The sequence below is a fragment of the Rothia sp. QJM3NY_36 genome, assembly GCF_056173115.1.
Genome location: NZ_CM149658.1, coordinates 1,933,644 through 2,380,766 on the forward strand (window position 1 = coordinate 1,933,644; position 447,123 = coordinate 2,380,766).

A 447,123-nucleotide genomic window follows, 5' to 3' on the forward strand; every position below is an offset into this window, starting at 1 on the left:
CCAGGGTGATCGTGAAGATCTGTTCCTCGGAGGCGATCGAGCGGGAGTCCAAGCCCTTCTTCAGGTACGGCCCGTAGCGCCCGTTCTGCACCGTGATCTCGGTGCCCTCGGCGTCCTTGCCGACCACCCGGGGCAGGCTCAGCAGCTTCAGCGCCTCCTCCAGGGTCACGGTGGCCAGGTCCATGGACTTGAACAGCGACGCCGTGCGCGGCTTGGCGGCCTTGGGCTTCCTGATCGGCTTGGGCTTGCCGTTCTTGTAGTACTCGACGGGCTGCTCGGCCTTCCAGCGCTCGAACTCCTCGTCGGTCATCTCCGGGATGAGCTCGGTGACGTAGGGTCCGAACCGCCCGTCCTTGGCCACGATCATGTGCCCGGATTCCGGGTCCACGCCGAGCTCGCGCCCGTCGGACTTGCCCTGCTCGATCAGCTCCCGCGCCTTCTCCGGGGTCAGCTCATCCGGGGCGAGGTCCTGCGGGATGTTGGCCCGGATCGGGTCCGTGACCTCCCCGGTCTGCTCGTCCACGCCGCCGCCGGACTCCAGGTACGGCCCGTAGCGGCCCACCCGCAGGGTGATCCCCTCGGCGATCTCCACCGAGTTGATGGCCCGGGCGTCGATCTCCCCGAGGTCCTCCACGATCGGCAGCAGCCCGTGCTTGGTCTCGTTGCCGTAGTAGAAGCCGGTCAGCCACTCGTCCTTGCCCTGCTCCCCGCGGGCGATGCGGTCCAGGTCCTCCTCCATCTCCGCGGTGAACTCGTAGTCCACGTACTTGGAGAAGTGCTCCTCCAGCAGGCGCACCACGGAGAACGCGATCCACTGCGGCACCAGGGAGCCGGAGCGGTTGGCCACGTACCCGCGGTCCACGATCGTGGAGATCACCGCGGCGTAGGTGGAGGGCCGCCCGATTCCCAGCTCGTCCATGGCCTTGACCAGGGAGGCCTCGGTGTAGCGCGGCGGCGGGGCGGTCTCGTGCCCGTCGGCCGCCACGTCGCGCCCGGTCAGCGCGTCGCCTTCGGCCAGCTTCGGCAGGCGCTTGTCCTGCCCGCGCCCGTCGGCCTCCTCCTCGCGGGCGGCGTCGCGGCCCTCCTCGTAGGCGGCGAGGAACCCGCGGAAGGTGATCACGGTGCCCGACGCCGAGAACTCGGCGGTGCGCCCGTCCGCGGTGCGCGCGGCCAGGCGGATCGAGGCGGTCTGGCCCTTGGCGTCGGCCATCTGGGAGGCGACGGTGCGCTTCCAGATCAGCTCGTAGAGCCGGAACTCGTCCGCGGAGAGCTGGGACTTCACGGCCGAGGGTGTGCGGAAGGAGTCCCCCGCCGGGCGGATGGCCTCGTGGGCCTCCTGGGCGTTCTTGGACTTGGAGGCGTAGTGGCGCGGGGACTGCGGGACGGACTCCGCCCCGTACAGCTCGGTGGCCTGGCGGCGGGCGGCGTTGATCGCCTGCTCGGACAGGGCCACCGAGTCCGTGCGCATGTAGGTGATGTACCCGGACTCGTAGAGGCGCTGGGCCACCTGCATCGTGGAGCGGGAGGAGAAGCGCAGCTTGCGCGCGGCCTCCTGCTGCAGGGTCGAGGTGGTGAACGGGGCGGCCGGGCGGCGGGTGTACGGCTTGGTCTCCACCGAGGTCACCACGAAATCAGCGCCCTCCAGCGCGGCGACCAGTCCACGGGCGGTCTGCTCGTCCAGGTGCGCGACCTTCCCCCGGGAGGCCGGCTTCAGGGCGCCGTCGTCGGCGAAGTCCCGGCCGGTGGCCACCCGGGCGCCGTCCAGGGCGGACAGGCGGGCGGTGAAGGACTCCTCGGCCTTGGTGGCGAAGGTGCCGGTCAGGCTCCAGTACTCGGCGGCGCGGAAGGCCATCCGCTCCCGCTCCCGCTCGACCACCAGGCGGGTGGCCACGGACTGCACGCGCCCGGCGGACAGCCCCTGCTTGACCTTGCGCCACAGCACGGGGGAGAGCTCGTAGCCGTAGATGCGGTCCAGCACCCGGCGGGTCTCCTGGGCGTCCACCAGGTCCGCATCGATCTCCCGGAGGTTCTCGAAGCCGCGCTGGATGGCCTCCTTGGTGATCTCCGGGAAGGTCAGCCGGTGCACCGGGACCTTCGGCTGCAGCACCTGCAGCAGGTGCCAGGCGATGGCCTCGCCCTCCCGGTCGCCATCGGTGGCCAGGTACAAGGCGTCGCTGTCCTTAAGCAGCCGCTTGAGCTCGGCGACCTTCTTCTTCTTGTCCGGGCTGATGACGTAGTACGGCTCGAAGTCGTGCTGCACGTCCACCGCGAACTTCCCGTACGGGCCCTTCTTCATCTCGGCGGGCAGCTCCGAGGGCTGGGGCAGGTCGCGGATGTGCCCCATCGAGGATTCGACGACGTAGGCGTCGCCCAGATAGCCCCCGATGGTCTTGACCTTGGAGGGGGACTCCACGATAAGGAGGCTCCTCCCGCTGCCCTTGCCCTTCGCCTGTGCTGGCACGTGACTCCTTCGGAATCGAGATGACCGGTGGATGAGTGGATGCGGTTCCCACGATAGCCGAGGACGCCGCGGGCCCCGCCGAGCATCCCCAGGCCGGGTGCGGGCGGGGTCGGACTCAGCCCGCGGCGGGAGCGGCGCCCGACGTCGTCTCCGGCAGCACCAGGAACCCGCGCTCCACGAGGGTGCGCACCCGCGCCAGCAGGGCCACGGCCGGGTCCGGACCCTCCCAGCCGAGCAGGGCGCCCAGGGCGTCCAGGATCTGCCCGACGGACAGCTCGCCGTCGCAGGCGGAGACGAAGCCGGCGTCCTGCGTGCTCAGCAGCTCGGTGCGCCGGAATCCCGCCCCCTGGCGCAGCAGGATCACCCCCGGGTGCTCCGCTCCCGGGCGCTGGTGGCGCTCCTCCGTGACGTCCTCGCCCACCGTCAGGTGCTGTTCGCGCAGGGCCGCATCGTCCAGGCCCGCCGCGGCGTCGTGGGCCGCAACAGCCGCCGTCAGGAACGGGGCCAGCGGCTGCTGCAGCGGGTGGGTGATCTCCTCGAAGCGGCGCAGGGCCCGCCCCTCGGCGTCGGCGGGGGCCTCGGACTCGGCGGGGCGACGCAGCCAGACCATGCCGAAGCCGACGGCGGCGACCCCGCGGGCCGCGAAGTCCTCGAGGTAGGCCAGGAACGCCTCCTCGTAGGCCGCCGGATCCCGCTGCTGGCTGGCATCGCGCAGCCAGGTCTGGGCGTAGCCCTCCGGGGTGAGCTCCTCGCGCTGCACGAACCACGCCTCGGTCTCCGCGCCGACCCACTGGCGGGGCCGGGTGTCCCAGTCCGCCTGCTGACCCGGCGCAGTGGCGGGGATCTCCCAGTTGGCCAGCAGCTGGGCCCGACCGCCGGGGACCAGGTGCTCGGGCAGCTCGCGCACCAGCCGCTCCACGAGCTGATCCCCCGCCATCCCGCCGTCGCGGTAGGTGTAGCGCCGCCGCGGATCCTCCCCGGGGGTGCGCGGGGTGATGACGAAGGGAGGGTTGGACACGATCAGCTCGAAGCGCTGTCCCGCCACCGGCTCCAGCAGGCTGCCGCGCAGCAGCCGCACCCGCTGCTCCGGGTGGGCCGGGTCCAGGCCGAGGGCCGCGGCGTTGAGCACCAGGTTGAAGCGGGTGAAGGCCAGGGCGCGCTCGGAGAGGTCCGTGGCGGTCACGTGCCGGGCGTGGGCCAGCAGATGGAAGGTCTGGATGCCGCAGCCGGTACCCAGGTCCAGGGCCGTGTCCACGGGGCGGCGCTCGGTGATCTGCGCCAGGGTCAGGGAGGCCTGCCCGATGCCCAGCACGTGATCGGCGGGCAGCGCCCCGGGGTGCTGGTGGGCGCCCAGGTCCGAGGCCACCCACAGGTCCGTGCCGTCGTCGGCGGAGTGCGGGCGCAGGTCGAAGGCCGCCCGGTAGCGGGGCGCGGCCGCCGGGGCATCGGGGGCGTCGGTCTCGGGGTCCTCGCTCGCGGGGGTGAGGAAGCCGAGGTGATCCAGCAGCCGGGCGGCGCCCTCGCCGAGGGTCGCGTCCAGGGCCTCAGCACTCAGGGTCCCGGCCAGCAGGAAGAAGTCCACGGCCCCGGCCAGCCGACGCCGCCCCGCGGTGACCCGTGCGCCGTCGGGCATCGCGGCGGTGCCGGCCAGGATGGTGCGCACCCGGTGCCGGGCGGGGGCGATCTGATCCCGGGCCATCGCCTCGAAGGGCCCCTCGCCCAGCAGGGCCAGGACGCCGTCGTAGGAGTAGTCCACGGCGGCCAGGGCCTCGGCCAGGGATTCGAGGGCTGCGGGGTCGTCGCTGCGCGGGGCGTGCGGGATGCGGGAGAAGGCGGGGGCGTCGGAGGTCACGGCCTCCAGTCTCCCACGACGCCGAGCACCCGCCGCGCGGCGCACGAGATTGGTTCACAGATCAAGCGTTATCGCGCACAATGGCAGGATGAGCACCGATCAGCACAGCACCCGCGGCACCTACGTGACCCCGGGGCAGGAGTACACCCGGGACACCGACTACATCGAGGACCGCATCCTCGCGGACACGGGGCTGGCACCGGGCACGGATGAGCGCGAGCGCGGCGTCTGGCCCGTGGAGGCCGGGCGCTACCGGCTCGTCGCGGCGCGCGCCTGCCCGTGGGCCAACCGCACGCTGATCGTGCGGCGCCTGCTGGGCCTGGAGGAGGCGATCTCCGTGGGCATGCCCGGACCCACCCACGACGCCCGCTCCTGGACCTTCGACCTGGATCCGGACGGGGTGGACCCGGTCCTGGGCATCGAGCGGCTGCAGCAGGCCTTCCTCAAGCGCTTCCCAGACTACCCCAAGGGGATCACCGTGCCCGCCGTCGTCGACATCCCTTCCGGGGAGGTGGTGACCAACGACTTCGCGCAGATCACGGAGGACTTCTCCAAGCAGTGGCGGGCCTTCCACCGCGAGGGCGCCCCGGACCTGTGGCCGGAGGCCCTGGAGGAGGAGATGCGCGCGGTGATGAAGCGGGTGTTCACCGAGGTCAACAACGGGGTGTACAGGTGCGGGTTCGCCGGCTCCCAAGAGGCCTACGACGCCGCCTATGAGCGGCTGTGGACCGCGCTGGACTGGCTGGAGCAGCGCCTCTCCGAGCGCCGCTACCTGATGGGCGAGCACATCACCGAGGCGGACGTGCGCCTGTTCACCACGCTGGTGCGCTTCGACGCCGTCTACCACGGGCACTTCAAGTGCAACCGGTCCAAGCTCACGGAGCTGCCGAACCTGTGGGGCTACGCGCGGGACCTGTTCCAGACCCCGGGATTCGGGGACACCATCGACTTCCAGCAGATCAAGCGGCACTACTACGTGGTGCACGAGGACATCAATCCGACGCAGATCGTGCCCCTGGGCCCGGACACCTCCGGGTGGCTGACCGGGCACGGGCGCGAGGCGCTGGGCGGGTCCCCGTTCGACGCCGCCGCGGGGGCCACCGCCCCGGGCCCGGTGCGGGAGGCGGAGCGGGTGGCCGCCGGGCACAACCCGCTGTACCCGGCGGCCTAGTCCCGCTCCGGTCCTGCCCCGGCTCGGACCAGGCCCGGCCCAGCCGAGCCCCGGGTTCCGCCGGGGCTCGGCATTCAGGCGCGGGAGGACTCGGTCGCGGGCCGGGTCAGCGCTCAGTCGCGGGCCGGCGGCGTCCAGACCTCGGCTTCGGAGTCCTCGCCGTAGTAGTGGCCGTGGGGCAGGGTCTGCAGCTCGATCAGCATCCCCCACGGGGCCTTCACGTACACGCTGCCGTTGCCCTCGGTGTCCTCGTGCCGGGAGTTGCCGTGCACCTCGGACAGCGCCTGCCCGCCGGCGTCGATCAGCCGCTGCCGGCTGGTCTCGATGTCGTCGGTGTAGACGCTGAGGTGGTTCAGCCCGTAGTCGGCCAGGCCCGCGGCCGGCTGGTGCGGGCCCTCGATCTGGAACATCTCCAGGCTGGGGCCCGTGCCGATGACGATCATCCGCTGCCGCACGATCTTCGCCCCGGCCGGCAGGCCCAGCTGCCGCTCGACCTCCTCGCCCTGGCGCGGCTCGTCCTGCCCGGTCAGCCCGTCGTAGGCCACCTTGGCCCCGAGCCCCTCCCGCAGGAAGCGCGTGGCCTCCTCCAGGTCCGGCACCGTCACTCCCAGGTGGTTGATTCCCCTGATCTCCTGGGCCGTCATGGGCCCTCCTCACGTTCGCTCCGGTGGATTCACCGGCTGATCAGCGGCGACGCCGGGTGGCCTCGCTCGTCCTCCCCGAGCCTACGTCGCCTGCCGCGGCCTCGTCGGCCGTCAGTCGCCGAGGCGGAAGGCGCGCCCGGTGATGTAGTCCGGGGCGATCTCCACGTACTCGAGCTTCTCGGTGCGCAGCCAGGGCTTCAGCCCCAGCGCGTCCACCTTCGCCGTCTCCTCCGGGTCCGTGAGGATGCGGGCGGTGCCGCGGACCATGACGCTGTAGGCCGTGCCGCCCTGCACCGAGTCGATCTCGAAGGCCACGTGCGGGTTCAGCTGCAGCGTGGTGAGCTTGGAGCCCTTCGCGGAGCGGAAGTACAGGTGCCGGTGGGAGGCGACGATGTTCAGCGGGGTGATGTCCACCCGCCCGACGTCGGCGGTGCCCAGGCGTCCGAAGCGGGCCGCCTCCAGCAGCTGCCAGCTCTCGTCCAGGCTCAGCTCCCGCACCCGCGGCTCCTGCTCCTGCCGGTCCTGACCGGAGATGTTCATCGGAAAGCTCATGCGGCCATTGTCCCATGATCCACCCGCACATGTGAGCTGCGCGACCCGCTGCGGCGACCCCCGGACCGGGCCGCACCGGGGCCCGGGCGCCCGTCCCGCGCCCGCGGTGCACAATGGACGGGTGCCCGCCCCCGTCCCCGCCGAGAACCCGCAGCTGCGCGCCCTACACCTCGGCAGCCAGCCCCCGGAGATCACGCACGTGCGCGTGCTGCCCGAGCGCGAGGCCGTCGTCGCCGACTGGCCGGACTGGGCCCATCCGGCGGTCATCGATGCCTTCCGCGGGCTGGGCGTGCCCCACCCCTACCGCCACCAGGCGCTGGCCGCCGACGCCGCCCACGCCTTCCAGCGCACGGCCCGCGCCCGGGCCCGGCAGGCGCGCCGGGCAGGAAGGATGGTCTCCCCGCGCGGCGGCGAGCACCTGATCCTGGCCACCGGCACCGCCTCCGGCAAGTCCCTGGCCTACCAGCTGCCCGCCCTGGATGCGGTGCTGCGCGGGGAGGTCGGACCCGAGGAGGGCGGGGCGGCGGAGCCGGCGACGGTGCTGTACCTGTCCCCCACCAAGGCCCTGGCCGCGGATCAGCTGACCTCGCTGCGAGCGCTGGGCCTGTCCGCGGTGCGCGCGGCGACCTACGACGGGGACACCCCGACCGAGGACCGGCGGTGGATCCGGGACTACGCGAACGTCATCCTGTGCAACCCGGACATGCTGCACGCAGGGATCCTGCCGAACCACGAGCGGTGGGGGCGGTTCCTGCGCCGGCTGACCTACGTGGTGGTGGACGAGGCGCACGGGTACCGGGGCGTGTTCGGGGCGCACGTGGCGATGGTGCTGCGCCGGCTGCGCCGGGTGGCCGCCCTGCACGGGGCCGCGCCCACCGTGATCGGCGCTTCGGCCACCTCGGCCCGACCCCGGGAGTCCTTCGCCCGGCTGCTCGGGGCGGAGCCGGAACAGGTCACCGCCGTCACCGCGGACGCCTCCCCGCACGGGGCGGTCACGGTGCTGCTGTGGGAGCCGCTGCTGGAGGAGGAGGTCGCGGACGGTCTGGCCGCCGGGCACCGCCCGTCCGGCACCGGTGGGTCGATCCCGTCCTCTTCCGCCGACACCGCCCCGCCGGTGCCCGGGATCGGGCCGGGGCAGGGGCGCCCCGGGCCCGGGGAGAACGGGGTGCCGCGGCGTCGCTCGGCCCTGACCGAAGCGGCCCAGCTGCTCACCGAGCTGGTGGCCGAGCAGGTGCGGACCATCGCGTTCATCCGCTCCCGGCGCGGCGCGGAGACCCTCGCCCGGATCGCCCAGGAGAGCCTGGGCGAGCTGGATCCGGCGGTGGCCCACCGGGTGTGCGCCTACCGCTCCGGGTACCTGCCGGAGGAGCGGCGGGAGCTGGAGCGGCAGGTGCGCTCCGGGGAGATGCTCGGGGTGGCCTCCACCCCGGCCCTGGAGCTGGGCATCGACGTCGCCGGGCTGGACGCGGTGCTGGTGGCCGGCTGGCCCGGGACCCGCGCCTCCTTCCAGCAGCAGATCGGGCGGGCCGGCCGGGCCGGGCAGGAGTCCCTGGCGGTGCTGGTCGCCGGGGACGACCCGCTGGACACCTACCTGGTGCACCACCCGCGGGACGTCTTCGACGTCGCGGTGGAGACCACCGTGTTCGACCCGCACAACCCGTACGTGCTGGCCCCGCACCTGTGCGCGGCCGCCGCGGAGCGCCCGATCCGCCCCGAGGAGCTGGACCTGTTCGGCCCGCGGGCCGAGGCCCTGCTGGACGGGCTGGTGCGCGACGGCTACCTGCGGCGGCGCCCGACGGGCTGGTTCTGGACCCACCCGGAGTCCGCGGCCGCCGCGATCGACCTGCGCGGGGCCGGGCGGCGCCTGCAGATCATCGACGCGCAGACCGGCGGGATCATCGGCACGATGGACGACGCCCAGGCGCACCGGCAGGCCCACCCCGGGGCGATCTACGTGCACCAGGGCCGCACCTGGCACGTGGAGGAGCTGGATGAGGCGGGCGGGGCCGTGCTGGTGACCCGGGCGCACCCGGATTTCTGGACCCAGGCGCGGGACATCACGGAGGTCTCGGTGCTGGAGACCGAGCGGACCCGGGACTGGGGGCCGGTGCGGGTGCATTCGGGCACGGTGCGGGTGCGCACCCAGGTGGTCTCCTTCCAGCGTCGGGCCGTGGCCACCAACGAGGTCATCGACGAGCAGCCCCTGGAGCTGGCGCCGCAGGAGCTTCTGACCCGGGCCGTGTGGTGGACCGTGCCCGGACCGGTGATGGCGGGGCAGGGCGTGGCGGAGCCGGAGTTCCCCGGGGCCCTGCACGCCGCCGAGCACGCCGCGATCGGCCTGCTGCCGCTGGTGGCCTCCTGCGATCGGTGGGACATCGGCGGGCTGTCCACCGCGCTGCACGCGGACACGGAGCTGCCGACGATCTTCGTCTACGACGGATACCCCGGCGGGGCGGGCTTCGCCGAGCACGGCTTCGACGTCGCCCGCGCGTGGCTGAGCGCGACCCTGGAGGCGATCCTGGCCTGCGAGTGCGAGACCGGGTGCCCGTCCTGCGTGCAGTCCCCCAAGTGCGGCAACCGGAACCACCCGCTGAGCAAGGCAGGCGCTGTGGCCCTGCTGCGGGGGATGCTGCAGACCGCCGATGAGGACGCCGAGCCCGGATCCGCCGCCGACCCGGATCACGAGCCTGATCCCGCGGACCCCGAGGGCGGCGGACCGGCCCGGGCCACGCCGTAGGCCGGTCCCAGCAGCCGCGCCCCCACGGCCAGATCCACGGCGACCCGCACGTCCATGATCTCCGGGTCCTCCGGAGCGGGTGCGCAGGAGACCATGCGGGCCCGGTTCTCCCGGGCGGTGCGCGCGGCCTCGTCGCAGGCCACCCCGGGGCGCAGCCCCCGGGCGGTGTCCGCGGCCGCCAGGGCGGCCAGATCCGCGGCCGTGGCCGCCCGATGGGTGCACAGGGCCACGTGCCCCAGCAGGCACACCGCGGCCAGCAGCACCCCGATCACGGCGATGATCCCGACCATCGCGACGGTGGAGGCCCCGCGCTCCCCGGCCGGCTCCGGCGCCGTCGGCCCGCGCTCCCGTCCCGATCGGAGAAGCTCCGGCGCAGCCCACCGGCGCGGCCCGGGCGCTCGGCGCGGGCGAGGGATTCGGTGCGGCGGGGTCCGGCCGGTCATGGCTGGGCCTCCCGTGCGGCATCGGCCCGGGCGCTGTCCACCCGGGTCGTGGCCTCGGCGGTGATCTCCAGCCCGCCCCACGCCCCGATGATCCCCGGGGCCCGGGTGCGCACGGAGACCGTCGCGCTGTCCCCAGTGGTGGCCACGCCGATGCGGGCCTCGGCCCCGATGATCTCGCGGGCCGTGCGCTGCGCCTCGGCCGGGGGATCCCCGCGGGCCAGAGAGCGGGCCGCCAGCCGCGCGGCCTCCTCGGCCCGCACCGACGTCGCGGCGCAGGCCCCGGCCCCGAGCACCACGGCCAGCAGCAGCACGATGCACGGCAGGACGACGGCGAACTCCGCGGTCGCGCTGCCCCGCTCGATCTCGGTCGGGTGCGCGGGCCCGGGACCGGTGTGCACCGGCCCCGGGCCGTTGCGGTGTCCCATGGCTCAGCCCGTGGACAGCGCGGTGCGGAGGATGCCCATGAGCAGCTCCTTCACCTCGCCGGACTTGAGGATGACCACGAGCAGACCGGCGAAGCCGACGGCGGCGAGCATGACGATGCCGTACTCGGCGGTCGTCGCGCCCAGCTCCGGGTCATCGGCCCCGGCCCGGCCGGGGTGGCGGACCACGTCACCGGTGAGCGCCGGCGGGTCCTGGACGGCTCGGTCCCCGGCGGGCCGAGGGTCCGCCCCGGGATCCGCGACCTCCGGGGCGGGGGCCGCCTCGGTGGCCGCGGGGTGCGCGGTCTCGGGCTGCGCGGGGGCGGGGTCCGCGGCCCAGATGGGGTCCGCGGTGGGGGCGTTCGGTTCGCGTCGCATGATGCGTCCTCTCCTCGTTCTCTTCTGGATCACCCGGAGGCTTCGGCCGACCGGGGGTTCTTGGGGTCACCACAGGGCGGGGACCAGGCCGATGAGCACCGGGACCACGCCCAGGCAGACGAAGGCGGGCAGGGAGCACAGCCCCAGCGGCAGCATCAGCCGGACCCCCAGGGCCGCGGCCTGCTGCTGGGCGTCGCGGTGGCGTCGGTTCCGGATCCGCCCGGCCTGCGCCCGCAGCAGCGCGGCCGCCGGGGCCCCGGTGCGCACCGCGATGTCCAGGGCCTCGCGCAGGGTCCGCAGCTCCTGCGCCTGCTCCCCCGGGCGGCGCTTCCTCTGTCTCAGTGGGCTCTGGCCTCGCAAGCTCTGGCCCCGCAGGCTCTGCCCCCGCGCCCGCTGGCTCTGCGCCCCCTGGTCCGCGGCACCCGCCCAGGCCCGGTCCCAGTCGAGGCCGGCCTCCAGCAGGGCCGCGACCCGCCGCAGCGACGTCGCGCGCTCCACCTCGGCCAGGACCGAGACCGCCCGGGTCACGGACAGCCCGGCGTCGAGCATCGCCCCGATCAGCTCCAGCCGGATGGCCGCCGGAATGCCCGCCGCACGGGAGGGCTCCCGGGCGACGGCGGAACCCGCCCGCCGCAGCGGATGGCGCCCCCACAGCGCCAGGACCGCGCCGAGGATCATCGCGAAACCAGTCATGGCGCGGCCTCCTCGGCGCCTCGGACCAGCCGACGCGTCCAGAGCAGTCCCGCGGCGGAGAGTCCGAGCCCGAGGGCTAAGGCCAGATGTCCCCAGACCATCCCGAGCAGCACCCCGAGCGGGTCCGTGCCCATGACCATCCCCAGCCCGAGGCCCAGCAGCGGCAGGGTGGACAGGATGCGGGCGGTGGCCTTGGGGCCGGCCAGGGCGGTGTCCCGGGCGGCCAGGGCATCCAGCTCGTCCTCCACGGCCCGGGCCAGGCCCTCCAGCACCCCGGCCAGCGGGGCCCCGGTGCGCCCGGAGACCGCCCAGGCGGCCGCCAGCGCATCGCGCACCGCCCGGGATCGGGGGTGGTGCAGCCGGGCCGTGCGCAGGCTGCGGGCCGGGTCCGCGCCGAGCAGGGCCCCCTCGTGGGCGCAGCGGATCAGCTCGTCGATGTCCCGCCCGACCGCACCCGCCTCCTCCCGTGCCTCGCCGCGGCCCTGCTCGCGCAGCGCGGCCCAGACGGCGGCCGGTTCGATGCCCGCCCGCAGCAGGGCCGCCATCTGCTGGATCAGCGCCGGCCACCGTTCCAGATCGATCCGCTGCGCCACGGCCCGCCGGGAGCCGCCCACCGCGCGCATCCTGCCCAGCAGTTCGTCCCACGGGGCCGGGCCCGTCTGGCGGGATGAGTCCACGGGCAGCGGTCGGGACCTCCCGACGCGGGGCCCGAGCAGCAGCAGGAGGCTCCCGGTGATCAGCAGCAGGGTCGCGCTCATGTCCACTCCTCCCCCGGTGTCTCCCCGAGCCCCAGCAGCCGACACAGCGCGGGCAGGCCCGGGCCCGGGTGGGCGGCGTCGTTCTCCGGGCAGATCCACGCCGGGCACACGGACAGGCCCTCGCCGCCCGCCGCGCCGGACGCGCCGCCAGCCGCCGGGGCGCGCCCGACGTCGTCCGGGCCGGGAAGCGCGCCGGGCAGGCGATCGTCCCGGAAGACCCCGATCTCCCGGACCCGGCGCCCGCGGGGTCCCCGGTCCAGGTGGATCACGGCCCCGAGCCCGGTGAGCACCTGCCGGCGCACGGCCTCCGGCGCCAACCCGGCCAGGGCCCCCAGGGCCAGCAGCCGGGAGGGCACGGCCTGCGCCGAATTGGCGTGCAGGGTCCCTCCCCCGCCTTCGTGGCCGGTGTTCAGCGCCAGCAGCAGATCCTTCAGCTCCTCCCCGCGGCACTCCCCCAGGACCAGCCGATCCGGACCCATGCGCAGGGCCTCCCTGATCAGGGCGGTCAGCCCGATCCCGCCGGTGCCCTCCGCGTTGGGCTGGCGGGTCTGCAGGGAGACGACGTGCGGGTGCTCGGGGCGCAGCTCCGCGGAATCCTCGATCAGCACGAGCCGCTCCCGGGCCGGGCACAGCCCCAGCAGGGCGTTGAGCAGGGTGGTCTTGCCCGAGCCGGTGGACCCGGAGATCAGGAAGGAGATCCGCGCGGCCACGATCCGGCGCAGCAGCCGCGCCGTGGTCTCCTCGCACAGCCCGGAGGCGCACAGCTGCGCGAAGTCCGGGCGGTGCTCCGGCTGCAGCCGGATGGACAGCAGCGGGTGCTCCGGGGCCACCGGGGGCAGCACCGCGTGCACCCGGTACCCGGCCGCGGTCTGCACATCCGCGCAGGGGTGGCTGGTGTCCAGCCGGCGCCCCGCCAGGGTGATCAGCCGCACCGCGAGCTCCCGGACGGCGTCGTCATCGGGGAAGGCGAGGTCCCGACGCCGCGGTCCCTGGGCGCCGTCGGTCCAGATCTCCCCGGGGGCGTTGACGTAGATGTCGGTCAGGCCCGGTTCGTCCAGGAGAGGCTGCAGGATGCCCAGGCCCCGCAGCTCCGCCCGCTCGGCCTCCCAGCGGGCCAGGCGCCCGCTCGCGCTGCCCACCCCGCGCATCACACACCCACCTCGAGGGAGCGCCGGGCCAGTCCGGGCCCGGCCTCGGACCCGCCGGGGGCCTCGGCGGCGGCCAGGGCGGCGTCGGCCACCGCGGCCACGGGGCGGCGCAGGCCGCGTCGTCGGGAGACCTCCAGGAGGGCGCCGTCATCGTAGGCGGCGTACACGGCCGGCACGTGGGGCAGCGCCGCGGCCAGCGGGGCGCCGAGGATCTCGGCGACCTCCGCATCGGAGACGTCGCAGACCCGCGGGCCGGCCCCCACCGGCACGATGGGCAGCACCGGGGCCCACCGGCGCATCGCCGACTGGGCCTGGCAGATCCCCCGCAGCGTGAAGGGCACGAGCAGGACCAGGACGCTGCAGCGGGAGACCCACTGGGTCTCCAGGCCGCCCGGCGGGACCATGGCCGCGGCCGAGCCGAGGTCGATCACGGGCAGGGCCACCGTGCCCAGCGCGTCCACGACGCTCCACCGCCCGGCATCGGGCCGGGTGCCGAACCCGGGGTGCGCGGGGTCCGCGGTGAGCACCGGGATGCCCTGCGGAGCAGGAAGGGAGGCCAGCAGCCGGGCCGGCTCCGGGCGCCGCGGCAGGGCCTCGAGCTGCTGCCAGCGCAGACCGTCCAGGCTGCGGGCGCTCAGGCACGAGTCCAGGCCGATGCTCGCCGCGACGGCGTCCACCACCACGGGTTCGCGTCCGTCCTCCCGCAGCCGGTCGGCCAGCCACAGGGACAGGGCGGAGGCCCCGATGCCGCCGCTGGCCCCGAGCACCCCGATCCGCGGGTGCCCGGGCTCTGCGGCCCCCTCCTGAGCCAGGTGGTCGGCCAGCCAGGCCCGGCCCTGAGGCAGCAGCACGACGTCGGGCTGGCGCCACACCGCGCCGATCCGGTGGGCCGCCGCCCACGGGTCCGCGCCCCCGCTGATCCCGGCGATCACCGCGGGCCGGCGCGGCTCCGGCGGGGCCGCCGGGCCGATCAGCAGCTGGTGCAGGCCGGGGACGTCGTCGGCCTGCACCAGCAGCACGTCCTCAGGGCCGCACAGTGGCGGGTGTTCGGCATCGGCGGTGCGCAGGGACATCCGGGCGGCCCGGGCGACATCCTCGGCGATGCCGAGGAACCCGGGGGAGCTGCCCCAGACCAGCACGCCGCGTCCGCTCTCCGGGGCCCGGTGGGCCGGTTCGGCGCCGAGGCGGTCGGCGATCAGCCGCTCGGCCTCGCCGTCGGGGGCGGGCGCGGGGCGCAGGGGTCGGGCCCGGTCCGGGATGCTCAGGGGGCTGGCCGCGGTGGTTCTCATGGGCCCACCCTGCCCCGCGCGCCGCACCGGCCCGCCGGCCCGGCCCCGGTCCTGCGGGCCGACTGTGGAGGACGCCCGGGAATCCGCGGTGGCATGCGCCCCTGTGGATGCCCGCCCGCCTGGGATGATGGGTCCATGCACATCCTCCTGGGCCCGGCCCCCGCCGCGGACGACGCCGCCGCAGGCCACGCTCGCGACGCCTGGCGGCTCGTGCGGCCCGAGGCCCCGGATGACCCGGCCGACGGGGCATCGCCGGTGCCGCGGCGCTTCCGCGAGGTCCCGTGGGAGCAGCTGGGCGAGGCCGTGGGGGCGACGCTGCGGTCCCTGCCCGCCGAGGAAGCGGCCCGGATCCGGTGGGTGCTGCCCTCGTGCCGGGAGGTGATGCCGCAGCTGCTGGCCTCCGGGGTCTCACCGGATCGCTGCTGGGATCTGACCCTGTGCCAGCGCATCCTCACCGGAGTCGCCTCCTTCCCGGACGGGACGCTGGACTACACCCCGACGGTGCCGCTGGACCCGCAGCAGCAGGAGCGGCCGCCGGGCCGCCTTCCCACACCGCGGGCGGATCCCGCGCAGACCTCCCTGTTCGACGCCCCGGCCGCCGCGCGGGGCCCGGCCCGCCCGGATGCTGCGGTCCTGGCGGCGGAGTTCCGCGCTCAGGAGGCGGCGGTGCGCGCCTCCCCGGCCGCGTCCCGGCTGCGGCTGCTGCTGGCCGCGGAGTCCCAGGGCGGGCTGATCGCCCAGGAGATCGAACGCGAGGGCCTGCCATGGGACCGTGCGGTGCACGAGGCGCTGCTGGAAGACCTGCTGGGCCCGCGCCCGCCGGAGGGGCAGCGGCCGCAGAAGATGCAGGCCCTGGCCGAGCGGATCGCCGAGCAGTGGGGCCTACCCCGGGTCAATCCGGATTCCCCGCAGGAGCTGCTGCGCGCCATGCAGTCGGTGGGCATCACGGTGGATTCCACCCGCAAACACGCCCTGCTCGAGTGGGCCGAGCACGGCGGCACCCGGGCCCCGCGCCGTCGGGAGATGATCGCCCCGGTCCTGGAGTACAAGGGGCTGTACCGGCTGTGGACGGCCAACGGGTGGCACTGGCTGGACGAATGGGTGCGCGACGGCCGCTTCCACGCCCGCTACGTGGTGGGCGGGGTGATCACGGGCCGGTGGGCCGCGCACGGGGGCGGGGCCCTGCAGATCCCGCACGCGGTGCGCGAAGCCGTCCGGGCCGACCCCGGGTGGGTGCTCACGGTGGCCGATGCCTCCCAGGTGGAGCCGCGCATCCTGGCCGCGATGGCCCAGGACCGGGCCCTGGCCGTGGCCGGGCAGGGCCGGGACCTGTACGAGGGGATCGCACGGCTCGGGGAGCGCACCGGCTCGGCGCTGACCGAGCGCAAGGCCGCGAAGGTCGCGCTGCTGGGCGCGATGTACGGGGCGAGCACCGGGGAGGCCGGGGCCCTGGTGCCGCACCTGCGGCGGATGTTCCCCGAGGCGATCGGCCTGGTGGAGCAGGCGGCGTCGGTCGGGGAGCGCGGCGGGCAGGTGCGCACCTGGCTGGGGCGCACCTCGCCGCTGCCGGATGCGGACTGGTCCGCGGCCGTCGCGGACGTCTCCACGGCCGCCGCGGAGGCCCGTTCGGTGCGGCTGCGTCGGGCGCAGGGCCGGTTCACCCGCAACTTCATCGTGCAGGGCACGGCCGCGGAGTGGGCGATGTGCTGGATGGGCGAGATCCGGCGGCGCCTGCGCGGCGCGGGAACGGGGGACCCAGCCGGGCCCGACGGCGCCGGGGCCGACGATGCCCCGGGCCCGCTGCGCACGCGCCTGGTGTTCTTCGTCCACGATGAGGTGGTGCTGCACGGTCCCGCCGAGGAGGCCCCGGCGGTGCGGGCTATCGTCCGGGAGGCGGCGGCCGTCGCCGGGCGGCTGCTGTTCGGGCAGGCCCCGGTGGAGTTCCCGCTGACCGTGGCCCAGGTGAGCTCCTACGCCGAGGCGAAGTGAGCCGGGCGGCATCCCCGTCCCGACGGCGCCCCGCCGGCAGCGGCCGACGCCGCGCCCACGGGACTCACCGCGGGGCGAGACTCACCGCGCCGACGGGACTCACCGCGGGGCGGGGATCCTGCGGGTGGCGTCCCAGGGCAGCTCCCAGCCCAGCCGATGCAGCAGCCGGTCCAGGAGGATGCCGGTGAATCCCCAGATCGTCACGGATTCCGCGCCGACGGGCACCGTGAAGGCGGGCGTGTGATGGGTCGCGGTCCCGCGGGTCACTGTGGCCAGGTGCCGGTGGGAGGGGTCCAGCAGGTCCCGGACGGGCACCCGCACGACGAGCGAGGACTCGGCGTCGTCCACCACCTGCACCGGGGACGGCTCACGCCACCAGCCGAGCACCGGGGTCACGAGGTGGCCGCTGACGGGCAGGGGCACGGGGGCCAGGCGCCCCAGGACGTCGATGCCGGCCCGGTCCACCCCGGTCTCCTCCACGGCCTCGCGCAGCGCGGCCTCCACGGCCGGATCCTGCGCGGCCCGGTCCTCGGGGTCCACCCGGCCGCCGGGGAAGGCGGGCTGCCCGGCGTGCTGGCGCAGCGTCGCGGCGCGCACGAGGATCAGCACGTCCGTCTCCGCCACAGGTGCCGCGGCGCGGGCGCCGTCGCTGACGCCGATGCCGGCGCCGTCGCGGGGGCCGAAGAGCATCAGCACGGAGGCCTCCCGGGCCCTGCCGGCGGGCAGGTTCCCCAGCCGCCAGGGCTCGCGGTCCACCAGCTGCAGCCGCTGGCCCCGCGCGCCCAGGGCGGCCAGCTCCGTCCGGGCCTCCCGGGCCAGGACGGCCCGCGCCGCCGCGGTGCCCAGCCCGCCGGACGGCGCGGTCGAGGCCGCGGCGGCGTCGCGCTCAGGCACCGAGACCGTACCCCTCGGCGCGCAGCTGCCTGCGGGTCGCACCCTCCAGGAACCGCCGGTGCAGCTGCTCCCGGCCGGGGGCGAACTCGTACTTGAGCAGCCGGGCGGCGGCCTCCGGGTCGGTCTCCCCCGCGCCGTAGGACGGGCACAGGTCCGCGACCGGGCACACCCCGCAGGCCGGGCGCCGGGCGTGGCAGATGCGCCGCCCGTGGTAGATCAGCCGGTGGGAGAGCATGGTCCAGTCCTTCGGCGGGAACAGCGCGGCGACGTCGTGCTCCACCTTCACCGGATCCTCCTGCTCGGTGAAGCCAAAGCGGCGGGCCAGGCGCCCGAAGTGCGTGTCCACGGTGAGCCCGGGGCGGCCGAAGGCGTTGCCCAGCACCACGAACGCGGTCTTGCGCCCCACCCCCGGCAGGGCCGTGAGCCCCTCGAGGGTGTCGGGGACCTCGCCGTCGTGCTCATCCACGAGCCGGTCGGCCAGCGCGATGATCGAGCGGGTCTTGGCCCGGTAGAAGCCCAGGGGGCGCACGATCTCCTCGACCGCCTCGTGCGGGGCCTGCGCGAGATCCTGCGGAGTGGGGTAGGCGGCGAACAGCCCGGGGGTGACGGCGTTGACCTTCACATCCGTGGTCTGCGCGGAGAGCACGGTGGCCACCAGCAGCTGGAACGGGGAGTCGAAGTCCAGCTCCGCGACGGCGTAGGGGTAGGTCTCGGCGAGGATGCGGTTGATGCGCCGGGCCCGGCGCACCCGCCCCGTGTGCGTCTCCTCCTGCCCCCGACGACGCCGCCCGGCCGCCCCGGCGCGGGCCTTGTCCTCCGGGACGCGGCGGATGGCCGGTCCGGGCGCGTCGACCGAGGTGGGCGGGGTCTGCGGGGCGGATCCGGTGGGGCTCATGATCTCCGAGGGTACCCGTTCTCAGCCCCGCGGCGGCGGGGCACGCGCCCCGGCGCAGGCCCTCCTCGGCGAACCGCCGATGCACTTCCCAGACACCTCTTGTCATTGCGATGGGTTCTCAATACTGTGGTGCCGGTGCCGGTGCCGCACCGTGACGGGTAGCACTGCCTCGCGAGCGCCTCGCCTCGCGCAGGTTCGACGCCTTCTCCTCGAAAGGAACCCCATGGCCGCCTTCGACTGGTCCGTCCTGACCGATCTGCTCAAGTCCGCTCTGGACATCGCCTCCCAGATCATCAAGATCCTGCAGGCCGCCGGCATCTTCGGCTGACCCACCCCCTCCCCCACCCCATCCGAGAAGGAGATCCCATGACCGTGGACGTCGCCGCCATCATCCAGGCCGCCATCGCCATCGCCCAGGACGTGCTGCCCTGGCTGGAGAAGCTGGCCCGCGCCATCTTCGGCGGGTGAAGCACCCCCAGGACCGACCCTGAGCACCCCGGGCCCCGCCCTGCCGCACCGGCAGAGCGGGGTCCGCGGCGTCCGGGGCCGCTCCGCTTTCCCGGCGCACGGGCTCGCGGCCCGCACGCACCGCACGTTCTGGCCCCGCCACCATCCACAGGTGAGCAGGATCACGAGCGCTCCGCTACAGTGGGAGGCAGTTCACACGATCCGAAGGAGCATCCCGTTGAGCGAGAACGCACAGGTCTTCCCCCCGTCCGAGGAGTTCGCCGCCCAGGCCAACGCCACCGCCGAGCTGTACGAGGAGGCGCAGCGCCGAGGCGATGAGTTCTGGGCTGAGCAGGCCCGCACCCTGCTGCACTGGGACACCGAGTTCACCGAGACCCTGGACTGGTCCACCCCGCCCTTCGCCAAGTGGTTCCAGGACGGGCGCCTGAACGCCGCCTACAACGCCGTGGACCGCCACGTGGAGGCCGGGCACGGGGACCGGGTCGCCCTGTACTTCGAGGGCGAGCCCGGGGACACCGAGGAGTACACCTACGCCCGGCTGAAGGATGAGGTCTGCCGTGCCGCCAACGCCTTCGCCGAGCTCGGCGTCGGCCACGGGGACCGCGTGGCGGTGTACCTGCCGATGATCCCGCAGGCTGTGATCACGATGCTCGCCTGCGCGCGCCTGGGCGCGATCCACTCGGTGATCTTCGGCGGCTTCTCCGCGGATGCGATCCACTCCCGGGTCAACGACGGCGAGGCCAAGCTGGTGGTCACCGCGGACGGGTCCTACCGCCGCGGCAAGCACACCCGCCTCAAGCCCACCGTGGACGCGGCGCTGGCCAAGGGCGCCCCGTCGGTGGAGCACGTGCTGGTGGTCCGGCGCAACGGGGAGGAGATCGAGTGGACCGAGCAGCGCGACGTGTGGTGGCACGACGTCGTGGACCGGGCCTCCGCCGAACACACCCCGCAGCCGCACGGGGCCGAGGATCCGCTGTTCATCCTCTACACCTCGGGCACCACCGGGAAGCCCAAGGGCATCCTGCACACCACCGGCGGTTACCTCACCCAGGCGGCCTACACCCACCGGATGGTCTTCGACATCAAGCCGGAGACGGACGTGTACTGGTGCACCGCCGACGTCGGGTGGGTCACCGGGCACACGTACATCGTCTACGGCCCCCTGCTCAACGGCACCAGCCAGGTCATCTACGAGGGCACCCCGGACTCCCCGCACCGCGGGCGCTTCTGGGAGATCGTGGACAAGTACGGGGTGAGCATCCTCTACACCTCCCCCACCGCGATCCGCACCATGATGAAGTGGGGCGAGCAGATCCCCGGGGAGTACTCCCTGGAGTCCCTGCGCCTGCTGGGCACGGTGGGCGAGGCCATCAACCCGGAGGCCTGGACCTGGTTCCACCGGGTCATCGGCCACGGTCGCTGCCCGATCGTGGACACCTGGTGGCAGACCGAGACCGGCGCCATCATGATCTCCCAGCTGCCCGGGGTCACCGCGGCCAAGCCGGGCTCGGCCCAGCGCGCGCTGCCGGGCATCAGCGCCGAGGTGGTCGACGACTTCGGCCAGCCCCTCGGCGCCGGGGAGTCCGGCCTGCTGGCTCTGACCCACCCGTGGCCCTCGATGCTGCGCACCCTGTGGGGCGATGACCAGCGCTTCCAGGACACGTACTGGTCCCGGTTCGGGGAGCGGACCTACTTCGCCGGGGACGGCGCGCGCCGGGACGAGGACGGGGACATCTGGGTGCTGGGCCGGGTGGACGACGTCATGAACGTCTCCGGGCACCGGCTGTCCACCCCGGAGATCGAATCCGCGCTGGTCTCGCACCCGGCGGTCGCGGAGTCCGCGGTCGTGGGGGCCGCGGATGAGACGACCGGGCAGGCCGTGATCGCCTTCGTGATCCTCTCCGACGCCGCCGCCGAGCAGGACGGGGACCGGGAGGAGCTGGCCGCCCAGATCCGGGCCCACGTGGGCGAGGCGATCTCCCCGATCGCCAAGCCGAAGAAGGTGCTCATCGTCCCGGAGCTGCCCAAGACCCGCTCCGGCAAGATCATGCGCCGGCTGCTCAAGGACGTGGCCGAGGATCGCCCCGTGGGGGACACCTCGACCCTGGCGGATTCCACGGTCATGGACCAGATCACCCGGTCCCTGCGCTCCTGAGCGGCCCCCTGAGCCACCCTGCCCCCTCGGGAGCCGTCGGAAGAGGACAATGGAGCCCATGAGCAAGCCCCTGTACGTCCTGAACGGACCGAACCTGAACCTGCTGGGCACCCGCAACCCGGAGGTCTACGGCACCACCACGCTCGCGGACATCGAGGCGATGGTCCGCGAGCGGGCCGGGGCCTGCGGTCTGGAGGTGGTCTTCCGGCAGACCAACGGGGAGGGGACGCTGGTGGACTGGATCCAGGAGGCCCGCTCCGAGGCCTGCGGGATCCTGCTCAACGCCGCGGCGTACACGCACACCAGCGTGGCGATCCACGACGCCCTGGAGGCAGCGGAGCTGCCGGTGGCGGAGGTGCACCTGTCCAACGTGCACCGGCGCGAGTCCTTCCGCCACCGCAGCTTCGTCTCCCCGCAGGCCGACGTCGTGCTGGCCGGGGCCGGCGCGTACGGCTACGTGATGGCCGTGGACTGGTTCGCCCAGCACCTGGACCGCTAGCCGGCGTGGCAGGTGCCGGTGCCCACCGGTGCGGACATGGTGCCCAGGGCATCCAGGACGGGGCGCAGCTCCGCCAGGGACAGGGCGTAGCCGGTCTCGCCCTGCTCGGCCTTGGCGAAGATCACCCCGATCACCTGCCCGTCCGAGTTCAGCAGCGGCCCGCCCGAGTTGCCCTGCTGCACGTCCGCGGCCAGCTGGTAGATCTGCCGGGCGGGGGCCCGGTTCCCGTCGGCGTCGCGGGTGCGGGTCTCGCTCAGGCCCTGCACGGTGGCGGTGCGGGAGGCGAAGGGCCCGCCCAGGGGGTAGCCCATGAACTCCACGAGGTCCCCCGCTGCGGCGTCCGGGCCGGTGCTCAGGGCGGCGGCCGGCAGGTCCGGCGCGGAGATCACCGCGAGGTCCGTGGCGGCGTCGTAGTGCACTACCGTGCCGGCGTAGGCGCTGCCGGTGCGGGTCTCCACCGTGGTCTCCTCCACCCCGGCGACGACGTGCGCGTTGGTCACGACCATCCCGGGAGCGACGACGAAGCCCGAGCCGGTCTGGTTCTGCAGGCAGGCCTCGGCGGTGCCGCTGACGCGCACCACCGAGTCCGCCGCGGTGTCCAGCGCCGGGTTCTCGAGGGTCTGGGTCGGGGCGGATTCGGCCGGGAACAGCCGCTCGGACAGCTCGGGGATCCCGGATTGGACGAGGACCGCGGCGCGGGCCCGGGCGATGCCCTCGCGCACCGGATCCGGGGTGAACCCCTCCAGGGAGGTGACCACCCGGGAATCCCCGAGCGCCCGGGTGATGGAAGCCACCCCGAGCTGGCCCACGGAGAAGCTGAGCACCACGATCACCAGGGCGCACGTCGCCACGTTGAGCACGGCCCCGGCCAGCCGCTCGAGGAGCCCCAGGCCGGTGCGGTCGCTCAGCCGGCGCAGGGGCCGGCCGAGGGCCAGTCCCAGGGCCTGCCCGAGGCCGATGAGCCCCACGACGCTGAGCACAGCGACGAGGATGCGCCAGCCGCCGCCGACCATGCTCACCACGAGCGGCGTGAGGTAGAAGGCCGCGACTGCGCCGAGGGCGAACCCGACGACGGAGCCGAGCGTGAGGAAGAAGCCTCGGGAATATCCGCCGATCGCGTACAGGACCATCACCAGGATGAGGATCCAGTCCAGCAGGGTGAGATTCAGGAGCATGGTGCCCTTCCGTTCGGAGGAGGCCCGCGGCGGCGCCGGTGCGGGCCGCCCCCGGGAGAGCCCTGCCATGGTACGCGGACGAGCTGGCAGGGACCTGCCGGGGCTCTGGGAACTCGATGCGCATCCTCGCCGACGACGCGATGCTGTGGCAGTTTCCCGGGGCAGCTTATACAGTGGAAGAAGGCGTTGATTACATCACAGGGTGATCTTCGTCTGCGCGGGAGGCTGGATCTTCCCCTCTGGACGAGAAGCCCTGTGACGAACCCGAAGAGAAGTGAGGAGTGCAATGGACAACGAGATCCTGCGGCGCGCGCCGCTGTTCGCGTCCCTGGACGATGAGGCCTTCGCGGCCCTGACCGAGGAGCTCACGGAGGTGGACCTCTCCCGCGGGGCCACCCTGTTCTACGAGGGTGACCCGGGGGATCAGCTCTACTTCGTGATCTCCGGGAAGATCAAGCTCGGCCGCACCGCCTCGGACGGCCGGGAGAACCTCGTGGCCATCATGGGCCCGGGGGAGATCTTCGGCGAGATGGCCCTGTTCGATCCGGGCCCCCGCTCCACCTCCGCCACCGCGGTCTCCGAGACCCGGCTGGCCGGGGTCAAGCACGCGAGCCTGAAGAAGGCCATGGAGAAGTCCCCGTCCATCTCCGCCCAGGTGCTCCAGGCCCTGGCCCGGCGCCTGCGCCGCACCAACGAGAACCTGGCGGACCTGGTGTTCTCGGATGTTCCGGGGCGCGTGGCCAAGGCCCTGCTGGATCTGGCGGACCGCTTCGGGCGCCCGGCCACGGACGGCATCCTGGTGGCCCACGAGCTCACCCAGGAGGAGCTGGCCCAGCTGGTCGGCGCCTCCCGCGAGACCGTGAACAAGGCCCTGGCCGAGTTCGTGCAGCGCGGCTGGATCCGCCTGGAGGCCCGCGCCGTGGTGATCCTGGACCTGCAGCGCCTGCGCCAGCGCAGCCGCTGAGCCCAGCCCCTCGAGGGCAGTGGGAAGGGGCGGGGCGGCGTCGAGATGATCTCGACGCCGCCCCGCCCCTTCTCTGCTCTCTGCGCGCGGATGCGGCCCCGTGCCGGTCCGGAGAGCCTGCGGCTCAGACCCCCTTGGCGCGGGGCGCGCATCCGGTGGCCGGCGGCGTGAAGCACAGGGTCAGGGCGCCGTCGCGCCGCTCCAGCTCCGGCTTCTGGGTGTGCACGGTGCGCTTCTTGGTGAGGAAGCCGATCGCGGACTGGGAGCGGGCCAGGGACTCCAGGATGCACAGCACCCCCGGGGTGATCAGCTGCTGCACCGTCAGCCCGCGGGTCTTCTCCTGGCCGATCTCCTCGCCCAGGGCGGTGGAATCCAGATCAGCGACCAGCTGGGCGGCGGTGACCCACCGGCCCCACACCCCGCGGGATTCCAGCAGCCGCGGCTTCTGCCCCACGGGCACGACGGCGGCGAAGTAGTGCGTGTCGTAGCGACGATGGCTGAAGTTGGGGCTCTGCCAGCGGCCGATGGGCTTGAGCAGGTCGGTGCGCAGCTTCAGGCCGCCGCGTTTGAGCCAGTCCACGAAGTCCAGCTCGCGCCCGGTGATCCGCTCCCGGCAGGCCATGGTCTCGCTGGCCTCGGAGTTCTCCACGGTCGCGGTCTCATCCGGTCCGGCCAGCAGCACCCCGACCTCCTGGAAGGTCTCCCGGATCGCGGCCACGACGGCGCAGCGGGCGGGGAGGATCTCCTCGTGCCCGAACTTCTGCGCCCACTGCGTCGGGGTGGGGCCGAACCAGCCGACCGGCTGCTCGTCGGCGGCCGTGGCCGCCCCACCGGGGAAGCCGACCTTGCCCAGCGGCGAGTCCGGGGAGGTGCGGTAGGTGAGGAAGGCCTCCAGACCGTCCGCACCCTCCCGGATCAGCACCACGCATCCGGCGGTGCGCAGGGGGCAGCAGGCCGCGTCGGTCTGCTCCTCCAGCCATGTCTTAGCCGCCGCCGACTCCCGCTCGGACAGGCGCAGGTGGCGCGGGGTGCGCTCCTGCTCCTCGGGGGTGCCGGTCCGGGCGATCACCCGGGGGCTGCGGGTCAGCACATCAGTCGCGGACTTCAACGATCAGTTCCACTTCCACGGGGGCGTCCAGGGGCAGGACGGCCACGCCGACGGCGGAGCGCGCGTGCGCCCCGTCCTCACCGAAGGCCAGTCCGTACAGCTGCGAGGCGCCGTTGAGCACCCCGGCCTGACCCGTGAACTCCGGGGCGGAGCTCACGAATCCGGTGGCCTTCACAACGCGCACGACCCGATCCAGATTCCCGATCGCGGATTTCACCGCGGCCAGGGTGTTCAGCGCGGCTTGCTGGGCCAGCTCCTGGGCGGTCGCGGGATCCACGGTGCCGGGCTCGCCGGAGTCGGAGACCCGGCCGGCGGCCGGCAGCTTCCCGTCGCGCAGCGGCAGCTGCCCGGCGGTGAACACGAAGGATCCGCCGCGTCGGGCGGGAACGTAGGAGGCGACGGGCGCGGCGACCTCCGGCACGGTCAGTCCGTGCTCGGCCAGCCGGGCCTCGACGGCGGAGTCGGCGGCGGCCATCTCAGGCCTCCCTGCGGCGCTTGAAGTAGGCGATGGGGTTGCTCTGCTGCGGGGCGACCATGTTCCCCGCCGGGGCATCCCCCGCGGGGGCGGCGCCGGGCAGCACGGTGACCAGCTCCCAGCCGTCCTCACCCCAGGTGTCGAGGATCTGCTTGGTCGCGTGAATCATCAGGGGCACGGTGGCGTATTCCCATTTCTCCATGCGCCCCAGCGTAGCCGCGCGGGCCCGGGCGGGCCATTCCCCGCCGCAGGCCGGTCGACGACTCTCCGCGACGAGTCCCCGAGACCTGCCCCGGCTCTTCCAGGCGGCCGGGTGCGCTGCCCCACGTGCGACGGCGTCGGGACCCCGGGACGGCACAGGGTCTGCTTGTATGCTGTGCCCATGGCTTCATCCAAGAGATCCACCCGGCGTCGGGATCGCCGCGAGCGGCGCAGGCCCAGCGACCTCCTGCAGTTCATCGCGCTGAGCATCGTCGCGGGCTTCGTCACGGCCGGCCTGCTGATCCCGCCGGCCGCGGCCGCCGGGCTGACGGCCAACGCCTCGATCAACTGGTTCAAGGGCCTGCCGGATGACCTGCAGGAGGGGCCGCTGTCCCAGCCCTCCACGATCCTCGCCAGCGACGGCTCGGAGATCACCAAGTTCTTCTCCGAGAACCGCGACGAGGTGCCGCTGGATCAGATCTCCCAGCACATGATCGACGCGCAGCTGTCCATCGAGGACAACGACTTCTACGACCACGGCGGCGTGGACGGGATGGGCATCGCCCGCGCGATCCTGAACAACATCGTCAACCCGGGCAAGCGCCAGGGCGCCTCGACCATCACCCAGCAGTACGTGAACAACCTGCTGATCGACTCCGCGGTGCAGAACGGCGGGGACCCGACGGCCACGCTGGGCGCCAACAAGGGGATGATGGACAAGATCAAGGAGATGAAGCTGGCCATCTCCATGGAGCAGAACAAGTCCAAGGACCAGATCCTCAACGGGTACCTGAACATCGTCAACTACGGCGGCTCCAACTACGGGGTCCAGGCCGCGGCGAAGTACTACTGGGGGATCGACGCCAAGGATCTGAACATCCAGCAGTCCGCGACCCTGGCGGGCATGGTGCAGTCCCCGGTGCTCTACGACCCGGCGACCAACCCGGAATCCTCCAAGAAGCGACGCAACATCGTGCTGGGCACGATGCTGCGGGACAAGAAGATCACCGAGGACCAGTACGACAAAGCCATCGACTCGGGTCTGGACCTGGACATCCACCCCACCGATTCCGGGTGCACCGTGGCGAAGAAGGACTCGCAGTACTTCTGCTCCTACGTGCAGAACGCCATCGCCCTGGAGGAGTCCCTGGGCACGACCCCGGAGGAGCGGGCCGCGAAGCTCAACCGCGGCGGGCTGACCATCAAGACCACCCTGGATCCGAAGGCGCAGTCCAAGGCCCAGGATGCCGTGGAGGGCACCCAGCCCACGGACTCCAACCCGGACAACGTGAACACCTCGCTGGTCTCCGTGCAACCGGGCACGGGCAACATCCGCTCGATGGCCCAGAACTCGCACTACTCGAATGAGCAGGGCGCGGAGAACACCATCTACAACTACAACGCGGATGAGCTGATGGGCGGCACGCAGGGCTACGCCCCCGGGTCCACCTTCAAGCCGTTCACCCTGACCGAGTGGATCAAGGAGGGCAACGGCGTCAACGCCACGGTGGACGCCTCCCCGCTGAGCTACCCGGCCGGGACCCTGTGGCACACGCCGTGCTTGGACTCGAAGACGAGTCCGAACCCGGGCACCTCCGTCTGGTCTTTCCAGAACGCGACGCCGGGATACAACTGGGCCGGGCAGAGCGTGAACTTCGGCATCTACAACTCCATCAACTCCAACCTCTTCGCCACGGCCCGGTACCTGAACCTGTGCGCCATCGGCGATGTGGCCGGGGACCTGGGGGCTGTGAACGGGGTGACCGGGGATCACATGCACCCGGAGAAGGGCATCGCCCAGCTGATCGGCACCCAGCCGGTCCCGCCGCTGTTCATGGCCAACGCCTTCGCGACCTTCGCCTCGGAGGGCATGTACTGCAAGCCGCGCGCCATCGACTCCATCACGGACCGCAACGGCAAGGCCGTGGACGTTCCGGGCACCCAGTGCACCCGCAAACTGGACAAGGACGTGGCCCGCGGGGTGAGCTACGTGCTGAAGAACGTGCTGACCCAGGGCTCGGGCTACCAGCGCGGCATCGGCCTGGAGAACGCCTCCGCGGCCAAGACGGGGACCACGGATGACTCCACCCAGACCTGGATGGTGGGCTACACCTCCGGGCTGGCGACGGCCTCGTGGGTCGGCAACAACGACCTCGGCGGTCGCTCCCTGAACGGGCTGAGCATCGGCGGGCAGTCCAAGAGCTACGTGGACGGCGCGACCTTCGCCGGCGCCCAGTGGCAGTGGTACATGAACCAGGTCAAGAACGACTACGAGCACAAGACCTTCACGGACCCCTCCGCGAAGGTCATGGGCACGCAGATCGTCTCCAAGCTGCCCTGATGAGCTCGACGGCGCGCCCGGCGGCCTTCGGTCCCCTCGCTCCCCCGCACTCCTCCGTCCGCAAGCTGGTGCGCGGCGCGGGGATCGCGGCGGGGGCCGCGGCGGGACTGGGGGCCGCCGCGCTGCTGTACGGGCGGTTCGTGGAGCTGAACCGCTTCACGGTGCGCCGAGAGAGCCTGGCGGTGCTGCCGCCGGGTTCCCCGGACCTGCGGGTGCTGCACCTGTCGGATCTGCACATGATCCCGGGGCAGCGGCGGAAGATCGAGTTCGTGCGGTCCCTGACCGGGCTGGCCCCGGATCTGGTGGTGAGCACCGGGGACAACTTCTCCCACCCCGAAGCCCTGGACCCGCTGCTGGAGGCCCTGGACCCGCTGCTGGATCTGCCCGGGGTGTACGTGCCGGGGTCGAACTGCTACTTCGCCCCGCAGCTGAAGAACCCGGCCCGGTACCTGTGGAAGGACACCTCGGCGGAGTCCGCGGCCAAGGCGGCCGCGGCGGGCGGGCACCCGGCGAGCCTGGCCGAGGGCCAGGTCTCAGCCTCCGGCGGTGCCCGCCGGGTGCTGCCCTTCCGGCGGATGCACGAGCACTTCGACGCCCGCGGGTGGACAGGGCTGGTGAACCGCACGGATTCCCTGACCGTGCGCGGGGTGCGCCTGGACTTCTCCGGGGTGGATGACCCGCACCTGGGCTACGACGAGCATCCCGGCTTCGCCCCGCAGGCCTACGCGCGGGACCCGCAGCGGCCTTCCCTGCGGGTGGGGGTGCTGCACGCCCCGTACCAGCGGTGCCTGGAGCGCTTCGCCGAGGACGGGGCCGAGGTGGTCTTCGCCGGGCACACCCACGGTGGGCAGATCTGCCTGCCGGGCGGGCGCGCGGTGGTCTCCAACTGCGACCTGGAGCCGGCCCGGGCCAAGGGCATCTCCTACCAGCGGGGGATCATGCCGGTGCAGGTCTCCGCGGGGCTGGGCACCTCCCGCTTCGCCCCGGTGCGCCTGTTCTGCCCGCCGGAGGCCGTCCTGGTGACCCTCACGGCCGCACGCGCTGAGCCGCCGTCCTCCCCCTCCTCGCAGCTGCCATGGCTCATGTCACAGGTGGGGATCCGCGGGCGTAGGGTGGAACGGTGCCTCTTCGCCTCCCGCTGACCCGCCGCTCTCCCGCCGATGAGCTGTTCGCCGAGTACCTGGCGCCCATGCGGGGCAGGCTGCGGGCCGGCATCGTCGTCGCGGTGCTGGGCGGGGCCATGGCCCTGGCCATCCCGCAGGCCCTGCGCTGGCTCGTGGACACCGTCCTGGCCCCCGGGGCCACCCCCGCCCGCGTGTGGGAGTCCGCCGGTGTCATCGCGGTGCTCGGGCTGGCCCAGGTGCTCTTCCAGTGGCTGCGCCGTCGCCTCCTGCTGGAGCCCTCCACCCGCCTGGAGATGGACATGCGGGAGCGGCTGTTCGACCACCTCCTGCGCCTGCCCGTCGGCTTCCACGACCGCTGGCCCTCCGGTCAGCTGCTCTCCCGCTCCATGTCCGACCTCGGGCTGTGCCGACGCTGGGTGGCCTTCGGCATCAGCCAGACCGGGCAGACCTGCACCATGGTCGTCTTCGGCCTGCTGCTCATGGTCGCGAACTCCTGGCAGCTCGCCCTGATCTACCTGATCGCCGTCGGCCCGGTGCTCTGGGTCATCGTGCGCACCCTGCCCCGCACCCGCGAGCTGACCCGCGCCACCCAGCAGCAGGCCGGGGACCTGGCCACCGACGTCGAGGAGTCCGTGCACGGGATCCGGGTGCTCAAGGCCCTGGGTCGCGGGGAGCACGCCCTGGGGGAGTTCTCCGAGAAGGCCGCCTGGCTGCGCGACACCGAGGTGACCCGCAGCCGCGTCTTCTCCGGGCTGAGTGCCCGGATCTGGCTGATCCCGGAGATCGTGATGGCCGCATGCCTGCTGATCGCCGGGTTCCTGGTGGCCGCGGGCGCCCTCAGCACCGGGGCGGTGGTCGCGTTCTTCGCCACCGCGGTGCTCGTCTCCACGCGGCTGCGCGACGCCGGGATGCTGCTGAACATGTACCAGTCCGCCCTGGTCGCCCGGGAGCGTCACCAGCAGATCATCGCCCAGACCGGCACCGAGGCCGTGCCGATCACCGGGGCCACCCACCCGGTCCGACCCCGCGGCGCCGGGGCCGGCTCCGTCGGGGCGGGCTCCCCCGGAGACGAGCCCTCCGGGGCGGATTCCGCGGGGGCGGAGTCCTCCGGGGCCGCGGTGAGCCTGGAGGGGGTCGGCTTCTCCTACCCGGACGAGGCCGGGGCGGAGGCGCCCGTGCTGCGCGGGGTGGATCTGCGGCTGCGCCCCGGGGAGACCGTCGCCCTGGTCGGGGCCACCGGCTCCGGCAAATCCACACTGCTGATGCTGCTGCCGCGGCTGTACGAGGCCGACGCCGGGCGGATCCTGCTGGACGGGCGGGACGCGGCCGAGCTGTCCCTGGACGAGCTGCGCGGGCAGATCGCCGTCGCCTTCGAGGAGCCGACCCTGTTCTCCGCCTCGGTGCGCCAGAACGTGCTCATGGGGGTCCCGGACGTCGTCGGACCCGATGGCCAGCCCGTGCCCGATGAGCTGCTGGACGCGGACCAGGCGGCCCGGCGGGAGCAGATCCTGACCACCGCGCTGCGGGCGGCGGCCGCGGAGTTCGCGTGGGAGCTGCCCGACGGGGTGGACACCCAGATCGGGGAGGAGGGGCTGAGCCTGTCCGGCGGGCAGCGTCAGCGCCTGGCCCTGGCCCGCGCGATCGCCGCCGATCCCCGGCTGATGCTGCTGGATGATCCGCTCTCCGCGCTGGACACCCGCACCGAGGCCGCCGTCGTGGACAACCTGCGTCGGGTGCTCACCGGGACCACGACCCTGCTCACCGCGCACCGACCCTCCACCGTGGCGCTGGCGGATCGGGTGGCCCTGCTGCGCGACGGGCGGATCGCGGCGGTGGGCACGCACCGCGAGCTGCTGGCCCTGCCCGAGTACCGGTACGTGATGAGCGCGGAGGAGGCCACCCGTGGCTGAGCGGACGACGTCGCCGGTGGGTGTGGCCGGTGAGGACGCGGTGCGCCTGGATGCGCGCCAGCGCCGGGCGGTGCGCCGGCGCAGCTTCCGGCTGCTGGCCTCGATGCTGCGCCCGGTGGCCTGGCCCGCGCTGGGCACCCTGCTGCTGGTGGTCATCGCGGACGGGCTGGGGTCGCTGGGCCCGGCGATCACCGGCTGGGGGATCGACGTCGGCTTCCCGCAGCTGCAGGCCGGGAACCCGTGGCCGCTGGTGTGGCTGACGCTGGCCTTCGCCGGGTCGGTGGGGATCTCCGCGCTGACGATCTACCTGAACGTGCTGATCACCGCGAGGATCTCCCAGCGGGTGCTCTACGACCTGCGCCGACGCACCTTCCGGCACGTGCAGCGGCTGAGCCTGGAGTTCCACGAGAAGTACACCTCCGGGCGGGTGATCTCGCGGCTGACCTCGGACCTGGAGGCGATGCGGGAGTTCCTGGATTCGGGGCTGTCCGCGATGGCCTCCTCGCTGATGTCCATGGTCATGATGAGCGTGCTGGTGGTGCTGCTGGATTGGCGCACGGCCCTGGTGATCCTGGTGGCGATGGTGCCGATGGTCGCGCTGACCCTGTGGTTCCGCCGCGCCTCGGAGGTGCGCTACCGGGCGCAGCGGGTGGCCTCGGCCCGGCTGGTGAGCCGCTTCACCGAGACGATGACGGGCATCCGCGCGGTGATGGCCTTCCGGAATCAGCCGCGGGTGCGCCGGGAGTACCTGGAGCAGGCCGACGACTACCGCGTGCAGAATCTGCGCTCCGTGCAGATCTTCGGGCTGTACATGCCGGGGGTCATGCTGATCGCCAACATGACGGTGGCGGTGGTGCTGCTGTTCGGCGGGTTCAACGTGCTGCACGGGACCCTGGCGGTGGGGACCCTGCTGTCCCTGGTGCTGTACACGCAGCGGATCTTCATGCCGATCATGGAGCTGTCCAACTTCTACAACACCCTGCAGTCCGCGGCTTCGGCCCTGGAGAAGGTCTCGGGGCTGCTGGAGGAGCAGCCCAGCGTGGCCGAGCCGAGCGACCCGCTGCCGCCCGGAGGCGGAGCCGAAGGCCGGGGCGCGGCGTCGGCGGCCGGAGGCCGGGGCGCTGCGGTTTCGGGGGCTGACCGCCGGGACGCGGCGGTGTCCGAGGCTGCCTCATCCCGGGGTGCCCTGCGCTTCGACGGCGTGGAGTTCAGCTACTCCCCCGACGCCGAGCGGCCGACCCTGGAGCGGCTGGACCTGGTGATCCCGGCGGGGCAGAAGGTCGCCCTGGTGGGGCGCACCGGTGCCGGGAAGTCCACGGTGGCCAAGCTCGTGGCCCGGTTCTACGACCCCACCCGCGGGACGATCACCCTGGACGGGGTGGATCTGCGCCGGCTGCGCGATGAGGACCTGCGCGGGCAGATCGTCATGGTCACGCAGGAGGCATTCCTGTTCTCGGGCACGGTGGCGCAGAACATCGCCCTGGGCCGCCCCGGCGCGACGCGGGCGGAGATCGAGGAGGCGGCCCGCGCGGTGGGGGCCGACGAGTTCATCCGGGCCCTGCCGGAGGGGTACGACACGGACCTGCAGCAGCGGGGCGGGCGAGTCTCGGCGGGCCAGCGGCAGCTGCTCTCCTTCGCCCGGGCCTTCCTGGCGGATCCGGCGGTGCTGATCCTGGACGAGGCCACGGCCTCCCTGGATCTGCCCTCGGAGCGCCAGGTGCAGCGGGGCCTGGACCGGCTGCTGGGCGGACGCACGGCCCTGGTGATCGCGCACCGACTCTCCACGGTCCTGGACGCGGACCGCGTGCTGGTGGTCGACGCCGGCCGAGTGATCGAGGACGGCTCCCCGACCGAGCTGATCGCCGCCGGCGGCACCTTCGCCCGCATGAACGCGGCCTGGGAGGAATCCCAGAGCTGAATCCCCCTACCGCGCCGCGCGCAAGCACACCGCGCCGACCACGCAGCCTGCCCCGCCCGGCGCAAGCACACCGCCCCGCCCCGTCCGAACACACCGCCCCATCCGCCCGGTCCATCCCGACCCGCCACTGAATCTTCAGTCCGCACCATCTGACACTGGTGATCGGCAAAACCTGAATATTCAGTCAACGTCCCCACGACTGAAGATTCAACTCGAACCATCGGCAGTGATGCTCAGCGAAAGCTGAATATTCAGGAAGCGCAGCCTGGGTTGAATATTGAGCTTTTCCCAACACTCTTGACCCCATGGCACGGCCTGAATATTCAGGCTCCGCGGTGGGCAACGATCCCCATTCGCGCCGTCATCCACAGTTCGCCGGCCACCCCTCCGCACAGCACCACCCACTGTCTGCCGAGATCATCCACCCCCTCCCCAGATCATCTACCTCCCAGATCCACTGGCCGTGAAGCTGAACGATCACTGAATATTCAGGCCTCATCATCAGGGCTGATGGTCGACAAAAGCTGAATATTCAGGCCACATCGTGAGCACAGGTGATCCCTGAATAATGGATATTCAGATAACGCCCCCACAACTGAAGATTCAGCGCGGACCATCGGCAGTGGTGCTCGGGGAAAGCTGAATATTCAGGAAACGCGGCCGGAGCTGAATATTCAGCTTTTCCCAACACCCATGGGTCCAGGGCGCGGCCTGAATCTTCAGCCCATGCACGTCACGTGGGCCCGTGGACCTCTGCTCGATCCCCGACTCCCACCCCCGTGGGCCATCCTGCCCTCCAAGTTATCCACAGGGAGCCGCCGCGGTCTGGGCACGTGGCAGATGATGCGCCAGACTCCTCGCATGGACCACAGCCACGACCTCGACCCCATGACCGACCCCCGCACGCATACCAACACCGCGATGGACACCCACACACACGCCGGCGTCGAGAACGGCATCGGCGCGGATGACGGCATCGAGTATGACGACCTCGAGGCTCCCGAGATGGAGGATCTGCTCGATCAGGACGACCTCTTCGACTACGAGGATCCGCTGGATGCCCGGGAAGACTTCACCCGGAGGCCCCCACCGGATGAGCTCGCACCCGCGGAGCAGCAGGCCTGGACGCTGTGGCTGCGAGCGCACGCGCTGCTCGAGGCGCGCTTCACCCAGGCGTGTGCCGGCAGCGCGGGCATCTCCCTGCCGGAGGCCACCGTCCTGCTGCTGGTGGGCCAGTATCGAGGTCGTCGCCGCCGGGCCCAGATCGTGGAGATCACCGGATGGTCCGAATCCCGCACCAGCCACCTGCTGCGGCGGATGGAGCGGGCCGATCTGGTGGTCACGGTGCGCGACTGGTGCGGGACGATGGTCGAACTCACCCGTCACGGCTGGGAGGTCCACCACCAGGTGCGGCCAGAGCACAGCGAGGTCCTGCGCTCCTCGCTGCTGTGGCCCATCGAGCGCAGCGGCCACCGGCTGACCCCGGCACTGGCGGCGATCGTGGACCGCCTGGACCCCGTCTACCCCTCCGAGTGGTGAGCGGGACAGGACCGAGTTTGCCGGGGCGCGGAGGGTTCGCTATCCTGGAGAGGTTGCTTGACGGCCTCGAAGGCTTCGAGCGGCAGACCACGGGATGTGGCGCAGGTTGGTAGCGCGCGTCGTTCGGGACGACGAGGTCGCAGGTTCAAATCCTGTCATCCCGACCATTGAGAAGGCCCCGGCATCGCAACGCGATGCCGGGGCCTTCGCCACGTCCGACGGTCGACCGGCGGATCAGCCGCGCTCGGCCCGGGCCTGACGCTGGTCCCGCACCCCGACGAGCCCGGCCAGCACCACGATCACCGCGATCAGGCCGAAGCCCACCGCCACCGCCATGTTCCAGTCCGTGCGGGCCAGCACCGAGAACGCCACACCGGTGATCGCAGCGATCCCGATGGAGGTGCCCACCCGCTGCCCGGTCTGCAGCCCCCGCCGGCCGCCCCGGCGTAGCGCACCGGGACGTCCGCGAGCGTCAGCGTCTGGTTGGGGCTGACCACCAGGCCCTGCCCCACTCCCACGAACACCATGGTGCCCAGCAGGAACCACTCGCTGAGCCCCACGCTCTCCCGCAGCACCACGACGCCGAGGCTCAGCAGGATCCCGGTCAGCACCAGGCCGATCCCCCACAGCACCATCGGGCGCCCCACCTGCATGACCTTCCGCCCCGCCAGCGGCGCGGTGATCGCGCTGGCCAGGGCCGAGGGCAGGCCGATGAACCCGGCCGCGAGCGCGGTGTGGCCCATCCCCTCCTGCATGTACAGGGCGATCAGCACCCACACGCTGGTCATCCCCACGAAGTACAGGGCGATCAGCAGGGAGCCGTTGGCGAAGGAGCGGGTGCGGAACAGCCCCATGTCCACCATCGGCTCACCACCCCGGGCGGAGTAGCGCCGCTCCCAGCGCACCCACGCGACCAGCAGCGCCGCCGCCACCGGCAGCGCGATCCACACCCACGCCCCGGCCGAGGACTCCACGAAGGGCAGCATGACCAGGAAGATCGCCACGCCGAACAGTCCCAGCCCCACCGGGTCCAGATCCACCCGACGACGCCCGGAGGCACCGGCCCCGCCGGCCCCGTTGCGGCGCACCACGGGCAGGGATGAGGTCGACGTCGAGTGCTCCTCGGGCACCGGCTCCCACGCCGAGGCCGGCAGGAACGGCTTGGCCGCGATCAGCGCGACCAGGCAGATCGGCACGTTGACCAGCAGGGAGACCCGCCACCCGGCGCCCGCGCCGAGCACGCTGATCAGCAGCCCGCCCAGCACCGGCCCGATCGCGACGGAGACCCCCACGATCCCGCCGAAGATCCCGAAGGCCCGGCCGCGCTGGGTCCCGGAGAAGTACTGCTGCATCAGCCCGATCACCTGCGGGTTCAGCAGCCCCGACCCCAGGCCCATGACCACCCGCGCCAGGTTCAGCACCAGCGGGGTCGGGGCCAGCCCCGCCACCAGGGACCCCGCGCCGAACAGCACGACCCCGGCGATGAACAGCTTCGCCCGCCCGAACACGTCCCCGGCCCGGCCCGCGGCCACCAGCACGACGCCGAAGGCCAGGGCGTACCCGGAGAGCACCCACTGCAGCGCGGAGCTGCTCGCCCCGATGTCGGCCTGCACGGACGGCAGGATCACGTTGACAATCGAGACGCTGAGCAGGGACATGAACAGCGGCACCAGGGTCAGGGTGAGCAGGCGCCGCTGGGTCGGGTCGAAGGCGGTGTCGCCGGCGTGGGTTTCGCTGGGCATGGAACTCCTGTCGTGCGGGGCGGGGATTCGGGCAGACTGGTGGATGGAACCACGCCGGGCCCGCTTTTCTTCCGGGGCCGCCTCCCGCGGGCGAGCCCGCGCATCGACCCACGTCAGGAGCATCATGCCCATCACCACCAAGGCCCTGCAGAAGACCGGACCGGATCAGCCCTTCCGCGTCGTGCAGATCCGGCGGCGCGACCCCCGCCCGGACGACGTCGTCATCGACATCAAGGCGGCCGGCATCTGCCACAGCGACATCCACACGATCCGCAACGAGTGGGGCGAGGCGCACTTCCCGCTGACCGTCGGCCACGAGATCGCCGGGGTCGTGGAGGCCGTCGGGGAGAACGTCACGAAGTACCGGGTCGGGGACCGCGTGGGCGTGGGCTGCCTGGTGAACTCCTGCGGCGAGTGCGAGGAGTGTCGGGACGGGCAGGAGCAGAACTGCCTCAACGGCGCCGTCGGCACCTACAACTCCGAGGACGTGGACGGGACCATCACCCAGGGCGGGTACGCCCAGAAGGTCGTGGTCAACGAGCGCTTCGTCCTGCGCATCCCGGACGCCCTGGACTTCGACGTCGCAGCACCCCTGCTGTGCGCGGGCATCACCACCTACTCCCCGCTGGCCACCTGGGAGGCGGCCGAGGGCAAGAAGGTGGCCGTGCTGGGCCTGGGCGGTCTGGGCCACATGGGTGTGCAGATCGCCGCGGCCAAGGGCGCGGAGGTCACCGTGCTCTCCCGGAGCCTGAAGAAGGAGCAGGAGGCGAAGGACCTGGGGGCGGCGCGCACCCTGGCGACCACCGAGGACGGGTTCTTCCGGGATCACCGCGGGGAGTTCGACATCATCCTGAACACCATCTCCGCGGACATCCCCGTGGACGACTACCTCGGGCTGCTCAAGCCGCGCGGGGTCATGGCCGTGGTGGGACTGCCGCCGCAGGCCCAGCCCCTGCACTTCGGGGCGCTGATCGGCGGGCGCAAGGCCCTGGCCGGGTCCAACATCGGCGGCATCCCGGAGACCCAGCAGATGCTGGACTTCTGCGCCGAGCACGGCTTCGGCGCGGTGATCGAGAAGGTCTCCGTGGACGAGGTGGACGAGGCCTACGACCGGGTGGTGGCCGGGGACGTGAAGTTCCGCTGCGTCATCGACGTCTCGACCTTCGACGACGCCGAGGTCCAGGCCTGAGCCCATGGGATCCGAAGGCCGCGAATTCGACGTGATCGTCCTCGGCGGCGGCCCGGTCGGGGAGAACGCCGCCGAGTACGCGGTGCGCGGCACCGACGGCAGCGCCGCCCTGGTGGAGGCCGAGCGCTTCGGCGGGGAGTGCTCGTACTGGGCCTGCATGCCGTCCAAGGCGCTGCTGCGCCCCGTGGACGTCGTCGACGCCGCCGACCACCTGCAGGGGGTGGCCGGGCCGGTGGCCCTGGACCGGGAGCAGCTGCTGGCCCGGCGCGACGCCTGGACCTCCCACTACGACGACGCCGGGCAGGTGGACTGGGCCCGCTCGGCCGGGCTGACCCCCGTGCGCGGCCGCGGACGGATCACCGGGCAGCGCGAGGTCACCGTGACCGGTCCCGGCGGTGCCCGCACGGTGCTGCGGGCCCGACAGGCCGTGGTGATCGCCACCGGCAGCGTCCCCGTCGTGCCCGAGGAGCTCGCTCCGGTGCGCCCGTGGAGCACCCGGGATGCGACCGGGGTGCGCACGGTGCCGGCCCGCCTGGGGATCGTGGGCGGAGGGGCCGCCGCGGTGGAGGCCGCCCGCTGGATGCGGGCCCTGGGCAGCGAGATCACGCTGATCGTGCGCGGGCCGCGCCTGCTCGCCGACGCCGAGCCGTTCATCGGGGAGGCCGTGGCCCGGGGATTGGAGCAGGAGGGCGTGCGGGTCCTGCTGCGGACCCGCGTGCTCAGCGCCTCCCGCTCCGAGACCGCACCGGACGACGCGCCGGACGCGACACCGGAGACCGCCCCGCTGGGCGCGCCCCACGGCGGACCCGTGCGGCTGCGCCTGGCCCGAGTCGAGCAGGACCAGGAGGCCCCCGGGGAGACGTCCCCGCGGACCGGGGCGGAGCTGGTGGTGGACGAGGTGCTGGCCGCGACCGGGCGACGCCCGGCCCTGGAGGACCTCGGGCTGGAGAGCATCGGGGTCAGCGCGGAGCAGTTCACCGCCCATGCCCACGGCGGTCCGGGCTCCCCGCTGCCGGACTGGCTCTACGCCGTCGGCGACGCCTCCGGGGAGGCCCCGCTGACCCACTGGGGCAAGTACCGGGCGCGCCTGGTCGGCGCCTCGGTGCGGACCGCGGCCCGGGGCGAGGACCCGTGGGCCGTGTTCGATCCGCACCGGGACGGGGCCGCCGCGGCCCCCGTGCCCCAGGTGGTCTTCTCCCGCCCGCAGGCGGCCTGGACCGGACTGAGCACCGCCCAGGCCCGCGAGCGCGGGATCGCGGTGCACGTGCGGCGGGTCCCGTACACGGCGGCGGCCGGGGCCGCCCTGCTGCGCGACGACGCCGAGGGCACGGTGCAGCTGCTCAGCCGCGCCGAGGACGATGTCCTGCTCGGCGCCGCCTTCCTCGGCCCCGAGGTGCAGGAGCTGGTGCACGCCGCGACCGTCGCGATCACCGGGGGCCTGACCCTGCGGGCCCTTGCGCACGCGGTGCCCTGCTACCCCACGGCCTCGGAGGTGTGGCTGCGGGCGCTGGAGGCCGAGCCCGCGCGCGGATAGCACCGGGGTCGCCCGCTCGTCGAGCCCTCGGGACACGCGGCGCCATCTGCGCACACGCGGGGACACACGGCTTGGCCGGCGGGGGCGGACGGGACTGAGATGGCACCCGTGGACGGGATGGACCGCCCACCGCTGATCCGTCCCCACCCGGAAAGACCCCGTATGCCCGCCCGCACCCCCCTGTCCCGTCGCACGCTGCTGCGCTTCGCCGCCGGATCCCTGGCCCTCGCGCCGATCCTGGCCGCCTGCGGGACCTCCCAGGCCCGGGACCGGGGCACCGAGGAGCTGGCCGTGGGCTTCCCCGAGGACTCCGAGAACTGGGACCCGCACCAGCCGCCCTACACGGTCTCGCGCACCATCGCCCGGCAGATCACCGACACCCTCGTGGACCAGGACCCGGACACCGGGGACATCGTGCCCTACCTGGCCCGCCGGTGGGAGGTCTCCGAGGACGGCTCCCGCTTCACCTTCCACCTGCGCGATGACGTCACCTTCTCCGACGGCACGGCCTTCACCTCGACGAGCGTGAAGAACAACTTCGACCGGATCATCCGGCTGGGCTCCCTGTCCTACATCGGGGCCAGCCACCTGCGCGGCTACCAGCGCACCGAGACCCCGGATGCCCACACCGCCGTCGTCGTCTTCGACGGGCCCAACGCCCAGTTCCTGCAAGCCGCGACCACCCAGACCCTCGGGATGCTCGCGGACGCGACCCTGGGCAAGGACCCCAAGGACGTGGCCCGCGGGGACGTCATCGGCTCCGGGCCGTACGTGTTCAGCGAGTACCGGCAGGGCCAGTACGTGCTGCTGACCCGCCGGGAGGACTACGCCTGGGGCTCGGATGCCCGCAGCAACAAGGGCCCGGCCCGCTTCCGCACGGTGCGCGCCCAGTTCATCCCGGACCCCACGACCCTGGCCGGGGCGGTGACCTCCGGGCAGGTGGACATCGGCACCATGCTGGACGTGTCCACCCTCGCCGGGATCAAGACGGCGGACCTGCACCTGTCCCAGGTCCCCGGCAAGGGCATCTCCACCCCGCTGATCCCCTTCATCTACCGCCCGATCTTCCAGGACGCGCACGTGCGCCGGGCCATCAACGCGGCCACGGACCGCCAGGAGATCGCGGACCGGATCTACCAGGGCAACGCCAAGGCCGCCACGGGCCTGCTCACCGCCGCGACCCCCGGCTCCGCGGACCTGTCCGATCTGCTGCGCCACGACCCGGACCGGGCGGTGGCCGAGCTGGAGCAGGCCGGGTACACCCGGGTGGATGCAGACGGCTACCGGCACCACGAGGACACCGGGGAGCCGCTGACGATCGTGTTCATGTACACCGGCTCCGGGACCACCAAGGAGCAGATGCTGCAGCTGCTGCAGAACCAGTGGAAGAAGGTCGGCATCCGCTTCGACCTGCAGCCGCGCACCGAGGCGCAGCTGAGCGACTACACCCTCTACGACGCCCCCTACGACCTGTCCACCTGGTCCCAGGGCCGGGCGGACCCGGACGTGCTGCGGGTGGTGTACTCCTCCTTCTACGAGAACCAGTCCTTCTTCTTCGGCCACCCGATCAAGGAGGTGGACGAGGCGCTGCTGAATCTGCAGTCCACCACGGATCCCGCGAAGCGCCAGCAGGCCAGCGAGGATGCGCAGCGGCTGCTGCTGGACGGCGGGTACTCCTTCCCGCTGGTGGACGCCTACACCTCCACCGCCGCCTCGATGCGCCTGGCCGGGATCCCGCTGGATGCGGAGAACAAGCTGGTGGCCGCCGACGTCGCCCTGTCCGGGTGAGCCCGGCCCCGCTGAACCGACCGCATCCGCCCTTCCCGCCCGCCACCTGCCCAGGAGTCCCGCCGTGACCCGTTACGTCCTGCGCCGCCTCGCGCACGCGCTGATCGTGCTGTGGGGTGCGATCACCCTGTCCTTCCTCATCGTCCAAGCCACCCCCGGGGATCCGGCCCGCCTGCTGATGGCCGGCTCCGACGCGGGGGACGCCGGGGCGGCCGACGACGCCCAGCTGGCCCAGCTGCGCCACGAGATGGGCCTGGATCAGCCGCTGCTGGCCGAGTACCTCGGGTACCTGTGGCGGGTGGTGAGCCTGGACTGGGGCACCGCCTACTCCAAGCAGCGCCAGCCCGTGCTGGACGTGATCAGAGACGGGCTGGGCTCCACCGTGCAGCTGGGGCTGGCGAGCCTGCTGATCATGGTGGTGCTCGGCGTCGTGTTCGCCCTGGGCTCGGTGCTGCTGCCGAACCGCTTCCTGCGCTCGGTCTTCGAGGGCTTCACCGTCCTGGGCATCGCGGTGCCCAGCTTCGTCATGGCGATCCTGCTGCTGCAGATCTTCGCGTTCCGGCTGGGCTGGTTCCCGGCGTTCGGGGCCGGCGGCCTGGACTCGCTGATCCTGCCGGCGGTGACCATCGCCCTGCTGGGGGCCGGGACCCTGTCCCAGGTCTACGCCCGCAGCATCCGGGAGGTCCGGGCCCAGGAGCACGTGCAGGTGGCCCGCGTGCGGGGCCTGGCCCCGCGCAAGGTCGTCACCCGGCACGTGCTGCGCCAGGCCAGCCTGCCCGTGTACACGATCGTCGGGATGCTCGTGGGCGGGGTGGTCTCCGGGGCGGCGATCATCGAGACGATCTTCGGCCGCCCCGGCATCGGCAACCTCTACGTCGCGGCGGTGCAGGGCCGGGACTTCCCGCTGATCCAGGCGCTGATCGTGCTCACCGGCGGCCTGTACGTGCTGGTGACCCTGATCGTGGACCTCACCTACCCCCTGATCGACCCGCGGGTGGCCTCCCCCGTGGCCGGAAGGAGCCGAGCATGAGCTCGACGGACATCACCTCCTCCCCCGCCGCGGCGGGCGCCCCCGACGCCGAGCGGCCCGGGCCCCCGCTCTCCGACGCCCGGACGCGGGCCCGTCGCCCCGGGGCCCGGACGGGTGCGGCCCTGCTGCGCCGCCCCGGCACCGTGCTGGCCGGGCTGTTCGTGCTGCTGATGATCGGCTGGGTGCTCTTCCCGGGGCTGTTCGCCACCGCCGACCCGACGGAGATCGTCGGGGACTCCCTGGCCGCCCCGAGCTGGCAGCACTGGTTCGGCACGGATCTGAACGGGCGGGACGTGTACTCCCGGGTGGTCTACGGCGCCCGGGTCTCCCTGCGCGCCGGGGTCCTGGCGATCACGATCTCCCTGGTGGTCGGGGGCCTGCTGGGCATGCTCGCCGGGTCCGTGGGCGGCTGGGTGGATGCGGTGATCTCCCGGTCCGTGGAGGTCATCGTCTCCATCCCCGGGCTGCTGCTGTCCCTCGCGCTGATCTCCGTGCTGGGCTTCGGGGTCACCAAGGTCGCCATCGCGGTGGGCATCTCCGGGATCCCCGGATTCGTGCGCATCGCCCGGGCCGAGACCCTGCGCGTGAGCGCGATGCCGTACATGGACGCGGCCCGCACCAGCGGCACCCGCCGCTTCCTCGGCCTGTTCAGCCACGTGGTGCCCAACGCGGCCGGGCCGGTCGCGGTGGTCGCCGGGATCGACCTGGGCGGGGCGATCCTGTCGATCGCCGCCCTGAGCTTCCTCGGCTTCGGGGCGGTGCCGCCCACCGCGGAGTGGGGCTCGCAGATCAACGAGGGCCGGCTGTACGTGGCCAGCGCCTGGTGGTGGAGCATCTGCCCCGCGATCATCGTCGCGCTGACCGTGCTCAGCGCCAACCGCCTGACCCGCAGCATCGGCACCCGAGAGGTCTGACCATGAACACCGCTTCCTCCTCCCCCGCCCCCGTCCTGGAGCTGTCCGGGCTGCGCGTGGCCTACCCGGGCCGGCGCGGCGCGGTCTCGACCCCGGCGGTCGACGGCGTCGGCCTGAGCGTCGGGCGCGGCGAGTCCGTGGCCGTGGTCGGGGAATCCGGCTCCGGCAAGACCACCCTGGCCCGCAGCGTGCTGGGCCTGCTGCCTTCCGGCACCCGCCGGGAGGGGAGCCTCCGGCTGGCCGGGCAGGACCTGGACGCGCTGGATGCTACCGGGCGGCGCCGGCTGGTGGGCCGGCGCATCGGCTACGTTCCGCAGGATCCGGGAACCTCCCTGGATCCGCTGCTGCGGGTGCTGGAGCAGGTGGTCGAGCCGCTGCGCATCCACGGCATCGGGGACCCGGACACCCATCGGGAGCGGGCTCTGGCCGCGATGCGGGAGGCGGGCCTGCCGGACCCGGAGTCCCTGGCCCGGCGCTGGCCCCATGAGCTCTCCGGCGGGCAGCGGCAGCGGGTGCTGATCGCCGCGGCGATCGTGACGGACCCGGATCTGGTCCTGGCCGATGAGCCCACCAGCGCCCTGGACGTCACGGTGCAGAAGCAGATCCTGGATCGGCTGCAGGAGCTGGTGCGCGAGCGCGGCACGGCCCTGCTGATGATCACCCACGATCTCGCGGTGGCCGCCGAGCGCACCGACCGGGTGATGCTGATGAGCCGGGGCCGGGCCGTGGAGCAGGGCCCCAGCGAGCAGGTCCTGCTGCACCCGAGCACCCCGCAGGGCCGGGCCCTGGCGGAGGCGATGGCGCTGACCGCCGACGCCGTCGACACCGACGGCCTCGGGGTCGACGGCGAGGGGGCCGGCAGGACCGCGGTCGACGGCAAGGCTGCCCCCTGGGCCGACCAGAACCCGGCGGATTCCCCTGCGGCACGGACCGACGCCGGAGCAGAGGCACCGGTCGGCGTCGACGGCGCGCGCACCCCGGTGCTGACCGGTGAGGGGCTGTCCCGCGCCTTCGGCTCCCGACGCGAACCGGTGCACGCGCTGCGCGAGGCCGCGTTCAGCCTGGCCGAGGGCGGCAGCCTGGCCGTGGTCGGAGAGTCCGGGTCCGGCAAGACCACGCTGGCCCGGATCCTGCTGGGTCTGGAGCGGGCCGACGCCGGTCGGATCACCCTGCGCGGGGCGGAGGTGACCCGCCGGGACCGGTCATTCCGCCGTACGGTTCAGCCGGTGTTCCAGAACCCGCACTCCTCCTTCGATCCCTCGCACTCGGTGGGCTGGTCCGTGCTGGAGCCGGTGCGGGCCCTGGGCTCGGTGGGCCGGGCCGAGCGGCGGGAGCTGCTGGGGCGGCTGTTCGACGACGTCGGGCTGGACCGCCGGCTGGCCGCGCGCCGCCCGCGGGAGCTGTCCGGCGGTCAGCTGCAGCGCGCGGCGATCGCCCGGGCGCTGAGCGTGTCCCCGGATGTGCTGGTCTGCGATGAGGCGGTCAGCGCCCTGGACGCCTCGGTGCAGGCCCAGGTGCTGCGGCTGCTGCAGCGGCTGCGCGACGAGCGCGGGCTGTCCCTGCTGTTCATCACCCACGACCTGGCGGTGGTGCGGTGGCTGTGCGAGGACGTGCTGGTGATGCGCGAGGGCCGGATCGTGGAGGCCGGCCCGGTCTCCCGGATCTTCCGCGCCCCGCAGCAGGAGTACACGCGGGAGCTGATCGCGGCGATCCCGCGGCCGCTGCGCGCGGGTGCCGCGGCCTGAGGCCTGCGCAGGGAGGCGGGGCTGGCGGCAGCGGCCATAATGGGGGGAGCCGCATATCGCCGACGTCGTGAGGAGCGGGCCACCCATGCCCCTGGAGCAGCACAGCCGGACCAAGCCCCTGGTCATCGGGATCGCCGGGGGCACCGGCTCCGGGAAGACCACCCTGACCCGCGAGCTGATCGAGGCGGTGCGCGAGCGGGTCGCCGTCGTCTACCACGACAACTACTACAAGCGCCACGATGACCTGACCTTCGAGCAGCGCTGCCGGCTGAACTACGACGCGCCGGAGGCCTTCGACGACGAGCTCATGGTCCGGCAGCTGGACACCCTGATCGCCGGCGGGTCCATCGAGTGCCCGGTCTACGACTACGCGGATCACAACCGCTCCGAGGAGACCCTGTTCATCGAGGCCCAGCCGATCATCATCGTGGAGGGGATCCTGCTGTTCGCCTCCGAGGCGATCTGCCGCCGCTGCGACATCAAGATCTTCGTGGACACGGACGCGGACGTGCGCATCCTGCGCCGGATCAAGCGGGACGTGCTGGAGCGGGGTCGCTCGGTGGAGTCCGTGGAGGCCCAGTACCTGTCCACCGTCAAGCCCATGCACGAGCTGTACGTGGAGCCCTCCAAACGGAAGGCGGATCTGATCATCCCGGAGGGCGGGGGCAACCTGGTGGCCCTGGACATGCTGGTGCACCGCGTCCAGCGCCAGCTCGACGGCGCCTGAGCCCGCTGAGAGTCACGGGCCCCCCAGCTGGAACCCCGGGCAGTCCCCCAGCACCTCCAGCAGCGCGGCCCGCTCGGGGGCGCTCACGCTGAGCCCGTACTTCGCCTTCACGCGGATCTGCCGGGCCGCATACACGCAGCGGTAGTCCTCCTGCGGCGGCAGCCAGGAGGCGGCGTCCTGCGCGCCCTTGTCCTCGTTGGCCGGACCGTCCACGGCCAGCAGATTCTCCGGGTCGTTCGCGTACTCGGTGCGACGCCGGGGCTCCCAGGCGGAGGCGCCCGAGGCCCAGGCGTCGGCCAGCGCGACGACGTGGTCGATCTGCACCTGCCGAGACCGGGCCCCGGCCGTGAACGCGATCTGCCGCCCCGTGTACGGATCCGCGAGCAGGCCGCCGGCCACCGCGCACCGCTGGGCGTTCTTGTAGGACACCTCGGTGAGGTCCCGGGCCAGGATGTCGTTGCGGGTGTCGCACCCGTTGCGATCCGTGTCCGCCCACGCCTGGCCGAAGGCCTCCCGCCGGTAGGCGGGGCTCGTCGTCTTCTCCCGCACCGGGATCGCCGCCAGCTCCCGGGCGGTGGCCTCCGAGAGCACCACCTCACGGGGCGCACCCCACCCGCCCAGTCCCCCGGACCACGGCGGGCTCAGCAGGCCGCGCCACCACAAGCCGAAGACCAGCAGGACGACGGCGGCCAGCAGCACCGGGACCGAAGCGGCCCGGCGCGAGAGTGCCGGCCGTGGTGCGGGCATCGGCCGCGGCGTGCGATGGCGTCCCATGGGCCCATACCAGCAGCACCGGGTGGACGGCGTCGAAGGCTCTCCTGCGCGGACCCGCGTGCTGACGGGGCGGCTGTGGATGCTCCGGCGACAGCCGGGGCGAGATCCACCGGCTCGGGGACAGAAGGAGACGGTGCGGCGACCGGTCGGTCACCGCACCGTCATCGGCTCAGCCCTTCGCGTCAGCCCGTCGGCTCAGCTCTTCGCGCCGAGCAGGATCACGTCCAGGCGCCGCGGGCCGTGCACGCCCTCCACGCGCTGCAGCTCGATGTCCGAGGTCGCCGAGGGCCCGGAGAACATCGTCACCGGGTGTGCCCGATCCACCCGGGCCAGGGCCTCCGGGACGATCTCCACGATGGTCTCCTCCGGGACCACGCAGATGTGGTGGTCCGGGATCAGGGAGATCGCCCGACGCCCCTCGTCCGGGTTGGAGTTCAGGAACACGGTGCCGGTCTCCGCGCAGGAGACGGTGGAGGAGGTCACCACCGCATCCATCGCGTCCAGCTCCTTGTTGCTCAGCGCCCCGGACTTCTCGGTGTTCCCGGAGTCCACGAAGCGGGTGCGGGTGGCCGTGTCCTCCGGCAGCCACTCGGACTTCAGCCCGGTGGGCACCACGTACCGGGCCCGGTCCCCGAGCAGGTCCGCGATCGTCGTCGCGATGGTGTCCTCGGTGGCCTCGTGCACCTGCGCCTTGTAGTCGATCAGCCGGTCCGCCAGCAGCTCCCGGCGGTCCTTCAGGCTCGCCGAGGAGGTGTGCCGGTAGTCCCGGGTGGGCTCCGGCGGGGTCGGGTTGTCCGCCAGGGCCGTGCGGATCCGCGCCAGGATCTCGCTCTTCGCGTCGCTCACCATGTCCTCCTAGGCCTCGTAGTCTTCCTCGGTGCCGCGGGCGTAGTCGGCCACGGTATCCCCCTTCGCCTGCGAGCGCTGGATGGCCACCCGCTCGGAGGCCATCAGGCGGGTGTAGTCATCCTGGTCCTTGGCGTAGCGCTTCGCCTGCTGCTCGTGCAGGGCCTCGGCCTTGCCGCGGTTGGCGCGGATCAGCTCCTCCACGTCCACCCGCTCCGAGGCCGGACGCGGGGCCGCGGCCTTGCCGCGGTTCTTCTTCCACCAGGACCGGAAGGACTCCTTCGGCGGGGTGTCGATGTCGCGGTACTTGGTCCAGCCGCCGACCAGCCCGGGCAGCTTGTCGATCCGGTGGTCCTTCCCGGCGACGACGCGCCCGGCCGGCAGCGCCTTCTCCGCCAGACCCAGCACCTTCCCGGAGCCGAAGGCCACCCGGGCCCCGGCCATCATGCCGTCCATCTGGGTGGGCAGGCCGCGCTTGGTGCCCTCCTCGCCCTTGCCGTGCTGGGCGTCGATGTCCTTGCCGCGCAGGTGCACCAGGATGTCCGGGATGTTGATCTTCACCGGGCACACCTCGTAGCAGGCCCCGCACAGGGAGGAGGCGTAGGGCAGGGAGTTGTTGGCCTCCGCCTCGATGCCGCCCAGCTGCGGGGACAGGATCGCCCCGATGGGTCCGGGGTACACGGAGCCGTAGGAGTGTCCGCCGGCCCGCTGGTACACCGGGCACACGTTCAGGCACGCGGAGCAGCGGATGCAGTGCAGGGCCTGGCGGCCCAGCTCGTCCTTGAGCACCGCGGTGCGGCCGTTGTCGATGAGGATCACGTGCATGTTCTGCGGGCCGTCCCCGGGGGTCACCCCGGTCCACAGGGAGGTGTACGGGTTCATCCGCTCCCCGGTGGAGGAGCGCGGCAGCAGCTGCAGGAACACCTCGAGGTCCTCGAAGCGCGGGATGACCTTCTCGATGCCCATGAAGGTGATCAGGGTGTCCGGCAGGGTCAGGCACATGCGCCCGTTGCCCTCGGACTCCACGATGGTCAGGGTCCCGGACTCGGCCACCCCGAAGTTGGTCCCGGAGACCGCGACCTTGTTCTCGAAGAACTTCCGGCGCAGCCTCTTGCGGGAGGCTTCGGCCAGCTCGGCCGGATCGTCCGAGAGGTCCTTCCGGACCCCGGGGATCTCCTTCTTGAAGATGTCCCGGATCTCGCTGCGGTTGCGGTGGATCGCGGGGACGACGATGTGCGAGGGCTTGTCATGGCCCAGCTGCACGATCTCCTCGGCCAGGTCCGTCTCCACGGCCTCGATCCCGTGGGCCTCCAGGTACTCGTTCAGCCCGGTCTCCTGGGTGGCCATGGACTTGATCTTGGAGACCTCCGTGACCCCCTGCTCGCGGATCAGGTCCAGGGCGATGCGGTTGGCCTCCTCGGCGTCGCGCGCCCAGTGCACGTGCCCGCCGCGGGCGGTGAAGTTCTCCTCGAACTGCTCCAGCAGCTCCGGCAGGCGGGCCAGCACGTTCTGCTTGATCTCGGATCCGGCGGTGCGCAGGTGCTGCCAGTCCGGCATCTCAGAGACGACGGTGGCCCGCTTGGTGCGGATCTTGCTCATCGCGAAGTTGAGATTCCCGCGCATGGTCTCATCGTGCAGATCCCGGGCGGCGTGGTGGGTGAAGGACTCCTCGGCGAAGATGTTGCCCTGCCCGTGCGGGGGCACGGTGGGCATGCCGAGCTGGGTGACGGTCATGGTGTTTTCAGTTCCTCCCTGCGCCCTGCATCGCGACGCGTCCGGTGACCTCCAGCGGGTGCTCCCGGGTGCTGGCCAGGATCTCCGCGAAGTGCACGGTGGTGATGTCTTTGTTCTCCTTCAGGGCCGCCCCGCCGATGTTCATCAGGCAGGACACGTCCCCGCCGGCGCAGATCGAGGCGCCGGTCTTCTCGATGTTCTTGAGCTTGTCCGCGGCCATGGCCCCGGAGGTGTCCGCGTTCTTGAAGGAGAAGGTCCCGCCGAAGCCGCAGCACTCCTCCAGGTTGGGCAGCTCCTTGAACTGCACCCCCTCCACGGTCTTGATCAGGTCCGACTGCCGGGAGCCGAGCTTCATCAGCCGCATCCCGTGGCAGGAGGAGTGGAAGGTGACCTCGTGCGGGAAGTACGAACCCAGCTGCTCGGCGGCGTCGGTGATGCCCAGGACGTCGATGAGCAGCTTGGACAGCTCGAAGGTGCGTCCGGCGATCTCCTCCGCCCGCTGCGCGGTCTCCTCGTCCCCGGCGTGGCGGGCGACCATGCCCTGCTGGTGGTTCAGGGAGACCACGCAGGAGGCCGAGGGGGCGACGGCGACGTCGTAGTCCGCGGCGGAGAAGGCCTTCACGTGGTTCTTCACCACGGGGTAGGCGTCATCGAAGTAGCCGCTGTTGACGTGCATCTGGGAGCAGCAGGTCTGCCCCGGGGGGAAGACGACCTCGTGGCCGAGGCGTTCGAGGATGTCCACGGTGGCGCGGGCGACGCGGGGATACATCGCGTCGACGATGCACGTGGAGAAGAGGGCGATCCGCATGGTCTCTCCGTTTCCGGTGGGTCTCCCGGGGCCGGCGGGGCGTCGACGGCGGCGCGCGGCAGGCGGCGGGATGGGGCTTGTCCCTTAACACGATAGTGACGGTGTGTCGCCGTCGGAAACTCTATGTGCGATTTCTCGGGAAATTCACCGGCGACATTAGATCAGCTTTTCTTTGCCTAATTCCGGGATGCGCGTCTCCCGTGCGGTCGGAGCGGGCCCGAGGTCATCCGCGCGCACCGGAGTTGGCCCGGGCGGCGTGATCGAGTAAGCTGTGGTCCGACCACCGGCTGTTAGGTGAGACACAATCCACCGTGACGGCCCTTCCAGTCCACCGACCGCACCAGCGACGCTGCGGCCACGCCGCCCGTCCCGGTGCGCTCGCGACCTCCGATCCAGACCCAAGGAGTCCGCGTGAACACCTTCACCGCCGCCACCGACGCCGTCGGCGGCTCCCCCGGGCTGTCCGCCCTCGTGGCGCTGATCCCGCTGCTGACCTTCTTCATCATGCTGCTGGGCGTGAAGGCCCGGGCCCACACCTCCGCGCTCACCGCGCTGCTGGCGGCCCTTCTGGTCGCCTGGCTCGGCTTCGGCATGCCCCTGGACCTGGCCCTGATCACCGCGACCCAGGGCGGAGCCTTCGGCGCGTTCCCCATCGTGTGGATCATCGTCATGGCCCTGTGGTTCTACGAGCTCACGGTGAAGTCCGGGCGCTTCGAGGACCTGCGCCTGACCTTCGACCGCATCGGCGGCGGGGACCTGCGCATCCAGGCCATCCTCATCGCCTTCTGCTTCGGCGGCCTGCTGGAGGCCCTGGCCGGCTTCGGCGCACCCGTGGCCATCACCGCGACCATGATCATGGCGCTGGGGGTCAAGCCCCTGAAGGCCGCCGTCGTCGTGCTGCTGGCCAACACCGCCCCCGTCGCCTTCGGCGCCCTGGCCATCCCCATCACCACCGCGGGGACCCTCACCAACGAGGACCCGGCCGTGATCGGCGCGATCGTCGGACACCAGGCCCCCTTCGTCGCGTTCTTCGTGCCGCTGATCCTCCTGCTGCTGCTGGACGGCTTCAAGGGCGTGAAGGACGGCTGGCCGGCCGCCGTCGTCATCGGGCTGTCCTTCTCCGTGGCCCAGTGGTGGTCCGCGACCCACTTCTCCTACGAGCTGACCGACATCATCGCCTGCCTCGTCTCCCTCGGCGTGGCCGTGCTGTTCCTCAAGATCTGGAAGCCCCGCGGCGCGGAGGCCTTCCGCGAGCGCCTGGGCGTGGGCCCGGCCGCGCAGGACACCACCCTGCGCCCGGTGCGCGTGTGGATGGCGCTGCTGCCGTACCTGCTGGTCGTCGTCGTCTTCGCGATCGGCAAGATGTGGAAGCTCGGGGTGGACGTGCCCGCGGCCCTGACGGCCACGGACCTGAAGATCCACTGGCCCGTGATCCACGAGCGCATCCTCACCTCCGCCGGGGAGCCGATCTCCGGGACCACCTACACCTTCAGCTGGCTCTCCAGCCCCGGCACCATGCTGCTGATCTCCGGGATCCTCGTGGCGATCATCTACACGATCTGGACCGAGAACGGCCGCTACCGCCTCGGGATGGGCCCGGCCCTCGCCCAGATCGGGGTGTGCTTCCACCGGATGCGCTGGTCCGCGCTGACCATCATCGCGGTGCTGGCCCTGGCCTACGTCATGAACTTCTCCGGGCAGACCGTCTCCGTGGGCGTGTACCTGGCCTCCCTCGGCGGGGCCTTCGCCTTCCTGTCCCCGATCCTCGGGTGGCTGGGCACCGCCGTGACCGGCTCGGACACCTCCGCCAACGCGCTGTTCGCCAACCTGCAGCACACGGCGGCCACCAACGCCGGGATCGACCCGAACCTGCTGGTCGCGGCCAACACCACCGGCGGTGTGGTCGGCAAGATGATCTCCCCGCAGTCCCTGGCGATCGCGGCCACCTCCGTGAAGATGGAGGGCAAGGAGTCGGAGATCTTCAAGGCCGTGTTCCCGTGGTCCGTGGGCCTGCTGCTGATCATCTGCGTCCTGGTGTTCCTGCAGTCCCACGCCCTGGCCTGGATGATCCCGTAAGCCGACGCCGGGCCCCCGCCGCGCGCCCCGTTGCCAGCGCCCCGCACCGGCCCCGACCCTCCGGCTTCGGCCGGGGTGGTGGGTCGGGCGGGGCGCCCGCGTCCCAGCCGGGCTTCGCTGGTCCGGGCGGACTCGCCGGTCCGGCGGAGCTGCCGGTGCCTCCGATCCAGCCGGTCGGCCGCCGTGGCCGGCCCCGCCGACCAGCCGGTCCCACTGATCCCATCGACCAACCGATCCGGAGAGGAGGCGGCAGATGCCCGCCAGCCGCACCTACGACGTCGTGCTGACCTGGCTCGAGACCGGGCTGCGCACCGGGCAGCTGCGGGTGGGGCAGCGGCTGCCCTCCGAGCGCAGCCTGGCCGAGCGCTTCGGCATCTCCCGCGGCTCGGTGCGCGAGGCCATCCGGGTGCTGGACGCGATGGGTCTGGTGCGCTCCGGGGTGGGCTCCGGTCCGAACGCGGGGGCCGTGGTGATCTCCGAGCCTTCGGCCGCGCTGGGGTGGGGGCTGCGGATGCACCTGGCCTCCCGATCCCTGCCCGTGCCGGACGTGGTGGCCACCCGCATCACCCTGGAATCCCGCGCGGCCGCCGACGCCGCCCGCGCCGTCGGTGTCGCCCGCGATGGTGAGGCCACCGACGCCGTCGAGGACGGGGCCGCCGACCAGGAGCGGCTCGCCCGGACCACGGCCCTGCTGGCGGAGGCATCGGACCTGCTGGCGGAGCTGGACGATCCTGGACTTCCGGATGAGCGCTTCCACGCGCAGGACGCCGCCTTCCACCTGCTGATCAGCTCGCTGGGCGGGAACATCGTGGTCACCACGATCCTGGATTCCCTGCGCCAGGCCACCGTCGGCTACGTGCAGGAGGGGGTGCTGCGCCTGGACGACTGGCCGGGGGTGCGGCGTCGGCTGCAGGTACAGCACCGCCGGATCCTGGCCGCGGTGGAGCGGGCCCGCCCGGAGGAGGCCGCGGCCGCCGTCGCCGAGCACATCTCCTGGTTCCACGCCACCGCCTGGCCGACCCCCGCCTGACACAAGCCCCGCCGCCCTCTCCCCCGGGTTTGGGAGCGTTTCCGACGTCTGGGAGCCACGAGAACGCTCCCACACACCGAAACCCCTCCCCAACGCGCCGGAAGGGGGCGCGGGGAGGGGCAGAGCGCGGCGGAGCGCAGGACGGGCGCCCCGCCTCCCCTACGGGGTGAACTCGGTGCCGGTCAGGCGCTCGAAGGCCTCGACGTAGCGGCCGCGGGTCATCTCCACGACGTCGCCCGGCAGCTCCGGCGGCGGACCCTGCCGATCCCAGCCGGACTCCGGGGAGGTCAGCCAGTCCCGGACGAACTGCTTATCGAAGCTGGCCTGCGGGCGGCCCGGCTCCCACTGGGCCCCGTCCCAGAAGCGGGAGGAATCGGGGGTGAGCACCTCGTCGCCGAGGGTCACCTCCCCCCGGTAGGAATCCAGGCCGAACTCCACCTTGGTGTCCGCGAGGATGATCCCCTGCTCCCGGGCGATCCGCTCGGCCGTGGTGTAGATCTGCAGGGTCAGCTCGTGCAGCCGGTCCCCCATGGCCTGTCCCACGGCCTCGTTGACCTGCTCGATGCTGATCGGCTCGTCGTGCTCGCCGACCTCCGCCTTGCCGGTGGGGGTGAACACCGGGGTCTCCAGGCGCGAGCCGTCGGCCAGACCCTCGGGGAGGGGCCGGCCCCACAGGGTCCCGTGGGCCTGGTACTCCTTGAGCCCGGAGCCGGTGAGGTAGCCGCGGGCGATGCACTCCACCGGGAACATGGACAGGGACTTGCAGATCATGGCTCGCCCGGCCACCTGCTCCGGAACGTCCAGGGTCAGCACGTGGTTGGGGATGTCCGCGAGCTGCTCGAACCACCAGGCGGACATCTGAGTGAGGATCTTGCCCTTGTCCGGGATGAGGGTGGGCAGCACGTGGTCGAAGGCGCTGATGCGGTCCGAGGCCACGACCATCACCGCCCCGGCGCGGATCTCGGCGGTGTCGGAGAAGGAGGAGCCGGACAGGTCGGCGCCGTCTTCGGGGACGTAGAGGTCCCGGACCTTGCCGGAGTAGATGTGTCGCCAGCCGGGGACGGCGATGGGCTCAGCGGTCATGCGGTGGACTCCTGTGCGTGGGGGCGTGGGATGCGGGGTGCGGATGCGGAGACCGCCCCGCTCGGGGATCGAGCGGGGCGGCGGTTCGGGTCAGGGTGCGGGGATGGTGATCCGTCCCTCGGCGGCGCGGCGGGCGATGTCGGTGCGGTGCTGCTCGCCGGGCCAGGAGATCGCCTCCACCCCGGCGTAGGCGCGGGCGCGGGCGTCGGCCAGGTCCTCCCCGAGGGCGACGACGGCCAGCACCCGCCCACCGGCGGTCACGACGCGGGTGTTCCCGACGCCGTCGGGCTGCTCGGCGGTTCCGGCGTGCAGGACGGTGACGTCGGGCAGCTGCTCGGCGTCAGCCAGCCCGGTGATCTCATCCCCGGTGCGGGGGGTTCCGGGGTAGTTCTCGGCGGCCATCACGACGTCGACGGCCGGGCGCAGGTCCCAGCGCAGCTTCTGGTCCGGGTCCAGTTCCCCCTCGGCGGCGCTGAGCAGCAGCTGCCCCAGCGGGGTGCGCAGCCGGGCCAGGACAGCCTGGGTCTCGGGGTCCCCGAAGCGGGCGTTGAACTCGATGACCCGCACGCCGCGGGCGGTGACGGCCAGCCCGCAGTACAGGACGCCGACGAAGGGGGTGGCCCGCCGGGCCATCGCGTCCACGACGGGCTGGGCCACCGCGGCCACGACCTCGTCGGTGAAGCCCTCCGGCAGCCAGGGCAGCGGGGTGTAGGCGCCCATGCCGCCGGTGTTGGGTCCGGCGTCGTCGTCTCCGATGCGCTTGAAGTCCTGGGCGGGGCTCAGCGGAACGGTGTGGACGCCGTCGCACAGGACGAACAGGGAGACCTCCGGGCCGTCCAGGTACTCCTCGATGACCACGGCGGAGCCGGCCTCGAAGCAGGCGGCGGCGTGGGCCTCGGCCGCGGCGGGGTCCTCCGTGACCACCACGCCCTTGCCGCCGGCCAGCCCGTCGTCCTTGATGACGTAGGGGGCGCCGAAGCGGTCCATGGCCGCGCGGGTCTCCTCGAGGTCGCGGGCGACGGCAGCCTCGGCGGTGGGCACCCCGGCCTCGGCCATGACCTCCTTGGCGAAGGCCTTGGAGGATTCCAGCCGGGCCGCGGCGGCGTCGGGACCGAACACGGGGATCCCGGCCTCGCGCAGGGCGTCGGCCACCCCGGCGACCAGCGGGGCCTCGGGGCCGATGACGACGAGGTCCGCGTCGAGGTCCTCGGCCAGTCCGGTGGCCTGCTCGGGGGAGGACGGGTCGATGCGGTGCACGGGCACGACGCGGGCGATCCCGGCGTTGCCGGGGGCGGCGTGCACCTCGGTGACGGCAGGATCGCGCAGCAGCGCGGTGATGATCGCGTGTTCGCGCCCGCCGGCGCCGAGGACCAGAACCTTCATGGCCCAATGGTAACGAATCGATAACGGTGCACAGGACGCCCGCCGCCCACGGCCGCGCCTCGACCACGGAACGACCACCGCGCGACGCGAATCGCATCCGCCCCACGCAGGTGGGATACTCGTTGCGGCGTCACGGATCACACCCCGGCCGGGACGCCGCACCCCCTCACCGCGAACCCCAGGAGCGAAGCGCCCGTGTGTGGAATCGTCGGCCATTTCTCGGCCGGTCCCGTCAACCAGCAGGTCTACGACTCGCTGCTGCTGCTGCAGCACCGCGGGCAGGACTCCACCGGCATCGCCACCGCGGAGGACCGCACCCTGCACCTGCAGAAGAAGGTGGGTCAGGTCCGGGAGGCCTACCGCACCCGGGACATGCGGGAGCTGGTGGGCAACATCGGCCTGGGCCACGTCCGGTACGCGACCAAGGGCAGCGCGGTGAACCTGGATGAGGCGCAGCCGTTCTACGTCAACGCCCCGTACGGCATCGTGCTGGTGCACAACGGGAACCTGACCAACACCCGGGAGCTGACCGATGAGATGAAGCGCCGGGACTTCCGGCACCTGAACTCCTCTTCGGACACGGAGCTGCTGCTCAACGTGCTGGCGGCCTCCCTGCAGGAGAACGTGGGCCGGCGCCACCTGGACGCCTCCGGGATCTTCGACGCCGTGATGAAGACCCACGCCCGGATCCGCGGGGCCTACGTGGTGATCGCCCTGATCGCCGGTCACGGGCTGCTGGCCTTCCGGGACCCGCACGGCATCCGCCCGCTGGTGCTGGGCCGCCGGCCGGTCACGGAGCAGACCGCGCAGGCCGCGCGCACCTACCGCGAGACCTACGGGATGGATCAGCGGCTGCCGGAGCAGGAGTGGGTCGTGGCCTCGGAGTCCCTGGTGCTCGATGCCGGGGGGTACGAGATCGTGCGGGAGATCGAACCGGGCGAGGCGGTGTTCATCGACGAGTCCGGCACGCTGCACTCGCGCCAGTGCGCCCGGGAGACCACCCTGGTGCCGTGCGCCTTCGAGTACGTCTACCTGGCCCGCCCGGATTCGGTGATGAACGGGATCTCGGTGTACGAGGCGCGGCTGCGCATGGGCGAGAAGCTCGCCCAGACCATCCGCAGCCAGGTCCCGGACGAGGATTTCGACGTCGTGATGCCGATCCCGGATTCGGCGCGCCCGGCCGCCCTGGAGGTGGCCCACTCCCTGGGTAAGGAGTACCGGGAGGGCTTCTACAAGAACCGGTACGTGGGCCGGACGTTCATCATGCCCGGGCAGGAGGTGCGCCGGAAGTCCGTGCGCCAGAAGCTCAACGCCCTGCCCAGCGAGTTCGCCGGCAAGCGGATCCTCATCGTGGACGATTCGATCGTGCGCGGGACCACGTCCAAGGAGATCGTGGAGATGGCGTACGCGGCGGGCGCGGAGAAGGTCACCTTCGCCTCCGCGGCCCCGCCGGTGCGCTACCCGCACGTGTACGGGATCAACATGCCCACCGCGGGCGAGCTGGTGGCCCATGACCGCTCGATCGAGCAGATCCGGCAGATCCTGGGCTGCGATCACCTGGTGTACCTGGGGGTGGAGGACATGCGCACGGCGATCACCGAGTCCACGGACATCCCGGACCTGGAGATGTCCTGCTTCACCGGGGAGTACATCACCGGGGACATCACCCCGGAGTACCTCGACTACGTCGCCGCGGAGCAGGAGTCCTGAGATGAGCCAGCCCCTGGAGACCGTCGAGCCCGCTGCGGCGGCCGAGCTGGCGGTGGTCACCCGCAGCGGCTTCGTGGAGTCCCGGCACGTGGGCTCGGCCGTGGTGGTGGAGCCCGACGGCGCGGTCTCGCGCCGCCTGGGCGATCCCGACGCCCTGCTGTTCCCCCGCTCCACGCTCAAGCCCTTCCAGGCGATCGCGGCGATGAAGGCCGGTGCGCCGCTGGTCGGCGCGCAGGTGGCGATCGCGGCGGGGTCGCACACCGGCTCCCTGGAGCATATGCGCACCGCGGCGGGGATGCTCGCCGCGGCCGGGCTGTCCCCGGAGGATCTGCGCTGCCCGCCGGCCTGGCCGAAGGACGAGGACGCCCGGGACCGGCTGCGCGAGCGGGGCGAGGGGAAGCAGTCCCTGGCGATGAACTGCTCGGGCAAGCACGCGGCGTTCCTGTGGGCGTGCGCGGTGCAGGGCTGGGACACCGCCTCCTACCTGGACCCGGACCACCCGCTGCAGCGGCTGGTCCTGGAGACCGTGCAGGAGTTCACCGGGGACGCCCCGGCGCTGGTGGGGGTGGACGGGTGCGGGGCGCCGCTGCCGGCGATCACCCTGACCGGGCTGGCCCGCGGCTACGCCCGCCTGGGTGCCGCGATCCGCAACATCGGGGAGGACGCCCGCACCGCGACCCTGGCCACCGCGATGGTGGACTACCCGGAGATGGTCCAGGGCCACGGGGAGCCCAACACGGTGGTCATCGAGGGGCTGGACGTCATCGCGAAGCTCGGCGCCGAGGGGGTGCTGTGCGTGGCCACCCCGCAGGGGGCGGCGGCTGCCGTGAAGGTCCTGGACGGCTCCTCCCGCCCGGCCACCCTGACGGCCCTGACCCTGCTGGCCGGTGCCGGGCACCTGCCCGGGGCGGCGGTGGAGGCCGTGCTGGGGAAGATTCTGCATCCGATCACCGGCGGCGGTGAGCCCGTGGGCGCGATCCGCCTGGGTGCGGCCTTCGACGACGCCGAGCAGGGCTCAGGCGACGCCGACCAGGGCTTCGCGGATGCCGGCCAGGCCGCCGACGACGCGGGACAGGAGGCCTGATGGCGGCCCGGCGGATCTCGGACGAGACCGGGCTGGCGGCGGTGCGCGCCTGGGAGGCCGACCCGGAGGGGGCCGGGCGCTCCACGGTGGCCACGGCCGTGCGCTACGCCCTGGAGGAGCTGGCCCACCGCGCCCCGGGCAACTCGGTGGAGGTCCGGGTCCCGCCCTTCGGGGTCACCCAGGCCATCGAGGGTCCGCGGCACACCCGCGGGACCCCGCCCAACGTCGTGGAGATGCCGGCCCCGGTGTGGCTGGGTCTGGCCACCGGCTCCCTGACCTGGGGGCAGGCCCGCGCCGAGCACGCGGTGGACGCCTCCGGCAACCGCAGCGACCTCTCCGCCCTGCTGCCGCTGTTCGCGACCCGCACCGCCGCGCGGCGGGCCCGGAAAGGTACCCTGGGGTAGATGAGTCAGCACCCTTCCGCCCCCCGTTCCCCGCAGTCCTCCTCCCCCGCGGGCTCCCCGGACGCCGACGCCGCGAACGACGTCGAGACCGTCCGCCCCGCCGCGGATGATGAGGCGACCCCCGAGCGCGCGGGGGCCGAGCCGGTGGGGGCCTTCGAGGTGCGCCGGGCCCCGTCGGTGATCGCGTTCCTGCTGGTCGGGGTGGCCGTGGGGCTGGTCGTGGCCCTGTTCTCCACGCTGCTGGGCCCGGTGGACCAGGCCTACACCCTGGGCGCGATCTTCGGCATGATGGCCGTGATCTTCGGGACCGCCGGCGCCCTGGTGGGCGCGATCATCGGCCTGATCCTGGACCGGCGCTCCAAGAAGAGGGTGCGCCGCTACCGGGCGGTGCCCGTGGACGAGCACGGCCAGCCCCTGAACTGACATCCCCCCCTCCCGACGACCGGATCCGATCCACGCCCCTCCCCCGCGCGGGGAGGACCGACCCGAAGGACACCACATGGCAGACACCCAGCAGCCCGAGACCGGCCTGACCTACGCCGAGTCCGGCGTGGACGTCGAGGCCGGGGACCGCGCCGTCGACCTCATGAAGGAGGCCGTGAAGGCCACGCACGGGCCCGGGGTGGTCGGCGGGGTCGGCGGCTTCGCGGGGCTGTACGACCTCTCCGCGCTGCGCGGCTACCGCAAGCCCTACCTGGCGACCTCCACGGACGGGGTGGGCACCAAGGTCGCGATCGCCCAGACCCTGGAGATCCACGACACCATCGGCTGGGACCTGGTGGGCATGGTCGTGGACGACATCGTGGTGGTCGGCGCGAAGCCGCTGTACATGACCGACTACATCGCCTGCGGGAAGGTGGTCCCGGAGCGGATCGCCGGGATCGTGCGCGGGATCGCCGCGGCCTGCTCCGCGGCGGACACGGCCCTGGTGGGCGGGGAGACCGCCGAGCACCCGGGGCTGCTGGGCCCGCAGGAGTACGACGTCGCCGGGGCCGCCACCGGCATCGTGGAGGCCGACGAGCTGCTCGGCCCGGACCGGGTGCGGGCCGGCGACGTGCTGATCGGGATGGCCTCCTCCGGGCTGCACTCCAACGGGTACTCGCTGGTGCGCAAGGTCGTGAACGTGGCCGGGTGGTCCCTGGACCGGGAGGTCTCCGAGTTCGGCCGCACCCTCGGCGAGGAGCTGTTGGAGCCCACCCGGGTCTACGCCGCGGACGTGCTGGATCTCGCCCGCACCTTCCCCGTGCTGGGGGAGGACGGCGGGCTGGGCACCGGGGTGCGGGCCTTCAGCCACGTGACCGGCGGCGGGCTGGCCGCGAACCTGGCGCGCGTGCTGCCGCAGGGTCTGGAGGCCCGGGTGGACCGCGGCAGCTGGCGGGTCCCGCCGATCTTCCGGGTCATCGGGCAGCTGGGCAAGGTCCCGCAGGCGGACCTGGAGCGTACCCTGAACCTGGGCGTGGGCATGGTGGCCGTGGTGGACCCGTCCGTCGCGGATCAGGCGGTGGCGCACCTGGGCGAGCGCGGCGTGGACGCCTGGGTCATGGGCACCGTGGAGCAGGGCGAGGCTCCCACCGCGGCGGACCTGGAGGACCCGGACTATGTGCAGGGCGCGAAGGGCGTGGACGGCGGCGCGGTGCGCCTGCTCGGCGAATACGCGTAAGCCCATCGATCCGGCACCTGCCGACGCGCAGCGTGCCGAACCCGCGAACGACGCGCGAGGGCCCCGGAACCTGCTCGGTTCCAGGGCCCTCGCGCTGCCGATGCGGCTGCGGGGTGTGACGTCCGTGCTGCCGGGGACGTCGCCCGCTGGCCGGGGGTGACGGGCGCTCAGCCGCGCTCGTCGTACTCCTCGGCGTACGGATCCTCGTAGTCGGCGAACTCCTCGCGCGCGCCGCCGGAGCGGTCCGCGGATCGGTCGGACTTCTTGGCACCGGTCAGCTCCCGCTCCAGCGCCGTGTAGTCGGTCTGCGGGGAGTAGTACTTCATCTCCCGCGCCTGCCTGGTTGCCTTAGCCTTCTGACGGCCGCGCCCCATGGCGTGACCCCCTCTTATCGCTCACTCCGGGCGCAGCCGCGCTGAGCGCACACTGCGACCCCGGATCCCTGTCAGTTCTGTCGTGATCCCAGGGTACATGGTTTGTCCAGCCCGTGCCCACGCGCGACGAGGCGCCGCGGCTCACAGCTGCAGGGCGTCCAGGATCTCGCCGAAGGCCTCCCCCACCCGGGTGCGCCACAGGATGTCCGCCCGGGCATCGGCCCGCCCCGGTCCGCCGTTGATCACCGCCAGCGGCAGACCGCGGGCCAGCCCGTCCAGGACGGGACGGTACCCGCTCATCACCGCCAGGGAGGACCCGGCCACCAGCAGCGCCCGGGCCTCCCGGACCATCTGGCGCGCCCGCGCCTTGCGCTCGGGCGGCACGGACTCGCCGAAGTACACGACGTCGGGCTTCAGCCGCACGGAGCCGCACACCGGGCACCCGACCATCCGGAAGCCCGCGATCTGCTGCTCGGACAGCTCCACGTCCCCGTCAGGGTTCACCGCGCGCGGATCCAGCCGGATCCGCTCCAGGTACCCCGGGTTCGCCGCCGCCAGGCGCTCATCCAGCGCCCGACGGTCCTCGCGGTGCCCGCAGTCCAGGCAGGCCACCGCATCCAGCCCGCCGTGCAGCTGGAGCACGGTCCGGGAGCCTGCGGCTCGATGCAGCCCGTCCACATTCTGGGTGATGATCCCGCTGAGCATGCCCGCCCGCTCCAGCTCCACCAGGGCGTGGTGCACGGGATTCGGTCGGGCCCGATCCATGATCCGCCAGCCCACGAAGGAGCGGGCCCAGTACCGGTGGGAGGCGTCGGGATCGTGCAGGAACTCCTGGTACGTCATCGGCCGGTGCCGCCGCAGCGAGCCGCGCGGTCCCCGGTAGTCCGGGATCCCGGAGTCGGTGGAGACCCCCGCCCCGGTGAGCACCAGCACCCCGCCGGCCCGCAGCAGCCCGACGATCCCGGCCAGCGCGGCCGCGGGTTCGGTGGGGCAGGCCGTCTCCTCGACCACGCGGGCGATCGAGCGCAGGGCGGCCCGGTGGGCGGCCCCCGCGGCGGCGGGGAAGGAGGAGGTCACGGGCCCAGCCTACGCAGACCGGCCGCACCGCGACGTCGGGACCCGGCGTCATCTGGGCCACGCAACGCAACGAATGGGCGGATATCTCGCGGATCACTACAGTCGGGGACAACCCGATCACCGTCCCGGAAAGGCCCCACCGTGCCCCTGCACAGCCCGCGCCTGGCGCCCCTGCGCCGTCGCCTGCCCGATCTGCCGACCCTGCGGGACTACCTGCACCTGCAGAAGCCCACCCTGGACCGCCGGGCCGCGCGCCTGGCCAAGGCCGCGGACCTGTGGGACCTGCGGCGCATCGCCAAGCGTCGCACCCCCACCGGGCCCTTCGACTACGTCGACGGCGCCGCGGAGCGGGAGATCTCCCTGGGCCGTGCCCGGCAGGTCTACGACGAGCTGGCCTTCCGCCCGCAGGTGCTGCGCGACGTCGGCTCCGTGACCCCGCAGACCACCGTGGCCGGCGCGGCGAGCGCGATGCCGCTGGTCATCGCCCCGACCGGCTTCACCCGGATGATGCACAGCGAGGGCGAGACCGCCGGGGTGCGGGCCGCCCACGCCGCGGGCATCCCCTTCACCCTGTCCACCATGGGCACCGCGACCATCGAGGAGGTGGCCGAGGCCGGGCCCGACGGGCGCCGCTGGTTCCAGCTGTACCTGGCCGGACAGGACCGCGGGATCGCCGAGGACCTCGTGGCCCGGGCCCACGCCGCCGGGTACGACACGCTGATGGTCACCGTGGACACCCCCGTGACCGGGGCCCGGCACCGGGACACCCGCAACGGCATGACCTTCCCGCCGCAGCTGACCGCCAAGACGTTCCTGGATGCGGCCTGGCGCCCGGAGTGGTGGATCAACTTCCTGACCACCGAGCCCCTGGGCTTCACGAACTTCGGCTCCGGGTCCCAGTCCATCCAGGCGATCGGGTCCCTGTTCGACCCCACCCTGGCCTTCCGGGACCTGGCCTGGCTGCGCGAGCAGTGGCCCGGGACCCTGCTGATCAAGGGCGTGCAGACCCCCGAGGACGCCGAGCAGTCCGTGGCCGCCGGGGCCGACGGCGTCGTGCTGTCCAACCACGGCGGGCGCCAGCTGGACCGGGCGCCGGTGCCGCTGCTGACCCTGCCGGAGGTGCGCCGTCGGCTGGGGCCGGAGCCGACCGTGCTGGTGGACACCGGGATCATGTCCGGGGCCGACGTCGTCGCGGCGGTGGCCCTGGGCGCGGATGCGGCGATGATCGGGCGGGCCTACCTGTACGGGCTGATGGCCGGCGGCGGGGAGGGCGTGGCCCGGGCCCTGGAGATCTTCCGCTCCGAGATGGTGCGCACGATGCAGCTGATGGGCGTGGCCCGGATGGCGGAGCTGACCCCGGAGATGGTGGCCCTGGATTGGAGGAGCGCGTGAGCCGCGTCGTCGGAGGAGGGCCCGCGCCCGGGGCGGGGGCGGACGTGAGCGCTGGCGGTGGCACTGGAGCGGGCGTCGAGCAGGTGGGACGAACGGGGCTGCGCCCCGGGGCCGGGCGGGCGCTGATCGCGTCCATGATCGGCACGCTCGTGGAGTGGTACGACTACGCGCTGTACGGGGCGGCGGCGTCCCTGGTCATCGGCCCGCTGTTCTTCGGGGGCCTGGAGGGCGGGCAGGCGGTGGCGGCCTTCGCGACCTTCGCGGTGGGCTTCGTCGCCCGGCCGCTGGGCGGAGTGCTCATCGCGCACCTCGGGGACCGGCGCGGACGCAAGCCGGCGATGCTGCTGACCATCCTCATCATGGGGGTCTCCACGGTGGGGATCGGGCTGCTGCCCACCCACCAGAGCCTCGGAGTGTGGGCGGTGGTGCTGCTGATCCTGCTGCGCTTCACCCAGGGGCTGGGAGCCGGGGCCGAGCTGACCGGGGCGCTGACCCTCGTCGCGGAGTACACCCCGCCGGCCCGACGCGGCTTCTGGACCTCCCTGGTGCTCTCGATGCCGGCCGCGGGCTCGGCGATCGCGATCCTGAGCTTCCTGGCCGTGGCCGGGCTGGGGCAGGAGGCGTTCCTCGGGTGGGGCTGGCGGCTGCCGTTCCTGGTCTCGGTGGTGCTGTTCGCCCTGGCCATCTGGATCCGCACCCGCCTGGAGGAGTCCCCCGAGTACCGGGCGGCGATGGCCGCTCAGCGGCAGCGCCGCGAAGCCCGACGCACCCCGCTGGGCGAGGTGCTGCGCACGGACTGGAAGGGCGTGGTGCTGGGCTTCATGGCCGTGACCGGACACAACGCCAACAACTACATCATCTCCATCGTCTCCATCACCGTCATGACCACCTACGGCGGACTGGAACGCCAGCAGGCGCTGACGGCGGTGCTGCTGGCCTCGATCCTGGGGGTCCTGCTCTCCCCGGTGGCGGGTCTGGCCGCGGACCGGTTCAGCGCGGCGAAGGTCATGGGCTTCGGGGCGGTGGCCGGCGCGCTGTTCGCCGTGCCGCTGTTCCTGGGCCTGACCTCGGGCAGCTGGGCGGCGAGCCTGGGCGTGCTGTGCGTGTCCTACGGCGTGGTGCTCTCCTGCACCTCGGGCCCGCAGGGCGCGTTCGTGGCGAACCTGTTCCCCACCGAGACCCGCTTCACCGGCACCGCCCTGGCCCGGGAGACCAGCGGGGCGCTGGTCGCGGGCTTCACCCCGATGATCGTGGCCTGGCTGCTGCAGACCGCGGACGGCGCCGTCGGCCCGGCCGCCGGGTATATGGGCGTGTGCTTCGCGGTGACCGTGGCCGCCATGGTCCTGGCCCGCGGCCGCGGCAACAACCCGGCGACGCCGGGGGCGTAGGGCCGGCGGGCGTCCCGGGGCCGGCATGTCCGGGGATTCCCGGGCACGTCCGGCCCTCGGGTGCACCGAGACGGCGCTCCCGTTCCCATTCCCCCGCCCACCTGCGCCGAGGCGGCGCTTTCGTTCCCAAGAATCCGATTTCTGGGAACGAAAGCGCCGTCTCGGTGGGAGGTGGGTACGAGAACGCCGTCTCGCGGGGCCTCCGGGGGTCAGGCGCGCTCGGAGGTGACCGTCAGGCCGTCCTCGGCGACGTCCGGGTTCACGTCCACCCGCACGGTGTCCCCGTCCCAGATCTGCCCGGCGAGGATGCCCTTGGCCAGGCGGTCCCCGACCTCCTTCTGCACCAGGCGGCGCAGGGGGCGGGCACCGAAGGCCGGGTCGTAGCCGGTCAGGCCCAGCCACTCCTTGGCCGCGGGGGTGACGTCCAGGGTCAGGCGCCGCTGCTGCAGGCGCTGAGCCATCGCCTCGATCATCAGCTCCACGATCCGCCCCAGATCCTCGGTGGTCAGCGGGTCGAACATGATGATGTCGTCCAGCCGGTTGAGGAACTCGGGCTTGAAGGAGGCGTTGACCACGTTCATCACGGCCTCGCGCTTCTTCTGCTCCTCCTGGGTCTGATCCACCAGGAACTGCGAGCCCAGGTTGGAGGTCATGATCAGAATGACGTTGCGGAAGTCCACGGTCCGCCCCTGCCCGTCGGTCAGGCGGCCGTCGTCCAGGACCTGCAGGAGGATGTCGAAGACGTCCGGGTGAGCCTTCTCCACCTCATCCAGCAGCACCACGGAGTAGGGCCGACGCCGCACGGCCTCGGTCAGCTGTCCGCCCTCGTCGTAGCCGACGTACCCGGGAGGGGCGCCGACCAGCCGGGAGACGGTGTGCTTCTCGCCGTACTCGGACATGTCGATGCGGATCATCGCGTGCTCGTCGTCGAACTGGAACTCCGCGAGGGACTTGGCCAGCTCGGTCTTCCCGACGCCGGTGGGGCCCAGGAACAGGAAGGAGCCGATGGGCCGATCCGGGTCCGAGACCCCCGCGCGGGAGCGGCGCACGGCGTCGGCCACGGCCTGCACCGCGCGGTGCTGGCCGATCAGGCGCTTGCCGAGTTCGGCCTCCATGTGCAGCAGCTTCTCGTTCTCGCCCTGCAGCATCTTCCCGGCGGGGATCCCCGTCCAGGCGGAGATGACGTCCGCGATCTCATCGGCGGTGACCTCCTCGGAGACCATGGTGTCCTCGGCCTCGGTCTGCTCCTCAGCCCGCTGGGCCTCCTCCAGCTCCCGCTGCTTGGCGGGGATCTCCCCGTAGAGCAGTCGTGAAGCCTCCCCGAGGTTGCCCTCGCGCTGGGCGACCTCGGCCGCCGAGCGCAGCTCGTCCACCTGCTTCTTGATCTCCCCGACGCGGTTCAGCCCGGCCTTCTCCGCCTCCCAGCGGGCGTTCAGGGCGTCCAGCTCCTCGCGCCGGTCGGCCAGTTCCTGCTGCAGGGTGGCCAGCCGGTCCTGGGAGGCGGCGTCGGTCTCATTCTTCAGGGCCAGCTCCTCCATGGTCATCCGGTCCACCTGGCGGCGCAGCGCGTCGATCTCCTCCGGGGCGGAGTCGATCTCCATGCGCAGGCGCGAGGCGGCCTCGTCCACGAGGTCGATGGCCTTGTCCGGCAGCTGGCGACCCTGGATGTAGCGGTGGGAGAGGTTGGCTGCGGCCACCAGTGCGGAGTCGGCGATCTGCACCTTGTGGTGCGCCTCGTAGCGCTCCTTCAGTCCGCGCAGGATCGCGACGGTGTCCTCCACGGAGGGCTCGCCGACGTAGACCTGCTGGAAGCGGCGCTCCAGGGCGGCGTCCTTCTCGATGTTCTCGCGGTACTCGTTCAGGGTGGTCGCCCCGATCATCCGCAGCTCGCCGCGGGCCAGCATGGGCTTGAGCATGTTGCCCGCGTCCATGGACCCGTCGGAGCCGCCGCCGGCCCCGACGAGGGTGTGCAGCTCGTCGATGAAGGTGATGACCTGCCCCTCGGACTTCTTGATCTCGTCCAGCACGGCCTTGAGCCGCTCCTCGAACTCGCCGCGGTACTTGGCGCCGGCGACCATCGAGCCGAGGTCCAGGCTGATGAGGGTCTTGCCGCGCAGGGTCTCCGGGACGTCCCCGGAGACGATGCGCTGGGCCAGGCCCTCCACCACGGAGGTCTTGCCGACGCCGGGTTCGCCGATCAGCACCGGGTTGTTCTTGGTGCGCCGGGAGAGCACCTGGATGACGCGGCGGATCTCCGCGTCCCGGCCGATGACCGGGTCCAGCTTGCCCTCGCGGGCGACGGCGGTCAGGTCCGTGCCGTACTTCTCCAGGGACTGGAAGGTGCCCTCCGGATCGGGGGTGTCCACGGTGCGTCCTCCTCTGACGTCGGGGATGGTCTGTTCGATGGCCGCGGCCCCCGCCCCGGCCCGGGACAGGGCCGCGGCGGCCGGGTCCTCCGAGCCCAGCCGGGCGATGCCCAGCAGCAGCACCTCGGTGGAGACGAACTGGTCCCCGAGCTGCTGCGCGGCCTGCTGCGCGCCCTGCACGACGCGCAGGGACTGGCGGGAGAACTGGGCCTGGCCCACCGAGGACCCGGAGGCGGCGGGCAGGGCCTTGATCGCGGCCGAGGCCCGCTCGGACAGGGCGTCCACGTCCACCTCGAGGGACTTCAGGACGGCCACAGCCACGGACTGGCGCTGGTCCAGCAGGGCCTTGAGCAGGTGCGCGGGTTCGATCTGCGGGTTGCCCGCGGTCTGCGCGTTCATGTTCGCGGCGTTGAGAGCCTCTTGGCTCTGGGTGGTGAATCGGGTGTCCATGGCGGCTCCTCACGGTGGTTACAGGGCGAGGGGCGGGCCGCTACGCCCGCCGATCTGCCCACGTCTGTATCAACTACCTTGAGTCTACTCCGCTCAACTTGAGGGGGCAAGGGGTTCCGCAGGAGTTTTCCACAGGTTCTTCCGCACGATGGCGGGGATCGGGCGGCGCCCGGAAGCCGACGGGGCCGACGGAACGGCCCCGCAGATCGGCCCGGCCGTTCAGTCCAGCCGGCCGCCGTCGTACCCGGCGGCGTCGAGGATCTCGTCCTCCGTGGCCGGGCGCCCGTCGGCCGCGCGGCACCCGCGCCGATCCTGGGCGATCGCCAGCCCCAGGGTCGCGAAGGCCGCGACGAAGGTCAGGATGCCGAAGGTGTTGCCGAAGCCGGCGGAGAGCCCGACGACGTCCGGGCCCAGCACCGCCGAGGCCGCCGAGACCACCCGCCCCTCCACCCGGTCCGGGACGAGGAAGCCGAAGATCAGCGCCAGGACCCATGTGCACACCAGCGCGCCGGCGATCGCCGGGGTCGTGGCCCCGCCCGGGCGGCGTCGGGCATCGCGCAGCAGGCGCCAGCAGGCCAGGCCCAGCACCGCCAGGTACACCGGCAGGACGGTCACCGCGAAGACGCCGACGAGCAGCCCGCCCGCCCCGAACAGGGCGCGTCCGGCCGTGATCCACAGCCCCGTCAGCACGGCCATCGGCAGGGCCGCGCCGGTGCACAGGCGCACCGCGGCCGAGGGGGCGGCGGTGCGAACGGGAGGGGTCATCGGGGAGGTGCTGCTCACGGAAAGCCAGTCTAGGACGCGCCCCGCCCGACCGCGGGGAGCCGGGCCCGCGATCCGGGCGCCGGCCGATACGCTGGGACCATGACCGATCAGCGCCGCTCCGTCTCCGACTCCCCCGCTCCCAGCACCGCCCTGCCCGAGGCCGTCCTGTTCGACCACGATGGCACCCTCGTGGACACCGAGCCCGTCTGGGCCCGCACCAAGGAGGAGGTGGCCGCGGAGTTCGACGCCGTGTGGACCGAGCAGGACACCCTGGCCTGCTTGGGCCAGCCGATGTCCATGACGGTGGATCGGCTGCGAGAGCTGGGGGTGCGGCTCTCCCCCGAGGAGATCGTGCGCCGTCTGGCCGTCACCGGCCAGCAGGTGGTGGCGCAGGAGGGCATCGGCTTCCTGCCGGGGATCGAGCCGCTGCTGCGCGAGGTCGCCGACGCCGGGATCCCGGCGGCCATCGTCACCAACGCCACCACGGAGATCGCCCGGGTCACCGCCTCCCGCGCCCCGGAGGGTCTGTTCCGCACGGTGATCGGGGATGAGGATGTGCAGCGACCCAAGCCGGATCCGCAGCCGTACCTGCTGGCCGCCGAGCGGCTCGGCGTGGACATCACCCGCTGCGTCGTCGTGGAGGACTCCCCCTCCGGGGTGGCCGCGGCTCACGCGGCGGGCGCGCGCGTCGTCGTCGTGCCGGGGATGCAGCCGGTGCCCGACGGCGCGGGGGACGCCCGAGCGGAGCACGAGCAGCTGAGCCTGGCGATGCTGCGCTCGGTGTTCGCCTGAGGCGATCGACGGCACCTCCGCAGGTCCTTGACCCGCCCGCGCTATTTTGATTGACTCATAACAACGCAGTTATGAGTCACTCATAACAACGTCCGCGGGCCCATCGCATCACACACACCGCATCACACACCGGGGCCCGCGCACACAGGAAGGAACGCCATGTCTGAGAAGAACGCCCCGTACACCGTCCCCGGCCTGTCCGTGGACGGCGGCCACCAGATCGCCGAGATCCTGCAGCCGCGCCTGCACGCCCTGAACGACCTGCAGCTGACCCTCAAGCACGCCCACTGGAACGTGGTCGGGCGCAACTTCATCGGCGTGCACGAGATGCTGGACCCGCAGATCGAGCTGGTGCGCGGCTACGCCGACGAGCTCGCCGAGCGCATGTCCGCCCTCGGGGTGGCCCCCAACGGGCTGCCCGGGGACCTGGTCCAGACCCGCGACTGGGAGGACTACAAGCTGGGGCGCGCCTCGGCCATGGATCACCTGCGCGCGCTGGACGAGGTCTACACCGGCCTGATCGAGGACCACCGCGCCGCGATCGCCAAGGTCGGGGACGTGGATCCCATCACCGAGGACATCCTCATCCAGCAGACCGGCGAGCTGGAGAAGTTCCAGTGGTTCATGCGCGCCCACCTGGAGGACGCCGACGGCCAGCTGAGCTGACCCCGCCTCCCGGCTCCACGACGAGGGCCCCGGCTTCCCGCCGCACCGGCATTTCGCTGGTGGCGAGAATCCGGGGCCTTCGCGTCTCCCGGTAACACGACCGACACCTGCCCGACGCCCCCCGAGGGTTAGGGTGGAGCAGGACGATCGGTCCCCCGGAGCCCGCTCCGACCCGACCGAACACCACCGGATCTCCACGAAAGGATCACCTATGGCCTTCCACCTCGCCAACGCCGCCCTGCGCGCCGTGCCCGGCGCCTTCATCCTCAACTCCGGCCTCGGCAAGCTCAACCTCGACGAGGACACCGCCAAGACCCTCCAGGGCATGGCCGTCAACGGCGTCCCCGCCCTCGGCAGCCTGAGCCCCCAGACCTTCGGCAAGGTCCTGGCCGGCTCCGAGATCGCCGTCGGCGCCGCCCTGCTGACCCCCATCGTCCCGCGCCGCCTGGCCGGGCTGGCCCTCGGCGCCTTCTCCGCCGGACTGCTCGCGATGTACTTCAACACCGACGAGATGACCGAGGAGGACGGCATCCGCCCCTCCCAGGCCGGCACCGCCGTCGCCAAGGACTCCTGGCTCGCCGCCATCGCCGCGGCCCTGATCCTGCAGTCCAAGAGCGACAAGAAGAAGGCGAAGAAGGCCGCCAAGAAGGCTGCGAAGAGCAGCAAGAAGTAGCGCACCGCGCTTCGGCTTTCCCGCATGACGACGACGCCCGCCCACCAGCCCCGGTGAGCGGGCGTCCGCGTCTTCCGGTGACCGCCTGACGCGCGAGCGCGGGAACGAGGAGACATGGACACCCTGCAGACCATCCTGGACCGGGCCGACGCGATCGTGTGGGGGCCGTGGCTGATCCTGCCGCTGCTGCTGCTCACCGGCCTGTTCCTCACCGTGCGCCTGGGCGGGCTGCAGTTCCGCCTGTTCGGCAAGGCCATGTCCCTGGCCTTCGGGCGCCGCTCCCGACAGCCGGGCCAGAAGGGCGAGATCTCCTCCTACCAGGCGATGGCCACCGCCCTCGGAGCCACCGTGGGCACCGGCAACATCGTGGGCGTGGCCCTGTCCATCCACCTCGGCGGGCCCGGGGCCCTGTTCTGGATGTGGATCACCGCACTGATCGGCATGGCCTCCAAGTACGCCGAGTGCTTCCTCGGGGTGCGCTTCCGCACCCGGGACAAGAACGGGGAGCTGACCGGCGGGCCCCAGGTGTACCTGGTGCGCGGCATCCCCAACCGCTTCGGCTGGTTCCTCTCCGTGGCCTTCGCCGCCTGCGCCGTCGTCGCGACCTTCGGCGTCGGCAACACCACCCAGTCCAACGCCATCGCCTCCAACATGGAGTCCACCTTCCACGTGGCCCCGACGATCACCGCCGTCGTCATCGGGGTGCTGACCCTGGGGGCGCTGGTGGGCGGCATCAAGTCCATCTCCAAGGTCACCGTGTTCTGCGTGCCGCTGATGATCGCGCTGTACGTGGGCGGCGGACTGTACATCCTCGCCGTGAACTGGGCCGGCATCCCGCACGCGCTGGCGCTGATCTTCGGCAACGCCTTCACCCCCTCCGGGGCGGCCGGCGGGGCCGCGGGCTCCCTGCTGATGACCATGCAGATCGGCGTGGCCCGCTCCCTGTTCTCCAACGAATCCGGGATGGGCACCGCCTCCATCCCCTCCTCCATCGCCCAGACCGCCCACCCCGTGCGCCAGGGCCTGGTGTCCATGACCCAGACCTTCATCGACACCCTCGTGGTCATCTCCATCACCGGGCTGCTGGTCATCACCACCGGCGTGTGGGAGAACGGCGAACCGGCCACCATGACCTCCACCGCCTTCGCCACGGGGCTGCCCGGCAGCTGGGGCGGGATCATCGTCACCATCTGCCTGATCCTGCTCGGCTACTCCACGGTGCTGGGCTGGGCGTACTACGGCGAGCGCTGCATCGAGCGCCTGGGCGGCGGGCACCGGGGCATCCTGATCTACCGGATCGTGTTCGCGGTGGCCTGCGGCTTGGGCGCCGTCGCCCCGCTGACGATGGTGTGGACCTTCTCCGACGTGATCAACGGGATCATGGCCATCCCCAACCTCATCGGGCTGCTGATCCTCTCCGGGCTGGTGGTGCGCGAGACCCGGCGGTACCTGCGCCACGATCCTCACTTCACGGCCACCGCCGAGCAGATCGACGCGTTCATGGGCGAGCACCCGGGCAGCCTGGACGCCCAGATCGACCACCAGGTGGACCTCACCCGGCCGCACCCGGTGCTGGAGCACCCGGACACCACCCGGATGCGGGTGCTGCGCGAGGAGGAGGTGCGCCGAGCCGCCGCCGTGCGCGACGCCGCCGGGCGGCCCTCCGCCTGAGGCACCGGGTACGATGACGGGTTGGACCGCCACCACCCGAAGGGAAGAGCCCATGTCCGAGGACGTCCCCCAGCAGTTCCACCGTCAGCCGTACTCCTTCGTGCGCCGGGGGGACCGGCTGACCGCTCGGCGCCAGAAGGCCTGGGACGAGTTCTCCCCGACCCACGTGCTGGACGTCCCGCGGCTGGTCACCGACACCTCGGTGGCCCCCGAGGCTCGCTTCGACCAGGCCGAGGTCTTCGGCCGAGAAGGGGCGCCGTTGGTGGTGGAGGTGGGCTCCGGGCTCGGTGAGGCCATCGTGCACGCGGCCTCCGAGCACCCGGAGAACGACTATCTGGCGGTGGAGGTCTACACCCCCGGCATCGCCGACCTGCTGATGAAGATGGGCCAGGCCGGTGTGCAGAACGTGCGGGTGGTGCAGGCCAACGCCCCGGAGGTGCTGGAGAACCTGCTGGAGCCGGCCAGCGTGGACGAGCTGTGGGTGTTCTTCCCGGACCCGTGGCACAAGACCCGCCACCACAAGCGCCGCCTGGTCTCCCCGGACTTCGCGCGGCTGGCCGCCCGGGTGATCCGGCCCGGCGGGCTGTGGCGCCTGGCCACGGACTGGGAGGAGTACGCCCTGGTGATGCGCGAGGTGCTGGAGGCCTCCGAGGACTTCCGCAACGAGCACCCGGGCCGCGGCGCCACCGAGGAGGACCCGACCGGCGGCTGGGCCCCCCGCTGGGAGGGCCGGATCCTCACCAGCTTCGAGCGCAAGGCCGGGGAGGCCGGACGCCACCCCTGGGACCTCACCTACCGCCGGGCCTGACCCCGGGCGGGGCGGCCAGGGTTCGGAGCTGGGATTTCGGAGCACCCGCGACCCGGCGCATTCGTACCCACTTTCCGCGTTTCCGGGAACGGGTGCGCCGTCTCGGCGGAGGGGCGGGAACGGGAGCGCCGAGTCGATGATGACGCAGCCGGGCAGTTCTCGACTACTGCTCGAAGGCCCTCTGGACAGGCTCGGAGGTCATGAAGATTTCCGGGGTGAGCCGCTGCGGCCCCCAGTCAGGGTCGATGCACCGACGCCAGTAGTCCAGGTGGATCCGGTCCAGCTCGTGTTCGGAGTCCTGCACCGGCGCTCCCCCAGGCAGCTGCACAGAGAACCAGGTGAGATGGAGCCGGCCCTCCTGCTCATCGCTGAGAATGGTCTCCACCTGCATCCGCTCCGGGATCATCGTCTCCCGGAACTGTGTGGGATGGTCCCGCAGGTACGCCACCCATTCCCGCGCCGCCGCCTCCTGGCCCGCGATCACGCGGAACCTCACCATCTCGACGACGGGCGTCGTCTCCTTCTCGGCCCCGAACTGACCGTTCTGCTCAGATTCACGGTCGCTCGCATCGCTGCTCACGTCTGCTCTCCTTCTCTTCATCCGCACACCGGCGCCCCGTCCCCCCGAGGCATCCCCTCCCGCGAGACGGCGCATCCGTTCCCACTTTCCGCGTTTTCGGGAACGAGAGCGCCGGGTCGACGCCGGACACCCCCCACCTGGCTTCAGCGGCGGTCCACCTGGGGGATGGACTGGGTCTCGTAGGTGTCGATCGCCCCGGGGTGGCCCTTCATGAACTCGTCCACCTCATCCTTGTCCGCCGTGACGGAGGGGTCGTTGCGCAGGTAGTGACGGGTCTCCCGGGCGATCAGACCGGAGAGGATCAGCAGGCCGATCAGGTTGGGGATGGCCATCAGGCCGTTGGCGATGTCCGCGAAGGTCCACACCAGCGACAGCGGGACGGTGCAGCCGACGTAGACGATCACGGAGAAGAGCACCCGGTAGGCCGGCACCCCGCGCCGCCCGAACAGCCGCTCGATGCACCGCTCGCCGTAGTAGGCCCAGCCGAGGATCGTGGAGTAGGCGAACAGCACCAGGCCGATCGTCACGATCCACCCGCCCCAGCTGCCCGGCAGCCCGGTGGAGAAGGCGCGGGAGGTCATGGTGCCGGCGGCGTCGGCCCCGGCGGTCCACTGCCCGGTGGTGATGATGACCAGCCCGGTGCAGGTGACCACGATGATCGTGTCGATGAAGGTCTGGGTCATGGACACCAGGCCCTGACGCACCGGGTGGGTGGTCTGCGCGGCCGCCGCGGCGATGGCCGCCGAGCCCATCCCGGACTCGTTGGAGAAGATGCCGCGGGCCACACCCATCTGCACCGCCAGGATGATGGTGGAGCCCAGGAACCCGCCGACGGCGGCGTGCCCGGTGAACGCGGACTCGAAGATCGTCGCGAAGGCCTCCGGGATCCCCCCGACGTTCACGCACAGGATGTAGATCGCCCCGACGACGTAGAAGACGATCATGATCGGCACCAGGTTGGAGGTGACCCGCCCGATGGACTTGATGCCGCCGACCAGCACCAGCAGGGTCAGCACGGCCAGCACCAGCCCGGTGATCCACTCCGGCACGTGGAAGGAGTCCACCATGTTCACGGAGATGGAGTTGCCCTGGGTGGTGTTCCCGATGCCGAAGGAGGCGATGATCGCGGCCACGCAGAAGAACAGGGCCAGGAACTTCCCGAAGCCGCCGCGGATGCCGCGCTGCAGGTAGTACTGCGGGCCGCCGGAGATCTCGCCCTTGGCGTCCGTGGTGCGGAAGCGCACCGCCAGGAAGGCCTCCGAGTACTTGGAGGCCATGCCGAAGATCGCGGTGATCCACATCCAGAACAGGGACCCGGGACCGCCGGTGCCGATCGCGGTGGCCACCCCGACGATGTTGCCGGTTCCCACGGTCGCGGCCATCGCGATGGTCAGCGCCTGGAACTGGGAGATGTCCCCGCCCTGGGCTCCCTCGTCCTTGCGGGTGAAGAAGGCCAGGCGCAGGGCCTGGAAGAGCTTGGTCAGCTGGATCCCGCCGAGGCGGATGGTCAGGTACAGGCCCGTGCCCAGCAGCAGCGGGATGAGGATGAACGGGCCCCAGAGGACCTTGTCGATGGCGGAGAGGACGGAGTCCAGGGTCTCGAGCATGCGGTGGCCCCCACGGATCGGTGCGGTTGAGAAGTGATGCGGATCATCATGCCACACCCGTGTTTCCGCCCGGAAAACCCGCCGACCCCCGCCCGCGGACCCGGCTCGCTCACCCCAGCACAGAGTCTCCCAGCAACAGCCTCACCCCCGGTACAGGGTCAGCGCCCGGCTCGTCGAGAAGCGCTCGGGGCGCTGCCCGCGGCCCAGCCGCACGACGTCGCCGCGCAGCCCGGCCGCGAACACCCGCCGGGGCTCCTGGATCCGATCCTGGCTCTCCTGCAGCTGCTCGGTCAGCTCCCGGACCCGGTGCTGCAGGGCCTGGACCTGGTTCTCCAGCTGGATGATCCGCCGGATCCCCTCCAGCGAGACCCCCTCGGAGGACAGCTGCTGGATCTGGCGTAGCTTCTCCACATCCCGCTGCGAATACCGCCGGGCCTTCCCGGGCAGCCGGGAGGGGGTGACCAGACCCAGCCGGTCGTACTGGCGCAGGGTCTGGGGGTGCATCTCGGCCAGCTCGGCGGCCACCGAGATCACGAACAGGGGCTGGTCCGCGTTGCCGAAGGCCATGGTCTACACCCCCGCTTCCCGCAGCAGATCCGCCCGCACATCCGGCTGGTGCGCCAGTTCCGTGAACCGGCGCAGCGCCTCGACGGCCTCCTCGGACAGCTCCGAGGGCACCTGGACCTGCGGGATCACGTACAGGTTGCCGGTGTGCTTCTTCGTCGTCACCCCGCGGCCCTTGACCCGCATCCGGGTGCCGGGCTCCTGACCGGCCTTCAGCCGCAGCTTCACGATCTTCCCGCCGGGGGCGGGGGCCGTGATCACCGCGCCCAGGGCGGCCTCCTCCACGGTCACCGGCACATGCACCGTGAGGTCATCGCCTTCCCGGGTGAACACCGGATCCGGGCGCACGTGCACGGTCACGATCAGGTCCGAGGACCCGCCGGGGCCGGTCTGGCCCTTGCCGCGCAGACGCACCTTCTGCCCGTCGCGCACCCCCTGCGGAATCCGCATGGTGACGCTGCGCCCGTCCTGCTGGCTCACCCGCAGCTGGGTGCCCTCCAGCGCCTCGGCGAAGTCGATGGTCACGCTGGTCTCGACGTCGGCCGGGGCCGGCTGGCGCGGCTGCCCGAAGGGGCTGGCCCCGCCGGCCCCGCCGAACAGGTCCGCGAACGGATCGCCGCCGCCGGTGCTGGTGTACTGCATCCGGGGTCCCCCAGCGCCGCCGAAGCCGCCCCGGGAGCGGCGTGCCCCGCCGCCGAACAGGTCGCCCAGCAGGTCCTCGAAGCCGGCCGAGCCTCCCGCCCCGGGGCCGCCGGCCCCGCCGGCGCCGGCGCTGAACCGGGCCCCGGAGCCCATCGCGCGGATCGCGTCGTACTGCTTGCGCTGCTCCGGGTCCGCCAGCACGGTGTGCGCCTCGGAGATCTCCTTGAACCGCCGCTCGGCGGCCTCATCCCCGGGGTTCTGGTCCGGGTGGTACTTCCGGGCCAGCTTCCGATACGCCTTCTTGATGTCCTCGTCACTGGCGTCCTTGGAGACGCCCAGCACCTTGTAGAAGTCCTTCTCCAGCCAGTTCTCGCTCGCCATCGACGCCTCCTTCCCACAGTCTCGCTGTGCTCGTTTCCGTCTGCTGATGTTCTGTTGTGCGCCCGGGCGGGGCGCGCCCGGGGCGGTTGCGCAGATGAGAAGCGACGCCGGGTCCGCACCCGCCGCGCCCGCCCATTTTCGGACGGGAACGACGGCGCGGGGACCCGGCGTCGCAACTGACCTCCGCAAGCGCGGGGTCCGGGGATCCTGCCTACCCCTGGGTCACGGGGCCACGGCCACGGCCACCTGGGCCGGGCGCAGCACCCGCTCGCCGATGCGGTAGCCGTTGCGCATGACCATGGCCAGCCGGTCCGGCTCCACCTCCTCGGTGGGCTGCTGCATGACCGCCTCGTGCACGTGCGGGTCGAAGGCCTCCCCGACCTCGCCGAAGCGCTCCAGGCCCTGACGGGTCAGCGCCTCCTCGAGCTTCCGGGCGATCGAGGCGAAGGGTCCCTCCGCCAGGTCCCCGTGCCGGCGCGCGGCGTCGATGTCGTCGATCACCGGCAGCAGGGCCGTGACGACGTCGCCCACCACGTACTCGCGCAGACCGTCCTTCTCCTTGGCCGAGCGGTTCCGGAAGTTCTGGAACTCCGCCTGCAGGCGGCGCAGATCCTCCAGACGCTCCTCGGCCAGCCGGTGCCCGTCCTGGGCCGCGGACTCGGAGTCCGCGGGCTCCTCCGCGGCCTCCTGCTCGTCCGCAGCGCTCTGCGCGGTGGCCTCGGCGCCCTCGGCCTCCGAGGCGGATTCCGCGTCGGGGGCGTGGAAGGCCTCCTCCAGCGGGTCCCCGTCCTGCGGGTTCTCGGTGGTGTTCTCAGCCATATCCCTTACTTCTTCTCGTCTTCGTCGTCCACGACCTCGGCGTCGACGACGTCATCCTCGTTCGCGTCCGCGTTGGCCGCACCGGCGTCCGCGGCACCCTCACCGGCCTGGGCCTGGGCGTAGATGGCCTCGCCCAGCTTGGTCTGGGACGACTGCAGCTTCTCGAAGGCGGACTTCACGGCGTCGTCGTCCTCGCCCTCCAGGGCCTTCTTCAGCTCGTCGACGTCGGACTGGACCTCGGACTTGACGTCCTCGGGCAGCTTGTCCTCGTTGTCCTTGAGCAGCTTCTCGATCTGGTAGGCGCTGTTCTCCGCGGTGTTGCGCAGATCCTGGGCCTCGCGGCGCTTCTTGTCCGCCTCGGCGTTGGCCTCGGCGTCCTTGACCATGCGGTCGATGTCCTCCTTGGACAGCGAGGTCCCGCCGGTGATGGTCATGGACTGCTCCTTGCCGGTGCCCTTGTCCGTGGCGGACACGTGCACGATGCCGTTGGCGTCGATGTCGAAGGTGACCTCGATCTGCGGCACCCCGCGCGGGGCCGGGGCGATGCCGGTCAGCTCGAAGGTGCCCAGGTTCTTGTTGTCCCGGGTGAACTCGCGCTCGCCCTGGAAGACCTGGATGGACACGGACGGCTGGTTGTCCTCGGCAGTGGTGAAGGTCTCGGACCGCTTGGTCGGGATCGCGGTGTTGCGCTCGATCAGCTTGGTCATGACCCCGCCCTTGGTCTCGATGCCCAGGGACAGCGGGGTGACGTCGATCAGCAGGACGTCCTTGCGGTCGCCCTTGAGCACGCCGGCCTGCAGGGCCGCGCCGTCGGCGACGACCTCATCCGGGTTCACGCCCTTGTTCGGGTCCTTGCCGGAGAGCTCCTTGACCAGGTCCACGACGGCGGGCATGCGGGTCGAGCCGCCGACCAGCACGACGTGGGCGATGTCGGAGACCTTGACCCCGGCCTCGTCGATGACGTCGTGGAACGGCTTCTTGGTCCGATCCAGCAGGTCCTTGGTCAGGTCCTGGAACTTGGCGCGGGACAGGGACTCGTCCAGGTGCACCGGGCCGTCGGAGGTGACGGACAGGTACTGCAGGGAGATGTTGGTGGAGGAGGCGGAGGACAGCTCCTTCTTGGCCTGCTCCGCCGCCTCCTTCAGGCGCTGCAGGGCGATCTTGTCCTTGGACAGGTCAGCCCCGGTCTTGGACTTGACCTGCTGCAGCAGCCAGTCCACGATCCGCTGATCCCAGTCGTCGCCGCCCAGGCGGTTGTCGCCGGCGGTGGCGCGGACCTGGATGGTGGAGAAGCCGTCGTCGTCCTTGCCGACCTCCAGGAGGGAGACGTCGAAGGTGCCGCCGCCGAGGTCGTAGACCAGGATCAGCTCATCCTCGTTGCCCTTCTCCAGGCCGTAGGCCAGGGCCGCGGCGGTGGGCTCGTTGACGATGCGCAGGACGTTCAGGCCCGCGATCTCGCCGGCCTCCTTGGTGGCCTGGCGCTCGGCGTCGTTGAAGTAGGCCGGGACGGTGATGACCGCGTCGGTGACCTTGTCGTTGAGGTAGGCCTCCGCGTCCGCCTTCAGCTTCTGCAGGATGCGCGCGGAGATCTCCTGCGCGGTGTACTTCTTGCCGTCGATCTCCTCGGTCCAGTCGGTGCCCATGTGGCGCTTGACGGAGGAGATGGTGCGCTCGACGTTGGTGACGGCCTGGCGCTTGGCCACGCCGCCGACCAGGGTCTCGCCGTCCTTGCCGAAGGCGACGACGGACGGGGTGGTGCGGGTGCCCTCCGCGTTGGCGATGACGACGGGCTCCCCGCCCTCCAGGGCCGCGACGCAGGAGTTGGTGGTGCCGAGGTCGATGCCGACTGCACGTGACATGTGGTGATGCTCCTTCATGGTCTCGAGTGAACCGGGGCCCCGCCCGCTGCCCGCGGGAGGTGAGCACCCGGAGGTCTCACTTCTTGAGTTGTCCTGACTCAAGTCTACGCATCGGGCCCCACCTGTCAACAGGTTTGAGTCGGTTCGACTCAACTTTTCTGCGCCGCCTTGGATCGCGCCGGTTCCGGCACCCGCCGCCCTTCCCTCACCGCGCCTGGGTAGGCTGAACCCATGACCCGCATCATCACCGTGTGCACCGGCAACATCTGCCGCTCCCCCATGGCCGAGTACCTGATCCGCCGCGCCGTCGAACGGGCCGACCTGCCGGAGGTGACGGTGGAGTCCTTCGGCATCAGCGACGAGGAGCGGGGCAACCCCGTGGATCCGCGCGCCGCCCGGGTGCTTCAGGCCGAGGGCATCGACGCCTCCGGGCACCGGGCCCGCCAGGTCACCGCCGCGGACCTCGCCGCGGCCGACCTCGTGCTGGCCCTGGACCTGCCGCACGAGCGAGCCCTGCGCGGCCTGGCCGAGACCGAGCGGGACGCCGAGAAGATCCACCTGCTGCGCGAGTTCGATCCCGAGGCCGCGCACCTGAAGCACCGCAGCCTCGGCATCTACGACCCCTGGTACGGCGACGAGGAGGACTTCGAGACCACCTTCGAGATGATCGACGCCGCCGTGCCCGGCGTCGTGGACTGGGCCCGCGAGCACGGTCCGGCCGACGCCGAGACCGCGCGGGGCTGAGCCGCCGTGTCCGCCGGGCGCACCTGGGTCATCGAGAACCACGACCCCGAGGACGCCGACGTCGCCGGGATCCTCGAGCAGCTGCTGGGCCGCGACGGAACCCTCCCGCCCGAGCACTGGAGGAACCGGGCGCCGCTGGTGCTCGCGGTGGACGGGCGCTCCGGAGCCGGCAAGACCTCCCTGGCCGCCCGCCTGGCCGCGGCCGCCGCGGCCCGGTGCCCGGCCGGCGTCGTGCTGTTCCACCTGGAGGACCTCTACCCCGGCTGGGATGGGCTCACCGAGGGCGTGCGCCTGTGGACCGAGATGCTCACCCGCCTGCTGGACGGGCGCGACGCCGCCTGGCGCGCCTGGGACTGGGCGGCCGGCGCCCCCGATCCCGCCGAGCGCATCCTGTCGGCCGAGGCCGCCCTGATCATCGCCGAGGGGGTCGGGGCCAGCGCCCCCGGACACCCCGAGGTCGTGCCGGACCTGACCGTGTGGCTGCAGCTGCCCGCGGCGCAGCGGCGTCGGCGGGCGCTGGCCCGCGACGGGGAGCTCTACCGTCCGCATTGGGAGCGCTGGGCCGCGCAGGAGGACGCGCTGCTGGCCCGACTGCCCTGAGCCGGGCCGGCGGGCCTCGCCCGGGCCACCCGACGCCGTCCCCCGGGCCGGCGCGGCTTACGGGGGCGCCCGCTTTTCCTCTACCATCGTCCCGTCAGCCGGCGCGACGCCGGACTCCCCGCCGACCGCCTCGACCGGTCCGCGCTCCCCAGGAAGGGACCTCCTCGCCCATGGGCCACCAGAGCACCGCTCCCCGCGTGAGCGTCCCCCTGCTGATCGTGTTCGGCACCCTCTCCGGGATCGGACCGCTGGCCACGGACATGTACCTCGCGGCCTTCCCCCGGATGTCCGAGGACCTGGACACCCAGGCCTCCACCATCCAGCTCACCCTCTCCGCGTGCATGCTGGGGCTGGCCCTGGGGCAGCTGCTCATCGGCCCGCTCTCGGACCAGTGGGGCCGACGCCGCCCCCTGATGATCGGCTCGGCGGTGTGCTTCCTGGCCTCCCTGGGCTGTGCCCTGGCCCCCACCGTGGAGGTGCTCATCGGCTTCCGGCTGCTGATGGGGCTGTCCGGGGCTGCCGGCATCGTGCTGGCCCGCTCGATGATCGCGGATCTGACCGTGGGCACCCAGACCACCCGGTACATGAACTACATGATGATGATCAACGGCCTGGCCCCGGTGCTGGCACCCACCGTGGGCGGGCTGATCCTGGCGGTGTCCACCTGGCGCACCGTGTTCTGGGTGCTCACCACGGTGACCCTGCTGATGGCGGCGGCGGTGTTCGTCCTGGTCCCGGAGAGCCTGCCTGCCGAGCGCCGCCACTCCGGGGGCCTGCGGACGGTGGGCCGCGGGGTGGCCGCGATGGTGCGCCGCCCCCGATACGTGGGGTTCGTGATCGCCTTCGTCCTCTCCTTCGGCACCCTGTTCTCCTACATCTCCGGGTCCACCTACGTCCTGCAGAACGTCCTGGGGATGAGCTCCACCGCCTACGCCCTGGCCTTCGGGGCGAACTCCCTGGGGATCCTCCTCTTCTCCGTCCTGTCCAACGCGCTGCTGAGCCGCACCGTCCCGGAGCGGATCGCCCCGGTGGGGCTGAGCATCGTCGCGGTCTCGGCCCTGACCCTGCTGGGCCTGACCCTCGCCGGGGCCCTCTCGCTGCCCGTGGTGCTGGTGCTGCTGTTCCTGTGCGCCGGCTGCCAGGGCCTGATCTTCGGCAACATCACGTCGCTGGCCCTGAGCCAGGGCCGGGACTACGCCGGGGCGGCGTCGGCCCTGCTGGGGTGCCTGCAGTTCGGCATGGGCGGGCTCGTCTCCCCGCTGGTCGGGCTCGGCGGGGACCACGCCGTCGCCCCGATGGCGATCAGCATGAGCATCTGCGCCCTCGCGGCCCTGACGGTGTTCCTGACGACCCGCGCCCGCACCGCCACCCACCCCCAGACCACCTGATGCGACGCCCCCTCTCTGACGCCCGGCCCGACGCCCCGCCCCCGACGCCCGCCCTGGCGCCGAGTCATCGATTCCGACGACTTTTCGCCTGAAAATCCGTCGGAATCGATGACTGGGCGCCAGGGCGCAGGGGATGCTGCGGCGGGGTGGGCAGAATGGGGGCATGAGTGAGCTTCCCGCAGACCGCAGGCCGCCCGTCGTCGTCCGAGTGGATGACGCGCACCCGGACGGCGAGGTGCTCGACGCCGCCGCGCCCCTGATCGGCATCGAGGACGAGGGGTACACCCGCGGGGACGGGGTCTTCGAGACCATGCTCGCCGTCGACGGCGCGGTGCGGAAGCTGCCCCGGCACCTGGCCCGCCTGGCCCACTCCGCCCGGCTCCTGCAGCTGCCGGCCCCGGACGAGGACCGGTGGCGCGCCGCCGTCGCCACGGTCCTGCGGGTGGCCGCCCGGGAGGGCATCGGCACCGCCACCGACCTCGGCGAGGAGACCGTGGTGAAGCTGCTGGTCAGCCGGGGAGACCCGACGCGCGGGGCCTACGGCCTCGTCATCGTCTCCCCGGTCCCGGAATCCACCCTCGCCGCCCGTGAGCAGGGGGTGCGGGCGCTGCTGCTGCCCCGCGGGCACGATCCCGCCGAGGACGCCGCCTACCCGTGGCTGCTGACCGGCGCCAAGACCCTCTCCTATGCGGTGAATATGGCGGTGCTGCGCCACGTCCGCTCCCTCGGCGCGCAGGACGCGATCTGGACGGCGTCGGATCGCCGGATCCTGGAGGGGGCCACCAGCTCGGTGATCGCGGCCCGGCGCACCGGGGACCGGATCACCCTGCTCACTCCGGAGCCGAACCACGGCATCCTGCCCGGCACCACCCAGGGGGCGATCTTCGCGGCGGCGCGCGAGCGCGGCTGGGAGCTGGGCTACGGCCCCCTGTACCCGGTGGACCTGCTGGAGTCCGACGGCGTGTGGCTGGCTTCCTCGGTGCGTCTGCTCGCCCCCGTGACCCACCTGGACCACCAGGTCCTGCCCGTGGATCGGGAGCTGACCCGCCTCCTGACCTCCTTCCTCACGGCCTGAGCACCGGCCGCCCGGCGATCTCCCCGCCGGGCCGGCGCTTTCGTTCCCACACAGGAGGCCACCCCTCGCCGAGTCGGCGCTCCCGTTCCCACACGAGAGGCCATCCCTCGCCGAAACGGCACTCTCGTTCCCGAAAACCGCGATTATGGGAACGGCTGCGCCGTCTCGCGAGAGACCGGGAACGAGAGCGCCGGGTCGCGAGGGGTCGGGAACGAGAGCACCGGGCCGCCGGGGCACGGCGTCGGCTCAGCCCGCGGCCAGGGCGGCCACCGGGGAGACCCGGGTGACCCGGCGGGCCGGCAGCGCGGCGGCGATCCCGGTGATCACCGCGCACCCCAGCAGCACCAGCCCGATCATCGCCCACGGCGGCGTGGGGAGGAAGAACCCGATCCCATCCACGCTGGCCAGCATGGACAGCGCGCCGCACCAGCCGTAGAGGATGCCCAGCGGGATCGCGAACAGGGCCGCGGCCAGCGTCAGCTGCGCCGTCTCCGCGAGGATCATCCGCCACAGCCCCGCGGTGGACAGGCCGATGGTGCGCAGCATCCCCAGCTCGCGGGTGCGCTGCATGACTGAGGCCTGCATGTTGTTGACCACCCCGATCGCGGCGATGACCAGGGAGAACACCAGCATCGCGGTGAGGAACCACAGCACGTCGTCGATGCTGCGCATGACCGAACTGGTCTGATCCTCCGCGATCCCCAGCTCCCGACTCCACCGCGTCATGACCGTCTGGAACGTCTGCCCCAGGGTCGCGAACATCATGATGAGGGTGATCCCGATGACCAGGCCCATCGAGGTGCGCGAGGCGCGCAGCGGGTGCCGTCGGGCGCTGCCGGCGGCCAGTCGCCCCGCGGCCGAGGCCCGCAGCGGCAGGCCCGCCAGCCCCAGGAACGCGGGCATGATCCACGCCGAGCCCAGCGCGATCCCGGTGAAGGAGACGATGCCGCCGAGGAAGCCGAGGAGCACCCCCGCCGAGGAGGCGAAGCCCACCAGCACGCCCAGACCCAGCAGGCCCGCACCGAGGACGATGCCGAGCAGCGCCAGGACCAGCAGCGCCCGGCTGCCGCGGCGCAGGGTCTTCAGGGCGGGTTCCACGGTGCGCCGGGTCCCCTCGATCGGGGAGACGGCGAGCACCGGGCGGGCCCCGCGCCAGGCTGCCCACCAGGCCATCAGCACCACGACCGCACCGGGCACTGCGGTGCCGGGGGTGATCGCGAAGCCCAGGGGCGCGGCGTCGGGCCGGTGCTCGAGCCAGGCGGCCGCGCCGAGGGCGGCGACGTCGGCCAGGACCGTGCCCAGCACCGCGCCGACCCCGCCCACGATCAGCCCTTCCACGCCGATCCCGCGGCGCAGGGAGGGAGCCGAGGCGCCGAGCAGGCGCAGCAGGGCGATGGTGCGGGTGCGTCCGGCGACGACGATCGAGAAGGTGTTCACGACGACGATCGCGGCCACGAAGATCGCGATGCCGAAGAAGACGGTGCCGAGCAGGCCGAGCATCAGCGCGATCCCACCCTCCGCTCCGTCCGCGCCTTCCGGACCGGCGATGAGGTGGGCGAGCAGCTGGGTCCCCGCGATCATGGCGGCCCCGAAGAAGGCGGCGACGGCGCAGATCAGCAGGGTCGAGAGGTGCTGGCGGGGCTCGCGGGCGATCTCGCGGACGGCGTTCCTGACGGTCTTGGCCATGGTGCTACGCTTCCAGGTTCAGCATGGTCGCGGCGATCTGCTCGGGGGTTCCGGAGCCCTCGGTGCGGACGATGCGCCCGTCGGCCAGGTAGACCACGCGGTCCGCGTGGGCGGCGGCCTTGGGGTCGTGGGTGACCATCAGGATGGCCTGGCCCATCTCCCGGGCGGCGGCCTGCAGCAGGCTCAGCACCTCCCCGGCCGCGCGGGAGTCGAGGTTGCCGGTGGGCTCGTCGGCCAGGACCAGGGCGGGACGGGTCGCGAGCGCCCGAGCGATGGCCACCCGCTGCTGCTGCCCGCCGGAGAGCTCCCCGGGCCGGTGGTTGACGCGCCCGGTGAGACCCAGACGCTCCAACAGGAGGTCGATCCACTGCCGCTGCTCGGCGGTGGGCCTGCGGTCGTCCAGTTCGAAGGGCAGGAGGATGTTCTCCCGCACGTCCATGGTGGGCATGAGGTTGAAGGCCTGGAAGATGAAGCCGACGCGGCGGCGGCGCACCGAGGTCAGCGCGGCGTCGGACAGCCCGGTGATCTCCTGCCCGCCGATCCACACGCGGCCCTCGGTGGGGGTCTCCAGCCCGGCCATCAGGTGCATCAGGGTGGATTTGCCGGAGCCGGAGGGTCCCATGACGGCGGTGAATCCGCCCGGGGCCACCTCCAGGTCCACCCCGCGCACCGCGGTGACGGCCTGCGGGCCGGTGCCGTAGATCTTCCGAACCCCGCGGGCGACGGCGACGGGGGCCGCTTCCCGGGCGGGATCGGGCTGGGCGGTGGCGGAGGCGGGGATGGCGGGCTCGGAGTGAGCGGGCTCAGGCCCGGGCTGTACGACGGTGGGGGTGGCCCAGGGAGAGTCTGGCTGGGTGGTCACGGTGGGATCGCTCCTCGGGGGATCGGGGACGTTTTCTGTCACCCTCCACTCTCGTGAAGCGCGGGGCTGGAGTCAGTGGCCCCAGATCTGATCCGGGGTAGACCTGGCTCCACTGTTCCCCTCCCCGCCAGCCCTCACATGACGTCCGTCCCCCACGACCCGGCGCATCCGTACCCAGAATCCGCATTTTCGGGAACGAATGCGCCGCCTCGCGAGAAGGAAGGAGAGGGATGGGAACGAATGCGCCGGGTCGCGGAACCGAACGGAACGGGCCGGATCCCGGGCGGGTCAGAAGATCGTGCGGTAGGAGCCCAGGGCGAGGGAGGCGCCGACCGCGATCACCGGGATCAGCAGCCCGAGGATCAGCACCACGACGTCGACCCGGTGGTAGGTCGGCGGGTTCAGCCAGGTGCGCGGCCCGGCGCCGAAGCCGCGGGCCTCCATCGTCACCGCCAGCCGCGAGGCGCGGCGCAGGGCCTGGACCATGAGGGCGAAGGCCTGCTGGGCGAAGCCCGTGGTGAGCGCGACCAGCGCGGAGCGGGAGCCGATGCCGCGGGCCCGCCGGGCGGCGGCCAGGGTCTGCCACTCCGCGGCCAGCAGACCCATGAGACGGAAGGCCGCCACCGCGGAGAGCACGAAGCGGGCGGGCAGCCGGAAGGTCTGGGCCAGGGACTCCCCCAGCTCGTGGGCGTCGGTGCTGGCCAGGAACATCACCGAGATCAGGGCCAGCGCGCAGCCGCGCAGCATGATGGCGATCCCGGAGTCGAGGGAGCCGGTGCTGACCTGCCACGGCCCCAGATCCAGCAGCAGGCGCCCCGACTTCTCCGCCATCAGGGCCGTGGCCCACCCGGAGAGCACCGCGGCCGCGAAGATGAACCACAGCTTCCGGGCCACCGCCCACGGGCGCATCCCGGCCGCCGTCATCGCCGCGAGGAGCAGGACGAGCCCCAGGCTGGAGGTCACCCAATCCAGGCTCACCACGAAGACGAGGGTCTGCAGGGTGGCCACGACGATCTTGGTGGCGGCGTTGGTGCGGCCCAGGGCGCTGGCCCGGGCGAAGACCGGATCCATCAGCTCCACCTCAGCCCACCTCCCCGAGCCCGACGGCGCGGCGGGCGCCCCCGTCGTCGTCGGCCTCCCGCGGGCGATGCTCGGGCGCACCCAGGTCCAGGCGCCGCCCGCCGAGGGCGGCCGCGAAGTCCAGGTCGTGGGTCACGGACACGACGGCGGTGCCCTCGGCCATCAGCTCGCCCAGCAGCCGCACGAGCCGGGCCCAGGTGATCGCGTCCTGCCCGAAGGTCGGCTCGTCCAGGACGAGCACCCGCGGGCGGGCGGCCAGGGCCGTGCCCACGGACAGCCGACGCTTCTCCCCGCCGGAGAGGGTGAAGGGGTTGGCCTCGGCCACCCGGTCCAGGCGCAGCCGCTCCAGCAGGTCCTCGGCCCGGGCGCCCGGATCCTCGGCCCCGCTCAGCCGCGCCCCCAGCTCCAGCTCCTCGGCCACCGTGGCCTTGACGAACTGGTGCTCGGGCTCCTGGAACACGGTGCCGATGCGCCGGATCAGCTCCGGTGAGGACCAGCACATCGGGTCCCAGGACACCCCCGGGTCCCCGCGCAGCCCCTCGGCGGCGACGACGAGCCCGGCGGCCGGCCACTGCAGACCGGCCAGGGTCAGGGCCAGGGTGGACTTCCCCGCGCCGTTGGGGCCCACCACGGCCAGGTGCTGCCCGGCGCGCAGCGTCAGGTCGATGCCGCGGGAGGCCACCGGGGCCGTCCGGGCCCACGGCTCCCGTTCGGCCGCCGCGGCCGGAGGCGCCTCGGTGGACGACGCCGCGGCGCGGCGTCGGACCCGGGCCCAGCGCCGCTGCGGATGGGTCCGGGTCACCGCCAGATCCCGGGCCGCCAGCAGCCTCTCGCCTCCCGCGGGGGGTTCGGCACCGCCGGAGTCCCGCCCGGTGCTCCAGGCATCGGCGGTCCCCGCCTCCTCGGTCCCGGGCACGGCGGGCCTCGACCCGCCTCCCGCGACGCCGTCGGCCTCCCCCGGACCCACCGGGACGTGCCCGGGCACCCACACCCCGGCGTGGATCAGCTCCCGACGGCCGGCCCCGAGGACCTCCTCGGGGGCGCCGTCGTGGCTGATGCCGCCGGCCGGGCGCAGCACGATCACCCGGTCCACGTGCGGGGCCCACACCCCCACGCGATGCTCCACCACGACCAGCGTGGAGCCGTACTCCCGCACGGCGCGCAGCACCGCGTCGCGCACCTCCTCCACCCCAGCCGGGTCCAGGTTGGCGGTGGGCTCATCCAGCAGCAGCAGACCCGGGCGCATCGCGAGGATCCCGGCCAGTCCCAGGCGCTGCTTCTGCCCGCCGGACAGCGCCGACGTCGGACGCTCCCAGTCCAGGTCCAGGCCCACCGCCGCCAGGGCCTCCTCGCAGCGGGGGCGGATCTGCTCGCGGGGCACCCCGAGGTTCTCCGGGCCGAAGGCGAGGTCCTGACCCACCCGGGAGAGCACGATCGAGGCCTCCGGGTCCTGCTGCATCAGCCCCACCCGGCCCCGAGCCCGGGCGGCGGGGAACCCGTCGATCAGGGCGGTGCCCAGCGCCGGGTCCTCCTCCTGGTCCAGCACCCCGGCCAGGGCGTGCAGGAGCGTGGACTTCCCGGCGCCGGAGGGCCCCAGCAGCAGCACCTTCTGCCCCGGCGGGATCTCCAGGGTGACGTCGCGGAAGGCCGGCTCGGACCGGTTGGGGTAGTGCCAGCCGAAGCCCTCGGTGGTGACGGCGGCCGCGCGAGACGCCATCGGTCGGGTCTGCATCGGGGTCAGGCCGGGCGACGTCGGGAAGCGGCGCGCCGGGCGTCCCGACCGGCGGCCACGGAGTCCAGGACGCCGGTGGCCACCAGCCCGCGGGTCAGCGCCCAGGCGCCGAGACCCGCGAGGACCAGCCCGGAGACGGCGCCGCACAGCACGTAGACCAGCTTGTAGTCCATGGTCCACTCGGGGTTGTAGATGATGTTCTCCATGACGGCCATGACCACCCCGGAGGCGAGACCGGAGAGCAGGGCCACCGGCAGGTCGAAGCGGCGGTAGGCGAACAGCAGGAACACCAGCTCCGCCCCGACGCCCTGGTACAGCCCCGACCAGATGACGGTCAGCCCGAAGCTGGAGCCCAGCAGGGCGGAGATGATCGCGGCGACCAGCTCGCAGTACAGGGCGGCCCCGGGCTTGCGGATGATCAGCCCGCCCAGGGGGCCGGCGATCAGCCAGGCGCCGCCGATCAGCCCGCCCAGCGGCGGGAACCCGGCGGTCGCGGCGCTGCTGGCCGGGTACACGGCGTTGTTCCAGACGAAGAAGATCAGCGAGCAGGCCGCGGCGATGACCGAGGCGATGACGATGTCCACGACCCGCCAGCTGCGGCGTCGGGTGCTCGTGGTGGTGTTCATGAGGACTCCTCCTGGGGATGGCAGGAGGGGAGACGCCGCGACGTCGCCCGGCGAGGGGCCGGGATGGGCCGCGGGGTCCGAGAACTCGACTTCCTCCGGCGGTATGAACCGCGTCAGGTTCGAGGGTCTGCACCGGTGTGCACTCTCAGCCCCGGTCGGGGCTCCCCTGTCGTAGTGGACGTCCCCACCCTAGCGCAGCGGCGGTTCGGGAGCCTTCCGGTGTTTCGGGAGCCCTCCGAGTGCTCCCAAACCACCGGAAGGCTCCCGCATCGGGGCGCCCCCTCCCGCACCGGCGGGTGCGGCGGGGCCGAGCGGGCCGTAAGCTGAGGTGGATGCGCGGGAGATCACTCGACGACGCCGGGTGCCCGCGCCGGCGAACCACGAAAGCTAAGGAGCAGGAATGAGCAATCCCCTGATCAAGATCGGTTCCACGGTGGCCTCCCTCGGCGGGGTCGCCCTGGCCAACAAGGTGCTCAGCGCCGGGTGGCGGAAGGTCACCGGCAACGAGCCGCCCGAGGACAACGCGGATCCCGAGGAGTCGCTGCGCGACATCATCGTGTGGTCCCTGATCACCGGCCTGGTGGGCACCCTCATCAAGGTGGGCATCACCCGCGCGGCCAACAAGGCCGACCGGAAGGATCAGGTGCAGCGCGGCGGCCAGCGGGAGGTCTGAGCCGCACCGGCCCCGCCGACGCCGCGCGGGCGGGTCAGTCCGATCGACCGGTCCGCGCGGCGTCGGCGTCGGCGTCCGCGCCGGGTTCGCGCACCCCCGCATCATCCGCCCCGGTCTGCGGGGCGTTTCCGGCGTCCGCCCGCTGGGCGTCCTCCTCGGACATCCGCTGCACCAGGTCCGCCAGCTCGTTGTGGGACAGGGACTCGGGCCGGAAGTGCTTGTTGCGGAACCCGGAACGGCTCACCATGTGCGAGGACACGGGGATCACCACCAGCTGCAGCACCCACACGAACACCAGCAGGGGCACCAGCGCCCAGGAGCGCGCGGCCAGCCCCACCCCCAGCAGCAGCATGAACAGCCCGAAGACCTGGGGCTTGGCCCCGGCATGCAGACGGGTCAGCACGTCCGGGAAGCGCACGATGCCGATCCCCGCGCCCAGGGACATCAGGCACCCGATGATCAGGCAGATTCCGGCCGCGACGTCCATCCCGCTCATCGATCCACCCCCGGGTCCCCGGCCGTGGTCGGCACCTCGGAGGCCGGGGTCTCCTCCGCGGGCTTCTGGTTGTTGGCGAAGCGCGCCACCGTCACCGAGCCCAGGAAGCCCACCAGCGAGACGATGAGCACCAGGGTCATGTTCTCGTAGCTGCGCCGGTAGACCATGTCCACGGCCACCGCGGCCCCCACGATCGCCAGCAGCACATCCGAGGCCACCACCCGGTCCAGCAGGGTGGGACCCTTGGCCAGCCGGTAGATGGTGCACAGGGTCGCGGCCACCAGGATCACCCCGCACACGACGACGAAGCCCTCCATCACTGCCTCTCCTCCTCGCTGCCCGCGCCGGGCCCCGGCGACGACGCCGCGGCCTCCGGGCGCTGCACGGCCCGCTCCGGCCCGGTGTTCTCGAATCGGCGCACCCGGGTGCGTCCGCCGGTCCGCCCGCGGACCTCGGCCAGGTGCTCCCGGCTGCCCATCACCTCGACCACGAGCCGCTCCACCGCGAACACCCGGTCCCGGAAGCGGCGGACGTCCTCGTCGGTGGCGACGTCGATGGCGTGGAAGTAGATGGTCGCGCTGCGCCGGTCCACCTCCACCACCAGCGAACCGGGGATCAGGGAGACCACCTGGCCCACCGCGGTCATGATCAGGTCATCCGTGGAGCGCAAGCGCACCGAGACCACGGCGTTGCTCGGCTGCGGTCCCGGACGCACGGCCAGCCACAGCACCTGCACCGAGCCGAGGAAGACCCACCAGAGGAACTTCGCCAGGAACTCCAGGGCCCGCAGCGCGTTGAACCGGCCCGAGGAGCGCACCGGCGGCAGCTTGAACACGCGCACCACCAGCACCGCGAGCACCAGCCCGAAGACCAGGTTCCCGATGCCGTAGTCCTGCCACAGCGCGCCCCACAGCACCACCAGCCACAGGATCAGCACGACCTCGGTCAGGTGCGCCCCCGAGGGGCGGGTGGTGGGCAGGCGCCCGGTCGGCTCGTTCATCACCGGCCTCCTTCCGCCGCTTCGCCCAGCACGGCGCGGATGTAGGTCTGCTGGTCATCCAGGCTGTGGGCGGCCGCACCCGAGAAGTCGAAGATGGGCCCGGCGAACACCGTGAGAGCGACCCCCACGGCCACCAGGGCCGCCGTGGACCCGACCATGGTGCGCGGCAGGAGGGTCACGTCCTTCTCCGAGTAGGCCCCGGAGGCCGTCTGACCGGAGGTCAGCACCCCGTAGTCCCCGTCGCCGGTCCGGGCCAGCAGGATCGGGTCCGGGAACTCGGCGTCCTCCGGACGGCGCCAGAACACGCGGTTCCACACCCGGGCCAGGACCATCAGGGTCAGCAGGGAGACGAACACCCCGACGCCGGCCATCGTGTAGGCCTCCCAGCCGCCCTTCTGCACGCTCGCGTCGATCAGGGCGACCTTGCCGAGGAAGCCGGAGAACGGGGGGATGCCGCCCAGGTTCATCGCCGGGATGAAGTACAGCACCGCCAGGACCGGGGCGATCTTCGCCAGCCCGGCCAGGCGATCCATGTTGGCGGTGCCGCCGCGCCGCTCCAGCAGGCCCACGACCATGAACAGGCTGGTCTGGATGACGATGTGGTGGGCGACGTAGAACACCACCGCCATCAGCCCGGCCTCGGTGTCCAGGGCGATGCCCCAGATCATGTACCCGATGTGGCTGATGAGGATGAAGGACAGGGTGCGCTTGATGTCCGTCTGGGTCAGCGCACCCAGGATCCCGACCACGAGGGTGAGGATCGCGACCCAGGTCAGCAGGTCGCTGACCGGGTTGCCGGGGAACAGCAGCGTCTCCGTGCGGATGATCGCGTACACCCCGACCTTGGTCAGCAGACCCGCGAACACCGCGGTGACCGGGGCGGGGGCCGTCGGGTAGGAGTCCGGCAGCCACAGGGACAGCGGGAACACGGCGGCCTTGATCCCGAAGGCCACGAGCAGCAGGAGGTGCAGCTGGGTCTGGGTGCCCTCCGGCAGATCCGGGATCTTCGCGGCGACGTCGGCCATGTTCACGGTGCCCACCGCGGCGTAGACCATCCCGATGGCGATGAGGAACAGCATCGAGGAGACCACCGAGACCACCGTGTAGGTGACCCCGGCGCGGATGCGCGGGGCCGAGCCGGACATCGTCAGCAGCACGTAGCTGGCGGTCAGCAGGATCTCGAAGCCCACGTACAGGTTGAACAGGTCCCCGGCCAGGAACGCGTTGGAGACCCCGGCCAGCAGCACCAGGTAGGTGGGGTGGAAGACGGAGATCGGGGAGTCGTCGTCGCCGTCGGCCAGGCCCTGGCCGGTCGCGTAGACCAGCACCGCCAGGGACACGGTGGAGGAGACCACCAGCATCAGGGAGGCCAGCCGATCCACGACCAGCACGATCCCCAGCGGCGCGCCCCACCCGCCCAGGGAGACCGAGACCGGCCCGGAGGACCAGCTGGCCGCCAGCAGCCCGATCTCCAGGACCAGCACCGCGACGACGGCGGCCAGGGAGACCACCCGCTGCACGTTGGGGCGGCGGTAGAAGACGAAGTCCAAGCCGGCGGTCATCAGCGGCAGGATCACCGCCGCCGGGGCCAGATCGAAGATGGTCATCGGCGGCGCTCCTTCCGTGCTCGTCGTGCCTCATCGCGGGTTCCACCCGCGGCGGCCTGGCGCTCCTTGCGCCGTCGGTACTCGGCTTCGCGCTCCTCCTCGGAGCCCTCGAACTCGGAGGGCTCGATCGGGGCGGCGTCGTCGTCCTCCGGGTCGTAGTCGGACTGGGCGGCCACGCGCCGGTCCTCGGCGTCGTCCTGGATGTCGTCCTTGCGGGAGAGGACCCAGCTGCGGTAGATCATCCCGAGCATCAGCGCGGTGACGGCGAAGGAGATGACGATCGCGGTGAGGATCAGCGCCTGCGGCAGGGGGTCGGTGTAATCCGCCGGATCCGTGGTGCCGTCCCAGAAGGCGGCCCGGCCCGGCAGGCCTCCGGCGTGCAGGATGAAGATGTTGGTGGCGTTGGTGATCAGCATCAGCCCCAGCAGGACCTTGGTCAGGGCCTTCTCCAGGATCAGGTAGACCCCGACGGCGTAGAGCACGCCCATCACCAGCAGCAGCGCGGCGTCGATCATGCTCGGCCTCCTTCCCCGGCGACGGCGGCGGTGTCCGCGGTCGCCTCGCCGTCCTCGTCCACCGGGGTCGCGGTGACCGGGCCGGAGGGGGTGGCTGCGACGGTGGAGGAACGGCGCACCTGGATGCGCCGCGGCCCGCGGGCCCGACGCGCCGAGGCCTCCCGCTCCTGCTCGAGGTTCTCGTCGATCTTCCCGCCGAGGGAGCGCAGCACGTCCAGGATCAGCCCGACCACCACGAGGTACACCCCGATGTCGAAGATCAGGGCCGTGACCAGGTGGACCTCCCCGAACACGGGCAGGTGCAGGTCGAAGGCGTAGGAGGTGAACACGTCCCCGCCCCACAGCAGCGGGGACAGGGCGTAGGCTCCGGAGATCAGCAGGCCCGAACCCAGCAGCACCCCGGCGTTGACCGGGGAGGCCTCGGACAGCTCGTAGCGCCCGCCGGCCAGGTAGCGCAGGGCCAGGGCGAGCCCGGCCAGCAGCCCCCCGGCGAAGCCGCCGCCGGGCAGGTTGTGCCCGGCCAGCAGCAGATAGAGGGAGACGATGAGGATGCTGTGGAAAATCAGTCGGGTCACGACTTCCAGCATCAGCGAGCGGTTCTCCGGGGCCAGGGTCCGCCCGGCCACCAGGAACGGGTCCCGCTGCACGTCCATGAAGTCGTTGGCCACCTGTGCCCCGGGTGACAGGTCGGTGCGCCCGGCGTAGCGCCGGGTCACGGTGCGCAGCCCCTGGGTGTCCAGGCGCTTGCGGGCCCGGGAGAGGTCCTGGCGCCCGGCGATGAAGATCAGGGAGGCCACGCCCGTGGCCGCCAGGGCCAGCACGGAGGTCTCCCCGAAGGTGTCCCAGGCGCGCATGTCCACGAGGATCACGTTGACGACGTTCTTGCCGTGCCCGATCTCGTAGGCGGCCTGCGGCATCGCCAGGGAGATCGGGTCGGTGATCCGGGAGGACAGGGCGAAGGCGGCCAGCACCATCATGAACGCGCCGAAGCCGATGCTGATGGCCACCCGGGCGGCCCGATGGCGCACCCGAGCGCCCAAGCGGTTCCACAGCCCGGAGGGCAGCATGCGCAGCGCCAGGACGAAGGCGATCAGGGAGATCGTCTCCACGAGCATCTGGGTCAGGGCCAGGTCCGGGGCCCCGCGCAGGGCGAACAGCAGGGAGATGCCGTAGCCGGTGACGGAGACCATCAGGATCGCCAGGAAGCGCTTGCGGGCCCGCTGAGCGATCAGCGCCGCGGCGATCATGATGATCACGGTGGCCCACTGGGCCGGGGAATCGGTCCAGCGCAGCGGGTTCAGCGGCGGGGTGTCCACCAGGAACAGCCCCACCGTGGGCACCAGCACGGCGGTGACCATGATGACGGCCAGGTAGAAGCTCAGCGAACCCCGCTGGGTCGCACCCGTCACGCGCACCGCCGCCCAGTCGATCGCCCCGACGACGGCGCGGTACACGGCGTCGGCGGCGGGCCACTGCGGCAGGGCCAGCTGGAAGGACTGCACGGGCCGGCGCGCGGCGAACAGGCCGAGACCGGCCGCGATGATCAGGGCGGAGACCCCCAGTGCCGGGGTGAGTCCGTGCCACAGGGCCAGGTGCAGGTGGCCGTGGCCGAACTGCTCGGTGTAGGCGTGCACCGCGGCGGAGACCGGCTCCGGCCACAGCCCCAGGCCCAGGCACAGCACCGCGAGCACGGCCGGGGCGACGGCGAAGGCCGGGGAGATGCGGTGGAAGCCGGTGGGACGCACCGCGCCGTCCTCGTCCCGCACCTCGGCCAGCACGTCCGAGGGCCGCTTGTCCGCGAAGGCGCCCCACAGGAAGCGGGCGGTGTACGCGAGGGTCAGCACCGAGCCGACGGCGATGCCCAGCAGGACCAGCCAGCCGACCCCGGCGCCGAGCCCGGCCACCTCCCCGTGGGAGGCGTCCAGCCCGACCTCCACCACGGCCTCCTTGGCGACGAAGCCCAGCAGCGGCGGGATGCCCGCCATCGAGGCGGAGGCCACCACGGCCATCGCGAACAGCCACGGGGCCCGGTGCCGGATCCCGGACAGGCGCCGGATGTCCCGGGTGCCGGCCTGGTGGTCGATGACCCCGGTGAGCAGGAACAGGGTGGACTTGAACAGGGAGTGGGCCACCATCATCGCCAGCCCCGCGTACAGCGAGTCCGGGGTGCCCAGGCCCACGACGGCGGCGAGGAACCCCAGCTGGCTGATGGTCCCGTAGGCGAGGATCAGCTTGAGGTCGTGCTGCTTCAGCGCCGCGTAGCCGCCGAACAGCATGGTGAACAGCCCCAGCCCGAGCACCATGGGCAGCCACGGCTGCACGGGGGCGAGCACGGGGGCCAGGCGGGCGATGAGGTAGATGCCGGCCTTGACCATGGCCGCGGCATGCAGGAAGGCGCTGACCGGCGTCGGGGCGGCCATGGCGCCGGGCAGCCAGAAGTGCAGCGGGAACAGCGCGGACTTGGACCCGGCCCCCACCAGCACCAGCACGACGACCGCGGCCAGATAGCCCGGGTCCGCACCGACCAGCCAGGTGGGCGCGGTGTCCACGATCTGCGAGATCAGGTAGGTCCCGGCGAGGTTGCCGAGCATGACCAGGCCGATGAACATCGCCAGCCCGCCCGCCGTCGTCACGATCAGCGCCTGCAGGGCCGCCCGTCGCGCGGACTGGCGGGCGTTGGAGTACCCGATCAGCAGGTAGGACAGGACGCTGGTGACCTCCCAGAACACGAACATGACCATGAGGTCATCCGCGGTGACCAGGCCGAACATGACCCCGGCGAAGGCCACCAGTTCCGCCGCGAAGCGCCCGGAGTGCTGGTTGGTGTGGCGGAAGTACTGGGCGCAGTAGAACAGGACCAGGGCGCCGACGCCGAGGACCATCGCGGAGAGGATCCAGGACAGCGCGTCCATGCGGAAGGTCAGGGAGATCCCCAGGGACGGGATCCAGGGCAGGGAGGTGCTCAGCTGCTCGCCGCGGCCCAGCACGGCCGGGGCCAGGGTGCACAGCCAGACGAAGCAGACGGCGGGGACGAGGGACAGGACGTAGAAGCAGGTGCGACCCCAGCGCCGGAAGAAGAACGGGCAGACCAGGGCGGCGATCCCGTGGGCGAGGATCACGGCGGTCAAACGGGTGAACTCCTTAACATGGCCCGGGGAGCAGGTCCTCCCCAGGATACCAAAAGCCCGCAACCCGCCCGGGGGCCGCCGAACGCCGATCCCCGGAGCGGTGCACCGCCCGGGCTGTACCCTGTAGGCATGATCACACCCCGCCGCCGTCCGACGCTGGCCTGGGCCCTCTGGGACGCCGGTTCGGCGAGCTTCAACGCCGTGATGACCACCTTCGTCTTCTCCGTGTATCTGACCAGCGCCTCCTTCGGCGACGAGGCGCACACCTCCCGGGTGCTCTCCACCGGGCTGGCCATCGCGGGGCTGGTCGTCGCCCTCAGCGCCCCGGTCGTGGGGCAGCGGGCGGATCGGGCTGGGTCCCGACGTCGGGCGCTGGGGCTGAACACCGCCCTGGTGGCGGTGTGCGTGGCCGCGTGCTTCTTCGTGCGCCCGGAGCCGGCCTACCTGTACCTGGGGGTGGGGCTGCTGGGGCTGGCGAACATCTTCAGCGAGATCGCCACGGTGCACTACAACGCCCTGCTGCCGGTGATCTCCACCCCGAAGACGGTGGGGCGGGTCAGCGGGATCGGGTGGTCCTTCGGCTACTTCGGCGGGATCCTGGCGCTGCTGATCGTGCTGCTGGGGTTCATCTCCCCCGGCCTGTTGGGCCTGCCGGAGGAGGAGGCGCTGAACCTGCGCGGCGTCGCGGTGTTCTCCGCGGTGTGGCTGGCAGCACTCTCCCTGCCGATCCTGGTGCGCTTCCCCGAGACCGCGGTGGAGGACCTCGCCCCGCAGGCCGCGCGCGAGTCCATCCGGGACTCCTACCGACGCCTCGGCAGGACCCTCCTGCGGCTGCTGCGCGAGGAGCCGGCGACGCTGCGCTTCCTCATCGCCTCGGCGGTGTTCCGGGACGGGCTGGCCGGGATCTTCACCTTCGGCGGGGTGCTGGCCGCCGGGACCTTCGGCTTCTCGACCAACCAGGTCATCGTCTTCGCGATCGCCGGCAACCTGGTGGCCGGGGCCGGAGCGCTGCTGGGCGGGCGCCTGGACGATCTGCTGGGACCCAAGCGCGTCATCGTGATCTCGCTGGTCTGCCTGATCGCCGCGGCCAACCCCCTGCTGCTCCTGCGCGGGCAGGCGGCGTTCTGGGTGTGCGGGCTGATCCTGTGCGGCTTCGTCGGGCCGGCCCAGTCCGCGGCGCGCACCTACCTCTCCCGGATCACGACGCCGGGGAAGGAGGGCGAGTACTTCGGGCTGTACTCGACCACCGGACGGGCGATGAGCTTCCTCGCCCCGGCCCTGTTCTCCCTGTTCGTGGCGATCACGGGGCAGCAGATCTGGGGGGTGGCCGGGATCATCCTGGTGCTCGCCGCGGGGCTGATCCTCGCCCTGACCCTGCCGCGGGTCGGCGGTGCCCAGCAGCCGGCCGCGGAGGCCGACGCCGACGGCCTGCGGGTGCGCGAGGGCTGAGCCCCCGCGGGGGCCCGGGCTCAGCTCGCAGGGCGGGCCTCACCGCTCTGATCGGCATCGGCCTGCCCGGTGTCGTCCTGGGCGGGGTCGAGCTGCTCCGCCTCGGCCAGCTGGTCCCGGATCTGAGCCACGAACTCGCGGATCGCCTCGTAGCCGCCGACCGGTCCCCCGGCCAGGGCGCCGTCGGCCCCCACCAGCACGGCCGTGGGCGTGCCGGCCATGCCCAGCAGCTCGTAGGCGAAGCCGCCGACGTCGTACAGCGCCTCCTCGTGCAGGGATGCGTCCGTCTGGGCCTCCAGGGACTCCTGCGGGGCCTGGGTCATCAGGTGCAGCGTGACCGGGCCCAGGTTCCCCCGCCACTGCACGGCGTCGGCCATGGTGATGGTGCACGAGCCGCACCCCGGGGAGACCAGCAGCAGCAGCCGTGCCCCCTGCGAGGCGAGGCTGCGCAGAGAGATCAGCTCGCCGGAGGCATCGCGCAGCAGCATGCCCGGGGTCGGGCGGCGCACGTAGTCCTCGGCCTCCTGATCGGCGCTCGCCTCACCCGGGGCGCCCGCGGGGCGCGGCGCGCCGAGGGTCCCCGCGCCCGCCGCGGGGTCGACGGCGGCGGGGGCGGCCGCACCGCGCGGCATGCTCAGCCACAGGGTCAGCGCGCCCAGCGCCCCGCCGAGCAGCCACAGGGCATCCGCCCCGCGCAGGGCCGCGATCAGCCCGGGGCCCGAGGTGACGAAGGAGCAGGCGACCCAGCCCAGGGCCACCAGGGCCAGGACGGTGTTGCGGGCCAGGGTCCACCCGCTGACCGGCTCCGCGCTGGCCTCCCCGAAGCAGCCGCAGCTGACCGGCTCCTCGAAGGACAGGGCCCGGCGGATCAGCACCCAGTAGGCCAGGAACAGCAGGGCCGCAGCGATGGCGGCCACCGGGGCCAGCGCCCCGGGGGCGGCGAGCAGGGCCGCGGCCAGAACCAGCTCCCCCCACGGCAGGAGAGCGCGCAGCCAGGCCCGGTCCAGGGCGGCGGGCACACGCAGGTCCCGGAAGCCCGCGGCGACGGTCTGCGGGGCGCGCAGCTTGGCGATCCCACTGAGCACCAGGACGACGGCGAGGATCAGGGGCAGGGCCAGAGCGGCGGTGATCATGGGGCGGGTTCCTCTTCGACGGGACGGGGTGCTTCTGCGGATGGCCGGGGGCCTGCGGCCGGGGCGGTGCTGACTGGGGCGGCAGTGTTGGTCACCGCGGGGTCGGCGCTCTGCCCGGGGTCCCGGAGGAGTCCCTCCTCGGCCAGCGTGGCCAGGATGTCCTCCACCGCCCCGTCGGGGGCCGGGCCGTGGCGGCGCTCCAGTGTGCCGCGCAGGTCGGTCGCGGTGCGCCCGGAGCCCTCCAGCAGCAGCCAGGCGTCGGCCGCGGCTCGGGTGAGCACGTAGCTGTGCCCGGGGCGCAGCACGAGGGCCGCCTGCTCGGTGTCGATCCCGTGGGTCTCGGGGGCCCGGCGCCATCGGCCCTCCCGCCCGGATCGGGGCGCCCCCTCCTCCTCGGCGATGCGGGTCCAGGGCTCGCGGACCGCGGTGGCCTCAGGGTCCCGGGCGAGGCCCCGCAACACCGGGTCCAGGGTCGCGGCCTCCCGGTACAGGACCCGACGCACCCCGCCGGTGTCCTGCACGAGCCGGGCCAGCTGGACCACGCCGTCGGGCATCCGCTCCAGCCCGGAGGACTGCTCGGCCAGGGCCTGCAGCCCCTCGGCCAGCGGCAGGGGCTCGATGCGCGGCACCGGGCCGCCCGGGTCCTCCTCCTGGCCGAGCCGATGCAGCAGGACGAGTCCGCCCAGCGGCGCACCCCGGCGGCGCACGGCCAGCCCCATTCCGCCGACGGCGCGCTGGACCTTGGGGCGCCCGGCCTCCTCGATCACGGACAGCGGCTTGGGATAGGGGGCCACCGCCCGATCCGCGGGGTCGATCACCGCGGTCTCATCCGAGAGGTAGCCCCACCCGGCCCGGGCCAGCGCCAGGGAGGCGGTGGTCTTGCCGCGCCCGGAGGGGCCGACCAGCACCAGGGCCGACGACGGCCCCTCCCCGACGGCGTCCTCGGGGGGCGTGAGGGCCGCGGCGTGCAGCAGGTGGACCCGCCCCACCAGCAGCCCCAGCAGGGTGGTGGTGACCAGGGTCGTGAAGGACTGCTCCGCGCCGGGCCAGGTGGACTCCGGGCCGACCACGAGGCGGGCGGGTTCGGGGGCGTCGGCGCCCTCCGGGCGGGAGGGGGCGGGATCGGCATCGGCGGCTGCAGCGGATGCGGGATCGGCGGGCGGGAGGTCCGGGCCGACCAGCCGGAGCACGGCATCGGCGCCCGGGGACTCGGTCCCCGCCGGCTCGGCGTCGTCGGACACCGCGTCATCGGGCTCCAGGCAGTCCGCCCAGGACACACGCAGCCGCTCGAGGAACGCCTCCGGCACGCCCGGCTCGGCCCGCACCTGCACGCGCCGACCCATGGCGCGCAGGGTGAACACGCGCGGCGGGGTCATGCCCGCGGACTCGGCTCGGAGGATTCCGGGATGCGGGTGCGGTGGAAGTTCAGGTAGCCGCGGGAGGCGGTGGGCCCGCGCTGACCCTGGTAGCGGTTGCCGTACTCGCCGGTGCCGTAGGGGTGCTCGGTGGGAGAGCTCAGTCGGAAGAAGCACAGCTGCCCGACCTTGGAGCCCGGCCACAGCATGATCGGCAGGGTTGCCATGTTGGACAGCTCGAGGGTCACGTGACCGGAGAACCCGGGGTCGATGAAGCCCGCGGTGGAGTGGGTGAGCAGCCCGAGCCGGCCCAGGGAGGACTTGCCCTCCAGGCGGGCGGCGACGTCGCCGGGCAGGGTGACCTTCTCGTAGGTCGCCCCGAGCACGAACTCCCCCGGATGCAGGATGAACGGCTCGTCGGCCCGGGTCTGCACCAGCCGAGTCAGCTCGGACTGGTCCTGGGACGGGTCGATGTGGGGGTACTTGTGGTTGTCGAACAGCCGGAAGAAGCGGTCCAGGCGCACGTCGATGCTCGCGGGCTGGAGCATGGCGGGATCGTAGGGGTCCAGGCCGATGCGGCCCTCGTCGATCTCCCGGCGGATGTCACGGTCCGATATCAGCACGGTTCCACTGTAGAGCACGGGCGCCGGCGCGCCGCGGGTGCGGTTTGTGCCGCCTCCGGATCGTGGGGTAGAGTCATGGGGTGCCGGAACGGCGCATGCGGCTGTAGCTCAATGGTAGAGCGCACGCTTCCCAAGCCTGATACGCGGGTTCGATTCCCGTCAGCCGCTCCATCGTCTCGACGACGTCGAGACCTCACGAAGATGCCGAGACCGCACCCGCCGGGTGCGGTCTCGGCTTTTCTGTGCGGTCTCGCGGGGCGCCGGCCCTCAGAGGAGGCTCGTGCGCGATCCGGCGGCGCGGGCCGGATCCTGCGGGCGACGCAGCAGGGCCACCAGGAAGTCCGAGTCCGGGGTGAGCGGCTCCAGATCCCACGTGCCCAGCAGGGTCGCCGGCTCCAGACCGACGGCGCGGGCGTCGTCGAGGAACTCCCCGAAGCCGTAGCCGCGCCCCGCGCCGAAGCCGACCGCCGCCCGGGCCCCCGGCTTCAGGGCGGCGGCGAATCCGGCCAGCACGTCCCGCCGGGTCGAGGGCGCCAGGAAGGTCATCACGTTGCCCGCGCACACGATCCCGTCGAAGGACCCGAGGTAACCCGCGGGCAGGACCGCGCCGAGCTGCGCCAGGTCCCCGACCAGCCACTGAGCCCCGGGATGATCCGCCCGCGCCTGCTCGACCAGCACCGGGTCCACATCCACCCCGACCACGCGGTGCCCGAGCGCCAGCAGCTGCCCGCCAACCCGGCCGGGCCCGGCGCCGGCGTCGAGCACGAGAGCCGCGCGCGGCAGCAGGGCGTCCATGGTCCGGGCCTCCCCGGCCAGGTCCGCGCCCGCGGCGCGCATGGCCTCGAAGCGCTGGATGTACCACCGGGAGTGCTCGGGATTCCGCTGGACCTGCTGCTCCCACAGAGACGGTTCACGCATGGGGCCAGTCTAGGAGCCCGCCGCCGGGGCCCGCGTCGGGCGGCGCCCCTCGGGCAGGGCCTGCGGGGATCAGACGAGGCGCTGGGCGTGCAGCAGCTCCGGCCAGAAGGCCAGCAGCAGCACGAGCACCAGGATGAGCACCCCGAGCACGGTCAGCACCGTGGAGCGGAACCGAGGGTGGCGCTCGGCGAAGGTGATCAGGTGCGGGTGGGCGGCGTCGATCTGCTCGACGTCGGCCAGCTCGTACACCTCGGTGCTGGGGGTCAGCTTCCCCGACAGCCCCCGCAGGGTCTTCGCATCCCAGATCCGCCCGTCGAAGCGCATCAGCCGGCGTCCCTGCGCGTCCGTGAACCACAGGGCCGGGACCCCGCGGGACCGCAGCCGGGCGAAGGGCCCGCGGGCGGCATCCGCGCCCGCCGGACGCAGCCGGGCGACGAACACCGTGCCCGCGATCCGCTCCCGGGGCACCGCCGTCCATCCGATCAGCCGGGCTTTGAGCAGGTGCGTCTCGGTCAGGGCCGCGGTGGCCGGGCGCAGCACCGAGTAGCAGGCGGCCGCCGACCCCGCGATCAGCAGCACCGCGATCACGGTGATGGTCGCCGCCGGACGCTTGTACGCCAGGTAGGCCAGCAGGAGCGCCGCCAGCAGGAGGTTGGGGGCCACGGCCAGCAGCCTGCGCCCGTAGGAGCCGATGCGCGGGTGGAAGCCCTGCACGAGCTTCCCGTACCGCTCGGGGATGTCCCGGGTGTTCTCCGCCATCGGGAGGCCCTCAGTTCACGCCGCGCAGGTCCAGGACCATCTCCGCCTCGTCCGCCGGATCCCCGGTGACGACGACGGGGATGCCCCAGTCCTGCTGGTACAGGTGGCAGGCCGCGTGGTCCGGGATCTCGCCGCCGGGCTCGCCGTCGCAGGCGGCCGCCCGCGCCGTCACGTGCAGCACGGCCTCGGTGATCTCCGGGTTCAGCCGCAGCGTGCGCTCCAGGCCCTGGGCGGCCCCGGCGCCGTCGAGGAGGAACTCCGGCGGGGTCGCGGAGACCTTCAGCTGGGTGGGATCCCCCCACCGGTCATCCAGCTTCTGCCCCGTGGGGGCGGTGAAGCGCGAGCGCAGGGTCAGCGTGCCCCCGGCGATCTGGGAGACCGCGCGCTGGCTTCGCGCCGCGCCCTCGTCCACCCGCTGGGCCTCGGCGGGGATCGGCAGGCGGGTGATGCGGTGGGCGTTGGTCTCCACGACCAGCAGCAGCGGCTCCTGGTCCTGCCCGCGCTGCTCCAGCAGCACGTCGGAGGGCTCGGCCAGGCCCCGGGCCAGGGTGCTCAGCTGCCCCGAGGCCGGGTCCCAGCGGCGCACCGCCCCGTTGTAGGTGTCGGCCACGGCCACCGAGCCGTCCGGCAGCACCGCGACCCCCAGGCAGTGCTGCAGGCGCGCGGTCGCGGCGTCGCCGTCGCGGAAGCCGAAGTCGAACAGGCCCTCGCCCACCGCGGTCTCCGCGCGGACCTGCTCGCCGGCGTCGAAGCGCAGGCGGCGCAGGGCGGAGGTCTCCGAATCCGCCAGCCACACGGTGCCGTCGGCGGCCGCGGCCAGGCCGGAGGTCTGGGCGAACCAGGCCTCGTGGGCGGGCCCGTCCAGCAGGCCCTCGGCTCCCGTGCCGGCGAAGACCTGCACGGAGCCGGTGACGGGGTCGAAGGAGAAGATCTGGTGGGTTCCGGCCATCGCCACGAGCACCAGCCCGGCCGCCTCGGACCAGAGCACATCCCACGGGGAGGACAGGGACACGCCCAGCGGATCGGCGGCGGGGTCGATGCGGTTCGGGTCCCCGGTGCGCGCGCCCTCGGCGTCGAGCAGGCGCTGCACGCCGCTGCCGGCGACGGTGCTGACCGCGCCGTCGGCCAGCCGGATCCCGCGCAGCCGGTGGTTCACGGAATCCGCCACGAGCACGTCGTACCCGGCGGCCTCGCGGATGGCCGGCGGCAGCACGGCCAGGCCCTGCGGCTCGTCGAAGCGGGCGTCCCCCGGGCCGCCGTCGGCGTGGCCCTTCTCCGGCCCGCCCCAGGAGCGCAGCACGGTCTCCAGGGTATCGTCCAGCTCGACGACGCGGTGCCGGCCCGTGTCCGTGACCAGCCAGGTGGGGCCCTGCGCGTCCGGGACGGCCAGCTCGGGGGGCAGGGCCGTGATCTTGCCGGGGAAGGAGAGCACGCCCTCCTGCGGCGGGCGCGGGACGTAGGGCCCGTCCCCGCGGTGCAGGGTGCCCTTGGCCTCGTGCGCGGCGGCCAGCTCCTCGACGAGGGAGACCAGCCCCTGCACGTGGCCCTCCCCGGACAGGTGCGCGACGACGTATCCCTCCGGGTCCACGACCACCAGGGTCGGCCAGGCCCGAGCGGTGTAGGCCTGCCAGGTGCCCAGCTCGGGGTCGTCCAGGACGGGGTGGCGCACGTCGTAGCGGTCCACGGCCGCGGCCAGCGCGTCGGGGTCCGCCTCGTGCTCGAACTTGGGCGAGTGCACACCCACGGTCACCAGGACGTCCGCGTAGCGCTCCTCCAGCTCGCGCAGCTCGTCCAGCACGTGCAGGCAGTTGATGCAGCAGAAGGACCAGAAGTCCAGGATCACGATCTTCCCGCGCAGCTCCTGCAGGCTCAGGTCTCGGCCTCCGGTGTTCAGCCAGCCGCGGCCGGTCAGCTCGGAGGCGCGCACGCGCGGTTCGCGGTCTGCCATGGGGTGCTCCTGGGGTGATCGGGGATCTCTTCGTCGAGGGTAGCAACGTCGGATGGGCCGCGGCTCTTCCCACCGCGGTCCCGACGTCGGGGCGATGCGCTTGCCCCGCGGGCCCCGGTGGCCGAAGATCGAGGAAGCGATGCCCATCCACCGCCGCGGCCGCGGCGAGAGCCCAGGAGGCCTTCCGTGTTCGCCGATCATCAGGACTCCCTGGCCGGTTTCGACCTCTCCTCCGTGCCGGGGCAGCTGCTGGCGCCCCTGCTGGCCCGCGAGCGCGCCGCCCGGCGCTGGCCTGGGACCCTCGAGGATCCCACCGGCCAGCTGCTGCTGCGGCGCCTGCGCGGCCTGCGCCGGCGCGCCCCGCACCCGGGTCCGTCTCCGGCGGCCCCCCGGGGCGGCGAACCGGACGCGGGTCAGAGGGCGGATCCGGGTGCCGATCCGAAGACGCAGAAGAAGGGCGCCGAACCGGAGGCCCCGCTGCCCGGCCAGGGGCTGCTGTCCACCGGGCCCACCGCGGAGTTCGCGGACCTGTGCTGCCTGGCCCGCACCCGCAGCCTGGATGCGCAGGTCCAGCGGTTCGTGGCCGAGCACCCGCGGGGCGCGATCATCGAGCTGAAGGCCGGGCTGTCCACGGCCCTGTGGCGGGTCGCCCCGCAGCAGGCGCACTGGTGCGCGGTGGACCGGCGCGAGGTGATCGCCCTGCGCCAGCGGCTGCTGCCCACGCACCTGCGGGTGCACGGGGTGCCCTCCGCGGTGACGGATCCCGCCTGGCCGAAGGAGGTCGCCGAGACCCTGGGGCTGCGCCCCGGAGATCCGGTGCTGATCCTGGCCCCGGGGGCCTTCGCGGGCCTGAGCCGGGAGCAGCTGCGCCCGCTGATGCGGGACCTGGCCGCGCGCTTCCCCGGCGTCGAGGTGCTCACCGACGCCGCCACCCGCCGCGGGGCCCGCCAGGCCGGGACCCTGCTCGGCCCCGCCGACGGCGCCCCGCTGCCCGCGGCCCACCTGCCGGCGGAGGCGGCCTCCTGGGAGGCCGACGCCAGGGTCCTCGACTCCGAGCCCCTGTTGCGCGAGGGGCCGCTGCCGGCCGGGCTGTCCGGGGCCACCCGGGCCCGGGCGCGCCTGCTGCGTCTGACGGGGGTAGTGCGCCTGGTGCGCCTGCGGCTGGGCGACCCGGACTGAGCCGGGCCGGCGACGCTAGCCTCAGCGGCGGCCCGCTCGACGTCGGGGCCTGCTCAGCGACGGCGCCCGGCGGACTCGTCCTCGTTCAGCCGCTCGAACATCGCGTTGTAGGCGCGCAGCTCGGCGTCGTCGTCCCGCTCGGCCTGCCGGTCGATGCGCCGGGCCTCCCGGTCCCCGGCCCGGGACCACTGGATCGCCAGGATCACGGCGAGCACCATCGTCGGGATCTCCCCCAGCGCCCACATGAACGCCCCGCCGTACTGCTGGTCCTCGATGGCGCTGCGGCCCCAGGCCCGGCCGAGGTTGCCGTACCAGGAGGCCTGCAGCAGCACGGTCGTGGACATGATCGCGATGCCGACGAAGGCGTGGTAGCCCAGGGTCGCGACCAGCATGATGATGCGGATCGGGTAGTCCGGGCGACGCGGGATGGGATCCACCCCGATGAGCACCAGGCAGAAGATGTACCCGGTGACCAGGAAGTGCACCATCATGAACTCGTGGCCCACGTGGTAGCGCAGGGTGACCCCGAACAGCGGGGTGAAGTAGAACAGCACGATGGACCCCGCGAAGTTCACCGCCGCGAAGATCGGGTGGGTGATGACCTTGGACCACCCGGAGTGCACCAGGCGCAGGATCCACTCGCGCGGCCCGCGGGTGCCGTCCTGACGCGGTTCCAGGGCCTGCAGCAGCAGGGTCACGGGCGCCCCCAGGACCAGGAAGATCGGGATGATCATGGTCAGGGACATGTGCTCCATCATGTGCACCGAGAACAGCACCCGGGAGTACACGGCGAAGGCCCCCGACGTCGCGTAGGTGACCAGGGTCAGGCCCACCAGCCACGAGGCCAGGCGCAGCACCGGCCACCTCCGGCCCTGGCGGCGCACCCGCACGAAGGCCCACACGTAGGCCCAGGCCAGCATCGCGACGACGAAGACCCAGAACCAGTCGAAGCGCCACGTGCCCAGCCAGGTGCCGATCCCGTGCGGCTGCGGCGGCATCTCGTACCAGGTGATGATCCGGGCCGGGGAGGCGGTGGGCGGCAGCTCCTCGCTGACCGGCGGGGCGGTGCGCGAGAGGGTCACGGCCAGCCCCGCGGCCCCGGCCATGATGATCAGCTCCGCGGCGATCACCTGCCAGATCCCCCGGAAGGCGCTCAGCCGCCCGTCCTCCACCCGCGGGATCAGCCACAGCCGATGCGCGGCACCGGCCAGCCCCAGCAGCGCCGTCAGGCACGCCTTGGCCACGATCAGCAGCCCGTAGGAGGTGCCCAGATCGGAGAAGCCGTGCAGGCGCACCGCGGCGTTGAGCACCCCGGAGATCGCCACGAGCAGGAAGCCCAGCAGCGCGACGGCGGAGTAGCGGCGCAGCACGGCCACGGCCATGGGCACCCGGCGAGAGGCCGCCGTCGCCTTCCCGCGCACCCGCTCGGGGACCGTGCCGGTGCCGGCGTCGGGCCCGGTGAGGTCCCGGGAGAGATAGGCCAGCACCAGCAGACCGCCGAACCACAGGACGACGCCGAACAGGTGCAGCCCCAGCGAGTTGACGGCGCCCATGTGGTCGTCCCCGCCGGAGGAGTGCCCGCTCAGGGCCATCGCGACGATCGCGATGAAGGAGAAGGCGAGGGTCAGGAACAGGCCCAGCAGCTGGCGCACCGCGAAGACGAGGGTCGTGGTCACCGCGCCCACGATCACCACGGCGGCCTGCTCCTGGCCGGTGCCGATGCCCTGGATGTAGCCGAGCAGCTGGCTGGTGAAGGCGGCGTCGGCGGAGATCCGCGTCCCGGAGATGTCCGCGTAGGCCAGGACCAGCACGGTAAGCCCCGCGATCGTCCAGGTCAGAGCCGAGACCGCCGCGAGATTCAGGACCGCGGCGAAGGGCCCGTACTCCGTTGCGTCCTCCTCCTGGGCGGCGGGGCGGGTCCGGGTACGCCCGCCGGCCGGGCCCCGGGCATCGCGGGCGAACCGCGGGATGAACGCGACGGCGAACAGCAGCGCGCCCATCGTGGCGGCCATGGACAGGTTCAGCACGGCCTCCGCCACCGGCAGCGCCCAGCGCACGAAGGCCCCCGGGTCCTTCAGGGCGGTGCCGGCCGCGGAGCCGCTGAGCACCAGGGAGACGACGAGGAAGACCAGCATGGCCGCGGGCACTGCCAGCAGCCACGGCCGGTGCAGCCCGCGCGCGATCCCCGTGGGCAGGGGATCCGGCGTGGGGGCGGCGGGTGCGGTGGCTGGGGGCATGGGGTCCTCGGTTCGACGGTCAGGGGGCGGGGGGTGCGGCGGTGTCCGGGAGCGGATCAGGAGAACAGGGTCTCGCCGACGAATCCATTGTCCTCGCACCCGGGAGGGATCGCGAAGACCGCGGAGCCGATGGGCACGGTCCAGGTGTTCAGCCGGTCCAGCTCGGCCAGGCGCCGCTGGATGGGCACGAACTGCCGGACCGGGTCCGCCTGGTAGGCGGCGAAGATCAGCCCGGTGCGGCTCACCCCGCCGTCGGTGTGCCCCGCCCCGGAGAAGCCGGAGCCCTCCGCGACCGGCAGGTCGTAGTTGTACGGGCGGCGCAGGATCCGCTCCAGCGGGGTGGTCGCGGTGGCCCGGCGCAGGTGGGCGTCCCGGGCGATGACGGGGAAGCCGTGGGGCCCGGTCGCGGAGAGGTCCGCGGGGGTGTGCTCGGTGCCCCCGGTCAGGGGCGCGCCGTCGGCCAGGGTGCGCCCGACGGCGTCCTCCCGACCCGGGGTGTCCACCTCGTCCCAGGTGTCCAGGTTCATGTGGATCCGGCGAATCACCACGGAGGTGCCGTCCGGGGTCCACGGGGTGAGCCCCTCGGCCCGGCCCCACACCACGTCCTCCACGGAGCCGTCCTCGGTGCTGGGGTTCACGGTCCCGTCCACCTGCCCGAAGAGGTTGCGGGTGGTCTGGGAGGCCCGCACGGACCCGGCGGCGTTGCGGAAGCCCTGCTGGGTCCAGGCCAGGGTGCCGAAGCCGCGCACGTCCTTGAGCAGCACCCGCTGCGCGTGGGCCAGGGTGACCCGGTCCTCGCAGCCGATCTGCAGCAGCAGATCCGCGGCACCCCACTCCTCCTGCAGCCGGTCGATCTGCGGGAAGGCGGGCAGGGGCCGCAGCCACGAGGGCTTGGCGTGCGGTGCCACGAGGTCGAAGATCCGCTCGCCGAAGCCCACCGTCACGGTGAGGTTCGCCGGGATCTCGGCCAGCTCCCGCTCCTGGTCGGTGACCGGGGCCTGCCCCTGGGTGAGCTGGGCGGCGTCGGCGGTGAGCACCCGCAGCAGCCGCCGCACCCCCTCCCGGTCCACCTGCCGGTGCAGGCGGATCCCCAGGAACGCGGCGTGGGCCTGCGGCGGGGTGTCCACACCGGCCTGGCGCCTGCCGTGGAAGCCGATGCGCGCGGTGGCCAGCGGGGTGCCAGGCACGGGGGCGGCGGCATCGCGCGGGTCCGCCGAGGCGGCGGGGGACGGCTCCTGCGCACTGCGACGCAGCAGCTCGACCCCCACCGCCCCGGCGGCCCCGGCCGTGGCCGTGGCGCCGCCGATCAGGGCGGTGCGGCGGGTCAGGCGGATCCCCGGACGCGGGGGCTGCTGGGGTCCGCCGGTCGCACCGTCTGCTCTCCTGGTGGCGGACATCGCAGCTACCCCGAGCAGCGCGGCAGCGCGGAGGCGGCGCCGTCGGAAGGCTCCCCGGAGTTCATGCCGTGCCCGGCATGTCCGTCGTGCTCTCCGTGGCCCTCGTGCTCACCGTGATTCGCGTCGGCCGAGGCCTCGGCGGTCGGGTCGTAGTGCTCCTGCGCGCCGGCGTAGTCCCGGATCGGGGCGCTGACGCGCAGCTGGCCGTCGCCCTCGGTGCGCAGCACCAGCTGCGTCTCATCTCCGGCCAGCAGGGCGCAGCGCAGGTCCATGAGCATCACGTGGTTCCCACCCGGGGAGAGCTCGAGGGACTGGCCGGGCTCGATGGTGAAGCCGTCCTCCTTCTCCCGCATGGTGCTGGACCCGCCGGCCTCCTGCGCGGTCTCGTGCAGCTGCACGGACCCGGCCGCAGGGGACTCGGCCCCGACGATCCGCACGGTGTGATCCGTGTGGTTGACCACGTGCCCGAAGGCCGAGGTCATCCCGGAATCCCCGGCCTTGACCCACACGTCCTCGGCCGTGAGCGCCCCGGCCGCCGACGCCGAGGCGGAGGCCGTGGGATCCGCGCTCGAGGCGGTCTCCCCTCCCCCGCCGCAGGCGCTCAACCCCAGACCGAGCAGACCGGTCAGGGTGAGGACCGCGCCGGTGCGCAGCGGGCGGCGTCGCGGGTGGCCCACCCGCGACGCGGTCCGGGCCGCCGCGCGGCGCGGGCTCCTCCCGGAGCCGTTGCCCATGCCGGAGCCGGTGGCCGCGGTGCCGGTGATTCCGGTGGCGGCGGTGGGCGTCGTCGTCATGCCGATCACCACCCGTTCGCGGCGTCGTCGTCGTGCTCGGACCCCCGGACGGTCTCGCGTCCGGTGTCTGCGCCCCGGGTGCGGCGGGCGCGCAGCGAGGCGACCACCAGAATGATCACGCCCACCAGCACGACGGCGCCCACGGCGCCGATCAGCGCGACCGCCCACAGGGGCAGGCTCTGTCCCTCGGCGGAGGCCGGCGCGGAGCTGGTCGCCTGCTCAGGGCTCTCGGTGGCCGCGGGGCTCGTGGCGTGCTCGTGGTGCTCGGCGGCGTCGTGGTCGCCGTGGTCGTGGGCGGCGGCGGAGGAGGACGCGGCGGGCTGTCCGGCCCCGCCCTGACCGACGGTGAAGGAGTAGGTGCCCTCGATGGGGTGGCCGTCGGAGGAGACCACCCGCCAGGAGACGGTGTAGGTCTCGTCCCCGGCGTCCGGGCTGATCCGCTGGATCACGTGGGTGCCGTCCACGGTGACGTCCCCGGTGGAGACGGTCTTCCCCTGGGAGTCGGTCACGCGGACCTCGTTGCCCAGCGCGGTGATGTCCCCGGAATAGGTCAGCGTGATCCGGTCCGGGGCCTGCTCGAGCGTCGCGCCGTCGGCCGGATCGGCCTGCAGCAGCTCATCGTGGGCCTGGGCCGCGGGTGCCCCGGCGAACAGGGCCAGGCACAGGGCCAGCAGGGCGCCGAGGAGCGCGGGCAGGCGATGGGCGGCAGGACGGAGGCGGGTGCGGTGGTCGGGGCGCGCGCCGGCGCCCGGGGTGCGGGAGATTCCCATGGTGGTGGACCCTTTCGGTCGGTTCCCCGCGCAGCGCTCGAGACCCGGTGAAGCCGGGTGAGCGATGCTGATGCGGGGGTGCTTGCGGTGCTGCGGCGACGGACCCCGGCGACGACGCGGCGGCCGGTCCGCAAGGACTCGGCGCTCGACGCCGCGGTGCGGCGGGATCCGGTGATGGGCCCGAGCGCTCGGCTCAGGCGGGCAGCGCCAGCGGGGGACCGCGGGTGTCCACCGTGCCCGGGCGGATCCGGGAGACCAGGACGGCTCGGCAGGACAGGATGAGGGGCCGGGGGCGGCGCGAGGGGGTCGGCACCGGGCCCGGCAGGGTCAGCAGGCGCCGCAGACCCAGGCGCACGGCGCGCAGCAGACCGGCCAGCGCGGCGTCGCCCCGGCGGATCGCGAGGATCGTCAGGACGGCGGCCAGCGCGTGCACCGCGACCATGAGGGGGCTCAGCTGATGCACCGCATCCGCCGAGGCCGCCGGCTGCACGGAGCCCAGCGGAGCCGCACCGTGGTGGCCGGCGTGGGCCGCAACGGCACCCGTCCCGACCCCGCCGTGCCCGGCGAGCGTCAGGAGGGTGTGCAGCCCGGCCTGGGAGCCCAGCACCCCGAGGCCCGTGGAGAGTCGGGGCAGGCGCAACCCCGCCAGGAGCACGCACAGCATCCCGGACAGGGACCAGCACAGACCCAGGATCAGGGGGTGCGGGAGGTGTCCGGTCAGGACCGCGTGCGAACCCGCGCCGACGAACACCGCCACCGAGGCCACGCCCCACCCGCGCAGCAGGCGATGGATGCGCTCGGGCAGGCCCCACGGGTTGGGGGTCGGGACCACGGGCACCTCCTCGGGTCGGGCGGCGATTGATGAGCGGAACGCGGAAGCGGCCTCCATCCTACCGTCCGACCCCCGCTCACCTCCGGTGCCGCGCCCCGGCCGATCCCGCCGGATCCCCGCCCGGCGTCGGGGTGCGACGAGGGCCCCGCCCCCGCGATCACGGCGGATCGCGGGCGCGGGGCCCTCGGATGCTGATGCCTCAGCGGAAAGAGCTACTTCTTGGCGACGGCGGCCTTCAGCTTGGAGCCGGCGGAGAGCTTCACACCGTGGCCGGCCGGGATCTCGATGGACTCACCGGTCTGCGGGTTGCGCCCGGTGCGAGCGGCCCGATCGGTGCGCTCGACGGAGAGCCAGCCCGGGATGGTGACCTTCTCGCCCTGCGCGACGGAGGACTCGAAGACCTGGAAGAGGGCATCCAGCACGCCGTTGACGGCGGACTGTGACATCCCGGACTTCTCGGCCACCTCGGCCACGAGTTCGCTGCGGTTCTTCGCCATGTTGTGTCCCTCCTGAGACATCGGATGTAAGCGGCTCAGGTCAGCATAGCCGACCCGCGGCCCCAAATTACCAGCTGGACTTGGTGATGCCCGGCAGCTCGCCGCGGTGGGCCATCTGGCGGAAGCGCACGCGGGAGATCCCGAACTTCTGGAAGGTCCCGCGGGGGCGGCCGTCGATCTGGTCGCGGTTGCGCACGCGCACCGGGGAGGCGTTGCGGGGCAGCTTCTGCAGGCCCAGGCGGGCCTCCTCGCGGGCCTCGGGGGAGGCGTTCTCGTCGACGAGGGTCTTCTTCAGCTCCTCGCGCTTGGCGGCGTAGCGCTCGACGATGGCCTTGCGCTGCTCGTTGCGGGCGATCTTGGACTTCTTGGCCATGTGTGTCTCAGCGCTCCTCTCGGAAGTCGACGTGCTTGCGGACCACGGGATCGTACTTCTTCATGACCAGGCGATCCGGGTTGTTGCGGCGGTTCTTGCGGGTCACGTAGGTGTACCCGGTGCCGGCCGTGGACTTGAGCTTGATGATCGGACGAACGTCCTTGGTGTTGGAAGCCATGATCAGATCTTCTCCCCGCGGGCGATGATGTCAGCGACGACGGCGTCGATCCCGCGCGCGTCGATGACCTTGATGCCCTTGGCGGACACGTTCAGGGTCACGTTGCGGCGCAGGGACGGCACCCAGTAGCGCTTCTTCTGGATGTTGGGGTCGAACCGGCGCTTGTTGCGGCGGTGCGAGTGGGAAATGCTGTGTCCAAAGCCGGGAACAGCTCCGGTCACCTGGCAGACGGCTGCCATAGTTACTCCTCCAATGTTGACGAAATGACGGTGCGCTCTCGCGCCAGCCGGGCGGGCGGCTCGAACAGCGCCCCGTCACCTACCGTGAGAGCACCGGATGAGTCGCCGGGCCTGAGTGTGGGAGTCAGGCCCGGTGTGAGAGGTCCGGGACCTGCCCCTGCCGCGGGATCACGGTGAAGCTTGGTTCGGTGCCGAAGGGTAGACGCACCACTACGACAGCGTTAAATACTAGGGATCCCGGCCCGCGATGGCAACCTCTGCGCCGCGCCCATGGCCTTAATCACCGCGGAATCACGCGGGCGGGGCGCCGGCCTCCCCCTCCTCCCGGCCCCGGACGGCGTCGCCGCCCTCGGTGACCTGCAGGGACTGCAGGTCCGGGTAGCGCGGGCTCAGGGAGTCTCCGGAGGAGGTGCCGCGCAGGCGCCGCCCCACCCACGGCAGGGCAAAGGTGCGCACCCACTCCAGGTTGGCGCGGGTGGCCTGGACCCGGGAGACCTCCCGCATCTGCGGCAGCGGCTCCAGCCCCAGCTCCCCGGCCCCCACCTGCAGGGCCTCCAGGACCTTCCCGGCCATCTTGATGTGCCCCAGGGTGTTCATGTGCAGGCGGTCCTTGGCCCAGTACCGGGCGTCGGAGAACTCCTCGGAGAAGCGCCAGAAGTCCACCAGGATCAGGTCGTGCTTCTCCGCGATCTCCCGCAGCAGCTCGTTGTAGATCGCGGTGCGCCCGCGGGTGGCCTTGAAGACGCCGTAGAAGTGCTTGACGTCGAAGCCGGTCAGGGTCAGCACCTGGGCCCCGGAGGCCCGCAGGCGTCCGAAGGCCTCGTCGTAGTCGGCCATCAGCGCGTCCACGTCGATGCTCGGGCGCAGGATGTCGTTGCCCCCGCCGTAGAGGCTGACCAGCGTGGGGCGCAGCGCCAGGGCGGCGTCCACCTGCTCGGCCAGGATGGGCTCCAGGGTGCGGCCGCGGATCGCGAGGTTGGCGTAGAGGGTCTGCGGGAAGCGCAGGGTCAGCTGCTCGGCCACCCGATCCGCCCATCCGCGCACCCCGTTGGGTCGGGACGCGTCCTCATCGCCCACGCCCTCGGTGAAGGAGTCCCCCAGCGCCACGTAGCGGATCTGGTGCTCCTCCGGCTCCCGGGCCCCCGGGGCATCGGCGGTCGGCTCGTGTTCGCTGTACTCGGTGCTCATGGATCTCCTGCCTGCATGCTCGAACTCGCGCCCCGCCGCCTCCCCCGGACCGGCGCGCGCCGCAGGCGCAGCGTCGACGGGAGCCGCCGGCAGGGCACGGCCCCTCCAGCTTAGGACTCGGCCTGCCCGGCCTTCCAATAGCCCATGAAGGAGATCCGGCGCCGGTCGATCCCGGCCTCGTTGACGCAGACCCGGCGGGCGGCCCGGACGACGGCGGCCTCCGCGGCCAGCCACACCGACACCCCCGCCGGATCCTCGGACTCCTCCGCTCGACCCCACACCAGCTCCCCGGGTTCGGCCCGCTGCGCGGCGATCCCCGCGGCGTCCTCCTCCGCGGCCCGCGGCACCAGCCCAAGCTCCTCGCGCAGAGCGCTCAGCAGCGCTCGGCCGCGCATCCGCTCCGGCTCCCGCTCCAACAGCCGCACCCGCACCTCGGGGCGGGCGGCCGCCTCCGGCAGGCCGGCAGCCAGATCCTGCGCGTTGCCCGCGGGCACCTCCAGCAGCACGGCGGCCTGGGTTCCGGCGGGCAGGGCCTCCAGCACCGAGCAGGCCGCCGGCACCGCGGTCTCGTCCCCGCCCAGCAGATACCGCTCGGCCCGACCCGGATCCCAGGTCCCCCACAGGACGTCCTCGCGCGTGGGCCCCAGCAGGCTCAGCTCATCGCCCACGCGGGCCGAGGCCGCCCAGGCGGCCCCCGGCCCCTGCTGGTCCCCGTGTCCGTGCAGCACGAAGTCGACGTCGATCTCCACTCCGGGACTCCCCTCCGGGGAGGTCCACGGGCGAGCCGCGCGCAGCGTGTAGGTGCGCATCCACCCGCCGCGCTCCCGCGCCGAGGCGGCGAACCAGGCCCGATGCCAGTCCTCTGCCTCCAGGTCCGGCAGCACCGGGCCCTCGTGCTCCGGGTGGGGCAGCAGCAGCTTGAGGTAGGCGTCCAGCACCGGGCCCGACCCATCTCCGGCGGGCAGGGCCAGCTCGGTCAGCTCCGGGGCGGCCAGGCTCACCCGCAGGAAGTCCCGGCTCAGGGGCCGCACCCCGGTCACCCGGGTGCGGAACACGGTCATGGGTCGGCGCGGCATGGTGCCTCCTTCTGGATCAGGGGTGCGGACGGGCGGACGGCGTCGGCCGCGGGCTCACGGTGCGGCGGTCCCCGATGCTCCGCTGCCCGGCCTCTCGTGACCGGGCGCGGCCTCGTCGGCGGTCGGGGCCGGGCACGGGCACCGACGCCGCGGCACCACCACGGGGGCCCCGCCCTCCTCGGCGCGCAGCACCCGGGCGTCCAGGCCGAAGACCCGCGCCAGATGCTCCTCCGTGAGCACCTCCTCCGGGGCGCCGGCCACCTCGATGCGCCCGTCCTTCATGGCCACCAGGTGGTCCGCGGCCCGGGCGGCCAGGTTCAGCTCATGCAGCACCATGACCACGGTGGTCCCGTGCTCGCGGTTCAGCTCCACCACCAGGTCCAGGACCTCCACCTGGTGGGCCAGGTCCAGGTAGGTCGTGGGCTCGTCCAGCAGCAGCACATCGGTCTGCTGGGCCAGGGCCATCGCGATCCACACCCGCTGGCGCTGCCCGCCGGACAGCTCCGCCACGGGCCGCTCGGCCAGCTCCCCGGTCCGGGTGGCCGCCAGCGCCCAGGCGACCGCGGCGTCGTCCTGCGCGGAGGCCCGGGAGAACAGCCCCTGGTGGGGGTAGCGCCCGCGGGAGACCAGGTCCGCGACCGTGATCCCGTCCGGGGCCACCGGCTGCTGCGGCAGCAGGCCCACGGTGCGGGCGAACTCCCTGGCCCCGAAGGAGCCGAGGGGTCGCCCGCCCAGGGTCACGGTCCCGGCGCTCGGGCGCAGCAGCCGGGAGAACCCGCGCAGCAGCGTCGATTTGCCGCAGCCGTTGGGCCCGATGATCGCGGTGACCCGCCCGGTCGGCACCCGCAGGCTCAGCTCCCGGACCACCCGACGGTCCCCGTACCCCAGCTCCAGCCCCTCGGCCACCAGCTCCGGCGGACTCGAGCGCGGCGGGGCGCCGGGGGTCGTGCTCTCAGTGCTCATGCTCATGTCCTCTCCTTGTGCTCCCCCGCGACCAGCCACAGCAGGACCGGTGCGCCGATGAGTCCGGTGATCACGCCCACCGGCAAGCGGCCCCCGGGGATCAGGTTCGCCGCGGTGAAGTCCGCCAGCACCACCAGGATCGCGCCCACCAGCGCGGATCCGACGAGGGTGTGCCCGCCGCCGACCAGGCGCCGGGCGACGGGCCCGGAGACGAAGGCGACGAAGGCGATCGGCCCGGTCATCGACACCGCCACGGCCGCCAACGCGGTGGCCAGCCCGATGCCCAGCCACCGCACGGCGGTGACCGGGACCCCCAGGCCCGCGGCCAGCTCCTCCCCCACGGCCATCGCGTGCAGGGGGCGGGAGAGGAGCGCCAGCAGCGGCAGGAGCGCGATCAGCGCCGCGCCCGTCAGCCCGATCCGCTGCCAGGAGGAGGCCCCGAGAGAGCCGGTGAGCCAGATCGCGGCGTCGGCGGCCTGGTACACGCTCATCCGGGACAGCAGGTAGTTGGTCACGGCGATGGCCAGCACCGAGATCCCCAGCCCGGTGAGGATGAACCGCCCGCCCACGGCCTCCCCGGCCCCGGGGCCGCTCGCGGCCCGTCCGGAGACGCTGAGCAGGAACACCGCGACGGCGGCGAGCCCGGCCCCGATCAGCCCGCCCGCGGCCAGGCCGAGCCCCGCCGCGCCGAAGAACGCGGCCGAGGCGATCGCCCCCAGGCTCGCGGAGGCGCTGATGCCGATGACGTCCGGGCTGGCCAGGGGGTTGCGCAGCAGCAGCTGGAACACCGCCCCCGCGGTGCCGAAGGCCAGCCCGGCCAGGGCCCCGAGCACCGCGTGCGGCAGCTTGTCCTCCATGACGATGAAGGAGGCGGCGGGCGCGGCGTCCACGGTGCCCCCGCCGAGGATCGTGAGGAAGTCCGGGATGGTCACGGTGTAGGTACCCAGCAGCACCCGCACGGCCATCGCGCCCAGCAGGGTCAGGCCCAGGACGGCGAGCACCGCTCGCGGGCGGCGTCGGGAGCGGGCGCGCAGCCGGGAGAGGTCCGCACCGGTCAGGGCCCGGTGCGCAGATGAAGGGGAGGTGCGGGTCGCGGCGGCGGTCACAGGCTCATCGCCTTCCGCGAGCGGATCATCGCCAGGAACACGGGCACGCCGACGACGGCCATGCTGACCCCCACCTCCACCTCGGTCGGCGGCAGCACCACCCGCCCGACGGCGTCGGCCAGCAGCAGCACCACGGGACCGGCCAGGGCGCTCAGCGGCAGGATCCACCGGTAGTCCGGGCCGGTCAGCGAGCGCACCGCGTGCGGGACCATGAGCCCGACGAAGGCGATGGGCCCGGCCAGGGCCACGCCCGCCCCGCACAGGAGGGTGACCCCGGCGAAGACCAGGGCCCGGGCCGGCCCCACCCGGGTGCCCAGGGCGCGGGCCATGTCATCGCCCAGGGCGAAGCTGTTGACGGAGCGGGCCATCCCCACGGTCAGGAGCAGGCCCAGCAGGATCAGGGGCAGCAGGATCAGCACATCGGCGTAGGAGGCGCGGGTCAGGGCGCCCAGCTGCCACCGGCGGAAGGAGTCCAGGGTCTCCTGGTGCTGCAGGTTCATGGCCGAGGTCAGCGACGCCGCCCCGGCGGAGAACGCCGCCCCGACCAGGGCGAGCTTGATCGGCGTCGCCCCCTCGCGTCCGATGCTGGCGATCGCGTAGACCACCACCGCGGCCAGGCCCGCCCCGATCAGGGCCCACACGGCGATGGCCATGGTGCCGCTGATCCCGAGCAGGGTGATGCCCAGGACCACGGTGGCCGCCGCCCCGGCGTTGATCCCGAGGATCCCGGGATCGCCCAGCGGATTGCGGGTGACCCCCTGCATCGCCGCTCCCGCCGCGGCCAGGCTGACGCCGATGACGACGCCGACGACGGTGCGGCGCACCCGATCCGCGACGATCACCCCGTCCGGGCTCACCGGATCGTCCAGCTCGGCCAGGGCGTGCCAGACGCGCGCGGGGCTCAGCGGGTTCGCCCCGATCAGGATGGAGGCGAGCACCGCCGCGGCGAGCAGGGCGAGCACGATCAGCAGCGCGGGGCCGCGGCGTCGAGAGCGCGCGGACGCGCCGGCCCCGGCCGCTCCCGCGGTGGGCGGGGCCGGTCGGGTCGGCGTCGTCTGGGCGGCGGACAGGGCGGACTACTCCCGACCGGTCTTGGCGGCCTGGGCCACCTTGTCGATGAAGTCCGTGTGCTCCACCAGCCAGTCCATGCCCAGCGGGGAGATGCCCAGGGCGAGGGTCTCCTTCTTGTCGGAGTCCAGCACGGAGGCGCCCTTGGCGATCGCGGGGATCTGCTTCAGGGTCGCGTTGTCCTCGATGGTCTGGACGTCGGAGTCCTTGTCGATCCAGGAGTAGATCATGTCCGACTTCAGATCGGCGGCCTTCTCGTTGGACCACTGGATGTAGAAGGTGTCGGCCTTCGCGTTCTTCACGGCGTCGGCCTCCTCCATCCCGAGGGACTTCATGAAGGTCACCCGGCCGTCGCCCTTGGTGTAGACGCTGATGGAGGGCTGCCCGTCGGTCACGGCCAGGGCCGAGGAGATGAAGGTGGCGCCCTTGAGCTCCTCGTGCTGGGCGGCCTTGTCCTGGATCTTCTCCTCGGTCTCGGAGATGACGGTCCCGGCGTGCTCGGGGCGGCCCAGGGCGGTGCCGATGACCTTGGTGTAGTCCTGCCAGGGGGTGGTCCACCCGTCGGAGTCCTTGGCGTGGGTCACCGTCGTGGCGATCTTGGAGAGCTTGTCGTAGGCCTCCTGGTCCACGGTGCCGACGACGGCGAGGATCAGGTCCGGCTCGAGCTTGGCGATCTCCTCGTAGTTGATGCCGTCGGTCTCGGTGAACCGCGTGGGCTGCTGCGCGCCGAGCTCCTTGATGCGGTCATCGAACCAGTCCGTGGAGTGGTTGGAGTTCTCCCCCCAGCCGACCTGCCCGGAGCCCACGGGCACGACGCCGAGGGACAGGGCCACCTCCGCGTTGATCCAGCCGATGCCGACGACGCGCTTCGGCTCGGCGTCGACGGTGGTCTTGCCGTAGGCGTGCTCGATGGTCACCGGGAAGGCATCCTGCTCGGCGGAGGAGGAGGCCGAGGCGGAGGAGCTGGAATCCGAGCCGCCGTTGGAGCCGGTGGAGCAGGCGGCCAGCGCGAGGGCCGCGGCGGAGGCGGCGGCGGTCTTGAGGAACGCGCCGCGGGTCAGAGAGGGCATGGGGGTCTCCTGTCGAGAGCCGGTGTGATTCTGCCGGTTCGGCGCCGCGCGCCGGACCCGCCCCATCCTAACCGCCCCGGACGCCATTAGCGCACTCGGATGTGCTGTTATCCCCAGACCCCGCCATGAGCACCGCCACGGTGCAGGGCCCGGGGGATGGTGCCTGGAAGGATGGAGAGCATGTCCTTCCTTCCGAATCCCGCCGCCTCCTCCCAGCCCTCGCCCCTGGATCCCGGGTGGGTGCCCCGCTGCGCCGTCTTCGACTGCGACGGGGTGCTGATGGACACCGAGCGGCAGTGGGTGGATTCCGTGGCCACCGTGGCGCGGGAGTACGGCCTGGCCGACCCCCAGGGTCTGGCGGAGGGGCTGACCGGGATGACCGCGGAGCAGATCGCCCACCGGGTGGCCGAGGCGGTGGCGGCCGAGCGCCTCCCGGGTCGGGCGTCGGCCCCCGGTTCCGCTTCCGCACCGGGAGCATGCGCGGGGGACGCCCGCGATCCGGAGGGGACGGCCCCGGCGTCGTTGGAGGCGGAGATCCTCACCGCGCTGACGGACCTGGACATGGAGCGCCTGTCCCGCGGGGTGGATCTGCTGCCCGGGGCCCTGGAGCTGGTGCGCGCCCTGGCCGCCGTCATGCCGGTGGCGGTGGCCTCCAACTCCCGCCGGGACGTGCTGGATCTGAAGATGCGCTCCGGCGGCTACGCCCCGCTGCTGAGCACATGGGTCTCCACCGATGACGTGCCCGCCGGCAAGCCGGCCCCGGACATGTACGCGGAGGCGGTGCGGCGGATGGGCTGCGCACCGGGGCAGGCGGTGGCCTTCGAGGATTCCGCGCCCGGGGCCACCGCGGCGGTGCGGGCCGGGACTCGGGTGGTCGGCCTGGTCGCGGCCGACGGGAGCGGGGATCCCGTCTCGGCGCCGGGCTTCCCCGCGGCTGCACTGGTCTGCTCCTTCCTGGACCCCCAGTTCCTGGGGGTGGTGCGCGGGTGGACGGGTGCCCGCGCCGCGCGGCGGGATTAGCATCGGAAGGAGAACGTGACCTGCGGATCCGAGCGCGGCGGGAGGTGATGGGCGCATGGCACCTGAGATGGAGGGTGAGCCGCCGCTTTCGGGCGACGCCGCCCGCGCCGCGCGGCGGATGGTCGGCGGGATCTCCTTCGCCCTGTGCCTGCTCGGGGTGCTGACCGTGCTGGGCCTGCTCGCGCTGGGCCATCCCCGATGGACGCTGATCGGGGCGGCCCCGCTGCTGGCGGGAGTCGCCGGGATGATCGCGGTGCGACGCCGCCTGCACCCCGCCCTGCGGGATCCCAGCCAGCCGCGCCCGCGCACCCGCGGCAGGGGGTGGTTCCTGCTGCCGCTGGGGCTGGCGGTGCTCGGGTTGGCGGCGGTGATAGTGGGCAACCGGATGCCGGAGCTGCTGGCGGGCCGGGATCCCGGGTGGTTCCGCAACATCGTGATGCTGTGGGTGGAGATCGGCTTCGTGCTGATCCTCGCCGGCGGGCTGGGCACCGGTCTGGTGGCCCTGTCTCTGTGGACCGTGCCGGATGAGGACGACGCGATCCTGCGCCGCACCGACTACGCCCGCCGGGCCCGCGAGCGCGAACGCCGTCGCGATGGCGGCGACCCCGGACTCTACGACTCCGACTGGCTGCGCGGCCGACGCCGCTGACCCGGCGCTCTCGTTCGCTCCCCTGCGCCGAGCCGGCGCTCCCGTTCCCACCTCCCCACCGAGCCGGCGCTCTCGTTCCCACAAACGCGTTTTTCGGGAACGGATGCGCCGGCTCGCGCATGTGGGTCCCCCGGGGAGGCGCCGGCTCGCGCACGTGGGCCCCCGGGGAGACGGTGGATCACTCGTTCACCCCGCGAGGCGCCGCTCCAGCCCGTCCCGCACCTGCGGCCACTCCGCTCGCAGGACGCTGAAGTAGTCGACGTCGGCCACGGTCCCGTCAGCGGCGCGCCGGTACCCGCGCAGCGTGCCCTCGAAGCGGGCGCCGAGCCGGGCGATCGCCCGGTGGGAGCGGAGGTTCCGGTGATCGCAGCGCAGCGCGGCCCGGCCGACGTCGAGCTCCTCGAAGGCGTGCTTGAACAGCAGCAGCTTGCACACGGGGTTGACCCGGGTCCCCCACGCCGAGCGCAGGTAGACGGTGCTGCCGATCTCCGTGCGCAGGCCGGGGACCAGGTCGTAGAACGTGGTGCGGCCGAGCACGCGGCCCTCCTCCTCCACAGCGAAGGCCAGGCCGTCCGGGCGGTTGATGAGCGCGCAGAACTCCTCGGCCAGCGCCTCCGGGGAGGGCGGCAGGGGCGCCGACATCCCCGCCCACATCCGCTCATCCAGGTGCGGGTGCAGCACCTCGGCGTCCTCGGGCCTCAGGGGACGCAGCAGCACCCCATCCCGTTCCAGCCGCACCTCGTGATGCATCCGCGCTCCCTTCTCGACACCCAGCCCCGACGACGTCGGAACCCGACGACATCCACCCCCGCCCCAGCCGATCCCCGAGGCCCATCCGACCCTGCTCACGATGCCCCAGGCGCCGTCGCCGACGGCTCTCACCGCGGCGCGCCCTCCCCTCTGTGACGCCGTATGACACCCGGTGTCGGCGTCGGTTTCATCTGCCGACGTCTTTGGAGAGACCGGAAAACCCCGTGGTCTAATGGACGCATCGCGCCGCCGTCGGCGCTCCGCCGGCCCTGCCCTGGGCCCGGAATCCGGTCGACCTTCCGGATCGGCGGGAGTCCGACGCGCGGCGTTTGCGCACCACCCGCCACCGCATCGAGGAAACCACCATGAAGAAGAAGCTGGGAGCACTGCTCGCCATCGTCCCCCTGACCTTCGGTCTGACCGCCTGCGGCGGATCCGGTGACGGCGATGAGACCGTCAAGATCGCCATCACCGAGCACAACCAGGTCCAGGACACCCTGCAGGAGGAGGCGAAGAAGGAGGGCATCGACGTCGAGTACGTGGAGATGGGCGACTACTCCCGCCCCAACCCCGCCGTCGCCCAGGGGCAGGCGGACCTGAACTGGTTCCAGCACATCGCCTACCTGGCCAACTACAACGTGGACAACGACGACGACCTGCAGATCGTCGGCCCGACCTCGATCTACCCGCTGGGCCTGTACTCGAAGAAGTACGACAAGGTCGAGGACATCCCCCAGGGCGGGGAGATCGCGATCCCCAACGACGCCGTCAACGAGACCCGCGCGATCCTGGTGCTGAAGGCCGCCGGCCTGCTGACCCTCAAGGAGGACAAGGCCCAGCCCACCCAGGACGACGTGGACACCGCGAACTCCAAGGTCACCCTCACCGCGGTGGATGCCAAGCAGACCGTGGTGTCCATGGATTCGGTGGCCGCCTCCATCGTGAACAACACCTTCCTGGAGGATGCCGGCCTCTCGCCGGAGGACGCCCTGTACCAGGATGACCCGAAGAACGAGGACGCCCTGCCGTACGTGAACCTCTTCGTGTCCAAGAAGGGCGATGAGGACAACGAGACGTACCAGAAGATCGTGGACGTCTACCACTCGGACGCCGTGCAGGAGGCCGAGAAGAAGCAGTCCGGCGGCACCGCCGTGTCCGTGAGCAAGGACCGCACCGACGAGCTGCGCAAGGTGCAGACCAGGCTCGAGGACGAGAAGAAGAACAGCTGACCCGTCCCAGCCACACCCACCCGAGGGAGACCATGACAGCACAGACCCGCACCCGCCCCGAGCAGACCGGGACGGACATGGTGGTCCTGGACGGGGTGAGCAAGACCTTCCGGGTCGGCTCCCGCTCCGTGACCGCCGTCGACGACGTCAGCCTCACCATCCGCCGCGGCGAGATCTACGCGATCATCGGCTACTCCGGGGCCGGCAAATCCACCCTGGTGCGCCTGATCAACGGCCTGGAGACCGTGACCTCCGGGACCCTGACCGTGGACGGGCAGGAGATCTCCGGGGCCGGGGAATCCCGGCTGCGGCGGATCCGCACGGAGATCGGCATGATCTTCCAGCAGTTCAACCTGATGAACTCCAAGACGGTCGCGGCCAACGTGGAGTTCCCGCTGAAGATCGCCGGCTGGTCCAAGGAGAGGCGCCGGGCGCGGGTCGCGGAGCTGCTGGAGTTCGTGGGGCTGGCGGACAAGGCGAAGAGCCATCCGGATCAGCTGTCCGGCGGGCAGAAGCAGCGGGTGGGCATCGCCCGGGCCCTGGCCACGGAGCCGCACCTGCTGCTGGCCGACGAGTCCACCTCCGCGCTGGACCCGGAGACCACCGAGGAGGTCCTGGACCTGCTCAAGCGGGTCAACGAGGACCTGGGCATCACGATCGTGGTCATCACCCACGAGATGGACGTCGTCGCGAAGATCGCGGACCGGGTGGCCGTGATGGAGAAGGGCCGCGTGGTGGAGGAGGGCAACGTCTACGACGTGTTCTCCGACCCCCAGACGGCCCCGGCCCAGCGCTTCGTGTCCACCACCGTGAAGCAGGCGCCGACCGGGGATGAGGCCAAGGAGCTGAAGGCCCGGCACCGCGGGCACCTGGTCAACGTGGAGATCCACGATCAGGCCGAGGTCGGACAGGTGCTGTCCCGACTCGGGGAGCGCGGGGTCACCTTCACCGTGGTGCAGGGCGGGCTGGAGACCCTGCAGGGCCGCACCTACGGCCGCCTGACCCTGGAGCTGCTCGGCGAGATCACCGCGATCGACGCCGCCGTGGAGCAGCTGAAGCTCGTGACCACCGTGAAGGAGGTGCGCGCCTGATGCACGCACAGTTCGACGCCGCCCTCGCCCACGCCCCGGTGCTGGCGGCCAAGACCACCGACTGGGACACGGTGCTGCCGAAGATCGGTCCGGCCGTGACCGAGACCCTGCAGATGGTGCTGGTGACGATGGTCCTGGCCGGGATCTTCGGTCTGATCATCGGGACCCTGCTGTACACCACCCGCTCGGGCAGCATCCTCGCCAACCGGCCGGTCAACGCGCTGCTGAACTTCCTGGTCAACCTGATCCGCCCGATCCCCTTCGTGATCCTGCTGGCCGCGCTGAGCCCGGTCATGCTGCAGACCATCGGCACGAGCATCGGGATCAAGGCGGGCATCTTCGCGATGGTGGTGGCCGCGACCTTCGCGATCTCCCGGATCGTGGAGCAGAACCTCGTCTCCATCGACCCCGGGGTGATCGAGGCCGCCCGCGCGATGGGCGCCTCGAAGCTGCGGATCATGTTCTCGGTGATGCTGCCGGAGGCCCTGGGTCCGCTGATCCTGGGGTACACGTTCATCGTCATCGGCGTCGTGGACATGTCCGCGATGGCCGGCGCGGTGGGTGGCGGCGGCATCGGCGACTTCGCGATCCGCTACGGCTACCAGCGCTTCGACTGGAACGTGACCCTGGTGGCGATCATCATCATCGTGATCCTGGTGCAGCTGGTGCAGCTGGTCGGCAACCTGCTGGCCCGGAAGATCATGCGCCGCTAGTCGGAGGCGCGGTCGAGCTTGGCCTCCACCTGCTTCTTGACCTCCCGGCGCAGGGTCTTGCCGAGCATGGAGCGGGGGAACTCCTCGAGCTCCACGATCCTTCGGGGCACCTTGTACCGGGTGACCTTGGTGTAGCAGTGCTCGCGCAGCGCCTGCTCGTCCAGGGCGGTGCCGGGGCTCATGATGACGGCGGCCACGACCTCCTCCCCGCCCTTCGCGGAGGGGATCCCGACGACGGCGGCGTCGACCACCGGGTCGAAGGTCTTCAGGGCCGTCTCCACCTCGGACGGGGAGACGTTGAAGCCCCCGGTGATGATGATCTCCTTGACCCGGTCCACGACGAACAGGAACCCGTCCTCGTCCATGGTCACCACATCCCCGGTGCGCAGCCAGCCGTCCGCGGTGAGGGTCTCCCGGGTGGCGACCTCGTTCTTCCAGTACCCCTGGAACTCCTGGGGGCCCTTGACCCACAGCTCGCCGGGGCGCCCCTCGGCGGCGTCCTCCCCCGTGTCCGGATCCACCCGGCGGATGAGGGTGGAGGGGAAGGGGATGCCGATGGACCCGGCCCGACGGGTGTCGTTGAGCGGGTTGCAGGAGACCAGCGGGGCGCATTCGGTCAGCCCGTAGCCCTCCACCAGGTAGCCCCCGGTGCGGGTCTCCCACGCCTGGACCAGGTCCACGGGCAGGTTCATCGCCCCGGAGACCGAGTACTTGATCCCGGACAGGCTCACGCCCCGCTCGTCCGCGGCCTCCAGCAGCCGCTGGTAGACGGGCGGGACCGCCGGGAGGATGGTCGGCGGGGACTTGCGCATGGCCGTGAGGATCAGGTCGATGTCCACGGTCGGGAACAGCACGAGCTTGGCCCGGATGGCCATCGCGATGCCCAGGCCCAGGGTCATCCCGTAGGCGTGGAACAGGGGCAGCACCGCGTAGATGGTCTCGCGCTCGTCCGGCTGGATCCACTCCCGGCCCATCGCGGCGTTGGACTCCAGGTTCCGGTGGGTGAGGACCACGCCCTTGGGGGTCCCGGAGGTCCCGGAGGTGTACATCAGCAGGGCGAGGTCGTGGGCCGTGGGGCGGCGGTGGTCTTCGGCGATGGGCGCGCTCTTCAGCAGCTGGCGCCAGGGGATGCACCCGCGGGCCGGGCCCTCCAGCTTCTCCCGGGCGGCCTTGGCCTTCCCGACGGGCAGCTTCAGCGCCAGGCGCATCCCGGCGGGCATCGCCTCCACCATGTTCACCGCGATGATCCTGCGCGGGCGCAGGTCGTAGGGCAGGTCCGTGATGTTCGCGGCCGCCTTGTCCCACACGATCGCGATCTTCGCCCCGTGGTTCTCGAACTGGTGGCGCAGCTCCCCGGCCGTGTACAGCGGGTTGTGCTCCACGACGACGCCGCCGACCCGCAGGATCGCGTAGAAGGCGACCACGTGCTGCGGGCAGTTGGGCAGCACGAGCGCCACCCGGTCCCCGGGCTGCACCCCCATGACCCGCAGCCCTTCGGCCACGCGGGAGACCTGCTCGGCCAGCTGCGCGTACGTCGTCCTCGCGCCGAAGAACTCCAGGGCCGGTCGGGTTCCGGCCCGTCGCGCGGATTCCTCGAACACGTGGACCAGGGAGGTCTCCGGCAGGTCCAGGTCGTGGGCCACGCCGGGGTTGTAGTTCTTCAGCCAGGGCCGCGGCGATGCGGCGGGGGACGTATCAGCCATGGGGGAGATTCTACCGATCGGCTTCGCCCCGGTGACCTGGAATACTGGTGGCCCATGAGCACTCCCCGCCGCCCCCAGCGCACCCGTCCGTTCACCGAGGCCGAGGTCCGCCAGGTCATGAAGCAGATCAACCGGCGGCTGCTGGTCGCCACGGGCGTCGCCATCGGCGTCGGTCTGCTGGTGATCCTGCTCGTGGTGATCTTCGGGCGCTGAGCCGACGGCCCCGCACGCCATTCCCCTTCCCCACCTTCCGAGGAGCATGTCCATGTCCGAGCACAGCGATCCGGTCCGTTCCGCGGCCGCCTCCCCCGCCCCCGACGACGCCGAGCTGAACATGCGGGAGCGGATGCACGCGGGCCTGCCCTACCGCGGCGGCGGAGCCACCCCGGCCGAGGGCGCCGACGGCGTCGTGCACCGCAGCTCCGGGGAGGCCGCCGCGATGGCCGCCCGCTACGGGGAGCTGATGCTCACCGACCGCTCGGCGGCCCAGGACCTGCTGGCCGAGCTGCTGGGCTCGGTGGGCGAGCACGTGGCGATCCGCCCGCCCCTGCACGTGGACTACGGGTACAACATCCACGTGGGCAGCCGGGTCTTCGCGAACTTCGGGCTCACAGCCCTGGACGTCACCGAGATCCGCATCGGCGACGACGTGCAGATCGGCCCGCACGTGCAGCTACTGTGCCCCACCCACCCGCTGAACCCGGTGGATCGGAAGCGGCAGTGGGAGGGCGGGCTGCCCATCACGATCGAGGACAACGTGTGGCTCGGCGGCGGGGCGATCGTGCTGGCCGGGGTCTCCGTGGGGCGGGATGCGGTGGTGGCCGCCGGTGCCGTGGTGACCCGTGACGTGCCGCCGGGCACGGTGGTCGCCGGGACCCCGGCCCGGGTGATCCGCCGGATCGATCCGACCGAGCGGACGGGGCAGTACGCTCTGGAGAACTTCCCGGCCGAGTACCGGGATCAGGTGCGCGCGGAGGAGGACCGGTGAGCCGGGACGGGCGGACGCCGTGGTGCTCCTCCGAATCATCGGGAGCGGATGGGGCCGGGGATGGCTGGGTGGATGACGGCGCCACCCGCCCCCTGGAGCCCGGCTCCCCGCGGGACGGCGGGTGGTGGGATCCGGATGCCCAGGCCACGCAGGTGATCCGGGATCCCGAGGCCACCGAGGTGCTGGGCGCCGCCCCGCGGCACCTGTCCGCCGTCGAGGGGGACCCGGAGGCCACGCAGGTGCTGGAGGATCCCGACGCCACGCGGGTGCTGGGCGCGGGCTCCCACCCGGCGGATCCCAGCGCGACCCGGGTGCTGGATGCCCCCGGGGCCCCCGGATCGCGGCGCGACGCCTCGGCGGCCTGGCTCGAGTCCCCGCACGCTCCCGGCGGCGCGGGGACCTACGGGGAGGAGGAGCCGGCCCGGGTGCTCTCCGGGGAGCAGCTGCGCGCGGTCGTGGTGGCCCGGCAGAAGGAGGAGTACGCGCGGGTGCAGCTGCTGCCCGGGCTGCTCGGCTGGCTGGCGGCCCTGCCGCTGACCGGCTTCCTGGTGTGGCTGGCGCAGCAGGCGCTGCCGCGCTTCGGCGTCGGACCCGCCCCGGAGTCCTCCGGCGCGGCCCTGTCCGGTCTGGGGGCGGGGGAAGCGGATGCCGGGATGTGGGTGCTGGCCTACGCGGTGGCCGTGTTCCTGGGGTATCTGGGCGGCGGCTACGCCGCGGGCCGGGCGGCCCGTTTCGGCGGGGCCAAGCAGGGCGTCGGGGTGTTCCTGTGGTTCCTGATGATCACGGCGGTGTCCAGCATCGTCGTGCAGGCCCTGGGCCTGCCCGCCGCCGGCGGGACGATGCCGGTCGCGGCCCAGGACTACGGCGGGGCGAACCTCGGGTGGACGGGCCTGACGGTGGCCGGCACCGCGCTGATCGCGCTGGCCGCGGCCACCTTGGGCGGGTGGTGGGGCACCGCCTACCACCGCCGCGCGGACCGATGGGGCTTCCAGGCGTTCTGAGCGTCCCGGGCAGAGACGTGGGGCGGACCGTCCGCCCGGCGCGGCCGGTCGCGGATCTCGGACGTCGTCCTCACCGGCCAGGAGTCCCCCCGCCTCCTCGGGAGCCGCCGTCCCACCCGAGCCCCGCCTCGGGGCGGGGGGCTCGGATGGTCCGACGGCTCCGGATCCTCACATATCCAGCAGCAGGGCCGGCTCCTCGAGCACGGAGGCGACGTCGGCCATGAACCGGGCGGAGAGGTCCCCGTCCACGATCCGGTGATCGAAGGAACCGCCCAGGGTGGTCACCCAGCGGGGGATGACCTCCCCGTCCACCACCCACGGCTTCTGCTTGATGGTCCCGAAGGCGACGATCGCGGCCTCGCCGGGGTTGATGATGGGGGTCCCGGTGTCGATGCCCAGGGCGCCGATGTTGGTGATGGTCAGCGTCCCGCCGGTCATGTCCCCCGGCTGGGTCTTGCCCTCCCGGGCCGTCTTGGTCAGCGCCTGGATGGCCACCGCGAGCTCGCGCAGGGACAGTTCCTGGGCGTCCTTGATGTTCGGGACCATGAGCCCGCGCGGGGTGGCCGCGGCGATGCCGAGGTTGATATACCGCTTGATGAGGATCTCCGAGTCTGTCCAGGAGGAGTTCACCTGCGGGTTGCGCGCGGTGGCCCAGATGATCGCCTTCGCCAGGATCAGCAGCGGCGTGACCTTCACCCCCTCGAAGCTCGGGGAGGCCTTCAGTCGCTTGACGAACTCCATGGTCCGGGAGGCGTCCACGTCCACGAAGATCGACACGTGCGGAGCCTCGAAGGCGGACTTGACCATGGCCTTGGCCGTCACCTTCCGCACGCCCTTGACGGGCACCCGCTCCAGCCGGTCCCCGCCGCGGCCCTGCAGGATCCAGAAGTGCTCGGGCTTGGCCGCCTCCAGATCCTGGCTGTTCGCGGCGTAGTTGATCAGGTCCTTCTGCGTGACCTGGCCCTGCGCTCCCGTCCCCGGCACATCGGCGAGGTCGATGCCGAGGTCCTTGGCGGCCTTGCGCACCGGCGGCTTGGCGAGGGTGGGACGACGCGGCGGCTCCCCCGGGACCCGCTGGTGGGCGTCCGGGGTGGGCATCGGCTCGTCGTGGGAGCGACCCGGCAGCCGGTTCAGGGCATCGCGGGCCCGCTCGGCGAGGTTCGCCCCGAAGGTCCCCGCGCTGAAGGAGTTGAGCCCGGCCAGAGGCCCGCGCCGGTGCTCCTCGGCCGGAGGGGTCGGCGGGGTCTGGGGCGCTGGGGACGGCTCGACGACGCCGCTGGGGCGCTTCCGGGCCCGACGACGCACGGGATCCGCCTTCGGTCCGGAGCCCACCAGGGCCGCCCCGCCCTCGGAGCCGGCAGGGGAGCCGGCCGGGGAATCGGCGGGGGATCCGCCCGGGGCGCGGGAGGACGAGCCGCCCTCCCGGCCGGCGGTCCCGGTGGTCTCGGGGTGCCGCCCGGTCCCGGCCGCATCGGGGGCCTCCCCCGGCGCGCCGACCGGGGCGGACCGGTCACCGGGTCCCGCACCGTCGGCCTCCTCGGCCGCACCGGCGGGGGCCTCGGGGTCCCCGGAGTCCTCGGCAGCGTCCGCCCCGGCGATCTCGATCAGCGGGGCGCCGACCTCCACGGTCTGCCCCTCCTCGGCGAGGATCCGGCGCACCGTGCCCGCGAAGGGCGAGGGCAGCTCGACCACGGACTTCGCGGTCTCGATCTCCACGATCACCTGGTTGGATTCCACCGTGTGACCGGGGGCGACCTTCCAGGAGAGGATCTCCGCCTCGGTCAGTCCCTCCCCGACGTCCGGGAGGGTGAAGATGTCAGTCATGGCTCACTCCTGTGCCGGCAGCAAGCCGGCGTCGCGACCACCGCGCGCGGCGCGGGGGCCAGGGAACTTCAGTACGCGAAGGAACGGTCGAAGGCCTCCAGCAGGCGGTCGATGTCCGGGAGGTAGTCCCCCTCCACCGCGGCCACCGGGTAGGGCATGTGGTACCCGCCCACGCGCAGCACGGGCGCCTCCAGGGCGTAGAAGCAGCGCTGCGCGATCTGCGCGGCCAGCTCCCCGCCGATCCCGCCGAAGCTCGGCGCCTCGTGGGCGATGACCAGCCGACCCGTCTTGTGCACGGAGGCCGCCACGGCGTCGACGTCCAGGGGGGAGATGCTGCGCAGGTCCAGGACCTCGATGCTGCGCCCGTCCTCCTGTGCGGCCTGGGCGGCCGCCAGCGCCACCGGCACCAGCGGGCCGTAGGCGGCCAGGGTCAGGTCGCGGCCCTCGCGCACGATCTGCGCCCGCTGGGTGTCCGCGGTGATCCGCCGGTCCACCTCGCCCTTGAGCCAGTAGCGGCGCTTGGGCTCCAGGAAGATCACCGGGTCATCCGAGGAGATCGCCTCGCGCAGCATCGAGTAGGCGTCCTGCGGGGTGGAGGGGGTCATCACCCGCAGCCCCGCGGTGTGGGCGAACAGCGCCTCCGGGGACTCCGAGTGGTGCTCGATCGAGCCGATGTTCCCTCCGTCGGGGATCCGCACGACGACGGGCAGGCTCAGGTGCCCGCCCGAGCGAGCCCGGATCTTCGCCAGCTGCGAGGTGATCTGGTTGAAGGCCGGGAACACGAAGCCGTCGAACTGGATCTCGCACACCGGTCGGTACCCGCGCAGGGCCAGGCCGATCGCGGTGCCCACGATCCCGGCCTCCCCGAGCGGGGTGTCCATGACCCGGTGGGCCCCGTAGGTCTGCTTCAGCCCCTGGGTGACCCGGAAGACCCCGCCCAGGGTCCCGATGTCCTCGCCCATCAGCAGGACCTTCTCGTCCTCGGCCATGGCATCGTCCATGGCCAGGTTCAGGGCCTTCGCCATCGGCAGGGTCTGCACCTCGGGGCGCGGCTCGTCGTGGGCGGTCGCGGAGCGGCGGATCTCCGTCTCCGGGATGCCGGCGCCCGGGGCCTCGGGCTCCGGAACGCGGTCGGTCGGCGTCGTCTCGGGTCCGGTGCCGGACCCGGCTGATTCGCGGGGTGCCATCATCTCAGCGCTCCTCCTCGTGCTCGCCGTCGGCCGCCGCATCGGCGAAGCCCGCCTCATACTCCCGGAACCACGCCTTCTCCGCGGCCGTGAGGCTGTTCGGCTCGGCGTAGACCCGGTCGAAGAACTCCTCCAGCCCGGGGGCCGGCACCGCCAGGGCGGCCTCCGGCATGGATCGGGCGCCCTCCCTGGCCTGCGCCTCGGCCTGCTCGAAGAACTCCTCGGGCGTCCCTTCGGCGCGCAGGTGCCGCTCCAGGCGCACCAGCGGATCCTTGGCCCCCCACTCCTGCTCCTCCTCGCGGGTGCGGTACTTGGTGGGGTCATCGGCGGTGGTGTGCGCGCCGAGCCGGTAGGTCTCCGCCTCGATGAGCACCGGCCCCTGCCCGCGCCGGATCTTCTCCAGGGCGTAGGCGGTCACCGCATAGACGCCGAGGAGGTCGTTGCCGTCCACCCGGATCCCCTCGAAGCCGTAGCCGGCGGCCCGCTCGGCCAGGGGGACGCGGGACTGGGTGGCGAACGGCACGGAGATCGCCCAGCGGTTGTTCTGCACGAAGAAGAGCACCGGGGCGTCGTAGGAGGCGGCGAAGACCATGGACTCGTGCGCCTCCCCCTCGGTGGAGGAGCCGTCCCCGAAGTACACGACGGTCGCCTCGTCCCGGGCGCCGTCCAGCTTCTGCCCCATGGCGTACCCCACGGCATGCGGGATCTGGGAGGCCAGGACGAAGGAGTACAGGTGGAAGCGGTGCTCCTGCGGGATCCAGCCGTGGCCGGAGACCCCGCGGAAGACGGTGAGCAGCTGGGCCAGGTCGACGCCGCGCTGCATCGCCAGGGCGTGCTCGCGGTAGGAGGGGAAGACGTAGTCCGTGGGGCGCATCGCCATCCCGGAGCCGATCTGCGCGGCCTCCTGCCCCTTGGAGGGGACCCACAGCGCCAGCTTGCCCTGCCGCTGCAGGGCGGTGGCCTCGTCGTCGAAGCGGCGCACGGCGAGCATCTGCCGGTAGGCCTCCTCCAGGTGCTGCCGGGACAGCTCCCGCAGGTACGGGTCGAAGCGCGGGTCTGCGGTGCGGCGCCCGTCCTGGTCCAGGATGCGGACCAGCGGCAGGGCTCCTGCGACGGCGCCCGGGTGGGCGGCGGACGCCTCCGGCGAGGTGACCATGGATCCTCCGTGGCTGGGGTGGATGGGCGGCGTCGCGAAGAGGGGCCGTGGAGCGGGCCGGGATGAGCCCCGGGCGCACCGCGGCGGCCTCCGGCCGCCCTATCCCCAGCCTACCCGCCCCGGGCCTCGCGACGGCTTCCTCAGACGCGCTCCCGGAAGTGCCGGCAGATCTCCAGGAAGCGGTCATTGGCCTCGCGCGGGCCGACGCTCACGCGCACCCCCTCCGGGTGGAAGGCCCGCACGGACAGGGCGTGCTCCTCGGCCAGCTGCGCGAAGGCCGCGGAGCGCTCCCCCAGCGGCAGCCACACGAAGTTCGCCCGCGTCGTCGGGACCTCCCAGCCGTCCGAGCGCAGCGCCGCGACGATGCGCTCCCGCTCGGCCACGATCCACCGGACCTGCTCATCGACCTCCTCCTGGTGGGCGATCGCGGCGACCGCGGCGGACTCAGCCAGGGTGCTCACCGCGAAGGGCGTGGCGGACACGCGCAGGCTGCGGGTGATCTCCGGGTGGGCGATCGAGTACCCGACGCGCAGCCCGGCCAGCCCGGCCGCCTTGGAGAAGGTCCGCAGCACCACCAGGTTGGGGTGCTCCCGGTACAGGGACACCCCCTCGGCCAGGCCGCCCTCGGCCCGCTCCCGCTCGGTCAGCTCGGAGAGGCGGCAGAACTCGTAGTACGCCTCATCCAGCACGACGACGACGTGCTCCGGGACCTTCTTCAGGAACGCCTCCACGGCGTCGCGGGTCAGGGCCGGGCCGGTCGGGTTGTTGGGGGAGCACAGCAGCACCACGGTGGTGCGCTCGGTGATCGCCGCGGCCATGGCCTCGAGGTCGTTGCCCCCGTCCTCGGTCAGCGGCACCTGCACCGAGCGGGCCCCGGCCAGGCCCACCACGATCGGGTAGGCCTCGAAGGAGCGCCACGGGTAGACGACCTCGTCCTGGACCCCGTCCGGGTTCTGCCCGGCGAAGGCCGCGAGGATCTGGGTCAGCGCCCCGAGGCTGCCCGCCCCGGTGACGATGTCCTCCGCGGGAACCTCCAGGTGCCCCGCCAGGGCCTCGCGCAGCCGGGTGGACAGCGGATCCGGGTACAGGTGGGTGTCCCGGAAGGCGTCGATGACCTCCGCGACGGCCGGCACCGGTCCCAGCGGGTTCTCGTTGGAGGACAGCTTGAACTGTCGGAGCCCCTCCACGACCTTCGGCGGCTTCCCGGCGGCGTAGGCCGGCAGCTGGTCGAACACGGGGCGCGGGGTGATGCCGCGGTGCCCGGCGGCGTCGCGGGCGGGGGGCTCGGAGGAGTTCTCGGGACTCATGGACACCACTGTAGCCGCTGCCTCTCCCCGGTGTGCCGGGCCTCACTGCAGCACCGGGGAGGGCATCGGATGCCCGGGCAGGCGCGGCGGGCGGATGGTCCCCGGGAACTCCCCGCCCTGCGGGATCTGCGGGGCGGGGCACGGCTCGGGCAGCCGGATCTCCGGCATCCGGGTGAGCCCGCCCACCGCCGCCTTCCCCGCCTCGCCGGCCAGCTCCTTCCCCGCGGCGAGCGCCTCCTTCGCGGTGCCCACCGACGCCGGATTCACCGGAGCGATGGGGCGGCGGGGATCGTCGGGGTCGGCGTTGTAGTACTCCGCGCCGGCCTCGTAGGTCACGGTGCTCACCGTCGCGCCCTCCGGCATCATCCGATCCAGCATCGCCAGATACTCCCGCCCCTCCCCGGTGCGGCCCAGCTGCTGGGCCACCGCGGGAGCCATGTGCTCATAACCAGCGCCGTTGTGCGTGCCGAACAGGCCGATGCCGTACTCCTCCTCACCCATGTTCACGTGCACCTCCTGCGTCTGGGCGTTGGCCGGGCGGCTGCCCTCGGCCAGGACGGCGGGCACGACGTCGTTGACGTCCTCGACGCTGAGCACCGGGATGTCCTCGGGGATCCCGCCGTAGGCGGAGGTCGGCGCCCCCATCGACAGGACCCCGGCCACCTTCCACCGGCTGCGGAAGTCCCCGTTGGCGGCCAGCGCCTGCGCGGTCATGCCGCCCTGGCTGAATCCGGTGAGCAGCACCTCGTCGGAGGCGGAGGCCCCGGCCTCCCGCAGGGCCTGATCCACCATCTGCATCAGCACTGGGGACTGGGCGAGGCTCGCGGTCCCGTCCGCGGAGGCCAGGTCCAGGGCGGAGAAGGTGCCGTTGGGTTCGTTCTCCGCCCACAGGTTGTCGAAATCGGAGCCGGGGATCGAGACCGTGTAGGCCCGGGTGCCGTCGGGCCGGGTCACCACCTGCACGTCCACGTGCCCCAGGGCGGTCTCCTCCTGGGCCCCGTGCTCGGCGTCGAGCCGGACGTCCGTACTTCCCGCCGCGTTGATCCGCGCCATGATCCCGCCGACGCCGCCGCGCTGCACGGTGCCGCTGCTCCTTCCGGCCTCCCGGAACCCCGTGACCCGCCCCAGGCCGATCCCGGCGGCCCGCTCCGCCTGCTTCATCCCCCGGGCCCCGTGCAGGGTGGCCTCCAGCTTCCCCTGGGAGCCCCCGCGCAGCAGGGAGGAGGCCGCGGCCCGTCGGCCCCGCAGGTGCGCATCCGCACCGAATCCGCCCACCAGCGCGACCCCCACCAGCGCCATCGTCCCCAGCCCTCCGGCCGCACCCGCGGCCCCCTGCGGGGTCAGCACCAACGGCAGGCTGCGCACCGTGGTGAACGCGGAGGTGAAGATCTGACGCACGGCCCCGCTGTAGAAGGAGTCGAAGACGCCCACCAGGGCCCCCGCGATCTGCTCCGCGTGCTCGTAGGACAGGGCCGCAGCCTGCAGCTTGGCGGCGTAGTCCGCGGCGTCCGTCGTCAGCTCCAGCATCGTGGACTGCGCCTGCAGCAGCAGGTCCGCGGCGCGCGCGGCATGCACGGACAGGTGGGACCAGGCCAGGGCCGTCTCCGTCTGCACCGGCAGCGCCTCCAGCTGGGTGGCCCCGTACTCCACACCGGCCGCACCCAGCAGCAGGGAGGCCCGAGACACCTCCTCGGTGTCGATCCGCTGCTGCCGGACGGAGGTCTGCAGCAGCGCCCCTCCCTCCGGGACGGCGCCCAGATCGTGCTGCAGAGCTCCGGTCTCCTGCGCCGGGGCGCCCAGGAACGTCTCATACTCCCCCAGCCGGGAGAACACCCCGCCCATCACCGCACCCCCGCCTGGGCCAGGGCGCTGCGCACCCCGGCGGCCAGCGGATCCCCGCCCAGCGCCTCGGCGGCGGCCCGGGCCCCGCAGACCTCCACGGACTCCAGGGCCCGCCGCCCGGCCTCCACGGTGTCCCCGGCCAGATCCTGGACCCCGTCCAGCAGCCGCTGGGTCTCCCGGTGCAGGGCCTGCCCCAGGCGGTCCCGGGCCGCGGCCATCGCCGTGGCCAGGCCCTCCAGGTGCGCCCGGATCTGCTCCCCGGCCAGCTCCAGCTCCACGGCCGCCTGCTCCAGCTGGTCCCGGGCCAGCACCACCTGGCTCCCGTGCCGGGACATCCCGGTGCGGAACAGCTGCGCCGCCTCCGATTCCCACTCAATCCGGGTGGCCCCGGCCGCCTGCTCACCGGCGCCGTGGATCTGCCGGGAGCAGGTGCGGGCCTGCTCGGCCAGGGCGCGCAGCCGCTCCTGCGCGGCCGCCCCGGCCCCGGTCAGCGCTCCGGGGGCCACCAGCCCCAGCGTGTCCATCATGTCCATCTCCGCCGCCCTCCTCAGGTGCCCAGTGATCGGCCGTCCCGCAGCCGGCGGCGGCTCGAACCCCATCGGGGGCCAGCCGCCGTCCGTGCGGTGCGACCGGCGTCCCGCCCATCCTGCGCCGGAACGGCCGAGGCCGCGTGGCCCACCCCGCGGGATCCCGGGCGTCCTGTGGACGGCGGTCCCGGCGCACCCGTCGAGAGGAGCCGCTGTGGATTCCCACCGCGGATCCTCCGAGGCACCGGCGTCGCGGATCCCCGGGGCGCGGGGAGGCCGTGCGAGAATGACCGCATGGCCTCACCGACCCCTTCCGGCTCCCCGTCCGAGCACGCCGACCCCCGCCTGCCCGACGGCCGCCTCAGCCTCGCCGCCCAGTCCCCCGCCCCGGCCCTGGGGCCCCTGGACGGCCGATACCGGCGCCAGAGCGCGCCCCTGACCGAGCACCTCTCCGAGGCGGCCCTGAACCGCAACCGCGTGCACGTGGAGGTGGAGTGGTTCATCCACCTGTGCGAACACCGTGTGCTGCCCGGGCTCGAGCCGCTGAACGCCGAGCGGCAGGCCGGCCTGCGGTCCCTGGTGACGGACTTCGACGCCGACGCCGTCGCCGAGCTCGCCGAGATCGAGGCCGTCACGGTGCACGACGTCAAGGCCGTGGAGTACTACATCGGACGCCGCCTCGAGGCCCTGGGTCTGGAGCGACTGACCCCGCTGGTGCACTTCGGGTGCACCTCCGAGGACATCAACAACCTCGCGTGGGCGGTGGGCATCCGCGACGCCGTCGAGCAGGTGTGGCTGCCCGCCGCACGCGACCTCGTGGATCAGCTCCTCGCGATGGCGGAGCAGACCCGCGAGATCCCGATGCTCTCGCGCACCCACGGGCAGCCGGCCACCCCCACCACGCTGGGCAAGGAGCTGGCCGTGCTGGCCTTCCGGCTGCGGCGGCAGCTGAAGCGGGTCACCGAGCAGGAGATCCTCGGGAAGATCAACGGAGCCACCGGCACCTACGCCGCGCACATCGTCGCCGTGCCGGGGGCGGACTGGCAGGAGGTCTCCCGCACCTTCGTCGAGGGACTGGGGCTGACCTGGAACCCGCTGACCACGCAGATCGAATCCCACGACTGGCAGGCCGAGCTCTACGGCGGCATCGCCCAGTTCAACCGGGTGCTGCACAACCTGTGCACCGACGTGTGGTCCTACATCTCCATCGGCTACTTCCGCCAGATCCCGGTGGAGGGCGCCACGGGGTCCTCGACGATGCCGCACAAGATCAACCCGATCCGCTTCGAGAACGCCGAAGCCAACCTGGAGCTGTCCACCTCCCTGCTGGACACCCTGGCGACGACGCTGAGCACCTCCCGGTGGCAGCGGGACCTCACGGACTCCACCACGCAGCGCAACATCGGCACGGCCTTCGGCCACTCGCTGCTGGCGATCTCCAACGTCGCCCAGGGGCTGGCCAAGCTCGCGGTGGCCGAGGAGGTGCTGGCCGAGGACCTGGAGCACAACTGGGAGGTGCTGGCCGAGGCCATCCAGATGGTCATGCGCGCCGAGGCGATCGCCGGCGCGCCGGGCCTGGACAGCCCCTACGAGCGGCTCAAGGAGCTGACCCGCGGGCACCGGGTGGACCAGCAGCGGCTGCGGGAGTTCGTCGGGAGCCTGGGGCTGCCCGACGCCGCCGCCGGCCGCCTGGCCGAGCTCACCCCCGCCGCCTACCACGGCATCGCCGCCGCCCTGGTGGACTGGGCCCGGGACTGAACCCCGGTCCGGTCTCAGCCGGGGCGACGGCGGGCGGGCCCCGCCGGCCCGATTCACGCGACGGCCCCGGGCACCCCCTCGTCGAAGGGGGCCCGGGGGCCGTCGCGGTATCCGAGCGGCGCTATCCGAGCAACTCGGCCTGGTCGGCTCAGTCCTCGGCGGCGGGCCCGGCCTGGTCGAACTTCCTGGGCCGGATCTCGCCGGAGAGGATCTTGGCGCGGCGCTCATCGCGCCGGTCCTCGAACTTGGGGGCGACTCCGTCCAGCTGCAGCGAGTCCGGGAACAGGGCCGGGGCCTCGCCGAAGGCCTCGTGGGTCGAGGAGATGACCTTCCGGCCCAGCGCCAGGTTGGCCCCGCCGCCCACCACGGCCCCCAGACCGAAGGGCAGGGCGCGCCCGAGCATCGCGCCGGACTGGCGGGCCAGGAAGCGCTTGACGAACATGGTGCGGATCGTCTTGGACACGGAGAAGCCCTTGGACTCGTCCTTGCCCATCATCTGACCCCACTTGCTGGACAGGCCCCGGCCCTTGCCGGCCTGCCCGAGGATCTGGGACATCAGCACGTTGCCGTCCTCGCCCAGCATCAGCGCCATGACCATGGTGCGGGCCTTCTCCGGGTCCTGCACGTGGACCCCGTTCAGCTCCGCGACGGACTGGCAGTAGATCGCGGTGCGCTCCAGGTACCCGCCGATGGCGACGAAGGACAGCCCCAGCGACGTCGCGGTGCCGATCCCGGGCACGAACGCGGAGGCGCCGATGGCACCGCCGCCGACGGTGACGTCGCGCAGGTAGATCTTCTCGATGCGCTTCAGGATCTGCTCGGGGGTGTCCTTCGGGTGCTTCTTACGCATCCGCTTGATGGACCCGACCACCAGCGGCCGCTGGATCCGCAGCACGGAGTCCAGGGCCTTGTTCAGGGCGGGCTTGGGCTTGCCGTCGTCGTCGAAGGCGTTCTTCAGGGCGGACTCGGAGAGATTCGGTGCCATGGGTTCATTGAACCACGTCAGAAGGCCCTCGGCCCGAGCGATCATGGGACGCGCCCGCGCGGCTCAGGGCCGGAAGGCCCGGGTGCGCACCGGATCCAGCACGGCCGCCGGATGCGGCCCGGCCGCCTCCAGCCGAGCCCGGTGCTCCTCGCCCAGCCCCGGCCCGGCGGCCAGGATCAGGTTCCCGGGACAGCGCCCGGTGAGCATCCCGGCGTCGGTGAGGGTCCAGGGACCGGGCAGCCCGGCGTCGGCGGCGGCCGCATCCAGCGCGGCGGCCTGCGCGACGAAGAAGTCCAGAGGCGGGTCATCCCCCACGTTCACGGCGAGGATCCCCCGCGAGCCCAGCTGCGCCAGGGCCTCGGCGTAGAAGTCCCGGCAGGCCAGGTGCGCCGGGGAGTCCGCCCCGGCGAAGATGTCCACGACCACCAGGTCGAATCCCTGCGCCGACCCCATGCCGGCGGCCGAGCGCAGCCCGGGCAGAGCCGCGCGGGCGTCGTCGATGACCACCCGCAGATCCGTGCCGGGCGGCAGCGGCAGGTGCCGGGTGATGAAGCCGGGCAGCTCGCGTTCGATCTCCACCGCGACCTGCGCCGACCCGGGCCGGGTGGCCTGCACGTATCGCGGCAGGGTCAGGGCCCCCGCCCCCAGGTGCGCCGCCGCGATCGGCTCCCCCGGCTCCCCGATCAGATCCGCGAGGTGGGCGATGCGCCGCAGGTACTCGTAGCGGATCCGCTCCGGGTGGGCCGGGATCACGTGGGACTGCTCGGCGCCGTCGATCTCCAGGACGACGCCGCCCTCACCCCACCCGTCGGGGCGCACCCTGGCGGTGGCCCCGGAGAAGGACAGCTGCACGGTGGCCTCCGGGCCCTCCCCGGCGTCGCCGACGCTCATACGGTGAAGTCCTGGGCCTCATGAGCGGCGTGGCGGGCCGGCTCCAGCTGGATCGTGGAGTGGGCGATGGAGACGTCGAAGTGCTCCGCGATGCACTCCTGCAGGGTGCACAGCAGCTGCGCGGAGTGCCCGTCCTCGAAGCACTCGTCCTCCAGCACCACGTGCGCGGTGAGGAAGGGCAGGTCCGTGGAGATGCGCCCGGCGTGCAGGTCATGCACCCGCACCACGTGCGGCTGGGCCTCGATGTGCTGACGCACCCGATCCAGGTCCAGGCCCGGCGGGGTGCGCTCCAGGAGCACCCCCACGGCCTCGGCGAGGATCTTCAGGGCCCGCGGGATGATCAGCAGCCCGATCAGCAGGGCGACGACGCCGTCGGCCTGCACCCACCCGGTCCAGGTGATGATCAGGGCGGAGAGGATCACCGCGACGGAGCCCAGGGCGTCGTTGACCACCTCCAGGAAGGCCGCCCGCAGGTTGAGGTTCCGTTGGCCGCCGGTCAGCACGAGCAGGGCGGCGATGTTGCCCACGAGCCCGATGACCCCGAACAGGATCATCTCCGGGGCGGCCACCGGCTCGGGATGCACGAAGCGTTGCACCGCCTCGATGACCACGAACACTCCGACGCCCAGCAGCACCGCGGCCTGCACGGTGGCCGCGAGGATCTCCGCGCGCTTGAGCCCCCAGGTGTGGTGGGCGGTGGCCGGACGCTGGGCGAGCACCGCAGCCCCCAGGGCCATGGCCAGCCCGGCGGCGTCGGTGAGCACGTGGGCGGTGTCGAACAGCAGCGCCAGGGACCCGGTGATGATGGATCCGATGAGCTGGGCGACGAACAGCACCAGCCCGATGCCCAGGGCGATGCTCAGCCGACGCCGCCCGGCCCCGACGCCGTGGGTGTGTCCGTGTCCCCCGGCGTCGTGGCCGTGGGGGTGCTCCTCCGGGGTGTGCCCGCCGTCCCCGTGATCGTGGTTCCGGCTCACCGGGTGCCGAAGTCCTCGAACTCGCCGGTCGCGCTCGTGTAGCGGTGCCGGACGTCGCTGACGTGCCCGGCGGTGTCCCCGGAGGTCAGCTGGGCGTACAGCGCCTCCACCCCGTCGCGGGTGCCTTCGGCCACCACCTGAACGTCCCCGTCGGGCAGGTTCTCGGCGTAGCCGGTGAGGCCGTGGTCCACGGCGATCCCGCGGGTCCACCAGCGGAACCCCACGCCCTGCACGCGCCCGGAGACGGTGGCCTCCAGCCGCGCCTCGGGGGCGGGGCGCTCGGCGTCGTCGTTCTTGCGCTGCCGGAAGACCATGGTGTGCTCCTCGCGTCTCGGACGGTCAGGTCTGCGTGAGCCCGCGGCGCGGGCCCCGGGAGTCAGTATCTCCCAGCGCGGCCCGGGACGCGATGACGCCGCCCACACCCGCCGGAAGGGGCGGGTGCGGGCGGCGTCGAGGTGGGAGGGCGGCCTCGGTCGGGCGGCTCAGGCGAGCCGGGTGCTCTCCGGGGCGCCGGCCACGGCCTCGGCGATCGCGGTGTCCCCGTCGGTGAAGGGGATGGCCTTGCCGATGGTGGAGTCATCGGCCAGCACCGCGGCGATCACACGGGCCACGTTGGCGCGGGAGGTGTCGGCATCCTGCGGGTCCGTGGTGACGTCGATCTTCCCGGTGGGCTCCTCCAGGGTCAGCATCCCGGGACCGAGGATCGTGTAGTCCAGGGAGGTGCCGCGCAGGTGCTCATCGGCCTCGGCCTTGGACTGGGCGTAGGCGTAGAAGTCGTCCTCCTTCGGGACCTCGTGCTCCAGGGAGGCGCCGAGGTAGGAGACCATCACGTAGCGGCTGACCCCGGCCTGCACCGCGGCGTCCATGGTGCGGATCGCGGCGTCCCGGTCCACCTTCCAGGTGCGCTCCGGGTCCCCGCCGCCCACGCCTGCGGACCACACGACGGCGTCCAGCGCCTGGTCCCGGAACAGCGCGGCGATCTGATCGGTGGACAGGTCCATGACGTCGCGGACCACGGCCTCGGCCCCGGCCTGCTCGACGTCGGCGATCTGCTCCTGCTTGCGGATGACGGACCGGACCCGGTGACCCTGCTCGACCAGCAGGGGTGCCGCCAGCAGGGCGACCTTGCCGTGTCCGCCGATGATGCCGATGGTGCTCATGGTGTGCTCCTTGTCTGCGGGCCCCCGCGCGGCATCCGCCACCCGGGGGCGTCGCGGGGATTCCCGCTGTTCGCGGCGTGTCATCCGGTGCAACGGGGTCGGCCGGGGCCGTTATTCCGGGCATCCCGGGGAGCTGAGCAGGCACGTCGGCTCCCGCTCCTCCCGCCTTCCCCCTCCCGCGACCCGGCGCATCGGTTCCCAGAATCGCCGGATTCGGGAACGGATGCGCCGGCTCGGGGAGCGGTGGGAGCGGATGAGCGTCGTGCGGGGCCGGGCGGGGTCTGGTAACCTGATGGTCGCGTTGCGCCGCTCCCTCCCGCCGGGGCGTGGCCAGCGCTTGCCTCCTTAGCTCAGTCGGTAGAGCGAATCCCTCGTAAAGATTAGGTCGCCGGTTCGATTCCGGCAGGAGGCTCCACCACCGCGGGCCGCGGCCTCGTCACCACGACGACGCCGCGGCCCACGTCGCGTCCTGCGCACCTCTCCCTCCCGGTGCCGCCAGACGCCGTCGGACGCACCCGGGCGCAGCCGCAATCCGGATTCGGGAGCCGTGCGGTGTTTCGGGAGCACTGCCGGGGCTCCCGAAACACCGCGAGGCTCCAAAAAGCGCGGCCGGCCCGACCAGCAGCCCGACGGCGTCGCCGCGCGGCCCGCCCCACAGACAGCCCCGCGGGCCCGCGCGTAGGGTGGGGAGCCGAACCGACGACGTCCGAAAGGGTCCCCATGCCGCACACCTTCCACCGCAACGAGCGCGCCGCGCAGCTGCCCGCCCGTCTCTCGCGCTCCTGGCTGCTGACCTCCGCGGCCAACGAGGACTCCTTCGAGCCCAACTACGAGTCCGAGGCGGATTCGATCATCCTGGACCTGGAGGACGGCACCCCCGCGGATCAGAAGGACTCCGCCCGCGAGCGCGTGGTGCGGGCCCTGAACTCGGGGATGCGCGCGTGGGTGCGGGTCAACGCCATCACCACCGATCAGTGGAGCGAGGACCTCGCGGCCCTGTCCGAGGCGGAGGGGCTGCGCGGGATCGTGCTGGCGGAGACGGAGCAGCCGGATCACATCACCCGCACCGCCATGATGTCCCGCGCGGGCACCCCGGTGATCGGGCTGATCGAGTCCGCGGTGGGCCTGGTCAACGCGGTGGACATCGCCAAGGCCCCGGGGACCTTCCGCCTGGCCTTCGGCACCGGGGACTTCCGCAAGGACACCGGCATCTCCGATGACCCGATGGCGATGGCCCATGCTCGCTCCACCCTGGTGATCGCCTCCCGGGTGGGCAACCTGCCCGGGCCCATCGACGGCCCCGCCAACGGCGTGGACGAGGCGGGCCTGCGGGAGGCCTGCCGCATCACCGCGACCATGGGCATGACGGGCAAGCTCACCCTGGATCCGGGGCAGACGGATGCGATCAACCGCGGCCTGGCTCCCTCCGAGGAGGAGATCTCCTGGGCGCGGGAGATGCTGAAGAAGGAGAAGGACGGCGCCGTCCCGAAGGAGGGCTCCTACCTGCCGCGCCTGGCTCGAGCCCGGAAGGTCTCCACCCTGGCCCAGACCTACGGCCTCTGGCGGGACTGACCGCACCGCGTCCCCGCGCCGACGAGCCGGCGGGCGATCCTGGAGCCGACGACGTCGGCTCGCGGGTCGCCCCCGGCTCCGTCGCATCCGGGGGCGGAAAAGGGGTCAGGCCCCTCGGCCGGGCCCCTCGCTCAGACCCCTTCCGTCAGCCGGCCGTCGCTCATCGTCACCACCCGGTCCGCCGCGTCCAGCAGCTCGGTCTCGTGGGTGACCATGAGGGTCGCGACGTCGAATTCCCGGGTGATCTCCACCAGCAGCCGCACGACCTCCCGCGAGCGGGAGGCGTCCAGTGCGGAGGTCGGCTCGTCGGCCAGCAGCACGGACGGGGAGCCCATGAGCGCGCGGGCGATGTTGACCCGCTGACGCTGCCCGCCGGAGAGCTGGTGCAGGCGCCGATCCCCCAGACCGGCCAGGCCCACCCGGTTCAGCAGCTCCTGGGCCCGCTCCCGGCGGGCCCGCAGCCGCTTCCCGCGCAGCCCGCGGATGTGCTCGGCGATCAGCAGCTGCTCGAGCGCGGTCAGGGAGGCGATGAGGTTGGGCTGCTGGAAGACGACGCCGATCTCCTCCCGCCGCAGCCGGGCCCGCTCCTTCTCCGCGGCCCCGACGGTCTCGGTCCCGGCGATGCGCACGGACCCGTCGGTGGGGGCGATCAGCGTGGCGGCCACGGACAGCAGCGAGGACTTCCCCGAACCGGATTCCCCGACCACGGCGCACAGTCGGCCGCGCTCGGCGCTCAGATCCACGGAATCCAGGGCCTGCAGGGTCCGCGGCCGGCCGTCCTCGTCCGTGCCGTCCGGGTACTCCAGACTCACCCCGCGCAGGACCAGGGGCGAAGAGGCGGCCTCGCCGACCGGCTCACGCCGTGACCGCTCGACCGGGCGTTCGTCGGCCCGATGGCCAGCACCCCGGTGCTCGCCGGCCCGGTGCTCGGGGGTGTGTCCGGCGGTCGGGTGCAGGGTCTTCTCGATCTTCTCGATGGTGCTCATCAGTTGCCTCCCAGGGCGATCATGGGGTCCACGGTGGCGACTCGGCGCACCGCGACCAGCGAGCCGAGGATCCCGAGGATCCAGATTCCGGCGGCCGGGACGAGGGTCGTGGCCGCGTCCAGCGTGAAGGGCACCCCGCGGGCGGCGAGGGCGCCGAGTCCGGTGGCCGCCAGCGTCCCGGCCGCGACCCCGACGGCGAGGATCACGGCGGCCTGCCCGACGGCGTCGCGCACCAGGTAGGACCCGGCCGCGCCGAGGGCTCGCAGCACCGCGATGTCGCGGGTGCGCTGGATGGTCCACACGGTGAGGAAGGAGATCGTCACCAGCGCGGAGATCCCGTAGAGGAAGCCCTGCATGGTCAGCAGGGAGCCCCGCTCCGAGGAGTAGGAGGCCAGCCCCTGGAAGGATCCGCGGGTGGTGGCCGTGACCGTGTCGGTGCGATGCTCCGCGGCGGTCCAGGCGGCGTCGTCCAGGTTCCCCCGCACCGCCAGCACCGTGCCGACGGGGGTCTGCTCTCCGGCGCCGGAGGCGTGGGTCAGGCCCTGCCAGGCGCCGGTGTCCGCCCAGATCACGGGGCTGTGGCTGTACCACTCGTCGGGCAGCACCCCGGTGACCTCCAGCGTCCGGCCGCCGACGGCGACCCGGTCCCCCACCCCGACGCCGAGGTCAGAGGCCGCGGTGCGGGAGACGACGGCGGTCCCGGAGCGGATCTGCGCGGTCCCCTGCAGCGGCTCGCCGGCGGCCCGGTGAGGCAGGTCGGAGCCGTCGGGCACCCCGAAGATCGCGGCGGTGGCGGCGGAGTCCCCCTCCACCCGGGTCTGGGTGATGCCGATCGGCGTCGCCTGCTCCACCCCGTCGGTGCCCCGCCAGGCCTCGGCCTGCTCCCGGGTGATCCCGGAGGCGGTGAAGGAGACCTCGGCCTGCGGGGGCTTCCCGTCGTCGCTCTGCGAGGTGCCGGGGCCGAAGACGAAGCGGTCCGCCTTCAACGCGCTCAGCGCGGAGGTGTTCTGCGCCCCCAGCCCGCCGGTCAGGCCGGTGAGCATGACCAGCAGCAGGGTGATCAACCCGACCACCGAGCCGATCAGCGCGAACCGGCCCTTCGCGGCGCGGATGTCGCGGATGCCCAGGTACATCGTGGGCTCCTTTCTCGGGTCTCGTCCGTATCGATCTCCACTCTCCGGCGGCGGGGGTGTCCGGCACATCGGGGCCCCGGCGGATCCCGGATCATCCGTTCGGTTGATGTCCGGGTCCGACGCCGCCCGCACCCGGCCCGGCGGGGCCCACGGCAGCTACAGTGATCCCGTGCCCCGCCCCCTCGACCCACCCGCCGATCCGACCGCCGATCCCGTCGCCGCCTCGCGCGCCCGCGCCGTCGGGCGGTCCCGCACCGCGTCCGCCGGGCACTCCGCGACCGGGCACCCGGTCTCCCGGGCCACCCGGCCCCAGCTGCCCGTGCTGCGGACCCTGCGGGTCGCGCTGCACGTGATGTTCGCGTTCCTGCTGGGCTTCGGCCTGGTCCGCTACCTCTGGACGGGCACCCGGGTTCCCGACGCCGCCCCGGCGGCCTGCGCCATCGCGGCCACCGCGCTGCTGGCCGCGGTGTACCTGGCCGGGACCGTGTGGGAGAACCGCCACGCGCGCCGGGCGGGGCGGGGTGAGACCGTCCCGGGCTCCGAACCGGGAGCCGGGCCTGGCGCCGGGCCGGAGGGTGCGCCCTCCGGGGTTCCGCGGCGGTGGGCCGGGTCGTGGCTGGCGACGGTGACGCTGCTGTGGCTGTGCCTGGTGGCGATCTCCCCGGACTTCGTGTGGGTGGTCTTCCCGCTGATGTTCCTGTTCCTGCACCTGTACCCGCATCGGACGGGCCTGGCCGCGGTGGTCCTGCTGTGGGCGGTCTCGGCCCTGGTGCCCCTGGCCCACGGCGGCGGGGACTACTCCGCCGGCGCCGCGGTGGGTCCGCTGCTGGGGGCCGTGCTGGCGGTGGTCATCTCCTCCACGTACCGCTCCCTGGCCGCCGACGCCGAGCACCACGCACGCACCGCGGAGGCGCTGCGCCTGGCCCAGGCTGAGCTGGCGGAGCGGGAGCGGCGGGCCGGGCGCGCCGAGGAGCGCGAGCGGCTGGCGCGGGAGATCCACGACACCGTGGCCCAGGGCCTGTCCTCGATCCTGCTGGTCACCCGGGCGGCGCGCGCCGGGCTGGCGGCCGGGAACACCCGGCAGGTGCAGCGGCAGCTGGCCGTGATCGAGGAGGGCGCCGGGGAGAACCTCGCGCAGGCGCGCCGGTTCGTGCGGGATCTGGCCGCCGTCCCCGAGGGTCCGGGGCTGCCGGAGGCGCTGACCGCCCTGTGCCGGCGCACCGAGGCGCAGGAGGCGGCCCGCGGGCAGCGCCTGGAGTGCTCGCTGCGGCTGGAGGGCCGGGAGGCGACGCAGCTGCCGGAGCCGGTGCAGACCGCGCTGCTGCGCGGGGCGCAGGCGAGCCTGGCCAACGTCACCGCCCACGCCGGGGCGGCCCGGGCCGTGCTGACCCTGACCGTCTCCGCGGAGGAGGCCCTGCTGGATGTCTACGACGACGGCGTCGGCTTCGACCCCGCGACCCTGGAGGATCCCCGGGCCGCGGGCGGGTCGGATTCCGGGTACGGGCTGCCGGGGCTGCGGCGTCGGCTGCAGACCCTGGGCGGGAGCCTGACGGTGGATTCGGCACCCGAGGAGGGCACGGTGATCGGGATGCGCCTGCCGCTGACCTCCGCGACCGGCGACGCCGTCGGGTCCGCGAGCACCGCGGATGACGCCTCGGAGGAGACCGCGGAGTCCGCGGCAGCCCTCGATGCGGCGGCCGGGACGGCCGGGCGGGTCGCCGGGGCGGCGCCATCGGCGGGCCCGAGGGAGACGCAGGACGGGAGGCGAGGATGATGGACGGGAACGAGACGGCGCACCCCGTGCGGGTGCTGCTGGTGGATGACCACCCCGTGGTGCGCGCGGGGCTGCGGGCCCTGCTGGAGGGGTTCGCGGAGCTGAGCGTGGCCGCCGAGGCCGCGGACGGTGCGGCGGCGCTGGAGCGCGCGGCCCAGCTGGCGGCGGCCGGGGAGTCGGCCGACGTCGTCGTGATGGACATCCAGATGAAGGGCATGGACGGGATCACCGCGACCCGCCGCTTCCGGGAGGCCGGCGGCCCGCCCGTGCTGATCCTGACGACCTTCGACACGCAGGCGGACATCCTCGCGGCGGTGCGGGCCGGGGCCCTGGGGTACCTGCTGAAGGACGCCCCGCCGGAGGACCTGCGCCGGGCGGTGCTGGACACCGCGGCCGGGCGCAGCACCCTGGCCCCGGAGGTCTCGGCGGCGCTGCTGCAGCGGATGAGCCGCCCGGAGACGGCCCTGTCCGAACGGGAGACGGAGATCCTGCGGCTGCTGGCCACCGGGGCGAGCAACCGGCAGCTGGCCCGGACCCTGTTCATCTCCGAGGCCACGGTCAAGACGCACCTGGTGCACATCTACGAGAAGCTGGGGGTCGGCTCCCGCACCGCCGCGGTGGCCGCGGCCCGCGAGCGCCGGCTGCTCTGAACCGAGCCGACGGGGCCGGGCCACCGCCCCGGTGCGGACGGGCCTCAGGCGGCGGAGTCGGCCGGGGTGGGCACGCCGGGTGCTGCGGGCTGGGGCTGCTCACGGCCGGGCAGCAGCGCCTCGGCGGCGGCCACCTGCTCGACGACGGCGGCCACGCGCCGGCTCACGGCGTCCGCCTTGGCGCATCCGCTCGCGCAGGCGCCGCTGCAGCGCATCATCGCCAGGGCCTCCGCGCACTGCGCGACGGCATTGCCGGCTTTGGACAGCGCCCGGTGCAGCTCGGACCAGCGCCCATCCCGGGAGGCCGGGACGTCCGTGGAGGAGCTGGGTGCGGCGGCCTGGGCGGTCACGGCCACGGCGCGCACCCGCAGCAGCAGGTCCGCCAGCTCGTTGGCCAGGGGGATCGTCTGCTCCAGCACCTCGCCCTCGGGCAGGCGCTCCAGGATCTGGTGGAAGCGGTCCAGGCCCCGGCGGAAGCGATCGTGCGCGCGGCGCCACACGCCCTCACCCAGCTCCGCGGCATCGCGGCGCGCCTGCAGGAACGTCGTCAGCCCCATGTCCATCACCGCCTTCCCGTCGCGCCCGTGTCGGCGACGCCACCGCGGCGCGGCTCGCGCGCAGGTGAGGTCACCCTAAGTCCCCACCAGTCTACCGCCGGCGGGGACTTGGCGACAGAGCGTCATCGGGATCGGTCGCCACACCCAGGAAATCACCAGCTGACGGACACGCGACGTCATACTGGCCGCGGTGCGACCCACAAACCCACCGACCCGGGAATTTCCTCCCCCTCTGCCATGCTTGGCTCAGGTGACACCGGACGCACCCGATCGAGGAGGCCCCTTGGCAGGCATCACCACGCGCTGCACGACGTCGAGCAGGGCGGGGTGGTCCCGCCGATCTACACCGCCTCCACCTTCCTCCAGCCCACCGCGGGCGGGGAGGGCGAATACGAGTACCAGCGCGGCGCCAACCCCACCCGCACCGTCCTGGAGCAGACGCTGGCCGCCCTGGAGGGGGCCCGCCACGCCTTCGCCTTCGCCACCGGCATGGCCGCGACCTCCGCGGCGATGGGCCTGCTGCGCACCGGGGACTCGATCATCATGAGCCTGCCCGTCTACGGCGGGAACTACTGCTTCGCGACCATCGAGCTGCCCCAGCGCGGCATCGGGCACCGCTTCGTCACGGACCTGAACGAGCTGACCGACGAGGACTTCGACGACTCCGTGAAGATGGTGTTCATCGAGACCCCGGCCAACCCGACCCTGCGGGTCACCGACATCGCCCGGGTCGCCGAGCTGGCCCACCGCCACGGCGCGTACGTCGTCGTGGACAACACCTTCCTCACCCCGTACCTGCAGCGCCCGCTGGCCCTGGGTGCCGACGTCGTCGTGCAGTCCGCGACCAAGTACCTCGCCGGGCACGGGGACCTGCTCGGCGGCGTCGTGAGCACCGACGACGACGAGATCGCCGCCCGGATGACCCAGTCCCAGCTGGTCTCCGGGGCGGTGCTCTCCCCCATCGACTCCTACCGGCTGCTGCAGGACGTGAAGACCCTCGCGGTGCGGATGGACCGGCAGCAGGACAACGCCCGGAAGGTCATCGCCGCGATGGAAGCGCACCCGGCGGTGGCGAAGGTCCACGTGCCCGGTTCCCACAGCGAGGCCGAAGCCGAGATCCAGGCCCGCCAGGCCGACGGTCCCGGCGCGGTGTTCTCCATGGAGCTGGCCGAGGGCCGGGACGTGCGCGCCTTCCTCGGGGCCCTGCGGGTGTGGGGCTTCGCGGTGAGCCTGGGCGGCATCGAATCCCTGATCTGCCTGCCCGCGCACATGACCCACGGGGCCTACACCGACGAGCACCGCGAGGCCGCCCTGATCCCCGAGCAGCTGCTGCGCGTGGCCGTGGGCATCGAGGACGCCGAAGACCTCATCGCGGATCTCACCCAGGCCCTGGAGGCGGCATGAGCACCGCCCGTCCTCCACGAAGGGGCGGGCACCCGTCAGGGCCGGGAGCCCCCGGTGGGCCGGTGACTCGGCGTCGGGCCCTGGGCCTGGCGGGACTCGCCGGCCTCGGCGCGGTGCTGGCCGCCTGCGGCACCGCCGGCTCCGATACCGAGGGCTCCTCGAGCGCCTCTGCCGGCTCCGACGACGCCCTGGCCCGGATCCGGAAGGACGGGGTGATCCGCATCGGGATGGAGGGCACCTTCCGCCCCTACGGCTACCACGACTCCTCCGGGAAGCTCGTGGGCTTCGAGAAGGAGATCGCGGACCTGATCGCCGCAGACCTCGGGGTGAGGGCCGAGTACGTGGAGACCCAGTGGGACTCCCTGATCGCCGGGGTGGACGCCGGACGCTACGACATCGTCATCAACAACATCGCCCCGACCGACGAGCGGAAGAAGGCCTTCGACTTCTCCATCCCCTACGCGGTGAGCGAGGGCCGGGTCGGGGTGGCCAAGGACTCCGCCCTGCACTCGGTGGACGAGGTCTCCGGACACTCCGCGGCCCAGACCCTGACCTCCAACTACGGCCAGCAGATGGCCGAGCACGGGGCCCAGATCGTGCCGGTGACCGGCTTCGACGAGGCCGCGATGCTCGTGCACTACGGCCGGGTGGACTGCACCGCCAACGACTTCGTCACCTTCGACGCGTTCTTCCGGGAGCGTCCCGACATCAACGTGCGCCTGCTCGACGGCGTCCTGGGCGATGCCGTGGACTCCGCGATCCTGATGGGCAAGGGACAGACCGCATTGAAGGACGCGATCGACGCATCTCTGCGCCGGCACATCGACGACGGGGACCTCACCCGCATCTACGCGAAGTACGTCTCCCAGGACCTCACTCCCTCCGCCTCCCAGACCAAGGGCTGAACCCATGACCGACCTGCTGAACCTCTGGGGAGAATCCCTGCCCCAGCTGCTCCTGGCCACCCTCAAGGTGACCATTCCGCTGTCCGCCGTCGCCTTCGCGCTGGCCCTGCTGATCGCGGTGCTGGCCACCGCGATGCGGCTGTCCCGCGTGGCCCCGCTGCGCTGGATCTCCGCGGTGTACGTCTGGCTGTTCCGCGGCACCCCGATCCTCGTGCAGCTGTTCATCATCTTCTACGGGTTGCCGGCCATCGGGGTGACCTTCTCCGCGTGGACCTCCGCGATCATCGCCTTCAGCCTGAACACCGGGGCCTACGCCGCGGAGACCCTGCGCGCCGCGGTGCACTCGATCCCCCGCGGGCAGCTCGAGGCCGCCCGCACCCTGAACTACACGGGACCGCAGATGCTGCGCCACGTGATCGCCCCGCAGGCCCTGCGCATCGCCCTGCCCCCGCTGGGCAACGACCTGATCGACCTGGTCAAGGGCACCTCCCTGGTCATGGTCATCACCCTGTCCGACGTCTTCCAGGTGGGCCGTCAGATCGCGGCCACGACCTTCCAGCCGCTGGCCCTGTACACCGAGGTGGCCCTGGTCTACCTGGTGATCTTCACGGTCCTGTCCTGGATCCAGTCCCGCGTGGAGCGGGCCTCCAACCGCTACCTCAGGAGCAGCAATGCTTGAGCTGAAGAACATCGCCAAGTCCTTCTCCGGCCAGACCGTGCTCAGTGGAGTGGACCTGACCCTGCGCGACGGGCAGACCACCGTGGTGCTGGGGCCCTCCGGCTCCGGCAAGTCCACCCTGCTGCGGCTGATGAACCTGCTGGAGATCCCCGACGACGGGACCCTGCGCATCGGGGAGGACGCGGTGGACTTCGATGGGGCCCGCCCGGCCGAGGCCGCGATCCGCCGGATCCGCCGACACTCGGCCATGGTCTTCCAGGACTACCACCTGTTCCCCAACCAGACCGTGCTGACCAACGTCTCCCTGCCGCCGGTGCTCAACGGGAAGCTGAACCGGACGCAGGCCCGCGAGCGCGCCGTCGAGCTGCTGGAGAAGGTCGGCATGGGCGGGCGCCTGGAGGAGTACCCGCAGAACCTCTCCGGCGGTCAGCAGCAGCGCGTGGCGATCGCCCGGGCGCTGGCCGTGGAGCCGGACTACCTGCTCTTCGACGAGCCGACCTCCGCCCTGGACCCGGAGCTGGAGGCCGAGGTCATCAAGGTCATGGTGGAGCTGGCCCGGGAGCGCCGCTCCCTGGTGGTGGTCACCCACAACATCGGCTTCGCCCGGAAGGTCGCGGACCGGATCGTGTTCCTGGCCGACGGCGGCATCGGCTTCGACGGCACCCCGGAGGAGTTCTTCGCCTCCGAGTCCGAGCGGGTGCGCCGGTACCTGAACATCTTCGACGCGATCTGAGCGGCGCGGGCCCCGCGTGAGATGCGGGGTTTCTGCTGAGATGCGAGGTTCGTGTTCAGATGCGTCACGGCGTGCGGCATCTCAGCACGAACCCCGCATCTGAGAACGAAACCCGCACCTCAGCGCAGGTGCTTGACCCCCGGGGCGTCAGTACCAGGAGGGCTTGTCGCCGTCGGTGCCGGGCTTGCCCAGTCCCAGGTTCTCCCGGACGTGCTCCTGCGGGTGGGCCGCGAGCTCGGCGACGAAGGCGGCCACGGACTTCCGGGACACCTCGGTGCCCCGGAAGGTCTCTTCCCGGCCGGTCAGCTCGTAGTCGACCTCATCGGCGTCGGTCAGCCAGGCCGGACGCAGGATGGTCCACTCCAGATCCGAGGCCTCCACGGTGTCCGCCGCCCGGCGGAACACCTTCAGCGGCTCCCCGATCATGGACTGGTTCCAGTCGTTGAACGCGGGCGGCAGCTCGTCGTAGATGCCCAGGGCGTCCACGAAGATCAGCCGGGAGACCCCGGCCCGGCCCATCGCCTCCACCAGGATCCCCGCCTGCACGTCCAGGTCCGCGCCCAGGTTCGCGTAGACCACGTCCTGGCCGGCCAGGGCCTCGGCGAGCGCACCCTCGTCCTTCACATCGGCCTCCACCACGCGGGCTCCGGCCGGGGCCTGCACCCGGGAGGCGTCCCGGGCGTACAGGGTCAGCTGGGCGCCTGCGGCGTCGAGCATCGGGATGGCCTGCCGGGCGATCCGCCCCGCGGCTCCGAGCACCAGCACCTTCGTCCTCGTCGTCTCCTTCTCTCGTTGTGCTTCCACCGGACCTGAGGCCCGATCAGGCCATCTTCTCGTCGAAGAACCCGATGAGCTTCTCCGGGTGCTGCCCGAAGTGGTTGTAGGCGTAGAACCGCTGGTTGGAGTCCTCGATCCAGAACAGCTCCTTGTCCTCCGCGCCCAGGGCCTCGAAGATCTCGCGCCCGTCGCCGTCGGCGTCGATGAGGAAGTCCCGGTGCAGCTGCGCCATGAGGGTCGGCACCTTCACCGCCGGCGCGTGGGGAGCCGGGGTCTCCTCGGCCAGGCGCATGCCGTTGGTCTGCAGCAGCTTCTCGCTCAGCCGCGCCACCGCTTCCCGCGGATCCGCTCCGATGTTGCGCGCGCCCTGCTCCACGAAGGTGCGCCCGGAGACCACGTTGAGCACCGCCAGCGCCTGCACGTCCCGGAACTCCTTCGGCCAGCGGTCCATCGCGATGATCGTGGAGTTCCCGCCCATGCAGCGGCTGAACAGGCCCAGCTTCATCCCCGCGAGGTCCTCGCGGGAGCGGGCGTAGCGCACGGAGCCGACGACGTCGCGCGCCTCCAGCAGACCCAGCCCGGAGAAGCCGCCGTTGCCCTGACCGGACAGCCCGCAGTTGCGCAGATCGTAGGTGAGGATGGTGTACCCGGCCTCGTGCAGGTGCTTCAGCTCCGGCAGGAAGTCCACCTCGAAGCCGCCGAACATCTGGTCGTAGGGGGCGAGATGGCCGGGGAAGCCGTAGCGGTTGCAGGTCATCGGGTGGTTGATGATCAGCAGCCGATCCGAATCCGCCGGGATCAGCCAGCCCCCAGCGGCACCCCGTCCAGGGAGGGGAAGGTGACCTCCTCGAAGGCCATGCCGTAGTCGTCCGGGCGCTTGAGCACCGGGGTGCGCACCCCGGTGGCGAACATCTGCGCGTACTGGTCCACCAGCTGCTCCAGGGTGGCATCCCCCGGCTGCGGGGCGGCGGCGTCGTGCTGTCCGATGTTCTTCTCCGTCATGATCCCTCCAGGGGCTGTGGTTCCTCACGGGGTCGAGCCCGTGCGACCCGGGGTCCGGGTTCTCCGAGACCACTGTCTCGGACGGCTCCGCACCCGGGCAACCCCGTTCCGGGAGATGCCCTCTGGGCGGAAACGGACCCGATGACGACGACGCCGCGGCGAGAGGCGGGCGGTTTCAGCAGCAGCGAGCCCCCGGGTGGGCCTCCTGGTGCTCGGCCAGGCGGCGCCAGTACTCGCGTTCGGTCATCGGCGGATCGGCGAGGCCTGCTCGGCGGTGGTACTCCAGGTAGCCCCGGTACTTGTCCGCCCCGAGCACCCCGGCGGCGAAGCGCACCGGAGCGGACTCGCGCAGCCGCATCAGCAGACCCATCCCGCCGCGGCCCCCGCTCACCGGTCGGCCCCCGCACCGGCATCGGTACCGGCCCCGGAACTGCCCCCGGCACCGCCCCGCGGGCGGGCGGCGTCGAACGCGGCCCATTCCTTCTCCAGTTCCCTCTCCGCGCGGGTTGGGATCAGACCCGCCGGGGCGTACATCCGGGAGGCGACGAACGGGTCGTCGCGGTCCGGGCCCGGCCGGCCGCGCAGCGCCCGGAGGGTGACCGCCACCGAGCAGGCCACCACGATCAGGGTCAGCACCACGAACAGCACGGACAGCGTGCCCTGCACCGCGGTGTTGCGCACCACCGCCACGATCGCCTCCGGAGTCTTCGCGGTGCCGTACGTCCCGGCACCGGAGTCCAGCGCCTCCCTGGCCGCGGCGTGATTGGCCCAGTAGCCGATCTTCGGGTTGGCCGAGAAGATCTTCTGCCAGGAGCCCACCGTGGTGACCACGACGTCGAAGGCCAGCGGCACCGCGATGATCCACAGGTACCGGGCCCGCCCCTTGTTCGCCGCGATCGCCAGGCACACGGCCAGCCCGATCGCGGCCAGCAGCTGGTTGGCGATGCCGAACAGCGGGTAGAACGTGTTGATCCCGCCCAGCGGGTCCGTGACCCCCAGCAGCAGGATCGACCCCCAACCGGCGACCATCACCGCGGTGCACAGCCACGCCCCGGGCCGCCAGCGGGGATCCTTGAACCGCGGCACCACGTTGCCCAGGGAGTCCTGCAGCATGAAGCGGGCGACCCGGGTTCCGGCGTCCACCGCGGTGAGGATGAACAGGGCCTCGAACATGATCGCGAAGTGGTACCAGAAGCTCATCAGGTCCAGGCTCGGCATCAGCTGGTGCATGATCCCGGCCATGCCCACCGCGAGGGTCGGCGCGCCGCCGGTGCGGGAGACGATCGAGTGCTCCCCGACCGCGTGGGCGGTGCCGTCCAGCAGCTCGGGGGTCACGTGCACCCCCGTCAGGCCGAGGGAGTTCACGAAGGCCACCGCCCCCTCGACGGTGCCGCCGGTGGCCCCGGCCCCGGAGTTCATCGCGAAGTACACGCCGCGGTCCACGGTCAGGGCGGCCACCAGCGCCATGATCGCCACGAAGGACTCCATGAGCATCCCGCCGTAGCCGATGAAGCGGGTCTGGCGCTCCTTCTCCACGAGCTTGGGCGTGGTGCCGGAGGCGATCAGCGCGTGGAAGCCGGACAGCGCCCCGCAGGCGATGGTGACGAACAGGAACGGGAAGAGGGAGCCGGAGAACACGGGGCCGTCGTCGCGGGAGGCGAACTCGGAGAAGGCGGGGACAGAGATCTCCGGGCGCACGAGGATGATCCCCGCGGCCAGCAGCACGATGGTGCCGACCTTCATGAATGTGGAGAGGTAGTCCCGGGGGGCCAGCAGCAGCCAGACCGGCAGGATCGCGGCGATGAAGCCGTAGCCGATGACGCACCAGGCCAGGGTCACCTTATCCAGGGTGAACAGGGCCCGGCCCCACTCCGTGCCCGCGATCCAGCCGCCGGCGATGATCGCGGCCAGCAGCAGGGCGAAGCCGATCAGGGAGATCTCCATGACCTTCCCGGGCCGCAGCCAGCGCAGGTACACCCCCATGAACAGGGCGATGGGGATCGTCATGCCGACGCTGAACACGCCCCACGGGGATTCGGCCAGCGCGTTGACCACGACCAGCGCGAGGATCGCGGTGATGATGATCATGATCGCCAGGGTCGCCAGGATCGCGGCGAACCCCCCGATCGGCCCGAACTCGTCCCGGGCCATCTGCCCGAGGGAGCGCCCGCCGCGGCGCATCGAGAAGTGCAGCACCAGGTAGTCCTGCACGGCCCCGGCGAAGATCACCCCGACGATGATCCAGATGGTCCCCGGCAGGTAGCCCATCTGGGCGGCCAGGACCGGGCCCACCAGCGGACCGGCCCCGGCGATCGCGGCGAAGTGGTGCCCGTAGAGCACCCGCCGGTCCGTGGGCATGTAGTCCCGGCCGTCCTCCTGCGCCTCGGCGGGGGTCGCGCGCCGGTCATCCGGGCGGACCAGCTTGTCCTGGATGTAGGTGGACCAGAAGCGGTAGGCGATGAGGTAGCTGCACACCGCGGCGAAGACGAACCAGATGCCGTTGACGGTCTCCCCGCGCACCAGGGCCAGCATGGTCCACCCGAGCCCGCCGAGCAGCCCGACGCCGACCCACACGGCGATCCGGGCGGGGGTCCACCGGCGGGATTCCGCGGCCAGGACCTCGGGATCGACGTGGTTGGGCGGCTGGTCCTGCGGGGCCCGGTCCTCGGGCGGGGCGGCGGGCGCGGTGGTGCTCATGGGTCTCCGTCGACTCCTCGTGCGGGTGATGTGCCCCACCATTGTGGCACAGACGAGACCCCCGTCACGCCAGACGCAGCACGACCTTCCCGCGGTGCTCCCCGGAGTCGAAGTACTCGTGGGCCTCGCGCACCCGCTCCAGGGGGAACGCCCGGTCCACCATCGGGTCGATGACCCCGGATTCCAGCAGAGGCAGCTCGGTCTCCGAGAGGTCGCTGAGGATCTCCCCCTTGGCCTCCGGGGAGAGCACGCGCAGCGTCGTCGCGGTGATGCTGGCCCGCTTGGACATCAGGGCGGACAGATCCAGCTCGCCCCGCGCCCCGCCCTGCAGCCCGATGATCACCAGGTGTCCGCGCCAGGACAGCGAGTCCACGTTGGCCTGCAGGTACTTCCCGCCGACGACGTCGAGGATCGCCGCAGCCCCGACCCCGCGGGTGGCCTCCCGGACCACCGCGGCGAAGTCCTCGCGGGTGTAGTCGATGACGCGCACGTCCCCGGCCTGGTGGGCGCCGGTGAGCCGGATGGTCTCGTCCTGCTGCGCGACGAGCCGGCGGACCCGCTCGGCCTTGTCCCGGCTGCCCACGGTGGTCAGCACCCGGTAGCCGAGGGAGCGGACCAGCTGGATCGCGTGCATCCCGATGCCGCCGGTGCCGCCGTGGATGAGGACGAACTCCTCGTCGTCGTTGGGCCCGTCCGGGCTGAGCCCCTCGGTCACGAACAGGTTGGACCACACGGTCGCGGCAACCTCCGGCAGGGCCGCGGCCTGCACGAAGTCCAGGTCCTCCGGCATCGGCATGACCTGGGCGTGGTGCACGGCGACCTTCTCGGCGTAGCCGCCGCTGTCCAGCAGGGCCATCACCGGGTCCCCGACCTTCAGCCCGTGGTGTCCCTCCGCCTCCCGGCCGATCTCCAGGACCGTGCCGGCCGCCTCCAGGCCGTAGATGTAGGTGGCTCCCGGCGGGATGGGGTAGTTCCCCTGGCGCTGCAGGACGTCGGCGCGGTTGATGCCGGCCGCGTGCACGCGGATGAGGACCTGCTGCGGACCGCAGGCCGGATCCGGGATCTCGGTGACCTCCAGGACCTCGGGGCCGCCGTGGCGGGATTCCACTACTGCTCGCATGGGGATGGGGTCTCGCTTTCCGTGACAGCTTTCCAGCGGGGCCGGTAAGATGGGCTACCGCGTCGAGTCGAACCTCCATCCTACTGGCTGGAACCCGGCGCTGACTTGGAAGCTTGTCCGAGCGGCCGAAGGAGCCGGTCTTGAAAACCGGTGTGCGGCGACCCCGTACCGAGGGTTCGAATCCCTCAGCTTCCGCTCCCGATCCCGGCCCGGGGCGCCCCATCCGATCGTGGGCGCGCCCCGGGCCGCCTCCGTTCTCAGGCCCCGGCGGTCATGTTCACGATCACCGAGGCGATGGGCATGAACAGGAACGCCGCCGCGGTGTTCAGCAGCACCAGCGGGATGCTGCGCGTCTCCAGGGCCAGGCGCGCCCCGGCCAGTCCCAGCACCAGCGGCCCGACCATGAGCATGAACGCCGCCGCGCTGGTGGGCCCGGGGGTCAGCCCCACCAGCCACGGCACCGCGATCGTCAGGGCCGTGGCCAGCAGGAACAGGACCAGGGACCACCTCTCGGTGCCGGGCCGCCGAGGCCGCTCCGGACGACGCGGCTCTCCGTCGCGGTGCTTCAGCATGGCCGGCCCCCTTCCATGAACATCCGAAAATATGCCGACCCGCTCATGCGCCCACCGGGCCCAGTATCGCGGCGACCGCCGCCTCGGCGTCGGCCAGGGTCGAAGCGCTGAAAGCCAGCTCCGCGTCGGTCTGCGCGGCGATCGCCGTGCCCCACTGCGCGGAGGACAGCTGCAGACCCAGCACGTAGACCCCGGGCTCCGGGGCGCCGTCGGCCCGGATCAGCCGGTACGGGGAGGCCGTGACGTCGAAGCCGCGCCCAGGCGTCGGTGCCGCGCCGTCCCCGAGACGCAGGGGACACGGCCGGGCCAGCCCGTCCTCGAACAGTCCCCCGATCAGCGGAGAGGTGCTGGCGCGCACGTCGTTGGCCGGGGCGAGGGCCTCGACCATCCATGTGGCCTCCACCGGCTCGTCGCGCACCCACGGGGAGGAGGCCGCGAAGCACCCGGTCTCCGGATCGGTGGAGAACACCGGGTCCGGGCCGAGGAAGCGCAGGATTCCGGCGCGGGCCAGGGCCGCCGTCTGCTGGATCCGCAGCACCGGCGGGCCGGAGGCCAGACCGTCCGTCAGGGCGCCGAAGCTGCGCTCCAGCCCCCGCAGCCAGGATTCCCCCGAGATGCCGCGGTCGCGCACCGCGTGCTTGGCCAGCGCGCGGGCGAGGTTCAGGGAGCCGATGGCCATCTTCAGCGGGCTGTCCTGCGCGGCGAAGGAGGCGGCGACGTCGCGGTCCAGGAAGTGCACCAAGGCCGCGGCGTATTCCTCGTGGGAGTCGAAGCTGACCCCGGCGAAGGGGCGCATCAGCCGCTCCGGCCGCAGGATCAGCCGCTCCTGCACCCGCTGCGCGGCGAACCGATCCATCCTGGCCCACCAGGAGCCCTGGTCCGGATCGGTCAGGATCCGCTCCACCTCCCGCAGGAACTCCTGCGGGTCCCCCTGCACGGCGTCGGGGTCGGTGCGCACCAGCGTGCGGTAGTAGTTCCACTGGGCGTCCCGGCGGATCAGCGGCCAGTACTCGGCCTCGAAGTCCACCTCCCGGCCCTGCTCGGCCGCCGCCGCGCGCGTTCGGTCCACTACCTCGCGGGTGAAGAAGCGGTTGTCCACCGACGGCGGGTAGTAGCTGTCCAGCACGGCCTTGGCCCGGTAGGGGGTCCCGCGGCGGGAGGCCACCCAGATCTTCGGCTCCCGGCCGCTGGGCCGGTAGATCAGCCGCTGGGAGTCGGCCGGGTCCTCCTCGAAGACGCCGCCGCGGCCCTCGGTGACCCGGGTCAGCACGTCATGGAAGTTCAGTCCCATCCCGCGCACCAGCACGTTGCGCCCGGCCGGCAGCGCGCCCCAGCGCACATCCGCCGGAACGGCCGGGGGCTGGTAGCGGGCCCCGTGCTGGGCGGCGAACTCCATGAGGTCCTGCTGGTCATCGCGCAGGGTCGCGTCCGTGTGCCCCAGGGCCAGGATCACCGCATCGGCGGAGAGCACGACGCCGTCGCCCAGCTCCACCCGGTACGGCCGATCCGCGCGGGGCCCGGCGGCGGCGACCCGCACCGCCTCCTGGGCGTGGTGGGACACCCCGATCCCGGCGGGCAGCGCGCCCATCAGCCGGGCGTGCACATCCGAGAGGTAGGTCCCGTAGATCTTGCGGGACGGGAACCCGGAGGGTCCCATCGCGCGCAGCTCGGCGACGTCCTCCTCCGACAGCCCGACGACGGCGCGGGACGGGTCCTCGGCCAGCAGCTGTCGCCACCGGGCGAAGGTCAGCCCGGCCACGGCCGGCACGGGCGCGGGCGGGGTCGGCCCCTCGGCGGTGGCCAGGGTCCGGTCGCTGGGCACCACGGTGGGGAAGAACGCGGGGGTGTTCATGAGGTACAGGCGGGACTGGTCCGTGCGCCACACGTGCCCCGCCCCCGGCGGAAAGGGGTCCACCAGGTGCACCTCGGCGGCGAGCTCCGGATGCGCGGCCGCCCGGGCGACGATGCGCTCCAGCGCGGACAGTCCGCGCGGGCCGACTCCGACGATGACGATCCGCTGCTTTCTGGCCATATCCCCAGCCTATCGGGGGCGCGAGCTCAGCACCGGGGGTTTTGACCTGGCTCGCGGGCACTCGGTACGCTGGAAGAGCTGTTCTCCCGGATGCGGTTCCGCCCGACCCCCGGGAGAGCACACGGAGACGTGCCAGAGCGGCCGAATGGACTTCACTGCTAATGAAGGGTCCGGCTAACACCGGACCGGGGGTTCAAATCCCCCCGTCTCCGCCGAAGGGAAGGCCCTCGGATCCCTGCTATAACAGGGATCCGAGGGCCTTCTTCGCGTCCTGGAGGGGCGCGTGATAGCTGATCGATAACATCGGCTGGCTGAGATGCGGCGTTCGTGCTGAGATGCCTCCCGCCGTGCGGCATCCCCAGCACGAACCGCGCACCTCAGCACGAACCTCGCACCCGAACGCCGCCCAAGGCCGACGCCGTGCTCGTGCCTCAGAAGGCGGCGAAGGCGGTGAGGCGGGCGTCGGCGCCGTCCAGGGCGGCCCAGTCGGCGTCGAAGGAGAACACCGCCAGGGACGACGGTGGGAAACCGGCGGAGGCGTCCATCACGGCGTCGTAGTCCGAGTCCCGGGAGGCCAGGCGCTCGGTCACCTCCTGCACCGCCGGGTAGTGGGCGATGACCAGCAGGGAGTCCACGGTCTCCGGGACCCGGTTCACCGCCGTCAGCAGCGTGGCGGGGGAGCAGTTGTACAGGCGCTCGTCCAGGCTCGCCGTGGGCGCCTCATCGCCCAGGGCATCGGCGACCCACGTGCAGGTCTGCCGAGTGCGCAGGGCGGCGGAGCACAGGATCATCTCCGGGACCGCACCGTGCTCCAGCAGCCACCGTCCGGCCGCCGGGGCCTGCTCCCGACCGCGCCGGGTCAGGGGGCGGTCGAAGTCGCCGGTCCCCCAGGGCATGTCCGCCTCGGCGTGGCGCATGATCACGAGGGTCTTCGGCAGGGAGGTCGGAGAGCTCATGGCGTCAGTCTAGGGATGATCCCCGCCCGGCGCCCGCGCAGCGCACGCCAGGGAGACGGCGGTGCGAAACCGGGATCAGATGGAGTACTCGGGGGCGGCCCAGACGATGACCTCGGGGTGCTCGTAGAACCGGTAGCCCTGCCCCCGCACGGTGCGCACCGTGTTGGCCAGGCGCCCCAGCTTGGAGCGCAGGCGCCGGATGTGCACATCGATGGTGCGCTCATTGGGGGTCTCCTCGGCGTCGCGCCACAGGGAGCTCAGCAGCTCCTCGCGGTTCACGGTGCGCCGAGAGTTCTCCACCAGGTAGTTCAGCAGCTCGAACTCCTTGTAGGTGAGGTTCAGGACCTCCCCGTCCAGGAAGACCTCGCGGCGGGAGAGGTCGATGAGCACGCCGGCGGGCCGGCTCGGCGAGGATTCGGGGCCCCAGCCCTGCTGCGCGCCGACCTCGGCCTGGTGGCGCGGGGTGGTCGGATCGCCCAGCGCGTCGCGCACCACCTCGAGGTCCGAGCCGTCGGTGCCGGTGGGGGCGATCGCGACGGCGGCGTAGGACTCCGCCTGGGGCACCAGGGTCTGGGCGTAGGCGCGGATGTCCTGGACCATGCGCACCAGGGAGGTGCCGTTCTCCGCCGCGACGTCCTCGTTCAGGCCCACGTACAGCACGAAGCCGCGGGCCTCGTGATCCGTGGCCCCCGGGGCGGCGTTCGAGGCGACGGGGCGCGGCCCGGAGCGCAGGGAGTGGTAGGAGGAGGGTTCGCCGACGGCGCCGCGCCCGCTCACCGGAGCGGCCATCCCGCGCATCCCCCGCGCCGGGACCACGCGGTTGCGCTGGGAGATGTGGACATAACCGGGGGCGCCTGACATCGGAGTCTCGTCTCTTCGTGGGGTCTGCGGGGCGACGGGTCCGCCGTCGGGAGAACCCGTCGCGTCCATCGTCGTCCGAACCCGCACCAGCCGCAAGTAACATGCCCGCAATTATCTCGCATCGTGAGATGGATGTGGGGGATCCGACAGCCTATGCAGCCTCGACGGCACGTGCCGCACACCCGGGGGCACCGGAGCGCAGGGCGTCTCCACCGCGGCAGCTCGGGCTGCGGAGCGGAGCTCCCTCCGCCCTGAGCCCCCCGAGGGGATTCGAGATCACAGCATCGCGAAGCTGTCAAGGGCTCCCGCGATCGTATCCGATTCACCCGCGCCGGGTCAGTCCACGACGCCGTACAGCCGGTCCCCCGCATCCCCCAGCCCGGGGACGATGTAGGCCTTCTCGTTGAGCCGCTCATCCCGCGCCGCGAGCACCAGATCCACGTCCGGCAGATCCGCAACCCCTTCCTCCAGAGCGGCGATGCCCTCCGGGGCGGCGAGGATGCACACACAGGTGATGTGGTCCGCCCCGCGCTGGCGCAGGAAGCGGATGGCCTCGATCAGGGTTCCGCCGGTGGCCAGCATCGGGTCCAGCACGTAGGCCTGGCGTCCGGTGAGGTCATCCGGCAGGCGCTCGGCGTAGGTGACGATGTCCAGGGTCTGCTCGTTGCGGACCATGCCCAGGAACCCGACCTCCGCCGTCGGGATCAGCCGGGTCATCCCCTCGAGCATGCCCAGCCCGGCGCGCAGCACCGGGACGACGAGCGGACGGGGCCGGGAGATGCCCACCCCCCGGGCTTCGGCCACCGGGGTGCGCACGGTGACCGGCTCCACACGGATGCTGCGAGTGGCCTCGTAGGCCAGGAGGGTCACGAGCTCATCCACCAGGGCCCGGAACTGCGGGGAGGAGGTGCGCTCATCGCGCAGGACGGTGACCTTGTGGGAGACGAGCGGGTGGTCCAGGATCGTGACGCGCATGTCCCCACGCTATCGCAGGCGATGCCCGACAATGGTGGAATGGCCAGCCCCCCTCCCCCGGCGCGTCGCGCCCCCATCCCGTCCGAGTCCGAGCGCTGGATGGACGCGGCGCTGCGCGAGGCCCGAGCGGCCCTGGAGACTCACGACGTGCCGATCGGGGCCGTGGTGATCGGTCCGGACGGGAGGATCATCGGCCGGGGGCGCAACCGCCGGGAAGCCGACGCCGATCCGACGGCCCACGCGGAGATCCTCGCGATCCGCGAGGCGGCCCGGGAACTGGGCACCTGGCGTCTGGCGGGGTGCACGCTGGCGGTGACGCTGGAGCCGTGTTCGATGTGCGCGGGCGCGATCGTACTGGCCCGGGTCCCCCGCGTGGTCTTCGGCGCCTGGGATGAGAAGGCCGGCGCCGCAGGCTCCGTCTTCGACGTGCTGCGGGAGCGGCGGCTGAACCACTGGACCGAGGTGCTGCCCGAGGTCCGGGAGGCCGAGTGCGCGGGGCTGCTGCGGGAGTTCTTCGCGGCCCGCCGCCCGGGTGCATAACCTCACAAAGCATTCGGGGCTCCGATCTAGAACTGACCGGTCAGTTCAACTAGAGTGGTGCTCTGCTCGACGACGCGCGCTCGACGCCGGGCGTGCACCGCCACCCATCCCACCCCCACCCTGGAGGCTTCCTCCGCCGTGCTGCACGCCGAGAACATCACCGCCAAGGGGCGCCACGCCCCCCTGATCCAGCGCACCTCCCTGGACGTGGCCCCCGGAGAGCTGCTGCTGCTGCAGGCCTCCGGACAGCTGACCCGCACCGCCCTGGCCCTGGTGCTCACCGGGCGCATGAAACCGGAGTCCGGATCCATCACCTGGAACGAGGAGTCCTCCCGCAAGGCCCTGCGCCGGCACGCGAGCATCGTGGACGCCCCCGAGCTCAACGAGATGGAGAAGCACATGCGGGTGCGCGACTACGTCTCCGAGATGCTCTCCTACATGCCCCACCCCTTCCTGCAGCGTCCCCACTCCGGGCGCTGGCTCGAGGAGAACGGCCTGGCGGATCTGAACAACCTCTGGGACGAGCAGCTCACCGGCGAGCAGCGGATCCGGCTCATGACCGCCCTGGCCCGGCACAACTCCGGGGCGGACCTGCTGGTCTTCGACACCCCCTCCCGCCACGCCCACTACTCCGTCACCTGGATCCCCCGCCTGCTGGAGCTGGCCCAGGACGAGGAGCACCCGCGGGCCGTCATCGCCGTCGTCCCCCACGTCTCGGACAAGTGGTACGGCCCCGTGGCCATCGAGGGGGACCCGCAGGGCGGGCGCGGACCCGACATCGCCGACGAGGAGGAGGGCGGACGCCACCGGCAGCCCGCGGAGGACCCTCTCCCGCCCACCCGGATGCTCTCCCTCGAGGAGCTGTTCGACCTGGAGGCCGCGGCCGAGGAGATCGAACCCGAGGGCGACGACGCCGACCAGACCGCCGAGAACGAGAACTAGGAGAAGACCGTGACGTCCTTACGCCTCGCCCTGACCGAACTCAAGCGCTTCTCCCACGGCGTGCTGCCCAAGCTGGTCATGCTCGCCGTGACCCTCGTGCCCCTGCTGTACGGCGGGGTGTACCTGTACTCCAACTGGAATCCGTACGGTCGGGTGGACAACGTCTCGGCCGCCCTCGTGCAGTCCGATCGCGGCGCCACCGACGAGTCCGGCAAGCATGTGAACACCGGCGAGGACGTCGCGAAGGAGCTCAAGGACGCCGGCAACTTCGACTGGCAGGACGTGAGCACCCGACAGGAGGCCGTGGACAAGGTGGAGAAGGGCGAGCTCGGCTTCGCCCTCGTCATCCCCTCGGACTTCTCCCAGAAGCTGCTGTCCACCTCCCGGTTCCAGCCGGATGAGAACGGCAAGACGGGCGAGGTGGATCCCCAGAAGGCCGGCCTGGAGATCATCACCAACGACGCGAACAACTACCTGCTGACCAACATCGTGGAGAAGGCGGGCACCTCGGTGCGCGACACCGTCGCCAGCCAGGTCGGCGACGAGACCGCCAACCAGCTGCTGGCCAGCTTCACCGACATCCACGGCCAGCTGGTCGAGGCCCGGGACGGGTCCCAGAAGGTCACCGATGGGACCGTGCAGCTGGGCAGCGCCATCGATCGCCTCAAGGGCGGCACCTCGGACCTGGTCAGCGGCTCCCAGCGGCTCAACAGCGGCGCGCACCAGCTGCACGACGCCGAGAACCAGCTGGTGGACGGGCAGCGGCAGGGTCTGGACGGGGCCCAGCAGCTCGATGACGGGGCCCAGCAGCTGGATTCCGCGACGGGGCAGCTGGCCGACGGCACCGGGCAGCTGCGCAGCGGCGCCGGGCAGCTGAAGGACGGCACCCAGCAGCTGGCCGACGGCTCCGGCCAGCTCAAGGACGGCACGGCCACCCTCGCGCAGGGCGCCACCCAGCTCAAGGACGGCACCGCACAGCTGTCCTCCGGGGCCACCCAGCTCAAGGACGGCACCGCACAGCTGTCCTCCGGGGCCACCCAGCTGAAGGACGGCACCGGCAAGCTCGTGACCGGCGCGACCCAGCTGGACCAGGGCATCGGCCAGCTGGACACCCAGCTGAAGGAGTCCGGGATCAGCCAGGTCGGCGACAACCTGACCGGAGTCTGCCGGGACCTGTCCTCGTTCAACGACCAGAAGGCCACCGGTCGCCTGGGCACGGACGTGTCCAACGCCGTCGTGTCCGAGAACGCGAAGATCGTGCGCGAGACCCTGCAGCAGCAGGTCAAGGACGGCACGATCGACCTCACCCAGCAGCAGATCGACGCGATCGTGGGCACCCTGGGCGGGGGGCAGGCGCACCAGCGCATCAACGACGCCACCGCGAAGGGCCTGAACGACTTCGAGGCCACGGACATCGGCAAGGATCTCGCCTCCCTGCGCAGCTCCACCTGCGCGGCCAACGGCGTCTCCCAGATCGCCCAGCAGATCGACCAGCTCACCGGCGGCGTCGCCCAGCTGAAGGACGGCTCCAGCACGCTCGCCCAGGGAGTGAAGTCCGCGGATTCCGCCGCGGGAACGCTGGCCGACGGCGCCAAGACCCTGGACGAGAAGACCGGCGAGCTGGCCGACGGCGCCAAGACCCTGGACGAGAAGACCGGGGAGGCGAAGTCCGGCATCGCGACCCTGGATGAGAAGACCGGCGAGCTGGCCGACGGCGCCAAGACCCTGAACGACAAGACCGGTCAGCTGGTCTCCGGGGTGAACCAGGTGGATGACGGCGCGCAGCAGCTGAACTCCGCGACCGGTGAGCTCACCGACGGCACCGGCCAGCTGGTCAGCGGATCCCAGCAGCTGCTGGACGGGCAGACCCAGGCTCGCGACGGCGCCTACACCCTCGCCTCCGGCACGGACGACGCGGTCTCCGGCGCGACCCAGCTGGATGACGGCGCCGGGCAGCTGCAGAGCGGCTCCTCGGACCTGGAGGACGGGTCGAAGAACCTCACCGACGGGCTGCGCCAGGGCGCGAACAAGGTGCCCAACCTGGATGAGAGCCAGCGCAGCTCGCTGGCCAAGGTCATGTCCGATCCGGTGGCCAACGACCACGACTCGCTGGCCACGGCCGCCAACTACGGCGAGGGCATGGGGCCGTTCTTCATGTCCCTGGCGCTGTGGATCGGCGTGCTGATCACGGGTCAGTTCGTGCGGCCCTCCAATGAGCGGGCGCAGGCGTCGAACACCTCGAACTTCCGGATCATGCTGGGTTCCTGGATCCCGTTCGCCGTGGTCTCCGTGGCGCAGGCCGCGATCCTGTTCACCGTCGTGAAGTTCGCCCTCGGGTTCGAGATGGCCCACCCCTGGCTGGTGCTGTGGTTCATGCTCCTGGTCTCGGTGACGTTCAGCGCGATCGGGCAGGGCCTGATCTTCCTGCTGGGCAATCCGGGCAAGCTCCTGGTGCTGATCCTGCTGATCCTCCAGTTGGTCACCGGCGGCGGTCTGATGCCGTATCAGACCCTGCCCCAGCCGCTGCTGTGGATGCACGACGCCTTCCCGATGGGGCACTCGATCACCGCGATCCGGCGCCTGGCCTACGGGGTGGATGAGTCCTCGGTCTGGACGATCGTGTGGATGATGGTCGGGTACCTGCTGATCGGCATCGCCCTGGGCTTCCTGGGCGCGATCCGCTCCCGAACCTGGACCCTGTCCAAGCTGCACCCCGAGATCGAGGCGTAGGACGATGACCGCTCGCACCGACAACCGCCCCGACGCCGCCGGCACCGCGCCCGCGTCGGGGCGGCGCCCCGGGGCCCGGCGCCCCGGGCGCACCTCCCGCACCCAGCTGAAGCTCTTCGAGGCCGCGATGGTCATCATGAGTGAGAAGGGCCCCACCCAGACCACGGTGGATGAGGTCGCGGCCGCCGCCGGGGTCTCCAAGGGCACCGTCTACTACAACTTCGGCTCCAAGAAGTCGATGGTCGAGGGGCTGATGCGCCACGGCATCCAGCTGGTCCTGGAGGCCATCGAGGACGCACAGGTCGGCGTCGAGGATCCGCGGGAGCGGCTGCGCCGCGGCATCATCGCGGCGCTGCGGTTCCTGGAGGAGCACGGCGGCTTCGCCCGGCTGGCCATCGCCGAGATCTGGCGCCCCTCCGGGTCCCTCTCCGAGGTCATCGGGGATCAGCGGACCCTGCTGCTGGAGCGGGTCACCGAGCTGATCACGGACCTGTCCCGCACCTACCGGGTGAACGAGCACCCGGATCCGCACACCCTGGCCGTGGGGCTGTTCGGCACCACGTTCATGCTCGCGATGGACCGGGAGCTGAGCCGGACCCGACGCACCACCCAGGAGGCCGCCCGCGCCGCGATGACCCTGGTGGACGGGTACATCCAGAGCCCCCTGTCGGAGAGTTGAGCGGGCACCGGCCACCCGGTACAGTGCTTTGACGTTGGTGACGTGTCCGAGCGGCCGAAGGTGCGACACTCGAAATGTCGTGTACGGCAACCCCGTACCGAGGGTTCAAATCCCTCCGTCACCGCGCCGAGCGAAGGCCCCTGCTCCCCGGCATCTCCGGGGAGGCGGGGGTCTTTCGCATACCCTGGGGCGACGGCGCGCTCCCGGATCGTGGGGACGGGCCTGGGTACACTCGGGGCAGGCCAGCACCGTCGATCGGGGCGCTCAGGCACCGGCCGTTCCGCGCCCCGGAAAGGGATGTCCCGTGCCCGCGCAGCCCTCCGCCTTGATCCGCCACGTCGGCGCCGACCAGGTCAACGCCCACCTGCCGATGCGCGCCGCCGTCGACGCCCTGCGCCAGTCCCTCCTGGACGGGCTGGACCCGGCCGAGGATCTCCAGCGGTGTACTGCGCCCCTGAGCCGCGGCCGGTTCCTGATGATGCCCAGCGAGGTCGGCGGCTACGCCGGCATCAAGATCCTCACCCTGTGCCCGGACAACGCCGACCGCGAGCTGCCCACCATCCAGGGCGCCTACCTGCTGCACGACGCCGAGACCCTCTCACCCCTGGCCATGATCGACGGCACCGCCCTGACCGCGGTGCGCACCCCCGCCGTCTCCGCCCTGGGGGTGGACCTGCTGGCCGACGGCGAGGCGCGTGAGCTGATCGTCTTCGGCACCGGCCCCCAGGCGCTGCAGCACGTCCACGCCATCGCCGCGATCCGCCAGATCTCCCGCGTCGGCCTGGTGGGGCGGGACCTCGCCCGCACCCGCGCGGCCGTGGAGAGGCTGCGCCGAGACGGGTACCGGGTGCACGTGGCCCACGCCGACGACACCGCCGGAGCCCCGATCATCGCCTGCTGCACCGCCTCGGCGGATCCCCTGTTCGACGGCTCCGTCGTGGATGAGCGGGCGGTGGTCGTCGCGATGGGCTCCCACACCCCCGACGCCCGGGAGGTGGATGACGCCCTGCTGGCCCGGGCCCGCGTGTACGTGGAGGACCCGGAGACCGCGCTGCGCGAGGCCGGGGAGATCGTGCAGGGGACGGCCTCCGGGATCCTCAGCGCCGAGCGGCTGCGGCCGCTGCGCGAGCTGGTGTGCGCCCCGGGGCCGCAGGACGCCCCCGACGCTCCGGGGCCCGCCCTGTTCAAGACCGTGGGCATGGGGTGGCAGGACCTCGTGACCGCGCGCGCCCTGTACGAGAACCTGCCCGGACGGGGCTGAGCGTGGCCCATCCCTCCCCTCACCGGGCGGGCCCCGGACCCGACGACGCGGGAACTGCCGATGCGGGCCCCTTCGACCTCCGGCGGATCGGTGCGGACCTGCCCGCCCTGGCGCTGGCACCCCAGATCCGCGGGTGGCTCTCGAGGACGGGGCGGCTGCGCGGCGTCGTCGAGGCCCCGCCCGGCACGGGCAAGACCACGCTGGTGCCGCCCCTCGTCGCGAACCTGCTGGCCGGCCTGGCGGATCGGCCCGGCCGGGTGGTGGTCACCCAGCCGCGACGCATCGCCGCCCGATCGGCCGCGCGCCGCCTGGCGGCGTTGAGCGGCACCCGGCCGGGACAGCTGGTGGGGCACGCCGTGCGCGGCGAACGCGTCATGGGCCCGGATGTGCGAGTGGAGTTCGCGACCACCGGGGTGCTGCTGCGCCGGCTGCTCGCGGACCCGGAGCTGACCGGGGTGGACGCGGTGATCCTGGACGAGGTGCACGAGCGGCATCTGGACTCGGACCTCGCCTTCGCGATGCTGCAGCAGCTGGTGCAGCTGCGGGAGGATCTGGGGCTGCTGCTCATGTCCGCGACTCTCGACGCCCCTCGGTGGGCCCGGCTGCTGGGCGCTCCCGGTTCCGACAGCCGGGCCGATGCTCCGGCCCCGATCGCCTCGGTGGATGCCGCGATCCACCCGCTGGAGGAGCGCTGGGCTCCCGCCGCGGGGCCGGCGCAGGACACCCGCGGCGTCGCCGAGGCCTTCCTCGCCCACGTGGCCTCGGTGGTGCGCGAACATCACCAAACCGCTCCGGCCGGCTCCGCGAGCGGAGCCTCCCGCGGGGTCGGGTCCCGGGTATCAGACTCCGCCGGGGAGGCGGGTTCCGTGGGCGACACCCTGGTCTTCCTGCCCGGGGCGCGGGAGATCGAGCGGGTCGCGAGCCGGCTGCGGGATCTGCCGACCCCGGTGCTCACCCTCACCGGCTCCACCCCCGCCGCCGAGCAGGACCGCATCCTGGACCCGGCCTCGGGCGGGACGGGCCGCATCATCCTGGCGACGAACCTGGCCGAATCCGCCCTGACCGTGCCCGGGGTGCGGCAGGTGGTGGACGCGGGACTGGACCGGCAGGCCCGCGTGGATACCGTGCGCGGCATGAGCGGGCTGGTCACGGTGGGCGCGTCCAAGGCCGCGATGACCCAGCGAGCCGGGCGCGCGGCCCGCGAGGCCCCGGGCGTCGCCATCCGCTGCATGTCCGCAGCGGAATATGCGGCGCGGCCCGCGGACACCCCGCCGGAGATCGCCACGGCCGAGCTGACCGGGGCCGTCCTGGACCTGGCCTGCTGGGGGACTCCGGACGGGGTGGGTCTGGCGCTGCCGGATCCCCTTCCGCAGCGGACCCGCGCCCTGGCCCACCGCGAGCTCGCGGCTCTGGGAGCGCTGGATGAGGCCGGGGAGGCCACCGCCCTGGGTCGGCGCCTGGCCGAGGTGCCGGCTGATCCGCACCTGGCCCGGGGTCTGTTCGACGGCGCCGCCTTGGTCGGCTCCCGGGCCGCCGCGGAGGTCGTGGCCGCGCTGGCCGGCGACCAGCGCGCCCCCGGGACGGACCTGACCGCCCTGATCCGCAGGCTGCGTCGGGACCGGGACCGGACCTGGCTGCGGGAAGCCCGCAGGCTGGAGCTGCTGCTCTCCGAAGGGCACGACGACGACCACGGAGACGGGCCCGGTGAGGACTCCTCTGGGCCATCCGACGCGGCGGATGCCGCCGCGGCCGGGCTGGTCACCGCCCTGTCCTTCCCGCAGCGGATCGCCCGCCTTCGTCCCGGCACGGAGCGGGAGTATCTGATGGCCTCGGGCACCGCCGCCGAGCTGCCGCGCGAGACCGCCTGGGCCGGGCAGGAATGGCTGGCCGTGGCCGAGGTGCAGCTGATCGGCGAACGGGCCCTGATCCGCTCGGCCGCGGGCATCGACCGGGAGACCGCCGAGCTGGCCGCCGGCTCCCTGCTGGTCACGGAGCGGACGGGGAGCTTCGCTGCCGGGAGGGTCACGGCGCGGGAGGTGACCCGGCTCGGAGGCATCGAGCTGTCCGCCACCCCGGTGCGCCCGACCCGGCAGATGGGGCGCCGCGCCGTCGCCGAGTCCCTGGCCCGGGAGGGGCTGATGCGGGTGCTGCGTCCCGGTGAGGGCTTCGAGGCCCTCCGGTCCCGACTGGGGCTGCTGCACCGGGTGCTCGGGGAGCCCTGGCCCTCGATGCTGCCGGCCGACCTGGCGCAGACGGCAGAGGATTGGCTGGGTCCGGAGCTGGAGCAGATCGCCGAGGGAACGCCCGCCGCCCGGGTGGATGCGGTGTCGGCGCTGCGTCGGCTGCTCCCGTGGCCCCAGGCCTCCCGGCTGGAGGAGCTGGTGCCGGAGCGGATCCGGGTGCCCTCCGGGGCGGCGATCCGTCTGACCTACCCGGCCCCGGAGGAGCACGACGGACAGCCCGGGGCCCACCCCGCTCCGCCCGTGCTGGCCGTGAAATTACAGGAATGCTTCGGCTGGGCCGAGGGCCCGCGCGTGGTGGACGGCAGGGTGCCGGTGCTCCTGCACCTGCTCTCCCCGGCCCGTCGACCCCTGGCGGTCACGGCGGACCTGCGGTCCTTCTGGGAGAACGCCTACCCCCAGGTGCGGGCGGAGAACCGGGCGAAGTACCGCAAGCACCCGTGGCCGGAGGACCCGTGGAACGCGGTGCCGACCGCCAAGACCAACCGCCGCCTGGCCGAGGGCGGCTGACGGCCCGCCCCGGCTACCCGCGCATCGCCAGGGCGAAGGGTAGCACCGCCGGCGCCCCGGCCAACCGCAGCTGCCGGGCGGCCACGGTGAGGGTCCAGCGGGTGTCCACGAGGTCATCCACCAGCAGCACCGGGCCCTCCACCTCGGCCAGTCGCGCCGCCAGCTCCGGGCCGACGCCGAAGCGCCCCCACACCCCCGCCAGGCTGTAGGCGCTGTTCCCGCCGCGCGGTCCCGGCGGAACCGCCCCATCCAGCTCCAGGGCCCCCAGATACGGCAGACGCCCTGCCGCAGCCAGGCCCCGGGCCAGGGAGTCCACCAGCCGCGGCCGGGAGACCGAGGGCACCGCGACCACCCCCACGGGGCGGGCGGCCCAGTCCCACTCGGCCAGCACCCCCACACAGGCCCGGCCCACATCCGACGGGACCTCCCCGTCCACGGGGTGTCCTGCGTCGTCGGCGGCGAAGATCTCCCGCAGCCGGTTGCCCCATCCCAGATCCGTCAGGCGGGCCAGGGCCCGGCCCCGCTCGGCGCGCTCCTGCTCCGGGATCCTCCCCCTGACCTCCAGGCCCAGGGTCGCCATGCCGCTGGGCCACTGCGAGCGCGCCTCGATCGGGACCCCCACCCGCACCAGACCGTGCTCGGCCCGGCGCACGGCCTCCTCATCCGCCCCCGTCGGATACCAGGGTCCGGCGCACACGTCGCACCGGCCGCACGGGGCGGCGTCAGGATCATCCAGCTGGGCGGCGAGGAACTGCATGCGGCACATCCGCCCGGCCTCGTACTCCAGCATCGCGTCCTGCTCGGCCCGGCGCGCCTGGGCGATCCGCTCGTACCGGGCGGCGTCGTAGGTCCAGGACGCACCGGTGCCGGCCCAGCCGCCGGAGACCTTCTCCACCGCCCCGTCCACGGCCAGCACCTTCAGCAGCAGCTCCAGCGAGGAGCGCTTCACATCCACCGCGGCCTCCAGCGCCGCCACGGACATCGGCCCACCGGCCCGACCCAGGGCCCCCAGGATGCGGTGGGCGTTCTCCTCGGTGGGCATCGAGGCGGTGGCGAAGTATCGCCAGATCTCCCGGTCCTCCTTCCCGGGCAGCAGGAGCACGTCCGCGCTGTCCGTGGCGCGCCCCGCACGCCCCACCTGCTGGTAGTAGGCCACGGGAGAGCTCGGCGCGCCCAGATGCACGACGAAGCCCAGGTCCGGCTTGTCGAAGCCCATCCCCAGCGCGGAGGTAGCCACCAGCGCCTTGACCCGATTCTCCTTCAGGGCGGACTCCGCCTGCTCCCGATCCTGCGCGTCCGTGCGGCCGGTGTAGGCCAGCACCTCGTGCCCCGCCTCGGCGAGGATGCGGGCGGTGTCCTCCGCGGCGGAGACGGTCAGGGCGTAGACGATGCCGCTGCCCGGCAGATCCCCCAGGTGCGCCAGCAGCCACGCGATCCGGGCGGCGTTGTCCGGCAGGCTCAGCACCCCCAGGCGCAGGGAATCCCGGGCCAGGGGGCCGCGCAGGGTGAACACCTCCTGACCCACCCCCAGCTGCTCCTCGATGTCCGCGACCACCCGGCGGTTGGCCGTGGCCGTGGTGGCCAGCACCGGCACCCCGGCAGGCAGGGCGCGGATCAGATCCCGGATGCGCCGGTAGTCCGGGCGGAAGTCGTGGCCCCAGTCGGAGATGCAGTGGGCCTCATCCACCACCAGCAGGGAGCAGGTGCGCATCAGCTGCGGCTTCCACTCCTCGCGGAACCGGGGGTTGTTCAGCCGCTCCGGGCTGACCAGCAGCACGTCCAGCTCTCCCGCGCGCACCCGGTCCTGGATCTGCGCCCACTCGGTGGCGTTCGCGGAGTTCACGGCGGCAGCGCGCACCCCCGCCCGCTCGGCCGCGGCCACCTGGTCCCGCATCAGCGCCAGCAGCGGGGAGATGATCAGGGCCGGTCCCCCGCCCTCCTGGCGCAGCAACAGCGCGGAGAGGAAGTACACCGCGGACTTGCCCCACCCGGTGCGCTGGACCACCAGGGCCCGGGCGCGGTCCGCCACCAGCGCGCGGATCGCCTCGAACTGCCCCGGATGGAAGTCAGCAGACGGGTTGCCGGTCAGTGCCCGCAGGGCCATCAGGGCCCGTTCGCGCAGGGCGGCGTCGGGATCGGGCTGGGCGGGATCGAGGCTGGGCCGGGCGGCGTCGTGGGTGTCCATGACCCCATGGTGGCACCGGCGACTGACACGGCGAAGCCCCCGCCGGGCTCCTGTGGATACGGCCGGTGATTCTCAGCCGCGCCACAGCGCCGGGCGCGTACCATGGGGTGACCCCGACCGACCACCGGAAACGGACCCATGACACCTCTGCTGGATCTCGCCGCCCACGTCGCGGCCCTGCCCACGGCACCCCTCGGCCTGTTCGGGGTGGACCTGGAGCAGCTGCTGGCCGATGCCGGCCCGTGGGTGCTCGGCGTCGTCGCCCTGATGATCTTCATCGAATCCGGCGTGCTTTTCCCGTTCCTGCCGGGGGATTCGCTGCTGTTCACCACCGGATTGCTGCACCAGCAGCTCGGGCTGAACCTGGCCGTGCTGCTGCTGACCGTGGCCGCCGCCGCGGTGCTCGGGGACCAGGTGGGGTACATGCTGGGACGGTGGTTCGGGCGCAGGCTCTTCTCCCCCACCGGGCGCATCCTCAACTACGAGAACCTGGACAAGGCCAGCGCGTTCTTCGCCCGCTACGGCGGCAAGGCGCTGGTGCTGGCCCGCTTCGTGCCGATCGTGCGCACCTTCGTCCCGCTCACCGCGGGCATGGCCCACTACCGCTACCGGGACTTCGCCAAGTGGAACATCACCGGCGCCCTGCTGTGGGTGCTGCTGCTGACCTTCGCCGGCGTGTGGCTGGGCAACGTGACCTTCATCCGCGAGCACGTAGACCTCATCGTCATCGTCATCGTGCTGGTCTCCGTGATCCCCGTGGGCCTGGAGATCTGGCGGGAGAACCGCAAGGCCAAGGTGCGGCTGGCCGCCTATCAGGAGGAGCACGGACAGCCGCTGAACCCGGAGTCCTGAACCGGCGGCACCGCCGCAGGCCACCGTCGCGACACGGCCGGGAGACGGCCGGAATGCGGACCGGCCGCACTCGGTTACACTGCCCATGACCCAACAGCAGAGCATGAGCGCGCAGACCTACTCCTCCTTCGGCGACGACGCCGTCCTGCAGCTGCAGGAGCGTCCCCTCCCGGAGGTCGGGCCGGGCGAGGTCCTGGTCCGGGTCCGCACCGCGGGGATCAACCCGGTGGACTGGAAGATCATGTCCGGCGGCCTGTCCTCCCTGATGCACACGGAGTTCCCGGTGGTGCCGGGGTGGGACGTCGCCGGCTTCGTCGCCGCGACCGGCATCGACACCCCCGGTCTGTCCGAGGGCGATGAGGTCATCGCCTACAACCGGCGGGACTGGATCCACCACGGCACCTTCGCCGAATACACCACCGTCCCCGCCCGGGCCCTCGCCCGCAAGCCCGCCGCGCTGGACTGGGACCAGGCCGGGGGTCTGCCGCTGGCGGGCCTGACCGCGCTGCAGGTGCTGACCCGGCTGGGGCTCTCCCGCGATCCGCAGGAGAACCGCGGCACGACCGTCCTGATCCACGGGGCCTCCGGCGGCGTCGGCTCGATGGGCGTGCAGATCGCCGCGGCCTACGGCGCCCGGGTGATCGGCACGGCTTCGCAGCGCAACCACGCCTGGCTGCGTGAGCTCGGGGCCGAGCCGGTGGAGTACGGGGAGGGCCTCGCCCAGCGGGTGCGCGAGCTCGCCCCGGACGGGGTGCAGATCGTCGCGGACTTCGTCGGCGGTGTCGTGGAGACCACCACCGCGGTGCTGGCCGAGGGCGGCGCCCACGCCTCGATCGCCGACCCGGAGGTGCTGGAGCACGGCGGGCAGTGGCTGTGGGTCCACCCCGATGCCGAGGGGCTGGCCGAGCTGGCCCGCCTGGCCGAGGACGGCGCGCTGACCGTGCGCGTGGCGGACACCTTCCCGCTGGACCGGCTGCCCGAGGCCTTCGCCGCCAGCCGCGAGGGCCACACGGCGGGGAAGATCGTGCTGCGCGTCTCCTGAGCCCCGCGGTCCGGCCCCTGGGGCCGGACCGCGGACGGGCCCCCGGGCTGACGCGGCCTCAGTCCCGGGCCGGCTTCCAGCCCTTCCGGGTCGTGATCAGCAGACGCTGACCGGCAGCATCCGGGTCCACGGCCACCCGCAGCAGGGCGACCGCGGCGGCATCGAAGGGCAGGGTGGGCAGCCCCGGCACGGTGGCCACCGCATCGAGGGGCTCGACGGCGGCCTCCTCCCGGACCGGGGCGTCCTTGAGGTTCACGGGGTAGACGATGGTGTGCTCCAACCCCGAGTCGATCAGCAGCCGGTCCGCGGCCTCCTTGTCCGCCAGGAATCCGCGCAACGCGGTGCGGTAGATCCCGCGGGCGAACCACGAAGCCTTCTGCGCGGTGTCTCCGGCGCCGAACACCGACGTGAGCACCACCCGGCCGGCTCCGGCGGCCCGCACGGCCTCGAGGATGGACGGGAGGCTGCGCTGCATGAAGGTGCGGTCCTTCATCGGGCCGGTCACCGCGATGATCACCGCGTCGGCGCCGCGGGCCGCCCCGGTCATGGCCTCGACGTCGTCGAGCTGGCCGCCGACGACCGTCAGCCCCTGGTGCTGGGTGAGGGCCTCCGGACGGCGCACGTAGGCGGTGACGCGGTGCCCGGCGTCGAGAGCACGGGTGAGGATGCGGGAGCCGACGTTTCCGGTGGCGCCGAACAGCAGGATGTTCATGGGAGTTCACCTCAGGGGATGGGGGTTGTGGGGTTGGTGCGGTCTCAGACCCGCGGTCCGGGCTCTGACGTCGGGGGGAGGGACGATCTCTGGGGCAGGGGGCGGTCCAGCACGGCCTCCAGGGCGGCGAGACAGCGCTCGATCAGCTCGCCTCGATCGGCTCCGGGAGCGTGCCCGCGCGTCGTCGCCAGGTGCTCGACCAACGCCAGCCACCCTCCGATCAGCACACGGGTTTCCGCGGTGTCCGGGACGCCGGTGAGCTCGATGATGCGCCGCAGCTGGACGTCATGGTTGGCTGCGGTGATCACGTGCACTCCGGCGACGGTGTCCGCGGTGGGGGCGTACAGCTCCCGAATGCCTCCGGAGCTGGCGTCGAAGGCCTGGAAATAGGCGTCCAACGCGCGTCGGGCCGCCTCACGAGGGCTGAGTCCGACGGCGGGTTCGGTGGCCTGGAGCAGACGCCGGGACTCCTCGGCCAACACCGCCTCGACCAGCGCCTCCTTGCCGGGAAAGTAGTGGTAGAGCAGGGCCCGGCCGATCCCGGCCTCCTGGGCCACCGCACTCATGGAGAGGTTCCCGACGCCGCCCTCGGCCAGCAGCCGGGTGGCCACGCGCAGCAGCTGCGCGCGCCGGCCTTCGGAGCTCAGTCGCGTCCGCGACGGCTTATTGGACATGTGTCTAATATAAGGCCGTTCGGGGGTCAGCGGAAGTACCGGGACAGGACCGCATCCTTCAGTCGCGGCGGTGCGGCCGCCGCGATCAGGCGGGCCGCGCCGACGCCGCGCCCCAGGGAGTACCGGGCCCGCGGATGAGCGGCGGTGGCGGCCTGAACGATCCGCCGGGCCGCCCGCTCGGGATCCAGACCCCGCGGGGCGCGGCGCTCGGCCCGGTCCGCGACCCTCTCGGCCAGCGCCTCGTAGCGGCCGCCGCGCGCCGCCTCCCGCAGCTCCTGCGCCTCGCGGCGCTGCCACCCGGTGTCCACCGGGCCGGGCCGGATCTCCACCACGTCGATGCCGCTGCCGCGCAGCTCCAGGCGCAGCGTGTCCGCCAGCGAGGCCAGCGCCGCCTTGGAGGCGCAGTACCACCCGCTCATCGGCTGGTGCAGATCCGCGGCCACGGAGGTCACCAGCAGGATCCGCGGCTGGCGGTCGACGTCGGTGGGCCGGGTGTCGGCGGCCCGGCGCATCCCGGGGAGCAGCGCCCGCGTCAGGGACATCGGGCCGAGCACGTTGGTGCGCAGCTGGCGGGTCGCGGCGTCGTCGTCGACCTCTTCGAGGGCGCCCTGCTGCCCGTACCCGGCGTTGTGCACCATCAGGTGGGGGCCGGGGCCGAGCTCGCGGATGCTCTGTGCGGCGCGGCGGATCGACTCCTCATCCGCCAGGTCCAGGACCACCGGCACGGCCCCGCGGGTGAGCAGCGGCTCCAGGCTGTCCTCGGAGCGGGCGGTGACGACGACGCGGAACCCGGCGTCCAGCAGCCCCTCGGCCACAAGCCGACCGATGCCGCGGGAGGCCCCGGTGACGACGGCGAGCGGTCCCCGCCGATCACCCGGGTTCCCGTGATGCGGGCTGCCGGGATGCTGACTCCCGTGATGCGGGGTCCCGCCGTTCGGATCTCCGGAGGACTCGGGGCGCTCCTCCGCCGGGCCCGCCGATCCGGTCTGCGGGGAGAGGGGTCTGCGCTGGTTCGCCGTCATGGCGCCGAGTCTAGGCCCCCGTGAGTCCGCTCAGCGGGTGCGTCGGGGACGGATCAGCACCAGGGCCGCACCAGTACCGAGCACGAGCAGACCGGCCAGGACCATCCGCACCGGATCCTGGGCGCCGGTCCTCGCCAGCCCACCCGGCCCCGTCTCGGCGGAGTCGGCCGCGACCCCGTTCGGCTCCACGCTCAGGGCGCCGCCGGAGGGCAGGTCATCGCTCCCACCCCCTCCGATCCCGGCCCGGCCGTCAGAGGCGGAGGGTCCCGGTGCGGGGAGATCCGGCCCCGCCGTGGCCGTCGGAGCGGCGGTGGGGACCGGTTCGCCCGTCGGGACAGGGCCCGGCGCGCTGGTCGGCGCGCCCGTCGGGGCCGGCGTCGGCTCACTCGTCGGAGCAGGGCTCGACTCCGGCGTCGGCTCGGCCCCGGCTCCGGTGAAGTCGGCGTTCATCACCACGTGCGTGCCGGTGGTCGGCTCGGTCAGCTCGACCTCGTGCGTCCCGGCGTCCAGGCCCAGCCCGGACAGCGGCACGGAGACCTCCGCGGCGCCGTCTCGCACGGAAACCTCACCGGCGTCGCGCCCGCCGATGCGCACGCTCAGCCGCTCGGGAGTCGGGATCCCGGGGGAGGCGACGGCGAGGTCGGAGACCCACACCGTGTACATGCCGGAGAGGTCATATGCCTCCGGCTTCTCGGACACCCGGACGGCCTGCTTCTCCGGTCGCGGCGTCACGACCCCGAGCTCGCGCAGGTAGTCCTGGAAGGCGTCGGAGTCCACGACGGCGGTGTCCTTGGTGTTCCTCCCCTGGGCGAGGGTGGAGAAGTTATCCCCGCCGCCGAGCAGGAAGGAGGGCAGGGCCACGGTGTAGGTGCGCCCCTCCTCCAGGGGCTTCCCGTCGATGCGCACCTCGTCGATGTTGTCGCCGCGGGTCGCGTAGCCGGCGGCACCGGGCTCGCCGGTGTAGGTGTAGGTGACGTTGGAGGACAGCCCCAGCTGCAGGTACGGGCGGGTGGCCATGGATCCGGCGTTGTCCTGCTGCCACTGCTCCTCGAGCACCTGGCGCAGCTGGGCGCCGGTCAGCTGCGTGGTCCAGAGGTTGTTGGCGAAGGGCAGCACGGAGACGGCGTCGGCCACCGTGATCTGATCCGCGGTGGTGGAGGGGTCGCTGCGCAGGCCCGCCGGGAACTCGTCGCGCAGACCCCCGGGGTTGACGATGGCCAGGTCCGCGGGCGTGCGCCCCGTGCCCTTCGCCGCGTGCAGGTACATGTCCGCGACGAGGTGTCCCATGGTCGATTCCCGGTCGCGCTGGTCGAAGCCGCCCTTGGCCTCGGCCTGGTCCGGGTCCCAGCCGGTGGTCACGGGGGCGGCGAGGTCGGCGAGCTTCCGACTGCCGATGCGATCGGCGTGCTCCTTCGCGTCGGTGAGCACGCGCTGCGCCTGCTGCAGGACGGGGTCCGCCGCGATGGTCTGGGCGTTCGGGATCTTCTTGGGGTTGGCGATCAGCTCGGCCCGGGCGCCGCGCACCTCGTGCCGGGCGTCCAGGGTGAGGGTGACGGCGCCGAGGTTGTCCCCGTAGTTGCCGGTCTGCAGGACGGGGCGCTGCCCGGGTCCGGTCTGGCCGCCGGGCGGCAGCACGTACTCCTCGTGGGTGTGTCCGGTGAAGATGACGTCCACGGCGGGGCTGGTCTGGGTGACGATGCGGTCCTGGGGATCGTCCGTGCGCACCCTCTCGTGGTATTCGGCGACGATCACGTCGGCTTCGCCGTTGTCGAGGTCGCCGTCGCTGAGCTGCTCGGCGTAGCGGTTGGTGGCGGCCACGGGATCGGTGAACTCCATGCCGCCCAGCGCGGAGGGGTCCACCAGCTGGGGCGTCTCGGCGGTGACGGAGCCGATCACGGCGACTCTCACGCCGTCGTCGGTCTGGAGGATGGTGTAGGGCTTGAGCACGGGGTCCCCGGTGGCGGGGTCGACGACGTTGGCGCCGAGGATCGGGAAGTCCGCGTGCTCGGAGATGCGCCCGGTGAGGTCAGCCAGGCCCTTGTCGAATTCGTGGTTGCCGGCGGCGCTGGCCTGCAGACCGAGGGCGTTGAGGTAGTCCAGGGTCGGCTCGTCGTCCTGGACGGAGGAGACGAACAGGCTCGCGGAGACGTTGTCCCCCGCGGAGAGGAAGAGGCTGTTGGGGTGTGCGGCGCGCTGCTGCTGCAGCGTGGCAGCCAGGCTTATCCCGATCTCCGGGGTGATGCGGCCGTGGAAGTCGTTGATGTTGAACAGGGTGAGCTCGGTGGTCCCGGCGTCCTCGACGGCGTGGGCGGCGGGCGCGGCGGGCAACAGGACGAGCAGGGCGGCGACGGCGGCCCCGGCACCCGAGCGCAGATGGCGGATGGTCATGGGTTACCCCCGGGAAAGACGGTGCGAGTGATGTGCGCAACTGTACCGAGGGCGGGTGAACCGCGGGTGAACACCCTCGGGTGCTGTGGACAACGCGGCGATCCGGGTTTCTCCCCGGGTGGTTCCAGCCGGGGTCCAGCGCCGCCCCCTAGTCTGTGCCGTTGGAACGATCCCCTGCTGCCGCAGCCTGCCGCCGCGAGGGGGCCCGGTGAGGAGTGAGCGGATGATGCGCGGGAGCAGACGGTGCGACGTCGTCGTGGGGACGATGCTGCTGGCGCTGGGTGCGGTGGGCACCTGGCGGATCTGGGACTGGGAGGTCGAGGGCGAGCATCTGGCGCTGTTCGATCACCCTCTCCAGCGCCTGGCGGCCGCCGACCAGCATCGGATCCTGGACGAGGCGGCCACCGCGGTGACGTGGGCAGCGACGCCGGAGGTGATCCCGATCCTCGCGGTGCTCGCCGCGATCCCCTGGTTCTTCAGGACCCGCCGCCGGGACCCCCTCCTGTTCGCCGGGGCCGTGGTGCTGGCCAGCGTCTCGGTCACGGCGCTGAAGGTCCTGGTGGCCCGGACCCGGCCGCCGGCGGCCTTCATGGTGGACGGCGCGGACCGCAGCTTCTCCTTCCCCAGCGGGCACACCTGCCTGTTCGCCACGGCCGCCCTGGTGCTGGCGTGGCTGCTGACCCGTGGGCGGGCGCGGGGCCCGCGTCTCCTGGCCTTTGCGATGGCAGCGCTGGCCTCGGGCACGGTCGCGGCCTCCCGGATCTACCTGGGGTATCACTGGCTCACGGATGTGTGCGCCTCCCTGGGGATCGCGGTGGCGCTGCTCGGCGCGGTGATGCTGACCGACGCGGCTCTGCCGCGGGGTGCGGCGGCCCCGGGACCCTCGCGACGGCGAGGCCGGGCGCGCCCTGCGCGAGACGGCGCTCCCGTTCCCGAATAGCCCTCGACCGGGAACGGATGCGCCGGGTCGGTGGGGTGGGCGGTCCGGGGTGTGGAAAACCTTCCGGGCCGGGTGCGGGATGGGCTAGTCTCGGGGGACCTGAGTGATTCACCTCGCATGATCACCGTCTGACCCTCGAGCACCCGGAGGCTCCCGTGGCCCGTTCGCACCGTCCCGCATCATCCCTGGCGCCCCTGGTCCTGGCCGGCGCCCTCCTGTTGTCCGGTTGCGGGGGTGAGAGCAGCGGTGAGGTGGTCGGCACCGCGGACCCGCGGGCATCGGCCAGCGCCTCGGCCAGTGCTTCGTCCTCGGCGTCGGCGTCCTCCACCGGGTACGAGAAGGCGACCCCGGAGCACCCGGCCCGCAACGTGCCGGTGCCGACCCTGCCGGAAGCCGCCAAGGAGGAGACCTTCGACGGCGCCAAGGCCTTCATGCAGTACTGGCAGGACTCTGTTCAGTACCTGGTCCAGACCGGAGACAAGCAGTACATGCTTCCCGCCATAGATCCGGAGAATCCCGGATACGGCGACCTATTCAACCCCCTTCAAAAACCATACAAAAATAATCAATGGATCGTTGACGGTCTCCCGACATATAGGGTGGAGCGAAATGGGGAATGGGAAAGAGTGGAGGGGAAGTATATTCTACACGTCTATCAGTCCCGCACCGACGGTGAACTGTGGGGCACCTCCGGAAAAGTTGATGATATCGGAGGGCATGACTACAACGGGCAACCGCAGATGCTCTTTCTAGATTTCATTGATGGCCATTGGGTTATAAACCGTATATCTGACATAGAGGGGATTGATTACGGTGACTAATAGGGCAAAAGGTCTCACTCTGTTGATTCTGATGGCATCCCTGGCCTTCCCCTCCCCGGCCGTCGCAGATTCAAAAAAAGAGTTCTGGGGGAACTCCCGGGGTGGCGAATTCCATGTCGGTGGTCAAGGAACAACCCCCGGAGGGAAACCCACGGAACCCGCCAGCACCGAAGGCGGCGGAAACGGTGGAGGCGGGAGATCCTCAGGTGTTGTCGCACCTGAGGACCCCTACGAGTATTACGCACACTATGGATGCCCCCTACCCGGCACCGACGCAGCGGATGACTACTGCTCACTGAACAGCACCTGCGATCTCGAGGACGACAAGAAAGGCGTCGTCCATGTGGTCCACCGGCGCCTGAAGTCCGGCGGAGAATGGGAGCGCACCGAGACACAGTACTGCGCCGCTCCCGGATCCCAGTCCCCCGAGGATGCCGCCGAAAGAGTCACGGCACCGCCGACCCCGACCGTCACCGCCGAGGACCTGAAGAAGATGCCCATCCACCCGGGAACCGTGAGCATCCAGCCCGGCCCCAACACGCTGAAGAACTACCACACCAACATCTACGTCGACAGCCGGCCCCAGGAACTGGAGGTCACCCTGCTGGGGCAACCGGTGCGGGTGCGGGCCACCCCGGTCTCCTACACCTTCGACTACGGCGACGGCACCACCACCGGCCCCACCACCGACCCCGGGCGCGCCTTGCCGGAGAACAGCTGGGACACCCCCACCTCCACCTCCCACCAGTACCGGGAGACCGGGGACTACGCCATCGTCATCTCCACCGAGTTCCGCGGGGAGTACCGGGTGGGGGACGGCGAGTGGCAGCCGGTCGAGGGTACCGCGACCCTCCCGTCGCAACCGCAGACGGTGAGCGTGTGGCGCACCAAGTCCGGGTGGGTGAAGGACGGCTGCTCCGCGAACCCCCGCGCCTGGGGCTGCTGAGACCCGGACACCCCACGGGCGGACCTCACTCCGCTTTCCGCCACCCTCCGCTCGCCCGGCCTCACAGCCCGAACCATCGGTATGGCATGGCTCACTCCGGATGCGGTAACCTCGACTCCACCGTGCCGCTCCCCGCGGCGTCGGCACCCTGGTCCCAGGAGAAGAAGGAGCGACGATGCTCAAGGGCATGCAGGCCACCACCGGCGAGGACTACCCGCTGAACATCACCACCCTGATCCGGCATGCGGCCCGGAACTTCCCGGACCGGGAGGTGGTGCACCGCGGCAACGACGGCGCCTGGCACCGCTCCACCTACCGCGAGGAATGGCGGCGCCTGGCCCGCATGGCGCATGCCCTGAGCGGCCTGGGGATCGGCCCCGGCGACGTCGTCGGCGTCATGGACTGGAACTCCCGCCGCCACTTCGAGCTGTACTTCGCCGCGCCCGGGCTGGCCGCGGTGATGCTGCAGCTGAACCTGCGCCTGGCCGCCCAGGACCTGCGCTACGTCATCGACCACTCCGGGGCCTCCTGGATCTGCGTGGACGAGTCCCTGCTGCCCCTCGCGGAGCAGCACGCCGACGCCGAGAACGTCCGCGGGTGGATCATCCTCAGCGACCGTCCCGGCTCCGAGGTCAGCACCACCCTCCCCCGCGCGGTGTTCCTCGAGGACCTCATGGCGGAGATGGACGATTCCGCCGACCAATACCCGTGGGAGCTGATCGACGAGCACTCCGCGGCCTACGCCGGGTACACCACCGGCACCACGGGCCGCCCGAAGGGCATCTTCTACTCCCACCGCGCCATGTACCTGCACAGCCTGGCCCTGATCTCGGCGCTGCAGGTGGGCCCGGAGGACTGCGTCATGCCGGTGACGCCCATGTTCCACGTGATGTCCTGGGGCTTCCCGCAGGCCTCGGTCGCGGCGGGAGCGAAGGTCGTGCTCCCGGGACGCTACGGCCTGGACGAGCTGGGCTTCCTCGCGGACGCGATGGTGCAGGAGGAGGTCACGGTGGCCAACGGTGCCCCGGCGATCTTCGGACCCGTGCTGGAGCACATCCGCGGCCTGGATCAGGCGCCGGACCTGTCCCGGGTGCGGCTGGTCTGCGGCGCCACGGAGCCGCCGCTGGCGATGATGAAGAGGTACAAGGAGCTGACCGGCGCAGACGTCGTGCACGCCTACGGCGCCTCGGAGACCTCCCCCGTCGTCACCTACAACTACCGGCTCAAGCCGGGCATGGAGGATCTGGACGAGGAGCAGCGCTGGGACATCAAGCGCTGCCAGGGCCTGCCCGCGCTCGGCCTGGAGATCAAGATCGCGGACCTGGACGGCAACGAGCTGCCGGCCGACGGCGCCACCAGCGGCGAGCTGCTGGTCCGCGGCCCCTGGGTCACGGTGGACTACCACGACCGGCCCGATGCCGGGGAGAGCTTCCGCGACGGGTGGTGGCGCTCCGGCGACGTCGGGGTGATGCGACCGGACGGGTACCTGAAGCTCACGGATCGTCTCAAGGACGTCATCAAATCCGGCGGGGAGTGGATCTCCTCGATCGACCTGGAGAACGCGATCCTGGACAACGCCCGAGTCGCGGAGGCCGCGGTGATCGGGGTGCCGCACCCGCGCTGGCAGGAGCGCCCGGTGGCCTACGTCGTCGCCAAGCCGGGGGCCGAGCTCACCGAGGACGCCGTGCTGCAGACCCTGCGCGGGCGCTTCGCGGACTGGCAGCTGCCGGATCGGGTGATCCTGGTGGAGGAGCTGCCCAAGACGTCGGTGGGCAAGCTCAACAAGAAGCTCATGCGGGAGCAGTACGCCGCGTCCTGACGCCCCGCGCCGTCGTCGGCCGCCCCCCGGAGCGGACCGGGACCGGATCGTGCACCGCGAGCCGGATCATCCGGTCCACGCTGCACACAACGGCCCACGACGACGCCGGAACCCGGCAGCACCACCCGCACAGGTCACTCTGGGTGCAGGATGACGCGAACCGTGCGCGACTTCCTGCACCCAGCGTGACCACGGGGTCGGGGGCCAGCGATCAGACCCCCGGACTCAGCCGAACAGGCCGCCGAAGCCGCCGCGGCCCTTGCGGGAGCGGCTGGTGCCGAAGATGCCGCGCACCAGCTCCCGGCCGATCTGGGAGGCCACGTTGGTGCCCACGCGCATCATCGCGTCGTTGCGCTTCTGCCGCTCGCGCTCCTCCTCCTTGCGACGCCGCTCCTCCTCCTTGGCCTGCTCCCGCGCCGCGCGCTCGGCCTCCTTGCGCTCCTGGGCCGACGACGCCGCCCCGGAACCGTCCGCGCCCGTCGCGCCGGAGGCACCAGCCCCGGAAGCACCGGCACCCCCGGCCCCAGCACCCGCGGACCAGGCCCCAGCAGCACCGCCGGGCCCCGCCTGCCCGCTGAGCTTCTCGAAGGCGGAGTAGGAGTCCACGACGGTCGCGTACTTCGGCATCAGCGGGGACGCGGCCACGACGGCGTCGACGGCCTCCGGGGCCGGGCCCATCAGCGAGCGCGGCGCGAACATCCGGGTCCACGCCACCGGGGAGGGCGCCCCGGTCTCGGTCATCACGGTCACCACGGCCTCTCCGATCCCGGCGGAGGTGAGCACCTGCTCCAGGTCGTACCCGGACTTCGGGAAGGTCTTCACGGTCGCGGTCAGGGCCTTCTGATCCTCCGGGGTGAAGGCGCGCAGCGCGTGCTGCACCCGGTTGGCCAGCTGCCCCAGTACCTCGGACGGCAGGTCCTTGGGGGTCTGGGTGATGAAGAAGATGCCCACGCCCTTGGAGCGGATCAGCCGCACGGTCTGGGTGATGGACTCCTTGAAGGCCTTGGAGGCACCGGTGAACAGCAGGTGCGCCTCGTCGAGGAAGAACACCAGCTTGGGCTTGTCCGCGTCCCCGACCTCGGGCAGGTCCTGGAAGAGGTCCGCGAGCAGCCACATGAGGAAGGTGGAGAACAGCTGCGGCTTGGACTGCAGCGTGGACAGCTCCAGCACGGAGATGACCCCGCGCCCGTCCTCGGCGGTGCGCAGGAACTCGGCGGCGTCGAACTCCGGCTCCCCGAAGAACTGGTCCATGCCCTCGGCTTCCAGCCCCACGATCTCGCGCAGGATCACCCCGGCGGTGGCCTTGGACAGCCCGCCCAGCTGCGCCAGGGCCTCCTTGCCCTCGGCGCTGGTCAGGTGCTGGATGACGGCGCGCAGGTCCTCGAGGTTGTACAGCTCCAGGCCCTGCTGGTCCGCCCAGTGGAAGATCAGCTGCAGGCTGGACTCCTGGGTGGCGTTCAGGTCCATGACCCGGGAGAGCAGGAGGGGCCCGAAGGACTGGATGGTCGCGCGGATGGGCACGCCCTTCCCGTCCCCGCCGAGGGAGCAGAACTCGGTGGGGAAGGACGACGCAGTCCACTCCTGGCCCAGGGCGGCCGTGCGCGCGGAGAGCTTCTCGTTGGGCTGGCCGGGGGCGGCCAGACCGGAGAGGTCCCCCTTGACGTCCGCGAGGAACACCGGGACTCCGGCGTCGGAGAGCTGCTCGGCCATCAGCTGCAGGGTCTTGGTCTTGCCGGTGCCGGTGGCCCCGGCGATCAGACCGTGCCGGTTCATCATGGACAGAGGCAGGCCGACGACGGCCTCCGGGTGCGGCTGGCCCTCGCTCATCGCCGCGCCGAGGCGCAGGGTGGGGCCGTCGAATCGGTAGCCGCTGCTGATCTGGGCCAGCTGTTCCTCTTATGTCATGGGGCCCACAGTACCCGGCGTCGGCCCCGGAACGTCCGGTGGATGCGCAGCATCGCCACAGGTGCATCCCAGGATGCGCCCCTACAGTGGAGAGCACCTCAAAGGTGCGAGTGATTGATGGGGAACGGCCCCGGTCCGATGCGGACCGGGGCCGTTCTTTGCCCAGACGACCTTCCCTGACCGACGTTCCACCGCCCGGGAAGGGGTGACGCCGCGAGTCCCCGCCCTCCGCGCCCGCGCGCGGGCTTGGTATCTTGAGGGCATCGACCCATCCACCGCCGGAGGCATCCCTTGTCCCTGAACGCCGAAGAGCGCAGGACCACCAGCGAGGAGCTGCGCGCCAACCTGCTCCTGTCCGACCTGTCCGAGACCGAGGTCCTGGACACCCTCGACCTCACCCCCAGCCAGCTGGAGCGGATCCTGGACGTCTCCCCCGAGGCCGACCCGGCCGACGTCTGGCTGGTGCGCGACTTCATCCTGCAGACCCTCGAAGGCCAGTCCCGCGAGCCGCGGCCCTTCACCGTGCTCACCGAGCAGGCCCGCACCGACGCGCAGCGCTGGTTCGGCCTGCACGAGGTCCCGCCGACGCCGCAGGCCAGCCCCGAGTAGGCCGCGCCGCAGGCCCACACCCCCTGCGAAACACCTGGTCAACACGCAGAGGGAACTCAGGGAAACCTCAGCATCGATCCGTACGGTAGGAACTACCTCAAAGGTGCGAGTGATTGATGGGGAACGGCCCCGGTCCGATACGGACCGGGGCCGTTCTTCTTAACCACCCGCGCCCACTCCCGCAAGAACGGAGCCCCCATGACTCGCATCGCCGTCGCCGGCGCGTCCGGCGCCATCGGAACCCTCGTCCTGCACGACGCCGCCCAGGCCGGGCTGGACACGGTCTCCCTGGACCGCGCCCACGGCATCGACCTGCTCACCGGAGAGGGGCTGGCCGCGGCCCTGGAGGGAGTCACGGCCGTCATCGACGTCTCCCAGGTCGCCCCGCCCGACCATGAGAACCCCACCGGCCCGATCCTGCGCGCCGCAGGCCACCTGCTCGAGGCCGCCCAGGCCGCCGGCGTCCGGCGTCTGGTCATGCTCTCCATCAACGGCGTGCAGGACGAGGGGCTGCAGCAGTTCCCCTTCTACGCCGCCCGCGCCGCCCAGGAGGAGCTGGTGGGCCGATCCTCGGTGGAGCACCTGATCGTGCGCAGCGCCCAGTGGTTCGAGTTCGGCATGAATCCCGCGGCGGTCACCGAGGAGCAGGACCGGGTGCGAGCGCAGGACTGGGCGATCCAGCCGCTGGCCGCCGCCTCCGTCGCCAGCTTCCTGGTGGAGGCGGCCCAGGGCCAGCATGGCGCCGGCATGGTCACTCTGGCCGGCCCGGATCGGATGCGCCTGCCCGAGCTCACGGAGCGCACGCTGCGGGCCCGCGGAGACCGGCGGCCCGTGCACGCCGAGGATCCGGTCCTTCCGGGGCTGGGCGACGGCACCCTGCACGCGCCGTCCGACGCCCGCATCCTGGGGCCGGGGCTCGCGCAGTGGCTGGAAGGATGATCGCCGGAGACGCTTAGAGTCATATTGACAATAACCTCGCTTTCCGGCCGTCTCGCGGGTAGTGTCCTGGGCCATGACCACCACGCACACCCGCACCGAGCGGCTCGACGAGCTGCCCCTGACCCGCAAGCACGCCCGCCTGCTCACCGGCTCCGGCATCGGCTGGGCCCTGGACGCGATGGACGTCGGCCTGATCTCCTTCATCATGGCCGCGCTGACCGCCCAGTGGGGCCTGACCCCCACCGAGGCTTCCTGGCTGGGTTCCATCGGCTTCATCGGGATGGCCCTGGGCGCCACCCTGGGCGGGCTGCTCGCCGACCGCTTCGGGCGCCGCCAGATCTTCGCGACCACCCTGCTCGTCTACGGGCTGGCCACCGGCGCCTCCGCGCTGTCCACCGGTCTGGCGATGCTCATGGCGCTGCGCTTCCTGGTCGGGCTGGGTCTGGGTGCGGAGCTGCCGGTGGCCTCCACCCTGGTCTCCGAGTTCGCCCCGCGGCGGATCCGCGGCCGGATGGTCGTGCTGTTGGAGGCCTTCTGGGCGGTGGGCTGGCTGGCCGCGGCCTGCATCGGCGCGTTCGTGGTGGGCGCCTCCCCGGAGGGCTGGCGCTGGGCCCTGGCCCTGGGGTGCCTGCCCGCGGTCTACGCGCTGATCGTGCGCCTGGGGCTGCCGGAATCCGTGCGCTTCCTGGAATCCCGGGGGCGGCACGAGGAGGCCGAGCGGGTGGTCCGCTCCTTCGAGGAGGCCGCGGAGCACTCCGGGAAGACCGGTGCCGCGGGTGCGGCCGACGGCGCGGGTGCGGCCGAGACCACGGGTCGGGCCGCCGCGGGTGCGGCGAGTGCGGCCGACGCCGGGACCCGAGCCGGGACCGCCGGTGCCGCGGATGCGGCGGGGGCCAGCGCGGGTGCGGCCGACGGCGCGGCGTCGCCCTCGGGGTCGGCGGCCGCCCGCACGACGTCGGACTCCGCCCCCGAGCCGAGCGGCGGCCTCGGAATCTGGTCCGCGCAGCTGCGGGGACGCACCGCGGCCCTGTGGACCGTGTGGTTCTGCATCAATCTGTCGTACTACGGGGCGTTCATCTGGATCCCGTCCCTGCTGCACGCGCAGGGCTTCACCCTGGTCAAGTCCTTCACCTTCACCCTGATCATCACGCTGGCCCAGCTGCCCGGCTACGCCACGGCGGCGTGGCTGATCGAGCGGTGGGGACGCCGGATCACGCTAGCCGTGTTCCTGGCGGGCTCCGCGGCGGCGGCGATCGGCTACGGGCTGTCCACCTCGGAGACGGCGATCATCGTGTGCGGCTGCCTGCTGTCCTTCTTCAACCTGGGAGCCTGGGGCGCGCTGTACGCGATCGGCCCGGAGCTGTACCCGACGACGGTGCGCGGGGCCGGAACGGGGGCCGCGGCCGGATTCGGTCGGATCGCCTCGATCATCGCGCCGCTGATCGTGCCGCCGCTGGTGGCCCTCGGCGGGCACGTGCTGCTGTTCGGGGTCTTCGCCGCGGCCTTCGCGGTGGCCGCCGCCGCGGCCTTCACCCTCCCGGAGCAGCGCGGGCGCGCCCTGACGGAGGGGTGAGTCGCGGCGGACCCAGACCCGGAGCGACGCCGCCCCGAACGCGAAAAGACCGGCCCCCGGTCCAGTGTTCCCACTGGCTCGGGGGCCGGTCTGCTCGGCGGAGGATGGGGGATTTGAACCCCCGAGGGCGTGAACCCAACACGCGTTCCAGGCGTGCGCCATAGGCCGCTAGGCGAATCCTCCAGGCGTCGCTTGCATCCATGCGGTCGGGACCGCACGACATGCTCACGAAAGCGAACGGATACGAGCCTACACAACCGCTCCGGAGGCTGACAACCCAACTCAATCACGGGTGGCGCAGAACACCGACCCAGGGCGGGTCCGCGGTGTGACACCCGCGCGGGGCCTCCGCTAAGCTGGCACCAGCCCCTCGCGTGGCGTCATCGTGGAAAACTCCCCCAGGGCCGGAAGGCAGCAAGGGTATCTGCGCTCTGACGGGTGCGCGAGGGGTCTTCTCGTCTCCGCCGTCCCCCTCCACAGACCCGCGGACGCCGTTCGATCTGTCAGTCCCAGCCGTTAGTGTTGTTCGCGTGAGCACCGCACTGTACCGCCGTTACCGCCCGGAGACGTTCGCCGACGTCATCGGGCAAGAGCACGTCACCGAGCCCCTGATGACGGCGCTGCGGAACAACCGCGTCAACCACGCCTACCTCTTCTCCGGGCCGCGCGGCTGCGGCAAGACCACCTCCGCGCGCATCCTGGCCCGCTGCCTCAACTGCGCCGAGGGCCCCACCCCCACCCCGTGCGGGCACTGCGAGTCCTGCCGGGACCTCGCCCGGGACGGCGCGGGCTCGCTGGACGTCATCGAGATGGACGCCGCCTCCCACGGCGGCGTGGACCACGCCCGTGACCTGCGCGAACGCGCGACCTTCGCCCCCGTGCGGGACCGCTACAAGATCTTCATCATCGACGAGGCGCACATGGTCACCCGCGAGGGGTTCAACGCGCTGCTGAAGATCGTGGAGGAGCCGCCGGAGCACATCAAATTCGTCTTCGCGACCACCGAGCCGGCCAAGGTCCTCGGCACCATCCGCTCCCGCACCCACCACTACCCCTTCCGCCTGGTCCCCCCGGAGACCCTGCGCACCTATCTGGCGCACCTGTGCGAGCAGGAGGGCATCGCCGTCGAGCAGGGGGTGCTGCCGCTGGTGGTGCGCGCCGGAGGAGGGTCCGTGCGGGATTCGCTGTCCGTGCTGGATCAGCTGATGGGCGGCTCCGGGTCGGAGGGCATCACCTACGACCTCGCCGTCGCCCTGCTGGGCTTCACCCACGCCGAGCTGCTGGACGGGGTGGTGGACGCCTTCGCCGCGGGGGACGCTCCGGCCGTCTTCCAGGCCGTGGACCGGGTGATCAGCACCGGGCAGGATCCGCGCCGGTTCGTGGAGGATCTGCTGGAGCGGTTCCGGGACCTCATCATCGTCCGGGCCGCTCCCGACGCCGCGGCCTCGATCCTGCACGGGCTCTCCGAGGACCAGGTGGATCGGATGCGCGGGCAGGCCCAGCAGCTGGGGGCCGCGGAGCTGTCCCGGGCCGCGGACATCACCAACGCCGCCCTGACCGAGATGACCGGGGCCACCACCCCTCAGCTGCACCTGGAGCTGCTGTGCGCCCGGATCCTGCTGCCGACCGCGGATGATTCCACCCGCGGGGTCGGGGCCCGGGTGGATCGGCTGGAGCGGCGGATCAACCTGGGCACGGTCGGCGCGGTGGCGGCCCCGCTGCGCCAGGATCCGGCCGCCCTGACCACCCCGGAGACCCCCGCCGAGCACGCGGCCGCCCAGGCGGCGGGCACCGAGGAGGGGCCCGAGCGCTCCGACGGCTCAGCGGCTGAGGGTATGGCGGCGGCCCCGGACGGTCGCGAGGCCGCGCTGGCGATGGCCCGGCGGAACCGTCCCGTCCCGCCGGGGCAGCAGACCGGGGACGAGGACGCCGGAGCCGATGCCGTCGATTCCCGCCGGGTCGAGGCCGGCAGGACGGGGAACGACGCCGCCGGGAACGACGCCGCCGAACCCTCCGGCGCCCCATCGCCTGCGGCCGACCAGCACCCGGAGGCCCCCGAACGGGAGACCTCGGCATCGCACATGGCGGAGGACGCCGGACAATACCAGCCGCAGCCCACGGCCCCGGCCGACGCCGGCCAGGTCACCATGATCCAGCGCTCCTGGGCCGATGTGGTGGCCGCCGTCGGCAGCCGCTCCAAGGTGGGCCAGGCGACCTTCCGGGAATGCCAGCCCTCCCGCTTCGAGGACGGCGTCCTGTACGTCTCCTCCCGCGGGCCAGGGATCCAGTCCCGGGTGCAGCGCTACGCCGGTGCCCTGTCCGAGGCGCTGCAGGAGGTCCTGGGGATCTCCTGCCAGGTGGCCGTGGACGGCGGCCCCGGGCCCTCCGACGGCGGCGGGCGCGGCCCGCAGGGGCCGTCCGGGCCTGGCGGGCCCGGTGGATCTGGAGGGCCCGGTGCGCCCGGTGGATCCGGTAGGGGACCGGGCGGCCCCGCGTCGTCGTCGCCCGCTCGCGGACAGAGCGAACAGGACGGACAGCGCGGACACGGCGGGGCCTCCTTCGCGGGTGCCCCCGGCCGCGGACCGGAGCGCTCCGGCCACGCCGCGTCCACCGCGCGCGCGGAGGAGCCGGAGTGGCCGGATGAGGATCAGTGGGAGCGGGCTGCCCAGCAGGCCCTCCGGGAGCGCCCCGCCGCGTCCTCCGCGGGTCGGGCACCCGATGAGTCGGGGCGCCCGCGCGTCACCCCGGATCTGCCCCAGGGCCCGCGGGCCGAGGAGGAGGCCTGGCGTCGTCACGGGGAACCGGCCGAGGGCGGGGCCCCTGCCTGGTCCGAGGATGCCGAGGGCGAGGACTTCGGCAGCTGGGAGGTCGCCGCGATCCCCGGTGACGGTCCCGAGCAGGCCGAGGCTACTCAGGACACCGCTTCGCAGCGTTCGGCTCCGGAGGTCGCGGAGGGGCAGCGTCCCGCGCGTCCCGCCCCGGTGCCCTCCCAGGGCTCGCCCGATCCGCGCACCCCGCCCACCGGCAGCCTGAGCGTGGTCCCCTCTCCGCAGGAGCCCGGTGAGGCCCCCGCGGATTCCGGCGACCCCGGACAGCACCCCGCGCCGGATGCGACGGTCGATCCCACCCAGGAAGCCGCGCCCGACCACGCCCCGACGAACCACGCTGCTCCGACTTCCGACGCCCACCCGGCCGACCCCGGCGCGTCGTCCCCCGGGGCTTCGTCGAGCGGATCTGAGACGGAAGAGGCCGGGCCGGCACACGACTGGTCTGTGGCCGCCCGACGCGCCGGCGCCCCGGGCGAACCGGTGGACGGGCGCCGCAGCGGCTGGGGGTACGCCGGGCCCGATGACGGCTCCGCACGGCACCCGTCCCAGTGGGGCGAGCGCGCCCCGCACCTGGTCGAGATCCCCGGCGGCGCGGGCGCACCCGGCGGCGGGGCCTCCTCCCGCCATCTGCGCGCCGTCCCCGACGACGCCGCCTCCAGCGCCCCCTCCAGCAGCCCGGCCGACGGGCAGGCGCCCCCGGACACTGGTCCCGCCGGCCCGGAGGGGCACGCGCCGTCGACTCCGCCCACCGAACCCGCCGGGCCCGCCCGGGATCAGCCGCACCGGTCCTTCCGGGAGCGCCACGCCGCGGCCATCGCCGCCGGGGCTCGCTCCCACGGGGGCCCCGGCGTCGACTCGCAGGCCCCGGAGCCGCCCGAGGACTGGGAGGACTTCGCCCCGACCCCGGAGGATGAGGACCTGGAGGACTCGGCGATGTACGGTCAGGCGGCGGTCGAGACCCTGCTCGGCGGCCGGGTGATCGAGGAGCGGCCCCACCAGGCGCGCTGATCCCGACCGCCACCCACCAACCACCGCACCGGAGCGCTGAATCCGGTGCCCCCGCGAGAATGAGGAGCCGTGTACCAAGGCGCAGTCCAGGATCTGATCGATGAGCTCGGCCGTCTGCCGGGGGTGGGCCCGAAGTCCGCCCAGCGCATCGCCTTCCACATCCTCAACTCCCCGGCCGAGGAGATGGAGAAGCTCTCCGCGGCCATCACCACCGTGAAGCGGAAGGTCTCCTTCTGCGAGATCTGCGGCAACATCTCCGAGACCCCCAAGTGCTCGATCTGCCGCGACGCCCGCCGGGACACCTCCCTGATCTGCGTGGTCGAGGAGCCGAAGGACGTCTCCGCGATCGAGCGCACCGGCAGCTTCGACGGCCGGTACCACGTGCTCGGCGGCTCCATCAATCCGATGCAGGGCATCGGCCCGGAGCAGCTGCGCATCCGCCAGCTCGTCACCCGCCTGGCCGACGAGAACGTCCAGGAGATCATCCTGGCGATGGACCCCAACCTGGAGGGCGAGGCCACCGCGACCTACCTCTCCCGTCTGCTCAACCCCATCGGCGTCACGGTCTCCCGCTTGGCCTCCGGGCTGCCCGTGGGCGGGGACCTGGAGTACGCGGATGAGATCACATTGGGCCGGGCCCTGGAGGGCCGTCGCATCCTCACCGCCGGGATGCGCCGGGCCGCGGAGGAGGCGCGGCTGGCCGACGAGGAGGACGCCGAGGACTTCGCCGCGAACCCCGAAGCCTCGGACCACAACACCGACGACGACGGCTCAGAAAGCTCTGGGAGCTCCGAGGAGCCCGGTGAGGGCGAACCCGAACGGGGCGGTGCGGGCTCGGAGGCCTCCCCCGAGGTGCCCGCGCGCCGCTACCCGACGCCCCGGCGCGGCGAGCGCTTCGCCAATCCCTGGGCGGACTGAGGAGCCTCGAGCGGGCAGCGGGGCGCACGGAATGCCCGGCGCCCCGGCCCGGGGCGTCGGGCGCTCACCGCTTCCTGGTCCAGTAGCCCTTCGCGTGCATCGAGCGCTTGTCCAGCCCCCACTGCTCCAGTAGGAGCCGACGCACCGGGCGCAGGGCGGCGCTCTCCCCGGCAAGCCACGCGAACGCGGGGCCCTCGGGAACGGGCATCCGCTCCACGACCTCCAGGGCCGTGCGACCGGCCAGCACCTCCGCCCGGTCCGGCTCCCCTGTGTTCGCCCGCGCGTCGGCCTCCGGGCTCGCTCCTCGGCTCGCCGCCCCGTCCCCGTCCCCAGGTCGGCCGTCCGCAGACTCCCCGTCCGCAGACTGGCCGTCCGGACCGTCCTCGCCCGGCACCAGCCACGTCAGGCGCACCCCGGCGGGGGCTGAGAGGTCCTGGACGGAGTCCGGGCCGGGCACCTCGAGGATCACCCGCCCGACGGCGTCGGCGGGCAGCTGCTCCAGCCAGCGAGCGATGCCGGGCAGGCCCGTCTCATCCCCCACCATGAGCAAGAAGCGCCCCGGCTCCGGGGCCTCGCGGCCGCTCTTGGGTCCCAGCAGGTGCACCGGATCCCCCGGGGCGAGCGCCTGCGCCCACCGGCTGCCGGGGCCCTGACCGTGGGCCACCACGGCGATCTCCACCGTCCCGAGCCCGGGATCCACCCGGCGCACCGTGTACTTGCGGGTCAGCGGGGCGGGCTTGGCCCAGCGCGGCTTGCCGCCGGTGAGGTCGGGCTCGGGCACCCGGCCGGTCTCCGGATCCGGCAGCACCACGCGCACGGTCTCCCCCACCGCGTGCCGGGTGGGGAATCCGGGCAGGCCCTCCACCACCACCCGCGTCATCGTGGGGCTGAGCCGCTCGACGACGCGCGCCCGGCCCACGCGATAGCGCGGGGCCCGCTCCTGCCGCCCCGTCTCCTGCGTGCCCTGCTTCCGGTGGTCCCGTCCGCCCATGCGCGATGCCGTCCTCTTTCCGCTTCCTGCGCCGCAGTCATGCCATCCGCCGCGGTCCGCATCGTGGGACACCGGATGCGAAGCGGCGTCCTCCTGTGCGGGAGGATACCCTGGGACGGGCGGCCACGCGCCCCACCACCCGCCCTGCCCCGCCCCGGGGGCGCCGGGCCAGCAGGACGAGAACGAGGACGGGAGCACCCATGAGTCTGATCGTGCAGAAGTTCGGCGGGTCCTCCGTGGCCGATGCCGAGGGCGTCAAGCGCGTCGCCCGGCGCATCGGGGACACGAGGGCCGCCGGGGACGACGTCGTCGTGGTGGTCTCCGCGATGGGCGACACCACGGACGATCTGCTGGATCTTGCCTACGAGGTCTCCTCCTTCCGGGGGCCCAGCCGCGAGCTAGACATGCTGCTGACCGCCGGGGAGCGGATCTCCATGGCGGTGCTGGCCATGGCCGTGCGGGAGCTGGGCATCCCCGCGCAGTCCTTCACCGGCTCCCAGGCCGGGATGATCACCGACGGCATCCACGGCGCGGCCCGCCTGGTGGAGGTCAACCCGGATCGGATCCGGGAGTCCGTGCAGGCCGGTAACGTCGCGATCGTCGCCGGCTTCCAGGGCATGAACCGGCAGACCCGGGACATCACGACCCTGGGCCGGGGCGGTTCGGACACGACGGCGGTGGCCCTGGCCGCGGCCCTGGACGCGGACGTGTGCGAGATCTACTCGGACGTGGACGGGGTGTTCACCGCGGATCCGCGGATCGTGCCCACCGCGCACAAGCTGGACGAGGTCTCCAGCGAGGAGATGCTGGAGCTGGCCGCCAACGGGGCGAAGATCCTGCACCTGCGCAGCGTGGAGTACGCCCGGCGCTTCGGGCTGAAGCTCCACGTCCGCTCGTCCTTCAGTACCCTGGAGGGGACCTGGGTGATCCCGAGCCCCACCGACGCCGACTCCCGTGACCTGACGAAGGAGATCCCCTTGGAACAGCCCCTCATCTCCGGTGTGGCCCACGACCGCTCGCAGGCGAAGGTCACGATCGTCGGCGTCCCTGACGTGCCCGGCTACGCCGCGAAGATCTTCGGCAGCCTCAACGACGCCGAGGTCAACCTGGACATGATCGTGCAGAACGTGTCCACCAAGTCCGCCAAGCGCACGGACATCTCCGTGACCCTGCCGCAGGATCAGGGGGACACGGCCCTGCAGGTGCTGCGTCGCGTCCAGGAGGAGGTGGGCTTCGAGGACGTGCAGTACGACGACCGGATCGGCAAGCTCTCCCTGGTGGGTGCGGGCATGAAGTCCAACCCGGGGGTCTCCTTCCAGTTCTTCAAGGCCCTGTCCAACGCCGGGGTGAACATCGACATGATCTCCACCTCGGAGATCCGCATCTCCGTGATCACCCGCCTGGATCTGCTCGACGACGCCGTGCGCGCGGTGCACAGCGCCTTCGACCTGGACCGGGAGGGCGAGGCCACCGTCTACGGCGGCACCGGCCGCTGAGGATGCGCCTGCTCGACGCCGCCCGGTGGCGCGCGCTGGCCGCGGAGCACAGACAGCGTGCGGATCGGCACGGGCAGCCCTTCGTAGATCGTCGCAGCCGGGGCGAGAAGCACCCGGTGGAGGACTTCCTGTTCACCTACTACACCCTGTCCCCCGGGCAGCTGCGCCGCTGGCATCCCGGGGCCGGGGTGATCCTGCTGGACGCCGCCGAGCGTCGAGACTGGAAGCACTACCGGCCCGCCGTCGAGGACGAGCTGCGCGCCGCCGGGCTGGAGACCGATGCCGCCCGGGACATCGCCGCGGCCGGCACCGCGGTGACCGTGGACGTCGAGGGATTCCTGTCCCAGCGGCAGCGCACGGTGGAGTTCGTCCGGGATCTGCTCTCCCGCACGCTGGCGAAGCCGGGATCCTTCGGGTGCTTCGGGCTGCACGAGTGGGCGATGGCCTACCGCTCCGAGGTCAACGGGCATCGGCACGAGTACCTGGACCTGCGGCTGGGCGCGGCGGGCACGGATGAGGTGGTGGAGGGGCATCGGATCACGTGCACGCACTTCGACGCCTTCCGCTTCTTCCAGCCGCAGGCCGTCCCGCTGAACACGATCCAGCCCTCCCGTCGGACGCAGCGGGAGATGGAGCAGCCCGGGTGCCTGCACGCGAACATGGACGTGTACAAGTGGGCGTACAAGCTGCTGCCCCTGGTGGATTCGGATCTGCTGCTGGAGGCCTTCGAGCTGTCGCGGGAGATCCGGGAGATGGACATGCGCGCGGCCCCCTACGACCTGGCGGATTGGGGATACGCGCCGATCCGCATCGAGACCGCGGAGGGCAAGCGGGAGTACGCGCGGCTGCAGCGGGCCTTCGCGGAGCGCTCCCAGCACCTGCGGGAGCGCCTCACCTCTCTCCTCCGCACAACGGGAGATCCTTCCCATATCGGGACCGCACACGTCCCGGAATGAGAGGGATCTCCCGTTTTGCGGGGGTGGGTTCAGCGACGGTGTCGGGAGAGCAGCAGCCAGCCGATCAGCCCGGCGGGGGCGGCGAACAGCACGGTGGAGATCGCCACCGTCACGGAGGTGTCGGCTTCGCCGGCCTCCAGGACGTGGCGAGACCACTCGGGATCGAACATCGCGCCCACGGCAGCGCCGCAGTTGAACAGGAAGTGCAGCAGGATCACCGCGCCGGTGCTGCGTGCGGGTTCGCAGCCATACCGCGCCGAGCAGCAGGCCCAGCAGAGCCGCGCAGACCACCTGCCCGAGCACGGGCACCAGGGCGCCGGGGTTGTGGATGAGGTTGAGCAGGTGGGCCAACCCGAAGATCACCGCGGGCAGGGCGACGACGCCGCGCGGACCCATCCTGCCGGTGGCCAGCAGCGCCCCGGCCAGCACCGCGAGGACCCCGGCGCGAGAGAACAGCTCCTCGACGGCGGCGGTGCCCAGCTGCCCGAGAACTGTGCCGAGGGCCGCCAGCGGCGGGGCGGAGAATCCCCCACCCTGGGCGGTCCAGGACAGGGCGCTCAGGACCAGGACGAGCGCGCCGGCGGCCGGCATGTACCAGCCGAGCAGCAGCCCGCGCCCCATCCGCCCTGGGCGCAGGGCCTGCGGGAGGAGCCCGAGGGCCCGGAGCAGGACCACGGCGGTGGTCAGGGGGATCAGGGTGCCGATGGGGCCCGCCCAGGTGCCCAGCGGCAGGGCCGCGGCGGCCAGGCCCGCCAGCCATAGGCTCACTCCGAAGCCGGCGACCAGCAGCAGCACGGCGGGCAGGGGGCGGCATCGCGCGGTCGCGAAGGGGAGATCGGTCACGGGTCTTCCTCTCAGGGATCGGACAAAAGCGCGAATGATTATCATGTGCAATCCTGGGGAGAACCTGGGACTCCCGCCCCCTTCCGCAAAACTGGAGATCCTTCCCATCTCGGGACCGCACACGCCCCGGAAGGAGAGGGATCTCCCGTTGTGCGGTGAGGAGGAGGGGTGGGGTGAGGCATGGCTATCCTGAACGGGTGACCTCCTCACCGCCCATCGTCGACGACGCCGCCCCCGCGAGCGCCCCGGGGCGGCTGCGCAGCCTGCACCTGTGGTTCCCGCTGGCGCTGCTCGCGGTCATCCTCATCTGCGCGGTGGCCAGCCTCATGGTCGGCGGCCGAGCCAATACGATCGCCCAGGCTTGGGAGCGCATCCCGGACGCCCTGACCTACGCGGGGGACCCGCAGCGCCTGCCCGCCTCTCGCAGCGGCGACGAGCTCGTCGTCGTCATGGGGCTGCTGCGGCTGCCGCGCACCGTGCTGGCCCTGCTGGTCGGCGCGGCCCTGGGTGCGGCCGGCACGGTCATCCAGGGGCACACGCGCAACCCGCTGACGGACCCCGGGATCCTCGGGATCAACGCCGGGGCTGCCGCGGCCGTCGTGCTCTCCCTCGTGTTCGGCTGGACCGACTCGCCCACCGGGTACGTGTGGCCCGCGCTGATCGGCTGCGCGCTGGTCACCGCCGCGGTGTTCGCCCTGTCCTCCACGGGGTCCACGGCCGCCAACCCGCTGAGCATCGTGCTGGCCGGGGCCGCCCTGTCCGCGATCCTCATGGCCGTGGTCAACGCCCTGGTGCTCTCCGACGACGACGCCCTGGAGGGTCTGCGCCAATGGGCCACCGGCTCGGTGGCCGGGCGGGATCTGGACGTGGCGTGGGTGGTGCTGCCGATCATCCTGGTGGGTCTCGTCCTGGCCTGCGCGCAGGGCTCGGCCCTGAATCTGCTGGCCCTCGGGGAGACCGTGGCCCGCTCGCTGGGGTTGGCCACCACCCGCTGGCGGGTCCTCGGCCTGCTCAGCGTGGCGCTGCTGGGCGGGGCGGCCACCGCGGCCGCCGGGCCCGTGGCCTTCGTGGGGCTGGCCGCCCCGCACATCGTGCGCGCCGTCGTCGGGCCGGACTACCGCCTGGTGGTGCCCTACGCGGCGCTGCTCGGCGCGGCCCTGGCCCTGGCGGTGGACGTGCTGGGGCGGATCATCGCCCGCCCCGGGGAGCTGCAGATGGGCATCGTCATGGCCCTGGTCGGCGTGCCGTTCTTCGTCATCCTGATCCGCCGGGGGAAGGTGCAGGCCCTGTGAGCGCGTCCCGCATCCCCCAGACTCACACCACCCAGCCCCGAACCGCCGGCTCCCGCGAGACCAGCACCGCCGACGCCGGGACCGCCCGCGCCGACCTGGGCCTCCGGGCCGTACGCCTCGGGCCGCTCTCCGCGGTGCTGCGCCCGCGGCGCATCGTCGTCGCCGTGGTCCTGATCCTGGTGACCGTGCTCGTGTTCGCCGCGAACCTGGGGCGCGGGGACTTCCCCATGAGCGTGCCGGACGTGCTGCGCACCCTCGCCGGGGGCGGGACCCGGCTGGAGGAGACCATCGTGTTCCGGTGGCGCCTGGGCCGGGCCGTGGTGGGCCTGGCGGTGGGCGCGGCCCTGGCCTTCTCCGGGGCGCTGACCCAGTCCGTGGCCCGCAACCCCCTGGCCAGCCCGGACGTCCTGGGCATCACCAACGGCGCCTCGGTGGCCGCGGTCTTCGTCATCACCGTCTCCGGCACGCACGGGCTGTTCGGCGACGCCGCGGTCTTCGGCCGGGATGTGCTCGGGGTGCCCGTGGTCGCGATCATCGGCTCCGTGCTGACCGCCGCCCTGGTGTGGTGGGTGGCCGGGAAGGACCGCGGCTCGATGCTGCGGCTGGTGCTGATCGGGGTGGGCGCGTCCATGTTCCTCAACGCGATCTCCACCTGGCTGATGGCCGGGACCACCCTGGATCAGGCCGCCGAGGCCCGGCTGTGGCTGACCGGTTCGCTGAACGGACGCGGCTGGGACCAGGCGTGGGCCCCGCTGATCTGCTCCCTGGCCGCCCTGGCCCTGGCCGGGGGGCTGGCCTTCCAGCTGGCGGGGCTCTCCCTCGGCCCGGAGATCGCCCACGGGCTGGGCCACCGCCTCCGGGTCGCGCAGGCGAGCCAGCTGCTGGTCGCCGTCGTGCTGGCCGCGGTGGCGGTCTCCGCGGCCGGGCCGATCCCCTTCGTCGCCTTCGTGGCCCCGCAGATCGCCCAGCGGATCACCGGGGCGGCCACCCCGCCGCTGTGGTGCTCGGCCCTGACCGGGATGCTGCTGGTCAGCGCGGCGGACCTCGTGGCCCGCACGGTGCTGCCGTGGGAGCTGCCCCTGGGCATCGTGACCGCCGTGTGCGGCGCCCCCGTGCTGATCTGGCTGGTGCTGAAGATGAACCGAAAGGCCTCCGCATGACCCCGTTCCGCGACCGCACCTCCCGCCGCGCGATCCCGCCGCAGACGCCGAGCATCGCCCCGGACCCGACGGCGGAGACCCCGGCGGGAGCCCCCGCCTCCCCGTCCGAGGCGCCCGCCGCCCGGATCACCGCGCGCGGGCTGACCGTGGGCTACGGGCAGGACCCGGTGCTGCGGGACCTGGACCTGCAGATCCCGGCGGACCGGGTGACCACCCTGATCGGCCCCAACGGCTGCGGGAAGTCCACCCTGCTGAAGTCCCTGTGCGACCTGCTGCCCTTCAGCGGCGAGGTCCTGCTGGAGGGGCGCAGCATCCGGGAGCTGAAGGGGGTGCGCCGGGCCCGGCGCCTGACCCTGCTGCCCCAGTCCCCCACCGCCCCGGAGGGGCTCACCGTGGCGGGGCTGGTCGCCCGCGGTCGGCACCCGTACCAGTCCTGGCTGGCGCAGTGGTCCGCCCGGGACGACGACGTCGTGCGCGACGCGCTGGAGGCCACCGGCCTGCTGGGCCTGGCGCACCGGCCCATCGCGGCCCTGTCGGGCGGGCAGCGCCAGCGGGTGTGGATCGCGATGGCCCTGGCCCAGGACACCCCCACCCTGCTGCTGGATGAGCCGACCACCTACCTGGATCTGGCCTACAGCATCGAGGTGCTCTCCCTGGTGCGCCGGCTGAGGCAGGAGCGCGGCAAGACGGTGGTCATGGTGCTGCACGACCTCAACCTGGCGATCCGCCACTCGGATCACCTGGTGGCCCTGGCCGGCGGTGCGGTGGCCGCCCAAGGCTCCCCGGAGGAGATCATCACCCCGGAGCTGCTGGAGGAGGTCTTCGGGCTGAAGGCGCTGGTGGTGGCGGACCCGGTGACCGGCGGCCCGCTGGTGGTCCCGGCCTGAGCCGGTGCGAAGCTCCGGCACCGGGCCCCGACATCGGGCCCCGGCCCGGCGTCGGCGGGACGCGCTTCACATCCGGGTGAGGCTCTCCTAAGCTGATGGGGAGCCGGACGACGCCGACGGCCCCGCCGTCGCCCCTCCGGCCTGGAGCACACCCACCCGTCCCCGACCCGAGGAGACCGCACCGTGACCCCGACCAAGACCCCGCTGCGCCGCCTGCTGGCAGCCCTGATCTTCGCCCTGTGCGGCGTCTTCGCGCTCAGCGCCTGCGGCTCCGGCGACGGCAGCTCCGAGGACTCCTCGGATTCCGCCAGCGCCTCGGCCTCCTCCGGGGACTGGCCGCGCACCATCAAGGACGACAACGGCGATGAGGTGACCATCGACTCCCAGCCGAAGAGCATCGTCTCCACCTCCGTGACCCTGACCGGCTCCCTGCTGGCCGCAGACGCCCCGGTCAAGGCCACCGGCATCACCCAGGCCAACACCCCCGTCTCGGATGACAAGGGCTTCTTCACCCAGTGGGGCGACGTCGCCGGGCAGCGCGGCGTCAAGGCGCTGAGCGGCATCACCACCAAGCCGGAGGAGGTCGCGGCGGAGAACCCGGACCTGATCATCGTGTCCAAGACCGGCCAGGACTCCGCGATGGAGCAGCTGGACCAGCTCAAGGAGATCGGCGCCCCGGTGTTCGTGGTGGACTACGCGGACAAGGACTGGCAGGACGTGACCGAGAAGCTCGGTGAGGTGACCGGCCACGAGCAGCAGGCCGAGGACGTCGTGAAGAAGTACGAGGACAAGCTCGCCGAGGTCAAGGACGCCATCGAGCTGCCCGAGCAGCCCACCACGGCCCTGAACTACAACCCCAGCCGCGACGGCTCCGGCTCCAAGGCCAACATCTGGACCGACAAGTCCGCCCAGGGCCGGATGCTCAAGGAACTCGGCTTCGAGCTGACCACCGTGCCCGATGACGCCAAGTCCGGCAGCTCCCAGATGGGCGGCCAGCGCGAGGACATCGTGCCGGTGGACAGCGAGAACCTCTCCAAGGCCATCACCGGCAAGACCGCGGTGATCTTCAACGCCGACGAGAAGAAGGTCCAGGCCTTCGAGAAGGACCAGCTCGTCGCCGACACGGACGCCGTGAAGGACAGCCGCGTCTACGCGATGGGTCTGGACTCCTTCCGCCTGGACTACTACTCCGCGGGCAACGTCCTGGACGTCATCGAGAAGGAGTTCGGCAAGTAGCCGACGCCGCGGGATCCGCGAGCCCCCGCCGGGTGCGGACCTGCGCACCGCCTCGGGCCCCTCTCCCGGTGGGAGAGGGGCCCGAGCCCATATCCCCGAAGGCCGGCGCGGGCCAGGTGCCCGCGTTCGGCCGCCATCGCCTCGAACCACGGAGGAGAACCACCCCATGAGCCTCTCGCGCCGCTCACTCATCGCCTCCGGAGCCGCCGGCCTCGCGGGCCTGGCCTTGTCCGCCTGCGGGCGCACGGGCGGGCAGGCCGGGCCCAGCGCCGGATCCTCGGAGGGCCCCGAGTCCCCGTCCGCCTCCGCCTCCTCGGCCAGCCAGGCCCCCGGCGTCGCCCTGCAGGACATCAGCACGGTCCCGCACCTGTTCTTCCACTCCCTGGTGGCCGATCCCCAGCGGGCCTTCGACGGCGATGACCAGCAGGCCGGGTACCTGGACTACATGGTCACCATCCCGGAGTTCCGGAAGATCATCGCCGAGCTGCACCGACGCGACTTCCAGCTGGTGACCCCGCACCAGCTGCTGCGCGCCGAGGCCGACGGCCGGGTCACGACGCTGCACCCGGAGATCACCCGCGGGAAGAAGCCGCTGATCCTGTCCTTCGACGACCTCTCCTACTACGAGTACATGGACGGGGACGGGTTCGCGCAGAACGTCACGCTGCACGACGGGGAGCTGACCTGCACGTACACCGACGCCGCGGGGAAGACCACCACCGGGGAGTACGACTACGTGCCGATCCTGGAGCGCTTCGTGGCCGAGCACCCGGAGTTCTCCCACGCCGGGGCGAAGGGCACCGTGGCCCTGACCGGGTACAACGGGATCCTGGGCTACCGCACCTCCGAGATCTCCTACGGCCAGGAGAACCGGAACATCCGCCGGGACCAGGAGACGGCCCGGACGGTCGCCCAGGCCATGAAGGACCGCGGCTGGGAGTTCGCCAGCCACTCCTGGGGGCACCTGAACTTCACCCAGGAGGGCGTGGCCAACCTGGAGGCGGACACGCGGAAGTGGAAGGCGGAGGTGGAGCCGCTGGTGGGCCCCACGGACCTGCTGATCTACCCGTTCGGCGCGGACATCGCCGGGGTCGAGCCGTACACGGACGCCAACCCCAAGGTCCGGATGCTCACCCAGCAGGGCTTCCACGCCTTCTTCAACGTGGACGCCTCCCAGGTGGCCTGGTGGCAGATCCAGCCGACCACGATCCGCGCCAACCGCATCAACGTGGACGGGATCTCCCTGAAGGCCGCCATCGACGGGGACAACGACGTGCTGCAGCACTTCTTCGATCCGCGGGCGGTGCTGGACCCGGCCCGCCCGGCGTCCATCGCCGGCTCCTGAGCGCCGGCGCCGTCGCGGTGGTGTGCCGCACGCGACCCCCGGGTAGACTGATCCCGCAAGCTCGCGGAGCGTGCGGCGGCCGCGCCCGGCCGACGCGCGTGAGACGGCACCTTCCGCTCCCCTTCCGCGCGCCCACACCGTCCGCCTCGCGTACAGGAGCCCCGATGCCCCGCATCATCGTCGACGTCATGCCCAAGCCCGAGATCCTGGACCCCCAGGGCAAGGCGATCGCCCGGGAGCTGCCCCAGATCGGCCTGGACGGCTTCACTGCCGTGCGCCAGGGCAAGCGCTTCGAGCTGAGCGTGGAGGGCGAGGTCACCGAGGCCCGCCTGGCCGAGGCCCGCAAGGCCGGTGAGGAGCTGCTGTCCAACCCGGTGATCGAGGACGTTGTGGCCGTGACCGTGGTGGAGGACTGAGCGCGATGACCGTGGAGACCCCCCTCGTCGCGGACCTGCACCAGGACGCCCCGGACGCCGCGCTGGCCGCGGTGCGCGTCGGCGTCGTCACCTTCCCCGGGACCCTGGACGAGCGCGACGCCGCCCGCGCCGTGCGCCTGGCCGGCGGCACCCCCGTGCCCCTGTGGTTCAAGGACTCGGACCTGCAGGGGGTGGACGCCGTGATCATCCCCGGCGGCTTCTCCTACGGGGACTACCTGCGCGCCGGGGCCATCGCCGCGAAGGCCCCCATGATGGCCTCCGTGGCCGACGCCGCCCGCTCCGAGCACGCCCTGCCGGTGCTGGGCATCTGCAACGGCTTCCAGGTGCTCACCGAGACGCACCTGCTGCCCGGCTCCATGATCAAGAACGACCACCTGAAGTTCATCTGCCGGGATCAGCGCCTGCGCGTGGAGACCACCGCGACCCCCTGGCTGGCGGAGCTTCAGCGCGGCGAGGAGATCGTGGTGCCGCTGAAGAACCAAGACGGGCAGTACGTGTGCGACGCGAAGACCCTGGAGAAGCTGGAGGCCGAGGACCTGGTGGCCTTCCGCTACCTGGGCGGCAACCCCAACGGCTCCCGCAACGACATCGCGGGGGTGCGCAACGAGCGCGGCAACGTCGTCGGGCTCATGCCGCACCCGGAGCACGCGGTGGAGGGCGGCTTCGGCCCCTCCTCCTCCGGGCGCGAGGCCGTGGCCATGCGCTGGGGCACGGATGGGCTGCGGATCTTCTCCTCCCTCCTGCGCCAGCTCGTGAACGCCTGAGCCCCACCCACCACGACGACGTCGCCCACCCCCTCCCCGAAGGAAGCCCCGCACCCCATGACCGAGCAGCAGTTCAACCTGGACACCGTCGAGCACGCCGCGAAGACCCCCGATGAGGAGCTGCCCTGGGCGGAGCTGGGCCTGAAGGAGGAGGAGTTCCAGCAGATCGTGCGGCTGCTGGGCCGACGCCCCACCGCCGCGGAGCTGGCCATGTACTCCGTGATGTGGTCCGAGCACTGCTCCTACAAGTCCTCCAAGGTGCACCTGAAGCAGTTCGGGCAGAAGGTCACCGAGGAGATGAAGAAGGACCTGATGGTGGGCATCGGGGAGAACGCCGGGGTCACCGACATCGGCGGCGGCTGGGCCGTGACCTTCAAGATCGAATCCCACAACCACCCCTCCTACGTGGAGCCGTACCAGGGGGCCGCCACCGGGGTCGGCGGGATCGTGCGCGACATCATCTCGATGGGCGCCCGGCCCGTGGCGGTCATGGACCCGCTGCGCTTCGGGGACATCGACCACCCGGACACCGCGCGCGTGGTGCACGGGGTGGTGGCCGGGGTCGGCGGGTACGGCAACTCCCTGGGTCTGCCGAACATCGGCGGCGAGGTGGAGTTCGACCCCTGCTACCAGGACAACCCCCTGGTCAACGCCCTCGCCGTCGGCGTGATGCGCCACGAGGACATCCGCCTGGCCAACGCCTCCGGGGTGGGCAACCGGGTGATCCTGTTCGGCGCGCGCACCGGCGGGGACGGCATCGGCGGGGCCTCCGTGCTGGCCTCGGAGTCCTTCGACGACGCCAAGCCCTCCAAGCGCCCCGCCGTGCAGGTGGGGGACCCCTTCGCGGAGAAGGTGCTCATCGAGTGCTGCCTGGAGCTGTTCAAGGAGTCCGTGGTGGAGGGCATCCAGGACCTGGGTGCCGCCGGGATCTCCTGCGCCACGTCCGAGCTGGCCTCCAACGGGGAGGGCGGGATGCACGTGGACCTGACCAAGGTGCTGCTGCGCGACCCCACCCTGACCCCCGGGGAGATCCTCATGTCCGAGTCCCAGGAGCGGATGATGGCCGTGGTGACCCCGCAGAACCTGGGCCGCTTCGAGCAGATCATGGACAAGTGGGACGTGGAGTACTCCGTGCTCGGAGAGGTCAACGACTCCGGGCGCCTGACCATCGAGTGGGGCGGGGAGATCATCGTGGACGTGGATCCGCGCACCGTCGCCCACGACGGCCCCACCTACGAGCGTCCCCTGGCCCGCCCGGACTGGCAGGACGCGGTGGCCGCAGATCGCTTCGCCGGCTCCGCCGCGGACGCGGACCGGCCCTCCGGGGCGGACCTGGGCCCGGCGATCGTCGAGCTGATGTCCTCCCCGAACCTGTGCTCCAAGGCCTGGGTGACCGACCAGTACGACCGCTACGTGCAGGGCAACACGGCCATGTCCCAGCCGGACGACGCCGGGGTGATCCGGGTGGATGAGCAGACCGGGCTGGGCGTGGCCCTGTCCACGGACGCGACCCCCCGCTACGCATACCTGGACCCCTACGAGGGGGCGAAGGCGGCCCTGGCCGAGGCCTACCGCAACGTGTCCACCGGCGGCGCCCGGCCCGTGGCGGTCTCCGACTGCCTGAACTTCGGCTCCCCGGAGGACCCGGCGATCATGTGGCAGTTCGCCGAGGCCGTGCGGGGCCTGGCCGACGGCTGCCTGGAGCTGGGCGTGCCGGTGACCGGCGGCAACGTCTCCCTGTACAACCAGACCGGCGGGCGGGCGATCAACCCGACCCCGGTGGTCGCCATGATGGGCGTCATGGACGACGTCGCCCGCCGCACCCCCTCCGGGTGGGAGGCCGATCAGGACGGGCAGGCGATCTACCTGCTGGGCACCACCGCCGAGGAGCTGGACGGGTCCGAGTGGGCCCGGCTGCGCGGGCACCTGGGCGGGGTGCCGCCGCGGGTGGACCTGGCCCGGGAGAAGCTGCTCGGGGACATCCTGGTGAACATGAGCCGGGACGGGATGATCGACTCCGCCCACGACGTCGCCGCCGGCGGGCTGGCCGCGACCCTGGCGGAGGCGTGCCTGCGCTTCGGCGTCGGGGCGCGGATCGGCCTGGGCGAGGTGGCCGAGCGGGACGGGGTGGATGAGTTCACCCTGCTGTTCTCCGAATCCCAGGGGCGGGTGGTGTGCGCGGTGCCGCGCACCGAGGAGGTGCGCTTCAAGGACATGTGCACCGCCCGGGACTACCCCTTCGCGCGCATCGGCGTGGTGGATGCACAAGCCGGGGCCCTGGATCTGCAGGGCATCGCCTCGGTGGACCTGGACGAGCTGCGCGCGGGGTGGGCCGGCACCCTGCCCGCCCGCTTCGCCTGAGTCGCACGGGAGGGATGCGATGGCCGCACGGGCATCGTCCTGGACCGCGCTGGGGACGGTGCTGCTGCTGGGCGCCGGTCTGCTCACCGGGTGCGCTCAGCGCGCCCCGGAGGTGACCGGTGAGATCCTGACGCACTACCAACGGGACGGGGTGCGCCAGGCCCTCGGGGAGCCGGTGGAGGATCAGCGCTGCGGGCTGCCCGGGGACGGCTGCGAGCAGGCCTTCCAGCGCGGGCGGATCTTCTGGTCCCCGTCCAGCGGCGCCGCGCACCTGGTCGCCGGGCCGCTGCTGGACTGGTACACCGGCCACGGCGGCCCCGAGGGCGACTACGGGTGGCCCGCGGAATCCCTCGACGCCGGGGCCCGTCAGCTGCGCACCGGACACGCCGCCGACGGCGCCTCCTGGCTGCTGGTGCGCCGGGAGGACGGGGACGGCGCGGGGCGGCAGGGCACCGCGAGCCCGGGTTCCGCCGCGAGCGCCTCCGTGCAGGAGCGGGATGCGGAGGAGGCCGGCGACGGCGTCGTGCCGGTCAGGACCAGCGGGGCGATCGGCGCGTACTGGCTGGCCCACCGGGAGCGGCTGGGCGCCCCGAGCACGCGCACCCCGGAGGGCGAGCGCTGCGACGAGGCGCCGACCCCGGTGTGCCGGCAGAGCTTCGACCGGGCGGACCTGCTGTGGGATGCCGCCCACGGGGCTCAGCCGCTGTGCGGGGTGTTCCGCGGGCGCTACGAGGAGGCGATGGGCGCGGCCGAGGCCCCGGAGCGCACGCTGCCCGGCGGCGTCGTGCTGCAGAGCTTCCTGGCCGCGGACGGCACCCGGACCGTGCTGCGCTGGGGCGCCCGGGACGGCGTCGCCTCGGCCTCCCTGCGCGGACGGGTGCAGGCCGATGAGCAGGGGTATCTCAGCGTGCTGCCGGAGCAGGGCCGGGAGGATCCCGCGCGGACCCTGGATGCGGTGGCCGCCCTGCACGGGCTGGGGGAGGCGCGCGGCCCGGTGCAGACCGGACCCGGCGGTGTGATCTCCCGGGAGCACGCGGGCGGGGTCGCCGTGCTGAGTCCCGAGGGCACGGCCGTGGCGATGTCCGCGCCGGTGCTGCGGCAGTGGCTGCGCGGGCCCGCGCTGGTCGGGGCCCCGGTGGCCTCGGCCCGCGGGGAGGACGGGGTGATCCGCACCCGCTTCACGGCGATGACGCTGGCCCATCACCCGGAGCGGGCGGGGCTGGTCATGGCCGAGGATCAGGCTATGGGGGCCGGGGACGCCCTGGTGCTCGGGGATTCCCAGCTGCTGGACGGGGACCACGACGGCTCATGGGTGTCCCGCTCGATCCGCGCCCTGGGCTGGACCCCGCACTACCGGGCCCGCGGCGGGATCGGCGTGGTGGCGGACGGCTCGAAAGACCACTACGGCTCGTACCTGGACGGGGTGGCCGGCGGCCGGTGGGTGCTGCCCGCGGGGGACCCGGGGCTGGTGTACGTGCAGGGCTCCGGCAACGACGTCGGGGTGGCCCCGGAGAGGCTGCGGGAGGGGACCGCGCGGCTGCTGCGCACGCTGAAGGAGGCGTATCCGCAGTCGCGGATCGTGCTCAGCGGGGTGATCTCCAAGAAGGGCGCGACGGCGCGGGACCGGGTGGCCGATGCCCTGGAGCAGGTGGCCCGGGCGGAGGGTGTGGAGTTCGTGCCCCTGCGCGGGAAGATCACCGAGTGGCACGCGGAGGGGGACCTGGTGGACGGGAAGCACTTCTCCGCCCCCACCGGCCACGAGAAGATGGCCGCCGCCTACACCCCGTACCTGCGCGAGCGCCTGGCCCGCTGACCGGATCGCGTTCGGGACCGGTTTGTCGTTTCGGGACGGGATATTCCGGTCCCGAAGCGACGAACCCGTCCCGAAACCTCGTCGGGGCGGGCCCCGGCCCGGTCAGGCGGCGGGGGCGGTGGAGGCCGTCACAGCGATGAACAGGGCCAGGGAGAGCAGCATCCCCACGGGCCCGGCCACTCCGGCGGCCCACACCCAGGCGCGCCGGTAGCCGCGGGCCAGGCCGATGGCCAGCAGCAGGAAGCCGATGAGCACCAGCACCGCCCAGAGCACCTGGGAGGCCAGGGCGATCAGGGGCAGGGCGTACTCGCTGTACTGCCCGGCCTCGAAGGCCTCCTTCATGGTCGCGTAGGAGGATTCCAGCTGCACCCGCACCAGCACCACCGCCCCCAGCAGGGAGGCGAACACGGAGAAGATCACCCCGATCAGGCTCAGCGTGGCCCCGACGACGGCGGTGCGCCGCCCGCGCACGGGACGCTCCAGCGGCGCGCCCTCCGGGACGTATTCGGTGCCGGGGATCTCCGGCGGGGCGGGGCGACGGGCAGAGCGTCGGCTGGTGCGGCGAGCCATGCGATCTCCTCCTCGGGAAGCGAGTGGGCTCCTGGTGCGTGCGGGGGCGCCTCCCAGGATCTCACGAGCCCCCGCCCGAGGCCGCGCACCGCGCACCACCGGCGGGCCCGGGGACCACACCGGGGACGGCGTCGGCTCCGGTCCGGGCGGGGTGCTCGCGGATAGACTGGGCGGCGCAGCACCCCCACCCCAGCCGAGGAGAGCGATGAGCGTCCGGACCCACCAGGCACCCGCCCTCCCCCGGGCCGACGACGCCGAGCTGGTCCGCACCGGACTCACCGCCGAGCAGGTGGCCGCCCGCCGCGAGCGCGGCCTGACCAACACCCAGCCCACCACCACCTCCCGCAGCGTGTGGGCGATCATCCGCACCCACCTGCTCACCCTGTTCAACCTGATCCTCGGGCTGTGCGCGGCCGTCATCATCGCGCTGGGCCGGTGGCTGGACCTGCTGTTCTCCCTGGCGGCGCTGAGCAACATCGTCATCGGCTTCATCCAGGAGTTCTCCGCCAAGCGCAAGCTGGACCGGATCGCCCTGCTGCGTCGGGACCCGGCGCGGGTGGTGCGCGGCGGCGAGGTCGTCGAGGTGGCGCTGGAGGAGCTGGTGCTGGACGACGTCCTGGTGCTCACCCGGGGGGATCAGGTCCCGGCCGACGGCGAGGCGCTCACCGCCGACGGGCTGGACCTGGACGAGTCCCTGCTGACCGGGGAGAACGACCCGGTGACCAAGAGCCCCGGGGACACCGTGCTGTCCGGCTCCTCGGTGACCGGCGGGTCCGGGCGGGTGCGCCTGAGCGCCGTCGGCTCCCGCTCCCACGCCGCCTCCCTGGCGGCCGAGGCGCGCACCTTCCGACCGATCTTCTCCGAGCTGCGCGCCGGGATGCAGCAGGTGGTGCGGTGGCTGAGCTGGGCGCTGGTGCCGATCGTGGCGGTGGTGCTCAACGGGCAGATGCAGGCCGTGGGCGGGTGGCACGCGGCGTTCGCCACCGGGGCGTGGCGCGATGCCCTGGTGGTCGCGGTGTCCTCGGTGGCGTCGATGGTCCCGCAGGGGCTGGCGCTGATGACCACGATCGCCTTCGCGGTGGCCGCGGTGAAGCTGGCCCAGGACGAGGTGCTGATCCAGGAGCAGCCGGCCGTGGAGGTGCTGGCGCGGGTGGACACGGTGTGCTTCGACAAGACGGGCACCCTCACGGAGGGCGGGGTCTCCTTCGACGCCGTGCATCCCCTGGACCCCGCCGATGCGGGGAAGACCGAGACTCCCGCAGGCGCCGCGGCGGCCCTGGCGTGGTTCGGCGCGGACCCGCACGCCAACCCCACGGCGGCGGCCCTGGCCGAGGGCTTCCCGGAGGCGCCCACGGAGGATCCGGAAGGTGTGCTGCCGTTCTCCTCCGCGCACCGCTTCTCCGGGGTGCAGCTGCCCGGGGCGGGGGCGTGGCTGCTGGGCGCCCCGGAGGCCCTGCTGGCCCCGTCTGCCCTGGCCGATCCGGACCGCTATGACGCCGCCCGAGCCCGGGCGCGGGAGCTTGCGGCGTCGGGGCTGCGCACCCTGGTGCTCTCCCGGGCGCAGGCCCTGGCCCGGGGGCGGGACGGGAAGCCCGCCCAGGAGCTGCCCGGTGACCAGGAGCCGGTGCTGCTGGTGACCTTCCGGGAGCAGGTGCGCACCGACGCCCGGGAGACCCTGGAGTTCTTCGCCCAGCAGGGCATCGCCGCGAAGGTGATCTCCGGGGACAACCCGGCGACGGTCGCGGCGGCGGCCCGCCAGGCCGGGGTGGACCTGCAGGGGGAGGCCGTGGATGCCTCCGCCCTGCCGGAGGAGGGCCCGCAGCTGGCGGAGGCGGTGCGCGAGCACGCCGTGTTCGGGCGGGTCTCTCCCGCACAGAAGCGGAACATGGTGCGAGCCCTGCAGGAGGACGGGCACGTCGTCGCCATGACCGGGGACGGGATCAACGACGCCCTGGCCCTGAAGTACGCGGACCTGGGGATCGCGATGGGCAACGCCGCGCCGGCCACCAAGGCGGTGTCCCGGCTGGTGCTGCTGGACGGGCAGTTCTCCCGGCTGCCGGCGGTGCTGGCGGAGGGGCGGAAGATCATCGCGAACATCGAGCGGGTCACACACCTGTTCCTGTCCAAGACGGCGTTCGCGGTGCTGATGGGGGTCACGCTGGGGCTGCTGGCCTGGACCTTCCCGTTCCTGCCGCGCCAGTACTCCACGGCGGATCTGCTGATGCTGGGCGGGCCCACCTTCGTGCTGACCATGCTGCCCAACAACCAGCGGTACGTGCAGGGGTTCCTGCGCCGGGCCCTGCACTTCGCGCTGCCGAACGCGGTGATCGTGACGGCGGCGGTGGTGGCGGTCAACGGGTACGCCCTGTTCGCCGATCCCACCCCGGTGGGCACGCGCGCGGTGCAGACGGCGAGCTTCCTGGTGCTGGTGCTGGTGGGCCTGTGGATCCTGTGCGTGGGCTCCCGACCCCTGACCCTGGCGCGGGCGGGGCTGCTGGCGGCGATGTACGCGGGTCTGGTCCTGGTGCTCACGGTCCCGATCTCCCGGTGGTACCACGAGTTCCAGATCCCGGATGCGGACCTGCTGGCGGTGGCCCTGGGCGTGGGTGCGCTCGGGTGCGCGCTGGTGGAGGCGAACTTCCGGTGGCACCGGCGGTGGCTGCGCCGCACCCAGCCGCAGGCCGTCGACGCCGCCGCGGCCGCCGGCCAGCTGTAGCCCCTCCCCGCGGGCCCCGGCGGCAGATGGTTTCGCGAGCAGCCAGGGGCCGGGCGGTGAACGGGGTACGGAAACAGTCCGGCACGGGGCCTGCCGAGCGTCTATACTGGGGGCCGAGCGGCGGCCCCCTGAGGCCGTCGGATCCTCAGGATTGTTACTGACGATCAGGCAAGACCTGGGTCTCCCAACCGCATGAGCAGCGCCTGCGTGCGCCACAAGGACCGTGGCTCGCGCGCGCCGTCGTGCCCCCGGGAGGCTCAGGTCTTTCGTGTATCTGCCCCGGTAAGCACCCGGGCACTCGCACCAAGGAGCGACACATGGATCACCAGAAGACGGCGCAGTCCGTCCTTGACGGGCTGGGTGGGCCCGAGAACATCAACTACTTCACCCACTGCGCCACGCGCCTGCGCGTGACGCTCAACGACAAGTCCAAGGTGGACAAGCCCGCCATCGAGAAGACCGACGGCGTGCTCTCCGTGATCGAGCAGTCCGGGCAGACCCAGGTGGTCATCGGCAACGAGGTCGCGGACGTCTACGACGCCATGGCCAAGATGCCCGGGATGGAGAAGGAAGGCGGCTCCGCGCAGAAGCCGGCCGCCGGCGAGGGCGCCGGGGACGAGAAGAAGACCGGGATCATCACCCGGATGTTCGACGTCCTCTCGGACTCCTTCCGCCCCGTCCTGTGGGCCCTGCTGGGCTCCTCCATGATCCTCACGCTGATCGTGCTGCTGCAGACCCTCGGCGTGTTCGGGCACTACACCAACTTCCAGGGCGAGTCCGTGACCGTGGACCTGGTCAACGGGCCCAAGCTCGGCGACGACGCCCTCAACGCGGACATGCTCAACCAGTGGCGTGCCCAGTTCCCGTTCTGGTTCATCATCCTGGGTGCGGCCCTGTCCGTGCTGAACTTCATGCCCATCATGGTGGGTGCGACGGCGGCCAAGCGGCTCGGCGCCAACATGTGGGTGGGTGCCGCGATCCCCGCGGCCCTGATGACCGACGCCTTCAAGGGCCTGTCCGACATGGCCGGGGGCGCTGACCACATCACCCTGTTCCACATCGGCGGCTTGGACGTGCCGCTGTACCTGTTCAACTACACCGGGCAGATCTTCCCGCCCCTGTTCGCGGTGGCGCTGCTGGCCCCGCTGGAGCGGCTGCTGAAGAAGGTCATCCCGAACATGCTGCACATGGTCTTCGTGCCCATGATCTCCCTGCTGATCATGGTCCCGCTGACCGCGCTGATCATCGGGCCCATCGGCGTGAAGCTGGGTCTGGGCATCTCCGACGTGTTCCAGTGGCTCAACGACATCAACCCCGCCATCGTGGGTGTGGTGGTCGCCGGGTCCTACCTGTTCATGGTGCCCCTGGGCCTGCACTGGCCGCTGAACGCCGTGATGATCTCCAACCTGTCCACCCTGGGCTACGACTTCATCCAGTCCCCGATGGCCGCATACAACTTCGCGGTGTTCGGCGTGGTCACCGGTGTGGCCATCCGCGCCAAGCGGGACAAGGAGCTGCGTCAGACGGCCACGGGTGCGGCGGTCTCCGGTCTGCTGGGCGGCATCTCCGAGCCGTCCCTGTACGGCGTGGTGCTGCGGTACAAGCGCGTGTTCCCGCTGATCCTGGTGCCCGCGATGATCGCCGGCGGTCTGATCTCCTGGATGGGCGTGCGCTCCTACGCCTTCGCGTTCACCTCCCTGCTGTCCATCCCCGCGATGCAGCCGATCCCGCTGTTCTGCATCGGCCTGGCCATCGCCTTCTTCGGCGGTATGGCCGGGGTGCTGATCTTCGGCTTCCGCTCCAAGGATCAGCGCGAGGCGGATCTGGCCAAGCAGAACCTGGCCGCGGATGAGGTACCCACCGAATCCAACGCCCCGGATCTGGTGGCCGCCCCGGCCGGCGCCGTGGCCGCGGCCGCCGGCGGCACCGCGGTGGGTGCCGCGGGCACGGCCGGCGCCGGGACGGGCGAGGGCGTGTCCTCCACCCGCGACGACGCCGGCTCCGCCAGCGCCGAGCCCGCGAAGCCCGCCGCCCCGGCGAAGCCGAAGCCGACCTACGAGCCCGGCACCGAGCTGAGCGTCGGCTCCCCGCTGGAGGGCAAAGCCGTGGCCCTGTCCGAGGTCCCGGACCCGATCTTCTCCGCGGGGAAGCTGGGTCAGGGCGTGGCCATCGAGCCGACCGGCAACACCGTCTACGCCCCGGCCGACGCCAAGGTCATCGCGACCCCGGGCTCCGGGCACGCGATGGGTCTGCGGCTGGACAACGGCGTGGAGCTGCTGGTCCACGTCGGCATCGACACCGTGAACCTGGGCGGGGAGGGCTTCGAGGTCCTCGTGTCCAAGGGCGATGAGGTCACCGCCGGGCAGGAGCTGTACCGCTTCGACCGGCAGGTCATCAAGGACGCCGGGTACCCGCTGATCACCCCGGTGCTGGTGACCAACACCCCCAAGTACGCCAGCGTGGAGGGTCGCCCAGCCGACGCCGTGACCCCCGGGGACGCGGTCATCACGGTGACCACCAAGTAGTCCCACCCGGCGCACAGCACGACGGCGCCCGCCTCCTCTCGGATCCCCAGCGGGTCCGGGAGGGGGCGGGCGCCGTCTCGCCGCGTCTGGGGGCTGCCGGGGGCCGTTCAGGCCCGCAGGTGCCGCTGCAGGGTGCGACGCTGCTCCGGGCTCAGACGCACCAGCCCGCCGTCGGGCCGGACGAAGGCCAGCACGGTGCTCGCCGCACAGCACGCGGTCCCGGTCGCGGCATCGCACACCCGGTAGCCCACGGTGAGGCTGGCCGGGGTGACCCGCTGGACCCACACCTCCACCCGGGCCGGATCGCCTCGGTAGGGCAGGGGCGAGCGGTACTTCACGGTGTGCTCGGCCACCAGCGCCTGGGTGCCCGCGGGCAGGTCCGCGAACACGGGGATGGGCACCTCCTGGCGACGCTGCTCCGGGACCTCGCCCGCGCTGGGCGGGGCGCCGAAGGCCAGCGCGCGGGCCTCCTCCAGGATCCGCACGATCTGCACGTTGTTCACATGCCCGTACGCGTCCATGTCCCCCCAGCGCAGGGGGACCTCCAGGATCACGGGCTCGGGATCGACTGCTGCACTCATGCCAACCACTCTAGGAGCGCGCTCCGCCCGCGCGCTCCCGCGAACCGGCCCCTGAGTCAGCAGGCCGGGGGCCCGGCCCGCCCGCGCCGGACCGCGCCGCGCCTCAGCGGCGACGCTGCGGAGGGGCGACCGTCGGCACGGCGCCGGTGGCGTCGTGGGCCTCCTGGAAGGCGGACTCATCCAGCTGGGCGTGGTGGCGCACGGCGGCGAAGAACACCACCACGAGCACCGCGAAGAACGCCACGGCCACCAGGCCGGGCACGACCATCGTCGCGCTGGAGAACACGGCGACGAACACCGCGACCAGCCCGAGGATGCCCACCCCGGCCATCGCGGACCCTCCGAGCAGGCGGAACTGGTCCGCGGCCCCGTCCCGGCGCCGGTAGGAGATGTAGGAGACCAGGATCAGGCCCCACACCACGAGCACCAGGGTGGTGATCATGGACATCATGATCTGGAAGACGGACTCGGTGAACAGCGCCAGCACCACCACCAGCAGGATGCCCAGGCTGGACACGGCCAGGGCCCCGGCGGGGATGCCGCGCGCCGTCGTCGCCCGCAGCCGGCGCGGGGCCATGCCCTCGTAGGACAGGGAGTGCATCAGGCGGGTGCCGGCGTACACGTTCGCGTTCGCCGCGGACAGCGCCGCGACCAGCACGATGAAGTTGATGACGGCCGCGGCCGCCGGGATCCCGACGTCGGAGAACACCCGCACGAACGGGCTGGAGCTGAGCCCCTCCTCCTGAGTGAGGGTCTCCGAGGACATCAGGCACATCACCACGAACAGGGACAGCACGTAGAAGGTGGACAGCCGCCACACGGTGGCCTTGGCGGCCGAGCGCACCGAGCGCACCGGGTCCTTGGCCTCGGCCGCGGAGATGGACACCAGCTCGATCCCGCCGAAGGAGAACATGACCACGGCCATCGCCAGCCAGATCGACGCCGGCCCGTTGGGCAGGAATCCCCCGCCCTCGGTGAGCCGGTGCAGGCCCTCCGCGGGGTGGCTGGGCAGCCCGAAGAACACGATGATCAGGCCGATGATGATGAACGCGATGACCGCGAGCACCTTGATCCCGGAGAGGATGAACTCCACGGAGCCGAAGGACTTCACGCTGAAGGCGTTCAGCCCCAGCACGATCGCCCCGAACACGACGATGCCGACCCACAGCGGCAGCTCCGGCCACCAGAACTTCAGGTACGTGGCCACCGCGACCAGCTCCGCCCCGGCCACCAGCACGGTGGTGGCCCAGTAGGACCAGCGGGAGATGAACCCGCCGAAGGGCCCGAGGTAGCGGGCGGCCATGGAGCCGAAGCCGCCGCGCACGGGGAAGCGCACGGCCATCTCCCCGGCGGCGCTGGCGATGATCGCGGCGATCAGGGAGCCGATGGCGTAGGAGACGATCACGGCCGGGCCGGCGATGGCGATGGCCGCCCCGGAGCCGAGGAACAGGCCGGTGCCCAGGGCGGAGCCGAGGGCGATCATGGTCATCTGCTCGTGGGAGAGGGAGCGGGTCAGCCCGCCCTGACCGGGGGCAGGCTCCGCGGGGGTGGGCGCGGCGGCGCCGGGATTCTCGGGTGCGTGGGACACGGCGGAAGTGCCTTTCGGGTGCGAACCGGATGATCCGACCAGCATATCCGCCCGGCGCGGGCGAGGTCGGGCGGCGGCGGGCGGCATCGCGCGCCCCGGACCGGGCGCGGATGTGGTGGACTGGACCCCATGGACGTCACGCCCTCCCCCGACCCCGGGCACGACGCCGTCGGGCCCGGCGGCCCCCAGCCCGGCGGCACGGCCGCGCCCGGCTGGGTCCGCACCAGCGGGCACACGGCCTGCCTGCGCGCGCCCAATCCGGGGCCGATGACCCTGGAGGGCACCAACACGTACGTGGTCGGGGATCTTCCGCGGGACTGGCCGGGAGACGGCTCCCGGCCGGGCGTCATCGTGGTGGACCCGGGCCCGGAGGACCCGGAGCACCTGCGCCGCCTGACCGAGCGGACGCGGGTGGAGCTGATCCTGCTGACCCACCGGCACGCGGATCACGCCGCGGGCGCCCCCGCCCTGCACGCGATGACCGGTGCCCCGGTGCGCGCGGCGGAGCCCTCCCTGTGCCGCAAGGGCCCGCCCCTGGAGGACGGGGAGGTGGTCGGCGCGGCGGAGCAGGAGCTGCTGGTGCTGGGCACGCCGGGGCACACGGCGGATTCGGTGTGCCTGCGCCTGGATGCCGATTCGGTGATGTTCACCGGGGATACGGTGCTGGGCCGCGGCTCGACCATGCTGGACTACCCGGACGGCGCCCTGGAGCCGTACATCGACTCCCTGCGGGATCTGCTGGAGCAGCGCGAGCACACTGTGCTGCCCGGACACGGGGCGTCGGGCGGGGACCTGCACGCCCGGTGCGAGGCGCTGCTGGAGCACCGGCTGGACCGGTTCGAGGCGCTGCAGGAGCTGCTGCGGGAGACCGACGACGACATCGGGCCCTCCGCCTCCGCGCTGGCTCGGCGGATCTACCCGGGGGTTCCCGACGCTGCCCGGGCGGCGGCCGTCAAGACCCTCAAGGCCCAGCTGGCCCACCTGGTGGAGCTGGGCGCGATCGCCGGGTTCAGCGAGTAGCGGGCCCCGCCGCGGCGTCGTCCTCCACGCGCGGGTAGGTGGGCTCGTGGCGCTTGAACCAGGCGATGGTCGGGTAGGTGATGGGCAGGATGATGACCTCCACCGCGCACTTGTACACGTAGCCCACGAGCACGTAGTTGAGGAAGTCCGCGGGCTCGGTGATCCCCAGGATGGGGGCGGCCACGGTGCAGAAGATCAGGGTGTCCGCCAGCTCCCCCACCAGGGTGGAGCCGATCAGGCGCACCCACATCCACCGCTCGCCGGTGGCCCGCTTGATCAGGGCCATCACCCAGGCGTTGAGCAGCTGCCCCACCAGGAACCCGGCCAGGGAGCCGGCGAGGATCCTCGGGACCGGGCCCAGCACGGATTCGAAGGCCGCCTGGTTCTCGTAGAAGTCCGCGGCGGGCAGGATGATGACGATCCAGAAGCACAGGCTCGCGAACGCCCCGGCGAGGAAGCTGGTGATGATCGCCCGTCGAGCGGAGCGGAAGCCGTACACCTCGGTGACCACATCGCCCAGCACGTAGGCCAGGGGGAAGAGGAAGAAGCCGCCGTCGGTGATGATGGGGCCGAAGGCCACACCCTTGGTGGCCCCGATGTTGGACAGGATCAGCAGCACGCAGTACAGCGCGAGCAGCAGGTCGAAGTAGGTGCGCGGCCGTCGGGCGTAGCGCGGGGCGGGGGCGGAGTGCGGCACGGGAGGCTCCTGAGTGCGAGGAGGGGACGACGATGACGCGGCCCGCCTGCCACCCGGGCCGCACAGCATCCTACCCACCCCTGCCCCATCCTCACCCCTCCCCTGCCTCCGCAAAACGGGAGATGCGGTGGGGTGCGGCGGATGGGGTGACCCGTGCCATCATGGGGTGCATGACTACCTCGCAGACCCCCATCGCCATGACCATCGCGGGTTCGGAAGCCACCGGCGGCGCCGGTGCGCAGGCGGACCTGAAGACCTTCCAGGCCCTCGGGGTCTACGGGTGCCTGGCCCTGACCTGCATCGTCTCCTTCGACCCGAAGAACGGCTGGGCCCACCGGCTGACCCCCGTGGACCAGCAGACTCTTCAGGATCAGCTGGAGGTCAACACCACCGTCTACGACCTCGACGCCGTGAAGATCGGGATGCTCGGCTCCCCGGACACCATCGCCACCGTCGCCGAGGTGCTCACCGAGCAGAAGCCGCGCCGGATCGTGCTGGATCCGGTGCTGATCTGCAAGGGACAGGAGCCCGGCGCCGCCCTGGACACCGACGAGGCGCTGAAGGCGAAGATCCTGCCGCTGGCGGACTTCGTGACCCCCAACCACTTCGAGTCCCTGTCCCTGTCCGGGCTCGAGGCGATCGACACCGTCGAGGACCTGGAGAAGGCCGCGCGGATCATCCACGAGCGCTCCGGGGCGGCCGTGCTCGCCAAGGGCGGGGTGCGCCTGGACGGGGACGACGCCGTGGACGTGTTCTACGACGGGCAGACCACCGAGGTGCTCTCCGCTCCGAAGATCGGCGAGGTCCAGGTGGCCGGTGCCGGCTGCTCCCTGGCGGCCGCGGTGACCGCGGAGCTCGCGCAGGGCCGCACCCCGCTGGAGGCGGCGCGGGCCGCGAAGGACTTCGTGACCCGCGGCATCGAGGCCCGGATCTCCTCCCACGCCCCGTTCGACTCGCTGCGCCAGATCAACCGGCTCGCCTGAGCGGGCACGCGCAGGTCAGGAGGCCACGGAGCGCAGGCGGGGCGCCTCGTCCTCCGCGGTCTCCTGCGCTTGCGGGACCCGGTGGGTGGGGACGGGGCGGCCCTCGGCGTCGAAGGAGGCGCCCAGGCCCAGCTGGATGAAGCGGATGGTGTTCCCGATGCGGGTCTCCCGGGCGGCCTCGTCCTCGGCGCGCCCGCGATCCGCGGCGGAGGACAGCGAGCCGTGCACCAGCTGCGCCATCTCGCGGATGTCCGACTCCGGCAGGTACCCCTGGTCGATGCCGGCGCGCAGGATCTGGGCGAGCACCGCCTGCAGCTCCCCGACGTGGTGGCCCAGCTTCTCGAAGGACTCCGGTGAGAGCACCGAGCGCATCGCCGGGCCCGGAGGCAGGTGGCGGCGGGACATGTCCTCGATCTGCATCCGCACGTACACGGCCAGCTGATCCACCGGGTTGGTCACGGTGGCCAGCTCGGTGCGCAGATCCCCGATGAACCGCTCGGTCTCATCCAGGGCGTAGGCCACCAGCAGCTCACCCATGTCCGCGAAGTAGTTGTACACGGCCGTGCGCCCGATCCCGGCGTTCCTGGCCACGTGGGTCATGGTCAGGCCGGTCAGCCCGTTGGTGTAGAGGAGCTCGCCGAAGGAGGCCAGGATGGCGTTCTTGGTGTTCTCCCGCTGGGCGGCGTTGGTCGCGGCGCTGATTCGAGGCATGCTGACATCATACGGGCAGGTGTCACCAAAAGACAGTCATGACGACGCCGCGTCGCCATCCGCGGTCGCATCCAGGTCCAGGACGCGGGCGTACATGACCTGCCGATGCTGCAGCGCGGTGCGCAGGGCCCGGTGCACCCCGTCCTCCAGGTACAGCCGACCCCGCCACCGGACCACGTGCGGGAACAGGTCCCCGTAGAAGGTGGAGTCCTCATCCAGCAGGGTGCCCAGGTCCAGGGTGCGCTGCGTGGTGATCAGCCGGTCCAGGCGCACCTGCTGCGGCGGGATGGTCCCCCACTGCCGGGGCCCGTCGTACCCGTGGTCCGGGTACGGGCGGGAATCACCGACGGCGTGGAAGATCATGCCCCCATGATCCCACGGGCACCCCCGAGGACCCGGGATCTCACGAGCGGATCGGGATCATGCCGGTCTCCGGCAGCGGGATCTCCCCGGTGTGCGGGTGGCGCCGCTCGGCCTCCTCCTCGGAAGCCTCCTCCCGTCGCTCCTCCTGCGCTCCGGCAGCCGCGGTGGTCCCGGAGGCCGCGACCGTGGTGGCCAGGTCCTTCTCCACGACGAACAGCAGCACCAGCGCCGCGGCGATCCCCAGCGGCATGATCCACAGGAAGATCGGGATCAGGGCGTCGCTGTACGCCCCGATGATCACCTCGCGCACCGGATCCGGCAGGGACTGCACCACCGAGGGGGTCAGCGAGTTGGTGGAACCGAGGCTCGTGGCCTGCCCCTGCTGCCGGGCCGCGGCCAGCACCGGGGCCAGGCGATCCGCCAGCAGATCCTTCAGCCGGGCCGTGAACAGCCCGCCCACCAGGGCCGAGCCCACCGTGGCGCCCACCTGGCGGAAGAAGTTGGCCCCCGCCGTCGCCGTGCCGACCATGCTCACCGGGAAGCTGTTCTGCACCACCAGGGTCAGCAGCTGCATGGACATCCCCAGGCCCAGACCCACCACGGCCAGGGCCAGGCAGATCAGGTATGTGGCGGTGTCCGTGGCCAGGCGCGAGAGGCAGAACAGCCCGGCCGCGATCAGCAGGGAGCCGGCCACCATGAAGGCCTTGTATCGGCCCAGCTTGGACACCAGCGCCCCCACGGTCACCGAGGTCACCAGCATCGTGCCCATCATCGGGATCATCAGCAGGCCGGCCTGGGTCGCGTCCACCCCCAGCACCATCTGCAGGTAGGTGGGCATGTACCCGATCGCCCCGAACATCGCGATGCCCATGCACAGCCCCGCCACGGTGGTCAGCACGAAGTTGCGGTCCCGGAACAGCGCCATCGGCATCACCGGCTCGGCCGCGCGCAGCTCGACCGGCACGAACAGCGCCGCCGCCACGACGACGGCGCCCAGCAGCCCCAGGATGGTCGGGGAGTTCCAGGCGTACTGGTTCCCGCCCCACGTCATCGCCAGCACCAGGCAGGCGGTGGCCGCGGCCAGCAGGGCCATGCCCAGGACGTCGATGCGCGCCCGGCGCGTGCGCGCCCCCGCGTTGGTGTGCGGGATGAGGAACACGGCCGCGGCCAGGGCCAGCGCGCCCAGGGGCACGTTCATCCAGAAGCCCCAGCGCCAGCCCGGGCCCTCGGTCAGCCACCCGCCCAGCAGGGGCCCGGCCACGGAGGAGAACGCGAACACGCCCATCAGGGCTCCCATGTACTTGCCGCGCTCGCGCGCCGGGATGACATCGGCGATCACCGCCTGGGACAGGATCATCAGGCCGCCGCCGCCCAGACCCTGCAGCCCACGGGAGACGATCAGCCCCGTCATCGACTCCGCGAGCGCACCGGTCACGGACCCGGCCGTGAAGGCGAGGATCGCGAAGATCAGCAGGGGCTTGCGGCCCCAGAGGTCCCCGAGCTTGCCGTAGATCGGCATCATGATCGTGGAGACCAGGATGAACGCGGTGATCACCCAGGACATGTGCTCCACCCCGTCCAGCTCCCCGACGATGGTGGGCAGGGCCGGGGAGAGCACGGTCTGGTTCAGCGAGGACATCAGCATGATCAGCATCAGCCCGATGAACAGCAGCAGGATGCTGGGGGCCGGGGCGGGATCGATGGCCCCGCCGGGCTCGGACGACGTGGCCGACTCGGCTGCCGACGACGGCGCGGGGGCGGTCTGCGGGGTGGAGGCCCGGCCGGGGCGCGCGTGACGCGGGGTGTAGGTGGTGGTCAACGTTCCTCCTGGAGGATCTGAGAGAAGAGGGCGGCGGAGCGGGCGATCTGGGCGTCGGCCTCGTCGATCTCCCGTCCCGCACCGAAGTCGATGTGGCGCAGGATCGCCGCGGAGAGCAGGACCAGGGCCCGGACGCGGCGCACCTGCTCCGGGTCGGGCTCGGCGTCGGGCTCGGTGCGGGGCACGAGCTCTCCCCGCTCGGCGTAGGCGGCCCAGTCCATGCCCAGCAGGAACTGCTGCAGGGCCTGCTCGCAGCGCAGCATGTGGATCTTCATCCGCTGGCGCAGCTCCGGCAGCTCGCGGATGACCTCGCGCGACGCCGCGGCGGCTTCCGGGGACATGGACCCGCGCAGCACCCGCAGGAAGATCTGCGCGGCGTAGGCCGGCAGAGCGCTCTTCGCGGGGTGGGGCACGGTGCGCAGCAGCTGCTCGCTCATCTGCGGTTCGCGCAGCCCGAGGACGGCGTCCTCCTTGCTGGGGAAGTAGTTGAAGAAGGTCCGGGTGGAGACCCCCGCCTGCTCGGCGATGGACTCCGCGGTGGTGCCCTTCAGGCCCTTGGCGCGCGCCTGCTCGGCGGCGGCGGCGTGGATGGCCTCCCAGGTGCGGGTCCGGCGGCGCTCGCGCAGCGACGGCGATTCGTTTTCTTGCACTACTGCATCTTATGCACTGATGCAGTATCTGCACGAGTGCATCTTCTATGGGATCGGTCACCGGATCCGCCGGCGGGTCCGTCAGAGGGCAACGCCGACGGGCGGCGGTGGGCGACGCGGGGCGGCGGGCGGGTCCGTCGGCGGACGGCGGGCGGGTCGGGCCGAGGGCGGCGGTGGCAGAATGGTGCGCCGTCGTCCTCCCCGGCCTCACTTCCCCACCGTCCCAGGAGTCCCGTGTCCCCGCGCCGTTCCCGCCGATCCCGCAGCCGTCCCCGCCCGCGCGTGCGGATGAGCACCCGCACCCGGTTCATCGTCACCGTGGTCGCGGTGGTGGTGCTCGCCGTCGTCGGGCTGGGCACCCGCGGGCTGGATCTGTTCCGCGGCGAGGACGGATCCGCAGATCGGTCGGGCGCGACCGCATCCCGGGCGGCCGGCCCCCTGCCCGCGGGCCTCACCGCGCAGCAGGCCCTGGATTCCCTGGAGACCAAGGGCAAGGCCGCCCGGACCGGGTACTCCCGGGACGCCTTCGGCGCGCGGTGGGCGGATGTGGACCACAACGGCTGCGACACCCGCAACGACATCCTCGCCCGGGACCTGACCCAGACCACCCTGCGCCCCGGGACCTGCAAGGTGGCCACCGGGGTGCTACAGGATCCGTACACGGGTCGGCGCATCGACTTCACCGCGGGGGCTCAGACCAGCGCGGCAGTGCAGATCGACCACGTCGTCGCCCTGTCCGACGCGTGGCAGACCGGCGCCCAGCAGCTGTCCACCGCGGACCGCATGGCCCTGGCCAACGACCCTCTGAACCTGCTGGCCGTGGACGGGCCCGCCAACAACGGCAAGTCCGACGGCGACGCCGCGACCTGGCTGCCCGAGCAGAAGTCCTTCCGCTGCGAGTACGTGGCCCGGCAGGCCGGGGTCAAGCGCAAGTACGACCTGTGGGTGACCCGTGCCGAGCGGGCCGCGATGCAGCGGGTCCTGGACACCTGCCCCGGCCAGCGCATCCCCACCCGGTAACCCGCCCGGCCCGCTCCACTGGGTTTCGGGCCGGGTTCGTCGCTTCGGGACGGGTTATTCCGGTCCCGAAACGACGAACCCGTCCCGAATCGATCTGATCAGGGCCGGGCCGGGCCGGTCAGTAGCCCAGGCGGGCGTTCTCCAGCACGGGCATAGCCTGCCGGGCCCGGGGCACCACGTCCAGATCCAGATCCACGATCTCCAGGTGCTCCCCGCCGTCCAGCTGCGCCAGGGCTTCTCCGAACGGGTCCGCGACGACGGAGTGCCCCACACCCGTGGGCGCGCCCTCCGGCACCGCGGCGCCGGTGACGGCCGGGTCCGCCTGGCCCACCGCGAGCACGATCGTGTTGCTGTCCAGGGCACGGGCCCGAGTCAGGATCTCCCACTGCCGGACCTTGCCCTCGCCGGCACCCCAGGAGGCCGCACACACGATGACCTCGGCCCCGGCGCGAGAGAGCTCAGCGAACAGCTTGGGGAAGCGCACGTCGTAGCACAGGGCCAGCCCCACCCGGTGCCCGGCGACGCTGAGCACCACGGGCTCCCGACCCGCAGCCACGGTGTCCGACTCGCGGAACCCGAAGGCGTCGTAGAGGTGGATCTTCGCGTAGTCGAAGCGCTCGCCCTCGGGGGTGTACGCCGCCAGCACGTTGCGCACCCGGGGGCTACCGGACCCGGCCGGAGCCTCCTCGAACTCCCCCGCCACGATGGTGATCTCCCGCTCGGCGGCCAGCCACATCAGCTCGGTCTTCCAGTGCTCGGCATGCTCCCGGGCCGCACCCAGCAGGTCGTGGCCGAACCCGATCATCGTGGCTTCCGGGAAGACGACGAGCTGCGCACCGGCGGCCGCGGCGCGCTCGGTGTGCTCGCGGACCAGGGCGAGGTTCCCCGCGACGTCGGCGGTGGTGCTGATCTGGGCGATGGCGGCTCTCATGCCTCCACCCTGCCACGTCCGTCCGGGACCCGCGCACAGGGGCCGGGACCGGCCCCCGAGGCATGACGCCCGGGACTGGATCCCCGGGCCGGGCAGCGGGCACGGCACAGAATCCGCACAGCGACCCTCCGATAGACTCGCCCGAGGCGCACCGATGCCCGCACCCCGGTTACGCCCGGGCCGCAGACCCCCACGGGCGGCCCCGGAGCGCCTCCGGGGCGGACGCGGAAGCACCCGGACCATCGCACCCCATTCGCACCAGGACACACACTGTGGACATCCAGAACCACTTCTACGGCCACTCCGCCGCCTACGCCGCCCACGCGGGCCTGTCGGCACCACGCCACATCGCCGGTCTGGTGCAGCACGGGTGGACGCCCACCTCCCCGGTGCGCAGCCACTTCACGGAGCTGGCCTCCGCCGCACCAGCCGGAGGGCTGTTCGTGTGGTCCCACGGTTCCCGGGCCTGGGATCCCGCACGGGATGAGGAGGAGACCGGATACCGGAGCACAGCCATCGGGGCGCCGTTCCTGTACCTGGCGGACCAGGTGCGCGCCCGCGGGGCGATGCCGGAGCGCACGATCCCCACCGTCGTCGTCCCCTTCCACGGCTCCAAGATCTTCCAGCTGGAAGGCGACCAGTCCGTGTACGCCCGCCAGGTCTACGAGAAGGAGGGCCCGGCCGTGGTCTGCCTCCACGTGGATGACATGGAGCACGAGGAGATCGTGCGCGCCTGGACCGACGCCGGGCACCGGGTGACCACCTGCGGTCAGCGCCGGGACCCGGAGTTCCTCTCCCGCAACCTGTGGCTGCTGGCCTCCGCACGCAAGGTGGTCACCAACCGGGTGGCCACGGCCTCGTTCTACGCCGCAGCCCTGGGCACCCCCGTGCACACCTACGGGCCCTTCTACTCCGTGCGCAACGCCGCCGCGACGGATCCTGACGAGGCCGCGATGCGCGCCATGTTCCCGGAGTTCTTCGCCGAGCAGCCGGACCAGGAGGCGCTGCGGCGGATCGCCGAGGTGGAGCTCGGCCGCCCCTGGATGCGCCGCCCCGAGGAGCTGACGCGCCTGCTCGGCTGGGACGGGTCCACCCTGCGCCCGGCGCTGCAGTACTGGCTGACCGGGCCGGTGGACAAGGCCCTGAAGGTCCTGGGACTGCGGACCAGCGCGGTCACGACCCCGCAGAGCCCCACCCACGACGGGCAGGCATCGGACCCGACCCCCGCTCCGGCGGTCCCGAACCGGACGGAGCCGAACGCGGGCGGGGAGCCGGCGGAGCCGAGCGCCGGCCCGAAGCCGCACCCCCTGGCGTTCCTGCGCCACCCGCTGCAGCATCTGCCCGAGCGCCTGCCCCGGAGCACCTACCCGCACGCCGTGGCGCCTGGCATTGAGGACGCCCCGGCGGGGAGCCGCCGGGCATGAGCCGCACCCCGCCCTGGGCCGAGCCCGCCCCGGAGCCCGCCGAACCCCTCGGCGTCCCGGGCCCGGTGGGTCCCGTCCAGCCGTCGAGCCCGCAGCCCCGGACCGCGCAGACCACCCCCGTCGGGTCCCCGCGCCGGGGCCTCCCCCCGCGGGTGGTGCCGTACCTGTACCTCATCGCCTCGGCGGTGCAGGGCATGGCCGCGGTGCTCGTGCAGCCGTTCTCCATCCACCTGTTCGGCGGGGTCCGCTCCCCCGGGTGGAACTCCGCCTCCTTCGCGATCTCGGTGATGCAGGTGGGCCTCGTCGCCTTCTCCGCGGGCTTCCCGCTGGCCATCACCCGCGCCTGGCTGGAACCCGGCGACGGTCCCCGCAACGCCCGAGCGATCAACGGCTTCAACGTGCTGCTCGCGGTGCTCGGCGGCGCCCTCGGACTCGGCATCGCCGCCCTGGCCGGCGCCCCTGCCTACCTGCTGGCCTCGATCTGGTCTATGGCGGCCCTGGCCGTCGTGGTCGCCGCCCAGGCCCAGCTGCGCGCCCAGGCCCGCCCCCTGACCTTCGCGGCCCTGGCCGCCGGCTCCTCGCTGATCGCCCACCTGTTCGGTCTCACCGCCATCGCCCTGTTCGGCGCCCATGCCGCGGTGTTCATGGGCGGCTTCGCCGTCTCCACGACCCTCACGGCCCTCGCCGGGATCCTCCTGACCCGCCCCACCGCACCGCAGAGGGCATGGGGTGCGGTGAAGACAGCGGTGGTGGCCGGGGCGCCCCTGCTGCCGCACTCCTTCGCGATCATCCTGCTGATGCAGGGCGACTCCATCCTGCTCAAGCGCCTGGCCTCCCCCGGGGAGACCGGGGTCTACCTGGCCGCGCTCGTCTTCGCCCAGGGGCCCATCGCGGTGCTGGCCGGACTGAACAACGCCTGGTCCGCGACCGTCCTGAAGGCCTCCCACGGGGACCCGGCCGAGTTCGAGCGGATCTCCCGGTCCACCCTGCGCACCGCGACCCGGCTCGGAGCGCTGATGGCGGTGCTCGGGTCCATCGGCGCGCCCCTGGGGATCCTCGTGCTGGCCCAGGGCAACCCGGACACCACCCGCGTGGCCGTCGTCCTGCCGGTGCTGGGCATCGGCTACGCCCTGTACCTGGTCTCCACCAACATCCTGTTCGGGCGGCTGCGCACCACCGCGTTCTACTGGGTGACCCCGGCCGTCGTCGTGCTCGCCGCCGCGGCCGCCGCCTGGCCGGCCTCCCGCGACGCCCTGGTGGGGGTCGCGTGGGCGAAGGTCGCGGCCTTCACTCTGCTGGGTCTGGCCTATGCGTGGAACGCCCGCAAGGACGTCGCTCTGCCGATGCTGCGCACCGTGGGGCTGGTGGCCGCAGCGGGGCTCGTCGCCGCCGCAGTCCTCGCCGTCTACACGCTGCTGCTGGCCTGAACCGGGCACCGGGACCAGCCCCGGCCCACCCACTCAGTCCAGCAGGGATTCCAGGACGACGGCCGCGCCGTCCTCGTACACGCTGGGCGCCACCTCGTCGGCCACCGCCCGCACGCCCTGCGCGGCCTGGCCCATCGCGACCCCGCGCCCGGCCCACGTGAGCATCTCGACGTCGTTGAAGCCGTCCCCCACCGCGACGGTGCGCTCGCGCGGGATGCCCAGCCGCGAGCGGATCTGCTCCAGCGCGGAGGCCTTGGACACCCCGTGCGCGGCCACATCCAGCCACGGCGTCCACCCCACCGCGTAGGCGACCCCGTGCAGCCCGGCCCGCTCGATCGCCTCGGTGAAGTCCTCCAGGTCCAGCTCCTCGGAGAAGACCACCACGCGCACCGCGGACATGCTCGCCAGCTCCTCGAAACCCACCACCCGGGCGGGCGCGCCGAAGCTGGCGTCGTGCACCGGGACCGTGGACCAGAACGCCCCCTCGGCGGTCTCCAGGGCGAAGCGAGCCCCCGGCACGGCCTCGCGCAGGGTGCGCAGGGCCGGTTCGGGGCGGAACTCGGCGGCGTCGATCACCGCGTACCCGCCGGGGGCCTCGGCGTCGATGCGCAGGGTGATCCCGCCGTTGGAGGCCACCGCGTAGCCGCGGGTGATCCCCGCCAGCTCCACCACGGGCAGGGCCGCGGCCCGGGAGCGCCCGGTGGCGATGACCACGTGGTGTCCGGCCGCGACCACCGCCTGCACGGCCCGGCGCACCCGGGCGGACATCGCGCCGTCGTGATCCACCAGGGTGCCGTCCACGTCCAGGGCCACCAGGTGGGGTCCCGACGCCGGGCTTCGGGGCGCGGAGGTCACCGGCTCCCGGCCTCGCGCACCGCCGGGATGACCTCCAGGCCGCCCAGGTAGGGGCGCAGCGCCTCCGGGATGCGCACGGAGCCGTCCGCCTGCTGATGGGTCTCCAGGATCGCCACCAGCCAGCGGGTCGTGGCGAGGGTCCCGTTGAGGGTCGCGACCATGCGGGTCCCGCCCTTCTTCCCCTCCGCGCCCTCGGGGGTGCGCTCGCGGATGTTCAGGCGCCGGGCCTGGTAGGTGGTGCAGTTGGAGGTGGAGGTCAGCTCGCGGTACGTGCCCTGGGTGGGCACCCACGCCTCGCAGTCGAACTTGCGGGCCGCGGAGGAGCCGAGGTCCCCGGCGGCGGTGTCGATGACGCGGTAGGACAGCTCGCACAGGCCGAGCATCTCCTCCTCCCAGGCGAGCATCTGCGCGTGCATCGCCTCGGCGTCCTCCACCCGGGCGTAGACGAACATCTCCGCTTTGTTGAACTGGTGCACGCGGATGATGCCGCGGGTGTCCTTGCCCGCGGACCCGGCTTCGCGCCGGTAGCAGGTGGACCAGCCCAGGTACTTCAGGGGCCCGTCGGACAGGTCGATGATCTCGTCCGCGTGGTACCCGGCGATCGCGACCTCGGAGGTGCCCACCAGGTAGAGGTCATCGCGCTCGAGGCGGTAGATCTCGTCGTCGTGCTTGACGTTGAATCCGGTGCCGGCCATGGTCTCCGGGCGCACCAGGGTGGGGGTGGTCAGCATCGTGAAGCCGCGGCGGGTCGCGTAGTCCAGGGCCATGCTCAGCAGGGCCTGCTCCAGGCGGGCCACGTGGCCCTTGAGGAAGTAGAAGCGGGCCCCGGAGACCTTGGCGCCGCGACCCATGTCGATGCCGTCCACGATCTCGCCAATCTCCAGGTGGTCCCGGGGGGCGAAGCCCTCAGCCTCGAAGTCCCGCGGCTGCCCGACGGTCCTGACGACCTCGAAGTCCTCCTCGCCGCCGGTGGGCACCCCGTCGATGATGAGGTTCTCCATGCGGGAGGTCAGCTCGTCCTGGTCCCGCTGGGCCTGCTCGGCGCGGGCCTCTGCCTCCTTGACCTGACCGGCCAGCTGGGCCGCCTGGGCCTTGGCCTGCTCGAAGGCGCCCTGCTGGGAGGGGTCCTTCTTCGCGGCCCCGGCGAGCCGGCCGATGTCCTTGCTGGCGGCCTTCTGCTCGGCGCGCAGGGACTCGAACTCGCTGATGGCCTGCCGACGGGAGGCGTCGGCCTCCAGGATGCGGTCCACCAGCTCGACGTCCGCCTGGCGGGCGCGCTGGGAGGCTCGGAAGAGGTCGGGGTTCTCACGCAGAAGACTGAGGTCGATCACGCCCCCAACCTACCGCACGGCCGTCCGCGTCGAGCGGCCTCCCCCGGGGCCGGCTCTGCCGCTCTCGGCGACAGGTCCCGCCGGCGAGGGGCAGGCCACCCCTTCCGCTCGCTCCTCACGTAGCCTGGGAGACATGACTCGACCTTCCAGGCTCCTGGCCGCCGCGGGCCTCGCCGTGTTCGGCGGCGCCGCGGCCGCCAGCATCACCGCGGCCTGGCTGCGCAGCTCCCCCCTGCCCCCGGCGATCGCCGCACCGGACCGCCCCCCGCTCACGCCGGGGCCCCCGCGGCGGGTCGGCGTCGTCGTCAATCCGGCCAAGCACGGGGCGCGGGAGGCCCTCGACGTCGTGCGATCGTCGCTGCGCCGGGCCGGCTGGGAGAAGCCCCGGGTCTACGAGACCACCGTGGAGGACCCCGGTGCCGGTCAGGTGAGCGCAGCCCTGGCCGACGGGTGCGAGCTCGTGCTGGCCATGGGCGGGGACGGCACCGTGCGCCAGGTCGCCGCGGAGCTGGCGGGAACCGAGAAGACCCTCGGCATCGTCCCCCTGGGCACCGGGAACCTGCTGGCCCGCAACCTGGAGCTGCCCTTCACCGACCCGGCCGGCTGCGTGCAGATCGCCCTGCACGGGCACCCGCACCGCATCGACCTCATCGGCATCCGCGCCGAGCTGGCCGAGGGGGAGGCAGTGCGGCAGCGCTTCACCGTGATGGGCGGGGCCGGATTCGACGCCCAGATCATGACCGACACCCGGGATCGCCTGAAAGCCCGCATCGGCTGGATCGCGTACGTGGAGGCCGGGATGCGCAACCTCGTGGCCCGCCGCCACTCCGTGAGCATCACCGTGGACGACGCCGCCCCCGTGCACCGCAAGACCCGCTCGGTGATCGTCGCCAACACCGGGGACCTCACCGCCGGGATCCGCCTGGCCGAGGCCTCCCGGCTGGACGACGCCCGCCTGGAGGCCATCGTGCTCACCCCCCGCAGCCTGCTGGACTGGGCCGCCCTGACCTGGCAGGTGATCTCCCGACGCCGCGGGCTGCTGCCGGTGATCGAGCACCTGCACGGGCGGCGGGTGCACGTGGACTTCCTGCACCACCCGCAGCCCATGGAGGTGGACGGGGACTACGTGGGCGAGGTCCGCGCCTTCACCGCCGAGGTCCAGCCCGGGGTGCTGCGGGTGCAGACCACCTGAACCGGCCCCGCGCACGGCGTCAGGACGTCATCGGGCGCCACCCGGCCGGGCGGAGGACTACGCTGGACGCGCATTCGCCGCCACCGTCGAAAGGAATCCCCGTGGGCACCCCGTCCGCCGCCGCCGCGCTCGAGCAGTTCCGCAGCATCATGGGCACCCAGCACGTGCTCACCTCCGAACGCCGCACCGCCCCCTATGCCCGCGGCAACCGCTACGGGTCCGGGAAGGTGCTGGCCGTGCTCAGGCCCGGCACCCTCGTCCAGATGTGGCAGGCCCTGCAGGTCTGCCTGGACCACGACATCGCCATCATCAACCAGGCCGCCAACACCGGGGTCACGGGCGGGTCTTCCCCTGCCGCGCAGGACTACGACCGCGACCTCGTGATCATCTCCACCCTGCGGATCAACCAGATCCACCTGATCAACGACAACCGCGAGGCCGTATGCCTGGCCGGGTCCACCCTCTACGAGCTGACCGCCAAGCTCACCCCGCTGGGCCGGGAGCCGCACTCGGTGATCGGCTCCAGCTCCATCGGCGCCTCCGTGGTCGGCGGCATCGCCAACAACTCCGGCGGCTCCCAGGTCCGCAAGGGGCCCGCCTACACCGAGCACGCCCTGTTCGCCCGGGTGGACGAGCACGGGAAGGCGCACCTGGTCAACCACCTCGGCATCGAACTGGGCGAGGACCCCGAGCACGTCCTGGAGCGCGCCCAGCGCGGGGACTGGGACCCGGCGTCGGTCACCGCCCCGCCGGAGGACACCACCGGCACCGACTACGCCGAGCACGTCCGGCAGATCACGGACACCCCGGCCCGGTACAACGCCAACCCCAAGTTCCTCTTCGAGGCCTCCGGCAGCGCCGGCAAGCTGATGATCTTCGCCGTGCGGGTGCGCACCTTCCCCCTGGAGAAGGACACCGCGACCTTCTACATCGGCACGGACAGCCCCAAGACCCTGGAGGACCTGCGCCGGGAGATCCTCACCTCGGACCGGCGCCTGCCGATCTCCGGGGAGTACCTGGGCCGGGAGTCCTTCGACATGGCCCGGAAGTACGGCAAGGACACCTACGTGGCCCTGAAGTACGCCGGCAGCCGCACCCAAGTGCGGATGTTCGCCCTGAAGAACTGGGCCAACGGGGTGTTCGCCAAGCTGCCCGGCTTCGGCCCGACGACGGCGGACACCATCGCCCAGAAGCTGTTCGCCCTGCTGCCCGAGCAGGTCCCCGAGCGCCTGCGCGCCTTCCGCGACCGGTGGGAGCACCACCTGATCCTGGTGGTCAGCCACGACCAGCGGGAGGAGACCCAGCAGATGCTCACCGGGTTCTTCGCCCAGGACGGGCACGACGGCGGGTTCTTCCTGTGCGACCCCGCCGAGGCCGAGGCGGCCATGCTGCTGCGCTTCGGCGTGGCCAGCGCGACCAACCGGATGTTCAACCTGCGCCGGGAGGAGTTCTCCGACTTCGCGAGCCTGGACGTGGCCCTGCGCCGGGACGACGAGGACTGGCTGGCGCAGATGCCGGAGGAGATCACCAAGGACATCGCGGAGAGCTGCTACCTCAGCCACTTCCTGTGCCACGTGGTGCACGCGGACCACATCATCCGCAAGGGGGTGGACGCCCCCACGGTGAAGCAGAAGATGGTGGACTTCCTCGAGGCCCGCGGGGCGGTGCTGCCGGCCGAGCACAACTACGGCCGTGTCTACCACGCCCCGGACAGCCTCGTGGAGCACTACAGGTCCCTGGACCCGTGCAACGTGTTCAACCCCGGGGTGGCGATGACCTCCCCGAAGCGCAACTGGGCGTAGCCGTCGGCCGGGTCGCGGCTCAGGCTCGCTCCGGGGCCGCGCCCATCAGCCCGGCCACCCAGCGGTCCGCGGCGTCGAAGGCGGCATCCGCGTGGTGGGCATCCACCGCGGGTGCCGCCCCGTCGGCCCGCGGGTAGGAGCCCAGGAACACCACCCCCGGGGAGATCCGGTGCAGCCCGCGCAGCGCGTTGCGCATCCGCGCGTCGGCCAGGTGCCCCTCCGCGTCCACGGAGAAGAAGTACCGGCCCAGGGCCTCCCCCGTGGGCCGGGACTCGATGCGGGAGAGGTTGACCCCGCGGGCCGTGAACTGCTCCAGCAGCTCCATCAGCGCCCCGGGGCGATCCGCGGGCAGCGGGATCATCAGGGTGGTCTTGTCCGCGCCGGTGCGCTCCGGCAGCGGGAAGGCCGCCGGGGCCACCAGGACGAAGCGGGTGACGGCGGTGGAGATGTCCCCGATGTCCTCGGCCAGCACCGCCAGCTCCGGGTGCTGCTCCAGCACCACCGGGGAGCAGACCGCGGCCTGGTACCCGGGGGACTCCGCGCCCAGCAGGGCCAGGGCGGCGGCCGCGGTGGACCCGGCCGGGAGGTAGTCGGCCTCCGGCAGGTGGGCGTGCATCCACCCGCGCACCTGCGCCCAGGCGTGGGAGTGGGTGGACACGGTGCGCACCTGCTCCAGACGGGTGCCGGGGGCGCCGACCAGCACGAAGCGGATGGGCACCAGCACCTCGCGGATGATCCGCAGGTCCGCCCCGGCCGCGATCGCGTCCAGGGTGGCGGTGACCCCGCCCTCCACGGAGTTCTCGATCGGCACCATCGCCGCGTCGACCTCCCCGGCGCGCACCGCGGCCAGGGCCGCCGGCACCGACGGCGACGGCGCGCGCTCGGCGTCGGGCGCGTCCTCCACGGACAGCAGGGCGGCCTCGGTGAAAGTTCCCTCCGGACCCAGGAACGCGTACCTCACGGTCAGCGGACCTGCGGGTCCTGGCCGTTCTCGGAGACCATGGGATACTCGGCGTCCTGCCACGCCCCCATGCCGCCGCGCACGTTGATCGCGTCGAAGCCGTTCTGGTTCAGGTACTCGGTGGCCTTCAGCGAGCGCCCGCCGGAGCGGCAGATGACGTAGACGTCCTCGTCCAGGGGGATCTCGCCGTAGCGGGCGGGGATGTCCGCCAGGGGCAGGTGCTGGGCCCGCTCGATGTGCCCCTCCTCCCACTCGTAGTCCTCGCGGACGTCGAGGATCTTGGCGTCCTCGGGGATCTCCTCCACGCTCACGCTGGGAATGTCCACGGTGCGCTCCTTCGCTGCTCGGCCGGCTCGGATTCCGCCGCCCAATCTACCCGGGGCCCGTCCCGCGCGGGAGGGCACTTGCGCCGGACCGCCCCCGGGTGTTGTCTGTAACGCGAGATATGGTTCACACCTCAGCGGGTGCGGGCCGCGGCAGAGAGGAACCCCAGCATGAGCACCACCCCGTGGCAGGGCCGCGACGACGGCCCCGGCGCCATCCACACCCGCTGGCACCACATGGTCTACGCCGGGCAGAAGGAGACCGGGGAGGAGGCGCAGAGCCTCGCGGTGCTCGGCTTCGACTCCCACGAGGGCACGATCCGCTCCCAGGGTCGGCCCGGGGCCGCGGAGGGCCCGCACCGGCTGCGCCACGCCCTGGCCCAGCTGGCCTTCCACGGGGCCAACGTGGTGCACGACCGCGGGGACATCGAGGTGGACGGGCACCACCTGGAGGAGGCGCAGGCCGAGGCCGGGCGGCGCATCGCCGAGGCGGTGCGGGATCACCGGATGACCCTGGTGCTGGGCGGGGGACACGAGACCAGCTACGCGGGGTACCTGGGTCTGGCGGCCTCCGGGCGGCTGGACGGGGTGCGCACCTGGGGCGTGGTCTCCTTCGACACCCACCTGGGCACCGCCCAGGAGCCGCAGGCCACGGCCACCACGGTGTTCGACCAGATCGCCCGGGCGGAGCGGAAGGCCGGGCGGGAGTTCCGGTACGTGGCCCTGGGCATCTCCGAGACGGACAACACCCGCGCCCGCTTCGAGAACGCGGGGCGGATCGGGGCCCGGTACCTGAAGGATGCTCAGCTGCGCGAGGCGGAGCTGCCCGGGGCCGAGGCCTGGCTGGAGGAGCGGCTGGCGGACCTGGAGGTGATCTACCTCAGCGTGGATCTGGACGTGCTGCCGGGGGAGACCGCCCCGGGGGTCAGCGCGCCGGCCACCCTGGGGGTGCCCCTGTTCGTGGTGGAGCGCCTGGCCCGCCGGGTGGCGCGCACCGGGAAGGTCGCGGTGCTCGATGTCGTCGGGCTGGTGCCGCGCCTGGACCTGGATGAGCGCACCGCCCGCGCCGGGGCCCGGCTGATCCACTGGATCACTGCCGACGGCTTCGAGCGTCCGGCCGCGGACGCCTCCTCGGAGACCGTCCGGCCCCTGCTGGCCGAGCGCCAGCGGCACCTGGACTCCGGGACCGCGGACCCCGGCGGCACCACCGCCACCACCCAGCCCGTCACCGGCCAGCCCGTCACACAGGCCGCACAGGGCACCGGCACAGCGGCGGCGCGTTAGGTTGGTCATATGAACGATCGAGCCGGAACCCCCGCACAGCCGCAGGACCTCGTGGACATCGAGGAGCTGCTCACCGCCTACCGCGAGCGCGTGCCCGACGCCGAGGACCCCGCCCAGCGGGTGGCCTTCGGCACCTCCGGGCACCGGGGTTCGGCCCTGAGCGGCTCCTTCAACGAGGCGCACATCGCCGCGATCACCCAGGCGATCGTCGAGTACCGCACCGAGCAGGGCATCGACGGGCCGCTGTTCATGGGCCGGGACACCCACGCCCTGTCCGGTCCGGCGCAGGAGACGGCCCTGGAGGTGCTGGCCGCGCACGGCGTCGTCGTGCTGCTGGACGCCCGCGACGGGTACGTGCCCACCCCGGCGCTGTCCCGAGCGATCCTGGTGCACAACGCCCGACCCGGGGCCTCCCAGGCCGACGGCATCGTGATCACCCCGAGCCACAATCCGCCCACGGACGGCGGGTTCAAGTACAACCCGCCGCACGGCGGGCCCGCCGGGGCCGAGGCCACCGGGTGGATCCAGGACCGGGCCAACGAGCTGCTGGCCGACGGGAACCGCGGGGTGCGCCGGGTGCCCTACGCCCAGGCGAAGCTGGCCGAGACCACGCAGACCTACGACTACCTGGACGCGTACGTCTCCGAGCTGCCCGAGGTGGTGGACCTGGAGGCGATCCGCAAAGCCGGGGTGCGCATCGGGGCGGACCCGATGGGCTCGGCGTCGGTGGAGTACTGGAAGGAGATCGGGCGCCGGTACGGGCTGGAGCTGACCGTGGTCAACCCGGACGTGGACCCGCAGTGGGGGTTCATGACCCTGGACTGGGACGGGAAGATCCGCATGGACTGCTCCTCCCCGCACGCGATGGCCTCGCTGATCGCCAACCGGGACTCCTACGACATCGCGACCGGCAATGACGCCGACTCGGACCGGCACGGCATCGTCACCCCGGACGCCGGGCTGATGAACCCCAACCACTTCCTGACCGTGGCCATCGACTACCTGTACCGGCACCGTCCGGAGTGGCCGGGCGACGCCGGGGTGGGCAAGACCCTGGTCTCATCCTCGATGATCGACCGGGTCGCCGAGGACCTGGGGCGCACGCTCGTGGAGGTGCCGGTGGGGTTCAAGCACTTCGTGGACGGGCTGCTGGCCGGCACCCTGGGCTTCGGCGGGGAGGAGTCCGCGGGGGCCAGCTTCCTGCGCCGGGACGGGGCCGTGTGGACCACGGACAAGGACGGGATCATCCTGGCCCTGCTGGCCTCGGAGATCCTCGCGGTCACCGGCAAGACGCCGTCGCAGCGCTACGCGGAGCTGACCGAGCGCTTCGGGGACCCCGCCTACGAGCGGATCGACGCCCCCGCGACCCGGGATCAGAAGGCCCGGCTGAAGCAGCTGAGCGCCGAGGACGTCACGGTCGAGGAGCTGGCCGGAGAGCCGATCACCGCCACACTCACCGTGGCCCCGGGCAACGGGGAGCCGCTGGGCGGGCTGAAGGTGGTCACCGAGTCCGCCTGGTTCGCCGCCCGCCCCTCCGGCACGGAGGACGTGTACAAGATCTACGCGGAGTCCTTCCGCGGCCCGGAGCACCTGCGGCAGGTGCAGGCCGAGGCCAAGCGGCTGGTGGACGGCGTCATCGGCTGAGGCTCAGCCGAACAGCACCCGCAGCGGAGCGGTGAGGCCGGCGGCGGACGGGGTGCCGGTGGGACTGTTGTGCAACGCGGTCCCCAGGATGCTGAACACGAAGATCACCGAGCCGACGATCAGCAGGACGGACAGCGCGCCGATGATGGTGGCGATCCACCCGAGCACCCGCCCGGCGGTCGCGTCCGCCCCACCCTCGCGGGCCTTCTTCGCCTGCACCAGGGCGATCGGCCCGAGGATCACGCCCAGCATGCTAACCAGCCCGACGATGCCGAGCACCAGAGCCGTCGTCGCCTGGGACTGCGCCCGCGGATCGACCGGCGGGTACGGGTAGCCGTACCCACGCGGATAGCCCCCGTGCTGCGGCTGCTGAATATGCCCCTGCCCGCAGTCGCCAGCGGGCTGGCCGTACTCACCCGGGGTCTGACTCTGGCCCGGCTGTTCCCCGTGCCGGCCGCCCCGCAAGGGGTGGTCGGGCTCGTCGCCGGTGCGGGCGGAGGCACCCTGGATCTCCGCCTGGCTGTGGTGGTCCTCGGGATGCTGGGGATCGCGGTGGTGCTCGCTCATACCCGCCACAGTATCCGCCGGACATCCCACCGGACCAGGCCTGACGCTGCCTGCGACGGAGCACGCAGGCCCCGAGGCCGATGACGATGAGCACCGGATGCTCGGCGCCGGCATCTCGTGCCGTCCCCGGGGCGAGGACCCCGCCCTGCTGCAACAGTCTCCACCCGCCACTGGAGTATGACGCGGATCATCCTCATCGGAATGAATGGGATGGAGCCGGATGAAGCACGCTGACGAAGAATCTGTCGACATCTCCAAGATGTCCATCTGGCGTTTTCGGGAGTATCGCCGATGGCTCACCCTGGGCACCTCCCATGATTTCCCCTCCGCCATCAAGCGGTTCACCTTCCCGATGCTGACCCTCATGGCGACAGGGGATCCCCTCCTCGCAGGGCTCGTGGGAACGCTGGGAGTCGCCTCCGAAGCGATCGCAGGTTTGGTCGGGGGGGTATTTCGCGGACCACCATCCCAAACTCGGTCTGATGATGCTGGCATCATCTGTCGGTGCGGTATGGACTCGTCGGATCAGCCTCCACCGGCCAGCTGGTGGAGATCCTGGATGAGCGCGTGATAGGCCGAGCCCTGGCGGCGAACCAGGGGCGTGATGCGACGATCTCCCTGACCGGCGCTCCGCTCGGCGGGTTCGCCCTCGGGCTCTCCACCGCCCTGGTCGCACCGCTGCTCCAGATCCTCGACCTGCTGGGCCTCGTCGGCCTCAGTGCGGCGGTCCTGGTGGTCCTGCTCAACAGATCGCTCCGAGGCATCCCCAGACCCGAGGACCTGAAGGAGTACGCAGTGAGTCGGGTCAGCCGGGAGGCGCACCCCCGCCGAGAGCCCGCGGGGACGACGACGTCGTAGAGTGGGGACGATCGTCCCTGACCTCGACCGAACGGTGCATGACCCCATGTCCCACACCACCACAGAACCCCGCGGCGTCGACGCCCACAATCCCAGCGGCAAGACGTTCTTCGGCCACCCCCGCATGCTCGCCAACCTCTTCTCCGTGGAGATGTGGGAGCGCTTCTCCTTCTACGGCATGCAGGCCATCCTGGTGTACTACCTGTACTACTCCGCCGCGGAAGGCGGGCTGGCCCTGGACAAGGGCGCGGCCACCGGCATCATCGGCGCCTACGGCGGCATGGTCTACCTCATGGCCATCGTCGGCGGATACCTCGGGGACAAGATCCTCGGGCCGGAGCGCACCCTGTTCTACTCGGCGATCGCCATCATGTTCGGGCACATCGCCCTGGCCCTGCTACCCGGGCTGGTCGGGGTCATCGTGGGCCTGGTGCTCATCGCCGTGGGCTCCGGGTGCCTGAAGACCAACGCCTCCGTGCTGGTCGGCTCCCTGTACGACCTCAAGGACACCCGCCGCGACGCCGGCTTCACCATCTTCTACCTCGGCGTGAACATCGGCGCCCTGGTCGGTCCGCTGCTGACCAACTGGCTGTGGGGTCTGGCAGGCTTCCACTTCGGCTTCGGCCTGGCCGCGATCGGCATGTTCGCCGGCCTCGTGCAGTACGTGGCCACCCGCAAGCGCCTGCCCGCCGAAGCCCGGGTCGTGCCCACCCCCGCCTCCGCGAAGGAGAAGGGCCTGGCCGGCGGCGCCGTCGTCGTCTTCCTGCTCCTGGTGGCCCTGATCAGCGCGACCGGCCTGCTGACCCCGGACAACATCGACAACTGGGTGATCGGACTGACCCTGGTGGGCGCCATCGCCCTGTTCGCGGTGCTGCTGACCAGCAAGCGCACCACCGCCGATGAGCACTCCCGGGTGCTCTCCTTCGTGCCGCTGTGGCTGGCCAACGTGGTGTTCTGGGCGCTGTTCCAGCAGCAGTTCACCGTCATTGCCGTGTACTCGGACACCCGCCTGGACTGGCACCTGTTCGGCATGGAGCTCAAGCCCGGCCTGGTCAACTCCATCAACCCGATCTTCATCATCGCCTTCGGCACCCTGTTCTCCGTGATGTGGACCAAGCTCGGCGAACGCCAGCCCACCACCGTCACCAAGTGGTCCTTCGGCCTGGTCGGCGCCGGCATCGCGTTCCTGATCTTCCTCACCCAGGCCGGCAAGCCCGTGGTGAGCCTGTGGTGGATCGTGCTGATCCTGTTCGTGCTCACCCTCTCCGAGCTGTCCATCTCCCCCACCGGCTCCTCCCTGGCCACCAAGCTCGCCCCGGAGGCGCACAAATCCCAGATGATGGCGCTGTTCTGGACCTCCGTGGCCATGGGCACCACCCTGTCCGGCTGGCTGGCCGGCTTCTACTCGATGGACACCGAGATCCCGTACTTCACGACCATGGGCCTGATGTCCATCGCCGCGGGTCTGCTGGTGTTCTTCGGGCGCAAGCCGATCCTGAAGCTCATGCGCGGCGTGCGCTGAGAGGCGGGAGGCAGGCATGAGCACCGCACCGCGCCCGAGCTCCTCCGGCCGCCCCGCAGCGGCCCGCCGCCTCGGCTTGGGGTGGACCCTGCACGGCGACGGGCGCACCGTCGCCCCGGGGCAGGTGGTGGGCCCGCGGGAGCGGCTGCGGTGGGGCCGCACCGTGAGCATCGGCGCCCAGCACGTGGTCGCCATGTTCGGGGCGACCTTCCTCGTCCCGCTGATCACCGGCTTCCCGCCGGCCACCACCCTGTTCTTCTCCGGGCTGGGCACCATCCTGTTCCTGCTGCTCACCGCCGGGCGGGTGCCCTCCTACCTGGGCTCCTCGTTCGCGTTCATCGCCCCCATCGGGGCGGCGAGCAACCAGTACGGTCCCGGAGGAGCCCTGGGCGGGGTGGTGATGGCCGGGGCGGCGCTGTTCGTCGTCGGGCTGATCGTGCAGTGGGCGGGCACGGACTGGCTGCAGAAGCTCATGCCGCCGCTGGTCACCGGCGCGATCGTCGCGCTGATCGGCTTCAACCTGGCGCCCTCAGCCAAGGACAACTTCATGAAGGCGCCCGTGACCGCGCTGGTCACCCTCGGCTCGATCATCCTGATCTCGGTGCTGTTCCGCGGGATGATCGGGCGGCTGTCCATCCTGCTGGGGGTGGCCATCGGGTACGTCACCGCCGTGGTGCGCGGGGAGGTGGACTTCTCCGCGATCCGCGCGACGTGGGAGGCCGAGGGGCTGATCGGGCTGCCGCACTTCCAGACCCCCGAATTCCACCTGTCCCTGGCCGGGCTGTTCATCCCGGTGATCCTGGTGCTGGTGGCGGAGAACATCGGGCACGTGAAATCCGTGGCCCTGATGACCGGGGAGAACCTGGACCGCTACGCCGGGCGCGCCATCATGGCCGACGGCCTGGCCACCACCATCGCCGGATCCGGCGGCGGCTCCGGAACCACCACCTACGCGGAGAACATCGGCGTGATGGCCGCGACCAAGGTGTACTCGACCGCCGCGTACTGGGTGGCCGCCGTCGTCGCCCTGCTGCTGTCCGTGTTCCCGGTCTTCGGCGCGGCCGTCGCGACGGTGCCGGCCGGGGTGCTCGGGGGTGCGGCGACCGTCCTGTACGGCATGATCGGGATGCTCGGCGTGCGGATCTGGGTGCAGAACCGCGTGGACTTCTCCGACCAGGTCAACCTCACCACGGCCGCCGTCGCCCTGATCGTGGGGATCGCGGACTACACGTGGGAGATCGGCGGGCTGCAGTTCGCCGGCATCGCCCTGGGCACCGGCGTCACCCTGGTGGTCTACCACCTGATGTCCGCCATCGCCCGGGCCCGCGGCACGGCGCAGCCCCAGCCCCGGGAGGAGCGCCCGGAGTAGGCGCTGGTGGGGTGGTGAGGCCGTCCCGCTGCTGCAGCGCCCCATCTGGTCACCGAGACCGTACCTGCTGGCCGAAACCGTATCGGAGCGACGCCATCAGGACCGCACCGCCGCCCCCCTCACCGCGGCATCCGGTCACCGAGACCGTACGTGGTGGCCGAAACCGTACCCGACGGTACGGTCTCGGCACGTCCGTACGGTCTCGGCCACGGTGTACGGTTTCGCCGCGCCGGCTCAGCCCCATCCGCGCACGCCGAGCTCGGCCGCACGTCGGGCCGCCAGATCCATGAGCCGAGCCTTCAGCTCGGGACGGCGACGCCGCACATCGGCCCACCCGGCGCGCAGCAGCATCACCCCCGCCTCCTGGATGTCCAGCTCCCGCTGCCGCTCCTCGTACAGCTTGGTCCGGGTGTCCCCGTAGTCGAAGTACTTGGCCTTGCCATCAAGCTCCAGCCCCATGCGCAGCGGCTCCCAATCCAGGTCCACCCGCCGGAGACCGCGCCGTGTCTGCACCGACATCTGGGGCCGCGGGGCGGGCAGCCGCAGCTCGTGCACGGCCACCCGCGCCAGGCTCTCCAACGCCGACTCCGACCGGGCGTCCGCGAAGTCGAGCACCCGCCGGACTCTCCTCACGCCGCGAAACCCGGGAGCCCCCTGCAGCAGCCCGAGGACATCCTCCGATGCGACCCCCACCCGCAGCACGTGGTCGGCCAGGACGACGCCGTCCTCGAAGCCCATCGACGCCGCGCAGTCCAGGAGAGTGCGCGGCAGATCCGTCACGGGGATCTGCCCGCCGAGCAGGCTCCGATGCGCCCCGATGCCCGGCCGGTGGTGCACCGCGATCCGGGGATCACGGGTGGAGGGCTTGCCGACGGAGCTGACATGCACGCGGTCGGGCAGACGCAGCAGGGGCAGTCCGTGCAGGAGCGCCGCCGAAGCATCGGAGAAGATCCACGGGGCGGTGGTGCGAGACAGGAACGCGAGGTGCATGGCCAGGCACTGCTGCCGCGGGGACAGCTCCTGCCAACGACGGGCCCGAACGTAGCAGCTGCGGGCGATCCGCACCCAATCGGTCCCGAGGCCGCCCCGACTCGGACGCGGATCCCCATAGCCGAGCTCGCGCAGCTGCTCGGGCTGCAGGATCTCCTCGAGGCTCAGGTCAGCGATCGTCGTTCCCATGCCGGCCAGCATGCCGCACCCTGAGGTGGCCGATGGCGTCTCAGAGGCAGGATTGTGCGGTGTGGGCGCAGGTGGAGGCCACCGTCCACAGATCCGGGAAACGCCAACCCCGCCCCGAACCCGGTGGGACCCGATCACGGCGCCCCAGCAGATCGGTGAGACCGCACCTGGTGGCCGAAACCGTACAGAGGTGTCGAGACCGGACCCGACGGGTGCGGTCTCGGCCACGGTGTACGGTTTCGGCCGCACACCGCGCACCGCACACCGCAGCCAGCAGCCCTTAGCCAGCGGACCGCGAGCGCGGGTCAGGGGCGGGGGAAGAGCTTCCGGGCCAGGTCCGCGCGGTTGGTGACCAGCCCGTCCACGCCCAGCGCGGCCAGGCGGCGCATGTCCTCCGGATCGTCCACGGTCCACACGTCCACCCGCAGGCCGCAGGCGTGCGCAGCATGCAGGAACCGACGGGTCACCACCGGCACCCGCACCGGACCGAGCCGGTGGGACTCCGGAACCTGCAGGGCGTCGAAGGGCGGGACCCACCGGCCGAGCAGCCGCAGCGCGATCCGCCAGCCGGGCCGCACCCAGCGCATCGGCAGCCTGCTGACCAGCAGGAACAGCGCCGTCCCCGCGATCCCCGGGCTGGACGGCGGCAGCGGAGCGCGCCGCTGCTCGGGAACCGAGGCGCCCGAGGCCGCCCCGGAAACCTCCGCGTCGTCTCCGGAGTCGATCCCGCGGCGAGCGGTCGCCCCGGGAGTCTCCGCACCGTCCCCGGAGGCGATGCCGTGGCGAGCGCCCTGCCCGAAAGGCCCGGCCGTCGTCCCCGCCGCGGACCGCCGCGGCCCACCGGTGCCGGCCCCCGACGCGCGCAGGGCGGCCAGCGCGCGGCGTCGTCGGGCATCCGAGAAGGAGGCGATCCGCACCCGGTCCACCGCCCCCGCCTCCCGCAGCACCCGCGGCACGGCTTCCACCGCGCCCTCGTCCTTCAGGTCGATGTTGAACCGGGCCGTGGGGAAGGCCTCGAGGGCTTCGGCCAGGGTCGGGATCCTCTGCCCGTCCGGCAGCCGCACCTCGGCCACCTGCGCGGCACTCAGCTGCGAGACCCGCCCCGGCACCCCGGCCACCCGATCCAGGGAGGGGTCGTGCAGCACCAGCACGACGCCGTCGGCGGTGGTGTTCACGTCCGTCTCGATCCACTCCGCGCCCGCCTCCACCGCGGCGCGGAAGGCCTCCAGGGAGTTCTCCGCGGCTTCGAGGGCCAGGCCACGGTGGGCGTAGACGGTGGGTACGGTGCGGTCACGGGGGCGCTCTGACATGCCCCCGAGCCTAGCGGCCATCCCCGGGGAAGGCGCACCGCCACCGGCACAGCCGCAAGATCCTAGCCGTCCGGGCCCGCCCCGCCGCCGGGAGTCTCGGCGTCGCCTTCCGCGGCCCTCGGGGGTCCGGCGGGCACGTCCAGGATGGTGAACAGCTGCCCGATCACCCGCATCGCGTCCTGCTCCTGGGCGGTGATCGAGGTGGGCGGGTCCGAGACGATCACGACGTCGGCGCGCTCCAGATCCACCCCGTCGTCATCGATGGCCGGACGCACCGTGATCTCCAGGGGGTAGTCGGGGACCTCGAGGGCCGCCCGTCGGGTGGCGGTCATCCCCTGCTCGTCCAGGCGCTCCAGCCGGTACAGCTCATCACGGTCCAGCACGGAGGCCAACCGCGCCAGGCACATCCCCGGGGACAGATCCGCCCGATGCCGCCCGGTCACCTTCCCGTACACGGCCTCGATCTGCCCGGGTCCCGCCGACCGCGCCCCGAAGATCCCCGGGGAGAATCCTCCGGTGCCGAACAGCTGCGCGCCAGACAGCCCCCGGCGAAACGGCGCCAGGGCCTCGCCGAGCGTGGGGCGCGGGGCTGGGCCGGCGTCCTCACCCGCGAGATCCCCGGCGGCCTCCTGCTCCCCGGCATCCCGGCCCCGCTCCCCCGCGCCGCCGCCGCCGCCGCGGCGGAACCTGCCGAGGCCCTGCATCAGCATGGGGACGAGGAAGAGCAGCATCAGGACGACGCCGGGTGGCAGTCCCACCGCCCGCAGCAGCATCGGCCCCAGCAGCACGGCCGCGATCATCAGCCCCACCCGCAGCCCCTCGCCACCGGCCCAGCGGCTCTCCCGCGAGCTCATCGGTCCTCCCGGGTCCCGGCGTCGGCCGCGCCCTCGGCCAGCAGCCGCTCGATGGTCTGGGCGACGCCGTCCTCCTCGAAGCCCGGGCAGGTGCGGCCCACCTCCTCGATGACCTGGGGCCAGCCGGAGGCCATCGCGTATCCGTGTCCGGCCCAGCGCAGCATCGCGGTGTCGTTGGGCATGTCCCCGAAGGCCGCGACCTGCTCCGCCCGGATGCCGCGTTCGGCGCACCAGCGCGCCAGGGTGCGGCCCTTGGACAGCCCGGCCTGGCCGATCTCCGCCAGCGGGAGGGTCGCCACGGCGTGGGTCACGGACACCTGCTCACCGGCCAGCTCCCACACCCGCTCGTACAGCGCCCCCGGATCGGTCCCGTCCTGGCGCACCAGCAGCTTCACGACCCCGGCGTCGGCGGGCAGCACCTGCTCCAGGGGCCCGCGCACGACGTCGGGGGAGGTCTCCAGGACGTTGGTCTGCCCCCAGCCGGGATCCGTGTAGATGCCGTCCAGGGCCTCCGCGGACAGCGCGGCCTCCGGCAGCTCGGCCCGCAGGCGCGCCAGCAGCTGCGGGATGACGCCCGGGTCCACGGTCTCCGATGCCAGGATCCGGTCCGCCCCGAGGTCGTAGATCACGGCGCCGTTGGAGCAGATCGCCACGGACTCGTAGGCCAGCTGCTCGCGCAGGGGCTGCAGCCAGCGGTACGGGCGCCCCGTCACGAACACCACGTCCACCCCCGCGTCCTCGGCGGCCGCGAAGGCCTCGAGAGTGCGGGGACGGAAGCGGAAGTCCGGGCCCAGGACGGTGCCGTCCAGGTCCGTGGCGATCAGCCGGATCACTCAGGAGTCCTCGGCCGGCACCTCGAAGGTGGGGGTCAGGAAGGCGCGGGCGATGCCGTGGAAGAACAGCTGGAAGTTCACGACGGCGGGGCTCGCGCTCTCGTCGATCTCCAGCTGCTCGGTGTCCACCGCGGTCACGCAGAAGATGTACCGGTGGGCGCCGTGCCCGGCGGGCGGGGCGGCGCCGGTGAAGTCACGGTTCCCGCCGTCGTTCAGATGCTTGATCACCCCGTCGGCGATCTCCCCGGAGGCCCAGTCCCGCGGCAGGGAGGTGACCTCGGCCGGGATGTTGGACACGCAGGCGTGCCAGAAGCCGGAGGGGGTGGGGGCGTCCGGGTCGAAGCAGGTCAGCACGTAGGACTTGGTGCCCTCCGGTGCCCCGGACCAGGACAGCTGCGGGGCGACGTCCTGCCCGCCGTCCACGCCCATGGCCCCGGAGGCGAACTCGACGGGCATGGGCTGACCCTCGGCGACGTCCTCGGAGGTCAGGGTGAAGGTCGGCAGCTCGGGCAGGCCCTCGTAGGGGCGGCGGTCCAGCATGGGATTCTCCTTCGTCGGGTGTCGGTGGTTCGGTCCGGCCCTGACGGGGGCCGGGGGTCGGTGTCGGTTCGGCCGGTCGGCTCAGCTGTCCAGGGCGGCGTCCAGCTCCTCGCGGGTGGGCGGGTTGGCCCCGGCCCGGGAGACGGTGATGGCGGCGGCCGCGGCGGCGCGCTCGAGGATGCTCTGCAGGTCCTCGCGGTCCAGCTCCCCCAGACGCTCGGCGGCCTCCCGGCCGGTGACGCCGCGGTCCGCGAGCGCGCTGAGCAGCCCCGCCATCAGCGCATCACCTGCGCCGACGGTGTCCGCGACCTCGGTGGTGCGGGCGGGCACGCTCACGCCGTCGGGCGCGGTGGCCCGGGTCAGGGCCCAGGACCCCAGGGCGCCGCGGGTCACGACCACCAGCCCGGGGCCGGCCTCGAGCCAGGCCGCGGCGGTCTGCTCGACGGTGCGGTGCGGGTACAGCCACAGCAGGTCCTCGTCGGAGGCCTTGACGACGTCGGCGTGCTCCACCACGGCCTCCGCGCGGGCGCGGGCCGCGGAAGCGTCCGGGACGATGCTGGGGCGGCAGTTGGGGTCGTAGGAGATCAGCGCGTGGGGGGCGGCGGTGCGCACGGCGTCGAGCACCGTCTGGGCACCGGGGTCCAGCATCGCGCCGATCGAGCCGACGTGCAGCACCTCGGCCGCGGTGAGCAGCTGCGGCAGCTGGTCGGCGACGGCGTCGAGATTCCAGTCCAGGGTGAAGTCGTACTCCGCGGCGCCGTCCTCGGCGAGGGTGGCTTCGGCGACCGGAGTGGGGCGCTCGTCGGCGGGCACGGGGATCTCCACGCCGGCGCCCTCCAGGTGCTCGCGCACCAGCTGCCCGTGCTCGTCCTGGCCGTGGCGGCCGATGAAGCGCACGGGGTGGCCCAGCCGGGCCAGGCCGACGGCGACGTTCAGGGGGCTGCCGCCGGGCAGCGTGCGCGGGGCGTCGTCATGGGGGCGGACCACGTCCACGAGGGCTTCTCCGATGACCGTCAGCATGCTCCCACTCTACCGAGGGGCCCGGCGTGGGTGAACCAGGCCACCACGGGGTCGTCGCCGAAGCGGACAGCCCGAGGGATCACCGGTCATCAGGTCCTGCCCAGGGGTTTTTGAGGGTACGCTGAGCCTGGTCTGGATGACCCAGCCGCCTTCCCCGGCCGGCCGTCACCGACCCCATCGCATTCGCTGAACCCAAGGATCATCATGACCGCTCCCCGCCCGCTGCGCGCCCTCGTCGGCGTCGGTGCCTCTCTGACCCTGGCCGGCGGCCTCCTGCTGGGCGGCCTGCCCGCCCAGGCCGACGAGACCCCCGCCCCGACCGCACCGACGGCCACCGCCCCGGTGGTTCCGGCGGACACCACCGTCACCCGCACGTACCCGGATGGCGCTGCGGCCACCATGGATGTGGCCTGGGCTCAGGGTCGGACCCTGCACGTGTCCGGCACCGGCTTCTTCGCCGAGGACGGCAAGACCCCCTCGACCATCGCCATCAAGCTGACCTCCGGCACGGACAAGCTGAACAACGGCGCCGTGACCGCCCAGTTCCAGGCGCAGGCCGACGGCACCTTCTCCGTCGAGCTGCCGTACCCCACCATCGCCAACGGCGGGGCGATCCGCCAGGGCAAGGCCGATTCCTCCGAGGAGCTGAAGATCGGCGAGCCGGTGGGTGTGAACCTGCTGACCGGCTCGCTGCAGACCGGCGACCGGATGCGCGGCGGCCCCATCGGCTACGCCGCGATCACCGCCGCCCCCGCACCCACCGAGGACCCGACGCCGGAGCCAACCACGGACCCGACGACCGATCCGACCGGCGAGCCGACCCCGGTGCCGAGCACCGAGCCCACCTCCCCGGCGCCCACCACCGATCCTTCCGAGGAGCCCAGCGAGACCCCGACCGCTGATCCCTCCGCCTCGACCGAGCCGGGCGCACAGCCCTCCGCATCGGCCAGCACCCAGCCCGAAGCCTCCGCCAGCCCCACCGGCTACCAGAACTGCCGAGCCGTCTGGGATGACCTGGGTCGGTCCATCCACTCCGATGAGCCCGGCTACTCCCTGGATCTGGATGCCGACCGCGACGGCATCGGCTGCGAGCAGGAGCCCGACTACACGAGTGACAACGGCACCGGCGGGTACGGCTCCGGGGCCTCCGGTTCCGGCACCACCGGCGCCGGCTCCGCCAGCGGCCTGGCCAGCACGGGTCTGGGCCGTCAGGCCGGGCTGATCGTCTCCGGCGGGCTGTTCGTGCTCGCCGCAGGCACCGCCCTGGTCGTGTTCGGACGCCGCCGCTCCGCCGAGTAGCACCGCCCCGAGCGCATCCCGCCGCGGATCCCCGCGACGGCACACGCGACGCACGCCCCCGGACCCCGCGGTCCAGAGGCGTGCGTCGTCTCATCGGCCGGTCCCGGCGTCGGATAAGGTGGTGGGGTACCCCACAATGACGTGAGCTCCGCCCCGTACCGCCGACCCCGCAGCCCCGTCCGCCCCGCCGCGGATGCGGGCCGCCCCGGGGACGCGGCACCCCGGGGCGGGAAGGAGAATGGATCCCGCCGTGAGCACCCCCACCACCCCCGCCGCCTGGTCCCGCCGCGAAGAGCTGGCCGAGCAGATGATCCCCCTGATCGGCCGCCTGCACCGGGAGAACCAGGTGGTGGTCAACATCCACGGGCGCAGCCTCATCAACCGGTCCGTCACGGACATCATCAAGGCCCACCGGTGGGCCCGGCAGATCGACACCGTGGAGCTGGACCTGGAGGAGACCCTCCCCCTGGTGCAGGCCCTGACCGAGCTGGAGCTGGGCGCGGCCTCCGTGGACCTGGCCCGACTGAACTCCCTGTACCGCAGCGAGGGCGAGGGCCGGGAGCTGGACGCCTGGCTGCGCGAGCAGCTGGCCGAGGTGGTCGGGGGGAAGGGCCGGACCGAACCCGCCGGGCAGGATGTGGTGCTCTACGGCTTCGGGCGCATCGGCCGGCTGCTGGCCCGCATCCTCATCGAGCGCGGGGCCGGCTCGGGGCTGAACCTGCGCGCCGTCGTCGTGCGGAAGAACGCGGAGAACGACCTGTTCAAGCGCGCCTCCCTGCTGCGCCGGGACTCCGTGCACGGCGCGTTCAACGGCACCATCCAGGCGGACCCGGAGACGGACGTGATCACCGCCAACGGGGTGCCGATCCAGTTCATCTACTCCTCGGACCCGGCCGCCGTGGACTACGAGCGGTACGGGATCCGCGATGCGGTGGTCATCGACAACACCGGCCGCTGGCGCGATGAGGAGGGCCTGTCCCAGCACCTGAAGGCCAAGGGCGTGGCGAAGGTCCTGCTGACCGCGCCGGGCAAGGGGGACCTGAAGAACATCGTGTGCGGGGTCAACGACCACGTCATCGAGGACTCGGACCGGATCCTGTCCGCCGCCTCCTGCACCACCAACGCGATCACCCCGGTGCTGAAGGTGCTCGACGACGAGTACGGCGTCTCCCACGGCCATGTGGAGACCGTCCACTCCTTCACCAATGACCAGAACCTCATCGACAACTTCCACAAGGGGGACCGCCGCGGCCGCTCGGCGGCCCTGAACATGGTGCTGACCGAGACCGGCGCGGCCAAGGCCGTGGCCAAGGCCCTGCCGCAGATGGCGGGCAAGCTCACCGGCAACGCGATCCGTGTGCCCACCCCGGACGTGTCCATGGCGATCCTGAACCTGCGGCTGGGCAAGGCCCCGGAGTCCAAGGAGTCCCTGAACGCCTACCTGCGGGACATGTCCCTGAACTCCCCGCTGCGCAAGCAGATCGACTACACGGACTCCCACGAGGTGGTCTCCACGGACTTCGTGGGCTCCCGGCGCGCGGGCATCGTGGACGGGCTGGCGACCATCGTCTCCGGGGATTCTGTGGTGCTCTACGTCTGGTACGACAACGAGTTCGGCTACTCCTGCCAGGTGATCCGGGTGGTGGAGGAGATGGTCGGGGCCCACCCGGCGAGCTTCCCGCAGGACTGACCCGCGTCCGGCGCCGAGCCGTCAATCCGGGAGGGATGTCCCCGAAAATCGGGGATCGTCCCTCCCGGATTGACGGCTCGGCGCTGAGAATTCTTGGCGCTGGAACGTCTTGGCGCCGGGGAGGAGCGCTCAGGCGCGGTAGAAAGCCTCGATGACGGCGCCCAGCGCGGCGGCGTCCTCGATGTGGCACATCTCCCGGGCCGAGTGCATGGACAGCAGGCCCAGCCCGACGTCGATGGTGCGCATCCCCAGGCGAGTCGCGGTGATGGGTCCGATGGTGGAGCCGCACGGGACGTCGTTGTTGGACACGAACTCCTGATACCGGGCCCCCGCGTCACGGCAGGCCTGCGCCCAGATCGCCGCGCCCACCGCGTCCGTGGCGTAGCGCTGATTCGCGTTGATCTTCAGCAGCGGCCCGCGGCCGGGCTGCGGACGGTTGACCGGGTCGTGATGCCCCGAATAGTTCGGGTGGACCAGGTGCCCGGCGTCGGAGGACAGGCACACCGAGGCCGCCAGGGCCCGGCGGTACTCCTCCGGGGAGTCCCCGCGGGCCGCGCTGATCCGCACCAGCAGGTCCTCCAGGATGGGTCCGGCGGCCCCGGATCGGGTGGAGGAGCCGATCTCCTCGTGGTCGAAGGCCACCAGCACCAGGGTCTGCTCCGACGCCGAGCCGCCGGCGGCCGCCGCACCGATCAGGGCCTGCACTCCGGCGTGCACCGAGGAGAGGTTGTCCAGCCGCCCCGCGGCCAGGAACTCCTCCTCCGCGCCGAACAGCCGCGGCTCCTGGGCATCGGCCAGCACCACGTCCCAGCCCAGGACCCGCTCCGGGGCCACCGGCGCCGGGTGGGCCCCCGCGGCGTCCAGGGCCTGTTCGCCCAGGTGGGCCAGCACATCCTGCGGCTCCTCCCCCGCCGCCCAGATCGGCTGGGTGTGCCGCTGACGGTCCAGGGTCAGCCCCTCATTCTGCGTGCGGTCCAGGTGGATGGCCAGCTGCGGGATCCTGGCCACCGGACCCGTGGCCACCAGACGCTGCCCGAGGCTCCCATCCTCCTCGCGCACGGCCAGGCGCCCGGCCAGACGCAGCTCCCGGTCCAGCCACGAGTTCAGCAGGGCCCCGCCGTACACCTCGACGCCCAGCTGGCTCCAGCCCAGGGACCCGGTGCTCGGGTGCGGCTTCAGCTTGAAGGAGGGCGAGTCCGTGTGCGCGCCGAGGACGCGGAAGCCCCCAGCCCGCTGCCCGCTCTCCGGCTGCACCCAGGCCAGCAGGGCGCCGTCGCGCCGCAGGAAGTACCCGCCCGGAGCCGTGGGGAAGGAGTCGGACTCCCGCACCGGGGTGAAGCCCGCGGCCTCCAGGCGGCGGGCCCCCTCGGCGGCGGCGTGGAAAGAAGACGGCGAGGCGGCGAGGAAGCGGCCCAGATCCAGGGCGTGCTCGCGGGCGTCGGGAATGGGGGCGGTGGTCATGGATTCCTCCTGGATTCGGGGATGGGGTCGAATCGGGTCGGCGGGGGCGCCATCGGCGGGGCCATGAGGGGCATGCGCAGGCGCGGCAGGTTCCGGCGTCGGGCCAGGCGCACCACCAGCAGGGCGTACAGCCCGTCCACCACGACGGCGACCACCAGGTCCCCCGGGGCCCCGCCGGACGAGGCCGTGGGATCCGCCCAGCCGATCAGCCCGAGGCCCAGGCCGATGACGTTGTTGGCCGAGTGCAGGCCGATCGCCGCCTCCAGTCCGCCGGTGCGCCAGGTGAGGTAACCCGCCACGACGGCGAGCACCCCCACGCTGGCCTGCCCCCACGGATCGTAGCCGTGGCCCAGGACGAACACCGGCACCGGCAGCAGGATGGCCCACGCGGGGTGACGCAGCCAGCGGCCCAGGGTCTGCATGGGCAGGCCCCGGAAGACCACCTCCTCGGTGGCGCACTGCACCGGCACCAGCAGCAGGATCATCACGAGGATCGCCAGGCTGGTCCCGCCGTTCCAGACGGTCTGCGGCAGGCCCGCCTGCGCCGCGCCGGTCTCCGCCTGCTCCACGGGCAGCAGCATCATCACCGCCTGCACCGCGACGAACACGGCGACGGCGAGCCCCGTGCACCGGGTCAGCCAGCCCCAGCGCAGGCGCCCGGCCGCGGAGAGGATCAGACCGATCGGGCGGGGCCCCATCACCAGGCGACCCACCAGCACGGCCGGCAGCATCACGATGATGCCGAGGAAGGTCATCAGGAAGATCCCGGGGCGGGTGAACAGCTCCACCGGGTACCCGGAGGGCCCCAGCTCGATCCGCGCGGAGGCGGGGTCCCCGGCGTGGACGGCGAACCAGACCAGCCCGAGGGCGAAGGACAGCGCGAGGTACACGGCTCCGGCCAGCGGAATCTCGACCAGCGGGGACCACCAGCGGTGCCGCGGATCGGCGAGCGCGAGCCGGTGGTAGGCCAGCCCGGCGGCGGGTGCGGGTGCCTGGCCCGGCTGGGCGTGCCGGGTGTCCGGGCGGGGGCCGACGTCGTGAGGGGGCTCGGCGGGCGGCGTCGCGCCGGGGCGCTCGGGCGGGGGCTGGACCATGGTCTCCACTGTATCCATCCGCCTCCCGGCCCTTCCGGACGAGTCGTGACCCGAGCTATAGACTGGTGGGAATCGCCGTCCGCCGCCCCGCCGGAAGGAGTGCCGTGCCGCAGCCACCCGCCGACGCCGCCCCTGCCCTGCACGCGCTGGGCCCGCGCGCGGTGCTCGCAGATCTGCCGGACCTGGCCGCCGTCCTGGACCTGCGGGAACGGGTGCTCGCCGATCCGCCGGAGCACCTGCTGGCCGGGCGCGCCGGGACCGTGCCCGCCGCGCGGACCCTCCTGCTGCGCTTCGACCGACCCCTGGACGAGGCCGCCCGCACCCGCCTCGCCCGGCACCTGGGCCGACTCACGGCCCAGGATCCGGGAGCGCAGGCGCCGGCAGACCGGGAGCGCGTGGTGGAGATCCCCGTGCGCTACGACGGCGCGGATCTGACCGCCTGCGCGGAGCACCTGGGCTGCACCCCCGAGGAGGTGGTGCGCCGCCACACCGAGACCCGCTGGCGGGCCGGATTCGCTGGCTTCGCCCCGGGCTTCGCCTACCTCACCCCGGACGGCGGAGCGGACGGCACTCCGGACGCCACAGGCCCCGGCGGGCTCGAGGTGCCGCGTCGGGACTCCCCGCGCACCCGGGTGCCGGCCGGCTCGGTGGCCCTGGCCGGGACCTTCTCCGCGGTCTACCCGCAGGACTCCCCCGGAGGCTGGCAGCTCATCGGACGCACCGACGCCCCGCTGTGGGACGTGGACCGCGACCCTCCAGCGCTGATCGCCCCCGGCGACGTCGTGCGGTTCCGGGAGATCACCGACGACGCCGACGACGCCGAGCCCCGCGGGGCGGCGGAGGATTCCCCCGACGGCTCACCTCGTGCGACCGATCGGGACTTCGGCGCGGCCGCCGAGACTCCGGAGCCCCGCACCGTCCGGGACGACACCGGGGCGGAGCAGACCGCCGCCCGGCTGCGGATCCTCGCCCCGGGGCTGTCCACCACGCTGCAGGACGCCGGGCGGCCGGGGCTGGATGACCTCGGCGTCGGGCCCTCCGGGTGGGCCGATCCCCTCGCGGCGCACGCGGCCAACCGGCTGGTCGGCAACCCGCCGGGCTCGGCCGTGCTGGAGAACGCGCTGGGCCGGCTGCGGGTGATGGTCCCGGAGGACGCCCCGGATGCGGTGCTGGCGCTGACCGGAGCGCGAGTGCAGGCGAGCCTCTCCGGTTCCGATACTCAGGGACCGCGGCCCGCGCCCCTGGATCGGCCCTTCCTGCTGCGCGCCGGGCAGACCCTGGAGATCGGTCCGGTCCGGTGTGGCCTGCGCCTGGTGCTGGCCGTGCGCGGCGGCTTCACGGGTCGGGCCGTGCTGGGGTCCCTGGCCACGGACACCCTCTCCGGGGCGGGCCCGGCGCCCCTGACCCGCGGGGACGAGGTGCCCGTGGGGCCGACCCCGCGCGCCGCCGTCGAGCCGTGGTGCCCGCCGGTGCCCCTGCCCGAGGACGACGCCGTGCTGCGCCTGCCGCTGGCCCCGGGGCCGCGTGCGGACTGGTTCGCCGACGACTCCATGGCCGCCCTGCACCGGAGCGTGTGGCGGGTGGCCGAGCAGTCGGATCGGGTGGCGGCCCGCCTAGAGCCCGAACCCGCCGACGCCGTCGGGGCTGTCGGGGTCGAGGACCGCGGGCCGGCGTCCGGGCGGGGGTCCTCATCCGACGCCGATGCCGCCCGCACTGACGCCGCTCAGACCGCAGGCTCCGGCGCCGTCGCGGCCGGGCTGCGTCGCACTCCGGAGCGCGAGGGGGCGGAGCTGGCCTCCGAACCTCTGGTGCGCGGGTCCGTGCAGATCCCGCCGAACGCGCACCCGGTGGTGTTCCTGGCCGACCGTCCCGTGACCGGCGGCTACCCGGTCCTCGGTCTCGTGGCCCCCGAGCACCTGCGGCTGCTGGCCCAGGCCCCGCCGGGCACGCGCGTGGTGCTGGAGCCGCCCGCCATCACCCCGGCCGCACCCGCCGACCAGCCCGCCGGCGTCGTCGCAGGCCCCGATTCGCCTGACCCCGCCAGCGTCGCCCGCCCCGATTCCCCCGAGACCGCCGCACCCACCGAGGAGAGCCGATGCGCACCGTCCTGATCGCCAACCGCTCCGAGATCGCCGTGCGGATCATCCGCGCCTGCGCCGAGCGCGGCATCCGCACCGTCGCCGTGTACGCCGATGCCGACGCCGAGGCGCCGCACGTGCTCCTGGCCGACGAGGCCTACGCCCTGGAGGGGGATTCCCCCGCCGAGACGTACCTGGATCAGCGGAAGCTGCTGGAGATCGCCCGGCGCGCCGAGGCCACGGATGTGCACCCCGGCTACGGGTTCCTCGCCGAGTCGGCGGGCTTCGCCCGGGCCGTGATCGCGGCGGGTCTGCGGTGGATCGGCCCGTCCCCGGAGACCATCGAGGCGCTGGGGGACAAGATCCGGGCGCGGGAGATCGCCCGGGCGGCCGGCGCCCCGCTGGCCCCGGGCACGGACGGCCCGCTGGAGGATGCCGCCCAGGCGCGGGCCTTCGCCGAGGAGCACGGGCTGCCCATCATCATCAAGGCCGCCCACGGAGGCGGGGGCCGCGGGATGCGCGTGGTGCGCGAGGTCGACGAGGTGGGGGAGGCCTTCGAGGCCGCGGCTCGGGAGGCGCGCGGGGCCTTCGGGCGCGGGGAGTGCTTCGTGGAGCGCTTCCTGGAGCGGCCCCGGCACGTGGAGGCGCAGGTGGTGGCCGATGCCGCGGGCGGCGTCGTCGTGCTGGGCACCCGGGACTGCTCCCTGCAGCGGCGCAACCAGAAGCTCGTGGAGGAGGCACCCGCGCCCTTCCTCACCGAGGAGCAGCGGCGCACCCTCGAGGGCGCGGCCGCGGCGATCTTCCGGGAGGCCGGGTACGTCAACGCCGGAACGTGCGAGTTCCTGGTGGGCGCGGACGGGCTGATCAGCTTCCTGGAGGTCAACACCCGCATCCAGGTGGAGCACCCGATCACCGAGGAGGCCTACGGGGTGGACCTGGTGGGGCTGCAGCTGGACGTCGCCGCCGGGGAGCCCCTGCCCTTCGACGAGGCGCCCGCACCGCGCGGGCACGCCATCGAGTTCCGGATCAACGCCGAGGATCCGGGCCGCGGCTTCCTGCCTGCCGGGGGCGCGGTGCGCGCGCTGGCCCTGGGCGGCGGTCCCGGGGTGCGGGTGGATGCCGGGGTGGGTCCGGGCACGACGGTGGCCGGGGAGTTCGACTCCCTGCTGGCCAAGCTGGTGGTCACCGCCCCGACCCGCCGGCAGGCGCTGGCCCGGGCGCGCACGGTGCTGCGGGAGGCCGCGGTGGACGGGGTGGCCACGACCCTGCCCTTCCACCGGGCGGTGCTGGCACGCCCGGAGTTCGCGGCCGAGGAGGCGGAGGGCTTCGGGGTGCACACCACGTGGATCGAGGAGACGCTGACCCCGGATCTCGAGCCCGACGGCGGCTACGCCGCGCCCCGGTTCGCGGACCCGTGGGGCGAGGACGGCGGCTCCTCCGGCCCCGCTGGCGTGGCGGCCGCGGTGGAGGTGGAGGGCCGCAGGCTGCGGGTGCGCCTGCCCGAGACCGCTCTGGCGGCCCTGGGCGAGGGGCTGGGCCGGCACCTGGCCGCGGCGCCGGGCGGGCGCGGTGCCTCGGGCGGTTCGGCGGGGTCCGGCGCTTCCGCGGGTGCGGGCGGTTCCGGGGGCGCTGACTCTGGTGAGGGGGCGGCCGACGGCGCGGGCGGCGTCGTCGTGGAGGCCCCGCTGGCCGGCTCCCTGGTGCGCTGGGTCGCCGAGGACGGCGCCCAGGTAGCCGAGGGCGAGCGGCTCGCGGTGCTGGAGGCCATGAAGACCGAGATGCCGGTGGAGGCTCCGGGAGCGGGGGTGTTCCACCGGGCGGAGCTGGAGCCGGGGGCCAAGGTCGCCGCGGGCACGCAGCTGGGGCGCATCACCGGCTGACCCGCCGCCCGAGGCGCCGCGCTGATCGGGCCGCGCAATCATCCCCGCGCGACGGCGGTTCGGGGCCCTGGTCCGGCCGAGCGGCCGCTGGTTGGAATCGCTCGCCGCGCCGTCGCACCGCTGCGGACCCCGTCAACCCCACAGCTTCCCGAGGCTCTGCACGGCGTTGGCACCCAGCCACAGGGTCAGGGCCCACACCGCCACGCCCACCGCGATCAGCCACGCCGGGTAGCGGTACCCGTGCAGGAGATCCCGGCGTCGGAAGATCGCCACCACCAGGATCACCGTGAAGCCGACGGGCAGGATCAGCCCGTTGACCGTCCCCGCGATGATCAGCAGGTTGGCCGGGGCCGTGCCCAGGGAGGCGAACACGATGGTGGAGACCACGATCATCGCCACCGTCAGCCCGTTGCGCACCAGGGGACGAGCCGTGCGCGGGACCATGAAGGACACCGAGGTGTACGCCGCCCCGATCACCGAGGAGATGGCTGCGGCCCACAGGATCAGCCCGAACAGCCGCAGCCCCACCTCCCCGGCCGCGTGCTGGAAGGCGCTGGCGGCGAGATTTCCACCGGCCAGCTGCGCCCCGCCGGCCACCACCCCCAAGATCGCCAGGAACAGCAGGAAGCGCATGATCCCGGTGACCACGATGGAGACCACGGAGGCGTTGGAGATCGAGCGGACCTCCTCCACCCCGTGCACCCCGGCGTCGACCATCCGGTGCGCCCCGGCGTAGGTGATGTACCCGCCCACGGTCCCGCCGATCAGCGTGATGATCACAGCCATGTCGATGACGTCCGGGGCCACGGACTGGCGCAGCGCCTCCCCCACCGGCGGATTCGAGACCACCGCGACGTACCCGGTGATCAGGATCATCACCACCCCGAGGACGACGACGATCCGGTCCAGCGCCGCCCCGGCCTTCCGGGACAGGAACACCGTCACCGCCAGGGCCGCCGTGAGGATCCCGCCCCAGGTGGGGTCCAGCCCGAGCAGGGCGTTCAGCCCCAGGCCGCCGCCGGCGACGTTGCCGACGTTGAACACGAAGCCGCCGAAGACCACGAAGGCCGCCAGCACCGCGCCCAGCCCCGGCACCAGGGCACCGGCCAGCTGGTTGGCGCGCAGCCCGGACACGCCGATGACCCGCCACACGTTCAGCTGCACCGCGATGTCCACGAGGATCGAGAGCAGGATCGCGAAGGCGAAGGCCGCCCCGAGCTGCACCGTGAAGTTGGCGGTCTGGGTGATGAATCCGGGGCCGATCGCGGAGGTCGCCATGAGGAACAGCGACCCCAGCAGGATGGAGCGCTTGGACTCGGTGTGCGGCAGGCGCTGCTTGGCGACGACGTCGCCCGCGGCCGTGCGCGGCGTCGGCTCCGTGACGGGGTGCCCGGCGGCGTCGGGGGCCTGACGGTGATGACGGCGGGGGCGACGGTCGCGGCGTTCGCGGAGGGGGCGGCGGGAGGGCTCAGGGGTCATGGCGGGGCCTCTCGGAGCATCGGCGTGACACGGCACATGCGAGCCTACCAGCGCGAGCGCCCCCGAGACGGCGCTCCCGTACCCGGTTTCGGCGAAAGTGGGAACCGATGCGCCGGGTCGCGGCAGGGACGAGCCAGAAAGGGAACGATTGCGCCGGGTCACGGAAGAAGCTCAGGGCCCGCCTCGCCGAGACGGCACTCCCGCACCCACCCGTCACCGAGACGGTGCTTTCGTACCCGGTTTCGGCGGAAGTGGTAACGATTGCGCCGGGTCACGGGAGGGACCAGGCGGTATGGGAACGGATGCGCCGGGTCGCGAGAAGGTCGGGCGGGGCCGGGGTCAGACGAAGCGGCCCAGGGTCAGGCGCAGGGCGTCCTCCAGGTCCTCGAAGCGGAAGCGGTACCCGGCCTCCCGCAGCGCCGCCGGGTCCATCGCGACGTCGGCCAGGGCCAGTTCCCGGGCGCCCTGCCGGCCCAGCACGGCCGCCGGGGCCGCGGCGGGGGTCGGGACGACGGCGGGGCGGCGCAGCACCCGGCCCAGGGTGCGGGCGAACTCCCGCTGGGTCACCGGGTTCGGGGCGGCGGCATTGAGCGGACCGGAGATCTCCGGGTTCGCGAGCGCGACGGCGTAGATCTGGACGAGGTCGTGCAGGGAGATCCACGGCTGGCGCATCCGACCCCCGCCCATCGGGCCGCCGGCCCCGGCCAGGTACAGCGGCAGCTGGACACCCAGCAGACCGCCGGCCGCGCTGAGCACCAGGCCGGTGCGCACCAGGGCCACCCGGATCCCGAAGTCCTCGGCGCGGCGGGCCTCGGCCTCCCAGCGGCGGCACACCTCGGCGAGGAAATCCGTTCCGGACGGGGATGCCTCGGTGACGGGTCCGGCGTCGTGGCCGTAGTACCCGGAGGCCGAGGCGCTGACCAGGGTCATCGGCCCGTCCTCGCCCGCCGCCTGCGTCATCGCGGTGACCAGGGTCCGGGTGGCGTCCAGCCGGGAATGCAGCACGGCCCGGCGGTGGGCGTCGGTGAAGCGCCCGGCGATGCCCGCCCCGGAGAGGTTCACGACGGCGTCGGCCCCGGCCAGCAGCTGCGGGTCCAGGACCCCGTGGGCCGGATCCCAGGTGATGACGTCCGCGTCCAGGCGCACCGAGGGGCCCTCCCGGCGCTGCAGGGTGATGACCCGGTGCCCGCCGGCGCGCAGCAGGGCGCTCAGCTGCGTGCCGACCAGCCCCGAGGCCCCGGCGATCACCACGGTCATCGGCTCGGGGCGGATCCCGCGCAGGGCGGCGTGGAAGTCCAGGTCAGCGCGAGTCTGGCGGGTCCGGTACTCGAAGACGCGCTCCAGCTGCCGCCGCATCTCCCGGACGCTGAACCCGATCCTCGCATCCAGTCGGGCCGGCAGCTCGTAGTCCACCTCGTCGTGCACGCGGGTGGCCGCCGCCTCCGTGCCGCCCTCCACCTCACCGTCGCCGTCCCGGGCGCCCCCGGGAGCGTCGGAGAAGACGTGGTGGTGGGTCCAGGAGCGCAGGGGCCCGCGGTCCATGACGTCCGTGAAGGTCTCCCCCGGGGTGTGCTCGGTGTGCACCGCGGTCCAGCGGACCCCGGCGTGCAGGGAACCGGGCAGGAAGGTCTCCGCCCACGGCAGGCCCATCAGCAGCTTGGTCACCGACCCGCGGTCCAGCCCGTCGGTGGGCTCCTGCAGCACGGTGCCGCTGAACTCCGGGGTGAGCCGTCGGATGGCCCCGGGGGAGCCGTACCAGCCGGTCACGGTCGAGCGCGGGTGGTCTATGACGGCGTCGTGGGTGTAGGTGCTCATGGGGCTCACCTGGCTTTCTCCCAGTCCGCGATGGGACCGGGGACGATGGTGAACAGGGGGTGCGGGCTGATGCGCCCGGCCTCCCTGTCGGTGCGCAGCGCGGGAACCCGCTCCGGGTCCCGCACGGCGAGCTTCTCGGCGAGGAATCCCGCCTCGTAGTCGATCTGCCCGGCGCTCACCAGGATCGGGTCCAGGGCCTGCGCGCGCGCGAGGGCCTCGGCGTCGATCTTCGCGGCGTCGAAGCGGTACCCGCGGCGAGCGGAGTCGGCGTGCAGCTCCCGCAGGAACATCGCGATCCCCGCCAGCGGGTCCGGGCAGGCGCGGAAGCGGGCCAGCTGCGGGTGGTTCCGATACCCGGTGGTCCGCCCCTGCAGCACCTTCTGGGCCAGCAGGGCCTCACGCCACCCGGCCACCAGGCCCTTTGGGTCGAGGTAGCGCGGGTGCAGGCTCCACAGTCGCACGGTGGCCTCCTCTTCGGATGGGGGCGCTCGCCGACGGACCGCCCTCTCTCGGCCCACGCTACCGCGCGGAAGGCGCCCCGGCCGCCCGCAGGCCGCCGCGCCTCCCAAAGGGATCCGCTGGTCAGGGCGCGGTCCGGGCGTCATCGAGCACCGAAGCTCGCACCATCGAGTAGGGTGTTCGGGCATCCCCGATCACCCGCCGCCGGCCCCGCGCGCGACGACGACGCCGCGTCAGCCTCCGCCGTCGGCCCGCACCCGGAAGGTGACTCCCCTGGATTACACCCCGTACACCCTGCTCTCGGACATCGGCTGGATCTCCGGTCTGCTGCTGCTCGGCAAGCTGATCCGCCGGTTCATCCCCGTCGCCCAGCATCTGCTGCTGCCCGCGCCGATCACCGGCGGTCTGCTGGGCATCCTGTTCGGCCCGGCCGGGCTCGGCTGGATCCCGTTCTCGGACCAGCTCAACGCGTACTCCTCGATCCTCATCGCCGTGGTGTTCGCGGCCATGCCCTTCTCCATGGAGTTCTCCGGGAAGGTCGCCAAGGGCGCCCGGACCATGTGGTCCTACTCCACCGGCATGTACGTGGGCCAATGGGGCATCGCGGTGCTGTTCGGCCTGATCGTGCTGGTCCCGCTGTTCGGCACCCCGGACTGGTTCGGGATGATCATGCCGGTCGGCTGGGTCGGCGGCTTCGGCACCGCCGCCGCGGTGGGCGCGGCCCTGGACGGGGACGACGACGCCACCGTCGCCACGACCCTGGGGTTCACCTCCGCGACCGTCGGCACGCTGGTGGCGATCATCGGCGGCGTCATCATCGCCAAGTGGGGCTCCTCCACGGGCCGCACCTCCCAGATGGGCTCGTACAAGGAGCTGCCCGACGACGTGCGCACCGGCCTGATCTCGATCATCGGCGAGCGCCCCTCGATCGGGAAGGGCACCTCCTCCCCATCCTCCCTGGAGCCGCTGGCCCTGCACCTGTCCGTGATCGCCGGGACGACGTTCGTGGCGTACCTGGTGACCAACGGGATCAAGACCGCCACGGGCATCTCCATCCCGATGTTCGCGATGGCCTTCGTGATCGGCTTCATCTTCCGCCTGATCCTGGACGCCACCAAGGCCTCCGCGTACGTGGACGGCACCACCGTGAACTCGATCTCCGGCGGGGCCACGGACTACCTGGTGGCCTTCGGCATCGCCTCGATCGTGCCGTCCATCGTCGTGGACTACGCGGTGCCGCTGGTTCTGCTGTTCGTGCTGGGCCTGGTGTACTGCCTGCTGGTGTTCCGCTTCCTCTCCCCGGCGATGTTCCAGCAGGCCTGGCTGGAGCGCGGCCTGTTCGGGTGGGGCTGGGCGACGGCGTCGGTGGCCACCGGCATCGCCCTGCTGAAGATCGTGGACCCGCGGATGAAGTCCGGGACCATGGAGGAGTTCGGCGTGGCCTACGTGGGGTACGCGCCCTTCGAGATCGGCACCACGATCCTCGCCCCGATCATGGTGACCCTGGGCCTGACCTGGGCCTTCGGCGGGATCGCGACCGTGGTGGCCGTGGTCGTGATCGTCCTGGCCTTCGCCCTGGGCTGGGTGCGCGCCAACCGCGACGGCGAACACGAGGCGGTGCGGGTCCGCACCTGACGCCCCCGGGCGGGGCGCCTGCGGGCGGGGCGCCTGCCCGTTTGGGAGCCGTTTCGCCGTTTGGGAGCCACGAGGACGCTCCCAAACACCGAGACGGCTCCCAATTCGCGGTGGTGAGGCATCCCCGCCGGCGGGAGCCGCGGGTGGGCGCACCGCGGAGCGGGCGTTAGGGTGAGGTGAGCCTTACTCGTCCCGATCGGATCGGAGGTCCCCATGACCGCCCCGCAGCGCAAGCCCAAGCCGCAGACCCTCCTGCAGGTCGTCGAACGACGGCAGCTCACCCCGCACATGGTGCGCCTGATCCTCGGCGGGGAGGGATTCTCCGCATTCCAGGACAACGGCTTCACGGATCAGTACGTCAAGCTGGTCTTCGCCAAGCCGGAGCTGGGCCTGAGCGCCCCCTTCGACATGATGCACCTGCGGGAGACCCTCCCGCCGGAGGACGTTCCCGTGACCCGCACCTACACGGTGCGCGCCGTGGACCATGAAGCGCAGACCCTGACCATCGACTTCGTGACCCACGGGGACGAGGGACTGGCCGCCCCGTGGGCCGCACAGGCAACCCCCGGCGACCAGCTGGTGCTCATGGGGCCCGGCGGGAAGTACTCCCCGGATCCCGACGCCGACTGGCACCTGTTCGCCGGCGACGCCTCGGCGCTGCCCGCCATCGGCTCCGCGATCGAGGCCCTGCCCGACGACGCCCGCGGGTACGCCTTCATCACCCTGGACCACGACGAGGACCGCCAGGAGTTCGCCTCGGTGCCGGAGGGCTTCGAGGTCGTGTGGAAGGTGCAGGAGGGCACCGGCGCGGATCCGAACCGGCTGACCGCGCTGATGCAGTCCCGCGAGTGGCTGCCCGGCACCGTGGACGTCTTCGCCCACGGGGAGCGGGAGTCCATCAAGCAGGTGCGTCGGCTCCTCAAGGAGCGGGAGGTCCCCCGGGAGCGGATCTCCATCTCCGGGTACTGGGCCTACGGGCGCACCGAGGACCGCTTCCAGGCGGAGAAGCGCGAGCCGATCGGCAAGATCGAGGACTGAGCGAGCGGCCGTCATCGATCGCTATCCTCGGGGCATGCAGTCGATCAAACCGGCATCAGTGAGTCCCGAACGGCGCCACCGCTGGGAGCGGAGGCTCCTGCTGTCCGGGTTGATCGTGGCCTTCACCGTGATCGTGGTGAATGGGCTCGGCTCCCGCTTCCTGGGCTGGTGGCCCGGGGCTCTGCTCTGACTCAGATCTGGGTGCAGTTCACCCTCATCCTGTCCTTCCTCCTCCTGATGAGCGCCTCCACGCCGACCCCCGCCCAGCAGCCGCTGGCTCGCTCGCGTCGGCTCGGCTGGACGGCGTGGTTCTACGGCGCAGCGGGCCTTCTCCTCACCGGCCTGGCCCTGTTCTCCGCTGGTGACGGCTCGGCGGATTCTCGCGATCGGGCGTGGAGGTTCGCGGGTCTGGCGCTGCTGTTCCTCTCCCTGTGCTCCACCCACGCCATCGTCAGCATCCGGGCCCGCCGACGGCTCGCCGCGCGCGACGCCGAACCGTCACTCAGGTGAGGTCTGCGCACCCCAGAGCCCACGTGAGTGACGGCTCGGCAAGGTGACCGTCCGACGACACACACCACCGCACCCCGCCCTCAGGGCAGGGCGATGCTCTCGGCCAGGCGCCCGGCGGTCTCGCGCATGGAGGGCAGGATCCCTCGGATGCGCTCCGGGCTCAGACGCGAGTGCACGGCGGAGATGCTCACTGCGGCCAGCGCAGCCCCGGCGGCGTCGTACACGGGCACCGGCAGGGACAGCCCGGACAGCTCCGGGACCACGTGGTTGGGACCGGCGGCGTATCCGAGGTCGGCGACGTCGGCCAGAGCGCGGCGCATCATCGCCTCGTGCTTGGCGGAGGAGGCGGCCACCCACTCGGGGGATCGGCGGCTGCGCCACTGGCCGAGCTCCCGTTCCTGTTCGACGGCCGGCAGGGTGCCGAGGATCGCCAGGCCGCAGTACGTGTTGCTCAACGGCAGGATGTCCCCTGGGTCGATGGCGTACGCCCGCAGCGGGTAGGTGCCGCTGGTGCGGGTCACGTACCTGACGCCGTCCGCGTGGCGCACCCCCACGTACACGGTGTCTCCGCAGATCCCGGACAGCCGCTGCGCCTCGTGCCGGATGCGGTCGGCGTTGAGCACCGGTCCGGGAGCCGCCAGACCCAGCGCGTACAGCTTCGGTCCGCACGCGTACCGGCGCTGAGCGGTGGCCCGCACCAGCCCGACGGCCGCCAGCTCACCGAGGATGCGGTGCACCGTGGGGCGGGCGATTCCGGTTCGCTCGGCGAGGTCCTTCAGCCGCGCCCCGTCCTGCCCCGCCACAGCCAGGGCGTCCAGGATCGCAGCGATCTTGGGGACGGTGCCGGGGCCCCGCGTCGGTGCTGATGCCATCGCGCCTCCTTCCGTGCAGAGCAGAGAGTCCGCAGAGCTGACTTCCGATGATCCGCCATCTCTTGTGATGCAGACTACGCCGTCGTAGAAATATCACCACGACGGCCGCGACGGACCCCGCTCCGAACCCCCGGCGCCGCGGCAGCGAAGCCGCGGCCCCGAGTCGGAGGGGCCAACGCCCCCAAGGGCCGTCACTCCGACCACCTTCGACGCCGCAGGAGGCCCACCCGATGTACGACGATCTCCCATCCCTCGCCCACACCGTGCAGACTCAGGACAGCGCAGGCTCCGCCGTCGACGTCACCTGGTACGACTCCCGCGATGCCCACGACCGCGACGACGTCATCCTCCTGGTCCACGGCACCGGAGGCTCCACGGCCGCGAACTTCGGCTTCCTCTTCCCGGTCCTGGCGACGCGTCAGCGGACTCTGGCCGTGGACTGGACCGCCCCTGAGGGCACCACCGCCCCGGCAGGTGAGTCCGCTCTGCGGACCCTGGAGTTGGAAGACCTGGCCCTGCAGGTCATCGCGGTGCTCGAGGCGGCGCAGGTCGAAGGCCGCCACGTGACCCTGTTGGGATACTCCCTCGGCGCGTGCGTGGCGACCGCCGTCGCCGCCAGACGGCCCGAGCTGATCGGACGGCTCGTGCTGCTCAACGGCTGGGCGCGCACGGACCTGCAGCAGCTGATCCGCAACGACGTCTGGACCCGTCTGTACGCCGCGGACCACGAGGCCCTCGCCGAGTACACGGCCTTCTGCGCCTTCGGCGGCCCCTTCCTCGCAGGCAAGACGATGGCGGAGATCGCTCCCGCACTGAAGGCCCAGGCCTTCACCCCGTTCACTGCGGCGCAGATGGAGCTGAACCGGCGCGTGCAGATCACCGAGGAGGCGGAGGCGATCCCGCACCCCACGCTGATCATCGGCTCGGAAGACGACCAGATGGTGCCGCTGCGCCACCAGCGGCAGCTGTTCGGCGCCATCCGGGACGCACGTCTGGCCGTCATCGGAACCGGCCATGCCTCCGTTCTGGAACGGCCATCCGAGATCAGCTTCCATGTGCAGGGATTCCTCGACGACCCTCAGCGCCATGACGCGGGGACCCTTATCCCCGCGCCGAGGCCGTGACCCCGGCAGACGACCCCATCGACCCCGACCCCGCTCGAGTCCGGCGGCCGCCGGAGCCCAGCCTCGGCCGCGGACTTCCCAACCTCCAGGAGCACACCATGACCACCACCGCCGACACCCACATCACCACCCCGACCCCCGCGAACACCGAGCCAGGCACCGCCCCGGGCAATGGTCCCACCCGAGTGAAGACCGCGATCATCGGCTCCGGCTTCGCCGGTCTGGCCATGGGCATTCGCCTCAAGCGCCGCGGGGATGAGGACTTCCTCATCATCGAGCGCGCCTGCGACCTCGGCGGCACCTGGCGGGACAACACCTACCCGGGCGTAGCCTGCGACGTCCCCTCCCACCTGTACTCCTTCTCCTTCCGCCCCAACCCCGACTGGACCAGCCTCTTCTCCCCCGGAGCCGAGATCCAGGAGTATCTGCGCGAGTGCGCCCGCGAGGAGGGACTCACGCCGCACTTCCGATTCGACGCCGCCCTGCGGGACGCCACCTGGAACGAACGGACCCAGCGATGGGAGCTGAGCACCGACGGGGGTGAGGTGGAGGCCCGCTACCTGATCATGGCCACCGGACACCTGGCCGATGAGCACCTGCCGGAGGTGCCCGGCCTCGAGGGATTCACCGGACGCGCCTGCCATTCGGCCCGCTGGGATCCGAGCATTCGACTGGAGGGCCTGCGGGTCGGCATCGTCGGCACGGGCGCCAGCGCGATCCAGCTGGTGCCGGAGGCGCAGCAGGCGGCGAGGGAGCTGGTGGTCTTCCAGCGCACCCCGGCGTGGGTGATCCCCCGCCCAGTGAAGGAGTACACGGACGGGGAGAGGCGGATGTTCCGACGGGATCCCTCGACCATCCGTCGGGTGCGTGAGGAGCTGTTCTGGAATCAGGAGAACACGTACCCGGCGCGCCGCGGCATCGACCCGTATCTGAGCGGGATCAAGGCGATGGCCGCCGCGCACCTGGCCGCACAGGTGCAGGACGAGGCGCTGCGGGAGAAGCTGACGCCGCACTACGAACCCGGATGCAAGCGTCTGCTGCTGTCCAACACGTACTATCCCGCCATGGCCGCGGAGAACACCACGGTGGAGGCTTCCGCGCTGGCCTCGGTGCAGGGCTCGACGGCGGTGGCCGCCTCGGGTGCCCGCTACGACCTGGATGTGCTGATCTTCGCGACCGGGTTCGAGGCCGCCCAGCCTCCGTTCGCGCGGCTGGTGCACGGGCTCGGCGGGGTGAATCTGGCCGAGCACTGGTCCCGGGGGATGCGGGCGATGGACTCCACGGCGGTGGCCGGGTACCCCAACCTGTTCTCGATCAACGGACCCAACACCTCGCTGGGGCATAATTCGATCGTCTACATCATCGAGTCCCAGGTGGAGTACATCCTGGGGGCGATGGACTACGCCGGGCAGCACGACGATGCCGTGCTCACCCCGATCCCGGAGCAGGAGGAGGAGTACGTGGCGCAGATCGACCGGAAGGCGCGCGGCTCCGTGTGGACCGACGGCGGATGCGATTCCTGGTACCTGGATCCGCGCACCGGTCGGCTGACGCTGATCTGGCCGGATTTCGGGTACGCCTTCCGGGAGGCCAACGGCACCTTCCACCCGGAGCGCTTCGAGCTGCTGCCGGATCGAACGACCGCGGCCGCCTGAGCCCTGGACGCGCTGCCCCGGGCCGCGACATTCCCCGCTGCCCACCTGTCTGGACAGGTGGGCAGCGGGGAGCACAGTGGTGTCTAGACAGGTAGGCACGACCAGGGGGAACCACATGACCGGCAAGGCGGCTGCCATCGATCGGGATCTGCGCGCCCGCATCGAGGACGGCACCTACCCCGTCGGCGGGTTCCTCCCCAGCGAGCACCAGCTGGCCACCTCCTACGGGGCCTCCCGCGAGACCGTGCGCCGGGCCCTGCAGGAGCTCACCGAGGATGGCTGGATCCAGAAGATCACCGGGCGCGGCTCCAAGGTCCTCGAGCGCTCCCACTACGTCTTCCCGGTGACACGACTGCTCGGATACAAGGAGTTCTCCCTCGCCGAGGGCCTGGATCTGGATAACCGCGTGCTCGCCGTCGAGCAGACGATGCTGCCGGTGGCCGCGTTCGCCGGTCTGCGCGACGGAGGAGCGCGCCTGGAACCGGTGCCCGTGACCCACGTGGCTCGACTGCGCGTGATCGACGGGGAGCCGGTGATCATCGACCACGACTATCTGGTGACCGCGCTGGCCCCCGGCATCACCGAGCAGGTCGCCCAGGACTCCCTGTACGACCACCTGGAGGGCACCCTCGGGCTGTCCCTGGGGTACTCCGTCAAGGAGATCCGGGTGGTCCCCGCCGACGACGAGGACTGCCGCCTGCTGGGGTTGGATGCCTCCGACGTCGTGGTGACCACCACCAGCATCACCAGCTTGGAGGACACCGCGGACATCCAGTTCACGGTCTCCCGCCACCGCGCGGACCGCTTCCGGTTCCGCGACTTCGCCCGCCGTCGCCCCGAGGAGAGGAGAACCCGGTGAGCTTCCGTGAGAAGGTCATCTACCAGATCTATCCCAAGTCCTTCCGGGACTCGGACGGGGACGGGGTCGGGGATCTGCGCGGGGTCATCGAGAAGATCCCGTATATCGCCTCCCTCGGGGTCGACATGGTGTGGTTCAATCCGTTCTTTCCCTCCCCGCAGCGGGACAACGGCTACGACGTCGCCGACTACCGCGCCGTGGACCCCGCGATGGGCACCATGGACGACGTCGAGGAGCTGATCGCCCGGCTGGGCGAGCACGGCATCGGCGTCATGTTCGACATGGTCTTCAACCACACCTCCACCGCCCACGAATGGTTCCAGTGCGCCCTCGCCGGTGAGCGGAGGTACCGCGATTACTACATCATCCGCCCGCCCCAGGCGGATGGCTCCCTGCCCACCGACTGGGAGTCCAAGTTCGGCGGGCCGGCGTGGGCGCCTTTCGGGGACACGGGGGAGTATTACCTGCACCTGTTCGATGAGACCCAGGCGGATCTGAACTGGCGCAACCCGCAGGTCCGGGCGGAGATGGCGGAGATCGTGAACTTCTGGCGCGCCAAGGGCGTGCGCGGGTTCCGCTTCGACGTCGTGAATCTCATCGGCAAGGACGCGCAGCTGCGCTCGGCGGGTGACGGCTCGGACGGGCGGCGCATGTACACCGACGGCGCCGACGTCGACGCTTACCTGCGCGAGCTGAATCGCGCGAGCTTCGGTCGGGATCGGGATTCGGTGACCGTCGGGGAGATGTCTTCGACCACGGTGGAGCGCTGCGTGGGCTACTCGGACCCGGACAACGAGGAGCTGGACATGGTCTTCAGCTTCCACCACCTCAAGGTGGACTACCGGGATGGACGCAAGTGGACGCTGATGCCCTTCGACTTCTCCCGGCTGAAGGCCACCCTGCACGAGTGGGCCGCGGGGATGCAGGCCGGGAACGGGTGGAACGCCCTGTTCTGGACCAATCACGACCAGCCGCGGGCCCTGGACCGCTTCGGCAACGCGACCGTGTGGCGCGAGCGCTCCGCGACCATGCTCGCCACCGTGATCCATCTGCTGCGCGGAACCCCGTTCGTGTACATGGGCGAGGAGATCGGGATGACGGACCCGGTCTACACCTCGGTCGAGGAGTACACGGACGTGGAGGCGCGCAACGCCTACGCGACCCTGCGCGCCCAGGGGCTCAGCGAAGCCGACGCCTTCGACGTCGTGCATTCCAAAGCTCGGGACAACGCCCGCACCCCCATGCAGTGGGATGCGAGCGAGCACGCCGGGTTCTCCTCGACCGTGCCCTGGCTGCGTCCGACCAATCAGGAGGCGATCTCCGTGGCCGCGGAAGAGGAGTCCGGGAGGATTCTGCCGTACTACCGGGAGCTGATCCGGCTGCGCCACGAGAGCCCGCTGATCGCGCACGGGACCTACGAAGCGTGGGCCCTGGAGCACCCGAGCGTGTTCGCCTACATCCGGCGGTTGGAGAGCGGTTCGCCGGAAGGGCCCGCGTCGGAATCCGGGGAAGCCCTGCTCGTGCTCACGAACTTCTACGGCGAGAGCACCGCCGTCGCCGTGCCGGAGGAGTTCCGCACCGGTCGGGTGCTGATCGGCAACGTCCACGACGACGACGCGCGGCTGGCCGCCCTCGCTGAGGGGGCCTCCGAGCTGGAGCTGGCCCCGTACGAGGCGATCGCGATCCTCGCGGGGTAAGCGCCCTGAGGGGTCCCCCGGCAGCCTCACCCGCTCCAGGGCCGGGTGAGGCCACCGGGACCGGCGGACGGCCGTGCCGCCGCTCTCAGTCCTCCTCGCGCCCCGGGACGACGAAGATCGCTCCCGTGGCGACGTCCTCCTCCACCTGCTCGAGGGTGCGCCCGCGGGTCTCCGGGAGGAAGCGCCACATCACCAGCACCGCGAGGGCGTTGAGCACGGCGAAGCCGAAGAAGCACGCCGTCATGCCCAGGTGGGCGATGAGCACCGGGAAGAACAGGCTGAGCAGGCCGTTGGCCACCCACATGCACAGCACGGACACGCCCATGCCGACGGCGCGCATGTGCAGCGGGAACATCTCGGAGAGGATCACCCACGTGGCCACGTTGAGGAAGGTCTGCATGGACCCGACGAACCCGACGATCAGCACCAGCATGATGTAGGGGCGGGCCGGGCTGTCCTGGGGCACGGCGAGGGTCGCGGCGCCGATGAGCACGTGGAACACCGTGACCAGGGTGTAGCCGGTGATGAAGGTGGTGCGCCGGTCGACCCGCTCCATCATCCACAGGGCGATGATCGCGCCGATCACCCCGATCACGCTGGGGGCGATGTTGGCGACCAGCGCGGCGTTCTGCCCGAAGCCGGATTCGGTGAGCACCACCTGGCCGTAGTACATGATCACGTTGATGCCGGTCAGCTGCTGGAACACGGCCACGGCGATGCCGGTCAGCAGCAGGCGCAGCAGCCACCGGTTGGTCAGGACCCCGCGCAGGCCCTCCCCGCGCTCCTGCCGGTCCTCGTGCACGAGGCGCTGGATGTCGTCGACCTCGGCCTGGGCGCGCTCCTCGGAGCGGACGGTCTTGAGCACCTCGAGGGCTTCATCGGTGCGGCCGCGGGCCATCAGCCAGCGGGGGGATTCCGGCATCCGCAGCATCCCGAAGAACAGGGCGAGGGCGGGCAGGGCGGCCACGGCCAGCATGATCCGCCAGACCCCCTCGAGGTGCCCCAGCGTGTTCCCGAGGATCGCGTTGATGACGATCGCGGCCAGCTGCCCGAGGACCACCATCATCTCGTTGCGCCCGGACAGGGAGCCGCGGATCTCGTAGGGGGCGAGCTCGGCGAGGAACACCGGCACCACGGTGGAGGCTCCGCCGACGGCCAGGCCCAGGACGATCCGCCCGGCGATCAGCAGGCCCAGCCCTGGGGTGAACACGCACAGCATGGCGCCGAGGAAGAACATCACGGCGAGCAGGAGGATGGTCCGGCGTCGACCCCACGCATCGGAGACGTATCCGATGGTCAGGGCGCCGATGGCCGCGGCGAACAGCAGGGAGGAGGTCACCACGCCCTCGGTGACCTCGGTGAGCCCGAGCTCGGCGGACATGGGCAGCAGGGCTCCGTTGATGACGCCGGTGTCGTAGCCGAACAGCAGGCCGCCCAGTGTGGCGACCAGGGCGATCATGGTCAGCCGGTGCTGATGGGCTCCGCTGCCCAGCGGCGGGAGGTCCGGGGCGGCGGAGGCGCCTGGGCCGGAGGGAGTGCTGTCGGTGCTCATCGGGTGCTCGGCCTCCTGGGGTGCTCGGCGGCGGGTCCGCCCAGGTCAGCATAGCCGCCCGAATGACGACGGCGTGCGGTACCGAACCGTCACTCACGTGGGCTCTGATGCTCCCATACGCCACACCAGTGACGGTTCGCGGGAGGGCTGGGGCGCTGAGCGCGGCGGGAGGCTCCGGCAGCGGGGGATCCACACCTGAGATGCCGCTGGGAATCCACAGGGGCGCCGTCGTCGTGCGGATCCGGAGGCGTTCACCGGATGCCCCGCCCGGTAGAACCGGGGCATGAGAGTTCCCCAGCCCCTCCCGACGCCGCTGCTGAACACACCGATCACCGCGAGCGCACTGGAACGGCACGGGCTCTCCCGGTTCCGGGCGTACGCGGGGGACCTGCGGCAGCTGCGCCGCGGCATCCGCTGCGTCCCCGGGGCGGAGCCGACGCCGGCGCAGGTCGCCGCCGTCGTCGCCGCGCAGGCGGGGCACGCCGTGATCTGCGGGGTGACCGCCGCACAGCTCCATGGGATGCGCCTGCCTGGAACGTTGTCGCGCAGCACCCTCCTGCATCTGGCGCGCACGGATGGCAGGCCGCGGTTGCGTCGCCCAGGCGTCGTCGGCACCGAGGCGGCGTACCGTCCGGGGGACGTGATGATGGTCGGGGAGGTCATGGTGACGACGCCGGCGCGCACCTTCCTGGACCTCGCGCGGATGCTCAACCCGGTGGCGCTGGTCGCGGTGGGTGACGGTCTGGTGTGCACACACCGTCACGGCATCCGCGCCGGTGTGCCGCCGCTGTGCACCGTGGAGCAGCTGCGGAGGATGCTCGACGAGCACCCGGGGGTCCGCGGGGTGCGGCGGGCCCGGCTGGCGCTGGGCCGGGTGCGCGTGGGCGTGGATTCACCCCAGGAGACGCGGATGCGTCTGCTCCTGGAGGATCACCGGGTGGGCGAGTGGATCACGGATCACCGTCTCATCGGGGCAGACGGGCGCGAGGTGCTGCCAGATCTGTGGGATGAGTACAGTCGCACGAGCGTCCAGTACGAGGGGATGCACCATTCGGATCCGCGGCAGGTCCACCGCGACGTCGCCCGGGAGCGGGCGACCCGCAGCGTGGACGCCGTGGAGGTGCGCGTGGTCGCCGCAGACCTGGACGCACTCGCGCCCTACCGCGGTCAGCTGGTGCCGCGGGTGGTCGCGCTGGTGGCAGCTGCGGTGCACCGAGCCCGCTGGCCTCACCGACCCTCCCTCCCCAGCACCGAGCCGTCACCCACGTGGGCTATGAGCCATACATAACCCACGCCAGCGACGGTTCGCGCGAATCAGCCCGCGGCCTCTCCTGGCTGCCGCACCCACGGGTCCGGCTGGCCGGTGATCCGGCTGCGCAGGTCTCGGCGCACGATCTCGATGGACCACGCCCACACCACGTGGCCCAGGGCCTCGGAGAAGTGCTCGCCGAAGGGCTGCTCCCACGGGGCGGGCACGATGCCCATCAGCGGCATGACCACGAGGTGGAAGGCCACCCACACCGCCAGACCGAAGACCGCACCCTGCCACAGGGTGATTCCGGGCCGGTACTCGGCGATCACGCAGTACAGGACGGCGAAGGAGATCGCGAAGGCGAAGTGCACGATGAAGCTGACCCACGGCAGGTCGTTGCCCAGGTAGGTGTAGGTCTGGTGCGTGGACTCGGGGGACATGCCCAGCAGCTCCAGCAGGGCCTGGGGCGGGTTGGTCGCGTTCCGCTCGGGTGAGCGCGGCGGGAACGGCACCTCCCACCCGAACTTCACGATGCCGGAGAAGATCCCGGCGATCACCCCGACCAGCACGGCGACGGCGGGGCGGCGTCGCACGGGGTCGGTCACGGTCCTCAGCAGGGTTGCAGCGCTCATCGGGCGTCCTTTCCACGCGGCCGGCGGGGATCCCCGCCGTCACCCCACCCTAGTGTGGGTTCGTGTGGCTTTATGTGGGATGACGTGATGTTTCCCGGGTCGGCTGGAAAAGCGGGGTAGACTCGAGCTCGCGCGGTGATCCGCACCACCGGATCCCGCGCCCATGCACCCCCGACGGCGGGGCCGCCCTCCCCGGCGCACCCGCCCGGACCCGGCGGCGCGACCGATCCCGGCGCTCATGGTGACCCCGCACCCACGAGAGTATCTACGGATTTTCACGCCATGACTGAAGACACCGCGGCTCCGAGCCGCACCCCCGCCGCCGACACCCCGACGCCGCAGCCTCGCGGCGGCCTGGATCGGTTCTTCCACATCACCGCCCGCGGCTCCACGGTGGGCACCGAGATCCGCGGCGGCCTGGCCACGTTCTTCGCGATGAGCTACATCGTGGTCCTGAATCCCCTGGTCATCGGGCTGATCGCGGACGCGAACGGCTCCCAGCTCGGCCTGGCCCGGGTCGCCGCCGCCACGTCGCTGGTCTCCGGGATCATGACCATCCTGATGGCCGTGATCGCCAAGCAGCCCTTCGCGATGTCCGCGGGCCTGGGCATCAACGCCTTCCTCGCCGCGACCATGGCGACGACGCCGAACCTCACCTGGCCGGAGCTGATGGGCATGGTCGTGTGGGCCGGCGTCATCATGTTCGTCCTGGTGCTCACCGGCTTCCGCACCGCCGTGTTCAACGCGGTGCCGGAGTCGCTGAAGGTCGCGATCGTCGTCGGCATCGGCCTGTTCATCTCCTTCATCGGCTTCGTCAACGCCGGCTTCATCCGCCGCACCCCGGACGCCGCGGGCACCACCGTGCCGGTGACCTTCGGGGTGGACGGGCAGCTAATCGGCTGGCCGATCCTGGTGTTCCTGGTCGGGCTGTTCCTGACCATCGCCCTGATGATCCGCAAGGTGCGCGGGGCGATCCTCATCGGGGTCATCGCCTCCACCGTGCTCGCGGTGATCCTCGAGGCCGTGGCCCCGTCCGGGACCTCCGCGGACTCCGCCACCGGCTGGTCCCTGGTCGCCCCGTCCCTGCCCAGCCAGTGGCTGAGCCTGCCGGATCTGTCCCTGGTCGGGGCGGTGGATCTGTTCGGCGGCTTCACCTCCCTCGGGGCGATGGCCGCGAGCCTGCTGGTCTTCGCGATCCTGCTCTCGGTGTTCTTCGACGCGATGGGAACCTCGGTGGGCCTGGCCACGGAGGCCGGGACCGTGGACCGGCAGGGCAACATCTACGGGATGAACCGGGTGCTGGCCGTGGACGCCCTGGGTTCGGTGGCCGGCGGCGGCGCCTCCGCTTCGTCCTCGCAGATCTTCGTGGAGTCCGCGACCGGCATCGGCGAGGGCGCGCGCACCGGCCTGGCCACGGTGGTCACCGGCCTGCTGTTCCTGGCGGCCATGTTCTTCTCCCCGCTGGTGAACATCGTGCCCTTCGAGGCGGTGGCCCCGGCGCTGGTCGTGGTCGGCTTCCTCATGGTCCGCCAGGCCGTGCACGTGCAGTGGGACGACTGGGGCCTGGGCATCCCGGCCTTCCTGACCATCGCGATGATGCCGTTCACCTACTCGATCGCCGACGGCATCGGCGCGGGCTTCGTCTCCTTCACCTTCATCCGCCTGGTGCAGGGCCGCGGCCGGGAGGTCCACCCGCTGATGTACCTGGTGTCCCTGGCCTTCCTGGCCTACTTCGGGATGGGCCTGATCCAGGGCTGGACGCACTGACCCTCACCGCATCCGCGCCGATGGCGGACGCGCCGCCATCGCCGAGCCGCTGGAGGCCGCACGAGCCGAACGCACCGAAGCCCCGGTCCTGGAACACCAGGCCGGGGCTTCGGCTCATCAATCACTCGCACCTTTGAGGTGGTTCCCACCGTACGCACCGACCCTGGGGTTCTCCTGTGCCGCACCTCGGACTTCCCCCGACGCCGCCTATCCTGGTTTCCATGCCCACGCTGGATGACGACGCCCGCTGCCCCTGCGGCACCGGCGAGACCTACGGCGCCTGCTGCGCCCGGCATCACCGGGGCGCCCCCGCCCCCACGGCGGAGGCGCTGATGCGCTCCCGCTTCACGGCCTTCGCCCTGGGGCTGGCGGACTACCTGCTGGCCACCTGGCACCCGAGCACCCGGCCGGCCTCATTGGAGCTGGACCCGCAGATCCGGTGGCAGCGCCTGGAGATCCTGCAGACCTCCGGAGGTCCGTTCGACGACGCCGCCCGCGTGCGCTTCGCCGCGCACTGGCGCTCCGTCCCCGGCATCCCGGGCGAGCATCGGCGTCGCGGGGTGCAGGAGGAGGACAGCCGGTTTCTGCGTGAGGACGGACGCTGGTACTACCTGGACGAGGCGCCCGCCCGACGCTGACCGGTCCGGGCCGGGCCGGACAGAGCTGGGCCGGATCAGTCCCGGCCGGATCGCGCCCGATCATCGGGGCGGGTCAGCCCGCGCGCCATCCGCCCGGTGGTGGCCGGCTCCCACGCCCCGCCCCCGGGGTAGGCCTCCCCGAGGGAGCGGAAGCCGCGGCGGGCGTAGAAGCGCTCGGCGCCGTCGTTGCCGTTGATGATCCACAGGTACGCCGGCTCCTCGGCGCCCAGGACGGCGTCCAGCAGGTGCCCGCCGAGCCCGCGGCCCTGCGCCTCGGGCAGCACGTACAGGGTCACCAGGGTGCGCGGCGGCTTCCCAGCGACGCCGGGCAGGGGCTCAGCGCCCGCCTTCGCCTCCCACGACTGAGGCCCGTCCGTGCTCAGCGCCAACCCGACGGGGCGGAACCACAGGTCCGGGTCCGCCCCGATCGAGCAGCAGCCGAACTCGTTGCTCTGCCCGAAGCCGGGATTGGCCCAGGCGATCACCGCGCGGGTTGCGGGCGCGGCGAGATTCTCCCGATCCTCGGCGGCGACGCTCTCCGCCTCGGCGCGGATGCGCCGCCCGAAGTCCTCGTCGATGATCCGCGCGTAGGCGGTCTCAAGGCACTGTAGATGCAGGCGGGTGAAGGTCTGCGGATCCGCGGAGCCGGGGCCGGCATCCACCGGGGCGATGCGGAATTCGCCGTCGCCGACGAACCACCCGCTCACGCGGCGCCCGTCCCGGCGTCCTTCCCGCCCTGCCCGCTCTCCAGGGCGCGGCGCTGCACGGCCCGCTCGAGCCGCTCGATCTTGCCGGTGAGCTCCCCGGTGTACCCGGGGCGGATGTCCGCCTTGAGCACGAGGGAGACCCGCGTGCCGTACTCGCCGACGGCCTCGGCGGCGCGCTTGACGACGTCCATGCACTCATCCCATTCGCCTTCGATGGTGGTGAACATGGCGTCGGTGCGGTGCGGCAGACGGGAGTCGCGGACCACGGTGACGGCGGCCGCGACAGCGTCGTGCACGGAGGCGTCCGGGGACTCGCCGCCGGAGGGGACCAGGGAGAAGGCAACCAGCATGATCCCAGCCTGCCACTTTTCCCACCCCGTGGGGAGGGGGACTCACGGTCGGCGACCCGCCCGACGGGCGAAGTCATCCAGGGCCTGCGCCACGAGGGGAACGGTCCGACGCGCGGCTGAGCTTATTGAGACGCCGGTGCGTCGATCTTCTCATCAAGCGTCTTCCTGAGACTACCGGGCGCCCGACGGGGGACTCAGTCCCGGCGCGGTGACGCGCCGGCGGCGAAGCGGCGGGTCCACGCCTCGTCCCGGTACTGGGCGGGCACCGCCCCGCCGAGCAGCTGCCTGGCCAGGCGGGCGGCGTCATCGGAGCCCTCGACCGGCAGCGGAGCGTCCGAGGCGAGCAGGATGACGTTGCCGTAGCGGCGCCCCTTGAGCATCGGCGGATCCGCGATCACCGCGACGTGCCCGAACACCTCGGCCAGGCCGGCGATCTCCTCCCGCACCCCGAGCATCCGCCGGTCATCCCCGCAGTTGGCGACGTACAGCCCGCCCGGGGCGAGGGAACGGTGAGCGTGGGCGAAGAACTCCGCGGTGGTCAGCGGCCGCGGGGTCACGGCCCCGGCGAACACGTCCCGGATGATCACGTCCCGGCTGGCCTGTGCGAAGCCCTCGGTGACCTGCCGGGCCTCCCCCACCCGGATCCGCACGGTGGGAGCGCGGGGCACGTCGAACCACTCGCGCACCAGCGCGGCGAGCCGGGCATCCAGCTCGACGACGGTGCTGCGGCTGCGCGGCCAGGTCGCGGCCGTCCAGCGGGCCAGGGAGCAGCCCGCGCCGCCCAGGTGGGTCGCCCGCAGCCGCTCGGGGTCCAGGTGGGCGGGGACGAACAGCTCGAGGAAGGCCGCGATCCACCGCATGTACTCGAAGGCCAGCTCCCGGGGCTGCCCGAGGATCACGTGGCTGGACTGCACGCCGTTGACCAGCAGCAGCCAGGCGTCCGGGTGGAAGCGATCCGGCACGAGCTCGGCGGTGCCGGTGTCGATGGGGTGCTCCCCGGGCACGGGCCCGGCCGACGTCGTCTCCGGGGTGTGCTCCTGCCGTGCGCCGCGCTTCCTGCCCATGGCACCCCACCCTACGACGCCGCCGTCGGCCTGATGCGCCGGCCGGGTCAGTGCTCCTCGGTCTGGGTGGAGTCCGTGAGGGTCCGCACCCCGATGCACCCCATGACCAGCACGATCCCGGCGAGGATCGCGAAGGAGATCTGCTGGGAGTGCACGAAGCCGTCCACCATCGCCGCGTCCCAGGCGCCTTGCGGGAGGCTGCTGCCCACCACCGCGGCCATGACGGTGCCGACGATCGCCACGCCCACGGCGTTGCCCAGCTCCTGGGCCGTGTCGTTCAGGGCGGAGCCGATGGAGGTGTGGGATTCCGGCAGGGCCCCCACCAGGGCCACCGCGCCCGTGGTCATGATGATCCGCATCCCGGCGGTCATGATCAGCATGCCGACGGCGCACCACAGGTAGCCGCGGGTCAGCGCCTCGATCCAGATCACCAGGGCCACCAGCACGCACACCAGCCCGATGAGGCTGGTGCGGCGGTGTCCGATCCGGGCGACCAGCCCGTCCACCAGCGGGCTCACGGCCAGCATGCCGACCACGAAGGGCAGGTTGGCCAACCCGGCCCGGAACGCGGACCAGCCCCAGGCATACTGGTACAGCTGGGTCGAGACGAACATGACGCCGACCATCGCGATCATCACGGAGGTCTGCAGGATCGCGGAGCCGCGCACGGTGCGCAGACCCAGCAGCCTCAGATCCAGCATCGGGTCCGTGGCGGTGCGCTCCCGCCGGAGAAAGCCCAGCAGGCAGGCCAGACCGCCGACGAGGATCAGCAGCGTGCAGGCATCGGACCAGCCCCATTCGGTGCCGGCGGTGAAGGTGTAGAGGGTCAGTCCCAGCGCTCCGACGGAGAGCAGGCCGCCGGGGACGTCCACCCCGCCGCGGCGCAGGTCCTCGGCGCGGTCGGCGGAGACCCCGAAGCGCACGCCGATCCAGGCGAGCAGGGCGGCCGGGGCGTTGAGGACCAGCAGGGCCTGCCAGGGCAGGTGCTCCACGGCCAGACCGGCCAGGGTGGGGCCCACGGCGAAGCCGATCATGGAGACCATCATGATCAGGCCGATGGCCTTGCCGCGCAGGAGATCGTCGTCGAACAGGCGGAAGATCAGGGACATGGTGATCGGCGCCATGAGCGCGGCGAAGGCCCCGGACAGGGCGCGCACCGCGATCAGCTGCCCCGGGGTGTGCACCAGCAGCACCGCCAGCCCGGCCAGACCGAACAGGGCGAGGCCGGTGAGCAGGGTGCGACGGCGCCCGAGCTTGTCCCCGATGGTGCCGCCGACCATGAGCAGGCCCCCGAAGGTCAGGGAGAAGGCCCCGACGATCCACTGCAGGTCCGTGGGGCTGGCGTGCAGATCCCGGCCGATGGTGGGCAGAGCCACGTTGAGGATGGAGTTGTCCACCATCTCCACGAGCATCGCCAGGCACAGCCCCAGCAGCGCGGGCCAGGCCGCCCGCAGGGATCGGGGGGGGCGGATCGGCGGGGAAGGTGGCGCCCGCCGCGGTGGGCGGCGACGTCGCCGCGGGCGGCGTCGGCGGAGACCTCCGGGGTCTCGGTGGTCAGGGTGGTCATGGTGAAAGCCTCTCCGTGAGGATCGAACGACGCTCGAGGATAGAACGCCGTTCGATCAATCGAACTGCGTTCGAGCCTAGAACGATGTTTGATCCTGCGCAAGCCCGTGCGTAGCCTCGGGGCCATGACCCCCGAGTCCCGCGCCTCCCGCCGCCCCGCCCGACGCCGCGCCACCCTCTCCGTGGAGGCCATCGTGGACGCCGCGATCGGCTTCCTGGACCGCGAGGGCGCGGAGAAGCTGACCCTGCGGGCCCTGGCCGCGAGCCTGGACAGCGGGGTGGCCAGCCTCTACTGGTACGCCTCCGGCAAGGACGAGCTGATGGCGATGGTGGCCGACGAGGTGCTGGGTCGGGCCCTGGCCGAGGACGAGCGGCTGGCCGCAGCAGGCCGCAGTGCCCCGGCCTCCTTCGAGGGCTTCCCCGCTCCCGCCCCGGACCCCCGCACCAGCCCGGGCACGGCCGAGGCCCTGGGGGACCTGCGCCGACTCTCCCTGTGCCTGTTCACCCAGATGCTGGAGCACCGCTGGCTGGCCGAGCAGCTGATCCACGCCGGCCCCGACGAGGAGCACGCGCTGCGCACCTGGGAGCGCACGGGCCGGATCCTGCAGCGCATGGAGCTGAGCACCGCCCAGCAGTTCCACGCCTCCCTGGCGGTGACCAACTACGCCTCCGGCATGGGCGCGGAGATCTCCCAGCGCCAGAGCGAGGAGGAGGACGCCGACGTCGAGCAGATGTTCCGCGAGCAGCTGGAGCGCTGGGGGCACACCAGCACCGAGCAGTTCCCCTTCGTGCACTCCGTGCTCGGGGAGTTCCACCGCCATGATGACCGCACCGAGTACATCGCCGGCCTGGGCCTGCTGCTGGGCGGCATCGAGCGCCAGACCTGGGGGTGAGCGAGCCCGCGGCGCTCGCCCAGCCCGCGCCGACCCCCACCTAAACTGGGGGTGGACGCACCATCCGCCACAGACCGCGAGGAACGACGATGACCACCGGTATCTTCCTGGACGCCATGACCCCGCGAGCCGGCAAGACCCTGATCGCCCTGGGCCTGGCCGACTCCCTGATCCGCCGCGCGGACCGCGTCGGCTACTTCCGGCCCGTGCACCTCGGGGACACCCCCGCCCAGGACCCCCGGATCCGGCTGATGAAGGAGACCTTCGACCTGGACGACGCGGCCGCTCGCGGCGGGGTCTCCCTGGCCCAGTGCCGCGAGTACCTGGCCTCCGGAACCCAGGATGAGCTGGCCAGCGCGTGCCTGGCGATCTACTCGGAGATGGCCCCGGACTACGACGTCGTCATCGTGGACGGCACGGATCTGCTCGCGCACAACGCCGCGACCGCGGAGTTCGACCTCAACGCCCGCCTGGCCAAGACCATGGGCTGCTCCGTGCTCGCGGTGATCAGCGGGGCGCAGGCCGAATCCGTGGAGGACATCGTCAACTCCGTGGAGGTGACCCGCTCGGAGCTGCGCTCAGCCAAGACGGACCTGCTCGGCGTGGTCGTGAACCGGGTGGACCCGGAGCGGGTGGCCGAGGTCGCCGAGCGCACCCCGGCCGGACGCCGCGGCGGGCAGGTGTACGTGATCCCGGAGAACCCGGCGATCTCCCAGCCCACCGTCGCGGACGTGATCCGCCAGCTCGCCCTGGACGAGACGGATCTGCGCGCGGGCGCTGACCGGGACATCCAGGCGGTGAAGGTCGCGGCGATGACGGTCGGGAACTTCCTGGAGCAGATGGGCGACGGGGACTTCATCATCACCCCCGCGGACCGGGCCGACGTCGTCATGGCCACCCTGGCCTCCGCCCTGTCCCCGAGCTTCCCGGCCCCCGCCGGCGTGCTGCTGTCCGGGGACCACCTGACCGGCACGGCCACCCAGGCGCTGATCGACGCCGCCCCGTTCCCCGTGCTGCGCACCGGCCAGGACACCTACTCCGCCGCGCAGGCCGTGGGCCGGGTGCAGGGGGACCTGCGCGCCGGGGAGCGGCGCAAGATCGCCGCGGCCCTGGGCGAATGGGCCAACGCGGTGGACGAGCAGGAGCTGCTGCACCGGCTGGAGCTGCCCCGCCCCGCGACGATGACCCCGCTGCGGTTCCTGCACAACCTCATCGAGACCGCCCGGGCCCAGCGGCGTCGGATCGTCCTGCCGGAGGGCGAGGACGTGCGGGTGCTGCGCGCCGCGGAGATCATCGTGCGCCGGGACTTCTGCGATCTGATCATCCTGGGCGAGGCCGCGAAGATCCGGGAGCTGGCCCAGAACGAAGGCCTGGCCCTGGAGCTCAGCGACGACGAGGAGCCGGCCCGCGGCGCGGTGCGCCTGATCGACCCGTCCACCTCCGCCCTGCGGGAGGCCTACGCGCAGGAGTACGCGCGGCTGCGCGCCCACAAGGGCGTCACCCAGGAGCAGGCGATGGAGCGGATGCTGGACGGCAGCTACTTCGGCACCATGATGGTCCAGCTCGGCGACGCCGACGGCATGGTCTCCGGGGCCGCGCACACCACCGCCAACACCATCCGCCCCGCCCTGGAGTTCGTGAAGACCAAGGAGGGCGTGAAGATCGTCTCCTCCGTGTTCTTCATGCTCCTGGAGGACCGCGCCCTGGTCTACGGGGACTGCGCGGTGAACCCCAACCCGGATGCGGCGCAGCTGGCGGACATCGCCCGGGCCTCCGCGGCCACCGCCCGGCAGTTCGGCGTCGAGCCCCGGGTCGCGATGCTCTCCTACTCCACCGGCGGCTCCGGGTCCGGGCAGGACGTGGACACGGTGCGCGAGGCCACCGAGCTGGTGCGCTCCGCGGATCCGGACTTCCCGGTGGAGGGCCCGATCCAGTACGACGCCGCCACGAACGCCTCGATCGCCGCCTCCAAGCTCCCGGACTCCGCGGTGGCCGGGCAGGCGACGGTCTTCGTGTTCCCGGACCTGAACACCGGGAACAACACCTACAAGGCCGTCCAGCAGTCCTCCGGCGCGGTCGCGGTGGGTCCGGTGCTGCAGGGGCTGCGCAAGCCGGTCAACGACCTCTCCCGCGGCTGCACCGTGGACGACATCGTCAACACCGTGGCGATCACCGCGATCCAGGCGCAGCAGGACTGAGCCCCGGGGCGGCGGGCTCGCCCCGCCCCGCCTCCGAACGGCTCCGGCCGGGGATGGGGTCGGGGTGGGCGGGACGGCTGGGGCGGGGGCTCAGACCTGGGTGTCGTCGAAGTAGGTCTGGCGGCGCCGGATCAGCCCGGCGTCGTCGAACTCCAGGACGTCCGCGAAGGGCGCGCGCACCTCGGTGCCGTCCTTCAGCCGCCCGGTGAACACCCCCTCCACGAACACGGTGCGGGAGGCCTCGTCGGGGATGAGGTGGGTGATGCCGTGCTTCCCGGAGGCGATCATCCGCTCCCCGGTGTAGAAGGCCACCAGCGCGTCCGCGCCCTCGAAGGCCGGGTAGCCGGGGCGCTTGTACACGGCGTCGGAGGCGAACAGCGGGGGCACGTCGGCCGGGACGGTGTCCACGGTGTCGTAGTAGGTGCGGGCCAGCTCTGCCAGGGTGCTCACGGGTGTTCCTCTCCTCGATGCGGGGCGTCGCTGCTGCGGCGACGCGCCTTCCGACGGCGCGCTCCTCCAGGCTAAGCCCCGCCGCGGATGAGATGATCGGGGGGTCACATTTCCCGCACGTCCCCGGCGAAGGAGCCCCCTTGCTCGTCCTGGTCATCAACTCCGGATCCTCTTCGATCAAGTACCAGGTGCGGGAGGTGAGCACCTCCGAGGAGAACACGGACCCGTACACCTCCTCGATGCCCGCGATCAACGAGCGGATCACCCTGGAGCGGGCCACCCTCGGCGTGGACGGGGATCAGGTGCTGGCCAAGGGGCTGATCGAGAACATCGGGGAGCCCGGCGGGGCGAAGGACCACGCTGAGGCCCTGGACCAGATGAGCGAGGAGCTGGACGCCGCGCTGGACGGTCGGGAGATCGACGCCGTCGGGCACCGGGTGGTGCACGGCGGGGAGCGCTTCTCCGCCCCGGTGATCGTCAATAACGAGATCGTGCGCGCGATCGAGCGCCTGGCCCCGCTGGCCCCGCTGCACAACCCCGCCAACGCGATGGGCATCCGCGCGATCCAGCGCAAGTGGCCGCACCTGCCGCAGGTGGTCGTGTTCGACACCGCCTTCCACCGCTCCATGCCGGAGTACGCCTGGCGCTACGCCCTGCCGGATGAGTTCTACCGGATGCACGGGATCCGCAAGTACGGCTTCCACGGCACCAGCCACGACTACGTCACCCAGAAGGCCTGCGAGCACCTGGGGGTGGAGCGCAGTAGCTTCGACGGGATCATCGCCCACCTGGGCAACGGCGCCTCGGTGACCGCGATCCGCGGCGGGGAGTCCATCGACACCTCGATGGGGTACACCCCGCTGGCCGGGCTGGTCATGGGCACCCGCTCCGGCGACGTCGACCCCTCCGTGCTGACCTCCCTGATGCAGCGTCAGGGCATGGACCCGGAGGAGATGGCCCGGACGCTCAACAGCGAGTCCGGGCTGAAGGCCATCGGCGGGACCAACGACATGCGGGAGCTGTCCATCCGCGCGGTCAACGGCGACGAGTCCGCGCAGCTGGCCCTGGACATGGCCGCCTACCGCCTGGCCCTGTACATCGGCGGATACCACGTGGCCGTGGGCGGGGCGAAGACCCTCGTGTTCACCGCCGGGATCGGGGAGAACTCCGCGTACTTCCGCGAGCTGGTGCTGCAGCGCCTGGGCGCCCTGGGCATCACGCTGGACGAGCACGCCAACGCCCGCCGCTCCTCCGAGACCCGGGTGATCTCCGGGGAGGATTCGGCGATCACGGTGCTCGTGGTGCCCACGGACGAGGAGCGGGCGATCGCCGAGGCGACGGCCGGCCTGGTGGTCGCGCGCCGTCAGCGGGGCGCCCGTCGGTAGCACCCGGCTACAGTAGTCGGAGATCACCGCCGCCTGTGCGGCGCACCATCGCGGGGAAGGGGCAGCCATGACCGATCAGCCCGACGGCGCAGCGCGAGGACCGGAGGGATCCGGGGCGGGGGGTCCCGGGGGACCCGGTGGTCCGACGTCGGGCGGGGCCGGGGCAGGCGCCCCGGGCGGACCGACGTCGGGCGGGCCCGGCGGACAGGGAGGCCCCGGGGGCCCGGGCGGGACCGGGCCGGGCTTCCCGCCCCCGGGGATCGTGCGGCGGACCTACGGCGCGCCGGGCACCACACCCGCGGCCGCCGCCTTCCCTCCCCAGCCCCTGCCGGATGACCTCTCCGGCGGCTGGGTCCCGGAGGACGCCCGCCAGAACCCGGCCAGCCCGTTCCCGGCGCCGAAGCTGTTCGGCTTCCAGTCCCTGCTCGCCGGCCCGCTGCTGGGCAGGATCCGGCACGCCGCGGAGATCCCGTGGGTCGTCGTCGGCGTGGTGATCACCGTGGTGGGGTGGCTGTTCGCCTGGTACGTGATGCTGGTGAACCTGGTCTTCGGCCGGCAGATCGCCGGGATCATGCGCCGCGGGCAGCCCGGCGAGCCGCTGTACGAGCTGATCGGCTTCGCCCAGTCCCTGTCCGCGCAGATCATCGCGCTGGCGATCGTCGCCCCGATCGTGTTCTTCCTCGCCCGCGCCCTGATGTACGCGCAGATCCGGCTGAGCGGGGTGCGGATCACCCCCACCCAGTTCCCGGAGGCCTACCGGATGGTCGTGGAGGCCGCCGAGGCGGCGGGCCTGCGCCGGGTGCCGGACGCGTACGTGATGCTGGGCAACGGACAGATCAACGCCTTCGCCGCCGGTCACGGGCACCGCCGCTTCATCGCCGTGTACTCGGACCTGTTCGAGATCGGCGGGACGGCGCGGGACCCGGAGGCGCTGCGGTTCATCATCGGGCACGAGGTCGGGCACATCGCCGCCGGTCACGTCTCCTACTTCCGCCTGCTGGGACTGTCCCTGTTCAACCAGATCCCGGTGCTGGGCAACATCCTCTCCCGCGCCCAGGAGTACACCGCGGACAACTTCGGCTACCGCTTCTGCCCGCAGGGGGCACGCGGGCAGATCAAGGTCCTCGCGGCCGGCAAGTACCTCAACGCGGACGTGAACTTCGACGAGTTCGCGGACCGCGCCGTGTACGAGCGCGGCCTGTTCACGTGGCTGGCGAACCTGGGGATGACCCACCCGGCCAACACCTGGCGGGCCCACGCCCTGCGAGACCGCTCCCGCCCCGGGCGCCTGATCTGGCGGCCCAAGCAGAACCCGCCGCGCGAGCCGCTGAGCATGGTCCCGGCCGCCGAGCCGGCCGCCTCCTGGGCGGATCCGCTGCAGGCGGGGCGCTTCACGGACGCCTACCACCCCGCGCCGGAGAACCAGCACTGGGGCATCAACGCCACGCACCGCTGGGTGCCGGTGGAGCGGCGCGACGCCCCCGTCCCGGATCTGCTGGACACCCTGTGGGTGGCCCCCGGGGTGCGCCGCAGCCCCGTGCCCCCGGCGGGCCCGGCCGGGGCGGGTTCCTCCGACGGGGATCCCGAAGCGGACGGCCCCGAGGCAAGCGGCCCCCGCCGGTGAGATGCGGGTTCCGTTCTGAGATGCGCCGTTCGTGTTGAGATGCGCCCCGCCGTGCAGCATCTCAGCACGAACGGCGCATCTGAACACAAACCCCGCCCCGCAGCGACCGGCCGACGCCGCCGCGCGGGAATCCTGTCACCCGTTCCGTGCAGGGAGCGGACCCGGACCGCGCCCAGACCCTACGATGATCCGCGATGCGCCGCACCCGTCGCGGCGCCTCGGCATCACTCGCACTCCCAGGACAGAGATCACCCATGCCCCTGCACGATCGCCGCGCCGTCCTGCGCGCAGCCCTGACCAGCGGCACGCTCGCCGCCGGCGCCCTGGCCCTCACCTTCCCCGCCTCCGCCGCAGAGCGCACCGACGCCGCCCGGGCCGCCGAACAGCGCGCCGGCCGGCGGGTGGCCGTCATCGGCTCCGGATACGGCGGGGCCGTGGCCGCGGACCGGCTGACCCGCCGCGGCATCCCGGTGGACCTCATCGAGATGGGCGTGGACTGGGACTCCTTCCCCAAGGACGGCGGGCGCACCTTCACCTCGATGACCAAGCCCACCTCCCGCTCGGTGTGGTTCGAGACCCGCACGGACATGCCCTTCAGCACCCTCGGCGGCTTCGACCTGATCAACCGCGACGTCGCCGCCGGCGCCGGGGTGCTCGGCATCGAGCACTTCGAGCAGATGAAGGTGTACGTAGGGCGCGGCGTCGGCGGCGGCTCCCTCGTCAACGGCGGCATGGCCGTGACCCCGGATCGGGCGTTCTTCGAGCAGGTGCTGCCGCAGGTCGACGCCGCACAGATGTACTCCCGCTACTTCCCCGAGGCCAACCGGGCCCTGGGCGTGCAGGCCCCGGCGACCGCCCTGGTGGGCACCGCCGCGTACTACCAGTTCGCCCGCGTGGCCGCCTCCCACGCGGCCAAGGCCGGGTACCGCACCGTGCCGGTGCCCAACGTCTACGACTGGGACCACATGCGCCGCGAGGGCCACCGGCGCGCCGAGCGCTCGGCCCTGGCCCAGGAGGTGATCTACGGGAACAACCACGGCAAGAAGTCCCTGACCCGGACCCTGCTCAAGAAGGCCCTGGACACCGGGCTGGTCAACCTCACCTCGCTGACGGAGGTCACCGGCATCACCCGCCAGGAGGACGGCGCCTACCGGCTGGAGCTGAAGACCATCGACTTCAGCGGGAACGTCCTGTCCCGCAGCACCCGCGTGTACGACCGCGTCATCCTCGCCGCCGGCTCCGTGGGCACCGCGCGGCTGCTGATGAAGGCACAGCACGACGGCGGCGTCGCCGGTCTGCGCGGCAACGACGGCATCGGCGCCGGGTGGGGTCCCAACGGCAACACCATGCTGGCCCGCTGGCTGGGCTTCGGCACCCGCACCGACTCCCTGCAGTCCACCATCCCCGCCCTGGGCATCCGGGCCTGGGACGGCTCCCAGAACTCCGTGTTCGCGGAGATCGCGCCGTTCCCGGCTGGTCTGGAGACCCACTCGAACGTGTACCTGGCGATCACCAACAACCCGAATCTGGCGCGCTTCGGGTGGGACCCCGCCCGCGGGCTGAGCCTCGGCTGGACCCAGCAGATGTCCCAGCCCTCCGTGGCCGCGGTGCGCGCGGTCTTCGACCGCATCAACGCCGCGAATCCGGGCACCCGGTACCGCGGGGATCTGTTCGAGGGCGGCAAGCAGTTCACGGACTACTTCACCTACCACCCGCTCGGCGGGGCGGTGCTCGGCCAGGCCACCGACGAGCAGGGCGAGGTCCGCGGCGCCCCGGGGCTGTTCGTGATGGACGGCTCCCTGATCCCCGGAAAGATCGGCGTCAACCCGTTCGTCACGATCACCGCCCTGGCGATGCGCTCCATGGACCGGCTGCTCGAGGCCGGCCGCTTCTCCTGATCCGCCCCGCACGAGGACCTCTCCGCACCCGACTCGCACCGAATCGAGGAACCCATGTCATCCACCTCCCGGCCGCATCTTCCCGCTCCCACCCGCCGCGCGATGCTCAAGGGCGCCGCGTGGGGCGCTCCCGCCGTCGTCGTGGCGACGGCGGCGCCGGCGGCCGCCGCGAGCGTCCTGCCCGATCAGCCCACGGACCTGGCCATCGACGTCGTGGACCCGCCCGTGGATATGGACACCTGGCAGCCGGAGATGACGGTGCCCGTCTACCAGCAGGACCTGAGGACCGTCGCGCAGATGGCGAGCCTGCCGCCCATGGTGCGGGTGACCAACGTGGGCTCCGTGCCGGCCGTGAACCCGGTGGGGACCTTCGAGGCGGCGATGAAGGACTACGCCTCGGACTACATCCCGCTGGGCAGCAACCAGGTGAAACTCGCCTCCGGGACCCCGCAGGCCACGCTCACCGAGATCCCCACCCCGGTCTTCGCCAAAGGCGAGGGGTCCAAGTGGAACTGGTCCTGGTCCGGCACCCTGCAGCCCAGCGACGTCGCGGAGATCCCGCTGAAGTACTGGGTGCGCTCCCCCTTCGCCAACGTGACCTTCGAGCTGCTGGTGGTCGCCTTCGTCCAGGACGAGCAGGAAGGCGACTGGGACGACAACTCCGAACGCCTCGGCCAGGTCCCCGGCTTCACCGCCTGAGCTGCGCAGCCTCTCTCCCCTCCGCGACGTCGCCCCCCACCTCCCTCCTCCCCCCGGCGTCGCCGAGTCATCGATTCCTGCGGGTTTTCGGCCGAAAACTCGTCGGAATCGATGACTCGGCGCTGGGATCTCTGCGGAGAGTGGGGCGCTCCGAGTCGGCGATCCGCTCCCGGAGCGCTGCGGCATCGTGCCAGGCTCCATGGATCAGGAGGATGCGGGGGAAGGCAGCCATGGGCCATACCCTGTCCCCTCAACCGTGACGCATGTTACCCTGGGGTCGTCCGTGTCCCCTGCGTCAGGAATCCCGGTGGATCTGCTCCCTCTCAGCCGATAAGCGCCGCGGAGCCCCCGCGCCCCTCGGCACCCGCATCTGCCGACGAGGGAGCGCACCATGCCCACATCCGCCATCACCATCCACGACCTGACCTTCTCCTGGCCGGATTCCACCCCCTGCCTCGCCGCCGCCGACGCCGCCTGGGGTCCCGGCCTGCACGGGATCATCGGACCCAACGGCTCCGGGAAGACCACCCTGGTCCGCCTCATCACCGGAGACCTCACCCCTGCCGTCGGCGCCGTCTCGGCTCCAACCCCCATCCACGTGATGCCCCAGGATCTGGGGGTGCGCGCCGAGGCGCGGGTGGCCGAGGTGCTCGGTGCGGCCGGGACCCTCGACGCCCTCGAGGCCGTCATCGCCGGGAGCGCCGACCCCGCCCTGTACGAGCGCATCGGCGAGGACTGGGACATCGAGGAGCGCATCGCGAGCGCCCTGGCCCGCGCCGGACTGCCCGGGCTGGACCCGCACCGGCGCATCGGAGAGCTCTCCGGGGGCCAGGCCGTGCGCGTCGCCCTGGCGGGGATCCACCTGGCCCGCCCGAAGGCGCTGATCCTGGATGAGCCCACCAACAGCCTGGATGCCGCGGGACGCGAGCTGCTGGCCGCCCTGCTGGCGGAGCTGCGCGGGCGCATCCCAGTGCTCGTCGTCAGCCACGACCGCACCCTGCTGGAGGAATGCGACACGATCACCGGGCTGGTCCCCGCGCAGTTCACCCGAGGGCATCGGGCGGTGGCCGCGACCCTGCGGCAGGTCGAGGGCCCGTACTCCGTGTGGGAGCAGACCGCGAGCGCGGAGCAGAACACGGCCCGACGTCGGGTGCGGGAGGCCGCGGCGGAGCTGGACCGGCAGCGTCGGGAGCGGATCGCCCTGCAGACCCGGGAAGCCCGGGATGCCCGGCGCGGAGCTCGGGCTGAGCGCGAGGGCAGGTACGCCCCGCTGGCGGCCGGGAACAAAAAGCGCGCGGCGCAGCGCACGGCGGCCCGGCGTCGCGGGGTGCACTCCGAGCGGGAGGAGGCCGCCCGCGAGCGCCTCGAACAGGCGCAGTCCGGGCTCGCGGTCCGCCCCCGGGTGCACCTGGAGCTGCCGGAGACCTCGGTGGCGGCCGGGACGAAGATCGTGGAATTGCAGATCTCCGACGAGCTCGCGCAGCGGGAGGAGCCTCTGCCCACCGAGCTGGCGCACGTGATCCTCACCGGACCGGAGCGGGTGCGCCTGGCCGGGGCCAACGGCTCCGGGAAGTCCACGCTGATCCGCCGCATCCTCGCCCACCCTGGCGAGGTCCCCCCGGCCGAAGCCCCGCCGAGTCCGTACACGGTGCGCTTCCGGGTGCCGGAGACGGGGCACCTGCCGCAGCGGATCCTGCTGGACCCGGAGGCCACCGTGCTCTCCTGCGTGGCGGCGTCGAACCCCGGGGCCTCCGAGCAGCAGCTGCGGGATCGGTTGGCGGCCCTGCTGTTCCGGCGCGAGGAGGTCTTCTCCCGGGTCGGGGACCTCTCCGGCGGGGAGCGGCTGCGGGTCGCGCTGGCCCGGGAGCTGCTGGCCGCCCCGGCCCCGCGCCTGCTGATCCTGGATGAACCCACCAACGCCCTGGACCTGCCCACCGTGGACTGGCTGGTGGACGCGCTGAGCACCTACCGGGGCGCGCTGCTGCTGGTGACCCACGACGACGATCTCGCGACCCGCGTGGGCATCCAGCGCACGCTGGACCTGGACGCCGTCGGACCCTGACCCCTCCCGCCACCCCTTGCCTCCCTCGCGCCCACCGACGTCGCCGAGTCATCGATTCCTGCCGGCTTTCGGCCGAAAATCCGCAGGAATCGATGACTCGGCGCTGGGGGCGGGGCGCTGAGGTGGGCGGGCGGGGCGCTGCGCTGGGCGCGGGACGGGCGACGCGCCTGTGACGCAGGCTATGCAATCCGGGCCCGGGAGTTTATTCTGGTTCTAAATAAACTCGTTCGGGCCGTGCCGCAGCGTCGCGCGCACCCGGCCCGCCTCCCGGACGACGACGCCCGCGCTGCCGCGAGAAATGAGGACACCATGGCCGCCATCTCCTTCGACGACGTCACCTGCCGCTACCCCGGGGCGGATCGGGACTCCGTCTCCCACCTGGACCTGGACATCCGCGACGGCGAGTTCCTGGTGCTCGTGGGCCCCTCCGGCTGCGGCAAGTCCACGGTGCTGCGGATGCTCGCCGGGCTGGAGGACGTCACCGAGGGCAGCATCCGCATCGGCCAGAAGGACGCCACGGACCTGCCCTCCAAGGAGCGGGACATCGCGATGGTCTTCCAGAACTACGCCCTGTACCCCCACCTGTCCGTGCGGGAGAACATCGCCTTCCCGCTGAAGATCGCCAAGATGCCCAAGGACAAGCGGGGCAAGCGCGTGGAGGAGGCCGCCCAGCTGCTGGACCTCACCGAGTACCTGGACCGCAAGCCCAAGGCCCTCTCCGGCGGGCAGCGCCAGCGGGTGGCGATGGGCCGGGCGATCGTGCGTCAGCCGCAGGTGTTCCTGATGGATGAGCCGCTGTCCAACCTGGACGCCAAGCTGCGCGTGCAGACCCGCACCCAGATCTCCGAGCTGACCGATCAGCTGGGGGTGACCACCGTGTACGTGACCCACGACCAGACCGAGGCCATGACCATGGGGGATCGGGTCGCGGTGCTGCGCGCCGGGAAGCTGCAGCAGGTGGACACCCCCGCGAACCTCTACGACCACCCGGCCAACGAGTTCGTCGCCGGGTTCATCGGCTCCCCGTCCATGAACATCCTGCAGGGCCAGCTGCGGGCCGACGGCGTGCACCTGGGCGACGCCGTGCTGCGCCGTCCCACCAGCCTCGCCGGCCGGGCCGAGGGCGCGGTGGATGTGGGGGTGCGCCCGGAGGACTTCGGGATCGTCGCCGAGGGCGAGGGCTTCGAGGTGCACGTGGACCTGGTGGAGGAGCTCGGGGCGGACGCCTACATCCATGCCTCCCTGCCGCGCCGCTCCCCGGTGAGCATGAAGAGCCCCAACACCGAGCGTCCCGCGCAGATCATCGTGCGCACGGACGGGCGGACCCCGGTGCGCCGCTACGACCGCCTGTTCATCGCCCCCACCGGGCGCCCGCACTTCTTCGACCCGGAGACCGAGGAGAACCTGGAGCCCACCGGGCCGCTGACCGGCGCGATCGACGTCGCCGCGGTGGCCGGGCAGGACCAGCGGGCGCAGGTGGACACCTCCGCCGTCTCCGACGACGCCGCCCCCTGGGCGGAGTAGCAACCGCGCCCACCGGCACGGGCACGGGAGAGCAGGACCCCGGCGGCACCTCCCCGCAGCCCTCCGACGCGGGCGTGCTCCCACCCCCGGGGGGCAGGGTCAGTCTTCCAGGGCGGCCGCGCGCACGGCCTCGATGCCGGCCCAGCAGGCGCCGATGCGCACGGCGTCGGCGCCGGCCGCCGAGGTGGACAGCCGCAGCCACGGGGCGGGGAGGTAGCGCTGGACTCGCTCGTGCAGCCACTCCAGGCGGGGCCGGATGGCCGGGGCGATGCCGCCGCCGATCACCACCGCATCCAGGTCCAGCGGTCCCGCCAGCACCGCGCACACCCGGGCCAGCCGGTCCAGGGCGTCCTCCACGATCCCGACGGCGACGGCGTCGCCCTCTTCGGCCAGGCGGAAGACGTTCTCCGCGCGCACCTGCTCCGGGGCCCACCGGGTCAGCCCGGTCCGACGGCGCTCCCGCCCGTCGGAGCCCGCCGGACCGGCCTCCTCCGCCCCAGTGCCCCCCGAATCGCCCCGCACCGTGTCGGCGGTCTGCGCGGCGGCGATCGCGGCCACCGCGGCCTCCCGGACGGTCTGGCCCACCGCTCCGGTGCCCTCCACGCCGGAGACCAGCCCCAGCACGGCCAGCTCCCCGGCACCACCGCGGCGCTGGCGCAGCAGCTCGCCCCCGAGCACCAGGCCCGCCCCGTAGCGCTCCCCCGCCAGCAGCAGGGCGAAGCTCTGCTCGGCGCGCGCCGGGTCCAGTGTCAGCTCGGACAGCGCGGCGAGGTTGGCGTCGTTCTCCACCCGGCAGACCCAGCCGCGCTCGGCGAACAGATCCGCCAGTCCGGGGTTCATCAGCTCCCAGTACTGGTTGGCCCCCTCCGGGGAGTGCCCGGCGGCATCCACCGGGGCGGGGATCCCGAGGACCACGCAGCCCACCCGCTCCGGTTCGACCCCGGCGATGCCCAGGGCCGTGTCCACGACGGCGCGCACCTCCTCGCGGCGCCGGGCGGCCTCCGCCGCGATCCGCTCGGCCGGGCACGGGGGCTCTCCGGGCTGGGGGACGGTGAGGTCCTGGGCGCGCTCGGCGAGCCCGAGATCCCGCCCGGCCAGGTCCGTGACGCGCGCGGCGATCCGGTGCTGCCCGGCGTCCACCCCCACCACGAGCGCCTTCTCCGCGGCGAAGGCGTAGCGCAGGGCGGGCCGGCCCTTGGTGTAGGCGGCGCCGGCGGCGCGGGTGTCCCGGGCGGGGCGCAGCCAGCCCTGTTCGGTCAGCTCCCGGCACACCGCCAGCACGGTGGCGCGGGTCAGCCCCGTGCGGCGCATCAGATCGCTGGCCGTGGCCGGCCGTCCCGCCCACATCGCATCCAGGACGGTGCGGGTGTTGAGGCGGCGCAGCAGGGCGGCGGAGCTGCCGCCTGCCGGGTCAGGGGTCGTCATGAGGCGCCATCCTTCCACGAGGTCGTTGCCTCGATTATATTTACGGTCTATATTTAGTCGAAGCGGTGCTGTGCGCCGCACCACAGCCCATCCGCGACGGCGCCGTCGGGCCCGTCGTCCGCCCTTCCAGGAGGTCGCCGTGCCCCACCTGCCGCCGGCTCGTTCCGCCACGGCTCCCGGGCCCCGCCCGCTGTCCCGCCGCTCCTTCCTCGGCGCGGCCGCCCTCGGCTCGCTGGCCCTGGGACTGTCCGCCTGCGGCGGCCCGGACGTCCCCCAGGTGCGCTTCTACCAGTCCAAACCCGAGGCCATCCCCTACTTCAAGAACCTGCTGAAGACGTTCAACGAGCAGCAGGACGGGAAGATCGAGGCGATCCACGACAGCGCCTCCAACCTCTCCAGCGGCTTCGCCCGCGCCGACCCGCCGGACCTGGGCTGCCTGAACTACAACTACGAGATGGCCCGCTTCCAGGAGCGCGGGGAGCTCTCCGACCTCTCCGATCTGCAGGCCGAGGCGAACATCGCCGATTCCATCCAGCAGCTCGTGGACCAGTACCCCACCTACCCGGGGCGGGTGTGCACCATCCCCTACTCGATGATGGCCGCCGCCGTGTTCTACAACAAGGCGATCTTCGACCAGCATGGGGTGCAGGTCCCGCAGACCTGGTCCCAGCTGCTGGAGGTCTGCGAGAAGCTCAAGTCCGCCGGGGTCACCCCGTTCTACCTCACCAGCGCGGACGCCTGGACCGTCTCCCAGGGCATCGCGGACTACAGCATCGGCGGGGCCATCGACGTCGGGGACTTCTTCCAGAAGCTGCGCGCGCAGGGGAAGGACTCCGGGCCGGACCGGGAGATCTCCTTCACCCGAGTGTTCAAGGAGCCGCTGAGCAAGGCGCTGCGGCTGATGGACTACGCCAACGACGACGCCGCCAACCGCAAGTACGGCGACGGCAACGTCGCCTTCGCCAACGGCCAGGCCGCGATGTACCTGCAGGGCCCCTGGGCCCTGAACGAGATCCTCACGGTGAACCCGCAGGCCGACATCGGCATCTTCCCGTTGCCCATGACCGAGGACCCCGCGGACCGCAAGGTGCGCGTGAACCTGGACCTGGCCCTGTGGATCCCGGAGAAGTCCGACCAGCCGGAGGCCGCCCGGACCCTGCTGCGCTATCTCATCACCCCCGAGGTGGCTGACGCCTACAACCAGCAGAACCTGGGCTTCGGGGTGCGCAATGACTCCCCGCCCGTCCCGGACCCGCGCCTGCAGGACCTGCAGAAGTACGTGGACCGCTCCGCCTTCTACCAAGGCGCTTCGGTGTCCATGCCCAAGACCGTGCCCTTCGAGAACTACATGCAGGGCATCTTCACGGGGCAGGACCTCGAGGAGACCCTCCGCAAGCTCGACGGCGACTGGCACCGCCTCGCCGAACGCCAACCCGCCAAGGACTGACCATGACGACACCGAGTCACGCCCAGCCGAGCGCGGCGGGCGCCCCCGCCGCCGGATCCGCAGCATCCCCCCACCGGGATGCAGCCTCCCACCCGCCGGCCCCGGCCCGGCGACGCCGACGCCGCGTGGATCCGGTCTACTACTGGTTCCTCGTCCCCGCGCTGGTGCTGTTCAGCCTGTGCATCGCCCTGCCGGCCGTGATGGGCATCTTCTACAGCTTCACCGACTCCATCGGCTTCGGCGACTGGGAGTTCGTGGGCCTGACCAACTACGCCGTGCTGTTCAGCGATCCCGGGATGCTCGGGGCCTACGGCTTCACCATCGGCGTCGCCCTGGTCACCGTCATCCTGGTGAACATCATCGCGCTGCTGCTGGCCATCGGACTCACCAGCCGGATCCGCTTCCGCACCACCCTGCGCACCATCTTCGTGCTGCCCATGGTGGTCTCCGCGATCATCATCGCCTTCGTCTTCCAGTTCATCTTCTCCAACACCATCCCCGCCGCCGCCGAGGCCATCGGCATCGACGCGCTGCGCGAGTCCATCCTCGCCAACCCGCACCTGGCGTGGATCTCCATCGTGCTGGTGACCACCTGGCAGGCGGTCCCGCAGGCCATGCTCATCTACATCGCCGCCCTGGTGACCATCCCGGGTGACGTCTACGAGGCCTCCTCCCTGGACGGGGCCACCCCGTTCCAGCAGCTGACCCGCATCACCGTGCCCATGATCTCCGGATACGTGTTGGTCAACGTGATCCTCGGCTTCAAGAACTTCCTGAGCACCTACGACATCATCGTCGGCCTGACCGGGGGCGGCCCCGGCACCGCGACCCGCTCCGTGGCCATGCAGATCTTCTCCGGCTTCGAGAACGGGGATTACGCCTACCAGATGGCCAACTCGACCATCTTCTTCCTCATCACCCTGGTCATCGCGCTGTTCCAGCTGCGCGTCTCCCGCGGAAGGACCCAGTTCTAGATGTCCGTCGATCCCAACGTCTCCGCCACCCCGCTGCCCGGCGGCCCCGAGCGCACCGCGCACGACGCCGTCGCAGGCTCCGCCTCCCCCACCACCCGGCGTCGTCGCCGCTCGGCGCACGGGACCAACTGGCCGCTGACCATCATCCTCATGGTCTGCTCCCTGTCCGTGCTCCTGCCGTTCTTCGTGGCCGTGTCCATGGCCTTCAAGACCACGGACCAGGCCGTGCTCGGCCAGGCCTTCAAGCTGCCCGCCCCCTGGAGCCTGGAGGGCTTCCGCGAGGCGTGGGAGCTGACCGACTTCCCGAAGGTCTTCGCGATCTCCCTGACCATCACCGTCTTCTCCACGGTGGGGGCGGTGCTGCTCTCCGCGATGGCCTCCTACGCCATCTCCCGCAACTGGAACCGCCGCTTCTTCCGCATCTCCTGCTACTACCTGCTGGCCGCGATGTTCCTGCCCTTCCCCGTGTTGGCCCTGTCCCAGGTCAAGCTCTCCGGGTACGTGCACCTGGCCAACCCGGTGGGCGTGATCGTCCTGCACATCATGTTCAGCCTGTCCTTCAACGTGCTGCTGTTCACCGCGTTCATCCGGTCCCTGCCGGAGGAGCTGGAGGAGTCCGCCCGGATGGACGGGGCCTCCACCTGGCGGATCTTCTGGACCCTGATGTTCCCGCTGATGATGCCGATGGCCGCGACCGTCGGGATCTTCACCCTGCTGGCCTCCTGGAACGACTTCATGATGCCCTCGATGATCATCGCGGACCCGAGCATGCAGACCCTGCCCGTGGTGCAGAAGATCTTCCAGACCCAGTTCAGCAACAACTACAACATCGCCTTCGCCTCCTACCTGCTGGCGATCGGCCCGTCCGTGATCGCCTACGCGATCTCCCAGAAGTGGGTCATGGCCGGTCTCACCCAGGGCGCCGTCAAGTAGCCCCGCGCCCCTTCCGCTTCCCGTCTCGAAAGGACACCCGCACCGCATGAGCACCGAGCGCACCGAGAACGCACCCGCCGTCGGCCTCTCCCCGGACCCGCAGTGGTGGCGCCAGGCCGCCGTCTACCAGATCTACCCCCGCTCCTTCGCCGACGCGGACGGCAACGGCATCGGGGACCTGCGCGGCATCACCGAGCGCGTGCCGTACCTGCGCGAGCTCGGGGTCGATGCCGTGTGGCTGAGCCCCTTCTACCCCTCGGACCTGGCCGACGGCGGCTACGACGTCGCCGACTACCGGGACGTGGACCCGAAGATCGGCACCCTGGAGGACTTCGACGCGATGGTCGAGGCCCTGCACGCCGCGGGGATCCGCCTGATCGTGGACATCGTGCCCAACCACACCTCGGATCAGCACGCCTGGTTCCAGGAGGCCCTGGCCGCCGGGCCCGGCTCCCCCGCACGCGAGCGGTACATCTTCCGGGACGGGCAGGGCCCGGACGGGGCCGAGCCGCCGGCGGACTGGATCTCGATCTTCGGCGGGCCCGCCTGGACCCGGGTGGACGACGGGCAGTGGTACCTGCACAGCTTCGCCCCCGAGCAGCCGGACCTGAACTGGGACAACCCCGAGGTGCGGGCGGACTTCCTGACCACCCTGCGCTTCTGGTCCGATCGGGGCGTGGACGGCTTCCGCATCGACGTCGCCCACGGCCTGGCCAAGGATCTGCCGGATCGGCTGCCCACCCAGGCGCAGCTGGACGAGATGCCCATCGACGGCACCCACCCGCTGTGGGACCGGGACGAGGTGCACGAGATCTACGCCGAGTGGCGGAAGGTCTTCGACTCCTACGACCCGCCGCGCACCGCCGTGGCGGAGGCGTGGGTGGAGGCGGACCGACGCCCAGCCTACGCCAGCCCGAAGGGTCTGGGCCAGGCCTTCAACTTCGACCTGCTCTCCGCGCACTTCGACGCCCGCAGCTTCAAGGACATCGTCTCCTTCAACACCGATCTGGCCGCCCGCTCCGGATCCTCCAGCACCTGGGTGCTGTCCAACCACGACGTCGTGCGCCACGCGACCCGCTACGGCCTGCCGGAGGTGCCCGGCAGGACGGACAAGGAGACCGGGGTCGCCTGGATCCTCTCCGGCGGGACCGAGCCGCAACTGGACGCCGAGCGGGGCCTGCACCGGGCGCGGGCGGCGACCCTGTTCGAGCTGGCCCTGCCCGGCAGCGCCTACCTGTACCAGGGCGAGGAGCTGGGCCTGCACGAGGTCGCGGACATCCCCGACGAGGACCGCCAGGACCCCACCTTCTTCCGCAGCCCCGGGGTGGACAAGGGCCGGGACGGCTGCCGGGTGCCGCTGCCCTGGACCCCGGAGGGCTCCTCCTTCGGCTTCGGCCCGGACGGGACCCACCTGCCGCAGCCGGACTGGTTCGGCCGGTACGCGGTGTCCGTGGAGGAACAGGATGAGGACTCGACGCTCACCCTGTACCGCCGGGCCCTGGCCGCCCGGCGCGAGCTGCAGGGGGCCGAGGAGCTGGAGTGGCTCGAGACCGGGGACCCGCAGGTGCTGGCCTTCGCCCGACCCGGCGGCTGGGTGTGCGTCACCAACTTCTCCGACCAGCCGGTGCGGCTGCCCGAGGCGCTGGCCGGCCAGGTGGTGCTGGGCTCCGCCGCGTCGTCGTCGGGAACCGTCCCCGCCGAGGCCACCCTCTGGCTGCGCCGCTGAGACTCACCCTCCCTCGCCTCCCCCGACGTCGCCGAGTCATCGATTCCGACGAGATTTCGGCCGAAAATCCGCAGGAATCGATGACTCGGCGCTGAGGACGGGGCGCTGGGGTGGGTTGTCGGGTGGGCCGGGCTAGGCGCCGAGCAGGGCGTCGATGGCGTCCACCAGGGCGATGTGCGCCAGGGACTGCGGGAAGTTGCCGGTCATCCGGGACCTGCGCAGGCTGTACTCGGTGCTGAGCAGGCCGACGTCGTTGGCCCGGTCCAGCACCGCGTCCAGGATCAGCCGACCCCGCTCGGTGCGCCCGGAGCGGATGTGCTGCTGGGCCAGCCACAGCGAGGAGGCCAGGTGCGGGTTGTCCTGGCCCTCGATACCGTCCAGCCCGTCCGCGTTGCGGTACCGGTAGATCAGCCCGGCCTCGGTGCCCAGCTCCTGTTCGATCCGCTCGGCCGTGCCCAGCATCCGCGGGTCGTCGAAGGCCACGAAGCCCACCTGGGCGATGTTCAGCAGCGAGGAATCCACCTCGGTGCCGCCGTAGACCTGCACGAAGGAGTTCAGCTCGGCGTCGTAGCCGTGCTCCCAGATCTGCTGGGCCAGCCGGTCCCGGGCGCCCGCCCACGCGGCGTCGTCCCCGGCCAGCCCGTGCACCCGCACCGCCCGCACCCCGGCGTCGAGCGCGGCCCACAGCATCACCTGCGAGTGGGTGTACACGTGGGTGCCCCCGTGCATCTCCCAGATGCCCTGGTCCTCCTCCCCCACGTGAGCGACGGCGGCGCGCAGCAGCGCCTGCTGCAGCGGCCAGGAGAGGTGATCCTCGGCGAAGCCCAGCCCACGCAGGCGCTCGAAGGTCACCATGAGCTGACCCATCGCGTCCCCCTGCAGCTGCTCGGCCGCGCCGTTGCCGCGGCGCACCGGCCGGGAGGACTCGTAGCCGGGCAGGAAGTCCACGGTGCGCTCCAGCTCATCGGACTCCCCGGCCACCCCGTACACGTTGTGCAGCTCCGAGGGGTCGTTGGCGATGGCCCGCAGCAGCCAGTTGCGCAGCTGGGCGGCCTCCCGCTCGTGCCCGTGGGTCGCGGCCACGTCCACCGCCTGGGCGACGTCGCGCAGCCAGCAGAAGCGGTGGTCCCAGTTGCGCTGTCCGCCGAGGACCTCCGGCAGGGAGGTGGTGGGCGCGGCGATCAGCCCGCCGGTCTCCCGGTTCATCAGGGCGCGGATCACCAGCAGCGAGCGCAGCCGGGCGTCCCGGTAGTCCTGCAGCCGCGGGTCCCGCTCGGCCTCCTCCGTCCCGGGATAGGCGGCCCCGTCCGCGGGCAGCACGGGCATCGTGGTGGTGGCCAGGGGCGCGGTGGTGGTCGGCACGGGGGCCGGGGCGGAGGAGTCATCCCACAGCTGGGTCCACTCGGACCAGTGCGCGACGGTGCGGTGCAGGGTGTCGTTGACGTCCAGCGGGGCCGGGGGGTTGCGGTGGGAGGGGAAGTAGGTGAGGGTGAAGTCCCGGATCTGCCCGGCGGCGATCTGGAACTGCCCAGCGTGGCAGCGGTCCCCCTCCTCCGGGACCGGGTCCCCGCGGAAGACGAGAGCATCGGGCCCGGCCATGGCCACGAGCATCGCCTCGGCCGGGTCCGGCAGTCCCGTGGCGGGGTCCGGGGCGCCGTCGTAGCGGGTCATCCAGGGGTGGGTGCGCCCGTAGCTGAAGCGCAGCTGCAGCTCCTGGTGCATCGTGACTTCGCCGATCAGCCCCTCCACGCGGCGCACGATCTCGGTGCGCTCGTTCAGGGGCATGAAGTCCGTGACGCGCACGGAGCCGGTGTCCGTGGTCCACACGGTGTGCAGGACGAAGGAGTTCTCCCCGTAGAAGCGCTCCACGACCTCCGCGCGCGGGGCGTCCTGTCCGGCGGCGCCGCCGGGGGCGACCTGCGCGGCGGCCGGGGCGAAGGCGGAGGCCGCGGGGGCCAGCAGCCAGCGGCCGTGATCGGGGGTGCCCAGCAGCGCGGCGAAGGCGGCCTCGGCGTCGAACCGGGGGGTGCAGAACCAGTCCACGGAGCCGTCCCGGGAGACCAGGGCCGCGGTGCTCATGTCCGAGAGCAGGGCGTAGTCCTCGATGTGTGAAGCCATGATCCCCAATCTATCGGCTGATGATCAGCAGGCGTGCTTTTCCTGTGGCGGCGGGGCGAAGATCACCGGCCCGTGAGGCCGCGCCCTCCCGCCCCGACCCTTGCGCAGGATACCCCTCGGGGGTATACCGGGAGTATGAGCCAGCCGGAGAACGACGCCGCGGACACCACCGCCCAGACCCCGCACCCGCCGCACGGGTACACCCACGACAAGGACCGCTACCTCAAGCGGATGCGCCGCATCGAGGGGCAGGTGCGCGGGGTGGCCCGGATGATCGACGAGGACCAGTACTGCATCGACGTCCTCACCCAGATCTCCGCGGTCAGCAGCGCCCTGCACGCCGTGGCCGTGGGACTGCTTCAGGAGCACCTGGGCCACTGCGTGGCCGGGGCCGCTGCCTCCGGGGACGAGGAGCAGATGCGGGCCAAGGTCGCGGAGGCCTCCGCCGCCGTCGCCCGCCTGGTCCGCAGCTGATACCCACCCGCGCCCAGGCCCGGTTCCGCAGCGGCCCGGACGCACACACCACCATCGGAAGAGGAAGCACCATGAACACCACCGTGAACGTCGAGGGCATGACCTGCCAGCACTGCGTGGCCTCCGTGACCGAGGAGCTGCGGGAGATCCCCGCGGTCACCGACGTGAGCGTGCAGCTGAACAGCGGCGGCACCTCCCCCGTGACCATCACCCACACCGGGGACCTGGACGCGCAGGCCGTGGAGGCCGCCGTGTCCGAGGCCGGCTACCGGGTGGTCGAGCACCGGTGAGCCAGCGCGTCGTCGACCTCGATATCCAGGGGATGACCTGCGCCTCGTGCGTCGGCCGGGTGGAGCGCAAGCTCGGGAAGATCGACGGGGTGCACGCCAGCGTCAACCTCCCGCTGGAATCCGCGCAGGTCACCGTGCCGGAGGGCGTCACGGATGAGCAGATCCTGCAGACCGTGCGCGACGCCGGGTACACCCCGTCCCTGAAGCGCCCCCCGCAGGAGGACGACGACGCCGCGCAGCGCGCCGAACCGGGCACCGCCGCCCTGCGCCGCCGGGTGTGGGTCAGCCTGCCCCTGGCCGCAGTCGTCTTCGCGATCTCCATGATCCCCGGCCTGCAGTTCCCGCACTGGGGCTGGGTCGCGGCCGTGCTGTCCCTGCCCGTGGTCACCTGGGGGGCCTGGCCCTTCCACCGGGGTGCCGCCGTGAACGCCCGGCACGGCTCCTCGACCATGGACACCCTGGTCTCCCTCGGGGTCGCCGCCGCCTACCTGTTCTCCCTGGGCCACCTGCTGGCCGACCCGGGGATGACGGCGCACGCGCACCTGGGTCACGCCGTGTCCATGGCGGATCACCAGCTGTACTTCGAATCCGCGGGCGTCATCACGGTCTTCCTGCTGCTGGGCCGGTGGCTGGAGGCCCGCGCGCAGGACCGCTCCGGGCAGGCGCTGCGCAAGCTGCTGGACCTGGGCGCCAAGGACGTGGAGGTCCTGGACGAGGACGGCGTCGGGCACCGCGTGCCCGTCTCGCGGCTGGCCGCGGGCCAGCGCTTCATCGTGCGGCCCGGGGAGAAGGTGGCCGCGGACGGCGTCGTCGTCGAGGGCCACTCCGCGGTGGATGAGTCCATGCTCACCGGGGAATCCGTGCCCATGGAGGTCTCGGAGGGAGACCGCGTCACCGGCGCGACCCTGAACACCGGGGGCCGGCTGATCGTGCGCGCCGAGCGCGTGGGCGAGGACACCACCCTGGCGCAGATGGGGCGCCTGGTCTCCCAGGCGCAGTCCACCAAGGCCCCGGTGGCCCGGCTGGCGGACCGGATCTCCGCGGTGTTCGTGCCCGTGGTGCTGGGCATCGCGGTGCTGACCTTCCTGCTGTGGCTGCTGATCGGCGGGGCGGCCGACGGCGGGCTGAACGCGGCCTTCGTCGCGGCGGTCTCCGTGCTGGTCATCGCCTGCCCGTGCGCCCTGGGTCTGGCCACCCCGACCGCCCTGCTCACCGGCACCGGGCGCGGAGCCCAGCTGGGGATCCTCATCAAGTCCGCGCAGGTCCTGGAGGACACCCGCGGGGTGGACGCTGTGGTCCTGGACAAGACCGGCACCGTGACCCGCGGGCAGCTGTCCCTGGAGGAGGTGCGCCGGCCGGAGACGACGGCGCGCGCCGACGGGGGCGAGGCGCCCGCGGCATCGCAGACCGGCGAGGGCCGGGGTGCCCCGGTCACCGCCGAGGAGCTGCTGCTGCTGGCGGGAGCCGTGGAGGAGGCCTCCGAGCACCCCATCGCCCGGGCCGTCGCCGCCGGCGCCCGCGAGCGCACCGGGAAGCAGCTGCCCGCGGTGCGGGAGTTCGCCAGTGCGGCCGGCGGCGGGGTCTCCGGTCTGGTGCGCCTGGCCGAGGACGACGAGGAGCACCGGGTGGCCGTGGGCCAGCCGTCCTGGCTCGCCGCCGAGGGCATCGAGGTGCCCGCCGCCCACCGGGAGACGCTGACCGCCGCTCAGGGCGAGGGGCGCATCGGCGTCGTCGCCGCGGTGGACGGGATGAGCGTCGGACTGCTGCTGCTGCGCGACGAACCCAAGGAGGACGCCGCCTCCGCCCTGGCCCAGCTGCGCGAGATGGGCCTGCGCCCGGTGCTGCTCACGGGCGATGCCGAACCGGTGGCCCGGGCGATCGCCGAGCAGGTGGGCATCGCCGCCGAGGACGTCATCGCCGGGGTCTCCCCGGAGCAGAAGGTGCGTGCCGTCGAGCGGCTGCAGGGCGAGGGCCGGGTGGTCGCGATGGTCGGGGACGGGGTGAACGACGCCGCGGCCCTGGCCCGGGCGGACCTCGGGGTGGCGATGGGCGCGGGCACGGATGTGGCCCTGGAGGCCGCGGACCTGACCCTGATGCGCAACGAGCTGGCGGCGGTGCCGCAGGCCATCCGACTGTCACGGGCGACCCTGCGCATCATCCGCTCCAACCTGTTCTGGGCGTTCTGCTACAACGTCATCGCGATCCCGGTGGCGGCCCTGGGGCTGCTCAACCCGATGATCGCGGGTGCTGCGATGGCGTTCTCCTCGGTGTTCGTGGTGCTGAACTCCCTGCGCCTGACCCGCTTCGACCGGTAGGCGTTCCCCTTCTACCTCGCGAGACGGCGCATCCGTTCCCGGTTTTCGCTTTCCCGGGAACGGATGCGCCGTCTCGCGTCAGGGGTGGGAACGGATGCGCCGGGTCGCGATGGGAAGGTGTGCGTCCTCGCTGGTCCTCGTGTGGCGCGGGACCCATCTTCCGTCCCGTCCGGTCCTACACTGGCCCCATGCCGACACCACAGGGAACCCTCGACTGGACCGCACTGACCGACGATCCCGACGCCGTCGCCCCGGCCGTGGCCGACGCCGTGCGCGCCGGCGCCGTGCCGACGGCTCGCCTCGCGCGCATCGACCCCGAGCTGTCCGACACCGCCGCCTTCTGCGAGGCCTACGACGTCGATGTGCAGGCCACCGCCAACTGCGTGGTCGTGCAGGGCAGGCGCGGCGAGCGGGTCACCACCGCGGCGGTGCTCGTGCTGGCCGCGGATCGGGCCGACATCAACACCACCGTGCGCAAGCACCTGGACGCCCGGAAGGTCTCCTTCGCGGATCAGGAGGAGACGGAGCGGCGCACGGGCATGACCTCCGGCGGCATCACCCCGGTGGGGCTGCCTGCGGACTGGCCGGTGCTGATCGACCGGGCCGTGGCCGACGCCGAGGCCGTGGTGATCGGGGCGGGTCGACGCGAGGCGAAGCTGCTGGTCAGCGGCGCGGAGCTGGCCGCGCTGACGGGCGCCGAGGTGCTGGACCTCGTGCGCCGCTGATCCCGACGCCGCGGGCCCCCGGCCTCAGTTGTGGGTCTCGGGGTGGGCGCGCTGGCCCCAGGTCGGCCCGTCGTCTTCGGGGGACTCCTTCGTGGCGGCATCGTCACGCTCGCGGGCGCCCGCCGCGGCGTCGCCGGTGCCCGAGCCCGCCTGCTCCCGCTCGCGGCGCTCCCGCTCCTCCTTGCGCGCCTTGGCCGCGGCGTACAGGTCCGCGGAGCGGCGGTTGATGCCGGTGCCCTGGCCCAGCTCCTCGTCGTTGGGCCGCTCGACCATGATCAGGGTCGCGCACACCACCAGGGTCACCACGAACACGCCGCCGGCCGCGGACAGGGCCAGCTTGATCTCCGGCTGGTTGTTGGTCCCGCCCGTGGCGAACACGAAGACGCCCACGAACGCGATGATCGCGAGGATGGCCGCGAGGATCAGCGGGGCCTTGATGTCGGCCTTGAGTCCGCGCTTGGGGCGCTGTGCCACGAAGATGCTCCTCCTGGGGGTGTGGTGAGGTCCGTCTGCCAGTCTACGGCCCGCCCGGGTCGCCCGCCCGGTTCACAGAGTCGCCGCGCGTCCCGTGCCGCTGCAGCACCCGGGCGTCGTGGCGGAAGGTCAGGGCCGCGATGAGGTGGAAGACCCCCACGATCATCGCCGCCCCGCCCACGATGCCGAACAGCGCCTTGGAGCCCATCTCCCCGAACAGGAACAGCCCGGCCGCCGCGAGCACCGCGACCAGCCCGGCGATGGTCCAGTCCCGGCCCATCGCGGAGGTCTGGCTGGTGCGCAGTCCGAGGATCAGCTCCGTCAGCCCGGCGATGCCGTAGACCAGGCCAACGATCAGCACCAGCTGGCCCAGCTGCCCCGCGAAGAGGAGGGCCACCGCGCCGCCGAGGGCGTAGAGCACCGCGAAGGACTGGATGGCCGAGCGCTCCGGGCCCTCGGCCAGCGGTGCGGCGAGGCTGCGGTGCAGCCACAGCAGCACGGCCCCGTGGGCGATCATGAACAGCCCTACCGCCCAGGTGACCGCGGACAGCCCCGGGTCCCCCCAGGACCAGTAGTTGGAGGGCTGCCAGAACACGGTGAGCAGTCCGAAGGCCAGGCACAGCAGGGCGCGGGCGAGCACGGGCCGGTGCAGGGCGCGCAGCTCCTCGAGGGTCGCGCTGGCTTCGGTGACGGGCATGGGGGCGGACGGCCTTTCGCTGGGCGGGCTGGGGCGGGCGACGTCGCCCACCAGCTTATCGTGCGCGCCGCGGGCCCAGCCGGGCTCTTCTCAGCCGGCGGGCAGCTCCCGCACCAGTGCCGCGCGCAGCCGCCGCAGGGCCTCCTCCAGGCGCGGCTCGCTCAGCCCGCCGAAGCCGACGACGAGCCCGGCCCGCGCCCCGGGTCGGCTCCAGTACCCCGTCAGCCCGGCGACCCCCACCTGCCGCCGCACCAAGGCGTCGACGAGGCGGCGCTCCCCCGCGGTGCCCTGCCCGTCGGGCAGCTCCACGACGGTGTGCAGCCCGCCGTCCATGGGCAGCACCCGCACCCCCGGCGGCAGCCGATCCGGGGCGAGGACCCGGGCCAGCAGGTCGCGGCGTCGCCGGTACTCCCGGCGCATCCGGGCGGTGTGCCGACGCAGCCCGCCCTCGGCGAGGAAGCCCGTCATCGCGTCCTGCACGATCCCGGAGACCGGGGCGCCGGCGTCGCGCTTGTGGGCCAGCAGCTCCCGGTGCAGCTGGGGCGGCATGAGCAGGAATCCCAGGCCCAGGCCCGGGGTGAGGGTCTTGGCGAAGGAGCCGAGGGTCGCGACCCGGTCCCCGGCGCCGTAGCGGGCGGTATCCATCGCGGCCAGGGCCGGCAGCGGGTCCCCGACGTAGCGCAGCTCGGAGTCGTAGTCGTCCTCCACCAGCAGGGCCTCCCGCTCGACGGCCCACGCGAGCAGCTCCGCGCGCCGGGCGGCAGGCATCGACGCGCCCAGCGGGTACTGGTGGGAGGGGGTCACCAGCACGACGTCGGGCCGGGCGGGGCCCTTCTCCAGGTGGGCGGGGTCCAGGCCCTGGGCATCCAGGGGCACGGGGACCACCCGGTGCCCGAGCGCGGCGGGCACCCGGTGCAGGGAGGGGTAGCCCGGGTCTTCGACGGCGACGGTCAGGGCCCGCCCGAGCCGCTGGGCCAGGACGGTCAGCAGCAGCCGCAGCCCGTCCCGGGCACCCCCGGTGACCAGCAGATCCTCGGGGTCGGCGGGCACCGAGCGGCCGATGCGCAGGTGCTCGGCCAGCTCCCGACGCAGCGCCGCCGAGCCCTGGGGTGGGTGACCGAGGCTCGGCTGGGCGGCGGCCGCCCGCCACGCGGCCCGCCAGGCCGTGGTGGTCAGGGCCGAGACATCCGGGGTGCCGGGCCGCAGGTCATACCGGAGGGCGGAGGCGGCTTCGGTGCGCGCCTCGGGGGCGGTGGTGGCTTCGGCATGGACGCCCGGCCCACCGGCGGCATTCTCCCCGGGGCCGGTGGCGACCGCGGTACCTGGCCCAGCGGCGGCGGCCACCCCGGAAGCGGCAGGCACGCTGCGGCGCGGGGCCTCCGGCGTCGTGCGCCGGGGGCGCGGGAGATGCCGGGGGCGCGGCGGCAGGGCCGGCAGCTCGGGGGTGATGCGGGTGCCGCCCCGATCCGCGATGAGGAAGCCCTCGCCGGTGAGCTGGTCGTAGGCGGTGGTGACGCTGCCGCGGGAGATGCCCAGGCGGGCCGCGAGCGCCCGGGTGGAGGGCAGGGCGTCGCCGGGGCGCAGGGTCCCGACGGCCACGAGCTCGCGGATCTGCTCGACCAGCTGGGTCGGCAGCGGCCCGCCCCCGCGGCGGATCCGCACGGGCAGCTCGGCGTCGGTGCGGTGGCGGGACATGGCACCCCAGTGTAGGCGCGACCCCGCCCCCACCGGCCCCGCCGCGCCGCTCCTCCGCGCCGCTCCCAAACGCCACGGAGGGGACACCGACAGGCGCCCATGGACCAAAAACCTGGGCGGATTCTGGACCTGTCGTCGGTCCAGCGCCGCGCGCCAGGATGGTGGGCATGACTGAGCAGCACAGCGCCCCGGAGAACACCGCCCCCACCACCAGCACCGAGCATCAGGGGGGCCGCACCGGGTCACCCCTGGTCAAGCGCGGCCTGGCGGACATGCTCAAGGGCGGGGTGATCATGGACGTGGTCACCGCTGACCAGGCGCGCATCGCCGAGGACGCCGGCGCCGTCGCCGTCATGGCCCTGGAGCGGGTGCCCGCGGACATCCGCGCGCAGGGCGGGGTGGCGCGCATGTCCGACCCGGACCTCATCGAGCAGATCATCGACGCCGTGGACATCCCGGTCATGGCGAAGGCGAGGATCGGGCACTTCGTGGAGGCGCAGGTGCTCCAGGAGCTGAAGGTGGACTACATCGACGAGTCGGAGGTCCTCTCCCCCGCGGACTACGTCAACCACATCGACAAGCAGGGCTTCACGGTGCCCTTCGTGTGCGGGGCCACCAACCTGGGGGAGGCGCTGCGGCGCATCGCGGAGGGCGCGGCGATGATCCGCTCCAAGGGTGAAGCCGGCACCGGGGACGTCTCCGAGGCCACCAAGCACATCCGCACGATCCGCGGCCAGATCGCCGAGCTGCAGGCGCTGTACGCCGCCACCCCGGAGGCGCTGTACGTGAAGGCCAAGGAGCTGGCCGCCCCGTACGACATCGTCCTGGAGGTGGCTCGCACCGGGAAGCTGCCGGTGGTCCTGTTCACCGCGGGCGGGGTCGCAACCCCGGCGGATGCGGCGATGATGATGCAGCTGGGCGCGGACGGCGTGTTCGTGGGCTCGGGCATCTTCAAGTCCGGAGATCCGGCCCGACGGGCCGCCGCGATCGTGAAGGCCACCGCCTTCTACGACGACGCCGCGGCGATCGCCCAGGCCTCCCGCGGCCTGGGCGAGGCGATGGTCGGCATCAACGTCGCGGACCTGCCCGCCCCGCACCGCCTGGCCGAGCGCGGCTGGTGAGCCAGCCGAACACCGCACCCCGGGCCGTCGGGGTGCTGGCCCTGCAGGGCGGGGTCGCCGAGCACCTGCGGATGCTGGAGTCCCTCGGGGCCGACGCGCGGAAGGTACGCCACCCGGCGGATCTGGAGGGACTGGACGCGCTGGTGCTGCCCGGCGGGGAGTCCTCGACGATCGACCGGCTCACCCGCACCTTCGGGCTGCGCGAACCGCTGATCGACTTCGCCCGCGCCGGGCACCCCGTGCTGGGCACCTGCGCGGGGCTGATCCTGCTGGCCCGGACCATCCGCGACCCGGCACCCGGCCAGCGCAGCCTCGGCCTGCTGGATGCCGCCGTGGCCCGCAACGCCTTCGGTCCCCAGACCTCCTCCGCCGAGGCCCTGCTGACCTGGGGCGGGAGCGCGAGACCGGAGGGCACCGTGCGGGCGGCGTTCATCCGGGCCCCGGAGGTCGTGGAGCACGGGCCCGACGTCGAGGTGCTCGCCCGCTTCGAGGGGCGGGTCGTCGCGGTGCGGCAGGGCCGGGTCCTCGGGATCTCCTTCCACCCGGAGCTGACCGGGGACACCACGGTGCACCGGGAGCTGCTGGGCCTCATCCCCGACTGAGCCCATCCGCCGCAGGCTATGAGCGTCATCTCCCGGGAGCCTCCCGGATCCCCCGGCCGACTGAAACTAGCATGGATCATGCCAGTTTATTCGCACCGCACGGATCGAGGCACCGACGATGACGTCCCCGCAGACCGCCGAGAAGACCCGCTCCTCCTGGGTCGCCCCCGTAAGCTTCGGCCTCGCCGTGCTCGCGCTCGTCGTCATCCTGATCCTGCCCACCCCGGAGGGCCTGAGCGTCGCGGGCCACCGGGCCCTGGCCGTCCTGGCCTTCGCGGTGATCCTGTGGGTCACCGAGGCCGTGACCTACCCGGTCAGCGCCCTGCTGATCATCGGGCTGCTGGCCGTGCTGCTGGGCACCGCCCCGGACCCCGAGGACCCCGGTGAGCTGCTGGGCACCAAGGGCGGGCTCACCGCGGCCCTCGGCGGCTTCTCCTCCTCGGCGGTCGCGCTGGTCGCCGCCGCCCTGGCCCTGGCCGCGGCCATGCAGGCCACCGGGCTGCATCGGCGCCTGGCCCTGCACGTACTGCGGGTGGCCGGGGAGAAGACCAGCCACCTGGTGGCCGGGGCCATCGCCATCTCCGTGGTGCTGGCGTTCTTCGTCCCCTCGGCGACGGCGCGGGCCGGCGCCGTCGTGCCGATCCTGCTGGGCATGGTGGCCGCCTTCGGGCTGCCGAAGGACTCCAAGCTCGCCGCGCTGCTGGTGATCACCGCGGCGCAGGCGGTGTCCGTGTGGAACGTGGGGATCAAGACGGCGGCCGCGCAGAACATGGTGGCGATCGGGTTCATCGAGAAGCAGCTGGACACCACCGTCTCCTGGCCGCAGTGGTTCCTGTGGGCGGCACCCTGGTCCGCGGTGATGTCCGTGCTGCTGTTCTTCATCATGCGCCGGGCGATCCGTCCGGAGGTGGACCGGATCGACGGCGGCCGGGAGGTCGTGCACCGGGAGCTGGGCGAGCTGGGGCCGATGACGGGTGCGGAGAAGCGCCTGGTGGGGATCTCGGTGCTGCTGCTCCTGCTGTGGGCCACCGAGGGCACCGTGCACTCCCTGGACTCCTCCACGGTCACGGTCATCGCGGTGGCGCTGATGCTGCTGCCGAAGGTCGGGGTGTACGACTGGAAGACCGTGGAGCACCTGGTCAACTGGGGGACGCTGGTGGTCTTCGCCGTCGGGATCTCCCTGGGCAGCGTGCTGCTGAGCACCGGGGCGGCGTCCTGGCTGTCCGAGAAGACGTTCTCCGCGATGGGTCTGGCGCAGCTGCCGCTGCTGGCGACGATCGCGCTGGTCTCCGCGTTCACCATCCTCATCCACCTGGGCTTCGCCTCGGCGACGTCGCTGTCCAGCGCGCTGATCCCGGTGTTCATCGCCCTGGCGCAGAGCCTGCCGGGCCTGCCGGATCAGGGGATCGGCTTCGTGGTGATCCAGCAGTTCGTGATCTGCTTCGGCTTCCTGCTGCCGGTCTCCGCGCCGCAGAACATGCTGGCCTACGGCACGGGGGCGTTCACCACCCGCCAGTTCCTGAAGACCGGCATCCCGCTGACGGTGGCCGGGTACCTGCTGGTGCTGCTGTTCTCCGCGACGTACTGGAAGTGGCTCGGCCTGGTCTGAGCCCACGGGGGGCCGACGCCGGCCCCCGTCCTGATACCGGCCGGCCCCGACGCCGACTCCGCTCAGAAGCGGCCCGAGGCCCCGCCGCCGGTGAATCCGGCGCCGCCGCCGAAGGAGGTCGTGGATCCGGCGGCCCCGGTGGACCCGTCCCCACCGGCGGCCGGCGGAGTGGTCCCGGAGCCCGAGTACAGGCTCGGGGCCGCCATGTGCAGGGGCAGCCAGGATCCGAAGGTCGGGGTGTAGTGGGTGTACTCGGTGGGGTCGTCGATGCTCTCCGGCTCCCGGCCCACCCGCCGGGCCTGCTCGCGACGCCGGTCGATCTCCTCCTGCCAGGACGGCACCTTCCGGTGGTGGAAGCGGTACTTCCGGTAGTCCCGGCGGACCTCCGGGGTGACCTCCTGTCCGGGGTGCTCGGCCAGGTACCGGTCGATCTCCCGGTCCGCGATCCGCCGCCAGCGCCGCACCTCCCACCAGATCCACCCCAGGAGGCCGAGCAGGGCGAGGCCGACGAGGCTGAGGATGACGGTCGCGACGATCACACCCAGCCGGTGCCCCTCCCGGCCCTCGGCCACGGCCGCCGGGGTGCGCCCCTCGGCCTGGTCGTACACGGCCTCCACGGTCTCCCGCACGCCCCGCACGTACTCGTCGTCCTTCAGGGCGGGTTCGGTCACCTCGTCCAGGATCGCGGCCGCAGCGTTGTCGTCCAGGCGCTGGCGGACGCCGTCGGCGACCTCCAGCCGGGTGCGCCGCTCGCCCATGTCGATGGCCAGCAGCACCCCGTTGTCCGCCCCGGCGTCTCCCACGCCCCAGGTGCCGGCGACCTCGCGGGTCCAGCGCTCCCAGTCCTGCGGGGCGCGGTTCACGGTGATCACGGCGACACGGGCGGCATCGGATTCCCGGTTGCGATCGGCGATGACCCGATTCACCTGGGCCATCCCGTCCTCGTCGAGGATCCCGGCCTCATCCAGCACGGCCCCGCTCTCCGGGCGCGCGGGCACCCCGCGCTCCGCCTCCCCGCCGGACCCGGAGGAGGAGCCGCACGCGGTGAGCAGCAGCAGGAGGACGACGGCGGCGAGCGCGGCCCAGCGGACGGGCAGCCGGGCGGCACGGGCCGGGCGAGCGATGAGCGTGACCATGGGGGCGGACTCCTCCGTGGCGAGGTGGCGAGCGTCTGCGCCCATCCTATGCACCGCGGCCTCACCGGCGCCCCGCCCGGGGAGGGCCTACTCGAACAGGCGCTGCCCGACCATCATGTCCCCCTCGGCCACCCCCGGGGGCACCGCGAACAGGGCGGAGCCCACGTGCTGCAGGTACTCGGTCAGCGCGTCCTTCTCCGTCATCTTCCGCAGGATCGGGAAGAATCCGGCGCGGGGGTCCCGGGCGAAGGCGATGAAGAACAGGCCCGCATCCAGCCGCCCCAGGGAATCGTTGCCGTCCGTGTAGTTGTACCCCCGGCGCAGCATCCGGTGCCCGCCGTTGTTCTCCGGGGCGACGACGGCCACGTGCGCGTCCTTCGCGATGGCCAGCTCCCCGTCCTTCCGGGCGGACAGATCCAGGGCATCGAACTCGTGCTCCGCGCTGGGATCGGCCACGGACAGCGGGGCGCCGTAGCGCTTGTCCCGCCCGATGACCTGCTCCTGCTCGGACAGGCGCACCCGGTCCCAGACCTCCAGGTACATGTGGATCTTGCGGGCGGCCAGGTAGCTGCCGCCGACCATCCACCCCGCCGCGGCGTCGTCGCCGTCCTGGACCCACACCTCCTTCTCCAGCACGTCATCGCCGTCCTGGGATTTGATGTTGGCGGTGCCGTCCTTGAAGCCGAAGAGGTTGCGCGGGGTCTCCTGATCCGCGGAGGTGGAGGAGGTGCGGCCGTAGCCGATCTGCCCCCACCGCAGCACCGCGGTGCCGAAGGCCATCCGGGTCAGGTTCCGGATCGCGTGCACACAGACCTGGGGGTCGTTGGAGCAGGCCTGGACGACGAGGTCCCCGTCGCTGGAGGCCGCGCGCAGGTTCTCGTCGGCGAACCGGGGCACGCCGTCAGCCAGGACGCCGGGCATCTTGGCCTTCAGCCCGAAGCGGTCCTTCCCGTCGGCGTCCTGGAACAGGCTGCGACCGAAGCCGAAGGTGATGCTCAGCCCCGCCGGCGGATACCCCCATGCCTCACCCGTGTCCGCGGGCGGCTTGTTGGGGTTGGCGTCCGGCTCCCCGCCGACCAGCTCCCCGGCGCACATCTGCTCCGCGGCCACGGTCCAGCGGGCCAGCAGGTCCTTCAGCTCCGCGACGTCGGTGGTGCTGACATCGTAGGCGGCGATGTACATGTTGTCCTGCGCAGGAGTGGTGATGCCCTGCTGATGCTGGCCGCGGAACGGGTAGGTCAGCTGCGTGGGGGCTTCCCGGGCCGCCTGCTCCCGACCCAGGTGGTGCCCGAGGGCGCCCCCGCCGAAGCCGGCGATGCCCAGGGCCCCGGCGATCCCCGCCCCGGCCACCAGCCGACGCCGGGTGAACCCGCGGGTGCGCCCGCCGGTCGCCGCGGCGTCGTCCCCCGCAGCAGGGTCCCCGGCGGCGGGATCCCCGGCGGATCCGGACGAAGCGGCGGCCGTCCCGGCGTCGGGATCCGCCCAGGGGGCGGACGATGCGGGGGTACCGGTGCGGTGCTCCTGCGGTTCCTCGGTGCGGCGGTTCGTGGTCGATCCCTCCTCGGGGTGCGGTCGGTGGGGTGCGGGACGGTGGGCGTGCGCGGCGCCGGGCGCCCGAGGGGCAGCGCCGACGCTGGGCACCGGTGGGCGGGTCGGGGACTAGTGCAGGACGGTGCCGGCGACCTGGGACAGCGGCTCGCTCAGGGCGTTGACGGCGTCGGAGAACTCCCGCTGGACCTTCGTGTAGTCCTTGTCCGAGGGGGCCTCCCCGGCATCCTTCTGCACCGCGGCGATCTGGTCGTAGGGCTTGTACGTGGCCTGCCCGTCCACCTCGCCGTCCTTCTGCGCGTCGATCAGCCCGTCGACCTTCTCGAAGCTCTCGGCGATCTTGCGGTCCAGGTCCGCGTCCTGCTTCTTCACCAGGTCCTGCACGTTGCCGTAGGCGACCTTCGCGCCCTCCACGTTGGCCTTGAAGTCGTACATGTCCGTGTGGGAGAAGGTCTCCTCCTCCCCCACGATCTTGGACTTGGCGACCTCCTCCATCAGGGAGGAGGCGCCGTCGACGACGTCGGAGAGCCTCAGCTGGAACTTGCCGCTGGCCCCGTCCACCTTCCCGTAGACGAGGTCGTAGAGCTTCTGGGTGTCCTCATCCAGCTGGTCGGCGGCCTTCTTCCGGTCCGCCGCGGAGGCGAACGTGAAGGGCGAGCCGTCCTCGGTGAACAGGTCCGCCTCGATCCGGTGCCACCCGGTCCAGTCCTTGAGCACCTCGGGGTCGGTGACCTTCTTGTCCGCGTCTGCGGCGAGGTCCTGCACGCGGGCGTCCATCGCGGTGTCCAGGTCCCCGGCCTCCTTGATGCCGAAGGACTCCGCGGTGGGCTCGATCCGCTCGTAGTGCTGGCGGGCCAGCGGGTACAGCTGCTTGGCGCGCTCGGTGTCCCCGGAGGTGTAGGCCTGCGTGAACTCCTGGGTGGCGGTCAGCAGCTGACCGACCTGGTCCTTGGTGTAGCTGGTGTAGTTGGCGATGGCCTTGTCCTCGGCGGCCTTCGTGTCGTCGCCGATCTCCACCTTCTCGCCCTGGGTCACCGTGAACTGGCTCAGCCCCACGAAGTCCCCGACCATGTTGGGCTTGCACGCAGTGTAGTAGGTGCCCTGCTCCAGGGCGGTGGTGAGCTGGGCGGTGGTGCCGGGGCCGACGTTCTCCTGCTCGGACTCGATCTGCAGCTTGTTCTCCGCCAGGACCTCCAGCTCATTGGGCTTGGTGCCCTGGTTGGTGATCTCGAACTTCACCTTCCCGGACTTCACCTCGGCGGGCTCCACCTGGCAGGTGTCGTCCGTGATGGTGACCTTGACGGTCTGGGTGTCCCCGGAGCCCCCGCCGGCGCTGGAGTCCGAGGAGGCGGAGTTCTGGGGGTTGTCGGTGCAGCCGGCCATCGTGACGGCCAGCAGCACGGCGGCGGCGGCGCTCAGGGGGCGGGTGATTCTCATGGGTTCCTCCGGGATTCGACGGGACGGACGGATTCGATGGGGTGGGCCGCGGGCCGCGGGGCGCTGCCGCGGACCTGGCGCAGGAAGAAGAACAGCACGGGGACCAGGTACAGCCACCAGCCGATGACCTGCAGGACCGTGGGCTGCAGGTTCACCTGGAACATGGCCTGCAGCAGCACGTAGAGCCAGAACAGCGGTGAGGAGTTCTCCGGCAGCCAGGCGCTGAGGTCCCAGGCGTGGTGGAAGACCCCGGGCAGCACCCCGGCCTCCTGCAGGTCGCCGATCCCGTAGGAGACGATGCCGGCGACCACGAAGATCAGGAACAACCCGGTCCAGGAGAAGAAGCGGTGCATGTTGATCCGGCGGGTGCTGCGGAAGACCACCCAGCCCAGGATCACGGCCAGCACCAGCCCGGTGATCACCCCGGCGGTGGTCAGGAAGGCGTTCTGCTCGATCGAGGAGCGCACCGTGGCCCAGATGAACAGGGCGGTCTCCACGCCCTCGCGGCCCACCGCCAGCACGGCGATCCAGACGACGCCCCAGCCTTTGGCGTCCTTGGCGAGGGAACCCGCCATCGAGCTCTCCAGCTCGTGCTTCATGGCGCGGGCGTTGCGGCCCATCCAGAAGATCATGGTGGTGACCAGGGCCGCGGCCACCAGGGACAGCCCGCCGCCGATGATCTCCTGGGCCTGGAAGGTCAGGGTCTTGGGGCCCCAGGTGAGCAGGGCGCCCACCCCCAGCGGCAGCAGCACGGCCAGACCGATGCCGGCCCACAGCTTGGGCAGCACGTCCCGGCGCCCGGCCTTGACCAGGTAGGCCACCAGGATGCCGACGACGAGGCTGGCCTCGAAGCCCTCGCGCAGGGCGATGAGCAGATTGGCGATGAACATGGACGCGACGATCCTCGAGGGAAGAGCGGATGTGAACTCGCTCGCCGCGTCTCCGCGGGGCACGCCGATGGACGGCGGCACGACGTCGGGGGCGCAGGCGGGCGGACTCAGTATAGCCTTACCTCGCCCTTGGCGGCCCCTGCCCACCGCACCGTTACGCACAACGGGAGATGCGTGACATTCCGGGGTGCTGCACGCCCAGGAATGTCACGCATCTCCAGTTCTGCGGGAGGGAAGAGGGAGGCTGGTCAGGTGCGGATCCAGACGTCGCGGCGGGCGCGCAGACCCAGGGTCAGCCCGCGCAGACCCATGAACAGCCCGGCATATGCCGCCCAGAGCCACACGAATCCAGCGGGATCCGGCCCCGCACCGGTGCCGCTCGGACCGGAGGCCCACCCCACCGCCAGCAGCCCGGGCAGGTACCCGAGCAGCGCGATCAGCGAGGCCACGGCCAGATACCGGACATCCTCCGCGCCGATCAGCACGCCGTCGAGGATGAACACGTAGGCCGCCAGCGGCTGACCCACCGCGACCACCAGCATCGCCAGCAGGAACAGCCCCCGCACCTGCGGGTCCTGCGTGAACGCCGGGCCCAGCGCCCACCCGATCAGCGGGCACAGCAGCCCGGTCACCACCCCGAAGCCCAGGGACCAGCGGATCAGCCGGTCCATCAGGTGCCTCACCTGCGCTCGGTCCTCGGCCCGTCGCACGTCCCGGGCGCCCATCTCCTTGCCGAGCATGGCCTGCGCGGCGATCGCCAGGGCGTCCAGACCGAAGGCCAGGAAGCTGAACACGGACATCGTCAGCTGATACGCGGCGAGATTGGTCTCCCCCTGGCGGGTCGCGACCACCACCGTCGCGAGGATCGCGATCCGCATGCACAGGGTGCGCAGCATCAGCCAGGACCCCACGGACAGGATCGCCCCGAGGCGCCGCGGCGTCGTCGTCAGCGCCACGCCGTGCCGGCGGGCCCCGCCCACGATCATCACCAGGTACACCGCGGCCATGCCCCACTGCACCAGGGAGGTGCCCAGGGCGGAGCCGGCGATGCCCATCCCCAGCGGATAGACCAGCACCCAGTTGATCCCGACGTTCGCCGCCGCCCCCACGGCCGCGACGTACAGCGGGGTCCGGGTGTCCTGCAGGCCCCGCAGGATCCCCAGGGCCGCCAGGACCACGAGCATCGCGGGCAGGCCGGGCATGGACCAGCGCAGGTAGGCCACCGCGTGCTCCAGGGTGGGCCCGTGCGCGCCCACCGCGGCCAGCAGCGGCCGGGCGAAGCTCCAGCCCAGCACGGCCAGCACGACGCCGAGCCCGGCCGCCGTCCACAGCCCGTCCCCGCCCTTGCGGTAGGCCCCCGCCAGGTCCCCGCGCCCGTAGGCCCGGGCCACCGCGGGGGTCGTGGAATAGGAGAGAAAAACCATCAGCCCGACGACGGTGGTGACCACCTGGGAGGCCGCGGCCAGGCCCGCCAGCTGCGGGGTGCCCAGGTGCCCGACGATGGAGGTGTCCGCGAGCACGAACAGCGGCTCGGCGATCAGCGCGCCGAAGGCCGGCACCGCCAGGGCGAGGATCTGCCGGTTCAGGGAGCGGGGGTCCGCGGCCACAGACCCGGCCGGGGCGCTCGAGGCGGCGTCTGCGGCAGGGGCGGCGTCGGGCTGCTGCGGGGACTGGCGGGAGGTCACCGGATCAGTCTAGGAGCCGAGCGACACCCGGGCTGGCTCGGACTGCCCGGCGTCGGGAGAGATCAGAAGCTGCCGCTGGCCCCGCCGCCGGAGAACCCGCCGCCCCCGCCGAAGGAGGAGCCGCCGCCGGAGGAGGAACCCGCGTAGGACCCGTACGCGGGGGTCCAGGAGGATCCCCAGGCCGGACGGCCCGAACCGCTGTAGAGCCGGGGCACCTGCTGGTACAGGGCCAGCCAGGCGGGGAAGGTCGCGACCCAGATGGTCCGCACGGTGGGATCGACGGAATCCTGATCCCCCGGCCTCGGCATGTCGATGTAGTACGTGCGGTATCCCAGGTAGGCCTGGCGCGTGGTGCGCGAGACCCGCACCCCCGGGTGCTCCCGCTCGAAGCGGTCCATCTCCGCCATCGCGGTCTGGCCGCCGTCCGGGGTGCGGCGGGCCGGGTTGCGGTACCGGCGCGTGAGCACGACGATCGGCCAGATCAGGATCGCCGCGAGCATCCCGCCGGTGCCGAAGGCCATCACGCCGACCACGACGGAGGCGGCGGTGCTGCGGGGGTACGGGATCGGCGAGCCGTCGGCCCGGCGGTAGATCTGCTGGATCGTGGAGGACAGGGCCTGCCGGTAGCGCTCCTCCTTCAGGCCGGGGCCCAGGACGTCGTCCAGCAGCTCCTCGGCCGCCCGATCCGGGAGGATCTCGCGGGCACCGTCGGCCACCTCGATGCGCGTCTTGCGCCGGTCCATGTCCACGGCGATCAGCACGCCGTTGTCCCTGCCGGCATCACCCACGGCCCAGCGGGTGGCCAGCTCCCGAGTCCACTGCTCCCAGTCGCCGCTGGACTTCTCCACGATGGCGACGGCGACCCGCACCCGGTCCGTGGTGCGGTTGCCGTCTTCGATGAGCCGGTTCAACTCCCGCAGGTCCGCTGCGGAGAGCACGTTCAGCTGGTCCAGCACGTTGCCGCCGGGCGGCCGCTGGGGCAGATCACCGGGCTCCCCGCCGCAGCCGCCCAGGGCCAGGATCAGCGCGGCCAGCAGCAGGGCGATGAGGGCCCTGAGTCTCATACCCATCTCCACCGCCCCTTCCCGGTCATCCGACGGTGCCCCACGATCCACAGGATGGGCCCGAGGATCAGCAGGAGCAGGGCGGGCAGGAGCAGCACGGCCGCCGTCTCACCGAAGACCCCGGGGGCGATGCCGTGGTCCGCGGTCCACATCCGGTGCGGCCCGGCCGCCGTCGCCTTCTTGCCGTCCGGGCAGGAGACCCGGTACGTCCCGGCCTCACCGGTGCGCACCGTCGCGACGGGACGCAGCAGGGCCTCCCCGTCCCACCCGGTGCTGGCGGTGTCCAGGGGCAGCGGGCGCACCCGGCCGTCCCCGCCCGTCTCCACCGCCTCCACGGTGCACTTCTGCGGATACGGTCCGGACATCCATTCGGCCCGGTAGATGCTGATCTCGGCATCCGCGGGCAGGGTGATCTCGCGGGACCCTGAGAAGCTCTGCCCGCCGGGGATCCCCGCCGAGGGGGTGAGCATCGCCAGCCCGATCGCGGTGAGGATCATGGCCCCGCCCAGCACGGTGAGGTTCCGGCCCGTCTTCTGCCGGCCCTCCCCGGGGCGGCGTCGACGTCGCGCGGAGCCGACCCCGCACAGCACCGCCCGCAGCGGCAGGCCGAGGAAGGCCCCCAGGAGGACGGCGACGTCCGCGTCGTTCTCACCCATCACCGCGGTGTTCTGCCGGTGCTGATCCGGGATCTGCTGGGGATCGGCCAGCAGCATGGGGTGCCCGGCCTCGCAGGAGAGCCGATACGCCCCGGCCGCGCTCACCCGGAAGGTGAGCACCGGCACCCAGAGGGCTTCGTCCTGCACCACGGCGCTGTCCAGGTCCAGGTCCTGGCGCAGCACCGCTCCGGTTCCGCCCTGCGGGGTCACGGTGCAGGCGTCCTCCAGCAGCAGCACCTTGCTGTAGATGTCGTAGGTATGCCCGGACTCCAGCCGGTAGGTCTGCGCGGAGCGGAACTGGGCCGTGGCGCTGCTGGGCGTCTCCCACGGCATCCGGCCCGTCAGCGTGCCGGCGACGACGCCGAGCACGGACAGCGCCAGGACGAACAGCCCCACGGGCACGTGCCAGGAGGACCTCCACCGGGGCGAGGCGCGGACCGGGCGCGAGCGCGCCTGGCGGCCCGCGAGCCGGCGGTCTTCGGTCTGCGCGGACGGGTCCGGCGGGTTCCGCGGTCCTGGTCGTATCCGCCGGAAGCGGGATCGGGTCGGGCGGAGGGACCCGGGCGGTCCTAGGCTGGAGGATATGAGCGGACACCATGCTGAGATCAAGGTCCCCGGCGGCAAGCTCGTCGTCGCGGACGTGACCACCGACGCCGAGCGCATCACGGCCGCGACCATCTCCGGGGACTTCTTCCTGGAGCCGGAGGAGGCCTTCGAGAGTCTGGCCCCCGCCCTGGTCGGCGCCTCCGTGCACGAGGACGGCGCGGCCCTGACCGCGCGGCTGGATGCGGCGCTGGCGCCCTTCGGGCAGGAGCTGCACCTGCACGGCTTCTCCACCGCCGACGTCGCCCTCACGGTGCGCCGGGCGGTGACCGAGGCGCAGGACTTCTCCGACTTCTCCTGGGAGATCCTGCGCCCGGGGACCCTGCCGACGGCGCTGAACGTGGCCCTGGATCAGCACCTGCTGGAGCAGGTGCAGGCCGGGCGGCGCGGGCCGACGCTGAGGTTCTGGGACTGGGAGGACAAGGCGACCGTGATCGGCTCCTACCAGTCCTACGCCAACGAGCTGCACCCGGAAGGGGTGGCCGAGCACGGGATCGACGTCGTGCGCCGGATCTCCGGGGGCGGGGCGATGTTCATGGAGGGCGGCAACTGCGTCACCTACTCGCTGTACGCCCCGGATTCCCTGGTGGCGGGGCTGAGCTACGAGCAGTCCTACGCCTTCCTGGATCAGTGGGTGCTGCAGGCCCTCGGGGAGCTGGGGGTGCAGGCCTGGTACAAGCCGATCAACGACATCACCTCCACCGGCGGGAAGATCGGCGGAGCAGCCCAGAAGCGGGTGCCGGGCGCGATCCTGCACCACGTGACCATGTCCTACGACATCGACGCGGACAAGATGATGGAGGTGCTGCGGGTCGGGCAGGCGAAGATCTCCGACAAGGGCATCCGCAGCGCCAAGAAGCGGGTGGACCCGCTGCGCCGGCAGACCGGGGAGTCCCGGGAGGGCATCATCGCGGCGATGACGCGGGTGTTCCGCGCCCGCACGGGTGCCGCCGACGGTCAGCTGAGCCAGGAGGAGCTCGACGCCGGGCGCCGCCTGGTGGAGGAGAAGTTCGGCACCGAGGAGTGGACCCACCGGGTCCCCTGAGGCTCAGGCAGCAGTCCCCGCCCACCGAGGGCGGGGGCCGGGGTCGGGTTTCGTGCTGAGATGCGGAGATCGTGCTTCAGATGCGTCCCGCCGTGCGGTATCTCAGCACGAACCCGGTATCTCAGCGGGGCGTCAGTCCTGGCGGGTGCTGGACAGGGCCCAGTCCACCAGCACGGGCTGGAAGAGCAGGCGCGCGGCGCGCTTGCGGTCCGTGTCCAGCCCGAAGCCGTCCTTGCGCTCCACGAACTGCGCGACGTTGCCGGGGAACACCCCGATGAACAGGCCCGTGGCCAGGTGCCCGAACATCTTCGGCCTCTTCCCGGAGATCAGGCCGAGCCCCAGGGCGATCTCCACGACCCCGGAGCCCAGCACCACCAGATCCGGGTCCAGCGGCATCCAGGAGGGCACCTGCGCCTGGAACTCCTGCCGGGAGAACGTCAGGTGCCCGACCCCGGCGAAGGTCAGGAATCCGCCGAGGGCCACCCGGGCCAGACTGCGACCCGGGTGCCCGGGCACCACGCGGTCCTCCCCCTGCGGCACTCCGGCGGCCTCCTGGAACCGCTGCAGCCGGCGCTCCTGCTGACGACGCTGACGACGCTTGCCCATCATGTTCGTGCCTTCCCTTCTCTTCTCGTGAACGGACCGCCGCGCGCTCGTCGTGCGGCCGATCCTGTCTCGGCTGCGATTCTTCTCCACACCGGAGCGCGGCGTCGGCCCCGGACCCGCCGATTAAGCTCTCAGCCGTCCCGGCACGGCAGAGGGCCACACGCCGCCCTCGCGGTCGTGCGCAGGGTCCCGGTGGCCACGGGGATGACGGCTCGCGGAGGACGCGCTGCGGTGCCAGCTCCCTCCGCGGCTCAGCGAGCCCGCAGCCGATCCAGCTCGCGCCGCTCCTTCTTGGTGGGCCGCCCGGCCCCGCGCTCGCGCCGCGGGACGGGGGCGGTGAGCGCGCTGGGTCTGGGCGGGGAATGGTCCACGTAGCATTCCCGGGCCACGGGCGCCCCGACGCGCTTGGCGATCAGCCGGGTGACTTCGAAGACCCGCTCCCAGCCGGGCTGGCGGACCTTCACGACGTCGCCGACGCGCACCGGCTGGGAGGCCTTGACCGGCTGGTCGTCCAGCCGTACGTGCCCGGCCCGGCAGGCGGCGGTCGCGGCGGAGCGGGTCTTGAACAGGCGCACGGACCACAGCCACGCGTCCAGCCGGACGCTGCCGGGACCCTGCGGGGCGGGGTCGGTGGTGCTCATGGCGACCACTCTATCGACGCCGCACCCGGGCCCCCGGCCCCCGGCGGCTCAGTTGGCGACGGTGAAGCGGCGGCCGGCGTGGGCGTCGGACTCCGCCTCGTCCACCAGGGCCACCGCGAAGTCCTCGGCGGAGATGCTCTCCCCGGCCGGCACGTCCAGCTCGGTCCGGTAGCTGCCGGTGCGCTGCCCGGGAGCGATCATCGGCGCGGGGGCGAGCATGCTCCAGTGCAGACCCTCGGATGCGCGGTACAGGTCCAGCACGTCGGAGAAGGTCTGGGCCTCCGTCCTGAACTGCTCGGGGAAGTCCGGGGTGTCCTTGAGGCGGGTCTGGGCATCGGCCTGCAGGGCCCCGGCCCCGCCGACCACCACGAGCCGACCCACGGGGGCGGCCTCGATGAGGGCCCGGTGGTCGGCCACGTTCTGGTCCATCTCCCCGCCGCGACCGGAGACGGCGGCGATCAGGGTGACGTCGTGCCGGCCGATCACGTCGATGACGGCGGCGGTGTCCGCGAGGTCCAGCGCCGCGGAGGCGTCCGCGCCCTCGACGGTGCGGCCGCTGCGGCTGTAGGCGTCCACGACGTGGCCGCGGCGCACGGCCTCGGCGACCGTGCGGGATCCGATCATGCCGGTGGCTCCGATGACGGCGATCTTCATGGCTTCCTCCTCGTCCCGGCCCTCACGGCCGATTGCTTTACGGATCAATCAACTCGCGGGGCGGGGACTCTATTCCCGGACGCGGCGGGGGGTGCGCGCAGGAGCGGGTCCCGCAGACGCCGACGGCCCGGACGCCGCGTCGTGGGAGACGCTGCGGCCGGGCCGTCGGTGGGAGCGGATTCGCGGTCCGCCCCTCATCAATCACTCGCACCTTCATGAGGTACTGATGACGATAGGGGCCGATCCTGTGGCCGCACCCCCAGGGACCTGGGAACCACCTGACAATACTGAGCTTGCCGAAGCATCCGGGGTCGGCGCGCACCCGACACGCACCCCCGGCTCGCCCCGTAGGCTGTCCCCATGAGCACCGAGCAGCACAGCACCCTCTCCGCAGATCTCGACGCCATCCAGGACGCGACCCAGCGCTCCGACCTGCCCGTCGTCGTCGTGACCGGCGCCAGCGGCGGCATCGGCTCGCGCATCGCCCTGGACCTGTCCCGGGACCGGCTCGTGGTGGCCGTCGGGCGCCGCCGCGAGCGCCTCGAGGAGCTGGCCGCCCGCGCCCAGCAGGGCCCCCGGCGCCCGGAGGCCGCCCCCGGGGCGATCCTGCCGCTGGTCGCGGACCTGACGGACCTGGAGGGCATCGACGCGGTGTTCTCCCGGCTGCCGCGCGCGGACGCCCTGGTGCACGCCGCGGCGATCGCCCCGCGCGCCACCGTGGCCGACGCCGGCATCGCCCACTGGCGGGACATGCTCGAGACCAACGTGATGGCCCCGGCGGAGCTGACCCGGGTGCTGCTGCCCCTGCTGCGCGAGGCCGCGGCCCCGGTGGAGGCGGACGCCCTGCCGGGCACCGTGGTGTTCCTGGGCTCCGGGGCCTCCCGGGCGGTGAACCCGTACAACGTGGCCTACGCCGCCTCCAAGCACGCGGTCCAGGCCCTGGCCGACGGGCTGCGGCAGGAGACCGCGCAGACCGGGCTGCGGGTGGCGACCGTGGCCCCCGGGCCCGTGGACACCCCGATGGTGCAGTGGGATGACGACTACCCGAAGGCCGCCCCGGCCCGGCTGATCGAGCCGGAGACCGTGGCCCGGTCGGTGCGCCACGTCCTGGACGCCCCCGCGGACACCCAGCTGACCGAGGTGTGGGTCCGCCCGCGCGTCGAGGCGAAGTAGCGGACCCGGTCATGGCGGGAGGGCTCGCGGCGCTGCTGGATGACGTGGCGGCGCTGGCGAAGATGGCCGCGGCCAGCACGGACGACGTCGCGGCGGCGGCCGGACGGGCCAGCGCGAAAGCGGCCGGCGTCGTCGTGGACGACACCGCGGTGGCTCCGCGCTACGTGCAGGGGGTCAGTCCCGCGCGGGAGCTGCCGATCATCTGGAAGATCACCAAGGGCTCTCTGCGCAACAAGATCCTGCTCATCCTGCCGCTGGCGCTGCTGCTGAGCCAGTTCGCCCCGTGGGCGCTGACCCCGCTGCTCATGATCGGCGGCGCCTACCTGTGCTTCGAGGGCGCGGAGAAGATCTGGGAGAAGCTGACCGGGCATGCCCCGCAGGAGGAGCCGGCCGCGCACCAGGGTCCCGATGCGGAGCGGCAGGTGGTCTCCGGGGCGGTGCGCACGGACTTCATCCTCAGCGCGGAGATCATGGTGATCTCCCTGAACGAGGTGGCTTCGGAGGGGTTCTGGTCCCGCGCGGTGGTCCTGGTGATCGTGGCCGTGGTGATCACGGTGCTCGTGTACGGGGTCGTGGGGCTGCTGGTCAAGGCTGACGACGTCGGGCTGGCCCTGTCGCGCCGCGGCGGGCCGGCCTCCCGGCGCGTGGGGGCCGGGCTGGTGCGGGCGATGCCCGCGGTCATGACGGTGATCTCCGTGGTGGGGGTCTTCGCGATGCTGTGGGTCGGCGGGCACCTGCTGCTCACGGGCGCGGATGAGCTGGGCTGGCACACACCGATGGCGCTGGTGCACGCCGCGGAGCACCTGGTGCACGGCGCGGGGGCTGCGGCCGGGGCGCTGACGTGGCTCGTGGAGACGCTGTGCGCGATGGTCGCCGGGTTCCTCGCCGGCACGGTGGTGGTGGGCGCCGTCGCTCTGGTGCGCCGCACCCGCGGCTGAGGCAAGGCTGGGCACTGCTGACACGGAGCGGTTTCGCGGATATCGTCGGGACCATGAAGATGTCTGCAGATCTTGAGAAGAAGTTCCAGGCCCAGGTGACCATGGAGTTCGAGGCCTCCCTGACCTACCGTCAGCTGGCCATCGAGGCCGAGGAGCAGGACCTCCCCGGCATCGCCGCGTGGCTGCGCCACCAGGCGGACGAGGAGATCGTCCACGCCAACAAGTTCATCGACCACCTGGCGGACCGCGACAACCACGCCGCCATCGGGGACATCCCCGCCCCGGGCGTGAAGCGCGGGCTGTCCGTGCTGGAGATCTTCGAGGCCGCGCTGGCCCACGAGCAGAAGGTCTCCGAGTCCATCCGGGAGCTGTACCGCGAGGCCGACGCCGAGGGCGACTACGACTCCCGCCCGCTGCTGAACTGGTTCGTGGACGAGCAGATCGAGGAGGAGGCCACGGTCTCCGAGATCATCGGCCGCGTGAAGCTGGTCGGCGATGACGGCTCCGGCATCCTGCGCCTGGACGCCGAGCTGGCCCAGCGCCCCGAGGAGGGCACCGAGGCCGACGACTGATCCGGCCTCCCGAGGAGATCACCCCACCTCACCCCACCCGTTGAGATGCGGGGTTTCTGCTGAGATACCGCGTTCGTGCTGAGATACCGCACGCCGGGACGCACCTCAGCAGGAACCCCGCATCTCAGCACATAGGCCGCATCCGGACCGCGAGAAGGGTCTCCAGACGCGAAGAACCGACTGACCGCCGAAGCGATCAGCCGGTTCCGACTGGTGCGCGAGGGGGGAGTTGAACCCCCACTCCGATTAAGGAACACGGACCTGAACCGTGCGCGTCTGCCTATTCCGCCACTCGCGCGTGGACCTTCGCAGCGACCCTGGAGGGTCGTCGCGAAAAGCAACGCTGTTGATTGTACCCAGCCCCCGGCGGCGCTGTCCAATCCGCGCGAGCATGAGCTGCGCCACCCCCGTCCCGGCCCGCACCATCCCGCGCCCAGCGGATCCCCAGGTCCGTCCCGGCACGGGGCGGCGCGGTCTCCTCTATCCTGGGACGAGGCCCGCGAGAGCCCTGCGCCGCGCAGGGCGCCCCCGACGGCGGCCCGGAGCGAGGAGGACTCAATGGGAGTCATCGAGAACATCGAGCGCGGCCTGGAGAAGGCCGTGCGGGGAGTCTTCAGCGCGGGCTCCAAGCACCGCCTGGAGCCCGTGGACCTGGCCAGCCGCCTGCGCGCGGAGATGGACAACAAGGCCTACGCGATCGCCGAGGGCCGCACCATCGCCCCCAACGTCTTCGTCATCGAGTTCTCCGAGACCGACTTCCCCCGCGCCCAGGACTGGGGTCAGGACCTCGCCGAGGAACTGTGCGACGTCGCGATCCGCCACGCCCGCGCCCAGGGCTACACCCTGCGCGGGGCCGTGCGGGTGAGCTTCACCCGGGACCGCACCGGCGAGCTGCGTCCCGGCGAGTTCGTGGTGACCTCCGGGCAGGAGCGCTCCGGGCGCCACCCGCAGGAGGCCTCCCGGGACCGGCGTCGGCCCCGCCCGGCCGCCGCGCGCCCCCGCGAGGACGGGACGCGCACCGCGTCCTCGGATCAGGGCCAGTACCGGCGTCGCGCCCCGCAGGCCCCCGACGCCGGGGCGCCCATCCCCGCGGAGGCAGCCCCCGCCGCCGCGGCCGCGGCCGCGGCAGGCTCCCTGCCCACCGGCTCCTCGCGCATCGCCCCGCGGGTGCCCAGCTCTCGGCGGGGTGCCGCCCGGGCCCAGGCCGCCGCTGCCGAGGGGCGCTCCGGTGCCGGTGCGGTGCGGCACCCGGAGGCGGCGCCCCGACCGCAGCCCGTCCTGGACATCAACGGGCAGCGCTTCACCCTGCGGGCCCCGTCGGTCGTCCTGGGCCGCTCCTCCGCGGCGGACATCACCGTGGAGGACACCGGGGTCTCCCGGCGCCACCTGGAGATCCTCCACCAGGACGGGGTCTACCTCGCCGTGGACCTCGGCTCCACCAACGGCTCGACCGTGGACGGGGAGCGGCTGCGGGGGCGACGGGAGCTCACGGACGGGTCCGTCATTACAATGGGCAGGACCACGATCGTCTTCCGTCTGCTGACCCCGAGGAGTGGCACCGCATGGCCTCAGAGCTGACCGTCACTCTGCTGCGCTTCGGGTTCCTGGCCCTGCTGTGGGTCTTCGTCTTCGTGATCCTCGCGGCTCAGCGGCGGGATCTCGGCGTCGGGCAGGGTGTGCGCTTCACCGCTCTGCCGGGTCGCCGTCGCGCCCGCTCGGCCGAGGCCGCGCCCCCGGCGGAGAGCTCCGCGTCCGCCGGATTCCGCCAGCAGATGCCCCCGGCCCCCCAGCTGCCGGGCCAGCTGGTGATCGTGGACGGCCCGGAGGCCGGGCGGGTCGCGGCCCTCGGGCACGGCCCGGTGCTGCTGGGACGGGCCCCGGACTGCACCGTGACCCTGCAGGATGACTACTGCTCCGGGCACCACGCCCGCCTGTTCCCGCAGGGCTCCCGCTGGTTCCTCGAGGACCTCGGCTCCACCAACGGAACTTTCGTGGGCGATCAGCGCCTGAGCCGCACCGCCCGTCTGGAACCCGGGGAGCCGTTCACCGTGGGGCGCACCGTGCTGGAGCTGAGAGCCTGAGGCCCATGAGCATCGCCTTCCGCTACGCCGCCGCCTCGGACACGGGTCGGGTGCGGTCCAAGAACGACGACTCCGCCTACACGGGGCGCTACCTCGTCGTAGTCGCGGACGGGATGGGCGGGCACGTCGGCGGCAACGTCGCCTCCGCCGCCACCGTGCTGGACCTGACCCCCCTGGACCACCCGGGCTACCACGGCTCCGCCGGAACGTACCTGGCCGATGAGATCCAGACCGCCAACATCATCCTCAACCAGCTGGTGGAGCTGAACCCGCTGCTGGCGGGGATGGGCACCACCTGCACCGCGCTACTGGTGGACGGGGACCAGATCGAGGTCGCCCACATCGGGGACTCCCGGGCGTACCGGCTGCGCGGGGAGGACTTCGAGCAGGTCACCACGGACCACACCTTCGTGCAGCGCCTCGTGGAGGAGGGCCGCATCCGCCCGGAGGAGGCCGAGCACCACCCTCACAAGAACGTGGTCATGCGGGTCCTCGGGGACACCGACGCCTCCCCCGAGCTGGAGCTGCTGCGGGTGGACGCCGTCCCGGGGGACCGGTGGCTGCTGTGCTCGGACGGGCTCTCCGGCGTCGTGCCGGAGGAGGAGATCCGCGCGGCCCTAGCCGGCGGCGAGGACCTGGACCGGATCTGCCGCACCCTGATCGAGCGGACCCTGGACGGCGGCGCCCCGGACAACGTGACCGTGGCGATCGTGGAGGTCATCCCGGACCCGGATGCCACGCAGCCCACGACCAGCCGCCTGCCCGCCCAGGATGCCCCGGCGCTGCCCACCGCGACCACCCGCACCCTGCGTTCCAGCCCGCCCGTGGACGCGGACCGGCGGGCTCCGGACTCGCCCGCCGAGGACGCCGCGACCGACACCGCCCGTCCGCCGGCCGAGCAGCCGGTCGAGCACTCGGGCGAGCAGCCGAGCGGGGACCCCGCCGAGCGCGAGGACCCGGAGACCGCGGAAGAGACCCCCGACACCGACGCGCAGCAGGCCGATGCCCAGCCCGGCGGACCCGAGCAGGCCCGGCCCCTGCGCCGGGTGGCCCCGTGGCGTCGTCGCCTGCCCCGCGAGCACGGAGCGATGGTCCGGCACACCCTGCGCCACGGCGCGTGGCAGGGCGACTCCTTCTCCGACGGCGTGCTCAACGCCATGACCCAACGCTCCGGGATGGACCTGGAGGATGCCGGCACCCAGGAGCTCAGCTCCGCCTCGGCGCTGCGCACCGAGCTGGCCGAGCGCCCGCACGTGCTGGTGGGAGCGGCCTCGGAGGCCACCCGCACCGGTGCGATCCCCGCCGTCGCGGAGGTGACCGTGCAGCGTCGGGCCAGCCTGGCCCAGGCCACCGCGGCCGCCCCGGGTGAGGAGCTGCCGGAGGGACTCGTGGAGGAGACCCCCTCCCGACGCCGCTGGGTGCTGCCCCTGTTCATCGCCGCCTTCGCTCTGGTGCTGGTGGTGGGGGCGGCGTGGGCCGTGCTGCACTGGGTCAGCCAGCAGTACTACGTCGGCGAGTCCGAGGGCCACGTCGCGGTGTACCGCGGCGTGGATCAGTCCCTGGGCCCGATCCACCTGGACGACCTCGAGCAGCGCAGCGACGTGCTGGTCGCGGATCTGCCGGACTACGACCAGTCCCGGGTGCGCGCGGGCATCGCCGCCAGCTCCCGCGCGGAGGCGGATCAGATCGTGGGGGACCTGCGGCAGGAGGCCTCCGGTGCCGCGAAGCCCTCCGCCTCCCCCGCCCCGCAGGGCACGGTCTCCACCGCGCCCTCGTCCCCTTCCTCCTCCGCCAGCCCCTCCCGGACGGACGGTGAGCGCCCGTGAACGCGATGACCGCAGCCCCGAGCCCCCGCGCGGGCGAAGATCCGGACTCCGGCACCCCCTCGCGTCCGCCGCGCCCGCGGCGGCTGATCGAGCTGCTCCTGCTGGTGCTCTCCTGGGTCATCGGCATCGGCGGGATGTGCCTGGTGGACCTGGAGCTGGCCGAGTCCCTGGACCATCGCATCGTCTCGGCCGCCTTCGTGCTGATGGTCGGCTCCCTGGTGATCCACGTGATCCTGCACGCCAAGGCCAAGTACGCGGATCCGTTCATCCTCCCCATCGCGGTCGCGCTGAACGGCATCGGGCTGGCCCTGATCTACCGGGTGGGCCTGACCACCTCCGCCCAGGTGATCGGATCCCAGACGGTGTGGTCCGGGCTGGGGATGGTGGTCTGCGCGGGCACGGTGTGGTTCCTCACCGATCATCGGGTGCTGCGCCGGATCACCTACATCTGCCTGGCGGCCTCCGTGGTGCTGCTCCTGCTGCCCCTGGTGCCGGGGCTGGGGCAGGAGATCAACGGGGCGCGCATCTGGATCTCCCTGGGCGGGCGCACCTTCCAGCCGGGGGAGATCGCCAAGATCACCCTGGCCGTGTTCTTCGCCGGGTACCTCTCCGCCAACCGGGACCTGCTGCTGCTGGCCGGTCGGCGCATCGGCCCGGTGCGCCTGCCCCGGTTCCGGGACTTCGCGCCGATGCTCGTGGCCTGGCTGGTCAGCATCGGGGTGCTGGTCATGCAGCACGATCTGGGCTCCGCGATCCTGTTCTTCGGGCTGTTCCTGGTGATGCTGTACCTGGCCACGAACTCCCTGACGTGGGTCGGCATCGGGCTGGTGCTGGTGGCCGTGGGCGGGGTCTTCGCCTACCGGACCATGGGCCACGTGACCGTGCGCATCGACTCCTGGGTGCACGCCTTCGACCCGGAGGTGTACAACCGGGAGTTCGGCGGCTCCAGCCAGGTGGTCCAGGGCCTGTTCGGCCTGGCCTCGGGCGGGCTGTTCGGGCGCGGCCTGGGCAACGGTCGCCCGGACCTGGTGCCCTTCGCCAACTCGGACATGATCGTCTCCCTCATCGGGGAGGAGCTGGGCCTGCTCGGGCTGGGCGCGGTGCTCATGCTGTTCTTCCTGCTGGCCACCCGCGGGCTGCGCGCGGCTCTGGGCACCCCGGACACCTTCGGGAAGCTGCTGGCGGCGGGGCTGTCCGCGGTCATGGTGCTGCAGCTGTTCGTCGTCGTCGGCGGGGTCTCCAGACTGATCCCCCTGACCGGGCTGACCACCCCGTTCATGTCCGCCGGCGGCTCCTCGCTGCTGGCCAACTGGGTGATCGTGGGCCTGCTGTTGGCGATCTCCCACTCCGCCCGCGCCCCGCGGGTGGTCGACGACGCCGCCGAGCCGACGTCGGAGGAGCCGGGACGCCCCGCCGCCCCCGCCGAGGAGCTCGGGGCCACCGCGGCGATCTCCCACCTGGGCCGGTCCCGCGCAGACTCCCACGGCGCCGCCCCCACCACCTCCCCGCAACCGGATGGAGACCGTCGATGAACCAAGCGATCCGCCGCACCTGGCTGGCCGTGGCCGGGGTGTTCGTGCTGCTGCTGGGCTCCCTGACCTACGTCCAGTTCTTCGACGCCGACTCCCTGGAGGCCAGCGCCTGGAACTCCCGGCGCCTGTATGACGAGTACGGCTCCGCCCGCGGCCCGATCCTCGTCGGGGGGCAGGAGATCGCCTCCTCCCAGCCATCCAAGGACGGCTTCAACTACCAGCGGGTCTATGCCGACTCCGAGACCTACTCGGATGTCACCGGCTACTTCTCCCTGGTGTACGGCGCCACCGGGATCGAGCAGGCCATGGACCAGGAGCTGTCCGGAGACTCGGACTCCCAGTTCTACGACCGCATCTCCCGGATCTTCTCCGGACAGCAGGCCCGGGGCGCCTCCGTGGAGCTGACCCTGGACGCCAAGCTGCAGAAGCTGTCCACGCAGCTGCTGCAGGGCCACCGCGGGGCGATCGTGGCGATGGAGCCGAAGACCGGGAAGATCCTCGCGATGGCCTCCAGCCCCTCCTACGACGCCAACGCGCTGTCCTCCCACGATTCCAAGTCCACGATCGCCGCGTACAACGAGCTCAACGGGAACCCGGACAAGCCCCTGGCCAACCGGGCGATCGGCGGGGACCTGTACGCCCCCGGGTCCACGTTCAAGATCATCGACGCCGCCGCCGCCTTGGAGTCCGGGGAGTACGACAAGGACTCGGTGATCCCCAACCCGCAGAACCTGACCCTGCCGGATTCCACCACGACCCTGCCCAACTACGTCAACGGCCAGTGCCACACCCGCTCGGAGGCGACCATCGAGTGGGCGCTGGCGCAGTCCTGCAACGTGCCCTTCGCCCAGATCGGCATGAAGCTGGGCCAGCAGCGGATGCAGGAGGCCGCGGAGAAGTTCGGCTACGGCCAGCAGCTGGGCATCCCGCAGGAGGTCACCTCCTCGACGTTCCCGCAGAACATGAACGGCTCCCAGCTGGCGATGGCCTCGATCGGGCAGTACGACGTGCGCACCACCCCGCTGCAGGTCGCGATGATGTCCTCGGCGATCGCCAACGACGGCGTGCAGATGAAGCCGACCCTGGTCAGCAAGGTCCGCTCCTCCAGCCTGTCCACCCTGTACGACTTCAAGGCCCAGCAGCTGCGCCGCTCCACGACGGCTCCGGTGGCCCAGCAGATCAAGGAGTGGATGGTCAACGACGTGGACGACGGCATCGCCTCCGGGGCCAAGGTCCCCGGGGTGGAGGTGGCCGGGAAGACGGGCACCGCGGAGACCGGACAGGACGGGCTCAACGACGCCTGGTTCACCGGCTTCGCTCCGGCCGACGATCCCCAGGTTGCGGTTGCTATTGTCTATGAAGACGTAGATGCGACGACGGGCGCGCAGCTGACCTCGCCCGGCGCACAGAAGATCTTTGAGGCGGTGTTGGACAAGTGAGGCCCTCATCATCCACGACCCTGGGTGGTCGCTACGGGCTGACCGAGCGCATCGCCGTGGGCGGCATGGGCGAGGTCTGGAAGGCCAAGGACAAGGTCCTCGGCCGGACCGTCGCCGTGAAGATCCTCAAAGAGGAATACACCGGGGATCCGGGCTTCCTGGAGCGCTTCCGCGCCGAGGCCCGGCACACCGCCCTGCTGAACCACCCCGGCGTCGCCAACGTCTTCGACTACGGCGAGGAGGACGGCTCCGCGTACCTGGTCATGGAGCTGGTTCCGGGCGAGCCGCTGTCCAACATCATCGAGCGGGAGAAGACCCTCCCGGCGGATCGGGTGCTGAACATCATCGCCCAGACCGCCCGCGCCCTGGCCGCGGCCCACGCGCAGGGCCTGGTGCACCGGGACGTGAAGCCCGGCAACATCCTCATCACCCCGGACAACCGCATCAAGGTCACGGACTTCGGCATCGCCCGCCTGGCCGACCAGGTCCCGCTGACCGCCACCGGCCAGGTCATGGGCACCGCCCAGTACCTCGCCCCGGAGCAGGCCACCGGCCAGACCGCCACCGCCGCCTCGGACCTGTACTCCCTGGGCGTCATCGGCTACGAGTGCCTGGCCGGCAAGCGCCCCTTCACCGGGGAGTCCCAGATCGCCATCGCCCTGGCCCAAGTGAACGATCCGCCGCCGCCGCTGCCCAAGACGGTGCCGGTCCCGGCGCAGGCGCTGATCATGTGCCTGCTGTCCAAGGACCCCGCGCAGCGCCCGGAGAACGCGACCACCCTGGCCAGCGCCGTGGACTCGATCCGCCGCAACGACCTGCGGGCGGCCGTGAAGTCCGTGCCGGGGCTCGCCCCGTACCTGGACCTGGGCTCCGAGGATCCCACCCAGGCGATGACGGCCCCCACCGAGGCCCTCGGGGACGCCCCCACCCGCACCTTCGGGTCCGGGGCCGCGGCCGGTGCCGCGACCCATCCGAGCACCGCCTCCCTGCCGGCGGTGGATCAGCAGCCGCGCTCCCTGGAGTACCAGGGCGGCTACGACGGTCCCGGCTCGACGGCCTCCGGCAAGGACGGGAAGCGACGGGGGCCCTGGCGGTGGCTCGTGCCCCTGCTGGTGCTGATCGTCGCGATCGCCGTCGGCGTGGCCCTGCTGCTGACCAACGGGGCCAGCGGCGACGACGACCCGGGCACCCAGCCCACCCAGGGCACGGTCACCTCCGCCTCCGCCGAGCCCACCCAGGCCCAGGAGAGCAGCTCGGGGCAGCAGACCGTGCAGGTGCGCTCCTCGGACTACGAGGGCCGCAAGCTCGACGTCGTCGTCTCGGAGCTGTCCGGGAAGGGGCTGAGCGTGAAGTCCTCCGGCCAGCGCTCCGACCAGGACGCCAACACGGTGCTCAGCGTCTCCCCCGAGGGCCAGCTGGCGGTGGGCTCGGACGTGACCGTCACCTACTCCACCGGACCCGGCTCGGTGACCCTGCCCTCCAGCATGGAGGGCCGGGACGCGGACACCGTGATCGATGAGATCACCTCCGAGGGGGTCAACGTGACCCGCCACGACGAGGCTTCGGACAGCGTGGGCTCCGGCAAGGTCATCCGCACCAGCCCGTCGGCGGGCAGCACCGTGGAGGTGGGCTCGAGCGTGGACGTGTACGTCTCCACCGGCTCCTCCTCCCGGGACTCCGGCGGCTCGGATCAGGACTCCGGCTCCGACCAGCGTTCCACCTCCCCCTCGGCCTCCCCGAGCCCGACCCCCACCGAGCAGGCCTCCCAGGACACTGACGGATGATGCACCCATGAACCAGCGCGTTCCCCGCATTCTCGATTCCCGCTACGAGCTGCACGACGTCATCGGCTCCGGGGGGATGGCCACCGTCTACGCCGCCGAGGACACGCGCCTGGGCCGGCAGGTGGCCATCAAGGTGCTGCGCCCCGAGCACGCGAAGGACCCGACCTTCCGTGCCCGCTTCCAGCGGGAGGCGGAGGCCGTGGCCTCCCTGAACCACCCGTGCATCGTCGCCGTGTACGACACCGGGGCCTTCGCCCCGCTGGACGAGGAGTCCCGGGATGACGGGGATCCCCAGGCCACCGCTCCCATGCCGGCGCTGAAGCCCGAGCTGGAGGGCGACCCGACCGTCGCCCTGGATGCCGGGGACGGGGCCGAGCAGGTCCCGTACATCGTCATGGAGCGCCTGCGGGGAACGACGCTGAAGGACCTGCTGGCCGAGCAGGGCGAGCTGAGCCTGGATGACGCCGTGAGCTACGCCGAGGACATCCTGGATGCGCTGGCCTACAGCCACGAGCACGGGGTGATCCACCGGGACATCAAGCCGGCCAACGTCATGGTCCTGGACCGGGACGAGGAGGATGAGTCCCTCGGGCGGCCCTCCCGCATCAAGGTCATGGACTTCGGGATCGCCCGCGCCCTCACGGAGACGGCGACCCCGCTGACCGAGACGCACACGATCATGGGCACCGCCCGGTACATCGCCCCCGAGCAGGCCCGCGGCGCCGTCGTGGACGCGCGCACGGACCTGTACTCAGTGGGCGTGGTGCTGTACCAGATGCTCGCCGGGCGCCCGCCCTTCGACGGGACCACCAGCGTGGAGGTGGCCGGCCAGCACCTGACGGAGCGGCCCGAGCTGCCCAGCACCCACCGCCCCGAGGTCTCCGAGGCCCTGGACGAGGTGGTGCTCACGGCCCTGCAGAAGACCCGCGCGGATCGCTTCCAGTCCGCCGAGGACTTCCGCTGGGCCCTGGACAACGCGGCCCGCGGACTGGTGGTGCGCGCCCCGGGCGCCTCCGCCGACGCCGCCGGGGCCCACGGCGCCGGGGCCGGTGCGGCCGCCGCGGGGCTCGCCGCGGCCGCGGCCTACGGCGGTCGAGCCCACGATCAGACCGCCGGCGGGTACGGCCCGGACAGCACCAGCATGGAGACCGTGGACGACCCGTACACCACCGCCACCGGCGAGCAGCCGCAGCTGGAGGAGGCCGGGGTCTCCGGGTTCTTCCCGCAGGCCCAGGACGAGTACTCCGAGGACGAGCTGTACGAGAACGAGCGCAACGAGGCCGTGGCCGCGAAGCGCCGACGTCGTGCGGCATGGAAGAACACCATCCTCGGACTGGTGATCCTGCTGCTGGCGGCCACCGCGGCCGGGGCCTGGCTGTACTACAGCCACGAGCTGAACAAGCCCGTGTACGTGGACGTCCCGGCGGTGCGCAACGTCGCCCAGGACCAGGCCGAGGAGTCCCTGCGCAACGAGGGCCTGAAGGTCACGGTCAAGAAGGAGTACGACGACTCCATCCCCTCCGGCTCCGCGATCAAGACGGACCCGCGGGAGGGCACGCAGGTGGAGAAGGACTCCACCGTCACCCTGGTCGTCTCCGAGGGCCCGGCGAACCTGACGATCCCGACGGACTTCGCCGGGCAGTCCGAGGCGTACGTGCGCTCCCAGCTGGAGAAGATGGGGCTGGTGGCCGGGTCCACGAAGACCGTGCACCATCCGTCCATCCCGGCCGGCATGGTCGTGGACACGGATCCGGCGCAGGGGCAGCAGGTGGCCAACGGATCCACCGTGAACCTCGTGCTCTCCGACGGCAAGGTGGCGGTGCCGCAGCTGGTGGGGCTGACCCGCGATCAGGCGGTCGCGGCCCTGACGGACAAGGACGTGCTGCTGAGCACCCAGATCGAGACGGAGCACTCCAGCCAGCCGGCCGGCACGGTGATCAGGCAGTCCGCCGCCGCCGAGACCGCGGTGGCCCAGGGCTCCACGATCACGATCACCGTCTCCCAGGGCCCGGCGGGCACCACCCGCACGGCCTCCCCGACGCCGTCGGCCTCGGCCTCCGCTGCAGAGGAGAGCACCGAAGAGGATTCCTCCGAGGACCGCAGCCCGGCCGGGGACGCCGCCCCCACCGCGAGCGCGACCCCCAGCCCGAGCGCCAGCCGCCGCGGCTGAGCCCCGCGGGACCGGGAACCGCCGGTCCAGCATCGATACGACGATGGGCCCGCCCCTCCTTCCGGGAGGGGCGGGCCCATCGTCGTCGGGTCCCGGTCTCGTCTGGTCCGGGCGGCGTCGGTCCGGCGGGTCAGGAGGCCAGCAGCGGGGACATGCCGCGGGCGCGGCCCGCCGCCCCGTGCAGCCCCGTCATCTCCAGCCAGTTGCCGACCATGAGGTAGCCGTCCTCGGTGAGCACGGACTCGGGGTGGAACTGCACCCCGTGGATCGGGGCGGTGCGGTGGGCGACCCCCATGATGATCCCGGATTCGGTCTGCGCGGTCGCGCGCAGCTGCTCCGGCAGGGTGCCGTCCTGGATGGCCAGGGAGTGGTAGCGGGTCGCGGTGAAGGGCATCCGCACCCCGGAGAACACCCCGGTGCCGTCGTGGGTGAGCACGGAGGTCTTGCCGTGCATCAGCTCCGGGGAGTGCGAGACGGTGCCTCCGTAGGCCTCCGCGATGGCCTGGTGGCCCAGGCACACCCCGAACAGCGGGGTCCCGGTCTGCTCGGCCCAGGGGATCAGGTCCATGCTGACCCCGGCCTCCGCGGGGGCGCCGGGCCCGGGGGAGAGCAGGACGCCGTCGTGCTCGGCGGCCAGGGCGCGGGCCTCGTCGGGGCTCAGCGCGTCGTTGCGGATCACGGTGGTCTCGGCGCCGAACTGCTGGACGTAGCCGACGAGGGTGAAGACGAAGCTGTCGTAGTTGTCCACGACGAGGATCCGGATGCTCACGGGTTCCTCCTGGGTCGGGGTGCGATGGGCGGGCGCCCGGCGGGCGGGTCAGGCGCCGTCGGGCTGGTCCACGGTGACGTCCGGGCTGAGCGGGCTGTACTCGGCCAGCCACGGGAAGACCCACTGCATCAGCGCGAGGACGACCGCCAGGATCAACAGTATCGCGAGCAGGATGCGCACCCACAGGGGTCCGGGCAGGTGGCGGAAGATCCAGGCGTACATCTAGCGCTCCTCGGCGAGGTGGTGGGCGATCTCCTGCGGCGGGCCGGCGGAGGCGGGCTGCCAGCGCTCCAGCACCGCGTAGACGATGAACCGCTCGGTGCTGCCGAAGCGGGGGTTGCAGCTGGTCAGGGTCAGCAGGCGGTCCGCCGGCTCCTTCCCGGGCTCGCCCGGTACGGGGGCGATCACGGAGGCGTCCGAGGGCAGCACGATCTCCCGGTTGCGCACGGCGTAGGTGTAGTACCCGTCCGCGGTGCGCACGTAGATGCGGTCCGCGGGGCTCAGCTCGTCGATGCGGTCCAGCACCTTCCCGTTGGTCTGCCGGTGCCCGGCCACGGCCACGTTGCCCACCGCCCCGGGCATGGCCGAGGAGTCATAGTGGCCCAGGCCCAGGGTGTCCAGCACGTCCTGGGAGGTGCCCTGCACCAGGGGGCGCTCGTAGTCCTCGCCGAAGCGGGGGATGTAGACGATGCCGAAGGGCTGCCCGTGGGCCGGGGCCTTCCCGACGACGGGCTCGCCCCAGTCCTTCTGCGCGTCCGGCTGCGGGGTGGTGGGGCCGCTGAACTGCTCGTTCAGCCGCTGCACGGCCTGCGCCTGGGCGCGGTCGGCGTCGATGTTGGTCCACCACAGCTGCCAGCCGACGAACAGCAGCAGCACCAGGCCCAGGGTGATCAGCAGCTCCCCGAGGATCTGCACGGTCCAGCCGACGACGCCGCGCGGGGCCCGCGGGGCGGCGGGACGGCGTCGGGAGGTCATGCGGCTCCTTTCCTGGGGCGCGGTACGCATCGGCGCCCCCGGCGGCATCGGACGATGCGGTGGGTCCGCCCCGGTCGTGCGCCCGGGGCGGGGCCCGCGGGCGAGCCCGGTGCGGGTGCCCGCTCGGCTAGACTCGGGGCAGAGACGGGCGGGACGCTCCGCACGCACGGTCGCGCCCCTACGCCCCACCAGATTACCGTGCGCCGCGCCGTCGCCATCGGCCCGGCGCGTGATGCCCAGGAGGATCCGTGGCCCGACGCAAGAAGAAGCACGTCCCCGAGATGATCCCGGAGGAGGAGACCGCGGGATCGTCGTCCGCGGCCGAGGCCGAGCCCAGCGTCGACGAGCCCGCCGCCGGGGGGAAGAGCGGGAAGAAGACGATGACCGTGGCCGAGGAGCTCGAGGAGGAGCGCCTGCGGCGGATCGCGGAGGAGATGACCGCGAACGTCGGGGAGGTCTCGCGCACCCCCACCTGGTACCTGGCCCTGATGTTCGGGTTCATGGTCATCGGGCTGCTGTGGCTGATCACCTTCTACATCACCGAGACCGTGTACCCGGTGCCCGGCATCGGGTACTGGAACATCGGCATCGGGGTGGGGCTGATGATGATCGGGCTGATCATGACCACCAGGTGGCGCTGAGTGCCCGCCGAGCACCCTGAGCGGGCATCGGCCTCGGAACCCGAGGAGGAGCCCGCTGGGCCGGAGAGCGGGGAGCGCCCGAGCCCGGGCTGGAAGGGTCGCGACGGCTCCCGACGGGCCCGGAAGCGGGCCGACGGCCCGGTGGGCGAGCTGTCCGATCCCACCCCCGGCGGGGAGTCCGCGGCCCGCGCGAGCACCGGGGCGCATCAGCGGGTGCCCGAGGACCGTCCGGACATCCGCGCGGCGAAGCTGGAGACGCGTGTGCGCCGGTGGGCCCTGGCGCTGCTGATCGCGGTGCCGGCGGTGTGGTTCCTGGTGCAGAAGCTGACCTGAGGCGACGGCCGGCCGCCGGCTCCCGGCTCAGGCGCCGATGAAGCGGGTGATCCCGGCGTCGGCGGCCAGGTACAGCGGCACCAGCCAGGCCACGAGGATCTGCGCCACCGGGTATCGGCGGCGCCATCCCAGCAGGCTCGCCCCGACGGCGACGAGCACCGTGACACCGGCGCACACCACGGCGACCGGTCGCGGATCCAGCAGTACCAGCACGGGCAGGGGCAGCTTGGCCAGCAGCACCGCGCCGATGCCGCACACCACCCCGATGATGCCCAGACCCAGGGTGCGCCGCGCGAGGGTCTGCGCCCGCGGATCGGGCGGGGTCTGCGGGGCGGTCTCCCGCCGGTCCCGGACCGCCGGGTCCGCCTGGTCGGGGTGTGACTGCTCAAGATGGGACCGCTCGGGGCGCTGCGAGGCGGCCTCTCGACGTCGGGCCGCGGCCGCGCGCAGGGGCAGCGCGATCAGCCCCAGCAGGACGAGGCCGAGCAGGCCCCAGCAGATCAGGACGGCGAGGTTCAGCCGCAGCGGGGCGCCGAGGATCCACCCGCGCACGGCGTAGACCCCGACGAACAGGACCATGGCCTGCAGCACCACGGGCAGCAGACCGCGCAGCAGCTCGGCGCGTCGGCGCTGACCCGGGGAGATCCCCAGGTTCCAGGCGTAGCCGGCGGCCGGGCCCAGCACCCGGGCCGGGTCCCCTCCGGCGGCCCGATCCCGCGCCGTCGACAGCTCCGCGGCGATGCGCTGGGGCGCCACCCGGGAATCGCGCAGGGTCAGGACGAACTCATCCGTCCACTCCCGATGCCGTGCCGTCCAGTCCTTCAGCGTGCTCACGCCGGCACCCTACCGCACCCGCCCCTATGTCCCGCACCGTCCCGACCGCCGCACCCTTCGACGCGGGGAGGCGACTTGGGAGCCCTCCGGTGTTTCGGGAGCACTCCCAGCGCTCCCGAAACACCCCGCGGCTCCCGAAACAGGGGGTGCGGCGGGGCGGCATGCGGGGAGCGGTGTCGGGCGTGGGCGACGATGCGGGCGGATGGGTGCGCGGCGTGGTTCAGCGCGGTGGGAAGATCGGCTGCATCCGGGCCACCCGGCGTCGGACCCGGTCCAGGTCCAGGGGTGGCAGCCCCAGGCGCAGCTGCTGGGCCAGCAGGCAGTGCGCCAGCTCCACGAGGAAGTCCCGCGGCCCGCGGGACTGCTCGTGCCAGCCCGTGCGCCGGATCAGCCACCCGACGTTCTGGATGCGCTTCTCCCGCTCCCTCTCGGCGATCAGCACCTCCTGGGTGGGACCGTAGTCTGTGTACTTGATCCGCCCGTCCACCTCCACGGCCACCCTCAGCTGCGGCCATCCCAGATCCAGGAAGCTGCGCCCCTGGGAGGTGCGCACCTCGATCTGCAGCTCGGGCTCCGGCAAGCCCGCCTCCCGGAGGCGCCAGCGCGTCAGGGTCTCCGCCGGGGAACCGGCCCGCGCATCCGCCGCGCTCACCGCGAGCAGAGCCTGCTGGTTGCCGTGGGTGCCGGGACTCGTGCGCAGCAGATGCGCCAGCCGCGCCAGGTCGACGCGGCGCGCAGCCAGGTGATCCAGTACCACCAGGGCGTCGAGCATCGGCAGGGTGCGGGCGCAGGCCAGGGCCGTCTGCTCCAGGGAGGTGGCCGGCAGATCCAGGTCGGTGCGCACCCGGTGCCTCGCGACGTCGGGAAGCCGGTGGGTGCGCAGGCTCCGATGCCGGTATCCGGGCTTGGGGTCCCCGGCCAGGTGCAGCTCTTGGGGCACGCGCAGCAGGGAGATGCCGTACGCCAGCGCCGCCGAGGTGTGGGAGTAGATGATGCGGGCGCCGGTCTTGGCGTGGAAGGCGTAGTGGATCGCGAGGGCCCTCTGCTGCGGGATGAGCTCCTCCCACAGCTGCGTGGGGATGTAGCAGGCGGGCCACAGGCGCGTCAGCCGCCCGGCGGCCACGGCGGCGCGCAGCGCGGAGGCGGGGGTCCCGAGGGCTCGCGCCTGGGCGGCGGTGCGGATGTCCTCGGCGGTGACGATGCGAGAGGGGTCCATGAGGACACCCTCCCCGCTCATCGGGTCGAGCGCACCCGCCGGCGGGGCGGCTGTGGATAACCCGCGCCGCCGTCGGGCGTGCCGCGCCCGGCCGACGCGGATGCGGCTCGGGAGCCGCGCGGTGTTTCGGGAGCACTCCCAGTACTCCCGAAACACCGCGCGGCTCCCGAAACGGCCGGGGCGACGGCGTCGATCAGTTCTGCGGGGCGGTGAACTCCGCGTCGATCTCGATCTTCACCTTGTCCGAGACCATGACCCCGCCGGCCTCCAGGGCGGCGTTCCAGGTGATCCCGAAGTCCTTGCGGGAGATCGTGGTGGAGGCGGAGAAGCCCGCGCGGGTGGTCCCGAAGGGATCCACGGCCACGCCGCCGAACTCGCCGGTGAAGGTCACGGGGCGGGTCTCGCCCTTGATGGTGAGGTTGCCGACCAGGGTCAGGTCCTCGCCGTCGGCGGTGATCTCGGTGGACTCGAAGACCATCTGCGGGTGGTTCTCAGCGTCGAAGAACTCGGGACCCTTGACGTGCCCGTCGCGGCCCTCGTTCATGGTGTTGATGGAGGCGATCTGCACGGTGGCGCGCACGGAGGAGTCCTGCGCGGTCTCCCCGGCGTGCAGCTCGGCCTCGGTCTGCTCGAAGATGCCGCGGACCTTGGAGATCCCGGCGTGGCGGACGGTGAAGGCCACCTCGGAGTGTGCGGGGTCCAGGGTCCAGGTGCCGGCGGTGAGTCCTTCGAATGCGGTCATGATGTGCTCCTTCGATGTCGATCGTGCGTTCGTCGATTACTTTACGCATCAACTATTTACGGCGCAAGGGTATTCCCAACCGTGTCCGCCGCGCCGACCGGATGACCTCCGATGGCTCCGCATGACATCCGCACACCCCGGCCCCGCTGGCCCGGTCCGCCCCCGGTTAGGCTGGATCCACCGCCGTCCCCGAGCCCACGGAGGATCCGTGACCCCCGCGCACAGCACCCCCGCAGACCAGAACCCCTTCCCCTTCCGCGAGCGCGCCGAGAGGCACGAGGCCGACGTCGTCGTCCTCGGCGGGGGTGGTGCCGGCATCGCCGCCGCGCTGGCCGCCGCCGAGGCCGGGGCGCGGGTGGTGGTCCTGGAGAAGGGCAACAAGCCCGGGGGTGCTGCGATGTTCGGCGGCACCGGCTACGCCGCCTACGGCTCCTCCGCCCAGCGCGAGGCCGGGGAGACCTTCTCCGCCGAGGAGGCCGTGCAGGCGATCCTCGAGCACACGGAAGGCCGGGCCGACGAGGCCCTGGTGCGCGCCGTCGTCGCCCGTTCGGGGGAGACCGCGGACTGGCTGAGCGCCCACGGGCTGAAGGCCACCCTGGCCGAGGCCCCGCACGATCCCGCGGATCCGGGCGAGGACTCCGGGCTGCTGGCTCGGCACCGGCGGGCCCGCACCTACCACCGCTACGCCTCCAAGTTCGGCGGCTTCAAGAAGCTGCTCAAGGCCATCGAGGAGGCCGGCGGGCTGGTGATCCCCGAGGCCGCCGCGACCGAGGCCGTCACCGACGAGCAGGGGCGCATCCTGGGGGTGCGCGCCGAGCGGACCGAGGCGGGCAAGCCGCTGTCCCCGGAGCGCCGCGAGCAGCTGCGGGCTGACGGCGTCCCGGAGACCATCGACGTCGCCGCCCCGGCCGTGGTGGTGGCCACCGGCGGGTTCGTCGGGAACCAGGAGCTCGTGGGGCGGGCCGCCCCGGAGCTGGAGACCTCCCGGCTGCGCTTCACCGGGGAGCGCAAGTCCGTGGGCACGGGCCGCAGCGTGGTCCAGGCCCTGGGCGGTGCGGGCGCGGAGCCGGCGGCCCTGGACGCCCCGGCCTTCAGCGTGCCCGGGCGCTATTCCTCCAAGGCGCTGGCGCTGCTGGCGAACCTGCCGCTGCTGTGGGTGGACGACGACGGCCGGCGCTTCGCGGATGAGGCCTCGACCTACCGCTTCGGGGACCGGGGCCGGGCCGGCCTGGAGCGCGGAGGCCGATTCTGGATGATCCTGGACTCCGCGACCGTGCAGCGCCTGACCGACCAGGGGCTGGAACTGCCTCCGGCTGAGGACCACGGCGCGCCGCTGCCCCCGGGCACGGAGGGCACCCCGGCCCAGCCGCAGCTGGTGGAGGCCCTCGAGGAGGCGGTGGAGCAGGGTGCCGCCGTCCTCGGTGCGGCCCCGGATGATCTGGCGGGGGCGGCCGGGTTCCACCCGGAGCGGTTCGCCGAGACCCTGGAGCGCTACAACGCCGCGGTGCAGGCCGGCCGGGACGAGCAGGCCGGCACCCCGGCAGCGATCCTGCGCCACCCGGTCCAGGAGGGTCCGCTGTACGCGGTGCAGGTGGTGAGCACCGTGCGCGGGACCCTGGGTGGGGTGCGCATCGACGAGTCCGCCCGGGTGCTGGACGCCGCCGGGAAGCCGGTGCCGGGACTGTATGCGGTGGGCAACGAGGCCTCGGGGTTCTGGGGCGGACGCTACCCGCAGATCGACGGGCTGACGCTGCTGTTCGCCTTCAACTCGGGACGCATCGCCGGAGAATCCGCGGCGGCAGACCTCCCCCGCTGAACATCCTCTGGCCCTCCGCAGAACGGGAGATGCCGCCTGAAACGGGACGCCACACGTCCCGAGATGGGCGGCATCTCCCGTTCTGCGTGGGGGTGGTGTGGGTGGGGCGGTTTTTGATGCGAACGATTCTTGCAGAGTTCGACCCCTCGAACTTATGGTGGGAGGGTCGGGCGGCGGTGGTGCGGATCCGATCCAGCAGAAGCCGCTGAGCCCCACCCCGCCCGGCGCCCCCGACATCGTCGTCCCCGAAAGGCGTCCGCCATGCGCGCTGCCCGCCGCCCCCGCCGCCATGTCCTGCGGCTGCCCGCCCTGCTCGGCGTCGCCCTCCTGCTGCTCACCGGCTGCGCCGCCGGAGCCTCCGAGGGCAAGCCCAACCCGCACGCCTGGATGAGCCCGCGCGCCGCCCAGCGGTACACGGACAGCATCGCCGAGGCCCTGGCCGAGCTGACCCCCGAGCACGCCGAGGAGTTCCGCGAGAACGCCCGGAGATACCAGGAGCAGCTGGAGCAGGTGCAGACCGAGGTCCGGGACATCGTGGCAGCCCTGCCCGCGGATCACCGGGTCCTGCTCACCTGCGAAGGCGCCTTCAGCTACCTCGCCCGGGACACCGGCCTGACCGAGCACTACCTGTGGCCGGTGAACTCCGATGACCAGGGCACCGCCCAGCAGATCCGCTCCGCCATCGACACGGTGCGTCAGCGCGGCGTCCCGGCGGTGTTCTGCGAATCCACCGTCTCCGACCGCACCATGCGCCAGGTGGTGGACGCCACCGAGGCCCGCTACGGCGGCACCCTCTACGTGGACTCCCTCTCCGAGGAGGGCGGCCCCGCGCCCACCTTCCTGGACCTGCTGCGTCACGACGCCCGCACCATCACAGCCGGGCTGAGCGGCGATCAGGGCGGGGAGGGCTCCTGATGCCCTTCCCGCACGCCCACGCCTCCCGCCGCACCCGTCGCATCGAGGCGGCCCACGCGGCGACACCCCGGCCGCCCGCCGACCACGGCCCCGGCGCCGAGCTTCCCGACGCCGGGCTCACCGCCGAGCTCACCGCCGACCGGAACCCCGACGCCGCGCCGCGGGATCAGCCCCCGGCCCTGGAGATCCGGGACCTGACCGTCACCCGCGCAACCGTGCTCGCGGTGCAGGACGCCAGCCTCACCCTGCGGCCCGGCACCGTGACCGCCCTGCTCGGGGTCAACGGCTCCGGCAAATCCACCCTGATGGACGCCGTCGCCGGCTTCGCTCCGGCCCGACGCGGCGTCGTGCGCATCCGCGGGATGCCGGCCGAGACCGCCCGGCGCCACAGCCTGCTGGCCTACATGCCGCAGAGCGAGGGCGTGGACTGGGACTTTCCGCTGAGCGTGGCGGATCTGACCATGCAGGGGCGGGTCGGCTTCCAGGGGCTCACCCGCCGACCCCGCCCGCAGGATCGGCAGGCCGCGGCCGAGGCCCTGGCGCGGGTGGGGCTGACGGCGCTGGCGCACCGGCAGATCGGGCAGCTCTCCGGCGGGCAGCGGCGCCGCGCCTTCCTCGCCCGCGCCCTGGCCCAGGGGGCTCCCCTGCTGCTGCTGGACGAGCCGCTGGCGGGGGTGGATCGGGTCTCCGCCGTCGCGATCGGGCGGATCCTGCGCGAAGCAGCCGACGCCGGTGCCGCCGTGCTGTTCTCCGTGCACAGCATCGAGGGCCTGGAGGCCGTGGCCGATGACGCGGTGCTGCTGCGCCGGCGCATCCTGCTCACCGGGCCCACCGCCGAGGTGCTGCGCCCGGAGCACCTCGCCCTGGCCTTCGGCTCCCCCGACGACGAGGCCGCCCCGTGGACGCGCTGAACGCCGTCGGCCAGCTGCTCGCCGACCCGCTGACCTACCCCTTCCTGCGCCGGGCCTTCGCGGCCGCCCTGGCCGCCGCCGTGGTGTGCGCGGTGCTCTCCTGCTGGCTGGTGCTCACCGGGTGGTCCCTGCTGGGGGACGCCGTCTCCCACGCGGTGCTGCCCGGGGTGGTGCTGTCCTACATCCTCGGGCTGCCCTTCGCGCTCGGGGCCACCGTGTTCGGGCTGCTGGCGGTGTGGCTGATCGGCGGGCTGCGGCGGACCAGCCGGGTCAAGGAGGACGCGAGCATCGGCATCGTGTTCACCACGCTGTTCGCCCTGGGGCTGGTGCTGGTCTCCGTGACGCCCTCGCAGGTGGACCTGCACCACATCGTCTTCGGGAACCTGCTGGGGGTCTCCCGCACGGACCTGGTGCAGGTGCTGGTGCTGGCGGCGGCGTGTCTGACGGTGCTGCTGATCCGCCGCCGGGACCTCACCCTGTGGGCCTTCGACCCCCGGCACGCCCGGGTGGTGGGGCTGAATCCGCGGGTGCTGGCCGGGATCCTGCTGGGCTGCCTGGCGCTGACCTGCGTGGTGGCGATGCAGACCGTCGGGGTGGTGCTGGTGGTGGCGATGCTGGTGATCCCCGGGGCCACCGCGCAGCTGCGGACCCGCCGCTTCCCCCGGATGCTGGGGATCGCCGTGGCCTCCTCCCTGGTGTGCACGGTGACCGGCCTGTACCTCTCGGTGGCCCTGGACGCCTCCTCCGGCGGGTGCGTGGTGCTGTGCCAGGGCATCTGGTTCGCGGTGGTCTACGCGCTCACCCGGGTGCGCACCCTGCGGCACTCCCGCCCGGCGTCGGCGCAGTGACCGCTGCCGGGGTGGGCACCGGCGGCACGACCCGTTTCTGGAGCCTCGCGGGGGTTCGGGAGCGCTCCGCGTGCTCCCGGAACACCGGAAGACTCCCGAACCGCCCCCGGCGGGGGTGAGACACCGGCGCTGGGGCGTCGGGCGCGTGTCGGATCAGCTCAGCGAGACGTAGAGGGCGGCCGCGGCCTCCCGCGCGAGCGTGCGGTGCCGCCCGGCGTCGGCCGCCAACCGGACGGCGACGGCGCCCGGGCGGTCATCCGCGTGCCGGCCCGCGGCGTCGGCATCATCGACGCCGCCCGCCTCCGGTGCGCTCGGCACGCGCATCCGGGTGCCCACCCCGATGCCCGCTGCGGCCAGGTCCCGCAGCACGGCCGGGTCGGCGTCGGAGATGCGCGCGACGGTCACGCTCAGCCCGTCCGCGGCCTCCCGGCGACGCCGCGCCGAGGGATCGGCCAGCAGCTCGGGCAGGGGCCGGGCGTCGGGGCGGGTGACGGTGCCGTCGGCGGCGGGGATGGGGTCCCCGTGCGGGTCCCGCTCCGGGTGGCCCAGCACGGCCGCCATCCGCTCCACCATGAAGTCCGAGACGGCGTGCTCCAGCGCCTCGGCCTCGTCGTGGACCTGGTCCCAGCGGTAGCCCAGGGTGCGCACCAGGAAGGTCTCGATGAGCCGGTGCCGGCGCACCATCACCAGCGCGGTGGCCCGCCCGGTCTCGGTCAGGCGCACCGTCCCGTAGGGGGCGTGCTCCACCAGGCCCTGCCCGCGCAGCCTCTTGAGCCCGTCGGAGACGGTGGAGCGGCGCAACCCGAGGGCCTCGGCCAGGGCCGCGGCGGTCACCGGCTCCTCGCTCCACTCACCCAGGGACCAGATGGTCTTCAGGGAGTTCTGCGCGGCCTCGCTGAGACCGTCCACCTGCTCGTCACCCATGGGCTCCATCCTCCCAGACCGGCCCCATCGCAGAACGGGAGATGCGCTGCATTCCGGGACGTGTCATGCCCAGGAATGTCACGCATCTCCCGTTGTGCGCCGGGGAAGGGGCTACAGCAGCGCCCCGGCGTAGAAGATCACCGCGGCCACCGCGAAGCCGATGACGCCGATCAGCGTCTCCAGCACCGTCCACGTCTTGAAGGTGGTCTTCACGTCCATCTGGAAGAACCGGCCCACCAGCCAGAACCCGGAGTCGTTGAAGTGGGAGAGCACCACGGACCCGGCGGCCACCGCGACCACCAGGGTCGCCAGCTGCACGTCGTTGTACCCGGCGGAGGCCACGCCGTCGGAGATCAGCCCGGCCGTGGTGGTCAGGGCCACGGTGGCCGAACCCTGGGCCACCCGCAGGATCGCGGAGATGAGGAACCCGGCGAAGATCAGCGGGATGCCCCACCCGCCCAGCACCTCGGTCAGGGAGGCGCCGATCCCGGAGGTGCGCAGCACCCCGCCGAACATCCCGCCGGCCCCGGTGATGAGGATGACCGAGCACACCGGGGGCAGGGCGCCCTCCATGATGGACTGCACCCCGCCGTGCTCGGTGCCCAGGCGCCGCCCCAGCACGAAGGCCGCGACGATCAGCGTGATCAGCAGCGCCACCGGCGTCTCCCCCAGCAGCACCAGGCCCTGGAACCACTCGGTGCCGCTCGTGGCCTCATCGATCACCCCGGACTTGGCCAGGGTGGTCAGTCCGGTGTTGAGGAAGATCAGCAGCATCGGCAGCAGCAGCAGCGCCACCACGGTCTGCCACTTCGGCGGATTCTGGGGGTCGTGGACCTCCTGGTCCCCGAAGACGCTGGGCACCGGCAGGTCGATCCGCCGCCCGATGACCTTGGAGAACAGGTACACGGCCAGGTACCAGGTGGGGATCGCGACGACCAGACCCACCAGCAGCACCGTGCCCACGTTCGCGCTGAACAGGGTGGCCGCGGTGACCGGGCCCGGGTGCGGCGGCACGAACACGTGCATCACCGAGAACGCGCCGACGGCGGGCAGGCCGTAGAACAGCATCGATCCGCCCACCCAGCGGGCCACGGAGAAGACCACCGGCAGCATGACCACCAGGCCGGCGTCGAAGAAGATGGGGAAGCCGAACAGCAGGGAGGCCACGCCCAGGGCCAGGGGCGCCCGGTCCTCCCCGAATACGCTGATCATCTTGTGCGCCAGCACCTGGGCGCCGCCGGAGACCTCCAGCAGGGCCCCGAGCATCGCACCCAGGCCCACCAGCAGGGCCACGCTGCCCAGGGTGGTGCCGAAGCCGTTGGTCATGACCTTCACGACCTGCCCCAGCGGGATCCCCGTGGCGACGGCGGTCAGCAGGCTGACCAGGATCAGGGCCGGGAAGGCGTGCATCTTGAATCTGACGATCAGCACGAGGAGCACCACGATGGCGCCCGCGGCGATGGCCAGGAGGGGGCCGGCGGTGAGCGTCTGGCTCCAGCCTTCGATCTCCATGGGGTACCTGCTTCGGTGAGAGGGGATGGGGAGGGTGCGCTTGGCGCGCGGTCCCGGCGTCGGGCCCGAGGGATCGACGTCGGCAGCTTCAGGGGCGGGCGCGGCGCGGCGCCCCGGGGTGCGGGCTAGGCGCGGCGCTCGGCCAGGCGCAGCAGGAAATCGGGGAGGGTGTCCAGGATGTCCTGGACCTCCTGCTCCACGGTCTCCCGGATGTCCACGGTGAACCCGGGCTCATCCTCCTGCAGCGGCTGCAGGGTCTGGAACTGCGAGTCCAGCAGGGAGGTGGGGAAGAAGTGCCCGGAGCGCTCGGCCAGGCGCTGGGCCACGACGTCGTGCGGGCCCTGCAGGTGCGCGAAGACCGTCACTGCGCCGTTGTCCGCGAGAATGTCCCGGTAGGCGCGCTTCAGCGCGGAGCAGGTGATGACCAGGCCGCGGCCGGTGGCGGCGGATTCCTGCATCCGCTCCACGATCCGGGCCAGCCAGGGCCAGCGGTCCTCGTCGGTCAGCGGGTGGCCGGCGGCCATCTTGGCCCGGTTGGCCTCGGGGTGCAGGTCGTCGCCTTCGACGAAGCCGACCCCCAGGCGCTCGGCCAGCTGCTGGGCCACGGAGGTCTTCCCGGTGCCGGACACGCCCATCACGACGATGTGCAGGGGCTGTTCTATGGTGGTGTTCATCGCCTTCGATTGTCTCACCCTCGCGGACCGTGTGCGCACCTCGTCACGCCGGTGTGCCGGGCGGGGGTGGTCCGACGCGGCGGCGGTGCCGACCGGGGGATTCCGGGCATGGTCCCCCGACCCCCGCCCAACACCGCGACATCGGCACGTCACATCCGCGGTTGACCTGTGTATATGAGGTAGCGTCCATACACAGGGTTGCCGTGTCCTTCCCTCAGGGCGCGTGCGCTCCGCCGTCGTGTCCCCCCAATGTCGACGGCGTCGAGCATCGTGCCGCTCCCCGGGACCGTTCCACCCCCCCCAAGAGGAACGCGGAAGGACGCGGCAGCCCGTTCCCGTCGGATGACCCCGAAATCGCGCGCCGAAGCTGCACCGCCGATGACCGCGCATGACCCCGCGTCTCGCCCGAGCGGTCCGATCCTGGGCGCCCGGCGGTGCGGGACCTTAGAGTGGGCGCATGACCCAGGACACCTCCGCCACCACACCCACCCCCGAGAACCCCACTCCTGAGAACTCCGCCCCCGAGACCGCCGGCACCGAGAAGACCGGACTGCCGGCCGCCTGGCCCTGGATCGAGCGCCTGCTGCGCATCCCCACCGTCTCCTACGAGTCCGACGAGGCCCTGCTGGAACTCATCCGCGCCGAAGCCGAGCGCCTCGGGCTCACCGCGCACCTGACCTGGGCCGACGAGCACAACCGCGCCAACCTGCTCATCACCGTGTCCGCCGCGGACGGCGCCACCTCCGGGGGCGTGCTGCTGTCCGGGCACACCGACGTCGTGCCGGTGCAGGGTCAGCCGTGGGATACGGACCCCTTCGAGCCGGTGATCCGCGATGGTCGCGTGTACGCCCGGGGTGCGGCGGACATGAAGAGCTACGTCGGGGCGATGCTGTGGCTGCTGGGCCGGGCCGCCGAGGCCGAGCTGGCCGAACCCCTGCACTTCGCCTTCACCTACGACGAGGAGCCGGGCTGCCTCGGGGCACCGCGGCTGATCGCGGACCTGGCCGAGCGCGGTATCCGCCCGGACTTCGCCCTGGTGGGCGAGCCGACCCTGATGAACATCGTCGTCGCCCACAAGGCGCCGTTCCGCGGGAAGGTGACCTTCCACGGGGTGCCCAAGCACTCCTCCCTGGCCCCCTACGGGATCAACGCCGTCTCCGCCGCGGCCCGGTTCATCGCGTTCTTCGACGACCTCGTGGAGCGCGAGCGCACCGACGGACCCCAGGCGGAGGGCTTCAACATCCCCTGGACCACCGGCGGGGTCAACGTGATCCGCGGCGGCGCCGCGCACAACATCGTCGCCGAGGAGGTGGTGCTGGAGTACGACCTGCGCATCGTGCCCGCCACGGACCCGGAGGAGCTGCGCGCCCGGATCCAGACCTTCCTGGACGAGGAGATCGAACCGGCCCTGGCCGAGGAGGTCCGCCGGGTGCGGGAGCTGGGCGGGGCCGATGAGCAGGCCCTGGCCCGGGTGGGCACCGAGCACGAGGTGCTGGCCAGCGTGCCCGCGCTGAGCGAGTCCCCGGAGGCCCCCGTGGTGCGTCTGGCTCAGGAGCTGGGCGCGGTGCTCGACGGCGGCGGGGAGGTCCCGTACGTCTCCTACGGCACGGAGGCCGGTCAGTACTACGAGGCCGGGATCCCCGCGATCGTGTGCGGACCGGGATCCATCGCCCAGGCGCACACCGCGAACGAGTGGGTGGCCCTGGAGCAGATCGAGGCCTGCCAGCGCTACCTGCTGGCGGTCCTGGAGCGAGCCCGGGGCTGAACCCGGGGGGAGGCTTCCCCTGGGGTGCCGTCCGCGACGCCCTCCCCCGCGGCTCCGTCCCCGGTGCCGTCCTCGACGGCGGCGCGCACCAGCGCCGCCGCCAGCGGGTGCACCGCGCCCGGGCGGACCACCGCGCGGATCGGGCGGACCACGGCCACCCCGGGCACGCGGATCTCCCGCAGCGGCGCGGCCACGGCCCGGCGCGGCACGAAGGCCGGGATCCCCGTGGCCCTGGACGTGGAGATCAGCGCGGACAGCGAGCCCAGCTCTCCGGCAGGCTCGGCGAGCTCGGGCAGGGCCCGCTCCACGGCCACCCGGGTGCCGGAGCCCTCCTCCCGCACCAGCACTCCGGTGCGGGCCAGCTCCGCCCGGGAGACCTGTCCGGCGCGGGCCCAGGGGTGTCCCGCGGGGGCCGCCAGGACCACCGCGTCCCGGGCCACCGTGCGGAACAGCAGACCCCGGTCCGGATCCGGGCCCGCCGGATCGACGGCGTCCAGGGTCGCCGGGCTCTCCACGAAGCCCAGCTCCGCCAGTCCCTCGCGCACCTGGCGCAGCACCTCCCGGGAGTTGACCGCGTGCACGTCCACGCGCGCCCCGGGGTGTCCGCCCAGCACCGTCTGCAGCCACGAGGGCAGGTAGTGCTCCGCCACGGTGTTGCTCACGGCCACCCGCAGCCGAGCGGCCGCCCCCGCACCCACAGCCCCCACCGCCTCGGCGAGGGACCGGGCCGCGTCCAGGTAGGGAGCGGCGGCATCGAGCACGGCCCGACCCTGCTCCGTGGTGCGGGTCCCGCGCGGAGAGCGCGCGAAGAGCGCAACGCCGAGGACCCGCTCGGCCGCGCGGACCCTGGCGGAGGCCGCCTGCTGGCTGAAGCCGGCCCGACGCGCCGCCGCCCCCACGCTGCCCAGGCGGTCCACGGCGTCGAGCAGGAGCCAGGTGGGCAGATCCGGGAGCTTCTCGACGCGCATGGCCCCACCCTACCCCGGCCACAAACCCAGGTTGTGGGGGGACAGGCAGCTGCTCTCTACCGGACCCGCCGGGGCCTCCCTAGCGTGGGGAGCATGAAGACCTCAGCCGCCGCACCCACGACGGCGCGCCCCGCTCCGACGCCGCAGGAAGCCCCCTCCTCCGACGACGCATCCCGGCCCCTGCCCCCCGGCTCCGGCGGAGCCCGCTCCTGCCCCGAGGATCACCCGGAGGCCGCCCCGAGCGGGCGGCGCGAGCCCCGTCGGGCTCCCGCCCTGGTCCCGCCCGCCGGGCCCGGCTGGTACGGCGCCGTCATGGGCACCGGCATCCTCGCCAACCTCTCCTTCACCCATGCGGGGCTCATCCCGTCGGTGCCGATCCTGGTGATCGGGTGGGTGATCCTGCTGTGGCTGAGCATCGGATTCGCCGCCCGCTGCCTCAGGGATCCGGAGGTGCTGCGCCGGTCCGTCGCGGATCCGGGGCAGCTGCCCGCCTGGGGCATGGTCTCGATGGGCATCCTCTCCGTGGGCTCGGCGACCTCCGCCGTCGTGCCCGCGCTGGCCCCTGGCCTCACCCGCGCGGCGTGGACGGTCGACTGGGTGATGTGGATCCTCGGCACCGTGATCGGACTGTTCTCCTGGGTGGCCTTCACCCTGATGCTCACCGCGAAGGACTGCGGGCGCCCGCACTTCACCTGGGGTCTGCCCATCGTGCCGCCCATGGTCTCCGCGACCACCGGCGCCGCCCTGATGAGCCACACCCCGAACGAGCTGACCCGGATGCTCGTCAACGTGATCTGCGCCGGATGCTTCTTCGCGGCCCTCTCCCTGGGCATCTCGATCTTCGGCATCGCCTACCACCACCGCTGGCTGCGCGACCCCCTGGGGCACGACGCCGCGGCCACGACCTTCATCCCGCTGGGGGTGATCGGCCAGTCCACCGCGGCCGCGCAGGCGCTGGTCACCGCGACCCGGAACTTCCTGCACCCGGACGCCGTGCAGGCGCTGCACCAGATCGCACACGCCTACGGCATCGTCATGCTGGCGATCGGCGCGCCGCTGCTGGTGTGGGCCATGATCCGCACCTACTCGGCGTGGGCCCACGGGGCGGGGTTCGTGCCCGGCTGGTTCGCCACCACCTTCCCGGTGGGCACCTGCGCTCTGGGGTCGCACCTGATGGGCTGGGATGCGGTGTCCATCGCGCTGACCCTACTGCTGGCCGCGCACTGGCTGATCGTCTCCTGCGCCGCCGTCATCGCGCTGCTGCGGCGGGTTCGCACGGCGCCGGCCGCGGGCTGAGCCGGGGGCTCGGACGGGAGTCCCCGGAGGGGAGATCCCGGGTCACAATCGCGCGCCGTGTTGAGCGGCCTGGGCGGCGGTGATTGGATATAGGCAATCATTCCCACTCGAAGCCACATGACCCCACACGTGGGGGTTGCGGAGGTCCGCGATGTACGAGATCAATCCCTACGCCGCCGAGTTCCTCGGCACGATGATCATGTGCATCATCGGCTGCGGCGCCATCGCCACCGTGGAGCTGCGCCGCTCCAAGGGGCACGGAGACAACTTCTTCACCATCGCCTTCGGCTGGGGCTTCGCCGTCGCCTTCGGCGTGTACGCCTCCCACCACTACTCCGGCGGGCACCTGAACCCCGCCGTGACCCTGGGCCTGGCCGCCTACGGCGAGTTCCCGTGGGCCCGCGTCCCCGGGTACATGCTCGCCCAGCTCGGCGGGGCCATGGTCGGGGCCGGCTTCGTCTTCCTGAACTACCTGCCGCACTGGAAGGCGACCGCGGACCCCAAGATCAAGCTCGGCGTGTTCGCCACCGTCCCGGCGATCCACAACTACTTCACCAACTCCCTCTCGGAGATGATCGGCACCTTCATGCTGGTCTTCTCCGCGCTGTACACCGGCGTAAACTTCACCCCGGGCCTGGAGGGCTCCGCGCTGACCCTGAACCTCAACGACGTCCTCAAGCCCCTGGCCTACGGGTTCATGGTCGCGGTGCTGGTCGTCGGGCTGGGCGGGCAGACCGGGTACGCGCTGAACCCGGCGCGCGATCTCGGCCCGCGGATCATGCACGCGATCCTGCCCATCCACGGGAAGGGCTCCTCCCGCTGGTACTACGCCTGGGTGCCCGTGTTCGCCTGCCTGTCCGGCGGGTTCATGGGCGGGGCGTTCTTCTCCCTGTACTACCGCGGCCAGTTCACCCCGTGGCTGTGGATCTCGATGGCGTGTGCGGTGGCCGTGCTGCTGTTCGGGATGTGGGCCAACACCCACATGCCCCGCTCCGCCTCGGCCGAGGTGGTCCCGGAGGGCGAGACGACCGTGGCCACGGCGGCCGCTGGGGCGGCCACCTACATCCCCACCGGGGCGATCCCGCGGGTGGTGGTCCAGCAGGCCGGGGACGACGCCGGGGACGCCTCCCCCGAGGAGGGCTCGGATCCGGCCGATCGTCGTCGGGCGGTTACCGACCGGGAGGGTCTGCGCCCGGGTCCGGCCGGGGGCACGCGCGGGGTCCGCTCCGGGGATCCGCACCGGCCCGACGGGCGGGGCCCGCTGGACTGAGCGGCGGGGCCGAATCCGGTGTTCGACGTCGGGCGGGTGTGAAAGGATGGGCGCATGAATCCCACTCCTGTCCAGGACCTCCGCCATGCCCTGCGCGAGGCCGGGGCCCAGTCGGTGCGCGGCGAGCAGCTGCAGGTGGGTGACTGGATCCTGGCGGGCGGCTCGGTCGCGTGCATCCAGAAGATCACCCCGCGGGTCATCCAGACCGGCCCGGACACCTACCTCCCCTTCCACGACGACGAGGAGTACCTGCAGATCCCGGTCGGCTTCCTGCCGCCGCAGGCCACCGGCCGCACCCGGCGCCCCGCGGATCAGACCGGCTCCCCCTTCGACCTGCCCGCCCCCGCCGCACCGACGACGCCGGCCGGTGACGCCGATCGCGGGTCGGGCCCTTCTGCCGCAGAGCCGGGGCCGGACGCCGAGTCCCGCCGCTCGTCGGGATCCCCGCGCGAGGCCGCTCCGTCCTACCTGGACCCCTTCCGCGTCAGCTGACTGGCCCCTCCCCTTCCCCGCGGCCGCTCCCGCCGCGTTGGGGAGGGGTTTCGGCGTTTGGGAGCCTCGAGAACGCTCCCAAACACCGAAACCACTCCCACAGAATCGTCGATCACCCCGCCGAGGAACCGCACCTTGAGATCTTGCACCCCATCACGTCCCTGGCTCGCCCTGACCATCAGCGCCGCCCTGCTGCTCGGTGCGGGCGCGCCAGCAGCCGATGCGGCCCCGCCGAGCGGGCCGATCCCCTCGGCGCAGACCGCCCAGTCCGACACGTCGGGGCCCACACTGGCCCGCACCGCCGAAGGTACGGGCAAAGCCGAGCAGGCCAGCACTGAACCGGATACGGACCGGATCCTCGTGGACTTCGCCGATGGGGTGGATGATGCGACGAAGCAGCGCGTCATCGCCGAGACCGACGCCGAATCCCAGCCGCTGCGGGACGCCAAGGAGATCAAGGAGACCGCCACCGGACAGACCGTCGTCGCCTCGGCGGAGAAGCTGACCCCCACCGAGCAGAAGAGCGTGGTGCGAGACCTGCAGGCTGATCCCGCCGTCGTCTCCGCCGAACCGGACACCATCGTGCACCGCGCCACCGCCGCCTGGCAGGACAACCCGTCGGACTCCTACTTCTCCTCCCAGTGGAACCTCCGGGATATCGATGTCCCCGCGGCCTGGAAGCTGGCGACAGGGAAGAACGTGACCATCGGGATCACGGACACCGGCATCACCTCCCACCCGGAATTCAGCGGCAAGACGGGCACCGGCTACGACTTCGTCAGCGGAGACTACGACCGGGACGGCACCGGCGGGCGGGATGGGGACCCCACCGATCCCGGTGTTCTCAACAGCAGCGAGAACTGGCACGGCACCCACGTCGCCGGCATCGCTGCGGCCAAGACCAACAACGGCCTGGGGATCGCCGGGGTCGCCCCCGACGCCAGGATCTCCATGGCACGTTCTCTCGGGACCGGGGCCAGCGGCTACCAGTCGGACATCGCCGACTCCATCGTCTGGCTCTCCGGAGGCACCGTCCCCGGGGTGCCCCGGAACCCCAACCCGTCGGGCGTCATCAACGCCTCCATCTCCTGGCCCTCAGGCACCTGCCCGCAGATCATGAAGAACGCAATCGACTCCGCCCACGCGCGCAATGTGCCCGTGGTCGTCGCGGCCGGCAACACCGGGACCAACGCCGACTACGCCACCCCGTCCAACTGCCTCGGCGCGATCGTCGTCGGCGCGACGACCACGAACGACATCATCACCGGCTACTCGAACTGGGGTTCCATGCTGGACATCATGGCTCCCGGCGGGGCCGTGGGAGCAGGACAGGTCTTCTCCACCTGGAACAACGGGTGGTCTCAGCCCGGCGCCGCCTCCTACCGCTACATGAACGGGACCTCGATGGCCGCGCCCCACATCACCGGGGTGATCGCCCTGATGAAGGAGCGCAATCCGAGCCTGAGCGTCGAGCAGATCCGCAGCATCCTGTACTCCACGGGCACCTACAACGCCGGGTACCGCACGGTGGATGCCCGGGCGGCCGTCGCCGCCGTCACCCCGCAGTATCGCCTTGAGGGCAACATCAAGCGCTTCTACGACGCGAACGGAGGAGCCGCCCGCTTCGGGGCTCCGACCATGAACGAGCTCAGCGTCACCAACGGGGGCCGCACCCAGAACTACGCCAACGGGTATGGCATCTACTGGACGCAGCGCACCGGAGCGCACAGCCTCAGATGGGGCAGCGCCATCCCCAATGCCTTCGCCGCGGCGGGATGGGAGAACGGGTGGGGGTATCCCGACTCCGAGGAAGCAAGCGCCGGTGCCGGAGCGCGGTACCAGTCCTTCGACAAGTGGTTCGATGACGGGAAGAAGCCCATCGCCTTCTGGAAGTCCGGCACGGGGACCTTCACGGTGGAGCGCCGTTACAACATCGGGAAGTACTGGACCTCCCACGGCGCCCAGAGCGGCCTGGGAATGCCCGTCTCACAGGAGAAGCGGATCGGAGATACCGGGGCCTACCAGTTCTACCGATCCCTCGACGGCCAGTGGAAGTCCACCCTGGTCATGTGGACCCCGCAGCGCGGGGCGCACGCCATCAAGCAGTACGGCGCCATCGGGGCCTCCTGGGCCGCCGGCGGCCGTGAGACCGGGAAGTACGGCTGGCCCGTGAGCGACGAATACCGCAGCGGCAACACCATGCGGCAGGACTTCTCCAAGGGCTGGTCCCTGGAGTACGACCTGACCACTCACAACACCCGAGCCGTCAGAAGCTGATCCGGCCCCAGGCCGTTGCCCGGTGCCTCATATGGGAGCGGTTGCGGTGTCTGGGAGTGTTCTCAGCGCTCCCAGACACCGCAACCGCTCCCCAACCCGCGTCGCGGACGGGGTCAGGGGGTCACGACCCCGCCTGCGTGGCGTCGGTGAGGTCGTAGACCGTGGTGCCGTCCACCGTCGTCGAGGTGAAGTGGGCCTGCACCCACTCGTCGATCTGCTCGGCGGCATCCGATCCGCTGGAGGAGCCGCCCATCCCGGAGCTGATGGTCCCGGCGATGTAGTAGTGGATCTTCCCCTGGGCCACGAGCTTCTGGAACTCCTCCAGGGTGGGGGCGGGGTCCGTCCCGTTGTACCCGCCGACCGGCATCACGGACTCCCCCGAGGCCAGCTGGTACCCGGCGGCGTTGTTGGAGCCGACCACCGCCAGCATCCACTGGTAGCGGTCCGCGTCCTGGGAGAGGTAGCTGATCAGCTCGTCGCTGGGCTCGGAGGTGTTCAGCATCAGCCCGACGCCGCCCATCCCGCCGCCGGCACCGCCCGCGGCGCCCGGTTGGGTCGCGTCCTCCCCGGAGGAGGTTCCGGCCTGGCCCGCGCTCGACGATCCCGCTCCCGTCTGCCCGGAGCCTGACGCACCGGCGGTGCCGCCGCCCGTACCGCCGGCTCCGGCTCCCCCGGCGCCGCCGCCGGATCCCCCGGGGCCGCCGCCCGTCGCGGCACCGCCACCGCCGCCACCGCCGCCGGGGGCGCCCATCCCGCCGCCACCGGGTCCGGCGGTGATGATGGACCCGGTGTGTCCGGTGTTCAGCGTGGCGGCCGTGTATGCGGTGGGTCCGGCCAGGGAGGCCAGCACCGCCCCGGCCACCGCCAGACCCAGCAGCTGCCGGTGCAGCTGCGCCCCGAAGGCCAGGGCCGCCCCGCTGATCAGCGCGAGGAACAGGATCACCCAGCGCAGCAGCGGCAGGTACCCGTCCCGACCCAGCAGCACGAAGGCCCAGACCCCCGTGATCGCCGTGCAGAACCCGAGCACCGCGAACTGCCACGTGCCCCCGGCCAGGGCCTCCCGCCAGCTGCCCACCCGTTCGGGCGCCTCGCGCCGCTGGGCCTGCCCGACGTCGGCCCGGTGCAGCGGGGCCGTCTGCGGATCCACTGCGACCTCCACCTCCGGCGCACCCGCCGCGCCCTTCACGGTCGGTGCGTCGGCGACGTCGCGGGCGAACCACCGCTCAGCCCGCGCCGCATCCCACACGATCGCGGCACCCGTGCCGATCATCGCGGCGATCGCCGGGGCCAGGGCCACCGAGTAGTAGGCGTGCTGGATGCCCTGCATGATCGAGAACACCACCCAGGTGGTGAGGAACCACGAGCCCCACACCACCAGCGTCGCGCGGCGTCGGTCGGTGCGGGCGGCCCGCCGGGTGATCCACAGGGCCGCCGCGGTGAGGATGATCGCGGCCGGCATCAGCCAGGAGATCTGCCCGCCGAAGGAGGAGTCGAACATCCGGAACATCGTGGGGCTGGCGGTAGCGCCCCCGCCGACCGACCCGGTCTCCTCCCCGGAGATCCGTCCCAGGCCGTTGTACCCGAAGGTCAGATCCCAGAAGCTGTTGGTCTGCGATCCGCCGATGTACGGCCGATCCGACGCCGGGGTGAGCATCACCAGCGCGACCCACCAGCCGGCCGCGACCACCAGGGCCGCGAGCGCCGCCGCGAGCCCTGCCAGCCGGCGTCGGAGCGTGCCCCGGGCCAGCACCAGGTACGCCAGGCCGAAGCCCGGGACCACCAGCAGACCCTGCAGCTGCTTGGTGAGGAACGCGAAGCCCAGGGCGGCACCGCACAGCACCATCCAGCGGATCCGCCCCGAGTCGATGGCCCGCACCGTCGCATAGGCCGCCAGGGACATCAGCAGCAGGAGCAGGGCCTCCGGGTTGTCATAGCGGAACATCAGGGCCGCCACCGGGGTGGCCGCCAGCGCGTACCCGGCCAGCAGCCCCGGGCCGCGCCCGACGGCGCGCGCCACCGAGGCGTACACCAGCGCCACCGAGGCGACCCCCATGAGCACCTCGGGGACCATCAGGGACCAGGTGGACAGCCCGAACAGCTTCACCGATAGCGCCATCGGCCACAGGGAGGCCGGCGGCTTGTCCACGGTGATGGAGTTGCCGATGTCCGAGGAGCCGAACAGGAAGGCCTCCCAGTTATCCGCCCCCGCCTGGGCGGCCGCGGCGTAGAAGCCGTTGCCCCACCCGTTGGCGCCGAGGTTCCACAGGTAGGCGGCGGCCGTGAGCGCCAGCAGCAGCCACACCGGCCAGGACCAGCGGACCCGCGCGGTGGTGGCGGTGGGAGGCTCGACGGCGTCGTCGTGACGGCGGAAGCGGCGCGAGCGCGCGATCCGCGGGGATCGGGCGGGGCGATTCGGGAGGGACTGGGTGGCCACGAGGGTCTCCTTGCACGGGGTTGCGGAAGCGGAATCTGCCTCCACGGTGGCGCCCGCGCGTGTGCGCCGCACCGGCCGCGCCTGTGGCCCTCCTGTGCACGGGGACCTCCGCCGCCCCCCTCCCCCCCCCGCGGGGACTCCCGCCGCATTTGGGAGGGGTTTCGACGTGTGGGAGCGTCCTCGTGGCTCCCAAACACCGAAACCCCTCCCACACCGGGCGGGGCAGGCGGAGTAGGGGGCGAGGCGGGTCAGCCCTGGGCGCCGGTGGGGTCCCCCGCGGGGGTGGCGACCGCCAGGGCCTCACCGCCGGCCGGAGCGTTGTGGAATTCCACGAGGTCCCAGCCGCCCCGCGGGTCCCCCTCGGCGATCACGTACCCGGTGTTGGCCAAGGGGGTGTTCTCCATCTGCGCCACATCCAGACCGCGGATCCGGGCGGAGGCCCAGCAGCGGATCGCCGCGCCGTGGGAGAACACCGCTGCCGTGCCCTCGGGGCCGACGGCGTGCGCGGCGCGGGCCGCGGCGTCGTCGTACCGGGCGAAGAACTGCGCGCCCGTGGGCCCGCCCGGCATCGCCAGCTCTCGGTCCCCCCGGGCCCAGGCGAAGGCGGTGCCGATGTAGGTGCGCTGGTTCTGCGCGGTGTTGGTCCCCTCCAGGTCCCCGGCCTGCACCTCCCGGAAGCCGTCCAGCTCCACGGGGTCGATGCCGCGCACGCGCACCAGCGGAGCGGCCGTGAGGTGGGTGCGCACCAGGGTGGAGACGAAGATCCGGTCCACCGGCTGCTGTGCGAGCGCGTCGGGGACGGCCTCGGCCTGCGCGAGACCCAGCTCGGTGAGACCGGGACCGGGGGCGTCGGTGTCCAGAAGACCGTGGATGTTGGAGGGGGTCTGCCCGTGGCGGACGAGGATCAAGCGCATGGCTTCGATCCTTTCACGCCCCGCCCACCGGCCCCTCCGACGACCCCGGGTGATCTCCCCCGGCGACGTCGTGGCGATGCCCTGACGACGTCGTGGCGATTGGGGAGCCTTCCGGTGCTTCGGGAGCCCTGGCAGTGCTCCCGAAACACCGGAAGGCTCCCGAGACGGCGGCACCCCTGAAACGGGGCCCGGAAAACGGCACCCCCGAAGCGGGGCCCCGAGACGGGAAGGCCCGGGCCCCTACGCCAGCGGCTCCCCCTGCACCGGCCCCTCGGTGTTGGGCTTCCAGCCCAGCTCCGGGGCGATGTGCTCGGCGAAGTTCCGCAGGATGTGCACGTTCAGGTCCACCCCGATCTGCGAGGGGATCGTGAGCATCAGGGTGTCCGCGGCCTGCACGGCGGCGTCGTTCTTCAGCTGCGCGACCAGCTCATCCGGCGCGCCCGCGTAGGTGCGGCCGAAGGTGGCGCGGTACCCGTCGATGATGCCGATCTGGTCCCCGTCCGTGCCCCCGGCGCCGAACAGCATCCGGTCCCGCTGATCCACCACCGGGAACACCGACCGGGAGACGGACACCCGGGGGCTGCCCTCGTGTCCGGCCTCCTTCCAGGCGGCCCGGTAGCGCTGGATCTGCTCGGCCTGCAGGTCCCCGAAGGCGTCGCCGGTGGCCTCGGTGAGCAGGGTCGAGCTCATCAGGTTGACCCCCATGCGCCCGGCCTGCTCGGCGGTGTCCCGGGAGCCTGCGCCCCACCAGATGCGCCGATCCAGCCCCGGGGAATGCGGCTCCACCGCCAGTTTCCGACCGGGCCCGTACTGCTCCGGGTCCGCCGTGGCCAGGGCCTCCCCGCGCACCGCGCGCAGGAAGAGGTCGAACTTCGCCCGGGCCAGGTCCGCCCCGCGGGGATCCTTCGACCCCGTGTATCCGAAGGTCTCCCAGCCGCGCAGGGCCGGCTCGGGGGATCCCCGGGACACCCCCAGGGCCACCCGGCCGTCGGAGAGCAGGTCCAGGGCCGCGGCCTCCTCCGCCAGGTGCAGCGGGTTCTCGTACGACGAGCGGATGGAGCGGGTCGACATGCTGCGGGCGCTGGGCAAGCAGCTCGAGAACGAGGCGCTTCGTCATGAGGACGAGGCGCGCAGGATCACCGGCAGGGTCCGATGATGGAGATGACGGAATAGCCCCGGCCAGGGCCGGCCGGGGCTATCGGTGAAGAGGGAGAGGTCCATGCTCGGCAGGTGCGCTGGGCCGGTCGTGATCTTGGGTCAGGTGAGTTCGGTGATGAGGTCGCGGATGCGGGATCCGATCTCGTTATGGATGGGGTGCACCGCGTCGAGCTCAAGTCCTGCGGGGTTGTTCAACTGCCAGTCCTCGTAGCGTTTGCCGGGGAAGATCGGGCAGGTGTCGCCACATCTCGTCGTGCTCACTGCAGCCGAGGTCTGCGCGGTATCGGTGGCGAGCAGCGTGGCATGGTCGAAGGGTTGGATTGCGCACACGGCGAGGGCCTCGCCAGTGGCGAGGCCCTCGTGGCTGTTCCTATGACACAGCATCGAAGTTCCGTGGGAAGGATCAGCCTTCTGTCTTGGCGTCCTGGCAGCAGCTCATGTCTGCCTGCCGAGGTGCTTCAGTGTTGGTGTTCTGCTGCTTATCGTCTTCGTCGGCCGGGACGATCTCGACGTTGCAGCAGTCCGACTGCTCGTTCTTCGAGCGTCCGGTGAACAGGTCCTTCAGTCCCATGGTGGTTCCTTTCCTGTGGTGGGTTTACGGGGACAGTTGTCGGGATCAGGCTGTGATCGTGAGGATGTAGCCGCCGGCGATCGCGACGGCCAGGATGCTAACGACGAATGTCACGAGAAGCCGTGGCTTGAAGACCGCCGTGAGCATCGAGACCTCTGGCGGGGAGGCCCCGGCCCCGCCGATCATCAGGGCGAAGATCGGGCCGAGGGCCACACCGGCGGACTGGAGGGCCAGCCCGATCGGGAGCATGGTCTCCAAGCGGATGTAAAGTGGGATGCCGATGATCGCCGCGAGGGGTACCGCCCACCAGATGTTGGCTCCGGCGAAGGCGGTCAGCTGATCCTCGGGGACGAACTCGTAGATCGCGGCTCCGATCGCCACGCCGATGAGCAGGGGCACAAGCAGGGGGCGCAGATCGGTCCAGGCTTGGCGGAGCGCTCCGGGCATCTCGTCGCGCATTCCTTTCCACGGCTCGGGCGTCTTCTCGCCCTGTACGCGCACGCGCTTGAGCGCCTTCTCCAGGCCCAGGCCGCGCCATACCCACGGGGCGAGCAGTGAGACGGCCAGGGTGAAGAGCGTGTAGACGATGGCGGTCGTCCACCCGAAGATGATTCCGATGCCGCCGACGATGATCGGGTTGAGCAGCGGTGAGGCGATGAGGTAGGTCATCGCTGTCTGGAAGGCGACCCCGGCGTTGAGCATTCCGACCAGCATCGGCAGTGTCGAGCAGGAGCAGAATGGAGTCACCGCCCCCAAAAGTAGTCCCTTGATGGGTCCGGGGACTTTCCCGCTGCTCATCCAGTCGCGCATCTTCTCCGGGCCGAATCGCCGGTTGATCAGCGCGACGACGGTCGAGACGACGAGGAAGAGGGCCAGCAGCTCGCCCAGCAGCAGTGCGAAGGTGCCGAGCGTGTCAGTCAGCATCGGTCACCACACTGCGTGCCGGGATCTCGGCCTCGGTGCAGCAGGCTCGCTGTCCGGCGGGAGTCAGGGTTGCAAGGTGGGCCAGCCATTGGACTGGGGCGGCCAACTGTTCGCAGCAGATCGAGATGAGGTTCGACCGGCCCTGCGGGGCCACTTCGATCAGTTCCGCTTTGAGCAGGGCGGAGACGTGGTGGCTGACCAGTGCCTGGCTGAGGCCGGTGGCCTCCTGCAGCTGCTTGTTCGTCTTGGCGCCATCGGCGAGGCACAGCACGATTGTCAGACGGTTCTCGTCGGCCAGAGCCGAGAGGGTGGGGGCCAGGTAGGCGGCGCGTTCTTTGGCCGAGAGGTCCGAGGCCACGGCCGGAATTTGTATCGGTGAAGACATACCTCCACACTAACAAGCGACCGCTTATGACACAAGCGACGGCTTATCTATTGTGGGGGTGACGCCGCGGGGAGATGGCTGGTGATGTCATGGACTGCGTCCTTGGCCGTCCTGCCCGTCCCGATCAGGGTGGCTGAGGCGAAGCCGGTCCAGTCCCCGTACCCGAGCAGGTGCAGGCGGGGCTCGTCGGCGGAGCGTGTGCCGATGGTCTTGGGCACGCCGTTCTCGCGCCTCAGGCCCAGGGAGGCGAGATGGTTCAGGGCGGGACGGAAACCGGTGCACCAGATGATCGCGTCGTAGGGATCCATGGTGCCGTCGCTCCAGGCCGCTCCCTCGGCGGTGAGCCGGTCGAACAGGGGGCGGGGACGCAGCACGCCGCGGTCGCGGGCAGCACGGACACTGGGGACCATGACGATGTCGCCCAGACCGGAGACCCCATCGGCATGTGTTCCCGCCTTCCGGGCGGCTTCTTCTCGGGTGGCGGTGTCGAAGAGCACGCGGCCATCGACATCATCGGGCATGAACCGGGGCGGGTGTCGGGTCGCCCAGGTCGTCTCCGCGATGGTGGAGACCTCGGCGACGATCTGCGCGGCGGAATTGCCGGCACCGACGACCAGCACCCGCTGGCCGCAGAATCGCTCCGGGACGGAATAGTCGACCGTGTGTAGCTGCTCGCCCGCGAACTCGGCCATGCCCGGATAGGCGGGCATGAAGGGGGTTTCCCAGGTGCCGGTAGCACTGATGACAAACGCGGCGTGCCAGGTGCCCCGGTCGGTCTCAACGCTGAGCCCGCGGCTGTGGGCGCGGACGTCGCTGACCTGGACGGGCCGGTGCACGGGCAGCTCGTAGCGCTGTTCGTAGTCGTGCAGGTACTCGACGACGTGACCGGCGGTGGGGAACCTCTCGCCCCGCTGGCGCGGCATCGGCCAGCCCGGCAGCGGGCTGTACTCGGCCGGGGAGAACAGTCGCAGCGAGTCCCAGCCGTGACGCCAGGCGCCGCCTGCACGGTCCTGCCGGTCGAGGATCACGAAGTTCAGCGCCGCCCGGCGCAGATAGTAGCCGGCGGCCAGGCCCGCTTGGCCACCGCCGATCACAACGACGTCGGCATGCTCACTCATCGGTCTCCTGAGGACCGAGCAGTTCGGCGATGAGGATGCGGACGCGGGTCTCGATCTCGTTCCGGATAGTGCGCACTTCCTCGAGCCCAAGCCCTGCGGGGTCGTCGAGCTGCCAGTCCTCGTAGCGCTTGCCGGGGAGAAACGGGCAGGTATCGCCGCACCCCATCGTGATGACCACATCAGCGGTCTGCACCGCGTCGGGGGTCAGCAGCTTCGGACGCTCGGCCGTGATGTCGATGTCGACCTCGCGCATGGCCTCGACCACGGCCAGGTTGAGCTGGTGGGCGGGCTCCGACCCAGCGGAGCGGACCGCGATGCGGCCCGCGGCGTGGTGGGTTAGGAAGGCGGCGGCTATCTGGGAGCGCCCGGCGTTGTGGACGCAGACGAACAACACCGTCGGAGTGGTATCGGTGGTCATCGGGGGCTCGTTTCGTTCTGGTAGGGGTCGGTGCGGAACCAGCGGCGTGCAGCCCACAGGGAGACGTAGACGAGAGCGACGAGGACAGGCACCTCGATCAACGGGCCGACCACCCCGGCCAGCGCCTGCCCACTGGTTGCGCCGAAGGTGCCGATGGCGACGGCGATGGCGAGCTCGAAGTTGTTGCCCGCCGCGGTGAACGCCAGCGTGGTGGATCGGGCGTAGCCGAGGCCGATGCCCTTGCCGAGCAGGAGGCCTGTGAACCACATGAACGCGAAGTAGACAAGCAACGGCAACGCGATCCTCGCGACATCGAGGGGATTATGCGTGATGGCTTCGCCTTGGAGGGCGAAGAGCAGCACGATCGTGAACAGCAGCCCGTAGAGCGCCCACGGCCCGACGCGCGGGATGAACTTCTCCTCGTACCAGGCGCGGCCCTTGCGTTTCTCACCGATCCAGCGGGTCGCGAACCCCGCGACCAGCGGTACGCCGAGGAAGACGAGCACGTTGAGGGCGATCTGCCCGACCGAGACGTCCAGACCCTGGGTGTCGAGGCCGAGCCAGCCGGGGAGGGTCGTGAGGTAGAACCAGCCGAGGAACGAGAACGCGATGACCTGGAAGATCGAGTTGATCGCCACCAGCACGGCGGTGGCTTCGCGGTCACCGCAGGCGAGGTCGTTCCAGATCACGACCATCGCGATGCAGCGGGCCAGGCCGACGATGATGAGGCCGGTGCGGTACTCGGGCAGATCGGGCAAGAACAGCCAGGCGAGGGCGAACATGACCGCGGGGCCGAGCAGCCAGTTCAGCACCAGCGAGGACACCAGGAGTTTCTTGTCGCCGGTGACGGCGGCGATCTTGTCGTAGCGGACTTTCGCGAGCACCGGGTACATCATCACCAGCAGGCCCAGTCCGATCGGCACCGAGATGCCCGCGACCTCCATCCTCGTGAGCACGTCAGCCAGGGCGGGGATGAAGCGGCCCAGGAGGAGGCCGGCGATCATCGCCAGCCCGATCCAGACCGGCAGCCACTTATCCAACGTCGACAACTGCCGCCTCGCCGCAGGCGCAGGCGCTGGGGTATTCGTGCTCGTGGTGTTCGGGGGTGCGGGCATCGTGCTGCTCAGTCTCCTCGTTAGCTCGGGGTATGCGGTTAGTTCGTAGGCTTAGTGGCGCGGATGATCGCGGCGTGCATCCCGTCCGCGGCCTCGTGCGTGAACTCCACGCTCGCACCCGTGAACCCCGCCTTGGCGAGGCCGTCGAGGTACTCGGTCTTCGACAGGGCTCCGGCGATGCACCCAACGTAGGAACCGCGGTCAGCACGCTCTTCGGGGGTGAGGCGGTCTTCGGCGACGACATCGGAGACCCCGATACGGCCACCCGGCGCGAGGACGCGGAAAATCTCGGCAAGGACGGCGGGCTTGTCGGAGGAGAGGTTGATGACGCAGTTGGAGATCACCACATCCACCGACCCGTCCGAAAGCGGTATGTCCTCGATGGTGCCCTTGAGGAACTCGACGTTCTCCGCCCCGGCCTCGATCTTGTTCTTCTCGGCCAGGGCGAGCATTTCGTCGGTCATGTCCACGCCGTAGGCGAACCCGGTCGGTCCGACACGGCGTGCGGAGAGCAGCACATCGATGCCGCCACCGGAGCCGAGGTCGAGCACCCGCTCACCCTCGTGCAGCTCAGCGACCGCCGTGGGATTGCCACAGCCCAAGCTGGCCTCGACCGCCTCCAATGGGAGTCCGGCGGCGGTCGCCTCGTCGTAGAGACCCGCGCCGAAGCTCCGCTCGGTCGGAGCGCAGTACGAGTCGTCGGCCGCCTCATTCGATCCCTCTGTGGCGGAGGTGCTGGAACAGCACGAAGAGACAGACGCCTCTTCGACCAGGAGATCAGCGTTGCGGGTGCCGGTGGTGACCGCGGTCGCGGCCTGGGCGTAGCGGGCGCGGACTTGTTCGCGCAGCTCGGTGTTCTCGTTCTCGCTCATTGCCTGCTCCATTTCCCGCGGGGCGCCCCGACAACATATTGATGCTCGTCGATGCATCGACAGTTGTCAATGCATGGCGTAGGGTCGAGGGCATGCCGATCTCACTGCCGCTGGTCGCGACCGACACGGGAGGATGTTGCGCCCCCGTCACGGGTGGGGTGCTCGCGGTCGAGGATGCGCAGCAGTTGGCGCGGTTGTTCAAGGCGCTCGGTGATCCGACCCGTGTGCGGCTGTTGTCGATGATCACTGCGCAGTCCGGCGGGGAGGCGTGTGTGTGCGATCTGACCGAGCCTGTCGGCCTCTCCCAGCCCACGGTCTCGCATCACATGAAGCAGCTCGTCGACGCCGGCCTGGTCACGCGTGAGCAGCGCGGCAGGTGGGCCTACTACGCGGTCGTTCCCGAGATCCTGGGGATGCTCTCGGCCGCGCTCGACCCGCAGACACTGAGCACTGACACTCCCGCGGGCTCCTGCTGAGGAGATTCGGGGTTCAGCGGCGCAGGGCGGCGTAGCGGTGCCACGATGCTCCCGCGAGGGTTCCGGTTCGTCGGCCTCATGCTCAAGGCAGCGCTGCTGGTGCTGCCGGAGGACGACGGCCCCGACTCCCGCGAGACGAAGGGTGCGCTGCGCACGGCATGGCGGGAGTTCCAGGCGTTCCAGGCCCGCTCGCCCATCTGGCGGCTCGCGCTCATGGCCGTGCTGTACACGGTCGGCTTCATGGTCGTGCGGCTGCTGCTGACGCAGGCGATGGGGATCTTCCAGAACGTCTGGATCGCAGGCGGCATCTCGGCGCTCGTCGCCTCGGTGATCGTCGCCCCGACGCTCATCAGCAACCTCATCAAGGGGGTCGGCTCCAAGACGGGCGTGAAGGTCACGAAGGACAAGAGCGACCGCGATGTCGAGCATGTGCGCCGGGACGAGGGCGTGAAGCCGTCGCCGGCCGACGAGGCCGGGTTCATCCCTGAGGTCCCTGAGGACGACAGCGACTGGAGGCAGTCTGCGTGAGACCCGCACTCCGTTACCTCCCACACGGCAAGCGCCCCGGACGAGATGTCCGGGGCGCTTCTGTGTGTCGTGGGGGCTCAGGTGGTCGCGTAGGCACCGGAGCCGCTCAGGGCGGCGTAGAGGGTCGTGCGTGACACACCCAGCTCCCTGGCCACCCGAGCATGGGCGACGCCCGCCTCGACCCGCTCGCGGGCCTCAGTGATCTGCTCGGGGCTCAGGCGCACCGTCCTGGCATAGGTGCCCTTCTTCTTGGCGATGGCGATGCCCTCGGCCTGGCGCTCTCGGATGGTCGCCCTCTCGAGCTGTGCCATCGCAGCCAGCACGGTGAGCATGAACTCTCCCTGCGGCGTATCGGTGTTCAGCGCAGGATTGTCGATGAACTCGATCTGGACGTCCTTGGCGCGCAGTTGCTCGACGAGGGCGAGCAGGTCGGTGGTCGACCGGGCGAGGCGGTCGGGGCTCTTGACGAGCACGGTGTCGCCCTCGCGGACGTACTCGATCATCCGGGTCAGCTCGGGGCGCTCCCGACTGCTGCCGGAGATCTTCTCCGTGAAGATCTTGTCGGCCCGGCTGAGCACCTCGAGCTGCCGGTCGAGGTGCTGGTCGGCCGAGCTGACCCGCGCGTAGCCGACGAGCTTACCTGTGGTGTTCATATCGTGTAGACCCCCTGTGCAGATGTGTCCATCCTATCAAAATGCGACCCTGGTGAACAGCTCGTAGTCAGGGACTCGCCCCGTGTTCAACGGGTACACCTCGCTGGACAGGTGCTCAGCTGGTAGGTGACCACACTGTGGATGTGATGGCTTGGTGGCGGGTTTCTGTGATTGCTCAGTGGCGGTGCAGGCGCGGTCAGGTGTCGGCCGTGGTGCGGCGCAGCTCGCGGTAGATGGTGGTGCGGGAGACGCTGAACAGCTCGGCGAGCTCGGCTTGGGTGTGTTCGCCGGCCGTGTGCAACGTCAGCAGGTGCTTGCGCCGAGAGGGCGAGAGCTTGGGCTTCTTGCCTTTGAGTTTGCCCTTGACGCCTGTGACCGAGTGTTCAGTTCGCGCTGTATAGTTCACTGCATGCTGACTATTGCTTCGCGTCTCGACGTGATGAACCGCCTGGGTCGTGCACTGGCCGACCCCACTCGATCCCGGATCATCTTGACCCTGCTCGACCATCCCGCTTACCCGGCGGAACTGGCCCGAGATCTGGACCTGACACGCCCGAACGTGTCCAACCACCTGGCATGCCTGCGCGATTGCGGGATCGTCGTCTCCGAGCCCGAGGGTCGTCGGACACGATATGAGATCGCCGATTCGCACCTGGCGCAGGCGCTGACGGCACTGGTCGATGCCACCCTGGCAGTGGACGAAGACGCCCCGTGCATCGATCCCGCCTGCTCGCTTCCCGGATGCGACGCAGCTGGGGAGGGCGCATGATCCTCACCTCGGTCTTGCAGGCGATGGGCCTGTTCGCAGCGACCAACATCGACGACATCATCGTGCTCTCCCTCTTCTTCGCGCGAGGGGCAAGCCAGCGCGGCACTACCGCCCGCATTCTGGCCGGCCAGTACCTCGGATTCGCCGGCATCCTCGGTGCCGCGGTCCTGGTGACCACCGGCGCCGGAGCATTCCTGCCCTCGGCAGTCATCCCGTACTTCGGTCTCATCCCTCTGGGCCTCGGCCTCTGGGCCGCATGGCAGGCCTGGCGCGGAGACGATGACGACGATGACGACGAGGCCAAGGTTGCCGGCAAGAAGGTCGGCGTGTGGACAGTCGCAGGCGTCACCCTTGCCAACGGCGGCGACAACATCGGCGTCTACACCCCTGTCTTCCTCAGCGTGGAACCTCTCGCAGTAGTCGCCTACTGCATCGTCTTCCTCGCGCTCGTCGCGGTCCTGGTGGCCCTGGCAAAGTTCGTCGCCACCCGCCCCCCGATCGCCGAAGTTCTCGAACGCTGGGAGCACATCCTCTTCCCCATCGTTCTCATCGGCCTCGGCATCGTGATCCTTGTCAGCGGCGGAGCCTTCGGACTCTGACGTAGCGGCAGCGATCCAAACGGCCCCGACCGGGCGCACCCCTCTCGGTCCAGACCGCGACACCTACCTGCAGCCAGTCCTGCGTGATCACGGCAACAAGACCGCCACAGAGCGCTGCAAAAACCCCGCCACCAAGCGAACGAAGCCACAACCACACCTCCCGATGCCCGGTGATCCGACGAAGGAGGATCGACGGGCGCCCTGTTCTGCGTGCGGGACCTCAGCCGTCCTCGAGTCGACGCAAGATGTTCGCCAACAGAATCACGGCATCCGCGGTGATGCCGGTCGTGGTCCGGTCGGCCTTCGGTGAGTGCTTCATCTTGTGGGCGAGAGCCGATGCCTTCTTGGTCAGCCCCCGCAGCTCCTCATTGGACTTGCCGGGCAAACGGTGGTCGATGTACGCGCCGATGCGGATGTCGGTCTTGTCCACCGGAGGCTCTGAGAGTCCCGGTGGGCAGTGCACCTCAGGGTCGTAGACATGGGCGCTGAGCGCCTCGAGGACGCCGACGCAGCGGTTGCCCACGTCCTTGTAGTCGACAGGCGTGGAGGCTGACCTGAAGCGATGCCGCAGCTGTGAGATGTGATCGTAGACGTCAGTCCAGCCGAGATCGCCGTGCGGCGAGATGCCTTCGGTCAGTTCGCCCATGAACTGCTGTTCCTCTGCCTCCTCGAGCTGATCTTGGATCGGCCGGAACACCTTCTCGATGATGTCGCGCCGAGCTTGCCAATCCCCATAGGCACCTTCAGCGATCCAGTGACTGTGGAAGGACGAGAAGTCGCGCCACGGAGGGTCGAAGACGATGCCTCTTCGCTTGAGGAGCATGCGGAGCGCCCTGAGCGCGGCCCTCGCCTCGTCCTCGTCGGTCCGCAGGTGCGACTTCTCGGTGCCGTAGGACTCGTACTCTGCTCGGACGAGCCTGGTGAGCTCGAGCGCTGTCTCCAGTGGGTTCGGGTCGTGGGCGGTGCCCTGTGCGAGCTGGGTGATCAGGTCGGCGTTGAGAACCGGCTTCGATGAATCCCAGGGGTTGCCAGTCCCTGCTGGCTCCTGGAAGAAATCACTAATGCGCATGCTTCATTATCCCTTGACCCCTGCATTCACGGAGATCAAGAAAAAGACCCCCGAGGAGCGGATGCTCCCCGGGGGTCTCGTGATCGCGCTCAGCTCTCCTGCTTCTGCAGCAGCTTCGAGGTGACGTGGTTCTGGTGCGGGATGGTGATCGAGCCGTCGTCGTTGACCGTGCCGTAGACGTTGTAGCTCATCAGGCCGACGAAGGTCAGCTCGTCGCCGTTGCGGCTCCACGAGCAGTCCTCGTCGATCTCGGCCTGCGGGTTGGTCCGCTCCTGGTGGCCGCAGGTGCCGTCCTCGCCGAGGATCAGCATGTAGCGCCCCTCCTTGGCGTCGAGGTAGGTGCCCTCGAGGTTGTTGCCGCTGCAGCCGGCGAGCAGGGCGGTGGCGGCGATGGCGAGCGTGGTGGCGGTGATCAGGTGGCGTCGCATGGTGGGGCTCCTATGGGAGGCAGGGATCTGTCAGACATGCTATAGGCGCGTTTACGTGACAGTGCAGTAAACGCGCCTATAGATCAGAGGTTGCGGAAGACGATGACGCCGCCGTCCTCGGCGTCCTCGACCGTGTAGTCCATGAGCAGGTCACGTGCCCACTGGTCGTAGTCGATGTAGCGGCGGGCCTCATCGGAGACACCCTCAAGGAGGCCGCCCTCCTCAAGCATGTGGTCGGCGTACTCGCGTCATGAGCACCACTCGCCCTTGTACACGTCCTCGAACGCCTCGAGCGACGGGAAGTCGCCCTCACCCTCGGCGACATAGCTGCCGGACCGGACCCAGGCGAAGAGGGCTTCCTGCTGGTGCTCCGGCACCGAGGTGAGGACGCGACCCCACTGGGCCGCGGTCATGGGGTCCATCTCGCCGGTGACAGGGGATGCCCTCGTGGTCCATCACCCAGAGTTCTTCGTGGTCGGTCGCGTGACCGTGCAGCTGGGCAGGGGTGACCTCGTCGCAGTCCTCGGCGTCGTACCACCTGCCGACGAGATCGGCTTCTGAATAACACGTGAGACAGCCAAGCCACGCGCGGGGCTCGGTGTGGCGGATGATGCGGGCGCTGGTCGTCATGGGGTCCTCCTCGTCCGTGAGCAGGCTGATCACCTACTCCTCGGGAGGTCTCCCGGCCACGCCTGGCGTGGCGTGTCAGCGGCTGCTGTGCCACTTCGACGACACGAGCGTCATGAAGCTAAGTGCTCGTAGCGCATGTTCGTTTTATGGCTCTCGTTTTCTCGGTCCGCGTCCCTCTACAGGTACCGGCAGACCTGGTCTGGGCTGCATGTGTCGGGGTCCGGGTGCGCGGCGTCGTGCCGGAGGTCGGCGATGGTGCCGTGCAGGGCGGTGAGCTGGGCGATCTGCTGCTCGATCTCGGCCAGGCGCGCGTCGAGGAGGTCTCGCACGTGCTCGCAGGGCGCGTGGCCGCTGTCGCGGATGTCGAGGATTTGGTGGATCTGGGCGAGGGTGAGGCCTGCGGCCTGGCCACGGTGAACGAAGTCGATCCGGGCGACGGCGTCGGGCGCGTAGTCGCGGTACCCGGATGGCGTCCGGTCGGCCGGGGGCAGCAGTCCCTGCTCTTCGTAGAACCGGAGCGTCTTCGAGGTGGTGCCCGCGCGTTCGGCGAGTTCTCCGATGCGCATTGCGGCCTCCGATCATTCGGCAGGGGCCACGCTTGGCCTTCCCCTGCACTGGAAGGTCCAGTATGGCTGAAACGGAACAGAAGTCCAAGCCTTGACGGGAGCAGCGATGCCTACGAAGTACGATCTCGCCATCATCGGATCGGGCGGCGGAGCGTTCGCCGCCGCGATTCGCGCGACCATGCTCGGGAAGTCGGTGGTGATGATCGAGCGTGGCACGCTCGGCGGCACCTGCGTGAACACGGGCTGCGTGCCGTCGAAGGCCCTCATCGCCGCCGCCGATGCACGGCACGTCGCCGCCGACGCCGCCGACCGGTTCCCGGGGATCGCGACGACGGCAGGCCCAGAGGACATGCCCGCGCTGATCGCCGGGAAGCAGGCGTTGGTCGAGACGATGCGGGGCGAGAAGTACGCCGACGTCGCCGATTCATACGGGTGGCACGTCCGGCGGGGAGACGCCGGGTTCGCGGGCACCCCGGACGCGCCGGTGTTGGAGGTCACCGCCGCAGACGGAGCGGTCGAGACGATCGAGGCCGAGCACTACCTGGTCGCCACCGGTGCGCGGCCGTGGGCTCCGCCGATCGACGGCCTGGACGAGGCCGGGTACCTGACCTCGACCACGGCGATGGACCTGACCGAGGTCCCCGAGTCGATGCTGGTGCTCGGCGGCGGCTACGTTGCCCTGGAGCAGGCGCAGCTGTTCGCCCGCCTCGGCTCCCAGGTCACCGTGCTGGTGCGGTCCCGGCTCGCGTCGAAGGAGGAGCCGGAGGTGTCCCGGACACTGCAGGAGGTGTTCGCCGACGAGGGCATCCGGGTGGTCCGCCGCGCGGTGCCGACCCGGGTGTCCCGGGACGCGGCGACCGGGCAGGTCGTGGTTACCGCGGACGTGTCCGGCGGCTCGCAGGAGTTCCGCGCCGACCAGGTGCTCGTCGCCCTCGGACGCCGTCCCGTCACCGACGGCTTGAACCTCGATGCGGTCGGGGTGAAGACCGGGGACTCCGGCGAGGTGGTCGTCTCCGACCATCTGCAGTCGTCGAACCCGCGGATCTGGGCCGCGGGCGACGTGACCGGGCACCCGGAGTTCGTCTACGTCGCGGCCCACCACGGCACCCTCGTTGCCGAGAACGCGTTCGCCGACGCCGACCGGTCCGTCGACTACTCCCATCTGCCGCGGGTGACGTTCACCGGACCGGCGATCGGCGCGGTCGGGATGACCGAGAAGGAGGTCGTCGCCGCGGGGATCCGCTGCGACTGCCGCGTGCTGCCCCTGGAGTATGTGCCCCGGGCGGTGATCAACCGCGACACCCGCGGGTTCATCAAGATCGTCGTGAACGCCGATACGAGCGAGATCCTCGGCCTCACCGCCGTCGCCAAGGACGCCGGGGAACTCGCCGCCGCAGGCCTCCACGTGCTCGGCAAGACCATCGCCGAAGTCGCCGACGCCTGGGCCCCCTACCTGACCATGACCGAAGGCATCCGGATCGCCGCGAAGTCCTTCACCACCGACCCGTCACTGCTCTCGTGCTGCGCATGAACGGCAACGCATGCAATCGGGGAGATCTCATCCGGAAGAGGTGCAGACGATGAGCGCCGATCACGACCGCGACGAACGGCGCGCCGGTCCCATCGTCGCCGCAGGGACCGGGCTGCTCCTACTGGCATGCTGCGCGCTTCCGTTGCTGCTCTCCTGCGGCCTGCCGCTCATCGCGGCGGGCGGAGCACTCGCAGGCGTCGGAGGGCTCCTCGGCAATCCCTGGATCATCGGTGCCGGGATCGCCGTCGCGATGGCCGTCACGGCCGGGATGCTCGTCAGGCTACGGCGGCGGCACCGAGGCCGCAGGACTGGCTGCTGCGAAAATCCTTCGACTGCTGATCGGAACCGGTAGCTCGATCGGATCCAGCCATCACCGCCAACGGGGCCACCTCGGCATCCCGCGGCCCTTCCAGGTCTCCACGAGACCGGCGACCCAGCGGACGGACGCGAAGAGTCCGTAGCCAGCCCCGGCGAGGCCCATGGAGACCACGAGCCAGCGACCGATCCCGAGCCACACGCTCCCGTCCACGTCGAGGGCCCACTGAGCGCCCGTGATAAGCCCGGCGACGGCCATCCAAACACCCGCGACGATCACTGCGACCGGCAGCAGCGCGAGGCACATCGACGCGGCGACAGACCAAAGCTGACGGGCCTCCAGCTTCGCCGTTGTGGCGATGATCTTTTCGGCCCGCTCGTTCGCGGCGTCAATCTTGGCTGTTGCCACGGCCCCGGCGACGGCAGCGGCCCTCTCGATCGACTGCACAGCCTGATCCCGGGCCGTGCTGATCGCACTCGTCGCCTCGGCGCTGGCTTGGGTGATCGACTCCCGCCAGGCCTTCTGCGCACCGTTCGCGGCCCGCTCGAACTTAGCCCGGCTCTCATCGAGATGCTTGGCGGCAGCCTCGGACTTAGAGGCTGAGCCCTTCAGACTCTCCCCGTTGAGGTTCACGCTCATACCCGCGAGAGTGGACGCGATTCCGGCGAGCAGTTCGCTGTTCTCGTTCGACTCCGGCGGCGGCGACGTTGAGGTCAGCTGATGCGAGATCGCGGAGAGCTGCTTCTCCTGCTCCTCGCTGTCCACCTTCACGAACCCCGCGAGCTTCTTCTGCTGCTCGGTCAGCGTGGCGATCCTCGTATTCTGCGCCTCGACGGCGGCGAGGATCGAGGTCAACAGCTCCATCGTCTCCGGACTGCCGAGCGGTTGCGGCGACTGCACGGGCCCGTTCTGCTGCTTCAGCCTGTCGAGTGCTGCGCTCATGTTCCTGCTCCTTCTGCTGCTGGTGGTAGTCGAAGAACGCCTGCGCGCCCTCCGGGGTGAAGTCCGCCGAGAGTGCGCTCGTGCGCTTGCGGCGCTCGGCACGCCCGGACTCGCCGCGGCGGTCCTCGATGTAGAGCGTCCAGGTCTCCTGCCCGGCGCGTTTGCCCTTCTTGCTGACGGGGCTGTGCAGCCGCATCCGTGGCACCCGATCCCCGTCATCACCGAGCTGCTGGTTCTGCTCCTCGATCACCGAGACCAGACCGGCCTTGTCCACCGCGCGGGGATCGGCCAGCGCCGCACTCATCCGGTCGCCCATCTCGCGGTCGAGCGACCCCTCGGCGAAGTCTTCGCGGCGCAGCTCCCAGTCCTTCGGCGCGTGCTCCAGCCGCTTCACGACCGAGAGCCCGTGCTCGCGCATCAGCTCGTCGTTCGCCGACTGCACGCCCTTCTGATTCCCGGCCTTGCGGTCGTGGAACGTGCGATAGTCCGAGAGCGCCTTTCCCGTGCGGTTGTTGTGATTGAGAACCAAAATATGGTTGTGCGGCTTCTTTCCCCGCCCATCCACATGACTGACGACGAGGCAGTCGGAATCCGGGTGCATCTTCTTGGCGAGCTGGTAGCCCAGGTCGTTCACCCGCTGCACGTGTTCGGGGTTCTTCGGGTCGAACTCCTCGTCGCTGAACGACTGGCGGTAGTGCAGCGTCTCGACCTCGCGCGTCGTGTTCTGCGTGAGCGCCCGAGCGCGCGCCGAGAACGCGCCGGGGCCTCCCGGCACATCGCACGTGATCGCGACGCCCCGCTCGTCCTCCTTGCCCCGGATATAGCGCTCCGTGTCGGCGGCGCTGGCGCTCGGGCTGTAGTGCGTCGTGCTCATGACGCCGTCCGATCACCGAGCAGGGCGCGGACCTCGCGCAGCAGCTCGATCAGCTCGGGCACCTCCGACGACAGCGCCACCGCCTCACCGGCACGTGCTCGGTGGTCCAGGTAGTTGACGTTGATCGCCAGCGGGCGGATCTGCGCGGCCAGCTCGCGCGCGTCCGCCGACACCTGCGCGCGCGCCTCGACGCCGAGCAGGTGCGCGGCCACGGCGGCGTCCAGCTCCTCGCTCCGAGAGGCGTGGAGGGCATCGCGCACGACGGCCCGCACCCACGTGCTCGGAGCCAGCCCGAGCCGCTTCGCACGAGTGCGAAGCGCCGCGAGCGTGGCCTCTCCGAAGTCGGTATCGAGCTTCGCGCGGCCCCCACGACGACGCTTCGCGCCGCCGTGACTCTGCCGCACAGCCTCCGCATCAGCCCGACCCGTGTTCACCTGGGAGTCGGTCTGCTGCTCCACCTGTACGCCAGAGTGGCAAGCAGTAGGCATGTCGGACACATCGCTGACGCTCGTGTCCTCCATGTCTGCTTGCGAGGGGCCTCCGGCCCCCTCGACCCCCTGGAAGAGCGCGTCCAGTTCGGTGCTCATGCGGCACCTCCGATCAGTGCCAGCGGCACGTCCGGACTCCGCACGGCGAGCCCGCTCAGCAGCTCCGCGACCGCGCCGTCCGCGTCGTGGTCGGCCGAGGTCTCCGGACCGTAGGTCAGTTCCCGCGACCCGGCGTTCCGGTGGTACGCGTTCCCGTACATGCCGGGCGTGTGCGCGGCGGCCGGAACGCTGCACTGATGCCACTCGTAGGGCTCGATCCTTCCGATGTGCTGCACGAGGTAGCGGTTGATCTCGTCGGCACGGTAGACCTTCACGACCGAGGCCAGGCGGCGGATGAACTGGTCCAGCGCCTCGTCCACGTTGCCCTTCTGACGGGCGTAGTAGAAGAACTCGACGGGCTCGATCGTCGCCGTGATGACGATGAGACGCGGGGCCACCTCGCCCTTGTTCTTATAGCGCGCCTTCGCCGGGGAGGCGTTGTACGGATCGAGCAGCAGCAGCCAGTCGTTCGCGTCCATCGCCGAGGCGCGCAGATCGTCGAGCAGCAGCAATTCCTCCCCGCGCCAGTCATCGAGGGGGTTCCCCGTGGCGGCCCGGTAGACCTGCCACCGCTCGCCGTGGGCGTTCGCCGCGTTGATCGCCTCGGTGATGAAGTCCGTGGCGAACCGGGTCTTGCCGATACCGGCATCCCCGTGCACGAATACCACGTGCGTCGAGAACTCACCGGCGCGGAGCTTCGCCGCCGCCCGGTACGCGCGGCGTTGACCGTAGGCGGACAGGGCATCGTCGATCTCCCGCTGATGCCGCGAGTAGATGTCGAACAGTTCATCGGTAAGCATGATCTGATCGCGCGTGATCTCGCCCTGGAGCACGCGCTCGCGCATGTCCTCGAAGTTCTCGGCGACGACCTTCTTCTTCACGTGGGCGCGACCCTTGAGCCACGTCTCCCGGCGCTGGGCGTCGATGCCGAGGTAGTCCGGCCCGCGCACCGTGGCGACCTCCGAAGGCGCGTACTGGTGCTTGTCCGCGTACTTCACGTGCGTCAGGTACGAGAGCATGTTGTCGAAGGCGTACCGCCCGCGACCGGGCTTCTCGACGTACTGCGGTTCGACGCCGATGCCAAACGCGAGCCGATCCAGAGGCGCGCTCTTCGCGCGGCTGGCGAACTTGATCACCGCGTGCAGGTGATCCGGCTTCGGCTCGACCACGAGGGTCTTCTCGGTGTCGCTCCAGACCTCGCGCTCGTCCTTGTCGTGCACGATGCCGTAGGCCTCGACGACCTCACAGCCGATCGCCTCGAGCCGCTGCACCACGTAGGCGAGGATCGCCCCGGCTCCCTGCTGGAGCAGCGCGGCCCCGTTCGCGTCCTCGGCGGCCCAGGTCCAGTACGACGGATCGAGGTACTGCGTGAGCCCGATGCTCGTCGGGTTGTTCTCCTGCTTAGCCACGGCGACCACCGCCCAGGACGTCGGAAGGAGCGTACGGCGCCTTAAATGACCCCCTATTGACCTCCAAATGATCCTGCGGGGTCACGCGGTGGAGCGAAGGCGAAACCGGCAGCTGACCAGGCATGTTGTTGCATGGCGCGGCAATCGACAAGCCCTTGCCGCGCCCGTAGGAACGGATGAGGCTTCCAGAACTCTTGGAGTGCGGAGCACGGATGAGGACGGGCATCACGACGACGGGCAGCCCGCCTCCGGCGGATGCCAGGCCAGGCCCATCGGTCGGGCTGGTCAGGTCAGCGGGAGCGGTGGCGCTGGTGCGTTCGGCGGCGTTCATCGGGCACTACCCTTGTGGTAACGCTTGATGACGGCCTGATGCGTGACGCCGAGGGCGTCGCCGATCTTGGCCCAGGTCACCCCGTCGGCGCGGGCATCGGCGACGGCCATCTCGACGGCCTCCTCCAGCACGGAGCGGAGCACGCCGAGGTCGTAGAGGTGCGCTTCGCTGTCGGCGAGGGTGGGGTCGCCCACACGCCAGCGGAAGCCGTTCACGTGGGCGAAGGCGGCGGAGTTGGCGCTCATCAGCGATCACCACCCATCACGGCGGCGACCGCGGCCCGCTGGCGCGGAGTCAGCGGCATGCGGGCCAGGCGCTCACCAGCTCGGCGACCGGCGGCGAGGGCGGCAGCGATGACGGGATCGAGCCCATCAGCCTGCGGATCGGGGGTCGAATCCTGGTCGAGCCCAGGGCAGTCCAACGCAGATGCGCGGGGAGCGTCGATAACGACAGACATCGGAAGTCCTCAAACATGAGTGTGCTTCCGGTTCCCCGCCACGGTAATTGGGCTGTTTGACCGGCTACTCATCCGGGAGTAGTACCGCCAGCTTCAAAGTCTGGCCCCCGGTGGGATCTTCTTGTCTGCAACCATTCTCCCACGAGTCGACTCACCAGTCCACTGACGAGTCGACTCGCGTGTCAGTCGCGACGCGGCTCTATACGAATGAGGTCGGGGTCGAACTTCACGTGACCGGGCGCGATGGGCTCGATGGTCACCGTCACCAGCTCGTCCACGAGCATCCGGCGGCGGTCCACGTCCAACGTCTTCCACTTCGCCTCGACCACCTCGCGGCGCTCCGCGGTGCCGACCGGCTCGTCCACGTCCGCGAGCAACTTCGCCGCCACCGACACCGAACGGTCGAGCAGCTCCGCGTCGATCTCATCGATGCGGGCCTTCACGTCGTTGATCGCCGCCGTGATCTCCAGGACCGGCTGATGGATGTCACGCAGCAGCGGGCTCAGCTCCTTCACCCGCTCGACCAGGGCGTTCCGCTCCGTCAGCAACTCCTCGTGATCTGGCCCATCGTCCTCCTGCGGCATCACGAGGTTGTGCACATCCACCGAGGACAAGCGGGTGAGCACCGCCTCGGTCACCATCGCATCGACGGGCTCGCGCTGGCGGGTGAGATGGAACTGCTCGCCGCAGCGGTACGTCGGCTGCTTGCGACTGTTCGTCCCGGAGACGAGCGTCGCGCCGCACTTCCCGCACAGCCCGATCGTGGACAGAAGGTACTTCGGCTGGTTACCCTGCCTCGCCGACCTTCGCACGTTGTCCTCCAGCTTCGCCACCGCGGCCCGCCATGTTTGCTCGCCGACGATGGGCGGGAACGCGTCGCCCTGCACCGGGTACAGCTCGCCCGACGCGTAGTGCTTGATGTAGCCAGCGTAGAGCGGGTTCGCCAGGAGGTAGCGCACGGCATCGACGGAGAACTCCGACCCGCGGGCGGTGAGATGACCGGCACCGTTCAGATCCTCGCGGATTCGCCGGATCGACAGCGAGGGCTCGCCGAGGAACGCGGCGAAGGCCCGCCGGACGGCGTCGGCCTCCTCCGGGATCAGCTCGCCCTCTCGCGTCCACCCGAACGCCTTCCAGGCGCTCGTCGGGATGCCCTCGAAGCGTCGGCGCTCGTTCGACCTGATCTGACGCTCCGCCTTACGCCTGGCCTCGAACCGGGCCAGTGCCGCGAGCATCGTCGCTCGGAACTCACCGTCGGCCGTCGAGAGGTCGATCTCGCCGTCCACGGTGACGACCCGCAGCCCCAGGTCAATCAAGGTGTTGAGGTCCTTCGTGCTGCGCAGCAGCCGGTCCATGTCCACAGCGACCACCATCGAGAAGCGGCCCGCGCGGGCGTCGTCCAGCATCTCGGCCCAGCGGGTGCCAGCGCGGCGCTTCTTCGTCGCCGACACGGCGTTGTCCTCGTAGACCTCGACGACGTTCCAGTCCTTGGCCTCGGCCAGCGCCCTGATCTTCCTCAGCTGCGTATCGACCGTCCAGCGGTCGCCCTTGCGGTCCATGGAGGCGCGGACGTACGCGGCCACCTCGTTCGTCTTCCTCAGCGCTACCAGTTCGACCATGCAACCAAGCTTACGGAACGAGTGTCACAACCGCGACATGCTCTAGCGCATGTCGATGACGCCGGTGCCCACCTCGATGCGGGAGGTGCGCGCGGCGATCGCGGACAGCAGCGGCATGGGTGCGGCCGCCTGCGGGGCGAAGTGGTGAACCCGGAAGTACGCGCCGTTCACCCCCAGCTCCTCCGCGCCGACGGCGATCTCCACGGCGTCGTGCAGCATCTGCCGGGCATCCACCCCGTTGCCCGCGGGGCCGGTGCCGTAATGACCGAAGCTCAGGAATCCAAATGCTTTCATGTTCAAGCAAACTTCCCCGGGATGACGGTTATTCCCTCGTCCCACCCAGCGGGGCTTCCCGGCCGGGCGGGCGCCTCGCGGAACACCCGCGCCCGCGGCGTCGTTGCACGCAGATGAGACACCGCGCACCGACGATGGAGGGACAGGATATGAAGTCCGCAGACGCTCGGCACGAAACCGACCCGCAGGAGCAGACCAGCACCCTGCGCCTGATCTGGCCGCAGTGGCAGGGGGCCGGGCAGGAGATGGTGAGCCAGCTGCTGCCGGAAGCGCCCCTGGACCGGGCCCGCCGCGGCTACGCCCTGGGCGCCCGCTTCCTCGAGGCCATGCTGCCCGAGCACGACGGACGCACCGAGGTAGTCCCGGTCCCGCAGGAGGAGTCGGGATCCACCGGCGGCATCGAATCCCGGGAGCAGATCCTCGCCTCCCTCGACGCCGCCCAGGAGATCCTGTCCCGGCACGGGGACGCGCCGCGCATCCTCACCCTCGGCGGGGAGTGCTCGGTGAGCGTCGTCCCCTTCACCGAGCTGGCCCGCCGCCACGGGGAGGACCTCGCGGTGGTGTGGATCGACGCCCACCCGGACGTCGACACCCCGGAGACCGGCTACGACGGCTACCACGCGATGGCCGTCTCCGCGATCGTCGGGCAGGGAGACCCGGAGATCCTGGACAGGCTGCCGGCGGCGGTGGATCCCGCGCGGGTGGCCCTGGCCGGGCTGCACGACGGCGAGCAGGACGCCCTCGCCCACCTCGACGAGTGGGGTCTGAGCTCCTTCTCCCCGGCGGATCTGCGCGAGAGCACCCGCCCGCTGCTGGACTGGCTGGCCGGGACCGGGGCGGGCAAGGTCGCGGTGCACCTGGATGTGGACGTCGTGGACAGCGACGAGGCCGCGCTCGGTCTCGGCCTGGTGCCCGGCGGGCTGACCCGGGCGCAGGTGCGCCGCATCATCGCGGACCTGGACGAGGCCGCCGACGTCGTGGGGCTGAGCATCGCCGAGTTCATCCCCCGCTCCGTGCTGGCCATGGAGGCCCTGGTGGACGGGCTGCCGCTCACCGAGCGGTAGCGGCCTGCTCCTGCAGGTCCGGGGCGGGCAGTCGGTGCGCGACGCGCCCGCGCATGTCCCGGAACACCCGGACGCTGGCCCACACCACCGCGGTGAGCGGGACCGCCAGCAGCGCCCCGGCCACCCCGCCCTCGTGGGCCCCGATCGCCAGCACCGAGATGATGACCACCCCGTGCAGGCTCAGGGCCGAACCCATGACCTTGGGCTGCAGCACGTGGTGCTCCACCTGGTTCACGATGATCACCACGATCGTCAGAACCACCGCGGCCGCCGGGCCCGCCGCGACCAGGGCCACCAGGGCCGCGGCGAAGCCGGTGACCAGGGCGCCGACGATCGGGATGAACGCGCCGAGGAAGATCAGCGCGGCCAGCGGGAAGGCCAGCGGCACGTGCATCACGAGCATCGCCGTCAGGTCCACGATCGCCGCGAAGGCCGCGATGATCACGGTCCCGCGGATGTAGCGGCCCAGCACGTGCACGCTGGCCCGCCCGGCCTCATTGGCCCGCTCGGTCAGCCGCTGCGGCAGCCACCCCCCCCAGGAAGGCCCACATGCGGGGCCCGTCCAGGAGGAAGAAGAACAGCATCACCACCATCAGGAGGGACCCGGCCAGCAGCTCGGTGACCACTGAGACGCCCTCCACCGCGCTGGAGCCGGCGTCGCTGGTGCGCAGGTACTCCCCGGCCTGGAGCAGGTACTCGTTCAGGTGCGTCTCGTCCAGGGGCACTCCCCAGCCGGTGAGGATCTCGGCGAGCTGGTTGGCCCCCTGCTGCGCCTGGGCGGAGAGGTCCGGCCACTCCTCGATCACCGTCATCACGATCCCGGAGATGATGCCGGCCAGCACCAGCAGGATCGCCAGCAGCGCGGTGACCGCCGCGCCCACCCGGGAGAAGCGGGCGCGGGTGCGCAGGGCCCGGATGATGGGGTTCATCGCGGCGGCGATGATCAGGGCGATCAGCAGCGGCAGGGTCACCAGCTTCAGCGTCGCCGCCAGCCACACCCCCAGGCCGACGACGCCCGCGATCAGCAGGGTCTGCAGGCACCGGATCGCGGCCCGCCCGTAGGCGTCGCGCCACAGGCCCCGCACGGGGGCGGCCGGCGACGCGGCGGGGGTGGTCTCGGCCGGCTCGGCCGCGGGGGTCTCCATGACTCCACACCCTAGACCCGCACCCGTCCCGCCCGCCCGGGCGCGGGCAGCTGGGAGTCTCCTGGGGATCCGGTCACGCTCGGATCACGCGGCGGCACCCGAGCGCCCCGACGGCGAGGCTCGAAACCCGGTCCCGGCAGCGGTGCGCCCCGCCGTCGCCGGCCGCGACGGGGCGCCGCACCCGGGGTGACCGTCCCGTGACCTTCTCGGACCGCGGATCACGGCCCGGTGAAGCCCCGGCGCGGCGGGCCTACGGTGGGGGTGTCCCCCGGGAGGAGACCCCTTCCGCGGGCAGCGACACGCAAAGGAGCATTCGGATCATGACCCGCCATCCTCAGCACCGCATCGCCGCCGTCTCCGCCGCCGGAGCCGCCCTCGCCCTGGGCGCCGGCATCCTGGTGGCCGGTCCCGCGCAGGCCGAGGACGCCGCGTCGACGCCGACCGGCACCGCGACCTCCACGCAGCAGACCACGGCTCAGCAGGCCGCCGCCTCGCAGAGCCCCGAGTCCTTCGCGAACCTGGCCCTCGTGCGCTCGGCCACCGAGCCCACCGTGTACTGGCTGAAGGCCCCCGCCCCGAACGGGATCGGCGAGGTGCCCGCCCCCGACGGGACCTACAGCGTGGATCTGACCAGCGGGGATCAGCACGAGCACTTCGAGGTCACCTCCCACGAGGGTCGGCTGGATCTGAAGGACTCCCACATCCTGAAGACCGCCGCCTTCGACCCGCAGATCACCGTTCAGTGGGTGGGCTGAGGCTCGCCCCGCCCCCGACGCCGGGCCCGCGCACCAGCCCCTTCCCCGGGGCGGCGCGGGCTCTCGCGTGTCCGCGTGACGGGGTGAGGGGGCGGGGCCCTCAGGTGCCGCAGTAGGTGGTGAACCCGCGGGCCTGCGATCCCGACGGCGCGAGCAGCCGGGTGCCGCCGGGCCGGTGCTCGAACGGGTGGGAGACGGCGTCGAGGATCTCCCGCACCGGGCCGATCTCCCCCGCCTCCGCCGCGTCCAGGGCCTCCTGCAGCGCGTGGTTGCGCGGCACGACCCGCGGGGCGCTTCGGCGCATCAGCGCGGGATCCGGCCCCAGCTGATGCCAGCGGGCGAGCCACTCCCGGAAGCGCGGGTCCGCCGCGAGGCCGGGGTCCAGGGGCGGCTCCGCACCGCCTCCCGGCTCGTCCCGCGTCCCCTCCTCCGCGTGTTCGGCCCCCGGCCGGGTGCTGCCGGAACCGGAGCCGTCGGCGGCACACCACCCGGGTTCCCCCGCCTCGACCACGGGGATCAGGGCCCGGAAGGTGTCCGTGTGATCCGCGGCGTGCTCGGCCATCAGCCCCAGCAGGTCCTCCACCGCAGCGGCGGTCGAGGGCGCGGCGGCCTCCCCCTGCACCCGCAGCCCGATCCTGGCGGCGAAGAGCCGGAGCCGCTCGGCCTCGTAGACGGGCGGGAATCCCGCGAGCGCCTCCTGGGCGAGGTCCACGGCCCGGTCCGGCTCGGCGTCGAGCACCGGCAGCAGAGCTTCCGCGAAGCGGGCGAGATTCCACTGCGCGGCCGCGGCCTGGTTCCGGTATCGGTAGCGCCCGGTGCGGTCGATCGAGCTGAACACGGCGTCGGGGTCGTGGGCGTCCAGGAAAGCGCAGGGGCCGTAGTCGATGCCCTGCCCGGAGATCGCCATGTTGTCCGTATTCATCACCCCGTGGACGAAGCCCACCGCCTCCCACGCGGCCACCAGCCGCGCCTGGGCGAACACGACCCTCCGGTACAGCTCCAGCGGCGGGTTCGCGGCGTCGGCGGCCCCCGGGTGGTGGCGGGTGATGCACCAGTGCGCGAGCCGGCGCACCAGCTCCGGTCCCCCGGTGCTCAGCGCGTACTGGAAGGTGCCCACCCGCACGTGGCTGTCCGCGACGCGGGCGAGCACTGCTCCCGGCAGCTGGACGGTGCGCCGCGGGTCCATCCGGTCCGGGCGGGACACGAGGGCCCCGGTGGCGGCCACCCCCAGGGACCGGGTGGTGGGGATGCCGACGGAGTGGAGGAACTCCCCGACCACGTGCTCGCGCAGCATCGGGCCCAGGACCGCATTGCCGTCGGCGGCTCCCCGAGCGAAGGGGGTGCGTCCGGTGCCCTTCAGGTGCAGCTCCCGCAGGGACGCCGGATCCGGGGCTCGGCGGGCACCGGTCGCCGCGGCGGCGGGTGGCCGGGGCGGTTCGGCCCCGGCAGAGGCGCAGCCGCCGGCGGTCTTGGGCGGGGCGGCATCGACGTCGGGGAGGTCACCCAGCAGCAGGGCCCGACCGTCGCCCAGGCGCGGGGACCAGCCGCCGAACTGGTGCCCGGCGTAGGCCAGGGCGGCGGGCCGGGTGCCGGCGGGCAGGTCGGTGCCGGTGAGCAAGGCGGCACCGGTGCGGGTGCGCAGGCGCTGCGGGTCCAGGCCGAGCTGTGCCGCGAGCCCGTCGTTGACGAGGACGCTGCGCGGAGCCGGTGCAGACTGCGCGCGCCACGCGATGCCGAGCTCGGGGAGATCCCGAAGGAAGGAGGAGCGCATGCCCCCAGTCTCCCACCGGGATGCGGGGGCGGCAGGCCCCTCGGGGGATCAGGCGTCGTCGACGGCGGCGCGCAGCTGCCGGTACGCGTTCAGCGCCGCCGGCATCCCGGTGTACGGGGCGCAGTGCAGGATCGCGGCGGCCACGGTCTCCCGGGACAGGCCCGCCCGCAGGCACCCCTTCACGTGCGCGGCGACCTGCGGGGCCAGCCCCATCGCCACCAGGGCGCACAGGATCAGCAGCTCCCGCTCGGCCGTCTCCAGGCCCTCCCGGGACTCGAAGTCCCCGAAGGCGAACTCGGTGAGCAGCCGCGGCAGGGCCGCGCCCGCGGCGGTGCCGTCGTCGAACTCCTCGCGGATCTCATCCCCGTACAGCCGCTGCTGCAGGACCGTGCCGCGTTCGAAGCGCTCCTCCTCCGGCGTCGCGGTGCGCGGGGCGAGGGGCAGCTGGACGCCGGCGGCGCGCAGTCCCTCGTTCATCGCGGCGATCGCGTTGAGGGTGCGCGGGAAGCCGAGGAACGGGGCCAGCCCGTAGATCGCCTCGCGGATCTGCTCCGGGGTGGCGCCGACGTGCAGGGCGGCCCGCGTGTGGGCGGTGAGCTGGCCCGGGCACTGCATCGCGGCGAGGATCGTGACCGTGATGAGCTCGCGGGTGCGGTCCTCCAGCTCCCCCACGGAGAACACCTGCCCGAAGATCACCCGGCGCAGGATCGCCATGAACTCCGGGTCATCCCCGGCCTGCGGGTCCGGGGCCGCCCCGAAGAGCCGCTCGAAGACCTCATCGCCGCGTCGGGTCAGCTCCTCCGACATCGCCATCACCTCATCGGCCGGTTCGCTCCGCCCGGTCTCGGGCGGTCTGCGCACCTCCCGTTCTACCCCGACGACGCCCCGCGCGGCAGTCCCCGCCCAGGGGAGGCACCGCGAGGGCCCCTCTCGGAGGCCCCCCGGCGAACGCCGTCGAGGGGCGCCGTCGGGGAACGGCGGCTCAGACGACCTGCGTGAGGACCACCCCGTAGAAGGCGAGGATCATCGCGATGATGGGGGCGAACGCCAGGAGATGCGCCCACCGGTTGGTCACCAGCACCGCCGCGTACTCCCGCAGGAACGCCGAGGGGACGTAGTACCCGGCCGTGCGCGAGCCCACCGCGCGCCCCCGCAGTCCGGCCTTCCGCAGGAGCATCGCGGCCCGGTACACGTGGTAGTCGCTCGTGGCGACCACCACGGGCCGGTCGGGGTCTTCCAGCAGCTCCCGGGAGAACAGGAGGTTCTCCAGGGTGGTGGTGGAGCGGGTTTCCGGGCGCAGGTGCTCCGCGGGCACGCCGCGGTCCGCGAGGTAGCGGCGCATCGCCTCCCCCTCGGGGATCACCTCATCCGGGCCCTGGCCGCCGCTGGGGATCATCACCGGGGCCCGCCCGCGCGCCGTCTCCCGGTGATACACCTCCAGGCCGCGATCCAGCCGCCCGGCCAGCAGCGGCGTCGGCTCCTCCCCCTTCAGCCCGGCGCCGAGCACGATGATCGCGTCCGGGGCGAAGCGCCTGGCGAGCTTCCGGTACCCGACGGCGGAGGTCAGGAACCCGAGGAAGAAGAACGCGACGTACGCGGTGGCCGCGAAGAGCACCGAGTAGATCGCGGCGAAGACCACCAGCACCGCGTCCTGACGCAGGGCCCCGGTCGCCGCGAGCACGACGGGCAGCGCGGGCAGCAGCACCATCCACGCCCCGGCGGCGAAGGAGAGCAGGGTGGCCGGGCGCCGCCCCTCCTTGCGCATGATGGTGACCCCGTTGACCAGCAGGAACACCGTGAGCACCAGGTACCCCAGGCACAGACCCAGGAACACCAGCAGGGCGATGACGCCGCTGACGACGTCCACCCACGGCACCCGCGCCGACCCAGCCAGACGCAGGACGGCTCCGATCAGCAGCACGACGCCGATGGGCAGGATGATGCCGTAGCGCAGCCGGTGCCCGGCCCGGCGGAAGCCCACCAGGCAGTACACGACGACGCCGAGGGCGATGGCCAGGTGCAGGACGCCGTCGACGGCGGGGTCCTGCAGGATGTCGCGGATGCTCACGAGCCGGATGCTCCGTTTCTCATCGGGTCGCCGGGGATGGCCGGGCACGGGCCATTCTGCCCTGTCCGGACCCGAGGGCGCCGGCGCTTCTCCGGTGCCCCCGCATCCCGCAGGCATCCCCAGCGCCTGTCGCCTCTGGACGCACAACGGGAGATGCCGCGCAGTCCGGGAGATCTCCTCTCCCGTTCTGCGCGGCATCTCCCGCGGAGGAAGGGCCGAGCCAGCGGCGGCCCACACCGGCGCATCCGGTGCGGCCCAGCCCGGCGCGTCCGGGCGGTCAGTGCAGGATCGGCACCAACCCGGTGATCGGCGCGGTCGCCGTCGGCACCTCGAAGCGCACGGCGTGGCTGTCGATCGGGCTGCGCCGGTCCACCAGCACGTTGACGACCAGCAGGGCCAGACCGCCCATGGAGAAGGCGACCGCGACCCAGCCGGTGGAAGCCCAGCCGCCGCCCATGCCCATCACGGTGCCCGCGACCAGCGGACCCACGCCGTTGGCGAGGTTGAAGGCCACGTGGTTCATGGCCGCAGCCAGGGTCTGGGCGTCCCCGGCGGCCATCATCAGGCGGGTCTGCAGCGGCACCACCAGGCCGCCGCTGGCCCCGATCATCACCATGGCCACCCCGGTCAGCCACGCGTTGCCCACGCTCACCGCGTACAGCGCGGAGGACAGCCCGAGCACCGCCTGGAAGCCCAGGGCGGAGTACAGCAGCGTCTCGTGCTTGATGAATCCGGCGAGGAAGCTGCCCGCCGTGGACCCCACGCCGTAGAGCATGAGGATCAGGGACAGCGCCCAGCCCGGGCCGGCGCCGGTGGCCTGGAAGGCGGAGGTGAAGTAGGAGTAGATCGCGAAGATCCCGCCGAAGCCCACGGCGCCGGTGACCAGGGTCAGCAGCACCTTGGGGTTCTTCAGCGCGGTCATCTCCAGCTTGGCGCTGGTCATCCGGTTGCCCGCGGTGTTGGGGGCGGTGCGCCACAGGGCCACGAGGACCGCGGCGGCGATCGCGCTCATCAGCACGAAGCACAGCCGCCACCCGGCCACGTGCCCCAGCAGGGTGAAGGCCGGGACGCCCACGATCGTGGCGACGGTGATGCCCAGCTGCACGTTGGACACGGCCCGCGCCTGCTTGGTGGGCAGGGTCAGGCTGGAGGCGAAGAGCATGGCCACCCCGATGAACGCCTCGTGCGGGATGCCGGAGAGGAACCGGGCCAGCACGAGGGTGCCGATCGTCGGGGCCGAGGCCGCGAAGAGGTTGCCGAGGATCAGCGCGGCGAGGAGGGACAGCATGAGCGGCTTGCGCGGCCACTTGGCCCCGAAGACCGAGATGATCGGCGCGCCGATGACGACGCCGAGCGCGTACGCGGTGATGATGTGGCCGGCGGTGGACTCCTGGGTGCCCAGGTCCGCGGCGATGGACGGCAGCAGGCTCATCGAGGCGAACTCCCCCGCCCCGAACGCGAACGTCCCCATGGCCAGCCAGAATGTGACCAACCCGACTTTTGGTGATGCGTGACGCATGGTGAACAGTCGATTCTCCGACATGATCCCTCCCTTCAGCAGTGACTCGAGACAGCTCACCGTGCGGCGCTGCGCGGCGGGCAGGCGCCCGTCCGTCCCCGGCAGGCACGGAGGAACAACGGGAGACCTGCCGCCATTATTTCGCGATCGGGGAAAAAGATCTGTGAAATCCGTGTTACGTCCGGATATGTGGCTCATGCCATTTATCAGCATGGTCTGGTGTGAGCGCTAACGGCGCGTGGGGGCGGCATCGTCAGTCGCGGCGGACACGCTCCGTCGGTGTCGGTAGGCGCAGGTGCTGCCGATGCGCGCATGGAACACCCCGCCATCCCTCCCCCTCGAGCGCGGTGTTGGGAGCGGTTTCGACGTTCTGGAGCGTTCTCGTGGCTCCCGAACGCCGAAACCGCTCCCACACCGGGGGAAGGGGCCGAGGAGGGGGGCGGTCGGCCACCGCGGAGGCCCTTCCTACGCCTCCGGGATGTCCATGCCGAAGGACTCCAGGGTGATCTCCTCCGGCTCGGGACCGCCGCGCACCCCGCCGTCGAGGGCGTCGATGCGGGCCATCTCCTCCTCGGACAGCTCGACGTCGAAGACGTCCAGGTTCTCCCGGATGCGGTGCTCGTGCACGGACTTGGGGATCACCTGCACCCCGTGCTGCAGGTGCCAGCGCAGCATGACCTGCGCAGGGGACTTGCCGTGCTCCTCGGCGATGCCGGTGATCACCGGATCCGTGAGGGTGGAGGTCTGCCTGCCGTCGATGCCGCGGTAGCTGGTGATGCCGCCGATGGGCGACCACGCCTGGGTGAGGATCCCGTGCTCGCGGTGGAAGGCCTGCAGGTCCGCCTGGCGGAAGTACGGGTGGGATTCGATCTGGTTCACGGCCGGCACGACGTCGGTCTCGGCCAGCAGGCGCTCCAGGTGCGGAACCATGATGTTGGAGACGCCGATCGCCCGGACCTTCCCCTCGGACAGGAGGGACTCCAGGGCGCGGTAGGCGTCCAGGGTCCGCTCGAACTCGGAGGGCAGGGCCTGGTGCAGGATCAGCAGGTCCAGCTGGTCCACCTCGAGCTTGCCGACGGCCTTCTCGAAGGCGTGGCGGGTCTGGTCGTAGCCGTAGTCGGAGATCCAGACTTTCGTCTCCAGGAACACCTCCTCGCGGGAGATCCCGGAGGCGCGCAGGCCCTGCCCAACCTGCTTCTCGTTGCCGTAGGCGGCCGCGGTGTCCACCAGGCGGTAGCCGGTCTCCAGGGCGGTGCGCACGGCGTCGGCGGTGTCCTCCGGGGAGGACTGGTACACGCCCAGCCCGATCACGGGCATCTCGACGCCGTTGTTCAGGGTGAAGGTGCTGTCTGCGGTGAGCTTCTCGGTCATGCCCCCACCCTGACCCCTGATCCCGAGTCTCAGCCAGGGACTGTCAGTACCTGTCTCGCGATCGCGCTTCCCCGGCCCGCTACCCTGACCCCATGCGCATCCGAACCGCCGAGCACCGCGATGTCCCCGCCATCACCGGGATCTACAACGATGCCGTGGAGAACACCACCGCCATCTGGAACGACGCGACGGTGGACGACGCCGACCGGCTGAGATGGCTCGCCCGGCACCGGGAGGCCGGCCAGCCGGTGCTGGTCGCGGTGGATGAGGACGACGCCGTCCTCGGCTACGCGACCTACGGGCCGTGGCGGGATTTCGACGGGTACGCGCGCACGGTGGAGCACTCGGTGTACGTGCACCGGGACGCCCGGGGCGGCGGCATCGGCCGGGCGCTGATGGAAGAGCTGATCGACGCGGCCCGCGCGCGGGGCATGCACGTGATGGTCGCCGGGATCGACGCCGGGAACACCGGATCCATCCGCCTGCACGAGCGGCTCGGCTTCACCCGGGTGGGGCTGCTGCCACAAGTGGGGCGCAAATTCGACCGGTGGCTGGACCTGGCGTTCCTGCAGCTGACCCTGGACTGAGGGGCGGGTGCGGCTGCGGCTGCGGACGGTTTGGGAGCGGTTTCGACGTTTGGGAGCGCAGAGAACACTCCCGAACGTCGAAACCCCTCCCAAACCTGCTGAGTGGGGCCGGCACAGCCGGGCCGAGGGTGCGAGAAGATGAGGGGATGAGCACCGCCGCGCCGAAGCCCCTGCCCGTCCCTCCCTTGGAGCACACGGTGGAGGCGGTGGTGCGGGCGGTGGGCGCCGTCGTCGACGCCCCAACCCTGCGCGCGACCGAGGCGGCGGCCCGGGCCTTCCTCGCGGGCCCCGGTCCCGCCCTGCAGGAGCGGCTGCGGCAGCGAGCGACCCGGGAAGCGTCGGCCGGTCGCAGCTGGCTGTCCGCGTGGTGGCTGCGCGACTACCTCGCGGTGCGCGAGCCGCTGCCGCTGAGCACCAACGTGGCCTTCCAGATCAACCCGAGCTTCCTGGATTCGACGTGCGGGGAGCCGACGGACGCGGACGCGGAGGATATGGGGTCGGGGGATGCCGATCCGGGGCGGACGGACGGGGCTCCCGACGTCGGGCGGGCGGCGCGGTTCATCCACCGGGCCGCGGCGGTGCACCTGACCCAGGCTCGCGGGCAGACCCCCCAGGAGACGGATCCCCGCGGCAACCCCGTGGATATGCCCCAGTGGGAATGTTTTGCCGGCGGGCTGCGGCATCCGCGACCGGGGGTTGATGAGATCCTGGCGCCGCGCGCGGGGGCCGCGCACCGGGAGATCGGTGTGTTCCGGGTCGGCCGGCTCTACGCGGTGCCCGTCTCCGACGCCGATGGTGCGCCCCTGCCGGTGTCCGCTCTCGCAGAATCGCTGCGGGCGGTGCTGCGGGCAGCGGCGCGGAAGACCGAGCAGGACCAGGAGGCCCCGGGAAGCCGGGTCTCCGTCGTCGCTCCCGGGGCGCTGCCGTTCGCGGCGGCCTCGGCCCTGGGCAGCGGCGAGCTGGCCCCGCTGCTGGCAGAGGCCCTGCAGGATCCGCGCAACGCCGCGACGTATGCGCGTCTGCGGGATCTGCTCTTCACGGCGACCCTCACGGACGAGGTGCTGGAGGATGCGGAGCACCTGCGGCGCCTGGCCTTCGAGCCCTCCCGGGTGTGGGCGCTCCGCCCGATCAGCTACGAGATCGGCCTGCGCGATGACTGGCTGTGCCTGCACGCCGAGCACTCCACCGTGGACGGGGCCACCCTGGTCGCCGCGATCCGACGGATGCAGGAGGCAGCGGAGGACGCGGGCGGGTCGCCGCAGCCGATCCCCGGAACGGACCCGGCCGAGACCGGACGAGGTGTCGGGCAGTCCGCCGCCGGGGAGAAGCGGCCGGAGGAGACCGCGTGCCGGGAGTCCGCCCAGGATCCGGCGGAGCTGATGTGGGACTGGTCCGAGGCCGCCCGCGCGACGATCCGCGACGGCCTCGCCCGCGGACTCCAGGAAGCGGGGAAGCTGGAGACCGCCATCGTTCGCGTCCCGCGACCGCCGGCGGAGGGACTGCCGCTGAAGCTCAGCGTCGATGCGGTCTCCCAGTTGATCCTCACCGTTGCCCAGCAGCTGGCCTACAGCCGCACGCGCGCCGTATATGAAGCCGTGGACATGCGAGAGTATCGGGCCGGGCGCACCGAGTGCCTGCGGCCGGTGACGCCGGAGGCCGTGGCCTTCGCCCGCGCTCTGATCAGTGAAGATGCCACACTCGACATGTTCTCCGAGGCGCTGGAAGCTCATCGCTCCTGGGTCAAGGCCTGCAAGCGCGGGGAGGGCGTGGACCGGCACCTGCTGGGGCTGCGGCGCATCGCCGCGGAGGGCCGTGATGTCGACGCCCCGGCGCGGGCGTTCCTGGAGGACCCGGGGGTGGCCGCGGCGACGACCGACTTCCTGTCCACCACCTCGATCGGCGGGGCGCAGCAGATCGTGCGCTACGCCTTCGCGCCCACCGTCCCGGAGGGCTTCGGCATCAGCTACACCCCGCACCCGGAGGCCATCGAGTACTGCCTGACCTGGCACCGGGACACCGCCGACGCCCCGGAGGAGTTCCTGGCCGCCCTGCCGCGCGCGGCGACGCTGCTGGGGGAGTTCGTGCGCGGGCTCGGGCAGTGACCCGCCGGGCCTGAGCTTGCGACCCGCCCGGTTCACCCGATCCCGGACACCAGCACCCCGATGCCGAGCAGTGCGCCTCCGAGGATCCAGCGCGCGGTGGCGCCCCGGGAACTCCGCGCTGAGGCGTCACCCAGCTGCCCGGCGACCAGCTGCCACAGGAGCACCGCGATGCCGCAGGCGAAGCCCAGCCACGCCAGGGCCAGCGCCGTGGAGGACCCGAAGATCCCCAGTCCCAACCACGCCATGGGCACCGCGCCCAGCAGCCAGTGGCCACCGAAGATCACGGCGATCGGCAGGAGCACACCGATCAGCCAGGCGGGACGAGCCGGAACACCCGCGCGCCACCAGGAGCGAGCCGCGACCAGCTGCATCCCCACCCCGAGCAGGAAGGTCACCGAGTACAGGAGGTCGAAGGGCACCGCCATCTGCACGACCCACACCGCCAGCACGATCAGCGCCAGCAGCATCAGCGCCCCCGGCCCCCAGATCCCGGCCCCGACCCGTCCGGAACCCCCGCCGCCCGGCGTCGACGGCGACGAGGCGGCGGACAGCGCCAGACCCACCCACAGCACGCTCCCGGCCCAGGCCAGGCAGGCGATCCCCAGGCCCGCCGTGACCGCCCGACGACGCGCGACCCCGGCCTCCGAGCACGCCGCATCGTGGATGCCGCAGCTTTCCGGACCGACCATGGGCAGCATTCCCGCAAGCAACGCGACCGTGAGCACCATGAGGCCGCAGGTCAGGAACGGAAGGCGGCGGCGGGCGGTGTCGCTCATGGGCCCATTGCACCACAGGCCATCACCCCTGGGAACCAGATTCGGGACGGGTTCGCCGCTTCGGGACGGGATATTCCGGTCCCGAAGCGACGAATCCGTCCCGAATCGATCGGAGAGATGGGAGAACAGGGCTGAGAGCTCAGGCCCGGGCGGCCCCGCCCTTGCGCAGGGTGATCTGCCAGCTCGCCGAGCCCGTCTCGCGGAAGTCCTCCACGGCGTGCCCGTCCTTGGCGGCCCACTGGGGGATGGCGTCGGTGGCCTGGGTGCAGTCGAAGTCGATGACCAGCCTGTCACCGGCGGACAGTTCACCCATGACCCGCTGGGCCTGCAGCAGCGGGAAGGGGCAGACCGCGCCGAGGGAGTCCAGGGCGTAGCGGCCGTCACCGAGGTCGCGCACCTGCTCCTTCTCCTCGAGCCGCTGCAGCACCCCGACGCCGCCCGGGGCCATCGCGATCCCCGCGAACGCGGTCGACGCGGCGGCGGGAGCGCCGACGGAGGGCCCGGCGGGGGCAGCGGGGACGGACCCCGCCGACGTCGCCTCCCGGTCCTCCTCCGGCAGGGCCTGATCCAGGCTCTGCGCGGTGGTGTAGGTGCCCTCAGCCTCAGACCCGGCGCCGGCCCCGGTGGCGGCGGGCCGGTCGCGCACCGGGGCCAGCCACAGCTTGGCGCCCAGGCCGACGCCCAGGGCGATGAAGACCAGCGCGACCCAACCCTGCACGGTGAACAGGCCGGTCTGCACCATGCCATTACCGACGGTGCAGCCGCCGGCCAGGGAGGCGCCCACGCCCATCAGCACGCCGCCGGCCGCCGCGCGGACGGTGGTCTGGGCGTCGGGCACCCGCACCCGGAACTCCCCAGTGGCCTTGGCCGCGAGGAACGAACCCGCGAGCAGGCCGAGCACCAACAGCACGCCCCAGTCCAGCTTCTGCGGCGCCCCGGTGATGAGGAACCCCATGAGGTTGGACGACGGCGTGGTGATGCCGAGACCGTCGTTGCGTCCCGTCGCGGCGGACAGCGGCCAGGCGATGACGCCGAGCAGCCCCACCAGGATCCCGGCGCTCCACAGTCCCAGCGGGCGCTGCCACGTCGGGCGCCCGTCCAGGCGCGCGGGACGGGGCCGGGCGGCGTCGGCCCGGCGGTAGCGGGCCACCGCGAGCGCCGTGATCACGGCCAGACCGACGGCGAAGACCCAGGCGGGCAGGCCGAGGGCCTCCGGGATGGTGGTCAGCCCCGTGGTCCCGGACTTCATCCAGGTGGTGAAGCCGCTCAGCGGACCGGACTTCATCACGGCCGCGGAGGTGGCGTACAGGGCCAGCGCGACCCAGGAGCCCACCAGCCCCTCCCCGGAGCGGTACCAGGTGCCGGAGGCGCAGCCGCCGGCCAGGACGATGCCGAGGCCGAAGACGAGTCCGCCGATCACCACGGCCGCCGGGGCGAAGGCCGGGTACTCGGGGGTGATCGCCCCGGTGGCGGTGAGGAGTGCCAGGCCCAGCCCGTGCACGGAGATCACCACGAGCAGGGCGGTGAACCCGCGCCACGAGCGCTGCAGGAAGATGTCCCGGAGCATCCCGGTGACGCAGAAGCGGCCGCGCTGCATGATGATGCCGAGGAGGATGCCGATGCCGAGTCCGGTGAGGATCATGGGTGCCCCGTTTCCGTCGCGAGTGGGTGGCCCGCCGATCGCGGGCCTGGCCCGAAGCTACGCGGGCGGTCGCGGCGTCGTCGAGGGTCGCGTCATCCGGGGACACGACGACGCCGGCGGTCATCTCCCGCAACGCAGCGGTGGGCAGCCCCGCCCGACAGGAGATTCGGGACGGGTTCGTCGCTTCGGGACGGGATATTCCGGTCCCGAAGCGACGAACCCGTCCCGAGACGAGGTGATGGGCGACGGGCGGGGGCGCTCACGACCGGAAGTAGTCCTGCGCCGTCGCGAAGCCGCCGGCCCGCTCGAAGTCCTCGCGCACCGCGGCGGCCAGGGCGTCGTCGTGCAGGAAGTCCAGGGCGGCGCAGGCCAGGCCGAAGGCCCCGTCCATCCCGGCCCGCTCGGCGTCGGGGGTGCCCGCGGCGACGGCGAACTCCCGGGTGTGCAGCCCCACCCCGTCGGCCGAGACCCGGATCAGCGGGTGGATGCCCGGCACCCGGTGGCTGACGTTGCCGAAGTCCGTGGAGGCCGCCAGCACCTCGGAGACCGTCCCGCCCGGGTACGGGTCCCGCCCCCGACGCCGCTGGGCCAGCACCCACCGATCCGTGAGCGGCCCGTTGGAGCGCACCGGCAGGGTCGCCGGCGCCTCATCCCACCGCACCTGCGCCTCGACGCCGGCCATCATCGCGGCCCCGCGCAGCACCTGCTCCACCCGCGCGGACAGCTCCGCCAGGGTCTCCGGGTCCTGGGAGCGCACATACAGCAGCATCTGCGCGGACTCCGTGATGATGTTCGGCTGGCTGCCGCCCTCGGTGATCACCGCGTGGATGCGGTCGGTGGGCGGGGTCTGCTGACGCAGCAGCCCGATCCCCTGGTAGGCCAGGCTCGCCGCATCCAGCGCGTTGCGTCCCAGGAACGGGTGGGAGGAGGCGTGGGCGGCCCGCCCGGTGAAGCGCACCCGGCAGTCCCGGCGCCCCAGCCACGCCTGGTCCGCGGTGTCCGTGAAGTAGGAGTGGACCATCACGGCGGCGTCGAGATCGTCGAAGGCGCCGTCCCGGGCCATGAGCTCCTTGCCCGCCTGCCCCTCCTCCGCGGGGGTGCCGAGGAAGACGACCCGCCCGCGGAAGGCGCGGGGCTCGGCGCGCAGCAGGTCCGCGAGCGCGGTGAACGCCCCCAGCCCGGCCACGGCGATGACGTTGTGCCCGCACCCGTGCCCGATCTCCGGCAGCGCGTCGTACTCCGCGAGGATGCCGACGGTGCGGTCCCGCGTCGGGTCGAAGTCCTGCGAGCGCACCTCGGCGCGCACGGCGGTGTCCAGCCCGTGGGCGGGACGCTGCGCCGCGATCCCGTGGGATGCCAGGTGGCCCACGACGACGTCGGCGGCGTGGTGCTCCCGGAAGGCGGTCTCCGGGTGCTCGTGCAGGTCGTGCAGGATGGCGGTCAGCTCGCCCTCCTGGGCATCGACGGCGCGCTCCAGGGCGTCGACGACGGCCGCGGGGGCGCCGTCGTGCGGGGCGAGGTGGTGCTGGGCGGTCTCCCGACGCCGTGCGGTGCGTCGCTCGAGGATCTCCAGGTACGGATGTGATGCGTCTCCCATGGGAAAACGCTATCAGTCCGCTGTGCGCCCTCCTCTCCCCTCCCGGCGCAAAACGGGACATGCTTCCCACATCGGGACGTGTAGCGCCCGGATATGGGAAGCATGTCCCGTTTTGCGGAGGGTAGAGGGTGGGAGAGGGAGAGGGGGAGAAGGCTAGGGGCGGAGCATGACCTTCACGGCCTCCCGCTGATCCATCAGCCGATACGCCTCGGCGGCCTCCTCCAGCGGCAGGACGCGGTCGAAGACCTTCCCCGGGTCGATCTCCCGGTCCCAGATCCGCCGGATCAGGTCCGGCAGGAACCGACGCACGGGGGCGGGCCCGCCGTGCAGGTGGATCAGGCCGAAGAACAGCTCATCCCCCGGCAGCTGGACGTCGTGGGAGACCCCCACGTACCCCACGTGCCCACCGGGGCGGGTGCTGCGGATGGCCTGCATCATCGAGCCCTGGTTGCCCACGGCCTCGATCACGCTGTGCGCGCCGAGCCCGTCGGTCAGCTCCTTGATCCGCGCCACGCCGTCGTCCCCGCGTTCGGCGACGACGTCCGTGGCCCCGAACCGGCGGGCCAGGGCCTGCCGGTCTTCGTGCCGGGACATGGCGATGATCCGCTCGGCCCCGAGCTGACGGGCCGCGAGCACGCCCATCAGGCCGACGGCGCCGTCGCCGACCACGGCCACCGTCTTCCCCGGCCCGGCCTGGGCGGCGTCGGCGGCGAACCACCCGGTGCCCAGCACGTCGGAGGCCGCCAGCAGGGACGGGATGAGGTCCTCGTCGGGCTCCCCGGGCAGACGCACGAGGGTGCCGTCGGCCCACGGGATGCGGGCCCTCTCCGCCTGGGTGCCGATCTCCCCGTGCACGAACACGGCGTGCACGCACCGGGACTGGTACCCGGCCCGGCAGATCTCGCAGGTGTTGTCCGAGATGACGAAGGAGCCGACCACCCAGTCCCCCGGGGTCAGGGTGCTCACCTCATCGCCGACCTGCTCCACGACGCCCACGTACTCGTGGCCCATGGGCAGGTCCTCACCGGGGTCGTCCCCGCGGTAGGGCCACAGGTCCGAACCGCACACACAGGCGGCTTCGATCCGGATGACGGCGTCCTTGGGGTCCTCGATCCTCGGGTCCGGGCGCTGCTGCACCCGGACGTCTCCGGCGCCGTGCAGGACGACTCCTCGCATGATGGCTCTCCTTCAGCTGTGGATGATCGCGGCCGTAAGCCGCACTTCTGTGGTGCCCCGTCTGGGGTCAGGGGCGGCGGACGTAGTCCTCGTCGCTGACGTGCTCCAGCCAGGTGGTGGTGGTCGACGGGTCCTCGGCGTTCTCCAGCATCGCCAGGTGCTCCATGAAGTGCTCCGGGGCCGCCCCGTGCCAGTGCTCCTCCCCGGCGGGGCAGTACACGGTCTGCCCGGGCAGGGCGCGCAGCACCTCGCCGTCGCGGGTGCCGAACAGGGCGACGCCATCGGTGACGTGCAGGGTATGCCCGTGGGCGTGGGAGTGCCAGGCGGTGCGCGCGCCGGGGGCGAAGCGCACCTTCGCGACGACCATCCGCTGGCCCTCCTCCTGGGGGACGGCGATGGGGTCCACCCACACGTCCCCCGTGAAGTTCTCCGGCGGGTTCTTGGTCGTCGCCCCGTGCTCGATGACGCGGTGTGCCATGGTCATGCCTTCCTCTGGTTCTCGATGGTCTGGTTCCCGTTGGTCTGATTCCCGGCGACCTGCCCGGTGCCCTGATGCTTCGCCACACCCCGCCGCTCGGCGGCCTGCTGCGCGGCGTCGGCCGCCGCGTCGGTCGCGGCGAGCGAGGCCAGCAGCCGCAGCTTCTGATCCGCCTCCGAGCCGGCCGGGGCGGAGTAGACGTAGAGCACCTGCCCCGGGTCCGCGGTCACGGCCAGCTCCTCGTAGACCAGCTCCAGCCGCCCGACCTCGGGGTGGTCGAAGCGCTTGAGGCCGTTGCCGTGCACCCGCACGTCGTGGGCGGCCCACAGGGTGCGGAACAGGTCGCTGCGGGTGGACAGCTCCCCCACCAGCTCCTGGATGCCGCGGTGATGCGGGTTCCGGCCGGCGTCAGCCCGGAGGATGCCCACGCACATGCGGGCCATGGTCTCCCACTCCGGGTAGAGCGTCCGGCTGGCGGGGTCCAGGAACTGGAAGCGGGCCAGGTTGGGCAGGGCGCCGACGGAGCCGATGGCCGGGGCGTAGAAGGCCCGACCCAGGGCGTTGACGGCGAGCATGTTCTGGGCCTCGTCGCGCACGAACGCGACGGCGCCGGTGATCGCATCCACCATCTGCTGCAGGGCCGGGCGCACGGGCGCGGGCCCGACGCCGCCCCGGCCGGGATCCCGGGAGTGCGGGGAGCGGGTGCGCTCGGCGGGGCGGGCGAGGTCCAGCAGGTGGGCGCGCTCGGCGTCGTCGAGCTGAAGGGCCGCGGCCAGCCCGTCCAGCACCGCCGGGGAGGCGCTGGCCAGGGCGCCGCGCTCCAGGCGGGTGTAGTACTCGACGCTGATCCCGGCCAGCTGCGCCACCTCGGAGCGACGCAGCCCCGGCACCCGGCGGGGACCGGGCCCGGCGGGCAGGCCCACCCGCTCCGGGGTGATCTTGGCGCGCCGCGAGGAGAGGAATTCGCGGATCTCGGCGGATTGGTCCATGTCTTCGAGGCTAAGCCGCACCGGGCGCCCGGAGGGAGACCCTGACAGGGCACCCCACCTCCTCCTCTTCCGCAAAACTGGAGATGCTTCCCATATCGGGACGTGTAGCGCCCAGTTATAAGAAGCATCTCCCGTTTTGCGCAGAGAAGGGACGGGAAGGGAAGGGGCGCGTCAGTCGAGGTGCTCGGAGAACTGCTTGCGGATCTGCTCCGCGGTGACCGTCGGGATCTCGGCGGTCAGCGGCCGGTCCTGGGAGATGAGGCGGCGCTTGACCACCTGCCACATGACCGCCAGGAACCCGAACCAGACGGGGCTGACGTACAGCGCCACCCGGGTGTCCGGGGACAGCGCCAGGCAGCAGGCGATGAACGCGAAGAACGCCAGCGAGATCCACGGGGTGACCTTGGGGAAGGGCACCCGGAAGCGGGAGGCCTCGTGGTGGGTGGGGTGGCGCCGGTGGTACAGGATGTAGCTGACGACGATGGTGCCCCACGTAAACAGGATGTACGCCGAGCACAGGGAGCTGACCATCGTGAACGCCTGGGTGAGGGCGTCCCCGGCCAGCAGCACCGGCACGGAGGCGAACAGGAACACGGTGGTGAAGAAGACCGCGTTGCGCGGCACCCCGCGGGAGGAGGCGAAGCGCAGCCAGCGCGGGGCGTGCCCGTCCTTGGCCAGGCCGTAGGCCATGCGGGTCGCGGAGTACACCCCGGAGTTGGCGCTGGAGGCCGCGGAGGTCAGCACCACGAGGTTCACCACGAAGGCCGCCCCCGCGAAGCCGACGTTGCCGAACATCGTGATGAACGGGCTCTGGGCGGGGTCGATGGAATCCCACGGGGTGACCATCATGATCACCGCGAGGGAGCCGATGTAGAAGATCGCGATGCGCAGCACGATGGAGTTGACCGCGCGCGGCAGGTTCCGGTGCGGGTTCTCCGTCTCCGCGGCGGTGGTGCCCACCAGCTCCACCCCGATGAAGGAGAAGATCGCCAGCTGGAAGCCCATCAGGAAGCCGTGGAAGCCGGTGGGGAAGAAGCCGCCGTGGTTCCACAGGTGCGCGACCTGCGCCTCCTGCCCGGCCGGGTTGCGGAAGCCGGTGGCCACCAGGATGATGCCGACGACGATCAGCGCGAGGATCGTGACGATCTTGATGATCGCGAACCAGAACTCCGTCTCCCCGAAGGCGCGCACCGGCTGCAGGTTCAGGAGGATCAGGCCCAGCGCCGTCGCCACGGCCGGCAGCCACACGGACACCTCGGGCCAGAAGTACTGGACGTACGCGGTGATCGCCACGAGGTCCGCCACGCACCCGATGACCCAGGACAGCCAGTAGTTCCAGGCCACCATGAACCCGGCCCACGGCCCGATCTGGTCCTTGGCGATGTCCCCGAAGGTCTTGTAGTGCAGGTTGGACAGCAGCAGCTCCCCGAGCTGGCGCATCACCAGGAACAGGATGAAGCCGATCAGCCCGTAGACCAGGAGGATCGCGGGACCCACCAGGTGGATGGTCTGCCCGGAACCGAAGAACAGGCCGGTGCCGATGGCCCCGCCGATCGCGATCAGCTGCAGGTGGCGGTTGTGCAGCCCGCGGGCCAGCCCGCCTTCGTTCTCACCGCTGGCGACGTCGGCCGGGACGCGCCCGGAGGACGCCGCGGCGTCGGGGGTGCTCGCGGGGGATTCGGTCATGGCTGGGCCTTCCGTGGGGGCCGACGCCGCACGCCGACCGGTCGAATGCTTCCCTCAGCATATGGGGTGGTGGCCCACGGTGATCCAGGCTACCCCCGGAGAGGTTTCCGGCGGTTTTCCGGCTCATCGCAATCCAGGGTGTAGCGCCGGTCTGAATCCCCCGGACTCCAGCAGTGCCCGAGCGATGTAGTGGGTCAGGTTCCGGAAGCCCAGGGCGATGCCCCGCAGGTGCTCCAGACGCCCGTTGATGGCCTCGGTCGGACCGTTCGACGTTCCCGGACGATCGAAGTACGCCAGCACGTCGGCCGCGCGCCGCTTGAGGGTGCGCCCCAAGGTGCGCAGCTCGTCCAGACCCTCCGGGACGCCGGCGCCCAGCGAGTCGATCACGTGTCGCATCGCGGTCTTCGCCCCGGAGCGGTCCTCGCGGCGGTACGCGGCGACCATGTCCTGATACACGCCCCAGACGGCCGCCACCGCGCTGTGCCAGTCGTCGTCGAGCACCACGTCGATCCGGCTCGCCTGCTTGGCCGTGAGCAGGCCGGCGCCGGTATGCAGGGTCCGGCGCAGCCCGTAGAGCGGCTCCCCGGCCCGGCCACGATGCCCGCAGGTCTCCTGCTGGACGCGCTGCCGGCACCGGTCCATGGCATCCCCGGCCAGCTGGATCACGTGGAACGGGTCCATGACCTCCACCGCGTCGGGCAGTTCCTCGGCGGCCGCGGTCTTGAACCCCGTGAATCCGTCCATGGCCACCACCTGGACCCGGTCCCGCCACTGCTCGGGGCGCCCGGCCAGCCAGCTCTTGAACACGGCCTTCGACCGGCCGGCGACCATGTCGAGCAGTCGGGCCGGGCCGCGGTGCTCCCGGACGCCGGTGAGGTCGATGATCACCGTGACGTACTTGTCCCCGCGTCTCGTGTGCCGCCACACATGCTCGTCGACGCCGATGATGGTGACGCCGTCGAACCGGGTCGGGTCGTCGATCAGCAGGCGCCGGCCTTCGGCGAGGACGGCGTGGTTCGCGGTGTGCCAGGACACGCCCAACGATGCGGCGACCCTGGATACGGACAGGTGCTCGCAGACCAGGCCTTCCAGTCCCCAGCGCAGTCCGGCCCGGGAGAGCCTGGCCCTGGGCTCGGCGGCGGCGTCGGTGTTCTGCCGCCAGACGTGCCCGCACTCCGGGCAGCGATATCGGCGGACCCGGACGAGAAGTGTGGTGGGTCGCCAGCCGAACGGTTCGTGGGCCAGGCGACGGGTCACGGTGTCCCTGGGGGCGCCGTGGGCCCCGCACTGGTGGCACCAGTCGTCGGGTTCGGTGACACGGCAGACCAGGACCGCGTGGTCGTCGGTCAGGTGCTGTCCGACGGCTTCGAGGCCGAGTTCGTTCAGGCGTGTGAAGGTGGTCAGGTCGGGCGCGGTGAAGGTAGCGTCGGGCACGTCGAGGTCTTTCTGGATGGTTGTGTAGGAGCTTCCATCTTCGGAAGGCCTCGACGTGTGTCCGGGGTGCGACGCGCCGGGTTGGCTCAGATCTCCGCCGTGGCAGTCAGTGGCGTGGCGGACGAGTGGCCCCTACACCCTCAACTGCGAAGAGCCCGCATCGCCGGCACCAGCGGTCAGTGTCGCTGCCCACCACGCGGCACGCCAGGACTGCTCGCGCGGGGTCGAGGCGCTGTCCGGTCACGACGAGGCCGAGCTCGTTCAGGCGCGTGAAGGTCGTCAGGTCAGGGTCGTCGAAGGTAGCGTCGAGCACGTCGAGGTCTTCCGGATGGGCAGTGTGAGAACTTCCATCATCGGGAGGCCTCGACCTCTACCCAGCCACCGACGCTCTCGGCGTGTCACGGCCAACTACCACCAGCCACTACACCCCGGATTCGGATGAGCCCATAAACGACCGTCCATAAAAACGGGAACACTTCAACGCGGCATTGACACGGGGAATCGCGCGTCGAGGTCCAGGGATCGCAGGGTGAGGAGTTTCTGCCGGCCGACGGGCCGCACACGGATGACCCCCGACTCGCGCAGGATGCGGAAGTGGCGGGTCATGCTCGGTGCGGTGAGCGGCGTGTCGATGCTGCCGCAACTGTGGGGCTGGCCGTCGGCGAGCTGGCGGACCACGTCGAGGCGGACCGGGTCGCTGAGTCCGTGGAGCACCGCAGCGAGGTCCAGGTCGTCGGGTGCGGGGTGATGCGTGTCGCGCACACCGGGCAGGCTACAGTCACTTTGACAGTTAGCCAATCGTCTAATGAAAGACATGACGCCCTGACCACCACGCTCGACGACTACTTCCGGCTCTCGGACACGGCGGGCAAGGACACCGAGGACTTCGAGCGACTGGTGGCCCTGTTCCCGGCCGACGCCGTGATCGAGACGGCCCACGGCCCGATAGTGCACGGCATCGCGGGCGTCCGAGGGTTCTTCCGGGCGTTCTTCGACCGCAACGTCGAGCTGCACCACGCGTGGAGTTCCACCACGCACGGCTCGCGCGTCGAGGTGTTGTGGGCCGTATCGGGACGTCGCGTCACCGGGGAGGTCTTCGCGCTCCAGGGCACCGACGTCGCCGAGCTCGACGCCGCAGGGCTCATTCGCCACCTCGAGGTGCGCCCGGATCCACGACACCCGGGGCAGGTGCGCGGCGTCCTGGCACGAGTGGAGTCCGACTCGATCGACGCGGCACTGCCGATCTACGAACGCCTGACCGGCGAGTCGGCGCACCGCTTCACCTATGGACGCATCAATGTGGCCAAGGTCGGGTCGTTCCTGCTCATCTCGGGCCCCTCCGACGCCCTGAGCGCGGTGCGTGGACATTCCGCCACCCTCGCTGTCGACGACATCGATGTCGTTGCGGACATCGTCGTCTCGGGCGGCGGCCACATCATCGAGGGTCCCGCGGACGGGCCCAACGGCCCGAGGCTCGTTGCCAGACATCCCGATGGAACGGTCTTCGAGTACATCCAGCCGAGACGATCGCGCTAGTGTCGCGTGTCCCCCAGGCCCGTCTTGCAGGCCCCTCCTGAGGACAACCACAGAGCAGGGTTCCCTCCGTCGGAGCCCGACTCGCGAGGGCCGAGGGGACGAGCGGAGGTACTCATCGCAGGCGGAGTGATCTTCGCGCTCCGAAACCGTGGCAGCGACGGGAGCGCGACTCTCCCACCGGGTCCCCCATCGAAGAATGCGGAGGACATGAGCCGTCACGGTCGTCAGCCCGATGCATCAGGACGCGCCCTGTGCGACCTCCGCGCCGTCGATTCGGATCGATCTCGAGGTGAGCTTGTCGAACTCGGCGACACTGGCGCCGGTCGTCGTCCTGCCCGGTCCGGACTCGCCGACCAGTGCGTGGGGCGTGCCGGGGTACACGTCGGAGGAAACGTCGTCGAGGGCCACAGACGGGGCGAGGCCCCGGCCCCGGGAGAACTCCTGACGCAGGTGATGCGCGCTGACCGGCGGCGTGCCTGACCGGGAACAGACGGCGCTCGATGAGCCGTCGCAGGACACCCTGGTCTCCTGCCAGGTCGCCCGGTTCCTGGGAGACCTCCTCGCCGAGCGCTACGGCGTGGCACCGCTGGCCGCACACCGAGCCCTCGCCGGTGGCCGGCGTCACCACCACTCCGGCCGGATCGGAGCACATCACGCCCCGAACCGCTCAACGTCCGGTCCGGGCGGCCGGTCGTCACGATGTCGAGGTCCGCGACTCGATGTGGTGTCGCGGAGCGGGACATAATCCCCGTCGTCACGACGCGTCCGCGAAGTGATGGTTGCCTGACCTGGGAGAATGTCGGTGCCTCCGCACGCCGCCGACGATAAGTGCCCGGATAGCGACAGAGATCGATCCGGTAGGGGCCCGTATGCCCCATTCCGGCCAGGGCCGTCCGCCTCACGGCGCCGTGGCCCCCGCCACCGACGTGCCCGGCACCCTCAGCAACCGTCCGCCCGACGGCAACTTGTTGATGACCCCCGGGGGCGCTACACTGCGATCAGTTAAGTGACGCTGATCACTCTTTCGATGATGACACCCACGGTGGTCCGACATGGTGTCCCTGCACCGTGGACATCCCACCGACAATCCGATGCGGGATCGGCGAAGCAGGGCACTGGGGAATTTCACATTCGTAGTCGGGTAAACATTCAGTCATGACGGAGAAACGACCGATCGCGACGATCGCCGACGTCGCTAGATTAGCCGGGGTATCGACGGCGACCGTATCGCGAACCTTGCGCCGACCGTCGCTGGTGAGCGGCCCGACCCGCGCCAGGGTCCTCTCAGCGGCCGACGCCCTGTCGTACAGCCTCACGAAGAGCGCGTCGAGCCTCGCCTCCGGAAGAACGGAGCATATCGCCCTGCTCAATGGCGGCAGTCTCAACCAGTGGTTCACCTCGGAGATCATCAACGGCGCCTACACCGTGATACATGAGCACCATCTGGACCTCACGGTGTACCGAGCCCGGGACACGAGCGAGCGCCGCGAGTTCTTCGAGACCCTTCCGGCCCGCCGTAATGCCGACGCCATGCTCGTCACGTCGTTCAACCTCAGCCCGGACGAGTTCGCGATCCTGCAACGGCTCGGCATGCCGATCGTTCTACTCAACATGCTCACGCCGGGACACACGAACGTGTCGATCGACGACGCCGCGGCCGGTCGGGACGTGGCCCGCCTCCTCCTCGAACTCGGACACGACACACTCGCCTACGTCGGCCCGGAGCCCGGCCACCGCGGGCTCTCGTGGAGCTCGGACGCCCGCTGGACCGGCTTTCATGACGAGATCCGGACACGGGCCCCATTCGCGTCCGTGTCGATGGTCCGGTTGCCGGCGCCCTTGGTCACCGATGCCGCCCAGCATGCCGTCTCGGAACTCCTCGCCCGGCGCCCTCGGCCCACGGCGATCTTCGTGCAGCTGGACGAGCTCGCGATCCCCATCATGTTCAGGCTGCGCCAACGAGGGATCCGCATCCCCGAGGACATCTCGGTCATCGGCTTCGACGACCATCCCCTGGCCAAGGACCTCGGCCTCACCACGGTGCGACAGCCGGTGGGCGACATCGGCGCGCGTGGTGCGGACCTCGCGATCCGGCTGATCGCGGACGACGCCGGGACCCGGCACGAAGTGCTCGTGCCCACGACCATCATCGAGCGCTCGACCACGGCCGGCCCGGCCCGCTGAGCCGCGAACGGCCCCGCCGCCGGGCCGCGTGCGTCGGGTGTCAGGCGCGAATCTGGTCGACGAGTTCCCCGAGATCGTCGACCACCTGCGTGGCACCGGCCTTGAACAACTCGTCGCGGCCGACACCCCGGTCGACCCCGATCACTCCTCCGACGTGTCCGGCGGCCCCCGAGGCGACTCCGCTGATGGCGTCCTCGATGACCATGCACTCGGCAGGTACCCTGCCCAGCGCCTCGGCAGCCCTGAGATACATGTCAGGCGCCGGCTTGCCGGGGATGCCCTCGGCCTCCGCCACCGCCCCGTCGACGATCACCGGGAACCGCTCGAGCAGTCCGGCGGCCTCCAGCACGGGCCGCGCGTTCTTCGAACTCGACACGACGGCCTTGGCCACACCGGCGGCGTCGAGGGCCTGGAGGAACGCGAGCGAGCCCGGATAGGGAGCCACGCCGTCCCGCTTCAGGATCGCCGCGAAGACGGCGTTCTTCTTATTGCCGAGGCCACATACCGTCTCGGCCGTCGGGCCGTCGGACGGGTCGCCGAACGAGAGGACGATGCCCCGGCTGTGCAGGATCGCCGCAACGCCGTCGTAGCGTTTGCGTCCGTCCAGGTAGGTGAAGTAGTCCTCCGGCAGGTACGGCGCCACCCCTCGGCGCTCGAATTCAGCCGAGAACAGCTCCCGCCAGGCGTCCTGGTGCACGGCGGCCGTCGGCGTGAGAACGCCGTCGAGGTCGAACAGTGCCGCGGTCAGATTGCTCAGGTCGGCCACGAGAATCAAGTCCTTTCACGCAGTGCGCACTCAGGCGCTGCGGGTGTAGGCATAGCGGATCCGGAAGGCGCGAGGCTCTCCGGCCGGCAACACGATGTCACCGAAATCGGCGTGGTGGATGGCGTCGGGCAGGGTCTGCGCCTCCAGGGCGAGGGCGTTGTAGTCGTGGCGATCCGCTCGCGCGGGGTCGAGCGGATTGGCCGTGAACACCACCAATCCGTTGCGGTCCGAGTACACCGACACGGTGCGGTGCCCGGCATCGTCGCCGACGACGGCGACGGGCGACTCCTCTCCGGCGGTCACGGCATAGGCGTCGTCGAACTCGGGCCGGCCGGTGGCGGCCGACAACCCGTCGAGCGCAGCGCCGAGGTTGACCGGACTCGAGAAGTCGTACGGGGTGCCACCGGTGTCGAGGATTCGCCCGGTGGGGATCTTCTGGGCATCGACGTCGAGCCGCCCGGAACCCGGGATCTCCAGCCACTGGTTCCGCAGACTCGGCTGCCCGTCCGCAACGTTGAAGTACACGTGACACGTCGGGTCGAACAGCGTGGTGGCGTCCGACTCGCCGCGGAAGGTGATCGTGACCTGGTCGTTCCGATCGAGCCGGTACTCGACCTCGACGTCGAGCGTGCCGGGGAACCGGTCGTACGCGGGCGTCACCCGGCGGTGGAACCGGACGGCGACCGCGCCGTCCTCGTGGTACACGCGGCCCGGCCACACCAGGTCCTGGAGGCCATGGCTCCCCCCGTGCAGGGTGTTGGCGCCCTCGTTCGCGTCGAGCCGGACGGTATGGCCGTCGAGGTCGAACCGGGCCTCGGCGATGCGCCCCGCGACCCGCCCGACGACCTTGCCCACCGCGTAGGGCGTCGCGACGTAGTCCTCGAGGCGGTCGAAACCGACGACGAGCTCCCGGCGCACGCCGTCCTCGAGGACACCGAACGACTGCCAGAGGCAGGCGTAGCTCAGGATCGCGATGCTCGTCCCGTGGTCGTTCGAGAGCACGTAGCGCGTCACCGGCCGGCCGGCGACTTCACCGTAGTCCTGTTCCTGTACGTCCATGGCAACGCTCCTTGATGGCGTGGGTGGCGCCGCGTGCGGCCGCCACCCACACCGGCGATCGTCGATCGTCAGGCGGTCAGTTCCACCGGCTCGCCGTGGAGCTCGACGGTGATCGGCTCGCCGTGGAGCAACGCGAGCGAGGTGCCGGACTCGTTCACCGTGACCTCGATCAGACGGCCACGGAACAGCTGGCGGAAGCGGTACTGCTGCCACCGCTTCGGCAGGAACGGCGCGAAACGCAGCCGACCGTCACGGACCCGCATGCCGGCGAAGCCCTGGACGATCGCGAGCCAGCCACCGGTCATCGACGTGATGTGCAGGCCGTCGTTCGTGTCGTTGTTGTAGTTGTCGAGATCGAGCCGGGCCGTGCGCTCGTACATCTCGACGGCCTTGTCCTCGTAGTGCAGATCGGCCGCGAGAATCGAGTGGATCGACGCCGACAGGCTCGACTCGTGCACCGTGAGCGGCTCGTAGAAGTCGAAATTGCGCTTCTTCTCGTCCACCGTGAACTCGTCGATGAAGTACCAGACCGCCTGCAGGACGTCGGCCTGCTTGATGTACGGCGAACGCAGGATCTTGTCCCACGACCAGTGCTGGTTGATCGGCCGCTCACCGGCGGGGATCGCCGACACCGGCTCGAGGTCCTTGTCGAGGAAACCGTCGTGCTGCACGAAGATGCCGAGTTCCTCGTCGTGCGGCAGGTACATCCGCGCGACGATGTCGCGCCACGTGGCACGCTCCTCGGCGTCGACGGCGAGGAGCGCCGCCTGGGCCGGGTCGACCTGGTCGAGGATCTCCAGGGTGTAGCGCAGCGTCCACTGGGCCAGGTAGTTCGTGTACCAGTTGTTGTCGACGTTGTTCTCGTACTCGTCGGCACCCGTGACGCCGTGGATCACGTACTTCCCGCGGCGCTTGCTGAAGTGCACCCGATCCGCCCAGAACCGCGATATCTCGGTGAGCACCGTGCTGCCCTCGTGGAGCACGTACGACGTGTCGCCCGTGTACTTCGTGTAGTTGTAGATCGCGAACGCGATGTCACCGTTGCGGTGGATCTCCTCGAACGTGATCTCCCACTCGTTGTGGCACTCGATGCCGTTGAAGGTCACCATCGGGAACAGTGCCCCGGCGAGGCCTTGCTCCTCGGCGTTGACGTGGGCACCGTCGAGCTGGTCGTAGCGGTACTGCAGGAGGCTGCGGGTCACCGTGGGATCGGCGATGCCGAGGTAGACCGGCACGGCGAACGCCTCGGTGTCCCAGTAGGTCGCGCCGCCGTACTTCTCCCCCGTGAAGCCCTTCGGACCGATGTTGAGTCGGGGATCCTTGCCGTAGTAGGTCGAGAACAGCTGGAACAGGTTGAACCGGATGCCCTGCTGGGCAGGGGTGTCGCCCTCGATGGTCACATCGGCGGACTCCCAGCGATGCGCCCACTCGGCGGTGTGGGCCCCCAGCAGGTCCTCGTAGGACTGCGTGGCGACCTTCTCGGAGAGCTCGCGCAGACCGGTGAGCAGTTCTTCCCGGCCCGCGTAGTCCCGGGAGGTCACGACGACCGTGCGCTTCTCGAGCCGGGCCGTGGCGCCGGGGGCGATCGTGCCCTGGAACCGGACGGCGACCTCGAGCTCGTGGTCCTCCGTCGAGACCTGGTCGAGCGTCGTCACCACCCGGGTCTGGGCGCCGACGAGGAACCGGGGGGTGCCGAACCGGTTCTCCTTGGTGATGGCCAGCAGACTCACCGATGCGTCGCCGGCATCGCGGCCGACCACCTCCCAGAACCGCTCGTCGTAGTTCGCGTCCTCGTTGTGCACGTCGGCGTCGATCGCGGAGCGCAGCACCGCGTCGACCGGAGCCCGGCCGAGGTTGTCGATCGTCACGCGCTGTACGCACAGCTCGTCCTGCACCGCGCTGAAAAACCGCTCGAAGGTGAGGCGCAGCGTGGCGTCGTCCAGACCGATCACGAACGACCGCGTCAGCACCCCGTGTCTCATGTCGAGGTCGAGCGTGTAGTCGTTGACAGCATCCTTCGCCAGATCGACGGCGTGTCCGTTGACGACGACGCCGAGCCCGAGGAAGTTCACCGCGTTGATGGCCTTGCCGAAGTACTTCGGGTAGCCGTTCTTCCACCAGCCGACCCGGGTCTTGTCGGGGAACCACACCCCGGCGAGATAGACGCCGGGGAGCGTGTCGCCCGAGTATTCCTCGTCGAAGAACCCGCGGGCGCCCATGTATCCGTTGCCGAGGCTGGTCATCGATTCCTGCAGCCGCTTGTCGTCCGGGCGCGATTCGTGCGAGACGACGTTCCACGGGTGTACTTCGAAGATGCGTTTCATGATCCTGTTCTCCCTGAAGCGCTCACTTGCTCGGAACTGGGTGGAAGGATGTCTCCTTGATGGCGGCGACGCTCAGCGCGGCGACCAGAAGGAGAACTCCGGCGAGCAACAGCATGGCGGGCTGGGCGCTGCCGAGCAGTGGGAAGATGGCGAAGCTCGCGAGCGAGGCCACGATCTGGGGCAGGCAGATCGAGCCGTTGAACAGCCCGAGGTAGGTGCCCATGTGCGCGCCGTCGACGGCGTTGGACACGAACGTGAGCGGGTAGGTCATCATGGCCGCCCAGGCCATGCCGATCATCGCGAACGACACGAAGAGGACGTACTGGTCGTGGATGAAGAAGATCGAGGCGAAGCCGATCCCGCCCAGCACCAGACTGCCCGCGTAACCGAGCTTGTGGCTGTTGTTCGGCATCTTGGCCAGCACGAACGACCAGATCACGGCCGCGATGGACTGCACGGCGCTCATCACGCCGAACCAGTTGCCGGCCGCCTGGTAGCCGGCCGAGCTGACGTCGGTGGTGTTCCACACGTTCTGCGCGAAGCTGCCGGCCGAGTAGGTCCACAGGTACTGGAAGCCCATCCAGCAGAAGAACTGCACGAGCGTGACGGTCCAGAAGACCCGCGGAGCGCGCCTGAGCAGCGTGAACATGCCGACGCGCTCCTGTGGAGCCGTCGGGTCGATGCCGTGGTACCGGGCGTACGTCGCGGGGTCGTACTCCTTGACCCGGAAGATCGTGTACAGGCTGGTCCCGACGAGGATCACCGCGCCGACGTAGAACGACACCACGACCGACTGCGGCACGGTGCCCCTGGCAGCGACGTTGGCGATTCCCAGCGCGGTCAGAACGAAGGGGAAGATCGCCGCGAGCACCCCGCCCAGGTTCGACAGGAAGCTCTGGATGCCATAGGCGTAGCTCTTCTGGCCCTCGTTGACCATGTCGCCGACCATCATCTTGAACGGCTGCATGGCGACGTTGGAGGACAGGTCGAGCATGGCCACGGTCACGGCGCCGAAGAGCAGGGCCGACAGGGACGCGTAACCGAAGCCGAAACTGCCGGCGTTCGGCAGCAGGCACATGACGATGACGGCCACGATCGTGCCGAGCAGCAAGTAGGGCAGGCGCCGACCGCCGAGCTTGGGCGCCCAAGTCCGATCCGAGTAGACGCCGACGATCGGCTGCACGATCAACCCGGCGAGTGGGGGCAGGATGAAGAACCATCCCAGTGAATTGGGGTCGGCACCGATCGTCTGGAAAATCCTGCTCATCTGCGAGCTCTGCAGGGTGAATGCCATCTGCACACCCAGGAAACCGAGGCTCAACGTCCAGATCGTGGCGGCCGGCAGATTCGGCAACCCATGACGGGGCTCGGCCGGCGAAACGGCGCCGGCACTCTCGACGACTTTACCTGACATGCTCACACCCCCTTGTATGACTAAGCGGTGCCCACTCAGGTGACCAAGCGGAACCTAGAGCCCAGGGTACACCGTGATGTAAGCGCTTGCAATCGCGGAGCCCACCGAATCTTTACGGGCTCATCGCAGTTGAGGGTGTAGTGGCCGTGCGGTGAGGATCGGGCCGTTTGGGTACGGATGAGGGCCTTGGGAGAAGATCAGGGTGTCTAACGTCCAGATCTCAACCACAAGGCCCTCATGTCCCACGCTACCTTTTTGCCTCCCGACCTGACCACGTTCGCCCGCCTGAACGAGCTCGGCCTCGAGGCCGTCGGCCAGCTCGTGACCGACGAGCAGGCGACCCTGGCCTGCCGGGTCGTCGACCCCGACGACTGGTGCCACCGGTGCGGCGCCCACGGCACACCCCGGGACACCGTGACCCGCCGGCTGGCCCACGTGCCCTTCGGCACCCGGCCCACCACCCTGCACGTGCACATCCGCCGCTACCGCTGCACCGAGTGCGGGCACGTGTGGCGGCAGAACACCCACCAGGCCGCCGAGCCCAGGGCGAGGCTCTCCCGGGCCGGACTGGCCTGGGGACTCGAAGGAATCGTGTGTCAGCACCTCTCCGTGTCCCGCATCGCCGAGGCCCTCGGCGTGTCCTGGCACACCGCGAACCACGCCGTCCTGGCCGAGGGGCACCGCGTGCTGATCGACGACCCGACCCGGTTCGACGGCGTGACGGTGATCGGCGTCGACGAGCACTGCTGGCGCCACACGAGACACGGGGACACGTTCGTCACCGTGGTCATCGACCTCACCCCCGTCCGCGAGAACACGGGCCCCGCGAGGCTGCTGGACATGGTGGCCGGCCGCTCCAAGAAGGTCTTCCGGGACTGGTTGGCCGCCCGCCCAGCCGAGTGGCGCGACCGGGTTCAGGTCGTGGCCATGGACGGCTTCACGGGCTTCAAATCCGCGGCGGCCGAGCAGATCCCCGGCGCGGTGGAGGTCATGGACCCCTTCCACGTCGTCCAACTGGCCGGTGACGTCCTGGACCGGTGTCGGCAACGCGTCCAACAGGACACGACCGGGCACCGCGGTCGGGCCGGGGACCCGTTGTACGCGGCCCGCCGGACGTTGCACACCGGGGCGGGCCTGCTCACCGCCAAGCAGGCCGCACGTCTCGACCGGTTGTTCGCCGACGACCGGCACGCCGGCGTGCAGGTCACCTGGGGCGTCTACCAGGACGTCGTGGCCGCCTACCGGCACCCCGACCGCGCCGCCGGCAAGACCCTGCTCGGGGGACTGATCGGCGCGCTGGGACGGGGCCTGCCCGCCGAGTTGATCGAGTTGCGCACCTTGGGCCGCACGTTGAAGCGCCGGGCGGGCGACATCCTGGCGTACTTCGATCATCCGGGCACGTCCAATGGGCCGACGGAGGCGATCAACGGCAGACTCGAGCATCTCCGTGGCATCGCGCTGGGGTTCCGGAATCTGACGCACTACATCGCCCGCAGTCTGCTCGAGGCCGGCGGATTCAGACCGCTCCTACACTCTGCTTCGCGATGAGCCGGTTTTCCCCGCCACGGTCGTCTCACGGTGCGGAACAAGTCAGTGTGCGGAACGGGCGGAGCGCTCCCTCAGTCCCCCAGGCCGCGGGCCAGGCGGGTGAGGGTGCGCAGCACGGCCTCGGTGACCTCGGCCTCGTCGTCGGGGGTGCGGAAGGACTGCATCTCCCGGTGCAGCCGCTCCATCTCCCCGTCCATGGACGCGGCGGAGTCGGCGGTGCGGGTGAGGTCGGCGACCAGCCCGGAGGGGACGTCGCCGTCGTACTTGTAGAAGATCTTGTGCTCCAGGCGGGCCCAGAAGTCCATGGCGATGGTGCGCAGCTGCACCTCCACCGGCACGGTCACCGGCCCGGTGGACAGGAACACGGGGATCTCCAGGATCAGGTGCAGGCTGCGGTACCCGTTGGGCTTGGGGCGGGCGATGTAGTCCTTCTCCACCACCAGGCGCACGTCGTCCTGGCGGCAGAGCATATCCCGCACCCGGTACACATCCGCGGTGAAGGAGCAGATCACCCGCACCCCGGCGATGTCCGTGAGGGACTCTCGGATCTGCGCCAGGGAGCCCAGCCCGCGCTTCTGGGCCTTGCGGGCCAGGCTGTCCAGGGACTTCAGGCGGGAGGAGAAGCTCTCGATCGGGTTGTAGGAGTGGATGGCGGACAGCTCCCGACGCAGCACGCGCACCTTGGTCTCCACCTCGTCGATGGCGCACTCGTACTCCAGGAGGAACCGCTCCACCGTCCTGCGGTGCCGGCTCAGCTCCGCCGGATCCAGGGCCTCGGACCCCAGCACGTCCCCCATGGTCAGTTCCGTCCGGCGCCCTGCCAGGCGCGGTCGTAGAACTCCTTGGAGCGGGCCTCCAGCAGCAGCCGGTAGTCCTCGGGGCTCAGCGACTGGGCGGAGCCCTCCGGGATCTTCTCGGTGAACGCGGAGACGCCCAGCCCTGCCTCGTGGTCCTTCAGCTCCAGGCCCGCGGCCTCGAGCATGGTCGGGTACATGTTCAGCTGGTCCGCCCCGGAGCGCAGGGCGCCCTTCTTCCGGTCGGCTTCCGGCACCCAGATGCGGTTGAAGATGGTGCGGTTCGGGTGGTCGTCCAGCTCCTCGTGGAAGGCGTCCCCGGCGCTCATGTGCTTGAGGTGGTCGCCCATGATGACGACGGCCGTGTCCTCCAGGTACCCCTTCTGCTTCATGTACTGCACGTAGTCGGCGACCTGGTTCATCGAGCAGGCGCACACGGAGGTGACCTCGCTCTGGGTGTCCACGGAGCAGTAGTCGAACACGTGCACCGGCTCGTGGGTGTCCAGGGTCAGCATGGAGAGGTTGAAGGGCTGCCCGGTGTGCTGGGCTTCGGCGTGCAGCCGGTCGATCTCGTCCTTGGCGTGGGCCATCAGCCGCTGGTCACTCAGGCCCCAGTCGCTGCGGAAGTTCTCCTCGGGCTCCCCGGCGGCGCGCCAGTCGTGGAGGTCCTTCTGCTCGTCGTAGCCGTGCCCGCCGAGGAACTTGCTCTTGGCGGCGAAGTCGCCGTTGGCCCCGCCGAGGAACACGTTCTTGTACCCGTGCTCCTTGAGGACGTCGCCCATGCAGGTCAGCCCGCCCAGGTACGCCGCGTTCTCGTCCTTCTCCGCGGAGTCGGCGATGGAGCTGGAGCCGGAGCCGCCCTTCAGCGGCACACCGCACTGGGTGGAGACGATCCCGGCCATGGTCCACCCCCCGCCGTCGTACTGCCGGTAGTCCGGGATGGACTGCCAGCCCTCAGCTTCGGAGGTGGCCTCCTCCAGGCCCTGGAAGGCGTCCTTCTCGAACAGCTGGTCATCGGCCAGGGTCTGCTCCCCGGATTCCAGGTAGATGACCACGAGGTTGCGCTTGCCGGCGTCGGAGGTGACGGTCGGGGCCGCGTAGTAGTCGTCCAGGGTGTACGGGGAGTTGGCGGCGCGCAGGTAGTCGCGGATGCCGACGGTGCTGGCGAAGGCGCTCGTTCCGCCGATGCCCAGGGCCAGAACCGAGAGCGTGGCGAGGATGTTGCGGGGCCAGCGCCAGCTGCGCGGCGGGCGGGGGGCGCCGTCGGCCATGCGCCGGCGCACCACCCGGCGGCGCCAGGCGATGATCCCGGCGACGGCGAGGGTCACCACCACGGGCAGCACGCCGACGCCGAGGATGCCCTTCCAGACGATGGCCCCGCCGCCGCCGTCGGTCTGCACGGAGAAGAGGTTGGTGCGCAGCTGGTCGAAGGTGATGGGGCCCCAGTAGTGGCGGATGCCGAGGGCGGCGATGAGGCAGGTGAGGCCCAGCCACAGCAGCAGGTAGGCGAGGATCCGGCCGAGCACCCGCCCGACGGCGCGGGTGGCCGTGCCGATGCGTCCTGCCATCGTGTGCTCTCCTCCTCGCGTGCGCGCTCCACCGGGGGACACCTCGGGATGGGCCATGCGGATTCATGGCGGGGACGCGCCGAACCCATCGAAGTCTAATGAGGGGTCACCTGCTGTTCAACAGCATGTCGCCGTGAGATGGACCCGGTGACCCGCGCCCCTGCGCGCTCCCGTGCCCCTCCACCCGCCTCCACCCGCGTTTGGGAGCGGTTTCGTGGTTTGGGAGCCTCGAGGACACTCCCAAACACCGAAACCGCTCCCAAACCGGCAGGATCCCCGCCCCCGCGGGTCAGAAGCCGCCGGCGTCGGCGGCCATGTTGGCGAAGCGGGAGTAGTGGCCCTGGAAGGCGACCGTGATCGTCTTGGTGGGACCGTTGCGGTGCTTGGCGACGATGACGTCGGCCTCCCCGGCGCGCGGGGACTCCTTGTCGTAGATGTCCTCGCGGTGCAGCAGCATCACCATGTCCGCGTCCTGCTCGATCGAATTGTGCACCGTGATGCCGTTGGCCACGAAGTTGTGGGTTCCCAGGACGGTCGCGTCGAAGACCTCCTGCTCCCCCATCGGCTGGATCGCCGTGATCCGGTCCCAGAGGAGGTCGTTGACGGCCAGCATTTCCAGCTCCGCGGATTCCAGCAGCGCGGCGACGGCGCCGATCCTCTGCCGGGACGGGGCGTGCTTGTAGTACGTGCTGCCGCAGTAGGCGGAGCCCATGGCGGACTGGAACTGACGGTGGGTCATGCCCCGGTCCTCCAGCACCCTCTTCACGTCCTGCCACACGTCCACCGGCACCGTGTCCACGTTGGTGTTGGAGGTGGAGACCTCCAGTGCGCGCAGCAGCGCCGCGCAGTTGCCCGCCCTCTCACCGTGCACGCCGATCTCCCGGAGGAAGCGCAGCTGGTCGTCCCGCCCGGAGACATCCAGGGTGTATCCCTGCCGGTACTCGCCCTTCAGGGCCGTCAGGTGCAGGCGCGTGGAGATGCCGAACCTCAGCAGCAGGAGGCTGAGCTCATCCAGCATCCGGCGGGAGGTGGAGGCGTAGTAGATCCTACCGGAGCGTCGGCTCCTCGTCAGCGTGACGGAGCCGTCCGTGGCCCACAGATGCTTGATGAACAGGGCGATCTGGCGCTTCGGAAGGGAGAACACCGGCGCCGGGATGAACTTCTCCCAGGACCGCAGGCCGAACAGACCCAGGCCGTCCAGCCATGCCGCGATGGGGTTGCGGCGGCCGTGGGTCAGATGATGCGGAGCCGGCAGACGCAGCGAGGTCACGCGCGCGGCCGGACGGTCGTCTCGGACGGCGGTGACGCCGAAGTGCTCCGCCGCCGCACGGACCGCCTCGAGGTTCTCCTCGTCGACGGAGGCGTACCTGATGGGCTGGCGCTTGACGAAGGACCCGTCCCCCAGCAGGTGCGCCAGCAGGATCACCTCGTCGTCGCTCCACCGGGTGCGCTGGGTGGGGCCGTCGGTGTGCCGGGGCACGCCGAGGCGATCCCCGACGGCCAGCTCACCGAGGGGCTTCCAGCCGCGGTAGGTGAAGAAGGGGTGGTTCGCGGTGGCGGTGATGGTCTTGCCGGAGGCGAGGCTGAGCCGGAACACGGGCTTCCTGCCGGTGGGGAACACGTGAGTCAGGTGCCGTTCCACGTAGCGCATGTTCTCGTCCAGGGACCAGACGGGCACGTCCCGGGCGCCGGAGGCGTACAACTCGCCCATGCTCGTCTCGGCCCCGGTGTCCGAGCGCAGGATTCGGGTGTCGGCCGTGAGGCAGCCCGATTCGCGAAGGTCGGAGACCATGGGCTTCTTGTCCGTGCGCTGCTCGGAGCCGCGGTTGAGCTGGGACAGGGCGATGACGGGCACGTCCAGCTCCTTGGCCAGCAGCTTCAGGGAGCGGGAGAACTCGGAGACCTCCTGCTGGCGGGACTCCACCTTCTTGCCGGAGCTCATCAGCTGCAGGTAGTCCAGGACCACCAGGCGCAGGTTGTTCTTCTGCTTGAGCCGGCGGCACTTGGCGCGGATCTCCATCATGGACATGTTCGGGGAGTCGTCGATGAACAGCGGGGACTTGTCCATCCGCCCCATGACCTCGGCGATCTTGGACCACTGGGCGTCCTCGAGGGAGCCGCGGCGCAGGTCGGAGAGGTTCAGGGAGGCCTCCGCGGAGAGCAGGCGCATCGCGATCTCGTTGCGGGACATCTCCAAGGAGAAGATCACGGTGGCCATGTCGTGGTGGATGGCGGCGGAGCGGGCGATGTCCAGGGCGAGGGTGGATTTGCCGACGGCGGGGCGGGCGGCGACGACGATCATCTGCCCGCCGAGCAGCCCGTGGGTGAGGTCGTCCAGCTCGTAGAAGCCGGTGGGCACGCCCTGCATGCCGTCGGCCTTGTCGCCGTTGGCTTCGATCTCCTCGACGGTCTCCCCGATGACCTCCTTGAGGATCACGTAGTCCTCGGCGGTGCGCCGTTCGGCCACCTGGTAGATCTCGGTCTGCGCCTGGTTGACGAGGTCGTCCACCTCGCCGTCCTGGGAGTACCCGAGCTGCACGATCTTGGTTCCGGCCCCGACCAGCCGCCGCAGCACGGCCCGTTCCCGCACGATCTCGGCGTAGAACCCGGCGTTGGCGGCGGTGGGCACGGAGGAGATCAGGGAGTGCAGGTACGCGGCACCGCCCACGCGCCCGAGCTCCCCACGCTTGGTGAGCTCGTCGGCGACGGTGATGGCGTCGGCGGGTTCGCCCTTGCCGTAGAGGTCGATGATCGCTTCGTAGATGGATTCGTGGGCGGGCTTGTAGAAGTCGACGCCGCGCAGGACCTCGACGACGTCGGCGATCGCGTCCTTGGACAGCATCATCCCGCCGAGCACGGACTGCTCGGCGACGTTGTCCTGGGGCGGGGTGCGGCCCCCGCCGTCGCGTTCGGAGACAACCTCAGACACGTGCTCTCCTCGTCGTAGTTATCCACAGGTTAGGCCCGCGGTGGGCCGATGTGCACCGGATGTGCACCGTTCGGGGCGGTTCATCCACAGGTTCGCCGCGTTCTTCCACAGAAACTGTGGACAGCGGTGGGGATGGGGGCGGACGACGCCGCGCGCATCCTGTGGATAACCCTACCCGCTCCCGCCCCCTCGGACCCGGCCCCGAAGCCAGATTTCGGGACGGGTTCGTCGTTTCGGGACCGGAATATCCCGTCCCGAAGAGACGAACCCGTCCCGAACGCGATTCCGGCGGGGGCGGGGGCCGGAGCCAGGGTCAGCTGTTGGCGGCGGCGACCATGAACACCAGCACCGGGTTGGTGAGCACGGAGACCACGAGCAGCAGCAGGTTCAGAACGCGGCGGCGTCGGTACTTGAAGAAGCCGAAGACCGCGAAGAAAGAGGCGAAGGCCGCCGCGATCGAGGAGACGACGAGACAGATCAGGAAGATCGCGAGGATCACCTGGTTGCTCCCCCAGTTCCCGCCGAAGAACCCGAGGATGATCAGCAGCATCGCGGCCAGCCAGAACCCCAGACCCATCGCGAACAGGCGGGTGCTGGGCAGCCAGCGACGGCGGGATCCAGGACGGCCGGGGCGGGCGTCGTCGGCGGTGGTGTGGCTGGGGGTCATGGGCTCCATCTTCGCATCGGCGGCTGGGAGCATCCGCGGGGTGGATGCGCCAGGGCCCGCCGTCCGCACCACGGTGGGTGCGGGGGCGGGCCCTGGATCGGCAGGCGTCAGGCGCGGGTGCTACGCGGCGACGACGTCCAGCTCCACGGAGGCGACGACGTCCTCGTGCAGGCGGACGGCGACCACGTGGCGGCCGGTGCGCTTGATGCTCTTCTCGATGGTGATGGTCCGCTTGTCCACGGCACCGAGGCCGGCGGCCTCGATCGCCTCGGCGATCTGGGCGGGCTTGACGGTGCCGAACAGGCGGCCCTCGGCCCCGGCCTTGACCGGCACGGAGACGGTCTCACCGGTCAGACGCTCGGCCTGGGCCTGGGCGTCCTCGAGGTTGTGCTGGGCACGGGCCGCGCGGGCGGCGCGGATCGACTCGACCTGGCGCTCCCCGCCCTTGGTCCACACGGTCGCCAGACCGCGGGGGAACAGGTAGTTGCGGGCGTAGCCGTCCTTGACCTCGACGACGTCGCCAGCGGCGCCGAGGCCGGTGACTTCCTGGGAAAGAATGATCTTAGCCATGTGTTCTGGTCTCCTTCTCGATCAGCGGCCGGCGCCGGAGTAGGGCAGCAGGGCGACCTCGCGGGCGTTCTTCACGGCCTGCGCGATCTTGCGCTGCTCCTGCACGGTCACACCGGTGACGCGACGGGCGCGGATCTTGCCGCGATCGGAGATGAACTTGCGCAGCAGCGCGACGTCCTTGTAGTCGATCTCGGTGATGTCAGCAGCCTTGAGCGGGTTCTGCTTGGGTTTCGGCTTGCGGAGTTCAGCCTTGGCCATCGTGGTGCTCCTTGTTCTCTCAGTTGGAGCCCGCGGGTTCGTGCCCCGCGGGATGGGTGGGTGTCAGGGGAGGGCGGGTGCGGTCTAGAACGGCGGTTCGTCGTCCTGGCCGGCACCCCAGTCGTAGCTGCCGCCGGAGCTCTGCCCCCAGGGGTCCGCCGCCGGGGCCTGCTGGCCTCCGCGGTTGCCTCCCTGGTTGTAGCCGCTGCCGCCGTAGCCGTTGCCGGGCCCCTGGCTGGGGTTACCCCCGCCGAAGCCCTGCTGCTGGCCGCCGCCCTGGTTGAAGTTCTGCTGTCCGCCGCCGAAGCCCTGACCGCCCTGGTTTCCGCCGAAGTTCCCTCCGCCGGAGCGCTGGTTGCGGTTCACGGATGCGGTGGCGAAGCGCAGGCTGGGGCCGATCTCGTCGACGTCCAGCTCCATCGAGGTGCGGCGCTCGCCCTCCTTGGTCTCGTACGACCGTGCCTTCAGCCGCCCCTGGGCGATGACGCGCTGGCCCTTGGTGAGGGACTCGGCGACGTTCTCCGCGGCTTCGCGCCAGATGGAGCAGCGCAGGAAGAGGGCTTCCTGGTCCTTCCATTCGTTGGTCTGGCGGTCGAAGGTGCGGGGGGTGGAGGCGATCGTGAAGTTTGCGACCGCCGCCCCGGAGGGGGTGAAGCGCAGTTCGGGGTCGGCGGTGAGGTTGCCGACGACGGTGATGATGGTCTCTCCGGCCATCATGACCTCCTTGCAGTCGTAGCGAGTGGTGCTCCTACCAGTGGACCACGGGGGACTGACAGATCCAATGTCCCGGGGCCCCCTGTGGAAGCTACTTGGAGGAGATCTTCTGCTCTTCCGGGCGGATGATCTTGGTCCGCATGATGTTCTCGTTGAGGTTCAGGACGCGGTCCAGCTCCTTGGCGACGTCCGGCTCCGAGGTGAAGTTCACGACGGCGTAGATGGCCTCGCTCTTCTTCTGGATCTCGTAGGCCAGGCGGCGGCGGCCCCAGATGTCGATGTTCTCGATGGTGCCGTTGCCCTTGCGGACGACGTCGAGGAACTTCTGCAGGGTCGGCTCGACGGCGCGGTCGTCAACCTCGGGGCTGATCAGTGCCATGAGTTCGTATTCACGCATGTGGGAACCCACCTCCTTCGGTCTCGGCGGCTGCGGTCTCTCCGCAGCAGGAGGTTCGCTTGCGCGGGTGCGGTGCGCGAGGGGTCCGGGAACGGTCCCGGTCTCGGCACAACCTGCCCGAGTCTACCCCATCCGCGCCGCGGCACCCAGGGGCCGGGTCACGCGGGGTCAGCCGATGCGTCCGCGCAGCTGCTCGGGGTCGGCCGGCGGGGCGGCGAGGACCTCCCGGGCGGCGTCGACGGCGTCTTCCACCTTCCACAGCAGGACGCCGACGGGGCGGCGGTCGGCGTCGAGGTAGTAGACGACGCGGCGGCCGTCGCCGAGGTCGTCCTCGAGGGTCTCCAGGGTGGAGTCCAGGGTGCCGACGGCCTCCCAGCGGGTGCCGTTGACGAGGGAGTAGAAGTACGGGGTGTGGGCGTACCGCTCCCCGCCGGAGGCCATGGAGCGTCCGGCGGTGGTGCCCATCTGCAGGGCGTTGTCCTTGTGCTCCACGCGGGTGCGCCCGAGGATCACGTCCGGGTAGGAGGCGATGTCCCCGGCGGCCCAGATGTGGGGGTCGGAGGTGCGCAGCTGCTCGTCCACGCGCACCCCGCCGTCGGCCAGCTCCAGTCCGGCGGCTTCGGCGAGCTCGGTGCGGGGGGTGGCGCCGAGGCCGAGGATGAGCACGTCGCCCTCGACGTCGGTGCCGTCGTCCAGGCGCACCCGGATGCGATCGCCGTCGACGTCGGCGCGCTCGGCCCGGTGCCCGCCGCTGACCTGCACCCCGGCGTCGGTGAGCAGTGCCTGGTACTGCACGGCGAGGTCCGCGGGGAATTTGGCGTCCCCGAGGGTGGTCTCCGGGATGATCAGGTGCACGGAGACGTCCTCCTGGCTGAGGACGGCGGCGAGCTCCGCGCCGATGTACCCGCCGCCGAGGAGCACGAACTCGCGGTGGGTGCGGGTGAGCTCGCGCAGGCGCCGGTAGTCCTCGGCGGTGCGGTAGGTGAGGATGTGCGGGTGCTGTGGGGCGTCGAAGCGGTTCGGCTCCGCGCCGGTGGCGAGCAGGAGCTTGCCGTAGCCGATCTGCTGGCCGTCCGCGGTGCTCACCCGGCGGTTCTCCCGGTCGATGCCGGTCACGGTGGTGCCGGTGCGCACCTGCGCCCCGGTGGCTTCGGCGGTGCCGGTGAAGAAGTCGTCGAGCTTCGCGTCCGGGTTGAGCCAGAGCAGCTTGGACAGGGGCGGGCGGGCGTAGGGCTCGTCGTCTTCGGCCCCGAGGATGCCGATGCTGCCGGTCGCGTCGATCTCCCGGATGCCGCGGGCGGCGGTGTCCGCGGCCATGCCGGCGCCGGTGATGAGGTAGTCGAACCGCTCCGTGCCCGATTCCCGCGCTGCGCGGGTCTCCTGCTGGGTGTGTGATGCGTCCATGGGTGCTGCTCCCTTCCGGTCCGCGGGCGGCACCCCGGTGGGCGGGGTGGCGCGGACCGAGCGTCGTTCCTCATTCCACGCTACTGCGCGGCAGCGGCCGCCGGAACCCCGCTGACCTGGGCAGACGCACGACGACGGCTCGATGCCGGTCAGCGCAGACCGTAGGCCTGAGGCTGGGGGTGGTTGCTGCGGGCGGTCCACCCGGGGATGAGGCAGGCGTCGACGATCAGCCAGATGAACTGGGCGGTGCCGATCAGAGCCGGGATCACCAGGGTCCAGGAGAACAGGATGATCAGGATCGTGAGGATGATGTGTCCGACGGCGTTTCCGGTCTTGCCGAGGTAGAAGGAGTGCGCCCCGAAGCCGCCGAGGAAGAACCAGAGGACGTAAGCCAGGCCCATGCTCTTGGGGGTGATGACGGTCTGATGCACCACCGTGGGGTAACCGGGCTGACCGTACTGCGGCTGACCGTACTGGGGCTGCGACGGGTTCCGGTCGAATCCGCCGGTGGGGCCGACGCCGGGGTGATCGTAGGCATCGGAGGTCGCCGGGAACTGCTGGCCGGGATGGCGCTGGAGCTCTCCGGCGGTGTCGGATGCAGCACCGTAGCGCGCCTCTTGCCCGGAGCCCTCAGGACGCTGGGCGGGAGAGGAGCCGGTGGGAGCAGAGGTCGTCTCGGCGGGGTGCTCTTCAGGCTGCTGGCTCATGGTGCGAGGTCCCTTCCGATCGGGCGGCGAATGATGTGACCCACACTACACCCGGGGTGCGACGAAGGGCTGAACCTCAAGTGGTCATCGTCGTGGGGCCTGCCGGCGCAGACCCTACGACGATGACCACCCGGTGATCCGAAGGGTTTCCTACTTCGGGTCCCGGCGAGTGAAGGAGAAGAACCCCGCCACCAGCGGTACCGCGCACCACAGGGCGTACCACCAGCCGGCCGGGACCCGCTGCGGATCACCCACCGGGTCCGAGGCGGTGGTCAGGGTGTTCGCCAGGTTCATCGGCAGATACGGCATGAAGTCATTGGCCCAATCCAGGTTGGTCAGGAAGGACCACACCAGCGGCAGCACGAACAACACCACCACCACGACCACGATCGCCCCCGCGCTGTTGCGCAGCAGCGCCGCCAGCCCCAGGCCCATCCAGGAGGTCAGCACGAAGACCACCAGCAGACCCAGCACACAGGTCCAGTACCCGGAATCCGTGAAGTCGAAGTGCGCGTCATCATCGGACAGGATCAGCTGCGTCAGCGGGTAGGAGACCACCGCGGAGATCAGCGCCACCAGCGCGGAGAACACGGAGATCACCAGCGCCTTCGCCACGTACACCGCCCACCGGCGCGGGGCCGCGGTGAACGTGGAGATGATGGACTTGGTGCCGAACTCCGTGGACAGGATCATCACCGCCATCGCACCCACCACGATGAACCCCAGGGTCGCGCCCGCCGTCGGCGTCATCACCGCCAGGTCATGCACGTTCCCGGACAGCGAAGCCTGCATCTCCGCGCCGCCCTCCGCGGCCGCGGGATCCTGCGACACGGACTGGCTCGCGGAGGTCATGAAGTTCACGCTCCACGCGGCCATGGCTGCCATGCCCGCCATCAGCGCGATCGTCACGATCATCAGCACCCACGAGGACACGAGGGTGCGGAACTTCAGCACCTCCGCGCGCAGGATCCCCAGGAAGCTCAGCCGGTACGGGGAGGTGTGCGCGGCGCGGTCGGTGCGGGGGGTCTCGGAAACGGCGGTGCTCATGCTCGGCTCTCCTTCGCGACGTGCTGGGCCTGCGGGGCCTGCTGGGCCTGGGGTGCGTTCGGGTCCGCGGAGCGGTACTCCACGGAATCCTGGGTCATCCGCATGTACACCTGCTCCAGGGAATCCCGCTGCGGGGTGATCTCATACAGCAGGATGCCGGCCGACTGCGCCCGCTCGGCCACCTCGCGGGCCTCGGCCGCCACCAGCAGACCGTCCTGCTCATGCGGGGTGGACTCCACGCCGTCGGCGCGCAGCCGATCCGCGAAGGCCGCGGCGTCGTCCGTGCGCACCAGCACCCGGTGCTCCCCGTTGGCGTCCAGGAAGCTCTGCAGGGGCTCATCCGCGAGGATCCTGCCCTGCCCGATCACGATCAGGTGATCCGCGGTCTGCGCCATCTCCGACATCAGGTGCGAGGACAGGAACACCGTCTTGCCCTCCGAGGCCAGGTGCCGGGCCATCTGCCGCACCCAGATCACACCCTCCGGGTCCAGGCCGTTCACCGGCTCATCCAGGATCACCGTGGAGGGGTCCCCCAGGATCGCCGTCGCGATGCCCAGGCGCTGACCCATCCCCAGGGAGTACCCGCCCACCTTCCGCTTCGCGGCCGAGGCCAGGCCGGTGATCTCGATGACCTCATCCACCCGGGACTTCGGGATCCCGTGGGTCACGGCCATCGCCCGCAGGTGGTTGACCCCCGAACGCCGGGGGTGCACCGCGCGCGCCTCCAGCAGGGAGCCCACCGACGTCAGCGGCGAGCGCAGGGCCGCATACCGCTGCCCGTCCACCAGCGCCTGCCCGCGGGTGGGGTGCTCCAACCCGAGGATCATCCTCATCGTCGTGGACTTCCCGGCGCCGTTGGGCCCGAGGAAGCCGGTCACCTTCCCGGGTTGCACCGTGAAGGACACATCATCCACGGCCCGTTTGGGGCCGTACGTCTTGGTGAGGCCGCTGACCTCGATCATGGAATCGCTCCCGTTCTGCAGGGGTCTTGGTGGTCTTCTGGTCTTCTCCGGCGTGTGTGACCCACTGTATAAGGAGATCCCGGCCGCTCCCGCAGCACAGCGAGGAAACGGCCGGGATCTCATCCTCAGGGCGGAGGCCGGGGTGGAGCTGGCTCCACCCCGGCGCCGAGCCGGACCCCCTTCCGGCCCCGAGCCGAGCCCGGTCAGGGCCGGCGCGGGTCAGTACCCGTTGCTCGAGTGCGAGTCCTGCACCGTGATCTCCTCCGGGGTCACCGTGATCATGAAGGCCCCGGAGAGGGGCGAGGTGGTGCTCTTGTCCTCCCACGGCTCGTCATCGTCGAAGCGGTACTGGTAGGAGAACTTCACCTTCCCGCTCTCCGAGGTCCGCACGTACAGCTGCTGCCGGTCTCCAGCTCGTCCACCGGGTCCGAGTCCGTGCTGTTCAGGCCGTCCGTGAGCATGAACGTCGGGTACTCCTCCACGGACCAGCTGGGGTTGCGGTGCTCGTCATCGGCCTCGTAGTAGCTGTTCAGCCTGCACTCGGCGACCTTGAACTCCTTCTTCGCCACGCACGCGTCGATCTTCTCCTTGGCCTTCGCCGCGGCATCCGTCACCGCCTGCTCGGTGAGCCTCTGCCGGAACTCCACCGTGGAGCCGGACAGCTCCGAGGAGGTGTCCTCGTCCGCGGTGACCGTGACCTTCTGGTCATCGCCGTAGGTCAGGTACTTCCCGCCCTTCGGCGCGGCGAAGGTGTACTCCCCGGGCAGCACCGTCAGGCTCAGCGCGTCCGGGTCCTCCTCGAACACGGAGCGGCGGTGGTACCCGGAGGTGGGCGACGGCGAGGCCGACGACGCCGGCACGCTCACCTCATGGCCGTTGACCGTCAGCGTGTCCTGACCGGCCGGCACCGAGACCCGCACCGTCTTGTACAGCCCGGACTGGTCCGGGGCGATCTCCCACTGCCGCAGCCCCAGCACCCCGCCGGCACGCGTGAGCTGCAGCGTGGTGTCCGTGGAGCGCTGATCCTGGGTCACGGAGACGGTGGCCGTGGCGGACTGGCCGTCATCGGCCACCTCCACGTCCTTCACGTCGTACCCGGAGATCCGCTGCCCGGCGTCCTTGTACACGTCCCCGGTCAGCAGCACGCGCTGCGCGGAGGGGACGTTCGGATCGATCAGGTTCGTCGCGGCCTCGGCGTCCCCGTCCACGACGGCGTCGAAGCACTCCTCCACCACGTGCTCGGGGCTGTACACGGTGGCGTTGGCGATGCGCACCCCGGCGAACGCCAGGATCAGCACCAGCGCCCCGGCGATGATCCCGGAGATCTTCAGCCGCTTCTTCGCCCTCGGGGACAGCGGCGCGGCCTCGCGCACGGCCGCCGTCTGGGCGGTCTGCTCGGACGGGGACGAGGAAGCCGGCTGCCCGGGTTGCGGGGCGGTGAAGGGACGGGTCTGCTTCGCACCCTCCCCGACGATCGGTGCGGCCTCAGCGCCGGACCGGGCGTCCGCCTGGGCATCGGCCTGAACGGCGGTCTCGGCACCGTTCTCGGCGGCGACCGACGCGCCGGCTCCGAAACCGGCGGCCCCGGCATCGGCACCTCCGTTCCCGGCGCGCTGGGTGAACAGCACCGAAGCCGGGGCTCCGAACAGCACGGCGCGCGCGACCCTGCGGCACGGCCCGGGCCAGGTGCGGCACCGCATACCGGGCCAGCACCTCCACGACCCCGCCCCACAGGGCGAACACCACCGGCGTCCACCACGCCGAGCCCATGGACAGGCGCGCGGAGTAGCCGCTGTAGGCCTGCACGGATATCTCCGCGCTGATCCGGCCGAGCATCAGCGTGACCAGCCCGGCGAGGAAGAACACCAGCGGCATGGCCACCCAGGAGGTCCACCGTCCGAGGCCGGGGCGGCGCCCGGCCCACGCGCAGGCCAGAACCAGGATCCCCACCACCAGGAACAGCCACATCAGCATCGGCCAGGCGGTGGCGACATCCCGGGTGCCGCCGGACCACAGGAACAGCGTCTCCCGAGCGTTGCCGCCGTCGCCGCGGGCCACGGCCGTGACGGCCCCGAGGTGGGTCATGGAGACGAGGTCGACGCCGGCGAAGGTCCCGATCAGCAGCACCGCCAGGAAGGCGGCGAAGGAGCCCTCCTCCACCCCGGAGCCGATGGACAGCAGGATCAGACCGAGCACGGACAGCGCACCCAGGTACAGCGCGCTCAGCCGCGCCGCCGGCGCGAGGCCCGGCACCTACTGGTGCACCAGATCGGAGACCCGGGTGGGCTCAGGCCCCAGGGCGGTGCGCCGAGCCCAGACGCCCAGCAGCGTGCCGAAGACCAGCGGGCAGATCACCAGGCCAGGACTCATCGCCCAGAAGTGCAGACGCACGGCGTAGTCGCCGTCCTCCGTGGCTCGCCCGGCCAGCACCATGGTCAGCACCATCGCGAAGACCGTCAGCAGCCCGGCGGTGACCAGGGAGGAGAGCCACACCTGGTCGGGAGCCACCCGCTCCTGGCGGCGGACCTGGCGGGCCGCCACCACCCGGGAGCAGATGAACAGCGCCACCGCTCCCACCACGGTGATCATCACCGGCAGGAAGCCGATGGACAGGTGCAGGAGATCCGACCTGGAGTCCACGGCGGTCACGCTCAGGTGCATCCGTCCGCCCAGGGCCATGGAGACCAGCTGCACGGTCAGCGCGACGACGAAGTACACCCCGGTGCCGTTGCGGAGCAGTCCCACCACATCATCGGCGTCCAGCAGACCTGCGCCACTCAGGGAGCCCGCCGTCTCGGAGCGGATGGCCACCACGATCAGCACGGAGAAGACGACGGCGGCCAGGAGCATCGCCCCGTAGGTGATGCCGGCGGCGGCCCGCGGGTTCTCGTTCCTCTCCGGCTCGCGGGCAGCGCCCGAGGACTCGGAGGGGGTGGGCTGACCGGGGGAATCAGTCATGATGCATCCTCAGAGGTGATGGTTGCGGGTGATGATGCCCACCAAACTATCGGATCGCACGGCGATGCACCTCACCGGCACGCCGCGTGCCGGCGTGGGATCAGGCCCCGCCCTCCGGCTGCTGCGCCCACCACGCCAGCAGGCGACGCCGGGCCTCCTCCTCGCCCAGGCTGCCCTCATCCAGGCGCAGCTCCAGCAGGAAGCGGTACGCCTTCCCCACCGTGGGCCCCGGGGCGATCCCCAGGATCGCCATGATCTGCTCCCCGTCCAGGTCCGGGCGCATCGCGTCCATCTCCTCCTGGGCCGCCAGCTGCTCGATGCGCCGCTCCAGGTCGTCGTAGGCCCGGCGCAGCCGCCCCGCCTTGCGCTGGTTCCGGGTGGTCACATCCGAGCGGGTCAGCCGGTGCAGGCGCTGCAGCTGATCCCCGGCGTCGCGCACGTACCGACGCACCGCCGAGTCCGTCCACCCCGCATCGCCATATCCGTAGAAGCGCATATGCAGCTCCACCAGCCGCGCCACGTTCCGGATCGTCTCGTTGTCGAAGCGCAGAGCCCGCATCCGCTTCTTCACCAGCTTGGCCCCGACGACGTCGTGGTGCCGGAAGCTCACCGCGCCGTCCTCCTCCAGGCGCCGGGTGGCGGGCTTGCCGACGTCGTGCATCAGGGCGGCGAAGCGCAGGGTGAAGTCCGGGGCCGGCACGGGACCCTCCGGACCCGTCTCCAGGTCCACGGCCTGCATGAGCACGGTCAGGGAGTGCTCGTACACGTCCTTGTGCTGGTGCGCCTCATCCCGCTGCATCCGCAGCGCGGGCACCTCCGGCAGCACGTGATCGGCCAGACCCGTGCTCACCAGCAGGTCCACGCCGCGGCGGGGGTTGCGCCCCACCATCAGCTTGACCAGCTCATCGCGCACCCGCTCCGCGGAGACGATGCCGATCCGCTCGGCCATGTCCGTCATCGCCGCGACCACCTCCGGGGCCGGAGCCACGTCCAGGCGGGAGGCGAAGCGCGCCGCGCGCATCATCCGCAGCGGATCGTCCGAGAAGGAGTCCTCCGGGGCGCCCGGGGTGCGCAGGATCCCGGCGTGCAGGTCGCGTATGCCGCCGTAGGGATCCACCAGCTCCAGCCCCGGCAGGCGCAGGGCCATGGAGTTGATGGTGAAGTCCCGGCGGAACAGGTCATCCTCCAGCCGCCGCCCGAAGGCCACCGTGGGCTTGCGGGAGTCGGCGTCGTAGGCCTCCGCACGGTAGGTGGTCACCTCGATCATCGCCTCGCCCTTGCGCAGCCCGATGGTGCCGTATTCCCGGCCGATCTCCCAGTGCGCATCCGCCCAGTCCCCGGCGGTTTCCAGGATCTGGTCCGGAGTGGCGTCGGTGGTGAAGTCCAGGTCCAGGGCCTCAGCACCCAGGAACAGGTCCCGGACGGGCCCGCCGACCAGCGAGAGCTCGTAGCCGCGCTCGGCGAAGATCCGGCCCAGCTCCAGGGCCGCCGGGTGGATCGCAGAGGTGTCGAAGAGGTGTGCCATAGTCCTTCGATCGTGCCAGATCCGCGCCGACGACGACGCCGCGCCCCTCCCGGGAACGGGCCGCCGCAGGCCCCGGGGCGGGCAGCCGGGCCCGGGAGCCGGTCGCGGACGACTCTGTAAGGTGGACACATGAGCTTTCCAGTACCGCGGGCGCCGAAGAGACGGGTGCTCCTGCCCGTCTCGGCCACGCCCACGGTGGAGGAGGTCTCCGCCGGGGGCCTCGTCGTGGACCTGGAGACGCCGGGCCAGCCCGTGGCGATCATCGCCCGCCTCAACCGCGGCGGGCGCGTCGAATGGTGCCTGCCCAAGGGCCACCCGGAGGGCCAGGAGACCAACGCCCAGGCCGCGCGCCGGGAGATCGAGGAGGAGACCGGGGTGGCCGGGGAGATCCTGGCGGGCCTGGGCTCCATCGACTACTGGTTCTCCGTCTCCGGGCACCGGGTGCACAAGACCGTGCACCACTTCCTCCTGCAGGCCACCGGCGGGTACCTGACCACGGAGAAGGATCCGGACCACGAGGCGATCGACGTCGCCTGGGTGGGCATCGACGACCTCGGGCGCAAGCTCTCCTTCCCGAACGAGCGCCGCATCGCGGACATCGCCCGGGAGTACCTCATCCACCAGCTCTGACGGGCCCGGCCGCCGCGTCGACACGGAATATCACGGACAGGGAATACCTCCTATGGCAACCACCGGTGCGCGCTCGAGCGCCATCATGGCCGCCGGGACGCTGGTCTCGCGCATCCTCGGCTTCCTCAAGACCATGCTGCTGGCCGTCGCCATCGGCGGTGCGACCAACGTCGGAGACGTCTTCGCCCTGGCCAACACCCTGCCCAACCAGATCTACGTGCTGGTGGCCGCGGGCGTGTTCAACGCCGTGCTGGTCCCCCAGGTCATCAAGGCCTCCAAGCATCCCGACGGCGGCGCGGACTACATCTCCCGGCTGCTCTCCCTCGCGGTGATCGGCCTGTTCGCGGTCACCGGACTCGTGGTCCTGCTGGCCCGACCCATCATCTCCGTGATGGCCTCCGGGTGGTCCGAGCAGCAGATCGACCTCGGGGTGACCTTCGCCCTCTGGTGCTTCCCGCAGATCTTCTTCTACGGGCTCTACACGGTGGTCGGCCAGATCCTCAACGCCCGCGGCGCCTTCGGGGCGTATATGTGGGCGCCGGCCCTGAACAACGTCGTCGCGATCGGGGCGCTGCTGGTGTTCGTGTGGCTGTTCGGCACGCAGCAGTCCGCCCAGCACACCCCGGAGAGCTGGACCTCCCAGCAGACCTTCTGGCTGGCCGGGATGGCCACCGTGGGCGTCGCGCTGCAGGCCCTCATCCTGTTCATTCCGCTCAAGGCATTGAAGATCGGCCTGGGGATCAAGCTGGGCTGGCGCGGGATCGGGCTGCGCACCGCCGGGCGCCTGGCCAGCTGGACGCTGGCCACCGGCGTCATCGCCAACCTCGCGTTCCTCTACGTCGCCCACCTGGCCACCACCCCCGCCGGGTTCCGCGCGGACTACGACGTGCCGATCGCCGGGAACAACGCCCTGGACAACTCGACCATGCTCTACCAGCTGCCGCACGGGGTGATCGGGCTGTCCGTGGCCACGGTGCTGTTCAACCAGATGTCCCGCTCCGCCGCGGAGGAGGACCGGGACACCCTCATCGCGACCCTCTCCCGCGGCCTGCGGATCACGTGCGTGGCCACGATCTTCTGCGCCGTGGCCCTGGTGGTCTTCGCTGGGCCCATCGGCGTGCTGTTCGGCGGCGGCGGCCCGGTGGCCGGGGCGGTGGTCGGGCAGGTCATCACGGTGATCGCCCTGGGGGGTCCGTTCCTGACCACGTCCTTCATGATGGGGCGGATGTTCTACGCTCACGAGGACGCCAAGACCCCGCTGATCAACCAGGCGATCTGCGCGGCGTACCTGATCATCGGAGGATTCCTCATCAAGCATATTCAGCCGGATCACATCGTCTTCGGCTTGGCCGGTCTGTATGCCGGTCAGAACATCCTCGCGACCCTGCTGTACCACCGCAGCCTGCGCCGCTGGCTGGGGGACTACGACGTCGCGAACATCATGACCACCCACCTGCGGGTCACCGTGGCTGCCCTGCTGGCCGGGATCGGCGGCTTCGCGGTGCTCACGCTGCTGGGCGGCTCGGACTTCTCCGGGTTCGCCTGGAGCAACCAGATCACCTCCCTGATCACGATCGCCGCGGGAGGGACCCTCATGGGGGTGCTGTACCTGGGGGCGCTGAAGCTGCTGCACGTGCGGGAGCTGGACGGCATGGTCCGCATGGTGCGCACCCGACTGGGCCGGTAATCCCCGCCACACCCCGGTAGGATCGTGGGCAGCGGTCCGCACCGGGCCCGGAAGAACCCTCGCAAGGAGAGCTGGAGGACTCGTGACGCAGGCTATCGAGCTGGGCACCGTGCTGGGCGGTCGCTACAAGGTGACGGCGCAGGTGCTGACCACGGCCGCGCGCGACCAGGTCCTGGAGGGCCGGGATCAGGTGCTGGGCCGGCAGGTGTCCATCCTAGCCGCGGGCCCCCAGCACGCCGAGCTGCTCATCGACAACGCCCGCTCCCTGGCCTCGGGGCCGCGCTCCAGGTCCCTGCAGATCCTGGACCTCGGCCAGTCCGAGGACACCACCTACCTCATCACCTCCCACACCGACTCGGAGGAGCTGCTGGACCTCCTGCTGCCCGGAGGCGCGGACCCGGATGACGGCGGAGAGGCCCTCGGCTCCGAGATCTTCGGCACCGAAGATGCCCCGGCGGGCGCGGAGGACGGCTACGAGGCCGTCACCGGCCCGGTCGACGAGTCTCGAGCCGAGGAGCGGGAGCAGGACGGTCCGGCCGTGACCCGCTGGACCGACGCGGATTACGAGTCCTTCGGCGAGGAGCCGCCCGCCCAGCGCTCCGGGCGCTCCAGCCGCTCCGGAGGCACCCTGTTCGATCGCGCCGCCTCCGATGCGGCCGGCGGCGCCGCGGCGTCGGCCGCCTCTCGGCGCGCCGCGGACGCCGGCTACGACGGCAGCGGCGTCGGGGACGCCGACGATGACCGGGCCTACGACTACGGGTACGACGAGGCGGAGCCCGCCTACGCCGGGCCGACCTCCCCGGATCCCGCCACCGGAACCTATCCCGGGGCCGAGACCGTCGCCGATGAGGACCCCGAGGACGAGGATCTCTACCCGGACGATGAGGAGGAGTACGACGACGAACCGCGCCGCCGCGGCCCCGGCGGGGGCCTGTGGATCACGACGCTGGTGGTGATCCTGCTGCTGGCCGGACTGGTCTTCTTCGGCTTCACCCGGCTGGGAGCGATGGTCTCCTCGATCGGCGGCGGCTCCTCCTCTGCTCCTGCGTCTTCAGCTTCCTCCGGGGGCTCCGAGGCCTCCGGGACCGGCAGCTCCTCCGCGTCGGCCTCCGCCTCGCCCACCGAGGACGACGGCGCCGAGCCGCGCGCCGTCTCCGCGCAGCGGATCGTGCCGGGCAACGCCTCGTTCATGGCGGATCAGGACGGAACCCTGTCCCAGGTGGTGGATGGGAACCCGTCCACCGTGTGGACCAGCTACGGCTTCTCCTCGGCGCAGTTCGGCTCCCTGATCTCCGGCTTCGGCATCGCCGTCCAGCTGCAGGATCCGGCGAAGGTCAGCCAGGTGACGGTGGATCAGCAGGGCGGGACCGGCGGGTCCTTCACCGTCTACACCAGCGATTCCCCGTCCCTGGACGGCGCCACGGAGGCCGGGAAGGGCACCTTCGACGCCGCGCAGACCACGGTGCGCCTGAACGAACAGGCCTCTTCGAAGACCGCCCGGTACGTGATCGTCTTCGTGGATTCCGCTCCGCGGCTGTCCCAGCCGATCGGCGGGTACCCCTACGGGCTGCGTCTGGGGGAGATCTCGGTCCGGTGAGGCGCTGTGCGCCCGGCGGTCCGGTGAGGCACGGCTGGCCAGGTGGCCCGGTGAGGCGCTGTGGCCCCGGGCTCGTCGCGCGGAATATCCCTCCCCGGTCCCCGGTTCCACCCTGTAGAAGCACCGGGGCGTCTTGCGAGGCGCCTCCTCCCGCCCGAGCGCGTCGGCCCGGCATCCCGCGGGCCGCAGGAAAGGTCCCCCAGCACGTGAACGAGAACGTCTTCGCCGCGGGTTCCCCCGTGATCTCCCTGAACCAGCAGCCCGCCGCCGAGGGCCGTGACGACGCCGTGCCGTCGTCGGCCGCGGAGGCCATCGCGCCGTCCGCGGAGGACTCAGTGCACGACGTCGCCATCATCGGCTCCGGGCCGGCCGGGTACACGGCCGCGATCTACACGGCCCGCGCCAACCTCAAGCCCATCGTGTTCGCCAGCTCGGTGGCGGCCGGCGGGGACCTGATGACCACCACGGAGGTCGAGAACTTCCCCGGCTTCGTGGATGGCATCCAGGGGCCCGAGCTGATGTCCACGATGCAGCAGCAGGCGGAGCGCTTCGGTGCGGATATCCGCTACGAGGATGTGGAGTCCGTGGAGCTGGCCGGCGAGCTGAAGAGGATCACGGTCGCGGACGGGTCCGTGCACTGGGCCAAGGCCGTGATCGTCTCCACCGGGTCGGAGTACCGGAAGCTCGGCCTCGAGGATGAGGCGCGCCTGTCCGGGCATGGCGTCAGCTGGTGCGCAACCTGTGACGGGTTCTTCTTCAAGGAGAAGCCGATCGCCGTCGTCGGGGGCGGGGATTCCGCCCTGGAGGAGGCGCTGTTCCTGACCACCTTCGCCTCCTCGGTGACCATCATCCATCGGCGCGATTCCATGCGGGCCTCGGAGATCATGCAGCGCCGGGCCCTGGAGCACCCGAAGATCACCTTCGTGTGGGACTCCGAGGTGGTGGGCATCGAGGGTGCCGCGCAGACGGAGGCCCTGCAGGTGCGCAACGTGAAGTCCGGGCTGACGCAGCGCCTGGAGGTCAGCGGCCTGTTCGTGGCCATCGGCTCGGACCCCCGCACGGAGCTGGTCAAGGACCAGCTGGAGCTGACCGCCGAGGGCACGATCGCCGTGCAGGGCCGCTCCTCCAAGACCAGCCTCCCCGGGGTGTTCGCCGCCGGGGACGTCATCGACCCCACCTACCGCCAGGCGATCACCGCGGCCGGCTCCGGCTGTGTGGCCGCCATCGACGTCCAGCATTACCTGGAAACCCTGTAACACCCTTCCCACCGAAAGGAGCTGTCATGAGCAGCGCCAGAGCAGTCACCGATGCGTCCTTCCAGGAAGACGTTCTGAACAGCGATCGCCCGGTCATCGTGGATTTTTGGGCCGAGTGGTGCGGCCCGTGCCGGATGGTCGGCCCCGTCCTCGATCAGATCGCCGAGGAGCACGCGGAGAAGGTCGACGTCGTGAAGCTCAACGTGGATGAGAACAGCGAGACCGCCGCGAAGTACGGCATCACCTCCATCCCCGCGATCTACGTGTTCAAGGGCGGCGAGGTGGCCAAGACGAGCGTGGGTGCCAAGCCCAAGGCCGTCCTGGAGAAGGAGTTCGCCGAGTTCCTCGGCTGATCTCCCCCGCCTGACGCGCCTCCCATCCGACGACGAGGCCCGCATGTTTCACGTGAAACATGCGGGCCTCGTGCTGTGTCGTCAGCCGCGCTCGATCTCCGGATCCAGCACGCTGATGATGCGGTTGAGATCGTCCACCGAGGCGAACTCGATGGTCATCTTCCCCTTGCGGGCCCCCAGGGCGATCTTGACGCTGGTGTCGAGCTTGTCCGCAAACGCGTCGGCGATGTAGTCAAACCTCTCATGATGCCGAGGGGCCGACGGCCGGCGCTTCTTCTTCTCCGGACCGGCGGCCGCCCCGGACTGGATGATCTCCTCGACGGAGCGCACTGATAGTCCCTCCGCCACGATGCGCTGTGCGAGCCTCTCCATGGCGGCGGGATCCGACAGCGCCAGCAGGGCGCGGGCGTGCCCGGACGAGAGCACTCCCGCCGCAACCCGACGCTGCACCAGGGCGGGCAGACGCAGCAGGCGAATGGTGTTGCTGATCTGCGGGCGCGACCGGCCGATCCGGCGTGCCAGCTCCTCCTGGGTGGTCCCGAATTCGTGGAGCAGCTGCTGGTACGCCGCCGCCTCCTCCAGCGGATTCAACTGGCTGCGGTGGAGATTCTCCAGAAGAGCATCACGAAGCAGGTCGATGTCCTGCGTCTCGCGGATGATCGCCGGGATCCGGTCCAGCCCGGCCTCCTGGCTGGCTCGCCAGCGCCGCTCACCCATGACCAGCTCGTACTTCTCCGGGCCGTCCTCCTGGCTGGGGCGGATCACGATCGGCTGGAGCACCCCGATCTCCCGAATCGAGTGCACCAACTCGGCCATGTCATCGGGGTCGAACTCCTGGCGCGGCTGCTTCCGGTTCGGGTGGATGTCCCGGACGGGGATCTCTCCGAACAGCGCCCCGGGGACGGGCACCAGGTCCTGATCCGTCTCGGACACGGGTGCGTCCGCAGAACCGGTCCGAGTCCTCGTGGTCCGCTGCTCGCCCTCCTCTGTGCCGGAGCGGTCAGACTTTGAGGCCTGGGCAGAGTCATGTGTCGATGCGGAGGCGGAGACGGGCATGGAGGATCGATCGTCCGGGCGACGGTTGGTCGAGGAGGTGCCAGCGCTGGATTCCGCCGTTTCACGTGAAACAGTCGCGTTGCTCGACGAGGAGCTCCCCCGTTCACCGGTCCCCGCCTCGGCGGTTCGCGGATCCTCGCTCTTCGTTTCCTGGGCGGCGGCGCTCGGCTCGAAGAAGAAATCAACCGGTCGCCGGCCCGCACCGCTCTTGCGAAGGGCGGCGCCCATATCGGCGCGCCCAGCGGATCGCCCGCTCTTCTTCGCAGAACGACTTGTAGAGGCTTTCTTCTGGGGCTTCTCCGGAGCGTTGTCGGTCTGTTCGCCGTTCTTCGCCCCGCTCGCCGAGGTCGCAGCGGAAGCCTTCTTGGCGGCCGACCGCCCGCTCGTCCCTCGACCGCCACTCTTCGCGCCGACCTTTCCGCTCGCTCCAGCGGAGGTCGAGGCCGTTCCCTGTCCGCTCGGCGATGCAGCCTGGTTGTCGGCCACGGAAGAGCCTCCACCGCTCGACGCCTCAGCCCTCGATGTTTCACGTGAAACGGTCGGGCCGTTCGCACTCGATCGGCCCGACGAGCCTGACGTCGACCTTCCGGCCGGGGTACGCCGACGTCCCGCCTGGTCCTTCGTCTCCGCCCCAGCATCACCGGTATGACCGGCAGCAGCCGATGAATCGACGGATGTCGTCGGTTCCTCTTCGGGTGAGCTCGGTATGAGAGCCCCCAGTCCGCGCCCCAATCCACGTCGTCTCTCTGCCATGTCCCTCGACCTTCCCACTCGACACTCGTCGCTCCGATTCTACTGGGCCTCGGTGTCATCGAACCGTCCTCCTCCACAGGAATCGACCTCCCACCGCGGGCCATTCGCTCGAACCGGGGCCGGATCGTGTGAATGTACGGCATCCACTGCAGGCTCACCTTCATCGCATGGGTCAGAACCGCCCATCCTCAGTGCCACCGATTCCCAAACCGGCGTGTTGACTCCACCCTCCCCACTGGGGCGCCGAGACCATCTGCCCGGAGGACGCCGGGTTCCCTTCAACGGGAGCACACGGACAGGGGCAGACAATCCGGGCTGCTGCCGGTCGACAGGGCAATATTGGCCGGACGGGTGAAGACCACCTCCTGGACGCTCATCGTGAAGGCAGTAGACAGCGACAGATGGGTCGGGATGGGGGGCCAGACACGTGAAAGCTCTTGTGCCAAGCTGTCCCCCTTCGGAGCGGATCCCCTCAAGTCCGCGTGGAGAGCAGCAGATGGACACCCGAACATAACGACTCACGGCAGAGGTCTCCTGCGCCCTTCGGTCTGACCAGCCCTAGGGGCGGACGACACCTGCGCAGCACAGCCGAGCCCCACGCGTTCCCATGGCGAACGTCGAAGGTGCCACGTACTCCTCCGTTTCACGTGAAACGGGCGCTGGATTGGGCGAAAGCGCCTACGCTCCAACTCCGGCAGGGCGCGACTGATCTATGGGTCCGGTACGCAGGGACGTCCGCGCCTCTCCACGGAGAGTGCTTCTCACATCCCTGAGGATGTACCGAGCGAGCCCACGATAGAGGTCTATCCCTCGGGTCGTGTGCCGAATTCTTGCGTCCCCGATCACGATGGCGTTAGGTGTTGGGTCAGTCGCGGACTACCGGGAGATGTGGTCCAGACCCAAGGTTTCGGGGATCCAGACGCTCGGCTTCCCGGCTTCCCGGCTTCCCGGCTTCCCGGCTTCCCGGTCATGATGATCGTCTGTGCGCGCGTGTTTCACGTGAAACATGACGTGAACTTGCTGGACGCTCCGCCCTCGACGCGGACAGGATGCCGTCGCCTTGGGTAGTCCCCCGGGGGTCTGGTGACTCTCTCAGCACCGCCGGTGTGCCCGATCCGGGCGCATCAGGCCCTCCTCCCCCTGGACGGGATTTGGAAGGTCAGACTCTGCGACCATCCGGCTCGCGCAACCCCACGAGGACTGCCTTCCGCATTGGCCGTTGGCAAACAATAACGGAGATCAATCGTTTCGGATCTATCAAGGGGACAGCTGAACCTGAACGTTCGAAGGTGCTGCCGCTCCCGGACCGGTAATGCCCTCCATCCACCGCCCGGACCTCCGCACGGACCAAGCATGTTTCACGTGAAACACATGGAGCAGCGGGCCGCCGCCTCGCCCTCCGTCGTCTCCTAGAGGTGGCGGGCGCGATGCTGCCCGGGGGCAGCATCCACGTCGGCCCGCTGCGCGATCTCGACGGCCGCCTCCAGGTAGGACAGGGCGCCGGTCGAATGGGGATCATAGGTGAGGACGGTCTGCTGATAGCTCGGCGCCTCGGAGATCCGCACCGACCGCGGGATCATCGCTTCCAGGGTCTGCTGCGGGAAGTGGTCTCGCACCTCCTGGGCCACCTGAGAGGACAGATTGGTGCGGCCGTCGTACATGGTCAGCAGGATCGTGCTGACCTCGAGTCCGGGGTTGAGGTGCTTCTTCACCATGTCGATGTTCTTGAGCAGCTGGCTCAGCCCCTCCAAGGCGTAGTACTCGCACTGGATGGGGATCAGGACCTCACGCGCGGCCACGAAGGCGTTGATGGTCAGCAGCCCGAGGGACGGCGGGCAATCGATGAACACGTAATCCAACCGCGGGAGGTCGTTGACGGCAAGATACTTGGCGTAATCGCCGAGAGCCCGGCTCAGCCGCTGCTCCCGAGCCACCAGAGAGACCAGTTCGATCTCGGCCCCGGCCAGGTCGATGTTCGAGGGCAAGCAGTACAGATTCTCCACATCCGGGCAGGGGCGCACGGCCTCCTGCATCGGGGTGTCCTCGATGAGCACATCGTAGGTGGAGACGATGTCCGTCCCGTGCTCGATATTCAGCGCTGTGGAGGCATTGCCCTGCGGATCGATGTCGATCACCAGCGTCTGCAGGCCGCGCTCAGCCAGGGCGGCCGCGAGGTTCACGGCCGTGCTGGTCTTCCCGACCCCGCCCTTCTGGTTGCTGATCGTGAAGATCCGCGTCTCCGCAGGGGGCTGCACCTGCTGTTGGTTGAGCTTCTTCCAGCGCTTCTTCTCGTTCATGAGCTCTCTCGCTACAGGCGACTGTACGGCCTCCGCCATCGCGGCGGACTCCACGGACGATGTTTCACGTGAAACACGACGGCCGACGTCGGGGTGGATCGGGGTCGGGAGGTCCCGGGGTTGCGGCGGCAGTGCATCCCCGAAGACACCCTTCAGACGGTGGGAAGGTGGGGGAGAGGTCATGGCGTCCGCAGACCTCCTCCTCGTCCAGAGTCGCACCGCGGCCGTTCCGGGTGATCACGTCTCGTCCCAGCGTACCCGGCTAATGGATGCCCCGGCGGCGGAGTCCACAGGCATACGCAGTCTCCGGCACCGCCGCCCCTGGCGACCCCGCTCCACACGGACTACACCCACGCGGAGTACCCACGCCGACTGAACCCACACACAGCCTCCACCACCGCCTGCGGACACCGCAGACACTGGCAGACGCTGCGTCGGGGAAGACCGAACACAACCTGTCGCGGATGTGCGAGACGGCGTGAGGCGAGGCGCAGACGCCCGCACCGCGCAGCCTCACAGAGCCACAGCCTCACAGCCTCGCGAACCCACAAGCCTCAGCGACTCAGCACAGCACAATGCCAGAGGCGCATCACAGCGCCCCAGCCTCACCACCCCGGAGACCCACAGCCCGGGAGACACGGAGCCTCAGAGGCTGACGCGCACCACCGTCGTCGGCTCGCTGAGCAGCCGATCCCCGACGGTGAGGATCTCGGTCTCGCGGGCGCCGTACTTGGAGAGCTTCTTGCGCGCCTTGCGCACCTCTTCCTCGGCGGAGCGGCCCTTCAGGGCCAGCAGCTGCCCCGTGCCCCGCAGGATCGGCAGGGTGATGTCCAGGAGACCACCCAAGGCCGAGACGGCGCGCGCGGTGACGATGTCCGCCTCGACCTCGCCGACGATCTGCTCGCCCCGGCCGCGCAGGATGCGCACCGAATCCCCCAGCTCCAGGTCCCGCACCACCTCGTCCAACCAGATCACGCGCCGCTCCAGCGGCTCCACGAGAGTCAGGGACAGATCCGGTCGGGCCAGAGCCAGGCACAGCCCCGGGAGGCCCGCTCCGGAGCCCACATCCACCACGGAGACGCCCTGGGGGATCAGCTCCTGGACCACCGCGCAGTTCAGAACGTGACGGACCCACAGCCGCGGAACCTCCCGGGGGCCGATCAGGCCTCGCTCGATCCCGCTGTCCGACAGATGACCCACGTAGCGGCGGGCGAGATCCAGGCGTTCACCGAAGACCTCCTCGGCCGCCCGCAGCTCCTCGCCCACAGGCTCCGGAGCCTGCGCCGGCGACGCGGCGGTCCCGGCACCCCGAGAGCCGGCGTCGGCGTGGGAACCCCGCGTCCCAGCGCCGCCACCCTGAGGCGCGACGTCAGCGCCCCGGGAATCCGAGGCAGCATCACGCGCGGCGGATCCGGTGTGCGGGCGGCTCATGCCGGCTCCTCACCCGGTGCCGTGAAGTCCACGGTCACCTCCGCCGGATCCGGGTGCTGGGGCACAGCCCCCGGCGCACCAGGCACACCGCCAGTCGCACCGCCAGCGGCGTCGGCGGCATCAGCACCGGCGACCGACGCCGCATCCTCGGCGGCCTCCCGGGGGCCGGTCACCACGATGTGGCGCTTCGGCCCCTCGCCCTCCGAGGCAGAGAGGAAGCCCAGCTCGGCGACGAAGTCGTGCACCAGTTTGCGCTCATAGGGGCTCAGGGGCTGCAGGTGGCGGTCCTTCCCGGACTCGCGCACCGAAGCCACGGCCTCCTCGGCGAGGCGGCGCAGCTCGCCCTTGCGCCGCTCCCGATGCCCCGCGATGTCCAGGATCAGCCGAGACCGGTTGCCGGTGGCCGCCAGCACCGACAGCCGCACCAGCTCCTGCAGGGAGTCCAGCACCTCGCCGTGCTTGCCCACCAGCATCTTCAGGTCCTCGGCCTGCTCGCCCTCGGCCACCACCGAGAGGAAAGTGCGGTTCTGGTGCACCTCGATCTCGATGTCGCCGTCCAGGTCCGCGATGTCCAGCAGCTCCTCGAGGTAGTCGGCGGCGATCTCGCTCTCCTCCTCGCGCAGCGCCGCCTCCTCAGTGCTGGATTCTGAGGCCGCGGCCTCCGCGGCGCTGGCGTGTGCGGTTTCCGCGGCGTCGTCGTCGCGGCGCTGGTCGGTGGGCTGCTGTGCTGACATCAGATGCTCCTTGCTCCATCCGTGCGGTCGGTGCGCTCGAGGGCCGCGGGAGGGCGCTCCGAACCCGTGGTCGCGCCCATCCCGCCGCGGATCACTTCCGCTTCTTCTTCTGGCGCTGCTTGCTCACGGGCTGACGGCGCTGCCCGGCCTGGGCCTTCACCCGCTGGGCCTCCAGCTCGGCTTCGTGCTCCTCCTTGGTCTTGCCCACGGGGGGAAGGCCCTTGGCGGCCCGGCGCTCGTTGAGCTCGCGCTCGGCCTGAGAGCCCGGCGTCGGGTTGTTGCGGATGACCCACCACTGCTGGCCCATGGACCAGAAGTTGGAGACGGTCCAGTACACGAGCACACCGAGAGGGAAGTTGATGCCGCCGACGGCGAAGATGATCGGGAACAGGTACAGCATCATCTGCTGCTGCCGATACATGGGCGATTCCTTGGCCTGGTCGCTCATGTTCCGGGAGGTCAGCTGACGCTGGGTGAAGAACTGGGTCGCGCTCATCAGCACGATCATGAGGATCGCGAGCACGACGGTGGCCGTGTGGTTGCCATGGCCGGGCTGCATGAGCGTGGAGAACAGCGGCGCCCCGAGGATCGTGGCGTCGTTGAACTGGTGCACCATATCCGCGGGCAGCACCAGCAGATTGGATCCCGACGACGCCGCCGCCGGCACCCCGCGCAGCACCTGCAGGAGGCCGAAGAAGATCGGCATCTGCACGAGGATCGGCAGACAGGAGGACAGCGGGTTGGAGCCGGTCTTCTTGTACAGCGCCATCTGCTCCTGCGCCATCGCCTGGCGGGAGAGCTGATCCTTCTTGCCCTTGTACTTGGCCTGGATCTTGGCCATCTCCGGCTGCAGCTCCTGCATGCCGCGCATGGACTTGATCTGCTTGACGAACAGCGGGATGGTCAGGGTCCGCATCACCAGGGTCATGAAGACGATGGCGAGCACCCACGTCCACCCGGAGGCGGCGTCCATGCCGATCGCGGTGAACACCGTGTGGAAGAACCACAGGATCGCGGAGACGATCCACTTGAAGGGCCACAGGATGAGGTCGAAGAGGTTCATCGGGGATTGACTCCTAGCCCCGCGGTTCCACGGGGGTGTCATGTGCGTGCGCGCAGCGCGGATGGTTCAGCAGCAGGATCTGGGGGGCGCGTCCCGGCGCGAAGGTCCGGGGGCCGACGGGCACCGGGTCCAGGCCGCCGGAGGCCCAGGGATGGCACCGCAGCAATCGTCTCACGGTCAGGCCCAGTCCCCGCACCGCGCCGTGCACAGTGAAGGCCTCCAGCGCGTACGCCGAGCACGTCGGGAAGTACCGGCACACCTCCCCGTACAGGGGCGAGATGATCCTGCGGTACAGGCGCAGCAGGCCGATGGCGAGGTTCTGCGGCAGCGTCCACAGCGCCTGCCCGACGCCGCGGACGCGCACGTACTCCGTCGGCGCCCGCTCCAGCAGCTGCTGGGGCTCCATCGCGGCCTCGAGGGTTCTTCCGGCGTCCTGGTCGGGGCTCATGCGGCGAGCTTCCGCCGGGCGGCGATCAGGGCCGCCCGGTAGTCCGCGCCGAGGCGGCTCCAATCCGCCTCGGCCGAGGCCGGCAGGGCGCGGACCACCAGGTGCAGTCCGCGAGGGGTCTCGGCGATCGACTCGGCGGCGAGCTCGCGCAGCCGCCGCTTGACCCGGTTGCGCACGACGGCGTTGCCCACCGCCTTGGACACGATGAAGCCGACGAGGGTCGGCTCCTGCGGTGCGCAGGGGTGGGCGTAGACGACGACGTTCCGGCGCCCGCTACGGGCGCCGGAACGCGTGGCTGCTGAGAATTGGACCGACGTCCGCATCCGGTGCTGCTGGGCCAGCACTGAGCGGCTCCTTCGAAGACGTGCCGGGGTGCGGGTGCCTCCGCGCGGGATCATCTCCCGGGCGCGGCGGGACAGCGCCTCAGTCCCCGACGACGGGGGTGCGGCTCAGGCGGAGAGGTTCGCGCGGCCCTTGGACCGGCGGTGGGCCAGGATGGCGCGGCCGGCGCGGGTGCGCATCCGCAGACGGAAGCCGTGCTTCTTGGCACGACGGCGGTTATTCGGCTGAAAAGTCCGCTTGCTCACGGTGGGTACTCCATTGACGTCGATTCGGGCGCTGCCCGCGCTGGTGGATCCGACGGGGATCCGCAGGGGCGACGCGTGGGGCGATGCGATCCGCGCGGCGTGCAGGGCCGCGCACCGGGTCTCCTCGAACCGCCGATGGGCTGCGGGGCAGCCCGGGTTGGAGGGTCGGTGGGCACACTGACGGCACACGGACGACTGATCGAGTCTAAGAGGGAGGCGGTGGGGCGGTCAAGCCCTGCGCGGCGCACCGATGTCGTCAGACGAGGTGCATCCCGCTTCCCCAGGGTGTGCATCCACCGACCATCCCAGTCTGTGGATAAACCCCAGAGAAGTTCCCACCATCCCCAGCCCCGAGAAGACGCGGAACTACAGTCCTGTGATTACCGGAAGCGGCCGACTGCGGCGGATTCCCGCGGTCGGGATGCTCTAGGCTGGCAGGAGCCGCCTCTCGTTATCCACAGAGCAGGCGGGTGTGTACAACCTTGTGGACAGACCGGGGAGAACCGGTGGAGGACCGTGCCCGACCCGCCGGCGCGAACGCCTCCAGCGCCCTCGATCCGTCCCGTCGCCGACTTCGAGGAGCACC

At 71.9% G+C, this 447,123-nt stretch carries 396 protein-coding genes, 8 tRNA genes, 1 other RNA gene, 6 pseudogenes and 1 riboswitch (1 of these 412 cut by a window edge); of the genes and pseudogenes, 179 read left to right on the forward strand and 232 right to left on the reverse strand.

From position 1 onward, the window contains the following. Positions 1 to 2,461 carry the 5' portion of a type I DNA topoisomerase gene (gene topA / locus AC0VXQ_RS08610; RefSeq protein WP_058731163.1) on the reverse strand. It extends 395 nt beyond the left edge of the window, so 2,461 of the gene's 2,856 nt are visible here — the first part of the coding sequence; its start codon is at positions 2,459 to 2,461; its stop codon lies off the left edge, out of view. 115 nt (positions 2,462 to 2,576) lie between these two features. After that, positions 2,577 to 4,313 (reverse strand): methyltransferase, encoded by a 1,737-nt coding sequence (locus AC0VXQ_RS08615; protein ID WP_224800048.1) that lies wholly within the window; start codon positions 4,311 to 4,313, stop codon positions 2,577 to 2,579. Between the two features lie 88 nt (positions 4,314 to 4,401). On the opposite strand from AC0VXQ_RS08615, the gene AC0VXQ_RS08620 reads away from it, so the two are divergent. Next, positions 4,402 to 5,484 (forward strand): glutathione S-transferase family protein, encoded by a 1,083-nt coding sequence (locus AC0VXQ_RS08620; protein WP_129357727.1) that lies wholly within the window; start codon positions 4,402 to 4,404, stop codon positions 5,482 to 5,484. Between the two features lie 113 nt (positions 5,485 to 5,597). Here AC0VXQ_RS08620 and AC0VXQ_RS08625 read toward each other — a convergent pair whose 3' ends face one another. Both AC0VXQ_RS08625 and AC0VXQ_RS08630 read right to left on the reverse strand, forming a co-directional pair. Further along, positions 5,598 to 6,128 (reverse strand): VOC family protein, encoded by a 531-nt coding sequence (locus tag AC0VXQ_RS08625; protein ID WP_058731161.1) that lies wholly within the window; start codon positions 6,126 to 6,128, stop codon positions 5,598 to 5,600. A 111-nt stretch (positions 6,129 to 6,239) separates the two neighbouring features. Further along, positions 6,240 to 6,680 (reverse strand): pyridoxamine 5'-phosphate oxidase family protein, encoded by a 441-nt coding sequence (locus AC0VXQ_RS08630; protein WP_224800047.1) that lies wholly within the window; start codon positions 6,678 to 6,680, stop codon positions 6,240 to 6,242. 121 nt (positions 6,681 to 6,801) lie between these two features. Between AC0VXQ_RS08630 and AC0VXQ_RS08635 the strand changes: the two genes are divergently transcribed. Beyond that, complete coding sequence (locus AC0VXQ_RS08635) at positions 6,802 to 9,417, forward strand: DEAD/DEAH box helicase (RefSeq protein ID WP_224800046.1); 2,616 nt, start codon at positions 6,802 to 6,804, stop codon at positions 9,415 to 9,417. On the opposite strand, the gene AC0VXQ_RS08640 is transcribed toward AC0VXQ_RS08635, so the two are convergent. The 7 genes from AC0VXQ_RS08640 to AC0VXQ_RS08670 all read right to left on the reverse strand — a co-directional run bounded on the left by AC0VXQ_RS08640 (position 9,360) and on the right by AC0VXQ_RS08670 (position 14,548). Further along, complete coding sequence (locus AC0VXQ_RS08640; RefSeq protein WP_129357724.1) at positions 9,360 to 9,860, reverse strand: Rv3654c family TadE-like protein; 501 nt, start codon at positions 9,858 to 9,860, stop codon at positions 9,360 to 9,362. The two genes, AC0VXQ_RS08635 and AC0VXQ_RS08640, sit on opposite strands and share 58 nt — an antisense overlap. Next, positions 9,857 to 10,285: a TadE family type IV pilus minor pilin gene (locus AC0VXQ_RS08645; RefSeq protein WP_058731158.1), complete on the reverse strand. Its 429-nt coding sequence runs from the start codon at positions 10,283 to 10,285 to the stop codon at positions 9,857 to 9,859. Before AC0VXQ_RS08645 ends, AC0VXQ_RS08640 begins: the two co-directional genes overlap by 4 nt. Before the next feature lie 3 nt (positions 10,286 to 10,288). Continuing rightward, a complete protein-coding gene (locus AC0VXQ_RS08650) occupies positions 10,289 to 10,660 on the reverse strand; it encodes a DUF4244 domain-containing protein (RefSeq protein ID WP_475528389.1) in 372 nt (123 codons plus the stop codon). A gap of 66 nt (positions 10,661 to 10,726) precedes the next feature. Then, a complete protein-coding gene (locus AC0VXQ_RS08655) occupies positions 10,727 to 11,353 on the reverse strand; it encodes a type II secretion system F family protein (RefSeq protein WP_475528391.1) in 627 nt (208 codons plus the stop codon). Beyond that, complete coding sequence (locus AC0VXQ_RS08660) at positions 11,350 to 12,111, reverse strand: type II secretion system F family protein (RefSeq protein ID WP_061225352.1); 762 nt, start codon at positions 12,109 to 12,111, stop codon at positions 11,350 to 11,352. The genes AC0VXQ_RS08655 and AC0VXQ_RS08660 overlap by 4 nt, the downstream gene beginning before the upstream one ends. After that, on the reverse strand, positions 12,108 to 13,259 hold the full coding sequence (locus AC0VXQ_RS08665; protein WP_061225351.1) for a TadA family conjugal transfer-associated ATPase: 1,152 nt from the start codon (positions 13,257 to 13,259) through the stop codon (positions 12,108 to 12,110). The genes AC0VXQ_RS08660 and AC0VXQ_RS08665 overlap by 4 nt, the downstream gene beginning before the upstream one ends. Beyond that, entirely contained in the window at positions 13,259 to 14,548 is a 1,290-nt protein-coding gene (locus AC0VXQ_RS08670; protein ID WP_061225350.1) for a CpaE-like family protein, read from the reverse strand. Before AC0VXQ_RS08670 ends, AC0VXQ_RS08665 begins: the two co-directional genes overlap by 1 nt. 135 nt (positions 14,549 to 14,683) lie before the next feature. Between AC0VXQ_RS08670 and AC0VXQ_RS08675 the strand changes: the two genes are divergently transcribed. Next, positions 14,684 to 16,537 carry a bifunctional 3'-5' exonuclease/DNA polymerase gene (locus AC0VXQ_RS08675; RefSeq protein WP_475528396.1) on the forward strand — a complete coding sequence of 618 codons (1,854 nt, stop codon included), beginning with the start codon at positions 14,684 to 14,686 and terminating at the stop codon, positions 16,535 to 16,537. Between the two features lie 99 nt (positions 16,538 to 16,636). On the opposite strand, the gene AC0VXQ_RS08680 is transcribed toward AC0VXQ_RS08675, so the two are convergent. Both AC0VXQ_RS08680 and nth read right to left on the reverse strand, forming a co-directional pair. Beyond that, the gene (locus tag AC0VXQ_RS08680; RefSeq protein WP_260007056.1) at positions 16,637 to 17,431 is read right to left on the reverse strand and encodes an NUDIX hydrolase; all 795 of its coding nucleotides are present in this window, start codon (positions 17,429 to 17,431) and stop codon (positions 16,637 to 16,639) included. After that, positions 17,424 to 18,326 carry an endonuclease III gene (nth, locus tag AC0VXQ_RS08685; RefSeq protein WP_196825899.1) on the reverse strand — a complete coding sequence of 301 codons (903 nt, stop codon included), beginning with the start codon at positions 18,324 to 18,326 and terminating at the stop codon, positions 17,424 to 17,426. The genes AC0VXQ_RS08680 and nth overlap by 8 nt, the downstream gene beginning before the upstream one ends. A 685-nt stretch (positions 18,327 to 19,011) precedes the next feature. Between nth and acs the strand changes: the two genes are divergently transcribed. Then, positions 19,012 to 20,949: an acetate--CoA ligase gene (acs, locus tag AC0VXQ_RS08690; RefSeq protein WP_475528400.1), complete on the forward strand. Its 1,938-nt coding sequence runs from the start codon at positions 19,012 to 19,014 to the stop codon at positions 20,947 to 20,949. A 58-nt stretch (positions 20,950 to 21,007) separates the two neighbouring features. Further along, positions 21,008 to 21,448 (forward strand): type II 3-dehydroquinate dehydratase, encoded by a 441-nt coding sequence (gene aroQ / locus AC0VXQ_RS08695; RefSeq protein WP_058731621.1) that lies wholly within the window; start codon positions 21,008 to 21,010, stop codon positions 21,446 to 21,448. Here the strand turns inward: aroQ and AC0VXQ_RS08700 are convergent. Beyond that, positions 21,445 to 22,623: a MarP family serine protease gene (locus AC0VXQ_RS08700; protein WP_166637394.1), complete on the reverse strand. Its 1,179-nt coding sequence runs from the start codon at positions 22,621 to 22,623 to the stop codon at positions 21,445 to 21,447. The two genes, aroQ and AC0VXQ_RS08700, sit on opposite strands and share 4 nt — an antisense overlap. A gap of 286 nt (positions 22,624 to 22,909) precedes the next feature. Here AC0VXQ_RS08700 and AC0VXQ_RS08705 point away from each other — a divergent pair, with 286 nt between their 5' ends. Further along, positions 22,910 to 23,587 (forward strand): Crp/Fnr family transcriptional regulator, encoded by a 678-nt coding sequence (locus tag AC0VXQ_RS08705; protein ID WP_058731623.1) that lies wholly within the window; start codon positions 22,910 to 22,912, stop codon positions 23,585 to 23,587. A 124-nt stretch (positions 23,588 to 23,711) separates the two neighbouring features. Here the strand turns inward: AC0VXQ_RS08705 and AC0VXQ_RS08710 are convergent, their stop codons facing one another. From AC0VXQ_RS08710 to AC0VXQ_RS08720, 3 genes are read right to left on the reverse strand one after another with little or no spacing between them, the layout of a single operon-like run. Beyond that, the gene (locus AC0VXQ_RS08710; protein ID WP_129357717.1) at positions 23,712 to 24,695 is read right to left on the reverse strand and encodes an NUDIX hydrolase; all 984 of its coding nucleotides are present in this window, start codon (positions 24,693 to 24,695) and stop codon (positions 23,712 to 23,714) included. Next, positions 24,679 to 25,170, reverse strand: coding sequence for a RidA family protein (locus tag AC0VXQ_RS08715; RefSeq protein WP_058731152.1), 492 nt, complete (start codon positions 25,168 to 25,170; stop codon positions 24,679 to 24,681). The genes AC0VXQ_RS08710 and AC0VXQ_RS08715 overlap by 17 nt, the downstream gene beginning before the upstream one ends. Before the next feature lies 1 nt (position 25,171). Then, positions 25,172 to 25,372, reverse strand: coding sequence for a hypothetical protein (locus AC0VXQ_RS08720; protein WP_058731151.1), 201 nt, complete (start codon positions 25,370 to 25,372; stop codon positions 25,172 to 25,174). 180 nt (positions 25,373 to 25,552) lie between these two features. Between AC0VXQ_RS08720 and AC0VXQ_RS08725 the strand changes: the two genes are divergently transcribed. The 6 genes from AC0VXQ_RS08725 to AC0VXQ_RS08750 all read left to right on the forward strand — a co-directional run bounded on the left by AC0VXQ_RS08725 (position 25,553) and on the right by AC0VXQ_RS08750 (position 34,370). Then, positions 25,553 to 27,712: a transglycosylase domain-containing protein gene (locus AC0VXQ_RS08725; RefSeq protein WP_224800036.1), complete on the forward strand. Its 2,160-nt coding sequence runs from the start codon at positions 25,553 to 25,555 to the stop codon at positions 27,710 to 27,712. Then, positions 27,712 to 28,854: a metallophosphoesterase gene (locus tag AC0VXQ_RS08730; RefSeq protein WP_224800035.1), complete on the forward strand. Its 1,143-nt coding sequence runs from the start codon at positions 27,712 to 27,714 to the stop codon at positions 28,852 to 28,854. Before AC0VXQ_RS08725 ends, AC0VXQ_RS08730 begins: the two co-directional genes overlap by 1 nt. Then, on the forward strand, positions 28,833 to 30,746 hold the full coding sequence (locus AC0VXQ_RS08735) for an ABC transporter ATP-binding protein (protein ID WP_475528409.1): 1,914 nt from the start codon (positions 28,833 to 28,835) through the stop codon (positions 30,744 to 30,746). The genes AC0VXQ_RS08730 and AC0VXQ_RS08735 overlap by 22 nt, the downstream gene beginning before the upstream one ends. Beyond that, on the forward strand, positions 30,739 to 32,664 hold the full coding sequence (locus AC0VXQ_RS08740; protein WP_224800034.1) for an ABC transporter ATP-binding protein: 1,926 nt from the start codon (positions 30,739 to 30,741) through the stop codon (positions 32,662 to 32,664). Before AC0VXQ_RS08735 ends, AC0VXQ_RS08740 begins: the two co-directional genes overlap by 8 nt. 861 nt (positions 32,665 to 33,525) lie before the next feature. Beyond that, a complete protein-coding gene (locus tag AC0VXQ_RS08745) occupies positions 33,526 to 34,203 on the forward strand; it encodes a MarR family winged helix-turn-helix transcriptional regulator (RefSeq protein ID WP_058731544.1) in 678 nt (225 codons plus the stop codon). Positions 34,204 to 34,293: 90 nt separating this feature from the next. After that, positions 34,294 to 34,370, forward strand: a tRNA-Pro gene (locus tag AC0VXQ_RS08750). Between the two features lie 141 nt (positions 34,371 to 34,511). Here the strand turns inward: AC0VXQ_RS08750 and AC0VXQ_RS08755 are convergent. Beyond that, entirely contained in the window at positions 34,512 to 35,945 is a 1,434-nt protein-coding gene (locus tag AC0VXQ_RS08755) for an MFS transporter (protein WP_475528413.1), read from the reverse strand. Between the two features lie 124 nt (positions 35,946 to 36,069). Between AC0VXQ_RS08755 and AC0VXQ_RS08760 the strand changes: the two genes are divergently transcribed. The 7 genes from AC0VXQ_RS08760 (at position 36,070) to udk (ending at position 44,872) form a co-directional block, all read left to right on the forward strand. Beyond that, positions 36,070 to 37,134: an NAD(P)-dependent alcohol dehydrogenase gene (locus tag AC0VXQ_RS08760; protein ID WP_058731543.1), complete on the forward strand. Its 1,065-nt coding sequence runs from the start codon at positions 36,070 to 36,072 to the stop codon at positions 37,132 to 37,134. Positions 37,135 to 37,138: 4 nt separating this feature from the next. Further along, on the forward strand, positions 37,139 to 38,668 hold the full coding sequence (locus AC0VXQ_RS08765) for a dihydrolipoyl dehydrogenase family protein (RefSeq protein ID WP_475528416.1): 1,530 nt from the start codon (positions 37,139 to 37,141) through the stop codon (positions 38,666 to 38,668). Between the two features lie 162 nt (positions 38,669 to 38,830). Further along, entirely contained in the window at positions 38,831 to 40,456 is a 1,626-nt protein-coding gene (locus tag AC0VXQ_RS08770) for an ABC transporter substrate-binding protein (protein WP_224800030.1), read from the forward strand. Between the two features lie 64 nt (positions 40,457 to 40,520). After that, positions 40,521 to 41,486, forward strand: a complete 966-nt coding sequence (locus tag AC0VXQ_RS08775; RefSeq protein WP_224800029.1) for an ABC transporter permease — start codon at positions 40,521 to 40,523, stop codon at positions 41,484 to 41,486. Beyond that, on the forward strand, positions 41,483 to 42,400 hold the full coding sequence (locus tag AC0VXQ_RS08780) for an ABC transporter permease (RefSeq protein WP_061225344.1): 918 nt from the start codon (positions 41,483 to 41,485) through the stop codon (positions 42,398 to 42,400). Before AC0VXQ_RS08775 ends, AC0VXQ_RS08780 begins: the two co-directional genes overlap by 4 nt. Positions 42,401 to 42,402: 2 nt before the next feature. After that, positions 42,403 to 44,145, forward strand: coding sequence for a dipeptide ABC transporter ATP-binding protein (locus AC0VXQ_RS08785; protein ID WP_129357711.1), 1,743 nt, complete (start codon positions 42,403 to 42,405; stop codon positions 44,143 to 44,145). A gap of 85 nt (positions 44,146 to 44,230) precedes the next feature. Then, positions 44,231 to 44,872: a uridine kinase gene (gene udk / locus AC0VXQ_RS08790; protein ID WP_058731552.1), complete on the forward strand. Its 642-nt coding sequence runs from the start codon at positions 44,231 to 44,233 to the stop codon at positions 44,870 to 44,872. A gap of 12 nt (positions 44,873 to 44,884) precedes the next feature. Here udk and AC0VXQ_RS08795 read toward each other — a convergent pair whose 3' ends face one another. The 4 genes from AC0VXQ_RS08795 to AC0VXQ_RS08810 all read right to left on the reverse strand — a co-directional run bounded on the left by AC0VXQ_RS08795 (position 44,885) and on the right by AC0VXQ_RS08810 (position 49,034). After that, positions 44,885 to 45,619, reverse strand: coding sequence for an HNH endonuclease family protein (locus AC0VXQ_RS08795; RefSeq protein ID WP_129357710.1), 735 nt, complete (start codon positions 45,617 to 45,619; stop codon positions 44,885 to 44,887). 222 nt (positions 45,620 to 45,841) lie between these two features. After that, the gene (locus tag AC0VXQ_RS08800; protein WP_058731556.1) at positions 45,842 to 46,492 is read right to left on the reverse strand and encodes a LutC/YkgG family protein; all 651 of its coding nucleotides are present in this window, start codon (positions 46,490 to 46,492) and stop codon (positions 45,842 to 45,844) included. A 9-nt stretch (positions 46,493 to 46,501) separates the two neighbouring features. Next, a complete protein-coding gene (locus AC0VXQ_RS08805; RefSeq protein WP_081046406.1) occupies positions 46,502 to 48,226 on the reverse strand; it encodes a LutB/LldF family L-lactate oxidation iron-sulfur protein in 1,725 nt (574 codons plus the stop codon). Positions 48,227 to 48,233: 7 nt separating this feature from the next. After that, positions 48,234 to 49,034 carry a (Fe-S)-binding protein gene (locus AC0VXQ_RS08810; protein WP_058731550.1) on the reverse strand — a complete coding sequence of 267 codons (801 nt, stop codon included), beginning with the start codon at positions 49,032 to 49,034 and terminating at the stop codon, positions 48,234 to 48,236. A gap of 411 nt (positions 49,035 to 49,445) precedes the next feature. On the opposite strand from AC0VXQ_RS08810, the gene AC0VXQ_RS08815 reads away from it, so the two are divergent. Then, positions 49,446 to 51,110, forward strand: coding sequence for an L-lactate permease (locus tag AC0VXQ_RS08815; RefSeq protein ID WP_279752321.1), 1,665 nt, complete (start codon positions 49,446 to 49,448; stop codon positions 51,108 to 51,110). A 253-nt stretch (positions 51,111 to 51,363) separates the two neighbouring features. Next, positions 51,364 to 52,140 carry a FadR/GntR family transcriptional regulator gene (locus AC0VXQ_RS08820; RefSeq protein WP_058743563.1) on the forward strand — a complete coding sequence of 259 codons (777 nt, stop codon included), beginning with the start codon at positions 51,364 to 51,366 and terminating at the stop codon, positions 52,138 to 52,140. A 159-nt stretch (positions 52,141 to 52,299) separates the two neighbouring features. On the opposite strand, the gene AC0VXQ_RS08825 is transcribed toward AC0VXQ_RS08820, so the two are convergent. Together AC0VXQ_RS08825 and purD are read right to left on the reverse strand one after the other, a co-directional pair. Continuing rightward, on the reverse strand, positions 52,300 to 53,223 hold the full coding sequence (locus AC0VXQ_RS08825) for a phosphoribosylaminoimidazolesuccinocarboxamide synthase (RefSeq protein ID WP_058730668.1): 924 nt from the start codon (positions 53,221 to 53,223) through the stop codon (positions 52,300 to 52,302). A 90-nt stretch (positions 53,224 to 53,313) separates the two neighbouring features. Further along, a complete protein-coding gene (gene purD, locus AC0VXQ_RS08830; protein ID WP_475528423.1) occupies positions 53,314 to 54,606 on the reverse strand; it encodes a phosphoribosylamine--glycine ligase in 1,293 nt (430 codons plus the stop codon). Between the two features lie 195 nt (positions 54,607 to 54,801). Between purD and purF the strand changes: the two genes are divergently transcribed. The 5 genes from purF to purM all read left to right on the forward strand — a co-directional run bounded on the left by purF (position 54,802) and on the right by purM (position 59,464). Then, positions 54,802 to 56,316, forward strand: a complete 1,515-nt coding sequence (gene purF, locus AC0VXQ_RS08835; RefSeq protein WP_058730666.1) for an amidophosphoribosyltransferase — start codon at positions 54,802 to 54,804, stop codon at positions 56,314 to 56,316. A 1-nt stretch (position 56,317) separates the two neighbouring features. After that, positions 56,318 to 57,400, forward strand: a complete 1,083-nt coding sequence (locus AC0VXQ_RS08840; RefSeq protein ID WP_260007986.1) for an asparaginase — start codon at positions 56,318 to 56,320, stop codon at positions 57,398 to 57,400. Beyond that, positions 57,400 to 57,804 (forward strand): sterol carrier family protein, encoded by a 405-nt coding sequence (locus AC0VXQ_RS08845; protein WP_058730665.1) that lies wholly within the window; start codon positions 57,400 to 57,402, stop codon positions 57,802 to 57,804. Before AC0VXQ_RS08840 ends, AC0VXQ_RS08845 begins: the two co-directional genes overlap by 1 nt. After that, a complete protein-coding gene (locus tag AC0VXQ_RS08850) occupies positions 57,805 to 58,227 on the forward strand; it encodes a hypothetical protein (RefSeq protein ID WP_196825906.1) in 423 nt (140 codons plus the stop codon). It begins immediately after the preceding gene. 76 nt (positions 58,228 to 58,303) lie between these two features. Next, positions 58,304 to 59,464: a phosphoribosylformylglycinamidine cyclo-ligase gene (purM, locus tag AC0VXQ_RS08855; RefSeq protein WP_196825907.1), complete on the forward strand. Its 1,161-nt coding sequence runs from the start codon at positions 58,304 to 58,306 to the stop codon at positions 59,462 to 59,464. A 167-nt stretch (positions 59,465 to 59,631) separates the two neighbouring features. On the opposite strand, the gene AC0VXQ_RS08860 is transcribed toward purM, so the two are convergent. Next, positions 59,632 to 59,838: a DUF3073 domain-containing protein gene (locus AC0VXQ_RS08860; protein WP_058730662.1), complete on the reverse strand. Its 207-nt coding sequence runs from the start codon at positions 59,836 to 59,838 to the stop codon at positions 59,632 to 59,634. Between the two features lie 141 nt (positions 59,839 to 59,979). After that, a complete protein-coding gene (locus AC0VXQ_RS08865; RefSeq protein WP_196825908.1) occupies positions 59,980 to 60,915 on the reverse strand; it encodes a Sir2 family NAD-dependent protein deacetylase in 936 nt (311 codons plus the stop codon). A 141-nt stretch (positions 60,916 to 61,056) separates the two neighbouring features. On the opposite strand from AC0VXQ_RS08865, the gene AC0VXQ_RS08870 reads away from it, so the two are divergent. Both AC0VXQ_RS08870 and AC0VXQ_RS08875 read left to right on the forward strand, forming a co-directional pair. Beyond that, complete coding sequence (locus AC0VXQ_RS08870; protein ID WP_224799673.1) at positions 61,057 to 62,307, forward strand: alpha-hydroxy acid oxidase; 1,251 nt, start codon at positions 61,057 to 61,059, stop codon at positions 62,305 to 62,307. Continuing rightward, the gene (locus tag AC0VXQ_RS08875; RefSeq protein WP_207483745.1) at positions 62,304 to 63,695 is read left to right on the forward strand and encodes an MFS transporter; all 1,392 of its coding nucleotides are present in this window, start codon (positions 62,304 to 62,306) and stop codon (positions 63,693 to 63,695) included. The genes AC0VXQ_RS08870 and AC0VXQ_RS08875 overlap by 4 nt, the downstream gene beginning before the upstream one ends. A gap of 209 nt (positions 63,696 to 63,904) precedes the next feature. Here AC0VXQ_RS08875 and clpB read toward each other — a convergent pair whose 3' ends face one another. Continuing rightward, a complete protein-coding gene (gene clpB / locus AC0VXQ_RS08880; RefSeq protein ID WP_475528428.1) occupies positions 63,905 to 66,511 on the reverse strand; it encodes an ATP-dependent chaperone ClpB in 2,607 nt (868 codons plus the stop codon). Between the two features lie 219 nt (positions 66,512 to 66,730). Beyond that, positions 66,731 to 67,294 carry a hypothetical protein gene (locus tag AC0VXQ_RS08885; RefSeq protein WP_133566257.1) on the reverse strand — a complete coding sequence of 188 codons (564 nt, stop codon included), beginning with the start codon at positions 67,292 to 67,294 and terminating at the stop codon, positions 66,731 to 66,733. A gap of 81 nt (positions 67,295 to 67,375) precedes the next feature. Here AC0VXQ_RS08885 and AC0VXQ_RS08890 point away from each other — a divergent pair, with 81 nt between their 5' ends. From AC0VXQ_RS08890 to trmB, 5 genes are all read left to right on the forward strand, one after another. Beyond that, entirely contained in the window at positions 67,376 to 68,068 is a 693-nt protein-coding gene (locus tag AC0VXQ_RS08890; protein ID WP_475528431.1) for an HAD family hydrolase, read from the forward strand. 159 nt (positions 68,069 to 68,227) lie between these two features. After that, positions 68,228 to 68,734, forward strand: coding sequence for a Dps family protein (locus AC0VXQ_RS08895; protein WP_475528433.1), 507 nt, complete (start codon positions 68,228 to 68,230; stop codon positions 68,732 to 68,734). A gap of 211 nt (positions 68,735 to 68,945) precedes the next feature. Further along, complete coding sequence (locus AC0VXQ_RS08900; RefSeq protein ID WP_058730656.1) at positions 68,946 to 69,407, forward strand: hypothetical protein; 462 nt, start codon at positions 68,946 to 68,948, stop codon at positions 69,405 to 69,407. 114 nt (positions 69,408 to 69,521) lie between these two features. Beyond that, positions 69,522 to 71,078, forward strand: coding sequence for an alanine/glycine:cation symporter family protein (locus tag AC0VXQ_RS08905; RefSeq protein ID WP_224799671.1), 1,557 nt, complete (start codon positions 69,522 to 69,524; stop codon positions 71,076 to 71,078). Positions 71,079 to 71,130: 52 nt separating this feature from the next. Then, positions 71,131 to 71,886 carry a tRNA (guanosine(46)-N7)-methyltransferase TrmB gene (trmB, locus tag AC0VXQ_RS08910; protein WP_224799670.1) on the forward strand — a complete coding sequence of 252 codons (756 nt, stop codon included), beginning with the start codon at positions 71,131 to 71,133 and terminating at the stop codon, positions 71,884 to 71,886. 163 nt (positions 71,887 to 72,049) lie between these two features. On the opposite strand, the gene AC0VXQ_RS08915 is transcribed toward trmB, so the two are convergent. The 6 genes from AC0VXQ_RS08915 to dnaK all read right to left on the reverse strand — a co-directional run bounded on the left by AC0VXQ_RS08915 (position 72,050) and on the right by dnaK (position 78,338). Further along, a complete protein-coding gene (locus AC0VXQ_RS08915; protein ID WP_224799669.1) occupies positions 72,050 to 72,466 on the reverse strand; it encodes a DUF6176 family protein in 417 nt (138 codons plus the stop codon). 143 nt (positions 72,467 to 72,609) lie between these two features. After that, complete coding sequence (locus AC0VXQ_RS08920) at positions 72,610 to 74,073, reverse strand: alanine/glycine:cation symporter family protein (protein ID WP_404435122.1); 1,464 nt, start codon at positions 74,071 to 74,073, stop codon at positions 72,610 to 72,612. A 141-nt stretch (positions 74,074 to 74,214) separates the two neighbouring features. Further along, positions 74,215 to 74,640, reverse strand: a complete 426-nt coding sequence (locus tag AC0VXQ_RS08925) for a heat shock protein transcriptional repressor HspR (protein ID WP_100464158.1) — start codon at positions 74,638 to 74,640, stop codon at positions 74,215 to 74,217. Positions 74,641 to 74,643: 3 nt separating this feature from the next. Next, on the reverse strand, positions 74,644 to 75,660 hold the full coding sequence (locus AC0VXQ_RS08930) for a DnaJ C-terminal domain-containing protein (protein WP_058730652.1): 1,017 nt from the start codon (positions 75,658 to 75,660) through the stop codon (positions 74,644 to 74,646). A gap of 222 nt (positions 75,661 to 75,882) precedes the next feature. Then, the gene (locus AC0VXQ_RS08935; RefSeq protein WP_058730651.1) at positions 75,883 to 76,479 is read right to left on the reverse strand and encodes a nucleotide exchange factor GrpE; all 597 of its coding nucleotides are present in this window, start codon (positions 76,477 to 76,479) and stop codon (positions 75,883 to 75,885) included. A gap of 5 nt (positions 76,480 to 76,484) precedes the next feature. Beyond that, a complete protein-coding gene (dnaK, locus tag AC0VXQ_RS08940) occupies positions 76,485 to 78,338 on the reverse strand; it encodes a molecular chaperone DnaK (RefSeq protein WP_058730650.1) in 1,854 nt (617 codons plus the stop codon). Between the two features lie 231 nt (positions 78,339 to 78,569). On the opposite strand from dnaK, the gene AC0VXQ_RS08945 reads away from it, so the two are divergent. The 4 genes from AC0VXQ_RS08945 to AC0VXQ_RS08960 all read left to right on the forward strand — a co-directional run bounded on the left by AC0VXQ_RS08945 (position 78,570) and on the right by AC0VXQ_RS08960 (position 82,145). Beyond that, positions 78,570 to 79,082 carry a low molecular weight protein-tyrosine-phosphatase gene (locus tag AC0VXQ_RS08945; protein WP_061225334.1) on the forward strand — a complete coding sequence of 171 codons (513 nt, stop codon included), beginning with the start codon at positions 78,570 to 78,572 and terminating at the stop codon, positions 79,080 to 79,082. 6 nt (positions 79,083 to 79,088) lie between these two features. Continuing rightward, positions 79,089 to 79,682, forward strand: a complete 594-nt coding sequence (locus tag AC0VXQ_RS08950) for a nucleoside/nucleotide kinase family protein (protein WP_061225333.1) — start codon at positions 79,089 to 79,091, stop codon at positions 79,680 to 79,682. Positions 79,683 to 79,879: 197 nt separating this feature from the next. Then, a complete protein-coding gene (locus AC0VXQ_RS08955) occupies positions 79,880 to 81,070 on the forward strand; it encodes a multidrug effflux MFS transporter (RefSeq protein ID WP_260007523.1) in 1,191 nt (396 codons plus the stop codon). Between the two features lie 163 nt (positions 81,071 to 81,233). Continuing rightward, a complete protein-coding gene (locus AC0VXQ_RS08960) occupies positions 81,234 to 82,145 on the forward strand; it encodes an aminotransferase class IV (RefSeq protein ID WP_061225332.1) in 912 nt (303 codons plus the stop codon). A gap of 246 nt (positions 82,146 to 82,391) precedes the next feature. Here AC0VXQ_RS08960 and AC0VXQ_RS08965 read toward each other — a convergent pair whose 3' ends face one another. The 5 genes from AC0VXQ_RS08965 to AC0VXQ_RS08985 all read right to left on the reverse strand — a co-directional run bounded on the left by AC0VXQ_RS08965 (position 82,392) and on the right by AC0VXQ_RS08985 (position 88,131). Then, positions 82,392 to 83,831, reverse strand: coding sequence for an FtsX-like permease family protein (locus AC0VXQ_RS08965; protein ID WP_129357698.1), 1,440 nt, complete (start codon positions 83,829 to 83,831; stop codon positions 82,392 to 82,394). 4 nt (positions 83,832 to 83,835) lie between these two features. Continuing rightward, positions 83,836 to 84,612 carry an ABC transporter ATP-binding protein gene (locus AC0VXQ_RS08970; protein ID WP_375542920.1) on the reverse strand — a complete coding sequence of 259 codons (777 nt, stop codon included), beginning with the start codon at positions 84,610 to 84,612 and terminating at the stop codon, positions 83,836 to 83,838. Positions 84,613 to 84,981: 369 nt separating this feature from the next. After that, positions 84,982 to 85,764, reverse strand: a complete 783-nt coding sequence (locus AC0VXQ_RS08975; RefSeq protein ID WP_064725174.1) for an energy-coupling factor transporter transmembrane component T family protein — start codon at positions 85,762 to 85,764, stop codon at positions 84,982 to 84,984. A 10-nt stretch (positions 85,765 to 85,774) separates the two neighbouring features. Beyond that, positions 85,775 to 87,490 (reverse strand): ABC transporter ATP-binding protein, encoded by a 1,716-nt coding sequence (locus AC0VXQ_RS08980; RefSeq protein ID WP_475528443.1) that lies wholly within the window; start codon positions 87,488 to 87,490, stop codon positions 85,775 to 85,777. A 20-nt stretch (positions 87,491 to 87,510) separates the two neighbouring features. Further along, positions 87,511 to 88,131 carry an ECF transporter S component gene (locus tag AC0VXQ_RS08985; RefSeq protein WP_058731216.1) on the reverse strand — a complete coding sequence of 207 codons (621 nt, stop codon included), beginning with the start codon at positions 88,129 to 88,131 and terminating at the stop codon, positions 87,511 to 87,513. Between the two features lie 73 nt (positions 88,132 to 88,204). Beyond that, a riboswitch (TPP riboswitch) is annotated at positions 88,205 to 88,309 on the reverse strand. Between the two features lie 222 nt (positions 88,310 to 88,531). Between AC0VXQ_RS08985 and AC0VXQ_RS08990 the strand changes: the two genes are divergently transcribed. Further along, positions 88,532 to 88,804 carry a DUF4235 domain-containing protein gene (locus AC0VXQ_RS08990; protein WP_058731217.1) on the forward strand — a complete coding sequence of 91 codons (273 nt, stop codon included), beginning with the start codon at positions 88,532 to 88,534 and terminating at the stop codon, positions 88,802 to 88,804. Between the two features lie 34 nt (positions 88,805 to 88,838). Here the strand turns inward: AC0VXQ_RS08990 and mnhG are convergent, their stop codons facing one another. The 6 genes from mnhG to AC0VXQ_RS09020 are packed head-to-tail and all read right to left on the reverse strand — an operon-like array spanning position 88,839 to position 95,550. Beyond that, positions 88,839 to 89,300 (reverse strand): monovalent cation/H(+) antiporter subunit G, encoded by a 462-nt coding sequence (mnhG, locus tag AC0VXQ_RS08995; protein ID WP_081046370.1) that lies wholly within the window; start codon positions 89,298 to 89,300, stop codon positions 88,839 to 88,841. Continuing rightward, positions 89,297 to 89,617, reverse strand: a complete 321-nt coding sequence (locus tag AC0VXQ_RS09000) for an MrpF/PhaF family protein (RefSeq protein WP_099049717.1) — start codon at positions 89,615 to 89,617, stop codon at positions 89,297 to 89,299. The genes mnhG and AC0VXQ_RS09000 overlap by 4 nt, the downstream gene beginning before the upstream one ends. Next, positions 89,617 to 90,300, reverse strand: a complete 684-nt coding sequence (locus tag AC0VXQ_RS09005) for a Na+/H+ antiporter subunit E (protein ID WP_196825914.1) — start codon at positions 90,298 to 90,300, stop codon at positions 89,617 to 89,619. Before AC0VXQ_RS09005 ends, AC0VXQ_RS09000 begins: the two co-directional genes overlap by 1 nt. Continuing rightward, a complete protein-coding gene (locus AC0VXQ_RS09010; RefSeq protein WP_058731219.1) occupies positions 90,300 to 91,907 on the reverse strand; it encodes a Na+/H+ antiporter subunit D in 1,608 nt (535 codons plus the stop codon). Before AC0VXQ_RS09010 ends, AC0VXQ_RS09005 begins: the two co-directional genes overlap by 1 nt. Further along, the gene (locus tag AC0VXQ_RS09015) at positions 91,904 to 92,422 is read right to left on the reverse strand and encodes a Na(+)/H(+) antiporter subunit C (protein WP_058731220.1); all 519 of its coding nucleotides are present in this window, start codon (positions 92,420 to 92,422) and stop codon (positions 91,904 to 91,906) included. Before AC0VXQ_RS09015 ends, AC0VXQ_RS09010 begins: the two co-directional genes overlap by 4 nt. Next, positions 92,419 to 95,550: a Na+/H+ antiporter subunit A gene (locus AC0VXQ_RS09020; RefSeq protein ID WP_081101534.1), complete on the reverse strand. Its 3,132-nt coding sequence runs from the start codon at positions 95,548 to 95,550 to the stop codon at positions 92,419 to 92,421. Before AC0VXQ_RS09020 ends, AC0VXQ_RS09015 begins: the two co-directional genes overlap by 4 nt. A gap of 18 nt (positions 95,551 to 95,568) precedes the next feature. Here AC0VXQ_RS09020 and AC0VXQ_RS09025 point away from each other — a divergent pair, with 18 nt between their 5' ends. Further along, positions 95,569 to 96,999, forward strand: a complete 1,431-nt coding sequence (locus AC0VXQ_RS09025) for an MFS transporter (protein ID WP_475528448.1) — start codon at positions 95,569 to 95,571, stop codon at positions 96,997 to 96,999. Positions 97,000 to 97,019: 20 nt separating this feature from the next. Here the strand turns inward: AC0VXQ_RS09025 and AC0VXQ_RS09030 are convergent, their stop codons facing one another. Genes AC0VXQ_RS09030 through dcd form a run of 3 tightly spaced genes read right to left on the reverse strand, consistent with a single transcriptional unit; the run spans position 97,020 to position 100,110 of the window. Then, positions 97,020 to 98,132, reverse strand: a complete 1,113-nt coding sequence (locus tag AC0VXQ_RS09030; RefSeq protein ID WP_404435110.1) for a TlpA family protein disulfide reductase — start codon at positions 98,130 to 98,132, stop codon at positions 97,020 to 97,022. Beyond that, positions 98,129 to 99,508 (reverse strand): hypothetical protein, encoded by a 1,380-nt coding sequence (locus tag AC0VXQ_RS09035; protein WP_475528451.1) that lies wholly within the window; start codon positions 99,506 to 99,508, stop codon positions 98,129 to 98,131. Before AC0VXQ_RS09035 ends, AC0VXQ_RS09030 begins: the two co-directional genes overlap by 4 nt. Beyond that, on the reverse strand, positions 99,505 to 100,110 hold the full coding sequence (gene dcd, locus AC0VXQ_RS09040) for a dCTP deaminase (protein ID WP_100464166.1): 606 nt from the start codon (positions 100,108 to 100,110) through the stop codon (positions 99,505 to 99,507). The genes AC0VXQ_RS09035 and dcd overlap by 4 nt, the downstream gene beginning before the upstream one ends. A 97-nt stretch (positions 100,111 to 100,207) precedes the next feature. Between dcd and AC0VXQ_RS09045 the strand changes: the two genes are divergently transcribed. Further along, positions 100,208 to 100,281, forward strand: a tRNA-Gly gene (locus AC0VXQ_RS09045). A gap of 96 nt (positions 100,282 to 100,377) precedes the next feature. Here AC0VXQ_RS09045 and AC0VXQ_RS09050 read toward each other — a convergent pair. The 3 genes from AC0VXQ_RS09050 to AC0VXQ_RS09060 all read right to left on the reverse strand — a co-directional run bounded on the left by AC0VXQ_RS09050 (position 100,378) and on the right by AC0VXQ_RS09060 (position 103,735). Then, positions 100,378 to 101,028 (reverse strand): class I SAM-dependent methyltransferase, encoded by a 651-nt coding sequence (locus AC0VXQ_RS09050; RefSeq protein WP_100464167.1) that lies wholly within the window; start codon positions 101,026 to 101,028, stop codon positions 100,378 to 100,380. A gap of 69 nt (positions 101,029 to 101,097) precedes the next feature. After that, on the reverse strand, positions 101,098 to 101,787 hold the full coding sequence (locus AC0VXQ_RS09055) for a hypothetical protein (protein WP_058730837.1): 690 nt from the start codon (positions 101,785 to 101,787) through the stop codon (positions 101,098 to 101,100). A 10-nt stretch (positions 101,788 to 101,797) separates the two neighbouring features. After that, positions 101,798 to 103,735 carry an NHL domain-containing thioredoxin family protein gene (locus tag AC0VXQ_RS09060; protein ID WP_475528454.1) on the reverse strand — a complete coding sequence of 646 codons (1,938 nt, stop codon included), beginning with the start codon at positions 103,733 to 103,735 and terminating at the stop codon, positions 101,798 to 101,800. Between the two features lie 186 nt (positions 103,736 to 103,921). On the opposite strand from AC0VXQ_RS09060, the gene AC0VXQ_RS09065 reads away from it, so the two are divergent. Beyond that, complete coding sequence (locus tag AC0VXQ_RS09065) at positions 103,922 to 104,914, forward strand: class I SAM-dependent methyltransferase (RefSeq protein WP_061225323.1); 993 nt, start codon at positions 103,922 to 103,924, stop codon at positions 104,912 to 104,914. A 53-nt stretch (positions 104,915 to 104,967) separates the two neighbouring features. Here the strand turns inward: AC0VXQ_RS09065 and AC0VXQ_RS09070 are convergent, their stop codons facing one another. The 15 genes from AC0VXQ_RS09070 to AC0VXQ_RS09140 form a co-directional block, all read right to left on the reverse strand. Continuing rightward, a complete protein-coding gene (locus AC0VXQ_RS09070) occupies positions 104,968 to 107,151 on the reverse strand; it encodes a bifunctional copper resistance protein CopD/cytochrome c oxidase assembly protein (protein WP_061225322.1) in 2,184 nt (727 codons plus the stop codon). Positions 107,152 to 107,207: 56 nt separating this feature from the next. Next, positions 107,208 to 108,548 (reverse strand): Dyp-type peroxidase, encoded by a 1,341-nt coding sequence (locus tag AC0VXQ_RS09075; RefSeq protein ID WP_196826062.1) that lies wholly within the window; start codon positions 108,546 to 108,548, stop codon positions 107,208 to 107,210. A gap of 5 nt (positions 108,549 to 108,553) precedes the next feature. Then, positions 108,554 to 109,342 (reverse strand): copper chaperone PCu(A)C, encoded by a 789-nt coding sequence (locus AC0VXQ_RS09080; protein ID WP_131797979.1) that lies wholly within the window; start codon positions 109,340 to 109,342, stop codon positions 108,554 to 108,556. 5 nt (positions 109,343 to 109,347) lie between these two features. Then, positions 109,348 to 110,112 (reverse strand): copper resistance CopC family protein, encoded by a 765-nt coding sequence (locus AC0VXQ_RS09085; RefSeq protein WP_196826064.1) that lies wholly within the window; start codon positions 110,110 to 110,112, stop codon positions 109,348 to 109,350. A 193-nt stretch (positions 110,113 to 110,305) separates the two neighbouring features. Next, the gene (locus AC0VXQ_RS09090; RefSeq protein WP_061225318.1) at positions 110,306 to 110,944 is read right to left on the reverse strand and encodes a hypothetical protein; all 639 of its coding nucleotides are present in this window, start codon (positions 110,942 to 110,944) and stop codon (positions 110,306 to 110,308) included. Positions 110,945 to 111,156: 212 nt separating this feature from the next. Beyond that, positions 111,157 to 111,441 carry an HU family DNA-binding protein gene (locus tag AC0VXQ_RS09095; protein ID WP_058730831.1) on the reverse strand — a complete coding sequence of 95 codons (285 nt, stop codon included), beginning with the start codon at positions 111,439 to 111,441 and terminating at the stop codon, positions 111,157 to 111,159. A 67-nt stretch (positions 111,442 to 111,508) separates the two neighbouring features. Beyond that, positions 111,509 to 111,814, reverse strand: a complete 306-nt coding sequence (gene rpsN, locus AC0VXQ_RS09100; protein WP_058730830.1) for a 30S ribosomal protein S14 — start codon at positions 111,812 to 111,814, stop codon at positions 111,509 to 111,511. 7 nt (positions 111,815 to 111,821) lie between these two features. Further along, positions 111,822 to 111,992, reverse strand: coding sequence for a 50S ribosomal protein L33 (rpmG, locus tag AC0VXQ_RS09105; protein ID WP_030015328.1), 171 nt, complete (start codon positions 111,990 to 111,992; stop codon positions 111,822 to 111,824). A gap of 2 nt (positions 111,993 to 111,994) precedes the next feature. After that, positions 111,995 to 112,231, reverse strand: coding sequence for a 50S ribosomal protein L28 (gene rpmB / locus AC0VXQ_RS09110; RefSeq protein WP_058730829.1), 237 nt, complete (start codon positions 112,229 to 112,231; stop codon positions 111,995 to 111,997). 291 nt (positions 112,232 to 112,522) lie between these two features. Continuing rightward, positions 112,523 to 113,419: an SGNH/GDSL hydrolase family protein gene (locus AC0VXQ_RS09115; protein WP_260006910.1), complete on the reverse strand. Its 897-nt coding sequence runs from the start codon at positions 113,417 to 113,419 to the stop codon at positions 112,523 to 112,525. A 110-nt stretch (positions 113,420 to 113,529) separates the two neighbouring features. After that, the gene (locus AC0VXQ_RS09120; RefSeq protein WP_328798664.1) at positions 113,530 to 114,495 is read right to left on the reverse strand and encodes a siderophore-interacting protein; all 966 of its coding nucleotides are present in this window, start codon (positions 114,493 to 114,495) and stop codon (positions 113,530 to 113,532) included. Positions 114,496 to 114,549: 54 nt separating this feature from the next. After that, positions 114,550 to 115,464, reverse strand: a complete 915-nt coding sequence (locus AC0VXQ_RS09125; protein WP_165590102.1) for an ABC transporter ATP-binding protein — start codon at positions 115,462 to 115,464, stop codon at positions 114,550 to 114,552. Beyond that, a complete protein-coding gene (locus AC0VXQ_RS09130) occupies positions 115,461 to 116,564 on the reverse strand; it encodes a FecCD family ABC transporter permease (protein WP_224799637.1) in 1,104 nt (367 codons plus the stop codon). The genes AC0VXQ_RS09125 and AC0VXQ_RS09130 overlap by 4 nt, the downstream gene beginning before the upstream one ends. Next, positions 116,561 to 117,526, reverse strand: a complete 966-nt coding sequence (locus AC0VXQ_RS09135) for a FecCD family ABC transporter permease (protein ID WP_242650391.1) — start codon at positions 117,524 to 117,526, stop codon at positions 116,561 to 116,563. Before AC0VXQ_RS09135 ends, AC0VXQ_RS09130 begins: the two co-directional genes overlap by 4 nt. A gap of 114 nt (positions 117,527 to 117,640) precedes the next feature. After that, positions 117,641 to 118,702, reverse strand: a complete 1,062-nt coding sequence (locus AC0VXQ_RS09140; RefSeq protein ID WP_058730826.1) for an ABC transporter substrate-binding protein — start codon at positions 118,700 to 118,702, stop codon at positions 117,641 to 117,643. A gap of 180 nt (positions 118,703 to 118,882) precedes the next feature. On the opposite strand from AC0VXQ_RS09140, the gene AC0VXQ_RS09145 reads away from it, so the two are divergent. Then, positions 118,883 to 119,722: an HAD family hydrolase gene (locus tag AC0VXQ_RS09145; protein WP_061225315.1), complete on the forward strand. Its 840-nt coding sequence runs from the start codon at positions 118,883 to 118,885 to the stop codon at positions 119,720 to 119,722. Between the two features lie 55 nt (positions 119,723 to 119,777). Beyond that, positions 119,778 to 120,371: a hypothetical protein gene (locus tag AC0VXQ_RS09150; RefSeq protein ID WP_475528467.1), complete on the forward strand. Its 594-nt coding sequence runs from the start codon at positions 119,778 to 119,780 to the stop codon at positions 120,369 to 120,371. A gap of 186 nt (positions 120,372 to 120,557) precedes the next feature. On the opposite strand, the gene AC0VXQ_RS09155 is transcribed toward AC0VXQ_RS09150, so the two are convergent. Then, positions 120,558 to 121,121 carry a GNAT family N-acetyltransferase gene (locus AC0VXQ_RS09155; protein ID WP_064725585.1) on the reverse strand — a complete coding sequence of 188 codons (564 nt, stop codon included), beginning with the start codon at positions 121,119 to 121,121 and terminating at the stop codon, positions 120,558 to 120,560. A 365-nt stretch (positions 121,122 to 121,486) separates the two neighbouring features. Here AC0VXQ_RS09155 and AC0VXQ_RS09160 point away from each other — a divergent pair, with 365 nt between their 5' ends. Genes AC0VXQ_RS09160 through AC0VXQ_RS09170 form a run of 3 tightly spaced genes read left to right on the forward strand, consistent with a single transcriptional unit; the run spans position 121,487 to position 124,154 of the window. Beyond that, positions 121,487 to 122,350 carry a MetQ/NlpA family ABC transporter substrate-binding protein gene (locus AC0VXQ_RS09160; RefSeq protein ID WP_475528470.1) on the forward strand — a complete coding sequence of 288 codons (864 nt, stop codon included), beginning with the start codon at positions 121,487 to 121,489 and terminating at the stop codon, positions 122,348 to 122,350. Between the two features lie 32 nt (positions 122,351 to 122,382). After that, on the forward strand, positions 122,383 to 123,441 hold the full coding sequence (locus tag AC0VXQ_RS09165; protein ID WP_475528472.1) for a methionine ABC transporter ATP-binding protein: 1,059 nt from the start codon (positions 122,383 to 122,385) through the stop codon (positions 123,439 to 123,441). Next, positions 123,441 to 124,154, forward strand: a complete 714-nt coding sequence (locus AC0VXQ_RS09170) for a methionine ABC transporter permease (protein ID WP_058730821.1) — start codon at positions 123,441 to 123,443, stop codon at positions 124,152 to 124,154. Before AC0VXQ_RS09165 ends, AC0VXQ_RS09170 begins: the two co-directional genes overlap by 1 nt. On the opposite strand, the gene AC0VXQ_RS09175 is transcribed toward AC0VXQ_RS09170, so the two are convergent. Then, on the reverse strand, positions 124,151 to 125,857 hold the full coding sequence (locus AC0VXQ_RS09175; protein ID WP_475528476.1) for a long-chain-fatty-acid--CoA ligase: 1,707 nt from the start codon (positions 125,855 to 125,857) through the stop codon (positions 124,151 to 124,153). The two genes, AC0VXQ_RS09170 and AC0VXQ_RS09175, sit on opposite strands and share 4 nt — an antisense overlap. A 54-nt stretch (positions 125,858 to 125,911) precedes the next feature. On the opposite strand from AC0VXQ_RS09175, the gene AC0VXQ_RS09180 reads away from it, so the two are divergent. The 3 genes from AC0VXQ_RS09180 to AC0VXQ_RS09190 are packed head-to-tail and all read left to right on the forward strand — an operon-like array spanning position 125,912 to position 127,846. Continuing rightward, complete coding sequence (locus AC0VXQ_RS09180) at positions 125,912 to 126,070, forward strand: hypothetical protein (protein WP_165590101.1); 159 nt, start codon at positions 125,912 to 125,914, stop codon at positions 126,068 to 126,070. 52 nt (positions 126,071 to 126,122) lie between these two features. Next, positions 126,123 to 126,845 (forward strand): sugar O-acetyltransferase, encoded by a 723-nt coding sequence (locus tag AC0VXQ_RS09185; RefSeq protein ID WP_475528479.1) that lies wholly within the window; start codon positions 126,123 to 126,125, stop codon positions 126,843 to 126,845. Then, positions 126,842 to 127,846, forward strand: coding sequence for a hypothetical protein (locus tag AC0VXQ_RS09190; protein WP_475528481.1), 1,005 nt, complete (start codon positions 126,842 to 126,844; stop codon positions 127,844 to 127,846). Before AC0VXQ_RS09185 ends, AC0VXQ_RS09190 begins: the two co-directional genes overlap by 4 nt. Positions 127,847 to 128,014: 168 nt before the next feature. Here the strand turns inward: AC0VXQ_RS09190 and AC0VXQ_RS09195 are convergent, their stop codons facing one another. The 6 genes from AC0VXQ_RS09195 to AC0VXQ_RS09220 all read right to left on the reverse strand — a co-directional run bounded on the left by AC0VXQ_RS09195 (position 128,015) and on the right by AC0VXQ_RS09220 (position 135,695). Next, a complete protein-coding gene (locus AC0VXQ_RS09195) occupies positions 128,015 to 129,670 on the reverse strand; it encodes a dihydrolipoamide acetyltransferase family protein (RefSeq protein WP_475528483.1) in 1,656 nt (551 codons plus the stop codon). A 68-nt stretch (positions 129,671 to 129,738) separates the two neighbouring features. Then, complete coding sequence (locus AC0VXQ_RS09200) at positions 129,739 to 130,710, reverse strand: alpha-ketoacid dehydrogenase subunit beta (RefSeq protein WP_058731827.1); 972 nt, start codon at positions 130,708 to 130,710, stop codon at positions 129,739 to 129,741. 151 nt (positions 130,711 to 130,861) lie between these two features. After that, positions 130,862 to 132,013 (reverse strand): thiamine pyrophosphate-dependent dehydrogenase E1 component subunit alpha, encoded by a 1,152-nt coding sequence (locus AC0VXQ_RS09205; RefSeq protein ID WP_475528485.1) that lies wholly within the window; start codon positions 132,011 to 132,013, stop codon positions 130,862 to 130,864. 140 nt (positions 132,014 to 132,153) lie between these two features. Next, entirely contained in the window at positions 132,154 to 133,320 is a 1,167-nt protein-coding gene (locus tag AC0VXQ_RS09210) for a histidinol-phosphate transaminase (RefSeq protein ID WP_061225367.1), read from the reverse strand. Positions 133,321 to 133,362: 42 nt separating this feature from the next. Further along, positions 133,363 to 135,162: an alpha/beta hydrolase gene (locus AC0VXQ_RS09215; protein WP_475528491.1), complete on the reverse strand. Its 1,800-nt coding sequence runs from the start codon at positions 135,160 to 135,162 to the stop codon at positions 133,363 to 133,365. Then, entirely contained in the window at positions 135,162 to 135,695 is a 534-nt protein-coding gene (locus AC0VXQ_RS09220) for a hypothetical protein (RefSeq protein ID WP_058731823.1), read from the reverse strand. Before AC0VXQ_RS09220 ends, AC0VXQ_RS09215 begins: the two co-directional genes overlap by 1 nt. 288 nt (positions 135,696 to 135,983) lie before the next feature. Between AC0VXQ_RS09220 and purB the strand changes: the two genes are divergently transcribed. Then, entirely contained in the window at positions 135,984 to 137,447 is a 1,464-nt protein-coding gene (gene purB / locus AC0VXQ_RS09225) for an adenylosuccinate lyase (protein ID WP_224799622.1), read from the forward strand. 148 nt (positions 137,448 to 137,595) lie between these two features. Here purB and AC0VXQ_RS09230 read toward each other — a convergent pair whose 3' ends face one another. The 5 genes from AC0VXQ_RS09230 to AC0VXQ_RS09250 all read right to left on the reverse strand — a co-directional run bounded on the left by AC0VXQ_RS09230 (position 137,596) and on the right by AC0VXQ_RS09250 (position 141,460). Beyond that, positions 137,596 to 138,432 carry a hypothetical protein gene (locus AC0VXQ_RS09230; protein ID WP_058731368.1) on the reverse strand — a complete coding sequence of 279 codons (837 nt, stop codon included), beginning with the start codon at positions 138,430 to 138,432 and terminating at the stop codon, positions 137,596 to 137,598. A gap of 63 nt (positions 138,433 to 138,495) precedes the next feature. Further along, entirely contained in the window at positions 138,496 to 139,323 is an 828-nt protein-coding gene (locus tag AC0VXQ_RS09235) for a spermidine synthase (RefSeq protein WP_058731367.1), read from the reverse strand. After that, positions 139,320 to 140,300: a cation diffusion facilitator family transporter gene (locus AC0VXQ_RS09240; protein ID WP_081046275.1), complete on the reverse strand. Its 981-nt coding sequence runs from the start codon at positions 140,298 to 140,300 to the stop codon at positions 139,320 to 139,322. The genes AC0VXQ_RS09235 and AC0VXQ_RS09240 overlap by 4 nt, the downstream gene beginning before the upstream one ends. Then, positions 140,297 to 140,614 carry an acylphosphatase gene (locus AC0VXQ_RS09245; RefSeq protein WP_058731366.1) on the reverse strand — a complete coding sequence of 106 codons (318 nt, stop codon included), beginning with the start codon at positions 140,612 to 140,614 and terminating at the stop codon, positions 140,297 to 140,299. Before AC0VXQ_RS09245 ends, AC0VXQ_RS09240 begins: the two co-directional genes overlap by 4 nt. A gap of 168 nt (positions 140,615 to 140,782) precedes the next feature. After that, the gene (locus AC0VXQ_RS09250) at positions 140,783 to 141,460 is read right to left on the reverse strand and encodes an SDR family oxidoreductase (protein ID WP_475528497.1); all 678 of its coding nucleotides are present in this window, start codon (positions 141,458 to 141,460) and stop codon (positions 140,783 to 140,785) included. Between the two features lie 339 nt (positions 141,461 to 141,799). Between AC0VXQ_RS09250 and AC0VXQ_RS09255 the strand changes: the two genes are divergently transcribed. Both AC0VXQ_RS09255 and AC0VXQ_RS09260 read left to right on the forward strand, forming a co-directional pair. After that, positions 141,800 to 141,875: transfer RNA gene (locus tag AC0VXQ_RS09255), tRNA-Thr, on the forward strand. A 305-nt stretch (positions 141,876 to 142,180) separates the two neighbouring features. Beyond that, positions 142,181 to 143,032, forward strand: a complete 852-nt coding sequence (locus AC0VXQ_RS09260) for an HpcH/HpaI aldolase/citrate lyase family protein (protein WP_058731364.1) — start codon at positions 142,181 to 142,183, stop codon at positions 143,030 to 143,032. 131 nt (positions 143,033 to 143,163) lie between these two features. Here the strand turns inward: AC0VXQ_RS09260 and AC0VXQ_RS09265 are convergent, their stop codons facing one another. Both AC0VXQ_RS09265 and AC0VXQ_RS09270 read right to left on the reverse strand, forming a co-directional pair. Continuing rightward, a complete protein-coding gene (locus AC0VXQ_RS09265; RefSeq protein ID WP_081046105.1) occupies positions 143,164 to 144,018 on the reverse strand; it encodes an ABC transporter ATP-binding protein in 855 nt (284 codons plus the stop codon). Further along, positions 144,018 to 145,151 (reverse strand): ABC transporter permease, encoded by a 1,134-nt coding sequence (locus AC0VXQ_RS09270; RefSeq protein ID WP_058731363.1) that lies wholly within the window; start codon positions 145,149 to 145,151, stop codon positions 144,018 to 144,020. The genes AC0VXQ_RS09265 and AC0VXQ_RS09270 overlap by 1 nt, the downstream gene beginning before the upstream one ends. A gap of 169 nt (positions 145,152 to 145,320) precedes the next feature. Here AC0VXQ_RS09270 and AC0VXQ_RS09275 point away from each other — a divergent pair, with 169 nt between their 5' ends. Continuing rightward, complete coding sequence (locus tag AC0VXQ_RS09275; protein WP_475528500.1) at positions 145,321 to 146,925, forward strand: sensor histidine kinase; 1,605 nt, start codon at positions 145,321 to 145,323, stop codon at positions 146,923 to 146,925. Next, positions 146,922 to 147,575, forward strand: a complete 654-nt coding sequence (locus AC0VXQ_RS09280) for a response regulator (RefSeq protein ID WP_058730761.1) — start codon at positions 146,922 to 146,924, stop codon at positions 147,573 to 147,575. Before AC0VXQ_RS09275 ends, AC0VXQ_RS09280 begins: the two co-directional genes overlap by 4 nt. A 44-nt stretch (positions 147,576 to 147,619) precedes the next feature. Here the strand turns inward: AC0VXQ_RS09280 and AC0VXQ_RS09285 are convergent, their stop codons facing one another. Further along, positions 147,620 to 148,138, reverse strand: coding sequence for a dehydrogenase (locus AC0VXQ_RS09285; protein ID WP_279752297.1), 519 nt, complete (start codon positions 148,136 to 148,138; stop codon positions 147,620 to 147,622). A gap of 231 nt (positions 148,139 to 148,369) precedes the next feature. Between AC0VXQ_RS09285 and AC0VXQ_RS09290 the strand changes: the two genes are divergently transcribed. The 4 genes from AC0VXQ_RS09290 to AC0VXQ_RS09305 are packed head-to-tail and all read left to right on the forward strand — an operon-like array spanning position 148,370 to position 151,853. After that, positions 148,370 to 149,536, forward strand: a complete 1,167-nt coding sequence (locus tag AC0VXQ_RS09290) for a trans-sulfuration enzyme family protein (RefSeq protein ID WP_475528504.1) — start codon at positions 148,370 to 148,372, stop codon at positions 149,534 to 149,536. Then, positions 149,533 to 150,441, forward strand: coding sequence for a transporter substrate-binding domain-containing protein (locus tag AC0VXQ_RS09295; protein WP_081046104.1), 909 nt, complete (start codon positions 149,533 to 149,535; stop codon positions 150,439 to 150,441). The genes AC0VXQ_RS09290 and AC0VXQ_RS09295 overlap by 4 nt, the downstream gene beginning before the upstream one ends. Before the next feature lie 4 nt (positions 150,442 to 150,445). Continuing rightward, a complete protein-coding gene (locus tag AC0VXQ_RS09300; protein ID WP_058730758.1) occupies positions 150,446 to 151,120 on the forward strand; it encodes an amino acid ABC transporter permease in 675 nt (224 codons plus the stop codon). Beyond that, positions 151,113 to 151,853, forward strand: coding sequence for an amino acid ABC transporter ATP-binding protein (locus AC0VXQ_RS09305; protein WP_064725723.1), 741 nt, complete (start codon positions 151,113 to 151,115; stop codon positions 151,851 to 151,853). Before AC0VXQ_RS09300 ends, AC0VXQ_RS09305 begins: the two co-directional genes overlap by 8 nt. A 147-nt stretch (positions 151,854 to 152,000) precedes the next feature. Here the strand turns inward: AC0VXQ_RS09305 and AC0VXQ_RS09310 are convergent, their stop codons facing one another. The 6 genes from AC0VXQ_RS09310 to AC0VXQ_RS09335 form a co-directional block, all read right to left on the reverse strand. After that, entirely contained in the window at positions 152,001 to 152,618 is a 618-nt protein-coding gene (locus tag AC0VXQ_RS09310; protein WP_129357670.1) for an NAD(P)H-binding protein, read from the reverse strand. A 55-nt stretch (positions 152,619 to 152,673) separates the two neighbouring features. Beyond that, positions 152,674 to 153,387 carry an alpha/beta hydrolase family protein gene (locus AC0VXQ_RS09315; RefSeq protein ID WP_475528509.1) on the reverse strand — a complete coding sequence of 238 codons (714 nt, stop codon included), beginning with the start codon at positions 153,385 to 153,387 and terminating at the stop codon, positions 152,674 to 152,676. A gap of 41 nt (positions 153,388 to 153,428) precedes the next feature. Beyond that, a complete protein-coding gene (locus AC0VXQ_RS09320; RefSeq protein ID WP_475528511.1) occupies positions 153,429 to 153,632 on the reverse strand; it encodes a hypothetical protein in 204 nt (67 codons plus the stop codon). Between the two features lie 175 nt (positions 153,633 to 153,807). Further along, entirely contained in the window at positions 153,808 to 154,023 is a 216-nt protein-coding gene (locus tag AC0VXQ_RS09325) for a YbdD/YjiX family protein (RefSeq protein ID WP_311197649.1), read from the reverse strand. Continuing rightward, entirely contained in the window at positions 154,020 to 156,329 is a 2,310-nt protein-coding gene (locus AC0VXQ_RS09330; RefSeq protein WP_475528515.1) for a carbon starvation CstA family protein, read from the reverse strand. The genes AC0VXQ_RS09325 and AC0VXQ_RS09330 overlap by 4 nt, the downstream gene beginning before the upstream one ends. A 64-nt stretch (positions 156,330 to 156,393) precedes the next feature. After that, complete coding sequence (locus AC0VXQ_RS09335) at positions 156,394 to 157,449, reverse strand: NAD(P)H-quinone oxidoreductase (protein WP_100464198.1); 1,056 nt, start codon at positions 157,447 to 157,449, stop codon at positions 156,394 to 156,396. Between the two features lie 107 nt (positions 157,450 to 157,556). On the opposite strand from AC0VXQ_RS09335, the gene AC0VXQ_RS09340 reads away from it, so the two are divergent. Beyond that, positions 157,557 to 157,644 (forward strand) — tRNA-Ser (locus AC0VXQ_RS09340). Between the two features lie 62 nt (positions 157,645 to 157,706). Here the strand turns inward: AC0VXQ_RS09340 and AC0VXQ_RS09345 are convergent. Together AC0VXQ_RS09345 and AC0VXQ_RS09350 are read right to left on the reverse strand one after the other, a co-directional pair. Further along, a complete protein-coding gene (locus AC0VXQ_RS09345; RefSeq protein ID WP_100464199.1) occupies positions 157,707 to 158,021 on the reverse strand; it encodes a hypothetical protein in 315 nt (104 codons plus the stop codon). Between the two features lie 43 nt (positions 158,022 to 158,064). Further along, complete coding sequence (locus AC0VXQ_RS09350) at positions 158,065 to 160,053, reverse strand: FAD/NAD(P)-binding protein (protein WP_061225299.1); 1,989 nt, start codon at positions 160,051 to 160,053, stop codon at positions 158,065 to 158,067. Between the two features lie 123 nt (positions 160,054 to 160,176). On the opposite strand from AC0VXQ_RS09350, the gene AC0VXQ_RS09355 reads away from it, so the two are divergent. Further along, a tRNA-Ser gene (locus AC0VXQ_RS09355) sits at positions 160,177 to 160,265 on the forward strand. Positions 160,266 to 160,484: 219 nt separating this feature from the next. Here AC0VXQ_RS09355 and AC0VXQ_RS09360 read toward each other — a convergent pair. The 3 genes from AC0VXQ_RS09360 to upp all read right to left on the reverse strand — a co-directional run bounded on the left by AC0VXQ_RS09360 (position 160,485) and on the right by upp (position 162,845). Continuing rightward, positions 160,485 to 161,009, reverse strand: coding sequence for a SixA phosphatase family protein (locus AC0VXQ_RS09360; protein ID WP_058730751.1), 525 nt, complete (start codon positions 161,007 to 161,009; stop codon positions 160,485 to 160,487). 75 nt (positions 161,010 to 161,084) lie between these two features. Continuing rightward, positions 161,085 to 161,870 carry a winged helix-turn-helix domain-containing protein gene (locus AC0VXQ_RS09365; protein WP_058730750.1) on the reverse strand — a complete coding sequence of 262 codons (786 nt, stop codon included), beginning with the start codon at positions 161,868 to 161,870 and terminating at the stop codon, positions 161,085 to 161,087. 336 nt (positions 161,871 to 162,206) lie between these two features. After that, a complete protein-coding gene (gene upp / locus AC0VXQ_RS09370) occupies positions 162,207 to 162,845 on the reverse strand; it encodes a uracil phosphoribosyltransferase (RefSeq protein WP_475528519.1) in 639 nt (212 codons plus the stop codon). 39 nt (positions 162,846 to 162,884) lie between these two features. Between upp and tadA the strand changes: the two genes are divergently transcribed. From tadA to hrpB, 7 genes are all read left to right on the forward strand, one after another. Then, the gene (gene tadA / locus AC0VXQ_RS09375) at positions 162,885 to 163,385 is read left to right on the forward strand and encodes a tRNA adenosine(34) deaminase TadA (protein WP_061225297.1); all 501 of its coding nucleotides are present in this window, start codon (positions 162,885 to 162,887) and stop codon (positions 163,383 to 163,385) included. 57 nt (positions 163,386 to 163,442) lie between these two features. After that, entirely contained in the window at positions 163,443 to 164,327 is an 885-nt protein-coding gene (locus AC0VXQ_RS09380; protein ID WP_129357667.1) for a P-loop NTPase family protein, read from the forward strand. Between the two features lie 9 nt (positions 164,328 to 164,336). Further along, positions 164,337 to 167,057 carry a YhgE/Pip family protein gene (locus tag AC0VXQ_RS09385; protein WP_475528522.1) on the forward strand — a complete coding sequence of 907 codons (2,721 nt, stop codon included), beginning with the start codon at positions 164,337 to 164,339 and terminating at the stop codon, positions 167,055 to 167,057. Positions 167,058 to 167,061: 4 nt separating this feature from the next. Next, positions 167,062 to 167,736: a TetR/AcrR family transcriptional regulator gene (locus tag AC0VXQ_RS09390; RefSeq protein WP_058730745.1), complete on the forward strand. Its 675-nt coding sequence runs from the start codon at positions 167,062 to 167,064 to the stop codon at positions 167,734 to 167,736. 36 nt (positions 167,737 to 167,772) lie between these two features. Beyond that, positions 167,773 to 167,860: transfer RNA gene (locus AC0VXQ_RS09395), tRNA-Ser, on the forward strand. A 180-nt stretch (positions 167,861 to 168,040) separates the two neighbouring features. Further along, a complete protein-coding gene (locus tag AC0VXQ_RS09400; protein ID WP_475528524.1) occupies positions 168,041 to 168,997 on the forward strand; it encodes an ornithine cyclodeaminase family protein in 957 nt (318 codons plus the stop codon). 2 nt (positions 168,998 to 168,999) lie between these two features. Then, positions 169,000 to 171,747: an ATP-dependent helicase HrpB gene (hrpB, locus tag AC0VXQ_RS09405; RefSeq protein WP_475528526.1), complete on the forward strand. Its 2,748-nt coding sequence runs from the start codon at positions 169,000 to 169,002 to the stop codon at positions 171,745 to 171,747. Between the two features lie 13 nt (positions 171,748 to 171,760). Here hrpB and AC0VXQ_RS09410 read toward each other — a convergent pair whose 3' ends face one another. Beyond that, positions 171,761 to 173,932, reverse strand: a complete 2,172-nt coding sequence (locus AC0VXQ_RS09410) for a RecQ family ATP-dependent DNA helicase (protein WP_260008601.1) — start codon at positions 173,930 to 173,932, stop codon at positions 171,761 to 171,763. Positions 173,933 to 174,070: 138 nt separating this feature from the next. On the opposite strand from AC0VXQ_RS09410, the gene AC0VXQ_RS09415 reads away from it, so the two are divergent. Together AC0VXQ_RS09415 and AC0VXQ_RS09420 are read left to right on the forward strand one after the other, a co-directional pair. Then, a complete protein-coding gene (locus tag AC0VXQ_RS09415) occupies positions 174,071 to 174,784 on the forward strand; it encodes a VTT domain-containing protein (RefSeq protein ID WP_081046101.1) in 714 nt (237 codons plus the stop codon). A gap of 103 nt (positions 174,785 to 174,887) precedes the next feature. Continuing rightward, the gene (locus AC0VXQ_RS09420) at positions 174,888 to 175,826 is read left to right on the forward strand and encodes an NADP-dependent oxidoreductase (protein ID WP_260008616.1); all 939 of its coding nucleotides are present in this window, start codon (positions 174,888 to 174,890) and stop codon (positions 175,824 to 175,826) included. 58 nt (positions 175,827 to 175,884) lie between these two features. Here AC0VXQ_RS09420 and AC0VXQ_RS09425 read toward each other — a convergent pair whose 3' ends face one another. Genes AC0VXQ_RS09425 through AC0VXQ_RS09440 form a run of 4 tightly spaced genes read right to left on the reverse strand, consistent with a single transcriptional unit; the run spans position 175,885 to position 180,622 of the window. Beyond that, complete coding sequence (locus AC0VXQ_RS09425; protein WP_475528530.1) at positions 175,885 to 176,538, reverse strand: NAD(P)-dependent oxidoreductase; 654 nt, start codon at positions 176,536 to 176,538, stop codon at positions 175,885 to 175,887. A gap of 44 nt (positions 176,539 to 176,582) precedes the next feature. Then, positions 176,583 to 177,212, reverse strand: coding sequence for a TetR/AcrR family transcriptional regulator (locus AC0VXQ_RS09430; RefSeq protein ID WP_081046100.1), 630 nt, complete (start codon positions 177,210 to 177,212; stop codon positions 176,583 to 176,585). A gap of 26 nt (positions 177,213 to 177,238) precedes the next feature. Next, positions 177,239 to 178,234 carry an SDR family NAD(P)-dependent oxidoreductase gene (locus tag AC0VXQ_RS09435; RefSeq protein ID WP_058730570.1) on the reverse strand — a complete coding sequence of 332 codons (996 nt, stop codon included), beginning with the start codon at positions 178,232 to 178,234 and terminating at the stop codon, positions 177,239 to 177,241. Between the two features lie 30 nt (positions 178,235 to 178,264). Next, the gene (locus AC0VXQ_RS09440; protein ID WP_475528533.1) at positions 178,265 to 180,622 is read right to left on the reverse strand and encodes a bifunctional metallophosphatase/5'-nucleotidase; all 2,358 of its coding nucleotides are present in this window, start codon (positions 180,620 to 180,622) and stop codon (positions 178,265 to 178,267) included. Positions 180,623 to 180,848: 226 nt separating this feature from the next. On the opposite strand from AC0VXQ_RS09440, the gene AC0VXQ_RS09445 reads away from it, so the two are divergent. The 4 genes from AC0VXQ_RS09445 (at position 180,849) to AC0VXQ_RS09460 (ending at position 185,148) form a co-directional block, all read left to right on the forward strand. Further along, on the forward strand, positions 180,849 to 181,562 hold the full coding sequence (locus AC0VXQ_RS09445) for a phosphatase PAP2 family protein (RefSeq protein ID WP_165869980.1): 714 nt from the start codon (positions 180,849 to 180,851) through the stop codon (positions 181,560 to 181,562). 251 nt (positions 181,563 to 181,813) lie between these two features. Further along, positions 181,814 to 182,383, forward strand: coding sequence for a DUF6318 family protein (locus AC0VXQ_RS09450; protein ID WP_129357658.1), 570 nt, complete (start codon positions 181,814 to 181,816; stop codon positions 182,381 to 182,383). Between the two features lie 343 nt (positions 182,384 to 182,726). Further along, a complete protein-coding gene (locus AC0VXQ_RS09455; protein WP_475528536.1) occupies positions 182,727 to 183,329 on the forward strand; it encodes a hypothetical protein in 603 nt (200 codons plus the stop codon). 175 nt (positions 183,330 to 183,504) lie between these two features. Next, the gene (locus AC0VXQ_RS09460; protein WP_133566231.1) at positions 183,505 to 185,148 is read left to right on the forward strand and encodes a long-chain-fatty-acid--CoA ligase; all 1,644 of its coding nucleotides are present in this window, start codon (positions 183,505 to 183,507) and stop codon (positions 185,146 to 185,148) included. 225 nt (positions 185,149 to 185,373) lie between these two features. On the opposite strand, the gene AC0VXQ_RS09465 is transcribed toward AC0VXQ_RS09460, so the two are convergent. Continuing rightward, positions 185,374 to 186,975, reverse strand: a complete 1,602-nt coding sequence (locus AC0VXQ_RS09465; protein WP_133566230.1) for a helicase HerA-like domain-containing protein — start codon at positions 186,973 to 186,975, stop codon at positions 185,374 to 185,376. A gap of 369 nt (positions 186,976 to 187,344) precedes the next feature. Between AC0VXQ_RS09465 and AC0VXQ_RS09470 the strand changes: the two genes are divergently transcribed. The 3 genes from AC0VXQ_RS09470 (at position 187,345) to AC0VXQ_RS09480 (ending at position 190,174) form a co-directional block, all read left to right on the forward strand. Continuing rightward, positions 187,345 to 187,662, forward strand: a complete 318-nt coding sequence (locus tag AC0VXQ_RS09470; protein ID WP_058730576.1) for a DUF2316 family protein — start codon at positions 187,345 to 187,347, stop codon at positions 187,660 to 187,662. A gap of 198 nt (positions 187,663 to 187,860) precedes the next feature. After that, positions 187,861 to 188,601, forward strand: coding sequence for an SDR family oxidoreductase (locus AC0VXQ_RS09475; RefSeq protein WP_061225676.1), 741 nt, complete (start codon positions 187,861 to 187,863; stop codon positions 188,599 to 188,601). A gap of 73 nt (positions 188,602 to 188,674) precedes the next feature. Further along, the gene (locus AC0VXQ_RS09480) at positions 188,675 to 190,174 is read left to right on the forward strand and encodes an MFS transporter (RefSeq protein WP_061225722.1); all 1,500 of its coding nucleotides are present in this window, start codon (positions 188,675 to 188,677) and stop codon (positions 190,172 to 190,174) included. 98 nt (positions 190,175 to 190,272) lie between these two features. Here the strand turns inward: AC0VXQ_RS09480 and AC0VXQ_RS09485 are convergent. Then, positions 190,273 to 190,357, reverse strand: a tRNA-Ser gene (locus AC0VXQ_RS09485). Positions 190,358 to 190,535: 178 nt separating this feature from the next. Here AC0VXQ_RS09485 and ffs point away from each other — a divergent pair. The 3 genes from ffs (at position 190,536) to recR (ending at position 194,928) form a co-directional block, all read left to right on the forward strand. After that, positions 190,536 to 190,632, forward strand: an RNA gene (ffs, locus tag AC0VXQ_RS09490) — signal recognition particle sRNA small type. Between the two features lie 72 nt (positions 190,633 to 190,704). Then, positions 190,705 to 194,010, forward strand: a complete 3,306-nt coding sequence (locus tag AC0VXQ_RS09495; RefSeq protein ID WP_129357655.1) for a DNA polymerase III subunit gamma and tau — start codon at positions 190,705 to 190,707, stop codon at positions 194,008 to 194,010. A 69-nt stretch (positions 194,011 to 194,079) separates the two neighbouring features. After that, a complete protein-coding gene (recR, locus tag AC0VXQ_RS09500) occupies positions 194,080 to 194,928 on the forward strand; it encodes a recombination mediator RecR (protein ID WP_081101635.1) in 849 nt (282 codons plus the stop codon). A 64-nt stretch (positions 194,929 to 194,992) separates the two neighbouring features. On the opposite strand, the gene AC0VXQ_RS09505 is transcribed toward recR, so the two are convergent. Then, complete coding sequence (locus AC0VXQ_RS09505; protein ID WP_224799602.1) at positions 194,993 to 195,919, reverse strand: siderophore-interacting protein; 927 nt, start codon at positions 195,917 to 195,919, stop codon at positions 194,993 to 194,995. A 200-nt stretch (positions 195,920 to 196,119) separates the two neighbouring features. Here AC0VXQ_RS09505 and AC0VXQ_RS09510 point away from each other — a divergent pair, with 200 nt between their 5' ends. Together AC0VXQ_RS09510 and AC0VXQ_RS09515 are read left to right on the forward strand one after the other, a co-directional pair. Next, positions 196,120 to 197,415 carry an aspartate kinase gene (locus AC0VXQ_RS09510; protein ID WP_129357653.1) on the forward strand — a complete coding sequence of 432 codons (1,296 nt, stop codon included), beginning with the start codon at positions 196,120 to 196,122 and terminating at the stop codon, positions 197,413 to 197,415. Between the two features lie 2 nt (positions 197,416 to 197,417). After that, positions 197,418 to 198,371 (forward strand): 3-methyladenine DNA glycosylase, encoded by a 954-nt coding sequence (locus tag AC0VXQ_RS09515; RefSeq protein ID WP_224799601.1) that lies wholly within the window; start codon positions 197,418 to 197,420, stop codon positions 198,369 to 198,371. A 29-nt stretch (positions 198,372 to 198,400) separates the two neighbouring features. On the opposite strand, the gene AC0VXQ_RS09520 is transcribed toward AC0VXQ_RS09515, so the two are convergent. Beyond that, on the reverse strand, positions 198,401 to 198,589 hold the full coding sequence (locus tag AC0VXQ_RS09520) for a hypothetical protein (RefSeq protein WP_061225680.1): 189 nt from the start codon (positions 198,587 to 198,589) through the stop codon (positions 198,401 to 198,403). A 76-nt stretch (positions 198,590 to 198,665) separates the two neighbouring features. Then, positions 198,666 to 199,322 (reverse strand): annotated as a pseudogene (locus tag AC0VXQ_RS09525) (hypothetical protein); the annotation flags it as partial. Positions 199,323 to 199,411: 89 nt separating this feature from the next. Between AC0VXQ_RS09525 and AC0VXQ_RS09530 the strand changes: the two are divergent. The 9 genes from AC0VXQ_RS09530 to AC0VXQ_RS09570 all read left to right on the forward strand — a co-directional run bounded on the left by AC0VXQ_RS09530 (position 199,412) and on the right by AC0VXQ_RS09570 (position 210,509). Next, positions 199,412 to 200,506 (forward strand): FecCD family ABC transporter permease, encoded by a 1,095-nt coding sequence (locus AC0VXQ_RS09530; protein WP_224799600.1) that lies wholly within the window; start codon positions 199,412 to 199,414, stop codon positions 200,504 to 200,506. Continuing rightward, entirely contained in the window at positions 200,503 to 201,666 is a 1,164-nt protein-coding gene (locus AC0VXQ_RS09535) for a FecCD family ABC transporter permease (protein WP_196826125.1), read from the forward strand. The genes AC0VXQ_RS09530 and AC0VXQ_RS09535 overlap by 4 nt, the downstream gene beginning before the upstream one ends. Then, on the forward strand, positions 201,663 to 202,553 hold the full coding sequence (locus AC0VXQ_RS09540) for an ABC transporter ATP-binding protein (protein WP_100464833.1): 891 nt from the start codon (positions 201,663 to 201,665) through the stop codon (positions 202,551 to 202,553). Before AC0VXQ_RS09535 ends, AC0VXQ_RS09540 begins: the two co-directional genes overlap by 4 nt. 183 nt (positions 202,554 to 202,736) lie before the next feature. Beyond that, positions 202,737 to 203,789, forward strand: coding sequence for a Fe2+-enterobactin ABC transporter substrate-binding protein (gene fepB / locus AC0VXQ_RS09545; protein ID WP_224799599.1), 1,053 nt, complete (start codon positions 202,737 to 202,739; stop codon positions 203,787 to 203,789). A gap of 166 nt (positions 203,790 to 203,955) precedes the next feature. Then, entirely contained in the window at positions 203,956 to 205,134 is a 1,179-nt protein-coding gene (locus AC0VXQ_RS09550; RefSeq protein ID WP_129357649.1) for a polysaccharide deacetylase family protein, read from the forward strand. Between the two features lie 164 nt (positions 205,135 to 205,298). Continuing rightward, positions 205,299 to 205,550, forward strand: a complete 252-nt coding sequence (purS, locus tag AC0VXQ_RS09555) for a phosphoribosylformylglycinamidine synthase subunit PurS (RefSeq protein WP_061225684.1) — start codon at positions 205,299 to 205,301, stop codon at positions 205,548 to 205,550. Between the two features lie 5 nt (positions 205,551 to 205,555). Beyond that, positions 205,556 to 206,335 carry a phosphoribosylformylglycinamidine synthase subunit PurQ gene (purQ, locus tag AC0VXQ_RS09560; protein WP_058730584.1) on the forward strand — a complete coding sequence of 260 codons (780 nt, stop codon included), beginning with the start codon at positions 205,556 to 205,558 and terminating at the stop codon, positions 206,333 to 206,335. A gap of 57 nt (positions 206,336 to 206,392) precedes the next feature. Beyond that, positions 206,393 to 208,696, forward strand: a complete 2,304-nt coding sequence (gene purL / locus AC0VXQ_RS09565; protein ID WP_224799598.1) for a phosphoribosylformylglycinamidine synthase subunit PurL — start codon at positions 206,393 to 206,395, stop codon at positions 208,694 to 208,696. A 19-nt stretch (positions 208,697 to 208,715) separates the two neighbouring features. Beyond that, the gene (locus tag AC0VXQ_RS09570; RefSeq protein ID WP_224799597.1) at positions 208,716 to 210,509 is read left to right on the forward strand and encodes an SGNH/GDSL hydrolase family protein; all 1,794 of its coding nucleotides are present in this window, start codon (positions 208,716 to 208,718) and stop codon (positions 210,507 to 210,509) included. Positions 210,510 to 210,611: 102 nt separating this feature from the next. Here the strand turns inward: AC0VXQ_RS09570 and AC0VXQ_RS09575 are convergent, their stop codons facing one another. Then, positions 210,612 to 211,079, reverse strand: a complete 468-nt coding sequence (locus AC0VXQ_RS09575) for a hypothetical protein (RefSeq protein WP_144938000.1) — start codon at positions 211,077 to 211,079, stop codon at positions 210,612 to 210,614. A 205-nt stretch (positions 211,080 to 211,284) separates the two neighbouring features. Here AC0VXQ_RS09575 and AC0VXQ_RS09580 point away from each other — a divergent pair, with 205 nt between their 5' ends. Both AC0VXQ_RS09580 and AC0VXQ_RS09585 read left to right on the forward strand, forming a co-directional pair. Continuing rightward, positions 211,285 to 213,795: an HAD-IC family P-type ATPase gene (locus AC0VXQ_RS09580; RefSeq protein ID WP_224799596.1), complete on the forward strand. Its 2,511-nt coding sequence runs from the start codon at positions 211,285 to 211,287 to the stop codon at positions 213,793 to 213,795. 317 nt (positions 213,796 to 214,112) lie between these two features. Next, a complete protein-coding gene (locus AC0VXQ_RS09585; RefSeq protein ID WP_224799595.1) occupies positions 214,113 to 216,320 on the forward strand; it encodes a glucose PTS transporter subunit IIA in 2,208 nt (735 codons plus the stop codon). A 107-nt stretch (positions 216,321 to 216,427) separates the two neighbouring features. On the opposite strand, the gene AC0VXQ_RS09590 is transcribed toward AC0VXQ_RS09585, so the two are convergent. Beyond that, a complete protein-coding gene (locus AC0VXQ_RS09590; protein ID WP_058731019.1) occupies positions 216,428 to 216,901 on the reverse strand; it encodes an acyl-CoA thioesterase in 474 nt (157 codons plus the stop codon). 103 nt (positions 216,902 to 217,004) lie between these two features. After that, positions 217,005 to 218,489: an amino acid permease gene (locus AC0VXQ_RS09595; RefSeq protein ID WP_224799594.1), complete on the reverse strand. Its 1,485-nt coding sequence runs from the start codon at positions 218,487 to 218,489 to the stop codon at positions 217,005 to 217,007. A 129-nt stretch (positions 218,490 to 218,618) separates the two neighbouring features. On the opposite strand from AC0VXQ_RS09595, the gene AC0VXQ_RS09600 reads away from it, so the two are divergent. Further along, complete coding sequence (locus AC0VXQ_RS09600) at positions 218,619 to 219,509, forward strand: MBL fold metallo-hydrolase (protein ID WP_224799593.1); 891 nt, start codon at positions 218,619 to 218,621, stop codon at positions 219,507 to 219,509. Here the strand turns inward: AC0VXQ_RS09600 and AC0VXQ_RS09605 are convergent. After that, a complete protein-coding gene (locus AC0VXQ_RS09605; protein WP_081047775.1) occupies positions 219,499 to 220,275 on the reverse strand; it encodes a queuosine precursor transporter in 777 nt (258 codons plus the stop codon). The two genes, AC0VXQ_RS09600 and AC0VXQ_RS09605, sit on opposite strands and share 11 nt — an antisense overlap. Before the next feature lie 101 nt (positions 220,276 to 220,376). Here AC0VXQ_RS09605 and AC0VXQ_RS09610 point away from each other — a divergent pair, with 101 nt between their 5' ends. Then, a complete protein-coding gene (locus AC0VXQ_RS09610) occupies positions 220,377 to 221,189 on the forward strand; it encodes a hydroxymethylpyrimidine/phosphomethylpyrimidine kinase (protein WP_224799592.1) in 813 nt (270 codons plus the stop codon). Positions 221,190 to 221,204: 15 nt separating this feature from the next. On the opposite strand, the gene AC0VXQ_RS09615 is transcribed toward AC0VXQ_RS09610, so the two are convergent. The 4 genes from AC0VXQ_RS09615 to AC0VXQ_RS09630 all read right to left on the reverse strand — a co-directional run bounded on the left by AC0VXQ_RS09615 (position 221,205) and on the right by AC0VXQ_RS09630 (position 224,732). After that, positions 221,205 to 221,900 (reverse strand): TetR/AcrR family transcriptional regulator, encoded by a 696-nt coding sequence (locus tag AC0VXQ_RS09615; RefSeq protein WP_058731799.1) that lies wholly within the window; start codon positions 221,898 to 221,900, stop codon positions 221,205 to 221,207. 36 nt (positions 221,901 to 221,936) lie between these two features. Further along, the gene (locus AC0VXQ_RS09620; protein ID WP_058731800.1) at positions 221,937 to 222,263 is read right to left on the reverse strand and encodes a type II toxin-antitoxin system VapB family antitoxin; all 327 of its coding nucleotides are present in this window, start codon (positions 222,261 to 222,263) and stop codon (positions 221,937 to 221,939) included. Positions 222,264 to 222,303: 40 nt separating this feature from the next. Beyond that, positions 222,304 to 223,965, reverse strand: coding sequence for an MDR family MFS transporter (locus AC0VXQ_RS09625; protein WP_224799679.1), 1,662 nt, complete (start codon positions 223,963 to 223,965; stop codon positions 222,304 to 222,306). A gap of 113 nt (positions 223,966 to 224,078) precedes the next feature. Beyond that, a complete protein-coding gene (locus AC0VXQ_RS09630) occupies positions 224,079 to 224,732 on the reverse strand; it encodes a TetR family transcriptional regulator (RefSeq protein ID WP_058731801.1) in 654 nt (217 codons plus the stop codon). A gap of 288 nt (positions 224,733 to 225,020) precedes the next feature. Here AC0VXQ_RS09630 and AC0VXQ_RS09635 point away from each other — a divergent pair, with 288 nt between their 5' ends. Next, a complete protein-coding gene (locus AC0VXQ_RS09635) occupies positions 225,021 to 225,752 on the forward strand; it encodes an HNH endonuclease family protein (RefSeq protein WP_196826118.1) in 732 nt (243 codons plus the stop codon). A 118-nt stretch (positions 225,753 to 225,870) separates the two neighbouring features. Here AC0VXQ_RS09635 and AC0VXQ_RS09640 read toward each other — a convergent pair whose 3' ends face one another. After that, entirely contained in the window at positions 225,871 to 226,683 is an 813-nt protein-coding gene (locus AC0VXQ_RS09640) for a carbon-nitrogen hydrolase family protein (RefSeq protein ID WP_058730402.1), read from the reverse strand. Between the two features lie 272 nt (positions 226,684 to 226,955). Between AC0VXQ_RS09640 and AC0VXQ_RS09645 the strand changes: the two genes are divergently transcribed. Then, complete coding sequence (locus AC0VXQ_RS09645) at positions 226,956 to 228,107, forward strand: hypothetical protein (RefSeq protein WP_058730401.1); 1,152 nt, start codon at positions 226,956 to 226,958, stop codon at positions 228,105 to 228,107. Next, positions 228,104 to 229,534: a lipopolysaccharide biosynthesis protein gene (locus AC0VXQ_RS09650; protein WP_058730400.1), complete on the forward strand. Its 1,431-nt coding sequence runs from the start codon at positions 228,104 to 228,106 to the stop codon at positions 229,532 to 229,534. Before AC0VXQ_RS09645 ends, AC0VXQ_RS09650 begins: the two co-directional genes overlap by 4 nt. A gap of 33 nt (positions 229,535 to 229,567) precedes the next feature. Here the strand turns inward: AC0VXQ_RS09650 and AC0VXQ_RS09655 are convergent, their stop codons facing one another. Then, a complete protein-coding gene (locus AC0VXQ_RS09655; protein WP_224799591.1) occupies positions 229,568 to 230,389 on the reverse strand; it encodes an HAD family hydrolase in 822 nt (273 codons plus the stop codon). Beyond that, complete coding sequence (serS, locus tag AC0VXQ_RS09660) at positions 230,386 to 231,720, reverse strand: serine--tRNA ligase (RefSeq protein ID WP_224799590.1); 1,335 nt, start codon at positions 231,718 to 231,720, stop codon at positions 230,386 to 230,388. Before serS ends, AC0VXQ_RS09655 begins: the two co-directional genes overlap by 4 nt. Before the next feature lie 133 nt (positions 231,721 to 231,853). Here serS and AC0VXQ_RS09665 point away from each other — a divergent pair, with 133 nt between their 5' ends. Together AC0VXQ_RS09665 and dld are read left to right on the forward strand one after the other, a co-directional pair. Then, entirely contained in the window at positions 231,854 to 232,912 is a 1,059-nt protein-coding gene (locus AC0VXQ_RS09665) for a diacylglycerol/lipid kinase family protein (protein WP_224799589.1), read from the forward strand. A 101-nt stretch (positions 232,913 to 233,013) separates the two neighbouring features. Continuing rightward, positions 233,014 to 234,714: a D-lactate dehydrogenase gene (dld, locus tag AC0VXQ_RS09670; RefSeq protein ID WP_224799588.1), complete on the forward strand. Its 1,701-nt coding sequence runs from the start codon at positions 233,014 to 233,016 to the stop codon at positions 234,712 to 234,714. A gap of 19 nt (positions 234,715 to 234,733) precedes the next feature. Here dld and pheA read toward each other — a convergent pair whose 3' ends face one another. Together pheA and AC0VXQ_RS09680 are read right to left on the reverse strand one after the other, a co-directional pair. Next, complete coding sequence (gene pheA / locus AC0VXQ_RS09675; protein WP_061225698.1) at positions 234,734 to 235,675, reverse strand: prephenate dehydratase; 942 nt, start codon at positions 235,673 to 235,675, stop codon at positions 234,734 to 234,736. A 2-nt stretch (positions 235,676 to 235,677) separates the two neighbouring features. Beyond that, positions 235,678 to 236,001 carry a rhodanese-like domain-containing protein gene (locus AC0VXQ_RS09680; RefSeq protein WP_058730396.1) on the reverse strand — a complete coding sequence of 108 codons (324 nt, stop codon included), beginning with the start codon at positions 235,999 to 236,001 and terminating at the stop codon, positions 235,678 to 235,680. Positions 236,002 to 236,169: 168 nt separating this feature from the next. Between AC0VXQ_RS09680 and hutG the strand changes: the two genes are divergently transcribed. After that, the gene (hutG, locus tag AC0VXQ_RS09685) at positions 236,170 to 237,282 is read left to right on the forward strand and encodes a formimidoylglutamase (RefSeq protein ID WP_475528558.1); all 1,113 of its coding nucleotides are present in this window, start codon (positions 236,170 to 236,172) and stop codon (positions 237,280 to 237,282) included. 9 nt (positions 237,283 to 237,291) lie between these two features. Then, positions 237,292 to 238,926, forward strand: a complete 1,635-nt coding sequence (gene pgm, locus AC0VXQ_RS09690; protein ID WP_475528560.1) for a phosphoglucomutase (alpha-D-glucose-1,6-bisphosphate-dependent) — start codon at positions 237,292 to 237,294, stop codon at positions 238,924 to 238,926. Between the two features lie 3 nt (positions 238,927 to 238,929). On the opposite strand, the gene AC0VXQ_RS09695 is transcribed toward pgm, so the two are convergent. Continuing rightward, the gene (locus AC0VXQ_RS09695) at positions 238,930 to 239,493 is read right to left on the reverse strand and encodes a DUF4190 domain-containing protein (RefSeq protein WP_224799586.1); all 564 of its coding nucleotides are present in this window, start codon (positions 239,491 to 239,493) and stop codon (positions 238,930 to 238,932) included. 504 nt (positions 239,494 to 239,997) lie between these two features. Here AC0VXQ_RS09695 and AC0VXQ_RS09700 point away from each other — a divergent pair. The 3 genes from AC0VXQ_RS09700 to AC0VXQ_RS09710 are packed head-to-tail and all read left to right on the forward strand — an operon-like array spanning position 239,998 to position 243,242. After that, a complete protein-coding gene (locus AC0VXQ_RS09700; protein WP_058730391.1) occupies positions 239,998 to 240,351 on the forward strand; it encodes a hypothetical protein in 354 nt (117 codons plus the stop codon). A gap of 46 nt (positions 240,352 to 240,397) precedes the next feature. Continuing rightward, a complete protein-coding gene (locus AC0VXQ_RS09705) occupies positions 240,398 to 241,873 on the forward strand; it encodes a peptide MFS transporter (RefSeq protein ID WP_224799585.1) in 1,476 nt (491 codons plus the stop codon). Positions 241,874 to 241,889: 16 nt separating this feature from the next. Beyond that, the gene (locus AC0VXQ_RS09710; protein ID WP_064725302.1) at positions 241,890 to 243,242 is read left to right on the forward strand and encodes a uracil-xanthine permease family protein; all 1,353 of its coding nucleotides are present in this window, start codon (positions 241,890 to 241,892) and stop codon (positions 243,240 to 243,242) included. A gap of 234 nt (positions 243,243 to 243,476) precedes the next feature. Here the strand turns inward: AC0VXQ_RS09710 and AC0VXQ_RS09715 are convergent, their stop codons facing one another. The 6 genes from AC0VXQ_RS09715 to AC0VXQ_RS09740 all read right to left on the reverse strand — a co-directional run bounded on the left by AC0VXQ_RS09715 (position 243,477) and on the right by AC0VXQ_RS09740 (position 248,978). Continuing rightward, on the reverse strand, positions 243,477 to 244,421 hold the full coding sequence (locus tag AC0VXQ_RS09715; protein WP_224799584.1) for a hypothetical protein: 945 nt from the start codon (positions 244,419 to 244,421) through the stop codon (positions 243,477 to 243,479). A gap of 305 nt (positions 244,422 to 244,726) precedes the next feature. Then, positions 244,727 to 245,731: a glycerophosphodiester phosphodiesterase family protein gene (locus tag AC0VXQ_RS09720; protein ID WP_165869976.1), complete on the reverse strand. Its 1,005-nt coding sequence runs from the start codon at positions 245,729 to 245,731 to the stop codon at positions 244,727 to 244,729. Positions 245,732 to 245,793: 62 nt separating this feature from the next. Beyond that, positions 245,794 to 246,585: a hypothetical protein gene (locus tag AC0VXQ_RS09725; protein ID WP_475528565.1), complete on the reverse strand. Its 792-nt coding sequence runs from the start codon at positions 246,583 to 246,585 to the stop codon at positions 245,794 to 245,796. Beyond that, the gene (locus AC0VXQ_RS09730) at positions 246,582 to 247,418 is read right to left on the reverse strand and encodes an HAD family hydrolase (protein ID WP_224799582.1); all 837 of its coding nucleotides are present in this window, start codon (positions 247,416 to 247,418) and stop codon (positions 246,582 to 246,584) included. Before AC0VXQ_RS09730 ends, AC0VXQ_RS09725 begins: the two co-directional genes overlap by 4 nt. Next, on the reverse strand, positions 247,419 to 247,958 hold the full coding sequence (locus AC0VXQ_RS09735) for a YbhB/YbcL family Raf kinase inhibitor-like protein (protein WP_064725297.1): 540 nt from the start codon (positions 247,956 to 247,958) through the stop codon (positions 247,419 to 247,421). An 81-nt stretch (positions 247,959 to 248,039) separates the two neighbouring features. Continuing rightward, positions 248,040 to 248,978 (reverse strand): carbohydrate kinase family protein, encoded by a 939-nt coding sequence (locus tag AC0VXQ_RS09740; RefSeq protein WP_100464863.1) that lies wholly within the window; start codon positions 248,976 to 248,978, stop codon positions 248,040 to 248,042. A 204-nt stretch (positions 248,979 to 249,182) separates the two neighbouring features. Between AC0VXQ_RS09740 and AC0VXQ_RS09745 the strand changes: the two genes are divergently transcribed. Further along, on the forward strand, positions 249,183 to 250,277 hold the full coding sequence (locus tag AC0VXQ_RS09745) for an excalibur calcium-binding domain-containing protein (protein ID WP_279752256.1): 1,095 nt from the start codon (positions 249,183 to 249,185) through the stop codon (positions 250,275 to 250,277). 238 nt (positions 250,278 to 250,515) lie between these two features. Further along, on the forward strand, positions 250,516 to 251,967 hold the full coding sequence (locus tag AC0VXQ_RS09750) for a glyceraldehyde-3-phosphate dehydrogenase (protein ID WP_475528569.1): 1,452 nt from the start codon (positions 250,516 to 250,518) through the stop codon (positions 251,965 to 251,967). A 129-nt stretch (positions 251,968 to 252,096) separates the two neighbouring features. Here the strand turns inward: AC0VXQ_RS09750 and AC0VXQ_RS09755 are convergent, their stop codons facing one another. Both AC0VXQ_RS09755 and AC0VXQ_RS09760 read right to left on the reverse strand, forming a co-directional pair. Beyond that, entirely contained in the window at positions 252,097 to 253,428 is a 1,332-nt protein-coding gene (locus tag AC0VXQ_RS09755; protein ID WP_224799579.1) for a M18 family aminopeptidase, read from the reverse strand. Further along, positions 253,425 to 254,522, reverse strand: coding sequence for a CPBP family intramembrane glutamic endopeptidase (locus AC0VXQ_RS09760; protein ID WP_129357632.1), 1,098 nt, complete (start codon positions 254,520 to 254,522; stop codon positions 253,425 to 253,427). Before AC0VXQ_RS09760 ends, AC0VXQ_RS09755 begins: the two co-directional genes overlap by 4 nt. A gap of 104 nt (positions 254,523 to 254,626) precedes the next feature. On the opposite strand from AC0VXQ_RS09760, the gene AC0VXQ_RS09765 reads away from it, so the two are divergent. Both AC0VXQ_RS09765 and AC0VXQ_RS09770 read left to right on the forward strand, forming a co-directional pair. Further along, positions 254,627 to 256,633 (forward strand): 5-oxoprolinase subunit B/C family protein, encoded by a 2,007-nt coding sequence (locus AC0VXQ_RS09765; protein WP_224799578.1) that lies wholly within the window; start codon positions 254,627 to 254,629, stop codon positions 256,631 to 256,633. Then, complete coding sequence (locus tag AC0VXQ_RS09770; RefSeq protein WP_196826109.1) at positions 256,618 to 258,480, forward strand: acetyl/propionyl/methylcrotonyl-CoA carboxylase subunit alpha; 1,863 nt, start codon at positions 256,618 to 256,620, stop codon at positions 258,478 to 258,480. Before AC0VXQ_RS09765 ends, AC0VXQ_RS09770 begins: the two co-directional genes overlap by 16 nt. Before the next feature lie 132 nt (positions 258,481 to 258,612). Here AC0VXQ_RS09770 and AC0VXQ_RS09775 read toward each other — a convergent pair whose 3' ends face one another. From AC0VXQ_RS09775 to AC0VXQ_RS09785, 3 genes are all read right to left on the reverse strand, one after another. Beyond that, the gene (locus AC0VXQ_RS09775) at positions 258,613 to 259,959 is read right to left on the reverse strand and encodes an NRAMP family divalent metal transporter (protein WP_224799577.1); all 1,347 of its coding nucleotides are present in this window, start codon (positions 259,957 to 259,959) and stop codon (positions 258,613 to 258,615) included. Positions 259,960 to 260,298: 339 nt separating this feature from the next. Beyond that, positions 260,299 to 261,774 carry a TIGR01777 family oxidoreductase gene (locus AC0VXQ_RS09780; RefSeq protein ID WP_058743439.1) on the reverse strand — a complete coding sequence of 492 codons (1,476 nt, stop codon included), beginning with the start codon at positions 261,772 to 261,774 and terminating at the stop codon, positions 260,299 to 260,301. Positions 261,775 to 261,779: 5 nt separating this feature from the next. Further along, the gene (locus AC0VXQ_RS09785) at positions 261,780 to 262,235 is read right to left on the reverse strand and encodes a pyrimidine dimer DNA glycosylase/endonuclease V (protein ID WP_224799576.1); all 456 of its coding nucleotides are present in this window, start codon (positions 262,233 to 262,235) and stop codon (positions 261,780 to 261,782) included. Between the two features lie 262 nt (positions 262,236 to 262,497). Here AC0VXQ_RS09785 and AC0VXQ_RS09790 point away from each other — a divergent pair, with 262 nt between their 5' ends. The 4 genes from AC0VXQ_RS09790 to AC0VXQ_RS09805 all read left to right on the forward strand — a co-directional run bounded on the left by AC0VXQ_RS09790 (position 262,498) and on the right by AC0VXQ_RS09805 (position 265,416). Further along, the gene (locus AC0VXQ_RS09790) at positions 262,498 to 263,868 is read left to right on the forward strand and encodes a sodium/glutamate symporter (protein WP_475528573.1); all 1,371 of its coding nucleotides are present in this window, start codon (positions 262,498 to 262,500) and stop codon (positions 263,866 to 263,868) included. Between the two features lie 213 nt (positions 263,869 to 264,081). Beyond that, a complete protein-coding gene (locus tag AC0VXQ_RS09795) occupies positions 264,082 to 264,906 on the forward strand; it encodes a siderophore-interacting protein (protein ID WP_100464872.1) in 825 nt (274 codons plus the stop codon). 34 nt (positions 264,907 to 264,940) lie between these two features. Beyond that, on the forward strand, positions 264,941 to 265,096 hold the full coding sequence (locus AC0VXQ_RS09800) for a hypothetical protein (RefSeq protein ID WP_224799575.1): 156 nt from the start codon (positions 264,941 to 264,943) through the stop codon (positions 265,094 to 265,096). Positions 265,097 to 265,107: 11 nt separating this feature from the next. Then, complete coding sequence (locus tag AC0VXQ_RS09805; protein WP_224799574.1) at positions 265,108 to 265,416, forward strand: hypothetical protein; 309 nt, start codon at positions 265,108 to 265,110, stop codon at positions 265,414 to 265,416. 80 nt (positions 265,417 to 265,496) lie between these two features. Here AC0VXQ_RS09805 and AC0VXQ_RS09810 read toward each other — a convergent pair whose 3' ends face one another. Then, a complete protein-coding gene (locus AC0VXQ_RS09810; RefSeq protein ID WP_129357628.1) occupies positions 265,497 to 266,288 on the reverse strand; it encodes an IclR family transcriptional regulator in 792 nt (263 codons plus the stop codon). A 230-nt stretch (positions 266,289 to 266,518) separates the two neighbouring features. Here AC0VXQ_RS09810 and AC0VXQ_RS09815 point away from each other — a divergent pair, with 230 nt between their 5' ends. From AC0VXQ_RS09815 to AC0VXQ_RS09830, 4 genes are all read left to right on the forward strand, one after another. Next, positions 266,519 to 267,412 carry an alpha/beta fold hydrolase gene (locus tag AC0VXQ_RS09815; protein ID WP_224799573.1) on the forward strand — a complete coding sequence of 298 codons (894 nt, stop codon included), beginning with the start codon at positions 266,519 to 266,521 and terminating at the stop codon, positions 267,410 to 267,412. 98 nt (positions 267,413 to 267,510) lie between these two features. Continuing rightward, positions 267,511 to 269,067: a flavin-containing monooxygenase gene (locus tag AC0VXQ_RS09820; protein WP_224799572.1), complete on the forward strand. Its 1,557-nt coding sequence runs from the start codon at positions 267,511 to 267,513 to the stop codon at positions 269,065 to 269,067. 115 nt (positions 269,068 to 269,182) lie between these two features. Then, the gene (treR, locus tag AC0VXQ_RS09825; RefSeq protein ID WP_061225711.1) at positions 269,183 to 269,926 is read left to right on the forward strand and encodes a trehalose operon repressor; all 744 of its coding nucleotides are present in this window, start codon (positions 269,183 to 269,185) and stop codon (positions 269,924 to 269,926) included. After that, complete coding sequence (locus tag AC0VXQ_RS09830) at positions 269,923 to 271,623, forward strand: alpha,alpha-phosphotrehalase (RefSeq protein WP_061225712.1); 1,701 nt, start codon at positions 269,923 to 269,925, stop codon at positions 271,621 to 271,623. Before treR ends, AC0VXQ_RS09830 begins: the two co-directional genes overlap by 4 nt. A gap of 85 nt (positions 271,624 to 271,708) precedes the next feature. Here AC0VXQ_RS09830 and AC0VXQ_RS09835 read toward each other — a convergent pair. After that, a pseudogene (locus AC0VXQ_RS09835) lies at positions 271,709 to 273,220 on the reverse strand (sugar porter family MFS transporter); the annotation flags it as partial. 238 nt (positions 273,221 to 273,458) lie between these two features. Here AC0VXQ_RS09835 and AC0VXQ_RS09840 point away from each other — a divergent pair. Then, positions 273,459 to 274,463, forward strand: a complete 1,005-nt coding sequence (locus AC0VXQ_RS09840) for a hypothetical protein (protein WP_475528578.1) — start codon at positions 273,459 to 273,461, stop codon at positions 274,461 to 274,463. A gap of 26 nt (positions 274,464 to 274,489) precedes the next feature. On the opposite strand, the gene AC0VXQ_RS09845 is transcribed toward AC0VXQ_RS09840, so the two are convergent. Then, entirely contained in the window at positions 274,490 to 275,059 is a 570-nt protein-coding gene (locus AC0VXQ_RS09845) for a YagU family protein (RefSeq protein WP_058730530.1), read from the reverse strand. 282 nt (positions 275,060 to 275,341) lie between these two features. Here AC0VXQ_RS09845 and AC0VXQ_RS09850 point away from each other — a divergent pair, with 282 nt between their 5' ends. Together AC0VXQ_RS09850 and AC0VXQ_RS09855 are read left to right on the forward strand one after the other, a co-directional pair. Next, a complete protein-coding gene (locus AC0VXQ_RS09850) occupies positions 275,342 to 276,826 on the forward strand; it encodes an NCS2 family permease (RefSeq protein ID WP_224799571.1) in 1,485 nt (494 codons plus the stop codon). Positions 276,827 to 277,047: 221 nt separating this feature from the next. Continuing rightward, positions 277,048 to 277,464 (forward strand): YchJ family protein, encoded by a 417-nt coding sequence (locus tag AC0VXQ_RS09855; RefSeq protein WP_224799570.1) that lies wholly within the window; start codon positions 277,048 to 277,050, stop codon positions 277,462 to 277,464. A 35-nt stretch (positions 277,465 to 277,499) separates the two neighbouring features. Here the strand turns inward: AC0VXQ_RS09855 and AC0VXQ_RS09860 are convergent, their stop codons facing one another. The 4 genes from AC0VXQ_RS09860 to AC0VXQ_RS09875 all read right to left on the reverse strand — a co-directional run bounded on the left by AC0VXQ_RS09860 (position 277,500) and on the right by AC0VXQ_RS09875 (position 281,057). Then, positions 277,500 to 278,171 carry a GNAT family N-acetyltransferase gene (locus AC0VXQ_RS09860; RefSeq protein WP_129357622.1) on the reverse strand — a complete coding sequence of 224 codons (672 nt, stop codon included), beginning with the start codon at positions 278,169 to 278,171 and terminating at the stop codon, positions 277,500 to 277,502. Further along, positions 278,168 to 278,521 (reverse strand): thiamine-binding protein, encoded by a 354-nt coding sequence (locus tag AC0VXQ_RS09865; RefSeq protein ID WP_224799569.1) that lies wholly within the window; start codon positions 278,519 to 278,521, stop codon positions 278,168 to 278,170. Before AC0VXQ_RS09865 ends, AC0VXQ_RS09860 begins: the two co-directional genes overlap by 4 nt. A 194-nt stretch (positions 278,522 to 278,715) precedes the next feature. After that, positions 278,716 to 279,585 carry a spermidine synthase gene (locus AC0VXQ_RS09870; RefSeq protein WP_196826101.1) on the reverse strand — a complete coding sequence of 290 codons (870 nt, stop codon included), beginning with the start codon at positions 279,583 to 279,585 and terminating at the stop codon, positions 278,716 to 278,718. A 47-nt stretch (positions 279,586 to 279,632) separates the two neighbouring features. Then, complete coding sequence (locus tag AC0VXQ_RS09875) at positions 279,633 to 281,057, reverse strand: MFS transporter (protein ID WP_475529414.1); 1,425 nt, start codon at positions 281,055 to 281,057, stop codon at positions 279,633 to 279,635. Between the two features lie 219 nt (positions 281,058 to 281,276). On the opposite strand from AC0VXQ_RS09875, the gene AC0VXQ_RS09880 reads away from it, so the two are divergent. Then, positions 281,277 to 282,044 (forward strand): TetR/AcrR family transcriptional regulator, encoded by a 768-nt coding sequence (locus AC0VXQ_RS09880; RefSeq protein WP_224799567.1) that lies wholly within the window; start codon positions 281,277 to 281,279, stop codon positions 282,042 to 282,044. 89 nt (positions 282,045 to 282,133) lie between these two features. After that, positions 282,134 to 284,242 (forward strand): phosphate acetyltransferase, encoded by a 2,109-nt coding sequence (gene pta / locus AC0VXQ_RS09885; RefSeq protein WP_224799566.1) that lies wholly within the window; start codon positions 282,134 to 282,136, stop codon positions 284,240 to 284,242. Between the two features lie 90 nt (positions 284,243 to 284,332). On the opposite strand, the gene AC0VXQ_RS09890 is transcribed toward pta, so the two are convergent. Then, on the reverse strand, positions 284,333 to 284,692 hold the full coding sequence (locus AC0VXQ_RS09890; protein ID WP_224799565.1) for a nuclear transport factor 2 family protein: 360 nt from the start codon (positions 284,690 to 284,692) through the stop codon (positions 284,333 to 284,335). A gap of 140 nt (positions 284,693 to 284,832) precedes the next feature. Between AC0VXQ_RS09890 and AC0VXQ_RS09895 the strand changes: the two genes are divergently transcribed. The 6 genes from AC0VXQ_RS09895 (at position 284,833) to AC0VXQ_RS09920 (ending at position 293,884) form a co-directional block, all read left to right on the forward strand. Further along, complete coding sequence (locus AC0VXQ_RS09895; protein ID WP_224799564.1) at positions 284,833 to 286,077, forward strand: acetate/propionate family kinase; 1,245 nt, start codon at positions 284,833 to 284,835, stop codon at positions 286,075 to 286,077. 262 nt (positions 286,078 to 286,339) lie between these two features. Continuing rightward, positions 286,340 to 287,701 (forward strand): M48 family metallopeptidase, encoded by a 1,362-nt coding sequence (locus AC0VXQ_RS09900; protein WP_318247398.1) that lies wholly within the window; start codon positions 286,340 to 286,342, stop codon positions 287,699 to 287,701. A gap of 254 nt (positions 287,702 to 287,955) precedes the next feature. Beyond that, positions 287,956 to 289,599 carry a GMC oxidoreductase gene (locus AC0VXQ_RS09905; RefSeq protein ID WP_224799563.1) on the forward strand — a complete coding sequence of 548 codons (1,644 nt, stop codon included), beginning with the start codon at positions 287,956 to 287,958 and terminating at the stop codon, positions 289,597 to 289,599. Positions 289,600 to 289,653: 54 nt separating this feature from the next. Next, a complete protein-coding gene (locus AC0VXQ_RS09910) occupies positions 289,654 to 290,298 on the forward strand; it encodes a hypothetical protein (protein WP_058743761.1) in 645 nt (214 codons plus the stop codon). A 391-nt stretch (positions 290,299 to 290,689) separates the two neighbouring features. Continuing rightward, entirely contained in the window at positions 290,690 to 292,360 is a 1,671-nt protein-coding gene (locus AC0VXQ_RS09915; protein ID WP_475528584.1) for an ATP-binding cassette domain-containing protein, read from the forward strand. Between the two features lie 309 nt (positions 292,361 to 292,669). Next, positions 292,670 to 293,884 (forward strand): ABC transporter ATP-binding protein, encoded by a 1,215-nt coding sequence (locus tag AC0VXQ_RS09920; protein WP_475528586.1) that lies wholly within the window; start codon positions 292,670 to 292,672, stop codon positions 293,882 to 293,884. Between the two features lie 99 nt (positions 293,885 to 293,983). On the opposite strand, the gene AC0VXQ_RS09925 is transcribed toward AC0VXQ_RS09920, so the two are convergent. Next, complete coding sequence (locus AC0VXQ_RS09925; protein ID WP_475528588.1) at positions 293,984 to 295,309, reverse strand: ROK family transcriptional regulator; 1,326 nt, start codon at positions 295,307 to 295,309, stop codon at positions 293,984 to 293,986. A 139-nt stretch (positions 295,310 to 295,448) separates the two neighbouring features. Here AC0VXQ_RS09925 and AC0VXQ_RS09930 point away from each other — a divergent pair, with 139 nt between their 5' ends. Genes AC0VXQ_RS09930 through AC0VXQ_RS09945 form a run of 4 tightly spaced genes read left to right on the forward strand, consistent with a single transcriptional unit; the run spans position 295,449 to position 300,389 of the window. Next, positions 295,449 to 296,756, forward strand: coding sequence for an ABC transporter substrate-binding protein (locus tag AC0VXQ_RS09930; protein WP_242650431.1), 1,308 nt, complete (start codon positions 295,449 to 295,451; stop codon positions 296,754 to 296,756). A gap of 2 nt (positions 296,757 to 296,758) precedes the next feature. Continuing rightward, positions 296,759 to 297,730, forward strand: a complete 972-nt coding sequence (locus AC0VXQ_RS09935; RefSeq protein ID WP_475528590.1) for a carbohydrate ABC transporter permease — start codon at positions 296,759 to 296,761, stop codon at positions 297,728 to 297,730. Then, a complete protein-coding gene (locus AC0VXQ_RS09940; RefSeq protein ID WP_081101478.1) occupies positions 297,731 to 298,663 on the forward strand; it encodes a carbohydrate ABC transporter permease in 933 nt (310 codons plus the stop codon). 46 nt (positions 298,664 to 298,709) lie between these two features. Beyond that, positions 298,710 to 300,389, forward strand: coding sequence for a glycoside hydrolase family 13 protein (locus AC0VXQ_RS09945; RefSeq protein WP_475528592.1), 1,680 nt, complete (start codon positions 298,710 to 298,712; stop codon positions 300,387 to 300,389). Positions 300,390 to 300,521: 132 nt separating this feature from the next. On the opposite strand, the gene AC0VXQ_RS09950 is transcribed toward AC0VXQ_RS09945, so the two are convergent. Beyond that, on the reverse strand, positions 300,522 to 302,507 hold the full coding sequence (locus AC0VXQ_RS09950; protein WP_475528594.1) for a glycoside hydrolase family 15 protein: 1,986 nt from the start codon (positions 302,505 to 302,507) through the stop codon (positions 300,522 to 300,524). Positions 302,508 to 302,642: 135 nt separating this feature from the next. Between AC0VXQ_RS09950 and AC0VXQ_RS09955 the strand changes: the two genes are divergently transcribed. The 4 genes from AC0VXQ_RS09955 to AC0VXQ_RS09970 all read left to right on the forward strand — a co-directional run bounded on the left by AC0VXQ_RS09955 (position 302,643) and on the right by AC0VXQ_RS09970 (position 306,311). Beyond that, the gene (locus AC0VXQ_RS09955) at positions 302,643 to 302,981 is read left to right on the forward strand and encodes a metal-sensitive transcriptional regulator (protein ID WP_058730337.1); all 339 of its coding nucleotides are present in this window, start codon (positions 302,643 to 302,645) and stop codon (positions 302,979 to 302,981) included. A gap of 71 nt (positions 302,982 to 303,052) precedes the next feature. Further along, positions 303,053 to 303,271, forward strand: coding sequence for a heavy-metal-associated domain-containing protein (locus AC0VXQ_RS09960; protein WP_475528597.1), 219 nt, complete (start codon positions 303,053 to 303,055; stop codon positions 303,269 to 303,271). Continuing rightward, complete coding sequence (locus AC0VXQ_RS09965) at positions 303,268 to 305,586, forward strand: heavy metal translocating P-type ATPase (protein ID WP_058730339.1); 2,319 nt, start codon at positions 303,268 to 303,270, stop codon at positions 305,584 to 305,586. The genes AC0VXQ_RS09960 and AC0VXQ_RS09965 overlap by 4 nt, the downstream gene beginning before the upstream one ends. A gap of 188 nt (positions 305,587 to 305,774) precedes the next feature. After that, positions 305,775 to 306,311 (forward strand): YbaK/EbsC family protein, encoded by a 537-nt coding sequence (locus AC0VXQ_RS09970; RefSeq protein WP_058730340.1) that lies wholly within the window; start codon positions 305,775 to 305,777, stop codon positions 306,309 to 306,311. Between the two features lie 24 nt (positions 306,312 to 306,335). On the opposite strand, the gene AC0VXQ_RS09975 is transcribed toward AC0VXQ_RS09970, so the two are convergent. The 3 genes from AC0VXQ_RS09975 to pdxR all read right to left on the reverse strand — a co-directional run bounded on the left by AC0VXQ_RS09975 (position 306,336) and on the right by pdxR (position 309,177). Continuing rightward, a complete protein-coding gene (locus AC0VXQ_RS09975) occupies positions 306,336 to 306,785 on the reverse strand; it encodes a hypothetical protein (RefSeq protein WP_058730341.1) in 450 nt (149 codons plus the stop codon). A gap of 43 nt (positions 306,786 to 306,828) precedes the next feature. Continuing rightward, a complete protein-coding gene (locus AC0VXQ_RS09980; RefSeq protein WP_193554011.1) occupies positions 306,829 to 307,482 on the reverse strand; it encodes a hypothetical protein in 654 nt (217 codons plus the stop codon). A gap of 90 nt (positions 307,483 to 307,572) precedes the next feature. After that, positions 307,573 to 309,177 carry a MocR-like pyridoxine biosynthesis transcription factor PdxR gene (gene pdxR / locus AC0VXQ_RS09985; RefSeq protein WP_475528600.1) on the reverse strand — a complete coding sequence of 535 codons (1,605 nt, stop codon included), beginning with the start codon at positions 309,175 to 309,177 and terminating at the stop codon, positions 307,573 to 307,575. 167 nt (positions 309,178 to 309,344) lie between these two features. Between pdxR and pdxS the strand changes: the two genes are divergently transcribed. From pdxS to AC0VXQ_RS10000, 3 genes are all read left to right on the forward strand, one after another. Further along, complete coding sequence (gene pdxS, locus AC0VXQ_RS09990; protein ID WP_475528602.1) at positions 309,345 to 310,298, forward strand: pyridoxal 5'-phosphate synthase lyase subunit PdxS; 954 nt, start codon at positions 309,345 to 309,347, stop codon at positions 310,296 to 310,298. Next, complete coding sequence (pdxT, locus tag AC0VXQ_RS09995) at positions 310,295 to 310,900, forward strand: pyridoxal 5'-phosphate synthase glutaminase subunit PdxT (protein ID WP_058731045.1); 606 nt, start codon at positions 310,295 to 310,297, stop codon at positions 310,898 to 310,900. Before pdxS ends, pdxT begins: the two co-directional genes overlap by 4 nt. Positions 310,901 to 311,018: 118 nt before the next feature. Further along, positions 311,019 to 312,509, forward strand: a complete 1,491-nt coding sequence (locus AC0VXQ_RS10000; RefSeq protein ID WP_058731044.1) for a DASS family sodium-coupled anion symporter — start codon at positions 311,019 to 311,021, stop codon at positions 312,507 to 312,509. Positions 312,510 to 312,571: 62 nt separating this feature from the next. Here the strand turns inward: AC0VXQ_RS10000 and AC0VXQ_RS10005 are convergent, their stop codons facing one another. The 7 genes from AC0VXQ_RS10005 to AC0VXQ_RS10035 form a co-directional block, all read right to left on the reverse strand. Continuing rightward, complete coding sequence (locus AC0VXQ_RS10005) at positions 312,572 to 313,645, reverse strand: TPM domain-containing protein (RefSeq protein ID WP_475528605.1); 1,074 nt, start codon at positions 313,643 to 313,645, stop codon at positions 312,572 to 312,574. A gap of 87 nt (positions 313,646 to 313,732) precedes the next feature. Next, entirely contained in the window at positions 313,733 to 315,286 is a 1,554-nt protein-coding gene (gene efeB / locus AC0VXQ_RS10010) for an iron uptake transporter deferrochelatase/peroxidase subunit (RefSeq protein WP_475528607.1), read from the reverse strand. Between the two features lie 18 nt (positions 315,287 to 315,304). Beyond that, positions 315,305 to 316,630, reverse strand: a complete 1,326-nt coding sequence (gene efeO, locus AC0VXQ_RS10015; RefSeq protein ID WP_475528609.1) for an iron uptake system protein EfeO — start codon at positions 316,628 to 316,630, stop codon at positions 315,305 to 315,307. Next, positions 316,627 to 317,520 carry an iron uptake transporter permease EfeU gene (gene efeU / locus AC0VXQ_RS10020; protein WP_279752229.1) on the reverse strand — a complete coding sequence of 298 codons (894 nt, stop codon included), beginning with the start codon at positions 317,518 to 317,520 and terminating at the stop codon, positions 316,627 to 316,629. Before efeU ends, efeO begins: the two co-directional genes overlap by 4 nt. Before the next feature lie 248 nt (positions 317,521 to 317,768). After that, a complete protein-coding gene (locus AC0VXQ_RS10025) occupies positions 317,769 to 319,205 on the reverse strand; it encodes an MATE family efflux transporter (RefSeq protein ID WP_475528611.1) in 1,437 nt (478 codons plus the stop codon). A 62-nt stretch (positions 319,206 to 319,267) separates the two neighbouring features. Further along, complete coding sequence (locus tag AC0VXQ_RS10030) at positions 319,268 to 320,269, reverse strand: TPM domain-containing protein (RefSeq protein WP_475528613.1); 1,002 nt, start codon at positions 320,267 to 320,269, stop codon at positions 319,268 to 319,270. After that, on the reverse strand, positions 320,266 to 321,327 hold the full coding sequence (locus tag AC0VXQ_RS10035; protein ID WP_475528615.1) for a hypothetical protein: 1,062 nt from the start codon (positions 321,325 to 321,327) through the stop codon (positions 320,266 to 320,268). Before AC0VXQ_RS10035 ends, AC0VXQ_RS10030 begins: the two co-directional genes overlap by 4 nt. 181 nt (positions 321,328 to 321,508) lie before the next feature. On the opposite strand from AC0VXQ_RS10035, the gene AC0VXQ_RS10040 reads away from it, so the two are divergent. Continuing rightward, the gene (locus tag AC0VXQ_RS10040; RefSeq protein WP_058731037.1) at positions 321,509 to 322,573 is read left to right on the forward strand and encodes a lipoate--protein ligase family protein; all 1,065 of its coding nucleotides are present in this window, start codon (positions 321,509 to 321,511) and stop codon (positions 322,571 to 322,573) included. 132 nt (positions 322,574 to 322,705) lie between these two features. Here AC0VXQ_RS10040 and AC0VXQ_RS10045 read toward each other — a convergent pair whose 3' ends face one another. The 3 genes from AC0VXQ_RS10045 to AC0VXQ_RS10055 form a co-directional block, all read right to left on the reverse strand. After that, positions 322,706 to 323,182, reverse strand: coding sequence for a DoxX family protein (locus AC0VXQ_RS10045; RefSeq protein WP_242650361.1), 477 nt, complete (start codon positions 323,180 to 323,182; stop codon positions 322,706 to 322,708). Positions 323,183 to 323,430: 248 nt separating this feature from the next. After that, positions 323,431 to 323,820 carry an RNA-binding S4 domain-containing protein gene (locus tag AC0VXQ_RS10050; protein ID WP_058731036.1) on the reverse strand — a complete coding sequence of 130 codons (390 nt, stop codon included), beginning with the start codon at positions 323,818 to 323,820 and terminating at the stop codon, positions 323,431 to 323,433. A 48-nt stretch (positions 323,821 to 323,868) separates the two neighbouring features. Next, entirely contained in the window at positions 323,869 to 324,474 is a 606-nt protein-coding gene (locus AC0VXQ_RS10055) for an NAD(P)-dependent oxidoreductase (RefSeq protein WP_061225195.1), read from the reverse strand. A 360-nt stretch (positions 324,475 to 324,834) separates the two neighbouring features. Here AC0VXQ_RS10055 and AC0VXQ_RS10060 point away from each other — a divergent pair, with 360 nt between their 5' ends. From AC0VXQ_RS10060 to AC0VXQ_RS10070, 3 genes are read left to right on the forward strand one after another with little or no spacing between them, the layout of a single operon-like run. Continuing rightward, complete coding sequence (locus AC0VXQ_RS10060) at positions 324,835 to 325,647, forward strand: SDR family NAD(P)-dependent oxidoreductase (protein WP_058731034.1); 813 nt, start codon at positions 324,835 to 324,837, stop codon at positions 325,645 to 325,647. Between the two features lie 11 nt (positions 325,648 to 325,658). Further along, positions 325,659 to 326,585: a DUF808 domain-containing protein gene (locus AC0VXQ_RS10065; protein ID WP_475528618.1), complete on the forward strand. Its 927-nt coding sequence runs from the start codon at positions 325,659 to 325,661 to the stop codon at positions 326,583 to 326,585. Between the two features lie 53 nt (positions 326,586 to 326,638). After that, the gene (locus tag AC0VXQ_RS10070) at positions 326,639 to 327,157 is read left to right on the forward strand and encodes a ferritin (RefSeq protein ID WP_061225192.1); all 519 of its coding nucleotides are present in this window, start codon (positions 326,639 to 326,641) and stop codon (positions 327,155 to 327,157) included. A 211-nt stretch (positions 327,158 to 327,368) separates the two neighbouring features. Here AC0VXQ_RS10070 and AC0VXQ_RS10075 read toward each other — a convergent pair. Next, positions 327,369 to 327,455 (reverse strand) — tRNA-Leu (locus AC0VXQ_RS10075). Between the two features lie 260 nt (positions 327,456 to 327,715). On the opposite strand from AC0VXQ_RS10075, the gene AC0VXQ_RS10080 reads away from it, so the two are divergent. From AC0VXQ_RS10080 to pknB, 7 genes are read left to right on the forward strand one after another with little or no spacing between them, the layout of a single operon-like run. Further along, positions 327,716 to 328,735 (forward strand): FhaA domain-containing protein, encoded by a 1,020-nt coding sequence (locus tag AC0VXQ_RS10080; RefSeq protein ID WP_058731031.1) that lies wholly within the window; start codon positions 327,716 to 327,718, stop codon positions 328,733 to 328,735. Beyond that, the gene (locus tag AC0VXQ_RS10085) at positions 328,720 to 329,238 is read left to right on the forward strand and encodes an FHA domain-containing protein FhaB/FipA (RefSeq protein ID WP_064725861.1); all 519 of its coding nucleotides are present in this window, start codon (positions 328,720 to 328,722) and stop codon (positions 329,236 to 329,238) included. Before AC0VXQ_RS10080 ends, AC0VXQ_RS10085 begins: the two co-directional genes overlap by 16 nt. A gap of 5 nt (positions 329,239 to 329,243) precedes the next feature. After that, entirely contained in the window at positions 329,244 to 331,064 is a 1,821-nt protein-coding gene (locus AC0VXQ_RS10090) for a protein phosphatase 2C domain-containing protein (RefSeq protein WP_475528620.1), read from the forward strand. A 5-nt stretch (positions 331,065 to 331,069) separates the two neighbouring features. Further along, complete coding sequence (locus AC0VXQ_RS10095; RefSeq protein ID WP_475528622.1) at positions 331,070 to 332,596, forward strand: FtsW/RodA/SpoVE family cell cycle protein; 1,527 nt, start codon at positions 331,070 to 331,072, stop codon at positions 332,594 to 332,596. Next, positions 332,593 to 334,035 (forward strand): peptidoglycan D,D-transpeptidase FtsI family protein, encoded by a 1,443-nt coding sequence (locus tag AC0VXQ_RS10100; protein WP_129358009.1) that lies wholly within the window; start codon positions 332,593 to 332,595, stop codon positions 334,033 to 334,035. The genes AC0VXQ_RS10095 and AC0VXQ_RS10100 overlap by 4 nt, the downstream gene beginning before the upstream one ends. Continuing rightward, positions 334,032 to 335,819, forward strand: a complete 1,788-nt coding sequence (locus AC0VXQ_RS10105; protein ID WP_224799557.1) for a protein kinase domain-containing protein — start codon at positions 334,032 to 334,034, stop codon at positions 335,817 to 335,819. Before AC0VXQ_RS10100 ends, AC0VXQ_RS10105 begins: the two co-directional genes overlap by 4 nt. A gap of 7 nt (positions 335,820 to 335,826) precedes the next feature. Continuing rightward, a complete protein-coding gene (pknB, locus tag AC0VXQ_RS10110; RefSeq protein WP_475528625.1) occupies positions 335,827 to 337,989 on the forward strand; it encodes a Stk1 family PASTA domain-containing Ser/Thr kinase in 2,163 nt (720 codons plus the stop codon). A gap of 130 nt (positions 337,990 to 338,119) precedes the next feature. Here pknB and AC0VXQ_RS10115 read toward each other — a convergent pair whose 3' ends face one another. From AC0VXQ_RS10115 to AC0VXQ_RS10125, 3 genes are read right to left on the reverse strand one after another with little or no spacing between them, the layout of a single operon-like run. Then, the gene (locus AC0VXQ_RS10115; RefSeq protein WP_061225186.1) at positions 338,120 to 338,758 is read right to left on the reverse strand and encodes an anthranilate synthase component II; all 639 of its coding nucleotides are present in this window, start codon (positions 338,756 to 338,758) and stop codon (positions 338,120 to 338,122) included. Positions 338,759 to 338,806: 48 nt separating this feature from the next. After that, positions 338,807 to 338,980 carry a hypothetical protein gene (locus AC0VXQ_RS10120; RefSeq protein WP_165590132.1) on the reverse strand — a complete coding sequence of 58 codons (174 nt, stop codon included), beginning with the start codon at positions 338,978 to 338,980 and terminating at the stop codon, positions 338,807 to 338,809. Next, positions 338,981 to 339,733 carry a class E sortase gene (locus AC0VXQ_RS10125; protein ID WP_058731759.1) on the reverse strand — a complete coding sequence of 251 codons (753 nt, stop codon included), beginning with the start codon at positions 339,731 to 339,733 and terminating at the stop codon, positions 338,981 to 338,983. Between the two features lie 248 nt (positions 339,734 to 339,981). Between AC0VXQ_RS10125 and AC0VXQ_RS10130 the strand changes: the two genes are divergently transcribed. Both AC0VXQ_RS10130 and AC0VXQ_RS10135 read left to right on the forward strand, forming a co-directional pair. Next, on the forward strand, positions 339,982 to 340,374 hold the full coding sequence (locus AC0VXQ_RS10130; protein ID WP_061225185.1) for a cell division protein CrgA: 393 nt from the start codon (positions 339,982 to 339,984) through the stop codon (positions 340,372 to 340,374). Next, positions 340,375 to 340,707 carry a hypothetical protein gene (locus AC0VXQ_RS10135; RefSeq protein ID WP_058731757.1) on the forward strand — a complete coding sequence of 111 codons (333 nt, stop codon included), beginning with the start codon at positions 340,375 to 340,377 and terminating at the stop codon, positions 340,705 to 340,707. It abuts the gene before it with no gap. A 27-nt stretch (positions 340,708 to 340,734) separates the two neighbouring features. Here AC0VXQ_RS10135 and AC0VXQ_RS10140 read toward each other — a convergent pair whose 3' ends face one another. From AC0VXQ_RS10140 to AC0VXQ_RS10150, 3 genes are all read right to left on the reverse strand, one after another. Then, positions 340,735 to 341,541 carry a hypothetical protein gene (locus tag AC0VXQ_RS10140; protein WP_058731756.1) on the reverse strand — a complete coding sequence of 269 codons (807 nt, stop codon included), beginning with the start codon at positions 341,539 to 341,541 and terminating at the stop codon, positions 340,735 to 340,737. 220 nt (positions 341,542 to 341,761) lie between these two features. Then, positions 341,762 to 342,757 (reverse strand): hypothetical protein, encoded by a 996-nt coding sequence (locus AC0VXQ_RS10145; protein WP_061225184.1) that lies wholly within the window; start codon positions 342,755 to 342,757, stop codon positions 341,762 to 341,764. A gap of 193 nt (positions 342,758 to 342,950) precedes the next feature. Further along, complete coding sequence (locus tag AC0VXQ_RS10150; RefSeq protein ID WP_129358011.1) at positions 342,951 to 343,499, reverse strand: YceI family protein; 549 nt, start codon at positions 343,497 to 343,499, stop codon at positions 342,951 to 342,953. Between the two features lie 208 nt (positions 343,500 to 343,707). Here AC0VXQ_RS10150 and AC0VXQ_RS10155 point away from each other — a divergent pair, with 208 nt between their 5' ends. The 4 genes from AC0VXQ_RS10155 to AC0VXQ_RS10170 all read left to right on the forward strand — a co-directional run bounded on the left by AC0VXQ_RS10155 (position 343,708) and on the right by AC0VXQ_RS10170 (position 347,989). Next, the gene (locus tag AC0VXQ_RS10155) at positions 343,708 to 345,315 is read left to right on the forward strand and encodes an FAD-dependent oxidoreductase (RefSeq protein ID WP_197939461.1); all 1,608 of its coding nucleotides are present in this window, start codon (positions 343,708 to 343,710) and stop codon (positions 345,313 to 345,315) included. Between the two features lie 261 nt (positions 345,316 to 345,576). Then, entirely contained in the window at positions 345,577 to 346,230 is a 654-nt protein-coding gene (locus AC0VXQ_RS10160; protein WP_058730564.1) for a metal ABC transporter solute-binding protein, Zn/Mn family, read from the forward strand. Beyond that, a complete protein-coding gene (locus AC0VXQ_RS10165; RefSeq protein WP_133566387.1) occupies positions 346,230 to 347,141 on the forward strand; it encodes a metal ABC transporter ATP-binding protein in 912 nt (303 codons plus the stop codon). The genes AC0VXQ_RS10160 and AC0VXQ_RS10165 overlap by 1 nt, the downstream gene beginning before the upstream one ends. Beyond that, entirely contained in the window at positions 347,129 to 347,989 is an 861-nt protein-coding gene (locus AC0VXQ_RS10170; protein WP_408015184.1) for a metal ABC transporter permease, read from the forward strand. Before AC0VXQ_RS10165 ends, AC0VXQ_RS10170 begins: the two co-directional genes overlap by 13 nt. Positions 347,990 to 348,142: 153 nt before the next feature. Here AC0VXQ_RS10170 and AC0VXQ_RS10175 read toward each other — a convergent pair whose 3' ends face one another. From AC0VXQ_RS10175 to AC0VXQ_RS10185, 3 genes are all read right to left on the reverse strand, one after another. Continuing rightward, a complete protein-coding gene (locus AC0VXQ_RS10175; RefSeq protein ID WP_058730563.1) occupies positions 348,143 to 348,913 on the reverse strand; it encodes a metal-dependent transcriptional regulator in 771 nt (256 codons plus the stop codon). Between the two features lie 111 nt (positions 348,914 to 349,024). After that, a complete protein-coding gene (locus AC0VXQ_RS10180) occupies positions 349,025 to 350,425 on the reverse strand; it encodes a GntP family permease (protein WP_058730562.1) in 1,401 nt (466 codons plus the stop codon). Between the two features lie 125 nt (positions 350,426 to 350,550). Beyond that, positions 350,551 to 351,099, reverse strand: coding sequence for a gluconokinase (locus AC0VXQ_RS10185; protein ID WP_064725089.1), 549 nt, complete (start codon positions 351,097 to 351,099; stop codon positions 350,551 to 350,553). A gap of 457 nt (positions 351,100 to 351,556) precedes the next feature. Here AC0VXQ_RS10185 and AC0VXQ_RS10190 point away from each other — a divergent pair, with 457 nt between their 5' ends. Continuing rightward, positions 351,557 to 352,864, forward strand: a complete 1,308-nt coding sequence (locus AC0VXQ_RS10190; RefSeq protein ID WP_081275415.1) for a M20/M25/M40 family metallo-hydrolase — start codon at positions 351,557 to 351,559, stop codon at positions 352,862 to 352,864. Here AC0VXQ_RS10190 and AC0VXQ_RS10195 read toward each other — a convergent pair. Then, entirely contained in the window at positions 352,828 to 353,832 is a 1,005-nt protein-coding gene (locus AC0VXQ_RS10195) for a LysR family transcriptional regulator (RefSeq protein ID WP_061225179.1), read from the reverse strand. The genes AC0VXQ_RS10190 and AC0VXQ_RS10195 overlap by 37 nt on opposite strands. A 93-nt stretch (positions 353,833 to 353,925) precedes the next feature. Here AC0VXQ_RS10195 and AC0VXQ_RS10200 point away from each other — a divergent pair, with 93 nt between their 5' ends. The 4 genes from AC0VXQ_RS10200 (at position 353,926) to AC0VXQ_RS10215 (ending at position 359,167) form a co-directional block, all read left to right on the forward strand. Next, positions 353,926 to 355,128 (forward strand): TDT family transporter, encoded by a 1,203-nt coding sequence (locus tag AC0VXQ_RS10200; protein ID WP_058730559.1) that lies wholly within the window; start codon positions 353,926 to 353,928, stop codon positions 355,126 to 355,128. Between the two features lie 151 nt (positions 355,129 to 355,279). Next, positions 355,280 to 356,398 (forward strand): MIP/aquaporin family protein, encoded by a 1,119-nt coding sequence (locus AC0VXQ_RS10205; RefSeq protein ID WP_081046213.1) that lies wholly within the window; start codon positions 355,280 to 355,282, stop codon positions 356,396 to 356,398. 54 nt (positions 356,399 to 356,452) lie between these two features. Further along, positions 356,453 to 356,890, forward strand: a complete 438-nt coding sequence (locus AC0VXQ_RS10210) for a hypothetical protein (protein ID WP_058730558.1) — start codon at positions 356,453 to 356,455, stop codon at positions 356,888 to 356,890. 135 nt (positions 356,891 to 357,025) lie between these two features. After that, positions 357,026 to 359,167, forward strand: a complete 2,142-nt coding sequence (locus AC0VXQ_RS10215) for a S8 family serine peptidase (protein ID WP_131797936.1) — start codon at positions 357,026 to 357,028, stop codon at positions 359,165 to 359,167. Positions 359,168 to 359,288: 121 nt separating this feature from the next. Here the strand turns inward: AC0VXQ_RS10215 and AC0VXQ_RS10220 are convergent, their stop codons facing one another. The 11 genes from AC0VXQ_RS10220 to arsM form a co-directional block, all read right to left on the reverse strand. Then, positions 359,289 to 361,601: an ArnT family glycosyltransferase gene (locus AC0VXQ_RS10220; RefSeq protein WP_475528634.1), complete on the reverse strand. Its 2,313-nt coding sequence runs from the start codon at positions 361,599 to 361,601 to the stop codon at positions 359,289 to 359,291. A gap of 248 nt (positions 361,602 to 361,849) precedes the next feature. Further along, the gene (locus AC0VXQ_RS10225) at positions 361,850 to 362,515 is read right to left on the reverse strand and encodes a histidine phosphatase family protein (RefSeq protein ID WP_475528636.1); all 666 of its coding nucleotides are present in this window, start codon (positions 362,513 to 362,515) and stop codon (positions 361,850 to 361,852) included. A 240-nt stretch (positions 362,516 to 362,755) separates the two neighbouring features. Further along, on the reverse strand, positions 362,756 to 363,586 hold the full coding sequence (locus AC0VXQ_RS10230) for an LLM class flavin-dependent oxidoreductase (protein ID WP_100463407.1): 831 nt from the start codon (positions 363,584 to 363,586) through the stop codon (positions 362,756 to 362,758). Between the two features lie 186 nt (positions 363,587 to 363,772). Continuing rightward, the gene (locus tag AC0VXQ_RS10235; RefSeq protein ID WP_174520361.1) at positions 363,773 to 364,003 is read right to left on the reverse strand and encodes a low molecular weight phosphatase family protein; all 231 of its coding nucleotides are present in this window, start codon (positions 364,001 to 364,003) and stop codon (positions 363,773 to 363,775) included. Between the two features lie 73 nt (positions 364,004 to 364,076). Beyond that, the gene (locus AC0VXQ_RS10240) at positions 364,077 to 364,244 is read right to left on the reverse strand and encodes a hypothetical protein (RefSeq protein WP_165590097.1); all 168 of its coding nucleotides are present in this window, start codon (positions 364,242 to 364,244) and stop codon (positions 364,077 to 364,079) included. A 45-nt stretch (positions 364,245 to 364,289) separates the two neighbouring features. Then, entirely contained in the window at positions 364,290 to 365,168 is an 879-nt protein-coding gene (locus AC0VXQ_RS10245; RefSeq protein WP_475528639.1) for a permease, read from the reverse strand. After that, complete coding sequence (locus tag AC0VXQ_RS10250) at positions 365,158 to 365,526, reverse strand: ArsR/SmtB family transcription factor (RefSeq protein WP_224799551.1); 369 nt, start codon at positions 365,524 to 365,526, stop codon at positions 365,158 to 365,160. The genes AC0VXQ_RS10245 and AC0VXQ_RS10250 overlap by 11 nt, the downstream gene beginning before the upstream one ends. Before the next feature lie 74 nt (positions 365,527 to 365,600). Beyond that, positions 365,601 to 366,671: an ArsO family NAD(P)H-dependent flavin-containing monooxygenase gene (locus AC0VXQ_RS10255; RefSeq protein ID WP_475528641.1), complete on the reverse strand. Its 1,071-nt coding sequence runs from the start codon at positions 366,669 to 366,671 to the stop codon at positions 365,601 to 365,603. Beyond that, a complete protein-coding gene (locus AC0VXQ_RS10260) occupies positions 366,664 to 367,089 on the reverse strand; it encodes an arsenate reductase ArsC (RefSeq protein ID WP_224799550.1) in 426 nt (141 codons plus the stop codon). Before AC0VXQ_RS10260 ends, AC0VXQ_RS10255 begins: the two co-directional genes overlap by 8 nt. Continuing rightward, positions 367,086 to 368,204, reverse strand: coding sequence for an ACR3 family arsenite efflux transporter (arsB, locus tag AC0VXQ_RS10265; RefSeq protein WP_061225172.1), 1,119 nt, complete (start codon positions 368,202 to 368,204; stop codon positions 367,086 to 367,088). The genes AC0VXQ_RS10260 and arsB overlap by 4 nt, the downstream gene beginning before the upstream one ends. Before the next feature lie 38 nt (positions 368,205 to 368,242). Continuing rightward, on the reverse strand, positions 368,243 to 369,076 hold the full coding sequence (gene arsM, locus AC0VXQ_RS10270) for an arsenite methyltransferase (protein WP_475528644.1): 834 nt from the start codon (positions 369,074 to 369,076) through the stop codon (positions 368,243 to 368,245). A gap of 92 nt (positions 369,077 to 369,168) precedes the next feature. Here arsM and AC0VXQ_RS10275 point away from each other — a divergent pair, with 92 nt between their 5' ends. Further along, positions 369,169 to 369,552: an ArsR/SmtB family transcription factor gene (locus AC0VXQ_RS10275; protein ID WP_081101466.1), complete on the forward strand. Its 384-nt coding sequence runs from the start codon at positions 369,169 to 369,171 to the stop codon at positions 369,550 to 369,552. A 78-nt stretch (positions 369,553 to 369,630) separates the two neighbouring features. Beyond that, a complete protein-coding gene (locus AC0VXQ_RS10280; RefSeq protein ID WP_131800570.1) occupies positions 369,631 to 370,080 on the forward strand; it encodes a hypothetical protein in 450 nt (149 codons plus the stop codon). Between the two features lie 77 nt (positions 370,081 to 370,157). On the opposite strand, the gene AC0VXQ_RS10285 is transcribed toward AC0VXQ_RS10280, so the two are convergent. Together AC0VXQ_RS10285 and AC0VXQ_RS10290 are read right to left on the reverse strand one after the other, a co-directional pair. Continuing rightward, entirely contained in the window at positions 370,158 to 370,733 is a 576-nt protein-coding gene (locus tag AC0VXQ_RS10285) for a recombinase family protein (protein WP_058730778.1), read from the reverse strand. Positions 370,734 to 370,929: 196 nt separating this feature from the next. Next, positions 370,930 to 371,139 carry a helix-turn-helix domain-containing protein gene (locus AC0VXQ_RS10290; protein ID WP_475528646.1) on the reverse strand — a complete coding sequence of 70 codons (210 nt, stop codon included), beginning with the start codon at positions 371,137 to 371,139 and terminating at the stop codon, positions 370,930 to 370,932. Positions 371,140 to 371,142: 3 nt separating this feature from the next. Between AC0VXQ_RS10290 and cmtR the strand changes: the two genes are divergently transcribed. Both cmtR and AC0VXQ_RS10300 read left to right on the forward strand, forming a co-directional pair. Further along, positions 371,143 to 371,502 (forward strand): Cd(II)/Pb(II)-sensing metalloregulatory transcriptional regulator CmtR, encoded by a 360-nt coding sequence (cmtR, locus tag AC0VXQ_RS10295; RefSeq protein ID WP_006590980.1) that lies wholly within the window; start codon positions 371,143 to 371,145, stop codon positions 371,500 to 371,502. Continuing rightward, the gene (locus AC0VXQ_RS10300) at positions 371,499 to 372,101 is read left to right on the forward strand and encodes a cadmium resistance transporter (RefSeq protein ID WP_224799547.1); all 603 of its coding nucleotides are present in this window, start codon (positions 371,499 to 371,501) and stop codon (positions 372,099 to 372,101) included. The genes cmtR and AC0VXQ_RS10300 overlap by 4 nt, the downstream gene beginning before the upstream one ends. A 220-nt stretch (positions 372,102 to 372,321) precedes the next feature. On the opposite strand, the gene AC0VXQ_RS10305 is transcribed toward AC0VXQ_RS10300, so the two are convergent. The 4 genes from AC0VXQ_RS10305 to AC0VXQ_RS10320 all read right to left on the reverse strand — a co-directional run bounded on the left by AC0VXQ_RS10305 (position 372,322) and on the right by AC0VXQ_RS10320 (position 374,011). Continuing rightward, positions 372,322 to 373,170, reverse strand: a complete 849-nt coding sequence (locus tag AC0VXQ_RS10305) for a hypothetical protein (protein WP_061225167.1) — start codon at positions 373,168 to 373,170, stop codon at positions 372,322 to 372,324. 89 nt (positions 373,171 to 373,259) lie between these two features. After that, positions 373,260 to 373,598 carry a hypothetical protein gene (locus AC0VXQ_RS10310; protein ID WP_058730781.1) on the reverse strand — a complete coding sequence of 113 codons (339 nt, stop codon included), beginning with the start codon at positions 373,596 to 373,598 and terminating at the stop codon, positions 373,260 to 373,262. An 83-nt stretch (positions 373,599 to 373,681) separates the two neighbouring features. Continuing rightward, positions 373,682 to 373,828, reverse strand: coding sequence for an antirestriction protein ArdA (locus AC0VXQ_RS10315; protein WP_224799545.1), 147 nt, complete (start codon positions 373,826 to 373,828; stop codon positions 373,682 to 373,684). A gap of 18 nt (positions 373,829 to 373,846) precedes the next feature. Then, entirely contained in the window at positions 373,847 to 374,011 is a 165-nt protein-coding gene (locus tag AC0VXQ_RS10320; RefSeq protein WP_224799683.1) for a hypothetical protein, read from the reverse strand. 107 nt (positions 374,012 to 374,118) lie between these two features. Here AC0VXQ_RS10320 and AC0VXQ_RS10325 point away from each other — a divergent pair. After that, positions 374,119 to 374,163, forward strand: a pseudogene (locus tag AC0VXQ_RS10325) (hypothetical protein); the annotation flags it as partial. 241 nt (positions 374,164 to 374,404) lie between these two features. Here the strand turns inward: AC0VXQ_RS10325 and AC0VXQ_RS10330 are convergent. Further along, complete coding sequence (locus AC0VXQ_RS10330) at positions 374,405 to 374,794, reverse strand: heavy metal-responsive transcriptional regulator (RefSeq protein ID WP_058730782.1); 390 nt, start codon at positions 374,792 to 374,794, stop codon at positions 374,405 to 374,407. 106 nt (positions 374,795 to 374,900) lie between these two features. Here AC0VXQ_RS10330 and merA point away from each other — a divergent pair, with 106 nt between their 5' ends. Both merA and AC0VXQ_RS10340 read left to right on the forward strand, forming a co-directional pair. Then, the gene (gene merA / locus AC0VXQ_RS10335) at positions 374,901 to 376,325 is read left to right on the forward strand and encodes a mercury(II) reductase (RefSeq protein ID WP_224799544.1); all 1,425 of its coding nucleotides are present in this window, start codon (positions 374,901 to 374,903) and stop codon (positions 376,323 to 376,325) included. A 49-nt stretch (positions 376,326 to 376,374) separates the two neighbouring features. After that, complete coding sequence (locus AC0VXQ_RS10340; protein WP_081046171.1) at positions 376,375 to 376,677, forward strand: hypothetical protein; 303 nt, start codon at positions 376,375 to 376,377, stop codon at positions 376,675 to 376,677. Between the two features lie 18 nt (positions 376,678 to 376,695). Here the strand turns inward: AC0VXQ_RS10340 and AC0VXQ_RS10345 are convergent, their stop codons facing one another. The 7 genes and pseudogenes from AC0VXQ_RS10345 to AC0VXQ_RS10375 all read right to left on the reverse strand — a co-directional run bounded on the left by AC0VXQ_RS10345 (position 376,696) and on the right by AC0VXQ_RS10375 (position 383,154). After that, complete coding sequence (locus AC0VXQ_RS10345; RefSeq protein WP_064725087.1) at positions 376,696 to 377,583, reverse strand: ABC-2 transporter permease; 888 nt, start codon at positions 377,581 to 377,583, stop codon at positions 376,696 to 376,698. A gap of 412 nt (positions 377,584 to 377,995) precedes the next feature. Further along, positions 377,996 to 378,457: pseudogene (locus tag AC0VXQ_RS10350) on the reverse strand (relaxase/mobilization nuclease domain-containing protein); the annotation flags it as partial. After that, positions 378,454 to 379,044, reverse strand: a complete 591-nt coding sequence (locus AC0VXQ_RS10355) for a hypothetical protein (protein WP_196825857.1) — start codon at positions 379,042 to 379,044, stop codon at positions 378,454 to 378,456. The pseudogene AC0VXQ_RS10350 and the gene AC0VXQ_RS10355, both read right to left, overlap by 4 nt. After that, positions 379,041 to 380,462 carry a Rep family protein gene (locus tag AC0VXQ_RS10360; protein ID WP_058730785.1) on the reverse strand — a complete coding sequence of 474 codons (1,422 nt, stop codon included), beginning with the start codon at positions 380,460 to 380,462 and terminating at the stop codon, positions 379,041 to 379,043. The genes AC0VXQ_RS10355 and AC0VXQ_RS10360 overlap by 4 nt, the downstream gene beginning before the upstream one ends. A gap of 318 nt (positions 380,463 to 380,780) precedes the next feature. Beyond that, entirely contained in the window at positions 380,781 to 381,029 is a 249-nt protein-coding gene (locus tag AC0VXQ_RS10365) for a hypothetical protein (protein WP_196825858.1), read from the reverse strand. A 394-nt stretch (positions 381,030 to 381,423) separates the two neighbouring features. After that, positions 381,424 to 382,860 (reverse strand): recombinase family protein, encoded by a 1,437-nt coding sequence (locus AC0VXQ_RS10370; RefSeq protein ID WP_061225161.1) that lies wholly within the window; start codon positions 382,858 to 382,860, stop codon positions 381,424 to 381,426. A 42-nt stretch (positions 382,861 to 382,902) separates the two neighbouring features. After that, on the reverse strand, positions 382,903 to 383,154 hold the full coding sequence (locus tag AC0VXQ_RS10375; RefSeq protein ID WP_081046169.1) for an LLM class flavin-dependent oxidoreductase: 252 nt from the start codon (positions 383,152 to 383,154) through the stop codon (positions 382,903 to 382,905). Between the two features lie 149 nt (positions 383,155 to 383,303). Between AC0VXQ_RS10375 and AC0VXQ_RS10380 the strand changes: the two genes are divergently transcribed. Beyond that, on the forward strand, positions 383,304 to 384,218 hold the full coding sequence (locus AC0VXQ_RS10380; RefSeq protein WP_231377000.1) for an arginase family protein: 915 nt from the start codon (positions 383,304 to 383,306) through the stop codon (positions 384,216 to 384,218). On the opposite strand, the gene AC0VXQ_RS10385 is transcribed toward AC0VXQ_RS10380, so the two are convergent. Together AC0VXQ_RS10385 and AC0VXQ_RS10390 are read right to left on the reverse strand one after the other, a co-directional pair. After that, positions 384,205 to 384,690, reverse strand: a complete 486-nt coding sequence (locus tag AC0VXQ_RS10385) for an AI-2E family transporter (protein WP_358292462.1) — start codon at positions 384,688 to 384,690, stop codon at positions 384,205 to 384,207. The genes AC0VXQ_RS10380 and AC0VXQ_RS10385 overlap by 14 nt on opposite strands. A gap of 22 nt (positions 384,691 to 384,712) precedes the next feature. Then, positions 384,713 to 385,363: an AI-2E family transporter gene (locus AC0VXQ_RS10390; RefSeq protein WP_358292459.1), complete on the reverse strand. Its 651-nt coding sequence runs from the start codon at positions 385,361 to 385,363 to the stop codon at positions 384,713 to 384,715. A gap of 320 nt (positions 385,364 to 385,683) precedes the next feature. Between AC0VXQ_RS10390 and AC0VXQ_RS10395 the strand changes: the two genes are divergently transcribed. Then, positions 385,684 to 386,118, forward strand: a complete 435-nt coding sequence (locus tag AC0VXQ_RS10395; protein ID WP_058730791.1) for a hypothetical protein — start codon at positions 385,684 to 385,686, stop codon at positions 386,116 to 386,118. A 100-nt stretch (positions 386,119 to 386,218) separates the two neighbouring features. On the opposite strand, the gene AC0VXQ_RS10400 is transcribed toward AC0VXQ_RS10395, so the two are convergent. The 5 genes from AC0VXQ_RS10400 to AC0VXQ_RS10420 form a co-directional block, all read right to left on the reverse strand. Continuing rightward, positions 386,219 to 387,889, reverse strand: a complete 1,671-nt coding sequence (locus AC0VXQ_RS10400; RefSeq protein ID WP_260006950.1) for a protein adenylyltransferase SelO — start codon at positions 387,887 to 387,889, stop codon at positions 386,219 to 386,221. A gap of 48 nt (positions 387,890 to 387,937) precedes the next feature. Next, positions 387,938 to 388,702 carry a carboxymuconolactone decarboxylase family protein gene (locus AC0VXQ_RS10405; protein WP_224799536.1) on the reverse strand — a complete coding sequence of 255 codons (765 nt, stop codon included), beginning with the start codon at positions 388,700 to 388,702 and terminating at the stop codon, positions 387,938 to 387,940. Between the two features lie 169 nt (positions 388,703 to 388,871). Beyond that, the gene (locus AC0VXQ_RS10410; protein WP_358292454.1) at positions 388,872 to 389,957 is read right to left on the reverse strand and encodes a YdcF family protein; all 1,086 of its coding nucleotides are present in this window, start codon (positions 389,955 to 389,957) and stop codon (positions 388,872 to 388,874) included. Positions 389,958 to 390,234: 277 nt separating this feature from the next. After that, on the reverse strand, positions 390,235 to 391,428 hold the full coding sequence (locus AC0VXQ_RS10415) for an MFS transporter (protein ID WP_475528652.1): 1,194 nt from the start codon (positions 391,426 to 391,428) through the stop codon (positions 390,235 to 390,237). A 513-nt stretch (positions 391,429 to 391,941) separates the two neighbouring features. Then, positions 391,942 to 392,847, reverse strand: coding sequence for an aldo/keto reductase (locus AC0VXQ_RS10420; RefSeq protein WP_061225155.1), 906 nt, complete (start codon positions 392,845 to 392,847; stop codon positions 391,942 to 391,944). Positions 392,848 to 392,939: 92 nt separating this feature from the next. On the opposite strand from AC0VXQ_RS10420, the gene AC0VXQ_RS10425 reads away from it, so the two are divergent. Both AC0VXQ_RS10425 and AC0VXQ_RS10430 read left to right on the forward strand, forming a co-directional pair. Next, on the forward strand, positions 392,940 to 393,434 hold the full coding sequence (locus AC0VXQ_RS10425) for a GNAT family N-acetyltransferase (protein ID WP_058730238.1): 495 nt from the start codon (positions 392,940 to 392,942) through the stop codon (positions 393,432 to 393,434). Between the two features lie 146 nt (positions 393,435 to 393,580). Next, a complete protein-coding gene (locus tag AC0VXQ_RS10430) occupies positions 393,581 to 395,536 on the forward strand; it encodes a choline/carnitine O-acyltransferase (RefSeq protein ID WP_196825861.1) in 1,956 nt (651 codons plus the stop codon). Between the two features lie 32 nt (positions 395,537 to 395,568). Here AC0VXQ_RS10430 and AC0VXQ_RS10435 read toward each other — a convergent pair whose 3' ends face one another. The 10 genes and pseudogenes from AC0VXQ_RS10435 to AC0VXQ_RS10480 all read right to left on the reverse strand — a co-directional run bounded on the left by AC0VXQ_RS10435 (position 395,569) and on the right by AC0VXQ_RS10480 (position 406,076). Continuing rightward, positions 395,569 to 396,312: a hypothetical protein gene (locus tag AC0VXQ_RS10435; protein ID WP_196825862.1), complete on the reverse strand. Its 744-nt coding sequence runs from the start codon at positions 396,310 to 396,312 to the stop codon at positions 395,569 to 395,571. A gap of 139 nt (positions 396,313 to 396,451) precedes the next feature. Further along, a complete protein-coding gene (locus tag AC0VXQ_RS10440; RefSeq protein ID WP_064725076.1) occupies positions 396,452 to 397,954 on the reverse strand; it encodes a YeeE/YedE thiosulfate transporter family protein in 1,503 nt (500 codons plus the stop codon). A gap of 259 nt (positions 397,955 to 398,213) precedes the next feature. Next, on the reverse strand, positions 398,214 to 399,551 hold the full coding sequence (locus AC0VXQ_RS10445; RefSeq protein ID WP_081046329.1) for a M20 family metallopeptidase: 1,338 nt from the start codon (positions 399,549 to 399,551) through the stop codon (positions 398,214 to 398,216). A 153-nt stretch (positions 399,552 to 399,704) separates the two neighbouring features. Further along, a complete protein-coding gene (locus AC0VXQ_RS10450) occupies positions 399,705 to 400,727 on the reverse strand; it encodes a zinc-dependent alcohol dehydrogenase family protein (protein ID WP_058730364.1) in 1,023 nt (340 codons plus the stop codon). A 67-nt stretch (positions 400,728 to 400,794) separates the two neighbouring features. Continuing rightward, positions 400,795 to 401,211 (reverse strand): (R)-mandelonitrile lyase, encoded by a 417-nt coding sequence (locus tag AC0VXQ_RS10455; protein ID WP_231377001.1) that lies wholly within the window; start codon positions 401,209 to 401,211, stop codon positions 400,795 to 400,797. Continuing rightward, entirely contained in the window at positions 401,208 to 402,194 is a 987-nt protein-coding gene (locus AC0VXQ_RS10460) for a helix-turn-helix transcriptional regulator (RefSeq protein ID WP_475528657.1), read from the reverse strand. Before AC0VXQ_RS10460 ends, AC0VXQ_RS10455 begins: the two co-directional genes overlap by 4 nt. A gap of 171 nt (positions 402,195 to 402,365) precedes the next feature. Then, positions 402,366 to 403,880, reverse strand: coding sequence for an amino acid permease (locus AC0VXQ_RS10465; protein WP_058730362.1), 1,515 nt, complete (start codon positions 403,878 to 403,880; stop codon positions 402,366 to 402,368). A gap of 123 nt (positions 403,881 to 404,003) precedes the next feature. Further along, on the reverse strand, positions 404,004 to 405,314 hold the full coding sequence (locus AC0VXQ_RS10470) for an ISL3 family transposase (RefSeq protein ID WP_058730361.1): 1,311 nt from the start codon (positions 405,312 to 405,314) through the stop codon (positions 404,004 to 404,006). A 154-nt stretch (positions 405,315 to 405,468) separates the two neighbouring features. Continuing rightward, positions 405,469 to 405,627: pseudogene (locus AC0VXQ_RS10475) on the reverse strand (ISL3 family transposase); the annotation flags it as partial. 164 nt (positions 405,628 to 405,791) lie between these two features. Continuing rightward, entirely contained in the window at positions 405,792 to 406,076 is a 285-nt protein-coding gene (locus AC0VXQ_RS10480) for an ArsR/SmtB family transcription factor (RefSeq protein ID WP_242650393.1), read from the reverse strand. Between the two features lie 21 nt (positions 406,077 to 406,097). Between AC0VXQ_RS10480 and AC0VXQ_RS10485 the strand changes: the two genes are divergently transcribed. Together AC0VXQ_RS10485 and AC0VXQ_RS10490 are read left to right on the forward strand one after the other, a co-directional pair. Then, positions 406,098 to 406,850: a nuclear transport factor 2 family protein gene (locus AC0VXQ_RS10485; protein WP_165590105.1), complete on the forward strand. Its 753-nt coding sequence runs from the start codon at positions 406,098 to 406,100 to the stop codon at positions 406,848 to 406,850. A gap of 1,155 nt (positions 406,851 to 408,005) precedes the next feature. After that, a complete protein-coding gene (locus AC0VXQ_RS10490; protein WP_058730359.1) occupies positions 408,006 to 409,034 on the forward strand; it encodes a LacI family DNA-binding transcriptional regulator in 1,029 nt (342 codons plus the stop codon). A 40-nt stretch (positions 409,035 to 409,074) separates the two neighbouring features. On the opposite strand, the gene AC0VXQ_RS10495 is transcribed toward AC0VXQ_RS10490, so the two are convergent. From AC0VXQ_RS10495 to AC0VXQ_RS10510, 4 genes are all read right to left on the reverse strand, one after another. Further along, positions 409,075 to 409,800 carry an HAD family hydrolase gene (locus AC0VXQ_RS10495; RefSeq protein ID WP_331279298.1) on the reverse strand — a complete coding sequence of 242 codons (726 nt, stop codon included), beginning with the start codon at positions 409,798 to 409,800 and terminating at the stop codon, positions 409,075 to 409,077. A gap of 30 nt (positions 409,801 to 409,830) precedes the next feature. Continuing rightward, on the reverse strand, positions 409,831 to 410,859 hold the full coding sequence (locus AC0VXQ_RS10500) for an aldose epimerase family protein (RefSeq protein ID WP_058730358.1): 1,029 nt from the start codon (positions 410,857 to 410,859) through the stop codon (positions 409,831 to 409,833). Between the two features lie 68 nt (positions 410,860 to 410,927). Then, positions 410,928 to 413,183 carry a glycoside hydrolase family 65 protein gene (locus AC0VXQ_RS10505; RefSeq protein WP_058730357.1) on the reverse strand — a complete coding sequence of 752 codons (2,256 nt, stop codon included), beginning with the start codon at positions 413,181 to 413,183 and terminating at the stop codon, positions 410,928 to 410,930. A 22-nt stretch (positions 413,184 to 413,205) separates the two neighbouring features. After that, a complete protein-coding gene (locus AC0VXQ_RS10510) occupies positions 413,206 to 414,597 on the reverse strand; it encodes an SLC45 family MFS transporter (RefSeq protein WP_058730365.1) in 1,392 nt (463 codons plus the stop codon). Between the two features lie 237 nt (positions 414,598 to 414,834). Between AC0VXQ_RS10510 and AC0VXQ_RS10515 the strand changes: the two genes are divergently transcribed. After that, positions 414,835 to 416,145: an ISL3 family transposase gene (locus AC0VXQ_RS10515; RefSeq protein WP_058730356.1), complete on the forward strand. Its 1,311-nt coding sequence runs from the start codon at positions 414,835 to 414,837 to the stop codon at positions 416,143 to 416,145. Between the two features lie 71 nt (positions 416,146 to 416,216). On the opposite strand, the gene AC0VXQ_RS10520 is transcribed toward AC0VXQ_RS10515, so the two are convergent. The 16 genes from AC0VXQ_RS10520 to AC0VXQ_RS10595 form a co-directional block, all read right to left on the reverse strand. Next, positions 416,217 to 416,942 carry a GTP pyrophosphokinase gene (locus tag AC0VXQ_RS10520; RefSeq protein ID WP_058730355.1) on the reverse strand — a complete coding sequence of 242 codons (726 nt, stop codon included), beginning with the start codon at positions 416,940 to 416,942 and terminating at the stop codon, positions 416,217 to 416,219. A gap of 2 nt (positions 416,943 to 416,944) precedes the next feature. Then, positions 416,945 to 418,507, reverse strand: coding sequence for an LTA synthase family protein (locus tag AC0VXQ_RS10525; protein WP_475528661.1), 1,563 nt, complete (start codon positions 418,505 to 418,507; stop codon positions 416,945 to 416,947). Positions 418,508 to 418,796: 289 nt separating this feature from the next. Continuing rightward, complete coding sequence (locus AC0VXQ_RS10530; RefSeq protein WP_058730353.1) at positions 418,797 to 421,436, reverse strand: replicative DNA helicase; 2,640 nt, start codon at positions 421,434 to 421,436, stop codon at positions 418,797 to 418,799. 313 nt (positions 421,437 to 421,749) lie between these two features. Continuing rightward, positions 421,750 to 422,103 (reverse strand): hypothetical protein, encoded by a 354-nt coding sequence (locus tag AC0VXQ_RS10535; RefSeq protein ID WP_058730493.1) that lies wholly within the window; start codon positions 422,101 to 422,103, stop codon positions 421,750 to 421,752. 120 nt (positions 422,104 to 422,223) lie between these two features. Continuing rightward, positions 422,224 to 422,673, reverse strand: a complete 450-nt coding sequence (gene rplI, locus AC0VXQ_RS10540) for a 50S ribosomal protein L9 (protein WP_058730492.1) — start codon at positions 422,671 to 422,673, stop codon at positions 422,224 to 422,226. Positions 422,674 to 422,694: 21 nt separating this feature from the next. After that, positions 422,695 to 422,931 carry a 30S ribosomal protein S18 gene (rpsR, locus tag AC0VXQ_RS10545; RefSeq protein ID WP_058730491.1) on the reverse strand — a complete coding sequence of 79 codons (237 nt, stop codon included), beginning with the start codon at positions 422,929 to 422,931 and terminating at the stop codon, positions 422,695 to 422,697. 84 nt (positions 422,932 to 423,015) lie between these two features. Then, on the reverse strand, positions 423,016 to 423,645 hold the full coding sequence (locus tag AC0VXQ_RS10550; RefSeq protein WP_058730498.1) for a single-stranded DNA-binding protein: 630 nt from the start codon (positions 423,643 to 423,645) through the stop codon (positions 423,016 to 423,018). Positions 423,646 to 423,736: 91 nt separating this feature from the next. Beyond that, positions 423,737 to 424,042, reverse strand: coding sequence for a 30S ribosomal protein S6 (rpsF, locus tag AC0VXQ_RS10555; protein ID WP_058730490.1), 306 nt, complete (start codon positions 424,040 to 424,042; stop codon positions 423,737 to 423,739). 168 nt (positions 424,043 to 424,210) lie between these two features. Continuing rightward, a complete protein-coding gene (locus AC0VXQ_RS10560; protein ID WP_058730489.1) occupies positions 424,211 to 425,446 on the reverse strand; it encodes an NAD(P)/FAD-dependent oxidoreductase in 1,236 nt (411 codons plus the stop codon). Between the two features lie 149 nt (positions 425,447 to 425,595). Then, the gene (locus AC0VXQ_RS10565; protein WP_196825865.1) at positions 425,596 to 426,153 is read right to left on the reverse strand and encodes a TM2 domain-containing protein; all 558 of its coding nucleotides are present in this window, start codon (positions 426,151 to 426,153) and stop codon (positions 425,596 to 425,598) included. Between the two features lie 150 nt (positions 426,154 to 426,303). Then, complete coding sequence (locus AC0VXQ_RS10570; protein ID WP_064725070.1) at positions 426,304 to 427,200, reverse strand: ABC transporter permease; 897 nt, start codon at positions 427,198 to 427,200, stop codon at positions 426,304 to 426,306. Beyond that, positions 427,197 to 428,162 (reverse strand): ABC transporter ATP-binding protein, encoded by a 966-nt coding sequence (locus tag AC0VXQ_RS10575; RefSeq protein ID WP_058730487.1) that lies wholly within the window; start codon positions 428,160 to 428,162, stop codon positions 427,197 to 427,199. The genes AC0VXQ_RS10570 and AC0VXQ_RS10575 overlap by 4 nt, the downstream gene beginning before the upstream one ends. 219 nt (positions 428,163 to 428,381) lie before the next feature. After that, positions 428,382 to 428,528: a hypothetical protein gene (locus AC0VXQ_RS10580; RefSeq protein ID WP_165590104.1), complete on the reverse strand. Its 147-nt coding sequence runs from the start codon at positions 428,526 to 428,528 to the stop codon at positions 428,382 to 428,384. Continuing rightward, positions 428,525 to 429,790 (reverse strand): nuclear transport factor 2 family protein, encoded by a 1,266-nt coding sequence (locus AC0VXQ_RS10585; protein ID WP_061225144.1) that lies wholly within the window; start codon positions 429,788 to 429,790, stop codon positions 428,525 to 428,527. The genes AC0VXQ_RS10580 and AC0VXQ_RS10585 overlap by 4 nt, the downstream gene beginning before the upstream one ends. A 625-nt stretch (positions 429,791 to 430,415) precedes the next feature. Further along, entirely contained in the window at positions 430,416 to 431,120 is a 705-nt protein-coding gene (locus AC0VXQ_RS10590) for a hypothetical protein (RefSeq protein WP_061225143.1), read from the reverse strand. A gap of 100 nt (positions 431,121 to 431,220) precedes the next feature. Next, positions 431,221 to 432,645 (reverse strand): CCA tRNA nucleotidyltransferase, encoded by a 1,425-nt coding sequence (locus AC0VXQ_RS10595; RefSeq protein WP_061225142.1) that lies wholly within the window; start codon positions 432,643 to 432,645, stop codon positions 431,221 to 431,223. Between the two features lie 129 nt (positions 432,646 to 432,774). Here AC0VXQ_RS10595 and AC0VXQ_RS10600 point away from each other — a divergent pair, with 129 nt between their 5' ends. The 5 genes from AC0VXQ_RS10600 to trxA all read left to right on the forward strand — a co-directional run bounded on the left by AC0VXQ_RS10600 (position 432,775) and on the right by trxA (position 438,168). Continuing rightward, positions 432,775 to 433,275, forward strand: a complete 501-nt coding sequence (locus AC0VXQ_RS10600; protein ID WP_058730484.1) for an NUDIX hydrolase — start codon at positions 432,775 to 432,777, stop codon at positions 433,273 to 433,275. Between the two features lie 52 nt (positions 433,276 to 433,327). Then, complete coding sequence (gene murJ, locus AC0VXQ_RS10605) at positions 433,328 to 434,962, forward strand: murein biosynthesis integral membrane protein MurJ (protein ID WP_058730483.1); 1,635 nt, start codon at positions 433,328 to 433,330, stop codon at positions 434,960 to 434,962. An 82-nt stretch (positions 434,963 to 435,044) separates the two neighbouring features. Continuing rightward, entirely contained in the window at positions 435,045 to 436,559 is a 1,515-nt protein-coding gene (locus AC0VXQ_RS10610; protein WP_058730482.1) for a discoidin/SUN/FTP domain-containing protein, read from the forward strand. A 287-nt stretch (positions 436,560 to 436,846) separates the two neighbouring features. Further along, the gene (trxB, locus tag AC0VXQ_RS10615; protein ID WP_058730496.1) at positions 436,847 to 437,815 is read left to right on the forward strand and encodes a thioredoxin-disulfide reductase; all 969 of its coding nucleotides are present in this window, start codon (positions 436,847 to 436,849) and stop codon (positions 437,813 to 437,815) included. Between the two features lie 26 nt (positions 437,816 to 437,841). Further along, positions 437,842 to 438,168, forward strand: a complete 327-nt coding sequence (gene trxA / locus AC0VXQ_RS10620) for a thioredoxin (protein ID WP_058730481.1) — start codon at positions 437,842 to 437,844, stop codon at positions 438,166 to 438,168. Positions 438,169 to 438,249: 81 nt separating this feature from the next. On the opposite strand, the gene AC0VXQ_RS10625 is transcribed toward trxA, so the two are convergent. The 8 genes and pseudogenes from AC0VXQ_RS10625 to rpmH form a co-directional block, all read right to left on the reverse strand. Continuing rightward, positions 438,250 to 439,452, reverse strand: a complete 1,203-nt coding sequence (locus AC0VXQ_RS10625) for a ParB/RepB/Spo0J family partition protein (protein ID WP_081101459.1) — start codon at positions 439,450 to 439,452, stop codon at positions 438,250 to 438,252. Positions 439,453 to 441,386: 1,934 nt separating this feature from the next. Further along, on the reverse strand, positions 441,387 to 442,313 hold the full coding sequence (locus tag AC0VXQ_RS10630; protein ID WP_081046270.1) for a ParA family protein: 927 nt from the start codon (positions 442,311 to 442,313) through the stop codon (positions 441,387 to 441,389). A 606-nt stretch (positions 442,314 to 442,919) separates the two neighbouring features. Continuing rightward, positions 442,920 to 443,540 carry a 16S rRNA (guanine(527)-N(7))-methyltransferase RsmG gene (gene rsmG / locus AC0VXQ_RS10635; protein ID WP_232238537.1) on the reverse strand — a complete coding sequence of 207 codons (621 nt, stop codon included), beginning with the start codon at positions 443,538 to 443,540 and terminating at the stop codon, positions 442,920 to 442,922. Positions 443,541 to 443,872: 332 nt separating this feature from the next. After that, positions 443,873 to 444,439: pseudogene (locus tag AC0VXQ_RS10640) on the reverse strand (Jag family protein); the annotation flags it as partial. 91 nt (positions 444,440 to 444,530) lie between these two features. Beyond that, positions 444,531 to 445,502 (reverse strand): membrane protein insertase YidC, encoded by a 972-nt coding sequence (yidC, locus tag AC0VXQ_RS10645; protein WP_058730477.1) that lies wholly within the window; start codon positions 445,500 to 445,502, stop codon positions 444,531 to 444,533. A 13-nt stretch (positions 445,503 to 445,515) separates the two neighbouring features. Continuing rightward, complete coding sequence (yidD, locus tag AC0VXQ_RS10650; protein WP_224799966.1) at positions 445,516 to 445,950, reverse strand: membrane protein insertion efficiency factor YidD; 435 nt, start codon at positions 445,948 to 445,950, stop codon at positions 445,516 to 445,518. After that, complete coding sequence (rnpA, locus tag AC0VXQ_RS10655; RefSeq protein WP_058730476.1) at positions 445,947 to 446,294, reverse strand: ribonuclease P protein component; 348 nt, start codon at positions 446,292 to 446,294, stop codon at positions 445,947 to 445,949. The genes yidD and rnpA overlap by 4 nt, the downstream gene beginning before the upstream one ends. Before the next feature lie 105 nt (positions 446,295 to 446,399). Next, entirely contained in the window at positions 446,400 to 446,537 is a 138-nt protein-coding gene (gene rpmH, locus AC0VXQ_RS10660; protein ID WP_081046273.1) for a 50S ribosomal protein L34, read from the reverse strand. Between the last annotated feature and the right edge of the window lie 586 nt (positions 446,538 to 447,123).

Excerpts from the sequence above, each read along its gene's own strand:
- AC0VXQ_RS10300 (WP_224799547.1), top strand. The coding sequence starts at position 371,499 with ATGATCCTCACCTCGGTCTTGCAGGCGATGGGCCTGTTCGCAGCGACC.
- AC0VXQ_RS10395 (WP_058730791.1), top strand. The coding sequence starts at position 385,684 with ATGACCCGCCATCCTCAGCACCGCATCGCCGCCGTCTCCGCCGCCGGA.
- AC0VXQ_RS08935 (WP_058730651.1), bottom strand. The coding sequence starts at position 76,479 with ATGGCTGAGAACACCACCGAGAACCCGCAGGACGGGGACCCGCTGGAG.
- AC0VXQ_RS09150 (WP_475528467.1), top strand. The coding sequence starts at position 119,778 with ATGGCACCTGAGATGGAGGGTGAGCCGCCGCTTTCGGGCGACGCCGCC.
- AC0VXQ_RS09840 (WP_475528578.1), top strand. The coding sequence starts at position 273,459 with ATGAGAGTTCCCCAGCCCCTCCCGACGCCGCTGCTGAACACACCGATC.
- AC0VXQ_RS08670 (WP_061225350.1), bottom strand. The coding sequence starts at position 14,548 with ATGAGAACCACCGCGGCCAGCCCCCTGAGCATCCCGGACCGGGCCCGA.
- AC0VXQ_RS09095 (WP_058730831.1), bottom strand. The coding sequence starts at position 111,441 with ATGGCGAAGAACCGCAGCGAACTCGTGGCCGAGGTGGCCGAGAAGTCC.
- AC0VXQ_RS10355 (WP_196825857.1), bottom strand. The coding sequence starts at position 379,044 with ATGAGCACCGAACTGGACGCGCTCTTCCAGGGGGTCGAGGGGGCCGGA.
- aroQ (WP_058731621.1), top strand. The coding sequence starts at position 21,008 with ATGAGCAAGCCCCTGTACGTCCTGAACGGACCGAACCTGAACCTGCTG.
- AC0VXQ_RS09870 (WP_196826101.1), bottom strand. The coding sequence starts at position 279,585 with ATGGGCAGGAAGCGCGGCGCACGGCAGGAGCACACCCCGGAGACGACG.
- AC0VXQ_RS09365 (WP_058730750.1), bottom strand. The coding sequence starts at position 161,870 with ATGTCAGGCGCCCCCGGTTATGTCCACATCTCCCAGCGCAACCGCGTG.
- AC0VXQ_RS08655 (WP_475528391.1), bottom strand. The coding sequence starts at position 11,353 with ATGACTGGTTTCGCGATGATCCTCGGCGCGGTCCTGGCGCTGTGGGGG.
- AC0VXQ_RS09440 (WP_475528533.1), bottom strand. The coding sequence starts at position 180,622 with ATGACCATCCGCCATCTGCGCTCGGGTGCCGGGGCCGCCGTCGCCGCC.
- AC0VXQ_RS09635 (WP_196826118.1), top strand. The coding sequence starts at position 225,021 with ATGAGCACCCGCACCCGGTTCATCGTCACCGTGGTCGCGGTGGTGGTG.
- AC0VXQ_RS08985 (WP_058731216.1), bottom strand. The coding sequence starts at position 88,131 with ATGAACACCACCACGAGCACCCGACGCCGCAGCTGGCGGGTCGTGGAC.
- AC0VXQ_RS09845 (WP_058730530.1), bottom strand. The coding sequence starts at position 275,059 with ATGAGCGCTGCAACCCTGCTGAGGACCGTGACCGACCCCGTGCGACGC.
- AC0VXQ_RS09080 (WP_131797979.1), bottom strand. The coding sequence starts at position 109,342 with ATGACGACGACGCCCACCGCCGCCACCGGAATCACCGGCACCGCGGCC.
- AC0VXQ_RS09920 (WP_475528586.1), top strand. The coding sequence starts at position 292,670 with ATGGCCGCCATCTCCTTCGACGACGTCACCTGCCGCTACCCCGGGGCG.
- AC0VXQ_RS08730 (WP_224800035.1), top strand. The coding sequence starts at position 27,712 with ATGAGCTCGACGGCGCGCCCGGCGGCCTTCGGTCCCCTCGCTCCCCCG.
- AC0VXQ_RS09480 (WP_061225722.1), top strand. The coding sequence starts at position 188,675 with ATGACCACCACGCACACCCGCACCGAGCGGCTCGACGAGCTGCCCCTG.
- AC0VXQ_RS09705 (WP_224799585.1), top strand. The coding sequence starts at position 240,398 with ATGTCCCACACCACCACAGAACCCCGCGGCGTCGACGCCCACAATCCC.
- AC0VXQ_RS10145 (WP_061225184.1), bottom strand. The coding sequence starts at position 342,757 with ATGGACCCCTCTCGCATCGTCACCGCCGAGGACATCCGCACCGCCGCC.
- AC0VXQ_RS09350 (WP_061225299.1), bottom strand. The coding sequence starts at position 160,053 with ATGGCCAGAAAGCAGCGGATCGTCATCGTCGGAGTCGGCCCGCGCGGA.
- murJ (WP_058730483.1), top strand. The coding sequence starts at position 433,328 with ATGGCAACCACCGGTGCGCGCTCGAGCGCCATCATGGCCGCCGGGACG.
- AC0VXQ_RS10190 (WP_081275415.1), top strand. The coding sequence starts at position 351,557 with ATGACCCAGGACACCTCCGCCACCACACCCACCCCCGAGAACCCCACT.
- AC0VXQ_RS08675 (WP_475528396.1), top strand. The coding sequence starts at position 14,684 with ATGCACATCCTCCTGGGCCCGGCCCCCGCCGCGGACGACGCCGCCGCA.
- AC0VXQ_RS08845 (WP_058730665.1), top strand. The coding sequence starts at position 57,400 with ATGGCGGCCCGGCGGATCTCGGACGAGACCGGGCTGGCGGCGGTGCGC.
- AC0VXQ_RS08920 (WP_404435122.1), bottom strand. The coding sequence starts at position 74,073 with ATGCTCGAGACCCTGGACTCCGTCCTCTCCGCCATCGACAAGGTCCTC.
- AC0VXQ_RS10150 (WP_129358011.1), bottom strand. The coding sequence starts at position 343,499 with ATGACCGCATTCGAAGGACTCACCGCCGGCACCTGGACCCTGGACCCC.
- AC0VXQ_RS09360 (WP_058730751.1), bottom strand. The coding sequence starts at position 161,009 with ATGAGCTCTCCGACCTCCCTGCCGAAGACCCTCGTGATCATGCGCCAC.
- AC0VXQ_RS09735 (WP_064725297.1), bottom strand. The coding sequence starts at position 247,958 with ATGCTGGACCGCCGCCCCTACGAGGGCCTGCCCGAGCTGCCGACCTTC.
- AC0VXQ_RS08770 (WP_224800030.1), top strand. The coding sequence starts at position 38,831 with ATGCCCGCCCGCACCCCCCTGTCCCGTCGCACGCTGCTGCGCTTCGCC.
- purQ (WP_058730584.1), top strand. The coding sequence starts at position 205,556 with ATGACCGTGGAGACCCCCCTCGTCGCGGACCTGCACCAGGACGCCCCG.
- nth (WP_196825899.1), bottom strand. The coding sequence starts at position 18,326 with ATGAGCCCCACCGGATCCGCCCCGCAGACCCCGCCCACCTCGGTCGAC.
- AC0VXQ_RS09935 (WP_475528590.1), top strand. The coding sequence starts at position 296,759 with ATGACGACACCGAGTCACGCCCAGCCGAGCGCGGCGGGCGCCCCCGCC.
- AC0VXQ_RS10595 (WP_061225142.1), bottom strand. The coding sequence starts at position 432,645 with ATGGCACACCTCTTCGACACCTCTGCGATCCACCCGGCGGCCCTGGAG.
- dnaK (WP_058730650.1), bottom strand. The coding sequence starts at position 78,338 with ATGTCACGTGCAGTCGGCATCGACCTCGGCACCACCAACTCCTGCGTC.
- AC0VXQ_RS10280 (WP_131800570.1), top strand. The coding sequence starts at position 369,631 with ATGCTCAAGGCAGCGCTGCTGGTGCTGCCGGAGGACGACGGCCCCGAC.
- AC0VXQ_RS10575 (WP_058730487.1), bottom strand. The coding sequence starts at position 428,162 with ATGATCGAGGTCAGCGGCCTCACCAAGACGTACGGCCCCAAACGGGCC.
- AC0VXQ_RS10505 (WP_058730357.1), bottom strand. The coding sequence starts at position 413,183 with ATGAAACGCATCTTCGAAGTACACCCGTGGAACGTCGTCTCGCACGAA.
- purB (WP_224799622.1), top strand. The coding sequence starts at position 135,984 with ATGGCCTCACCGACCCCTTCCGGCTCCCCGTCCGAGCACGCCGACCCC.
- AC0VXQ_RS09055 (WP_058730837.1), bottom strand. The coding sequence starts at position 101,787 with ATGGCGGAGAACACCCGGGACATCCCCGAGCGGTACGGGAAGCTCGTG.
- AC0VXQ_RS10230 (WP_100463407.1), bottom strand. The coding sequence starts at position 363,586 with ATGTCGACCCGCTCCATCCGCTCGTCGTACGAGAACCCGCTGCACCTG.
- AC0VXQ_RS09415 (WP_081046101.1), top strand. The coding sequence starts at position 174,071 with ATGACACCTCTGCTGGATCTCGCCGCCCACGTCGCGGCCCTGCCCACG.
- AC0VXQ_RS08930 (WP_058730652.1), bottom strand. The coding sequence starts at position 75,660 with ATGGCGAGCGAGAACTGGCTGGAGAAGGACTTCTACAAGGTGCTGGGC.
- AC0VXQ_RS10210 (WP_058730558.1), top strand. The coding sequence starts at position 356,453 with ATGAATCCCACTCCTGTCCAGGACCTCCGCCATGCCCTGCGCGAGGCC.
- AC0VXQ_RS09305 (WP_064725723.1), top strand. The coding sequence starts at position 151,113 with ATGCTTGAGCTGAAGAACATCGCCAAGTCCTTCTCCGGCCAGACCGTG.
- AC0VXQ_RS08660 (WP_061225352.1), bottom strand. The coding sequence starts at position 12,111 with ATGAGCGCGACCCTGCTGCTGATCACCGGGAGCCTCCTGCTGCTGCTC.
- AC0VXQ_RS09650 (WP_058730400.1), top strand. The coding sequence starts at position 228,104 with ATGAGCCGCACCCCGCCCTGGGCCGAGCCCGCCCCGGAGCCCGCCGAA.
- AC0VXQ_RS10320 (WP_224799683.1), bottom strand. The coding sequence starts at position 374,011 with ATGACCGCGGCCCAGTGGGGTCGCGTCCTCACCTCGGTGCCGGAGCAC.
- AC0VXQ_RS08820 (WP_058743563.1), top strand. The coding sequence starts at position 51,364 with ATGCCCGCCAGCCGCACCTACGACGTCGTGCTGACCTGGCTCGAGACC.
- AC0VXQ_RS10060 (WP_058731034.1), top strand. The coding sequence starts at position 324,835 with ATGAGCACCGAGCAGCACAGCACCCTCTCCGCAGATCTCGACGCCATC.
- AC0VXQ_RS08905 (WP_224799671.1), top strand. The coding sequence starts at position 69,522 with ATGGACACCCTGCAGACCATCCTGGACCGGGCCGACGCGATCGTGTGG.
- AC0VXQ_RS10080 (WP_058731031.1), top strand. The coding sequence starts at position 327,716 with ATGGGAGTCATCGAGAACATCGAGCGCGGCCTGGAGAAGGCCGTGCGG.
- AC0VXQ_RS09745 (WP_279752256.1), top strand. The coding sequence starts at position 249,183 with ATGACCGCTCCCCGCCCGCTGCGCGCCCTCGTCGGCGTCGGTGCCTCT.
- AC0VXQ_RS09420 (WP_260008616.1), top strand. The coding sequence starts at position 174,888 with ATGAGCGCGCAGACCTACTCCTCCTTCGGCGACGACGCCGTCCTGCAG.
- pdxS (WP_475528602.1), top strand. The coding sequence starts at position 309,345 with ATGACTGAGCAGCACAGCGCCCCGGAGAACACCGCCCCCACCACCAGC.
- AC0VXQ_RS09585 (WP_224799595.1), top strand. The coding sequence starts at position 214,113 with ATGGATCACCAGAAGACGGCGCAGTCCGTCCTTGACGGGCTGGGTGGG.
- AC0VXQ_RS09175 (WP_475528476.1), bottom strand. The coding sequence starts at position 125,857 with ATGGCTGATACGTCCCCCGCCGCATCGCCGCGGCCCTGGCTGAAGAAC.
- AC0VXQ_RS10520 (WP_058730355.1), bottom strand. The coding sequence starts at position 416,942 with ATGGGGGACGTGCTGGGGTCCGAGGCCCTGGATCCGGCGGAGCTGAGC.
- AC0VXQ_RS09460 (WP_133566231.1), top strand. The coding sequence starts at position 183,505 with ATGCTCAAGGGCATGCAGGCCACCACCGGCGAGGACTACCCGCTGAAC.
- AC0VXQ_RS08725 (WP_224800036.1), top strand. The coding sequence starts at position 25,553 with ATGGCTTCATCCAAGAGATCCACCCGGCGTCGGGATCGCCGCGAGCGG.
- AC0VXQ_RS09465 (WP_133566230.1), bottom strand. The coding sequence starts at position 186,975 with ATGAGCGAGGGCCAGCCGCACCCGGAGGCCGTCGTCGGCCTGCCTCTG.
- AC0VXQ_RS10100 (WP_129358009.1), top strand. The coding sequence starts at position 332,593 with ATGAACCAAGCGATCCGCCGCACCTGGCTGGCCGTGGCCGGGGTGTTC.
- AC0VXQ_RS10305 (WP_061225167.1), bottom strand. The coding sequence starts at position 373,170 with ATGCGCATTAGTGATTTCTTCCAGGAGCCAGCAGGGACTGGCAACCCC.
- AC0VXQ_RS10510 (WP_058730365.1), bottom strand. The coding sequence starts at position 414,597 with ATGTCAGGTAAAGTCGTCGAGAGTGCCGGCGCCGTTTCGCCGGCCGAG.
- AC0VXQ_RS08620 (WP_129357727.1), top strand. The coding sequence starts at position 4,402 with ATGAGCACCGATCAGCACAGCACCCGCGGCACCTACGTGACCCCGGGG.
- AC0VXQ_RS10440 (WP_064725076.1), bottom strand. The coding sequence starts at position 397,954 with ATGATCCTCACCGGACTCGGCATCGGCATCCTCCTCGGCATCATCATG.
- AC0VXQ_RS09030 (WP_404435110.1), bottom strand. The coding sequence starts at position 98,132 with ATGATCACCGCCGCTCTGGCCCTGCCCCTGATCCTCGCCGTCGTCCTG.
- AC0VXQ_RS09145 (WP_061225315.1), top strand. The coding sequence starts at position 118,883 with ATGTCCTTCCTTCCGAATCCCGCCGCCTCCTCCCAGCCCTCGCCCCTG.
- AC0VXQ_RS09720 (WP_165869976.1), bottom strand. The coding sequence starts at position 245,731 with ATGTCAGAGCGCCCCCGTGACCGCACCGTACCCACCGTCTACGCCCAC.
- AC0VXQ_RS09865 (WP_224799569.1), bottom strand. The coding sequence starts at position 278,521 with ATGCTGGTTGCCTTCTCCCTGGTCCCCTCCGGCGGCGAGTCCCCGGAC.
- AC0VXQ_RS09205 (WP_475528485.1), bottom strand. The coding sequence starts at position 132,013 with ATGGTCACCTCGCCGGAGGCGTCCGCCGCCCACCCGGGCGCCGTCGCA.
- AC0VXQ_RS08965 (WP_129357698.1), bottom strand. The coding sequence starts at position 83,831 with ATGGCCAAGACCGTCAGGAACGCCGTCCGCGAGATCGCCCGCGAGCCC.
- merA (WP_224799544.1), top strand. The coding sequence starts at position 374,901 with ATGCCTACGAAGTACGATCTCGCCATCATCGGATCGGGCGGCGGAGCG.
- AC0VXQ_RS09725 (WP_475528565.1), bottom strand. The coding sequence starts at position 246,585 with ATGAGCTCGCGGGAGAGCCGCTGGGCCGGTGGCGAGGGGCTGCGGGTG.
- rpmG (WP_030015328.1), bottom strand. The coding sequence starts at position 111,992 with ATGGCTTCCAACACCAAGGACGTTCGTCCGATCATCAAGCTCAAGTCC.
- AC0VXQ_RS09345 (WP_100464199.1), bottom strand. The coding sequence starts at position 158,021 with ATGCTGAAGCACCGCGACGGAGAGCCGCGTCGTCCGGAGCGGCCTCGG.
- AC0VXQ_RS09910 (WP_058743761.1), top strand. The coding sequence starts at position 289,654 with ATGTCATCCACCTCCCGGCCGCATCTTCCCGCTCCCACCCGCCGCGCG.
- AC0VXQ_RS09775 (WP_224799577.1), bottom strand. The coding sequence starts at position 259,959 with ATGACCCCTGAGCCCTCCCGCCGCCCCCTCCGCGAACGCCGCGACCGT.
- AC0VXQ_RS09235 (WP_058731367.1), bottom strand. The coding sequence starts at position 139,323 with ATGAGCGTCGGCGACGCCGGGGAGGGCCCGGAGGCCACCGTGCAGCTG.
- AC0VXQ_RS09125 (WP_165590102.1), bottom strand. The coding sequence starts at position 115,464 with ATGAGCATGAGCACTGAGAGCACGACCCCCGGCGCCCCGCCGCGCTCG.
- purD (WP_475528423.1), bottom strand. The coding sequence starts at position 54,606 with ATGAAGGTTCTGGTCCTCGGCGCCGGCGGGCGCGAACACGCGATCATC.
- AC0VXQ_RS09570 (WP_224799597.1), top strand. The coding sequence starts at position 208,716 with ATGGCCGCACGGGCATCGTCCTGGACCGCGCTGGGGACGGTGCTGCTG.
- AC0VXQ_RS09070 (WP_061225322.1), bottom strand. The coding sequence starts at position 107,151 with ATGCCCCCAGCCACCGCACCCGCCGCCCCCACGCCGGATCCCCTGCCC.
- AC0VXQ_RS08895 (WP_475528433.1), top strand. The coding sequence starts at position 68,228 with ATGTCTGAGAAGAACGCCCCGTACACCGTCCCCGGCCTGTCCGTGGAC.
- AC0VXQ_RS09880 (WP_224799567.1), top strand. The coding sequence starts at position 281,277 with ATGACCCCCGAGTCCCGCGCCTCCCGCCGCCCCGCCCGACGCCGCGCC.
- AC0VXQ_RS10185 (WP_064725089.1), bottom strand. The coding sequence starts at position 351,099 with ATGAACACCACCATAGAACAGCCCCTGCACATCGTCGTGATGGGCGTG.
- AC0VXQ_RS10515 (WP_058730356.1), top strand. The coding sequence starts at position 414,835 with ATGTCCCACGCTACCTTTTTGCCTCCCGACCTGACCACGTTCGCCCGC.
- AC0VXQ_RS09970 (WP_058730340.1), top strand. The coding sequence starts at position 305,775 with ATGCCGACACCACAGGGAACCCTCGACTGGACCGCACTGACCGACGAT.
- AC0VXQ_RS08705 (WP_058731623.1), top strand. The coding sequence starts at position 22,910 with ATGGACAACGAGATCCTGCGGCGCGCGCCGCTGTTCGCGTCCCTGGAC.
- AC0VXQ_RS09220 (WP_058731823.1), bottom strand. The coding sequence starts at position 135,695 with ATGGACATGATGGACACGCTGGGGCTGGTGGCCCCCGGAGCGCTGACC.
- hutG (WP_475528558.1), top strand. The coding sequence starts at position 236,170 with ATGAGCACCACCCCGTGGCAGGGCCGCGACGACGGCCCCGGCGCCATC.
- AC0VXQ_RS09940 (WP_081101478.1), top strand. The coding sequence starts at position 297,731 with ATGTCCGTCGATCCCAACGTCTCCGCCACCCCGCTGCCCGGCGGCCCC.
- AC0VXQ_RS10550 (WP_058730498.1), bottom strand. The coding sequence starts at position 423,645 with ATGGCCGGAGAGACCATCATCACCGTCGTCGGCAACCTCACCGCCGAC.
- AC0VXQ_RS10600 (WP_058730484.1), top strand. The coding sequence starts at position 432,775 with ATGAGCTTTCCAGTACCGCGGGCGCCGAAGAGACGGGTGCTCCTGCCC.
- AC0VXQ_RS09085 (WP_196826064.1), bottom strand. The coding sequence starts at position 110,112 with ATGGGAATCTCCCGCACCCCGGGCGCCGGCGCGCGCCCCGACCACCGC.
- AC0VXQ_RS09540 (WP_100464833.1), top strand. The coding sequence starts at position 201,663 with ATGACCCCGTTCCGCGACCGCACCTCCCGCCGCGCGATCCCGCCGCAG.
- AC0VXQ_RS08975 (WP_064725174.1), bottom strand. The coding sequence starts at position 85,764 with ATGGATCCGGTCTTCGCCCGGGCCAGCGCCCTGGGCCGCACCAACGCC.
- AC0VXQ_RS10095 (WP_475528622.1), top strand. The coding sequence starts at position 331,070 with ATGACCGCAGCCCCGAGCCCCCGCGCGGGCGAAGATCCGGACTCCGGC.
- AC0VXQ_RS10120 (WP_165590132.1), bottom strand. The coding sequence starts at position 338,980 with ATGTACGCCTGGATCTTCCGCCACCTGCCCGGACCCCTGTGGGTGCGC.
- AC0VXQ_RS09550 (WP_129357649.1), top strand. The coding sequence starts at position 203,956 with ATGAGCCTCTCGCGCCGCTCACTCATCGCCTCCGGAGCCGCCGGCCTC.
- AC0VXQ_RS10050 (WP_058731036.1), bottom strand. The coding sequence starts at position 323,820 with ATGAGCACCACCGACCCCGCCCCGCAGGGTCCCGGCAGCGTCCGGCTG.
- AC0VXQ_RS08890 (WP_475528431.1), top strand. The coding sequence starts at position 67,376 with ATGACCGATCAGCGCCGCTCCGTCTCCGACTCCCCCGCTCCCAGCACC.
- clpB (WP_475528428.1), bottom strand. The coding sequence starts at position 66,511 with ATGGACACCCGATTCACCACCCAGAGCCAAGAGGCTCTCAACGCCGCG.
- AC0VXQ_RS09855 (WP_224799570.1), top strand. The coding sequence starts at position 277,048 with ATGCCCACGCTGGATGACGACGCCCGCTGCCCCTGCGGCACCGGCGAG.
- AC0VXQ_RS08785 (WP_129357711.1), top strand. The coding sequence starts at position 42,403 with ATGAACACCGCTTCCTCCTCCCCCGCCCCCGTCCTGGAGCTGTCCGGG.
- AC0VXQ_RS09610 (WP_224799592.1), top strand. The coding sequence starts at position 220,377 with ATGACTACCTCGCAGACCCCCATCGCCATGACCATCGCGGGTTCGGAA.
- AC0VXQ_RS09270 (WP_058731363.1), bottom strand. The coding sequence starts at position 145,151 with ATGTACCTGGGCATCCGCGACATCCGCGCCGCGAAGGGCCGGTTCGCG.
- AC0VXQ_RS09050 (WP_100464167.1), bottom strand. The coding sequence starts at position 101,028 with ATGCGTGAACCGTCTCTGTGGGAGCAGCAGGTCCAGCGGAATCCCGAG.
- mnhG (WP_081046370.1), bottom strand. The coding sequence starts at position 89,300 with ATGAGCGGGATGGACGTCGCGGCCGGAATCTGCCTGATCATCGGGTGC.
- AC0VXQ_RS09505 (WP_224799602.1), bottom strand. The coding sequence starts at position 195,919 with ATGGGCGGACGGGACCACCGGAAGCAGGGCACGCAGGAGACGGGGCGG.
- purM (WP_196825907.1), top strand. The coding sequence starts at position 58,304 with ATGGCAGACACCCAGCAGCCCGAGACCGGCCTGACCTACGCCGAGTCC.
- AC0VXQ_RS08850 (WP_196825906.1), top strand. The coding sequence starts at position 57,805 with ATGAGTCAGCACCCTTCCGCCCCCCGTTCCCCGCAGTCCTCCTCCCCC.
- efeU (WP_279752229.1), bottom strand. The coding sequence starts at position 317,520 with ATGTTCATCGCCAATCTGCTCATCGCCCTGCGCGAGGGCTTCGAGGCC.
- AC0VXQ_RS09320 (WP_475528511.1), bottom strand. The coding sequence starts at position 153,632 with ATGACGGAGAAGAACATCGGACAGCACGACGCCGCCGCCCCGCAGCCG.
- AC0VXQ_RS09165 (WP_475528472.1), top strand. The coding sequence starts at position 122,383 with ATGACAGCACAGACCCGCACCCGCCCCGAGCAGACCGGGACGGACATG.
- AC0VXQ_RS08745 (WP_058731544.1), top strand. The coding sequence starts at position 33,526 with ATGGACCACAGCCACGACCTCGACCCCATGACCGACCCCCGCACGCAT.
- AC0VXQ_RS09010 (WP_058731219.1), bottom strand. The coding sequence starts at position 91,907 with ATGACCATCTTCGATCTGGCCCCGGCGGCGGTGATCCTGCCGCTGATG.
- AC0VXQ_RS10245 (WP_475528639.1), bottom strand. The coding sequence starts at position 365,168 with ATGCTGACTGACACGCTCGGCACCTTCGCACTGCTGCTGGGCGAGCTG.
- AC0VXQ_RS10165 (WP_133566387.1), top strand. The coding sequence starts at position 346,230 with ATGCCCTTCCCGCACGCCCACGCCTCCCGCCGCACCCGTCGCATCGAG.
- AC0VXQ_RS10180 (WP_058730562.1), bottom strand. The coding sequence starts at position 350,425 with ATGGAGATCGAAGGCTGGAGCCAGACGCTCACCGCCGGCCCCCTCCTG.
- AC0VXQ_RS09290 (WP_475528504.1), top strand. The coding sequence starts at position 148,370 with ATGCTTGGCTCAGGTGACACCGGACGCACCCGATCGAGGAGGCCCCTT.
- purL (WP_224799598.1), top strand. The coding sequence starts at position 206,393 with ATGACCGAGCAGCAGTTCAACCTGGACACCGTCGAGCACGCCGCGAAG.
- AC0VXQ_RS08640 (WP_129357724.1), bottom strand. The coding sequence starts at position 9,860 with ATGACCGGCCGGACCCCGCCGCACCGAATCCCTCGCCCGCGCCGAGCG.
- AC0VXQ_RS10255 (WP_475528641.1), bottom strand. The coding sequence starts at position 366,671 with ATGAGTGAGCATGCCGACGTCGTTGTGATCGGCGGTGGCCAAGCGGGC.
- AC0VXQ_RS08810 (WP_058731550.1), bottom strand. The coding sequence starts at position 49,034 with ATGCGGATCGCCCTCTTCTCCACGTGCATCGTCGACGCGATGTATCCC.
- AC0VXQ_RS10330 (WP_058730782.1), bottom strand. The coding sequence starts at position 374,794 with ATGCGCATCGGAGAACTCGCCGAACGCGCGGGCACCACCTCGAAGACG.
- AC0VXQ_RS10435 (WP_196825862.1), bottom strand. The coding sequence starts at position 396,312 with ATGAGCGACACCGCCCGCCGCCGCCTTCCGTTCCTGACCTGCGGCCTC.
- AC0VXQ_RS09795 (WP_100464872.1), top strand. The coding sequence starts at position 264,082 with ATGACCGCCCCGCAGCGCAAGCCCAAGCCGCAGACCCTCCTGCAGGTC.
- AC0VXQ_RS09075 (WP_196826062.1), bottom strand. The coding sequence starts at position 108,548 with ATGTCCGCCACCAGGAGAGCAGACGGTGCGACCGGCGGACCCCAGCAG.
- AC0VXQ_RS08945 (WP_061225334.1), top strand. The coding sequence starts at position 78,570 with ATGACCCGCATCATCACCGTGTGCACCGGCAACATCTGCCGCTCCCCC.
- AC0VXQ_RS08715 (WP_058731152.1), bottom strand. The coding sequence starts at position 25,170 with ATGGCCGCCGCCGACTCCGCCGTCGAGGCCCGGCTGGCCGAGCACGGA.
- AC0VXQ_RS10125 (WP_058731759.1), bottom strand. The coding sequence starts at position 339,733 with ATGACCTCCCGACGCCGTCCCGCCGCCCCGCGGGCCCCGCGCGGCGTC.
- AC0VXQ_RS10500 (WP_058730358.1), bottom strand. The coding sequence starts at position 410,859 with ATGGACGTACAGGAACAGGACTACGGTGAAGTCGCCGGCCGGCCGGTG.
- AC0VXQ_RS10390 (WP_358292459.1), bottom strand. The coding sequence starts at position 385,363 with ATGGAGACCCCCGCGGCCGAGCCGGCCGAGACCACCCCCGCCGCGTCG.
- AC0VXQ_RS10630 (WP_081046270.1), bottom strand. The coding sequence starts at position 442,313 with ATGGCGGAGGCCGTACAGTCGCCTGTAGCGAGAGAGCTCATGAACGAG.
- AC0VXQ_RS10065 (WP_475528618.1), top strand. The coding sequence starts at position 325,659 with ATGGCGGGAGGGCTCGCGGCGCTGCTGGATGACGTGGCGGCGCTGGCG.
- rpsN (WP_058730830.1), bottom strand. The coding sequence starts at position 111,814 with ATGGCCAAGAAGTCCAAGATCGCCCGCAACGAGCAGCGCAAGGCCATC.
- AC0VXQ_RS09600 (WP_224799593.1), top strand. The coding sequence starts at position 218,619 with ATGGACGTCACGCCCTCCCCCGACCCCGGGCACGACGCCGTCGGGCCC.
- AC0VXQ_RS09820 (WP_224799572.1), top strand. The coding sequence starts at position 267,511 with ATGACCACCACCGCCGACACCCACATCACCACCCCGACCCCCGCGAAC.
- AC0VXQ_RS10315 (WP_224799545.1), bottom strand. The coding sequence starts at position 373,828 with ATGCTTGAGGAGGGCGGCCTCCTTGAGGGTGTCTCCGATGAGGCCCGC.
- AC0VXQ_RS10055 (WP_061225195.1), bottom strand. The coding sequence starts at position 324,474 with ATGAAGATCGCCGTCATCGGAGCCACCGGCATGATCGGATCCCGCACG.
- AC0VXQ_RS09755 (WP_224799579.1), bottom strand. The coding sequence starts at position 253,428 with ATGACCACCGCCCCCATTCCCGACGCCCGCGAGCACGCCCTGGATCTG.
- AC0VXQ_RS09185 (WP_475528479.1), top strand. The coding sequence starts at position 126,123 with ATGTCCGAGCACAGCGATCCGGTCCGTTCCGCGGCCGCCTCCCCCGCC.
- AC0VXQ_RS09170 (WP_058730821.1), top strand. The coding sequence starts at position 123,441 with ATGCACGCACAGTTCGACGCCGCCCTCGCCCACGCCCCGGTGCTGGCG.
- AC0VXQ_RS08840 (WP_260007986.1), top strand. The coding sequence starts at position 56,318 with ATGAGCCAGCCCCTGGAGACCGTCGAGCCCGCTGCGGCGGCCGAGCTG.
- AC0VXQ_RS08860 (WP_058730662.1), bottom strand. The coding sequence starts at position 59,838 with ATGGGGCGCGGCCGTCAGAAGGCTAAGGCAACCAGGCAGGCGCGGGAG.
- AC0VXQ_RS10455 (WP_231377001.1), bottom strand. The coding sequence starts at position 401,211 with ATGACCATGGCACACCGCGTCATCGAGCACGGGGCGACGACCAAGAAC.
- AC0VXQ_RS08760 (WP_058731543.1), top strand. The coding sequence starts at position 36,070 with ATGCCCATCACCACCAAGGCCCTGCAGAAGACCGGACCGGATCAGCCC.
- AC0VXQ_RS09850 (WP_224799571.1), top strand. The coding sequence starts at position 275,342 with ATGACTGAAGACACCGCGGCTCCGAGCCGCACCCCCGCCGCCGACACC.
- AC0VXQ_RS10415 (WP_475528652.1), bottom strand. The coding sequence starts at position 391,428 with ATGGGGACGTTCGCGTTCGGGGCGGGGGAGTTCGCCTCGATGAGCCTG.
- yidD (WP_224799966.1), bottom strand. The coding sequence starts at position 445,950 with ATGAGCCCCGACCAGGACGCCGGAAGAACCCTCGAGGCCGCGATGGAG.
- AC0VXQ_RS09980 (WP_193554011.1), bottom strand. The coding sequence starts at position 307,482 with ATGCCCGTCACCGAAGCCAGCGCGACCCTCGAGGAGCTGCGCGCCCTG.
- arsM (WP_475528644.1), bottom strand. The coding sequence starts at position 369,076 with ATGAGCGAGAACGAGAACACCGAGCTGCGCGAACAAGTCCGCGCCCGC.
- AC0VXQ_RS09590 (WP_058731019.1), bottom strand. The coding sequence starts at position 216,901 with ATGAGTGCAGCAGTCGATCCCGAGCCCGTGATCCTGGAGGTCCCCCTG.
- AC0VXQ_RS09025 (WP_475528448.1), top strand. The coding sequence starts at position 95,569 with ATGGCCCGGGGAGCAGGTCCTCCCCAGGATACCAAAAGCCCGCAACCC.
- AC0VXQ_RS09750 (WP_475528569.1), top strand. The coding sequence starts at position 250,516 with ATGGATCCCGCCGTGAGCACCCCCACCACCCCCGCCGCCTGGTCCCGC.
- AC0VXQ_RS09245 (WP_058731366.1), bottom strand. The coding sequence starts at position 140,614 with ATGGTCTTCCGGCAGCGCAAGAACGACGACGCCGAGCGCCCCGCCCCC.
- AC0VXQ_RS08720 (WP_058731151.1), bottom strand. The coding sequence starts at position 25,372 with ATGGAGAAATGGGAATACGCCACCGTGCCCCTGATGATTCACGCGACC.
- AC0VXQ_RS09000 (WP_099049717.1), bottom strand. The coding sequence starts at position 89,617 with ATGGAGGGCTTCGTCGTCGTGTGCGGGGTGATCCTGGTGGCCGCGACC.
- cmtR (WP_006590980.1), top strand. The coding sequence starts at position 371,143 with ATGCTGACTATTGCTTCGCGTCTCGACGTGATGAACCGCCTGGGTCGT.
- AC0VXQ_RS09295 (WP_081046104.1), top strand. The coding sequence starts at position 149,533 with ATGAGCACCGCCCGTCCTCCACGAAGGGGCGGGCACCCGTCAGGGCCG.
- AC0VXQ_RS10310 (WP_058730781.1), bottom strand. The coding sequence starts at position 373,598 with ATGCGACGCCACCTGATCACCGCCACCACGCTCGCCATCGCCGCCACC.
- AC0VXQ_RS09425 (WP_475528530.1), bottom strand. The coding sequence starts at position 176,538 with ATGAACATCCTGCTGTTCGGCGCCACCGGAAACGTCGGCTCCCGCATC.
- AC0VXQ_RS08765 (WP_475528416.1), top strand. The coding sequence starts at position 37,139 with ATGGGATCCGAAGGCCGCGAATTCGACGTGATCGTCCTCGGCGGCGGC.
- AC0VXQ_RS10535 (WP_058730493.1), bottom strand. The coding sequence starts at position 422,103 with ATGACCCCCAGCCACACCACCGCCGACGACGCCCGCCCCGGCCGTCCT.
- AC0VXQ_RS10205 (WP_081046213.1), top strand. The coding sequence starts at position 355,280 with ATGTACGAGATCAATCCCTACGCCGCCGAGTTCCTCGGCACGATGATC.
- AC0VXQ_RS09760 (WP_129357632.1), bottom strand. The coding sequence starts at position 254,522 with ATGGTCCAGCCCCCGCCCGAGCGCCCCGGCGCGACGCCGCCCGCCGAG.
- AC0VXQ_RS10490 (WP_058730359.1), top strand. The coding sequence starts at position 408,006 with ATGACGGAGAAACGACCGATCGCGACGATCGCCGACGTCGCTAGATTA.
- AC0VXQ_RS09815 (WP_224799573.1), top strand. The coding sequence starts at position 266,519 with ATGTACGACGATCTCCCATCCCTCGCCCACACCGTGCAGACTCAGGAC.
- AC0VXQ_RS10420 (WP_061225155.1), bottom strand. The coding sequence starts at position 392,847 with ATGACCGAGAAGCTCACCGCAGACAGCACCTTCACCCTGAACAACGGC.
- AC0VXQ_RS10425 (WP_058730238.1), top strand. The coding sequence starts at position 392,940 with ATGCGCATCCGAACCGCCGAGCACCGCGATGTCCCCGCCATCACCGGG.
- AC0VXQ_RS09330 (WP_475528515.1), bottom strand. The coding sequence starts at position 156,329 with ATGAGCACCACCGCGCCCGCCGCCCCGCCCGAGGACCGGGCCCCGCAG.
- AC0VXQ_RS10240 (WP_165590097.1), bottom strand. The coding sequence starts at position 364,244 with ATGGGACTGAAGGACCTGTTCACCGGACGCTCGAAGAACGAGCAGTCG.
- AC0VXQ_RS10560 (WP_058730489.1), bottom strand. The coding sequence starts at position 425,446 with ATGGACGCATCACACACCCAGCAGGAGACCCGCGCAGCGCGGGAATCG.
- AC0VXQ_RS10405 (WP_224799536.1), bottom strand. The coding sequence starts at position 388,702 with ATGGCGATGTCGGAGGAGCTGACCCGACGCGGCGATGAGGTCTTCGAG.
- AC0VXQ_RS10195 (WP_061225179.1), bottom strand. The coding sequence starts at position 353,832 with ATGCGCGTCGAGAAGCTCCCGGATCTGCCCACCTGGCTCCTGCTCGAC.
- AC0VXQ_RS10450 (WP_058730364.1), bottom strand. The coding sequence starts at position 400,727 with ATGCGAGGAGTCGTCCTGCACGGCGCCGGAGACGTCCGGGTGCAGCAG.
- AC0VXQ_RS09615 (WP_058731799.1), bottom strand. The coding sequence starts at position 221,900 with ATGCCTCGAATCAGCGCCGCGACCAACGCCGCCCAGCGGGAGAACACC.
- AC0VXQ_RS09640 (WP_058730402.1), bottom strand. The coding sequence starts at position 226,683 with ATGAGAGCCGCCATCGCCCAGATCAGCACCACCGCCGACGTCGCGGGG.
- AC0VXQ_RS08630 (WP_224800047.1), bottom strand. The coding sequence starts at position 6,680 with ATGAGCTTTCCGATGAACATCTCCGGTCAGGACCGGCAGGAGCAGGAG.
- AC0VXQ_RS09800 (WP_224799575.1), top strand. The coding sequence starts at position 264,941 with ATGCAGTCGATCAAACCGGCATCAGTGAGTCCCGAACGGCGCCACCGC.
- AC0VXQ_RS08795 (WP_129357710.1), bottom strand. The coding sequence starts at position 45,619 with ATGCCCGCACCACGGCCGGCACTCTCGCGCCGGGCCGCTTCGGTCCCG.
- AC0VXQ_RS10380 (WP_231377000.1), top strand. The coding sequence starts at position 383,304 with ATGAAGTCCGCAGACGCTCGGCACGAAACCGACCCGCAGGAGCAGACC.
- AC0VXQ_RS10070 (WP_061225192.1), top strand. The coding sequence starts at position 326,639 with ATGAAGATGTCTGCAGATCTTGAGAAGAAGTTCCAGGCCCAGGTGACC.
- AC0VXQ_RS09435 (WP_058730570.1), bottom strand. The coding sequence starts at position 178,234 with ATGACGGCGAACCAGCGCAGACCCCTCTCCCCGCAGACCGGATCGGCG.
- trxA (WP_058730481.1), top strand. The coding sequence starts at position 437,842 with ATGAGCAGCGCCAGAGCAGTCACCGATGCGTCCTTCCAGGAAGACGTT.
- AC0VXQ_RS10285 (WP_058730778.1), bottom strand. The coding sequence starts at position 370,733 with ATGAACACCACAGGTAAGCTCGTCGGCTACGCGCGGGTCAGCTCGGCC.
- AC0VXQ_RS10370 (WP_061225161.1), bottom strand. The coding sequence starts at position 382,860 with ATGGTCGAACTGGTAGCGCTGAGGAAGACGAACGAGGTGGCCGCGTAC.
- AC0VXQ_RS09280 (WP_058730761.1), top strand. The coding sequence starts at position 146,922 with ATGATGGACGGGAACGAGACGGCGCACCCCGTGCGGGTGCTGCTGGTG.
- AC0VXQ_RS09215 (WP_475528491.1), bottom strand. The coding sequence starts at position 135,162 with ATGGGCGGGGTGTTCTCCCGGCTGGGGGAGTATGAGACGTTCCTGGGC.
- AC0VXQ_RS08960 (WP_061225332.1), top strand. The coding sequence starts at position 81,234 with ATGAGTGAGCTTCCCGCAGACCGCAGGCCGCCCGTCGTCGTCCGAGTG.
- udk (WP_058731552.1), top strand. The coding sequence starts at position 44,231 with ATGCCCCTGGAGCAGCACAGCCGGACCAAGCCCCTGGTCATCGGGATC.
- AC0VXQ_RS09315 (WP_475528509.1), bottom strand. The coding sequence starts at position 153,387 with ATGACCTGCAACCGCTACGGCTTCCCCGGCCATCTCGCCCCCTACGAC.
- AC0VXQ_RS09770 (WP_196826109.1), top strand. The coding sequence starts at position 256,618 with ATGCGCACCGTCCTGATCGCCAACCGCTCCGAGATCGCCGTGCGGATC.
- AC0VXQ_RS08805 (WP_081046406.1), bottom strand. The coding sequence starts at position 48,226 with ATGACCGTCACCCAGCTCGGCATGCCCACCGTGCCCCCGCACGGGCAG.
- AC0VXQ_RS10005 (WP_475528605.1), bottom strand. The coding sequence starts at position 313,645 with ATGGTCACGCTCATCGCTCGCCCGGCCCGTGCCGCCCGGCTGCCCGTC.
- AC0VXQ_RS10465 (WP_058730362.1), bottom strand. The coding sequence starts at position 403,880 with ATGACCGAATCCCCCGCGAGCACCCCCGACGCCGCGGCGTCCTCCGGG.
- AC0VXQ_RS08625 (WP_058731161.1), bottom strand. The coding sequence starts at position 6,128 with ATGACGGCCCAGGAGATCAGGGGAATCAACCACCTGGGAGTGACGGTG.
- AC0VXQ_RS09160 (WP_475528470.1), top strand. The coding sequence starts at position 121,487 with ATGAAGAAGAAGCTGGGAGCACTGCTCGCCATCGTCCCCCTGACCTTC.
- AC0VXQ_RS09210 (WP_061225367.1), bottom strand. The coding sequence starts at position 133,320 with ATGAGTCCCGAGAACTCCTCCGAGCCCCCCGCCCGCGACGCCGCCGGG.
- AC0VXQ_RS08665 (WP_061225351.1), bottom strand. The coding sequence starts at position 13,259 with ATGCGCGGGGTGGGCAGCGCGAGCGGGCGCCTGGCCCGCTGGGAGGCC.
- AC0VXQ_RS10375 (WP_081046169.1), bottom strand. The coding sequence starts at position 383,154 with ATGAAAGCATTTGGATTCCTGAGCTTCGGTCATTACGGCACCGGCCCC.
- AC0VXQ_RS10570 (WP_064725070.1), bottom strand. The coding sequence starts at position 427,200 with ATGAGCACCGCCGTTTCCGAGACCCCCCGCACCGACCGCGCCGCGCAC.
- AC0VXQ_RS09120 (WP_328798664.1), bottom strand. The coding sequence starts at position 114,495 with ATGCCGCGCCGACCCATGACCGTGTTCCGCACCCGGGTGACCGGGGTG.
- AC0VXQ_RS10175 (WP_058730563.1), bottom strand. The coding sequence starts at position 348,913 with ATGGGTGACGAGCAGGTGGACGGTCTCAGCGAGGCCGCGCAGAACTCC.
- AC0VXQ_RS09955 (WP_058730337.1), top strand. The coding sequence starts at position 302,643 with ATGAGCCAGCCGGAGAACGACGCCGCGGACACCACCGCCCAGACCCCG.
- tadA (WP_061225297.1), top strand. The coding sequence starts at position 162,885 with ATGGCCAGCCCCCCTCCCCCGGCGCGTCGCGCCCCCATCCCGTCCGAG.
- AC0VXQ_RS09260 (WP_058731364.1), top strand. The coding sequence starts at position 142,181 with ATGCCGCACACCTTCCACCGCAACGAGCGCGCCGCGCAGCTGCCCGCC.
- AC0VXQ_RS09925 (WP_475528588.1), bottom strand. The coding sequence starts at position 295,309 with ATGACGACCCCTGACCCGGCAGGCGGCAGCTCCGCCGCCCTGCTGCGC.
- AC0VXQ_RS09250 (WP_475528497.1), bottom strand. The coding sequence starts at position 141,460 with ATGAGCACCATCGGCATCATCGGCGGACACGGCAAGGTCGCCCTGCTG.
- AC0VXQ_RS10040 (WP_058731037.1), top strand. The coding sequence starts at position 321,509 with ATGAGCGGACACCATGCTGAGATCAAGGTCCCCGGCGGCAAGCTCGTC.
- rplI (WP_058730492.1), bottom strand. The coding sequence starts at position 422,673 with ATGGCTAAGATCATTCTTTCCCAGGAAGTCACCGGCCTCGGCGCCGCT.
- AC0VXQ_RS09580 (WP_224799596.1), top strand. The coding sequence starts at position 211,285 with ATGAGCGTCCGGACCCACCAGGCACCCGCCCTCCCCCGGGCCGACGAC.
- AC0VXQ_RS10565 (WP_196825865.1), bottom strand. The coding sequence starts at position 426,153 with ATGAGCCAGCAGCCTGAAGAGCACCCCGCCGAGACGACCTCTGCTCCC.
- AC0VXQ_RS09180 (WP_165590101.1), top strand. The coding sequence starts at position 125,912 with ATGAGCACTCCCCGCCGCCCCCAGCGCACCCGTCCGTTCACCGAGGCC.
- AC0VXQ_RS09945 (WP_475528592.1), top strand. The coding sequence starts at position 298,710 with ATGAGCACCGAGCGCACCGAGAACGCACCCGCCGTCGGCCTCTCCCCG.
- AC0VXQ_RS09265 (WP_081046105.1), bottom strand. The coding sequence starts at position 144,018 with ATGAGCACCATCGAGAAGATCGAGAAGACCCTGCACCCGACCGCCGGA.
- AC0VXQ_RS09410 (WP_260008601.1), bottom strand. The coding sequence starts at position 173,932 with ATGGACACCCACGACGCCGCCCGGCCCAGCCTCGATCCCGCCCAGCCC.
- pgm (WP_475528560.1), top strand. The coding sequence starts at position 237,292 with ATGAACGATCGAGCCGGAACCCCCGCACAGCCGCAGGACCTCGTGGAC.
- AC0VXQ_RS10260 (WP_224799550.1), bottom strand. The coding sequence starts at position 367,089 with ATGACCACCGATACCACTCCGACGGTGTTGTTCGTCTGCGTCCACAAC.
- AC0VXQ_RS10590 (WP_061225143.1), bottom strand. The coding sequence starts at position 431,120 with ATGACTGATTCCCCCGGTCAGCCCACCCCCTCCGAGTCCTCGGGCGCT.
- AC0VXQ_RS09780 (WP_058743439.1), bottom strand. The coding sequence starts at position 261,774 with ATGAGCACCTACACCCACGACGCCGTCATAGACCACCCGCGCTCGACC.
- AC0VXQ_RS09390 (WP_058730745.1), top strand. The coding sequence starts at position 167,062 with ATGACCGCTCGCACCGACAACCGCCCCGACGCCGCCGGCACCGCGCCC.
- AC0VXQ_RS09905 (WP_224799563.1), top strand. The coding sequence starts at position 287,956 with ATGCCCCTGCACGATCGCCGCGCCGTCCTGCGCGCAGCCCTGACCAGC.
- rpmB (WP_058730829.1), bottom strand. The coding sequence starts at position 112,231 with ATGGCAGCCGTCTGCCAGGTGACCGGAGCTGTTCCCGGCTTTGGACAC.
- rpsF (WP_058730490.1), bottom strand. The coding sequence starts at position 424,042 with ATGCGTGAATACGAACTCATGGCACTGATCAGCCCCGAGGTTGACGAC.
- AC0VXQ_RS10430 (WP_196825861.1), top strand. The coding sequence starts at position 393,581 with ATGAGCACCGCCGCGCCGAAGCCCCTGCCCGTCCCTCCCTTGGAGCAC.
- pdxR (WP_475528600.1), bottom strand. The coding sequence starts at position 309,177 with ATGTCCCGCCACCGCACCGACGCCGAGCTGCCCGTGCGGATCCGCCGC.
- AC0VXQ_RS09115 (WP_260006910.1), bottom strand. The coding sequence starts at position 113,419 with ATGAGCACCGAGTACAGCGAACACGAGCCGACCGCCGATGCCCCGGGG.
- AC0VXQ_RS08645 (WP_058731158.1), bottom strand. The coding sequence starts at position 10,285 with ATGGGACACCGCAACGGCCCGGGGCCGGTGCACACCGGTCCCGGGCCC.
- treR (WP_061225711.1), top strand. The coding sequence starts at position 269,183 with ATGACCGGCAAGGCGGCTGCCATCGATCGGGATCTGCGCGCCCGCATC.
- pknB (WP_475528625.1), top strand. The coding sequence starts at position 335,827 with ATGAACCAGCGCGTTCCCCGCATTCTCGATTCCCGCTACGAGCTGCAC.
- purS (WP_061225684.1), top strand. The coding sequence starts at position 205,299 with ATGCCCCGCATCATCGTCGACGTCATGCCCAAGCCCGAGATCCTGGAC.
- AC0VXQ_RS09710 (WP_064725302.1), top strand. The coding sequence starts at position 241,890 with ATGAGCACCGCACCGCGCCCGAGCTCCTCCGGCCGCCCCGCAGCGGCC.
- AC0VXQ_RS10160 (WP_058730564.1), top strand. The coding sequence starts at position 345,577 with ATGCGCGCTGCCCGCCGCCCCCGCCGCCATGTCCTGCGGCTGCCCGCC.
- AC0VXQ_RS10460 (WP_475528657.1), bottom strand. The coding sequence starts at position 402,194 with ATGGACCAATCCGCCGAGATCCGCGAATTCCTCTCCTCGCGGCGCGCC.
- AC0VXQ_RS09155 (WP_064725585.1), bottom strand. The coding sequence starts at position 121,121 with ATGCATCACGAGGTGCGGCTGGAACGGGATGGGGTGCTGCTGCGTCCC.
- AC0VXQ_RS09140 (WP_058730826.1), bottom strand. The coding sequence starts at position 118,702 with ATGCCCTCTCTGACCCGCGGCGCGTTCCTCAAGACCGCCGCCGCCTCC.
- AC0VXQ_RS10225 (WP_475528636.1), bottom strand. The coding sequence starts at position 362,515 with ATGCGCTTGATCCTCGTCCGCCACGGGCAGACCCCCTCCAACATCCAC.
- yidC (WP_058730477.1), bottom strand. The coding sequence starts at position 445,502 with ATGAACCTCTTCGACCTCATCCTGTGGCCCTTCAAGTGGATCGTCTCC.
- AC0VXQ_RS09605 (WP_081047775.1), bottom strand. The coding sequence starts at position 220,275 with ATGCTGTGCGGCCCGGGTGGCAGGCGGGCCGCGTCATCGTCGTCCCCT.
- AC0VXQ_RS10400 (WP_260006950.1), bottom strand. The coding sequence starts at position 387,889 with ATGCGCTCCTCCTTCCTTCGGGATCTCCCCGAGCTCGGCATCGCGTGG.
- AC0VXQ_RS09915 (WP_475528584.1), top strand. The coding sequence starts at position 290,690 with ATGCCCACATCCGCCATCACCATCCACGACCTGACCTTCTCCTGGCCG.
- trmB (WP_224799670.1), top strand. The coding sequence starts at position 71,131 with ATGTCCGAGGACGTCCCCCAGCAGTTCCACCGTCAGCCGTACTCCTTC.
- AC0VXQ_RS09810 (WP_129357628.1), bottom strand. The coding sequence starts at position 266,288 with ATGGCATCAGCACCGACGCGGGGCCCCGGCACCGTCCCCAAGATCGCT.
- AC0VXQ_RS09335 (WP_100464198.1), bottom strand. The coding sequence starts at position 157,449 with ATGCGAGCAGTAGTGGAATCCCGCCACGGCGGCCCCGAGGTCCTGGAG.
- AC0VXQ_RS10525 (WP_475528661.1), bottom strand. The coding sequence starts at position 418,507 with ATGGCAGGACGCATCGGCACGGCCACCCGCGCCGTCGGGCGGGTGCTC.
- upp (WP_475528519.1), bottom strand. The coding sequence starts at position 162,845 with ATGCGCGTCACGATCCTGGACCACCCGCTCGTCTCCCACAAGGTCACC.
- AC0VXQ_RS08755 (WP_475528413.1), bottom strand. The coding sequence starts at position 35,945 with ATGCCCAGCGAAACCCACGCCGGCGACACCGCCTTCGACCCGACCCAG.
- AC0VXQ_RS10625 (WP_081101459.1), bottom strand. The coding sequence starts at position 439,452 with ATGGGCGCCGCCCTTCGCAAGAGCGGTGCGGGCCGGCGACCGGTTGAT.
- AC0VXQ_RS09475 (WP_061225676.1), top strand. The coding sequence starts at position 187,861 with ATGACTCGCATCGCCGTCGCCGGCGCGTCCGGCGCCATCGGAACCCTC.
- AC0VXQ_RS10200 (WP_058730559.1), top strand. The coding sequence starts at position 353,926 with ATGAAGACCTCAGCCGCCGCACCCACGACGGCGCGCCCCGCTCCGACG.
- AC0VXQ_RS09005 (WP_196825914.1), bottom strand. The coding sequence starts at position 90,300 with ATGAACGAGCCGACCGGGCGCCTGCCCACCACCCGCCCCTCGGGGGCG.
- AC0VXQ_RS09285 (WP_279752297.1), bottom strand. The coding sequence starts at position 148,138 with ATGGACATGGGGCTGACGACGTTCCTGCAGGCGCGCCGCGATGCCGCG.
- AC0VXQ_RS08780 (WP_061225344.1), top strand. The coding sequence starts at position 41,483 with ATGAGCTCGACGGACATCACCTCCTCCCCCGCCGCGGCGGGCGCCCCC.
- AC0VXQ_RS08825 (WP_058730668.1), bottom strand. The coding sequence starts at position 53,223 with ATGACCGCTGAGCCCATCGCCGTCCCCGGCTGGCGACACATCTACTCC.
- AC0VXQ_RS10340 (WP_081046171.1), top strand. The coding sequence starts at position 376,375 with ATGAGCGCCGATCACGACCGCGACGAACGGCGCGCCGGTCCCATCGTC.
- AC0VXQ_RS09620 (WP_058731800.1), bottom strand. The coding sequence starts at position 222,263 with ATGATCTTCCACGCCGTCGGTGATTCCCGCCCGTACCCGGACCACGGG.
- AC0VXQ_RS10275 (WP_081101466.1), top strand. The coding sequence starts at position 369,169 with ATGCCGATCTCACTGCCGCTGGTCGCGACCGACACGGGAGGATGTTGC.
- AC0VXQ_RS09060 (WP_475528454.1), bottom strand. The coding sequence starts at position 103,735 with ATGGCAGACCGCGAACCGCGCGTGCGCGCCTCCGAGCTGACCGGCCGC.
- AC0VXQ_RS09950 (WP_475528594.1), bottom strand. The coding sequence starts at position 302,507 with ATGGCTTCACACATCGAGGACTACGCCCTGCTCTCGGACATGAGCACC.
- AC0VXQ_RS10085 (WP_064725861.1), top strand. The coding sequence starts at position 328,720 with ATGGCCTCAGAGCTGACCGTCACTCTGCTGCGCTTCGGGTTCCTGGCC.
- AC0VXQ_RS10090 (WP_475528620.1), top strand. The coding sequence starts at position 329,244 with ATGAGCATCGCCTTCCGCTACGCCGCCGCCTCGGACACGGGTCGGGTG.
- AC0VXQ_RS09510 (WP_129357653.1), top strand. The coding sequence starts at position 196,120 with ATGAGTCTGATCGTGCAGAAGTTCGGCGGGTCCTCCGTGGCCGATGCC.
- AC0VXQ_RS09515 (WP_224799601.1), top strand. The coding sequence starts at position 197,418 with ATGCGCCTGCTCGACGCCGCCCGGTGGCGCGCGCTGGCCGCGGAGCAC.
- AC0VXQ_RS09300 (WP_058730758.1), top strand. The coding sequence starts at position 150,446 with ATGACCGACCTGCTGAACCTCTGGGGAGAATCCCTGCCCCAGCTGCTC.
- AC0VXQ_RS10365 (WP_196825858.1), bottom strand. The coding sequence starts at position 381,029 with ATGAGCGCCAACTCCGCCGCCTTCGCCCACGTGAACGGCTTCCGCTGG.
- AC0VXQ_RS09740 (WP_100464863.1), bottom strand. The coding sequence starts at position 248,978 with ATGCTGACGGTCATCGGAGAAGCCCTCGTGGACGTGGTCCGCCCCCAT.
- AC0VXQ_RS09695 (WP_224799586.1), bottom strand. The coding sequence starts at position 239,493 with ATGAGCGAGCACCACCGCGATCCCCAGCATCCCGAGGACCACCACAGC.
- AC0VXQ_RS09035 (WP_475528451.1), bottom strand. The coding sequence starts at position 99,508 with ATGACCCCGCCGCGCGTGTTCACCCTGCGCGCCATGGGTCGGCGCGTG.
- AC0VXQ_RS10345 (WP_064725087.1), bottom strand. The coding sequence starts at position 377,583 with ATGAGCGCAGCACTCGACAGGCTGAAGCAGCAGAACGGGCCCGTGCAG.
- AC0VXQ_RS08925 (WP_100464158.1), bottom strand. The coding sequence starts at position 74,640 with ATGGCCTTCGGCAACGCGGACCAGCCCCTGTTCGTGATCTCGGTGGCC.
- AC0VXQ_RS09430 (WP_081046100.1), bottom strand. The coding sequence starts at position 177,212 with ATGTCCAATAAGCCGTCGCGGACGCGACTGAGCTCCGAAGGCCGGCGC.
- AC0VXQ_RS10000 (WP_058731044.1), top strand. The coding sequence starts at position 311,019 with ATGACGTCCCCGCAGACCGCCGAGAAGACCCGCTCCTCCTGGGTCGCC.
- AC0VXQ_RS08990 (WP_058731217.1), top strand. The coding sequence starts at position 88,532 with ATGAGCAATCCCCTGATCAAGATCGGTTCCACGGTGGCCTCCCTCGGC.
- AC0VXQ_RS08900 (WP_058730656.1), top strand. The coding sequence starts at position 68,946 with ATGGCCTTCCACCTCGCCAACGCCGCCCTGCGCGCCGTGCCCGGCGCC.
- AC0VXQ_RS08700 (WP_166637394.1), bottom strand. The coding sequence starts at position 22,623 with ATGCTCCTGAATCTCACCCTGCTGGACTGGATCCTCATCCTGGTGATG.
- AC0VXQ_RS09230 (WP_058731368.1), bottom strand. The coding sequence starts at position 138,432 with ATGGCACCGAATCTCTCCGAGTCCGCCCTGAAGAACGCCTTCGACGAC.
- AC0VXQ_RS09575 (WP_144938000.1), bottom strand. The coding sequence starts at position 211,079 with ATGGCTCGCCGCACCAGCCGACGCTCTGCCCGTCGCCCCGCCCCGCCG.
- AC0VXQ_RS09960 (WP_475528597.1), top strand. The coding sequence starts at position 303,053 with ATGAACACCACCGTGAACGTCGAGGGCATGACCTGCCAGCACTGCGTG.
- AC0VXQ_RS10045 (WP_242650361.1), bottom strand. The coding sequence starts at position 323,182 with ATGATGGGCAAGCGTCGTCAGCGTCGTCAGCAGGAGCGCCGGCTGCAG.
- AC0VXQ_RS09445 (WP_165869980.1), top strand. The coding sequence starts at position 180,849 with ATGCGCGGGAGCAGACGGTGCGACGTCGTCGTGGGGACGATGCTGCTG.
- AC0VXQ_RS10030 (WP_475528613.1), bottom strand. The coding sequence starts at position 320,269 with ATGAGACTCAGGGCCCTCATCGCCCTGCTGCTGGCCGCGCTGATCCTG.
- AC0VXQ_RS09665 (WP_224799589.1), top strand. The coding sequence starts at position 231,854 with ATGACTCGACCTTCCAGGCTCCTGGCCGCCGCGGGCCTCGCCGTGTTC.
- rpsR (WP_058730491.1), bottom strand. The coding sequence starts at position 422,931 with ATGGCCAAGGCTGAACTCCGCAAGCCGAAACCCAAGCAGAACCCGCTC.
- efeO (WP_475528609.1), bottom strand. The coding sequence starts at position 316,630 with ATGAGAATCACCCGCCCCCTGAGCGCCGCCGCCGCCGTGCTGCTGGCC.
- AC0VXQ_RS09195 (WP_475528483.1), bottom strand. The coding sequence starts at position 129,670 with ATGACTGACATCTTCACCCTCCCGGACGTCGGGGAGGGACTGACCGAG.
- AC0VXQ_RS10445 (WP_081046329.1), bottom strand. The coding sequence starts at position 399,551 with ATGGGAGACGCATCACATCCGTACCTGGAGATCCTCGAGCGACGCACC.
- arsB (WP_061225172.1), bottom strand. The coding sequence starts at position 368,204 with ATGCCCGCACCCCCGAACACCACGAGCACGAATACCCCAGCGCCTGCG.
- AC0VXQ_RS08980 (WP_475528443.1), bottom strand. The coding sequence starts at position 87,490 with ATGGCGTCTCGCGCGGCCGCCGTCACCACCGAGGGCTTCGGCTGGCAC.
- AC0VXQ_RS08650 (WP_475528389.1), bottom strand. The coding sequence starts at position 10,660 with ATGCGACGCGAACCGAACGCCCCCACCGCGGACCCCATCTGGGCCGCG.
- AC0VXQ_RS09015 (WP_058731220.1), bottom strand. The coding sequence starts at position 92,422 with ATGATCGACGCCGCGCTGCTGCTGGTGATGGGCGTGCTCTACGCCGTC.
- pta (WP_224799566.1), top strand. The coding sequence starts at position 282,134 with ATGACCACCGGTATCTTCCTGGACGCCATGACCCCGCGAGCCGGCAAG.
- AC0VXQ_RS09715 (WP_224799584.1), bottom strand. The coding sequence starts at position 244,421 with ATGGGAACGACGATCGCTGACCTGAGCCTCGAGGAGATCCTGCAGCCC.